We start from the raw sequence: 451,820 nt of genomic DNA on the forward strand, positions 1-451,820 counted from the left end.
AGGTGGGTGGCTCGGATCAAGGCTACTCAGCTTCGGACGCACGCCGCGCCCCGCCCGCTCAGGCCGAGAGCGTTCGGCCGGCGGCGACGAAGCGGGTGAGCACCCGGGCTCCGATCCGGCGTCGTTCCATCCGACCACTGTATCCCGCGCCGCCGCACCGCCAGCGACCGGCAGGGACCATGATGGATGCCGTGAAGCTCGCCATCGCCGGAGCCGCACTGCTGCTCGTGGCGGCGGGCGCGGTCGTCAGCGGCATCCTCCCCCCGGGCGAGCTCGTCGGGATCGCCGAGCGCGTCGCACCGATCCTGGGCTTCGTCGTGGCCGTGACGATCGTCGCCGAGCTCGCGGCGAAAGCGGGGGTGTTCGACGTCGCGGCGGGCCGGCTCGCCCGTGCCTCGCGAGGCCGGACGATCGTGTTGTGGCTGCTGGTGGTCGCGCTCGCCGTCGTCGCGACAGCCTTCCTCTCTCTCGACACGACCGCGGTGCTGCTCACCCCGGTCGTCGTGGCCGTTGCGCGCGCGAACGGGCTGCCGCCGCTCCCCTTCGCCTTCACGACGGTGTGGCTCGCCAACACCGCATCGCTCGTGCTCCCGGTGTCGAATCTCACCAATCTCCTCGCACTCGACCGTCTGCCGGCCGGCGGCGCGCTCGCCTTCATCGCGCTCATGGGCCCGTCCGCCGCGATCGCGATCGTCGTCACGGTCGCCCTGCTCTTCGTCATCCACCGCCGCGACCTGCGCGGTCGCTTCGAGCCCGCTCCCCCGCCGCGCGTCGCCGACCGGCTGCAGCTGGTCGCGGCATCCGTCGTGGTGATCGTGCTCATGCCGGCTCTCGTCAGCGGACTGGAGCCCTGGATACCGGCAGCCATCGCCGCCGCCGTGCTCGTCGCCCTGTTCGCGTGGCGCTCGCCCCGCGGGCTCTCGGTGCGGCTCGTGCCCTGGTCGCTGCTGGTGTTCGCCGCGGGGCTGTTCACCGCCATGGCGGCGCTCGAGTCGCTCGGTTCGGCGGCGGTGGCGGCGACCGTCGCCGGTGAGCCGGGCGGGCCGGGAGAGCTCTGGCGCGTCGCGGGCACCGCGCTCGTCGCCGCCAACGCCGTCGACAATCTGCCGGCATACCTGCTGTTGGAGCCGGCCGCGGGCACACCCGAGCGACTCGGCGCGCTGCTGATCGGCGTCAACGCCGGCCCGCTCATCACACCGTGGGCGTCCCTTGCGACCCTGCTCTGGCACGAGCGCCTGCATGCCGTCGGCGTCGACGTCCCGTGGCGGCGCTTCGTGGTGTGGGGCCTCGTCGCCGCGCCCCTGGTCGTCGGGCTGTCGGTGCTGCCGCTCGCGCTTCGCTGAGGCGCGCGGGCGTCAGGCGAGGGTGAGGTCGACCTGGATCTCCGCGGCCAGGCGCTCCAGATCGGCGATGACCTCGTCGGCGTCGAAGCCGACAGGCAGCCGCACCACCATCGTCGCCTCGAACAGCGTGCCGCCCGACATCGGGGCTTCCAGCGTCCGACTGGTCAGAGCGTCGATGCTGAGGGCGTGCACGCCGACGGCGTCGCTCACCTCGCGCACGATTCCCGGTCGGTCATTGCCCAGAACCGTGAACCGCAGTGCCTGCCCGGTCGCCGCGACCGGCGCGAGAGGCTGATGCGTCGTGATGCGCAGCAGGCCGTCGAGGCGCTCGAGCGCCGCGACGAGCCCTGCCTCGCGGTCATCGGGAATCTCGACCAGGACGATGCCCGCGAACGCGCCCGCGAGCTCGGCCAGTTCACTGCGCTCCCAGTTGCCGCCGTGCGCGGCGACGGTGTCGGCGAGGGTCCGGACGAGTCCGACGCGATCGTCGCCGACGACGGTGAGCACGAGGCGGGTCATGGCGCCGAGCCTAGCGGGCGGCACCGGGCAGCGGCATCCGAGTGGAACGTTCACGATTCGCGTCGCGTGACGGCGTTGCGCCACACGACCGTGTTGAGCTCGCCGGCATCGCTCATCCAGAAGACGACGACCACGCGGTCGTTCCACCCCCGAGCGACGGCCGCGACGCGTTCGGCGGGCTTGTGCGGCCACGAGATCCAGGCCCAGACGGTCGGCCACTCGGTCGGCCACACCAGTTCGTCCGGCCCGTACGCCTGCATGGGGATGGTGCACGGGGGGATGCGCATGAGCGTCCGCTGCAGGTGCTCCGCCGATCGCCGGTCGATGGCGTCGGCGTACCGCTTATTCGTTCCCACGTGGCCGGCGTCCCTTCCCCCCGGCCGCGAGCATGCCACGATCGACCGACATCGCCGCGGAAGCCGCCAGAAACGACAAAACCCCCGGATGACCGGGGGTTTTACTCGGTGCGCGATACTGGGATCGAACCAGTGACCTCTTCCGTGTCAGGGAAGCGCGCTACCGCTGCGCCAATCGCGCCTATACAGGCTGTTCAGTTGTGAGGCGAGGTGGCGACGGGATTCGAACCCGTGTAAACGGCTTTGCAGGCCGGTGCCTAGCCGCTCGGCCACGCCACCGTGTGTGGTTCTGACCCACGTGCCGGACCTCCCTGACGGGAGATCCTCGCACTCGAGCGGATGACGAGATTCGAACTCGCGACCCTCACCTTGGCAAGGTGATGCGCTACCACTGCGCTACATCCGCATTTCGTTCCGGATCGCTCCGGCACTTGTTAAACATTAGCCGACGATCGCACGAGTGCAAAACCGGCGGCGCCCCGCGCGTGTCTCGCTCTCGCGTTCGGGAACCGCCGCGGCATCCGGTATGCTCGTGTCTCGGCCCTCCGGGGCCAGCACGGGCGATTGGCGCAGTTGGTTAGCGCGCTTCCTTCACACGGAAGAGGTCGTGGGTTCGAGTCCCGCATCGCCCACCATCAGCCCCGTTTCGCATCGTCGAGCGGGGCTTTTCGGTATCCGGGACAGGACGGCGGGTGCCGTCAGACGACACCCGTCGCGCCCAGCAGCGATCCGATGCCGAACGTGGCCGCGAGTGCGAGCGCCCCGCCGAGGACGACTCGGACCGTCGGTCGCAGCGCGGGGCTGCCGCCGAGCCGCGCGCCCGCGTACCCGGTCAGCGCGAGCGCTGCGAGCACGACGACGAACGTCACGGGAACCCGCGCTTCCGCCGGCGGCAGCAGGATCGCCAGCAGCGGAAGCAGCGCGCCGATAGTGAATGCCAGGGCGCTCGCGCCCGCCGCCGCCCAGGGGCTGACGACGGCGTCCTCGGTGAGGCCGAGCTCGGCTTCGAGGTGCGCCGCGAGCACGTCGTGCTCGGTCAGCTCCTCGGCGACGCGACGTGCCGTCTCGGCGGAGAGCCCCCGCTGCTCGTACAGCCCCGCGAGCTCGGCGAGCTCGGCGTCGGGATCGGCCGCGAGCTCACGCCGCTCCTTCGATATCAGCGCGCGCTGACTGTCGCGCTGGCTGCTGACCGAGACGTACTCGCCCAGCGCCATCGAGATGGCGCCGCCCACGACACCTGCCACTCCGGCCGTGAGGATGGGCGCTGTCGCCGTCGTTGCCCCCGCCACGCCGACCACGAGCGCCGCTGTCGACACGATGCCGTCGTTCGCGCCCAGCACCCCGGCTCGCAGCCAGTTCAGCCGTCCGGAGAGCGAGACGGCGTGCGGCTCACCCGGGTGGGTGCCCGGCGCGTCCGGCGAGGATGCGGTCATGAGCCCCATGAAACCACTCGAGCGCGTCAAGGCGCAGGGCCGCGCCAGAAGACGATGCGCTCAGCCCGCGTCGGTCCAGCCGTATCGCTGCGCCAGCGCTGCGGCGACACGGCGGAAGCCGTCGCGTCCGAGCCCGCCCGCCTCGCGCCGAATGCCGTGGGCGGGTACGAGATAGATCTGATCGACATCGAGCCAGGACGGCCGCCCCTGGCGGTCCCAGTCGCCCGTCCCGAGGGGCAGGTGATCGCGTTCACCGTCGTGGGGCTTGCTCGTCAGCTTCATCGCCCAGCTGCGCCCGCCATCCGCGCGCGCGAGGACGAGCAGCGGACGGTCCTTGCCGCGCGCGGGGTCCTCCTCGTACGGCACCCACGCCCAGACGATCTCGCCCGGATCCGGCAACGCGTCCGGCCGCGGCTCGTATGCCAGGCGCAGCCCGCGCTTCGGCGGCAGCGGCACTTCGACGACGGATGCCGCACCCGCCCGACTCGCCTCGGCGCTGCGGTCGCGCGTCGCGTGCGGCGATGGGGACGGGGTCCGCGTCGGCGGTGCGGGCGCCACGGGCGCTCTCCGCGGTCGAAGCAGGTCCCATACGCGTGCCAGAACACCCATCACGCCACGCTAACGCAGTCCCCCTTGGCCGGTGTCGCCCGTGCCGCCGGCGCCCCGACCTCACCTGGCAGCTCGCGCCCCCACCACTCCCCCGACGGGGCGGGAACTACCAGCTGGCCCCGAGGCTGCAGCCCCACGGCATCCCAGCCCGGCGCCCCGACCTCACCTGGCAGCTCAGGCCCCCACCACGCGCGCGCACGGGCCAGAACTGCCACCCGAACTCGGGCGGCGAAACTCACCTGGCAGCTCCCGCCACCACCAGCCCGCGGACGCGGCGGGGACTGCCAGTTGATCCCGAGGCTGCAGCCCCACGACATCCCAGCCCAGTGCCCCGACCTCACCTGGCAGCTCCGGCCCCCACCAGCCCGTGGGCGCGGCGGGAACTGCCAGCTGGCCCCGAGGCTGCAGCCCCACGGCATCCCAGCCCGGCGCCGAGCCCTCACCTGGCAGTCCCGGCCCCCACCAGCCCGTGGAGGCGGCCGGAACTGCCAGCTGACCCACGCAACGGGAGCACGACGAAGGGCGGGGCGCCGCGGGGAAATCCGCGACGCCCCGCCCTTGCGGCGGTCGGTGTCAGACCTTGGCGTCGGACAGCGTGTAGCCGACCTCACCGTGGACGACCGTGTCGATGCCGGCGATCTCGTCCTCGTTCTTGACGCGGAAGCCGATCGTCTTCTCGATCGCGAGACCGATGACGAAGGCGAGCACGAACGAGTAGGCGAGCACGGCGAGCGCCGCGATGGCCTGGACGATCAGCTGGCTGGCGTCGCCGCCCATGAACAGGCCGGTGCCGTTGGCGAAGAAGCCGAGGTACAGCGTTCCGATGAGACCGCCGACGAGGTGGATGCCGACCACGTCGAGGGAGTCGTCGAAGCCGAGCTTGTACTTCAGCTCGATGGCGAGGGCGCAGGCCGCACCGGCGATGAGGCCGAGGACGATCGCCCAGATCGGGTCGACCGAGGCGCAGGCCGGGGTGATCGCCACGAGACCGGCGACGGCACCCGAGGCGGCGCCGACCGACGTGGGCTTGCCGTCCTTGATCTTCTCGACCAGCAGCCAGGCGAGCAGCGCGGCGGCGGGGGCGGCGATCGTGTTGATGAACGCGAGCGCCGCGGTGCCGTCGGCGGCGAGCTCGGAGCCGGCGTTGAAGCCGAACCAGCCGAACCACAGCAGACCGGCGCCGAGCAGGACGAACGGCGGGTTGTGGGGGACGTGGACGCCCTTCTGGAAGCCGACGCGCTTGCCGAGTACCAGAGCCAGCGCGAGCGCGGCGGCACCGGCGTTGATGTGGACCGCGGTACCACCGGCGAAGTCGATCGCTCCAACGCCGAAGACGTCCTGCAGGCCCTTGGTGATCCAGCCGCCGTACTCGAACGAGCCGTCGTCGGCGAGGCCGAAGTTGAACACCCAGCTCGCGACCGGGAAGTAGACCACGGTGGCCCACACTCCGGCGAACAGCATCCAGGCGCCGAACTTGGCCCGGTCGGCGATGGCGCCCGAGACGAGCGCGACGGTGAGGATGGCGAAGGTCGCCTGGAAGCAGACGAAAGCCATCGGCGGGTAGGCGGCGTCCTCGGGGGTCTCGAGCAGGCTGCTCAGTCCGATCGCGCTCCAGTCGATCGCCCAGGGTGCGACGGTGCCCTCAGCGCCGGGGAAGGCGATGGCGTACCCGAAGAGCACCCACAGGACGCCGATGAGCCCGAGCGCTCCGAAGCTCATCATCATCATGCTGATGACGCTCTTGGCCTTGACGAGGCCGCCGTAGAAGAACGCGAGTCCGGGCGTCATCAGCAGGACGAACGCGGCTGCGATGAGTATGAATGCGGTGTTGCCTTGATCCATCTCGAGGGAAACCTCTCTGCAGGGACGCAGGTGTAGCGTCGGGTCCCCTCAGTGTCGAGGTGCCCAGTTTCCCCCGACCGCGCACTCGTGTTTCCGATCGGTTACGCGAGCGCTCCCCCGGTAAACATCACGTTTCCCCGCGCCGCGCGCACCCTGCGTGTCCCCTCAGGAGTGGGTGAGAGCGACCAGGCGCGAGATCGCTCGGAGGTACTTCTTGCGGTATCCGCCGGCGAGCATGTCATCACCGAAGACCTCGTCGAGCGGCCGCCCCGTCGCGCGGATGGGGATCTGTGCGTCGTAGGCGCGGTCGACGAAGGCGACGAAGCGCAGGGCAGCCGACTGGTCGGTCAGCTGCGCGACATCGCGCAGGCCGACGACCGAGACGCCGTCGATGAGGCGGATGTAGCGCGAGGGGTGGACGCTCGCGAGGTGCGCCACCAGGTCGGCGAAGGCGTCGTCCGACACGGCGGTGGTGGCCGCGGCATCCGACACGGTCCGCTCGTAGTCCTCGGGACTGAGCGCGACGGCGTGACCGTCGACGGCGCGCTGACGGTAGTCCGTGCCGTCGATGCGGATCGTCTCGAAGCTCGCCGACATGGCGTGGATCTCGCGCAGGAAATCCTGCGCCGCGAAGCGCCCCTCGCCGAGCGCGTTGGGCGGCGTGTTCGAGGTCGCGGCCAGGCGCGTCCCCGAGGCGACGAGCTCGCCCAGAAGTCGGGTCATCACCATGGTGTCGCCCGGGTCGTCGAGCTCGAACTCGTCGATGCACAGGAGATCGGACCTGCGCAGCAGCTGGACGGTGTTCTGGTAGCCGACGGCGCCCACAAGCGCGGTGTACTCGATGAACGAGCCGAAGTACTTCCGGCGGGCCGGCATCGCGTGGTAGATCGCCGCGAGCAGGTGGGTCTTGCCCACGCCGAATCCGCCGTCGAGGTACACGCCGGGCTTCATCGCCGGCGCCTTCTTCGCGCGTCGGAACAGGCCGCCGCGGGCGGCCCGAGCGCCACCGCCCGCGAAGGTCTCGAGCAGGTCCTTCGCCTCCTGCTGGGAGGGGTACTGCGGGTCGGCCCGGTACGAGTCGAAGGTCGCGCCGTCGAACTGCGGCGGCGGCACGAGCGCGGCGAGCACCTCGGCTCCGCCCACCTCCGGACGGCGGTCGCTCAGGCGCAGGATTCCGGCGGATGTGCTCGTCACGGATCAACCCTAACGGCGTGCGAGGATGACGCCGTGCGAGTGAGCGAGTTGCGTCCGGCCACCGGTGAGACTGCCGACATCGCGACGGAGGACGGTCGCGCGTGGCTGACCGAGCGCTACCGGCGCCCCGCCGGGGGCTACGTCCGGCTGAACATGGTGACGACGCTCACCGGCGCCGCGGTCGGCGGCGACGGGACGAGCGACAGCATCACGAGCCCGACCGATCGGACCATCCTCGGCATGATCCGCCGTGACGCCGAGGTCGTCGTCGTCGGAGCCGAGAGCGTCCGCGCCGAGGGCTACGTGGTGCCCCGGACCGCCGCCCTCGCGATCGTGTCGCGCACGGGCCGGCTCGACGGTCATCGACTCGAGCCGGCCGCGGCCGGTCGCGTCATGCTCGTCGTCCCGGCGAGCGCGACTCCCGGGGCCCCCGCCGGCATCGACGTCGTGCACGCCGGCGCCGGTCCCGACCTGTCCCCCGTCGAGATCGTCGAGGCGCTGCGCTCGCGCGGACTCTCGCGCATCGTGTGCGAGGGCGGGCCGACGCTCGCGTCCGCGTTCGCCACCGCCGACCTCATCGACGAGTACTGCATCACGGTGGCACCGCGCATCACGCCGGTCGAGCGTCCGCTGCTGTCGATCGCGGGCGACCGCGAACTCGCGGTGGCCGGCGCCCTCATGGACGAGGCGGGCTTCAGCTACCTGCGCCTGCGGCCCGCCGGTCGAGCCAGTCGCGGATGACGCGCGTCCACCGTTCCGGGTCGTAGTTCCACAGCTTCGTGTGGCGCGCGACCTGGAACACCTCGAGCTCGACGAGATCGGGACGCGCCTGCGCGAGCTGGTACGAGGCGTCGGCGGGGACGAAACCGTCGTCGTCGCTGTGCAGGATGAGGATCGGATGCCGCAGCTCGGCCGCTCGCGCCACGACGTCGAGGGTGTCGAACGGGATGGGCGCGTTGAGTCCGAGCAGACGCGAGCCCCAGTCGCTGTCGAGGGCGCGCACGGCCGTCGTCGCAACGGGCGCGGGGATGCGCAGCAGATCCGCCTGATAGTCGAGCACGACGCGCCAGTCGATCGCGGGCGACTCGAGGATGATGCCGGCGATGAGGTCGCGGTGGGCCGAGTTCAGGGCCACTTGCAGGGCGATGGCGCCGCCCATGGACCACCCCATGAGGAACACGCGCTTCGCGCCGCGGCGCCGGGCCGCTCCCACAGCGGCATCCACGTCGCGCCACTCCGTCGCGCCGAGCATGTAGGTGCCTGTGCGGCTGCGCGGCGCCTCACCGTCGTTGCGGTACGACACGAGCAGCGACGAGATGCCCGCGGCGTGGAAGACCGGGACGGCGCGCAGGGCTTCGGCGCGCGTCGTGCCGCGACCGTGGATCTGGATCACCCAGGTGTCGCTGGGCGCGCCGGTCGGACCGTCAGCGGGGAAGAACCACGCGGGGCACGGGCCGAGCGGCGACCCGACGAGCTCGGTCCGGAAGGGCAGGTGCAGCTCTTCGGGTGCGTCGTAATACCAGCCGCTGAAAGCGGCCGCCGCCGACAGCCGGTCGTCGGGCGTGATCTGGGTGAGCAGCTTGCGCTTGACCGACGTGCCATCGAGCGAGAGCACCGCGCCCACCTTGACGTACGAGGCGGTCCCGGTCGTGAAGAGGCCGTACCGCCCCGGCAGCTGCGTGTCGTCGGTGCGCGACAGCGTGACCGTCTGAGCCGGCACGTCGACGGCGAGGAGCTCGGTGTCGGGCACACGGCCCGCGGGGGTCACGACCTTGCGCGCAACCCGCATCGACACGGTTCCGAGGGCCGCCAGCGTCAGGCCGAGCGCCCCGGCGAGCGCGACGATCGAGGTCTTGACCGCTGCCGCTGCTGCTGGAGATGCGCCCGCAGCTCCGGCGCGCCTGGAACCCATCATCGAGGCCTCACTCTAGTCTGTCGACGTGGCCGATCCCCGTCCTCCAGCTGACGCGGCGCCGTTCGTCGCCGCGCGTGAGGCGGTTCTGGCGATGGCGTTCCGCGATGACCTCGTCGTGCGCGAGATCGCGGCGCCCTCGGGACTCGCTCCCGACAGCCTCGCTCTCGCCGGCGACGTGCGCCCCGAGGATCACGGCGTCGACTCCCCCTACGGCACCGGGCGCATCGTCGTGCTGCACGACCCCGACGAACCGGACGCGTGGGGCGGACCCTGGCGGATCGTCGCGTTCGCCCAGGCCCCGCTCGAGCCCGAGATCGGTGTCGATCCGCTGCTGGCGGAGGTCGCCTGGTCCTGGTTGATCGACGCGCTCGAGGCTCGCTCGGCGTCGTTCCACTCGGTGTCGGGTACCGCCACGAAGACACTGTCCCGCGGTTTCGGGACCCTGGCCGACGAGGGCGATGGCGCCCAGATCGAGCTGCGCGCATCCTGGTCGCCCGTGGGCGACATCACCGCCCACATCGACGCCTGGGCGGAACTGACCTGCATGCTGGCCGGCCTTCCTCCGGGGTCGGAGGGCGTCGCCGTCTTCGGAGCACGCCGGGGGAACCGTGGCTGAATACACCGTCATCGCCGATGACGCCGAACTCGAACGCGCCGCCGCACTGCTGGCATCCGGCTCGGGGCCCGTGGCCGTCGACGTCGAGCGCGCGTCCGGCTTCCGCTACTCGCAGCGCGCCTACCTGATCCAGGTGTTCCGGCGGGGTGCGGGCGTCTTCCTGTTCGATCCGCCGGCGCTGTCGACGTTCGCCCCCTTGCAGGCGGCGATCGGCGAGGCCGAGTGGGTCCTGCACGCCGCGAGCCAGGACCTTCCCTCGCTGCGCGAGGCCGGGCTCGACCCGGTGTCGATCTTCGATACCGAGCTCGCCGCTCGCCTGCTCGGGCACGCGCGGGTCGGGCTCGGCGCCGTCGTCGAAGACACCCTCGGCATCGTCCTCGCCAAAGCGCACTCCGCGGCCGACTGGTCGACGCGCCCGTTGCCGCAGTCGTGGCTCGAGTACGCCGCCCTCGACGTCGAGCATCTCATCGACGTCCGCGACGCCCTGGCACAGGAGCTCGAGGCGCAGGGCAAGGTCGAGTTCGCGGCTCAGGAGTTCCAGGCTGTCCTCGACCGTCCCGTGAAGCCCCCGCGCGAGGATCCGTGGCGCCGCCTGAGCGGCCTCCACGCGGTGCGCGGCCGGCGCGCCCTGGCCGTGGCGCGAGCCTTGTGGACGGCGCGCGAGGAGTACGCCCGCGAGCAGGATGTCGCTCCCGGGCGCCTCGTTCCCGACCGCGCCCTCGTCGCCGCGCTCATCGCCGACCCGCGCTCGAAGCAGGACCTCGCCCGCGTGAAGGACTTCACGGGGCGCGCCAGCCGGTCGCAGCTGGACCGGTGGTGGGCCGCGATCGAGGCAGGTCGGGCCGAGCAGACGCTGCCGCCCGACCGCCTGCCCGGCGACGGCCTGCCGCCGCCCCGCGCTTGGGCCGAGCGCAACCCTCCCGCCGACGCTCGACTCAAAGCCGCCAAGCCGCTCGTCGAGCAGCGCGCCGAGGAGCTCTCGATGCCGACGGAGAATCTGCTGACCCCCGACCTGCTGCGCCGCGTCGCGTGGGCACCGCCCGCCGAGATCACCGCCCAAACGGTCGGCGAGGCCCTCGCGGGCCTCGGCGCTCGCCCGTGGCAGATTGAGCAGACCGCACAGCTGATCGCGCAGGCCTTTGTGGATTCCGTGCACGAGCCTCCCGTGCAGCCGCCGACCGCTTCGTAGGTTCGACCCAAGCGATTTTCCCGGCCCCGCGGGGTCTCTAGGCTGGTGGGGATCCCATCTTCTGGAGGCAAAGTGGCCGAGATCTCGGACGTCTACTTCATCGACGGCATGCGCACGCCCTTCGGGCGCGCCGGCGAGAAGGGCATGTACTGGAACACGCGAGCCGATGACCTCGTCGTCAAGGCGATTCGCGGGGTCCTCGAGCGGAACCCGGATGTTCCGCTCGATCGGATCGACGACGTGGCAATCGCCGCGACGACGCAGCAGGGCGATCAGGGTCTGACGCTCGGCCGGACGGCGGCGATCCTCGCCGGCCTCCCGCAGAGCGTGCCCGGCTTCGCCATCGACCGCATGTGCGCCGGTGCGATGACGAGCGTGACGACCATGGCCGGCTCGATCGGAGTCGGGATGTACGACCTCGCGCTGGCCGGCGGGGTCGAGCACATGGGCCGTCACCCGCTCGGCGGCAGCGACGCCGACCCCAATCCCCGGTTCCTCACCGAAAAGCTCGTCAGCGCCGACGCCCTGAACATGGGCATCACCGCGGAGCGCCTGCACGACCGCTTCCCCGCGCTCACCAAGGAGCGCTCCGACCGCTTCGGCATGCGAAGCCAGCACAAGGCGCAGGCGGCGTACGACGCCGGGAAGATCCAGCCCGACCTCGTCCCCGTCGCCGTGAAGTCGGCCGACGGTGCATGGGGCCTGGCGACCGAGGACGAGGGCCGCCGCCCCGAGACCACGATGGAGGGCCTCGCGCAGCTGAAGACTCCCTTCCGTCCGCACGGACGCGTCACGGCGGGCACCTCGTCGCCGTTGACCGACGGCGCGACGATGAGCCTGCTCGCCGGCTCGCGTGCCGTGAAGGAGCTCGGACTCACCCCCAAGATGCGCCTGGTGTCGTTCGGCTTCGCCGGAGTCCAGCCCGAGGTCATGGGAATCGGACCGATCCCGTCGACCGAGAAGGCGCTGGCCAAGGCGGGCCTGACGATCGACGACATCGGGCTGTTCGAGCTCAACGAGGCGTTCGCGATCCAGGTGCTGTCGCTGCTCGACCACTTCGGCATCGACGACGACGATCCCCGTGTGAACCCGTGGGGCGGCGCGATCGCCGTGGGCCACCCGCTCGCGGCATCCGGTGTGCGGCTCATGCTCCAGCTCGCGGCGCAGTTCGCCGAGCGCCCCGATGTCCGCTACGGCCTCACCGCCATGTGCGTCGGGCTCGGCCAGGGCGGCTCGGTCATCTGGGAGAACCCGCACTACACCGGCAAGAAGAAGAAGTGAGGCGCGCCGACATGAGCTACGACGACATCGACTTCTCCCCGCTCGACGCGCTGACCGGCGACGAGGTCGTGACGCACGCGCTGGTGCGCGACGTCCGCCTGGCATCGGGACGCACGCTCGCCCTCATCACCCTCGACAACGGGCGGGATCACACCCGTCCGAACACGCTCGGACCCGCGACGCTCGCCGAGCTCGGCGGCGTCCTCGACACGCTCGCTGCGCGTGCCCGCTCAGGCGAAATCGACGCTGTCGGCATCACCGGCAAGCAGTACATCCTCGCCGCCGGCGCCGACCTCTCGGATGTGTCGCGACTGCCCTCCCCCGAGATCGCGAAGCTCGTCGCCCAGCGCGGACACCAGGTGCTCGGCCGGCTCTCGACGCTGGGCGTCCCCTCGTTCGCGTTCGTCAACGGCCTCGCGCTGGGCGGCGGCCTCGAGATCGCGCTCAACAGCACCTACCGCACGGTCGACTCCTCTGCCGCCGCGATCGCGCTGCCCGAGGTCTTCCTGGGCCTCATCCCCGGCTGGGGCGGCGCGTACCTGCTGCCGAATCTCATCGGCATCGAGAACGCTCTCGAGGTCGTGGTCAGCAACCCGCTGAAGCAGAATCGCGTCCTCAAGCCGCAGCAGGCGTTCGACCTGGGGATCATGGACGCGATCTTCCCGGCGGTGAGCTACCTCGAGGACTCGCTGCGCTGGGCGGACGGCGTGCTCGGCGGTTCCGTCAAGGTCGAGCGCAAGAACGAGCCCGGACGCATCGAGCGACTCACCAAATGGCCCATCGCGATCAAGGTCGCCCGCGGCATGCTCGAGTCGAAGATCGGCACGGTGCCCCGTGCGCCCTACATCGCGCTCGACCTGCTCGAGAAGGCCCGCAGCGGCAGCCGAGACGAGGGCTTCGCCCGCGAGGACGACGCCCTGGCCGAACTCATCTCGGGTGACCAGTTCGCCGCCTCGATGTACGCCTTCGACCTCGTGCAGAAGCGCGCGAAGCGCCCCGTCGGCGCGCCGGACAAGTCACTGGCGAAGAAGGTCACGAAGGTCGGGATCATCGGCGCGGGGCTCATGGCGAGCCAGTTCGCCCTGCTGTTCGTGCGCAAGCTGCAGGTGCCGGTGCTCATCACCGACCTCGATCAGGCACGCGTCGACAAGGGCATCGCCTACATCCACGAGGAGATCGGCAAGCTCGAGGCGAAGGGCCGGCTCGATTCCGACACGGCGGGCAAGCTCCGCTCGCTCGTGCACGGCACGGTCGACAAGGCCGAGTACGCCGACTGCGACTTCGTCATCGAAGCCGTCTTCGAAGAGGTGGGCGTGAAGCAGCAGGTCTTCGGCGAGATCGAGCGCATCGTCGCCGACGACGCTATCCTCGCCACGAACACCTCGTCGCTGTCGGTGGAAGAGATCGGTGCGAAGCTCGCCCACCCCGAGCGCCTGGTCGGGTTCCACTTCTTCAACCCGGTCGCGGTCATGCCGCTCATCGAGATCGTGCGGACGCCGCAGACGACGGATGCCGCCCTCTCGACCGCTTTCGTGGTCGCGAAGGGTCTCGGCAAGAACGCCGTGCTCACGGCCGACGCCCCGGGCTTCGTCGTCAACCGTCTGCTCGCGAAGGTCATGGGCGAGGCGGCGCGGGCCGTCTACGAGGGCACGCCGGTCGCCGATGTCGAGCGGGCGTTCGCTCCCCTGGGACTGCCCATGGGACCGTTCCAGCTCATCGATCTGGTCGGATGGAAGGTCGCGGCCCACGTCCAGGACACGATGACCTCGGCGTTCCCCGACCGCTTCTACGCGAACGAGAACTTCCACGAGCTCGCCGAGCTGCCCGAGGTCGTCGAGAAGGACAAGGGCGGCCGCGTCACCGGTTTCACCAAGGCGGCGGAGAAGGTCGCGAAGAAGGCGACCGGCAAGACACCCGCCTCGGCCGAAACGATCCTCCGTCGCGTCCAGGACGGCCTCGCGCAGGAGATCAAACTCATGCTCGACGAGGGCGTCGTGCCCGAGGTGCAGGACATCGACCTGTGCCTCATCCTCGGCGCCGGGTGGCCGTTCATCGACGGCGGTGCCTCGCCCTACCTCGACCGCGAGGGCGCGTCGGAGCGGGCGTTCGGCGACACCTTCCACCACCCGCCCATCCGCGGCATCGCTCACCGCTGATCACCGTATGGACGGAAGAGCCCCGCGGCCGGTACACCGCGGGGCTCTTCCGTGTCGCGACGACACGGCGGGTGCTACCTCTGCGCGCCCTGCACCCGCAGGTCGCGCGCGAGCTGGTCGCGCTGCTCGATCACGATGCGACGCAGAGCCGCGGGCGCGTCCGCGTGCGCCTCGAGCCACCGCGTCGACGCGGTGAGGTCGTCGCCCGCCGGGAACAGCCCGCGGACGAGTCTCCGGGCGATCTCGATGCTGCGGGATCGCCAGACGGCCTCGATGCGAGAGAAGTAGTCGTCGTCGAAGGCGGCGATGAGGTCGCGGCGGCCTCCAGCGCGCACACCGGCGATCGTCGCGTCGAGCTCGTCGTTCGACAGTGACTCGTCGGTCCATGCGGCCGTCCATGCGGCTCGCCGGATCGCGGCGTCCGGTCGGGCCGCGAGCGCCGCCCGATGGGCCGTCCGGCCTTTCGCCGTGTCGTCGCGCACGAGTTCGGCATCGATGTCGGCTGCGGTCGCCGTCCCCGTCGCCGAGAGCGCGAACAGCCAGCTCCACCGCAGGTCGGCGTCGAGCACGAGTCCCTCCGGAGCCTCGCGCTCGCCGTCGAGCAGCTCGCGCAACTCCCTCGCCCGACCGCCGTCGGCCGCCGCGGCGACCCCGACCGTCCGCGCCCACACGAGCTGGGCGTCCGAGCCCGGGGCGGCGGAGAACAGCGACTCCCACGCGGTCGCGAGCCAGGCTGCGGCATCCGACGCGCGCCGGGCCGGGTGCGCGTAGTGGGCGATCGCGTAATTGGCGTGAGCGAGCGCGTCCGCGAGCAGACCGACGTGCGACTCCTCCCGCGCGTGGCGGGCGACGATCCCGAGATAGCGCTCGGTGTCGAGCATCCCGTCCCGGACTGCGTTCCACAGTGCGGCCCAGGCGACCGAGCGGGCGAGCGGATCCGCGATCGTGGACAGCGACCGAGAGAGACCGTCGGTCGCGGCCTCGTCCAGACGCACCTTGGCGTACGTCCGGTCGTCGTCGTTCGGGATGACGAGGATGCCGTCGGTGCGCTGCGGAAGCGCGGTACGGGCATCCGCGAGATCGATCCCGACGCCATCCACGCGCTGGATGCCTCCGTCGGTCTCGCGGTAGCGGCCGATCGTCACACGGTGCGGTCGCGGGTCGGTCTGCACGACGACCGCCTCGCCGCCCGCGTCGTGTTCGACGGACAGCTCCGACATCCCTGTCGTCAGCAGCCACGCGCGGCTCCAGTCGCGCAGGTCGCGTCCCGACTCCTGTTCGAGCGCGCGCAGGAGGTCGTCGAGCGTGGTGTTCCCGTAGGCGTGATCGGCGAAGTAGCGGCGAGCTCCCGCGAAGAACGCCTCCTCACCGACGTAGGCCACGAGCTGCTTGAGCACCGAGGCCCCCTTGGCGTACGTGATGCCGTCGAAGTTCAGCTTCGCCGCCTGCAGGTCGGGGATGTCGGCGACGATGGGGTGGGTGGTCGGCAGCTGGTCCTGCTCGTAGGCCCAGCCCTTGCGGCGGCTCGCGAAGCTCACCCACGCGTCGGGGTAGAGCCCGGTCGCGACCGAGGCGTGCGATCCCATGAAGTCGGCGAAGGACTCCTTGAGCCACAGGTCGTCCCACCACCGCATCGTCACGAGGTCGCCGAACCACATGTGCGCCATCTCATGGAGAATCGTGTTCGCCCGTGCCTCGTGCTGCGCCCTCGTCGACGCCCCGCGGAAGACGTAGGCCTCGGTGAACGTGACGAGACCGGGGTTCTCCATCGCGCCCAGGTTGTACTCCGGAACGAAGATCTGGTCGTACTTGCCCCAGGGATACACGACCCCGAACGCCTCGGAGAAGTAGGTCAGTCCGCGACGGGTGACATCGACGATCTCGTCGGCATCGAGGTGCTCGGCCAGCGACGCGCGGCACAGGACGCCGAGGGCGACGTCTCCCTCCGGCCCCGTCCACCGCGAGTCAACGCGGTGGTACGGACCCGCCGCCACAGCCGTGATGTAGCTCGAGATCGGCAGCGTCTCGGCGAACTCGACCTCCACTCCCCCGTCGACCTCGTCGCGGCGCACCTCGGCACCGTTGGAGAGCACCTCCCAGCCGGCCGGCGCGCTCACCCGCATCCGCCACCGCGCCTTCAGGTCGGGCTGCTCGAAACAGGGGTAGACGCGTCGGGCGTCGGCGGGCTCGTACTGCGTGTACAGGTAGACGGCGTCGTCGACCGGGTCGACGAAGCGATGCAGCCCCTCTCCTGACCGGCTGTACACACCTTGAGCTTCGATGGTCACGATGTTGGTCTCGGCGAGACCATCGATGCGGATGCGTGCGCCGTCCCACGCGACCGGCCGCGCCTGGCCGTTGACGGTCACGGCGTCGACTGATGCGCCGAGGAAGTCGACCCATGTCTCCGCGCCGGGGGTCGCATCGAACGCAAGGGTCGAGCGCGTGGCGAAGAAGGTCTCGTCGAGCGTCGCGGCACCGCGCAGGTCGAGTGCCACATCAATGGTCCGCACGCGGAGGTCAGCGGCGCGGCGCTGTGCGTCGGAGCGCGTGAGGTTGTCGTCGGTCATCCCCTCATGCTTCCATGCGGCGCTCGCGGGCCTGGCTCTCGGCATCGGGGCGTCGTACTATCTGAACATGTTCAGTAATGCTCGGCTCGACGGTTCCAAGAGAGACCGCACGCGCGCCGTCATCGTCGAGACCGCCCTGCGCTCCTTCCGCGAACGAGGCTACGACGCCACGACGATCCGTCACATCGCGGCGGAGGCGGGGGTGTCCGTCGGGACGACGAACTACCACTTCGCCTCCAAGAACGAGCTCGTGCAGGAGTTCTACCTCGAGGTGCAGCACGCGCACCGGGATGCCGCCGCCCCGCGCCTCGCTCGAACGCGCGATCTCGGCGAGCGGCTGGCGGCGGTCTTCCACACGGGACTGGATCAGCTCACGCCCACCCACGAGCACGCCCCCGAGTTCCTGACCGCGGCGGTCTCACCCCGTTCGTCGATCAACCCGCTCTCGCCCGAGTCGAATGCGGCGCTCGCCATCGTCGAGGAGCTCTTCCGCGAGGCGGTCACAGGCGCCGACCACAAGCTGCCGGCCGACATCGCCGCCGCGCTGCCGAGCGCCCTCGTGTTGGCGCACCTGCTGCTCGCGATGTACTGGGTCTACGACGACTCCCCCGGTCAGGTGCGGACCCGACGGCTGCTCGACAAAGGGCTCGGTCTTCTCGCCCTGGCACTGCCGCTCGCGCGCCTGCCGCTGCTGCGCCGGCCGCTGCGCGAGCTGCTCGACCTGATCGCCGAGGCGCGCGCATGACCGCCCCGCAGCACGTCCCGGATTCGCCGCGGACCGAAGCCGAGCCGCTCGCCTTCACCCGGGCGGAGTTCCTGCGCGGCGCCGGTCGCGCCTGGCTGTGGACGACGCTCCTCCTCATCGCCGTATGGGGAGTGCTTTCGGGCGGGTTCACACTCACCGTCGGCTCGGTGTTCATCCTCATGGCCTCGGTCCCCGGGCTCGTCGTCGGGGCTCCCGGGGCCTACGCGATCGGGCGGCTCCTGCGGCGCTCGCCTCACGTGGCCTCGCACGCGATCGTCTTCGCGACGTACGGTGCGGCGATCGGCGCCACGACCACGCTCGTCGCGGTGCCGCTCATGACGGGCGGCTCGGACCTCGGTTCTGCCGGGGCAGCGTTCTCTCTCGTGAACGCGCCGGTCAGCGCGGTGGGCGTGGCCGTCGCGTGGTTCGCGACCGCGCGACAGGCGTTGCGATCGGATCGAACAGGCGGCGACCTCGCCACCGACCGTGATGCCGACGCCGCCGCCGAGGATGCCCTCGCCGACCGCTACCGCGTCATCGACCCGGACCCGCGTCGCCGCCGTCAGCGACCGCGGGCCTGAGGCTCGCCGTCGGTCGCCTCGGAGCGCGTCGGCGCGTCAGCGGCATCCGCCCAGTCCGGATCGGCGTCCGCGTGCGGCCGAGCGATCGGGATCCGTGTGCCCAGCACCTGCGAGACGACGTCGTGGGCGATCTTCGCCGCCGTGAGCCCCGCGTCCTCGAGGATCTCGTCACGTTCGGCGTGGTCGATGAACTCGTCCGGAAGGCCGAGCTCGTCGACGGCGGTGTCGACGCCCGCCTCGCGGAGCACCTGACGGATGCGGGTGCCGATGCCTCCGACCCGGATGCCGTCTTCGATCGTGATGACGAGGCGGTGGCTCGCGGCGAGCTCGACGACGGACGGCACGACGGGCACGACCCACCGGGGGTCGATGACGGTGGCGCCGATGCCCTGCGCGCGAAGGCGATCGGCGACGTCCACCGCAAGGCGCGCCATGGGGCCGATTCCGACGATCAGCACGTCGTCGGACTCGCCGCGCACGAGCACGTCGGTTCCGTCGGCACGCCGTTCCACGGCCGGCAGCTCGGTCCCGACGCTCCCCTTGGGGTATCGGACGACCGTCGGCGCATCGTCGACGTCGAGCGCCTCGCGGAAGACCTCGCGCAGCCGCTCGCCGTCGCGCGGCGCCGCGATGCGGATGTTCGGCACGAGCTGGAGCATCGCCAGGTCCCAGATGCCGTGGTGGCTGGGACCGTCCGGTCCGGTCACGCCGGCGCGGTCGAGCACGAAGGTCACGCCGGCGCGGTGCAGCGCGACATCCATCAGCACCTGGTCGAACGCGCGGTTCATGAAGGTCGCGTAGATCGCCACGACCGGGTGCAGCCCGCCGAAGGCCAAGCCCGCGGATGCCGCTGCCGCGTGCTGCTCGGCGATGCCGACATCGAGCACGCGCTCGGGGAAGCGCTGCGCGAACGGCAGCAGACCGGTCGGGCGCAGCATCGCGGCCGTGATCGCGACGACATCCGACCGCTGCTCGCCCGCGGCCAAGAGCTCCGAGGCGAAGACGTCGGTCCAGCTCGTCGATCCGCTCGATCCCACCGGGCGGCCCGTGGCGGGATCGATCTTGCCGACGGCGTGGAACTGGTCCGCCTCGTCGAGGCGGGCCGGCTCGTAGCCGCGACCCTTCTCGGTGATCGCGTGGACGATGACGGGGGCGCCGTACTCCTTCGCGAGGCGCAGCGTCTCGATCATGGCCTCGAGGTCGTACCCGTCGACGGGTCCGAGGTACTTGATGTCGAGGTTCGAGTACAGGGCCTCATTGTTGACGAACCGTGACAGGAAACCGTGCGTGCCGCCGCGCAGCCCCCGGTAGACCGCGCGGGCCGCCGGGCCGAGACGCCCGAACAGCGACGCGGAGCCCTCGTGCAGCGAGCGGTACGTGTCGCCGGTGCGCACCTTGTTGAGGAAGCGCGCCATCCCGCCGATCGTCGGTGCGTACGACCGGCCGTTGTCGTTCACGACGATCACGAGATTGCGGTCGTTGTCGTCGGAGATGTTGTTGAGGGCCTCCCACGTCATTCCGCCCGTGAGCGAGCCGTCGCCCACGACGGCCACGACGTGGCGGTCGGTGCGCCCCGTGTGGGCGAAGGCGCGCGAGATGCCGTCGGCCCAGCTCAGCGAGCTCGACGCGTGCGAGGACTCCACGACGTCGTGGGCGCTCTCGCTGCGCTGCGGGTAGCCGGCGAGGCCACCGCGCGAGCGCAGCCGCGAGAAGTCCTGACGGCCCGTGAGCAGCTTGTGCACGTACGACTGATGGCCGGTGTCGAAGACGACCGGGTCGTTCGGGGAGTCGAAGACGCGATGGATGGCGAGCGTCAGCTCGACCACTCCGAGGTTCGGTCCGAGGTGTCCGCCGCTGCGTGCGACGTTCTCGACGAGGAAGGCCCGGATCTCACGCGCGAGCGCCTCGAGCTCGGCGATCGAGAGGGCGTCGAGATCGCGCGGGTGCGAGATCGAGGAGAGCAACGACATCCTGCTCCTCCTTCCGTCGGTGGCGGTAAGTCTAATCAGCCGGATGCACGAGAGGCCGGAGCTGGACGCTCCGGCCTCTCGTTCGCTATCGCGGCTGCGATTCGCTCAGACGAGCGAGCGCAGCACGTACTGCAGGATGCCGCCGTTGCGGTAGTAGTCCGCTTCACCGGGGGTGTCGATGCGGACGACCGCGTCGAACTCGACCGTCTGCTTGCCCTCGGGCGAGAACTCGCTCGGCTCGGCGACGACCTTGACCGTCTTGGGAGTCACGCCCTCGTTGAGCTGCTCGAGACCCGTGATCGAGATGACCTCGGTGCCGTCCAGACCCAGCGACTTCCAGCTCTCGCCCGCGGGGAACTGCAGCGGGACGACGCCCATGCCGATGAGGTTCGAGCGGTGGATGCGCTCGAAGCTCTCGGTGATGACGGCCTTCACGCCGAGCAGGTTGGTGCCCTTGGCGGCCCAGTCGCGCGACGAGCCCGAGCCGTACTCCTTGCCGCCGAAGATGACGAGCGGAGTGCCCTGCGCCTGGTAGTTCTGGCTCGCGTCGTAGATGAACGACTGCGGGCCGCCCTCCTGGGTGAAGTCGCGGGTGTAGCCGCCCTCGACGACCTTGCCGTCGTTGACCGCTGCCGTGAGCTCGTTCTTCAGGCGGATGTTGGCGAAGGTGCCGCGGATCATGACCTCGTGGTTGCCGCGGCGCGAGCCGTAGGAGTTGAAGTCCTTCTGCGCGACGCCGTGCTCGGTCAGGTACTGCGCCGCGGGCGTGCCGGCCTTGATGTTGCCGGCGGGGCTGATGTGGTCGGTCGTCACCGAGTCGCCGAGGGTCGCCATGACGCGAGCGCCGGTGATGTCGGTGACCGGGGTCAGCTCCATCTGCATGCCGTCGAAGTACGGGGCCTTGCGGACGTAGGTGGAGTCCTCGTCCCATTCGAACACCGGGCCGGTCGGGGTGGGCAGGTTCTTCCAGCGCTCGTCGCCGTCGAAGACGGTGGCGTACTGCTTGATGAACTGCTCGCGCGAGATCGACGAGTCGATGATCTCCTGCACCTCGTCGGTGGCGGGCCAGATGTCCTTCAGGAAGACGTCGTTGCCCTCGGAGTCCTTCCCCAGCGCGTCGGTCTCGAAGTCGAAGTTCATCGAGCCGGCCAGCGCGTAGGCCACCACGAGCGGCGGCGAGGCGAGGTAGTTCATCTTCACGTCGGGGCTGATGCGGCCCTCGAAGTTGCGGTTGCCCGAGAGCACGGCCGTCACGGCGAGGTCGTTCTCGTTGATCGCTTCCGAGACCTCCTCGATGAGGGGGCCCGAGTTGCCGATGCAGATCGTGCAGCCGTAGCCGACGGTGTAGAACCCGAGGCTCTCGAGGTCCTTGTCGAGGCCCGACTTCTCGTAGTAGTCGGTGACGACCTTCGAGCCGGGGCCGAGCGTCGTCTTGACCCAGGGCTTGCGCGTCAGGCCGCGCTCGGCCGCCTTGCGGGCCAGCAGACCTGCGGCGATCATGACCGACGGGTTCGACGTGTTCGTGCACGAGGTGATGGCCGCGAGGGTCACCGCGCCGTTGTCGAGCAAGTAGCTCTCACCCGAGGGCTGGGTGACCTTGACGGGGTTGGATGCCGCGTGGCGCGCGCCGCTCGAGAGCAGTCCGGCGTGCGCGTGGTCGTGCTGGTGCGACACGGTGTCGTCGGAGTGCGTCTCGTGCTCGACACCGGGGGCGGTGCCGGGGTCGGAGGCCGGGAAGGTGCCCTCGACCTCGACGGGCTCGTCGGCGGCGTTGGCGTAGTTGAGGATGTCCTTCGCGAACTGCTGCTTGGACTCCGAGAGGAGGATGCGGTCCTGCGGACGCTTCGGGCCGGCGATCGACGGCACGACGGTCGACAGGTCGAGCTCCATGTACTCGCTGTAGCTGGGCTCGTTCGCCGGGTCGTGCCAGAGCGACTGCTCCTTGGCGTACGCCTCGACGAGGGCGACCGTCTGCTCGTCGCGACCGGTCAGACGCAGGTAGTCGAGCGTGACGTCGTCGATCGGGAACATCGCCGCGGTCGAGCCGAACTCGGGGCTCATGTTTCCGATGGTCGCGCGGTTCGCGAGCGGCACGGAGCCGACGCCGGCGCCGTAGAACTCGACGAACTTGCCGACCACACCGTGCTTGCGCAGCATGTCGGTGATCGTCAGGACGACGTCGGTCGCCGTCACACCGGCGGGGATCTCGCCCGTGAGCTTGAAGCCCACGACGCGCGGGATCAGCATCGAGACGGGCTGACCGAGCATCGCGGCCTCGGCCTCGATGCCGCCCACGCCCCACCCGAGCACGCCCAGACCGTTGACCATGGTGGTGTGCGAATCGGTGCCGACGCACGTGTCGGGGTACGCCCGCAGCACGCCGTCGACGTTGCGGTCGTAGATGACCTTCGCGAGGTGCTCGATGTTCACCTGGTGGACGATGCCGGTGCCGGGCGGAACGACCTTGAAGTCGTCGAAGGCGGTCTGGCCCCAGCGCAGGAACTGGTAGCGCTCGCCGTTGCGCTCGTACTCGATCTCGACGTTGCGCTCGAGAGCGTTCTCGCTGCCGAAGAGGTCGGCGATCACCGAGTGGTCGATGACCATCTCGGCGGGCGAGAGCGGGTTGATGCGGTTCGGGTCTCCCCCGAGTGCCGTCACGGCCTCGCGCATGGTGGCGAGGTCGACGATGCAGGGCACGCCGGTGAAGTCCTGCATCACGACGCGGGCGGGGCTGAACTGGATCTCGGTGTCGGGCTCGGCTGCGGCGTCCCACGAACCCAGCGCGCGGATCTGCTCCTGCGTGACGTTCGCGCCGTCCTCGGTGCGCAGGAGGTTCTCGAGCAGCACCTTGAGGCTGAAGGGAAGACGGTCGTAACCCTCGACCGTGTCGATCCGGAAGATCTCGTAGTCGGTGCTGCCGACCGTCAGGGTGCTCTTGGCTCCGAAGCTGTCAACAGTGGACACGTCTGCTCTCCTTCATCGGCGGGCCGCACGCTCGCGCGCACCGTCCCATCATCCCCTCGCCGCACGCGTCGATCTAGTGAGGCGACCCTTAGTGAGGCGGGGCAAATTTATCTTGACGTCGAGATAAATATATCACTCGGGGCGGCGCGGGTAGAGCGTGCGCACGGCGAGCCACGTGACCGCTGCGAGCGGCGCGAACAGCGGCAGCCCCATGACGAGCTTCAGCGTGCCGAGCGCGGCGACCTCGTTCGCGAAGTAGAGCGGAAGCTGGACGGCGAGCCGCGCGAAGAAGAGGCCGGCCCAGGCGATGGCGAGCCAGAAGTACACGCGGCGCTTGCGTCGATCGCGGCGCCAGGCGACGCCCTCGTTCATGAGGAATCCCGCCGCGAGGCCGATGAGCGACCAGCCGACGAGGGCCGAGATCAGGAAGGCGGTGCCGTACGCGGCGTTGGTGATCAGTCCCGGGATGAAGTTGTCCTGGCCGCGCCCCGTCCACAAGGCCAGCCCTGCGGCCACCGCGGTCGCGATGAGCCCGCCGAAAGCCGCGCCCGCCGGCCCCCGCTGCACCAGACGGATGAGGGTGAAGACCGCCGCGACGCCGACCGACAGGCCCAGCGAGAGCCACAGATCGGCCTCGCGGGTGTCGGGGTCGGTCGTGAGCGTGAAGACGACGATGAAGACGAGGCCCGGCAGCACGGCCTCGAGCACACCGCGGAAGCCGCCCATCGCGCGCCACACGACACCGCCCGTCGACGCCTCGGTCGACGGGTCGAAACCGGCCTTGCGTGCCGCCTCTCCGAGCGCGGCCCCGAGCACTCCCGATGCCGACGGCTCGGGAGGCGTGAGGTCGCTGGGGCGCCGATCGGATGCCGCGGGGCGTTCCTCGTCGCTCACGCCGAGCCGGGGGTCGCGGGCATCTTCAGCGGGATGAGGTCGCGAGGGGGCATGGGCGATCCGCCGCGCACGACGACGAGCGAGCGGAAGAGGTCCTCGACCTGCGCCGCGGCCTCGATGTCGCTCGTCGCGGCGCCGCCGATGACGCCGCGCAGGAACCACCGCGGACCGTCGACGCCGACGAAGCGGGCGAGGCGCTTGCCGCTGCCGTCCGCTCCCGCGATCACGGGCACCTCGGCGAGCAGCTCGGGACCGAGGGGACCCTCGCGCTCCTCGACCCGACCGCCCTGCTGGCGCACTTGCTGGCGGATCTGCTCCCGCGTCTCCTCCCAGAGCCCGGTCGAGCGCGGCGCCGCGAACGGCTGCACCTGCAGCGTCGAGCCGGCGTAGTCGAGGCCGACCGCGACGATGCGCTTGGTCTGCTCCTCGACCTCGAGACGCAGGTTCAGCCCTTCCCGGGGCAGGACCTTGATGCCGCCGAGATCGATGTAGGGGCGGACCGCATTGGCCTCGGACTCGTCGAAGGGTCCGTTGGCAGCGCGGTCGGCGGGGGCGGTCTTCGCGTCGTCGCTCATGTGGGGATTCCTGCCTTCTGGTAGCCGGTGGAGCCGAAGCCGCCCTCGCCGCGAACGCTCTCGGGCAGGGCGTCGACGGGGAGGAACCGCGCCCGGGTCACCGGCATCACGATCAGTTGCGCGATCCGGTCGCCGGGGGCGATCTCGTAGGCCTCGGAGGTGTCGGTGTTCAGGAGCGCGACCTTGATCTCGCCCCGGTAGCCCGCGTCGACGGTTCCGGGAGAGTTCACGACGGTGATGCCGTGCTTCGCGGCCAGGCCGCTGCGGGGCACCACGAAAGCCGCGTAGCCCTCGGGCAGCGCGACGCGCACGCCGGTGCCCACCAGTGCGCGCTGTCCGGGCTCGAGGCGCACCGACTCGGCAGACGTCAGATCCGCACCTGCGTCGCCCGGGTGGGCGTAGGCGGGAACGTCTGCGGCGATAATGGGGACGTCCACGGATTCGGTCACCCCACGAGGCTAATGCACAGTTCTGCCCCCGCCACCTTGCCCGACGCCGGCTACCGCGAGCGGCTGAGCCCGTCGCTGTGGGTGCTCGTCAGCGCCGCCGTCTGCGGGCCCATGGTGGCGCTCGTGCTCGCGCCGCTCGATTCCGTCGTCGGCCTCGTCGCGGGCATCGTCGTCGGGGCGGCCGTCGTCGCCGCGCTCATCCTGCTCTCCCCCGTCGTGACCGTCACGAACGGGTGGCTGCGCGTGGGCCGCGCCCGCATCGAGCTCGCGTACCTCGGCGACGTCGAGACGCTGATCGGCGACGACGCCCGGCACGCACGTGGCCCCGGGCTGTCGCCGTCATCGTGGCACCTGCTGCGCGGGGGCATCGACGGCGTCGTCCGCGTCGAGGTCCGCGACGCCGACGACCCGGTGAGTCACTGGGTGTTCTCATCGCGCACGCCGGAACGCGTGGCAGCGGTCATCCGGAGCGCGCGGGACTGACCCTCGATACGACTGCGGCCCCCGACGCCGAAGCGTCGAGGGCCGGGAGATCGGTGGTCGTCAGGCGGCGCACTCGGTGCAGATCGCGCCGACCGACGTCTCGTGGTCGATCTGCGTGCGGTGCTTCACGAGGAAGCACTCCATGCAGGTGAACTCGTCCTCCTGCGGGGGCAGCACGACGACGTCCAACTCGAGGTCCGACAGGTCGGCGCCGGGGAGCTCGAACCCCGAGGGGTTGTCGGCGTCCTCGTTGTCGATCGACCCCGAGGACTTGTCGGGGACGCGCTCCTTGAGGGCCTCGATCGACTCGCTGTCGTCCTCGGTCTTGCGGGGTGCGTCGTAATCCGTAGCCATGTCGAAAGGCCTCTACTTCCAGGTGTTGCCGGTTGCCGCGCCGAGTGGGGCGGCGATAGTTTGCATGACCGGCGCAGTTTTCGCAAAACGTCGCGGAAGACGATTCCGCGAACGGGCTCGACGGGCCGGCTCGCCCCCCGAAACGGACGGCGCGCCCGCGATATTCCCGCTGTCGTCGGAACGCTGTGACACCATGACGGCACACGTATCCGTTGGGAGGGTTCTGCGCATGGAACAGCTCAAGGTCATCGGGACCGAGGAGGGCATCCTCGTCCTCGCCACCGAGTCCGGGGAGCGCTTCGCGCTGCCGGTCGATGAGACCCTGCGCGCTCAGCTGCGCACGGCGCGTCCCTCCGACGAACCCCGCGCGGCGCGCCCGAGCCCCCGCGAGATCCAGGCCCACATCCGCGCCGGGATGAGCGCAGCCGACGTCGCGAACCTCCTCGGCATCCGGGTCGAGGACGTCACCCGCTACGAGCGCCCGATCATCGCCGAGCGCGAGCACATCGTCGGGCAGGCTCTCGCGGTACCGGTGCTGATCGCCGGTGAGCTCGAGCCCGACGCTCAACCGACATTCGGCACCGCGGTGCGCACCAAGCTGAGCGAGGCCGGCGCGACGGGTGAGCGCTGGACGAGCTGGCGCGAGGCCGACGGCTGGGTCGTCAAGCTCGAGTTCACCGTGAGCGAGGTCGAGCACGACGCGCGCTGGTCCTTCGACCCGCGGCGGTCGTCGCTGTCGCCGCTGAACTCCGACGCGACGCAGTTGTCCCGCCAGGGCTCGCTGCCCGAGGGCTTGATCCCCCGCCTGCGTGCGCTCGACACCCCCCAGCCCAAGGACGAGTCGCGCTTCGACAGCGGCGCGTTCGGCCCTCGGCATTCGGCTCCGGCCGACCCCGAGACGGCGTCGCCCACGAGCCTGCGTGGCGCCGGGTCGGCGGCGCAGGATGCCGCCATCAAGCGCGCACCCGAGCCCGTGGTCACCTCGTCCGAGACGGCCGACCTGCTCGAAGCGCTGCGTCGCCGGCGCGGCCAGCGTGAGCCGATGCCGACCGACGAGCGCAGCGACACCCGCGAGCGCACCCCGGTCGCCCTGTTCGACGCGCTCGAGCCGGGGTACCAGGAGCCCGAGCCGGCACCCGAGCCCGATCCGAAGCCCGAGGCGTCGGATGAGTCGGCTCAGCCCGAGACCCGTCGACGCGGCGGCCGCACCTCGATGCCGTCGTGGGACGAGATCGTCTTCGGCGCCCGCAGCGAAGACGCCTGACGCCACTCAGGCGAAGGCGCCCAGGCGCACGAGCGGGACGATGCGCTCCTGGTCGGTGAGCGAGCCGTGCTGGCCGACCATCCGCTGCGCCTTCTTGTCGACGAGTCGGTCGTCGTAGTACGCCACCGCCGCGCGCGCCGCGACGAGGACGTCGCCGATGCGCGGCGCGACCTCCGGGTCCACCGGCCCGAACAGGCCGGACGCGATGGCTTCATCTCGCGACAGCACCCACGACCGCTCGCTCTCGCTGTCACGCCAACGCGCCGCGACGGCGTCGGCGGCGCCCGCTTCGGCGTACAGGTGCAGCATGCGCGGTTCGCCCGCGATCATCTCGACGCCCTCGACGAGCGCGTCGTCCTCGCCCAGCAGGACGTGCCGGTGCGCCGGGACGTCGACCATGCCGTGGTCGGCGGTGAGGACGGCGCCGATGCCCGTGCCCAGCTGACGATCCCACCGGCGAAGCGTCGCGTCGAGGGTCTCGAGTTCGGCCGACCATCGGTCGCTCTCCGACCCCTCCGCGTGTCCGATGACGTCGAGCTCGGGGATGTAGACGTAGATCAGCGCGCCCGGATGCTGCGCCGCCAGCGCCTCCGCGAGGGCGAGGCGCTCGTCGATGCTCTTCGCACCGATGAATTCCGCGCCGCGCACGGTCGCCCGCGTGAAGCCGGTGTCGGCGTACTGCGGGCGGCTGACCACGAAGCACGGCCGTCCGGTGGCTGCCTCGCGCTCGAAGATCGGGGTGACGCGCTGCCACGTGCGCGGCTCGAGCCCGTCGCTCTCCCACCCGGTCAGCTGGTTGGGGGCGAGGTCCGTGCCCGGGATGCGGACGCGGTACCCGAGGATGCCGTGCTGCCCGGGCATCGTCCCGGTGAACAGGCTCGTCAGCGCGACCGCCGTCGTGGCGGGGAACACGGTGCGCACCGCATCCCGCTTGCTCATCCGTTCGGTGAGGAAGCGCGCGTAGGCGGCCCGCATCGCGAGGTTGCCGCGCCCCAGTCCGTCGGCGACGATGACGATCGCCGACGTCGCCGGCGCGAACCAGTCTGCGGCTCCGGTGAGCGACCCGATCAGCTGCGGCAGCACACCGGTGAGGCTCCGGGCCGACGGCGGGTCGATCGGTAGGCTGGAGGGCATCGCGGACAGTCTCGCACACGAGCGTCCGCACCCGAATCCCCGATCGAGGTCCGTACAGCTCCATGGCCGCATCCCGCACCGCATCCCCCGTCCCCGACCAGCCGGAGCGCATCGAGGACGTCGACCTCTCGGCCGAGATGCAGGGATCGTTCCTCGAGTACGCGTACTCGGTCATCTATTCGCGCGCACTCCCCGACGCCCGCGACGGCCTCAAGCCCGTGCAGCGGCGGATCCTGTTCCAGATGGCCGACATGGGTCTGCGACCCGACCGCGGGCACGTCAAGAGCGCCCGCGTCGTCGGCGAGGTCATGGGGAAGCTGCATCCCCACGGCGACTCCGCCATCTACGACGCCCTCGTGCGTCTGGCGCAGGACTTCGCGCTGCGGGTGCCGCTCGTGGACGGGCACGGCAACTTCGGCTCTCTCGACGACGGCCCGGCCGCCGCGCGGTACACCGAGGCGCGCCTCGCCCCCTCCGCCCTCGCCCTCACCGAGAACCTCGACGAGGATGTCGTCGACTTCATCCCGAACTACGACGGGCAGTTCCAGCAGCCCGCCGTCCTGCCGGCCGCCTACCCCAACCTGCTGGTCAACGGCACGACCGGCATCGCCGTCGGCATGGCGACGAACATGGCGCCGCACAACCTCATCGAGGTCGTCGCGGCCGCCGTCCACCTGCTCGAGAACCCCGATGCGACGCTCGATGAGCTCATGGAGTTCGTCCCTGGCCCCGACCTGCCCGGCGGCGGCGTCATCGTCGGTCTCGACGGCATCAAGGACGCCTATACGAACGGCCGCGGCACCTTCCGCACGCGCGCGAAGGTGTCGGTCGAGTCGCTGGGGCCGCGCCGCACGGGGCTCGTCGTCACCGAGCTCCCCTACATGGTCGGCCCCGAGCGGATCATCGAGAAGATCAAGGATGCCGTCAACGCCAAGAAGCTGACCGGCATCTCGGACGTCCAGGACTTCACCGACCGCAACCACGGTCTGCGCCTGGTGATCACCATCAAGACGGGCTTCGACCCGAACGCGGTGCTCGAGCAGCTGTACCGGCTCACCCCGCTCGAGGACTCGTTCGGCATCAACAACGTCGCGCTCGTCGACGGGCAGCCGCAGACCCTGGGCCTCAAGGATCTGCTGCGCGTGTACCTCGACCACCGCCTCGAGGTCGTCACGCGCCGCAGCCGGTACCGCCTGGCCCGCAAGCAGGAGCGCCTGCACCTGGTCGAGGGCCTGCTCATCGCGATCCTCGACATCGACGAGGTCATCCAGGTCATCCGCTCCTCCGACGACGGCGAGCAGGCGCGCGGACGGCTGATCGAGGTGTTCGACCTGTCGCAGCCGCAGGCGGAGTACATCCTCGAGCTCCGGTTGCGCCGCCTGACGAAGTTCTCCCGGATCGAGCTCGAGACCGAACGCGACCAGTTGAAGGCCGAGATCGCCCACCTCGAAGAGCTGCTCGCGAGCGACGTCCTGCTGCGCGCCCAGGTGGCGCGCGAACTCGAAGCGGCTGCCGACACCTACGGCACGCCGCGCCGCACGCTGCTGCTCAACGGCGGCCCCGTCACGGCGCGGGCCGGGAAGAAGGCCGGCGCCGACCTGCAGATCGCCGACGCGCCGTGTCGCGTGTTCCTGTCGGCCACCGGCCGCATGGTGCGCGCCGAACTCGGCGACGACCTCCTCAGCAGCGGCATCGTGCCCCCCGCACGGCGCAGCAAGCACGACGCCATCCGCTCGGCCGTCGACGCGACGGTCCGCGGTGACCTCGGCGCCGTCACCAGCACCGGACGACTCGTGCGCTTCTCCCCCGTCGACCTGCCCTCGGTTCCGGGCAACAGCGTCCAGCTCGCCGCCGGGACGAAGGCCGACCAGTACCTCGGGCTCGCCGCGCAGGAGCATGTCGTCGCGATCGTCCCGCTGACGGGCGAGCCGCCGATCGCGCTGGGCACGGCGCAGGGCGTCGTCAAGCGCGTGAGCGCCACCGAGCTCGCCCCCGGAAAGCCCGACGCCGAGATCATCGCGCTCAAGCCCGGCGACCGGGTCGTGGGCGCAGCGCCCGCGCCCGACGGCACGGAGCTCGTCTTCGTCACCTCCGACGCGCAGCTGCTGCGCTTCGACGCGACGGCGGTCCGGCCGCAGGGGCGCGCCGCCGGCGGCATGGCGGGCGTACGCGTCGCCGACGGAGAGCGCGTCATCGCGTTCACGGCCGTCGCGGCATCCGAGGACACGGTCGTGGTGACGATCGCCGGCTCGACGCAGTCGCTCTCGGGAGCCGACGCCGGCAGCGGCAAGGTGTCGGCGTTCGCTGAGTTCCCCGCGAAGGGTCGTGCCACCGGCGGCGTCCGCGCGCAGCGCTTCCTGCGCGGCGAGGACACGCTCACCCTCGCCTGGGTCGGCGACACCCCGCGCGCGGTCGGACCCGACGGCGCAACCCGGACGCTGCCCGAGGCCGGAGCGAAGCGCGACGCCTCGGGCCAGCCGCTCGAGGGCGTCATCGGCGCGATCGGCACCGTCGTCGCCTGACGCTCCGCCCCGCGCGGGGCGTCGGCCCTGCACGGGTCAGGCGTCGATCGCCTCGCGCGAGAGCCGGTCGCTGGAGGTGACGATGAAGTCCCGTCGTGGCGCGACCTCGTTGCCCATGAGCAGTTCGAACACGGCGTTGGCCGCGTCGGCGTCCTCGACGCGCACGCGGCGGAGGGTCCGGCCGGCGCGATCCATCGTCGTGGTCGCGAGCTGGTCGGCGTCCATCTCGCCGAGACCCTTGTACCGCTGAATCGGCTCCTGCCACTTCCGGCCCGACTTCCGGAGCTTCGCGAGCAGGCCGTGCAGCTCGGCCTCGGAATAGGTGTAGATCGTCTCGTTCGACTTCGAACCGGGGTTGACCACGACGACGCGGTGCAGCGGCGGCACGGCGGCGAAGACGCGACCCTCTTCGATCAGCGGCCGCATGTAGCGGAAGAACAGCGTGAGCAGCAGCGTCCGGATGTGCGCGCCGTCGACGTCGGCGTCGCTCATGAGGATCACCTTGCCGTAGCGCGCGGCGCTGAGGTCGAACGACCGACCCGAGCCTGCTCCGATCACCTGGATGATCGCGGCGCACTCCGCGTTCGAGAGCATGTCGCTGACGGAGGCCTTCTGAACGTTGAGGATCTTGCCGCGGATGGGCAGCAGCGCCTGGTACTCGCTGTTGCGCGCGTGCTTGGCCGTGCCGAGCGCCGAGTCTCCCTCGACGATGAACAGCTCGGACTCGGCGACGTCGTTGGTTCGGCAGTCCGCCAGCTTCGCCGGCAGCGACGACGACTCGAGAGCCGTCTTGCGGCGCTGGGTCTCCTTGTGCGTGCGCGCCGAGATGCGCGCCTTCATCTCCGAGACGACCTTCTCGAGCAGCTGACCCGTCTGCGCCTTGTCGTCGCGCTTGGGCGAGGCGAAGCGCGCGGCCATCTCGCGGTTGACCACGTTCGCGACGATCTGCCGCACGGCCGGCGTGCCCAGGATCTCCTTGGTCTGCCCCTCGAACTGCGGCTCGGGCAGGCGCACCGTGAGCACGGCGGTCAGACCGGCGAGGATGTCGTCCTTCTCGAGCTTGTCGTTCCCGACCTTCAGACGCCGCGCGTTCTGCTCGACCTGGCTGCGGATGATCTTCATCAGGCCCTGCTCGAAGCCCTGCTGGTGCGTGCCGCCCTTGGGCGTCGCGATGATGTTGACGAACGAGCGCGTCACGGTCTCGTAGCTGGTGCCCCACCGCAGCGCGATGTCGACCTCGCACGAGCGCTCCACCTCGGTGGGCACCATCGCGCCGTTGGCCTGCAGCACCGGCACCGTTTCCGAGAAGGTGCCGGAGCCGGTCAGGCGCCAAGTGTCGGTGATGGGCGCGTCCGGGGCCAGGAACTCCGCGAACTCCGAGATCCCGCCGTCGTACCGGTAGGTCGTCTCCACCCGTTCCTCGCCGCGCTCGTCGACGATGACGATCTCGAGACCCGGCACGAGGAAGGCGGTCTGCCGTGCCCGCTGCTCGAGCTCCTCGAGGTGGAAGGCGGCATCCTTCGTGAAGATCTGCCGATCGGCCCAGTAGCGAATGCGCGTGCCCGTCGTGCCGCGCGGCGCCTTGCCAACGACGCGCAGCTCGGACGAGCGCTCGAACGGGGTGAACTCGGAGTCGGGGGTGTCGCCGGCGAACAGGCCGGGCTCACCGCGATGGAACGACATCGCGTAGGTCTTCCCCGCCCGGTCGACCTCGACGTCGAGGCGCTCCGACAGCGCGTTGACCACCGACGCGCCCACACCGTGCAGACCGCCCGATGCCGCGTACGAGCCGCCGCCGAACTTGCCGCCGGCGTGCAGCTTGGTGAAGACCACTTCGACGCCCGTCAGCCCGGTTCGGGGCTCGACGTCGACGGGGATGCCGCGCGCGCGGTCGCGTACCTCGACGCTGCCATCGGCATGGAGGACGATGTCGATGCGCGACCCGTGTCCGCCCAGTGCCTCGTCGACGGAGTTGTCGATGATCTCCCAGAGGCAGTGCATGAGACCGCGGGAATCCGTGGAGCCGATGTACATGCCCGGGCGCTTGCGGACGGCCTCGAGGCCTTCGAGCACCTGGAGATGATGGGCGGAATACTCAGCAGTCACGATCTCCAAGCGTATCCGGGGGCGCCGACACCGGATGGAGGACACACGCTCGGCGGCCCCACTCGGCCGGCGGTGCGCGGTGAGCGTACGCGCAGAGCGAAATGCGCGTCAAATGGGGCATACCCCCCGCTGCGCGTGGTTGTATCGAAGGCACTCAGTTGCACGACCCGATCGACCGAGGAGGCACCCCCATGACCACGTCGACTACCACAGAGACCACCGCCGTCCTCGAGCACCGTCTGACCGCGGCCGATCGCTGCGATTCGTGCGGCGCCCAGGCTTACATCGCGGCCGAGGTCAACGGCAGCGAGCTGCTCTTCTGCGCCCACCACGGACGCAAGTACGAAGAGAAGCTCCGCGCCGTCGCCACGAGCTGGCACGACGAGACCGCGCGCCTCGTCGCCGCCGGCTGACCGCCGCGCGAGAACGACAGAAGCCCCGAGCTCGATGCTCGGGGCTTCTGTCGTTCGCGCCGCGCGCGGGAGTCAGAAACCGACGGCCGCCTGATACACCGGCAGCAGTCCGGTACGCACGCCGGACGCCGACGGCTTGGGCTGGAAGACGCTCGAGTTGTGGTTCCCCTCGATCACGACGGGGCCGTTCGGGGTGATCGCGAGATCCCAGCCGACGTAGGGCGCCTCCGGCGTGCGCTTGGCCAGCGCCTCGGTGAGGGCGAGGACCTGATCGAACAGTGGAACGGTGAACCCGACGATCGGCGTGCCCGTGACCGGGTGCTCGCGGTAGACGTTCGAGTTCTTGTCCACGCCGGGGTAGAGCGCGACCCCGTGCTCGTCGAGCATCGTGAACATGCCGCCCGAGGCGAAGTTGTCGATCACGTCGCCGTTGCCGATGCGCAGCACGCAGGCCAGCAGACGGACGTCGCCTTCCGGCGTGAGGAACGTGATCATCCGCACGGTGTTGACGCTGTCGGGGTAGAGCGAGGCCATCTCGGAGTGCTGGACGATGAACTCGTCGACGATCGACTGCCCGGCGGCCGTCGCCTCGGCGCGGAACGCGGCGGCATCCGTCACGTTCTCGTGCAAGGTGATGCCGCCACCGCCGTGCCCGTCCAGGGGCTTGGCGAGCACCTTCGGGTGGCGTGCCAGGAACGCGCCGAGCTCGGCGTCGTCGACGTCGCGCAGATCGAGGGTCTCGCGTCCGAGCAGGTCGGCGTACTCGCGAGCGAAGCGGCGCTTGTCCTCGAGCTTCGCGCGTCCCTCGGGGGTGTTGTGCATCCGCGTGATGCGGAACGACTTCGGGTGCGTCATCCAGGTCGCCCGCTCGCGGGCGTTGAGCAGCCGGATGTCCCACACCGCGTAGTCGCGGAAGCCCATGTCGTACTTGACCGAGCACCACAGCATGTCGGCGATGATGACCGGCAGCGGAGCCTTCGAGACCTTCTGCACCTGACGCCCGAACTCGACCAGGTTGCCGACGCGGACGTTGCGGGCGCGGTCGAGGAGGTAGCCCAGCCGGACGCGTGATCGACCCATAGCTCGTTGTCTCCCGTGTTGTCGATGTCTCGGTTGCGGGCGGGCGGCGTCAGAACCGCATGGCCGCGCGATAGCGCGGGAGCAGCCCGTGGCGGATGCCCGACACCGACGGCTTGGACTGGAACACGCCCGTGTTGTGGTTGCCCTCGATCACGACCGGACGCTCCGGCGTGATCGCGATGTCCCAGCCGATGTACGGCATCTCGGGGACGCGTCGCGCGAGGCGATCCACGAGCTCGAGGATCTCGCCGTACAGCGGAACCTGGTAGCCGCTGATCTCGACGCCCGTGATGGGGTGGGTCGCGAAGGGACGTCCCTCCTCGTCGCTGGCGGGATGCAGCGCGCGACCGGCCTCGTCGAGCATCGTGTACATGCCGCCGTTGGAGAAGTTGTCGATGACTCCCCCGTTGCCGATCTTCAGCACCGAGGCCAGGACGTGGACGACGTCGTCGGGGTCGCGGTAGGTCACGACGCGCAGCGAGTTGACGCTGCCGGGGTACAGCCGGGCCATCTCGGGGTGCTGCACCAGCACCTCTTCGACGAGGGTCTCGCCCGAGGCCAGCAGATCGGCGCGCAGTGCCGCGACGTCCTGGATGTCGCGGACGTCGCGCATCGTGATGCCGTTGCCCCCGACACCGCCGGGGTTCTTGGTGATGACCCGCTCGCGCCCGCCGAGGAACTCGGCCAGCGCCGCCTCGTCGGAGGCGGTCACATCGAGCCACGCACGCCCGAGGTCGTCGCCGAAGCGACGCGCGAACTGCAGCTTGTCGTCGAAGACGCCGCGCACCGAGTTGTCGTTGAGCCGACGCGAGAGGTGGAACGACTTCGGGTCGGTCATGTAGGTCCGGCGCTCGCGCGCCTTGAGGATCCGGAAGTCCCACTCCGAGTAGTTCTCGAACGTCGTCTCGTAGCGCACGGCGCACCAGGCCATGTCGAGCGCGACCCACCACACCGGCGCCTTCGAGAGGGCGGCGGACTGCCGGGCGAACTGCAGGACGCGCTCGCGGTCGAACGACACCACCCGGCGGACGAAGAAGCGGGCGCGACGGTACAGCCGGTTCACAGCGCCCATGTCAGGCCTCGCGGATGACGCCGAGCGGCGTGGACTGGTGGCCCTGACCGAGCGGGTTGTCGCGCAGGATGCGCACGAGACGCTGCTCACCGGCACGGTCGAGCGTGGACCCGAGGATGTTCCCACCGATGTCGTTGATGTCGACGACCGCGACCTCGGCGACGCCGCCCAGGCGCGCCTTCGTGCGCGCGGCGACACCGGCCGGATCGGTCGGCCCGAGCACGACGGCCTTGTTGTACGGCGGGATCGTGCCCGAGGTGGGACCGTCGATCGCGCGAGCCTTGTCGCCGGCGATGCGGTAGAAGTCGCCGCGACGTCCGAACAGCTTCGTCACGGCGCTGACGGCGGCCGCGAAGAGGATGCGCGGCGTGCCGCACTCGCGCAGCGCCATCTCCATCGTCTCGGGCATGCCGAGGCCGATGCCGTAGGGCGTGCGGGTGACGTACTTCGACAGGAATCGCGCGAGCGGTCGGACCCGGATCTCGTCCAGCGTGTACGAGCGTCCCTGCGTGATCGCGACGATCTTCTCGGTGACGAACAGGATGTCGCCCGCGGACACGACCGGCTTCGCGTACTCGTCGATGACGGCATCCAGGTCATCACCCGGCATCACGACGCGCGTTCGGATCGGGATCCGAGCGTACGAGGCACCGTCGACGACGACCTCGAGCGCCTTTCCCTCGTTGGCCGCCCCGGTCACTCGAGGTAGTCCCGCAGCGACTGCGACCGCGAGGGGTGACGCAGCTTCGCCATCGTCTTCGACTCGATCTGGCGGATGCGCTCACGCGTCACACCGAAGGTGTCGCCGATCTGGTCGAGCGTCTTCGGCTGGCCATCGCCGAGGCCGAAGCGCATGCGGATGACGCCCGCCTCGCGCTCGCTGAGCGAATCGAGGAGCGACTCCAGCTGGCGCTGCAGCATCGTGAAGCCGACGGCGTCCGCCGGGACGACGGCCTCGGTGTCCTCGATGAGGTCGCCGAACTCGCTGTCGCCGTCCTCACCGAGCGGCGTGTGCAGCGAGATGGGCTCGCGGCCGTACTTCTGGACCTCGATGACCTTCTCGGGGGTCATGTCGAGCTCGCGGCTGAGCTCCTCGGGCGTGGGTTCGCGACCGAGGTCCTGCAGCATCTGACGCTGCACGCGAGCGAGCTTGTTGATGACCTCGACCATGTGCACCGGGATGCGGATCGTACGGGCCTGGTCGGCCATGGCGCGCGTGATCGCCTGGCGGATCCACCACGTCGCGTAGGTCGAGAACTTGAAGCCCTTGGTGTAGTCGAACTTCTCGACGGCGCGGATGAGGCCGAGGTTGCCCTCCTGAATGAGGTCCAGGAACTGCATGCCACGACCGGTGTAGCGCTTCGCGAGCGAGACGACGAGGCGAAGGTTCGCGCCCAGGAGGTGGCTCTTGGCGCGCTGGCCGTCGCGGGCCACCCACTGCAGGTCGAGACCGAGCTGGCTCGACTTCTCGGCGGCGGACATGTGCGACAGCTTCTCTTCGGCGAACAGACCCGCCTCGATGCGCATCGCGAGCTCGACCTCTTCGGCCGCGTTCAGCAGCGGCACCTTGCCGATCTGCTTGAGGTAGTCCTTGACCGGGTCGGCGGTCGCGCCGGTGATCTGCGTCGAGTAGACGGGGACGTCTTCCTCGTCGCTCGTCGAGATGACGATCGCACCGGTGGGCAGGGCCTCGGTGAACTCCTGCTTCTTCGGCTCGGCGTCCTCCTCGTCGTCGTCCGACTTCGCGGCGTCTGCGACGGGGGCGGCGGTGTCGTCGTCAGCGACATCCTCGGCGTCGAGCTCGACGTCCTCGTCGACGCCCTCCTCGTCCATCTCGTCCTCGGCGGCCTTCGCCTTCGAGGCCTTCGCCGGGGCTGCCTTCTTGGCCGGGGCCTTCTTGGCGGCAGCCTTCGTCGCCGGGGCCTTCTTGGCCGGCGCCTTGGCTGCGGTGCTCTTCGCGCCCGTAGCGGGCGCCTCGTCGACGAGTTCGGTGTCCTCGCTCGCGCGGGTGCGTGTGGTCTTCGTGCCTGACGTCACGGTTAGCCTCTCACCGATGCGAATGCATCGGGTTCTCGGACACTAGTAAGACCCTTGTCAAGTCCCCGTACGACTCGAACGAACGAGGTGCACAGGATCGACAACGGGTCAGGTCCTTCATTGTCTCATATCTCGTGCGCTCTTCCTGCGCAAGCATTCATTGCTATGAGAACGCCGACGGGGACCACCGCATTCCCGGCAGCTGTCACCGCGCAGCGACGTCAGCCGAGACCGCGCTTGTCGTCGTCGCCGGGAGGGCGCGAGGCGAGGAACCGCTCGAGCTCGGCCGCGAGCTCGTCCGCGCTCGGAAGATCACCCGTATGGATGATGGGCTGGCCGAGCGCCGAGCCCGCCATGTACGAGTCGTAGCGCTCTTCCAGCGTGTGGATCATCGTCGTGAGCTCATCGCTGCCCGTGACCTGGTCGGCGACCTTGTCGAGGTACTCGCGGTTCTCGGTTCGCAGCGTGTCGCTGTCGAAGACGAGCCCGGTCGCGACGCTCAGGCTGTCGAGCCCCGCGATCGCCGCCGCCGGGTACTCGGTCTCGCCGAGGTAGTGGGGCACGAGCAGGGCGAAGCCCGCGACCTGCGCGTCCGCCTCGGCGAGCCGCATCTCGAGGAGGTGTCCGGCCGTCGCGGGGATCTGCGTCCGCGGCTGCCAGACCGAATGCGCCGCCGTGAGCTCGCTCCGAGTGCCGCTGACGGTGGTGCCGATCGGACGCGTGTGCGGAACCGGCATGGGGATCGCGTGCACCCAGGTCGCCGAAGACACCTGCATCCCTTCGGCCAGACCGACGACGGTCTCGGCGAAGGCCTCCCAGGCGAAGTCGGGCTCGTAGCCCGACAGCAGCACGAAGGGCTGGCCGAGCGAGTCGTGCGCGAGGGCCAGCTCGAGGCGCGGGGCGCGGTAGTCCGTCAGGTGGTCCTCGTCGAAGGTCACCACGGGGCGGCGCGCGCGGTAGTCGAACAGGACGTCGTTGTCGAAGGCGACGACGGTCGCCGGGTCGAGCTCGTTGCGGAAGTACTCGATGATGCGTGACACGGCGCCACCGGCATCCGTGAATCCGGTCAGCGCGATGACGAGCGGAAGCCCCGTCGGGACGGGCGGAGACCCGGCGGCACGAGCGTAGAGCGGTCCGGACAGCGGCATGCTCCAACTCTACGAGCCCGCTCCGCCGCCGGACGCGGACCACGACTCGCTGACAGCGAACGCCGCACGAGCGGCGAACCTAGGATGGAGGAATGCCGTTCCCCGAGATCGCGCACAGCAGCGCGCCCGTCACCGAGTCCGACGCCGACGCCCTGGTGCTGGCACTCCCGCCCCTCGGAGACGCCGTGGCCGCCCCCGCCGCCTGGCCGGGCATCGGCGAGATGCTGCAGGCCGTCGGCTTCACCGGCGCGCGCGGCTCGGTCCACCGGGTGTTCCTGCCCGCGGTCGCCGCTGTTCCCGTGATCGTCGTGGGCACCGGGTCCGAGCCCGACGCGAACGCCCTGCGAGACGCGGTCGGCGCGGCCGTGCGCGTGACGACGGGCTTCGCGTCGCTCGCGGTCGCGGCCCCGCTGGCGCCGGCCGACGAGTGGCGAGCGCTGGCCGAGGGCGCCGTCATCGGCGGCTACCGCTTCGCGGGCTACAAGAGCGAGGCCCCCAAGCCGCGCGCCGAACGCGTGACGATCCACTCGGATGCCGTTGCCACCACCGACGAGGTCGCCGCCGTCGCCGCGCTGGGCCGGGCGATCGCGCTCGTGAAGGACCTCGTCAGCATCCCCGCCGAGTGGCTCTCTCCAGCCGACCTCGCCGAACGCGCCGTCGATGCGGTGGCCGGACTGCCGGTCGAGGTCGAAATCCTCGACGAGGTCGCGCTCGAGTCGCAGGGCTTCGGCGGTGTGCTGGGGGTCGGACAGGGCTCCGACCGCCCGCCGCGTGTGGTGCGGGTCGACTACGCCCCCGCCGAAGCCGATCGCCACGTCGCCCTCGTGGGCAAGGGCATCACCTTCGACACCGGTGGCCTCTCGCTCAAGCCGCCGGCCAGCATGGTCGGGATGAAGTACGACATGGCCGGCGCGGCCACCGTGCTCGGTGTCGTGCAGGCCGCCGCCGCGCTGCGACTGCCCGTCCGCGTGTCGGCTTGGCTCTGCGTGGCCGACAACATGCCGTCGGGACGCGCCACCCGCCCGGGCGACGTCCTGCGCATGCTCGACGGCACCACGGTCGAGGTGCTCAACACCGATGCCGAGGGGCGCCTGGTGCTGGCCGACGGGCTGGTCGCCGCGAGTCGCACGCAGCCCGACACCATCGTCGACGTCGCGACCCTGACCGGCGCCATCATCGTCGCCCTCGGCAACCGCCACACCGGCGTCATGGGCGACGACGACGCCGTGACCGAGTACCTGGCCGCCGCCGAGCGCGTGGGCGAGGCCGCGTGGCACCTGCCGCTGCCCGCGCACATGGAGGAGGAGCTCGACTCCCCCATCGCCGACCTGCAGAACGCGAAGATCGGCGATCCAGCCGGCGGCTCGCTGTTCGCGGGTCTCTTCCTGCGGCGCTTCGTCGGGCGGACCGGTGAGGCCGCCGACGCTCCGCGCATCCCCTGGGTGCACCTCGACATCGCCGGATCGGGCACGACGAAGACCCCCTTCGGCGCGACCGACAAGGGGCCGACCGCTGCCACGGTGCGTTCCCTCATCGAATTCCTTCGCGGGAGTGCGCGATGACCGATCACTCGTTCGACCTCGTCATCCTCGGCGGAGGCAGCGGTGGATACGCCGCCGCACTGCGCGCCGCCGAACTCGGATCGTCCGTCGCCCTCATCGAGAAGGACAAGCTCGGCGGCACCTGCCTTCACCGCGGGTGCATCCCGACGAAGGCGCTGCTGCACTCGGCCGAGGTGGCCGACAGCATCCGTTCCTCGGAGCACGTCGGCGTCCGCGCTTCGTTCGACGGCATCGACGTCGCAGCCGTCCACGCCTACCGCGAGGGCATCGTCGCGAAGAAGCACAAGGGCCTCGAGGGCCTGATCGCCGCGCGCAAGATCACCGTGGTGCGGGGCGCGGGCCGCCTGCTCGACGACGGCGCGGTGGCCGTGGGCGACGACCGCTACCGCGGCACGAACGTCGTCCTGGCCACCGGGTCGACGAGTCGGATGATCCCGGGTCTCGAGGTCGATGACCGCATCCTGACGAGTGAACAGGCCCTGGCCCTGCCCGATGTCCCCCGCCGCGCGGTCATCCTCGGCGGCGGCGTCATCGGCGTCGAGTTCGCCAGCATCTGGCGCTCGTTCGGCGCAGAGGTCACGATCATCGAGGCGCTCGACCGGCTTCTGCCCGGCGAGGACCCGGCCCTCAGCAAGGCTCTCGAACGCGCCTTCCGCAAGCGCGGCATCGTCGCGCGCACCGGGGTCCGCTTCGCCGGCGCCGAGTCGACCGGATCGGGCGTGACCATCTCGCTCGAGGACGGATCGACGCTCGATGCCGACGTCCTCCTGGTCGCCGTCGGACGCGGGCCCGTCACGGCGGGTCTCGGTCTCGAGGAGGCCGGGATCGAGCTCGATCGCGGGTTCGTCCGCGTCGACGAGCGCCTGCGCACGACGCGCCCGGGTGTGTGGGCGGTGGGCGACATCGTGCCCGGCCTGCAGCTGGCCCACCGCAGCTTCCAGCAGGGCATCTTCGTCGCGGAGGAGATCGCCGGGCTGCGCCCGACGATCGTGCCCGACAGCCTCGTGCCCCGTGTCACCTACAGCAGCCCCGAGGTCGCCTCGGTCGGGCTGACAGAGGATCAGGCACGCGCGGCGCACGGCGAGGCGATCGTCGTGCGCGAATACAACTTGGCCGGCAACGGCAAGAGCGAGATCCTCGGAACCGCGGGTCTCGTGAAGGTCGTCCGCCGTCTGGACGGTCCGGTCGTCGGGGTGCACCTGATCGGCGACCGCGTCGGCGAATTGATCACCGAGGGCCAGCTCGTCGTGGGTTGGGAAGCCCACCCCGAGGACATCGCACCATTCATCCACGCCCATCCGACGCAGAGCGAGGCTCTCGGAGAAGCATTCCTGGCGCTGGCGGGCAAACCGCTGCACGCGCTCTGACCGGTCGGCCGATGCGGATCAGTAAGCTAGACGGACATCGGCATTTCTTGAAGGAGACAGATTCATGAGCACTTCCGTGGTCCTCCCCGCGCTCGGAGAGAGCGTCACCGAGGGAACGGTCACCCGCTGGCTCAAGAAGGTCGGTGACACCATCCAGGAGGACGAGGGCCTGCTGGAGATCTCCACCGACAAGGTGGACACCGAGATCCCGTCGCCTGTGAGCGGCGTCATCGAAGAGATCCTCGTGCAGGAGGACGAGACCGTCGAGGTCGGCGCCGTCCTCGCCAAGATCGGCGACGGATCCGGCACCCCCGCCAGCGACAGCCCCACCGAGCAGGCCCCGGCCGAGGAGCCCGCCGCCCCCGCGCAGGAAGCCCCCGCCGCCGAGGCCGCTCCGCAGGAGCAGGCACCGGCCGCTCCGCAGGAGCAGGCACCGGCCGCTCCCGCCGCTTCGGGCGACGCCAAGGACGTCGTGCTGCCCGAGCTGGGCGAGAGCGTGACCGAGGGCACCGTGACGCGCTGGCTCAAGCAGGTCGGCGACGACGTCGCTGTGGACGAGCCGCTGCTCGAGATCTCCACCGACAAGGTCGACACCGAGATCCCTGCGCCGTTCGCCGGCACGCTCGTCGAGATCCTCGTCCAGGAGGACGAGACCGTCGAGGTCGGATCGGCACTCGCGCGCATCGGTTCGGGCGCGCCCGCGCCGGCCGCCGCCCCCGCCGAGCCGGCACCCGCCGCCGAGGCTCCGACCCCGCAGCAGGAGGCGCCCGCCCCCGCGCAGCAGGAGGCGCCCGCCCCCGCGCAGCAGGCCGCGCCCACGCAGCAGGCCGCGCCCGCGCAGCAGCAGGCTCCGGCACCCGCCGCTTCCGCGCCGGCCGAGTCCGGAAACGACGGCGTGACCTACGTCACCCCGCTCGTCCGTCGCCTCGCTCAGCAGCAGGGCGTCGACCTCGCGTCGATCACGGGCACCGGCGTCGGCGGACGCATCCGCAAGGAGGACGTCCTCAAGGCCGCAGAAGCGGCATCGTCTGCACCCGCGGCCACGGCACCCGCCGAGTCGGCGCCCGCGCCGGCAGCCGTCGAGGTCTCGGAGCTCCGTGGCACCCGCGCGCCGATGTCCCGCCTGCGCAAGGTCCTCGCCAAGCGCGCGGTCGAGTCGATGCAGCAGACCGCTCAGCTGACCACCGTGGTCGAGGTCGACGTGACCAAGCTGTCGGCGTTCCGCGACAAGGTGAAGGTCGAGTTCAACGAGAAGAGCGGCGCGAAGCTGTCGTTCCTGCCCTTCTTCGCTCTCGCCGCCGCCGAGGCGCTGCAGACCTTCCCCATCGTCAACTCGACCGTCGACGGTGAGGAGATCGTCTACCCGGCGACCGAGAACATCTCGATCGCCGTCGACACCGAGCGCGGCCTGCTGACGCCCGTCCTGCGCGATGCCGGCACCAAAAACCTGGCGCAGATCGCCCAGGACATCGCCGACCTCGCCGCGCGCACGCGCGACAACAAGCTGAAGCCCGACGAGCTGGCCGGCGGCACGTTCACGATCACCAACACGGGTTCGCGCGGCGCGCTGTTCGACACCCCGGTCGTGTTCCTGCCCCAGTCCGCGATCCTCGGCACCGGCATCGTCTACAAGCGCCCCGGCGTCGTGACGGTGGACGGGAAGGACGCGATCTCCGTCCGCTCGTACGTGTACCTCGCGCTGTCGTACGACCACCGCACGATCGACGGAGCCGACGCGGCGCGCTTCCTCAGCGCCATGAAGGCCCGCCTCGAGGGTGCGCAGTTCGAGGGCAACCTCGGCATCTGATCGGCTGACGCCTCATCACGGCTGGTCCGCGACGTCATACACGTCGCGGACCAGCCGTTTGTCGTCGCGGACGACCAGGACCACGATCTGCGACCGTCGCTCCCCCGTCGGATCGTCGACTCGCACCACTTCCACGCCGCCGAGCTCGTCGAGCAGCACGACCTCGCGTCGGGCGTCCGCCGTTGCGATCCCCTCGGGCACCGCGGCATCCGGTCGCTCCAGCAGCTCCGCCCGGCACGCGGCGTCGCCGGCTCGCCAGCACGCCGCGACAGCATCGACAGTCGCGGCGGCCGCCGAGCCTCGATCGATCTGATCGGGGGGCGGGCTCGCGTCGTCCGTGGGCGGCGTTCCGACCGACGCGCCGCGTCCGTCCGACTGCTCACTGTCGGACGGCGACGGTGTCGCCGCACCATCGACCGCCTCGCGCGAGGTGGGAGCTGTCGACGCCTCGGTCGCATCCGACTGCGGCCAGAGCAGACCGAGCGCCAGAATCACCGTGGCGACGACACCGGCGACGAGGATCATCCGTCCTCGAGCAGCCGGTGGCGCATCCTCGGTCTTGGGCGGTACACGCGGTCGCGCAAGCGTCGCTCGCACGACGGCCCAGGCGCCCGAGATCCGCTCCGCCAGGTCAGCATCGACCAGACGCGCGACCACGGGGCGGATCGCCTCACCGCTCGGAGTCCGACGGGATGCCACTGACGCGGGCGACGGCATCCCGTCTCCAGCACCCGACTTCAGGAGCCTTTCGCCGAGCGGCTCGGGAATGGCCGTCGCGAAGAGTGCGTCCTCGACCGCGGAGAGCTCCGCCGGATCACCCTCGCGAAGCGCTCCGATCGCCCGCTCCACGATGGCGGTGTCGAGGGCGCTCGCGGGGATGGCATCGAGCAGGCGAATGCTCGCGTCGATCGCTGGAGTCGTCCCGACCGGGACGAGAACGGGCCGCCCGTCGTCGGCGAGCCACCATTCCCCCGCGTCCCACTCCGCCGTCCCGGCCGCTCGCGCACCGCGCAGGACGCTCACGGCCAACGTGACCGCCTGACCCGGTGTCGGCGCATCGGTGCTGTCGCCGACCCGCACGCGGCCGATGAGCCGCGGCAGCACCAGCATCGTCACGCCGTCCACCCGGTCGAGGTCCACCGCTGCGAGGAGGTGACCACCTGCCTCGGCCTCCCACAGTGCCGATGACGCGTCGTCGGCTGCGACGCGGTATCGGACCTCGCCGCCGCTTTCGAACAGCTCGCCCTCGACGGGCGCCTCGGGCGGACGGACACGGCGCAGGGCCGGCGGGGAACAGTCCGATGCTCGGGTCATCCTCCGAGTGTGCGGCTGCCGGCCCGACGCCGCGCCGTGCCGCGTGAGAGGTGTGGACAACCGCGGTCACGCGAGCCGTGTGCAGGCGTGAGCGGCCGGTCGGAAAGGTAGGCTGTGAGCATGTCGTCCCGCAGCACCGCACCCGAGAAGCGACCCGGATTCTTCTCCCAGCTCCGCTCCCTCTTCACCTTCACGAAGGAGTACTACAGCTGGCTGCCATGGGTTCTCGCGGCGATCGTGCTCGCCGGCGTCGGGCTCGGCGTGCTGGTCGGCTTCTTGATCCCGCCCGCCGCGATCTGGAGCATCATCCTGTGGGGTTTCACGGGCCTGCTGTTCGGCATCCTCGCCGCCATGATCACGATGACCCGCCTCGCGACGCGTGCGATGTACAAGCGCATCGACGGCATGCCGGGCGCGACGGGCCACATCATCTCGACGAACCTCGGGCGCAAGTGGCAGGCTTCGGAGATGCCCGTGGGCGTCAACCCGAAGACGCAGGAAGCGGTCTACCGAGCCGTCGGTCGCGGCGGCGTCGTCATCATCGGCGAGGGCGCGCGCGGCCGCCTCACCCGTCTGATCAACGACGAGCGCGCGAAGGTGAAGCGCGTCGCGTCGGGTGTGCCCGTCCACGTCCTCTACGTCGGTCACGGCGAGGGCGATGTGCCGATCGCCAAGCTCGCGCCCACCATCAAGGCCTTCCCGAAGGCGATCGACCGCACCACCATGTCGGCCGTCATCAAGCGCATCGACTCGGTCTCGCAGTCGGTCACCTCGCTGCCGATCCCGAAGGGCGTGGACCCGATGAAGGCTCGCGCTCAGCGCCCGCGTTGAGCCGGCGCTCCGCCGGCCTCGTCCGCCCCTAGGCGCGGACGAGGATCGTGCCGGCAGCCTTATCGTGCAGTCCGCGCTGGTCGGCATCGAAGACGACCGCCGGCAGCACGAGAACCAGCAGCAGCGTGCGGACGATCGGCCGCCACAGGCCCGTCCACCCGCCGTGCAGCAGTTCGAGGCGCAGGCCGACGATACGGTGACCCGGGCTGCCGCCGATGAGCGGGATGAAGACCACCTGGAGCACGGCGAACACGGTGATCGGCGCGAACTGCGTCACGCCCGCTTCGCCCGGCAATGCGAACTGATTGAAGCCCAGGAACGCCGTCGCCAGCAGAGTCGCGGCGGCGTAGTCGATGGCAAGCGCTCCAATCCGCCGCCCGAGCCGTCCTACGCTGCCCGGTCCCTGTTCGGGGCGTCCGAGTCGCTCGCCGGGATAGGTGTTCTCGCGCAGGTGGTCGGGCACCTGACCAGCCTAAACGGGGCCGCCGGCGTAACATCCCGGAAACACCGGAGATACTGCCGGGCAACTGGATGCCGATAGGTTCGAAGAGGCCTGGATCATCCCGGGCTGTTCCTCACCCGATCTTGGAGACTCCATGTTCAAAGATTCTTCCGAGGTGCTCAAGTTCATCCAGGACGAGGACGTCAAGTTCCTCGACATCCGTTTCACGGATCTTCCTGGCGTGCAGCAGCACTTCAACATCCCGGCCTCGACCGTCGACGAGGAGTTCTTCACGGTCGGACAGCTCTTCGACGGCTCGTCGATCCGCGGCTTCGCGAACATCCACGAGTCCGACATGCAGCTGATCCCGGACGTCTCGACGGCCTACGTCGACCCGTTCCGCGAGGCGAAGACGCTGATCATGATCTTCGACATCTACAACCCGCGCAACGGCGAGATCTACGCGAAGGACCCGCGCCAGGTCGCCAAGAAGGCCGAGAAGTACCTCGCCTCGACCGGCATCGCCGACACCGCGTTCTTCGCCCCCGAGGCGGAGTTCTACATCTTCGACGACGTCCGCTACGAGGTGAAGCAGAACTCGAGCTTCTACTCCGTCGACTCCGAAGAGGGCGCCTGGAACACGGGCCGCGTCGAAGAGGGCGGCAACCTCGCCAACAAGACTGCCTACAAGGGCGGTTACTTCCCCGTCTCGCCGGTCGACAAGACTGCCGACCTGCGCGACGACATCTCGCTGAAGCTCATCGAGTCGGGCCTCGTGCTCGAGCGCGCCCACCACGAGGTCGGCACGGGTGGTCAGCAGGAGATCAACTACCGCTTCGACACCATGGTGCACTCGGCGGACGACATCCTGAAGTTCAAGTACATCGTCAAGAACACCGCCGAGATGTGGGGCAAGGTCGCGACCTTCATGCCCAAGCCCCTCTTCGGCGACAACGGCTCGGGTATGCACACCCACCAGTCGCTGTGGCTGAACGGCGAGCCCCTCTTCTACGACGAGAAGGGCTACGGCGGACTCTCCGACATCGCGCGCTGGTACATCGGCGGCCTGCTCAAGCACGCTCCTGCGGTCCTCGCCTTCACCAACCCGACGCTCAACTCGTACAAGCGTCTGGTCAAGGGCTACGAGGCCCCGGTCAACCTGGTCTACTCGGCCGGAAACCGCTCCGCGGCCGTCCGCATCCCGATCACGGGCACCAACCCGAAGGCCAAGCGCATCGAGTTCCGCGCGCCGGACGCCTCGGGCAACCCGTACCTCGCCTTCGCCGCTCAGATGATGGCGGGCCTCGACGGCATCAAGAACCGCATCGAGCCCCACGAGCCCGTCGACAAGGACCTCTACGAGCTGCCGCCCGAGGAGGCCAAGAACATCCCGCAGGTGCCGAACTCGCTGCTCGACTCCCTCGAGGCGCTGCGCAACGACCACGAGTTCCTGCTGGCCGGCGGCGTCTTCACGCCCGAGCTGATCGAGACCTGGATCGAGTACAAGATCGAGAACGAGATCCAGCCGATCAACGCCCGTCCTCACCCCTACGAGTACGAGCTCTACTTCGGCGTCTGACTCGCAGCGGGTACGCGACCCCGCCGTCCGCTCCTCCGGGAGCCGGGCGGCGGGGTTCGTCATTCGTCGGCCGGACCTGAGGTCATGTCGCGAGGCGCTCGACCTCGGCCACGACCCGAGGATGGGCCAGCACGCGGAAGTGGCCTCCCGTCTCGAGTCGCACGTTACGCGCCCCCGCCAGTTCGCTGCCGCCCGGGATGTGCGGGTCGAACTCGCCGTAGACCGACACGATGCGCGCATTCGGCGCGAGTTCGCGCGTGAGCGCCCGGATGACGGCGGAGTTCGGCGAGAAAGCCCGCAGTGACGGGAGCAGCATGACCCGGCCGTAGATCGAGCCGGCGAACGGGCTCGCGATGGCGACCATCCCTCGGACGCGCTCCGCCGTGGCGGGGTCCGACATCACCTGTTTGCCGATGAGTCCGCCCTTGCTGTGCGCGACGAGCACGACGTCCTGCAGGTCGTGCTCGCGCAGGTAGGCGGCGACGTGGCGGGCGCCGCGGGGAACGGGCCACCGGTTGCGTCCCAGCGCCGCGATGACGTGCACCGGGTGACCGCGCTCGTGAAGCTCGGTGATGAGCGGTTGCAGGAACCGCCACGTCTCGTAGATGCCGGGCAGCACCACCACCGGCGTACGCTCCCCGCTGCCGAAATCGCCGGGATCGGTGCGCGAGAACATCGCCCGCGCCTGCCAGGTCACCGCGTAGGCGTAGTCCGCGACCCACCAGGCGGCGTCCCGGATCACGTGCCGTGTCATGCCGGCCGCACCGATCGCCGTGCCAGGAACGCCATGATGCCGCCCGCGACGGCACGAGCGGCGGTGCGCTCGACGTGATGGGCCGATCCGGGGATGACGACGACGTCGCCCTCGGCCGCATGACCGGCCAATCGATGTGCCCAGTCGTCTCCGGCGACCGGATCCCGCGATCCGCGCACCACCAGCACGGGCACCCTCAGCTCCTCGACCCGCCGCTCGGTCGGATACGCCAGCATGTGGCCCACCTGCTGGAAGAACCAGCGCAGCCCCGAGCGGAGGTAGTCCAGCAGCACGCGCCCATTGACGCGCGGCGGCTCGCGGAACCCGTCGAGCGCAAGCGCGCGTGCCTGCGCGAGCAAGGTGCGGTGCCGGTCGTCCACGACGGGGCCGATGAGCACGACGGCTCGCGCGGATGCGGGATGCCGCAGCGCCGCCGCCACGGCCCACTGCACACCCATGGAGTGCCCGACGAGGATCGCGGGGGCCGGGCACAGCTCTCGGATCAACTCGGCGAGGGCGTCGCCCATTCGTGACACCGTCACGTCGTCGCGGGGCACCGCGAGGCCCGCGAACCCCGGAAGGTCCAGGCTGTGCACGGTCGCGGTCGGGGCGAGTTCGCGGTGCAGGTGCACATACGAACGATGCGACATCCCCACGCCATGGATGAGGACGTACGTCGGCGCACCGGGGTCGGCGATGCTGCTCCAGCTTCGGAACCGCAGCCCGTCGATGGTCCATTCCCGGAGCGCGCCCGCAGCGGCGGCACGTCGGGGGGCAGCAGTTCGGGTCGGCACCGCGTCAGCCTAGATCGCCCGGGCTTTCCGGTGCACCGCGCTTGACTTCGCGGCCGAGGGCCGTGCGGGGCCGGCATCGGGTGTCAAGTGGTGTGACGAACCCGCCGGCCCGCGATGGACTGACACCATGACCGATGCATCGAACGACCAGCAGCCCATCGCCGATCCCGCCGCGCAGAAGACCGATCGGGAGGACACCTCGATCGTCCCCGACCTCACCGGCGACCCGGTCGAGGCCGAGCGCGCGCGCACCGAGGACATTCCCGAGCGCGACTGATCACCTGCGCCGAGCGTCAGTGCGCTCCGGCACCGCTGTGCGCGTCCGCGCCGCGGTGCCGGAGGCGGCGGACGAGCGTCAGCACACCCACGATGATCAGCCCCGCCAGCAACCCGGCGATGGCGGAGACGAGCGTCTCCCCCGTCCACACCACGGCCCCGCCGAGATCGTGCAGAGCGTGCTCGATGCCGTGGAGCAGGTCGGCCGCGGCGTGCACGCCGACCTCGCCGAGGTTCGCCAGCAAGAGGTGTCCGCCGACCCACAGCATGGCGACGGTGCCGACGACGCTGATGACGCGGAACACCGCCGGCATGGACCGGACGATCCGCATCCCCGTGTGTCGCACCTGGCGCGACGGGTTCTTCGCCATGCGCAGGCCGATGTCATCGATCTTCACCAGGAGCGCGACCGCCCCGTAGACGATGCCGGTCATCAGGAGCGCGATGACGGCGAGCACGGCGAGCGTCTGCCAGATGCTCATGTCGTCGTCGAGGTTCGACAGCGAGATGAGCATGATCTCGGCCGAGAGGATGAGATCGGTGCGCACGGCACCGAGAACGAGCTTCTTCTCGTCGCGCGGGCCGTCATCAGCGGCCCCGTGGTGCACACCGAACCACTCGAGCACCTTCTCCGCACCTTCGTAGCAGAGGAACGTCCCGCCGAGGATGAGCAGGAACGGCAGCACGGCCGGAGCGAAGGCGGTCAGCAGCAGCGCCACCGGGATGATGATGAGGAACTTGTTCGCGATCGACCCGAGCGCGATCTTCGCGACGACGGGCAGCTCGCGGGCCGGCGTGATGCCCTGCACGTACTGCGGCGTCACGGCGGCGTCGTCGATGACGACACCCGCCGACTTGGCCGAGGCCTTGAGCGCGGCGCTCAGGATGTCGTCGACGACGGCGAGCAGACCAACCGACATGATTCCCCTTTTAGGAGTAGAAGAGCTTCTCGAACACGCGGCGGGCCTGACGCGCGGCGCGCATCCAGTCCTCCTCGACCATCGTGGCCGATCTCGCAGGATATTCCAGCAATCGGCCGATCCCGTCCAGCCGCGCCCGATCGGTGGGCAGCACGTCGCTGGTCTGGCCCGAGAGCAGCGTGTTCGCCGACCGCAGGCGGCTGGCCAGCCGCCACGCCGCCGCGAGCTTGTCGGCCGCGTCCTGCGGGATCAGCTCGGCCGTCACCGCAGCCTCGAGTGCGGACATCGTCGAGGTCGTCCGCAGGCCCTCGATGCGATGGCCGTGCTCGAGCTGCAGCAGCTGCACGAGCCATTCGACGTCGCTCAGGCCCCCGGGACCGAGCTTGAGGTGGCGCGAACGGTCCTGCCCCTGCGGCAGACGCTCGCTCTCGACACGGGCCTTGATACGGCGGATCTCCCGCAGCCCCTGCGGGTCGGGCGCCTCGGGATAGCGCACGTCGTCGGCGAGCGCGAGGAAACGCTCGATGAGCGACACGCTGCCGGCGACGCCGCGAGCACGTAGCAGCGCCTGCGCCTCCCACGACAGCGACCACCGGCGGTAGTACTCGGCGTACGACTCCAGCGAACGCACGAGCGGTCCGTTGCGCCCCTCCGGCCGCAGGCCGGCGTCGAGATCGAGGGGGACGCGGTGATCCTCGGAGTAGCGCCGCACCCCGTGCACCAGCTGCAGCGCCAGCTCCTGTGCCCGCTGCGGTGCGACGCCGTTCGGATCGTAGACGTAGATGATGTCGGCATCCGACCCGAAACCGAGCTCGGCACCGCCGAAGCGCCCCATCGCGATGATCGAGAAGTCGAGGCCGTCGTCCTCCGGCGGGACGATCTCGCGGCGCACCGCCCGCAGGGTGGCCTGGATCGTCACCTCGGTGATCGTCGTCAGTCCTTCCGCGAGCTCCTCGATCGAGAGATCTCCCACCACCGCGGCCATGGCGAGACGCAGCAGCTCACGCCGACGCAGCGCACGCACCGCCGACATCGCGTCGTCGATCGACCGGTGTCGGGTCTGGATCGCGCGCGCCTCCTCCTGCAGCACGTAGCCGGGTCGCGGACGCAGCTGCTCGCGCGAGTCGAGCCACGCGATGGACTCGGGGATCCACTCCATGAGCTCACCGACGTAGCGTGAGCCCGACAGCAGCCGGGTCAGGCTCTCTGCGGCGCCGGACGAGTCGCGCAGCATCCGCAGGAACCACGGGGTGTCGCCGAGACGCTCGCTGATGCGGCGGAAGGCCAGCAGTCCGTAATCGGGGTCGACGCCGTCGGCGAACCACCGGATCATGACGGGCATGAGGTGACGCTGGATCACCGTCTTGCGGCTGAGCCCACTCGTCAGGGCGCCCATGTGTCGCAGCGCGCCAGCCGGATCGCGGAATCCGATCGCCGCGAGGCGGGCTTTCGCCTGCTCGGGCGAGAGGGTGTGCTCGTCCGCCGGCAATGCCGCGACGGCCGACAGCAGCGGTCGGTAGAACAGGCGGACGTGGATCTCGCGCACCTCGCGCTTGATCTCCTCCCAGGCCGCGACGACCCGGTCGGCGCTCTCGCCGATGCGCGCCGATCGGGCGAGGATGCGCAGCGATGCGCCGTCCTCGGGCATGAGGTGGGTGCGTCGCAGCTCGCGCAGCTGCAGCCGGTGCTCCATGACGCGCAGCCGCCGGTAGTCGAGAGCGAAGTGGGCGGCATCCTCGCGTCCGATGTACCCCTGCGACACGAGAGCGTCGAGTGCGTCGAGGGTCGAGCGCTCGCGGATCCGTTCGTCGGACGCCCCGTGCACGAGCTGCAGCAGCTGGACGGTGAATTCGATGTCGCGGATGCCGCCGGGCCCGAGCTTCAGCTGACGAGCGACCTCGTCGGCGGGGATGTGCTCGGTCACGCGCTCGCGCATGCGCTGCACGCTGTCGACGAAGTTCTCGCGGGCGGCGCTGGCCCAGACGCGCGGCTGGACGGCGGCGACGTAGCGCTCGCCGAGGTCCTCGTCTCCGGCGAGGGGGCGGGCCTTCAACAGCGCCTGGAACTCCCAGCTCTTGGCCCACCGGTCGTAGTAGGCGATGTGCGACTCGAGCGTGCGCACCAGGGCGCCCTGCTTCCCTTCGGGGCGCAGATTGGGATCGACCTCCCACAGCGGCGGCTCGATCTCGACCTCCGAGATCCCGCGCATCGTCTGCATGGCCAGGCGCGTGGCGATGTCGACCGCGCGCGCTTCGGCGACGACCGACTCATCGGTCGAGCCGCCCACGAAGATGACGTCCACGTCGCTGACGTAGTTCAGCTCGCGGGCGCCTGACTTGCCCATGCCGATGATCGCAAGCTGCGTCGCGGCGACCTCGTCTCGGGCGAACCGTCCGGCACCGGGCACACCGGCCACGAGCCGCGCGCGGGCCACGGCGAGCGAGGCCTCCAGCGCTGCTCCCGCCGCGTCGGCGAGTGCGGCCGCGACGGCGTGCAGGATGAGCGCGGGGTCGGACGCGCCGAGATCGAATCGGGCGATGCGTGCGAGCATCCGCCGGTAGCCGATGCGCAGAGCGACCCAGGCCTCGTCGCCCGCGGAGTCCGCGAACCCCTCGGTCGCGCCGACGCTCGCGAGGAGGGCGTCGCGCAGCTCGTCGCGCGTCGGCAGCCCCTCGCCCTCATCCGTGAGATCGACGAGCTCGTCCGGATGCCGGAGGTAGAACTCCGCGAAGCCCCGTGAGGCGCCGAGCACGGACCAGACGGCATCCGGGCGTCGGGCCAGCGCCTCGCGCACCGCATCGGGTGCGCGCCGCGCGATGCTCAGGAGCGCGTCCGTCGCACCGTCGGGGTCGGCCGCCAGCTCGGCACCCGAGACCAGTTCGTCGCGCGGCAGACCGGTGGCCGCCGACAGCTCGCCGAGATGCTCGTCCGCCCGCCCGAGATCGTCGAAGCCCGCTCGCGCGAGTCCGGTCAGACCGACCGCCCGAGGTCCCCGGATCATGGCCTCAGAGCATCTCCAGATTGCTCTTGAGCTCGAACGGCGTCACCTGGGCGCGGTAGTTCTGCCACTCGCGCCGCTTGTTCAGCAGAACGTAGTTGAAGACCTGCTCACCCAGCGTCTCGGCGACGAGCTCGGACTCCTCCATGTACTCGAGCGCGTGGTCGAGGCTCGCCGGCAGCGGCGCGTAGCCGAGGGCACGCCGTTCGGCATCCGTGAGCGACCAGACGTTGTCTTCGGCCTCGGAGGGCAGCTCGTAGCCTTCCTCGATGCCCTTGAGGCCCGCGGCCAGCAGCAGCGCGTACGCGAGGTACGGGTTGGCGGCCGAGTCGAGGGCGCGGTACTCGACGCGCGAGGACTGGCTCTTGTTCGGCTTGTACATCGGCACGCGGACGAGGGCCGAACGGTTGTTGTGCCCCCACGTGATGAAGCTCGGGGCCTCGTCGCCGCCCCAGAGCCGCTTGTACGAATTGACGAACTGGTTCGTGACGGCGGAGATCTCGTTCGCGTGGCGCAGCAGGCCGGCGATGAACTGGCGTCCCGTCTGCGAGAGCTGGTACTGCGCGCCCTCTTCGTAGAACGCGTTCACATCGCCCTCGAACAGGGACATGTGCGTGTGCATGCCGCTTCCGGGGTGGCCGCCGAGGGGCTTGGGCATGAACGTCGCGTACACGCCCTGCTCGATCGCCACCTCCTTGATGACGGTGCGGAACGTCATGATGTTGTCGGCCGTCGCGAGAGCATCGGCGTAGCGCAGGTCGATCTCGTTCTGGCCGGGGCCGCCCTCGTGGTGGCTGTACTCGACCGAGATGCCCAGGTCTTCCAGCATCCGCACCGACCGGCGTCGGAAGTCGTGGGCCGTGCCGCCGGGGACGTTGTCGAAGTAGCCGGCCGAGTCGACGGGCTCGGGACCGTCGGGGCCGTAGCTCGACGACTTCAGCAGGTAGAACTCGATCTCGGGATGCGTGTAGAAGGTGAAGCCGGCGTCGGCGGCCTTCGCGAGCGAGCGCTTGAGCACGTTGCGCGGGTCGGCGACCGCGGGCTGACCGTCCGGGGTCGTGATGTCGCAGAACATGCGGGCGGTGGGATCGACCTCACCACGCCACGGCAGCAGCTGGAAAGTGGTCGGATCGGGATGCGCGAGCAGATCCGACTCGTAGGTGCGGGTCAGGCCCTCGATCGCCGAGCCGTCGAAGCCCAGCCCCTCCGCGAAGGCGCCCTCGACCTCGGCGGGCGCGATCGCGACCGACTTGAGGGTGCCGATCACGTCGGTGAACCAGAGCCGGACGAACTTGACGCCTCGCTCCTCGATCGTGCGCAGTACGAAGTCCCGCTGCTTGTCCATCGCGTCCTCTCCGAGACAGGGTCGCAACCAGACTACTGGCGGCGAGCGCCCTCCGACGGCGGGGTGCCCCAGTCGTCGTCACGAGCCTCGTCCTCGCGCCAGGCCTGGGCCCGCTGAGCCATGATCTCCGGTGCCCGCGCCGCCTCGTCGGCGGTCGCGAAGGGGCCGGCGCGGTCGGCGCCCGGGGACTGCTTGCCCCGCTCCACCTGACGCGTCACGAGGTTGTACCAGAACTCGCCGTCGCTCGCGGGCATGATGGCTCCTCACTGCGCCTGGGCGGCGCTCAGCCCGAGCCTAATCCGGCGGGCGCCCGGTCGATAGGCTGGGCGCATGAGTGCGAACGCGACGCGAGCTGTCGGAGTGGACATCGGCGGAACCGGGATCAAGGGAGCCGTCGTCGACCTCTCGACGGGCACGCTGCTGACCGACCGGATCAAGGTGCCGACTCCGCGCGGCGCCGAACCCGAAGAAGTCCTGGCAGCGGTGAAGGTCGTGCTCGACCGACTCGAGGTGGCCGACGCCCCCGACGTGCCGCTGGGTGTCGCATTCCCCGCCATCGTGAAGCACGGACGAACGCTCTCCGCCGCGAACGTCGCCGACACCTGGATCGACTTCGAGGCCGAGCACTTCTTCGAGACCGGACTCGGGCGGCAGATCCACTTCGCCAACGACGCGGATGTCGCCGGCGTCGCCGAACTGCGCTACGGCGCCGCGCGCGGACAGGACGGCCTCGTCATCCTCACCACGCTCGGCACCGGAATCGGTTCGGCGATGATCTACAACGGCGTGCTGATCCCCAACTCCGAGCTCGGCCATGTACACCGCGCGAAGCACGGCAAGGATGCCGAGGCCTGGGCGGCGTACTCGGCCATGGAGCGCGACGAGCTCGACTGGCCCGAGTGGGCCGAGCGGCTGCAGTGGTACTACAGCCACATCGAGTTCCTCTTCTCGCCCGACCTGTTCGTCGTCGGCGGCGGCGTCTCGAAGCACGCCGACAAGTTCCTGCCGCTGCTCGACCTGAAGACGCCGATCGTCCCGGCCGTGCACCGGAACAATGCGGGCATCATCGGCGCCGCGGCCCTCGCCCTCGCCGGCGAGCAGCCGGGCGCGCTCGACAAGACGACCGAAGACCTCGCCGCCACGACCGCGGAGTGAGGTCCGTGGCGAGGTCACGGGCCTCGGGCGCACTTCGGCGCGTCAGGCGCGAATCGAACCGCGCCTGACGGTCGCAAGTGCGCCTCACTCGAGGCATGCCCGCGGCACGGTCAGGCGGATAAGGCGAATGGGCCGGCCTGTACGCCGGGTTCTGTCCGGGGGCGTGAGCCCCGTGGACGGCCATCTCTCTCGGCGACACGTTGCCGTGCCGCTCCAGCGGTCTACCCGGGGACTCGGCGGACCGCGTCTGCATCCCCTGTCTGACCTTGCTCCGGACGAGGTTTACCGTGCGGGTCGTGTCACCACGACCCCGGTGGTCTCTTACACCACCCTTTCACCCTTACCGACGTGAACGCCGGCGGTCTGCTCTCTGTGGCACTGTCTCGCGGATCACTCCGGGTGGGTGTTACCCACCGTCCTGTCCTGTGGAGCCCGGACGTTCCTCGGTGCGGTTGCCCGCCACGCGACCGTCCAGCCGACCCATTCGCCCGTCGAGTCTAGCCGCCGGGTCGCGCGGGCTCCGCCGTCAGCTCTTGTCGGCGGATGCCGCGATGCGCACGTCCAGTCGGAAGTCGAGCGGGAACGAGCCGAAGAGCAGACGGCCCGCGGCATCCGCGGCTTCGCGCACGGCCTCGGCTGCCGCCTCGGCGTGATCGACCGGGGCGTGGACGATGATCTCGTCGTGCAGGAAGAACGCCAGATGCGCGCGCCCCGTCACCGGATTCTCGCCGGCGGCGGGGAACTCCGCGAGGCGTCGTCGCAGGTCGGCGAGCCACGCGAGGGCCCATTCGGCCGCCGTCCCCTGCACAACGAAGTTGCGGGTGAAGCGGCCGCGTTCGCGCGCGCGTGACCGAGCGAAGGCTCGGACCGCATCGGATGCCTCCGGCTCGGCGGCATCCGCCTGGAGCTCGCGCCACGCGGCGGAGGGCTCCGGGCTCGTGCGTCCCAGCAGTGTGCGGACGGATCCGCCGTCCTCCCCCACGCGCGCGGCGTCGTCGACGAGGGCCATGGCGCGCGGGTAGGCCCGCCGCAGCGACGGAACGAGTCGCCCGCTGTCGCCGCTCGTCGCGCCGTACATCGCCCCCAGCAGGGCCATCTTGGCCTCCTGCCGGTTGGAGACGGTGCCCCGCGCGACGATTCCCTCATACAGATCACGGCCGCGCGCGGCCTCGGCGAGCGCGAGGTCGCCGGACATCGCCGCGAGGATGCGGGGCTCGAGCTGCGCGACGTCGGCGACGACGAGCGTCCACCCCTCGTCCGCGCGCACGGCGGGGCGCAGCATCCGCGGCAGCTGCAGGGCTCCCCCGCCCGACGAAGCCCACCGCCCGGTGACGACACCGCCCGGCACGTACACAGGTCGGAAGCGATCGACCGGGATCCATTCGTCCATCCACGCCCACCCGTTGGCGCTGAGCAATCGCATGGCGCGCTTGTACGCCAGCAGAGGCTCGATGACGGGATGGTCGTGGCGTCGGAGCTCCCACTTGCTCGTGGACTCCACGAGCACCCCCACCCGGTGCAGCGAACGCAGCAGTCGGGGGTGCGAATCGAGACTGGCGGCCGGGTCGGCGAGCTCGGCGCGCACCCGTTCGGCGAGCTCGCGCACCCGGCTCGGCAGCTCTCCGGGCCGCGGACGCGGACCCAGGGCGTCGGTGAGGATCGCGTCGTGCACGTCGCGGCTCCACGGGACGCCGGCGGCGTGCAGCTCCACCGCGACGAGCGCACCGGCCGACTCCGCGGCGGTCAGCAGGCGCAGCCTCGCCGGATCCGTCGCGCCCGCGACGGCGCGGGCTTGGCGCGCGAACTCGGCCAGTGTCGAGTCCAGGTCTCGCGGGATGGCGTCGGCGGCGGGCTCGAGCGCGAACAGGACGTCTCGCTCGGCCGTCGGGTCAGCGGAGGCGGCGTCCCACGCGGTCGCGGCCCGAAGGCCGGCGGCATCCGTCACGAGGGAGCTGTCGCGCAGGATCGCATGGCACAGCCGAACGTCGTGGCACCGGTCGACCCGCACGCCCGCGGCGAGGAGGTCGGGGTACCACGCCGTCGTGTCGGACCAGACCCAGCGGGCATCGGGCTCGGCCGCCACCTCCTGCGCGAGCTGCGCCGCGGCGACGACGCGTCGCTCGATCACCGACCCGGTCGCGTCCACGACCGCCACGTCGACGCCCCCGTCGCTGCCGCGTCCGACCGCGCGCCAGTGGGCGCGGGCCGCGGTCATCGTCGGATCACAGACCGGATTCGTCGGTGCGCACGAGGATGCACCCGCACTGCGGGCACGTCACGACCTCGTCGGCGGCGGCCTGCGCGATCGCCTTCAGGTCGGTGCCCGAGAGCTCCATGTTGCAGCCGCCGCACGTCCGGCGGCTCAGCAGCCCGGCGCCCGGCGTGCGCTCCGCGAGCGACTCGTACCGCGCGAGCAGGTCGCCCGGCACACGGGCCGCGATGGCGGCGCGGTCGCGCGTCGCGGCATCTCGCCGCGCCTGCGCCTCGGCCACCGCCGCCTTGCCGTCGGCGCTGAGCCGGCCGCCCTCGGCGTTGACCTCTGCGATGAGCGCCTGCTGGGCGGCGACGGCGGCCTCGGCGGCCTCGAGTCGCTCCATCGCGGCCAGCTGAGCGTCCTCGAGCTCGCTCTTGCGCCGCGCGAGCGAGGCGATCTCGTGCTCGAGCCCCTGCGCGTCCTTCGGGCTGGAGGTCGCCGCGAGCCGCTCGGCATCGCGCGCGGCACGCGCATCGACGACGGTGACGTCGGACGCGATGCGACCGAGCTCGGCCTGGATGTCGTCGCGCGTGCCGAGCAGGCCGGTGAGCTCGACCGACAGCTCCTGACGGCGCGCGAGAAGCTCCTGCACGCGCTTGGCCTGAGCCGGATTGCGCATCGCCGCCTCGGCACCGCGGGCCTGCGCGTCGAGCCGGACGAGATCCAGAAGCAGCAGCTGGTCTGCGGGGGTGGCGTTCATGTGGGCCCAGAGAGACTCGAACTCCCGACCCCCTCGGTGTAAACGAGGTGCTCTAACCAACTGAGCTATAGGCCCCTCCTGTCAGTCTACGAGAGCGCCGACACCTCGGAGCGTGGGTAGGCTGTCGTGCGGTGCTTGTGCGCGCCCGACAACGCCCGCGCACGGCCCGTGGTGATTACCTGGCACGATCTGCCATACGAGAAAGGTCGCCCGTGACTGTCAACGATCAAGACCCCTACTCCCAGGACGCACTGGACAGCGACCCCGAAGAGACCGGCGAATGGCAGGAGTCGCTGCGGCAGCTCGTCGATGCGAAGGGCTCGGGTCGCGGTCGCGAGATCATGCTGAGCCTGCTTCAGGCCTCGCACGAGCTGCAGCTGAACGTGCCCCAGGTGCCGGTGACGGACTACATCAACACCATCGCTCCCGAGAACGAGCCGGAGTTCCCCGGCGATGAGGAGCTTGAGCGCCGCTACCGCCGGTGGATCCGTTGGAACGCGGCGGTCACCGTGCACCGCGCCCAGCGCCCCGGCATCGGTGTCGGCGGTCACATCTCGACCTACGCGTCGTCGGCCTCGCTCTACGAAGTCGGCTTCAACCACTTCTTCCGCGGTCCCGAGCACCCCTCGGGCGGCGACCAGATCTTCATCCAGGGCCACGCCTCCCCCGGCATCTACGCCCGCTCGTACCTCGAGGGCCGCCTCACCGAGGACCAGCTCGACGGCTTCCGCCAGGAGGCCTCGAAGGCACCCAACGGCATCCCGTCGTACCCTCACCCCCGCCTGATGCCGGACTACTGGCAGTTCCCGACGGTGTCGATGGGTCTCGGCCCGATCAACGCCATCTACCAGGCGATGAACAACAAGTACCTGACGAACCGGGGCATCAAGGACGTCTCCGACTCGCACGTCTGGGCGTTCCTCGGCGACGGCGAGATGGACGAGGTCGAGAGCCGCGGTCAGCTCCAGGTCGCGGCGAACGAGGGTCTCGACAACCTGACCTTCGTCATCAACTGCAACCTGCAGCGTCTCGACGGCCCGGTGCGCGGCAACGGCAAGATCGTTCAGGAGCTCGAGGCCTACTTCCGCGGCGCCGGCTGGAACGTCATCAAGGTCGTCTGGGGTCGCGGCTGGGACGAGCTGCTCTCGCAGGACTCGGAAGGCGCGCTCGTGCGCCTCATGAACACCACGCCCGACGGCGACTTCCAGACCTACCGCGCCGAGGACGGCGGCTTCATCCGCGAGCACTTCTTCGGTCGTGACGAGCGCACCGCCGCCCTGGTGAAGGACTGGTCGGACGACGACATCTGGGGCAAGCTGCGCCGCGGTGGCCTCGACTACCAGAAGGTCTACGCCGCCTACAAGCAGGCGATGCAGCACAAGGGCCAGCCCACCGTCATCCTCGCCAAGACCATCAAGGGCTACGGTCTCGGTCACCACTTCGAGGGCCGCAACGCGACCCACCAGATGAAGAAGATGACGCTCGAGAACCTGAAGCACTTCCGCGACTCGATGCGCATCCCGATCACCGATGCACAGCTCGAGGAGAACCCGTACCTCCCGCCGTACTACCACCCCGGCGCCGAGGACGAGACGATCCGCTACATGCTGGAGCGTCGCCGCGAGCTCGGCGGCTTCCTGCCGCAGCGTCGTTCGACCCACGTCCCGCTCACCCTGCCGGGCGACGAGTCGTACGCGCTGCCGAAGAAGGGCTCGGGCACGCAGGAGATCGCCACCACCATGGCGTTCGTCCGCCTGCTGAAGGATCTGCTGCGCTCGAAGGACTTCGGTCACCGCATCGTGCCGATCATTCCCGACGAGGCCCGCACGTTCGGCATGGACGCGTACTTCCCGACCGCGAAGATCTACAACCCGCACGGTCAGAACTACACGTCGGTCGACCGCGAGCTGCTGCTGGCGTACAAGGAGAGCCCCCAGGGTCAGATCCTGCACGTCGGCATCAACGAGGCCGGCGCCGTGGCGGCGTTCACCGCGATCGGCACGTCGTACGCCACGCACGGCGAGCCGCTCATCCCGGTCTACGTCTTCTACTCGATGTTCGGGTTCCAGCGCACGGGCGACGCTCAGTGGGCGGCGGGCGACCAGATGGCGCGCGGCTTCATCATGGGCGCGACGGCCGGACGCACGACGCTGACCGGCGAGGGCCTGCAGCACGCCGACGGGCACTCGCACCTGCTCGCCTCGACCAACCCCGCCACCGTCTCCTACGACCCGGCGTACGGGTACGAGATCGCGCACATCGTCCGCTCGGGCCTCGAGCGCATGTACGGCGGCGACCACCCCGACCCCAACGTCATGTACTACATCACGCTCTACAACGAGCCGCTGGTGCAGCCGAAGGAGCCGGAGGATGTCGACGTCGACGGCATCGTGCGCGGTATCCACCGCGTGAGCATCGGCGAGGGCGACGGACCCCGCGCACAGCTGCTCGCCTCGGGCGTCGGCGTGCCGTGGGCCTTCGAGGCGCAGAAGCTGCTGAAGGACGACTGGGGCGTGATCGCCGACGTCTGGTCAGTCACGAGCTGGACGGAGCTGCGTCGCGACGGCCTCGCCGCCGACGAGCACAACTTCCTGCACCCCACCGATGAGCCGCGCACGGCGTTCGTGACGCAGAAGCTGAACGACTCCGAGGGGCCCGTCGTCGCCGTCAGCGACTTCATGCACGCGGTCCAGGACCAGATCCGGCCGTGGGTGCCGCGTCGCTTCGCGACGCTGGGCGCCGAAGGCTTCGGCTTCTCGGACACGCGTCCCGCCGCCCGTCGCTTCTTCAAGATCGACGGCCCCTCGATCGTCGTCCGCACCCTGCAGGCCCTGGCCGACGACGGCGTCGTCGACCGCGGTCTCTCGGCGCAGGCGATCGAGCGTTACCGGCTGCACGATGTCGCCGCCGGCACGAGCGGCAACGCGGGCGGAGAAAGCTGACCCCGTCGGTGGCCGACGCACGGTCGAAGGCGGAGACGCTCGCGTGGCTCCGCCGCATCTCGGGGGATCTGGCCACGGCCACGATCAATCGCCTCGAGGAGACCCTGCCCTGGTACGCCGAGATGCCGCCTGCGCGCCGGTCCTCCGTAGGACTGGTCGCGCAGGCGGGCATCACCTCGTTCATCCAGTGGTACGAGGACCCGTCCTCGACGCCGCGGATCGCCGCCGACATCTTCGCGGCCGCCCCGCGCGAGCTGCTGCGCAGCGTGAGCCTCACCCAGACGCTGCAGCTCGTGCGGGTCACCGTGGAAGTGACCGAGGAGCGCGTCGCCGGCCGCGGTGACGACGTGCGCGAGGCGATCCTGAAGTACTCCCGCGACGTCGCCTTCGCGGCCGCGGACGTCTACGCGCGTGCCGCCGAGGCGCGCGGTTTGTGGGACGCTCGGCTCGAAGCGCTCGTCGTGGATTCGATCCTGACCGGCGAGACCGACGAAGAGCTGCCCAGCCGCATCGCAGCGCTCGGTTGGCATGGCCACGGCGCCGTCTCGGTGCTCGTGGGCACCGCCCCGTCGCAGTTCGACGTCGATCAGCTGCGCCGCGCCGCACGCAAGATGGGCGTCGATGTCCTCGTCGGCGTGCAGGGCCTGCGGCTCGTCCTGGTCATCGGCCGAGCCGACCTGCCCGGACGCGTCGAACCCGCGCCCGACCTGACCTTCCTCGAGATCGCCGCGCGCCTCGAACCCGGTTTCGGCGCCGGACACCTCGTCCTCGGCCCGACCGTGTCGGCGCTCGTCGACGCCAGCCAGAGCGCGCGCGCCGCGCTCGCGGGCTTCGCCGTCGCGGGGGCCTGGCGGCACGCACCGCGCCCCGTCGAAGCGGACGACCTGCTGCCCGAGCGCGCGCTGGCCGGCGATCCCGTCGCGAAGGCGACGCTCGTCGAGCGCATCTACCGTCCCCTCCTCGCCCATTCGGCCGACCTCGTGGCGACCCTCTGGAGCTACCTCGATAACGGCCGATCGCTCGAAGCCACAGCCCGCGAACTCTTCGTGCACCCCAACACGGTGCGCTACCGCCTGAAGCGCGTGTCGGATGTCATCGGCTGGGACGCCACCGGACCGCGCGAGGCGCTGATCCTGCAGACGGCGCTGATCCTGGGCTCCATCGGCAACGACCTCACGCGCCGCCGCGCCCCCGTCGCGCGCCGAGGCTGACTCCGCGTCGACTGTACGGTCGACACAAAGGATCAGCGCATTGTTGTGATGCTGCCGCCAGCGGCGACGTCATCGAAGTTGGAAGGATGGAATCGTGATCATCGCCGTGTTCCCCGGTCAGGGCTCTCAGTCCCCCGGGTTCCTCGCCCCCTGGCTCGAGCTGGAGGGAGCGCGCGAGCGCCTGGAGCAGTACTCCGAGCTCGCCGAGGTCGACCTCGTCGCCGCCGGCACCGAGTGGGACGCCGACCGCATCCGCGATACCCGCGTGGCGCAGCCGCTCATCGTCGCGGCGAGCCTCCTGTCGTACGACGCCCTGACGCGTTCCGGCGCACGCCCCTCCGGCGTCGCGGGGCACTCCGTCGGCGAAGTGGCCGCCCTGGTCGCCGCCGGCGTCGTCGATGAGAGCGCCGGCCTGCGACTGGTCGGCCTGCGCGGGCGGGCGATGGCGGATGCCGCGACGCGCGAGCAGACGGGAATGAGCGCCGTCCTCGGCGGCGACCAGGATGCCGTCGTCGCCCGGCTCTCCGAGCTCGACCTCACGCCCGCCAACTACAACGGCGGCGGTCAGATCGTCGCGGCCGGCACCCTCGACGCGCTCGGGGCACTGGCCGCAGAGCCGGTGCCCGCCACCCGCGTGATCCCGCTGCAGGTGGCCGGTGCGTTCCACACGCGCTTCATGGCGCCCGCCGTCGACGCACTCGAGGCCGCCGCGGCAGGAACCGACACCCGCGACCCGGAGCTGACGCTGTGGTCCAACCGCGACGGCGCCGTCGTCACGGATGGCCGCGACGCGCTCGACCGGCTCGTGACGCAGGTGGCCTCCCCCGTGCGCTGGGACCTGTGCATGGCGTCATTCGCCGAGCACGGCGTCACCGGCATCATCGAGTTCGCACCCGCGGGTACCCTCGTCGGTCTCGCGAAGCGCGCACTGCGCGGCATCCCCTCGGTCGCCGTCAAGACCCCCGACGACCTCGTCGCCGCATCCGCTCTCATCTCCGGAGGTGCCGCATGACCGCTGCGATCCGCCAGGCCACCGGCCCCGCACACACCCGCATCTACGCGTACGGCGCGGCCCGCGGCGAGAACGCCGTTCCCAACGACGACCTCGTCGGGCCCATCGACTCGAGCGATGAGTGGATCCGCCAGCGCACCGGCATCGTGACGCGCGTCCGCGCCGACAAGGACACGAGCGTCATCGACCTCGCCGCCGACGCGGTCGCCGAGGCGATCCAGCGCAGCGGCGTCCCCGCCGATCAGGTCGACGCGGTGATCGTCTCGACCATCTCGAACCCCAAGCAGACCCCGTCCGTCTCGGCGATCGTCGCCGACCGCGTCGGCGCGAACCCGGCCGCGGCCTACGACGTCAACGCGGCGTGCGCTGGCTTCTCGTACGGCGTGACCCAGGCCGATGCCCTCGTCCGGGCCGGCGCGGCGCGCTACGTCGCCGTCGTGGGAGCCGAGAAGCTCAGCGACATCGTCGATCCGACCGACCGGACGATCTCGTTCCTGCTCGGCGACGGAGCAGGCGCCGTAATCATCGGCCCCAGCGACACCCCCGGCATCGGTCCGACGGTCTGGGGTTCCGACGGCTCGAAGGCCGACGCGGTCGGCATGAACCACACGCTGGTCGAGTTCCGCGACGGTACGGCGCCGTGGCCCACCCTTCGTCAGGAGGGACCCACGGTTTTCCGCTGGGCGGTGTGGGAGATGGTCAAGGTCGCGCGCCGCGCGATCGAGGAGGCCGGGATCCAGGCGACCGACCTCGCGGCGTTCATCCCTCATCAGGCCAATATGCGCATCATCGACGAGTTCGCCAAGCAGCTGGGCCTGCCCGAGACGGTCGCCATCGGACGGGACATCGAGACGACCGGCAACACGTCGGCGGCCTCGATCCCCCTGGCCACGCACCGCCTGCTCGAGGAGCACCCCGAGCTCAGCGGCGGCCTCGCGCTGCAGATCGGCTTCGGTGCCGGACTCGTCTTCGGCGCGCAGGTCGTCGTCCTTCCCTGACCCGCAGCACCCCCGCACCTAGACTGAACAGCGGCCCGCGTCCGGGTCGGTCCAGAGATAACAAGGAGAACACCCATGGCATTCAGCAACGACGAGGTCCTCGCCGGACTCGCCGAGCTCATCACCGACGAGACCGGTATCTCGGCCGACGAGGTCGCGCTCGAGAAGTCGTTCACCGACGACCTCGACATCGACTCCATCTCGATGATGACCATCGTGGTCAACGCCGAGGAGAAGTTCAGCGTCACCATCCCCGACGAAGAGGTCAAGAACCTCAAGACCGTCGGCGACGCCGTCACCTACATCACGTCCAACCAGGCGTAACCCGCACCGGCGGGGGCGCACGCCCCCGCCGGGGTTCCACCGAGGAGATCCATGAGCACCCCGCGTATCGTCGTCACCGGCATCGGAGCATCGTCGCCCCTGGGCGGCACGGCGCCCGAGAGCTGGGACGGACTGCTCGCCGGCCGTTCCGGCGCGCGCACCCTCGAGCACGAGTGGATCGAGAAGTACCAGATCCCCGTCCACTTCGCCGCTGAGGCGATCGTGCGTCCCGACACCGTGCTCGAACGACCCGTCGCCAAGCGCCTCGACCCGGCATCGCAGTTCGCGATGGTCGCGGCGATGGAGGCGTGGGCGGACGCCGGCAGCCCCGAGGTCGACCCCGAACGCCTGGGTGTCGACTTCGCGACCGGCATCGGCGGGGTGTGGACCCTCCTCGACGCGTGGGACACGCTGCGCGAGAAGGGCCCTCGGCGCGTGCTGCCGATGACGGTGCCCATGCTCATGCCCAACGCCGCCGCGGGCAACCTGTCGCTGCACTTCGAGGCGCGCGCGTTCGCCCGGACGGTGGCGAGTGCATGCGCGTCCAGCACGGAGTCGATCGTCAACGCCATCGAGCACCTGCAGGACGGCCTCGCCGACGTGGTGATCGCCGGCGGCACCGAGTCGGCGATCCACCCCATCACGATGGCGTCGTTCGCGTCGATGCAGGCGCTTTCGCGCCGCAACGACGACCCGGCGACGGCATCGCGTCCGACGAGCGTCGACCGCGACGGCTTCGTCATGGGCGAGGGCGCGGGCGTGCTCATCCTCGAGACCGAGGAGCACGCCAAGGCCCGCGGCGCGAAGATCTACGCCTACGCGGTGGGCGGCGGCGTCACTGCCGACTCGTACCACATCACGGCGAACGACCCCGAGGGAACGGGCGCCTCGCGTGCCGTCCGTCGCGCCCTGGAGCAGGCGGATGCCAGCCCCGACGAGGTCGCGCACATCAACGCCCACGCGACCTCGACACCGGTCGGCGACCCGAACGAGTACCAGGCGCTGCGCACCGTCTTCGGCGACCGCATCGACGAGATCCCCGTCTCGGCGACCAAGGCGTCGACAGGACACCTCCTCGGAGGCACTGGCGCGCTCGAGGCGATCTTCACGATCCTGGCGCTGCGCGAGCGGATCGCTCCCCCGACGATCAACATCAGCGAGCAGGACCCCGCTGTACCGTTCCGCGTGTCGGGCGACACGCAGGAGCTGGGCGGCGGCGATCTTCTCGCAATCAGCAACTCCTTCGGCTTCGGCGGGCACAACGCCGTCGTGGCCTTCCGCTCGGCCTGATCCGTCGGAACGACAGAACCCCCGGGGATCGCTCCCCGGGGGTTCTTCTTCGTCACACGGTCCGCACGCGTTCTCGTGCTCCGGGTGGCGGCACCGATGCCCGGTACCGGCGCACGTCCGTCTGAGGCTTCGCGCTCAGCCCACCTTGTGCAGCCACACGACGGCGACGTCGTCGCCGGCGTGACGGAACGGTTCGAGCTCCTCGTCCCAGGCCGATCCGAGAGCGACGTTCAGCTCGCGCTGCAGCTCGAAGGCATCGCCCGCCGCGATCTCCATCGCGTAGCGAAGTCGATCCTCGGCGATGACGACGTTGCCGGCGGCATCCGTCTGGGCGTAGTGGATACCGAGACTCGGCGTGTGCATCCAACGACCGCCGTCGCTGCGGGGCGTCGGGTCCTCCGATACCTCGAAGCGCAGGTGCTCCCAGCCACGGATCGCTGTCGCGAGCGCCGCGCCCGTTCCCGCCGGGCCCTCCCAGTAGAACTCCGCGCGACGGCTGCCGGCGAGTACCGGCTGGTCGTCCCAGTCGAAATTCACCGCACGCCCGAGAGCGCGTCCGGCCGCCCACTCGAGGTGGGGGCACAACGCGCGTGGCGCGGAGTGGATGAAGATCACTCCACGCGCCTGTGGTGTCGCCATGACTTCTCCGTTTCGTCAGGTACGTCTTCCCCTACGACCTGAGACCGGATGCGGCGGTGTGTTCGGTTGTCGCGTCGATTATCGCCCATGCCGCCTGGGAATCACAACAGTGTCGTGCGGGCTGCGTCAACCGACTGTCAAGCCGCTTTCGCGTAGCGGAGTCCGGCCACAGGCTGGACTCGACGAAAGGACGAGACATGAGCGACAACACTCCGCACCACCGCCACGCCGAGGACGCCCACGCCGACGGCGGCAGCCCGACCGATGCCGCGAGCGACGAGGTGAAGGCCGACGCCGCCCGCGCCGGAGCCGAGGCCGAGCTCGACGGACCGGACGACAACGAGGCCTTCCCGCAGGATCCTTCGATCACGCACCCCTGACCATCGCGACGCGGGGCTCACGCTGCCCGCGATGCACGAACGGCCGCCTTCGTGGCGGCCGTTTCGCGTGGGTAGGGCGGGTGGGACTTGAACCCACGATCGTCGGGTTATGAGCCCGCTGCCTTGACCAGCTTGGCCACCGCCCCCAGGGGTTCGAGCCTATCGCGTGCCGACTGAGTGCGCGGGGCCGTCAGTCTTCGCGGTGACGTCCTTTGCTGCCGCGCGGGATCGGGAGCTGCTGGCTGTCGAGCACGACCTGCGGGTGGTTGCGCGCCAGAGAGGTCACGCCGTACACCGCGACGGCGCCCGCGACGACGAAGCCGACGAACGCGGGCCAGGGCGCCGTCGCGGCCTCACGGAGGATCGCGATACCGATGATGACCGCGACGATCGGGTCGATCACGGTGAGCCCCGCGATGACGAGGTCGGGCGGTCCGACGGAGTATGCCGTCTGGACGAAGTACGCGCCGACGGCCGTGGCGGTGATCAGGCCGACCAGGCAGAGCAGCGTCAGCCACTCGAAGTCGCCGTTCTGGATCCGCGAGATGACCACCTTCGCGAGCGTCGCGACGAACCCGTAGATGATTCCGGATGCCGCGATGTAGAAGAGGGGCTTGGCCCCCTTGCGCACGAGCAGCCACACGGCGCCCGAGATGAGCAGGACGCCCGCGAGCAGCGCGAGGATCGTGATCAGCTGCGCCTGGTCGATCGGCTCCTCCGTCGCCACGAGGGCGGCCACGGTCACGAAGGCCAGGATGCCCCCGACGCACAGGATGATCGACCGCACCGAGCGCCGGGTCGGCTTCACGCCCGTGATGCGTGCGTTCAGGAGGGTCGTGATGACGAGCGAGATGGCGCCGAGCGGCTGGACGAGGATCAGCGGCGCGAACGTGAGCGCGGCGAGCTGGCACACGATCGCGAGGCCGAGCATGATCGTGCCGGCGACCCAGGACGGCCGCTTGAGCAGACTGAAGAGCTGCGCGCCGTTCAGCCCGGCACTGCCGGACGAGTTGGTGAGGCGCTCCACCTTCTGCACCCCGCGGTGCTGATACAGCGCTCCGAACGACATGAAGACGGCGCCGAGGAGGGCGAGGGGGATGCCGATGAGGATTCTGGGTTCGCGGAAGACGCCGATCAGCTGATCGGTGACGTCATCGAGGGACGCGACAAACGGAATCACCTCTTGACCCTAACGTCGAAGACCGCTCGATTAGGCTCGAAACGTGCCCGTTCTTCCGATTCGCATCATGGGCGATCCCGTCCTCCACGCACCCGCCGCTCCCGTCTCCGAGATCACCGACGAGATCCGTCAACTCGTCGCCGACATGTACGAGACGATGGATGCCGCTCCGGGGGTGGGTCTGGCCGCACCCCAGGTGGGCGTCGGACTTCGCATCTACGTGTACACCTACCAGGACGACGACGGGAATGCCTGGCGCGGCGAGATCATCAACCCCGAGCTGTGGATCCGTCCGCTCGAGCCCGGCGCGCCCGACCCGGACGAGGAGTCCGAGGGGTGCCTGTCGTTCCCGGGCGAGCGTTTCCCGCTGCGCCGATCCGACGAGGTGCTCGTCACGGGCATCGATCTGACCGGCTCGCCCGTCGAGATCCGCGTCGACGGATGGCGCGCCCGCATCATGCAGCACGAGTTCGACCACCTCGACGGCGTGCTCTACATCGACCGCCTCGATGACTCCGACTGGAAGACGACGCAGAAGATCGCCCGCAAGCGCGGATGGGGCCGCCCCGGCAACGCCTGGCTTCCCGGCGTGGACGACCTGGACGCCTGAGCGCATGAGCCCGACGCGCACCCTGCAGGACTACGACCTCGATGCGCTGCGCGAGCGGGTGCTTCCCGAGCGCGCGGGGACCCGAGCCGACAGCATCCCCCAGCTGGCCGAGGCCGATCCCGACCTCTTCGGCATCGCGCTCGCCCTGCCGGACGGCTCGGTGCGGTCGAGTGGCGACGGCAGAGCGCCGTTCAGCATCCAGTCCGCCGTCAAGCCTTTCCTGTTCGCGCTCGCCCTCGCCGACATCGACGGCGCGGCACTCGATCGGGTCGGCATCGAACCGACGGGCGAGGCGTTCGACGCGATCAAGCTCGAGAGCGACACGGGGCGGCCGCCGAACCCCATGGTCAACGCCGGGGCGATCCTGACGTGCGCGTTGGTGCACGGGAACGACCCGGAGGCTCGGGCGGAGCGCATCCGCGACGGTCTCTCTCGCTTCGCCGGACGCGCGTTGAGCGTGGACGAGGATGTCGCGCACAGCGAGCATCTCTTGGGCGACCGCAACCATGCACTGGCGCACCTCATGCGCGCCGAGGGCACGCTGGACGACTCGGCCGATGACGCCGTCGCCGTCTACGCACGCGCGTGCGCGGTCGTCGTCGACGTCGAAACCCTCGCCGTCATGGGCGCGACCTTGGCATTCGGCGGAGTGAATCCCCTGACCGGCGAACGCGTGGTGGCATCCGAGATCGCCCGCGACGTGGTCGCAGTCATGGCGACCTGCGGCGTCTACGACGGCTCCGGTCGATGGATGCGGGCCGTCGGTGTGCCGGCGAAGTCGAGCGTTTCCGGGGCCATCGTGCTGTCGGCTCCCGGCACGGCGGGCGCCGCGATCGTCAGTCCGCCGCTGGACGAGCAGGGCACGAGCGTACGCGGGCGGATCGCGGCGGAGGCCCTGAGCGCCGACCTCGGGCTGCACGTCTTCGGCTGAGTCCGGGGCCACGGTCGCCCGCGAGGCGGGCGGGGTGGGGCGGATGTCGGAGGTTCGTGCCATCATTCGAACATGCATTCGACGGTGGGGATCGGGAGCGATGCGGATGTCGCCGCCCTCGCGGAACTCGTCGCCGACGCCGAGCGAGTGACGGATGCCGCGCGCGCGGCGCAGATCCATGAGGTGCACGTGCTCGCTGCGGCGGGGCGTCTGGCGGAGCAGCAGTCAGCGGGTGCATCCGAGCGGGTCAAGGCCCGCGAGATGGCGCTGCGGAGCATCGCGGCGGAGCTCGCGGGAGTGTTCGTCACGACCGACCGAACCCTGCAACGGCGCATCGACGAAGCGCGCGATCTGGTCGAGAACTACCCGGCGACGATGACTGCCTGGGAAGCCGGACGCATCACCCGAGGGCACGTGCGGGTGATTCAAGACACCGGGTGCGTTGTGCCGGCCGAGGTGCGGGGCGAGTTCGAGCGGGCGGCGATCGAAAGGTGCGAGGGCGAGACGCCGAACCGGGTGCGGGACGCACTCGTGCACCTCGCGGAGAGGTTGCACCCGCGCTCGTTCAGCGAGCGGCACGAAGAGGCCGCCGCAGGGCGATGCGTGCGTGTGCACCCGGGGCCGGACGGGATGTCGGACCTGATCGCGACCCTCCCCACGGTGATTGCCGAGGGAGTGATCGACCGGCTGACGCGTCAGGCGCGGGAGATCATCGACGCCCGCCCGCAGGTCGATGCCGCCCCCGCAATTGAGGCAGACGCGTCATCGGATCCGGCCGTGGATCCGACGCTGGCGGCCAACACGGATGCCGCTGGCACCGTTCACGGCAACGACGCATCCGACGGTTCCACCGACTCCCACGGGTCGTCGTTCGCGGGCGACACCCGCACGATCGATCAGGTCCGGGCGGACGTCTTCGCCGACCTCCTCCTCGCCGGGACGCCGTCACTGGACCCGACCGCCGACGCCGACGGAAACGGTGCGCTCGGCGCGATCCGCGCAAAGGTGCAGGTCGTCGTCCCAGCGCTCACCCTGACCGGCGAAGACGACGGGCCGGCCGACCTCGTCGGGCACTCCCCCATCGACGCCGCCACCGCGCGCGAGCTCGCCGGCGAGAACACCGCCTGGGACCGGCTCGTCACCCACCCCGTCACCGGAACCGTCCTCGAGTGCGACGCGTACCAGCCCACCGCGGCGATGAGACGGCTGCTGCGGGCAAGGGACCGGCACTGTCGATTCCCGGGATGCCGACAGCCAGCCGTCCGGTGCGAGATCGACCACACCCACGCCGCATCCGACGGCGGTGCCACCCACGTCGGCAACCTCGCCCACCTCTGCAAGAGGCATCACGACGTCAAACACCACACCCGATGGCACGTCAGACAGCTGGCGGGAGGCCGACTCGTATGGACCTCCCCCACCGGGAGGGTCTACCGGGAAGACGCGCCACCGCCGCTGGTTGCATTCGCGCCCCCGGCAGACGGTGCACCTCCCGGTCCGCCGCCATCGCCTCCGTTTTGAGCGCAGCTTCACGAGCGCCAATCACGAGCGCACCGTCATGAGCACCGCGCCACGAGCGTGCCCTCACGAGTGCGCCGTCACGAGCGCACCGTCTGAGCGCACCGTCTGAGCGCGCCGTCACGAGCGCGCCGTCAAGAGCACGGCGTCCGCGCCAACGGCGCTCCTCCGCGTCGCATCACACCGACCGACACCGGCAGCGGCGGCAGCATCCGGGCAAAGGTAAAGGCCCGGGGTGGAAGCCCGGGCCTTCGGTGAGAGCCGCGGTAGATAACGCGGGTCTCTCGCTCCCCGGCTTGGACTCGAACCAAGAACCTATCGGTTAACAGCCGATTGCTCTGCCAATTGAGCTACCGAGGATCAGTCACCCGCTCGCGCTGGGCAACCCCTCTATATTAGCAAAGCCCAGGGGGTGCTGACGACATCGGGCGACCGCCGGGCGGGTCGGCGTGTCACGAGGCTCGGGAACGTCCATCCGGCGTCCAGGCGACCTCCGACGCGCTCGAGCCGTACCCCACCGGCCTGCCCGCGTGCAGCACGAGCGCCGCGGCATCCAATTCGTCCGCCGTCTCGGGGTCATTGGTGGCGATGACGATCGCCATGCCGGTGTCGTCACGCCTCGTCAGCAGCGCCTCGCGCGCCGCGATGCGCACCTCGATGTCGAGGTTGGCGTACGGATCGTCGCCGATGAACACTTTCGGGTCGAGCACGAGTGCCCGGGCGAGGGCGACGCGCTGCCGCATCCCCGCGCTCAGCTCATACGGGTACTGCGAGGCCGCGCCCAGCGGCAGGTGCAGCTCATCCAGCAGCGATGCCACACGCAGCGCCAGCGCGCGCGGGCTGACCCGTCGGTCGCGGGCCGTGATGGGCTCCGCGATCACTTCGGACACCGTCAGCCGTGCGGGCAGCGAAGCGCCCGCGGCCTGCGGCATGTGACCGGCGTAGTACGTCAGCATCCGGCGTGAGCGTCCGCCCTTGCGCGCCGAGATCCCGGCGACCTCGGCCAGACCGCCCACGACGCCGACGTCCGCCGGTGCCGTGCCCGCCAAGACCGACAGCAGCGTCGACTTGCCCGAGCCGGTGGCCCCCATCACCGCCAGCGCCTCGCCGGCACGCACCGTGAAGCTGACGCCCTCGACGACGCGGTCAGCGTCTCCGGTGCGCGCGATCGACAGATCGTCGCAGCGAACCGCGATCTCCGCGTCGGGTCGTCGGGACATGCGCTTCATCCTGCCTGTTTCGGCGACCCCGCGCCACTCGTACCGCCGTCGCTATTCGGTCTCCATCAGGCGGCGCACGCGAACGTCCAGGTCGCGGATGGCCATGCCGATCGAGCGGAACTCCGCCGAGCCGGGCTCGAGGCGCTGCTGGGCACTCCGCAGCTCGGCCTTCTCACGCTCGAGCGCGCGCAAGCGCAGCTTCCGCAGCGACTCCATCGCCGTCGTCTGAGCGATGCGCTCGGTTCCCGCGGGGAAATCCGCCGTCAGCAGCTCGATGGTGAGCGTGCGGTACGGCTCCCGCGTTGCGTCGACGGCAGCCGAGGTCCACCCGGGCTTCGTCAGGTCGGGCTGCAGCGAGATCGCCTGGCGGACGGCTTCGAGCGCCGGATGCGGCATCGGCAGCCCCAACGCGATGTCGACGGCCTGCTTCTCGAGCAGATGCCCGTACTGCAGCACGCCCATGAGCGCGCGCTTCTCGAGCTCGAACGCCGGCGGGAGCGACGCGAGGGTCACGCGGACCGACGCCGACGGCTCACCCGCGGGCTGACCCGGGGCGGGAGCGGCGGCATCCGGCCGTTGCGGTGCCGACCCCGCCGACGCGGCTGGAGCCCGCCGGGCGGCCCGTTCCACCTCGGGTTGCACCTCCGACAGGTCGAGCCCGAGCTTCCGAGCCAGAACGCGGGTGTACCCCGGCCGCAGCGCGGCATCCCGGATGTCGGCCACGATCGGCGCCGCCGCTCGCAGCGCCCCGATCTGGCCCTCCACGGTCGACAGATCATAGGTGGACAGCCGCTGGTCCATGACGAACTCGAACATCGGCGCCTTCGCGTCGATGAGCGCGCGGACGGCGGCGTCACCGCGATTGAGTCGCAGGTCGCACGGGTCGAGCCCCTCGGGCGCCACGGCCACATAGGTCTGCGCCGCGAATCGCTTCTCATCGCCGAAGGCGCGCAGCGCAGCCTTCTGGCCGGCGGCATCCGGGTCGAACGTGAAGACCACTTCGCCCGAGCTGCCCTCGCTGTCTCCCATGACGCGGCGCAGCACGGTGATGTGCTCAGATCCGAATGCCGTGCCGCACGACGCGATCGCTCCGGTGACCCCCGCCAGATGGCAGGCCATCACGTCGGTGTATCCCTCGACGACGACGACGCGGTGTTCGCGCGAGATCGACTTCTTCGCGAGGTCGAGGCCGTAGAGCACCGACGCCTTCTTGTAGATGGGTGTCTCGGGCGTGTTGAGGTACTTCGGCCCCTGATCGTCGTCGTAAAGGCGGCGCGCGCCGAACCCGATGGTCTGCCCCGCGACATCCCGGATCGGCCACACCAGACGCCCGCGGAACCGGTCGTACACGCCGCGCTGTCCCTTGGACACGAGGCCTCCGGCGAGCAGCTCGTCGTCGGTGAACCCCTGCGAGCGCAGCGCGTCGCGCAGCGCGGACCACCCCTGCGGCGCGTAGCCGACACCGAAGTGCGCCGCGGCGCCGGCGTCGAAGCCCCGCTCGCCGAGGAACTGTCGAGCCGCCTGCGCATCGGGCGACGACAGCTGCGACCGGTAGATCTCCGCCGCGGCCGTGTGCGCTGCGTACAGCCGCGAGCGACCGCTCGTCTCGGGAGCCGCCGCGCCGTCCTCGTAGTGCAGCGAGTATCCGATGCGCGCCGCGAGCCGCTCGACCGCCTCGGTGAACGACAGGTGGTCCATCGCGCGCAGGAACGAGTACACGTCGCCGGATTCGCCGCACCCGAAGCAGTGGTAGTAGCCCACCTGCGGGCGGACGTGGAAGCTGGGGCTGCGCTCGTCGTGGAAGGGACACAGCCCCTTGAGCGAGCCGACGCCCGCCGACTTCAGCGCGACACGCTCGCCGACGATGTCACCGATGTTCGTACGAGCCTTGACCTCTTCGATGTCGGTCTGCCGGATGCGTGCCATCAGAGCCCTTCGAGCGGCTCGGGCAGGGCGAAGTGACTCGGCGCCGTCGCGCGGGGGTCGGACGACCACAGCCCGAGCTCGCGCAGGTCGACGGGGCCGACCAGCCGGCCGTGCCATTCGATCGCGAACCGGTCGGTGAGCATGGCGACCTGATCGACCACGACGCGCCGACGTTCGGCATCCGTCGTGGCAGCCGCGAAGTCCTCGGCGTGCAGCACGTCGAGGTGCTCGGGACGTTCCCACAGCGCGTCGGCCAGACGCCGCAGCACGCGCCGCTGCTCGTGATACAGGCCCTTGCGACCCTCGATCGAGACGACGAAGGCGCCGATGACGCCCTTGAGCACGGCCATCTCGACCTCGATGATCCGCGGCACGATGACGCGTCCCCGGAACCGGGTGAGGACGGGGATGTCGTAGTGCTCGCGGGTCGCCGAGGTCGCCGCCCGCGCGAACCGGCCGATCAGGTCGGAGGTCAGGTTCTTGAGGCGGGCCATGTCGGCTCGCGAACCGCCGTACGACGTGAGCCACTCGGGCAGCCGCGTGAGACGGTACAGGGCGTCGCCCAGCTCATCCCGCGTGAACCCGTAGCCGACCCAGCTCTGGATCGCCGTCAGCAGCGCTTCCCGCTCGCGCGGGTCGGCGAGCCGACGCGGATCGAGGTAGCCGTTGAGCACGGCGTCCTCGAAGTCGTGCACCGAGTACGCGATGTCGTCCGAGAGGTCCATGACCTCGGCCTCGATGCAGCGCAGCCGCCCGGGGGCGTCTTCGCGCATCCAGCGGAACACCGCCTCGTCCTCGGGGTAGACGCCGAACTTCTGGCGTCCGCCCGGATCGGGGATGGCGTGCTCGACGGTCCACGGGTACTTGCATGTGGCGTCGAGGCTCGCGCGCGTGAGGTTCAGTCCCGCGCTCTGCCCGAAGGCGTCGACGACCTTGGGCTCGAGGCGCGACAGGATGCGCAGCGACTGCGCATTGCCCTCGAACCCGCCGATGTCCTCGGCCCAGTCGTTGAGCGCCCGCTCGCCGTTGTGGCCGAACGGCGGATGCCCGAGGTCGTGGCACAGGCACGCGGTGTCGACGACGTCGGGCGACAGCTCGAGGGCGATCGCCAGCTCGCGTCCGACCTGAGCGACCTCGAGCGAGTGCGTCAGGCGGTTGCGCGCGAAATCGGCGGGACTCGCCGGGCTCAGCACCTGTGTCTTCGCAGCGAGCCGGCGCAGCGCACCCGAGTGCAGCACCCGCGCACGGTCGCGCGCGAAGCTGTCGCGCCGCGAGCGGTGCTCTTCGCGGTGGTAGCGGGCGGCGTCGTGGTCGTCGTAGCCGGTGGGGCGTCCCGCCGAGACCCCCACTCCGCTCGTCGCGTCAGCCGCCACTGTTCTCGATCTCCGCTGCAGCGATGGCCGAGGACTCCGCCGCGTCGACGTCGCGCGACTCGAGCCAGCGGTCGGGCAGTGCCGGCCGCTTGGGGGTGCCGGCCCGCCCACGCTGGCCCTCGGCCGCAGCGCCGGGGTACGGCGCCGACCAGTCGAGCGTTGCCAGCATCCCGTCGATCTCGGCGAGGCTGGACGCCGTCGCGAGCTTGGCGCGCGTGTCGCCGCCGACCGGGTAGCCCTTGAAGTACCAGGCGACGTGCTTGCGGATGTCGCGGCATCCCCGTCCCTCGTCCTCGAAGAACTCGACGAGCAGCTCGGCGTGACGGCGGAACGCCCGGGCGACGAAGCCGAGGGTCGCGTCGACCTCGGGACCCGCGGACCCCGGGCCGCCCAGGGCGCGGGCGAGGTCGCCGAACAGCCACGGCCGGCCGAGGCATCCGCGTCCCACGACGACGCCGTCACACCCGGTTTCGGCCATCATCCGAACGGCGTCGTCGGCGGACCAGATGTCGCCGTTGCCGAGCACCGGAACGCTCGTCACGGCCTGCTTGAGCGCGGCGATCGCGTCCCAGTCGGCGTGCCCGGAGTAGAACTCCGCCGCCGTGCGAGCGTGGAGGGCGACGGCGGCGACACCGGCGTCCTCGGCGATGCGGCCGGCGTCGAGGAAGGTGAGGTGGTCGGCATCGATGCCCTTGCGCATCTTCACCGTCAGCGGAACGTCGCCCGCTGCTCGGGCGGCGCGCGTGACGATGTCGCGGAACAGGTCGAGCTTCCACGGCAGCGCCGCTCCCCCGCCCTTGCGGGTGACCTTGGGCACCGGGCATCCGAAGTTCAGGTCGATGTGATCGGCGCGATCCTCCTCGACCAGGAGGCGGACTGCGGCCTCGGTCGTCGCCGGATCGACGCCGTAGAGCTGGATCGAACGCGGGGTCTCGGACTCGTGGTGGGTGATGAGCCGCATCGTGGTCGCGTTGCGCTCGACGAGCGCTCGCGTCGTGATCATCTCGCTGACGTAGAGGCCGGCGCCGTACTCACGGCACAGCCGCCGGAACGCGGTGTTGGTGATGCCCGCCATGGGGGCGAGGACGACCGGCGCGTCCAGAGCGATGGGGCCGATCCGCAGGGGCGGCGGGGCGGACAGGACGGTACTCACCGAATCATTCTCCCAGAAGGACGGGCGGGCGAAGGCGGCCGGGCGTAGCCTGGGGAGGTGACCGAGGCGACCACTGACATCCGCTCGATTCCCTTCTCAGCGGCGGACGGCGCCGCCACGACGCTGGGTGATCTGGGCGACGGCGTCTTGCTCGTCGTGAACGTCGCCTCGAAGTGCGGCCTCACGCCGCAGTACGAGCAGCTCGAGCAGCTGCAGCGCACGTACGGCGAGCGCGGGCTGCAGGTCGTGGGCTTCCCGTGCAACCAGTTCATGGGGCAGGAACCCGGCTCGATGGACGAGATCCTCGACTACTGCGCGACGACGTGGGGCGTGAGCTTCCCGATCATGGACAAGGTCCGCGTCAACGGGTCGCACGCGGCTCCCCTGTACAAGGCTCTGAAGAAGATCCGCAACGCCGAGGGCGCGAAGGGCCCGGTCATGTGGAACTTCGAGAAGTTCGTCGTGACCCCGACCGGCGAGGTGCACCGGTTCCGCCCGCAGACGAAGCCCGATGCACCCGAGATCGTCGCGGTCATCGAGGCGAACCTGCCCCGCTGACGAGCCCTACTCGGCGACGGCGACAGCGCCGCGCTCGGCCCACACCTGGCGCGCGATCTGCGCGAAGGCGTCCGCCGGCTGAGCACCCGAGACCCCGTACTTGCCGTCGATGACGAAGAACGGCACCCCGTTGATCCCGTAGGAGCGGGCCTGGTCCTGGTCGGCTCGGACCGCGGTCAGGTACTCCCCCGACTCGAGTGCGGCTCGGGCGGCATCGGCGTCGAGTCCGACCTCGGCCGCCAGCTCGACGAGCTCGTCGACGCGCCCCACGTGGCGCCCCTCGGTGAAGTAGGCGGCCATGAGGCGCTCGGTCATCTCGTGCTGACGGCCCTGCGCCTTGGCGAAGTGCAACAGCTCGTGCGCCTTGACCGTGTTGGTGTGCTTGAGGATGTCGAAGTGGTAGTCCAGGCCGGCATCCTTCGCCACGCCCGTGACGTTCGCGAGCATCTGCTGCACCTGCTCGCGCGGCATGCCCTTATGGCTCGAGAGGAAGTCGAGCTCGTCGCCGTCGAAGTCGACAGGGGTGTCGGGCGAGAGCTCGAACGAGTGGAAGGTCACCTCGACGCGCGGCGCGTCGTCGTCCTCCGCCGTCGCGGCCAGTCCGGCCTCGAGATTGCGCTTGCCGATGTAGCACCACGGGCAGGCGATGTCGCTCCACACGTCGATCTTGATTGCGTCCGTCACATCGGGTGCAACGTCGCGCCGGCCGAGCGCTATTCCCCGTCGTTCGCGGGAGTCACGCCCGCGGGGCGTCGACGGCGCCGCCGAAGCGCCGATCGCGCGAGAGGTACAGCTCGATCGCACCCCAGAGATCCGTGCGCGAGAAGTCGGGCCACAGGGTGTCGAGGAACACCATCTCGGCGTAGGCCGCCTGCCACAGCAGGAAGTTCGAGGTGCGCTGCTCGCCGCTGGAGCGGATGAAGAGGTCGACGTCGGGCATGTCGGGCACGTAGAGGTGGCGTCGCAGCGCCTTCTCGGTGATCGCCGACGGCTTCATGCGGCCCGCGGCGATCTGCTCGCCCATGGCGCGCATCGCGTCGATGATCTCGTGACGGCCGCCGTAGTTCACGCACATCGTGAGCGTGAGCGTGTCGTTGTCGCGGGTCAGCTCCTCGGCGTACTGCAGCTCGGAGATCACCGATCCCCACAGCCGGGGACGGCGGCCCGCCCAGCGAACGCGCACACCCCACTCGTTCAGCTGATCGCGGCGACGGTGCAGCACGTCGCGGTTGTAGCCCATGAGGAAGCGGACCTCGTCGGGCGAGCGCGACCAGTTCTCCGTCGAGAACGCGTAGACGCTCAGGTGCTTCACCCCGGCCTGGATCGCACCCGCGACGACGTCGAGCAGCACCTCCTCGCCCGCGCGGTGGCCCTCGATGCGGGTCAACCCGCGGCGGTTCGCCCAGCGGCCGTTGCCGTCCATCACGATGGCCACGTGCCCGGGCACGCCGCCCCGCGGGAAGGCGGGCGGGTGGACGCCCGTCCAATCGAGCGGACGATAGGGGACGGCGTCGCGGTGCGTGTAGGGCTTGGGACTCATCGGTTCGAGCCTAGGGCCACAGGCTGTCGGCTCGATGTGGGCGCGTCCTCGCCCTCACCGGCCCGCCCCGATATGCCCGAGCGAGCGGATGCCGCGCTCGAGATGCCACTGCGCGTACGCGGCGATGAGTCCCGAGGCGGATGCCGCCGCGTGCGGGCTGCCGGCGTCGACGACATCCCATTCGCCGGCGATGAGCGCGCGCAGCCGGTCGCCCGTCTCGGGGGCGATGCGCGCCGATCCGGCGGGGGCGCACGCGTCGCACACCGAGCCGCCGAGGGGGGCGACGAAGCCCGCGTGAGGGCCGGTGCGACCGCAGCGCGCGCACGCGTCGAGCGAGGGCGCCCAGCCCGACAGAGCCATCGCGCGCAGCAGATAGGAGTCCAGCACCGCGCGGCTGTCATGCTCGCCCCGCGACAGCGCTCGCAGGCCACCCACCAGCAGCAGGTACTGCTGCGGCGTCGTCTCGGCCTCGTTCAGGCGATCGGCCGCTTCGACCATCGCCGATGCGGAGGTGTAGCGGTCGTAGTCGGTCGCGATCTCGGCGCCGTACGACCCGAGCGACTCGGCCTGCTGGATGATGTCGAGGCTGCGGCCCTTGTAGAGCTGGACGTCGGCCACCATGAACGGCTCGAGACGAGCACCGAAGCGGGACGAGGTGCGCCGCACGCCCTTCGCGACGCCGCGGAGCTTGCCATGGCGGCGGCTCAGCATCGTGACGATACGGTCAGCCTCACCCAGCTTGTGGGTGCGCAGGATCACGACCTCGTCGCGGTAGGTGGGCACTCATCGATTATCCCGCCGACCCACGACAATGGATCCGTGACGCAGACTCAGTTCGTGATCCCGTTGTGGGCCGATCTCACCGCGGTCGGACTCGGCGGCGTGCAGGGCGCGCTGTTCGCGTCGGGCTTCGTCGGCAAACGGCGCCTCGATCCCCTCGGCGTCGTCATCATCGGCATCCTGATCGGCATGGGGGGCGGCTTGATCCGCGATCTGCTCCTGAATGTCCCGCCGGTCACGCTGCAGAGCAACTGGTACCTCATCACGGCCACGACGGCCGCCCTCGTCGGGATGCTTCTGTCGAACGTGTTCCAGCGTCTGAACGCCGTGATCATCGGCCTCGATGCCGTCGTCATCGGGTTGTTCGGAGCCTTCGGCACGAGCAAGGCGCTGCTGCTGGGGCTGCCGATCGTGCCCGCGATCTTCATCGGCTCGTGCGCCGCCGTCGGCGGCAGCATCCTGCGCGACGTGATCCTCGGGCTGCCCGTCGCGATCATGCACGTGGGATCGCTGTACGCCGTCGCCGCGGCCGCCGGGTGCGCCGTGCTGGCGGGAACCGTCGCGTTCGGCGCTCCCCTCGTGGTCGCGGCCGTCATCGGGATCGTCGTGACCACCGTGATCCGCTTGCTCGCCGTCGTGTTCGACATCTCGCTGCCCGAGCAGCGCGCGTTGCACCGCCGCAAAGTGGCCGTCGAAACGTCCGCCATCCCGATCGTCAAGGAGTGAGCGCGCCCGACGCCCGGAAACGACAACGGCCCCGCCGAAGCGGGGCCGTTGCCGTGTGGCTTACTTGGAGCCGAAGTTCTTGAAGCGCTGGTTGAACTTCTCGACGCGACCGGCCGAGTCCATGATGCGCTGCTTGCCCGTGTAGAACGGGTGCGAGGCGGACGAGATCTCGACGTCGATGACCGGGTAGGTCTCGCCGTCCAGCTCGATCGTCTTGTCGCTCGAGACCGTCGAACGGGTCAGGAAGGTCTCGCCGGAGCCGAGGTCGCGGAAAACGACGGCGCGGTACTCGGGGTGGATGTCAGTCTTCATGGGATTCCTTACGTGGTGCCCTGGATTTTGCCAGGGCGAGGGAAGTCTGCGGTGCGTCTGCACCAAAGAGCGATCTTACCAGGTTCAGGATGCCGCGCGAGCCGCGTAGCGGCCGCCGTCGGAGGTGACGGTGATGGGCAGCCCGAACGTCGTCGAGAGGTTCTCGGCCGTGAGCGTCTCGGCGAGCGGGCCGGCGGCGACGGCGCGGCCCTCGCGCAGCAGCAGCACGTGGGTGAATCCGACCGGGATCTCCTCGACGTGGTGCGTGACCATGATCATCGCCGGCGTGGTGGGCGCCTGCGCGTACCCGCCGAGGAGGGCCAGCAGCTCCTCGCGAGCGCCGAGATCGAGGCTGGCCGTGGGCTCGTCGAGCAGCAGCAGCTCGGGGTCGGTCATGACGGCCCGCGCGATCTGCACCCGCTTCTGCTCGCCGTCCGACAGGGTGCCGAACGTCCGCTCGGCGAGGCCGTCGAGCTTCCATTCCGCGAGCACGCGCATGGCACGTCGCTCGTCGATGTCTTCGTAGTCCTCACGCCACCGCCCGAGAACCGCGTACGCCGCCGTGAGCACGACGTCGAGCACGGTCTCCTCCGGCGGCACACGGCGCGCCATCGCCGACGAGGCGAAGCCGATGCGCGGGCGGAGCTCGAACACGTCGGTGCGACCGAGGCGCTCATCGAGGATCTCCACGACGCCGGACGTCGGATGCAGCAGGCTCGCGGCGAGCTGGAGCACCGTCGTCTTGCCGGCACCGTTCGGCCCGAGGACGACCCAGCGCTGGTCGCCCGTGACCGTCCAGTCGACACCGTCGACGATGTTCCGGGCGTTTCGGCGGACGACGACGTCGGAGAAGTCCAGAACCTGCGGCATGGGATCAGCCTAGCGTCCGGCCCCCGCCACTCTCGCGTACAACGCCGCCGTCTCGTCGGCGATGGCCGTCCAGCTGAACGCCGAGGCCGCCCGCTCCCGACCTGCGGCACCGAACCGGGCGGCTCCCTCGGGGTCGCTCACGACCTCGGTGAGGGTGGCCGCGAGGTCCGCGACGAACTTCTCGGGATCCAGCGGCGTGCCCGTGCCGTCGTCGACCTGCTCGATCGGCACCAGCCGGCCGGTCACCCCGTCGACGACGACCTCGGGGATGCCGCCCGTCGCCGTGCCGACGACGGCGGCGCCGCACGCCATCGCCTCGAGGTTCACGATGCCCAGCGGCTCGTAGACCGAGGGGCAGACGAAGGTCGTCGCGGCCGTGAGGATCGCGCACAACTCGTCGCGCTGCAGGAACTCCTCGATCCAGACGACGCCGGAGCGCTCGGACTGCAGCTCGCGCACGAGACCCTGCACCTCGGTCATGATCTCGGGGGTGTCGGGCGCGCCGGCGCAGAGCACGACCTGCACGTCATCCGGCAGCATCCGAGCCGCTCGCAGGAAGTACGGCAGCCCCTTCTGCCGCGTGATCCGACCGACGAAGACGACCGAGGGTCGGGAGGGGTCGATATCAAAGCGCTCGAGCACCGCGGGGTCGTCCACCGGGCGCCAGGACTCCACATCGATGCCGTTGTAGATCACCGACACCTTCTCGGGGTCGAGCGACGGATAGCTGCGCAGGATGTCGCGGCGCATGCCGTCGCTCACCGCGACGATCGCGGCGGCGTTCTCGTACGCCGTCTTCTCGATGTAGCTCGACACCGCGTAGCCGCCGCCGAGCTGCTCGGCCTTCCAGGGACGCAGCGGCTCGAGGGAATGAGCCGTGATCACGTGCGGGATGCCGTGCAGCAGCGACGCCACATGCCCGGCGAAATTGGCGTACCAGGTGTGGCTGTGCACGACGTCGGCGCCCGCGACATCCCCCACGATCTCGAGGTCGGTGCCGAGCGTCTGCAACGCGGGGTTGGCCTCGGCGAGCCCGACGGGCGTCGCGTAGGAGGTCGTGTCGGCCTCGTCGCGGTCGGCTCCGAACGCGCGGACCTGCACCTCGATCGTCTCGCGCAGAGCGCGCACCAATTCGGTCACATGCACCCCGGCACCGCCGTAGATTGCGGGAGGGTACTCCTTCGAGACGATGTCTACACGCATGGCTCGAACGCTAGTACACAGCGTTCGGCGGGCCTAGTGTGGTCCCATGCCAGCAGCGCCCAAGGTCTTCGGAATCGTTCTCGCCGGCGGCGAGGGAAAGCGCCTGATGCCGCTGACGGCTGATCGCGCCAAGCCCGCCGTGCCCTTCGGAGGGCAGTACCGACTGATCGACTTCGCGATCTCGAACCTCATCAACTCGGGACTGCGGCAGGTCGTCGTCCTCACCCAGTACAAGTCGCACAGCCTCGACCGCCACGTGTCGCAGACCTGGCGGATGTCGGCGCTGCTCGACTCGTACGTCGCATCGGTGCCCGCGCAGCAGCGCCTGGGCAAGCGGTGGTTCTCGGGATCGGCCGATGCCATCCTGCAGTCCCTCAACCTCATCAACGACGAGAAGCCCGACATCGTCGTCGTGATCGGCGCCGACCACGTGTACCGCATGGACTTCCGCCAGATGCTCGACGCGCACATCGCGTCGGGCGCGCGCGCGACGGTGGCCGGCATCCGTCAGCCGCTCGGCCTGGCCAACCAGTTCGGCGTCATCGACGTCGAACCGACCGACGAGACGCGCATTCGGGCATTCCTCGAGAAGCCGCAGAGCCCCGTCGGTCTGCCGGACTCGCCCCATGAGGTCCTGGCCTCGATGGGCAACTACATCTTCAACACCGACGCGCTCATCGAGGCGGTCGAAGCCGACGGCGAGGTCCCCACCTCCAACCACGACATGGGCGGCGACATCGTGCCGTACTTCGTCGACCGGGGCGAGGCGGCCGTGTACGACTTCAAGCGCAACGATGTGCCCGGGTCGACGCCGCGCGATCGCAATTACTGGCGCGACGTGGGAACCATCGAGTCGTTCTTCGACGCCCACATGGACCTCATCTCGACCCTGCCGATCTTCAACCTGTACAACACCGACTGGCAGATCCACTCGCAGTCGGTGAACTCGCCGCCCGCGAAGTTCGTACGCGACAGCGTCGGCCGCATGGGCAACGCGATCGACTCGATCGTCTCGCTCGGCTCGGTCCTGTCAGGTACCCACCTCGAGCGCAGTGTCGTCGGGCCGTGGACGCTTTCGGGCGGCGGGGCGACGATCACCGACTCGGTCCTGTTCGACTACGTCAGCGTCGGCGCTGGCGCCCGTGTGCACCGGGCGATCCTCGACAAGAACGTCGTGCTCGAGGACGGCGCCACGGTCGGCGTCGACCGCGAACGCGATCTCGCGCGGGGGTTCACCGTCACCGACACCGGCATCACGATCGTCGGCAAGAACGCGCGCGTCGAGCGCTGACGTCCGCTCCCGCTAGCGTGGGTCCATGCCCCACGCGCGTTTCCTCGTCGTCTTCGATGCCGACTCGACCCTGCTGCGCAACGAGGTCATCGAGCTGATCGCCGACGAAGCAGGTCGCGGCGCCGAGGTCGCGGCCGCGACCGAGGCGGCGATGCGCGGCGAGGTCGACTTCGCCGCGAGCCTGCGCTCGCGCGTCGCCCAGCTCGCCGGCGTCCCCCTCACCGCGTTCGCGCGCGTGCTCGCGCGGGTCGAACCGACACCGGGCGCCGCCGAGCTGATCGAGGCCATCCATGCGCGCGGCGGAGCGGCCGCCGTGGTCTCGGGCGGTTTCCACGAGGTCCTCGACGAGGTGGCCCCGCAGCTCGGGGTCGACGTGTGGCGGGCCAATCGCCTCGGGACGACCGACGGCGCCCTGGACGGCAGCGTCGCGGGAGAGATCGTCGACGCTCAAGCGAAGGAGGACTCCCTGCGCCGCTGGGCGGATGAGCGGGGGCTGCCGCTGCGCCGGACGATCGCCGTCGGCGACGGTGCGAACGACCTGCGGATGCTCGCGGCCGCGGGGCTCGGCGTGGCGTTCAACGCCAAGCCGGCCGTCCGGTCACAGGCCGACCTCGTGGTCGACCCCGTCGATCTGCGAGAGCTGATCCCGCTGCTGCCGTGACGCCGTCGCGCCGCAGGCCCTGTTGCTGCGATCGGCCGGCGGGCTAGCTTCGGAGCATGCAGGTCATCCTCATCCCGGGCTTATGGCTCGATGCTTCTTCGTGGGACGAGGTGGTGCCCGCGCTCCGGAGCGCCGGCCACACCGTCCACCCCCTGACGCTGCCGGGCGTCGGGTCGTCCGACGAGAGCGATCTCGGGCTGACCGACTGGATCGCCGCAGTGGTCGAGCGCATCGACGACTGCGACGGCCCCGTCGCTCTCGTAGGCCACAGCGGCGGCGGGAACGTCGCGTGGGGCGCCGCTGACGCCCGCCCGGACCGCATCGCGCACGCGGTCTTCGTCGACACCGTGCCGCCTCCTCCGGGGGCCGAGATCTCCGAGTTCCCGATCGTCGACGGCGTCGTGCCCTTCCCGGGGTGGGACTCGTTCGACGAACCCGACGTCGCCGACCTCGATGCTCCCGTCCGAAAGCGGTGGGCCGAGCGGACCGGCCCGGTCCCGCGCCGGGTTCCGACCGACCCCGTCCGGCTCGCGGACGCGCGACGCCATCGGATCCCGGTCACCGTCTTGTCCGGGTCGGCCGACGAGGCCACGCTGCGGGCCATGCTCGCGAACTGGCCACCGTTCGCGGACGAGTTCGCCGCCATCGAGAACGTGCGGGTCGTCGAACTGGGCTCGGGCCACTGGCCGCAGTTCTCGCAGCCGGCACGGCTCGCGGCCGAGATCGTGGCCGCGCTGGAGTGAGCGTGCGGGGTCAGTGCCCCATGCCGAGACCGCCGTCGACGGGGATCACAGCACCGGAGATGTACGCGGCGTCGTCGGAGGCGAGCCACGCGACGGCTCCCGCCACCTCGGCGGACGAGCCGTAGCGCCCGGCGGGGATGCTGCGCTTGTACTCGGCCTGGGTGTCCTCGGGCAGGGAGGCCGTCATGTCGGTCTCGATGAAGCCGGGGGCGACGACGTTGGCGGTGATGCCGCGGGCGCCGAGTTCGCGCGTGAGCGAGCGGGCGAAGCCGACGAGCGCCGCCTTCGACGACGAGTAGTTGATCTGCCCGGCCGAGCCGAAGAGCCCGACCACACTGGAGATGAGGATGACGCGGCCCCACTTGGCCCGCAGCATTCCCTTCGACGCACGCTTCACGACGCGGAACGCGCCGCCCAGGTTCGTCGACACCACGGAGTCGAAGTCGTCCTCGGTCATGCGCAGCAGCAGGGTGTCCTTCGTGATGCCGGCGTTCGCGACCACGACCTCGACCGGGCCGAGCTCGGCCTCGACCTGCGTGAACGCGGCGTCGAGCGACGAGGCGTCGGTGACGTCGGCGCGGACCGTCAGCGTGCCTTCCGGGCCCTCGCCCGAACGCGCGGTGACCGCCACCCGATGTCCGTCGGCGACGAATCGCTCGGCGATCGCGCGGCCGATGCCGCGGTTGCCTCCGGTGATGAGGACGACTCGGGACGTGGACATGCGACTCTCCTGTGACGGTGGCGGGGACCCGGCAAGCCTATCGGCCACTTGCGCGCAGCCCGCGGACGATAGGCTGGCGGCTCGACGTCGACGAGGAGCAGATGTGAGCGACCCGAACCAGCCGCAGCAGCCGAATTCGCAGCCGGACAGCGCGTCCTCCGGCGCACCGGTCCCCCCGCCCGCTCCGCCGTATGCGACGCCGCCTCAGGGTGGCTACCAGCCGGCCGCTCCCGGCTACCAGCCGGCGTCCTACCCGCCGCCGGCGTACGGATACGGCGGCGGATACGTCCAGCAGAAGACGAACACCCTCGCGATCGTGTCGATGATCGCCTCGATCGTCGGATTCGTCTGGATCCTTCCGATCATCGGATCGATCGCCGGCGTCGTGATGGGGCACATCTCGCTGTCGCAGATCAAGCGGACGAACGAGAAGGGCCGCGGCATGGCGATCGCGGGCCTCATCGTCGGATACGCCGGCCTCGCCCTCGCCGTGATCGGCGTCATCATCTTCGCGTCCTTCATCGGCTGGGCGATCGAGCAGGACAGCTCCAACAGCTACTCCTCGACGTTCTGAGCCGGGCCGTGCGGCATCCAGCGGGCGTATCCTGGGTGCACCGTGAAGCACCATCCCGCCACCCCGTCGGCGACCTCGCTGCCGCGAGCGCCGCACGACGACTCCTCCCGCCGCATGACGAAGTACTTCATCATGATGGCGGTACGTGTGGTGTGCTTCATCCTCATGGTGGTCGTGGCACCGTACGGCTGGCATACCGCGGCGTTCGCGATCGGAGCGGTGTTCCTGCCGTACTTCGCCGTCGTGGTCGCGAACGTGGGCGACGACGTCCGCGAGCCCCCCGCCGTCTCGCCGCTCTCCGCTCTCCCCGCGACGCCCGAGCAGCCGGCCGAGGCGGCTCGGCCGGAGAAGCCCACCGTCATCGAGATCCGGGAGTCTCGGCCCGAGTGAACGACATCGAATGCTCGCGGGCGGGATGCCGGGCGGGCGCGCGTTGGCGCGTCGTCTGGCGCAACCCGCGGATCCACACGGCGGACCGCCGCAAGGTGTGGACAGCGTGCGACGAGCACGTGTCGTACCTTCGCGGATTCCTCGCCGCGCGAGACTTTCCGGTCGAGGTCGAGCCGATGACCGAGGCGACGGCGTGACCGGCAGAACGGCCCTGCGGTGGGCCGGCTACGTCGCCGTCGCGATCGCGTTCGCGGTCGCCTGCGCGTTCCTGTCCAACTGGCAGTTCACGCGGAACGAGGACCGCAGCGCTCAGCTCGCGCTCGTCGAGGCGAACTACGACGCCGAGCCCGCTGAGCTCGACGAGCTCTTGCCTCGCGGCGGCGCGCTCGACCCGGCCGACGAGTGGCACCCGGTGACGATGACCGGCGAGTACCTCGCCGGTGACCAGGTGCTCGTCCGCAACCGCCCCCACGGCGGCACCTCGGCCTTCGAGGTGCTGGTGCCCTTCCGGACGACGGACGGTCGGGTGTTCGTGGTCAACCGAGGCTGGGTACCGCCGGGGCGCGACAGCCCGGAGCCCGACGCCGTCGCGGCGCCTCCGGCCGGTACGGTCACCGTGGTGGCCCGGCTCAAACCGGCCGAGGCGGCCCCCACCTCGGGACGCTCGGCGCCCGAGGGGCAGGTTCCCACGATCAGCCTGGACCTCGTCGCCGCCGAGGCGGGACTGACCGGCGATGTCGTGACCTCCGCGTACGGCCTGCTCGTCTCGGAGGACCCGGCCCCGGCCGAGGCGCTGGGCGCGCTCCCCACGCCGTCGGAAGACCCCGGTCCCCACCTCTCGTACGCGATCCAGTGGATCCTGTTCGCGATCATGGGTTTCGTCTTCATCTGGTACATGATCCGTACCGAGCGCCGGCATCGCCGCGAGGACGAGGAGGATGCCGCCGCCGCGGCACTCACCGACGGCGAAGCCTCGCCCGCCGTCGACACGGTCGTCCCGGCGACGCTGCGCCGCCGGCGCGACGGCAAGCGCGATCGCGACATGGAGGACGAGGACGCGATCCTCGACTCGTCCCGGCGCTGACCCGTTCGCTCAGGCGAGCGTGATGAGCTCGAGGTAGTCGCGGCCCCAGATGTCCTCGACCCCGTCGGGCAGGATCAGGACGCGCTCGGGATTGAGAGCCTCGACAGCCCCCTCGTCGTGCGAGACCAGCACCACGGCACCCTCGTAGTGCGCGAGCGCTCCGAGGATCTCGTCACGGGACGCGGGGTCGAGGTTGTTCGTCGGCTCGTCGAGCAGCAGCATGTTCGCCGACGAGACGACGAGGGTCGCCAGTGACAGACGGGTCTTCTCGCCGCCGGAGAGGACGCCGGCGGGCTTGAGCACGTCGTCGCCGGTGAACAGGAACGAACCGAGCACCTTGCGCGCCTCGGTCTCGGTGATGTCCGGTGCCGCGGACATCATGTTCTGCAGCACGGACCGCGAGACGTCGAGGTTCTCGTGCTCCTGCGCGTAGTACCCGATCCGCAGACCGTGCCCGGGCTCGAGGATGCCGGTGTCGGGCTGGTCGACGCCCGCCAGGATGCGCAGCAACGTGGTCTTACCGGCGCCGTTGAGCCCGAGGACGACCACCTTGGATCCGCGGTCGATGGCGAGGTCGACATCCGTGAAGATCTCCAGAGAACCGTAGGACTTCGACAGACCGGAGGCCATGAGGGGCGTCTTGCCGCAGGGCGCCGGCTTCGGGAAGCGCAGCTTCGCCACGCGGTCCTCCTGGCGCACCTCGTCGAGCCCCGACAGCAGCTTCTCGGCCCGCGCGACCATCTGGTGTGCCGCGGCGGCCTTGCTCGCCTTCGCGCCGAAGCGCGCAGCCTGCTGCTGCAGCGCCGTCGCCTTCTTCTCGGCGTTGGCACGCTCCTTCTTGCGGCGCTCCTCGTCGGCGACGCGCTGACGGAGGTAGTTCTTCCAGTTCATGTTGTACACGTCGATCACCTGACGCATGGCGTCGAGGTAGAACACCCGATTGACGGTCTCCCCCACCAGCTCGACGTCGTGGCTGATGACGATCAGGCCGCCCTTGTACCCCTTGAGGAACTCGCGCAGCCACACGACGCTGTCGGCATCGAGGTGGTTCGTCGGCTCATCGAGGATCATCGTCTGCGCGTCCGAGAACAGGATGCGCGCGAGCTCGATGCGGCGACGCTGACCGCCCGACAGGGTCTTCAGCGGTTGGTCGAGGATACGGTCGGGCAACGAGAGGTTGTGGGCGATCGAGGCCGCCTCCGCCTCCGCCGCGTAGCCGCCGAGGGCCTCGAACCGTTCCATGAGGTTCCCGTAGCGTCGCATCGCCTTGGCCGCGGTCGTCGCGTCGTCGGATCCCATCTCGAGCGACGCCGCCTGCATCTCGACGGCGATGGTCCCCAGCCCGCGGGCGTCGAGGATGCGGGTGCGGGCGAGCATCTCGGGATCGCCCGAGCGCGGGTCCTGCGGCAGATAGCCGAGCTCGCCGGAGCGCTCGACCTTGCCGTCGCTGGGCAGGAGGTCGCCGGCGAGCACCTTGGTCAGCGTCGTCTTGCCGGCGCCGTTGCGGCCGACGAGACCGATCTTGTCGCCGCCCGAGACACGGAACGACACGTCCGACATCAGCGTGCGCGCACCCACGCGGATTTCGAGGTCGTGCACGGCGAGCACAGCGATCTCCAATCGTCGAGAACAGGGGAAGCAGCCGAACGGCCAGCCTCCCATCCTAGCCCCGGGCGTTCTGCGCGGATGCGACTGTCGTCACGCCGACGAATGGATGTGACACAACGGATCGGCCGTTCCTTTATCTCGAAGGACCAATCGGCAGCCCACCGGGTCACCCTAGGCTGATCCCGCGGCCCCGCGCAGACCGGGCCGCCCGACTCGAAGGAGCCCCATGTCCCTCGCTGCCTCACGCCGCCCGGTTCTCGCCGACGTCGTCGGACGCCCCGCCACCCGCCTGCGCGCGCTCGCTGTCGACGCGGCGCTCGTCGCCACCGGCGTGGCCTTCGTCGCCCTGCTGGCCAAGGCGTCGTTCTTCATCGGCCCCATCCCCATCACCGGTCAGACCCTCGGCGTCATCGTGGTCGGAGCGGCCCTGGGCGCCCGCCGCGGCGCGACCGCTCTGACGGCCTACCTGCTCGCGGGACTGGCCGGGATCCCCGTGTTCGCCGGGCCCATCGCCGGTCCGGCCTATGTGCTCGCACCCTCCTTCGGCTTCGTCCTCGGGTTCATCCCCGCCGCTGCCATCGCCGGCTGGTTCGCAGAGCGCGCATGGGACCGCCGGCCGGCGCTCGCGTTCGTGGGCTTCGTCGCCGCCTCGATCGTCCCCTTCCTCGTCGGCGTGCCCTACATGGCGGCTGTACTCGCCCTCGTCCTGGGCCAGGAAGTGACGCTCCCCGGTGTCCTCGGCGCCGGCGTGTGGCCCTTCGTCCTTCCCGGCCTGATGAAGGCGGCGGCCGCGGCGCTGCTCATCCCCGCGACGTGGGCGCTGGTTCGGGCCGTCGACCGACGGTCGCGCCGCTGAGCCTCGGCGGTGGCCCCGGAGCGCGGCTCGCACCGGGGCCACTGCCGTTCTTCACGGCGGACATTCATCCCACCGGTAACGGATTAGCGCGGAGAGTCCCGGAGACGTAAAGTAAGCCTGTCCTTACTTTCTTCTCCTCTGGAGGAACCTGTGCCCCGTACCCGCACAGCCGCCGCCACGCTGGTCGCGGCCGCCCTGCTCCTGACAGGCTGCGGCTCGACCGCCGCCTCCGGCGACGCCCCCGCCGCATCCAGCGGCGCATCGTCCGACGCCTTCCCCGTCACGATCGAGCACGCTTTCGGCGAGACCACGATCGAGTCCAAGCCCGAACGCGTCGCCACGGTGTCGTGGGCGAACCAGGAAGCCGCGCTCGCCCTGGGCGTCGTCCCCGTCGGCATGCCCGCCGTCACGTGGGGCGACGACGACGGCAACGGCATCCTCCCCTGGGTGGAGGACAAGCTCGAGGAGCTCGGCGCTAAGACGCCCGTCCTCTTCGACGAGTCCGAGGGCATCGACTTCGAGGCCGTCGCCGACACCCAGCCCGACGTCATCCTCGCCGCCTACTCCGGACTGACGCAGGACGACTACGACACCCTCAGCAAGATCGCACCGGTCGTGGCCTACCCCGAGGTCGCGTGGGGAACCACCTGGCAGGACCTCACGATGATCAACGGCACGGCGCTCGGCCTCGAGGACGAGGCGCAGACCCTCGTCGACGACCTGACGGCGCACCTGGGCGAGCTCACCGCCGCCTATCCCGAGATCGCCGGCAAGACCTCGCTCTTCAGCTCGTTCGACGCGACCGATCTCAGCCAGCTGGGCTTCTACTCGCTCGAGGACCCGCGCGCCCTCTTCCTCGAAGACCTCGGCCTGACCTCCGCGGCGACGGTCGTGGAACAGTCGAAGAACACTGATCAGTTCTGGATCACCAACAGCACCGAGGAGATCGAGCGCTTCGAAGACCTGCAGGTCCTCGTGACCTACGGCGATGACGCGACGCTCGCCGCCATGCAGGCCGATCCGCTGCTCTCGCGCATCCCCGCCGTGGCGTCGGGCGCCGTGGTCGTGCTCCCCATCGCGAACGCGCCGCTCTCGGCCGCCGCCAACCCGAGCCCGCTGTCGATCACCGACGACCTCACGGCGGAGTACATCGACCTCATCGGCGCGGCCGCGCAGAAGGCCGCCTCGTGATCCGCACCGCCCTCCGGATGCCGTGAGCGCGTCCGTAGCGACGGTCCCCGCCGCCGCGACCGCGTCTGCACGACGCGGCTCGCGGCGGCGGGTCGTCTGGCTCCTCGTCCTCGTCGCGGTGGTCCTCGCCGCAGGCGTGATCTCGGTGACCTTCGGCGCCCGCGTCGTCGGAGTCGGCGACATCGTCGCAGGTCTCACCGGCGACATCGACACCGCTTCGGCGGCCGCCGTCGCCAAGCGGGTGCCCCGCACGCTGCTCGCGCTTCTCGTGGGAGCCGCCCTCGCCATCTCCGGCGCGGTGATGCAGGGCGTCACCCGCAACCCGCTCGCCGATCCCCAGATCCTGGGCATCAACGGCGGCGCATCGCTGGCCGTCGTGATCGGGCTCGCGTTCTTCGGCGTCTCGTCCGCCTTCGGCTACATCTGGCTCGCGATGCTCGGGGCAGCCGTCGCCGCGGTCTTCGTGTACACGATCGGCTCCCTCGGACGCGGCGGCGCGAGCCCCCTCAAGCTGGCCCTGGCCGGCGCCGCCACCGCCGTCGCCTTCAGCTCGCTGATCAGCGCCATCCTGCTTCCGCGCATCGATGTCATGAGTGTCTTCCGGTTCTGGCAGATCGGCGGCGTCGGCGGCGCGACTGTCGAGAAGATCCTGCTCGTGCTCCCCTTCCTCGCGCTGGGCGCGGTGATCTGCCTTGCCGCCAGCGCGGCCCTGAACTCCCTCGCGCTGGGCGACGAGCTGGCCGCAGGCCTCGGCGAGCGCGTCCGCACCGCCCGTCTCGTCGCCGCGCTGGGCGCGGTCATCCTGTGCGGTGCCGCGACCGCCGTCGCCGGCCCGATCGGCTTCGTCGGCCTCATCGTGCCTCACGTCTGCCGTCTGCTCGTGGGCCCCGATCATCGGTGGCTGCTCCCTGTGTCGGCGCTCGTCGGCGCAGGGCTTCTCGTCGTCGCCGATGTCGTCGGACGGGTCATCGCCCGCCCGCAGGAGGTCGAGGTCGGCATCGTCACGGCGCTGATCGGCGCCCCCTTCTTCATCGCCATCGTCCGCCGCCAGAAGGTGCGGGCACTATGAGCACCCTGACGGCGTCACGGTCGACGCTCGAGATCGTCGCGCGCGGCCGCGCGCGACGCGCGTGGCGCCGCCGCCTCGTCGTCGGCGCGCTCCTGATCGCGGTCGTGGTCATGTACGCCGTGTCGCTGATGGTCGGTCAGACGTTCTACTCCCCCGCGGAGGTCTGGGGCGTGATCACGGGACAGACGGTGCCGGGTGCATCCTTCACGGTCGGCGAGCTGCGCCTGCCGCGCGCGACGCTCGCCCTACTGACCGGCCTCTGCTTCGGCATGGGGGGTGCCGTGTTCCAGACGATGCTGCGCAACCCGCTCGCGAGCCCCGACATCATCGGCATCAACGCGGGAGCGAGCGCCGCGGCCGTCGTCGGGATCGTGTTCCTGTCGCTCACCGAGACCGGCGTGTCCCTGCTCGCCACCGTCGCCGCTCTCGGCACCGCCCTCACGATCTACCTGCTGGCCTACAAGGACGGTGGCGCCGGCGCGCGGTTCATCCTCATCGGCATCGGTATCGCGGCGATCTTCAACAGCGTCGTGTCGTACGTGCTCTCGCGCGCCGCGGAGTGGGACCTGCAGGCGGCGATGCGGTGGATCACCGGGAACCTCAACGGCGGCTCCTGGAGCCAGGTCGTGCCGCTCGCGATCGCGATGGTCGTGGTTGTCCCCGTGCTGCTGTGGCTCACGCGCGACCTCGAGCTCATGCGCCTGGGCGACGAGGCGGCATCCGCCTTGGGCGTGCCCGTCGAGCGGCGGCGCATCCTGCTCATCGTCGCCGCCGTCGCCCTGCTCGCCTTCGCGACGGCCGCCGCCGGACCGATCGCCTTCGTGGCCTTCCTCTCCGGCCCCATCGCGGCGCGGATGCTCGGCCCCGTGGGCTCCCCCGTCCTCGCAGCGGGTCTGTTCGGCTCGCTCCTCGTCCTCGTGGCCGACCTCACCGCTCAGTACCTGCTCGGGCTGCGTCTGCCCGTCGGCGTCGTGACCGGCGTGCTCGGGGCTCCGTACCTCATCATCCTGCTCATCCGAAGCAGCCGCTCGGGAGGCTCCCTATGACCGCGAACCGCACCCTCGAGGCCCGCGGCATCCGACTCGGCTACGGTGACCGCATCATCGTCGACGAACTCGACCTGACGGTCCCGAGCGGGCGCGTGACCGCTATCGTCGGCGCCAACGCCTGCGGCAAGTCCACCCTGCTGAAGTCCATGGCCCGGTTGCTGGCGCCCCGCACCGGTCACGTGCTGCTGGACGGCCGCGACATCCACCGGATGCCGACCCGCCAGCTCGCTCGGGAGCTCGGTCTGCTGCCGCAGTCGCCGATCGCCCCCGAGGGCATCGCGGTGTCCGACCTGGTCAGCCGGGGCCGGACGCCGCATCACGGCCCGCTGGCGCGCTGGACCCGCGCCGACGACGAGGCGGTGGCGCACGCCCTCGAGGCGACCGACACGGCCGCGATCGCCGACCGCTCGGTCGACGAGCTGTCGGGAGGCCAGCGTCAGCGCGTCTGGATCGCGATGGCGCTCGCGCAGCAGACCGACGTGCTGCTGCTGGACGAGCCGACGACCTTCCTCGACGTCAGCCATCAGATCGACGTCCTCGACCTGCTCACGGATCTCAACCGCAGCCGCGGCACGACCATCGTCATGGTGCTGCACGACCTGAATCTCGCCGCGCGGTACGCCGACCACCTCGTCGCGATGGCCGGCGGACGGCTCTACGCCGCGGGCGACCCGTCGTCCGTGCTCACCGCCGACACCGTGAGAGCCGTCTTCGGCCTGGACAGTCGTGTCATCCCCGATCCCCTGACGGGGCGACCCCTCGTGCTGCCCATCGGCCGGCACCACGTGCCGTCGCAGCATGCCCCGTCCGATCCCGACGGCGTCACCGCCGCCTGAACTGGAGCGATCCGTGTCCCTCGCCGCCCTCGGCTTCTTCCGTGCGCCCGTCGCCGCGATCACCGACCTCACGCCGAGCTTCCGCCGCTTCACCTTCCGTGATGCATGCCTCGCCGATTACGGCGACCCGGGCTTCGACCAGCGTGTGAAAGTCATCTTCCCCACCGCCACGGCTTCGCTCGACGACATGCCCACCGGCCCCGACTGGTACGAGCAGTGGCGCGCGCTGCCCGAGGCCGCCCGCCCCGTCATGCGCACCTACACGACGCGGGCCGTCCGCGCGTCGGCGCACGAGGTCGATATCGACATGGTCGCCCACGACGTCATCGGACCCGCGTCGGCCTTCATCGCCGACGCCCAGGTCGGCGATGAAGTGCTCATCCTCGCCCCCACCACGGCCCACACGGGAGTCAGCTACGGCATCGACTTCGTCCCCCCGGCCGAGACCGACGCGATCCTCCTGGCCGGCGACGAGACGGCGGCACCGGCGATCGCGGTGATCCTCGAGCAACTCCCGCCCGAGGCCCGGGGCACCGTCGTGCTCGAGGTTCCCACGGAAGCGGACCTGGCCTACCTGCCCCGGCACCCGGGATTCGATCTCGTCCTGGCCGCTCGCGACGGCGAGGCACAGCGCCACGCCCACCTCGTCACGGCCGTCGAAGCGGTCGCCGAGAGCCTCGCGCCCGCCGGCATCGGCGCCGAGGTCGAGGAGGTCGACGTTGACACCGACATCCTCTGGGAGGTGCCGCGCACCGCGAAAGGCGGCGCGGCGCTCAAGCGCGCACCGCTGTACGCGTGGCTCGCGGGCGAAGCCTCCGCGATCAAGACGCTGCGCCGGCACCTCGTCGGCACCGTCGGAGTCGATCGCCGCGCCGTCGCCTTCATGGGCTACTGGCGCGTCGGTCGCTCCGAGACCTGAGCCAGCGGCGCCGTCGCGCGCGCGAACGCTCCGATCCGCTCGACGGCGTCGCGGAGGACGTCCGGGCCGCACCCGAAGTTCAGCCGGACATGACCGATGCCCTGCGTTCCGAAGAAGGGGCCGTGGTGCAACGCGACCCCCGCGCCCTCTCGGATGCGGTCGGCCGGGTCGTCGCCCCAGCCGTAGTCCGACACATCGATCCAGGCGAGGAACCCGGCCTGCGGCATCCGGTAACGCGCACGCGGCAGGTGGTCGGCGAGCAGCTCCGCCAGCAGCCGCCGATTGACCTCGAGCCGCGCGAGCAGGGCGTCGAGCCAGGCATCCGACTCCGTGGAGAACGCCGCGACGGATGACAGGGCTCCGAAGAGCCCGGTGCGCCACTCGACCTCCCAGGGCAGCGACCGGACGGTGGCGGTCGTCGCGTCCGAGGCCGTCACCATCACCGCGCACTTCAGACCCGCGAGGTTGTAGGCCTTCGAGGCGCTGGTGACGGCGTACCCGACGGCCTCGGCTTCGGCCGAGACGCTGAGGAAGGGGGTGAACGGCGCGTCCGCGCTGGCGAGAGGCCCGTGGATCTCATCGCTGATCACGACGGCTCCGTGGCGCGCCGCGATGCGAGCCAGCTCGCGCAAGGTCTTGCGCGAGTGCACGGTTCCCGTCGGGTTGTGCGGGTTGCACAGCAGCACCGCGCGGGCGCCGGTCGCCAGCGCCGCCTCGATCCCGGCGAGGTCGAGCTCCCAGCCAGCCCCGGTGTCGCGGAGCGGAACCTCTTCCACGACGGCGCCGGCCTCGGCGACGGTGTCGAAGAACGGCGGATACACGGGAGGGTTCACCACGACACGGTCGCCCGGCTCAACCGTCGCACGCAGCAGCTCGACCACGCCCATCATCACGTCACCGGTCCAGCGGACGCGCTCGGGCTCGACGACCCACCCCCACCGACGGCGCGCGAAGCCGGCGAACGCACCGGCTACGCCCGGCTGGGGCGGGGTGTAGCCGGTGTCGCCGATCTCCACCGCGTCGTGCAGCGCCGTGGTGATGGGAGCGGCGAGGGCGAAGTCCGTCTCGGCCACGAACATCGGGATGACGTCGTGCGGATACGATCGCCACTTCGTGCTCGACCGGCGCCGCAGCGTCTCGAGCGGGAGGGCGTCGAGGGGCGGGGTGCTCATGCCGCGAGCCTAGCCAGCGGCCCGGACGATGACGGCGACATGTCGCCGCGTGACGCGTCAGATCGCGAAGCCGAGCGCGCGCATCATGTCGCGGCCGTCGTCGGTGATCCGTTCCGGACCCCACGGCGGCATCCACACCCAGTTGATGCGGAACCGTTCGACGACGTCATCCAGCGCCTGCGCCGTCTGCTCCTCGAGCACATCGGTCAGCGGGCAGCCGGCCGAGGTCAGCGTCATGTGAATGACGAGCGCGTCGTTCTCGTCGTCCCACGCGAGGTCGTAGATCAGGCCCAGGTCGACGACGTTGATCCCCAGCTCGGGATCCATCACGTCCTTGAGAGCCTCGGTGACCTCGTCGTACTTCTCGGGAGCGAGCGTTGCGGTCATGTAACGATCCTACGCGTCGACCGGCGTACCGGCGTCGAGGAAGCGGTCGTAGCCCTCTTCCTCGAGGCGGTCGGCGAGCTCCGGCCCGCCCTCCTCGACGATCCGACCCTTGACCATGACGTGAACGAACTGCGGCTGAATGTAGCGCAGGATGCGCGTGTAGTGCGTGATGAGCAGCACGCCGAGGTCGGTGTCGGCCTTGGCGCGGTTGACGCCCTCCGACACGATCTTGAGCGCGTCGACGTCGAGGCCCGAGTCGGTCTCGTCCAGGACGGCGATCTTCGGCTTGAGCAGCTCGAGCTGCAGGATCTCGTGGCGCTTCTTCTCGCCACCCGAGAAGCCCTCGTTGACGTTGCGCTGCGCGAACTTGGGGTCCATGCGCAGGTTCGCCATCGCCTGCTTGACGTCCTTCGTCCACGAGCGGATCGCGGGCGCCTCGCCGTCGACGGCGGTCTTGGCCGTGCGCAGGAAGTTCGTCACCGTGATGCCCGGGACCTCGACGGGGTACTGCATCGCGAGGAACAGGCCCGCGCGCGCACGCTCGTCGACCGACATCTCGAGGACGTCCTCGCCGTCGAGCGAGATCGAGCCGCCGGTGACGGTGTACTTGGGGTGTCCGGCGATCGCGTACGCGAGGGTCGACTTGCCGGAGCCGTTCGGGCCCATGATCGCGTGGGTCTCGCCCGTGCGCACGGTGAGGGTGACGCCGTTGAGGATCGGGGTGGCCCCCGCCTCGGTCTCGACCGTCACGTGCAGGTCGCGGATCTCGAGAACAGACATGTCGGGTTCCTTACTTCACTTCACTTCGCGGGTCACGGTGGGGTCGATGAGGATGTCGTCCCCGTCGATCGTGACCTCGTAAACGGGCACCGGCTCGTAGGCCGGGAGATTCAGGGGCTGGCCGGTGCGCAGCGAGAAGGCCGAGCCGTGCGCCCAGCACTCCAGCGTGTCCTCCTCGACGAACCCCTCGGCCAGCGAGATGTCGCCGTGCGTGCACGTGTCGCCGATCGCGTGGACCTCGCCGTTGCCGTCGAGGACGACGGCCATGGGGACCTTGTCGATGACGACGCGGACAGCGGTGTCCTGCTCCAGCTCGCTGAGCTTGAGGACCTTCTGAGCGCTCATGCCTGCGCTCCCGCCGCGAGCTCGGCCTCGATGGCGGCGAGCAGTTCGTCGGTGAGCTCGTCGACGCCCATCTTCTGGACGATCTCGGCGAGGAAGCCGAGGACGACGAGGCGGCGCGCCTCGGCCTCGGGGATGCCGCGGGCCTGCAGGTAGAACAGCTGCTGGTCATCGAAGCGGCCGGTCGCGCTCGCGTGCCCGGCGCCCTGGATGTCCCCGGTCTCGATCTCGAGGTTCGGGATCGAGTCGGCACGGGCTCCGTCGGTGAGGACCAGGTTGCGGTTCGCCTCGTAGGAGTCGGTGCCGACGGCATCCGGTCCGATCAGCACGTCGCCGATCCACACGCTGTGCGCGCTCTCGCCCTGCAGCGCGCCCTTGTAGAGGACATCGCCGACCGTGTGCGGCCCCTTGTGGTGCAGGTAGACCTGGCTCTCGAGGTGCTGCCCCGAGTCGGCGAACGACAGGCCGTACATCCGCCCCTCGGCGCCCGAGCCGGCGAGCTCGAGCGACGGGTTGACCCGGACGACCCCGCCGCCGAGGCTCACCACGACGTGCGTGAGCGAGGCGTCGCGGTCGACGCGCGCCTGGTGCGCGGCGGCGTGCACGGCGTCGTCGTCCCAGCGCTGGAGCGAGACGACCGTGAGGGCCGACCCGTCACGGGCGATGATCTCGACGTTCTGCGCGTGCGATGCGGTGCCCTCGTGGCGGAGGATGATCGTTCCGCGGGCGTTGGGCATGGCCTCGATCACGACGTGCGCATGGGCGACGCCCCCCGTGCCGCGCAGGGTCACCACGACGGGAGCGTCGAGCTCGACGCCCGCGGGGATGCGCAGCAGCGGCGCCTCGGGCTCCTGCGACCACGCGATCGCGCTCGGCAGGTCCTCCGGGCGGAAGACCTCGCCGCGCGGGGCGTCGCCGACGCGCAGGCGCGCCTGCTCGAGGCCAGCGGGCGCCGACACCTCGACGTCGACGACACCGGTGGCACCGGGCTCGTCGACGAACAGGGGCCGCAGCCGGTCGAGCGGCGTGTGCTTCCAGTTCACCTCGCGCCCGGTCGGCGTGCCGAAGTCAGCGGGGTCGAACGACGCGGGCCGCTCGGAACGGGTCTGCACCGGCACGAACGCGGCCGCAGGGTCGATGTGGCCCTTCTCGCCGGTGGCGGGGGCCTGAGTCACGCTCGTCATCAGCCGACGCTGCCTTCCATGCCCATTTCGATGAGCTTGTTGAGTTCGAGGGCGTATTCCATCGGCAGCTCGCGCGCGATGGGCTCGATGAACCCGCGCACGATCATCGCCATCGCCTCGTCCTCGGGCATGCCGCGGCTCATGAGGTAGAACAGCTGCTCTTCGCTGACCTTCGACACCGTCGCCTCGTGACCGAGCTGGACATCGTCCACCCGGATGTCGATGGCGGGATACGTGTCGGAGCGCGAGATCGTGTCGACGAGCAGGGCGTCGCATCGCACGGTGTTGGCGGAGTGGTGCGCGTTCGCGTCGACCCGGACCTCGCCGCGGTATCCGGCGCGTCCGCCGCCGCGGGCGATCGACTTGGAGACGATCGAGGACTGCGTGTAGGGCGCCATGTGGATCATCTTGGCGCCGGCGTCCTGGTGCTGGCCCGGACCGGCGAAGGCCACCGACAGCGTCTCCCCCTTGGCGTGCTCGCCCATGAGGAAGATGGACGGGTACTTCATCGTGACCTTCGAGCCGATGTTGCCGTCGACCCACTCCATCGTCGCGCCCTCGTGTGCGACGGCGCGCTTCGTGACGAGGTTGTAGACGTTGTTCGACCAGTTCTGGATGGTCGTGTACCGGACGCGCGCGTTCTTCTTGACGATGATCTCGACGACCGCCGAGTGCAGCGAATCGCTCTTGTAGATCGGCGCGGTGCAGCCTTCGATGTAGTGGACGTAGCTGTCCTCGTCGGCGATGATCAGGGTCCGCTCGAACTGGCCCATGTTCTCGGTGTTGATCCGGAAGTAGGCCTGCAGCGGGATCTCGACGTGCACGCCCTTCGGGACGTAGACGAACGAGCCGCCCGACCAGACCGCCGTGTTCAGCGCGGCGAACTTGTTGTCGCCGGCCGGGATCACGGTGCCGAAGTACTCCTCGAAGAACTCGGGGTGCTCGCGCAGCGCCGTGTCGGTGTCCATGAAGATCACGCCCTGGGCCTCGAGGTCCTCGCGGATCTGGTGGTAGACCACCTCGGACTCGTACTGCGCCGCCACGCCGGCGACGAGGCGCTGACGCTCCGCCTCGGGGATGCCGAGCTTCTCGTAGGTCTCGCGGATCTCCTCGGGGAGGTCCTCCCACGACTGCGCCTGCTTCTCGGTGGAGCGGACGAAGTACTTGATGTTGTCGAAGTCGATGTCGCTGAGGTCGGCACCCCACGTCGGCATCGGCTTGCGTCCGAAGAGCTGGTAGCCCTTCAGACGGGTCTTCAGCATCCACTCCGGCTCGTTCTTGAGGGCCGAGATGCCGCGCACCACGTCCTCGTTGATGCCGCGCTGCGCGACAGCGCCAGCGGCATCCGTGTCGTGCCAGCCGAACTCGTACACCCCCAGGCCTTCGAGTTCCGGTCGGTCGATGAGCACATCCGACATGACTTCCTCCTCTTCGCACCGCAACGGTGTCATCCGTCCCGGCATTCCCGACTCCGGCGGGAGTCACGTGGGCGGGATGCCGATTCGCGGGCCTGATGGACGCGGGTACCGCGCCTAGACTGTGGGGGGAGGACGTGCACACGCGCCGCCATCCCGAACACAGCCGATTCTACAGGCAACGCCCCCACCCGAGGCGTGCCGAGAGCGTACGCGGCGCAGATCGAGCGCCGCCGGAGGAGTCCGATGTCGCAGGTCCGCATCCGCCCAGGACTGATCGAGACGGTCATGCCGCGCACCATCACGCGATGGACCCGCGTCATGGGATGGCTCCTGGTCATCACGAACATCGGCATCGTCGGAACGGGCGGTCTGGTGCGGCTCACCGGGTCGGGCATGGGCTGCGAGACGTGGCCCTATTGCACGGCGGAATCCCTCGTGCCGACGCCCGAGATGGGAGTGCACGGGCTCATCGAGTTCGGCAACCGCACGCTGACCGGCGTTCTCGTGATCGTCGCCCTGCTGGCGTTCCTCTCGGTCATCCGGCTGCGCGCAACCCGCCGCGAGCTGCCCGTGCTCAGCTTCCTCGTCGGGTTCGGCATCATCGTGCAGGCCGTCGTCGGCGGCATCACCGTCTGGCTGCACCTGCACCCGAGCATCGTCGGCCTGCACTACCTCATCTCGGCCGCGCTCGTCGCGATCGCGACCGCGTTCCTCGTGCGCGTCTACGCCGCCCCGGGACCGCGCGAGCGCGTCGTGCCCCGCTGGTACGCGATCACGGCCCACCTGACGACCGTCGCGGTCACCGTCACGGTGGTCGTGGGCATCCTGCTCACAGGGGCGGGTCCGCACGCCGGCGACGACGCCGCCGCTCGCAACGGCCTCGACCCCATCTTCTGGCAGCACGTGCACAGCTGGCCCGCGTACGCGACCCTCGCCCTGACGCTGGTGCTCGTGGCCGGCGCGCTGCGTCTTCCCCGCACCAGCGGGCTGCGCCGCTGGACGGGCCTGCTGCTGGGCGTCGAGCTCGTCCAGATCGCCGTGGGCCTGTGGCAGGCACGAACGGGCCTGCCCATCGTCCTGGTCAACATCCACATGGTGCTCGCGGTGGCTCTCGTTGCCGCCATGGTGACGGTCGTCATGAACCTCAAAGCCAGCGCCTCCCCCGATGCACGACGACCCGAGCTCCGGGAACCGGCGTACACAGACGCCTCATAGGTTGCGCATCGCGGACGCCGAGGTCGAGCCCGCAGAGTGTTCGAGGCCGTCGACGGCGGCCGCAACACGAAGGAGCAACATGACCGTTCACCCCCGCCTCGTCCGCAGCGTGCCGTTCTGGCTTCTGATCGTCGGATCGGTGGCGACGATCGGCGGTGGCGTCTACGTCCTCGTCGACAAGCTCACCAACATGGAGGCGACCATCCTGGACGGCACCGCCACGGGCGTCGACGTCTACGTCGGCCAGGTGTGGGGCGTCTTCGGCGGGATCCTCGTCGGAGCCGGCGCCCTCGGCCTGGCGCTCGCGCTCGCCGTCGCGGCGGTCCGCGCCGGCCTGACCCGCCGCGAGGCCGACCACGACCACGACGAGCACGACTCCCGCGGCGAGGCGCACACCGCGTCGGAGGCGTCCATCTCCGCCCCCGCCACCACGGCGGTTCCCGCGCACGCGCCTGCGGCTGAGACCGCGGCAGCACCGGTGGTGCCCACGTCCGCCGACGTCACCGCTTCGCCGGAGCCCACCGTCTCGTCGACCACCCCCGACGCCTCGGACAGCTCGGACGCCTCGCACCGCTGAGCACCGCCCGCCGAAGCCCCGCTCCGGCGGCGCCGCCCCAACGGCCGTCCTCCGCATCACCGCCCATCGGGCGAGCGGAGGACGGCCGTTTCGCGTTGCCCGTCTCGCGCGGCATCCGCCGCCGACCCGCGGCCGAACGTCAGAAGGGCAGCAGCGGGTCGATCGCGATCGCCACGAAGACGAGCGTCAGATAGGTGATCGAGGCGTGGAACACGCGCATCGGCCGGGCCTGCTCACCGCGCACCGCGCGGTTGTACAGGCGGTGCGACTCGTACAGGAACCAGCCGCCGAACACCACGGCGGACACGCTGTAGACGAGGCCCATCGGCGCGACGGGGATGAGGAGCAGCGAGCAGGCGACGGTGGCCCAGGCGTACAGGATGACCTGCAGCCCGACCTGCGAGCCGTTGCGGGTCGCGCCGAGCATCGGCACGTCGACCTCGTCGTAGTCGTTCTTGTACTTCATCGACAGCGGCCAGTAGTGCGGCGGCGTCCAGAGAAAGACGAGGACGAAGAGGATCAGCGCGGCCCACGACAGCGATCCGGTGACGGCCGACCAGCCGATCACGACGGGGAAGCAGCCGGCGATCCCGCCCCAGACGATGTTCTGCTCGGTGCGACGCTTGAGGATCATCGTGTAGATCACGACGTAGAAGAAGATCGCGAAGACGCTCAGCGACGCGGCGACCCAGTTCGTGGTGGCGGCGAGCCACGCGGTCGATGCGACGGCGAGCGTCCAGGCGAAGATGAGGGCGCCACGCGGAGAGACCTCGCCGGTGACGATCGGCCGGTTCTCGGTGCGCTTCATGTGCGCGTCGATGTCGCGATCGAGGTACATGTTGAACGCGGCGGCGGATCCGGCGCTCATCGCCCCACCCACGACCGTCGCGAGCACGAGCCACAGGTTCGGCAGCCCGCCGGCGGCCAGCAGCATCACGGGCACCGTCGTGACCAGCAGCAGCTCCAGCACGCGCGGTTTGGTCAACGCGACGTACGCGCGCACCTTCGCACCGAGAGACGTGCCGCGAGAGGTGTCGACGGAGACCGAACCGGCAGTCGTCGTGATGTCCATCGCTCCCCGCATCTCACCGCTGTGAACCTGTCCAGTCTACGTCATGCCGCCGAGCCGGCTCCCGGGAGGCCGCTCCCCTACCACGTCTGTCACACGGCGACGCGGCGGCCCCGGCGTCGCGGCGTGCTCGCTATGCTGAAGGCACACGCGCGCCAGCGCCGAAACCCTCCCTTCCTGACTGCGGAGCGGCATGCGCCGGCGCTGCCTCTCGAGAAAGGCGACCGAGTGTCGGAACTTCGTTGGGATGAGGTCGATCGGCGCGCGGTGGACACCGCCCGCGTCCTGGCCGCGGATGCGGTGGAGAAGGTGGGCAACGGCCACCCGGGGACGGCGATGAGCCTCGCCCCCGCCGCCTACCTCCTGTACCAGCGGGTGCTGCGGCACGACCCGACCGACACCGACTGGCTCGGACGCGACCGGTTCATCCTCTCCGCCGGCCACTCCTCGCTCACGCAGTACGTCCAGCTGTACCTCGGCGGCTTCGGGCTCGAGCTCGACGACCTCAAGGCGCTGCGCACGTGGGGCTCCCTCACCCCGGGTCACCCCGAGTACGGCCACACCAAGGGCGTCGAGATCACGACCGGCCCGCTCGGCCAGGGCCTCGCGACCTCCGTGGGCTTCGCCTACGCCGCACGCTATGAGCGCGGACTCTTCGACCCGGATGCCGCGCCCGGCACGTCCCCGTTCGACCACTACGTCTACGTGATCGCCAGCGACGGCGACATCCAGGAGGGCATCACGGCCGAGGCCGGGTCGCTCGCAGGCCACCAGCAGCTCGGCAACCTCATCGCGATCTACGACGCGAACCAGATCTCGATCGAGGACGACACCAACGTCGCCTTCACCGAAGACGTCGCCGCCCGCTACGAGGCCTACGGCTGGCACGTGCAGACGGTCGACTGGAAGAGCACCGGCGAGTACGTCGAGGACGTCGCCGCCCTCTACGCCGCCATCGAGGCCGCGAAGGGCGAGACCGACAAGCCCTCCCTCATCGTCCTGAAGACGATCATCGGCTGGCCCGCTCCCGGCAAGCAGAACACCGGCAAGATCCACGGTTCGGCTCTCGGTGCCGACGAGCTCGCCGCCACCAAGAAGGTGCTCGGCTTCGACCCCGAGAAGACGTTCGAGGTCGCCGACGACGTCATCGCCCACACCCGGTCGCTCGCCGAGCGCGCGGCGGCCGACCGCGCCGAGTGGCAGAAGGCCTTCGACGCCTGGGCCGAGGCCAAGCCCGAGCGCAAGGCGCTGCTCGATCGCCTGGAGTCGGGCGAGCTGCCCGCCGACGTCAGCGTCCCCGCATTCGAGGCGGGCAAGGCGGTCTCGACGCGTGCGGCGAGCGGGCAGGTCATCAACGCCCTCGCCGACCAGCTCCCCGAGCTGTGGGGAGGCTCGGCCGACCTCGCCGAGTCGAACCTGACGACGATCAAGTCGGGCAAGAGCTTCATCCCCACCGAGTGGTCCACGCACGAGTGGTCGGGCGACCCCTACGGCCGCGTCCTTCACTTCGGCATCCGCGAGCACGCGATGGGCGCCATCGTCAACGGCATCGTCCTGCACGGCAAGACGCGCGCCTTCGGCGGCACCTTCCTCATCTTCAGCGACTACATGCGCCCCGCGGTGCGTCTGGCCGCCCTGATGAACATCCCGTCGATCTACGTGTGGACGCACGACTCCATCGCCCTCGGCGAGGACGGCCCGACGCACCAGCCGATCGAGCAGATCTCGTCGCTGCGCCTCATCCCGAACTTCGCGGTGATCCGCCCCGCCGACGCGAACGAGACCGCCGCGGCGTGGCACGAGCTGCTCCGCCGTCAGGCCGGACCCGCGGGCATCGCCCTGACGCGTCAGAACATCCCGGTGTTCCCCCGCGGTGAGGACGGCTTCGCCACCACCGAAGGCGTCGCGAAGGGCGCATACGTGCTCGTCGACGCCGAGGGCGGCCAGCCGGACGTCATCATCATCGCCACCGGTTCCGAGGTGCAGCTGGCCGTCGAGGCCCGCGAGCAGCTCGCCGCCGACGGCATCCAGGCGCGCGTCGTGTCGGCTCCCTCGCTGGAGTGGTTCGCCGAGCAGGACGAGGCCTACCGCGAGTCGGTGCTGCCCGCCGCGGTGCGGGCCCGCGTCTCGGTCGAGGCCGGCGCGACCCCGCTGTGGCGCTCGCTCGTGGGCGACCGTGGTCGCTCCGTCGGCATCGACCACTTCGGCGCATCGGCCGACTACCAGACCCTGTTCGAGAAGTTCGGCATCACCACCGAGGCCGTCGTCGCGGCCGCCCGCGCAACCGTTGAGGAGAACAACGCATGAGCACCCCCACCCAGGACCTCTCCGACGCCGGCGTCAGCATCTGGCTCGACGATCTGTCGCGTCAGCGGATCACGACCGGCAATCTCCAGGAGCTCATCGACACGCGCAACGTCGTCGGCGTGACGACCAACCCGTCGATCTTCCAGGCGGCGATCAGCGCGGGTGTCGGCTACGAGGAGGCGATCGAGGCGCAGGCCAAGGCCGGCGCGTCCACCGACGACACGATCTTCGAGCTGACCACGACGGACGTCCGGAACGCGTCCGACATCTTCCGCCCGATCTTCGACAAGACCGGCGGCGTCGACGGCCGCGTGTCGATCGAGGTCTCCCCCGACCTCGCCCACGACACCGACGCGACGATCGCCGAGGCGAAGAAGCTCGCCGCGGCCGTCGACCGTCCGAACGTGCTCATCAAGATCCCCGCGACCAAGGCCGGCCTGCCGGCGATCACCGAGGTCATCGCCGCGGGCATCAGCGTCAACGTCACGCTGATCTTCTCGCTCGAGCGCTACAGCGAGGTCATCGAGGCGTACCTGACGGGTCTCGAGCGCGCTCGCGAGGCCGGCATCGACCTCGGCGGCATCCACTCGGTCGCGTCGTTCTTCGTCTCGCGTGTGGACACCGAGGTCGACAAGCGTCTGGTCGCCATCGGCACGGATGCCGCGAACGAGCTGAAGTCGCTCGCCGGCGTCGCGAACGCACGTCTGGCCTACGAGCTGTTCGAGCAGAAGTTCGCCGAGCAGCGCGCGCAGGACCTCGTCGCCGCCGGCGCGAACCTGCAGCGTCCGCTGTGGGCGTCGACGGGCGTCAAGGACCCCGCACTGCCCGACACCCTCTACGTCACCGAGCTCGTGGCTCCCGGCACGGTCAACACCATGCCCGAGAAGACGCTCCAGGCGACCTTCGACCACGGCGTGATCTCCGGCGACACGGTCACCGGGGGCTACGAGGCGGCGCACAAGGTGTTCGCCGACCTCGCCGCCGTCGGAGTCGACCTCGACGAGGTCACCCAGCTGCTCGAGGACGAGGGCGTCGACAAGTTCATCGCGTCCTGGCACGACCTGCAGGGCACGGTGACGGCAGCCCTGGAGAGCGCCCGGTGAGCTTCGAGATCCACGTCTCGGGTCACGTCTCCGAGGTCGTCGAGCAGACGGTCCCGGGCCTCGTCGCCGATCTCGTCGCAAGCGGGATCACCGCCGGCGACGCCGACCTGTGGGGACCGGATGCCGCCGACGAGGCGTCTCGGCGCCTCGGGTGGGTCCAGGCCGTCACGGTCTCGCGCCCGCTGGTCGCCGAGATCGAGGCGCTCCGCGCGGACCTCGTCGCGCGCGGCGTGACCCGTGTCGTGCTCGCGGGGATGGGTGGTTCCTCGCTCGCACCCGAGGTGATCGCCCGCACGCACGGCGTGCCCCTGACGATCCTCGACTCCACCGCCCCCGGCCAGGTGCTGGCGGCGATCGACGGCGACCCCGAGACGGGCGGTCTCGAGCAGACCGTGCTCGTCGTGTCGTCGAAGTCCGGATCGACGGTCGAGACGGATGCCGCAAGGCGCGCGTTCGCCGCTGCGTGGAGCGATCTCGGCATCGACCCGGCCGACCGCATCGTCGTCGTCACCGACCCGGGCTCGCCGCTCGAGGCCGAGGCGCGCGCAGCCGGTCACCGGGTGTTCGCGGCCGACCCCAACGTGGGCGGGCGCTACTCGGCACTCACGGCGTTCGGCCTCGTGCCCGCGGGCCTTGCCGGTGCGGACATCGGGCAGCTGCTCGACGAAGCGGACGCGACCCTGCTCGAGGTCGCCGTCGATGACCCGCGCAACCCGGCGCTCGTGCTGGCCGCGGCGATCGCGGGTGGACAGCCGCGGCGCGACAAGCTGGCGCTCATCAGCGACGGCACCCACATCGTCGGTCTGCCCGACTGGATCGAGCAGCTCATCGCGGAGTCGACGGGCAAGTCCGGGACCGGCATCCTGCCCGTCGTCATGACACCGCTCTCGCCCGAGCTCGACCTCCCTCTGGATGACCTGCAGGTGGTCCGCCTGGTCGGCGACGCGGTGCACTTCCAGATCCTCGAGCAGCACCCGGGCGAGATCCTCGTCAGCGGTTCCCTCGGCGCGCAGTTCCTCGTCTGGGAGTACGCGACGGCGATCGCGGGACGACTGCTCGGCATCGACCCGTTCGATCAGCCCGACGTCGAGGCGGCCAAGGCCGCCGCCCGCGGTCTGCTCGACGCGCAGCCCGTCCCGACAGCGCCGGCGTTCGTCGAGAACGGCGTCGAGGTGCGCGTCTCCGAACCGTCGCTCGCGGCGGACGGCACCCTGGCGGGCGTCCTGTCGGCTCTGTGGCAGCGCGTGCCCGCGGACGGCTACGTCGCGGTGCAGGCGTACGTCGACCGAGGCTCCGTGCCGCAGCTGGCCGGCGTGCGCGAACTCATCGCCGCCGACGCGGGCCGTCCGACGACGTTCGGCTGGGGACCGCGGTTCCTGCACTCCACCGGTCAGTACCACAAGGGCGGACCGGCGAACGGGGTGTTCCTCCAGATCACCGAACGCACCGACGTCGACCTCGAGATCCCCGGGCGCCCCTTCACCTTCGGTCGACTGATCGAGGCACAGGCATCCGGCGACGCCGCGGTGCTGGCCGAACGCGGCCGCCCCGTCGTGACGCTGACCCTCACGGATCCCGCCACCGAGGTCCTCACCCTTTTCGAAGCAGCCCAGTAGGAAGACCCTCCCATGACCGTGGAGATCTCGCGCGCCCACAACCCTCTGCGCGATCCCGACGACCGCCGCCTGAACCGCATCGCGGGGCCCAGCGCCCTCGTGATCTTCGGCGTCACCGGCGACCTGTCGCGGAAGAAGCTCATGCCCGCCGTCTACGACCTCGCCAACCGCGGGCTGCTGCCACCGGGCTTCGCGCTCGTGGGCTTCGCCCGCCGCGACTGGGAGGACCAGGACTTCGCCGAGGTCGTGCACGCCGCCGTCAAGCAGTACGCGCGCACGCCGTTCCGCGAGGAGACCTGGAAGCAGCTGCTGCAGGGCATCCGCTTCGTGTCCGGCGAGTTCGGTGACGCCGACGCGTTCAGCCGTCTGCGCGAGACCGTCGAGAAGCTCGACGTCGATCGAGGCACGATGGGCAACCACGCGTTCTACCTGTCGATCCCGCCGAAGGACTTCCCCATCGTGGCGAAGCAGCTCAAGGACTCGGGCCTGGTCGACGAGAACGCCGACAGCGACACGTGGCGCCGCGTCGTCATCGAGAAGCCGTTCGGCAGCGACCTGAAGACGGCCCGCGAGCTCAACGCGGCGCTCGAAGTGGCCTTCCCGGCCGACTCCATTTTCCGCATCGACCACTACCTCGGTAAGGAGACGGTGCAGAACATCCTCGCGCTGCGTTTCGCGAACGAGCTGTTCGAGCCGATCTGGAACGCCAACTACGTCGACCACGTCCAGATCACGATGGCCGAGGACATCGGCGTCGGCGGCCGTGCCGGCTACTACGACGGCATCGGCGCGGCCCGCGACGTCATCCAGAATCACCTGCTGCAGCTGCTCGCGCTCACCGCGATGGAAGAGCCCATCTCGATGGAGGCGAACCACCTGCGCGCCGAGAAGGAGAAGGTGCTCGCCGCGGTTCAGCTGCCCGAGGATCTGTCGACCGCCACGGCGCGCGGACAGTACGCCGGCGGCTGGCAGGGCGGTGAGGAGGTCACCGGGTTCCTCGCCGAGGAGGGGATGGATCCGCAGTCGACCACCGAGACGTATGCGGCCATCAAGGTCGACATCGCCACGCGTCGCTGGGCCGGGGTTCCGTTCTACCTCCGCACCGGCAAGCGGCTCGGCCGTCGCGTCACCGAGATCGCAGTGGTGTTCAAGCGCGCCCCGCAGCACCTCTTCCTGCGCAACCAGACCACGGAGCTCGGGCAGAACGCGCTCGTCATCCGGGTCCAGCCCGACGAGGGCGTCACGATCCGTTTCGGCTCGAAGGTGCCCGGCGCCGCCACCGAGGTGCGCGACGTGACGATGGACTTCGGTTACGGCCACGCGTTCACCGAGTCCAGCCCCGAGGCCTACGAGCGCCTCATCCTCGATGTGCTGCTCGGCGACCCGCCGCTGTTCCCCCGTCACGAAGAGGTCGAGCTGTCGTGGCGCATCCTCGACCCGGTCGAGAAGTTCTGGGCCGAGCAGGGCGGACCGCTCGAGCAGTATGCCCCCGGCTCGTGGGGCCCCACTTCCGCAGATGAACTGCTGGCCCGCGACGGCCGCGTCTGGAGGCGTCCATGATCGTCGACCTGCCCGACACCACGGTGTCGAAGATCGCCCGTGAGCTGGTCAACGTGCGCGAGGAGGGCGGCGCCGTCGCCCTCGGCCGCGTGCTGACGCTCGTGATCGCGACATCCCACGGGCTCGAGGAGGACGCCATCGAGGCGGCCAACGACGCCTCGCGCGAGCACCCCATGCGGGTCATCGTGCTCATCACGCAGCCCGACGGCGAGTCGAAGCTCGACGCCCAGATCCGCGTGGGCGGCGACGCCGGCGCGAGCGAGGTCGTGGTGCTTCGCGCCAGCGGCGGCGCCGCGAGCAACGACGAGGCACTCATCACCGGCCTGCTGCTGCCCGACGCTCCCGTCGTGGCCTGGTGGCCCGATCACCCGCCGGCACGGCCGTCGCAGTCGCCCATCGGCCGCATCGCGCAGCGCCGCATCACCGACGCCTCGACTCTGCCCTACGACAGCGGACGCCTCGCGGCTCTGGGTGACGGCTACGCGCCCGGCGACACCGACCTGGCCTGGACGCGCCTGACGCACTGGCGGGAACAGCTCGCGGCGGTGCTCGACCAGCCGCCCTACGAGCCGGTCACCGCGGTCGAGGTCATCGGCAGCGGCAGCTCGCCCTCGACCGGGCTGCTCGCGGCCTGGCTGCGCCTCATGCTCGACGTCCCCGTCGAATGGCGTTACGCGCCCAGCGACGAGTGGGAGCACGGCATCCGCAGCGTCCGCCTCAAGCGGCCGAGCGGCGACGTGCTGCTCGAGCGGTCGACGCCGGTGGATGCGACGCTGACCCAGTCCGGGCAGCCGTCGCACGACCTGGTCCTTCCCCGCCGGACGCTGCGCGAATGCCTCGCCGAGGAGCTGCGCCGCCTCGGACCCGACGTCCTGTACGGCCGCGTGATCACCGAGGGATGGCAGCGGCTGCACGGCGCGCCGGAGCAGGGCGCCTGAGGTGGCGACGGCAGAGAAACGCGTCGTCATCAGTGCCGACCCCGACAGCCTGACGCAGGCCGTCGCCGATCGCTTCCTCGACCGCGTGGGCACGTGGGGTGCGGATGGCCGCACCGTTCACGTCGGCCTGGCCGGCGGCGGGATCATCGGTGACGTGCTGACCCGCCTGGGCGCGCACCCCCGGGTCGACGCCGTTGACTGGTCGCACGTCCATTTCTGGTGGGTCGACGAGCGGTTCGTGCCCAAGGGCAGCGAGGAACGCAACGATGCCCTGGCTCGGCGCGCCTTCCTCGACCGCATCAGCGTCCCGTCCGCCAACGTCCACGCCATCGCGGCGGCCGACGAGACGGATGACGCCGAGTCGGCCGCGGCAGCCTACGCCGACGAGCTCGCGGCCTTCGGATCCGACGGGTCGGCCTGGCCCGTGTTCGACATCTGCTTCCTCGGGGTCGGCTCTGACGGACACATCGCGTCGCTGTTCCCCGACCGCCCCGAGATCACGCTCACTGACCGCGCCGCCTCCGCCGTCCACGACTCCCCCAAGCCGCCCGCAGATCGCGTCACGCTGACCCGTCCGGTCATCAACGCCTCGAAGCGGGTGTGGATGGTCCTCGTCGGCCCGGACAAGTCCGCGGCCCTCGGGCTGGCGCTGGCCGGCGCGAGCTATCACAGCGTCCCGGCCGCGGGCGCGAAGGGCACCCGGCGAACGATCCTCTTCACGGACGAGGCGACCGCCGCTCAGGTGCCGCCGGAGCTCATCGACGACCAGTACTGACTGGTCGGTCCCCGCGACTCGCACGGGAAACGCAGAAGAGCGGATGCCTCGGCATCCGCTCTTCTGCGTTTCGGTGTCGACGTCGGTCAGTTGAGGTCAGTTGAGACCGCGGCGCTCGCGCAGCTGCTGCAGCGCGTCGTCGAGGAGCTGCGCCGCTTCGTCGTCGGTACGGCGCTCCTTCACGTACGCGAGATGGGTCTTGTACGGCTCGGTCTTGGCGACGGCCGGCGGATTGGCCTTGTCACGACCCGCGGGCAGGCCGGAGTGCGGCGAGTCGATGACCTCGGGGATCTCCTCGTCCGCGATGCCGGCCGCGAAGTAGCGGACGGTCTCGTTTCCGAGAGCGTCCCAGTACGAGATCGCGACGCGGTCGGCGTGGTGGCCGTGGTCCTGTTCGCCCATCGGGCCCGCACCGACACGGGTGCCGCGGATGGCGTTGCCTCCGGTGGCCATCAGAGCACCGAGAACTTCGTGATGAGGCCGAGGGCCACGATGGCGATGAACCAGCTCAGAGCCAGCACGATCGTGAATCGATTGAGGTTGCGCTCAGCGAGGCCCGACGAGCCCATCGCGGAGCTCATGCCGCCACCGAACATGTCGGAGAGGCCTCCCCCACGCCCCTTGTGGAGCAGGATCAGGAGGGTGAGGAGCAGGCTGGTGATGCCCAAAAGCACCTGCAGCGCGAACTCGAGGATCTCCACGGTGGTCGTCACCTTTCCGGCGATCGTTCCGATCGCACGAGGGTCAAGTATAACGAGCCGCCCAGCGGGGACGCGAACGGCCCGGCGCTCGCGTGAGCGCCGGGCCGTTCGACGTCACACGCCGACGTGCTTCTGGTAGCGGATGATCGCCGCGAACTCGTCGGCGACCAGGCTCGCGCCGCCGACGAGGGCGCCGTCGACATCCGGCTCCCGCATGAATCCGGCGATGTTCGCCGACTTCACCGAACCGCCGTAGAGGACGCGCGTGCGCGCCGCGGCGTCGGCGCCGAGGGCGGAGCCCACGACCTCGCGCAGCTTCGCGCAGACATCCTGCGCCTGCTGCGGCGTCGCCGCCTGGCCCGACCCGATGGCCCAGACCGGCTCGTAGGCCACGACGATGTCGGCATCCGCCGCGACTCCGGCCAGGGCGGCCTGGAGCTGCGCGACGGGCACCGCGGAGGCGCCGTGCTTCTCGAGGTCCTCAGCGGTCTCGCCGACGCAGATGACCGGCGCCAGCCCGTGGCGCAGTGCCGCCTGGACCTTGGCCGCGACGACCTCATCGGTCTCCGCGTGGTATTCGCGTCGCTCGGAGTGTCCGATGATCACGTACCGGCAGTCGAGCTGCGAGAGGAAAGCGCCCGAGATCTCGCCCGTGTAGGCGCCCGAGTCCTTCGTCGACAGGTCCTGCGCGCCGAGCGCGAACGGGATCTTGTCGGCGTCCAGGAGCGTCTGCACGGTGCGGAGGTCGGTGAAGGGCGGGAACACCGCGACCTCGACCGAGTCCTCTTCGTGCTTCGCGTCCTTGAGGGTCCAGTGCAGCTTCTGGACGAACGCGACCGCCTGCAGGTGGTCGAGGTTCATCTTCCAGTTGCCCGCGATGAGCGGCAGACGGTTCACGCCCATCCGAGTACCTCCAGACCGGGGAGCTTCTTGCCCTCCAGGAATTCGAGCGACGCGCCGCCGCCGGTTGAGATGTGACCGAACGCCGCGTCGTCGAAGCCGAGCTGACGGACGGCTGCGGCGGAGTCGCCGCCACCGACGACGGACAGTCCGTCCACCTCGGTCAGCGCCTGCGCGACAGCACGGGTGCCCGCTGCGAACGCCGGCATCTCGAACACGCCCATGGGGCCGTTCCAGAACACCGTGCGCGACGAGCGGATGGCGTCGGCGAACAGCTCGGCCGATTTCGGCCCGATGTCCAGGCCCATGCCGTCCGCACCGAACGCGGTGTCTTCGAGAGCGTCCGCTGCCGCGACGACATGGTCGGCGTCGGCCGCGAAGCCCGACGCCATGACGGCGTCGACCGGGAGCACGAGTTCGACGCCGCGCTCCTGAGCCGTCGCGATGTAGCCCTTGACCGTCTCGAGCTGGTCGGTCTCGAGCAGACTCTTGCCCACCTTGTGACCGAGCGCCGCGAGGAAGGTGAAGAGCATGCCGCCACCGACGAGGATCTTGTCGGCACGGGGAAGGAGGTGCTCGATGACGCCGAGCTTGTCACTGACCTTCGAGCCGCCGAGCACGACCGCGTACGGACGCTCGGGGTTCTCGGTCAGACGGTCGAGGACCTCGACCTCCTTCTCGATGAGGTAGCCGGCAGCCGAAGGCAGCAGCTCGGCGAGGTCGTAGACCGACGCCTGCTTGCGGTGCACGACACCGAAACCGTCCGAGACGAGAACGTCGCCCAGAGCTGCGAGCTGTTCGGCGAACGCACGCCGCTCGGCGGCATCCTTCGCCGTCTCGCCCGGGTTGAAGCGGAGGTTCTCGATGACCGCGACGTCACCGTCGCCGAGGGCCGCGACGACCTGCTCCGCCGACTCGCCCACCGTGTCGCCGGCGAAGGCGACGGGCTTGCCGAGCAGTTCCGACAGGCGCTGGGCCACGGGCTCGAGAGAGTAGGGAGGGTCGGGGGCCCCGTCGGGGCGCCCGAGGTGGGAGCACGCGATGACACGCGCTCCCTGGCCGATCAGGTGGTCGATCGTCGGCAGCGCCGCGCGCACGCGGCCATCGTCCGTGATGACGCCGTCCTTCAGGGGGACGTTGAAGTCAACACGGACGATGACGCGCTTGCCTGCGAGCGAACCCAGCGAATCGAGGGTGCGCAGAGCCATGATCGTCAGAGCTTGCTGGCGACGAGCTCGGTGAGGTCGACGAGGCGGTTCGAGTAGCCCCACTCGTTGTCGTACCAGCCGACGACCTTGACCTGGTTGCCGATGACGCGGGTCAGGCCGGCGTCGAAGATGCAGGAGTGGTCGTCCGTGACGATGTCGCTCGAGACGATCTCGTCCTCGGTGTACTTGAGGATGCCCTTGAGGGGACCCTCGGCGGCAGCCTTGTAAGCGGCCTTGATCTCGTCGACGGTGACCTCGCGCTCGAGCTCGACGGTCAGGTCGGTGGCGGAGCCGGTGGGAACCGGGACGCGGAGCGCGAAGCCGTCCAGCTTGCCCTTGAGCTCGGGCAGCACGAGGCCGATGGCCTTCGCGGCACCCGTCGAGGTCGGGACGATGTTGAGCGCGGCGGCGCGGGCACGGCGGAGGTCGCTGTGCGGGCCGTCCTGCAGGTTCTGGTCGGCCGTGTAGGCGTGGACCGTGGTCATGAGGCCCTTGACGATGCCGAACTCGTCGTTGAGGACCTTGGCCAGCGGGGCCAGGCAGTTGGTCGTGCACGACGCGTTCGAGATGACGTTGTGGTTCTCGGGGTCGTAGAGGTCCTCGTTCGCGCCGATGACGAACGTGCCGTCCTCGCCCTTCGCGGGAGCCGAGATCAGGACCTTCTTCGCGCCGCCGGCGATGTGCTTCTTGGCGTCCTCGGCGTTGGTGAAGCGGCCGGTCGACTCGATGACGATGTCGACGCCGAGCTCGCCCCAGGGAAGGTTCGCGGGGTCGCGCTCTTCGAAGACCTTGATGGTCTTGCCGCCGACCGTGATCGAGTCCTCGGAGTACGTGACCTCGGCGTCGAGGCGCCCGAGGATGGAGTCGTACTTGAGCAGGTGCGCGAGGGTCTTGTTGTCGGTGAGGTCGTTCACCGCCACGATTTCGAGGTCCGCGCCCTGAGCGAGGGCGGCGCGGAGGTAGTTGCGTCCGATGCGGCCGAAGCCGTTGATGCCGATCTTGACAGACACGATGTCTCCCGTTTCTCGTCGCGCCGGCGAAGCCCGTGCTGGGTGACCGAAACGCGATCAGTTGAAAAAGAAGAGGATGCCGGATCGACTCCCGTTGCCGGGAGGGACCCGGCATCCTCACCTGTTTATGACCCTACTACGCGAGCAGGCCGGCCGTCTTCTCGCGAGCCGTCACAAAGCGCTCCGAGACGTTCTGCCAATTGGCGATGTTCCACGCTGCCTTGACGTAGTCGGCCTTGACGTTGAGGTAGTCGAGGTAGAAGGCGTGCTCCCACATGTCGAGCTGGAAGATCGGGATGGTGCCCTGCGCCGTGTTCGACTGCTGGTCGAACAGCTGCTGGATGATCAGCTGCGCACCGATCGGGTCCCAGCTGAGCACGGCCCAGCCGGAGCCCTGGATGCCGGTGGCGGCGGCGGTGAAGTGCGCCTGGAACTTGTCGAAACCACCGAAGAACTCGTCGATGGCGGCGCGCAGCTCACCCTCGGGCTCTCCGCCGCCCTCGGGCGAGAGGTTGGTCCAGAAGATCGAGTGGTTGACGTGGCCGCCGAGGTTGAACGCGAGGTCCTTCTCGAGCTTGTTGACGTTCGCCAGGTTGCCGGTCTCGCGCGCCTCGGCGAGCTGCTCGAGAGCGGTGTTCGCTCCGTTGACGTAGGTCTGGTGATGCTTGGAGTGATGCAGCTCCATGATCTTGCCGCTGATGTGCGGTTCGAGAGCCGCGTAGTCGTAGGGAAGCTCGGGAAGGGTGTACTTCGGCATTCTGTATCTCCTGTCAGCACCGCGCGGTGCGCGGCTATTGCTGTCGAAGGCGCGCGAGCGCGCACCTCGTGGACGTTTTCATCCTATTGAGGGGCAACGCGAGATACACCCCGTTGCTTCCCGCGCGGAATGCGGTGTAACGGTCGGGGCGGTCAGTCGGCGAGTCCGGCGGGCACCGCGGACTCCGTGTCGGGCAGTCCCTCTGCGGCGGCCTTCTTGTCGGCCATCGCGAGGAGCCGACGGATGCGGCCGGCCACGGCGTCCTTCGTCAGCGGCGGGTCCGCGTGGTGCCCGAGCTCGTCCAGGCTCGCGTCCCGGTGCGCGAGGCGGAGGTCTCCCGCCTGCTTGAGGTGATCGGGGACCTCATCGCCCAGGATCTCCAGGGCGCGCTCGACGCGTGCGCAGGCGGCGACCGCGGCCTGCGCGGAGCGGCGGAGGTTAGCGTCGTCGAAGTTCACCAGTCGGTTCACGCCGGCGCGCACCTCGCGGCGCTGACGCATCTGATCCCAGGTGTCGGCGGTACGGGTCGCGCCCATCTCGGCGAGTGTCTGCCGGATCGCCTCGCCGTCGCGGACGACGACGCGCGGGATGCCTCGCACCTCGCGGGCCTTCGCGGCGATGCCCAGCCGGTGCGCGGCCCCGACGAGCGCCATCGCGGCCTCGGGCGAGGGGCACGAGATCTCCAGCGCCGCCGATCGACCGGGGTCGGACAGCGACCCCGCGGCGAGGAATGCCCCGCGCCAGAGCGCGGCGAGGTCGGGACGCGAGCCCGTCGTCAGGCGGTTCGGCAGTCCGCGCACGGGACGCCGCCGCTGGTCGAGCAGGCCCGTCTGACGCGCGAGCGTCTCGCCGCCCTCGCGCACGCGGACCGCGAAGGTGGCCCCGTCGCGCCCGCCCGACGCCTGGATCCGAGCCAGCTCGGGGCGCACGCCGTAGATCTCGACGAGCTCGCGCGCCACTCGGCGGGCGAGGATGTCGGAGTCGACCTCCGCCTCGACGGCGACGCGGCCGGCGATCGAGTGCAGACCACCGGCGAAGCGCAGGATCGCGGTCACCTCCGCCACACGGGCGGCGGGTCGAGGGTCGCGCATCGCAGCCAACTCGGTCTTGACGTCAGCGGTCAGCGGCACGGCGCTCCTTCGGCAGGGGGTTCGGGGGACGAAGGAATAGCCTACTCGCGACCGAGGTCGCGGTGCTTGAGTCGCACGGCGACGCCCGGCAGGCCGCGCAGCCGCTCGACGAGCTCGCGGGCCGTCACGACCGAACGGTGCTTGCCACCGGTGCAGCCGACGGCGACGACGGAGTGACGCTTGTTCTCTTCCTGGTAGCCGCGCAGAACCGGCTTCAGTGCGGCGGCGTAGGCGTCGATGAACTCCCCCGCCCCCGCGTGCGAGAGGACGTCGGCGCGAACAGCCGGGTCTTCGCCCGTCAGCGCCTTGAGGTCGGGATTCCAGAACGGGTTCGGCAGGAACCGCATGTCGGCGACCAGGTCGGCGTCGGGCGGCAGCCCGTATTTGAACCCGAAGCTCATGACCGTCACGGTGTGACGGGCGCTGTCGTCGGCGCTGAACAGATCGGCGATGTACGTGGCGAGCTGGTGGATGTTCTGCAGCGAGGTGTCGACGATCACGTCGGCGCTCTCGCGGATCGGCGCCAGCCGCTCCCGCTCGCGACGGATGCCGTCGACCAGGGTGCCGTCGCCCTGAAGCGGGTGGGGGCGACGGACAGCTTCGAAGCGTCGCACGAGGACCTCGTCGGCCGCATCGAGGAACAGCACGCGCAGCGAGCGGCCGTGGCGCAGCGCCCGGGTGATCTCGGGCAGCGCCGTGAACAGGTCGCCGCCGCGCACATCGACGACGGCCGCGACGCGCGGCAGCGCGTTGCCCGCGAGTTCGCTCAGCTCGAGCAGGGGCCGGAGCATCTGCGGCGGGAGGTTGTCGACGACGTACCACCCGAGGTCCTCGAGAGCGTTCGCCGCGGTCGTGCGCCCGGCACCCGACATGCCCGTCACGATCAGAATCTCGCCCGCCGGGACCTCGTCCGCCACCGTCATCACCCCTGTCGTCCGCTGATCACCAGCCTATCCGGCCGCGAGGTGGCGATGGATAGCCTCGGCCAACCGTGGCCCGATGCCGGGCAGCTCCTGGATTTGCTCGGGTGTGGCCTGCTTGAGCGCCGCAACCGAGCCGAAGTGCCGCAGCAGCGCCTTGATGCGCGCCGCGCCGAGACCCGGTACCTCGCTCAGCACCGATGAGATGTCGCGCTTGCGCCGCTTGCGCTGATGCACGATCGCGAAGCGGTGGGCCTCGTCGCGCAGACGCTGCAGCAGGTACAGCGACTCGGAGGTGCGCGGCAGGATGACGGGATACTCCTCCCCCGGCAGCCAGATCTCCTCGAGGCGCTTCGCGATGCCGCACAGCGCGATCTCGCTGTGGCCGGCGTCCGCGAGCGCGCGCGCCGCCGCCTCGACTTGCGGCTTTCCGCCGTCGACGACGAGCAGCTGAGGCCGATACGCGAACCGCGGGCGCTTGCGGACGGTGACGACCTCTCCGTCCGCCGTCGCATCGGGCACCGGCTCCTCGTCCTCCTCCGGATGATCCAGATGAGCCAGGCGCCGGGTCAGCACCTGATACATCGAGTCGGTGTCATCCGTCGTCTCATTCACACCGAAGATGCGGTACTGGTCCTTGCGGGGTAGCCCGTCCTCGAACACGACGAGGGATGCCACCACATTGGTGCCCGACAGGTGCGAGACGTCGTAGCACTCGATGCGCAGCGGGGCCTCGGTCAGGCCGAGCGCCTCCTGCAGGTCGGTCAGCGCCTGACTCCGCGCGACGTAGTCGCTCGTGCGGCGGGTCTTGTGCAGCATGAGCGCCTGCTGCGCGTTGATGCTCGCCGTCTTCATCAGGTCGGCCTTGCGGCCGCGCTGCGGCACCTGGATCGTCACCCGCCGCCCCCGGCGGTTCTGCAGCCACTGCTCGAGCTCGCCGGAGTCGTCGGGCAGCGCCGGGACGAAGACATGGCGCGGGATGTCGCCGGCGGCGGCATCCCCATAGGCGCGCTGGAGGACCTGATCGACGAGATCGGCTCCCGCGATGTCGATCTCCTTCTCGATGGTCGAAGCCCGCACGCCGCGGATGCGGCCGCCGCGGACGACGAAGTGCTGCACGGCGGCCGCGAGCTCGTCCTCGGCGATCCCGAACAGATCGGCGTCCATGTCGTCCTCGAGCACCAGGGCGCTCTTGTTCAGCACGGCGTCGATCGCCTGCAGGCGGTCGCGGTACACGGCGGCCGACTCGTAGTCCATGGCCGCCGCGGCCTCGCGCATGCGTGTCGTCAGCTCGCGGGCGAAACGCTGGTCGCCGCCCGACATGAAGGCGACGAAGTCGTCGACGATCGCGCGATGCTCCTCGATCGTCACCTTCATCGAGCAGGGGCCGCCGCAGCGCCCGATCTGCCCGGGGAAGCAGGGGCGCCCCGAAGCCATGGCCTTCTTGTACGACGAGTCGCTGCACGTGCGGATCGGGAAGACCTTGATCATCAGGTCGATCGTCTCGTGCACGGCCCAGACCTTCGGGTAGGGCCCGAAGTATTTCGCTCCGGGGATGCGGCGGTTGCGCGTCACGATGACGCGCGGCGCTTCATCGCCGAGGGTGATGGCCATGAACGGGTACGACTTGTCGTCGCGGTACCGGACGTTGAAGGGCGGATCGAACTCCTTGATCCACATGTACTCGAGCTGGAGCGAGTCGACGTCGGTCGCGACGACGGTCCACTCGACGGATGCCGCGGTCGTCACCATCCGTCGCGTGCGCTCGTGGAGCGTGTGCAGCGGCGCGAAGTAGTTGGACAGCCGTGCCCGCAGGTTCTTCGCCTTGCCGACGTACAGCACGCGCCCATCCGCGTCGCGGAACCGGTAGACGCCCGGGTCGGTCGGGATCTCCCCCGCCTTCGGGCGATACGGCAGGACGTTCGCCATCTCAGCCCGCCTTGCGTGCCGCCGGGGCCCCCAGGATCTCGGCGAGGAACTGACCGGTGTGGCTCTCCGCGACGCCGGCGACCTGCTCCGGCGTCCCGGTCGCCACGATCGTGCCGCCACCGGCACCACCCTCGGGCCCCAGGTCGATGATCCAGTCGGACGCCTTGATCACGTCGAGGTTGTGCTCGATCGTGATGACGGTGTTGCCCTTGTCGACCAACCCGTTGAGCACCTCCAGCAGCTTGCGGACGTCTTCGAAGTGCAGACCCGTGGTCGGCTCGTCGAGGACGTAGATGCTGCGGCCGTTCGACCGGCGCTGCAGCTCGGTCGCGAGCTTGACGCGCTGCGCCTCGCCGCCCGAGAGCGTCGTGGCGGACTGCCCGAGACGGACGTAGCCGAGGCCGACGTCGACGAGGGTCTTGAGGTAGCGGTGGATGGCCTGAATCGGCTCGAAGAACTCCGCGGCCTCCGAGATGGGCATCTCGAGCACCTCGGCGATGTTCTTGCCCTTGTAGTGCACCGCGAGGGTGTCGCGGTTGTATCGCTTGCCGTGGCACACCTCGCAGTCGACGTACACGTCGGGCAGGAAGTTCATCTCGATCTTGAGCGTGCCGTCGCCGGAGCACGCCTCGCAGCGACCGCCCTTGACGTTGAACGAGAACCGGCCGGGGAGGTAGCCGCGCACCTTCGCCTCAGGGGTCTCACTGAACAGCGTGCGGATGCGATCGAACACACCGGTGTACGTGGCCGGGTTCGAACGCGGCGTGCGGCCGATCGGAGCCTGGTCGACGTGCACGACCTTGTCGAGGTTGTCGAGTCCGGTCACCCGGGTGTGCTTGCCCGCCACGCGCCGAGCGCCGTTGAGCCGTGTGGCGAGGACTTCGTACAGGATGCCGTTGACCAGCGTCGACTTGCCCGAGCCGCTGACCCCGGTGACGGACGTGAGCACGCCGAGCGGAAACTCCGCCGTCACGTTCTTGAGGTTGTTCGCGCGAGCGCCCACGACCGTCAGCATCCGCTTCTTGTCGATCTTGCGGCGCTTGCTCGGTGTCTCGAGAGCACGACGCCCGGAGAGGTAGTCGCCCGTCATCGAGTCCGTGTCTGCGAGCAGCGCGTCGTACGGGCCGGAGTGGACGACGTTGCCGCCCTCGACGCCGGCGCGCGGACCGATGTCGACGACCCAGTCCGCGGCGGCGATCGTCTCTTCGTCGTGCTCGACGACGATGAGCGTGTTGCCGAGGTTCTTCAGCTTGACGAGGGTGTCGATCAGCCGGCGGTTGTCGCGCTGGTGCAGACCGATCGAGGGCTCGTCGAGGACGTACAGCACGCCCGTGAGACCCGATCCGATCTGCGTGGCCAACCGGATGCGCTGGGCCTCGCCACCCGACAGCGAGCCGGCGGCCCGCCCGAGGCTCAGGTAGTTCAGACCGACCTCGATGAGGAAGTCGAGACGCGCGCGGATCTCGCGCAGCACCGCGGCCGCGATCTTCGCCTCGCGCTCGGTGAGCTCGAGCTGGTTGAAGTACGCCTGAGCATCGGCCAGGCTCAGCCGTGCCACGTCGGCGATGGAGCTGTCGTGCACGCGCACGGCGAGCACCTCGGGCTTGAGGCGGTCACCGTCGCACGCCGGGCACGGCACCTCGCGCAGATACTCCGCCCAGCGCTGCCGCTGCGTGTCGGTCTCGGCCTGCAGATACTGCCGCTCGATGTACGGGATGACGCCTTCGAAGCCCGAGGCGTATCGCATCTCGCGGCCGTAGCGGTTCTTCCACTTGACCGTCACCTTGTAGTTCTCGCCGCGGAGGACCGCATCCTGCACCTCGGCCGGCAGCTTGCGCCACGGCGTCTTGAGCGAGAACTTCAGATCCGAGGCGAGCCCCTCGAGCAGGCGCTCGTAGTACTGGAACAGGCCCTTGCCCTGCGTCGTCCACGGCAGCAGGACGCCCCCGGCGATCGACAGGTCCTCGTCACCGAGCATCAGCTCCGCGTCGACCGACATGCGGGTGCCCAGCCCCGAGCACGTCGGGCACGCGCCGAAGGGCGCGTTGAACGAGAACGTGCGCGGCTCGATCTCGGTCAGCTGCAGCGCGTGGCCGTTCGGGCACGCGAGCTTCTCGCTGAAGCTCTGCCACGCGGCATCGCCCTCTTCGTCGACGAAGTTGATCTTGATGACGCCGCCGGCGAGGGCCAGCGCGGTCTCGACCGAGTCGGTGACGCGGGTGAGCAGATCGGGTCCGGCGACGAGGCGGTCGACGACGACCGCGATGTCGTGCTTGTAGCTCTTCTTGAGCGTGGGCGGCTCGGCCAGCGAGATGACGTCGCCGTCCACGACCGCTCGCGCGTAGCCCTTCGCGCTGAGCTCCTTGAAGAGGTCGACGAACTCGCCCTTCTTCTGCGTGACGACCGGCGCGACGACCTGGTAGCGCGTGCGTTCGGGCAGCTCCATCAGCTGGTCCGCGATCTGCTGGACCGTCTGCCGCTGGATCCGCTCCCCGCACTCGGGACAGTGCGGCACGCCGATGCGCGCCCACAGCAGTCGCATGTAGTCGTGGATCTCGGTGATCGTCCCGACCGTCGAACGCGGATTGCGGTTCGTCGACTTCTGGTCGATCGACACGGCGGGGCTGAGTCCCTCGATGAAGTCGACGTCGGGGCGGTCCACCTGACCGAGGAACTGACGCGCGTACGCGCTGAGCGACTCGACGTAGCGACGCTGCCCCTCGGCGAAGATCGTGTCGAAGGCGAGGCTCGATTTGCCCGAGCCGGACAGGCCCGTGAAGACGACGAGGCTGTCGCGCGGGATGTCGAGATCCACATCCTTCAGGTTGTGGACGCGGGCACCGCGGACGCTGAGTTTCGAGGAGGAAGCGACGGGGACGATGGGCACCGCACAAGTCTAGGTCGGGCCTCCGACACGGGCTCCGCGGTTCGCCCTGGGCAGACCCGTCGGGAGCGCGGGCCATCAGCGCGAGCGACGTCCGGCGAAGGGCGCGAGCGCGTCACGCAGGGCGGCGATCTGCTCCGTGGTCATCCCGACGGCCGCCATCACGCGTCCCGGAACCTCGAGCGCCTCCGCGCGGAGCCGGCGGCCGGCGTCGGTCAGACCGATCTCGAGCACGCGCTCGTCGGCCGCGCGGCGCCCACGCGTGACGAGACCCTGCGCCTCGAGTCGTTTCACCAACGGCGACAGCGTCGCCGGCTCCATCGCGAGGTCGGCCGCGAGCTCGCGGAGCGCTTGCGGCGAACGCTCCCACAGCGCCAGCATGACGAGGTACTGCGGATGCGTCAGCCCGAGCGGTTCGAGCACGGGCCGGTAGATCCCGACCACATTGCGCGCGGCAGTGACCAGCGCGAAACACAACTGGTTCTCGAGCGCGAGCAGATCCTCGGGTGAGTCCACGGAGCGATCCTATACGGCCTAATCGTTAGTACACTGATGATCATGACCGAGTCCGAGCGCCGTCCTCCGTTCCGCACCCGCGTGCGTGAGGCCGGGGGTTGGTATGCCTACCTCAATGCGCGACTCATCCGTGCGGCGGGACCGGCCTCGGTCGGTCCGTACGACACCGAGCCGGAGCCGGTCCGCACCGGGCGCGCCTGTCCGCTGTGCGGCCACCCCATGTCGGAGCACGACGTCGACCGCACCGGCCCGAAGCCGCTGCTGCACTGCCCCCGCTGACCGCGCTGACCCTCCGCGTGGAACGGGCTGTGCAGGTCGTCAGGCGTGGCCGGCGCGCTCCATCGCCCGCAGCTCCTTCTTGAGGTCCTGGACCTCGTCACGCAGGCGGCCGGCGAGCTCGAACTTCAGCTCGGCGGCGGCAGCGAGCATCTGCTGCGACAGATCCTCGATGGTCGCCTCGAGCTGCTGCGCACCCTCGGCAGCCAGCCCCTCGCGGCGCAGCTGCGGCGTCGGGCTCTTCCCCTTGCCCGACTTGTTGCGCGCGCTGGCCTTGCCGTTGAGCATGTCGCGGGTGTCGGATGCCTCGCGCGCGAGTGCGTCGGTGATGTCGGCGATCTTCTTGCGCAGGGGCTGCGGATCGATGCCATGCTCCGTGTTGTAGGCGATCTGCTTCTCTCGCCGGCGCTCGGTCTCCTCGATCGCGGCACTCATCGAATCGGTGATCTTGTCGGCGTACATGTGCACCTGACCCGACACGTTGCGCGCGGCACGACCGATGGTCTGGATGAGCGACGTCCCGGATCGGAGGAAGCCCTCCTTGTCGGCGTCGAGGATCGCCACGAGCGAGACCTCCGGCAGGTCGAGGCCTTCGCGCAGCAGGTTGATGCCGACCAGGACGTCGTACACGCCCTGGCGCAGCTCGGTCAGCAGCTCGACGCGCCGCAGCGTGTCGACATCGGAGTGGAGGTAGCGGACGCGCACGCCGTGCTCGCCCAGGAAGTCGGTCAGCTCTTCCGCCATCTTCTTCGTCAGCGTCGTCACGAGCACCCGCTCGTCCCGCTCGACCCGCACTCGGATCTCTTCGAGCAGGTCGTCGATCTGCCCCTTGGACGGCTTGATGATGATCTCGGGATCGACCAGACCGGTCGGGCGGATGATCTGTTCGACCACGCCGTCGGCGATGCCCATCTCGTACCGGCCCGGCGTGGCCGAGAGGTAGACCGCCTGCCCCACGCGCTCCTTGAACTCGTCGAAGCGAAGCGGCCGGTTGTCCATCGCGCTCGGGAGACGGAAGCCGTGGTCGACGAGCGTCCGCTTGCGCGAAGCGTCGCCCTCGTACATCGCTCCGATCTGCGGGACGGTGACGTGCGACTCGTCGATGACGAGGAGGAAGTCGTCGGGGAAGAAGTCGAGCAGGGTGTGCGGCGGGTCGCCGGGCATGCGGCCGTCGAGATGCCGCGAGTAGTTCTCGATGCCCGAGCAGAACCCCAGCTGCTGCAGCATCTCGAGGTCGAACGTGGTGCGCATGCGCAGACGCTGCGCTTCGAGCAGCTTGCCCTGGCTCTCGAACTCCTTCAGCCGCTGCTCGAGCTCGTGCTCGATGGTGCCGATGGCGCGCTGCACCGTCTCGGTTCCCGCCACGTAGTGGGATGCCGGGAACACGGGCACGCTGTCCATCTTCTGCACGACGTCGCCGGTGAGCGGGTGCAGCATGTACAGCGCCTCGATCTCGTCGCCGAACAGCTCGATGCGGATCGCGTACTCCTCGTACACCGGGATGATCTCGATCGTGTCGCCGCGAACGCGGAAGTTCCCGCGCGAGAAGTCGACGTCGTTGCGGTTGTACTGCATCGCGATGAACTTGCGGATGAGGGCGTCGCGGTCGTACCGCTCCCCCACCTGCAGCGCCACCATGGCCCGCAGATACTCCTCGGGCGCGCCGAGGCCGTAGATGCACGACACCGTGCTGACCACGACGACGTCGCGGCGGCTCAGCAGCGAGTTGGTCGTCGAGTGGCGCAGACGCTCGACCTCCGCGTTGATCGACGAGTCCTTCTCGATGAAGGTGTCCGTCTGCGGGACGTATGCCTCTGGCTGGTAGTAGTCGTAATAGCTGACGAAGTACTCGACCGCGTTGTTCGGCATCAGATCGCGGAACTCGTTGGCCAGCTGCGCAGCGAGGGTCTTGTTGTGCGCCATCACGAGCGTGGGCCGCTGGACCTGCTCGATGAGCCAGGCCGTCGTCGCGGACTTGCCGGTACCGGTGGCGCCGAGCAGGACGACATCCGTTTCACCGGCGTTGATGCGCGCTGCCAGCTCGGCGATGGCCTGGGGCTGGTCACCACTGGGAACGTATTCGCTGACGACCTCGAAGGGCCGCACGGAGCGCGTCGTCTGCATGTCTCCAGCGTAGGCGGGGCCACCGACACGGCGGCCCGGCTTCGCTCAGAGCGTGCATCGCTCGGACGTCACCCGACGAGCCGCCGCCACAGGGCGTCCGTCTGCGCCGTCGTGTCGTCGAGGGAGCCGGAGGTGTCGATGACGACGTCCGCGATCGCCAGGCGCTGCTCATCCGGGACCTGGGCGGCGATGCGGTCCGCCGCTTGCGCCGCGGTCATCCCGCGCAGCCGCTGCAGCCGGTCCGCGCGCACCGCTGCGGGAGCGTGCGCCACGACGATGAGATCCCAGGGATCGTCGACGCGTGCTTCCACCAGCAGCGGCACGTCGTAGACGACCACAGCATCCTCCTGTGCCGCGAGCGCCGCATCGAAGCGTCTTTGCGACTCGGACCGCACGGCCGGATGGACGATCGCGTTGAGCCGCTCGCGCGCGGCGGCATCCGAGAACACGACCGCGGCGAGCGCCGCACGGTCGAGCTCCCCCGACGGCGCCAGCACCTGCGCGCCGAACTCCGCGGCGATGCGCTCGAGCACCTCGGAACCGGGCCGCTGCACGTCGCGCACGATCGCGTCCGCGTCGATGACGACCGCGCCGTGCTCCTCGAGACGACGGGCGATGGTGGACTTCCCCGACGCGATCCCGCCGGTCAGTGCGATCAAGGGCATACCCCGAGGATGCCACGCGCGTCAGCCCCGCCGCGATCCCGCGCTCCGGATACGATGAGACGAAAGAGAGACCTGCGGAAGGTGGGATCACCGTGGAGCGCACCGCCGTCGTCGTCGAAGACCAGGCCGACATCCGGAGTCTGCTGACGGCGATCCTGGAGTCCAGCGGCTACGCCGTGCACGGCGCCGAGAACGGCCTCGACGCGGTGGAGCTCATCCGTTCCGTATCGCCGGATGTCACGACGCTCGACGTCAACATTCCCGGCATCGACGGGTTCGAGGTGGCCCGACGGGTTCGCGAGTTCAGCGACACCTACATCATCTTCATCTCCGCCTTCGTCGAAGCGGGCGACGCGGAGCGCGGTCGCGCCGCCGGCGGTGACGAGTACCTCGGCAAGCCGTTCCGACCCCGCGATCTCAAAGCCCGGCTCGCCGCCATCCCGTCGCATCGCCGACGCGAGAGCTCTCCCGTCATCACCGATCCGATCAGCGCGGCGGCGCCGACCGAGCCGGCGCGCGTGAGCTTCGCCGATCTGGCCGTCGAACAGGGCGTGCTGCGTGTCGCCGACCTCGAGATCGGTGTCGCTCCGGTCGAGGCATCGGTGCTGCGTCAGCTCGTGGCGGCCAACGGACGCGCCCGCACGAAGGAGGAGATCGCGGTGGCTTTGCGCGCGCGCTCCCGGGCGGAAGCGGCCGATGCGGACGAGGTCCGAGCGGTCGAACGCGCTGTCGAGGGACTCCGTCGTGCCGTGAGCGCTGCGGGCTCGACGACGCAGATCGCCTCGGATCAGGGCACCGGGTACCGCCTCGTCGCGGGCTGAGTCCCGCTCCTCCACCCGTTCGCAGGAAGCTCAGACGGGCTCGGCCAGGAGCACCGCCGACGCGACGCCCGACGACGCACGGACCGCGGCTGATGAGGCGAGCTCGACGAGCCGGTCGGGATCGTAACCCCCCGCGTCGCTCAACGCGACACCGATCCCGATGGCGGGAAGCACGCCGCCCTCGACAGACGCGAGCGACTGGAACAGCGAGCGGTACAGCGTCATCGCCTGCCGTCTGGCGTCGAGCGCCGACGCCACGACCGTGATGACGCCGATCCGCTCCGTACCGGTCTCGCCGATCACGGCGAGCGTCGGCGCATTCTCGGTCATCGTCGCACGCCAAGTCCGCACGACCTCGTCGCGCACGTCCAGTCCGAACGCCGTCGAGATGTACTCCAGGCCCTCGAGCTCGATCACCGAGACCGCGAGCAGCTCCCGGCGCGCTTCGGCACGTCGCGCGTTGTTCGTCAGCGCCGAGGCGAACGCGGTCTCGGACAGGATGCCGCCGGCCGCATTCTCGCCGCCCTCGGAGCGATCGCTCCCCCGCAGACCGACACGGCCGGCCCGCAGGATCGACACGGTCACCACAGCGGTGATCGACAGGACCACGGTCAGGATGCTGGTGGCGACCGTGCCCACCCAGGTGTGGAACGTCTCGCCGTACCCCTGGGTCGCGACGATCACGACACGCGCACCGTAGAACAGTGACTCGATGCCGAACACGATCCCGAGCGGGAGAGCGGTTCTCGAGGCGCCGAGGGCCCGACGGAAGCACTCCACGGCCGCCGCCGCAGCGAAGACGCTCAGCCCGATGAACATCACGAACGCTCCGGACCAGTCGTCGCCACCCGTCCCGAACTCCGCGAGGGCGGCAACGGCGGTCGCGGCACCACCGACGGCGACCGCGATGCCGGGCAGGACCACCGGGCGGTGGTTGTAGCCGCGGCATCCGAGCCACATCAGGCCGGTGCCCACGACGGAGGAGGTGTTGCCGCCGACGACCGCCCACGAGGTGTCCGGCTGCGCGGCCCACACGACGTAGAACAAGGTCGTCAGCACCGCACCCAGAAAACCGGCCGCCCAGAACCGTCCGCTCTGGTCGGGGCGGCGAAGCAGGGTGTCGAACACGAACAGCACCGCGCACACCAGCACGACGACGGCCGTCACGAGCGAGACGGAGAACTGGTCGATCATGCGCCTGCTCCCGGTCGCCGCGTCGGCAGTGTCACGGTGAAGGTGGAGCCCACACCCAGCACACTGCTGACGGTGATGTCGCCACCGTGGCGACGCACGATGTCGCGGCTGATGGCGAGGCCGAGACCGTTGCCGGCCACCGCGGAATCGCGGACGGCGACGCCGCGGTAGTAACGCTGGAACACCGAACCGAGGTCCTCCTCGTTGAGCCCGACGCCGGAATCCTGCACGGCGATGATGGACCACTGGTCACCGACGGACGTGGCGACCGACACCCGCCCGCCGGGTCGGTTGTACTTCACCGCGTTCGAGAGCAGGTTGTCGAGGACCTGTCGGATTCGCACGGGGTCGGGGCGTAGGCGCGCGCGGGTTCGACACGGGATACGTCGATGGCGATCCCGCGCTCGCTGGCGCTCACCAGGATCGACTCGACCGCGGCGTTGACGTGTTCGGCCAGATCGACGTCCTCGGGCGCCACCGTGACCTGGGCGGCGGACCGGCTCTGGCTCGAGGCCGCCAGGACGTCTCCGACGAGGCTCAGCAGCTGATCGGCGTTGCGGTCCGCCACGCGCAGGTTCTCGAGCGCCGCCTCGGGGACCCCCGGTGTGTCCATCGCGAGCTCGAGATACCCGAGGATGGAGGTGAGCGGCGTGCGCAATTCGTGCGACACGGACGACACGAGAGCGTCGCGCTCGCGCGAAGCATCGGTCTCGGCGGTGACGTCGCGTGTGACGACGACGGCTCCGGAGTCGCGACCGTCGGGCTCGATGACGCGCCGGGACGAGACGCTCAGGACGCGACGACCTTCACCGCTGCCGACCTGGATGCGCGCATCCGTGAACGCCTCACCGCGACGCACCCGGGCCATCGGATGATCGTCCGGGGCCACCGGAGCCGACCCGTCGGCCGTGAACACCTCCGCCGCCGCGTTGGAACGCGAGCCGCGCAGCAGGCGCGCGTGGGCGTCGTTGATGATCGAGGCGGACCCGTCGGTCTCGATGCGCGCGACGCCGAAGTCCACGCGGTCGAGGGCCTCCGTCAGAACCTGCTCGTGGCGTCGAGCGCGCTCGAGCGACTGCGTCAGCACGGCGGCCTGCCGATCGAGCAGCAGCCGCTGGGCACTCGCTCGGCGGCTGCTCAGATACGTCGACGTGCCCACGGCGATCAGCAGCAGCGGCAGCAGAACGAATCCGAACGAGGAGGGCGTCACGCGGGTGATGAGGTCGACGACGGCGTATGCCGCCAGCGAGAGGACGATGCCGCTGATCCAGCCCGCGGTGCCGAACCCGCTCGCCAGCCAGATCACCGGGAACACCCAGAGGAGACCGAACCCGCCCGTGGGCTCCGCGATGCGCATGAGGGCGATCACCAGGATGTCGCCGATGGGGATGGCCGCGAGCCAGAGGGGCGGGATGCTCGCCCACGGCACGATGATGGCAACCGCCGTCAGCACGAAGACGCCGGTGACGGCGAGGAAGAACAGACCGGAGTCGCCCCGGAAGCCGACCGCGAGGCCGACGAGAGCGACGATGAGCACGACACTCGTGATGACGATCTGGTTCAGCATCGCCGATCGTGCCCGGTCGCCGTCGCTCAGGACAGCGTCGATCCAGCGCGCCGAGTGCGGCAGGACATAGGTCGCTCGCGTGCGCTCGGGCGCTTCGATGTCCATGGTCCGAAACTATCGCGTCTCCGGCCTCGACGCGCGCGTCCGTGGAGGGCGAGCCGCTCGCAGTACCGCCAAACGCCGGAAGGGCCGGAGCACGAGGCTCCGACCCTTCCGTCGATCAGATTCGACTCAGCGACCCGACAGCTTCTCACGCAGAGCGGCGAGAGCCTCGTCGTCGGCCAGCGTGCCGCCGCCGGTGCTCGCGGACTGGACGTCCGACGAGAACGACGAGCCGTTGTCCGCCGGAGCAGCGGCCTCGGCCTCGAGGGCCTTGGCCACGGCGGCCTTGTGGGCCTCCCAGCGACCCTGGGCCGCGGCGTACTCGGCCTCCCAGGCCAGACGCTGCTCATCGAAGCCTTCCTTCCACTGGTTGGTCTCCGGGTCGAAGCCCTCGGGGTACTTGTACTCCCCGTTCTCGTCGTACTCGGTGACCATGCCGTAGAGGGCGGGGTCGAACTCGGTGCCGTAGGGGTCGACCGACTCGTTCGCCTGCTTGAGCGAGAGCGAGATGCGACGACGCTCGAGGTCGATGTCGATGATCTTGACGAAGACCTCTTCGCCGACCGACACGACCTGCTCGGCGAGCTCGACGTGCTTACCCGAGAGCTCGGAGATGTGCACGAGGCCCTCGATGCCGTCCGCGACGCGGACGAACGCGCCGAACGGGACGAGCTTGGTGACCTTGCCCGGAGCGACCTGGCCGATCGCGTGCGTGCGGGCGAAGACCTGCCACGGGTCCTCCTGCGTCGCCTTCAGCGACAGCGAGACGCGCTCGCGGTCCAGGTCGACCTCGAGGATCTCGACGGTGACCTCCTGGCCGACCTCGACGACCTCGGACGCGTGCTCGATGTGCTTCCACGACAGCTCCGAGACGTGAACGAGACCGTCCACGCCACCGAGGTCGACGAACGCACCGAAGTTGACGATCGACGAGACGACACCCTTGCGAACCTGACCCTTGTGCAGGTTGTTGAGGAACGTGGTGCGCGACTCGGACTGCGTCTGCTCGAGCAGAGCGCGGCGCGAGAGCACGACGTTGTTGCGGTTCTTGTCGAGCTCGAGGATCTTCGCCTCGATCTCCTGGCCGAGGTACGGCGTGAGGTCGCGGACACGGCGCAGCTCGATGAGCGACGCGGGAAGGAAGCCGCGGAGGCCGATGTCGACGATGAGGCCACCCTTGACGACCTCGATCACGGAGCCGGTGACGACACCGTCGTTCTCCTTGATCTTCTCGACGTCGCCCCAGGCGCGCTCGTACTGCGCGCGCTTCTTGGAGAGGATGAGGCGGCCTTCCTTGTCCTCCTTCTGGAGAACGAGGGCTTCGACCTCGTCGCCGACCTTGACGACCTCGTTGGGGTCGACGTCGTGCTTGATGGAAAGCTCGCGCGAGGGAATGACACCCTCGGTCTTGTAACCGACGTCGAGGAGGACCTCGTCGCGGTCGATCTTCACCACGGTGCCTTCGATGAGGTCGCCGTCGTTGAAGAACTTCAGAGTCTTCTCGACCGCGGCCAGGAAGTCCTCAGCAGATCCGATGTCGTTGATAGCGACCTGCTTGGTGGCCGGGGCGGTCGTTGCGTTAGTCATGTAGTGGGTTGTCCTTGTTGGGTCAGGGTGTCGGGCCAGGACCGAATCGCCGCCATCGAATGGCGGCCCGGCCGAGGCGAGTGGTTGTGGATGGTACGTCGTGACGCATGGCGATGAAGCCACACGAGTGACGATCCAGGGTATCAGAGCGTGTCCGCGAGATTCCAGTCATCCAGCGGGCGAATGACGCCGCATTTCCTCCCCAACGTCCACCCTCCGCCGGTTCTTCCCCAGGTGAGCGGAACCGGCTCGTCTCAGTGCGTCGCACGGGCACCATCGGAGCGTGAATGCGACCGCTCCCTCCCCGCCCCCGTCCCGACCACCCGAGGGGTGGCGTATCGCCGCTGTCGCGGCATCCGTCTTCGGGCTCGGCTGCGTACTCCTCCTGATACCGAGCGTGGTCGCCGTCTTCCACGCACCGCAGGGACTCGGGGCCGGCGGCATGTTCGCTCTTCCCGTGATCCCGCTCGCACCGCTCGCCGCTGCCGTCGCGCTCGCGGCGGGCGCGGTCGGTGTGACGCGTCGAGATGCCGTCGCCATCGCGTTCGCCGGGGCCGGGCTGGTGTCTTCGGCGCTGGCGATGGCGGTCGTGGCCGTCCTGGGCGGGTACGGCATCCTCGCCTACCTGTGGGACGCGATCGTCACGCCGGGGTCTCGTCCGTGATTCCGTCCACGTACACCCAGCGGCCGCGTCGCCGTTCGAATCGGCTCACCTCGTGGAGCTCTCCACCGGCGCTGCCCGCCCGCCACCGCGCCCGAAACTCCACCACCCCCGTGTCGTCGTCGGCCCCGCCACGTGCTCGCTCGATCGTCAATCCGATCCATCGCATCGCGGGGTCGAGATCCAAGGCGCGAGGTCGCGTCGCCGGGTGCCACGTGCGCGCCAGGTACGGTTCGTCCCGCAATGCGAACGCGGTGTACCGCGAACGCATGAGCTGTTCCGCAGTGTCCGCGGCGGCGCCATCGAGCAGTGGGCCGCAGCAGGCCGAGAATCGAGCGCCGCTCCCGCAGGGACAGGATGCCGCGCCGCTCGGCCGCCCCCTGGTCGTCGCCTCACCGAACGACATGACTCTCCCCCGTGTTCGAACGCCGCATCCACCCAGCCTAGAAGTGCGCCTGTGGACAACTCGGACGCGTCATCCCGGCGCTGGTTACCGTCGTGCCATGCCCGTCCGCCATCGACTCGCCCTGCTGCTCCTCGCTTCGCTGGTCCTGACGACCGGATGCAGCGGCTCGGCTCCGTCCGCATCCCCCGCCCCGGCCACGCGAACTCCCGCGCCGATCGAGACGGCCAGCGACGAGGCCGCGTTCCGCGAAGCGGAGGCCACCTACCGCGCGTACGTCGACGCGCTCAACGCCGTCGACTTGTCCGACCCGGCCACCTTCGAGCCCGTGTTCGCCTTGACGACCGGGCGGGTGAACGAAGAAGACAGACGAGTTCTGTCGAATTATCACGCAGCTGGCGTGACCATGGACGGCTCGACGGAAATCACCCGCGTCATCCGGAAGCGTATCGATGGCGGTACCGCTCAGCTTTACGTTTGCATTGACGTCTCGTCTATAGAGGTACACGACAGGTCCGGACAGAGCCTCGTAGAAGCGGATCGCTCTCCCGTGCAACGCATGCTCGTCTCGGCAGTGAAGCAAGCAGGCCACCCCGGGCCAATGGTTCTCACCGACGTAGTGGGCACTAGCGAAGGACCAGCATGTTGATTCTGGCTCGGCTGATCACAGCCTTTCTCGTGTTGGCCGTAGCGTCGGTGGTCTCCAATCCCGACGATCGGCCGCGGGGCACTCTCGGCAGTTGGACCTCGACTGTCGATGAGGGTGCCGTGAATGTCGCCGCCGAGATGCACCTTGGCGCTCAACAGAGCAGACAGCAATCGTTCGCCTCGCCCTCAGACCGCACAGACCCGATCAAGCGCACTCCCGCACCCCGCGACTGCGGACCGCTCAACCGGTGCGATGACTTCACCGTCTCCCTGCTGCCGCAGGCGACGATCGCCGACGTCGCCTCCTTCGCGCCCGCTCCCGCCGAGCTCGTCAGCGAGCCCGCCGGGCTCGGCGTCGTGGGCCTGCCCACGAACTTCATCGTCACCGCGACCGAACACACCGCCACCGGAACGCTGTTCGACCTCCCGGTCACCGTGCGCTTCTCCTCGGAAGGGGTCACCATCGCACCGGGTGACGGATCGCGCATCTCCAGCGGTGGTGGCGGGCGCAGCTGGGGCGAACTCGGCGCGTCTCAATTCGCCCCCACCGACACGAGTCACACGTACACCGAGCGCGGCACGTACAGCGCCTCGGCCGTGGTGCACTACCGAGCCGAGGTCGATTTCGGACGCGGGTGGCGCCCCGTGCCCGGCACGCTCGACGTCGCGACCGGGCCGCACATGGTCCGGGTCCTGGAAGCCCGCGGCACCCTCGTGGAACGCACCTGCGACGAGGCGCCGCGAGGACCGGGATGCTGACGCTACGACATCCGCTCGTGCCAGGATGATGCGATGAGCGACCGCCTCATGCTGCTCGACAGCGCATCCCTGTACTTCCGTGCGTTCTTCGGCGTCCCCGACACCGTCCAGGCTCCCGACGGGCGGCCGGTGAACGCCGTGCGCGGTTTCCTCGACATGATCGCGAAGCTCGTCAGCACGTACGAGCCGACTGAGCTCGTCGCATGCTGGGATGACGACTGGCGGCCGCAGTGGCGCGTCGACCTGGTCCCCACCTACAAGACGCATCGGGTCGCCCAGCCGGTCGCAGCCGGTCCCGACGTGGAGGTCGTTCCCGACCCGCTCGAGGCCCAGGTGCCGATCATCCGCGAGGCGCTCGAAGCGCTCGGCATCCCGATCGTCGGAGCGGCGGAGCACGAAGCCGACGACGTGATCGGCAGCCTCGCGACGCAGTCTCGGCTGCCCGTCGACGTCGTCACCGGCGACCGCGATCTGTTCCAGCTGGTCGACGACGCCCGCGGCATCCGCGTCATCTACACGGGCCGCGGCATGAGCAACCTCGATGTCCTCACCGATGACGCGATCATCGCCAAGTACAACGTGCGGCCGGACCAGTACGCCGACTTCGCCACGATGCGCGGCGACGCATCCGACGGGCTGCCGGGCGTGGCCGGAGTCGGCGACAAGACCGCCGCCGCCCTCCTCGCCGCCCACGGCGACCTCGACGGCATCCTGGCCGCAGCCGAGCGAGGAGAGGGCATGACGGCTGGCGTGCGCGCGAAGATCGCAGCTGCTTCGGACTACCTCGCCGTCGCCCCGCAGGTGGTGCGGGTCGTGCGCGACCTCGAGCTGGGACCCGTCGATGCGCGCATCCGCGCGACCGGGCAGGATGTCGTCGACGACCTCGCCGCTCGCTGGGCACTCGGCACCGCGGCGACGCGGGCGGCGAAGGCCCTGCGCGCCCGCGCTTGAGGTCAATCCGGCGCTGATCAGCCCCGGTCGCGCCCCGTCCACTCGCGCAGTCGTTCGAGGGGCCAGGTCGTCACGATCCGATCAGCGGGAACACCGAGCTGCTCTGCCCGAGCCGCTCCGTAATCGATGAGCGACAGTTGCCCGGGAGCATGGGCATCCGAGTCGATGCTGAACAGACACCCGGCCTCCAGCGCCTGCGCGATCAGCTCGTCGGGCGGATCCTGACGCTCCGGGCGCGAGTTGATCTCCACCGCCACCCCCGCCTTCGCGCACGCCGCGAAGACCGGCGCGGGATCGAAGTCCGACGGCGGACGCGTGCCCCGGCTGCCCTCGACCAACCGCCCCGTCACGTGTCCGAGAACGTCCACGCGCGGATCGGATGCCGCCGCCACGAGGCGTCGCGTCATGGCCGACCGCGGCATCCGCAGCTTCGAATGCGCCGACGCGACGACCACGTCGAGCTGGCGAAGCAGCTCGTCCTCCTGATCGAGCGACCCGTCGTCGAGGATGTCGACCTCGATGCCGCTGAGCAGCGTGAACCCATCGCCGCTCATGCCGGCCACGACCTCCAGCTGCTCGCGGAGCCGCTCGGGCGAGAGGCCGCGCGCCACACGCAGCCTCGGCGAATGATCCGTCAGCGCGAGGTATTCGTGACCGAGCGCCCGGGCTGCCGCGACCATCTCGTCGATGGGTGTCAGTCCGTCAGACCACTCGGAGTGACTGTGCAGATCGCCGCGCAGCCGCCGCCGCAGCTCGCCGGCCGGCACCACGCCGCGACGCTCGCGCAGATCGGCCAGGTAACCGGGCACCCGGCCGGCGCGGGCTTCGACGATGACCTCGAGCGTCCGCTCCCCGATGCCCGGTCGTCGCCGCAGCGACGCGGTGTCGTCGAGTTGCGCGTCGGTCAGCGCGCGAATGGTCTCGGCTGCCGCCCGGAAGGCCTTCGACTTGTAGCGCGATGACCGCTCGCGCTCGAGGAGCTCCGCGATCTCGGTCAGAGCGTCGATGGGGTTCATGCGCACACACGCCGGAAGCCCGTGCCGGAGCACGGGCCCCGTCCTCTCCGATCTAGCCGGAGGTGACCGCCGTACGGCGGACGACCACCGGAGCCGAGGCCAGGCGATGGGTCGCGAAGCCGAAGATGATCGACAGGATACCCACCCCCATCGCGAAGGCGGCGACACCGAACGACACCACCGAGGTGAACAGCGACGCCCGCAGGAACGACGCGTTCATCATCGTCGCGCGCATCGGGTCGTCCTGGCCCAGCTCGGCGTAGGTCTTGCCACCCGACGCCTCGAGCGCGTGATGCTGGATGATGTCGGCCTGCACGTATGCGGTGAACGGCCCGGCGACAGTCTGTCCCTGGAACGCCGCGGCGTCATCGGGGACGGTGATGTTCTCGGCGCGCAGCTGCGACGAGACGAGCGACCAGACGACGATGCCGCCGATGATCAGCACCACGCCCCCGAGCATGCCCAGGATGCCCAGGATCTTGACCAGGCCGGTACGGCGGACGGGCGCTTCCACCGTGTCGGCGGAGGGGCTTGCGGTAGTGGACATCGGTTCCTCCTCGGGTGCGTTGAGCCTCACGCTATGCCCACCGAGGAAGCGCCCGTTCGCCGGACGCCGTGAATAATCGATGTGGTCTGACCTCAGGCCTTCGTGGCGGCGATCCAGCGCTCCAGGGTGCCCGCAGCCGCACCGGAATCGATGGCCTCGGCGGCCGTCTGCATGCCCTCCGCGAGACGCTCGAGGATGGGACGCTGCACCTGCGCGGCATCCCGCCACAGCCGGTACGACACGATCCCGGCTGCGGCGTTGAGCAGCACGATGTCGCGCACCGGGCCGCTCTCGCCCTCGAGCACGCGGCGCACCACCTGCGCGTTGTGATCGGGATCACCGCCGAGCAGATCCTCGATGCGCGCGAGGGGCACGCCGAGGTCCCGCGGGTCGAGGTCGTGCTCGTGGATGTCGCCTCGGCTGACTTCCCAGATCCGGCTGTGGCCGGTGGTCGTGAGTTCGTCGAGCCCGTCGTCGCCTCGGAACACCAGGGCGGTCGCGCCGCGGGTCCGGAAGACGCCGGTGATCAGCGGCACGCGGTCGAGGTGCGCGACACCGACGGCGTTCGCTTCGGCCCGAGCCGGATTGCACAGGGGTCCGAGGAAGTTGAACACGGTCGGGATGCCGAGCTCGGAGCGACTCGCGCCCGCATGGCGGAACCCGGGGTGGAAAGCCGACGCGAAGGCGAACGTGATGCCCGCCTCGCCGAGAACCCGCGCCACGTCGGCCGGTTCGAGCGAGAGGTCGATGCCGAGGGCGCCGAGCACGTCCGAGGAGCCTGATTTCGAGCTCGCCGCCTTGTTCCCGTGCTTGACCACGGGGATGCCGCTGGCAGCAGCGACGATCGACGCCATCGTCGACACGTTGACCGTTCCGAACCGATCGCCACCCGTCCCCACGATGTCGAGCGCGTCGGTGGGAACCGGCAGCGGCAGCGCCGCTTCGAGGATCGCGTCGCGGAACCCGACGATCTCGTCGACGGTCTCCCCCTTGGCGCGCAGCGCGACGAGGAAGCCGGCCAGCTGGGCGTCGGTGGCACGGCCCGCCATGACCTCGCGCATAGCCCACGTGGCGTCCGACACGCTGAGGTCGCGCCCTTCGAGAAGGTCCGTCAGGATGTCGCGCCATGCGTGCTGAGCCATGGCACACGATCCTATCGGCCGGTTCTGGGGCGGTTTTCGGCGGACTCTTAGGTTGCCCTAACCGCCATTGAGTCCGGATCGACCTTCAGCGATGCAGAAACCACCCTCTGAATCGGCCATAATGGATGCCGTGACGACCACTCCAGCGACGTATTCCCAGGCCCTGCGCTCGGTCAAGCGGCCGGACCCGGTCGCCGTGGGCACCATCGTGTGGCTCGGCAGCGAGGTGATGTTCTTCGCGGGCCTCTTCGCGATCTACTTCACCCTGCGCAACACCTCTCCCGAGCTGTGGGCCGACCGCACCGAACTGCTGAACATCCCGTTCGCCGCGGTCAACACCCTCATCCTGGTGCTGTCGTCGGTCACGGCGCAGATCGGTGTCCACAACGCCGAGCACTTCCGCCCGTACCGCTCGGGCACGATCTGGAACCTGCGCAAGTGGGGCATGGTCGAGTGGTTCTTCCTCACCTTCGTGATGGGCGCCATCTTCGTGTCCGGTCAGGTCTGGGAGTACGCGACGCTCATCGCCGAGGGCATGCCGATCCAGGCTGACTCGTACGCCTCCGCGTTCTACATCACCACGGGCTTCCACGCGCTGCACGTCACCGGTGGCCTCGTGGCCTTCCTCCTCGTCATCGGGCGCGCCTTCGCCGTCAAGAACTTCGGCCGGAAAGAGATGACCTCCGCGATCGTCGTGTCGTACTACTGGCACTTCGTCGACGTGGTGTGGCTCGTCCTGTTCGCCGTCATCTACTTCCTGAAGTAACCGGAGCTGAATCACTCATGGCATCCAAGAACCCGCGCCGTAACGGAGGCCGCCGCAGCAAGTGGGCGGCCGCCGCGCTGATCGGCATCGGCCTGCTCGTCACCGGCGGCGGATACGCCGGCGCGTCCGCTGCGATGGCCGCGGGCGACAACACGACGCAGACCTCCTCCACGCTCACCGTCGAGGACGGCAAGAAGCTGTTCCAGGCCAACTGCGCCACCTGCCACGGGCTCAACCTCGAGGGCACGAACGACGGCCCGTCGCTGTACGGCGTCGGCGAGCTGTCGGTCGAGTTCCAGGTGGCCACGGGTCGTATGCCGCTGCAGATGCAGGGCCCTCAGGCTCCGCAGAAGCCGGTCCAGTTCACGCAGGAGCAGATCGAGGCCATCGCTGCCTGGGTGCAGTCCGAGGCCCCCGGCCCGACGTACCCCGAGTCCGAGGTGCTCGACGGCGAAGGTGACGTGTCGCACGGCGCCGAGCTCTTCCGCATCAACTGCGCGATGTGCCACAACGTCGCGGGTGCCGGTGGCGCACTCACGGAGGGCAAGTACGCTCCCCCGCTGACGACCACCTCGCCGCTGCACATGTACGCAGCCATGGTCACCGGGCCGCAGAACATGCCTGTCTTCAACGACATGACCCTCACCACCGAGGAGAAGCGCGACATCATCAGCTACCTGATGATCCGCCCGACCGAGAACTCGCCCGGCGGCTTCTCGCTCGGCTCCCTCGGCCCCGTCTCGGAGGGTCTGTTCATCTGGATCTTCGGCATCGGCGCCCTCGTCGCGATCTCGGTGTGGATCACCGCGAAATCGAACTGAGAACCGTGACGATCGAAGCAACGCACAAGGAGCAAAATGGCTGACGAGAAGGCGCCCGAGCAGGTTCCTGCTTCCCTGGTGCCCTCATCGGGGCTCGCCGTCGCGGTGTCTGACCCGGTGCACAACCCCGGGCTCGCACCCCACCGCAAGCGCATGACCGACAAGGACCCGGCCGCCATGGCGCGCGCCGTGCGCACCGTGTACACGCTGTTCTACCTGTCGGCGGCAGCGAGCATCTGGGCGGTGGCCGCGTACCTCATCTTCCCCATCGAGAGCGGCCTCATCGCCGACATCCGACGGAACAACCTCTTCATCGGTCTCGGAATCGCCACCGCGCTCCTGGCCATCGGCATCGGCGCGATCCACTGGTCGAAGGCCGTCATGCGCGACACCGAGTTCATCGAGGAGCGCCACTCCACGCGCGGTAGCGAGAGCACCCGCGCCGCGGCCGTGCAGGTCTTCGCGGACGCGAACGAGGAGTCGGGCTTCGGTCGTCGCACGATGGTTCGCAACTCGCTGTTCGTGGCCCTCGCGGCGTCGATCCTGCCGGGTGTGACCCTGTTCCGCGGCCTGGCCCCGCACAGCTCCCCCGAGCACCCGCACGCCGGTGACCCCGTGTACCTGCTCAAGCACACGATGTGGGAAGAGGGCATGCGCTTGGCGCACGACCCGACCGGGAAGCCGATCCGCGCCGCCGACCTCACCCTCGGCTCCGCCGTGCACGTCATCCCCGAGTCCCTCGCGACGCTCTCGCACCACGACGGCTACCTCGAGGAGAAGGCCAAGGCGATCGTCCTGCTCATGCGCCTGCTCCCCGAGCAGCTGAACGAGGCCGACGACCGCAAGGACTGGTCGTACGACGGCATCGTCGCGTACTCGAAGGTCTGCACGCACGTCGGTTGCCCCGTGGCTCTGTACGAGCAGCAGACCCACCACCTGCTCTGCCCCTGCCACCAGTCGCAGTTCGACGTGACCAACCACGCCGCCGTCATCTTCGGCCCGGCTGCACGTCCGCTGCCCCAGCTCCCGATCACCGTCGACGACGAGGGCTACCTGATCGCACGCAGCGACTTCACCGAACCCGTCGGCCCGAGCTTCTGGGAGCGTCATTGAGCACCTCCACCCACCCCACGGAGAACGTCACCACCGCTCCTGCGGTTCACGCTGACGGACCGACCCGCCCCGCGGACAAGCCGCTCGGCGGCAAGTTCGTCGGCGGCGTCGCGAACTACCTCGACGAGCGCACGAGCATCTCGGGCCTGGTCAAGGAACTCGGCCGCAAGATCTTCCCCGACCACTGGTCGTTCATGCTCGGCGAGATCGCACTGTGGTCCTTCGTCGTCGTCCTGCTCTCGGGAACGTTCCTGACGTTCTTCTTCGAGGCGTCGATGGCTGAGACCCACTACTACGGCGCCTACGCCCCGATGCGAGGTCTCGAGATGTCGGCCGCGATGGCCTCCACCCTCGAGATCTCGTTCGACGTCCGCGGCGGTCTGCTGGTCCGCCAGCTGCACCACTGGGCCGCCCTCGTCTTCGTCGCCGGAATCGGCGTGCACATGCTGCGCGTCTTCTTCACCGGCGCGTTCCGCAAGCCCCGCGAGCTGAACTGGGTGATCGGCTTCATCCTCTTCATCCTCGCGATGGCCGAGGGCTTCACCGGCTACTCGCTGCCTGACGATGTCCTCTCGGGCAATGGTCTGCGCATCATCGACGGCATGATCAAGGGCATCCCGCTGATCGGCACCTGGACCTCGTTCCTCCTCTTCGGTGGCGAGTTCCCGGGCACCGAGATCGTCGGCCGCCTCTACGCGCTGCACATCCTGCTGCTGCCCGCGATCCTCGTCGCGCTGCTCGCGCTGCACCTGATGCTGATGATCGTCAACAAGCACACGCAGTTCGCCGGCCCTGCTCGGACCAACAACAACGTCGTCGGTTACCCGATGATGCCGGTCTACATGTCGAAGATGGGTGGCTTCTTCTTCATCGTCTTCGGTGTGCTGGTCCTCGTCGCGGCCCTGTTCACGATCAACCCGATCTGGAACTACGGCCCGTACGACCCCTCCCCCGTGTCGGCTGGTACGCAGCCCGACTGGTACATCGGCTTCGCGGACGGCGCCCTGCGTCTCATCCCGCCGCACTGGGAGTTCGTGCTGTTCGACCGCACGTGGTCGCTGAACATCCTCGTTCCGCTCGTCGGCCTCGGTGTGTTCATCGTCCTGGTCATGGTCTACCCCTTCATCGAGGCGTGGATCACGGGCGACAAGCGCGAGCACCACATCGCGGAGCGTCCGCGCAACGCGGCCACGCGTACTGCCATCGGTGCCGCCGGTGTGACGTTCTACGCGGTCCTGTGGGCAGCGGCATCCTCCGACATCGTGGCGACGCACTTCCACCTCACGATGGAAGGCGTGATCCACGCGCTGCAGGCCCTGCTGTTCGTCGGCCCGGTCGTCGCCTACTTCGTCACGAAGCGCATCTGCATCGCGCTGCAGAAGAAGGACCGCGAGATCGCGCTGCACGGCTTCGAGTCCGGCCGCATCGTCCGCCTGCCCGGTGGCGAGTACATCGAGGTCCACCAGCCCGTCGACGAGTACGAGCTCGTGAAGCTCGTGGACTACACGACGAACGCTCCCCTGGTGGTGCGGCCGAACGACAAGGGCCGCATTCCGTGGCACGAGAACCTGCGTGCGGGCCTCTCGCGCTGGTTCTTCGAGGACCGCCTCACGCCGCTCACGCAGGCGGAGCTGGATGCCGCTCGCGCCCACGCTCATCACGACCTCGAGCACATCGCCGAGGAGGAGCAGGCAGAGCTCCGGGGCGCCCATGAGCGCGCCGGCGTGCCGGAGGCTCCTCTGCACCCCATCGAGGATGGCAAGGGCGTGGAGACGGCGAACCGCCCCTCCAACGTGATCGTCCCCGATGAGGACGACGAGGATGCCGACGGCAAGGGATCGCGGAAGAGCTGATCCCGGACTGTCCGGATTACGGCGGGGTGTGACCGATCGGTCGCACCCCGCCGTTCGTTCACCTGCGTAGCGTGTGACTCATGACCGATGCACTCACCTACTTCACGGCAAAGCTCGAGCACGAGACCGACCCCTCGGACGTGTTCGAGGCACAACGCGCCGGCGAGGAGTTCGTTCTCGTCGACGTCCGCAGTTCGGATGCCTGGGCTCAAGGCCACGCCGTGGGGGCCATCCACCTGCCCCGCCCCGAGATTGCCAGCCGCGCGACGGCCGAGATCGACCGCGACGTTGAGGTCATCGTGTACTGCTGGAGCCCGGGCTGCAACGGCGGCACCCGCGCTGCCATCGAGTTCGCCAAGCTCGGATACCGCGTCCGCGAAATGATCGGCGGATTCGAGTACTGGGCGCGTGAGGGCTACCCCGTCGCGAACGCCAACGGCCCCCTCCCCCGCACCTACGACCCCCTGGTCGCCCTCGTACGCTCCTGAAACGACGGGAAGCTACGGCGAGGCGACGACCGGAGGGCCGTGGAGGACATCGCGTGCGGGAACAAGTCCGAGAACGGCAGGTCGCTCGAACCAGGCGGGGCGATGAGGATCCCGGTGATCTTGCCGGAGCCGTTGTAGGCGATGCGACCGATTCATTCACCAGTCGGTTGGCGAGCCTGCCCAACGGCGTGCTGCCGTCCGCCGTCTGCACCGTCGCATCGACGTCAGCTGGGCGAACACCTCGCTCGTTCGGTGCAAGAGGTCCGTAACTGGCGCTGCCGTCGTGTCTCTCTCATCCTTGCCGGAGCAACTCGTCGGCCTGGCGCATCATCCGGACCTCGTCGTCCGAGCGAGACTGCGATTGTTCCCCGCCGGCCTCGCCGAGAGAGGCGAGCTCGACAAGCGAGGGGCCGCTCTTCGATGATCCGCTCATGAGATGAGACTCAGGGCGCGACTCGTGAGCGTCGACAAAAGGATGACGGTCACATGGCCATGAGGGCCCCCGTTGAGGCCGGATGCCGGAGGGCACCCACAGGAGGGCGGCATCCCGACGCAAACGACAGACGGCCACCGCACCGGAGTGCGATGGCCGTCGTGGCGCGCGGGTGATCAGCGCGCGAAGTAACCGCGGTAGTACTCGTAGACCCAGCCGACGATCGCGACCACGAAGATCGCGAAACCGATCGGGAGCAGGAACTGACCGACCGCGAGACCGATGATGAACACGGCAGCCGCGAAGGCCAGGACGAGCGGCCACCAGGACCACGGGCTGAACTCGCCGATCTCGGGGTCACCGTCGTCGATGTCAGCGGTGAGCGAGTCCTCGGGCAGTTCCCCGCCCTGAGCCTTGTGCACGCGCGACACGTAGAACGCGATCATCGCGCCCATGAAGCCGGTGAACAGCAGCGCGGTCGATCCGACCCACTCGATGCGGTGCCACCAGACGCCCTGGTCAGTGTGGGCGACGAGGCTCCACACGGTGTAGGTGATGAACACCGCGAAGAAGAAGCCGGTGAGCACCCACCAGAGGTTGATGTTGGTCTTCACGTCTTACTTCACCTCTCCATCGGCGACATCCACAACCGGCGCATCGGGGGCGTCCTTCGCGGGGCCCACGCCGACCGGGATGGCGGCCTCGGGGTGGTTCAGGTCGAAGGCCGGACGCTCGCTGCGGATGCGCGGGATCGACGTGAAGTTGTGGCGCGGCGGCGGGCAGCTGGTTGCCCACTCGAGAGATGCGCCGTAGCCCCAGGGATCGTTCACGGTCACCTTCGGCGCGCTGCGCGAGGTGATCCAGACGTTCAGGAAGAACGGGATCATCGAGGCACCGAGGACGATCGCGCCGATCGTGGAGACCTGGTTCTGCCACGTCCAACCGTCGGCGGCCGAGTAGTCGGCGTAGCGGCGGACCATGCCGTCGACGCCCAGCCAGTGCTGGATGAGGAACGTCATGTGGAAGCCGATGAACAGCATCCAGAAGTGCACCATTCCGAGGCGCTCGTTGAGCATCCGGCCGGTCCACTTCGGCCACCAGAAGTAGAAGCCCGCGAACATCGCGAACACGACGGTGCCGAAGACGACGTAGTGGAAGTGCGCCACGACGAAGTACGAGTCCGACAGGTGGAAGTCGAGCGGCGGCGAGGCGAGGATGACGCCGGTGAGGCCACCGAAGACGAACGACACGAGGAAGCCCAGGGTGAACACCATCGGGGTCTCGAACGTGACCGATCCGCGCCACATCGTGCCGATCCAGTTGAAGATCTTCACGCCCGTCGGAACGGCGATGAGCATCGTCATGAGGGCGAAGAACGGCAGCAGGACGGCGCCCGTGACGTACATGTGGTGCGCCCACACCGCGACCGAGAGGGCCGCGATCGCGATCGTGGCGTAGATCAGCGTCTTGTATCCGAAGATCGGCTTGCGGCTGAACACCGGCAGGATCTCGGACACGATGCCGAAGAACGGCAGCGCGATGATGTACACCTCGGGGTGCCCGAAGAACCAGAACAGGTGCTGCCAGAGCAGGACGCCGCCGTTGGCCGGGTCGTAGATGTGGGAGCCGAGAACACGGTCGGATGCGGCCGCGAAGATCGCCGCGGCGAGCACCGGGAACGCCATCAGGACCAGGATGCTGGTGACCAGCGTGTTCCACGAGAAGATCGACATTCGCCACATGGTGAGGCCGGGCGCACGCATCGTGATGATCGTGGTGATGAAGTTCACCGCACCGAGGATCGTGCCGAAGCCGCTCAGACCGAGGCCGAGCATCCACAGGTTGCCACCGGCACCGGGTGAGAACGTGGCGTTAGCGAGGGGCTGATACGCGAACCATCCGAACGAGGCCGCACCCTGCGGGGTGAGGAAGCCCGAGATCGCGATGATCGAGCCGAAGAGGAACAGCCAGAAGGCGAACGCGTTCAGTCGCGGGAACGCGACGTCGGGAGCGCCGAGCTGCAGCGGCAGGATCGCGTTGGCGAAGCCGGCGAAGAGCGGGGTCGCGAACATGAGCAGCATGATCGTGCCGTGCATCGTGAACAGCTGGTTGTACTGCTCCTTGGTCGGCACGACCTGCATCCCGGGCTCGAACAGCTCCGCACGGATGATGAGGGCCATCACGCCGCCCAGGAGGAAGAACAGCACCGAGGCGATCAGGTACATGTACCCGATCGTCTTGTGGTCGGTGGAGGTGATCCACTTGACGATGATGTTGCCCTTCTGCTCGACGCGCGACGCGCTGAGCAGCGCCGCCTGTCGAGGAGGCAGGGTGGTCGGGCGGCCCGCAGGCTGTTCGCCCTGGAGCGGAAGTGTCGTCGCCATCAGTGGCTTCCCTCGGCTGTTTCGGTGACCGCTCCCGTGCCCGGGAAGTTCTGCAGGCGGTCGTAGACGTCGTTGATGTCGCCGGTCTGGTCGGCGTCGCGCAGCGTCTGGAGGTAGTCCTCGTACTCCTGCTCGGAGACGACCTCGACGTTGAAGAGCATCATCGAGTGGTATTCACCGCAGAGCTCGGCGCACTTGCCGGCGAACGTACCCTCGCGGGTGGGGACGAACGACCACGAGTTGGTGTCGCGTCCGGGGTACATGTCCTTCTTGTAGAGGAAGTCGATGACCCAGAAGGAGTGCTGGACGTCGCGCGACTGCAGGTTGATCTTCACCGTCTTGTTGACGGGCAGGACCAGCGTGGGCAGTGCGGATTCGTCACGGTCGCCGTTGGCGGCCGGCTGCGCCTGGACACCCATCGTCCAGACCGCGTCGGAGTTGTCTTCCTCTTCGCCGTTGTACTGGAAGTCCCACGCCCACTGCTTGCCGATCGCGGTGATCGACACGTCGGGGTCCTCGTACTGGGTCTCGATGATCGACTGGTCGCGCGCGGTGAACGCGAAGAACCCGATCACGAGGATCAGCGGCACGATCGTGTAGAAGATCTCGATCGGCATGTTGTACCGGAGCTGGACCGGAAGACCGGTCTGGCCGCGCCGACGACGGTAGGCGATGGCGGCGAAGGCCATGAGCCCCCACGTGATGACACCCACCGCGAGGAGGACGATCCACGAGTTCACCCAGAGGCCGGAGACCATCTCGGTGCGGTTGGTGGCGGGCGTGCCGTCTTCGGTGAAGCCCGGGAGGTAGCCGTTCAGCTCCGTCGGTGTACAAGCTGCGAGGGAGACTGCCGTGACGATCCCGAGCGGGATCACGGCCCAGCGGAGGCGGCGTTTGAAGCGCACAGTGCACCTTTCCGGGACGAATGGTTCGACCTTCAGTCTAGGGCAAGCTTTCACCCGATTCAGGCCATCCATTCAGGATGTCGGCGACGCGGACCGTCGCACGGGAGCGGTTCAGTGGAAGCTGTCACCGCACGCGCAGGACCCCGCGGCGTTGGGGTTGTCGATCGTGAAGCCCTGCTCCGAGATCGTGTCCTTGAAGTCGATGGTCGCCCCGTCGAGGTACGGGACGGACATGTCGTCGACGATGACCTCGACGCCGTCGAAGTCGACCGTCTGGTCGCCGTCGAGGAAGCGCTCGTCGAAGTAGAGCTGGTAGATGAGTCCGCTGCATCCACCCGGCTGGACGGCGACGCGCAGACGCAGGTCGTCACGGTTCTCCTGCGAGAGCAGGCTCTTCACCTTGAGCGCCGCCTCATCGGTCAGCGAGACGCCGTGCGCACGGACGGTTTCGGACGTGGCGATGTCGGTCATGATTCTCCCGAGGTGTCGGGCCGCAGACAGGCGGCCGGTGCCACGATTCTACGCGCGGCACCGGCCGACGGGGCGCTCTCCCCCGCGATCGCGGAACAGATCAGAGCGGCGTCGCGTCCAGCCGCTCGAGCAGGAGCGCTTCCGACACCAACGCGTGGCGGAACGTGTCGAGATGCAGCGACTCGTTCGGGCTGTGCGCCCGGGCGTGTGGGTCCTCGACGCCCGTGACGAGGATCTGCGCGTCGGGGAACTCCCGCACCAGATCGGCGATGAAGGGGATCGATCCTCCGACGCCGATGTCGACCGGCTCCACTCCGTAGCCCGTGGCCAGCGCGGCGCGAGCGTGCGAGACCGCGCTGCCGCTGGTGTCGACGAGGAAGGGGTTGCCGGTTTCGACGTCTCTGAAGGTCAGCTCCGCACCGAAGGGAGCGTGGGCGCGCAGGTGCGCCTCGATCGCCTGGTACGCCTCGTCGGCCGACTGGCCCGGGGCGACGCGCGCAGAGATGACGACGGACACCTCTGGGCTGAGGGTGTTCGAGGCGTTGCGGACACTGGGGGCGTCGATGCCGGTGACGGTGATGGAGGGCTTGTTCCAGATGCGCGACAGGATCGGACCGGTGCCGATGGGCGAGACGCCGGCGGGCAGACCCGCTTCCGAGCGCAGGGTCTCTTCGGAGTACTCCGGAGTCTCGGCCTCGCGCTCGCGCAGTCCGTCGACGGCGACGGCGCCCTCGTCGTCCCACAGCGTCCCCAGCAGCTTCACCGTTGCCAGCATCGCGTCGGGCACGGCGCCGCCGAACATGCCCGAGTGCGACGCGTGCTCGAGCGTGCGCACCGTCATCGTGAAGCGCGCGTTGCCGCGCAGCGACACGGTGAGCGCGGGCGTGGTCGCGTCCCAGTTGCCCGAGTCGGCCACGACGATGACGTCGGCGCGCAGCGCGTCGGCGTTGTCCGAGAGGAAGGACCCGAACGACGCCGACCCGGCCTCCTCCTCCCCTTCGATGAAGAGATTGACACCGAGATCGAATTCGGGGCCGAGCGCCTCGACGAGTGCACGCAAGGCTCCGACGTGGGCCATGACGCCGGCCTTGTCGTCCGCGGCACCGCGTCCGTACAGGCGCCCGTCGCGAACGGTCGGCTCGAACGGAGCGGACTCCCACAGGCCCTCGTCACCCACGGGCTGCACGTCGTGGTGGGCATACAGCAGGATCGTGGGCCGCCCGTTGCGCGCGGCGCGGGTCGCCAGCACCGCCGGCATCCCCTGCTCGCCCGTCGACGGGATCGTCGCGGTCGCGACCTCGACCCGCTCGAAGATGCCGAGGCCCTCGGCCAGACTCGCGACGGCCGCGGCGCTGCGTTCGACCTCGGCCCGGTCGAATCCCGGGAAGGCGACGGACGGGATACGCACGAGCGCCCCGAGGTCGGCCAGGGCGGCGGGAACAACGGAGAGGGCGGCGTCGCGCACGGCGGCGGACCGAGGAGATTCGGAGGTCATGCGGGTAATCTTATGAGGCACGTTCGTCGCAGAACCCGAGGATCCCCGTGGCCAAAACTCCCTCCGCCCCCGCTCCGGACGACGCCGCTCCGGCGTCGACGGGCTCCGGCAAGAACCGTCCCACCCCGAGCCGCGCCGCCCAGGAGGCGGCCCGCAAGCGTCCGCTGGTGCCCGACACCAAGGAGGCGAAGGCGCGCGCCCGCGCCGAGCTCGCCGAGCGACGCGACAAGGCCCGTATCGGTATGGCCAACGGAGACGAGCGGTACCTTCCGGTCCGCGACAAGGGGCCGCAGCGCCGCTTCGTCCGCGACTACGTCGATGCCGGATGGCACTTGGGCGAGCTCGTCATGGGCGCGATGGTGCTCGTCATCATCGTGACCTTCCTCGGCTCGAACGCCGTCACCTTCTACGCGTTCATCGCCCTCTGGGCCTTCATCCTGCTCGTCATCGGAGACATGGTGATCACGAGCATCCGCGTGAAGAAGGCCGCCCGAGCCAAGTTCGGTGCCGAGCGCATGGAGAAGGGCCTCGGCTGGTACGGCGCGATGCGCTCGATCCAGATGCGCTTCATGCGCCTGCCCAAGCCGCAGGTCAAGCGCGGCCAGCGCCCCGCCTGAGCTGCACGAGCCCGCGATTGATCTGCCGCGCCCACAGCGGGCCGCGGTAGATGAACGCCGTGTACCCCTGAACCAGATCGGCGCCGGCGTCCAGGCGCTCCTGGACGTCGGCGGCCGTCTCCACTCCCCCGGCCGCGATCACGCAGAACCCCTGCGGAACGGCGGCTCGCACGAGGCGCAGCACCTCGAGTGAGCGACGGCGCAGCGGAGCACCCGAAAGACCGCCGGCGCCGATCTGCGCAAGGCGATCGTCATCGGTGATCAGTCCGTCGCGGGCGATCGTCGTATTCGTGGCGATGAGTCCCGCCAGGCCGGTCTCGACGGCGAGGGACGCGATGGCCGTGACCTCGTCGTCGGCGAGGTCGGGGGCGATCTTCACGAGCAGTGGCGTCGCGCCGGCGGCATCCCGTACCGCCTCGAGCAGCGGGCGCAGCGTGTCGACGGCCTGCAGGCCCCGCAGACCCGGGGTGTTCGGGGATGACACGTTCACGACGAGGTAGTCCGACTCGGGCGCGATCAGCTTCGTGCTCGTGACGTAGTCCGCCGTGGCGTGCTCGACGTCGACGATCCGGCTCTTGCCGATGTTCGCGCCGATGACGGGACGACGGCCGGCGCGCCGCAGCCGGCGGAGCCGGGATGCCGCAGCGGCGGCGCCCCGATTGTTGAAGCCCATCCGGTTGATCAGCGCCCGGTCGGAGACGAGGCGGAACAGCCGAGGGCGCGGGTTGCCCTGCTGCGGCACCGCCGTGACGGTGCCGATCTCGACATGCCCGAACCCGAGAGCACCCAAGCCGCTCACCATGACCGCGTTCTTGTCGAAGCCTGCGGCCACTCCGAAGGGCGAGTCGAACACGCGCCCGAGCGCCTCGACGCGGAGCGACGGGTCGGGCGCCGTGAGCCGGCGGACAACCGCTGAGAAGGGCGGGACGCCCAGGACGCGGATGACGGGCACCACGAGGTGGTGAGCCGTCTCGGGGTCCATGCGGGAGAAGACGGTGCGGAAGATGAACGGGTACATCGCCGTCCAGCCTAGAGCGAGCTCGCGTCCTCCACTGTCCGAGCGGACCGGTGATCAGCGCGGAGCTGCTCGATAGCCGCCTCGAAGTCCTCGAGCGTGTCGAACGCCTGGTAGACGCTCGCGAATCGGAGGTACGCGATCTCGTCGAGGTTCCGCAGCGGGCCGAGGATGGCCAGCCCGATCTCGTTGGTGTCGATCTGCGACGACCCCGTCTGGCGGACCGTCTCTTCGACCTCCTGCGCGAGGAGCGCGAGATTCGCCTCGGTGACAGGACGCCCCTGGCAGGCCTTGCGGACTCCCGACATCACCTTCTCGCGGCTGAACGGCTCGATGACGCCGGAGCGCTTGATGACGTTGAGGCTGGCCGTCTCGATGGTCGAGAAGCGCCCGCCGCACTTCGGGCACTGGCGGCGCCGACGGATGCTGAGGCCGTCATCGCTCGTGCGCGAGTCGATGACGCGGGAATCGGGGTTGCGGCAGAAAGGGCAATGCATGGCGAGCCCAGATTACGCGTCGAATCGGGCCGATACGGCCTCACCGTGGGCCGGCAGCTGCTCGGATGCCGACAGCGCGACGATCCCGTCGTGCACCTCGCGCAGCGCATCGCGGTCGTACGACACCACCTGCTGCGATCGCAGGAAGGTCGCCGCCCCCAGACCCGCGGCGTAGCGCGCCTGACCGCCCGTCGGCAGGACGTGATTGCTCCCGGCGAGGTAGTCGCCCAGGCTCACCGGCGTGTGCGCGCCGACGAAGACTGCACCGGCGTTCACGAAATCCTCCGGGCGCGGGTCGGCGAGGTGCAGCTCGAGGTGCTCGGGGGCGTAGGCGTTCGAGAAGGCGGTCGCGGCGGCGAGGTCGTCGACGAGGACGATCGCCGACTGCGGGCCCGCGAGCGCGACCGCGACGCGTTCGGCGTGGCGGGTCCGTGACGCCCGTGCAGCGGCACGTTCGGCGACGGATGCCGCGAGCTCGGGCGACGCAGTGACGAGCACAGCGGCGGCCTGCTCGTCGTGCTCCGCCTGGCTGACCAGATCGGCCGCGACCAGCTCGGGGTCGGCGGAGTCGTCCGCGACGATGAGGATCTCGGTCGCGCCGGCCTCCGAGTCGGTGCCGACGACGCCGGCGACGACGCGCTTCGCCAGCGCCACGAAGTTGTTGCCCGGGCCGGAGATGACGTCGACGGGGTCGAGGCCGAGGTCCGGCACGCCGTACGCGAAGGCGCCGATCGCGCCTGCTCCGCCCATCGCGTAGACCTCCGAGACGCCGAGCAGGCGGGCGGCGGCGAGAATCACCGGGTGCACGCGGCCGTCGTGGTCGCGCTGCGGCGGTGAGGCGAGCGCGACGGTCGTCACGCCGGCGACCTGCGCCGGGACGACGTTCATGACGACGCTCGAGGGATAAACCGCCTTGCCGCCCGGCACGTAGACGCCGACGCGGCGCACGGGACGCCAGCGCTGCTCGACGCGGGCGCCGGGTCCGAGCTCGGTGACGCGGTCCGGCGGCACCTGGGCCGCCGACGCGAGGCGTACGCGACGGATCGACTCCTCGATGGCGGAACGCACCGTCGCGTCGAGTCCATCCAGCGCCTCGTCGAGGTGCTCGACGGGGACGCGCACGGCATGGCCCTCGACGCCGTCGAACCGTGCCGCCTGCTCACGCAGCGAGGTCTCGCCGCGCGACGCGACGTCGTGGACGATCTCGGCGGCCGTGGCGAGGGCCAGACCGCGTGCCGCCTCGGCGCGAGGGACGGCGGCGAGCAGCTCGGCGGCCGTGAGTTCACGGCCGCGCAGGTCGATGGTGCGCATCGTTCCAGGCTAGCGCGCGACGCGGGCGGCTCAGCCGCGGGTGACGTCGCGGGTGTCGTGGAGGTACCCCACCCGACCGTCCTCGTGGCGCACGACGAACACCTCGCCGCGATCCTCGATCACCAGAGCCCAGGCCGTCGGGCCGATGCGGAACAGCGGTGCGCCACTCTCGTCGAGGACGTCGCGCTCCTCGGGGACGAGGGCCCAGAATGCCTGCTGCGCCGGCTGCTGGTCGATCACGGTCGTCGCGTTCGCATCGAACGGCTCCGCCGCGTCAGCCGGGGCCGCCTCCCACGAGCCGGTTCCCGAGGATGCGCCTTCGACGTGGCCCGGTGCGCCGTACGCCTGCGTCGGCGCGGCGTATCCGGCCGTGCCCTGGTGGTCCGGTGCGGAAGCGCCCGCGGCCGGCCGAACGACCAGCGGCCGCGGCTCGACGGGACGCGCGGCCCGCGCGAGGCGGTGCGCGGGTGACTCGGGACGGTGACGGAAGTCCTCACCGAGGACGGGCAGGTGCGGCGCGACGACAGTGAGCACGACGCCGGCGAGCATGAGGATCAGCTCGACCCAGACGACCCAGCTCGCGACGAACACGCGCGTCTGGGCCAGCGCGGCGATCGCGCTCCACACGATGCCGAGCCAGACGGTGGCCGACACCGAGAAGGCGACCGAGGCGAACTGGTCGATGCCGAGCGAACCCACGCGGCGAATCCCCTGGGGCGAGAAGCGCCGCAGCACGATGAGGAAGACGGCGACCGTCGGAAGCCCGATCGTGAGCACCCAGTCGATCCCGGCCGCCCACACCGAGGAGCCGGAGCCGAAACGCCCGTAGACCGGGAAGAACGAGAAGATGAACGCGAGGGCCCAGACGCCGACGAGGGCGGTCTCTCGGATCGAGAGCGGGCCGACACCGTACTGGGGCGGGACGCCGGTTTCCGTGGACGTCGCGGCGTCCGGCTCGCGCTGGGCGTGCGCGTCCGTCATGGGCGACGCTTCGTCGGCGCGCGACGCGTCGTCGGATGCGGCATCCGGGCCGGCCGCGGCATCCGGCGACACGGCGCTCTCGGCCGGCGCCGGCGTCGTGGGCTCAGCGGATACGCCCTCGCCGACCGGCGCTGCGTTGTCGGGGCGGTCGTCGTCGAAGTCGTTGTGCTTCTCGTCGGTCACGATGTTCCCTTCGTCGCAGCGGTTGCGCTGCGGTGTGATCCTACCGGGCTCAGCCCAGACACTGCGGGCCGAGCAGACCCTTGAGCTCGCCGTAGAGATCGGGCGTCACCCGCACCGGCATCGGCACCTCGAACACCTTCGCCGCGCCCCCGCGGTGCAGCTTCAGCGACACCTCGGTGTCGCCGCTGTGGCGGCGCAGCACGGCCGCCAGCTCACCGATCGTGGACTCCGTGGCGCGTTGTTCGGGCAGCAGCAGGACCAGGGGTCCCGATGCGTCGAACGATCCGAGGTCGGGTGAGAACGCCGACTGCCCGTGCAGGTTCAAGCCGTCGTCTCGCCGCGACACCCGGCCACGGACGACCAGGATCGAGTCGGCCACGAGCATGCTCTGGAACTCCGTGTAGGTCTTGCCCATGAACATCACGGTCACCTCGCCGTCGAAGTCCTCGACGGTGATCATGCCGTAGGGGTTGCCGCTCTGCTTCGCCACGCGGTGCTGCACGCTGGTGACGAGCCCGGCGACGGTGACCTGATCCCCGTCCTGGACGTCCTCGGACGCCAGCAGATCGTGGATCGACGTGGACGCGTGCTTGGCCAGCGGTATCTCGAGGCCGGCCAGCGGATGATCGGAGACGTACAGCCCGAGCATCTCGCGCTCGAACGCGAGCTTGTCCTTCTTCGTCCACTCCGGCCGCTCGGGCACCTTGGCCGGCATGATCTCCTCGGCCTCGTCATAGAGGCTGTCGAAGTCGAACCCGATGGCGCCCGTGGCCGCCTTGCGCTTGGCGTCGACGGCGGCCTCGACGGCATCCTCGTGGATCTCCATGAGGGCGCGGCGGGTCGATCCGAGCGAGTCGAACGCCCCCGCCTTGATCAGCGACTCGACGGTGCGCTTGTTGGCCACGTGCAGCGGCACCTTGGTGAGGAAGTCGTGGAAGCTGACGTAGTTGTCGTCGGCGCGCGCGCTGATGATGCCGTCCACGACGTTGGCTCCGACGTTGCGCACCGCACCGAGACCGAAGCGGATGTCCTCGCCGACGGCCGCGAAGTAGCGGATCGACTCGCCGACGTCCGGCGGCAGAACGCGGATGCCCATGCGGCGGCACTCGTTGAGGTAGACCGCCATCTTGTCCTTCGAGTCGCCGACGCTCGTGAGGAGCGCCGCCATGTACTCGGCCGGGTAGTGCGCCTTCAGGTACGCGGTCCAGTACGAGACGAGCCCGTAGGCGGCGGAGTGCGCCTTGTTGAAGGCGTAGTCCGAGAAGGGCAGCAGGATGTCCCACAGCGCCTGGATCGCGCCCTCGCCGAACCCGCGCTCCTTCATTCCGCCCGAGAAGCCCTCGTACTGCTTGTCGAGCTCGGACTTCTTCTTCTTGCCCATCGCTCGGCGCAGGATGTCGGCCTGTCCGAGCGAGAAGCCGGCCACCTTCTGCGCGATCGCCATGACCTGCTCCTGATAGATGATCAGGCCGTACGTCGTGTCGAGGATGTCGCGGAGGGGCTCTTCGAGCTCGGGGTGGATGGGGGTGATCGGCTGCAGGCCGTTCTTGCGCAGGGCGTAGTTGGTGTGCGAGTTCGCGCCCATCGGGCCCGGACGGTACAGCGCGATGACAGCCGAGATGTCTTCGAAGTTGTCGGGCTTCATCAGTCGGAGCAGCGACCGCATGGGCCCGCCGTCGAGCTGGAACACGCCGAGAGTGTCACCGCGCGTGAGGAGGTCGTACGCCGGCCGATCATCGAGCGCGAGGTGCTCGAGGTCGAGCTCCTCGCCCCGGTTCATGCGGATGTTGTCGAGGGCGTCCGAGATGATCGTCAGGTTGCGCAGCCCGAGGAAGTCCATCTTGATGAGACCGAGCGTCTCGCACGACGGATAGTCGAACTGGGTGACGATCTGACCGTCCTGCTCGCGGCGCATGATCGGGATGATGTCGAGCAGCGGCTCGGACGACATGATGACGCCCGCGGCGTGCACGCCCCACTGCCGCTTCAGGCCCTCGAGCCCGAGTGCCCGGTCGAAGACGGTCTTGGCCTCGGGGTCGGTGTCGATGAGCGCGCGGAACTCGCTCGCCTCTTTGTAGCGCGGGTGCTCGGTGTTGAACATGCCGTCGAGCGGCATGTCCTTGCCCATGACGGCGGGAGGCATCGCCTTGGTGAGCTTCTCGCCCATGCTGAACGGGAAGCCCAGCACGCGACCGGCATCCTTCAGGGCCTGCTTCGACTTGATCGTGCCGTAGGTCACGATCTGCGCGACGCGCTCGGAACCGTACTTCTCGGTGACGTACTCGATCACCTCGCCGCGACGGCGGTCGTCGAAGTCGACGTCGAAGTCGGGCATGCTGACGCGGTCGGGGTTGAGGAACCGCTCGAAGATGAGCCCGTGCTCGAGCGGGTCGAGGTCGGTGATGCGCATCGCGTAGGCCACCATCGATCCGGCGCCCGAGCCGCGGCCGGGGCCGACCCGGATGCCGTTGTCCTTGGCCCAGTTGATGAAGTCGGCGACGACCAGGAAGTAGCCGGGGAATCCCATCTGCAGGATGATGCCGGTCTCGTACTCGGCCTGCTTGCGCACCTTGTCGGGGATGCCGCCCGGGTATCGGTAGTGCAGACCCGCCTCGACCTCTTTGACCAGCCAGCTGTCTTCGGTCTCGCCGTCGGGAACGGGGAAGCGCGGCATGTAGTTGGCCGAGGTGTTGAACTCGACCTCGCATCGCTCGGCGATGAGGAGGGTGTTGTCGCACGCCTCGGGGTGGTCGCGGAAGAGCTGACGCATCTCCTGCGCGGTCTTGATGTAGTACCCGTCGCCGTCGAATTTGAAGCGGTTGGGGTCGTCGAGGGTGGAGCCGGACTGCACGCAGAGCAGGGCGGCGTGGGCGTCCGCCTCGTGCTGGTGGGTGTAATGCGAGTCGTTGGTCGCGACCAGCGGGATGTCGAGGTCCTTGGCCAGACGCAGCAGGTCGGTCATCACGCGCCGCTCGATCGACAGCCCGTGGTCCATGATCTCGGCGAAGTAGTTCTCTTTGCCGAAGATGTCCTGGAACTCGGCCGCCGCGGCTCGGGCGGCGTCGTACTGTCCGAGGCGCAGCCGGGTCTGGACCTCACCCGACGGGCACCCCGTCGTGGCGATCAGTCCCTTGCCGTAGGTCTGCAGCAGTTCGCGGTCCATGCGGGGCTTGAAGTAGTAGCCCTCCATGCTCGACAACGAGCTCAGCCGGAACAGGTTGTGCATGCCCTCGGTGCTCTCGCTCCACATCGTCATGTGGGTGTAGGCGCCCGAGCCCGAGACGTCGTCGCTCTTCTGCTCGGGTGAGCCCCACGCGACGCGGGACTTGTCGCTGCGGTGCGTCCCGGGGGTCACGTACGCCTCGAGGCCGATGATGGGCTTGATGCCCGAGGCCTGGGCCGCGCGATAGAACTCGAACGCCGCGAAGGTGTTGCCGTGGTCGGTGACGGCGATCGCCGGCATCCCGTATTCGGACGCCGCCTGTGTCATCGCCGCGATCTTGGCCGCACCGTCGAGCATGGAGTACTCGCTGTGCACGTGCAGGTGTACGAAGGAGTCGGATGCCACCCCCCGAGTCTACGTTCGGCCTCGGACACGAGACCTAGGCTGGGCGCATGGCTACTCCCGAGTTCGTCCTCGACCTGCGCGAGAAGATCGGCACCGCTCCCCTGCCCCTCGTGGGCGTGACGGCGGTGGTCTTCCGCGACGAGAAGGTGCTGCTGGGCAAGCGCGCCGATAACGGCAGCTGGCAGCCGGTGTCGGGCATCGTCGACCCGGGCGAGGAACCCGCCGACGCCGCGGTGCGCGAATGCCTCGAAGAGGCGGGCGTCACGGTCCGCGTGGACCGGCTCGCACTCGTCCACCAGATCCCGCGCATCACGTACGACAACGGAGACCAGGTGGACTACCTCGACCTCGTCTTCCGCTGCACCTGGGTCGCGGGCGACCCCCACCCCGCCGACGGCGAGCTGACGGAGGTCGGCTTCTACGACCTGGGTGCGATGACGGACGTCGCGCCCGAGCACGTCCGCAAGGTCGCGCTCGCGATCCCCGAGGACGACCCCGCGACCTTCCGCGGCGGCCGGTGATGTCCGGCCCCAGCCTCGACGCGCTGCTCGATGGTCTCGCGGCCGATCGCGGGAATCCGGGCGGCGGCACGGCGGGCGGCGTCATCACCGCCATCGGTGCGGCCCTCGGCCAGATGGTGTGCCGCTACAGCTCGGATGCCGCCGAGGCGGCGGGCCTCGACGCTCACCTCGGAACGCTTCGAGCCCGAGCGGTCGCGGCGGCCGAGCGTGACGGCGAAGCTTCAGGCGCGTTGGGCGCGGCGCTGCGCCCGGCCGAGGACGGATCCGAAGACGAACGCGACCGGCGGATCGTCTCGGCGGCTGCAGAGGCCGTGCAGACCTCGGCGGAGCTCGGTCGGGTCGCTCTCGACGTGCTCGACGACCTGACGACCCTGTCGGCCGTCGGCAATCGCCATCTCTCGGCGGATGTCGCCGTTGCCCTCGACGCGGTCGCGGCGGGACTCGGTGCGGCGGCGACCAATCTGCGCGGGGGCCTGACTCTCGCCGCGGCGCACGGCGACGCGACCGCGCTGCGAGCTGCGCACGACGACCTCGGTCGCCGTCTGCTGCGGGCCCGGCTCGAGGCCCGCTCCCTCGCCGAACGGCTCGGCGAGCCCTGACGCGGGGTCAGTCGCCGCGCAGCAGCTCGAGCGCGCGCGCGAGATCGGGCGCGTAGGGAGCTGCGAAGGTCGCCCACTCCCCCGTCACCGGATGCGCGAAGGCCAACCGGTGCGCGTGCAGCCACTGCCGCGTCAAGCCCAGGCGCGCCGACAGCGTGGGATCTGCACCGTAGAGCGGATCGCCGGCGCACGGGTGGCGGTGCGCGGCCATGTGCACGCGGATCTGATGCGTGCGGCCCGTCTCGAGGTGGATCTCGAGCAGCGACGCCCCGGGGAAGGCCTCGAGCGTCTCGTAGTGGGTGACGGAGTCCTTGCCGGTCGGCGTCACCGCGAACTTCCACGAGTGCGAGGGATGCCGCCCGATCGGGGCATCGATCGTGCCGGAGAGCGGGTCGGGGTGCCCCTGCACGACGGCGTGGTAGATCTTCTCGACCTCCCGCTCCTTGAAGGCGCGCTTGAGGGCGGTGTACGCCCGCTCGCTCTTGGCGACGACCATCAGCCCGCTCGTGCCGACGTCGAGGCGATGCACGACGCCCTGCCGCTCGGGGGCACCGGTCGTGGCGATGCGGTATCCCGCCGCCGCGAGCGCGCCGAGCACCGTCGGCCCCTCCCAGCCGAGCGAGGGATGCGCCGCAACGCCGGCGGGCTTGTCGACCACCACGATGTCGTCGTCGTCGTGGACGATGCCCAGGTCGGGCACGGCGACGGGGACGATCTGCGCTTCGGCGCGCTCCTCCCAGAAGACGTCGAGCCAGCCCCCGGCCGTCAGCTTGTCGGACTTGCCGAGGGTGCGCCCGTCGAGGGTGACGCCGCCGGCGGCGGCCACCTCGGCGGCGAACGTCCGGGAGAATCCGAGAAGCTTCGCCAGCGCGGCGTCGACGCGGATGCCGTCGAGACCGTCGGGGACGGGAAGCGCGCGTTGGGGCATGTCAGGCGTCCGCGTCGGCGGTCTCGACGGCGTCGTCCTTCGCCGCCGGTCGGTCGCGTGTCCCGTCGAAGCGAATGCCCACGACGACCAGGAGCGCGACCGAGATCATCATCGTCACGATGAAGATGTCGGCGACGTTGTAGATCGCGGGACGGAACCACAGCCACATCCAGGGCGTGTGGATGAAGTCGATGACGTGCCCCTCGGGGAACCCGGGCTCGCGGAAGAGACGATCGGTCAGGTTGCCGAGCACCCCGCCGAGAAGCAGTCCGAGCACGATGGCCCACGACCGGGTCCGCACGCTGCGGATCGCCAGCACGATCACCGTGACAGCGACCGCGGCCAGCGCGAGCGTGAACACCCAGGTCACCCCGGTGCCCAACGAGAACGCCGCGCCGGGGTTCTTGGTCAGGTACAGCTGGAAGAAATCACCGAGGACGGGTACCTCACGCTGGTAGGGCAGCCCCTCCAGCGCCAGATGCTTCGTGAACTGGTCGGCGGCCAGCACCACTGCCGCGAGAATCGCGACGAGGGTACCGGCCGCCGGACCGTTCAGTCGTGTGTGCGACGCCAAGGATTACGCGCCGGCCGAAACGCCGGTCGTGTCGAGGTCGCGGAGCTTGCTCTCGATGAAGCCGCGGAGCTGACCGCGGTAGTCCTTCTCGAACTGCTGCAGGTCGGAGATGCGTCCCTCGAGCGACACGCGCTCGGCCTCGAGGCGGGCGACCTCGTCGCGACCGCGGGCCTCGGCCTCGGAGATGATGGACGCGGCCTGAGCCTGTGCGTCGGAGATCAGCTTGTCGCGCTGGGCCTTGCCCTCGGCGACGTGCTCGTCGTGCAGACGCTGTGCGAGCTCGATGATCCCCGCCGAGGCGGCAGCCGGGGCCGGGTCGGAGACGGGAGCCGGAGCCGGCTCGACGGCGGCGACGGGGGCCGGGACCTCTTCGACGACGGTCTCGTCGTTGGAGGCTGCGGCGGGCGTCTCACCCGACTCGTAAGCGGCGAGCTTCGCCTTGAGCTCTTCGTTCTCGGCGATCGTCTTGCGCCACTCGACGACGATCTCGTCGAGGAAGTCGTCGACCTCATCGGGGTCGAAGCCTTCCTTGAATCGCACGTGCTGGAACTGCTTGGTGACGACGTCTTCAGGGGTCAAAGCCATGGTGTTGTCCTCTTTCAGGGCTCACGACGCGGGCCGGTCAGCCGGCACCCGCCGCAGCGGGCCGTACCCGACCAGCATAGTCCGACGCCTCCGCAGCCGCGACGACGCCGGCCGGAGCGGCTCAGGCAGCCGCAACCGCCCGCGTGATCGACAGCAGGATGAAGCAGCCCAGCATGGTCAGCGGGAATGCCAGGTCGATTGCGATGACGCCGAGTCGGATCGGAGGAATGACGCGGCGCAGCGTCTTGATCGGCGGGTCGGTCACGGTGTACACGACCTCGGCGAGCACGAGAACGACGCCGCGCGGGCGCCACTCCCGATTGAACAGCGGGATGTACTCCAGGATCAGCCGGACGAACAGGATCAGGATGTAGACGAGGAGTGCGAAGTAGACGATCGAGGCGATCAGGCCGACGACATCCACGTCAGATCACTGGGCGAAGGGCGCCGCCTCGGGCTCAGCCTGAGCCACGGCGCCGTCGCCGGAGACGGCGATGTTCTCGGGCGAGAGCAGGAAGACCTTGCTCGTCACACGCTCGATGCGGCCGTAGAGACCGAGGGACAGACCGCTGGCGAAGTCGATCAGACGACGCGCGTCGGCGTCGCTCATCTGCGACAGGTTGATGATCACGGGAACGCCCTCGCGGAAGTTCTCGGCGATCACCTGCGCGTCGCGGTACTGCTTCGGGTGGACGGTCAGGATCTCGCTGACGGTACCGGTCGTCGGCTGACGCACGACGGCGGGGCGGTGCAGGGGCGTGACGGGCGCAGCCGGCTTCTCGACCGGCTTGTTGTCACGGCGAGCCTGCTGCTCGGCCTGCGGCTCTTCGTACATTTCTTCCTCATCTGCGAGGCCCAGGTACACCATGGTCTTCTTCAGCGGGTTCGACATCGCATCCTCCGTTTGCTCGTCTGTTCCGAGGCTATCCGCGGTCCGGGCGCGGTCCCGTGATTGCCGACCCGATCCGCAGGTGTGTCGCACCCGCCGCGATCGCATCGACGAAATCGCCGGTCATTCCGGCGGAGATCCAGGTCGCATCGGGTACAACCGAACGCAGTGTCGCCGACGCGGCGGCCAGACGCGCGAACGCGGCGGCCGGCTCCTCCTCGAGGGGGGCGACGGCCATCACGCCGCGTGGACGCAGCGAGGGGCAGGACGCGAGCAGATGCTCGCCGAGCGCCTCGACGTCGTCGGGTCGCGCACCGCCACGGCCCGGGTCGTCGGTCAGGTTGACCTGCAGCAGCACGTCGAGCGGCTCCCCCTCGGGGTCCGCCGCGTGCAGGGCATCCGCGATCCGCGCGCGATCGACCGAGTGGACGGCATCCGCCGCGGCGCGCACGGCGCGTGCCTTGTTCGTCTGCGCCTGCCCGATGAAGTGCCAGCGCAGGGGGGCCGTCCCCTCGAGGACCGCACGCTTGGCCGTCAGCTCCTGCTGACGGTTCTCGCCGACATCGCGCACACCGAGCGCGTGCAACCGGGTGACGAGCTCGGGCGGGTGGAACTTCGTCACGACGATGCGGGTGACCTCGTCCGGCGCACGACCCGACGCCCGCACCGCGGCAGCGATGCGGGCGTCGACGTCGGCGAGCCGTTCGGCAAGATCCGGCATGGACGAGACGGTTACTTCAGGAAGTCGGGGATGTCGAGATCGTCGTCACCGAACACCGAGTCGTACGAGTCGTTCTTGGCGGCCACCGGCACGGCGTCCTTCGTCTCGCGGCGCTCGACCGGCTCCGGCTTCACGGCGTCCTCGGCGGGGACCTCGGGCAGCACCGGCGGGGCCGACGGGCGGGCCGCCGCGATCGGCTCGATGCGGGCCTGAGGCTCGCCGCCGTCGAAGCCAGCGGCGATGACGGTGACGCGGACCTCATCGCCGAGAGTGTCGTCGATCACGGTGCCGAAGATGATGTTGGCCTCGGGGTGCGCGGCCTCCTTCACCAGCTGAGCGGCGTCGTTGATCTCGAAGATGCCGAGGTTCGACCCGCCCTGGATGGACAGCAGCACGCCATGCGCGCCCTCGATCGACGCCTCGAGCAGCGGCGACTCGACGGCAAGCTCGGCGGCCTTGATCGCACGGTCGGCACCGCGGGCGGAACCGATGCCCATGAGCGCGGAGCCGGCTCCCTGCATGACCGACTTGACGTCGGCGAAGTCGAGGTTGATCAGACCGGGCGTCGTGATGAGGTCGGTGATGCCCTGAACACCGGCGAGCAGCACCTGGTCGGCGGTCGCGAAGGCCTCGACCATGGAGATGCCGCGGTCGCTGATCTCGAGCAGGCGGTCGTTCGGGACGACGATGAGGGTGTCGACCTCTTCCTTGAGCTTCGACACGCCGGCCTCGGCCTGGCTCTGCCGACGACGTCCTTCGAACGAGAACGGCTTGGTCACGACACCGATGGTGAGGGCACCGATCGACTTGGCGATGCGGGCGACCACGGGTGCGCCACCGGTTCCGGTGCCACCACCCTCGCCCGCGGTGACGAACACCATGTCGGCACCCGCCAGCGCCTCCTCGATCTCCTCGGCGTGGTCCTCGGCGGCACGGCGGCCCACCTCGGGATCGGCGCCGGCCCCAAGGCCGCGCGTCAGCTCGCGACCGACGTCGAGCTTGACGTCCGCGTCGCTCATGAGCAGCGCCTGGGCGTCGGTGTTCACCGCGATGAACTCCACACCCCGCAGCCCCAGCTCGATCATCCGGTTGACGGCGTTGACGCCGCCACCGCCCACACCGACGACCTTGATCACCGCGAGGTAGTTCTGGTTCTGGCTCATGCCGGCCTCCATCTCGTCCCGAACCCGTGCTCTTAAACCTTCAACCTCATGTAGAGGTTTAAAGAATTGCCGAGTATGCAATTCCTGAGTTGAAGTTACGCACTGCGGGACGCGCCGCCGGGATGCGGGCGGCGTGTCGCGACATCCCGATTCCGGCGGTGTTCCCGCGCTCGATCGGACGGTCGCGACGCACCCGGAACCGGAGCGCGTCAGCGGACGACGGCGGCCTGCGGCGACGACACGTCGTACCCCGACGCATCGGGACGGACGGCCATCAGCTGGGCGAGCGTGACCGCCTTCTTCCCCGACTCCGACGGGCCGCCCCACACGACCGAGCGGCCGTCGGCGAGGGTCAGCGTCACGTCGTTCGGCGTCGTCGCCGAGACCGTCGTCACCTGGGCGCGCAGGTCTTCGGGAAGAGCACGGAACACCTGACCCGCTGCGGCGAAGGTCGGGGAGGTCAGTCCACCCTCGACCTCCAGGAGAGGATGACCCGCGGGAGGCTCGGGCGTCGTCGACAGCGCGACGCCCGCGGCATCCACCAGCGTGTATCCGGCGTCGCCCTGCACCGCGCCGACGGGGGTGCGCTCGACGATCCGGACGATCAGCTCGTGCGGCGGGCGCGCCTCGAGGCTGTAGGACTCCACGAGGGGAAACGACACGAGGGCGGCTTTGATCGCGCTCTCGTCGATGAGCGGCATCGGGGTGCCGAGCTGGTCGGCGAGGGCGCTCTGCACCGCGCCGGCATCGAGCTGCGTCGTCCCGACGACGGTGACGCGCTCGACCGAGAACAGCGGGCTGTACGCGGCCCCGACGGAGCCGAGGACGAGCGCGGCCACGATCGACAGCGACACGATCCACACGCGGCGCCGGCGGCGCTGCCGGGCCGTGAACCGACGGACCTCTCGGCGCAGCGCACGGCGACGCTCGCGCGCCGCGCTCCAGACGTCCCGCGGCGTCAGCTTGGCGGTGTCGCCGGTATCGCCGGTATCGCCGGTATCGCAGGTATCGCCGGTATCGCCGGAGGCATGCTCGTCAGATAACGATGCATCAGCCGGCCGCGTCGGCGAATCGAACGGGATGATCGGGGCGATTCCGTAATCGCGACCGCGCTGGTCCCAGAGCGGCTCGAGGGGCTGGGTCTGCGACTGGTCGCCCGCCGCGGCCGGTGAGGCGTCGCGTCGTGGCGGGTCGACGCGACGCGGCGTCAGCGCGGATCGCTCGGTGTCGCCCCGCTCCTGCGTGCGCGTGCCGTTCGGCCGCGACGGCGGCGGAAGCGGGCTCGGCCGGCGCACGGACTACTCCCCCGTCCGCGCCAGCGACTGCAGGACCTGCGGGATGATGAGGTTGACGTTGCCGCATCCGAGGGTCACGACGAAGTCGCCGTCGCGCGCGACGCTCGCGGTGTAGTCGGCGGCGGCCTGCCAGTCGGCGACGAAGTGGACGTTCTCGGGGTCGGTGAAGGCCCCGCTCACCAGCTCGCCCGTGACACCGGGCACCGGGTCTTCACGCGCGCCGTACACGTCGAGCACCACCGTGTGGTCGGCGTGCGACTCGAGCACGTCGGCGAACTCGCGGAACATCTCCTGCGTGCGCGAATACGTGTGCGGCTGGTGCAGCGCGATGATGCGTCCCGAGCCGACGACGGTCCGCGCTGCCGCGAGAGCGGCGGCGACCTCGGTGGGGTGATGCGCGTAGTCGTCGTACACACTGACGCCGCGCGTCACCCCGTGCAGTTCGAAGCGGCGCGCGGTGCCACCGAAGCCCTCGACCGCTCGGACGGCGCGCTCGAGGTCGTGACCGAGGGCGATGAGGACGGCGACCGCTCCGGCGGCGTTGACGGCGTTGTGCGCGCCCGGCACGGCGAGGCGCGCCTCGACCGTGCGCCCCGCGTGGGTGAGCGCGAACGCGACGGGGCCTTCGGTGACGATCGACGTCAGGCGCACGTCGGCCGATTCCGCCTCACCGAAGGTGAGGACGTTCCGATGCGTGAGGCCGGCCGCGACGCGGCGCGCGCCGGCGTCGTCCGCCGAGATCACGACCGCCTCGCGAGCGCGATCGGCGAAGGTGACGAAGCCCTCGTAGAAGGCATCCCGCGTCGCCCAGTGGTCCAAGTGGTCGGGGTCGACGTTGGTGATGAGGGCAACAGAGGTGTCGTACAGCAGGAACGTGCCGTCGGACTCGTCGGCTTCGATGACGAAGAGGTCGTCGTCGCCGGTACCGCTCGAGACGCCGAGGTCGGCGATCACGCCGCCGTTGACGAAAGTCGGTCGCGTGCCCAGGCCGCGCAGCGCGGTCACGATCATCCCGGTCGAGGTCGTCTTGCCGTGCGCCCCGGCCACCGAGACGAGCCGACGCCCGCCAATGAGCCAGTGCAGCGCCTGCGAGCGGTGGATGACGTGCAGGCCGCGCTCCTTGGCGAGCAGGAACTCGGGGTTCTCGGGCCAGATGGCGCCCGTGTGGACGACGGTGTCGGCGTCGTCGGGAAGGTGCGCCGCGTCATGGCCGACGTGCACCGTCGCGCCGCGTGCGGCCAGCGCGCGCATGGTCGGGCTGTCGGCACGGTCGGATCCCGACACGCGGATGCCGCGGTCGAGGAACATGCCGGCCAGACCGGACATCCCCGATCCACCGATGCCGATGAAGTGCGCCGCACCGATGTCAGCGGGGATGGGAAGGCTCAAGTCGGGTCTGATCATGACCCGATAAGTCTAGGTCGCCGCGGCTGGACGCCCGCCCGCCACGCCCGGTGCGGTGGCGTCAGCGAGCCAACGCCTCATCGAGCATCGCGACGACGTTCGCTGCGCCCGCGCGCGTCCCGACGCCGGCGGCCGCACGGCGCATCTCATCGAGAGCGGATGCGTCGCCCAGCAGTGGCACGATCTCCGAGCGCACCCGCTCGGCGGTGAACTCCGCGTCGGGCACGATGCGCGCCGCGCCCGCGCGCACCGCATCGGCGGCGTTGAGCGCCTGCTCGCCGTTGCCCACCGCGTAGGGCACGTAGACGGCCGGGATGCCGAGGGCGCTGACTTCGCTCACGGTCGCGGCGCCCGAGCGCGAGACGACGAGGTCGGCGACCGCGAACGCGAGGTCCATGCGGTCGAGGTACGGCACGACGCGATAGTCGGATGCCGCCGGCGCCGCGGTCTCGTTGCGCTCACCGGTCGCGTGGAGCACCTGCCACCCGGCGGCCACGAGATCCTGCCACGATCCGGCGAGGGCCTCGTTCAAGCGGCGCGCACCCAGGGATCCGCCGAAGACGAGTACGACGGGGCGGGCCGGGTCGAGCCCGAACGCGGCGGCGGCCTCGGCGCGGCGAGCCTGCCGGTCGAGGCCGACGATCTCGCGGCGCAGCGGCATCCCCACCACCCGCGCCCCCCGCAGGGGCGTGCCGGGGAAGACGATGCCCGTCGCCGCGGCTCCGCGCGCGCCGAGGACGTTCGCGAGCCCGGGACGGGCGTTGGCCTCGTGCACGATGTAGGGCACGCGTTCCCGCTTGGCCGCGACGTAGGCGGGCGCGGCGGCGTATCCACCGAAGCCCGCGACCACGTCGACGCCGTGTCGGCGGATATGCGCCCGCACCTGTCCGACGGCGCGCAGCCAGCGCACCGGGAACCGAGCGGCCGCCGCATTCGGACGGCGCGGGAACGGCACCTTGTCGACCACGAGCAGCTCGTAGCCGCGCTCGGGCACGAGACGGGACTCGAGGCCCTCGCGCGTTCCCAGGACGAGCACGGAGTCGTCGGGGCGCCGCTCACGCAGAGCGTCGGCGACAGCGAGGAGCGGATTGACGTGCCCAGCGGTCCCGCCGCCGGCCAGGAGGTACGTGGTCACCGATCGAGCCTACCGGCGCACGGCACCGGCCCGAGCGGGCTCGACGCGCGGCGCGACACGGCCCCCGACCGGCGCGACGGCCAGCGGCGAGCGGACCGGAAGCGTCCGCGCGAACGAGAGCAGTACACCGCACGCCAGCAGCACCGACATCAGCGACGTGCCGCCCTGCGACATGAAGGGCAGCGGAACACCGAGCACGGGGAACACCCGCAGCACGACGCCGATGTTCACGAGCGCCTGCCCGACGATCCAGATGGTGATGCCGCCCGAGACGATGCGGACGAACGGGTCGTCGGTCTTTCGGATGACGTGGAACGCGCCGACGGCGAAGAGGGCGAAGAGCGCGAGGACGACGGCGCAGCCGATGAGCCCGAGCTCCTCGCCGACGATCGCGAAGATGTAGTCGTTCGCGGCCGCGGGGAGCCACTGGTACTTCTCGCGCGAGTTGCCGAGCCCGAGGCCGAAGATGCCACCGCTCGCGAGCGCCCAGATGCCGTGCAGCGGCTGATAGCACGAGCCCGCGTCGGCGAAGTAGCAGTCCGTCGAGTCGACGTTGAGGAAGCTCATGATGCGCGCCATGCGGTTCGGGCTGGTGACCGCGAACACGGCGGCGGCCGCCACGACACCGATGAGGGGCAGCAGGAAGAGGCGCAGCTTGACCCCGGAGAAGAACAGGCAGCCGAGGAGGATCGACATCACGATCATCGCGGTGCCGAGGTCGTGCCCGGCCATGATGGTGCCGATCACCAGCGCACCGACCGGGACGACCGGGATGAAGACGTGCTGCCACTTCGTCAGCAGCGTGCGCTTGCGATAGAGCACGAAGCCCAGCCACAGCGCGAGCGAGAGTTTCAGGAACTCCGACGGCTGCGCCTGGAACCCGGCGATCGAGATCCAGTTCGTGTTGCCGTCGTTGTGGACGCCCAGCCCCGGGACGAACACCAGCAGCTGCAGCAGAAGGCCGGCGATGAGCGCCGGCCAGGCGATGCGCTTCCAGAAGCGCACCGGCATCCGGCTCGCGACGAACATCAGCGGGATCGCGACGGCGGCGAAGACGGCCTGCTTGAGGAAGGTGTCGAACGGGCTCGCGTTGGCGGTGGCCATCGTCGCCGACAGCACCATCACCAACCCGAAGCCGGTCAGGATCAGCGCCGTGGAGGCCAGCAGCAGGAACTCGCTCGGCACGGGCGCGAAGACCCGTCCGAGTGAGACCCGCGCAGCGAAACCGCCGCGCGGCGCCGAGCCGGTGTCAGTGTCCGCCGTCGGACCCAGTGGGCTGCTCGGTGTCGTGGTCACCGTCTCCCCTTCCGATCCGTTCGCGCACGGCCTGCGCGAAACGGCGGCCGCGGTCGGCATAGGAGGCGAACTGGTCGAAGGATGCCGCCGCGGGAGCGAGGAGCACGACGTCCCCCTCGCCCGCGACCCCGACCGCCAGTTCGACGACCCGAGCCATGACATCCTCAGTCTGAGTCGCGTCCACCTCGAACACGGGAACTGCGGGCGCGTGTCGCTCGAACGCGGCGACGACCTCGGTCCGGTCCTCACCGATGACGATGGCCGCCTTGGACGCTCCACCTCGCGCCGCGACGAGCGCCGAGATGTCGACGCCCTTCAGCAGTCCGCCCACGACCCACACCGCGCCCGGGAAGGCGGCCAGCGACGAGGACGCGGCGTGCGGGTTCGTCGCCTTCGAGTCGTCGACCCAGGTGATGCCCGCCGCGCGTGCGACGACCTCGATGCGGTGAGGGTCGAGCCGGAACGCGAGGAGCGCGTCGCGGATCGCGGCGGGTTCGACGTCGAGAGACCGCGCGAGCGCGGCGGCGGCGAGGATGTTGGCGACGACGTGGGGGGCGGCGAGGTCGCGGGCGGCGAGCTCGTCGACCGTGGTCAGCTCGAGCGCCGACGTGTGCCGCTCGGCGTGGAAGGCACGATCGACCAGGATGCCGTCGACGAGGCCGACATCGCTCGGACCGGGGACGCCGAGGTCGAACCCGATGGCGCGGCATCCTTCGACGACCTCCGCCTCTTCGACCATCTCGCGGGTCGCGACATCGGACTTGTTGTACACGCACGCGATGCGGGTGTTGCGGTACACGAGCGCCTTCGCGTCGCGGTAGGCCTGGAACGACCCGTGCCACTCCAGGTGATCGTCCGCGAGGTTGAGACAGACGCTCGCGTGCGGCGACGGCTGACCCGCCTCGGCGGCGAGCCCGAGGTACCAGAGCTGGTGGCTCGAGAGCTCGACGACGAGCACGTCGAATCCGGACGGGTCGCGCACCGCATCGAGCGCCGGCACACCGATGTTGCCGCAGGGTGCCGCACGCAGCCCGCCCGCGACGAGCATGGACGCCGTCAGCTGGGTCGTCGTCGTCTTGCCGTTGGTGCCGGTGATGAACACCCAGTCGGCGGGGCGCCCGTCGGGACGGACGACCTTGTCGCGCACGCGCCAGGCGAGCTCGATGTCGCCCCACACGGCGACGCCGCTCTCGCGCGCCCACCGGATGACGGGATGATGCGGAGGAAAGCCCGGCGATGCGATGACGACCTCGGGGGCGTGCGCGACGAGCGCGTCGGGAACCGTCTGCAGGGTGCCGTCGTAGAGCGTCGCCCCGATGACCGGCAGGAGGCGGGCGTACTCGGCGTCGGCGCCCTCCGTCGCGACCAGGACCTGTGCACCCAACTCGGTCAGCGTGTCGGCGACCGAGAAACCCGTGACCGACAGGCCGAGCACGGCGACGCGCAGACCCGTCCAGTCGGCGTTCCAGCTCGTCAGAGAGTCCAGCCGGGCGCTCATACCGCCGCCAGCCATGCGACGTAGAAGAGGCCGACGCCGCCCACCGCGAGCATGCCCGCGATGATCCACATGCGCACCACGATCGTGACCTCGGGCCAGCCGCGCATCTCGAGGTGGTGGTGGAACGGGCTCATCAGGAACAGGCGCTTGCCGCCGGTCGCCTTGAAATAATAGCGCTGCAGGATCACCGAGCCGGGGGCGATGATGAAGACCCCAGCGATGATCACGGCGAGCAGCTCGGTGTGCGAGAGCACCGCCATCGCGACGATGACGCCGCCGATGGCCATCGAGCCGACATCGCCCATGAAGACCTTCGCCTTCGGGGCGTTCCACCACAGGAAGCCGACGAGGGCGCCGACGAACGACGCCGAGATGATGGTGAGGTCCATCGGGTCGCGCGTCGTGTAGCACGCGGCCTCGTACGCCGGAACGAGGGCGCCGCTCGCGCAGCGCTGCTGGAACTGCCAGAACGTGACGAGGCTGTACGCGGAGATCGTGAAGATGCCCGCCCCCGTCGCGAGACCGTCGAGCCCGTCGGTCAGGTTGGTCGCGTTCGACCACGCCACCGCCTGGAACGAGATCCACGCGAGGTACAGCACCCACCCGATGACCGCGCCGAGCGTCATGAAGGACAGCCAGTCGATATCGCGGAAGAACGAGATGTACGCGCTGCCGGGCGTCTCACCGCTGGCGTTGGGGAACATCAGGGCGGCGATGCCGAACGGCACCGCGACGATGATCTGACCCGCGACCTTGCGCCATCCCGAGAGCCCGAGACTGCGCTGCTGGCGCACCTTCATGTAGTCGTCGATGAAGCCGACGATGCCGAGCCCCACCATCATCCAGATGACGAGCAGGCCCGAGATGGTGGGCGGCGCTCCCCCGGTGAAGGTGCCGACGAGATAGCCGACGACGGCGCCGACGATGAAGATGATCCCGCCCATCGTGGGCGTGCCCCGCTTGGCGTGGTGGCTCGGATTCGTCGCGTCGTCGGGGGTGCGGATGACCTGACCCCAGCCGAGCTTCTCGAAGAGCCGGATGAACAGCGGGGTCAGGAAGAGGGGGAACGCGAGCGAGATCGTCGCGGCCGTCAGCAGGGATCTCACGAGAAGAATTCTCCCAGACGATCGCCGAGGTGCCGCAGGCCCGCCGAGTTCGACGACTTCACCAGCACCCGATCGCCCGGTCGCAGCTCACCGATGAGGTAGTCGTAGGCGGCATCCGCGTCGGTGAAGAACACCGCTTCGCCGTCCCACGATCCCTCGCCGACGGCGGCGAGGTACAGGCGGCGGGCCTCCGCGCCGACGACGACGATCCGCTCGATGCGCAGGCGGACCGCCTGCAGGCCGACGCGGTCGTGCTCCTCGCCGGCGTACTCGCCGAGCTCGCTCATGGCACCGAGGACGGCGACCTTCCGCTGGTCGGGACCGGTGATCTGGGCCAGTGTGCGCAGCGCCGCCGCCATCGAGTCGGGGCTGGCGTTGTAGGCGTCGTTGATGATGCGCACGGAATCCGATCCGAGCGGCTGCATGCGCCAGCGTTCGGCGAGCTCCACCGTCTCGAGGCGGGCGACCGCATCGGCGATCGAGACGCCCAGCTCGGTCGCGGCCGTGATGGCGGCGAGGGCGTTCATGACGTGGTGTTCGCCGAGCACGCGCAGGCGCATCGGAACCCGCTCATCTCCCGCGACGACGACGCAGGACGTGCCGGAGGCGTCGACCTCGACGTCCTCTGCCCGCACCTCGGCCGCGGGCCCGCGGCCGAACCAGCGGACCCGCACGCCGCGCGCCTGCGCCACCGGCGCCATGGTGGCCACGCGGGCGTCGTCGGCGTTCAAGACCGCCACCCCGCCCGGACGCACCGCTTCGACGAGCTCGGTCTTCGCGCGCAGCGTCGCCTCGACGCCGCCGAAACCGCCCGCGTGGGCCATGCCCACCATGAGGACGACACCGACGTCCGGCGTGACGAGCCCAGCCAGACGCGCGATCTGACCCGAACCGTCGGCGCCGAACTCGCTCACGAGGAAGCGGGTTTCGTCGGCGACGCGGAGCATCGTCAGCGGAGCGCCGACGGAGTTGTTGAACGACGCGCGCGGCGCGACCGTGGGCCCCTCGTCCTCGAGGATGCGCGCGAGCAGGTTCTTCGTCGTCGTCTTGCCGTTCGAGCCCGTGATCCCGACGACACGCAGGTCGCCGCCACGGCGGACGCGGGCCACGACCTCGCGGGCCAGGTCGGCCAGCGCCGTCACCGCGTCGGCCACCACGATCTGCGTGATCGGGGCGTCGACGGTGCGCTCGACGATCGCGAGAGCCGCGCCCGCCTCGGCGGCCGCGGGCACGAAGAGGTGCCCGTCGGTGGCGTCACCGGGCTTGGCGACGAAGACGTCGCCGGGGCCGATGTTGCGCGAGTCCGTGTCGACGGTGCCCGCGACGCGCGTCTGCGGGCTGTCGTCGCCGGAGAGATGGAGCGTCCCCGAGAGCACGGAGGCGATGTCGGACAGGGGCAACGAGATCATGATTCAGTCCTCGGATGCGCGGTAGCGCATCACTGGGTAACGGGGAGCAACGGCGTCTGCGAGTCCGAGGGCATGATCCGGTAGTGCTTGAGCACCTGGGTCATCGCCTTCTGGAAGGCGGGACGGTTCGCGGCGGACAGTCGCAGCGTCTTGGGCTCATCGAATGCGGTCAGGACAACATACTTCGGATCGTCCGCCGGCGCGTAGCCGACGAGCGAGGTGTAGTAGAGGTTGTCCTTGTAGGCGCCGGTCTCCGGGTCGACCTTCTGGGCCGTTCCGGTCTTGCCCGCCATGCGGTACCCGGGCACCGCGATGTCTTCGGCGAGCGTGCCCTGCGTGAAGACGTTCTCGAGCATGACGCTCACCTGCTCGGCCGTGCTCTCCTGGATGACGCGCTGCGGCTCGGGCAGGTCGGGCTCGGTCACCGTTCCGTCGGCGGCCGTGCACGACTCCACGAGGCTCAGCGGCTGACGCACGCCGCCGTTCGCGATCGTCTGGTAGACGCTGGCGACCTGCGGTGCGGTGGTGGTGAAAGCCTGGCCGAACGTCGTCGTGTAGTACGTCTGGTTGTCCCATTGCTCGGTGGGGATGTAGGTGCCCTTGGGCTCTCCCGACCAGTTCAGCGCGGTCCCCTCGCCGACCCCGAACTTCTTGAGGTACTCCAGCCGCGTGGCCGGGTCGACCTGAGCACCGAACTGCGACAGGGCGACGTTCGACGACGTCACGAGACCACCCGTGAGCGTCAGGTTCTGGGCCGGATGCGGCTCGGAGTCGTTGACGACCGCGCCGTTGGGGAACTCCATGCGGTCGGGGCTCCACGCCGTCGACAGGGGGGTGAGGCCCGCGGCCTCGATCGCGGTGGCGGCGGTGACGGGCTTGAACGTCGAGCCGGGCTCGTACGAGTCGCGGAAGAGCCGGCTGCCGCGGTCGGCGGGGTCGGAGCTCGCGATGTCGTTGAGATCGACGCTCGGGTACTCCGCTGCCGCGCGGATCTTGCCCGTGGCGACCTCGACGACCAGGATCGAGCCGCTCTCGGCACCCAGGTTCTGGGTCTGCTCGGCGATCAGCTGCTGCATGTACCACTGCAGGTCGCGGTCGATCGTCAGGCGCAGCGTGCCGCCGTTGACAGGCGCAGGATCCTGCACCTCGGTGCCCGGGATGACGACGCCGTCGAGCCCGCGCATGTAGCGGATCGTGCCGTCGCTGCTCTGGAGGCACGAGTCCTGCAGCGCCTCGACGCCTTCGAGGGGGGTCTCGTCCGATCCGACGAAACCGATGACGTTGCCGGCCACCGCGCCGTCGGGGTACGTCCGGTGGGGATGGGCGTCGAACCCGATGAACGGCAGATTGAGGTCGGCCAGCGCGCGGTACTGCTCGGTGGACAGGCCGCGGTCGAGGTAGGCGAACCGCGACTCGGGGTCGGCGGCGACGGCGGTCGTGACGATCCCCTCGACCTCGGCGGCATCCTGTCCGGTCACCGCGGCGATCTCGGCGGCGAGTTCCGACCAGGTGACCGCGACGGTCTCGCCCGCATCGTTCTTGCGCTTGATGCCCTCGACGGCGAGCTTCGGGTCGATCTTGGCGTCGTACACCGAGCTGGTGGTGGCGAGGGTCGCGCCGTTCGTGTCGGTGATGTCGCCGCGGGTGCCGTAGAGCTTGGCGCCGACCTCCATCGCGAGATTGCGGGCGTCGCTCTCATGGTCGTCGGCGTTCACGACCTGGATGTCGACCAGGCGCACGATGAACGCGACGAGAACGATGAGGACGATCAGGAGCGCGACCATCGTGCGACGTCGCGGGCTGCGGGTGGCTCGAGTCGTCATGGGTCTCAGTGTGTGCTCGGGGCGGGCAGGCCGTCGGCGATGGGCGGGGGTGTCGCACGATCGGCGCCGACCATCTCGTCGACGCTGGTGCCGGTCTCAAGGCTCGCGGCCGGATCCGTGATGAGCGGCACGCCCGCCACGAGGGAGTTGCCGACCGCGGCGCGGCCGAGAGCGTCGACGTTCGAGGCGCCCCCGGCGGCGGCCGAGGTGCCGAGGACGGCTCCGTCGCTGAGTCGCAGGTAGTTGGGCGCTTCGGCGATGACCATCCCGAGCGCGGTGGCGTTCGCGGCGAGGAACTGCGGCGATCCCAGCCCCGCGATGTCGTCTTCGAGAATCTGCTTCTGCCAGCTCAGCTGCCGCTGCTGCTGCGTCAGTGAGGAGATCTCGTACGACGTCTGGGTGGTGAGGATCGACAGGCCCATCTGCACCGCGCCGATGAGGACGGCGCCCGAGACCGCGACGATGCCGTAGAGCATGCGCGGACGGCGACGTGGAGCGGCTGCAGAGACGAGCCGCAGCTCGCCGTCGCGACCCCGCTCCCGCGGCAGGCGGCCCGGAACGGCCGAGAAGAAGTCGTCACCGAGCTGCGACTCGATGCGGGCGGTGTTGTCGCCGTTCACATTGCCTCCCTCACCCGTTCGGCCGCGCGCAGCCGCACCGGCTTCGCACGCGGATTGCGTTCACGTTCCTCGTCGCTGGCGAGCTCGGCACCGCGCACCAGCAGCCGGAACCTCGGCGCATGCTCGGGCAGCTCGACGGGCAGTCCACTGGGCGCCGTCGATGCCGAGGCGTCGGCGAACACGCGCTTGACCAGGCGGTCCTCGAGCGACTGGTACGACATCACGACGATGCGCCCGCCCACGTTCAGCGCGTCGAGTGCCGCCGGCAGCGCGCGTTCGAGCACCGCGAGTTCGGCGTTGACCTCGATGCGCAGCGCCTGGAACACGCGCTTGGCGGGGTGCCCCGACCGCTCGCGCTGCACGGCGGCGGGGGTCGCGGCGACGAGGACGTCGACGAGTTCGCCCGACCGCGTGAGCGGAGCCCGGCCACGGGCCTCGATGATGGCGCGCGCGTAACGGCCCGCGAGCTTCTCCTCGCCGTATCGCTCGAAGATGCGGCGGAGGTTGCCCTCGCTGTAGGTCGCGACGATATCGGCGGCGGTCGTGCCCGCGGTCTGGTCCATGCGCATGTCCAGCGGCGCGTCCTGCGCGTAGGCGAAGCCGCGGTCGGCCTCGTCGAGCTGAAGCGACGAGACACCGAGGTCGAACAGGATGCCGTCGACGCGGTCGACTCCGGCCGAGGCGAGCGCCCCGGTGATGCCGTCGTAGACGGTGTGCACGAGGTGCACGCGGTCGCCGAAGCGTGCCAGCCGGTCGCCGGCGATGCGCAGGGCGTCCGTGTCGCGGTCGAGTCCGATCAGACGCACGGACGGGAAGCGCTCGAGAAGAGCCTCGGAATGGCCGCCCATCCCTTCGGTCGCGTCGACGACGACCGCGCCGTCACGGTGCAGGGCGGGCGCGAGCAGCTCGACGCAGCGGTCGAGAAGGACGGGAGTGTGGATCTCGGGGTTCGTCATGATGCGGCGGGTCCGATCCGGAGCCGTGATCCCCCTCCGCTGCGACCTGACACCGGGGAAGTGCGTCAGGGCCAGCGGCTGAGGATCACGGCCACGGGTCAGAAGAGTCCCGGGATCACCTCCTCCTCCATGTCGGAGTAGGCGTCCTCGTTGCCGGCGGCGTACGCGTTCCACGCCTCGGCGTCCCAGATCTCGGCGTGGGCGCCGACACCGGTCATGACGAGCTCGCGCCCGAGCCCCGCGTAGGTGCGCAGGTGCGGCGGGACGGTGATGCGGTTCTGGCTGTCGGGCTTCTCGGCGCTGGCGCCCGAGAGGAACATGCGCTGGAAGTCGCGCGCCTGCTTGTTCGTCAGCGGAGCCTCGCGGATGCGCTCGTAGACGCGCTCGAACTCGACCGTGCTGAAGACGTAGAGGCAGCGTTCCTGACCGCGGGTCACGACGACACCGGGACCGAGGTCGTCGCGGAACTTGGCGGGGAGGATGACGCGGCCCTTCTCGTCGAGCTTGGGGGTGTGCGTGCCGAGAAGCATGGTGCTCCACCACCCCCTCCCGGCCCGTCGGTTGGCCCCACTTTACTCCACTTTCCTCCACTTCACTATGGCTCGAGCACCACTCCCTCCCCCAGGGCACAAAAAAGAGCACCGACCCGGAGGTCGGTGCTCTTCAGTCGAGGTGCGGCGTCAGCGTTCGCCGTTGCGGCGATCCCAGCGCTCGTTCATGCGATCCATGAAGTTGGCGGACGAGTTCGAGGGCTTCCGTGTACCCGCAGTGCCGGCCGAGCGGCCCACGGTGCCGTTGCGGGCCGGGGTCAGGGCGAGGACGACGCCACCGACCATCACGACGAAGGCGACGACGCCGATCGCGATGATGCCGGTCGACACGCCGACGATGAGACCGCCGAGACTCAGGAGGACGAGGAGAGCGCCGTAGACGATGTTCCGGTAGCTGAGGGACTGCCCTTCACGCGGCGCACTGACCACGTCGGCCTCGTTGCGCATGAGATGGCGCTCCATCTCATCGAGCAGCCGCTGCTCCTGCTCTGACAGTGGCATGCATCCCCCTCTGTTCGGGTGTTCGTGCGCCGATTCTACGCGCGCTGACGAGAACTAGGCTAGGCCCGTGACGACCTCGCCCGACCCGATTTCCGCTGTTTCCCAGCGACTGGAAAGCTTCGCCGCGGATCGACGGGCCGAGGTCGCCGACCTCGGCGGCGAAGCCGTCGATTTCGTCGAGGCGGCGCTCGCCTGTCTCCATGGCGGCAAGCGCCTGCGCGCCCGCTTCCTGGCGGCCGGTTTCGCCGCTGTGGGCGGTGACACCGACGGCGGGCAGGATGTCGCGGGCGTGGCCGCATCGCTCGAGGTCTTCCAGGCCGCAGCGCTCGTCCACGATGACCTCGTCGACAACTCCGACACCCGCCGCGGCCGGCCCGCCGCGCACCGCGCGCTCGAGAACCACCACCGCCGCTCGGCCTGGGCCGGCGACGCCGAGCCGTTCGGGCGCGCAGCGGCCGTCCTGCTCGGCGATCTGCTCGTCGCCTGGTCGGACGATCTGCTCGAGCAGTCGATCGCGACGGACCGACACGCCGCAGACGTACGACGGCAGTACGCCACGATGCGTCGCGACGTCACAGTGGGGCAGTACCTCGACGTCGCCGAGGAGGCGGCCTTCGCCTCCGCGCCCGAGGGCTCGCACGCGCAGCGGGCACTGCGCATCGCCTCCTACAAGTCGGCGCGGTACAGCGTGCAGCAGCCGATCCTCATCGGCGCCGCCCTCGGCGGTGCAGACGCTCCGCAGCGCGATGCGTTGAGCAGCTTCGGGCATGCCGTGGGCCTCGCCTTCCAGCTGCGCGACGACATCCTCGGCGTGTTCGGCGACGCCGCCGTGACGGGGAAGCCCTCGGGCGACGACCTGCGCGAGGGCAAGCGGACCGTCCTCATCGCCTACGCGTGCGAGACCCTCGACACCGCCGCGCGGGACGAGCTCGAAACCGCGCTCGGCGACCGGGGCCTGGACGAGAACGCGATCGCACGACTGCAAGACCTCATCCGCTCCAGCGGCGCGATCGAGCGTCTCGAGACCGACATCTCGCGCTTCGCCGCCGAAGCGGAGGCGGCGCTCGCCGACGCTCCGCTCACGGTCGCGGGCATCACCGCGCTGCGTGAGCTCGCGCGCGCCGCGATCGAGCGCTCCGCCTGACCGGCGGAGCGGGTCAGGCGAGCGTCTGCGCGACGCGGCGCACTTCGGTCTTGCGTCCGGCGCGCAGCGCTTCGATCGGGGCGATGCCGATGGACTCCTCCGGAGCGAGCAGCCAGTCGATCGCCTCATCGTCCGAGAAGCCGGCGTCGTGCAGGACCGTGATCGTCCCCCGCAGCGATGACAGCGGAGCGCCGTCGAGGAAGAACAGACCGGGAACGCGGAACACCCCGTCCCGGCGGCTGCCGATGAGGTGATTCTCATCCAGCAGGCGACGGACGCGGCTCAGCGACTCGCCCGTCAGCTCGACGACCTCGGGAAGGGTCAGCCAGGACACGGGAATGACGGGGTTTTCGGCATCGCTCACCTCTTCACTATCCCACCTCCGCCGCGAGCCGGCGCGAGGACGCAGCGGTGCTTTCACATCAGTAACAGGCGTCACTTCGGTTGACACCTCTCACAGGCCCGTGTCAGCGTTTCGGAGACCTCCGAGAAGGGACCCCCGTGCATCGCGAGCCGATCCCCCACCCCCGCCGCGTTCGCCACCGACTGAGCAGCGTCGTCGCGCCCGCCGTCGTGGGCTCGATCGCACTGAGCCTGAGCGCTCAACCTGCGGCTGCCGCCGAACCGCAGCAGCGGGACTCCGCGTTCGGACACGACGCGCGGGCCCTGCGTTCGACCGCGTCGACGGCGGTTCAGCCGGCGAGCCGGCCGGACCAGCACGTGGTGGGTCTGGGCGACACCGTCAGCCGCATCGCCGCCCAGCACGGACTGCGCACCGCGGACCTGCTGGCATGGAACGGTCTGGACTGGTCCTCCGTCATCCGTCCCGGTGACGTCATCCGCCTCTCCGGCAACTCAGCACCGAGCACGCCCGCCGCGGCGCCGGTCGGCACCGCCCGCTCGCACACCGTCGCGGCCGGTGAGACGCCGTGGTCCATCGCGCGCGCCGCCGGGATCGGGGTCGCCGAGCTGCTGGGAGCCAACGGGCTCGCCGGCGACGCCGTGATCTTCCCCGGTCAGACCCTCACGGTGCCCGGTAGCGGACCGGCGGCTCCCGCGGCCGCCGTCGCGGCCGCGCCCGCTGAGGCACCCATCGCCGCCGGGTCGCACACGGTGAGCGCGGGCGAAACATTGTCGGCGATCGCCGCGAAGCACGGCCTCGCCCTCGACGCCGTCCTCGCCGCCAACGGCATGGACCGCTCGTCGATCATCTACCCGGGCCAGTCCCTGGTGATCCCAGGCGCGGCCGCAGCGCCCGCCGCCGTGGTGACCCCGGCGCCCGACCTCGGCCTGGACGCCGAGCAGATCGCCAATGCCCGCCTCATCATCCAGGTCGGACGCGAGCGCGGGGTGCCCGATCGCGGGATCGCGATCGCCCTGGCGACGGCAATGGTGGAGTCCTGGATCCGGAACCTGGACTGGGGCGACCGCGATTCGCTCGGCCTGTTCCAGCAGCGACCGAGCACCGGATGGGGGACGCCCGACCAGGTGCGCGACCCTGCCCGATCGGCCGCGACGTTCTACGGCGGCGCCGGAGACCCGAACGGCACCGACACGCGGGGGCTGCTCGACATCCCCGGATGGGAGTCGCTGCCCTTCACCGACGCGGCGCAGGCCGTGCAGGTGTCCGCACACCCCGAGCGCTACGGCCAATGGGAGCAGCAGGCGTACCTCTGGCTGGCCGCGCTCGGCTGATACCCGGGGAACGCGGGTGCCCCGAGGGTGAGCCGCTGCCCGGGCTGGCGGCATCCGCTCCGTAGAATCGCTCCGTGAGCATGAGCCAGCAGACCGACCCGCTGATCGGCCGACTGGTCGACCAGCGATACCGCGTCCGTGCTCGCATCGCCCGCGGTGGCATGGCGACGGTCTACGTCGCGACCGACCTGCGGCTTGAGCGCCGCGTCGCCCTGAAGGTGATGCACGGCCACCTGTCCGACGACTCGGTCTTCCAGAGCCGGTTCATCCAGGAGGCGCGCTCGGCCGCACGCCTGGCCGACCCGCACGTGGTCAACGTCTTCGACCAGGGCCAGGACGGCGAGATGGCCTACCTGGTGATGGAGTACCTGCCGGGGATCACGCTGCGCGAGCTGCTGCGCGAGCAGAAACGCCTCACCATCCCCCAGACGATCACGATCATGGACGCGATCCTGTCGGGGCTCGCTGCCGCCCATCGCGCCGGCATCGTGCACCGCGACGTCAAGCCCGAGAACGTGCTGCTCGCCGAGGACGGGCGGATCAAGATCGGCGACTTCGGTCTCGCGCGCGCCACGACCGCGAACACCGCGACCGGCCAGATGCTGCTGGGCACGATCGCCTACCTGGCACCCGAGCTCGTCACCCGCGGCACCGCCGACGCCCGCAGCGACATCTACGCGCTCGGCATCCTGCTGTACGAGATGCTCGCCGGCGAGCAGCCCTACAAGGGCGAGCAGCCGATGCAGATCGCCTATCAGCACGCGACCGACTCGGTTCCCCGTCCCAGCGCGAAGAACCCCGGCGTGCCCGAACAGCTCGACGAGCTCGTTCTGTGGGCCACCGAACGCGAACCCGACGAACGCCCCCTCGACGCCAAGGTCATGCTCGACCGGCTGCGCGAGATCGAGCGTGAGCTGGGCGTCTTCCCGCAGGTCGTGCGCACCGCGCCGGCCGGCGCGGCCGAGGTCGTCACCGATGACGACGGATCGGGCTCGGGCGAGGTCACCAAGCTGATGCCCGGCACCTTCACGGCGCCCCCGGTCACCACCGATGTCGACAACGCGACGCGACTGCGCCGTCAGTCCCGTCGCAATCGCACGCGCGGCGCGTGGCTGGTCATGCTGGTCATCGCCCTGGCCGCCCTCGCCGGCGGCACCGGCTGGTGGTTCGGCTCGGGACCGGGCTCGCTCGTCGCGGTGCCCGACGTCCGCGGGCTGACCTTCGACGAGGCGCAGGGCGCCCTCGCCGCGCAGGGTCTGCAGGCCACTGAGTCCGGCGAGAACAGCCTCGACGTCCAAGAGGGTTTGACGATCCGCACCGATCCCGACCCGGGGGCACGGCTCGACCGCGACGCGGTCGTGACGATCTACGTCTCGCGGGGGCCCGCCGAGGTGTCTATCCCCGCGCTCGCGGGGCAGACCGAGGAGGCGGCGCGCGAACTGCTGCGGCAGAACGTCGTCGCGGTCGCCGATCAGGCCGAGGCGGAGTTCGATCCGGATGTCGCCGCGGGCACCGTCATCCGCGCGTCCGTGACGCCCGCGGCCGGCGGTGACCCGGTCGACTGCACCGAGGGATGCCTCGTCCGCCAGGGCGACGCCGCTACGCTGCTCGTCTCACGCGGAGCCGTGCCGGAGGTGTCGGGCATGAGCGTCGAGCGCGCGACGCGCACGCTCACCGACGCGGGACTCGAGGTCGCGGAGGACAACCGCACGGAGGCGAGCACCAGCATCGCGCGGGGCGACGTCATCGGGATCCTCGGTCGCGACGACGACGGCAACTGGCGCCCCGGCGACGTCGTCACCCTCATCGTCTCGACCGGTCCCCCGCTCTTCGAGGTGCCCGATGTCGTCGGCCAGACGCGTGATGCGGCGGCCGAGACGCTCCGCGGCGCGGGGTTCGAGGTGTCGTACTCGGCGCTGTGGAACATCTGGCCCGACGGTCTGACGAAGGTCACGGCGCAGGATCCGGCCGGCGGCAGCATGCACGTGCGCGGCACGACGATCACGTTGCAGATCACCGCGACCGGCTGACACGACGACAGACGACACTGCCCTGCTCCGCGGTCATCCGCAGGCAGGGCAGTGTCGTGGCGGGCGAAAGCCCGGGTCAGCGCTTCTCGAGCTCCTCGGCGACGAGGAACGCCAGCTCGAGGCTCTGCATGTGGTTCAGGCGCGGGTCGCACAGGCTCTCGTAGCGCGTGGCGAGCGTCGCCTCGTCGATCATCTCCGAGCCGCCGAGGCACTCGGTGACGTCGTCGCCCGTGAGCTCGACGTGGATGCCGCCGGGGAACGTCCCCACCGCGCGGTGCGCCTCGAAGAAGCCGCGCACCTCGTCGACGACGTCGTCGAAGCGACGCGTCTTGTAGCCCGTGGGCGTCGTGATGCCGTTGCCGTGCATCGGGTCGGTGACCCACAGCGGCGTCGCGCCCGAGTCCTTGACGGCCTCCAGCAGCGGGGGCAGCGCGTCGCGGATCTTCCCGGCGCCCATACGCGTGATGAACGTCAGGCGGCCCGGCTCGCGCTCGGGGTCGAGCTTGTCGATCAGCGCGAGCGCCGTGTCGGTGCTCGTCGTGGGGCCGAGCTTGACGCCGATCGGGTTGCGGATCTTCGAGAAGTAGTCGACGTGGGCGCCGTCGAGCTCGCGCGTGCGCTCACCGATCCAGAGGAAGTGCGAGGACGTGTTGTACGGGGTGTTCGTGCGCGAGTCGATGCGCGTCATCGGGCGCTCGTAGTCCATGAGCAGGCCCTCGTGGCCCGTGTAGAACTCGACACCGCGCAGTTCGTCGAAGTTGGCTCCCGCCGCCTCCATGAATTTGATGGCGCGGTCGATCTCTCCCGCGAGACCCTCGTAGCGGGCATTGGCCGGGTTCGTGGCGAAGCCCTTGTTCCACGAGTGCACCTCGCGCAGGTCGGCGAAACCGCCCTGCGTGAACGCGCGGATGAGGTTCAGCGTCGAGGCCGCCGTGTGGTAGCCCTTGAGCAGCCGCGCGGGATCGGGCTGGCGCGAGGCCGCCGTGAAGTCGTAGCCGTTGACGATGTCGCCGCGGTAGGCCGGCAGCGTCACGTCGCCGCGAGTCTCGGTGTCGCTCGAGCGCGGCTTGGCGAACTGCCCCGCCATGCGGCCCATCTTCACGACGGGCATCGAGGCGCCGTAGGTGAGCACGACGGCCATCTGCAGCACGGTCTTGATCCGGTTGCGGATCTTCTCGGCGGTCGCTCCGGCGAAGGTCTCGGCGCAGTCGCCGCCCTGCAGGAGGAAGGCTTCACCGGATGCCGCGCGCGCGAGGCGTTCGCGGAGGATGTCGACCTCTCCGGCGAAGACGAGGGGCGGGAGCGTCGCGATCTCAGCCGACACCGCAGCGACGGCGTCGGGGTCGTTCCACGCCGGCTGCTGCTTGATGGGAAGATCGCGCCACGTGTCGAGTGAATCCAGCGTAGGCACGGGGCAAGTCTAGTCGGCGACGGCCGGCCCCTCGGCCGTGTGACGGCTCAGTCGCGCGCGGCGGCGGCGGCGCGCTCCTTGACCGACGACGCGTAGACGTCCGCGTACTCCTGCTCGCCGAGGCGCTGAAGGGCGACCATGATCTCGTCGGTCACCGAGCGCAGCACGAACCGGTCGCTCTCCATGCCCTGGAAGCGCGAGAAGTCGAGCGGTTCGCCGATGACCATGCCGACTCGGCCGACGCGCGGGATGCTGCGCCCGATGGGCATCACGGCGTCGGTGTCGACCATGACGACGGGGATCACGGGCACCCGCGCCTCGAGCGCCATGCGGGCCAGTCCGGTGCGTCCACGGTAGAGCTTGCCGTCGGGGCTGCGGGTGCCTTCGGGGTAGATCCCGAGCAGGTCACCGCGACCGAGCACCTGCAGCCCGGTGTTGAGGGATGCCTCCGAGGCCTTGCCGCCCGTCCGATCGATCGCGATCTGCCCCGTCGCCTTCATGAACACGCGCGTGGCCCAGCCCTTGAGGCCCGTCCCGGTGAAGTAGTCGCTCTTGGCGAGGAACGACATCGGGCGGTCGATCATGAGCGGCAGGAAGATCGAGTCGCTCACCGACAGGTGATTGCTGGCGAAGATGGCCGCACCGGAGGCCGGCACGTTACGCCGGCCCACGATCCAGGGTCGGAAGATCGCCTTCACGATCGGTCCGATGAAGATGTACTTCATCAGCCAGTAGAACACCGGTCACCGCCCCCCGGCGAGGTCCGCGACGCCGATGAGACCGGCGTCGTTGCCCAGCGTCGCGATGGCGAAGTCGGCCGGCGCGGCGTTCTCGCCACCGGGCAGCGCGGCCCGGTAGGCGGCGCGGACCGGCGCGAGCAGCGTCTCGCCGAGCTGCGCGACACCGCCGCCGATGACGAAGATCTCGGGGTCGAGCGTCGCCTGGAAACCGCCCGCGGATTCGCCGAGCGCGGTCGCGACGCGGCGCAGCGCCTCGACGGCGCCCGGGTCGTCGGCCAGGATGAGCCGCGAGATCGCGTCGCCCGGGATGGAGCCGCGCTCGTCGCGCACCTGCGCCAGCCCGGAGCCGAGCTCGGGGTCGTCGGCGATGGCGACCGCTTCGCGCTGCAGCGCGCGGCCCGAGGCGTACTGCTCGAGGCAGCCGTGCAGTCCGCAGCCGCAGAGCCGTCCGCCGCGCTCGAAGCGCACGTGACCGAGTTCGCCCGCCGCGCCGCGTCCGCCGATCAGCAGCTGACCGTCGATCACGACGGCTCCCCCGACACCGGTGCCGAGGGTCAGCATGACCATGTTGGCGCTGCCGCGGCCCGCGCCGAACCGGTACTCCGCCCAGCCGGCGGCGTTCGCGTCGTTCTCGAGGACGACGGCCACACCGACGCGCGACTCCAGCTCGGCCCGCAGCGGGTGGTCGACCCAGTCGATGTTGGGCGCGTGACGCATGATCGAGCGCGTGCGGTCGAGGAAACCGGCGGCGGCCACGCCGACCGCGGTCACGTCGTGCGAGTCGCGGAAGTGGCGGACCATGTCGGCCACGGCATCCGCCAGGGCGTCGGTGTCGGTCGGGGTGTCGACGCGGATCCGATCGACGATCGTCCCGTCCGCGGAGACCACGCCGCCGGCGATCTTGGTTCCGCCGATGTCGATGCCGATGTTGAGCACTCGTCGTCCCTTTCCGGCGACCGTTCGGCGGCGCCCCGCAAAGTCTAGTGGCGCGTCCCCGCAACCGCGGGGGTCGAGGGCCGGGGTCGCCGCTAGAGTGTCTGTACCCTGCCAGACGCTTCCGGTACCGAAGGAGTTGCCGCCCATGAGCGCCGTCCAGTTCGAAGTCCCTGCCGTCGTACCCGCCGACCCCGACGCGAACATCACCGACCTGCTGGTCGACCGTGTGAAGGCCAGCCCGTCCCGCGCCCTCTTCGCTGTGCCCGAGAACGGCGGCTGGCGCGACATCTCCGCCGCCGAGTTCCAGCGCGAGGTCGTCGCTCTCGCGAAGGGATTCGTCGCCGCGGGTGTCGAGCCCGGCGACAAGGTCGGGTTCATCGCCCGCACCACCTATGACTGGACCCTGGTCGACTTCGCCCTCTTCTTCGCCGGAGCGGTGATGGTCCCGATCTACGAGACGAGCTCGGCGTCGCAGATCGCGTGGATCCTCACCGACTCGGGGGCGACGACGGTCATCGCCGAGTCGGCCGAGCATGCCGAGCGCATCGCCGAGATCCGCGCGACGGTGCCGCTCGTGCGCGAGGTATGGACCATGGGCTCGGGCGATCTCGACACCCTGCGCGCGGGCGGACGGGATGTCGCCGACGACGAGATCGAGCGCCGGCGCAACCTCGCCGTGGGCTCGGACATCGCCACCCTGATCTATACGTCCGGCTCGACCGGACGTCCCAAGGGGTGCGTCCTCACGCATAGCAACTTCGTCGAGTTGGCGCGCAACTCGGGCAAGGCGCTGACGGAGGTCGTCAACCACCCTGGGGGCGCCTCGACGCTGTTGTTCATCACGACCGCGCACGTCTTCGCGCGCTTCATCTCGATCCTCAACGTCCACGCGGGGGTCAAGACCGGGCACCAGCCCGACACGAAGCAGCTCCTGCCGGCGCTGGGGTCCTTCCAGCCGACCTTCCTGCTCGCCGTGCCTCGTGTGTTCGAGAAGGTGTACAACTCGGCCGAGCAGAAGGCTGAGGCGGGCGGCAAGGGCAAGATCTTCCGCGCGGCCGCGCAGGTCGCGATCGACCACTCGCGGCTGCAGCAGGAGGGGAAGAAGGTCCCCCTGCTGACGAAGGTGAAGTTCCGCCTGTTCGACCGCCTGGTCTACAGCAAGCTCCGCGCCGCGATGGGCGGACGCGTGCAGTACGCCGTCTCGGGCTCTGCGCCGCTCGGACCGCGCCTCGGACATTTCTTCCACAGCCTCGGCGTGACGATCCTCGAGGGGTACGGCCTGACCGAGACGACCGCCCCGGCGACGGTCAACCTCGCCACCAAGTCGAAGATCGGCACGGTCGGCCCGGTGCTGCCCGGTGTCGGCGTTCGGCTGGGCGAGGACGGCGAGGTGGAGGTCCGCGGCATCAACGTGTTCGCGGAGTACTGGCAGAACCCCGAGGCGACGGCCGAGGCGTTCCACGACGGCTGGTTCAAGACCGGCGACATCGGCTCGTTCGACGCCGACGGGTTCCTCACGATCACCGGTCGCAAGAAGGAGATCATCGTCACGGCCGGCGGCAAGAACGTCGCCCCCGCCGTGCTCGAAGACCCGATCCGCGCCAACCCGATCGTGGGTCAGGTCGTCGTGGTCGGCGACCAGAAGCCGTTCATCTCCGCCCTCGTGACCCTCGATCCCGAGATGCTTCCGACGTGGCTGTCCAACAACGATCTGCCCGGCGACATGACGCTGACGGATGCCGCGAAGCACGACGTCGTCCGCGCCGAAGTTCAGCGCGCCATCGACGAGGCCAACCGCGGTGTGTCGCGCGCGGAGTCGATCCGCAAGTTCACCATCCTCGACACGGAGTGGACCGAGGCGAGCGGGCACCTCACCCCGAAGATGAGCATCAAGCGCAACGTCATCCTCACCGACTTCGCCGGCACGATCGCCGACATCTACGACGAGCCGGTCAAGACGAGCAACGTGCCTCTGGGCTGATCGGATCGACGAGAACGGCCCGGTGGATGATCGCTCATCCGCCGGGCCGTTCTGGTTCGCGCGACACTGTGCGCGGCACCGCCGGGCTCAGAACCAGGACGACTCGCGCACCTCGCGCATCGCCACACGACGCTCGGCCGGTGAGAGCCGGTCGAGATACAGGATGCCGTCGAGGTGGTCGCACTCGTGCTGCAGCGCCTGCGCCATGAGCCCCTCCCCCTCGAGCGTGATCTCGTTCCCGTCGAGGTCGATGCCCACGGCGCGGGCGTACGGGTGCCGCAGCGTGTCGTGCCAGAGGTTCGGTACCGACAGGCATCCCTCGCCGATCAATGCGGGATCGCCCGAGACCTCCACCAGCTCCGGGTTGAGGATGTAGCCGATGACTCCGTCGACGTTGTAGCTGAAGGCCCGCAGGCCCACGCCGATCTGCGGGGCGGCGACGCCGGCGCGGCCGGGCAGCTCGACGGTGTCGAGCAGATCGCGCACGAGCGAGCGCACACCGTCGTCGATCGTTTCGATACGGGCGGCGGGCGACTTCAGGACCGGGTCGCCGAAGAAGCGGATCGCGCGGACCGCCATGTCACGCCACCGACGCGTTCAGTCGAAGTCCCTCGACGACGCTCGCGGCGAGCTTCCGGGCGGCTTCGCGGGTGGCCGGGTCGAGGTCGCGGAACGTCACGGCGCTGCCCGCGGCGAGGTGCGGGTCGTACGGCAGGCGCACGACCGACCGCACGCGCGAGCTGAAGTGCGTCTCGAGCTCGTCCGCGCGGACCATCGGCGTCCCCGGACGCGACGTGTTGAGCACGACGACGGCGCCCTTGACCGCCTCGCCGAATCCGTTCGATTCGAGCCAGGTCAGCGTCTCGGACGCCAGGCGCGCTTCGTCGACCGACATGCCGGCCACCACGACGATCTGATCGGACAGGCCGAGCGTCGCCCCCATGACCGAGTGCACGATGCCGGTTCCGGTGTCGGTGAGCACGATGGAGTAGTAGTGGGCGGCGATCGCGGCGACGTTCTCGTAGTCGTGGTCGCTGAAGGCCTCGGACACGTGCGGATCGGTGTCGGAGGCCAGCACGTCCAGACGGGTCTCGTCGCGGGCGACGATCGACGACAGGTCGTTGAAGCCGACGACGTCGCCGCTCGTGCGCACGAGGTCGCGGACGGTCTTACCGCTGGTGCGGCCGATCCGGTCGGCGAGCGTCCCGCGGTCGGGGTTCGCATCGATCGCGATCACACGGTCGTCGCGGGCGTCCGCGAGCGCCATTCCCAGCAACGTGGTGACCGTCGTCTTGCCGACGCCGCCCTTGCGCGAGAGCACCGGCACGAACTTCGCACCGCCGGCCAGCGGAGCCGAGATGCGGCGGTCGAGCTCCTTGCGCGCGCGAGCGCGTTTGCTGTCGCCGAGGTTGATGCGGTGGCCGGATGCCGCGTACACCAGGCGCTGCCAGCGTCCTTCCGGCTCGCCGCGGACGACCTGCGCCGGGTCGAGCAGACGCTCGGGGGTGAGGAGGTCGGACGACTCGCGTCCCGGTTCGAGGTCGCCGATGCGCCGCGACTGCAGCACGGGCTCGGTCGGGCGGACGACCTGGACGCGCTCGGTCGCATGGCGGACCTGCTCTGCGGCCTGGTGGGCCTCGCGGCGCGTGGTCGGCACCGTACCGGTGATGACCGTCGCCGTCGGCACGACCGTCGCGACGACGGTCTCGGCCGCGGCCGCGGCCGTCGGCGCCGCGGTGGGACCGGTGGCGGCCCGAGCGGCGGACTCATCGCCGCGCGGGGCGGCGGCAGCCGACGAGGCGGTCGCGACCCCGCCGGCCGCGGCCGCGTCTTCGGCAGCCTCGTCGTCGGCGGCGGCCCCGGCGTTCTCCTCGCGAGACTCGGCGGCATCCTCGGGGAAGTCGTCGTCGACGGTCGCGGTGATGACGTCGTCGTCCGTCCCGCGGTCGTCGTGCGTCTCCCCCGCGCCGCCGACGTCCTCGTCCGAGTCGGTCGACGGGACGTCGTCGGACGCGTCACCGTCCTGGTGCGGATGTTCCTCGGACGCGTCACCGGCTTCGGGCAGGTCCGAGCCGTCGGGGTCGTCGGACGCATCGATGTCGGCAGCCGCCTCATGCGCGGCATCCTGTTCGGCTCCGGCGCCGCTCAGAGCGCCCAGCGGGATGTCGCCGGTGCTGAGCTGGTCGTCGAACACTTCGCCGTCGACCACGTCGGCATCGTCGTCGTCGTCGTCATCGGTGGGCGGAAGGGTCACGTCGACCTGGGCCGTGCCGCCGATGATTCCGATGGCGGTCGTATGAATGCTCTCGCTGTCGATGAGGACTGCGGGGTCGTTCTCATCGGGCTGATTCTCGTTGCGCTCAGGCATATTCTGCTGCGTCCACTCCAGGTCTCGAGCTCGCGCCCGACCCCTTAGGCTACTCGCCGGGCCGGATGACGACCAAAAGGTCTCCGGCTTCGACCTGTGCGGTGCCGCTCACGACGAGCCTCTCGACCCGCCCGGCGACCGGCGCGGTGATCGCGGCCTCCATCTTCATCGCCTCGATCGACGCGACCGGCTGGCCGGCCGTGACGGCCTCGCCGACGTCGGTCTTGAGCGTGACGACGCCCGAGAAGGGCGCCGCCACCTGACCCGGCACCGAGGTGTCGGCCCTCTCTGCCGCGCGGGCCTCGACGCTGATGGCGCGGTCGCGCACGAAGACCGGTCGCAGCTGACCGTTCAGTGTCGCCATGACGGTGCGCATCCCCTTGTCGTCGGCCTCGCCGATCGCCTCGAGCCCGACGTACAGCTGCACACCCCGCTCGATCTCGACGACATGCTCGGCGCCGGGCACGAGCCCGTAGAGGTAGTCGGCCGTGTCGAGCACGCTGAGGTCGCCATAGGTCTCGCGGACGCGGTCGAACTCGCGGGTCGGCGCCGGGAACAGCAGCGCGTTGAGCGTCCGCCGCCGGGTCGCCGCGTCCGCCCCGAGCGCCGCGGTGTCGGCGTCCGAGAGCTCCGTGACGCTCGGGCGGACGGCCCGGCCGGCGAGCACCTTCGAGCGGAACGGCTCGGGCCATCCGCCGGGCAGGTCGCCGAGCTCACCCGCCATGAAGCCGACGACCGAGTCCGGGATGTCGTACGCGCCGGGGTCAGCGGCGAAAGCAGCGGGATCGGCCTTGACCGCGGCCAGGTGCAGAGCAAGGTCTCCCACCACCTTCGACGACGGCGTCACCTTGGGAACACGTCCGAGGATGTCGTTCGCCGCGGCGTACATGTCCTCGATCAGCTCGAAGTCGTCGGCGAGACCGAGCGCGATGGCCTGCTGCCGCAGGTTCGACAGCTGCCCGCCGGGGATCTCGTGCCGGTACACGCGGCCCGTGGGCCCGGGCAGACCCGACTCGAACGGACGGTACAGGTGGCGCACGGCCTCCCAGTACGGCTCGAGGTCCGACACCGCCCCCAGATCGAGCCCCGTGTCGCGCTCGGTGTGGGCGAGCGCCGCGACGAGTGCGGAGAGCGATGGCTGGCTCGTCGTGCCGGCCATGGGCGCGGCCGCGGCGTCGACGGCATCCGCTCCCGCGGCGCTCGCGGCCAGCAGCGTCGCGAGCTGTCCCCCCGCGGTGTCGTGGGTGTGCACGTGGACGGGAACGTCGAACCGCTCGCGCAGCGCGCCGACCAGACGGGACGCCGCGGCCGGTCGCAGCAGCCCGGCCATGTCCTTGATCGCCAGCACGTGGGCGCCGGCGTCGACGATCTGGTCGGCCAGGCGCAGGTAGTAGTCGAGGGTGTACAGGTCCTCGGCCGGGTCGAGCAGGTCGCCTGTGTAGCAGAGCGCGACTTCGGCGACCGTGGTGCCGGTCGCCAGCACCGCGTCGATCGCCGGCCGCATCTGCGAGACGTCGTTCAGCGCGTCGAAGATGCGGAAGATGTCGACGCCCGAGTCGGCTGCCTCGCGCACGAAGGCCTCGGTCACCGCGGCCGGGTACGGCGTGTAGCCCACCGTGTTGCGGCCACGCAGCAGCATCTGGATCGCGATGTTCGGCAGGGCCGCCCGCAGCTTGTCGAGACGCTCCCACGGGTCCTCGCCGAGGAAGCGCAGCGCCACGTCGTAGGTCGCCCCACCCCACGCCTCGACCGAGAGCAGCTGCGGCGTGAGGCGCGATACCGCGGGCGCCACCGCCACGAGGTCCTTCGTCCTCACCCGCGTCGCGAGCAGCGACTGGTGGGCGTCGCGGAACGTGGTCTCGGTCACCGCGAGCGCGGTCTGCTCGCGCAGGGCGCGGGCGAAGCCGGCGGGACCGAGCTCGAGCAGGCGCTGCCGGGACCCCGCGGGCGGCGCGGCCGAGACGTCGATCCGCGGCAGCTTGGCACGAGGCTCGACGGTCGTCGGCGCGGTGCCGTGCGGCCGGTTGACGGTCGTGTCGGCGAGCCAGCCCAGGATCTTCGACCCGCGGTCCTTCGACGGGCGGCCCTCGAGGAGTTCCGGGCGCTCATCGATGAACGCGGTGCTGAGGTCGCCGCGCTCGAACGCGGGGTCGTCGAGCACCCGCTGCAGGAAGGGGATGTTCGTCGAGACACCGCGGATGCGGAACTCCGCGAGAGCGCGCCGCGAGCGCACGACGGCAGCGGCGAAATCGCGGCCGCGACACGTCAGCTTCGCGAGCATCGAGTCGAAGTGGGGGCTCACCTGCGAACCGGCGGCGGTCGTGCCGCCGTCCAGACGGATGCCGGCTCCGCCGGGCGACCGGTACGTCGTGATCTTTCCGGTGTCGGGGCGGAAGCCCTGCGCCGGGTCCTCCGTCGTGATGCGGCACTGCAGCGCGGCCCCGCGCAGGCGGATGTCGTCCTGCGCGAGTCCGAGCCCGGCGAGCGTCTCGCCGGCCGCGATCCGCATCTGCGACTGCACCAGGTCGACGTCCGTCACCTCCTCGGTGACGGTGTGCTCGACCTGGATGCGCGGGTTCATCTCGATGAACACCGCCTCGCCGGCGCGCGGGCCCGCCGTCTCGAGCAGGAACTCGACCGTCCCGGCGTTGACGTAGCCGATCGATCGCGCGAAGGCGATCGCGTGCCGGTGCAGAGCCGAGCGCGTGGCGTCGTCGAGATTCGGCGCGGGTGCGATCTCGATCACCTTCTGATGGCGACGCTGCACGGAGCAGTCGCGCTCGAAGAGGTGGACGGTCTCGCCGGTCGCGTCGGCGAGGATCTGCACCTCGACGTGACGCGGCCGCTGCACGGCCTGCTCGAGGAACACCCGCGGGTCGCCGAAAGCGCTGCCCGCCTCGCGCATCGCCTCGGACAGCGCGGGGGCGAGCTCCTGCTCGGAGCCGACGCGTCGCATGCCGCGGCCCCCACCGCCGGCCACCGCTTTGACGAAGACCGGGAACCCGATGTCGCCGGCCTGGGCGACCAGCTCGTCGATGTCGTCGGACGCCTCGGTCGAGCGCAGCACCGGCACTCCCGCCTCGGCGGCGTGACGTTTGGCCGTCACCTTGTTGCCGGCCATCTCGAGCACCTGAGCAGACGGCCCGATGAACGCGATGCCCGCGGCTGCAGCGCGGGCGGCGAGCTCGGGATTCTCCGACAGGAACCCGTACCCGGGATAGATCGCGTCGGCCTCGCTCTCGACGGCGACGCGGATGATCTCGTCGACGTCGAGGTAGGCCCGCACCGGGTGCCCCTTCGTCCCGATCTCGTAGGCTTCGTCAGCCTTCAACCGGTGGAGCGAGTATCGGTCTTCGTGCGGATAGACCGCCACCGTTCGCGCTCCCAGCTCGAATGCCGCTCGAAAGGCTCGGATGGCGATCTCGCCGCGATTGGCGACAAGGATCTTTCGGAACATGCTCACCTCGCAGGAGTGAGACGCGTGGCGACGGTGCCGCGCGAGGGCTCGAATACCTTCTCAGCCTAGGGGACGGTAACGTAGGGTCTCGTGCACGTACTCTCCGTCAGCTCGCTCAAAGGCGGGGTCGGCAAGACGACGGTCACTTTGGGGCTCGCATCCGCCGCGTTCGCCCGCGGTGTCCGGACGTTGGTCGTCGACCTCGATCCGCAGTCCGACGTGTCGACGGGGATGGACATCCAGGTCGCCGGTCGCCTCAACGTCGCCGACGTCCTCGCCAATCCCAAGGAGAAGGTGGTCCGTCAGGCCATCACCTCCAGCGGGTGGGCCAAGGTGCATCCCGGCACGATCGACGTCCTCATCGGCAGCCCGTCGGCCATCAACTTCGACGGCCCCCATCCCAGCGTCCGCGACGTATGGAAGCTCGAGGAGGCCCTCGCGACGATCGAGGCCGACTACGACCTGGTGCTGATCGACTGCGCCCCCTCGCTCAACGCGCTCACCCGCACCGCGTGGGCCGCGAGCGACCGCGTCGTCGTCGTCACCGAGCCCGGCCTGTTCTCCGTCGCCGCAGCAGACCGCGCCCTCCGCGCGATCGAGGAGATCCGCCGCGGCCTCTCCCCCCGACTCCAGCCCCTCGGCATCGTCGTCAACCGCGTGCGTCCGCAGTCGATCGAGCACCAGTTCCGCATCAAGGAGCTGCGCGACATGTTCGGTCCGCTCGTCCTGTCACCCCAGCTGCCCGAGCGCACGTCGCTGCAGCAGGCCCAGGGCGCGGCGAAGCCGCTGCACATCTGGCCCGGCGACTCCGCGCAGGAGCTCGCCTCCGACTTCGATGCCCTGCTCGATCGCGTGCTGCGCACCGGGCGCATCGCCGTCGCCGGGGAAACTCCCGCCGCCACGTAGGAATCCACCCGCAGATGTGACGGAACCCCGGAAGCGACAGCTCCGGGGTTCTCTGCGTGAGGGGTCCTCCGCGCGCGGCCCTGCCGAGACGGGTGCTCGACTCAGGCGCTGCGCACCGAGCGTCGCGCCGCGAGTTCGTCGACCGGGTCGGGTGCCTGCGGGTCGAATTCCACGAGGGTCGACTCGACCTCGCGCAGCACCTTGCCGACCGCGATGCCGAAAACGCCCTGGCCGCGGCTGACGAGGTCGATGACCTCGTCGTTCGACGTGCAGAGATAGACCGACGCACCGTCGCTCATGAGAGTCGTGCCCGCCAGATCACGGATCCCGGCGGCACGCAGCTGATCGACGGCGACGCGGATCTGCTGCAGCGAGATGCCCGTGTCGAGCAGTCGCTTGACGAGCTTGAGGACGAGGATGTCGCGGAAGCCGTAGAGACGCTGCGAGCCGGAGCCGCTCGCGCCGCGCACCGTGGGCTCGACGAGCTCCGTGCGGGCCCAGTAGTCGAGCTGACGGTAGGTGATGCCGGCCGCGCGCGCGGCCTGCGCGCCGCGGTAGCCGACCTCGTCGTCCATCTGCGGCAAACCGTCGGTGAACAGCAGGTCGGTCGTGAACCGCATCTCGCCGAGCGAATCATGCGCGGTCATCTGGTCCTCCTGCCGGACGGTCGGGTTGCTTCCACGCTAGATGAGGGATGCCGGTGCGGCAACGACATCCGGTCCGGCGGTGCGGCGTGTCGCGCTGAGCTCATCGCGCGAGTCGGTCGATCGCCGTCTGGACGAACGCCGATCGCACCTCGTCGAGGCGTCGCACGAGCTCGGGCGCGAGGTCGTGAGCACGACCGCGGGATGTCGAGTCGGTGCGCCGCAGGAGCGGCGCGAGCGCCGTCTCGACCAGGGCGACATCGCGCTCGGCCGCCTGACGGACGGTACGCAGGTGGCGGGGACCGATGCCGTGACGGTCGAGGGCGACGAGGGTCCGCAGCAGCGCCAGAGCCCGTTCGTCGTAGGTGTCGGCCGCGGGCAGAAGACCCGCCGAGACGGCGTCGCCGAGCAGAGGCGCGGTGGCCTCGGCCTGCTCGAGCAGCTCGTCGCGACGGTAGCGGCGCTGGGTCACGATCGACGAGGGCAACGCCGGTGGCATCGGCTCGGCGCCGGGATTGTCGAGGTACTCGCGAATGCGGGCGAGCGGCATGTAGTGATCGCGCTGCAGCGTGAGGGCGGTGCGCAGCCGCTCGACGTCGGATGCCGAGAACTTGCGGTACCCCGACCCGGTGCGCGTCGGGGTGACGATGCCCTGATCTTCGAGGTAGCGGAGCTTGCTCGAGCTGAGCGCGGGGAACTCGGGATTCAGTCGCGCGAGCACCTGACCGATGCTCAGATGACCCGCCGCCGCGGAACGGCTGCGGGCTGCGGAAGCGGGGCTCACGCTCCGGACGCCGAGGCGCGGTCGAGCGGCGAGACGAAGAAGTTGAGGCGGAACTTGCCGACGCGCAGCTCCGCACCGTCCGACAGCACGGCGCGATCGACACGCTCGCCATTGACGTAGGTTCCGTTCAGCGAGCGCTGGTCGACGATCTCGAACACCGAGCCGGTGCGGGTGATCTCGGCGTGACGGCGCGACACGGTGACGTCGTCGAAGAAGATGTCGGCCTCGGGGTGCCGGCCCACCGTCGTCACGTCGGTGTCGAGCAGGTAGCGTGCGCCCGCGGTCGGGCCGGAACGCACCAGCAGCAGAGCCGCGCGCTCGGGCAGCGACTGGATGGCGTCACGCTCGACGGCCGTCAGATCCGCCCCGAACGGCACGAACGACAGGTCGAGGTCATGCCCGAACGTCTGCGTCGTGTCCGAGGACCCGCTGTGCGGCGTGCGGTCGGGTCCGCGTCGGATGTCGTCGACGTCTCGATCCTTTTCGTCCACAGTGTCCTCCTCTTCCGGCCCAGCCTAACGGATCGAGGGCGCCACGCGAACGCCGGTCCCCCGCTTTCCCACCCACGTCATATGCGGCGTCGATAGGGTCGGACCGATGTCCACGCGCACCCGTTCCCGCCGCCCCCGCCTGCTCGTGATCCTGGGACTCGTCCTGGGCCTCGCGGGCACGGCCGTCGCCGTTCCCGCCGTCGCCCACGACGAGCTCCTCGCCTCCGATCCCGCCGCCGACAGTGAGGTCGCCCAGCTGCCCGACGCAGTCACGCTGACCTACAGCGGCGTGCTCATCGACGAGCCCGGCGTCAACGCCATCTCCGTGACCGACGCGGCGGGCACCGAGCTGGCCGACGGCTCGCCGGTGCTCGACGGCACGACGGTGACGCAGGCTCTCACCGGTGACAGCCAGGGCCCGATCACCGTGCGCTGGCGCGTGGTCTCGAGCGATGGACACCCCGTGTCCGGGGAGTTCTCGTTCACCGCGGGCGACCCTGCCGCCGCTCCCACCGCGCCGTCGGAGACGACGAGTGCCGAGACCGCCGACGAGGGGCTCCCGCCGGTCTTCTGGATCGTCGTCGCGGTCGTCGTCGTCGCCGGCGTGGCGGCGCTGATCGTCGCCCTCGTCGCGGCTTCCCGCCGCCGCACCGAGGACTAGGCTGGAGGCATGCCTCACTACAACGTCGTCATCCTCGGCGCGGGCCCCGGCGGGTATGTCGCAGCTGTCCGCGCTGCGCAGCTCGGACAGTCCGTCGCGATCATCGAAGAGAAGTACTGGGGAGGCGTCTGCCTGAACGTCGGCTGCATCCCCTCGAAGGCCCTGCTGAAGAACGCCGACCTGGCGCACACCTTCAAGCACAAGGCCGACATGTTCGGCATCAGCGGCGACGTGCACTTCGACTTCGGCACCGCCTTCGACCGCAGCCGGAAGGTGGCCGAGACGCACGTCAAGGGCATCCACTTCCTGATGAAGAAGAACAAGGTCACCGAGTACGAGGGTCGCGGCTCGTTCATCGACGCCAAGTCGATCCAGGTGACCAAGGCCGACGGCTCGCAGGAGACGGTGACGTTCGACAACGTCATCATCGCGACCGGCTCGTTCGTCCGCCTCCTCCCCGGCGTGCAGCTGAGCGACAACGTCGTGACCTACGAGGAGCAGATCCTCACGCGCGACCTGCCGAACTCGATCGTCATCGTCGGCGCCGGCGCCATCGGCATGGAGTTCGCCTTCGTCATGTCGAACTACGGCGTCAAGGTCACGATCATCGAGTTCCTCGACCGCGCCCTCCCCAACGAGGACGTCGAGGTCTCGAAGGAGATCCAGCGCCAGTACAAGAAGTACGGCATCGACATCCTCACCTCGACCAAGGTCGAGCAGATCGAGGACTCGGGCGACAAGGTGACCGTCTCGTACTCGGCGAACGCCGACGGCGCGAAGGGCCAGATCGAGGCCGACAAGGTGCTCATGTCGATCGGCTTCGCACCCCGCGTCGAGGGCTTCGGCCTCGAGAACACCGGTGTGAAGCTGACCGAGCGCGGCGCCATCGACATCGACGACCACATGCGGACGAACGTCGAGGGCATCTACGCCATCGGTGACGTCACGGCCAAGCTGCAGCTCGCGCACGTCGCCGAGGCGCAGGGCGTCGTCGCCGCTGAGACCATCGGCGGCGCCGAGACCCAGACGCTCGGCGACTACCGCAACATGCCGCGCGCGACGTTCTGCTCGCCGCAGGTGGCGTCGTTCGGCCTCACCGAGCAGCAGGCGCGCGACGCCGGCTACGACGTCAAGGTCGCGAAGTTCCCGTTCTCGGCCAACGGCAAGGCGAACGGCCTGGGCGAGCCCGTCGGCTTCGTCAAGCTCATCGCCGACGCCGAGCACCTCGAGCTGCTTGGCGGTCACCTCATCGGCCCCGATGTGTCGGAGCTGCTGCCCGAGCTGACCCTGGCGCAGAAGTGGGACCTCACCGCCCTCGAGGCCGCCCGCAACGTGCACACCCACCCGACGCTGTCGGAGGGTCTGCAGGAGGCGTTCCACGGCCTCGCAGGTCACATGATCAACCTCTGACGCTCACGTCACGAAGACGAACGCACCGCTCGGCTCAGCCGGCGGTGCGTTCGTCTTCGTGGGCTCGGGGATGTTCCCGAAGGGCGTCCCGGTCAGAGACCGAGGGCGCGTGCGAGCTTGGACTCGGATGCCGCCGGGCGGCCTCCCGCCGACTGGACGAGCTCGTCGGCGGTCGCGAAGAGCTCGGCGATGTCGGTCGCGCGCGGAGGGGCGGCCGGACCGAGTTCGATCTCCCATTCGCGCCACGAGCTCGAGCGGCCCGTGCGCTCGTCCACGGCCGTCACCCGGTCGTCGACGAATTCGGCGATGAGCCCGCCGTCGGCGTCGCGCAGGGCGTATGCCGTCCGCGAGTTGCGGATGCGCGCGACGACCTCGAACGGCGGATCCGAGATCTCGGCGAGGGCCTCGAGCACCGGACCCGGCACCTCGAGGGCGTCGTCGGACCCGCCGTCGTCGAGGGGCCACTGCGTCTCGAGCTTGCCCTCGGGCGTCGAGCGCTTGATGTGCCACCCCTCGTCGGGACCGCCCGTGCGCCGCCGCAGCGCGGTCAGCGCCTCGGCGAGGCGGCCGTCGGGAGTGTCGAGGTAACGCGCGTCGAGTTCGCGCGGCTCGGGCTCACCGACCGTGGCCACGCCGGGAAGCGCGGCCCAGTCGGGAACCGGAGTGTCGGCGTCGACGTCGTACTTGCGCTCGACCTCGAGCGAGCTGCGGGGCTCAGTCGTCACTGGTCACGCGGTCGTCTCGTTCGTCGGTCGAGGGGTCGATGTCGCCCTCGGCCTCGACGAAGTGGAACTCCGACGACGTGGGGCCGTCGCCCTCGCCGGTGTTCTCGGCGGCTCCCGCGCGCTCGTAGACGACCTGCGTCTCGCTGTAGGGCAGGATGAGCCGGTCCGACGTCTCGTCGTCCAGCGGAAGGGTCTGCCCGTCGAGCGGGCCACCGTGCAGTCGTGCAATAGCCATGTTCTGACCTCCTGTTCCCGACCCTACCCGCGCCGCGCGAGCGGCCCGATACGCTTGCGCCATGGGTCCGAGAGCACTACGGAGCGGAGGATCGGCGTGAAGCCATTCGTCCTCTTGGCGACCCGCGCCGAGGATGTCCCGGCCGATGAGGAGTACGAGCTGTTCGTGCGTCACGCGGGGCTCGAACCCGCCTCGCTGCGACGCGTCCGCCTCGAAGCCGGCCCCATGCCGGCGATCGATCTCGACGAGATCTCCGGCATCTTCGTCGGGGGCGGACCGTTCAACGCCTCGGACCCGTGGGAACGCAAGACGGCGGTGCAGCGACGCGTCGAGGCGGAGTTCGCGGCGCTGCTCCAGCGCGTCGTCGCCGCTGACACCCCGTTCCTCGGAGCCTGCTACGGAATCGGCACCGTCGGAGCCTTCCTCGGCGCGAGCATCGACCGACGCTTCGGCGAACCGATCAGCGTGGTCGATGTCGAGCTGACGGCCGCGGGGCGCGCCGATCCCCTCCTGGAGGGGCTGCCGACGACCTTCCCCGCATTCGTCGGCCACAAGGAAGCGATCTCGGCCCTGCCGTCGCGGGCGACGCTCCTGGCCTCCTCCGCGGGGTGCCCCGTGCAGATGTTCCGCGTGGGCGCCAACGTCTATGCGACGCAGTTCCACCCCGAGCTCGACCTCGAGGGCATCACGACGCGCATCCACGCCTACGCCGACCACGGCTACTTCGCCCCCGACGAGCTCGACCTCACGCTGAGCGCCGTGCGGCGCGCAACCGTCACCCATACGGGATCGATCCTGCGCACGTTCGTCGAGCGCTACGCACGCTGACGCGTAGGCGCGGGTCAGCGTGCGGCGGGCGGGCGGCGCGTCAGGCCTTCGAGCCGGCGCGCTCCTCGGCCTCGAGTTCGCGAGCCTTCTCGAGCTCGCGGGCGGCCGCCGAGACGGCATCCTCTGCGCGCTGGACGCGGCGCTGCAGGAAGGTGCGGGCACCGAACCGAGCCCGCACGCGGTCTTCCTGTTCGCGCGCACCCGTGACGATGTAGGCCGTCGCGATGAGGATGACCTGCGACGACAGGTTCAGCCACAGCAGCAGCGCGATGAGCGAGGCGAACGACGCCAGCAGCGGATTGGATGTCGCTCCGCCGACGAACAGGCCCGACAGCTGCTGCAGCACCGTCAGCCCCGCGCCGCCGAGAAGAGCGCCGCTCCACAGCGCGCGCTTGCGGGCCTTCACGCCCGAGAGCACGCGGAACAGCACCGCCACGGCGACCGTGTCGAGCGCGAACACCACGACGAGCGACACCGCCCAGCCGGCGAACTGCACCAACGGGTTCGAGTCGGCGAAGCCGAGCAGGTCGGCGAGCAGGCCGACGCCGGCGGTCCCGAGGAACGTCACGCCCGCCGCGGCGACCAGCGCCCCGCCGATGCCGATCGCGAGAGCGAGGTTTCGCAGCAGCACCCAGACGAACAGCAGGTCGTCGGTCAGCTCGTCGGCGATCGCGCGCATCGCCGTGCGCAGCGATCCGATCGCGCCGATCGCCGCGCCGAGCAGACCGACGGTGGCGATGACGCCCGCGATCGTGAGCCCCGCGGGGGCGGTGATGTCGTCGAGCTTGATCAGCCCGTCCTCGCCGACGAGGCCGGGGATCACGCGGTTGACGGCGTCGATGAGCGCCTGCCAGGCGACCGGGTCGCCCGCGAGCCACAGCGCGGCGACGGAGAAACCCAGCAGCACACCGGCGAAGACGCTGAAGAGCGTGCGGTACGTGACACTGTCGGCGAGGACCGGGCCCCGGTGCTCGCTGTAGAGCAGGAAGGCCCGGACGGGCTTGCGCTCCAGGGCCCAGGCGATCGAGCGCGAGACGAACGTGGAGTCGGCCATGCCGCCACGATAGCGGCGGCCTTCCGCCTGCCGCGGGCACTTGACACCGCCTCACCCGCCCAGCAGGGCCGATCCGACGGCGACCACGGCGCCGCCCACCAGGAATGGACCGAACGGGATGCGGGTGCGCCGGTCCGCCCGCCGCAGCGCGATGAGCGTGAGCGCGAACAGGCCGCCGCTGAGCACGGCGACGACGGTCGCGATGACCGGCACCTCCCAGCCGTGCGCGCCCGTGACCAGCCCGAGGGCGCCGGCGAGCTTCACGTCTCCCCCGCCGAGGCCGCCGCCGCCCCGGTACAGCAGGTACGACGCCCCGAACACGACCGCCCCCGAAGCGGCGGCGCCGAGAAGCGGTGACACCGAGCCGTGCGCCATCGCGACGGCAGCGGCATAGGCGATACCGAGCGGATACAGCGGAAGGACGAGACGGTTCGGCAACCGATGATCCCGCAGGTCGATGACGACGAGCGCGACGCCGATCACGGCCATCGGCGCGAGCAGGAGCAGCGCCGCGGCGAGCCCCGGGCCGGTCACGCGTCGAGCACCTCGAGCCGCACGGCCACGATGCCGTCCGCGCCGATCCCCTCCGCCCGCCGCACCGCTTGCTTGAGCGGCAGCACGTAGACGCCGCGGCCGGCGTCCGGGAAGATCGAGGTGGTCCAGGTGGTCGCACCGATCGTCGCTGTGACGCGCACGGCCCCGAAGCCGCGCGGCATCCGGGGGATCTCGCGGATGTCGGCGCTGACCTCGTCGGGGACGGCGGCGAAGTACCAGTCCTGGGTCCGGGCCTCCCAGCGGAACACCTCGGCGTCGAATGCGAGCATCACCCGCTCAGCGTAGAGCGCGCCAGGCCGCCACGGCGCGGGGTCTCCACAGCGCAGCGACCCTAGGGCAGGATCATCACCGGCGTGCCCTCGGGCAGCTGGGCGAGGCGGTCGGTCGCCGGCCCGTCGAGGTAGATGCAGCCGAACGAGGTCGCACCCTCGCGCATCCGGTAGTAGTGGAACGCGGTGACGGCGACGTCTCCCCCGTCGAAGCCCGCCATGACCGGCGACTGGACGCCGAGGTAGACCATCGGGTGGCCGTCGGTGTAGCGGAACTCGGGCACGATGGTCGTCCACATGACGAAGGTGCGCCCGGTCGGCGTCGGCGTCGACTCCTTGCCCCAGGCGAACTGCTCCGACACGCGCTCGCGCCCGGCCGCGCTGACGATGTCGATGGTGTTGGCCGCGAGGTGGACCTCGACGAACTCCGCGGTGATCGAGAGCTCGACGTCGGCCGCGCGCAGCCAGCCGACGGTCTGCCCGCCGTTGCCCTCGGGCGGCACGCCCTGTCGGCCCGGAAGAAGCACCTTCACCCAGTCGGTCTCGGCCACCACGACCGGAACGGTCGTGCCGCCGTAGTGATGCTCGCGCGGCAGATAACCGACCGGCTCCCCCGCCGGGTCGGCGAACACCGGGGCACCCGCTCCGAGCGGTCGCGCCTGCGACGATGTCAGGGTCCCGGTGGGGTCGTCGTCCACCGGGATCGCCGGATTGACCGACCGCACGTCGATGAGCGGCAACGTCGAGATGTCGTACACGGTGTCGTTGCGCGGATGCGGCGCGGGAGCGGCATCCGTCGACGGGTCGGCCGTCGAGGCGGCAGCGGGTTCGACGTCCGCGACGGAGGCGACCGGCGCGGCCTCGCGCACCGACGCGAGGTCACGCAGCGGAGCGAGCGCCCAGAACCCGGCGGCCGCCATCGCCCCCACCGCGAGAACGGCGACGACCGCGGCGGGGTGCAGACGACGGCTCATACGCCCATGGTGGGTCGGTCGGCGCGGTGACGCAAGGGACGGCGGCGCGTCACCAGTGCGGGTGGATGTCGGCGCGCAGCAGCTCGTCGTAGACGGCGACGACGGCGTCGGCGAACGGCGTCAGGTCGGTGCCGTCCTCGAGCAGCGCGGCCGCCGCGGCGTTCGCGCGGGCCTGGTCGGGCGTGCGGGCGCCGGGGATGACGCTCGTGACACCGGGGCGCGACGCGATCCACGCGAGGGTCGCCGCCGGCAGCGAGACGCCGTCGGGCAGCGTGTCGGCCAGGCGCCGCGCGGCTGCGACACCGGTCTCGAAGTCGACGCCCGAGAAGGTCTCGCCGCGGTCGAACGCCTCGCCGTGGCGGTTGTACGAGCGGTGGTCGTCGGCGGCGAAGGTCGTCTGCGCGGTGTAGCGACCGCTCAAGAGCCCGGACGCCAGCGGCACGCGCGCGAAGATCGCGACCTCAGCGTTCGCGGCGGCGGGCAGCACCTCGTCGAGCGGCTTGAGCCGGAACGGGTTGACGATGATCTGCACGTTGGTCACGTGCGGGCGCGCGATCGCGGCGAGCGCCTGCGCCGTCGTCTCGACCGAGACGCCGTAGGCGGCGATGGCGCCGGCGGCGACCAGCTCGTCGAGGGCGTCATAGGTGGCGTCGGCCTCGATGACCGCCGTCGGCGGGCAGTGCAGCTGCACGAGGTCGAGGGTGTCGACGCCGAGGTTGCGCCGTGACCGCTCGGTCCACTGACGGAAGTTCTCGGGGGTGTAGTTCTCGGGCTCTTGGGCGAGGCGCCGGCCCATCTTCGTCGCCACAGTGATGCCGTGCCCGGGTCGCTCGGCGAGGAAGCGGCCGATGATGCTCTCGCTGCGGCCGTCGCCGTAGACGTCGGCGGTGTCGAAGAGGGTGACTCCGGCGTCGGCGGAGGCCGCGAGGACCGCGCGGGCCTGGGCCTCGTCGACATCCCCCCAGTCCGCACCGAGCTGCCAGGTGCCCAGGCCGATGGCCGAGACGGAACGGGACGTGGACGCGAGGCGGCGCTGCTGCATGGCTCCAGCGTAGGCGGAGGGCCGGACCCGCGGGCCCGGCCCTCCGGAATTCACGGGGTCATGCCCCGCGGGTGGCCTTCGCCTTGCCCGTCGTCTTCGTGACGGGCGCGGGGCCGGCGACCGCGTCGGCCGCCGCCACGGCTCCCGCGCGCGTCGCCCGCACCTCGGCGAAGGAGGTGCCGTAGTACGCCGCCTCCATGAGGGTCTTCATGTCCTCGATCATCGGCATGCGCGGGTTGGCCGGCGCGCACTGGTCTTCGTACGCGGCCATGGCCAGGTTGTGCAGGTTGTCGAGGAAGCGGGCCTCGTCCACGCCCTGAGCCTGGAACGAGCGCTCGATGCCGACGCGGTCGCGCAGCTCCTCCACCGCCCGGGCATAGCTCTCGACGCCCTCCTCCGGGGTGGATGCCGGCAGGCCCAGGTGCTGCGCGATCTGCTGGAAGCGCTCGGGGGCGATGTAGCGCTCGTACTTCGGCCAGCTGGTCAGCTTGGTCGGCACCGTGCCGTTGTACCGGATGACGTGGGGCAGGTAGACCGCGTTGGTCCGTCCGTGCACCAGCTTGTAGGTCGCGCCCGTCACGTGCGCCATCGCGTGGACGATGCCGAGGAACGCATTGCCGAAGGCCATGCCGGCGATGGATGCGGCGTTGTGCATCTTCTCGCGGGCCCGCCGGTCAGCGGCATCCGTCGATCCCGGCTGCGCCTTCGTGCTGCGCTCGATGTTCTCGAAGATGAGCTTGATCGCGTGCAGGCACAGGCCGTCGGTGTAGTCGTTGGCGTAGACCGACACGTAGGCCTCGGTGGCGTGCGTCAGGGCGTCGAAGCCGGCGTCGGCGACGAGGAACCCGGGCAGCACGCGCGTGAGCTCGGGATCGATGATCGCGACCGACGGCGTCAGCGCGTAGTCGGCGAGCGGGTACTTCATGCCGGTGGCGTCGTCGGTGATGACCGCGAAGGGCGTCATCTCGGAGCCCGTGCCCGAGGTCGTCGGCACGCACACGAGCTTGGCCTTCTTACCCATCTCGGGGAAGGTGAACGCGCGCTTGCGGACGTCGAAGAACTTCTCGCGCATGTCCGAGAACTCGATCTCGGGGTTCTCGTACAGCAGCCACATGACCTTGGCGGCATCCATCGGCGATCCCCCGCCGAGCGCGATGATCGTGTCGGGCTGGAACTGCCGCAGCTGCTCGGCACCGGCCATCACCTCGGACACCTTCGGCTCGGGCCGCACGCTGTTGATCAGCTGCACCTGCACGCGGTTCTCACGCCGGTTCAGCACATCGGTGATGCGATCGACATACCCGAGCGAGGTCATCGTCTCGTCGGTGATGATCGTCACCCGCTCGACACCGCGCATGTCGGCGAGGTAGCGGATGGCGTGCGGCTCGAAGTAGGTCTTGGCCGGGATCTTGAACCACTGCAGGTTGTTGTTGCGCCGTCCGACGCGCTTGACGTTCACGAGGTTCACCGCCGAGACGTTGTTCGAGACCGAGTTGTGTCCATAGGAGCCGCAGCCGAGCGTCAGCGACGGCAGGAACGCGTTGTAGATGTCGCCGATGCCGCCGAGGGCGCTGGGCGAGTTCTCGATGATGCGCACCGCCTTGACCACCTCGGCAAAGCGCGCGATGACGTCCGCGTCGTTCGAGTGGATGGCGCCGGAGTGTCCGAGTCCGTCGAAGGCGACCATCTGACGCGAGAGCTCGATGCCCTCCTCGGGGCTGGCTGCACGCAGGACGGCCAGGACGGGAGCGAGCTTCTCGCGAGTGAGCGGCTCGTGCGGGCCCACGCCGCTGACCTCGGCCAGCAGGATCGACGTGTCGGCGGGAACGGTGAAGCCCGCCTGCTCCGCGATCCACACCGGCGACTGCCCGACGACGCGGGCGTTCAGCTTCGCATCGGCGCAGTTCGCACTGTCGGCCCTCACCCCGAAGATGAAGTCCTCGAGCATGGCCTTCTCGGCGGCCGAGACCCGGTAGGCGTGCAGCCGGTCGAACTCGGCCAGCGCCTCGTCCGCGATCGGGGCGTCGAGGATGACCGCCTGCTCGCTCGCGCAGACCATGCCCATGTCGAAGGACTTCGACAGCACGATGTCGTTGACGGCGCGGCCCACGTCGGCGGTGCGCTCGACGAAGGCGGGGACGTTGCCGGCGCCGACACCGAGAGCGGGCTTGCCGCACGAGTACGCGGCGCGGACCATGGCGTTGCCCCCGGTGGCGAGGATCAGCGCCACACCCGGGTGGTGCATGAGCTCACCCGAGGCCTCCATCGACGGCTCCTCGATCCACTGGATGCAGTGCTCGGGCGCCCCCGCGGCCACCGCCGCGTCGCGGACGATGCGAGCCGCCTCGGACGAACAGCGCTGCGCCGACGGGTGGAACCCGAACACGATCGGGTTGCGGGTCTTCAGCGCGATGAGCGACTTGAAGATGGCGGTCGAGGTCGGGTTGGTGACCGGCGTGAGCGCGCACACGACGCCGACGGGGTCGGCGATCTCGGTGATGCCCGTGAGCTCGTCGTGGGAGATGACCCCCACGGTCTTCTGGTCGATGATCGAGTGCGTCACGTGTTCGCACGCGAACATGTTCTTCACTGCCTTGTCTTCGAAGAGGCCGCGCCCGGTCTCCTCGACGGCCATCACGGCGAGTTCGCCGTGATGGTGCAGCGCGGCCACCGACGCCTTGCGGACGATGTGGTCGATCTGTTCCTGGGTGAAGTGCGCGTACTCGTCGAGGGCGCGCTGGGCCCGAGCGACGAGGGCGTCGATGGCGATGGACATCGTGAGCCTTCCCGGCGCGGAGATGGTCCGCGTCTGTGTCCGAAACCGGGATAGAGGGACCTCGACCCCGTGCCTTCAGTCTGCACCCTGTGGTCTGACCACACCAGAGGGCGGGCCGGAACTATTCGCGCCTTTTCTCCACCGGACGACGGTGGCCGACGCGGGGCCACCGCGCGAGACTGAGGACGTGGTGCAGCTGCCCGTCTACTACTACTCGTCGGTCTCGAACCTGATCCGCCGCTTCGCCACCCACCTCACGGCGGCGGATGGCCGCCCCGTGCTCGACCTCTCGCAGCGCGAGGTCCGGGCGAGTGAGCCCGACGGGCCCTGGGTGCTGCTGACGCCGTCGTACAAAGCGGGCAACGACGCGCACGCCACATTGCCCGCGCCCGTGCGGGGCTTCCTGCGCTCCCCCACGACCAGGCGGCGGCTAGTCGGCATCATCGGATCCGGCAACCGGAACTTCGGCGAGCACTACCAGGCGGCGGCGCGGGAACTGTCGCGCGTGTCGGGCCGCCCGGTGATCTTCGAGTTCGAGCTCGCCGGCACCCCCGAGGACGTCACCGAATGCGCCCGGCGACTCGCCGCCTTCGACGCCAGGTTCGCCGAGAAGCGACCGGACGACCCGTCCGATTGAGAAGATTCGCGTCGATTCCGGTCCGACTGTGACACTTTCGGCCCACGGAACCGCCGCTTTCGCGTAGCATTCGAGAGTCGGTGTGTCTCGGCGCACCCCTCCGTCGGCTTCACGTCGATGTGCTTGTCCTCAGTTCCGCCGTCGATCTCACGCATTCGGGCCCTGCTCTCGGCCCCTGAACCGACCATCTAGCGTCGGTCACCTCTCTGCGAACACGGTTCGCACCCATAGACTCCGCGGCGGTTCGACCGCTGCGGTACCCCGGATCATCACAGCGGTGGTCCCAGAACACAGAAGGAAAATGACGACATGGCCACTGGCACCGTCAAATGGTTCAACTCGGAGAAGGGGTTCGGCTTCATCGCTCCGGACGACGGCACCGCGGACGTGTTCGCGCACTTCAGCGCCATTGCCGGCACTGGACACCGCAACCTGTTCGAGAACCAGAAGGTCGAGTTCGACGTGGAGCAGGGCCAGAAGGGCCTGCAGGCGACGAACATCCGCGCTCTCTGAGCGTTCGACGCACAGGAGGGGTCGGCCCATCGGGCCGGCCCCTTCGTCGTATCCGGTTCCGGTCGATTCACCGGGGCGCTCCAGCCAGATCCGGCGGGGTCTGACGAATGAACGGATGCCGCAGCCGCAACCTTCGCTAGCGTGTGCCGCAGCGCTCGTGGGAGCGCTCTCGAAGCGAAGGAGCTTGCATGCACGCAACGACGCGTCATCGGAGACGCATCATCACCACCGCGGCGGTCGGAGTCTTGGCCTGCGCCATCATCGCGTCCGCCCCGATCGGGGCGGACGCGGCTGCCCCGGCCGAGATCGGCGATGATCAGCTGCTACCCAACCCGGCCTTCGACGTCGACGCGAGCCCGTGGTGGACGAGCGGCCCCGTGGCGCTGTCGAACCCGGACGGGCGCATGTGCGCGACGGTCACGGAGCAGACGGCCAATCCGTGGGACGTGCTTCTCGGACACAACGACATCACGCTCCCCGGCGAGACCGGCTTCGAGCTGCGCTTCACGGCGACGGCATCCGCTCCCCTGACCGCGGGCACGAAGGCCGGCACCTATGCCGGCGCCTCGACGGAAGACTGGATGGAGCAGAGCTTCGCCCTCGACGCGCGGCCCCGGGAGTTCGCGTACCGCTTCGAGACGTCTCCGACCGAGAGCTACCATCTCGCGCAGCTGCAGTTCCGGCTGGGCGGGGCGAGTGCCGGAACCGTCGTCTGCTTCGACGACGTGTCGCTCACCGGTACCGCCTACACCTACACTCCCGATGCGGGCCCCGCGATCAAGGTCAATCAGGTGGGCTACCTGACGCAGGGACCGAAGCGAGCGACCATCGTCTCCGGCGCAGATCAAGCGCTGGCGTGGACGCTCGAGGCCGCGGACGGCGCGGCCCTCGCCACCGGAACGACGGAGCCGGCCGGTTTCGATCCGAGCGCCGGCGTCGAAGTGCATCGCATCGACTTCTCGTCCGTGACCACACCCGGCGACGATCTTCGGCTACGGGTCGGCGATGAGCGCAGCCATCCCTTCAGGATCTCAGACGACGTCTTCCAGTCGCTGCGCACGGATTCGATGCGGTTCTTCTACACCAACCGCTCGGGCATCGAGATCGACGGTGCCATCGCTGGGGCGGCGTACGCGCGTCCGGCCGGTCACGTCGGCGCCGGGGCGAACCAAGGCGACGACGACGTCGCCTGCCTGGAACCGCAGCCCTGGGCCGATGACTGGACGTGCACGGGCCGCCACGATGTGAGTGGCGGGTGGTATGACGCCGGGGATCACGGCAAGTACGTCGTCAACGGCGGAATCGCGGTCGCGCAGCTGCTCTCGACATACGAGCGCGCCCTGGCGGCGGGAACGAGCGATGCCCTCGGCGACTCGACCCTGGCCCTGCCCGAGCGCGGCAATGGTGTGCCCGACATCCTCGATGAGGCGCGCTGGCAGATGGACTTCCTGCTGCGGATGCAGGTGCCCGCCGGCGACCCGCTCGCCGGTATGGCCTGGCACAAGGTCCACGATCGAGCGTGGACCGGGCTGCCGCTGCTTCCGCACGAGGACCCACAGGAACGCCTGCTGCACCGCCCGTCGACCGCAGCGACCCTCAACCTGGCCGCCACCGCGGCACAGGCCTCGCGCCTGTTCGAGCCGTACGACGCCGCGTTCTCCGAACGCTTGCTCGCGGCTGCAGAACGGGCGTACGACGCGGCGCTCGCCCACCCCGACCTGCTCGCCCCCGAGGAGGACGGCGAGGGCGGCGGCACCTACGCCGACGAGACCGTGACCGACGAGTTCTACTGGGCGGCGGCGGAGCTCTATCTCACGACCGGCAGCGACCGCTACCGCGCAGAAGTGGAGGACAACCCGCTGCACCAGCAGGAGGTCTTCGACGCCGACGGCTTCTACTGGGGTGAGGTCGGACCGATCGCACGGATGCAGTTGGCGCGGTTCGCCACCGATCTGCCCGACATCGACCGCATCCGTTCTTCCGTCGTGGATGCCGCCGACCGGCTGATCGCCGATCAGCGCGCGCAGCCGTTCGGACAGCCGTATGCGCCGCCGCAGGGACTCTACGACTGGGGCTCGAACTCGTCGGTGCTGAACAATCAGGTCGTGCTGGCCACGGCATTCGACCTCACACAACGGCCTCGCTACGCCGACGCCGTCGTCGAGGGGTACGACTATCTGCTGGGACGCAACGTGATCGGTCAGTCGTACGTGACCGGATACGGCGAGAACGACGCACGCAACCAGCACAGTCGGTGGTACGCCAACGCCCTCGACCCGCAGCTGCCGCATCCACCGGTCGGCACCGTGTCGGGCGGACCGAACTCGTCGCTGCAGGATCCGGTCGCCTCGGACTGGCTGCAGGGGCGCGCACCGCAGGCCTGCTACGTCGACAACATCGGGGCATGGTCGGTGAACGAGATCACCATCAACTGGAACTCCGCGCTCGCCTGGGTCGCGTCGTTCGTGGCGGATCTGGGCGACGGCTTCGTCGCCGTGACTCCGACGGCGGTGGATGACGTGGCGTCGGGCCCCGCGGGGTCGCGTATCGCGGTCGCTCCGCTCGAGAACGACACCGCCGGCGACCCGGACTTCCCGTTGGATGCCGCGTCGCTGACGCTGCTCGACGCGGACGGAAAGGCCGCCACGGTAATCGAGGTCGAGGGCGGACGCTACGAGCTCGACGGCGAGCGCATCGCGTTCGTGCCGGACGCGGGCTTCACGGGGACTGCACCGCCGGTCGCCTACCGCGTGAACGACACGCGCGGGACGACGGCCACGGCGACGTTCACGCCGACGGTGACGGCTGCGGTGATCGTTCCCCCGTCCGCCGACGAGACACCCTCGCCCGCCCCAGCCGCCGTGTCGACGCGACCCGATCGCGGCGCGCTGGCGAGCACCGGCATGGCCGGGGCACCGCTGTGGCTGGTCGTCGGCGCGGCGCTCGCCCTCATCGTGAGCGGCACCGCGTTGGCTCGACGCCGCCAGCGCGACCGCTGAGCGAGTCGAGGAGCGTCGGCTTCCGGTGCAGGCGGACAGCGCGGCACCGGGAGCCGGCCGGCCTTCGCGCGCGGTCGTCGCGTCAGTCCTGCGGGGTGACGACCTTGTTCTGATACGCCCAGACGACCGCTTGCAGGCGGGACCGCACCCCGAGCTTCGGCAGGATGCGCACGATGTGCGACTTCACCGTGCTGACCTCGACGGTGAGCGCGGCGGCGATGTCGTCGTTCGACATGCCCTGCGCCAGCAGCTCGAGGATCTCCCGCTCGCGCGGGGTCAGGTGCCCCGCCGCCTCGGCTGACGTCGACACCCGCTGCAGCGCACGACGACGCGAGAACTCGCGCAGCACGCGGCGAGTGACGGTCTGATCGAGCGTGCCGTTGCCCGCGGCCACGTTGCGGACCGCGCGCACGATGTCTTCGGGTTCGGCGTCCTTGAGCAGGAAGCCCGAGGCCCCCGCCTCGAGCGCCTCGAACACGTACTCGTCGAGGTCGAAGGTGGTCAGGATCAGCACCGGAATGCTCGGGCCGCCGTCTTCCCGGTCACCGAGGGCGCGGGTCACCTCGATGCCGGTGAGGCCCGGCATCCGGATGTCGAGACAGGCCACATCCGGCCGCAGGGATGCCGCGAGCTCGAGGGCCTGCACGCCGTCGGGCGCCGTCGCCACCACCTCGACGTCGGGTTCGGCGGCAAGCAGGGCGGCGAGGCCCGCGCGCGCGAGCGGCTGATCGTCGGCGACGAGCACACGGATCATGTCGGCCCTCCCGGGGCGTTCGTCGGCTCGGCCGGCACGGTGAGGCGGACAGTCCAGCCGCCGGGGGCATCCGGTCCCGCCTCCAGCGTGCCACCCACGAGACCGGCGCGCTCGCGCATCCCGAGCAGACCGAAGCCCTCACGCGCCGGTTCGGCGTCGGAGGACGGGATGCCCGATGCCGCGGGCACGTTGCTCACGGTCGCGATGAAGACGTCGGGTCGGGTGCCATCGAGGTGCACCTCGCACGACGCTCCGGGGGCGTGCCGGGCGGCGTTGGCCAGCGCCTCTTGCACCATGCGATAGATCACGAGCTGTCCGAGCGGTCCGACCTGCCCACCGCCGGATGCCGTCGTCAGCTCGACGACGCGGCCCGTGGCGCGCGCCGACTCGACGAGAGAGGTGACGGTCTCGAGCGTCTCGACGGCATCGCGATCATCTCCGTCGCGGCGCAGCAGTCCGACGAGCTGGCGGAGGTCGTCGAGCAGCACCCGGCTCTGCTCGCGCACCTGGCGGACGGCGACCCGAGCGGCCTCGGGGTCGGTCGCGATCTGGCGCTCGATGACGCCGGCCATGAGCGCGATGCTCGACACGTGGTGGGCGGCGATGTCGTGCAGTTCACGGGCCATCGCGGCGCGCTCGCGCGCGACGGCGGCCTCGACGACGGCGGCGCGCTCTCGGCGCATCGCCTCGGTCTCGCCGGTCCGGGCCCGATGCGCGTCGCGCCGCGCGGTGACGGCCAATACCCCCGCCGCCGGCAGGGCGACGATCGCCACCGCCTGCAGCAGGGCGGCACCGAGTGCGCCCGGCACCGAAACGGCGCTCGAGCCGAGGATGTCGGCCGTCTGGCCGCCGGCGACGAGCACCCCGGCGACCGGCAGCAGTACCCGCAGCCGGCGCGGCGGAACGAGCAGCGTGGTGCGGAGCACGGCGACCAGCACCGCGGCATCCGCAAGACTCCCGAGCCCCGTCGGCGCGAGGATGCCGACCAGCAGGGCCCCGGTGGCGGTGCCGAGCAGGACCGAGACCGGCGCGACGCGCGCGAAGCACAGGGCGATCGCTTGGGCTGCCAGGACGGCGCCCGATATCCACCAGGCTGCGGTGTCGATCCGCACGGTCGCTTCGCCGGCGAACAGGTGCGGGGCCGCCAGCAGCGCCAGAAGGGTCGCCGCGCCGGTGCCGAGCGCCACGACGACATCCGTGACGCCCGGCATCCGCCGTGAGGACCTCATGCCGCTATCTTCGCGGCTTCCGGAGCGGGGCGTCCCACCAGGGGGGTCGTACGGGGCAGGCCGAGGCGTCCGCGGGTGAGTGCGATGGTGATCGCCGCCGCCACCGTCGCGCCGATCAGCAGCACGTGCTGCAGTTGGTCCGCGCCGACGGTGGGGAACATCTCGGCCCAGAAGACGGTGACGGTGTTGTTCAGGCTCACGTGGAACAGCATCACGATCGGCAGGCTCTGGCCCGACCGGTTGAACAGCCACATGATGACGACGTTGAACAGCGCGCTGAAGGCGACGAACTCGACGACGTTCAGCCACGTGAGGTCGGGCCACGATCCCCACTCGGTGAGGAAGAGAGGCAGGTGCCAGATTCCCCACAGCGGTCCGAGGATCGCGGCGGCGCCGAGCGGTCCGAAGCGTTCCTGCAGCGGCGGCAGCGCGAAGTCGCGCCAGCCGGGCTCTTCGGCGAGCCCCGTCGTCAGCATCTGCAGCAGCAGCGCGGGGACATACAGCGCGAGGGCGACGAGGCTCGGCGCCTGCACCTGTCCCCCGGAGGCGATCGTGCCGAGCACCAGCACCGCGATCGGCACCGCGAGCAGCGCCACCGCGTACCACCGGGGCGCGACCCGCCAGCGCAGCAGCCGGCTCACCCAGACGCGCAGGCCCGCGCGGCCGCCCGTCAACGCCGTGACGATGAACGCCGCCCCGAGCGGCCCGACGTAAGCGCCGAAGAGCATGCCGGTGAACTGCGAGGTGCCGAAGATCCGCGGGAACGCGTAGTCCCAGACGCCCAGTCCGTCGCGGGAGAGGATCCAGGGCGTCCACGCCACCCAGCTGAGGCCGAGCGCCAGCACGAAGAACGACACGAGCGGTCTGCGGCGTATCACTCCGGCGATCCCGGCGGTCGAGCTGTTGCCTTCACGAATGGCAGACATGCGTGGTTCCTTCCGTTGCCGTCACGCCCCGAGGAACGGGGTCGTCGTCGACTGTAGGAATCCGGCAGCATCCGGCTCGACGTCCGAACGAGGGCACTTCGCGATGTCCACCCAAAGGTGCAAGTGGTCAGGCGGCAGCGTGGTCAGGCGGCAGCGGCATCCTCGTCGTCGACGGGTTTCGCGGCGGCGATGTGCGTGATCGGACGCCACACGAGCAGCAGCGTGATCGCCGCCCCGACGAAGGCGAACCACCAGGGGCCGGTCGGTCCCCACACCTGCGCGATCACGCCGCCGAGCGCCTGGCCGATGACCAGACCGCCGAAGACACCCACCATGTTCACCGAGGCGATCCGGCCCTGCAGCTCGTGCGGCACGAGGCGCTGGCGCACGGTCGTCGAGATGGTCGCCCACACGAAGGCGTAGGCGCCGAACGCGATCATGATGATGAACGCGACCGTGCCCGATGTCGTCAGGGCGAACGCGAGATGCATGAGCACTTCGGCCGACAGGCACACGCGCATGAGCGTTGCGAACGAGAAGCGCCGCTCGAGCCGTCCGAACAGCAGGGTCGCCGCCAGCCCCCCGATCGCGGACGCCGTGGTGAGGGCGCCGTACCCGACCGGCCCCATCTGCAGGTAGTCGGTCGCGTACAGCACGAGCACGCCCCACGGCGCCGCCCACGTCACGTTGAACGTCAGGATGATGATCACCAGCGTCCGCACCGGCGGGTTGCGCCACAGCCACCGGATGCCGCTGAGGATGTCGGTGTGCACCGGCGTCCGCTCGCGCGGGGCACCCGCCGGCTCGACGCGACGCGTGGCCGTGATGCGCGAGATCAGGACGATCGCCAGCGCGACGCACGACCCTTGCACCGCGAACGGCCAGAACGAGCCGAGTGCGAACAGGAAGGCGCCCAGCGGCGGCCCGCCCAGCTGATTCGCGACCAGGAACCCGGCCTGCAGGCGGGCGTTGCCGATGCCGAGGTCGGACTTGCGCACCATCATCGGCAGCAGCGTGCTGCTGGTGGTGTCGACGAACACCTCGGCGGTGCCGTAGAGGAACGCCACGATCAGCACCATCCAGATGCTCGCGATGCCCGTGACGAGGAAGACGCAGAGCGCGACCAGCACGAGAGCGCGGATGCCGTTGGCCACCATGATGAGCAGGCGGCGGTCGACCCGGTCGGCGATGGCACCGGCGTGCAGTCCGAACAGCAGCCACGGCAGGTACTGCATGACGGCGCCGGAGGCGACGAGGATCGGCGAGTCCGTCATCGATGCGATCAGCAGCGGGGCCGCGGCGAGCGCGATGCCATCGCCGATGTTGCTCGTCACCGACGATGCGAACAGCCACCGGAAGTCGCGCCCCAACCGGCGCGGCGCAACCCATTCTGCGATACCCACCGCACGAGCCTAGGGGGCGGCTCCGACACGTAGGCTTGCCCGATGTCCGGAACCCGCCGCACGACCCCCGATGCCTTCGTCCGTGTGCGCGGCGCGAACGAGAACAACCTCCGGAACGTCGATGTCGACGTTCCGCGCGACGTGATCGTCGCCTTCACGGGGGTGTCGGGGTCGGGCAAGTCGTCACTCGCCTTCGGCACGATCTTCACCGAGGCGCAGCGACGGTATCTCGAGTCGGTCGCGCCCTACGCGCGGCGCCTCATCCAGCAGGGCCACAACCCGCACGTCGAGTCGATCACGGGACTGCCGCCCGCCGTCGCGCTGCAGCAGCGCCGCGGTGCGCCCAGCTCGCGCTCGAGCGTCGGCACCGTCACGACGCTGTCGAACTCGCTGCGGATGCTGTTCTCGCGCGCGGGCACCTTTCCCGACGGATTCACCACCCGGCTCGACTCCGACGCTTTCTCTCCCAACACCGCCGCCGGAGCATGCCCCGAGTGTCACGGCATCGGCGTCGCCCACACCGTCACGGAAGAGACACTCGTCCCCGACCCGTCGCTCAGCATTCGCGACGGCGCGATCGCGGCGTGGCCGGGTGCCTGGCAGGCGAAGAACCTGCGCGACATCACCATCGCCCTGGGATACGACGTCGACCGCCCCTGGCGCGACCTCGACCCCGCCGACCGCGAGTGGATCCTCTTCACCGACGAGCAGCCCGTCGTGGAGATCACGCCGCAGCGCGACCGCGTCGCCAAGCCCTACAAGGGCATGTTCTGGAGCGCGAAGAAGTACGTCTTCCACACCCTCGCCGACTCGAACAGCGCGAAGATGCGCGAGCGCGTGCTGCAGTTCGTCCGCACCGGTGTCTGCCCGCTGTGCGGCGGGTCGGGGCTGCGCCGCGAGGCGCTCGCCGTCACCTTCGCCGGCCGCACCATCGCCGAGCTGAACGCCCTGCCGATGAGCGAGCTCGCCGACATCCTGCGTCCCACCACGAAGCTGACGGATGCCGCGCCCGCGCTGCCCACGTCGTCGTCGGGCGAGCGCACGGATGTCGCCGTCGCGATCACCACCGACCTCGTCGCCCGCATCGAGGTGCTCATCGACCTGGGGCTCGGCTACCTCGGCCTCGGTCGTGTGACCACGACCCTCTCCCCCGGCGAGATGCAGCGCCTGCGCCTGGCGACGCAGCTGCGCTCGGGCCTGTTCGGCGTGGTGTACGTGCTCGACGAGCCGTCGGCGGGGCTGCATCCCGCCGACGCCGAGCCGCTGCTCGATGTGCTCGAGCAGCTGACCGCGGCGGGCAACTCGGTGTTCGTCGTCGAGCACAACATGGACGTCGTGCGCGGCGCGGACTGGATCGTCGACGTCGGTCCGGGAGCGGGCGAGGGCGGCGGTGCGGTGCTGTACAGCGGAACCGTCGACGGGCTCGCCGACGTCGCCGAGTCGGTGACGCGACCCTTCCTGTTCCCCGATGCCGACGCCGGGGCCGCAGAGCCTCGCGCCGTGCGCACCCCCGCCGGTTGGCTGATGCTGGAGGGCGCCTCACTGCACAACCTCGCCCATGTCGACGCGGCGTTCCCGCTCGGAACGTTCGTCGCGGTGACGGGAGTGTCGGGGTCGGGCAAGTCGTCGCTCGTCGGCGGTGTGCTGCGCGACGTCGTGCGCGGCTACCTGCGCGGAGACGACACGGCGGACGAGTCGGCCGACGAGACGACGGATGCCGCGGGGCTGGCCGAAGCGACGATCCCCGACGCGCGAGCCGATGCCCTCACGGTGCGAACCGTCGCGGGCCTCGAGCACATCGACCGGCTCGTGCGCGTCGACCAGAAGCCGATCGGACGCACGCCCCGCTCGAACCTCGCGACCTACACCGGCCTGTTCGACGCCGTGCGTGCGGTGTTCGCCGGCACCGACCTCGCCCGCGAGCGCGGCTACACCGCCGGCCGCTTCTCGTTCAACGTCGCGGGAGGCCGCTGCGAGACGTGCCTCGGCGAGGGCTACGTCTCGGTCGAGCTGCTCTTCCTGCCCGGAAGCTACGGCAAGTGCCCGACGTGCCACGGCGCGCGGTACAACGACGAGACGCTCGAGGTGACCTACCGCGGCAAGAACATCGCCGACGTGCTCGCCCTCACCGTTGCAGAGGCCGCCGACTTCCTCGAGCCGGTGCCCGCGGCATCCCGCAGCCTGCGCACCCTGCGCGAGGTCGGCCTTGGGTATCTGCGACTCGGTCAGCCGGCGACGGAGCTCTCGGGAGGCGAGGCGCAGCGCATCAAGCTCGCGACCGAGCTGCAGCGAGCCCGACGCGGCCACACGCTGTACCTGCTCGACGAGCCCACCACCGGGCTGCATCCGGCCGACGTGCGCCTGCTGCTCACGCAGCTGCATGCGCTCGTCGACGCCGGCAACACGGTGGTCGTCGTCGAACATGACATGGATGTCGTCGCCTCGGCCGACTGGGTCATCGACCTCGGCCCGTCCGGCGGGAACGCGGGCGGGCGCGTGGTGGCGGCAGGGACGCCGGGGGATGTGGCGCGGGAGACGGAGAGCCGGACGGCGCCGTACCTCGCGCGGCGGCTGGCCACCTCGGCGACGTGAAGAACCCGGTGAGCGACGTCGATGTCTCCACATATCGATCGGTGCCGGTGAACGCGAGTGCTGGGCAGGCCGTCGCGGAGCGTTCGGGAGAACCGGCCGTGTATGCTTTGCGACCGACCGTACCCGCAACCTGAACGGGGATACCCAGTGGCCCGTCAAGAGCGAGCGATCCAGACGCGAGAGCGACTGCTCAGTGCTGCCGCCGAGGAGTTTGATGCAAACGGGTTCCTCGCTACACGGCTGATCGACATCGCCGAACGCGCGCACGTCACACGCGGCTCTCTCTACTTCCACTTCGAGTCGAAGGCGGATCTCGCGTCAGCGCTCGCGGCGCAACAGTACGAGTCATGGGCTCAGTACGTTCCCGCCCGTCGAAAGCAGGGTTATCACGGCATCGAGCTGCTGATGCTGTTCGCCCACGACCTCGCCATCGGATTTCGGGACGACGTCGCCAGCCGTGCGGCGATGCGTCTGATCAAGGAAGCGGCACACGTCGAGGCCACGTTGCCGACCCCGTTCGAAGGGTGGATCACCGACGTCAAGGCGCTCCTTGGGGAGGCCCGCGACCTCGGCGAGATCGGTGACACGATCGATCTCGGTCAGGTGTCGTGGGTGATCGTGGCCAGTATCTTCGGCGTGCAGGAGATGGGTGATCAACTTGAACAACGACAGGGCATCTGCGAACGCCTCGACGCCATGTGGCTTTATCTCCTGCCGGGCCTGGGAATCACCCACGCGGAGGCTTACGTGGATCGGATGATCGCTGCCGCGTGAGCAGCCGCCGAATGGAGCGCGTTGACGAGCGCGCCATTCGCGGAAATGGTCTCGAGCCCGTAACGGGTTGCCAGTAGCTGATGTGCCCCGAGACTGTGCATCCCTCCGCCGGGGATGACAAGCACATCGTGTTTGTCAGGCTGCTGTAAAGCCACCTGGGCGATGAGGGAGTCGGCGTTCACTGCATGCCTGGCGCCGGCGTCGAACAGATCAGGCCGCTCGTATGTCGTCCACCCGGCGGGCAGCTCGTACCGAAAGGTCGTATCAACACCCGGGCGCAGGGAGAGGTATTTTTTGAGCGCGTCGATGGTCTCGTCTGAGAACCATGGAGGGATGACCACGAGCTTGCGTTGCGAGGAGCGCTCCGCCACCGCTTCCCGCAGCGCCCGCCCCGACGTCACGACGGGGATGCCTCCGGCAATCTCTGTCGCAACGTCCTGGAATTCTGCGTCGAACTGTGCGCCGCCGAACAGACTGCTGCTGGCGAAGCAGTACCCGATCGAGTGGACGCCCAGATCTGCGAGATGTCTGATGGAGCGCCGCAGCCCCGACGCATTCAGGAGGTAGTCGAGGGACTTTCCTCGGAACTCCTCTCCGGGGGCTCGAGGGGTGTCGAAGCGGGCGGTGTGCACGGTCGTCCAGACCGGGCGCGACAACCAGGCTTCCGCTTCGGGAACCGGATCATTGTGGATGACCAGTAGACCGAGTCGGTAGTCGCCCGGTGACATCAGTGCGTCACTTCCGTCTTCACGTCTCGGCGGGCGACGATGGCAACCCCCATACCTGCGAGCGCGAACGCGGTGGTCACAGCGAAAGCGCTCAGGAATCTCAACTCTGCAGGTGCTGCGGCGAGAACGATGGTCAGGATGGCGACCGACACCGCTGAGGACAGGTACTGAGAAGTGGTGAGCACAGCACCGGCCCCACCTTCGAGCCCTGACGGTATCCGAGACGTTCCGAGACTGAACATCGACGTGTAGACGACGCCGTGGCCGAATCCGCTCAGGAGTAGTCCGGGCAGCACTCCGGCCGCGTAGGAGCTGACCGTTCCGGTCAGCGCGAGTAGCGCGAGACCTGCCGCGCTGATTGCGAACCCGGCGAACAGTACGCGCGGTGACGTGAACCGTGGAATGAGGCGGCCGGCGACCATGTTCCCGATCGTGACGAGTGCCGCCAGGGGAAGGAAGCCGAGTCCCGCCATGAGCGGGGCATAGCCGTGTACTTGCTGCAACAGGAGAGTCACGAGGTAGAACTCTGCACCGACGCTGGCCATGTAGAACGCGGTCGCGACGGAGCCCAGGCGGATTGTCCGGACCTTGCGGATAGCGCGGTCGATCAAAGGGCGTGCGCCGGTGCGCTCATGGATGAGGAAGGCCGTTCCGCTCACGAGCGCGACGACAAGGGCGGTGGTGAGTAGGGCGGGATCGGGACGCGCCTCGGCCACGATCGTGAGGAGAAACACCGACGACAGCAACGCGACCGTGCCGGCTGCGGCTCCCAACAACGGGATCGGGGCACGACCTTGCACTTTCCCGGTCTTCGCGAATCCCAGGATCGCGCCGACGATCGCGACAGCCGCGATCGGCACGTTGATCAGCAGCGTCCAACGCCAGTCGACCGCGGTCAGGACACCGCCGAGCACGACCCCGACCGCCAGCCCGGAGGCGCCGACCGCACCCCAGACTGCGACTGCCCGCGCGCGCGCGATGCCGTCGAAGGTCGCGCTGAGAAGCCCCAGCACCGCCGGCTGCAAGAGTGCGGCGGAGATCCCCTGTCCGCCTCGGGCGATCAGAAGCAGAGCATCGTTCTGAGCGAAGCCACCGAGCAGGCTGAACACGCCGAAAAGCACGCTGGCTAAGACGAAGGCTCTCCTCGTGCCGAAGCGGTCAGCCAGTCGGCCGCCCACGAGCAGGAATCCTGCGAAGAAGATTGCATAGGCGCTAGCGATCCACTGCGCGCTCGCCTCGGTCATGCTCAGCTCGGTCGCAATCGTTGGCAAGGCGACGTAGATGATCGAGTAATCCAAGGCGATCATGAACTGCGCGGCGCACAATGCGGGCAGCGCGATCACGCTGACCCCGCTGGCCCTTACTTGGTTCCTTGTCGTCATGCGGACGTTCCCGTCTTCAGCAGCATGCGGTCGAGTTCCGCCGTCAGGGAGTTGAGGTCCGCTGCGACGAGGTTGGCGCCAGCGTCCGTGAGGGCGGCGGCTTCGCTGACGCCCCACGCGACGCCGACGGTGGGCATTCCAGCGACGATGCCCATTCGGATGTCATCGGTGGAGTCGCCGATGACGACGCAGAACGCCGGAGCGACATCGAGCCTGGCCGCAGCCAGAAGAGCCAGATCCGGATGTGGCTTGCCGTACTGCACTTGGTCATGGCCGACTATGGTGTCGAAGGCTTCCCGGATTCCCGCTGCCAGGAGCAGTTCGATTGCGCTCGGAGTGATCTTGCTGGTGACGATCGCGATGGCGACACCGTTGCCCCGGAGGTGCTCGAGCAGTTCTGACACTCCCGGATGGATTAGGTGTCGGGCGTCGGGCAGCGTCTGCGCGCTGAACGAAACGCGGAATCGCTGCTTCGCTTCGTCGCGGTCCACGACCGTCGCCTCGGGCAGCAGGGTGTCCACGATGCTGTCCAGTGGGCGTCCGATCTGCGCGCGGAGCACCGGCTCCGGGTGAGCGACCCCGTAGGGGGTGATCATCTCGGTGAGGCTCGCGACGATTGCCGCTGGGGTGTCCATGACCGTGCCGTCCAGGTCGAAGAGTGCTGCGCTGTTCATGCGTTGAGCCGCGACCGGTCGAAAACGTCGGCCTCAGTGACGGCGTAGTCCGCTGCCAGTGCCACGGTGGAAAGGAGTACAGCGCGGTTCACTTCGGTCGAGCGTCCTTCCGTGGCTTCGGCGACAGCTCCAAGTACGAACGGGGTCAGGTCTGCACCGGTGGCGCCCTGCGCCTGTGCTGTGTCGAGCGCTTCGCGGATGAGGTCGTCCAGAAGTGCCGAGTCCAGTGCTGCTTCGGTCGGTATCGGTGTGGTGATGAGCACGGAGGTTCGCGCAACGTCCGCCCAATGGCGGTGAACGATCTCGGCGATCTCGCGCAGGTCGTCGCTCCGATGGGGCACGGGTTCTCCGCTCGATACCGTGAGGTAGCCGGGGAAGTCGTCGCTCTTGTAGCCGATCACCGGAACTCCCCGAGTCTCGAGGTATTCCAGCGTCAGCCGCGGGTCGAGCAGGGACTTCGCGCCCGCGCAGACGACGGCGATCGGTGTCTCGGCGAACTGCGTGAGATCGGTGGAGATGTCAAACGACGTCTCCGCGCCTCGATGCACACCTCCGATGCCAGCAACGGCAAAGACGCGGAGTCCGGCCGCCGCGGCCCCGATGAGGCTGGCTGACACCGTGGTGCCGGCCGCCTGCATGCGCTGAAGCGCAACGGCCAATCCTCTGTTGCTGACCTTCGCGCCGCTCGGATCTCGTGCGAGCCGGTCCAGCAGTGCCTTGTCGAGGCCGACGTGGACCTGCCCATCCAGGGCGGCAACCCGCGCGGGGATGGCGCCGTGGTCGCGGATCGTCGCGTCGAGTTCCTCGGCCAGCAACACATTCGCGGGATACGAGCCGCCCACGATGTTCGACGACTCGAGACCGACAACGGGCCTGCCCCCTCCAATGGCTTCACCGACCTCCGGGCTGATGACGAGATTCACGCGTTGACTCCTGCTTCTTCGAGAAGGGATCCGGCGGTGGTGCGGCGACCCGCTTCCACCAGGCGCGGATGGTTCTCCGCGATCCCTACGGTGACGGTCTGCCAGGGGAAGTCGTCGTACTCCCCACGCCACTGGATGAACTCCATGTGCCGGCGACCCCGCAGGTCGTACGGGTGGTAATAGCTGTCGTTGATGCCGTCGAACTCCAGCGGCTGGATGCCATAAAGCTTGCACAGCAGCTTGTTGAAGACAGGAGTTACCCGAATCCACCGTCCATCCAAGTTCACGGCGACCAGTGCGTGGTAAGTGAACACATCGCCGCCCATGATGTCGAGCAGCCGAGCTGATGCGAGGTGGTTGCGGACATCGCCATAAACCAGACGGGTCGGGATACCCACTGCGCGGCAGGCGGCGGCATAGACGATCGACTTGTGCACGCAGAAGCCTTGCCCCCGATTGAGGATCGCGGATGCCCTCGTGCCCTCCTTGCTGAGGTCTGCGTCGTACACCTCGTACCGGATCCGGTCACGGACCGCGTCGTGCAGCTGGATCGCCAGATCCCGAGGGGACGCACCCCGGTCGGTGACGTTCTCGTCCACGAAGTGCTGGACTCGGTCGCTGTCGGCATCGAGGTGGTAAGTCGCTGCCGTTGTGCTGCTGAACTTTGTCATCTGGGCCTCTCCTAGGTGGTCTGGTCAGAGCCCGAGGCTTCGGGCAATCTTCTGCCGTTGGATGGCGTTGCTGCCCGAGTAGATCGGACCGCCGATTGCGTCGCGCAACCCGGACTCGATGCCGGTACTCGTCAGCACGCCAGCTCCGCCGTGCAGTTCAATCGCCTGCTGCGCAGTGGAGAGATTCGCGCGGCTGGCGATGATCTTGGCGGTTGCGACTGCCGCGGTCGCACGTCGACCCTTTTCAATCTCAGCGGCCGCTGCCTGCAGCGCAAAGCGGGCTGTCTCGATGCTCAGGTGCATCTCGACGATCGCGTCCTGGACTCCCTGGAAGCTGCTAAGCGGCTGGCCGAATTGCTGCCGTTGGCGGACATGGTCAACCGTGCTCCGCAACCGGCGCTGCATCTCGCCTACGTTCATGGTGAAGGCCAACAGGATCTCCCGGCTCATGACGTAATCGAGGATGAGGAAGCCCATACCTCGGCCTCCAAGCAGATGAGTCCTCGGCACGCGGCAGTCGTGCAATGTGAGCGTTCCGATTGGTGATGTGCGCAGCGTGTTCTTCTCCAGCGGCGCGCTGAACGATGCACCCGGAGTTTCTCGTGGCACGAGCACGGCCGAGAGGCTCAGAGGCCCCGCCTCCGCCTCTGTGCGCACGTAGACGACCGTGAGGTCCGCGACAGGACCGTTGGTGATGAACGTCTTTTGGCCGGTCAGCACGATCTCATCGCCCTCGAATCTCCCGGTACTGGTCATCGAGAGTGCGTCTGAGCCAGCACCCACTTCGGTGACCGCATGGCTGCCGATCAGAACCCCGTCAGCTGCCGAGGGGAGATACCTCTCCTGCACCTCGGGGTGACCAAACCGCACGAGGGGAACGGTTGTGCTGGCCAGATGGGTCGCAGCACTGAAGTTCAGCCCCGCATCATGGCTGATTCGTCCCAGATGCTCCGCGATGTCCAACGTGTCCACGAGTGAGAATCCGAAACCGCCGTACTCCGTCGGCACTGGCATGGCGAAGAAACCAGTTCCGGCCAACGCACCCCATGCTTCCCGGGAAAAGACCCCCGATTGATCGCGCTCGAGATATCCATCGTTGAGTGCCGCCGTCGCGCAGATCCGTTCGCGCAGACCCGACGGCGATGCGGCTGATCCTGCGGTTGTTTGGCTCATCAGTAGCTCGAAAACCCCGCGGCGTCGAGCACGTGGCGCTCGTGCCCGCTCAGCGGAGGGTTGAAGATGCTCACGAGTTCCAGGTCCGCCTCGTCGCTGGCGATCAGGAAATGCCGGTCGTGCTCATCAAGCGCGTAGAGCGTCCCGGGGATGATCTCGAATCGTCGTGTCCCGTCCTCCGACTCGACCACCCCACGACCTGCGATGCAGTAGCAAGCTTCAAGGTGGTTCCGGTACTGCAAGGCGGACCGCGTGCCTGCTCGAACGATGGTGTGCGCGACGGTGAAGCCCAGCGAGTCCGACAGCGTCAGCAAGCGTTCGCTGGTTCCATTGCCCCAGTTGACGGCCTCGACGTCGGAACGGGATCGAGTGAACATTTGTGCTCCTTTCAGCTCGGGTTTGCCGGTGCCCCGGCACGTGCGATGAAGTCCGCGATGGCGCCGATCGTTCGGAAGTCCGCCTGCGAGATCTCGCTGTCGAGGATTGATATCGCCCATCTCTGCTGCACCCACTCAACGACCTCGAGCATCGCGAGGCTGTCGATCACCCCGTTGGTGATCAGGTCATAGTCGGTGGGGATGCCCTCGCCGGCCAGATCCGGGGCGTGGAACCCGACGATGTACCTGGTGATTTCCTGGATAGTCGAGGTCGTCAACGTGCTTCCTTTTCGGTCAGCGACTGGTGCGTAGCGCGCCGGTCGGTCTTGCCTGTGGGGGTCTGCTGGAAAGGGGAAGCTGTCAGCCAGATGCGGGAGGGGATCGCCGCAGTGGGGAGTCGCTCTCCAAGCCACGAGCGGAGCGCGAGGGAGGTGGTCGTGTGGCCAGGCAGCGTTCGAACGATCGCCTCTACCCGCGTCTCGACGTCTCCAGCGTCGATCGCGAGCGCGTCTGTCACATCGGGATGGGATCGGAGCGATGCTTCGATGTCATCGAGACTGACTCGGTGTCCCCGGACCTTCCGCACCCTGTCGATGCGCCCGCGCAGCCGCACACCACCGTCGTCCGTCAGTTCCGCGCCGTCACCGGTGCGAAACCATCGCCGGCCTGACCGCTTGACCCATACCGCGGCAGTCATGTTGACGTACCCGAGAGCTTGATACGGCGAGTGGACGACGAGCTCACCGCCCTCCAACGAATACTCGACGCCGGGAAGCGCACTGCCTAGTTCGCCGTTAGCCGCGCGTGAGAGATCGCAGACGAATGTGTCGTTGGTTTCGGTCGAGCCGTAGACGCTGAGGCGCTCGGCATCGGGAAAGGCCGTCTCGAGTTGTCGCAGGTTCGGCACCGGGAAGAAGTCGCCTGTGGACACGACAACGTTCACGCCGTGGTGAACCGCCCCGGTTCCGGCGATGAGGGTCAGCAGCGCAGGCACGGACTGCACCATCGTCACTCCTTCACGATCGATGATGCGCCCGAGCGCTTGCCCATCCGTCAGGTGCCTAGAGCTGGCGAAATGCACGCGACCGCCCGCAGAAAGCACGGCCCAGACATCCAGCAATGCGACATCGAAGTTCACCGGGCTCAGGCTCAGCGTGACTGTCTCGCTGCCGATCCCAAGACGCTCCCGCGCCCACTCGATGAACCGATCGATGCCCGCGGGGTCGTGAACGACGACCTTTGGCGCACCCGTCGAGCCGGAAGTAGTCGTGAGAATGCCGCCCCGCAGCGACGCAAGAAGCGGGTCGTCCCCGCCCGCAGCGCGGATCGCGTCTAGAGCGCCCCGCCGGTACTCCTCAGCGGCGGCTTCCGGGAGGATCAGCGCAGCCCGGAAGCGCTGCTGCGCTGCCAGGACATCGATCACTGCCTGACCGAGTCGGTCTGCCGTTACCACCGACAACCCGTGCAGCCAGAGACCGTCCTGCTGCGAGGTAGCGCGTGCACTCAACTCGCCATAACTGATTTGCCAGCCCTCACCGCTGAGAGCGACTCGAGTCGGTTCGTCGTTCCCATGGCGCCGAATATCGGCCCACGTGCGTTGCGTGACCACTCGTCCCTCCAGAATCGAGTTTTTTAACATGCATGCACGTAGGTTTTACCACGAGGCCCCACCATGCGCCATCGCTCAGAGCGAAAACCGTAATCGACAGTCATGGAGGCAGCGCGCATACCCGGCCGCAGGCCGCTTGGCACCGCCGAATAGTGCGCATATCGCGCACAAACATGTTCAGGGCACGAGATCGCCTGCTGCTCACGCAGCTGCATGCGCTCGTCGACGCCGGCAACACGGTGGTCGTCGTCGAACATGACATGGATGCCGTCGCCTCGGCCGACTGGGTCATCGCCCTCGGCCCGTCCGGCGGGAACGCGGGCGGGCGCGTTGTGGCGGCAGGGACTCCGGAGGACGTGGCGCGGCAGGCGGAGAGCCGGACGGCGCCCTACCTCGCGCGGCGGCTGGGTGAACGAGCGGAGCCGAACGCTACGCGGTAACCGAGGCAGGGTCGGCGAGCAGGGAACGACTGATCGCCCGTACCGAGGGGAAGGTGTCGAGCGCCATGACGTCCGCGAGCGAGAACCACCCGGCACCGTGGACCTCGTCGGCCGCGAAGTTCACGGTCTCGTCCCCCGTCACGTCGAGCACGAACGCCATGTCGAGGTGGATGTGCGCCGGCTCGCCCGGGCGTTCGGGGATGAGCTGGTAGCTCATGCTCGTGGGGAGGTCGAGCTGTGCCTCTTTCGTGTCGTCGACCTCGAGGTCGATGCCCGGGTGCGGCCGGACCGCCGCATGGATGCCCGTCTCTTCGAACACCTCGCGGACGACGGCAGCTTGCGGCGTCTCGTCCGGGTCGACATGACCACCCGGAGGCAGCCATTTGGCAAGCTTCCGGTGATGCACGAGCAGCACCCGGTCCCCCGCCACGCTGAGGACGTAGCCACTCACGGTGAACTGTTTCTCGAAGTGCGACGTGTGCTCAATGAGCGCCATACGGGGTCCCTCGGTTTCTTACGGCCGGGGCCGGGCTAGCGCACGTGCCTCCGCCATGCGCTCGGCCATAGTCCGGTCGAGAGCTATCACCAGTCTCCATCGGAGCTGCGCGGCGCGAGTCAGCGCGGAAAGCGCGAATCGGGTCTGCACGACCGATGTCTCGTCAGCGAAGCGTAGCGTGACGAGCGCCTCGACGGCGTCAGAGGACCAGTGATGCGGTGGACAGCACCGCATCACTGGTCCTCTGATATCGCTCCATTACGATCGCATAGAAAGAGCACATACCGGAGGGATCGCTCCAGCGCGTTCGTATCCGCGAGGTACCGGCAGCGGGGCCGGCGTCGCGTCTGTCGTGCATGCTCGACGCATCAGCGCGGTGAACTGGCGTTATGCACTCCTCTTCCCGGACTGGCTTCGTGCCAATGATGACGAGCGAGACGAGTATGCCCGGCTGAAGGTACGCCTCGCAGCCCGTCACAGCAGTGATGGCGATTTCGACGACTACGAAGCTCCTGTCGGTGGCGCGGCGGCCCGGGCCCGACTACGGCCGGGCAGCAGCTATGGTCGTCACGCGGCCAGCGCCTCGATGAGTGCCTGAGCGAGGGCATCGCTGGATTGCGGGTTCTGGCCGCTGATGAGGTTCCCGTCGCGGACGACGTGCTCCGACCACGGGTCGGCGTCCTCAACGATCACGCCGCCGTCGCGGAGGGTGCTGGCGACCAGCCAGGGCGCGTTCTTCCCCAGCCCTCCGGTCAGCTCTTCCTCGTCACTGAAGACGGTGAGCCGGCGGCCCGAGAACACGAGACCTCCGTTCTCGTTGACGGCGCTGAGCAGACCAGCGGGACCGTGGCAGAAAGGCGCGATCAGCAGACCTGCGCTGTTCGCCTGGGTGAGGATCGCGCCTAGGTTCGCGTCGAACGCGAGGTCTGCCATCGGGCCGTGGCCGCCGGGCATCACAATCGCGTCATAGTCCGTGGTCGTGACGGTGTCCAGCGCAAGCGGACGCTCGAGTTCGACGGCGATCGAGCTGATGTAGGCACGGAAGCTGTCGACCTTGCCCTGATCTCCGACGATCTCGAGCGACAGCGAACCGGGGTCGACTGTGGGCACGCGGCCTCCGGGCGTGGCGATGGTGACGGTGTGACCGGCCCGCACGAGGTCGCGGTGAGCGATGACGAGCTCCTCCGCCCAATACCCGGTCGAGTGGGCAGAGCCGTCAGCGAGGGTCAGGGTGGTGGCCGCGGTCACGACCATCAAAATGTTCGACATTGTGGGATCCTTTCGACCAACCGATCCTCGCTGGTGACGCGTCGGCGCCCCCATCGGTTCGTCGAATTCGCGTATCGGCGAACCGATGGCGATCGATCAGTGGATCAGTCGGCGAAGGTGAGAAGCTATGGCGCCGAGTGCAGCGTTGCTTTCCATTTCACGACCGCGGGTAGCGAGGAACACGGTGTTCAGTGGAAGCACGGTCGGAGCGTCGAGAGTGATCAAGGAGCCGGCGTCGAGATCGTCGGCGACCAGGTAAGCGGGCAGTACCGACATCCCAGCACCGGTGAGGACCAGTGTGCGGATGCCGCGCAAATCGGGGATGACCGCGACGAGCCGTAATCCCTCGGGGGGACGGTTGAAAACGGAGCGCCAGTACCGTCGCACGATCGGAAGGTTGTCTGCGTAGGCGATCACCGGCACCGTTTCGGGATCCGCGCCCAGCCAGCTCGGCGCCGCGACCAGCAGGAACTCCTCGTCGTAGATGGGCACGGCTGAGATCCCGCGACGGCGGGGGGCCACCGCGCTCACCACGATGTCTAGGGACCGGTCTGCGAGGCGATCGAGCAAGTCCTCGGCGAGTCCGAACTCCAGCAGCATCGGCGCCGCGACCGCATCGATGAGCTCGGATAGGTGTGGGATCACCATGACGGAGAGCATCTCCGCCGCACCACCGACGCGGATCGCCCGCGTAGAACTGTCCGCGGGCCCGGATAACAGTGCGGCGTCCTCGATGGCGTCGACGTGGCCGGCGACCTCGCGAGCGAGCTCGATGCCCCGCCCCGTAGGCCTTACTCCATCACGATCGCGATGAAAGAGCGCGTAGCCGAGGGACCGCTCAAGCGCCTGAACGTGCGTCGAGGCAGTCGCCTGGGAGATCCCCAACAGTCGCGCTGCGTGGGTGACCGAACCAGCCCGATACACCGTGACGAATGTACGCAGATGATCCAAGCTTGGGCGACTCACCGCTCTCCCCGGCGTCTTGCGCGGACATGTATCACACCCCATTGTCGTCCAGCCCGAGCCCATCGTGCGTACCGGAGAAAGCGATCTGGCGACGACCGCTGGCTCTATGCGGGCTGCTCACGGGACGCTGCACAGGATTCGGTCGACCCGAACACCTATTTGTGTTTCACTATTAGTGTGTCACGCATACAGGCTCGGCAGGATGCACAACTCACACGAGCTGCGCTTCCGCTGCTCTCATTGCAGCTGATCCACCAGCGAGAGTCGTACGGTTACGAGCTTGTCGAGCGCCTGTCGGAGCTCGGTCTCGAGGTCAGCACGGGACTGGTCTATCCCGTGCTGAATCGCCTGGAACGGGATGCTCTCGTGGCCACGACCCCCCGGCCATCTCCGAGCGGCCCACCTCGCAAGTACTTCTCGCTGACCGACGCAGGGGTGACGGCACTCGCGGCCGCCCGGTCGCAATGGGAGGAGACGGCCACGGCCGTCGCTACAGCCCTCAATTCCGGAGAGGAATGACCATGTCAGCTTCAACGCCCACGACCCGTTCGACCGGATTGCGCACCTCGATGTACCTGCTTCACCTCGACTGGCACCTCGAGGGAGCCGTGCCCGCGGCCGAACGCAGGCACATCCTTCGAGCCCTGCGGCAAGAGATCGATGCGGACCCCAGGCCCTTGGGAGTTGCGCTCGCGGACCTCGGCTCGCCCCGGGCACTTGCCCTACGCTACGGCGAGGGCGGGCAGCCGCGGCCGCTCTGGTCGATCGGCGTGGTGGTTGCGGGAGCGATCCTCGTCGCCTACTGGCTCTTGTTCGGCACCTTCGCGGGAGGGATGCTGGCCGTGGTCGACAACGCGGCGCCGATGAGCGCTGAGGCGACATTCCTTTTTGTGACCGTCGTCGCGTTCTCCGACGACCAGGGCGTCGGAATCGGCTGGGCCAGCGGCCCGGAGTGGTTCGTCGTTCCGGGCGTGATGGTGGCCCTCGCGCTGTTGCTGGGCGCTCGGGCCTGGCGACTCGTCCCTCGTCGCGCCAGGGCTTAGCATCGCCGACGCCGCCGTCCGGTCAGCGCCGACCTACGCCGAGAACGCGCGAGGTCCGAGGTGGCAACGTGCGCGAGCGCGAGCTGGACGTGGCGGGTATGGAGGGTCGACGCCGGCGTCATCCTCACGATGTCGCAGTCAGTCCGGCTGCAACGACGACGAAGCCCTGACAAGCTCTCGCTCATCAGGGCTTCAGACCGTCGGGATGACAGGATTTGAACCTGCGACCCCTTGATGACCTCGCCCGCTTCGACGCTGACAGACAGAGGGGGACACTCGCCCGCATATCTACCCGCTGATCAGCGCTATTGTGCCGCTGATGGACAGACATCGACGGACACTGAAATACGCCGACGTACTCCGACATGTGAGACGTATGTGAGACGTGCGGCTTTCGGTCAAGCTGCGCGAAGGCGGCGCTCACGCGCGCGGCGTTCGATCCGGTCCAGCACGCGGTGCGTCGTCACTGGGTCATGCTCGAGCGCCTCGCGCGTCTCGACCGCACGGTGCAACAGCACGTAGTACCGGGCCGGCCGCAGCCCGAGCTCGGACACGCAGAGCTCGTCCTTCTCGCCGGTCCACGTCGGATGAGCAGCCTCGAAGTCGAGCAATTCAGCAGTGGTAGGCATGGGCCGATTCTCCGCCTGGCCACCGACACCCGGTCAGCCGCCCCAGATACCTGGGAGGTCGTCGCCGGCTGCAGGCCGCTCGATCCACGGAATGTCGATCTCCCACCCGCAGCCGCCGCAGCGGTAGCCGCCGTCGACGGTGCGCATGACGGTGCCGCATACCTCGCAGCGCGGCTCCGAGCCGATGTCGAAGTCGTCGTCCTCGTCCATGCGGCACAGCCTATGTCGGCGTACGATGGCATCCTCTCGGCCGGAGGAAAGGACTCCTCGGCCATGCGATCACCACTCGACCCGGACGCACTGCTCGACGTGACCCTGTCCGCGATCTGCGCCCGCAACCAGTACACCCGCGACGCCGCGCCCGTCATCACGGAGCTCATCGCTGCAGCGGGCGGGCGAGACGACATCCTCGCGCGGGCGGCCGGGATCTGGGCGGGCTACTTCGACGCCGCCGAGACCCGGGCGCTCGCGACCGCGCTGCGCGCGCTCCCCGGCGCCGAGCGATGGGTCACGGAAGGACGACGCCGGCGCGGCATCCCCCGACACGGAGCGCCCATACCTCGACCGTGACCCCGGGATAGGAACGACGAAAGCCCCCGGCCGCCTCGAGGAGAGGCAGCCGGGGGCTGAACTATCTGTGCGCGATAGGACGAGCATCCCGTCAGGGCGCTGCGCAGTCCTGTGCGGCGGGGTCCCAGATGAGTTCGATCTGCTCGCAGACCACGCGGAGGATCGCGTGCTGGCCCTCGATCACGCCCAGGCGATACGTGACAGTGGCGATGGCTCCCGCGATCATGCACACCATCACCGCGCTCTCGAGCCAGCGCCTCAGCTCGTTCTTGTTGTGGTCGGCGCGGGAATGGGTGCGCATGTGGAAAGCTCCTCGCGGTGTGGGTGGGAGTGGGTAGCATTTGCCGCATGGACTCTGACGAGAGCTGGGCATCGCGTGCACGCGGCGTGTCGCCCGTCTGGTTCCCGATTGGGATCATGGTCGGCCTGGGCGGGATCATCTGGTCCCTGCTCGACTTCTCACTGTTTTCGGTCCTGACGATCGGGGCCGGCGCCATGTGGATGACGTGGGCGGCTATCGGATCCCGGCTCCGCGGCGACACGTGAGCGCCGCGGCGCTTGCCGGATAGTGCGGTCGGAGCAGGCCGGACGGTGTGCGTTACCCTGATCGCGTGAGCACGCGGACGCTATCCATCAACCCGTGGGCTCCGCCCCTCGCCCTCGTCGCGATCGCGATCGTGGTGGTCCTCACCGCCGGCATCCCCGACGCATTCGCTCTGCTGCTCGCATCCGTGTCCGCGATCATCGCGCTCATCGGCGCGATCAGCTCCGCGTCGCACGGACTCCGGCCTGCCTCGGTAGCGTTCTACGTCTTCTGGTTCTCATGGCTCGGCGTCGGACCAATCGTGCAGCTCACCCTGCAGCGAGTCTCATGGGGCGACACCGTAGCGCTCACCGACCGCCCCGCCGTGCATGGTGCGCTTCTGCTCACCGTCCTCGGCGTGGCCGCGTTCTGGGTGGGAAGCAAGTTCGCCGACCAGCGACACGCACCTTCCGTCTTCGCGACGGAGGCATCGAGTGACGTGCGCCCGAAGGCTGCCGTGCGCGGCCGAGTGGTGGTACTTCTGGCGGTAGCCCTGCTCGCGCTGTCCCCGTTCGCTATCCGGGTGTTCGGGTTCGCAACGTACTTCAGCTCCCGCAACGAGCGCGCCCTCGCGCTCCGTGAGTCGGGCAACACGCTCGACGCACTCGGTGGCGCGCAGTTCGCGATGTTCACCGCCCTGCCGATCGCCCTCGCCGTGTCGACCATGCTGCTCAGCCTCTACCAGATCCAGTCGTCGTGGAACGGGATCAGCCAGGCGCGCATGCAACACCTCATCACCTTCACGATCGGTCTCGCGGGGTGCATCGTCTTCGCCAACCCGCTCTCCCAGACACGATTCATCGCCCTCACCGCGTTCGGCACTCTCGCCGTGGCCCTGTTCCGGCCGCGCTCGCGAGGCGCCGCCGTGATCTTCGTCGCCGCGGCGTTCTTCGCAGCACTCATCGTCTACCCGCTGGCGACGTTCTTCCGCGGCGGGACGGCGCAGTCCGCCGCCGACCTCACCGCGGCGACGTTCACCGGCAACGACTTCGACGGCTTCCAGCAGGTCATCAACACCATCCACTATGTCGACGCAAACGGCTTCACGTTCGGCATCCAGCTGCTCTCCGCGGCACTGTTCTTCATCCCCCGATCGATGTGGGCGGCGAAGGCCGATCCCGCGTCGATCGACGTCGCCACCCACGCGGGTTACGCGTTCACGAACCTGTCGATGCCGATCCACGCAGAGCTCTACATGCAGTTCGGCGTTGTGGGCGTGGCCGCCGGGATGCTCGCGCTCGGGTACTTCACCTCACGCGTTGACGCCGCCTGGATGAGCGGCTCGGGGGCGAAGCTCGGCTACTTCGCCCCCTACCTCGCGATGGTGATGTTCGGTCTCCTGCGTGGCCCGCTCGGGTCCCTCGTGCCCATCTACATGCCGACGTTCATCGTCCTCGCGATCGGCATTGCTGCGCGACCGCGAGGACGATCCGTCGACTCAGGCATTCGGCCAGGTGCCGCCCGTCACGAGGTTCTTCCACGCCGCTGAGCCGTCGTACACGCACAGCCCCTTGCCGCCTGACAACGCCGGGTTGGCGTTGTAGAGCATGTCACCCGCGCGGGGAGACAGCGTCGCGAGCCCGAACTGCCAGCACACATCCGGGCCTGACGCCCGGATAGACCCGATGCCCGCCTCCGGGAACACGAACAGGCGGTCGACCGGGAGCACGTTGCCGCCGCTTGAGATGACCGTCAGTTTCGCGCCCGCCCTTCCGCGCACGGGCGCGTTCGGGATGTTGGGGAGGTTCATGTCGCGCGTGTGCACGACGCAAGGATCGGTCGTGGCGATGCGTACGATCTCCCCCGCCGTCTTGGATGCCACTCCGTCGACGAACACCTCGTCCACGTGCGTCCCGGCGTAGATGTCGGCCACCCGGTACGTGTTGAAGTCCGTGATATCGCGCAGGGACAGGCGGTTCACCGTGGCGCCAGTTGCGACCTCCACGAACGCGCCGCTGTTCGCCAACCCAACGACCGACGGCCGCGACACCTCAAGCACACGGACGCGGGACGTAGCGTCGAACACCTTGACGAGCTGCGACGTGGCGTCGGGGCTGTCCACCCGAGCCTGATCGATGGGCAGCATCCGAATATCGTTCCGGCCGCGGACGCTGACCACCCCGAACGGCGCGGCAATCGGGCCCGCGTCGAGCTGCTCGAGGATCGCCTGCTGAATCACCTGCGTAGTGTCCGAATTGCCCGTGCCGAACTGGACGAGACCTCGCAGCTTGTTGGCCGTCTTCGACCGCCCCTTGATCTTCGACAGCCGCACCATGCCGAGCTCGCGCCCGCTGAGCACCACCGGCGGATGCTGACCCTCTCCATTGAACGGGAACGGCGCCGTCGGCGCATCGGTCATCACGACATCGACGTTCTGGATGTCGATGATGCCGATATCCGTACCGTTCGGCCACGACCCGACCGCCAGGTTGTCCCACACGTAGATGCCGCCGCGGAACTGCCCCGAGTATTCACCCTTGACGCCGTCGACCTTGAACTTGCCGATGGTGTAGTCGGCCGCGCCGAGGACGCGGATGAAGCTGTGGCCGTTGACCGACCACAGATCGTTGAACTCGACGGACTCGATCGAGCCACGCGATACGGCGTACGTCGGCCATTCCGCCAGGGAAAGCCCGTACACGTCGTCGCCGGAGCGGTGACCGCGGACGTGCGACGACGTCCACGTCTTCCCCGGGCCGAGCACGTGAATGCCATCACTGTCGGTGTCGAAGACGAGGTTGTCGGTGCGGATGTTGCCGAAGTCAGCGATCGCGATCGCCCATTTCGTGGCGTTCATCACCTTGATGCCGTCGATAACGAGGTCGTCGACATGCTGGAAGTCGATCCCGTGGCCGGCGTACTTTCCCGACTCGGGCCAGTTGAAATCGCAGGGACGGTTCGGCCCGTTCACGTCGAGCACGCCGCCGAACATCTCGATTCCGGCGGTGCGAGTAAAGCTGCTGTTGACCGCCGGGAAGAGTTCTGCGGAGGGCTCGGCGCCCGTGTCGGTGTACGACGTCTCGGTGGTTGTCGCGATGAGCTGCAGGCGCCCCGTATGGCCGCGCCAGACGCGGTACCCAGTGACTGCGCCGGCTCCGTCCGGGACGATAGGCGCCGCCCAAGACACTCCCACTGAGCTCGCTGAACCGGTGAGCGTGACGTTCTTAACCGGCGCACCGATCGTTTCGCCGGTCTCGGTGACAGCGGTCACGGAGTAGAAGTAGGTGCCCGCCGCGAGCGCGCCCCCGGTTGCGGACGCGTTGAGCGACATCGACCGAGGCGACATGACAGCGAGCCGCTGGCATTCCGCCTGAAACGGGTATCCGCTCCACCCGGCCGCTGCTTTGAAGGTGGCGCGAGAGAGATCCCACCGCCCCTTCGGCCAGAAGACCGTGCCCGCCAGGGTGAAGTCCCCGAGTAGCGTGCCGCCGCGGCCCTCGTTGAGCTTCAGGAACGCGTTCAAGAGCGGGGCGTGGTTGATCGAAGGGCCAGGTGCTCGTAGCTGCGCTAGTGCGGCCTCAGCTCCTCGCCGAGATTCGCTGTCCGTCGCCAGCAGGGCCGCGATAGCAGCATCCTCGGTGTCCAGCGTCTCCGGAATGGAATCGACCGCCGCGATTGCTGCTGCCGCAGCGGCTTGCGCATCCTCGACAGATGTTCCGAGTTGCTGCGCAATCGTGGTCGATAGTTCATCCGAGTCGGCGATCGCGCGGAGGACGCGGGGGGCGAGCTTGTTGTCGTCGGTGATCCCGATCGGCTTCGTCATTCGGGGGCTCCCATCAGGAACGTGCCCGGCTCGGCCGGGTCTTCGCGGATAGCGGCGGTGTTGAGGATGGTGAAAGTGCCCGGCTCGGTCGGGTCCTCGATCAGGGGGGCGCCCTGGTGCTCGGCGAGCTCTCGGAGAACGTCAGCTGCGGCGATCGCTCGCTCGCTCGCTTCCGACGCGCGGATGCGGTCCTGCTGCGCGGCCGCCGCTGCCTCGGAGGCGTCGGCGGCCGCGTCCACAGACGCCTCCGCGTAAAGGCTGATATCGGTCACCGGGGTGACGGCGGCGCCCGCGCGGATTAGGACCTGTACCGTCCCGACCGGGGGCCGGAACTCGGGGAGCACTCCGTCGCTGTTCGACGTGAGCACTCCCCCGGTGAACGGGACACCCTGCATGTCGGTGATCGGCAGCGGGGACGAGAACTGCGTGTCCGTCATCGCGAACACCTGCGCCTCGGTGTTGATCAGCCGGCGGCCGCTGTCGGTGTCGACGAGCAGCAGCGGCGGGATGTATCCGACGATGTCGGCCATGAAAGGGTGTCCCTCCGGGTCAGTGGATGTTGTGGCCGCCGCGTGACTCGGGCGGGAGCGACGAGATGTCAGGGGTGCCGGAGTCGGTGCGCGCCGTGGTCGGTTCGGTGGCGTGCTCGAGCTGCTTCGCGCCGAGGTCGCGAGTGAGCAGCGCGTAGGACGCGTTCACGACGACGACCGCGAGGAGAGTGAACAGCCACCAGTCGGTGACCGGCTCACGGGTGATGGCGAAGTAGAACACCATCACCAGGCCCGCCAGGACGACCGCCACGGCGACGGAAACGACCTTGCGGTGCACGGGCTTGGTGACGAACGGCAGCAGGCCGTTGAGCGCGCCCACGGCGTACGGGGCGAAGAAGCCGAGCAGGGTGATGATGCCCAGCGGCGCGACGGGGATTGCGATGTCCATGCGGGTGACCTCCTCAGGTCTTGGTGATCTCGGTGGTTTCGTCGATGTCGGGCCAGGGGTCCGGTGTCCCGCCGGCGAGGATGAGCTTCCGCTCCAGCCGCGCAGCGAGCCCCTCAACCAGGCGACGGTTCTCCCGCTCCCGGTCGGTGCGTGCTTCGGCGGCCGCGGCGCGCTGGTTGGCGGCGTCGCGCTCGGCGATCGCGGCGTCGCGCTGCGCGATGATGTCGTTCTTCCGGCGGGACTCCCGTGCGGCTACTCCGTTGCGGAGCAGCTTCACGATGGCGACGATCTCTCGGAAGAACAGGGCGATCGCGCCGAGCCCGCCGAGAGCGGTGATGATTCCGATCCAGTTCTCCACTCGGCCCCCTACGTGTCGCGGCGCACGACGTCGCGTGTGCGACGACGGAGCATCGCGGCGACGCGGGCACGGATGTGCTGGTCGTCGGGTTCGGAGGCGAAGATATGCAGCTCGAGATACCGGCGCAGCATGTTCAGCATCGCCGCGAGGATGATCATCGCCGCGACCGTGGTGAACGGCGTCACGGTGGCCGTGGTGCCGAGCACGAGGAAGTACACCCCGATACCGATGCCAGCGAATGGCAGCGCCGGCACTTCGATGATCCAGAACCGACTGAGCCGGCCCGCGAAGCCGCCGGCGCCGCCGAGCACGAGCATCGCTCCCCAGACGGGGATGAGCCACTCCCACCCGGCGAGCTCGGTCTGCACCGACGGGGGCGGTGCGATGAACGCGAACACGCCGCCGACGGCGACCGCCGCGTAGATCACGAGATCGATGACGCGGATGAGGCCTTCGAGGACGCGGCGTTTCTCCGGGGCAACGGGCGAGCGGTCCATCACAGCACCCCTCCCCCGAAGACGGCGAACGCGGCGATGCCGGCGCGCACGAGGTCGGCGAGCCACGTCAGCCCGGCGACCAACACCGCGCCCGCCACCGCCGCGACCGAGATCGCGACGGCGGCGATGGTGCGATCGCTCATGCCCAGTACGTCCGTGCCGGGTTGCGGCGGGTGCCTACCCAGATCAGCGAGCCATCGTTCGCGCGGATGCGGACCGGGCCGGTGCCCGGGTCCTCGACGACCTCGCGGGTGCCGCCGTGCATGATCTGGTCCGGGGCGTAGTCCCCGGTGAAGGCGTTCTCGTACTTGCTGTACCAGTACTGACCCTCGGCGGGCACGTCGAACAGGTGCCGCTTCGCCACCGGTGCGGGCGCGGCACCGGAGCGGACGCGGGCCGGGTTCTTCCGGGTGCCGACCCACACGAGGTCGCCGTCGGCTGCTCGGACCCGGACGGGGCCGGTGCCGGGGTTCTCGACGACGGCGAGGGTCTGGCCGCCGCGAAGGTACTGGTTCGAGGCGTAGTTCCCGATGAGGGCGTTGCCGTAGTGCCAGTAGTAGAACTGGCTTTCGGCGGGAACGTCGAAGTAGCCGAGCGGGTTCCCTCCGGCTGCGGGTGCCGGTGCGGGCGCTTCCCCGCGGTTCGGGATCCACTGCTCGGGGTCCACGAAGGTGCCGTCGGGGAGGATGATCTCCTGGTGGTTGTGGACGCCCGTCGACATGCCGGTCGTGCCCTGCACGAGCAGAGCCTGCCCGTCCTCGACGACCTGGCCGGGGCTGACGAGGAAGCCGCCCGCGGCGCCGTGCGCGGTGCGGGAGAGCACACCGTCGTGGTGACGGACGAGGACCGTGTTCCCGTACGAGCCGTCGTAGTAGCAGCGCTCGACGACGCCGCGCTCCGGGACGTGGTTCCGCGGGTAGCCGGAGGTATCGGTGCCGGTGTGCCAGCCGCGCTTGTAGATCGAGCTGCGGTAGCCGAACTCGCGGGTCCGGCGGGGCTTGTTGGTCTTGGAGCCGTTGGGCCAGAACGCGCCCATCACTTCACCTGCTCTTCCGTCGGGTTGCCGAGGAGCTCGTACGGCGGGAGCGTGTGGATCTCGCCGTCGATGACCTCGACCGCGTCGAACGTCTCGGCGTCCTTCGCGGCGAACTCCTCGTCCGACATGCCGTCGGGCTTCGGGTAGTGAACCTCGAACCAGGCGCGCTCGCCTTTCGCCTCGAGGTCGGCAGCGAACTGGAGGATCTCCTCGTTCGCGTTGGCGGGCTCGACGACGTCGAGCCGCGCGGTGGGTACTGCGGACATCACGAAACTCCTCTGGGTATGACGAAGCCCCCGGCGGATGCCGAGGGCTGGTGGTGGTGGGGTGGTTCAGGCGGAGAACACCGAAGCGACGACGATGCTCTGCGACGGTTGAACCGCACCCCACGCGGGCCCGTAGATGCGGCGCGCGCGGAAGCCGAGCTTCTGCGCCCCCGTGAAGACCTGCTGTGAGGGCCAGGGGGACCACGACCGCCAGTTCGAGAACATGAACTCGTCGCCGGCGGGAAGCTTCGTGGCGATCGCTGTGCCTCCGACCATTGCGTCGAAGTCATACCGCGCCCCAGTCGGCTCGAGTTCACGTCCCCAGAACCCCTGTGCCATCATCTGCACCCGGTAGGGCACGCCGGGATCGGGGAGGTCGAATTCGGCGATGATCCGAGACTGCTCGTTCCAGACGACGATGCCCTGATCCCGCACGGACCCTGATGGGGGGAGGTCAGCCCATTTCAGCGGGTACACGCCGAGGAGGCGGCCCGAGTCAATCGCGGTCCATGTCTTCTGCCCGAGGGCATCGAGAGTCCGGGCCCAGGTACCGGCACCAATTCGGATGACCGTGCCGAGCCGGTCGAGGTATTGCCGGACGAGGAGGTCGTTCGCGAACGAGCCGCCGTCGCTGCCCCACACGCGGAGGTCGACGAGCTCCTGCACCTGCGACTTGCCGGCATCGACGCGAGCGAGCCACAGGGGCTGATCGTCGGCGGTTCCGGGTGTGGTGGCGCGGTCCGGGATCGCTTTGGTCGCGCCGGCGGGGATCGAATCGAACGAAGAGAGATTGTTCTGCCAGTCGCGGTGCACGGTGACCAGGTGCCACACCGAGCCTGTTGCGGCAGCGGGCAGGATGATGGATGCCTCGTCCTCCGTCCGGTCGACGACACCCCACCCGAATCCACCGCCAGGCGCAATCCGAACCTCGCGGTCCACACCGCCGACGCGGGCGCGCCAGGAGGTCTCCGAGAGCACCCCGTACTTACGTCCGCCAGCCTCGGCGATCAGCTTCGTCCACTGCTCCTCATTGACCGAGCCTTCGTATCCGACACTGTCGGCGATAGGAACGGGCATGGCTACCTTCTTCCTGTGTCGCGGATGCCGCGCGCGAGACGCGCGACGTCCGCAGCGAGCTTGTCGTTCGTGTCGCCCTCGACCTCGCCGATGCGGGGCCTGACGAGCACCCCGTCGGATGCAGACTCGGTGATGGCGACGCTGACGGGTTGGACGCGGTCGATCGGACCCACCTGAATGTGCACTCGGTCGCCGTAGTCGTAGGTGCTTCCGAAACGGAAGCGCGGGGTCTCGTTGAGGGTGGTGTTCACGCCGGCCGTGGGGCGCCCCTCCGCGAGCGCTTCGCGCCCGTCGAGAGTGATGTCTGCGCCTTCGTCCGTGTTGCGCGCGTCGCGGAAACCCTCGATGATGTCGCCCCACTGCGCTTCGAGGTCAGCGTCACGGACCTCGGCGAACTCCCGCTCGACGCCCTCACCGCGCCCACCGACGATCACGCGCGTGACGGTCGGGCCAGTGCGCGCGAAGGTGTACTCCTCGGGGATCCCGGACGCGACGGTGAGAACACCGGGGACGAGCAGGGACTCACGTACGTCCACGACCACCTGGGTGCCGATGTACGCGAGGGTCACGATGAGACCGTCGGCTGTGAGGGCCGGGATCAGCTTCTCGGCGAGCGGGTGGAATCGGAAGCTGACCTCGATCTGCGAACCGCGCCCCTGTGATGGCGCGACCGTCCATGGCACGCCGAGACGGTCGAAATTCTCCTGCAGCGCGGTCTTGAAGACCGTCTCAGACGGTCCCCGATATGTCGCGTACTCGCGGTCTTGCGCCGAGACTTCGGCGCCCGGCTTCGGTCTCCCTTGCCAGTGCCACAGCTTGCGCAGGTCACCGCGCACCTGAGCGGTGACCTGCCCGAAGGGCCCCTCGCCCGGAGTCTCCTGGATGATGCCGCGGAAGCGCTCCTCGCCCCGGAACCACACCGCGCAGCGAGCACCGTCCTCGGTCGCCGCCGGCACGGCTTCATGGTCGTCATCGAGGGCGAAGGACGCCGTCGGTACCACGTTGGGGGTGAGGTCCGCGGTCGCGTCGACACCCTCGAACTGCCTCTGAAACGCCCCAGTCTTGTCGTAGATGACGAACTTCAGGCCGTCGCCCATGCGCCCTCCTCAGATGGCTCGGAAGTACAGCGGCACGACGTCGAACATGATGCTCCCAGCGCCAGTGGCTTCGACGTGCAGCTCCACGCTCTTGCCCGGCGGAACGGGCGCGTAGTCCTGCAGCCCGAGCGCCTGAGTCGCATCGTGCCCGTTCAGCGTCGCGGACGGGTTGCGAGGGTCGGTGTCGATGACGAGCACGTCGCCGACCTGCAGCTCGAACGGCACGGTGATGAGCGCTCCCCCGACGCCGAGAACGACGTCGGTGAGGGGACCTGCCGCGGACCAGACGCCCCACGCTTCGACATCCCCGGTGTTGGGGACACTCGCGCTGGCGAAGTTCGACGCCGAAGAGATGTGCATCGGCGGGCCTGGTGGCAGGAACGGCACCGGGGCCGGCGCTGACCACGGCCCTCGCCGCACCCGAGCGCCCTGCCAGTACGGCTGAGCGGCTTCGAGCTCGACGGCGTACTCGCCCCACCCCTCGGCCATCGGATCGAAGGCGTCGGCGTGCGGGCTGCCGAACACAGGTGAGACGGTCAGCTCGCGAGTTTCTCCTCCGGCGGTCACCCGCCAGATGCCTTCCTGATCGGGGTGCAAGGTGGCGAAGAACGCCCGATACCGAGCGCGCCACTCCGCCGACGAGTCTGCGAAGACGAACACGGGCCAGAACACCTCGCGCGTCTTGGTCTTCCAACCGCGCTTGCGGTGCCCGGGCGTCCCGCGGGACTCGGAACGGTAGACCGTGACCTCGGGGTTATGCAGACCCTCGACCCCGCGCGTGTCCAGGAACACGCCACTGGTCCAGTCGTTCAGGTCCCACACGGAACCGTCAGCGGCCACCCATTCCAGGGAGACACCCTCCCAGGCCGCCACCGGGATCGGTGGGGCACTGGGAGGGTTACCCAGGGCGATCGGGTAGCTCATGTGATCTCCCTCTCCGTCGCCGACCGTGCGAGCCGGCGCCGACGTTCCTTCTCCGCTGCACGGAAGAACTCCGGCACGTCCTGGGTGACAACGTCACCGTGGATGACGACCGCCGGGCCCTGACCGCCGCTCGCACGGAGGGTGTCCCACTGCTCGCCGGTGAAGACCGGCTCCGGCCGCCCCGAGAGGTTGAGCGCCATCCCGCCGTGGGGAAGCCACCCGCCCTCGTCGTACAGCTTCGGGATCACGCCGCCGTTGGCCATCGCCCAGTGGACGTGGTTGTAGTGCATCGAGCGTTCCGGCTCGCCCCACAGGTGGTTCTTGCCCTCGAGCAGCTGGCGGCCGTTCGCGGGCGAGTAGATCAGCGCCTGCGAGTTGGGGAAGTTCTCCCGGAGCCAGTTGAACACCTGCATGCTCGGCGTCAGGTCGATCGCCCGCCCGAGGGAGTGCATCCGCGAGTAGGGGTCGTTCGGCCGGTAGTTGGAGTACATCTGGGTGCCCGGCAGGGCGCCCTGGACGATCTTCCACATCGCCTCCCAGCCCATCCCGCGCCCGGCCGGCGACCCCGGCTGGGGCGCCGCGGCGCTGAACAGGCTGGCCATGCTCTTGACGGTGTTGATGGCGAGGCCCCCGACGGTCTGCCCGAAGATGTTCTGCCCCTCGAGCATCGGCCGGAGAATCCCGTCGATGACGTGCTTCTGGATCGCAGCGCCCGGGTTGGAGAGGAACTCCCACCCGAGGGTCGCCGCACCGCGGACGTGCTCCCACACGTCGCTGAGCAGGCCGCCGCTTTCGCCGCCGACGATGCCCCCGTTCGCGAACTGCGTGAGCCCGAAACCGAACCGCTGTGCCACGTCCGCGAGGATCGCGGTCGAGCGGGCTCGCTTCGCCGGCGCGAGCGGGATGTACGCCTCTCCCCCGGTCTCAGGTTCAGCCCAGAGCCGCATGGCGCCACCGCGCGCGATCTGCGCGACGTGGTTCTCGACGCCACCGTCCGCGAACTTCACGAGGTCGGCCTTCGGCAGCTTCATGTCGTTCAGGCCGAGCGTGCCCACGAGGTCGTTCCAGAAGGAGCGGAGCCCGTTGTTCCACACCGTGTCCAGCACGAAGTTGATCGGCGACGCGGCGGCGGCCTTGATGCCGTCCCACGCCGTGCCGATCGCGCCGGCGACGCCCTCGAACGCCTTGCCGAGCAGGTCGATGCCGACCTTGAACGGCGAGAACACGTGCTGATCGATCCACGACCAGGCCGCGCCGATGACGGACGAGATCCCGTCGAACACCGGCTTGACGATGTTGTTGTAGAGCCACTCGAAGATCAGGCCCCAGCCCTTGATGGCCCCGACGATGAACCCGACGATCGGCTCGATGACGTTCGACCAGATCCAGGAGAACACCTGACCGATGCCCGCGAACACGGGCGACAGGACGTTCTCCCACAGCCAGACGGCGATCGCACCCCAGAACCGGAAGTAGTTCACGATCAGCGTCCCGATGGGGCTGATGACGTTCTCCCAGATCCACGAGAACACCGCACCGATGCCGGCGAACACCGGCTGCAGGACGGTCTCCCACAGCCACGTGGCCGCGGCGCCGATCGCGGCCATGACCGTCGACCAGATCTGCTGCCCGAGCTCGGTCTGCGTGAAGAACCACACCAGGCCCGCGACGAGCGCCGCGATTCCAGCCACGACGAGTCCGATCGGGTTCGCCGACAGGGCCGCGTTGAACAGCCACTGCGCTGCCGCTGCGACGCGCGAAGCAGCCGCGGACGCGAGCGTCGCGGTGCGCTGAGCGATCGTGGCGATCACGCCGCGGCCGCGCGCGGCGGTCTGCGTGTTCTCGGCCGTGGTGGACGCGACGGTGCTCGTGAGCGCTGCCCGGTTGGATGCAGCAAGGGCACGGTTCGCGCCGGCGAGCATGAAGGTCGAGGTAACCTGCAGGCCCATGCCGATCGCCGAGTCGCGGCCGATGACGTTGTTGAGCGCCTGCGCGCTCTTCCACGCCAGGATCAGACCGATGATGACCGGCATCGCCGAGGCGAGCAGGCCGGCGTTGTCGGCCAGGAACCCGAAGGCGCCCTCGGCGACGTGGACGACGTCGGTCAGGCCCGGCAGCTGGCTGGTCGCGTCGGTGACGACGGGCAGGATGGTCGCCAGCGAGTCACCGATCGACGCGAACGCGCCGCCGAGGTCACCAGAGGTCAGGTCGGTCCACAGCGCGCCGACGCTGTCTCGGAGGTCGAGGATGAACCCGACCATCGGGGAGTCTTCCTCCCACCCGAACGCGGTGCGCAGCTTGCCGGTGAAGTCGCCGCCGACGATGAGGTCCCACAGGCCCTGGATGCCGTCGCGGACGTCGAGGATGAAGTCGACGGGGGCGGAGTCCTCGCTCCACCCGAAGGCTTCGCGCAGCTTGCCGGAGAAGTCGCCGTGGACGACGAGGGCGTACAGGCCCTGCGCGCCGGTCCACACGGTCGAGAAGAACGACCCGATGCGGGGTGCGGCGTCGACGAGCCACTGCACGCCGCCCTGGACGTAGGGCAGCGCCTGGCCGACGAAGGTGATCGCGCCGGCGAGGCCCTCCTTCAGCAGCGGGATGGCGGGCTGGATCGCCTCGGCCATCCCGACCGAGAAGGTGTCCTTGAGCGTGGACCACAGGCCCGACAGCGACGCGGACTGCTTCTCCATCATGCCGTTGAACCGCTCGAGGCCCTTGCCGGTCTCGAGCGCGCTCATGAGCTGCTCGAGCTCTTCGCGGCCGAGCTTGCCCTTGCTCGCCATGTCGGCGATCTCGGCGGTGGCCTTTCCGGTCGCGGCGGTGAGCAGGTCGAAGACGGGGATGCCGGCGTCGCGCAGCTGGTTGAGGTCCTCGGCGCTGATGCGGCCGGCGGCGTTCATCTGCTGGATGGCGACGGTGGCGCGCTGGATGCCCTCGGCGCCGGTGCCCATGCCGGAGGTGACGTTGCCGAGGGTGGTCATGATCGGGATGACCTTGTCGGCGTCGATCCCGATCGAGATCAGCGACTGCGCGGACCGCTGTAGACCCGGCAGGTCGAACGGCGTCTTGGCCGCGAACGACGACAGCTCGCCGAGGAAGCTCTTCGCCTTGTCGCCGGACTGCAGCATGGTGGTGAAGGCGATCTCCGCAGTCTCCATGCCCGCCGCGGTCTGCACGCCGACGCCGCCGGCGGCGATGCCCACGGCGGTGAGGGTAGCGAGACCGGTCTTCGCGATGCGGCCGAAGAACGACCCGAGCCGGCTCGAGGACCGCTCGACACCGTCGGCGTACTTCTCCCCCGCCTCTACGCCGGCGGCGGCCACCTGCGGGTTTGCCTTTCGCAGTTCGGTGGCGACGTCCTTCTGGACGCCGGGCATCTTCACCCCGAGGGCGACATAGGCGTTGGCGATTTCGACCGCAGTTGCCACAGGTCACCCCCGGTCTATTTCTGCGAGGCGCGCCTCGCATCGCGCGCGGCGTGCCGCTGCGCCTTCGTGGCCGTCTTCGCCTCGGCCGCACGCACCTCGTGCGCTGGCTTGGGTAGCTCGATGCGCTTGGGCGCGGCACCCTTCGATCCGGCGTTGTGCCAGTCGATGAGCTCGAGGCGGAAGATCGCCTCGCGGAGCAGGTGGGCTTCGTCGGTCAGCGCGATCGGCCCGCCCGCCTCGCGCCATAGCGCGCACCCGTGCGGCAGGCCAGCGACGAGGTCGCCGAGCTCGAACGGTGTGCGCTCGGGTTCGGTGCGACCGTTGCGCAGCAGCCGGATGCCGTATTCGGCTTGAAGCGATGCCCGCAGGGCGCCCTCGTGGTTGTCGAGGGCGCCCGCGAGCACGATCAGTTTGGGTTGAGCGCCTGGAACAGGTCGAGGACGAACTGCGCGCCGTCCGACGTCGACACGCGACCGTTGGGGCCGCGCAGCTGGTCGAGGACGGTCCGGTACTGCTCGCCGACGAGGCGGCGCAGCAGCGACGGCAGCCGTGAGGCGTCGTTCTGGTCCTGGACGGCGCGGATGTCATCGAGCACTTCGAAGTCGTCGAGGGCTTCGTCGGCGACGACGACGGTGATGCTCTTGTCGGGCGCGACCGGCATCGTCACCTGGCGGGCCGGGACGGTGCGCGCGTCGTCGCCCTCGCCGAGAACGGTTTCGACCTTCTCGACCTTGGGCTTGATGGTCTTGGGCTGGTGATCCTGGGGCGCCTTGGCGGCGGTGGGCCGAGTGGCCATGTTTTGTCTCCTCCGACTGGTGTCTCCGACTGGTGGATGGGGGCGGTGGGCGGAGCCGTCGGAGGAGCTCCGCCCACCGGTCTGTGGGCGCGGTCAGTTCGCCGGCGGCAGCGCGGGCTGTGCGGCCGGCTGCTGCTCGGCGGCGGCGGCCGCGTCGTCGATGCGGTGCTTGTTGCCGTACCGGTCCTGCCGGTAGATCTCGCCGGACTTCGGCTTGGCGCCCCGCTTCCGCGCGGCCATCAGGCGCCCGCCTCTTCGAGGTCGGTGCTGATGTGGTCGTAGTCGCCGATGATCTCCCCGAGGAACGGGTAGGCGGCGATGTCGGACCCGACGAAGGTGCGGTCGCCGTTGGGGGCGATCTCGAAGCGCGGGATGATGAAGCGCTCCTTGACGTCGTCGTCGTCGGCGTCGAACAGGTCGATGACGGCGGAGCGGACCTGGATGCGCTGTCCGGAGCCGCGCTTGACCTTACGGACGCCGGCGGTCGTGGTGTCGACCTGCTTCTCGTAGTAGCGCAGCGAGTTGGTCTGCGCCTTGGACTCGAGGCCGACGAACGCGATCTGCGTGCCGGACTCGCCCATGAAGGTGCGGACCACGCCGCGGCCCTGAAGCCCGCGGCGACGCTCGACGGAGCCCGTGAGCGTCTCAGTCAGGCCGTCCTCGGACAGCCAGCCGACGTCCTCGAAGGCGGGGTCGAGGGCGCCGTCGATGGTCGTCGGCAGCGTGGTGCCGTACGGCGCGAGGTGGATCGCGTCGGAGTCCGACCCGAAGATGCGGGCGAGCTCAGCATTCACGGTCATGGTGTCTCTCTTTCGTGTGAGCCGGGGCATGACCGGCGTTGTTGACTCCCCTGGACCGGGGAGGGTCAGCGGGCCGCGCGGACGCGCAGCTGGACGGTGAAGCGGTAGACGGGTGTCTCCGTGTCTTCGTCCGGGGTGAAGTAGGGGCCGGTGACGTCCTGGACGCGGCGGACCAACGGCATCGCCGTGTACTGCTGCAGGAGCGCGTCGCGGGCCTCGTTGGCGATGCGCGCGGCGGTCTCGTCGTCGCTGGCCCAGGCTTCGACGGTGATCTGTGGCTGGTCGACAACGCGGTTCGCTGCGGCGCCGCCGTTGCGCCAGGCACGGAGGAATGCTGAGGGCCGGGGCGACGGTACGCGCAAGGACACGGGCACGTCGACGCGCTCCTCGAGGAAGGCGATCACGGTCGACTCGATGTCAGTGAATCTCACTTCCGGACCGCCCCGATCGCGCGCTCGAGGACGGCGTCGCGGGCCTGCCGTCGTCGGGCGCGGGCAGTGGTCGTCTGCACATAGCCGCGTGCCATCCAGCGATGCGGGCGGGGGACGTACTTGAAGCCCTCGCCCGCGACGGCGGCCATCTTGCGACCGGCGGAATCGACGATCGCCTGGACCGGGGCAGAGCGCATGATCGTGTTGATCGCGGCTAGGTTCAGCTTGACGTCGTCTGCAGCCATCGGTGCCCCCTATCCGTCGGTGCGGCCGGCCTCGCTTGGGCGGTTCCAGCGCGTCGGTGCGCTCGCGTACGGCTGCGGGTCACCGATGATCGTGAGCGGTTCGCCTCCGCGGACACGCACGCGGCATCCGGCGAGGCTCTTGATGTAGGTCTTCGGCCAGAACAGGGACCACTCGACGCGGACGCCGGCGGGTCGCGTAGCGTCGGCGACGTCGGCGAGCGCCCCGGGGGCGACGAGCACGTCGTTGACGATCTCGTCGATCCACTCGAAGCGAGGCTCGTTGCGGGAGTTGCGACCGGTCTCGGTGGGCCGCTGGACGATGACTGTCTCGCCTCTCACGGGATTAGCTCCTGGTCGACGTCGTCGCCGTACCAGCGGGACGCGTTCTCGAAGCGGATGGCGTCGGGCGCGGGTGTGCGGACGGATCGGATGCCGCCGCCGAGGCCGCAGGCCTCGTCGAGTTGCTCGAGCTCCTCGGGGAGGAACCAGCGGGACAGCGCTGCGCGCGGGTTGTACCTGGTGGAGAAGGGGCCGGCACCCTCCTGGTCGATGAGGCCGGCGGGCTTTCCGAGGCGCCGCTCGAGCGCGTCTGCAGCTGCAGACACGAACAGGACACGGCGCTCCCCGGTGATGTGGGCGCCGTATCGGAGGTCGAGCAGCAGCGAGAGCACGGGGATCCATGCGTTGACGCGCTCCTCCTGCGCGGTGTCGAGAGGGGGGAGGAACGGCTTGAGCTCCTCCAGGTTCAGGTTGAGTGCCATTCCTCCCCCTTCCCGTCAGTCGCTCGAGCCGGTACCGGCGGCAGCTGCTGCTGCCGCAGTCGCGGCCTCGCGATGCTTGGTGATCGCCTCGAGGCGGTCGCCCTTGTTCTTCACGCCGGCGAAGTCGACGCCGTCGCGCTCGGCGAGCTTGTCGAGCTGCGCGTTGGTCCAGGAATCGGACGGGTCGCCGTCCGGGATCTCCACGACCGGTTCCGACTTGGCGGCGTCGGCCTCGGTCGACCAGCCCTTCGACGTGAAGTACTCGACCTTCTCGTCGGGGACCTCGATCGACTGGCCCTTGGGGTGCGTGAGCGTGGGTGCCATGTCAGCTCCTTCGATCAGACGGTCGGGATGACCGCGGCCGCGGGCTCGGACGCGCTGCCCTGCGCCGTGATGGTGTTACCCAGCACGTACGCGTAGCGCGCCTTGAAGCGGAATGCGACCATGTCGCGCTCCGCGAGGTTGATCCCGTCGACCGTGGCCTGGTCGAGGAACTTGACGGTGACGTCCTGGCGAACGCCGACGAGCACGCGGGAGCGGTCAGCGACGATGGCCGTCGCCTCCGTGTTGTCCCATGCGCCGTTGCGGACCAACGCGGCGTCAAGGCCGGCGATGGTGTCGGTCACGGTGCCGCCTTCGCCCAGCGTGCGCTGGTAGATCGACTGGCCGTCGGCGCTGCGGAGGTTCGCGAGACGGAACCGCAGGCCCGAGGCGGACGCGATCGTGGTGGGGTCGGCGCCCGAGTCGGCGACCGCGCCGGCGGCCTGGAAGATCGACCCGGCGAGGTCGTTCGGTCCGGGCGTGGCCGACACCTGGAACACGTTGCCGGCGGCGGTGGCCGCGGCGAGGAGGTCCAGGCTCGTCCAGGTGGCGGGCTTGTCGACGCCGAAGAAGATCGCCTCGTCGAGCTTCTTGCCGAGCGCGGTGCCACCGAGGCCGGTGATGCGCTCGATCATGCCGTCGTCGGCGTCCTCGAGGGTGTCCTCGTGGATCGGCACGATGACCGCCACCTCCTCGACGACGAAGCGCTTGTTGCCCCAGATCGCCTTCGACGTCGGCTTGCGGCCGGCCTCGAGGGTGGCGGACTCCGAGACCCACTTCGCCTCCGGGAGGGTGGTGAGGACGGGCGCGTTCGTGATCTTGGTGCCCAGCGGCACGGTCTCGAACGCACTGAGGGCGGCGGAACCGGCCTCAGCGGTCTGGAGGAGTCGGTCCGAGTACTCCTCCTGGATGAGCGTCGCGACGTCGTCGCGCGTGATGTCTGCCATTTCGTCTCCTTGACGTGTAAGCGCCTGGCCGGCGTGCTGAGAGAGGGGTTGGGGCTACCGGTTCTTCGCCAGCTGCCGCAGCGCCGCCGCGGCCTTGCCCCGCCCGCCCTTGTTGGCGGTGTCGTCGTCCTGCTGGTCACCCGCGCGCGGCGTCGGACGCGTGCGCGGCTTCCGCGACACTTCCTTCACCAGGTACGGCTTGTCGGTCGCGAGCTTCTCGACGCGCTTCTTGAGCTCGTCGACGTCGATCTCGTCGTCCTTCTTCGGCACCTCGTCGCCGAGGACCGCGAGCGCGTCCGCGGGGTCGAGGAATCCGACCGTCGCGGCGAGGCTCTTGATCTCGGTGGACGCGATGCGTCGCTCGTACTTCGCCGAGGTCTCGCCGGCGGCCTGCGTCCGCGCTTCCTCGATCGCCTTTTCACTCGGGGTCTTCTTCTCGTCCTCGAGCTGGTCCCACTTCTCGGCCTTGGCCTTGAAGTCGTCGTAGCCCTTGAACTTGTCGCGCTCGCGCGCGAGGCGTGCCTCCACGATGCGGTCGAGGTCGGCCTGCGTGGCGGGAGGCGTGTAGCTGCTGCCGCCGGCGTTATCGCCGCCGCCGTTCTCGCCACCGCTGTTTCCGCCGCCGCTGTTTCCGCCGCCGGGAGCGCCTGCACCGTCCCCGTCGAACGAAACGATCAGCGGGTGGCGCCGAGTGAAGAGGTTGGACATGGGTGATCCTCCGTAGATCCGTCGATATGACCGCCAGAGACAGCTGGCGTACCTGATCCCCGCCGGCGGCGGGTGAGTCTCACTGCCCGATGGCGGGCTGCGGCGCGGGCGGTGCTGCGATCGCGCGCTGCTCGCGCACGGCGGCCGCGGCTTCGAGGACGTCGGTCTTCGACCAGCCGGGGACCATCGCGAACAGCAGCTCGAGCGGGGCACCGACCGTGGAGAGCTTGAGCACCGCGTCCGAGATCTGGCCGAGCGAGCGCGACGACACGTCGGCCCAGTGAACCTGCGACGACGTCGCCTGCGCGGCCGTGTCGTCGCCGATGATTGCGGCCGCGGTGCGCATCCAGAGCTCGTAGCCTTCACCGAGCGCCATCTGCCGGTCGGCGACGTTGCGGAAGTAGCCGGACTCGGCTGCCGCGATGCCTTCCGCAGACATGTTGACGACCGCGCCCAGCAGGTAGTGCGGCGGGACCTGGCAGACGGCCGACAGGTGCTTGATATGTGCGTCGAGGGCGGCGACGACCTTGTCGAGGTCGGCGGGGTCGAAGGTGCCGAAGCGGGCGGTCTCGCCCGACTCCCCCGATGCGTGGATGAGGCCGTCGACCGAGGAGCGGACGAGCGGGTTGCCGTTGGCGTCGCGGGCGAGCTCGCCGCCGGCCATCCACTTCTGCGGGAAGGCGCCGTAGCGCTGCACCATCTGCAGCGTGAAAGTGGCGTCGACGATGCGCTGGTAGATCGGCACGGCGGCCGCGACGGACGACTCGGGGTCGCCGGACATCGCGAGGGTGTTCGACAGCTGCACGACCGGCGTGAAGTCGAGCTCGTGCGCGTCGACGCGGAGGTGCTGTGGTGTGCGGGCGTCGCCGTCGAACCAGTAGGCGGCCTCGCCGTCGACGAGCAGCCATTCGGACTGCCAGAACGACGCGCCCTGCTTCCCGATGCGGGTGAGCACCCACTCGGGGTATTCGTCCCAGGGGCGGGCGTAGCTCGCGTAGGTGCGCAGCGCCGACAGCGGCCGCATGACGACCCCGTCGCCCTCGGCCGGCAGCGACAGCCCGAAGGCCTTGCCGAGGCCGACGACCTCGCGGTTCACGGCGCCCTGACGGCCGTCCATGCCGTTCGCCTGCCACGCCTCGGCCCACACGCGCTCCGAGGAGTACCCGTCGACGAGGAGGCCCTGCGCGATGCAGTCGCGGACGAACGCGAGCCACGGCGACGACGCCTTGCGGAAGAGGTCCTTGTACTCGGCGTCGGCGTTGTCGGGCATCCAGGTGCGGACGAGCTTGCCCTCGATGCGCTTCTGCAGCGTGGTGAGCCGGGCGGACTCGGCCCGGATCTCCTTGGACTTCGAGCCGATGAGCTCACCGATGCCGGAAGCGTCGAGCGCCACGAGCCACCTCCATTACGCGTAGCCGCGCACCTCCGCGGGCTTCCGCGGGGGTGACGCTTCGGACTTGAGCACGCCCCACAGCGCCCACGTGACGGCCTGCGCCATCGTGATCGGCTTGGTGGGGTCGGACTGTTCCCAGGTCTCGCCGGCGCGGCCGATGGGGCGCGTGGTGGCGAACTCGAGGGACTTGGTCACCTCGGCCTGGTCGCGGTGCGGCACGAGGCCGGCGTTGACGTGCTCGATGAACATCGAGTGAGCTGCGGCGATCTCGTCCATGCTCATCGGCAAGTACTTGATCTTCGCCTTGTCGAGTGCGGAGAGCACGGCGGCCGCGTTCTTCGGGTCGAGGACGACGAGCGCGTTGCCGAGCTCGGCCTTGAGCTTTTTGAGGTCGTCGGCGACCCAGAGGGTGCCGCGGTCGGTCTTGTGGTGCTCGACGGCGATCCGGTCGGAATCGCGCCGGACGGCCTTGCCGATGGTGGCGAAGCCACCGCCGCGGCCGAGCGCAAGGGACAGGACGACGCCGTCGCCGGCGACCGCCGCTGCGGGGTTGGCGTGGCGCTTCCACACGTTGAGCTCGAGCTCGGACAGCTTCGGCGCTTCCTCGACGCGACGGTTCGGCCACACCGAGAAACGCAGCCGTCGGACGGCAGCGGGATCGAGGCGGGAGATCTCGTCCTCGATCGTCTCCCGGTTGAGGCCGGCGCGATGGCCGAGGCCAGGGTTCGCATACTCCCAGTTGTCCTCGTCGAGGACGTCGATCTTCGGCGCGAGGTCGGGATCCTCGGACCCAGGCGGGGTGTGCTCGGACCATCCCGTGCGCGGGTCGGATCCGGACCGGCCGCGATCGCGCACGCCCTCCCAGTACTCAGCGTCGTTGAGCTCGTCCGGCACCGTACCGGTGAACAAGACCTGCGTGTTGTCCATCGCCGACATCGTCGGCAGCAGTGCGTCCATCGCGGCCATCGGGGTCTGCTGCGCCTCGTCGACGACGAGCACGTCGACGGAGAAGCCGATCCCCGAGTTGCGCGATCGCGCGAGGAAGAGCAGGCGGTTGCCGTTGGCGAGCTCGATCCCGCGCTCGTTGTTGTTGTCCTTGATTCCCCGCTCGCCGCCGAGCAGCTCGCCCATCAGGATCGGCGACGCGGTGATGACGCGCTTGAGCTTGCGGAAGGCCTCGTTCGACGTCTTTACCTCGTGCGCGGTGTGCACGATCGTCTTCGGCTCGGCGTCCGGCTTCGGCCACAGGAACAGGTGCGCGAGCTCGAACGGGAGGATGATGTTGCCCTTGCCGTTCTGGCGGGCGACGAGCTTGCCGTACTCGGTGCACACCCACCGCCCGGACGCGTCGACGGAGAAGATCGCGTCGATCTCGTTCTCCTGCCACGGATCCGAGCGGATGCCGGCGAGATAGGCGAGATCGAGAGCCTCATCGCCCTTCGATGCGACGCGGGTCGGCGGGATGCGGAGGAGCCTAGGCTCCTGCCGCCCTCTGAGCGCGCGCTTCTCGAGCGGCGGCGAGCTGGTCAGCAAGCGTGACCCCCTTCACCTGGCCGTTGCCCTGAATCTCCGAGATCTCGCGCACGATCTCGCGCTGCTCGCGCAGCAGCAGGTACAAACGGGACGGTTCGCGACCCTGCAACGCCGCGATCGTGTCTCGGGAGGTCTGCAGCATCTCCTTGAGGACCTCGAGGCGGGACACGTGGCCCTCTTCGGTCGTCGGAAGCGCTGCAGGCGGCGCCGGCGGAGCCGCAGCGGTCGCCGCGGCAGTCTTCGCAGCCTCTTCCGCGGCTGCGCGCTCGAGGCGAGCGGCTGCCGAAGTCGACCGGGCCCGATTGTGCGCCCGTTTCGCCTCACGGCACGCGTCGTCGACCGGCGTCCCGTCGCGAAGGTGCCGGCGGTAGGCCGAAATGGTGCCGCACGCGGCGCGAGGACGAGGCAACCGGCACCCCCTCTGAAATGACACCCGTCGCGAATCGGTGCGGGGGGATTTTTGCCAGGCTCCGCTGGGTACTTGGCAGCAGGTCGGCGTGGGGGTCCTCCCCCACGCCTGTCAGGTGGCTGCCCAGATCTCGGTGGCGGCGTTGTCGTTCTTGCGGCTGTTGCAGTCGCGGTGCATGGGAACGAGTACTTGGCCGAGGAGCTTGCCGCCGTTGCCGAGGGCGACGTCGTGGTCGGCAGTGAACTCGCGCTTGTGGTTGTGCGGGAGGGTGGTGTCGATGTGTTCGCCGCAGCCCCAGCCGGACGGTGAGCCGTAGCCGCATGGGAGGTTCTCGCGTGCGGTGCGTCGCTTGAGCGCGGCTTGCTTGCGTCGGTAGGCGCGGTGGCCGACGCCGTCGCGGATCTTGTCGGTGCCCATGTGCGCTGGTTCTCCTGGTGGTGGGCAGGGCGCGCAGGGCGCGCGTGTTCGGTTGAGTGTTCCCTGCGCGCGTTTAACCAGGTCCCTTAGTTACTAATCAAAGAGCTGTGCCAACTGGTAAGTAGCGCGCCCTGCGCGCCCTGGGACCGTTTTGCGCTGTGGGCGCATGGGAAAGAGACAGGGCGGGACCGTTTATCAGGGCGCACTCTGAGCGCGCCCTGATGTCGTGAGCGCGCCCTGCTGCTCGTGTGGACCAGGGCGCGCTGGAGGATCGGTGCGTACTCTCGCGGAGAGCGCGTTAGGGCGGTATGGTGTCCGTATGTCAGAGACAAGTATCCACTGCCCGGCGTGTGGCCATCATCTCTTCGATGCGGATATCTCCGCTCTGCTCACGTCCTCCGAGACCGTCGACGCCCATGCGCTTACTCCGGGCGCCGCCGATGCGGCGGGTGTGCTCACCCGGTTCTTCTCCGAGCAGACCCGCGTTCTCCGCACTGAGCGAGGACGGATGCTCAAGGGCGACGTGATCCGAGAGGTGAACGGCTGGCTGGAAGCGAACGGCGAGGAACCGCTCTCGAATCACGCTTTCGGCCGGGGCATGGCGGCGATCGGAATCGAGTCTGCGAAGTCGAACGGGCAGCGGTTCTACCGCGGCGTCGCGTTCACGCACTCTCGTTGACGAGTTGTTGAGAGGCGCCGCGGCGCGTGGCGGGCGGCGCCTCTCGGGGTGCAGGTGCTCCTGGCCCGGAAGTTCTCGGGCGTCGTGGGAGTCCTTGGCGGGTGTGCATCCGATCCGCTTTGACACCGTGTGATCTCGGCCGGGAGGAGCGGGGGCCGCGGCGTTCCACGGCGGCGACCGTCCCTCGGGCTCGTACTCCCGGCCGAGAGTCGGGGGGTGGTGAGCACGAGAGCCCCGGGAGCTGTACTCATCCGGGGCTCTCGACGCCTGGTGCCGTGTGCGACACCGTTCCGATATTGAAGTTAGGGGGTGACAGTACTGCGGTGTCAAATGCGACGCGCGGGGTGTTTCAGGCGGCGAGGGTTTGCGCTGCGGCGAGGGTTTGCGCTGCGGCGAGGGCTTCGGTGCGGCGTTTCTCGACGGCGGCGATGACTTCGGCGACGCGGTCAGGCCAGAGGTGCGCGTAGGTGTTGAGGGTTTCGGTGGCGTCCTTGTGGCCGAGCATCTGCTGCACGAGCTTGACGTCGGCGCCGGCGGCGATCGCGTTGGTCGCGGCGACGTGTCGGAGGTCGTGCACGGACATGGCGGTGGCGAGGCCGGCGTCGGTGCGGACTTTGCGCCAGACGCGGTTGTACCAGTTGGTGCCGTCGACGGCGGCGCCGCGGACGGTGGTGAAGACGAAGTCGTCGGGGTCGCGGTTGGTGGTGAGCTGCTCGAGCTCGGCCATGAGGAATGCGGGGACGGGGAGCCAGCGCTTCTCCCACGTCTTGACGGGCCCGAGCTTGCGGTGCCCTTCGCGGTCGACGGTCCAGGTTCGGTGGATGCGCGCGCGGTTGCCGGCGACGTCGAGGTCTTTGATCTTGAGCGCGGTCGCTTCGCCGATGCGGGGTCCGCTGTATGCGAGGAGCCGCAGCAGCACGGGGTCGGTGGGGCGGCGGGTGAGCTCGTGCGCGGTGTCGGCGAGCGCTTCGATGTCGGGGTAGGACAGCTGCGGGAGGTCGTGCTCGAGGTCACCTTCGGTGCGTGGCAGTTCGACTTTTGCGAGCGGGTTGCGGCCGATGATGCTCTCGGCGACGGCGTACCGGAGCGCGCCGCCGAACGTGATCCGGACGACGTGCTGCAGGTAGGCGGGTGCCATCTTGACGGGTTTGCGTTCGACCTTCACGATGCGCTGGTTCTTGTCGAACTGGTGGGGTGCGGTCCCGTCGCGGAGCTGTCGCACCCACGCGTCGATCTGGGGGCGGGTGATGCTGCCGATGGCGACGTGCCCCCATTTCGGGAGGACGTAGTTGTCGAGCTCGCGTCGGTAGCGGCGCCAGGTGGAGTCCTTGATGCGGTTCTTCGACGCGAGCCACGCCTCGGCGACGTCGGCGAAGGTCTGTTCACGTGCCGAGGGGTCGATGTATCGATCGGATCGGATGTCTTCCTCGAGCATGGCGACGAACGACTCGGCGTCGCTCCGGCGCGCGTACAGGCGCTGGCGTTGCGTGCCGCCGGGTTCGTACCAGCCGACGGTCCACCGTGATCCCTTGCCGAACTTCGCCGTGCGGAAGTGCTCGGGCAGGGTCTTGATCGCGCGCAGCTGTGCGCTGGTGGGGTTGATCTTCGTGGTGGTGCCGTCGGGTAGCGGGACGGTGGCGTCCTTCACCCACCGGTCGGTGATCCAGGCGCGTGCCATCAGGCGATCTCTTCCCGGTGCGTGAACATGCCGGCGCCCATCTTGGGCCGCACGTAGACGGTGTCGCCGAGGCGCAGCAGGACGCACTGGAACGCCTCGAGGGTGGAGCGCATGACGCCGAGGTCGACGGCCATAGCGCCGAGGTGGCCGGCATGGATCTCTTCGACGTGCCGGTAGTCGGCGATCGAGATCAGGCGCAGCGCGCCCCATTCTTCGGCTGCGCGTTCCTGCTTCGCGTGGACGGGTCCGAACCGGGTCGGGGTGTGGCCGAGGGCGTGGTGTCCGAGCTCGTGTGCGAGGACGCAGCGGTGCAGGCGCGCGTTCATGCCGGGGCGGAGCCGGATGAGGTTCTGGTCGACGTGGGATTCACCGTCGCGGCCGTCGCGGATCCGGGAGTACTCGACGCGGATCCCGCCCTGGTGGGCGAGGTCGAGGAGGTGCTCGTCGATCGGGGTCGTCATTGCTCGTCGGTGGGTTCCGGGTCGGTGGGGCGGGCTACGGCGTCGAGCTCATCCTCGGCAGGGGGTCCGACACCGAACTTCACGCGCACGACGTTCTGCGGGTGGAGTCGCTGCCGGGCTGCTTTCCCCCAGTCGTCGAGCCAGTCGTCTGATCGCTCGTAGGGCGGGTCGATGCGTGCGCCTTCTTCTACGTAGACGATCGGCGATGCCTGTCCGAGGTCGCGGTTGGCGAGGAAGTCCTCGACTTCGCGGGTGAGCTCGCCGAGGTCGATGGCGAGGGCGTCGCAGATGACGACGAGCTGGTCGAGGCTCATCGGGCGGGTGCCGCGGATGATCTTCGAGAACTGGGACTGGCTGACGTCGCAGAGCACCGCCAGCTCGGTCTGATTGACGTCGAAGCGGGCGATCTGGCCGCGGAGACGGGAGATGATCTCGCGGGTCATGATGCTTGGGGCGTAGTTCGTCACCGATGCATCGTGTCAGATATGAACCGAAACGGCCAACTTGGGTCTAAATCAGTTCCCGTGAACTACGGTAGTCCGCATGAACTACTCGACGCCGAGCGGCAAGGCAGCCCGAGCCATCCGTTCCATTCTCGCTGATCGCCGAGAGTCGGTCGAGAAGCTGGCCGAAGAGACCGGCATTTCGCTGAGCACCCTCAAGCGGCGCCTGCTCCTCTCGACGCCCTTCACGATCGACGAGCTGGGACTGATCGCCAACTACTTCGGGGTCTCGATCCTCGAAGTCATCACCCCCGTCGACGAGCGCGCGGCGGTGGCATCGTGAGCCTCCTCGCGTTCCCGCAGCCCGACCAGCCGCAGGACGAGGCCCTGCCCGCCGGCTTCCCGGAGCTGCCCGCGGTGATGTCGCCGAAGACGCTCGCGGAGCTGCTCGAGGTGACGCCGAAGTCGCTCGAGCGGTGGCGCGACGCGAAGACGGGCCCGGCCTACCTCAAGCTGCCGGGGTCCAGCCTCATCCGGTACACCCGCGACGACGTCGTCGCGTGGCTCGCCGCCGCCCGCGTCGAGGTGACCGAATGAGCATCCGCCGGGCCGCGGCCGCGATCGCCGTCGTAGCCCTCGCCGCGCTGAGCGGGCCGGCGTCGCTCGCCCCTGGCATCAACAGTGCGGACCTCATCGTCATCGTCGCACCGGTCGCCCTGGTCGCCGTCCTCGCTCGGCCGGCGCACCCCAAGACCCCCGCCGGGGGTGCTGACACCCCCACCCGCGACGTCCCCCACGTCGACACGCCCCCGGCGGGCTAACCCTTCCCCGGCGCCCGAGCGCCACCCCTCTCACCGAAGCATCCGATCGCAGGAGTCCCCATGAACCGTCTGCAGCTGCGCGCATCCGCCGCCCTGCGTCGCCCCCCGTTCCGCGCCCGTCGCGCCGCGGCCGGGCACCACACCCCTCTCGAGTACTCGCCCGCCGCACCTGCCCCGCGGTGGCTGATCGTCGGCGGCGGCGTGCTCGGCGTCGCCGGTCTCGTCGAGCTCATCGTCGGCGTGGCGGTGATCGCATGAGCACCTCGCTCGAGCCTCTGACGCAGATCCGCCCCTGCGTTCGTCATCGTGCGCTGCTCGACGCGGTGCGGTACATGGTGCCCGCGGTCATCGAGGAGTGCGCGGATTGCGAGGTGACGTCGTGACGACGGCGCCGATCCGCTGGCAGATCGCCGCGGAGTTCACCGTGCACGGTGAGCCGATCCCGAAGTCGCGGCCGCGGGCGAAGGCCGGGCAGCGCCCGTTCACCCCGCAGCGGGTGAAGACCGGCGAGGCGAACGTCCGAGGCGCGTTCGAGGTCGCCTACCCGGACTGGGAGCCGATCCCCCGCGGCGTCGCGCTGCGCATCGACGTGACCTTCTACCGGTCGACCCGCCACGGCGTCGACACCGACAACCTCCTGAAGCTCGTCACCGACGCCCTCAACGGGGTCGCGTTCGCCGACGACGAGCAGATCAGCAACGTCCACGCCTACCGCCTCTACGGCGCTGGCGCGGACGCACGAACCGAGGTGCGGATCTCCCGCGCCGCCTGACCGCCACCCCACCACTGAAAGGACCGCTCATGGTCAAGCTCGCATCCGCTCTCCCGAAGGAGAACGAGCGCAACGGGATCGCGAACCGCACCCGCGACCTCATCCGGAACTACGACAGCGGCGCAATGATCCCCGTCCTGATGCTCGTGCGCACGCAGGAAGTCATCCGCAACAAGGACTACGAGACCGTCCCGAAGATCGAGGTCGTCCACATCGAGGCCGTGCCCGACGACCAGGCCGACGAGATCCGTGAGCGGATCGTGCAGCTGCACGACGCCCGCGTCGGCCACAAGAAGCAGCCCCTCAACTTCGGCGACGGCACCGACCCCGAAACACCCACCGACACCCCCGACGTCGAAGGCCCTCTCGCGATCGAAGCCGGCGACGACGTCGTCGACGCCGAGGTCATCGACGACGGCCCGCTCTCGATCGAGGGCCCCACCACCGACACCAACCCCGAGGAGAAGTGACCATGTCCGCTGAGCACGCCCCCATCGCCCCCGTCGCACCGATCAGCCCCCGCCAGGCCGGGAAGTCGAACGAGATCATCAAGCGCCTCATCGGCCGCCGCATCACGCTCAAGGCCGACGCTGAGTACATCGCCGGCGAGCTCGAGTCGATCGACGCGCAACTGATCGAGCTCCTCGGCACGGTCGGCTCGCATGACGTCGATGGCACGAAGGTCGAGGTCCGCGAGTACTCGCGCACCGACTACGGCGCTCTCGAGAAGGCATACCCCGTCGAGCAGTACCCCGCGCTGTACGTCACGAAGCAGTCGCTCGACCAGGCAGCGGTGAAGAAGCAGTTCGCGCCGGCCGCGCTCGAGGCGTTCAAGGTCGCTGGCAAGAAGTCGGTGGTGGTGAAGTGACCGGCTTCACGATCGAACGCCGCCAGCACCCGACGCAGGACATCGAGGTCGAGGCCGTCGTCATCGACTCGGTCGACACGCTCCGGGCCGTGCGCGATGAGCGGAACTGGATCGAGGGTCAGCTGTCGATCCTGACCTACCCCACTGCGCCGCCCGTCGCCCGCATCGCTTCGGACCCGCCGCGGTACTTCGGTACGCCGGTCAACGTCGGCGACACCGTCCTCAAGGGGCCGGGCGGGGACTTCGAAGTCCTCAACGCCGGCGCCTGAGCGCGTCACCGCCGCGACGGCATACACGCCGGGTTCGAGTCCCGGGGCGGCACGGAAAGGAGCTAGGGCTCATGAGCACAGTCGAAGACCTATACCTCGGTGTCATCAAGGCCGGGATCGCCCGGCATCCTCGGTCGCTGCAGAAGCGCATCGGGCCGTCGGAGATCGGCAACCCCTGCGACCGGCAGATCCTTCACAAGCTCAACGGCGACAACGAGCCGAACCGGGGGCCCGCATGGAAGCCGGCCGTCGGCACGGCGGTGCACGACCAGCTCGAGCGCTGGTTCGACGCTGCCAACCGCGGCGGCGGCGACGTTGACCGCATGGAGTGGGTCACCGAGTGGCAGGTGACCGTGGGGCAGATCCTCGGCGTCGACATCACCGGGCACTCGGACCTGTTCCACGTCCCGACCGGCACCGTCATCGACCACAAGATCGTCGGCCCGAGCCAGCTCACGAAGTACCGGCTGCACGGCCCGAGCCAGGTGTACCGGGTTCAGGCGCACCTCTACGCGACGGGCTTCACCCGGGACGGCGGGTGGGGGCCGGCGAAGCACGTCGCCATCGCGTTCCTCCCGCGCGACGGCGAGCTAGACAAGACCGTGTTCTGGACCGAGCCGTACGACCCGCACATTGCGGCCCAGGCGATGGTCCGCGCGAACCGGCTCGCGACCCTCCTCGCCGTCGTCGGGATTGACGCAGCCCTCGCCGCGTCGCCGCTATGCGACGACCAGTGGTGCATGTGGTGCCGGACCGAGAAGCGTCAGCAGCACCGCGCCGCGGGCGGGTCGCTGTTCCTCGACATCGGTGAGCTCGCAGTAGTCCCCGAGCCGACTGCCGCGCCGGCGCCGCTGCGCGCGCTCGAGCAGCCGGCCGTCGCGCCGATCCCGATTCGTCCGGACGTGGCCGTGACGTGCCAGGCGTGCGGGTTGCCGCTGCACCCTTCCGTCGCCGCGGGCGGGTTCACCACCCACCCGACGTGCCCGGACCCGAAGACCTCGGCCGCGAGGCCGATCCCCTCGACACCGCAGCCAGCGGCGCCGATCAACCTGTTCGACCGATAACCAGCAAGACCAACCAAGGAGAAGACCAATGTCCCTGTTCGAATCGTCCAACAAGGGCCTCAAGTTCGACGTCATCGGAACGACCCACACCGGCACCGTGAAGTCGGCGCCGCGCGAGCGCCAGCAGACGAAGTACGGCACGCAGGAGCCCGACTTCTGGCCCAACGGCGACCCGAAGATGCAGATCCTCGTCGACCTGCAGACCGACCAGCGGGCCGACGCGCACGACGACGGCGAGCGCACGCTGTACGTCGCGTCGAAGAACATGAAGAAGGCGATCGGTGAGGCGATCCGCGCCGCGCAGGCGACGGACATCATGCCCGGCGGCGTGCTGACGGTCACGTACGTCGGGAATGACCCGGCGTCGAAGAACCCGGCGAACCCGGCGAAGCTCTACCAGGCGCAGTACACGGCGCCGGCGTCGGGGTTCGTGCAGCAGCCGGCGGCGCCCGCGCAGGCCCCGCAGCAGCCCGCGTATCAGGCGCCGCAGCCGCAGCAGGCGCCGTCGTACCAGCAGCCGTACGCGGCACCGCAGCAGCCGCAGCAGCCCGCGTACCCGCAGCAGGTGCAGCAGCCCTACCAGGCACCACAGGCGGCGCCGCAGCCGGAGCAGCCGTTCGCGCCCGCACCTCAGCAGGCACCCGGCGGGCTGACCCAGGACCAGGTCAACAAGCTGCAGCAGCTGCGCGCTGCGGGGATCCCGGCCGACACGATCGCTACCGCGATCGGTGCGACGCAGGAGCAGATCACCGCGTTCGACAACACCCCGTTCTGACCCGCACCACCACCGCCCCGGCCGCGACCGCGCGCCGTCCCATCGAGAAGGACCCGGGGCACATGAGCACCCACGACACCGAGATCCTCGCGACCTGCGAGGAATGCGATCAGCCGATCCGCATGACCGATCCCGCGATCCGCCCGACCGCGTTCACCTGGTGGCGGCACGTGCGGTGCCCGCAGACGAAGTTCGACTTCGACCCCGCCGACGTCTGCCCCGAGTGCTTCACCGTCCGCACCACAACCGGAGCCTGCAACTGCGCATGAACACCCTCCTCACCGCCGCCCTCGAGCTGCACGCCGCCGGCCTCTCGGTCGTTCCGGTCGCAGCCGACGGCACGAAGCGCCCCCGCATCGCCTGGAAGGAGCACACCGGCACCGCTGCTGATGAGGCTCAGCTGCGCGGCTGGTTCGACAACGAGATCCCGCAGGGCATCGGCGTTGTCACCGGGTACGGCGACGTCGAGCTGCTCGAGGTCGAAGGCGTCGCGATGCCGCTCATGGGCGAAGTACTCGCGCTGCTCGACGGGACCGGGCTGCGGCCGCTCTACGACCGGCTCGTGACGGGCTGGTCCGAGCAGTCCCCGTCGGGCGGTCTTCACCTGTTGTACCGCGTCGAGGGGGGCGCGGTACCCGGAAACCAGAAGGTCGCGCAGCGGCCCAGCGAGGGTGCCACGGGCCGCGAGACGCTCGCGGAGACCCGCGGGACGGGCGGGTTCGTCGTGCTCGCCCCGTCCGCCGGCGACGTGCACCCGACCGGCAGCGCGTGGGTGCGTCTCGCCGGCGGTCCCGCGACGATGCCGACGATTACGGCCGAGGAACGCGAGCAGCTGCACGCGGTCGTGCACGCCGCGCTCGACGCCATGCCCGACCAGCTTCCGGCGACACCGTCCGGGCCCGTCGACGCGAAGTGGTCGACCGCGTTCCAGGCCGCGGCCGGAGACATCACGCCCGGCGACGACTTCGAAGCGAAGACGGACTGGTCGGAGATCCTGCTCGGCTGGACGCACGTCTTCACGCGCGGTGCGACCCGGTACTGGCGGCGCCCCGGGAAGAACGACGGCATCAGCGCGACGACCGGGCACGCCGGCGATCGTGATCGCCTGTTCGTGTTCACGTCGTCGACGGACTTCGAGCCCGAGGTGCCGTACACGAAGTTCGGTGCGTACGCGCTGCTGCAGCACCGCGGCGACCACGGCGCCGCCGCGAAGGCGCTCGCGGACGCCGGCCACGGGCACCGCGCGCCGCGCGAGCTCGCACCCGCGACCCGGACGACGTCGACGGGAACGCAGCTCGCCGTGCTCGGCTCGACGGCGCCGGCGGCCGCGCCCGCCGCGGTGATCGGGTCGGACAGCGCGGACCTCACCGACGACGGGAACGCGCGCTTGCTGGTGTCGGAGTACTCCGGCCAGATGCGCTACGTCCCCGACGCCGGGAAGTGGGTCACGTGGGAGGGCACCCGGTGGGCATGGCATCCCGACGACGGGCCCGCGATCGAGGCCGCGCGCGACGTCATCCGGCGGATCCCGACCGATAACGCGCAGCTCGCCGCGCACCGGCTTAAGTCGATGCGTGCCCGTGCGATCGGTGACGCGGTGCGCCTGGCCCGGTCCGCGCCGGCGATGCGGATCGCCGCGTCGGAGTTCGACCGGCACCCGTGGCAGCTGAACACCCCCGGGGGTGTCGTCGACCTCCGCACCGGTGCGATCGCCGCGCCGACGCCGGCGCTGTTTCACTCGAAGCAGACGACCGTGACCCCGCAGGCGATGCCGACGCCGCTGTGGGACCAGTTCCTCAAGACGACGTTCCAGTCGAATGCGCTGCTCGAGCGGTACCTGCAGCGGCTCGCGGGGCTCACGTTCATCGGGGAAGTACTCGAGCACGTGCTCCCGTTCCTGCACGGCCCCGGCGGCAACGGCAAGACCGTGTTCGCCGAGGTGCTGTCGACGATCGCCGGCGACTACGCGACCGAGGCCCCGCAGGGCTTCCTCATCGCGGGCCGCGACAAGCACGAGACCGAGCTCGCGAACCTGCAGGGCCGGCGCATGGTCGTCGGGTCCGAGGTGAACGAGAACACCCGCTTCGACGAGGCGAAGGTCAAGCTCCTCTCCGGCGGCGACAAGATCACGGCCCGGTTCATGCGGCAGGACTTCTTCACGTTCGTGCCGTCGCACACGTTCTGGCTGCTCGGCAACAGCCAGCCGAAGGTCGAGACGGGCGGGGACTCGTTCTTCCGCCGCATCCGGCTGATCCCGTTCACCCACACCGTGCCCGAAAAGGACCGCATCGAGGGGCTGCAGCAGCGCCTCGTCGACGAGGAAGGCCCCGGGATCCTGCACTGGATCATCCAGGGCGCCGTGCAGTACGCCGAAGCCGGGCTCCCGACACCCCCCGAAGTCCTCGCCGCGACCGAGACCTACCGCGCAGAGGAGGACCACCTCGGCCGGTTCATCGAGGACCGCTGCCACGTCGGCGGCGGCGACATGGTTCGCGTCGAGATGTCCGAGCTTCGCAAGGCGTACGACGCCTGGTGCCGCGAGCAGCACGAGGACGCGCTCACGTCGCAGACGTTCGGGCGTCAGCTGAAGCAGAGGTTCGGCGTCGGGTCGGCGAAGTCCAACGGCCGACGGTTCTACACCAACGTCACCGTGTACGCCCCCGAGTCGCCGACCGAGGACGAGTCGGCCGGCCAGCAGAGCTGGTGGGACAAGTGACCGCCACAGCGCCCCTGTTCGCCCCGTGCGGCTGGTGCGGTGCGGACGTGCTGCAGGTGCGGTGGGACTACCGAGCCGACCTCCTCATCGGAGATCCGCGGCTGGACCCCGTCGCGCTCGACCCGCAGCAGGTGACCGCGTGCATCATCGCCGGGATCCCGCTGTGGCAGCTGGAGCAGCGCCTCACCGGCCATTGGATCACCTCGGCCCGGTCGTTCTACTGGCCCCGCCGCCCCGTGCCCGGGCACATCGCCCCCGAACACCACTGCTCCCGCGTGTGGGACGCCGAGCGGCTGCAGCTCGCGCCCGACGCCGGCACCACCTACCCCGACACTCCCCCGTTCTGAGGAAGGACACCGCCATGACCGAGATCACCCGCACCGTTCAGCAGATGGTCGCCGACGTCGACGTCAACGACGACGGGTACGTGACCGTACACGTCGCCCAGCCGCTCACCGTCAACGAGGCCCACGACGTCGCCCGCGCGATCCTGGAGGCAGCCGCCGAGGGGGAACGCTACCTCGCCGAGCAGAACGCCGCAGCGGCCGTCGCGCCGACGCCGACCGTTGCAGTCGTGCACGGCGCACCGATGCCCGGGTACACGGCGACGACGTGCTGCGGCCGCGACCCGTTCAAGCTCCCGGCCCCGGACACCATCACCGGTGACGAGAGCGCCGTCACCTGCGGGAAGGCCAGCTGATGCACGTCGCCGACCTCATCGAAGACGCGTTCCCGCACGGCACCGTCGACGGGTACCGGGCCGGATGCCGCGGCGCGGTCTGCCCTGCACCCCTCGCCTGCCGGGACGTGCAGCGCCGCTACGCCGGCGACTACAGCTTCAAGCGCCTCGTCGACGCCGGCGTGCCGCTCGAGGAGATCCTGCGCCGCGACGCCGCGGCCGCGGAGGGCATCGAGAAACGCGACCGCCAGGCCGCGCGTGCCGCAGCGAAGCCCGCCACGCCGGCCAAGCCGAAGGCCGAGCGAGCGCCCCGCGCACCGCGAGCTACCCGTCCGCCGCGGGCACCCCGCGAGCCTCGCCCGGTCAAGGCCGCCCCGGTGGTCGACGCGGCGTCGCCGGCCGAGGAGTACGCCGAGGCGATCGCCGCGTGGCGGGAAAAGCGCACGGGCCTGCAGCTCGCGCTCCGCAGCGCGCAGACCACCCTCGTCCGCGCCGCCCGCGACCGCGACGCCGCGCGCGCCGAGCTCGAGGCGTTCCTCGCTGCCGGCGAGCCGGTGGAACCGGAACCGCAGCGCACCAGCAAGCGCCGCACTGGGGAGGACGCCGCGGCCGACGTGAAGCGTCTGCACGGCGAGCAGCTCACCGACGCGGCGATCGCCGAACGGATGCAGGTCGGCGTGGTGTACGTCGGCCAGGTGCGCCGCGAGCTCGGGCTCGCACCGAACCGGAAGCCGCGGAAGCAGCGCGAACCGAAGCAGCCCCGTCAGGTCGCCGGTCACGGGACGAACGCGTCGTACGCGCGGGGATGCCGGTGCGACGCCTGCAAGGAAGCCGCGCGCACCTACCACCGCGAGTGGATGGCGAACCGACGTGAGAACGCCGAGAGCATCCCGGCCGAGCACCACGGCACCGCGTACGGGTACCAGCTCGGCTGCCGCTCGAGGAAGCTCTGCCCGTCGACGCCGTCGTGCGCGGACGCGTCGCTCGCCGAGGAACGCCGCCGTCGCCGCGATGCGGGCATCCCGGCGGCCGCGCCGCGCGTTCCCGCCGAGCCGGTACGTGTCCACGTCCGCGCGCTCATGGCCGCGGGGATGACGATGGACGCGATCGCCGCCGGCGCCGACGTGCACCGCAGCCGCATCGGCGACCTGATCTACGGGCGCAGCGAACCCGACCGGAAGGGCGAGCTCGCCGCCGAGATCGAAGCAGAGCGCGCGACCCGGCTCCTCGCCCTCGAGGTGCCCGCATGACCCCGTCGCTCATCCCACTCGACGCGATCGACCCGGAAGCGCGATCGCTGGAATGGCGGCGCGCGTTCGAATGGCACCTCGACCAGGTGCCACCGCTCATGGACACGCTCAGCACACTCAGCGTCACCCTGCTGCGCGCGTCCCGCGTCGACCAGATCAAGGTGACCGGCGGCGGCTACATCGACAACGTCCCCGTCTCCGACCGCAGCGCCGGCGTCGACGCGGACGAGCTCTGGACGTGGCTGGTGGCGTACACCCGCGCCGTCGTCGCGTGGATCGAGCCGCAGCTGCAGCCCGACGACCGGCCGTCGATCGCGAACGACCCGCGCACGTGGACCGCTGTCGCGCCTCGACCGGACGCGGACCCGTTGTCCGCGCGCACCGTCGCGCTCCTCACGATCGGCTGGCTGATCGACCACGCTGGCCTGATCGAACCGATCCGCGAGCTCGACGCGCACGCCGAGACCATGTTCAAGCTCATCCGGAAGCTGCGCGGCATCCACCGCGGCGGGAGCGTCGCACGCCGGCAGCGGCCGCGCGTGTGCGGCGTGTGCGGCGAGTGCGCGGTGCTCGTCGACTGGGTCGACGGCGCCAACGGTTCCCCGAAGCCCGTCCAGGTCGGCCGTTGCAAGGTCTGCGGCCAGACCTACGCCACCGCGGCCACGGCCGACACCAACCAACAGGACAGGAGCACGCGATGAGCGATGCGATCAAGGTCACCGTCAGCGACCCCGAGAGCGGCGAAGAACTCGAGAGCCGAGTCATCGACAACGACTTCATGGTCTTGTGCGCCGGGGACCGCTACATCGACGGCGTGCAGGCGTACGCCAACGGGACGCAGATCGTCACGGTGAAGCGTCGCACCAACCACACGAACGGGAGTACGAAGTGACGATCATCAGGTGCGGCGGTGGGTGCGGAAGCGAGCTTGAGACGACTGACCCCGTCAACCGCCGCGCCGCGTACCTGTGCCCGCGATGCCGTCACCACGAGGCGGGGACAGCGATCCGTTGCCCTGGATGCGACTGCGAGCCGGTCGGCTACGCGCCTCACAACGGGCAGGGAGACTGCCCGCCCAAATCGACCGATCCGTACCGTGGCGCCACGTGCCCACGCTGTGGGCGAGAAATGTCGCTGACCGACGAGGCATGCGGTGAGCACCCCGAGTCGACCGATCAGGGACCGTGGCGACCCTGACCTACCGCGAGGCAGCGCGACGCGTGCGGCGCAGCGTGCGCACCATCAAGCGGTGGCGACTCAGCGGCATGCCGATGGGGTGGGAGACCCAGCACGGGCAGAAGGTCCGCGTCGTCGACGAGGAAGTGCTCCTCCGCTGGTGGCGCGATCGCCTCGACAGCTGGCCGGCGCACCAGTACCGGCTACGCCGCCTGCAAGCCGCGGCCGCGGAGCTCGAGCAGCAGCCCGCCGCGGATGCCATGTGAGACGCATGTGAGACGCGACGCTCCCCGCAAACGAAGAAGGGCCGGAATCCCGCAGGATTCCGGCCCTTACTGTCGGGATGACAGGATTTGAACCTGCGACCCCTTGACCCCCAGTCAAGTGCGCTACCAAGCTGCGCCACATCCCGGTCCGCTGTCCGCACGCGGACAACTCCCCTATCCTAACGGGTCTGCGGCCCACTCGCGAACCGGTGCATCCGGGCGCGTTGCCCGTGTCGGTAGCGAGCGCTACGGTCGGCCCATGACCGAGACGACGATCGTGCCGGTGACGCCCGGCAGCTTCAGCGACGCGCAGCACGCCATGAGCGGCGGCGGTGACGGACGCGAGTGTCAGTGCCAGTGGTGGACGATGACGAACGCCGAGTTCCAGCGCACCGACATCGAGGGTCGGGCGGCGGCGTTCCGCAGCGAAGTGGATGCCGCACCCTCCCCCGGCCTCGTGGCCTACGTCGACGGTGACGCCGCCGGCTGGGTTCGCGTCGGGCCGCGGACACGCCAGGTGCGACTGAGCAAGACCCGCGCCTACGCCGGTGGGACCGCAGAACCCTGGGACGACGCGGACGTCTGGGCGGTCAGCTGCTTCGCTGTGCGCAAAGAACACCGCCGCACGGGCTTGAACGCCGCGCTGCTCGACGCCGCGATCGCCTTCGCCCGCGAGAACGGCGCGCGTGTCGTCGAGGCGTACCCCGTCGATCCCGACGCGGGTCGCAAGGTCACCTCGAACGAGCTGTACCACGGCGCCCTCTCGACGTTCCTGGCCGCGGGCTTCCGCGAGGTATCACGGCCGAAGCCGCACGTGGCCCTCGTCTCGCTCGACCTCGCCGGGTCGAAACAGACCTCCGCCGGAGACCCGAGCTGACGCGTCGGAGAGAATGGAACGCATGACCGCCTCCGTCGCCCCCGCCCGCGTGGACTCGTGGCTGTGGGCGGTGCGGATCTACAAGACTCGCTCGGCAGCGACCACGGCTTGCCGCGCCGGACACGTACGGGTCAACGGCGAGAAGGTCAAGGCGTCGCAGTCGGTGAAGCCTGGCGACGAGCTGCGCGTGCGGATCGCGGGCTTCGACCGCATCCTCGTGGTGCGACAGACACTCACGAAGCGCGTCGGTGCACCCGTCGCCGCGACAGCCCTCGAAGATCGCACTCCCCCGCGTGAACCCATGGCGATGCTCGCCGTCCGTGACCGCGGCGCCGGCAGGCCGACGAAGCGCGAACGCCGCGAGATCGACCGGCTCCGCGGCGTCGAGTAACAACCCAGGCCCGGCCGCAGCCCAGCCGCTGGGCTCAGCGGGTGGCTCGTCGCCGCGCGACCTGCACGATGACGCACAGCACCAGCGTCGCCACGCCCCAGAGCGCACACGCCGGCGGCAGCACGCGATACGCGAGGTGCTGCGCCGTCCACTCGGCGGTCAGCGGGCCGTACGCAACCAGACCGAACACCGTCGCGACGACGAGCGCGAACGGCAGCGACGCCCACCACACCACCCGCACGAGCCCGGGCAGCACCCGACGCACCGGGCCGCGGGCACGCCCGCGCAGCCACACCGCACCGGCGACCGCGAGCCCCAACAGGCCCAGCGTGCTCGACGCGTACTGGAACCAGCGGTAGCCGTGCAGCGGACCCCACCGCTCGGCCAGCGCGGGGATCAGCTCGACGCCCCAGCGGCCCTCGTGCGTGAAGGCATCCCACGCGATGTGACTCAGCACCCCGATCACGAGCGACACGACGACCAGCGCAACCGTCAACGCCACCGACCGACGCCGCCCCGAGATCCGCTGCACCGTCCGCAGCGCGTCACCGCCGGTGGCATCCCACGCCGACGGCAGCCTGCCGGCAACCCACCCCGGCGCGAGCTCGCGCACCGCGGGCCGCAGCAGCAGCCACCACGCCAGCAGCAGCACGCCGGCGATCGCCACGGTCAGCCACGGATACGCGTGCGTCTGCGCGTAGCTGATGCCGATCCCGCGAACGAACAGCGGCAGGTCTGGCGCCATCGCCCCGACGGCGACCGCCGCGGGCACGAGCGGCGTGCGCACGACCGCCAGCGCGACGACCGCGTGGCTCGGGGTGAACGGCATCCGATACCGGTCAGTCCTCGATGAGGACGCCGGCGAGCGTCTTCTTGCCGCGTCGCAGCACCGACACGCGCCCGGGCAGACCGCCGGTCACGACGGCCGACTCGTCGGCGACCTTCTCGCCGTCGAGCGACACCCCGCCCTGCGCGATGGCGCGCCGCGCCTCAGACAGACTGCCGACCAGGCCGGTGTCGACGAGCAGCTGCACGACCCCGGTGCCACTCGGCACCGTCGCGTGGGGCAGCTCGACGAGCGCCGAACGCAGCGTCTCCGCGTCGAGCGCCGTCAGGTCGCCCTGGCCGAACAGCGCCTCGGATGCCGCCACGACCTTGGCCGTCGCGTCGACACCGTGCACCGTCGCGGTGACTTCGAACGCCAGCCGCTTCTGCGCCGCGCGGCGGAAGGGCTCGTCGGCGACGAGACGCTCATACTCGGCGATCTCGGCACTGGTGAGGAACGTGAACACCTTCAGGCGCTCGGCGACATCGGCATCCGCGGTCGAGAGCCAGAACTGGTAGAACGCGTACGGGCTGGTGAGCTCCGCGTCGATCCAGATCGCGTTGCCCTCGCTTTTGCCGAACTTCGTGCCGTCGCTGTTGGTGATCAGCGGCGTGCCGAACGCGTGCACCGAGGTTCCCTCGACGCGGTGGATCAGATCCGTGCCGCTCGTGAGGTTGCCCCACTGGTCCGATCCGCCCGTCTGCAGCGTGCAGCCGTACTGGCGGTAGAGCTCGAGGAAGTCGAGCCCCTGCAGGATCTGGTAGCTGAACTCGGTGTAGCTGATGCCCGCATCCGAGTTCAGGCGCGCGGCGACGGCATCCTTCTTCAGCATCGTGCCGACGCGGTAGTGCTTGCCGATCTCGCGCAGGAAGTCGATCGCCGACAGCGGCGCGGTCCAGTCGAGGTTGTTGACCATGCGGGCGGCGTTCTCGCCCTCGAAGCTGAGGTACTTCTCGATTTGACCGCGCAGGCGGTCGACCCACTCCGCGACGGTCTCGCGCGAATTGAGCGTGCGCTCGGCGGTGGGCCGCGGGTCGCCGATGAGACCGGTCGAGCCGCCGACGAGACCGAGGGGCTTGTGACCGGCGAGCTGCAGCCGGCGGAGCGTAAGCAGCTGCACGAGGTGACCGAGGTGCAGGGATGCCGCCGTCGGGTCAAAGCCGCAGTAATACGTGATCGGGTCGCCGCCGAGCGCTTCACGCAGCGCTTCCTGGTCGGTGGACACGTGCACGAGACCGCGCCACACCAGCTCGTCCCACACGTTCTCGAACGCGGGATCGAGCGCCACGGGGGCGGTCGTCAGGGCTTGTTCAGACACGCGCTCCAGGCTATCAGCGGCCTGCCGGGCGCCTCGCGCGGATGACCCTCAGGCCGCGGTGCCGCGCTCGTCGAACAGGCCGATGACGTTGCCCTCGGAATCGCGCAGGTACACCCACCGCGATGTCTCTCCGAGCGGCTGGATGTCGCCGACCTGCTCACCGCCGGCGGCGACGGCCGCCGCGACGGTGTCTTCGATGCTCTCGACGGTGAAGACCACGGTCGGATGCGTCACCGGACCGCGCACGTGCAGGTCGCCGTCCACGCCGTCGCCGTCGGGCTGCCGCAGCATGCCCATCTCGTCGCCCCACGGCTCGTACTCGAATTCGAGGACCGATCGGTAGAAGTCTCGTGCCCGCTCGATGTCATCGGCCGGGATCTCGAAGTGCTCCATCTTCGCCATGCGCCGAGCATGACGCAGCGAGCCCGCCGGGACAAGGGTCAGGCGGCGCTCCCCCACCACACCAGGAACGCCGCGGCCAGCGCGACGACCCAACTGACGAGGCTGCCGACGAGGAAGTACTCGGCCCGGTCGCCGCCCTCGTCGTCACGCGAGATCTCGGGGAACCGCACGATACCCTTCGCCGCGAGCACCGCCGCCAGCAGCGTGAACGCGCCCGTGAGCGTGAGCGCGAAGACGAGGATGCGCTCGAGCGGCCCGATGAGCCGCCCGCCCCTGAGCGCGTTCGTCGCCGCGGCGGCAACGACACCGCCGCGCAACGACGCCCGGACGATGACGTTGCCCGACTCGACCAGGAACACGAGCGACCCCACGAGGGCGACGGCGAGGTCGAGACTGACGACCCCGAGCGGCGACTCGATCGGCCAGATGCGTTCGAGCGGACCCTGCCCCTCGCGCACGCCGATGAGCGCGACGGCCACGGCCGTCACGAGCCCCAGCACAGCGGCAGGCCACAGGCCCCACCGCGTCGGCTCGCGGGTCGAGGTCGTCGCCGCCCAGCCGGCTGCTGCGGCCACGGCGGCGAACCACCAGGCCGCGGCGCCGGCCCACGCCGCGAGCGGCAGCAGCGCTCCGCCGAGCAGCACCAGCACGATGCCGAGCCGGACGCCCGTCAGGCGGCTCCGCGCGAGGTCGAGTGCGCCGACGGCGAGGAGGATGAGGCCCGCGGCGATCACCGGGACGCCTCGGTGAGCGCGGTGTAGCCGGCAATGATCGACGGCGCGCCCGACGAGGCGAGCAGCTGCGACACGGCGGACTGCGTGATGCCCTCGTCGGCGGCGAGCGACGCCTGGGTGCGGCCGAGACAGCGCCCGTAGGTCAGCCGGCGTGCCCGTTCGGACATCGCGCCGACCAGCTCGTCACGGGTGAGCAGGTACGCGTTGGCGAAGCGGATGCGGTCGGCCATGGCGACATCCTCGTCGTCGCCACCGACAATGCGCGTGCGCGCTCGCGGCACCGCGCGATCCTGCAGCGCATGCACCTCGTCGATCGCCTCGCGCGCACGCCACCATCCCGGTCCGTCCGCGATCGACGCCGTCGCCGAGTCGACCTCGCCGACCTCGCCGACGCCGACGCCGAAGCGCAGGGCCACGCCGTCGGGCAGGCCGAGCTGCAGCAGCAGCAGCCAGGCGAGCGTGTCGTCGAGGCGCTCGAACACCGCTTGGAACTCGTCCGCGAAGGTCGCCCGCATCGACGAGACGGCCACCGGGAGCGCCTCGTCGACACGCTCGACGGTCGTCTCGATCTGCCGCTGGGTGCGGCTGCGATCGTCGAGCCGACGTGACCCGACGATGTCTGCGATGACGGCGACCGACATGACGATCAGCGTATCACTGATATTCGCTGGATATAAGTCCAGGGCTGATGAAACCGATTGATAAGCCCCGCGCTTATCTCAGCGCTGCCAGATGGCGACGGCCTGCTGCGCTCGCGCGATGAGCTCTACGCGCTGCTCGTCGACGCGGACGGGCGCGGTTCCGCCGATGCCGTCGCGGCTCGCGACCGACCCCTCGGGCGAGAGCACTTCGCGCACCGCCGGGTCGAGATGCGCCGACACGGCGGCGAGATCGTCATCGGATGCCTCGTGCAGCTCGATTCCGCGCTGCTCGCACAGTCGCACGAGCGAGCCCGAGATCTCGTGCGCCTCGCGGAAGGGCACGCCCCGCTTGACGAGCCACTCGGCGACATCCGTCGCGAGCGAGAAGCCCTGCGGCGCGAGCTCGGCCATGCGGTCGAGGTCGAAGCGCAGCGTCGCGATCATGCCGGCGAAGGCCGGAAGGACGACCTCGAGCGTCTCGATCGAGTCGAACACCGGCTCTTTGTCTTCCTGCAGGTCGCGGTTGTAGGCCAGCGGCAGCGCCTTGAGCGTCGCCAGGAGGCCCGACAGGTTGCCGATCACACGGCCGGCCTTGCCGCGCGCGAGCTCGGCGATGTCGGGGTTCTTCTTCTGCGGCATGATGCTCGAGCCGGTCGAGTAGCCGTCGTCGAGAGTGACGAACCCGAACTCGCGGGTGTTCCAGATGATGATGTCTTCGGCGAAGCGCGAGATGTCGACGGCGATCATGGCCGTGATGAACGCGAACTCCGCGACGACGTCGCGCGACGAGGTGCCGTCGATGGAGTTCTCGGCGGGGCGCTCGAGCCCGAGCTCGCTCGCGACCAGCTGCGGGTCGAGTCCGAGCGTGGCGCCGGCGAGCGCTCCCCCGCCGTACGGCGAGACGCGCGCACGCTTGGACCAGTCACTCAGCCGCTCGAGGTCGCGCAGCAGCGGCCACGCGTGCGCCTGCAGGTGGTGGGCCAGCAGCACGGGCTGCGCGTGCTGCAGGTGGGTGCGGCCGGGCATGATGGCACGCGAGTGCGCCTCGGCCTGGCCGACGATCGCGTCGATGACCCGCAGGATGTCGCGGGCGATGACGGCGGCGTGATCGAGCAGGTACAGGCGCACGAGCGTCGCGATCTGGTCGTTGCGGCTGCGTCCGGCGCGGAGCTTGCCACCGAGTTCGGCGCCGACCGTCGCGATGAGCGCGGCCTCGAGGGCGCCGTGCACATCCTCGTCGGTCTCGGCGGGCTGCAGCGATCCGTCCTGCACCGCCGCGAGCACGGCGTCGAGGCCCGCGTGCATGCGGGCCTCTTCGTCGGCGGTGAGGTACCCGGCGGCGGCGAGAGCCTTGGCGTGCGCGTGCGAACCGGCGACGTCATAGCCGGCGAGCGCCCAGTCGAAGTGCGTCGAACGGCTCAGGCGCGCCAGCTCGGGCGCGGGGCCCGACGCGAAGCGGGCTCCCCAGAGAGCCCCGGAGTTCGTGCCGCCTGACGTGTCTGCGTTCATCGCTCCAGCCTATCGGGGCGCTCTCCCGCGTCCGGAGTGGCCGACGCGGCATCCGGGGCCGTCGGTGGACCGCCGTCCGCCGCGGGCTTGCCGCGCACGGCGAGGCGGGCGAGCGCGTCGACACCCGCCTCGAGCGGGCCGCGCCCCACCAGCAGAGCCCACACGGTGCACGCCGCGATGATGCCGAGGGTCATCGGCCAGAAGGGCTCGAGGTCGCGGTACACGTCGAGCTCGAACGTGCCGGGCTCGGCCGCGGGCCGCGTCAGCGCCCACACCACGATCTGCGCGGAGTACGCCGTCAGCGGCATCGATCCCATGGCCCGCACCGGCAGCACGAGCCAGGTCAGCGGCGTGCGGCACAGCAGCACGCACAGCCCGATGACCAGCAGGGCGAAGCCGCCCGACCCGATCACTTCGAACAGGCCAGACGAGTGCGCCTCGCCCGTCCAGGGCGTCTGCCCGAACTGCTCCGACTCGCCCCAGATCAGGTCGAGGGCGGTGCCGAAGGCCGCCAGCACGGCGCCGGCGAGCGCCAGCACCACGGGCGTCGCGCGGGCGCGCAGATCGAGGCGCGCGGCGCCCATCCCCGCGAGCACGAACGCGAACCAGGTGAGGAAGGGGTAGTGCCACCCGATCGCATTCGCGAGGTCGGCCCCCGCGGGCGTCGACCAGAACATCAGCGCGTCGATCGCCGCCTGCGGGAACGGGGCGATCAGCCCGACCGCCGCTGCGGCGATGAACAGCGTGCGGGCGCGCAGCGGGAGAACCGCGGCGGCGAGCACGAAGAGGATCGCGTAAGCCGGCAGGATGACGTACACCGGCACGGCGAGGAACAGCAGCAGCACCCCGATGACCCACACGGCGCCCGCGCGCACGAGCAGGCGCAGCCGTACCGTCTCGAGGCATGGGCCGCGGACCGGCGTGCGGCCCCCGCTGACAAGACCGATCGAGACGCCCGCGAGGGTGGCGAACAGGATCGACGACCGCCCGTGCACGAGACCGTCGTAGGTCGACGGATCGGTCCAGTCGAGGTCGGGGATGACGAGGAGGTGCGCCGCGAGCATCCCGATGACCGCGATGCCGCGGGCGAGGTCGACGCCGTCGATACGCGACGGAGCGAACAGCGACCGCCGCTGCAGGAAGGTGCGGACGCCAGCGGCCCGCGGCGCGCCCGTCTCCCTCGTCACGCTGCGCTCACCCCGCCATCACCCCGTCGTCACTGCTGCCGCAGCAGCCAGACCAGGAGCGCCTTCTGCGCGTGCAGACGGTTCTCGGCCTCATCCCACACGACGCTCTGTGGTCCGTCGATGACGTCGGCGTCGACCTCGTAGCCGCGGTCGGCGGGAAGGCAGTGGATGAAGATGGCGCCGTCGGCGGCGGCATCCATCGTCTGCTGCGTCACCTTGTACGCACCCAGATCGCGAATGCGTGCGATCTTCTCCTCCTCCTTGCCCATCGACACCCACGTGTCCGTCACGATGACGTCGGCGTCCGCCGCGGCCTCGAGCGGGTCGACGAGGATCGTGACCGATCCGCCGGTCTGCGCCGCGATGCGCTGCGCGTCGGCGACGACATCCTCCCGCGGGCCGTAACCCTCGGGAGCCGCGACCCGGACGTGCATGCCCGCGGTCACGCCCGCGAGGACGTACGAGTGGCCCATGTTCGACTGCCCGTCGCCGAAGAACGACAGCGTGAGCCCGGCGAGGTCGCCCTTGTGCTCGCGGATGGTCAGCAGGTCGGCGAGCAACTGGCAGGGGTGGAAGTCGTCGCTCAGCGCATTGACGACGGGAACACGGGTGCCGCGCGCCATCTCTTCGAGCCCGGCCTGAGCGTACGTGCGCCAGACGATCGCGGCGACCTGACGCTCGAGCACGCGCGCGGTGTCGGACGGCGTCTCTTTGCCGCCGAGCTGGCTGTTCGCGGTCGAGATGATCAGCGGCGAACCGCCCAGGTCGGCGATGCCCACGGCGAACGAGACGCGCGTGCGGGTCGAGGACTTGTCGAAGATGACGGCCACCGTCTGCGGGCCCTCGAGGGGCTTGAGCTTCCAGCGGTCCTTCTTCAGCGCGAGCGCCAGGTCGAGCACCTCGGCCTGTTCGGCCGGGCTCAGGTCGTCGTCGCGCAGCAGGTGGCGGGTCATGCGGATTCCTCCGTGGTCGTGTTCTCGAGCAGCAGGGCCGACTCGACGGTGTGCAGAGCGGCGGCGAACAGGTCGGCGAACTCGTCGATCTCGACGTCGCCGATCGTGAGCGGCGGCGCGATGCGCACCGTGCGGTCGTTGGCCGCGTTGACGATGAGCCCGTGCTCCTGCGCCGCGGCGACGACGGCGCCGGCGACCGGATGCCGCAGCGCGACGCCCAGCAGCAGGCCGCGGCCGCGCACACCCTCGATGAGCGTCGAGTCGAGGCCCTCGATGACTGCACGCAGGCGTTCGCCGTGGGTGGCCGCCGCCTCGACGAGGCCGCCGTTCTCGATCTCGCCGAGCACGGCTGCGGCCACGGCGGTGCCGAGCGGATTGCCGCCGAAGGTCGAGCCGTGGGTGCCCGGATAGAACAGATCGCTCGCCGTCCCGAACGTGATGAGCGCGCCGATCGGGAAGCCGCCGCCGATGCCCTTGGCCACCGTGATCGCGTCGGGCTCGATGCCCGCGTGCTGGAAGGCGAACCACGCACCGGTGCGCCCCGCACCCGTCTGGATCTCGTCGATGATGAGCAGCGCGCCGTGCCGTGCCGTGATCTCGCGCGCCGCCTCGAGGTACCCCTCGGGCAGCGGCACGACACCGGCCTCGCCCTTGATCGGCTCGACGAACAGCGCCGCGACGCGGTCGTCCATCGCGGCCTCGAGCGCCTCGACGGTCGAGTCGATGCTCTCGACCCCGGGGACCATCGGCTCGAACGGCTGCTGCATGTGCGGCTTGCCGGTCAGGGCGAGGGTTCCCATCGTGCGGCCGTGGAAGGCGTCCTTGAGGGCAAGGATGCGGGGGCGCTCCGCGCCGCCGTGCAGTCGCGCGAGCTTGAAGGCGGCTTCGTTGGCCTCGGCGCCCGAGTTGCCGAAGTACACCCGTCCGCCCTCGCCGGTGCCCGCGAGGCGTTTGAGCTGCGCGGCGAGCGCGAGCTGCGGCGGCGTGGCGAAGTAGTTCGACACGTGCGAGAGGGTCGCCGCCTGGCGGGCGATCGCCTCGACGAACACCGGGTGAGCGTGGCCGAGCGAGTTGACGGCGATGCCCGCGAGGAAGTCGAGGTAGCGCTTGCCGTCGGCATCCCAGACGTACGCCCCCTCGCCGCGCTCGAGCAGCGCCAGACGCGCGCCGGCGCTGCGCACCAGATCGCGATCGACGTCTTCCGCCCACGCGGGCGCTGTCTGCTGGATCGTCGGGTTCGTCATCCCGCCACCACCTCCGTGCCGATTCCCTGAGCCGTGAAGACCTCGACGAGCACCGAGTGCGGCTGTCGTCCGTCGATGATCGCGGCGGTGTCCACTCCCCCGTCGACGGCGTCGAGGCAGGCCTGCATCTTCGGGATCATGCCCGACTCGAGCTTCGGCAGCATCGCGCGCAGATCGGTCGCCGTCAGGTGCGAGACGAGCGAGTCGCGGTTCGGCCAGTCGGCGTAGAGCCCCGGCACGTCGGTGAGCACGACCAGCTTCGTCGCGCCCAGCGCCGTCGCGAGGGCCGCCGCGGCGGCGTCCGCGTTGACGTTGAGCGAGTGCCCGGGGTTGTCGAGATCCGGGGCGATCGACGAGATCACCGGGATGCGGCCGGCGTCGAGCTGATCGTGCACCGGCTGCGGGTCGACCTCGACGACATCGCCGACGTGGCCGAGGTCGTGCTCGGTGCCGTCGATGACCACGCCGCGGCGCCGACCGCCGAATAGGCCGGCATCCTCGCCCGACAGCCCGGTCGCGAACGGACCGTACGCGTTGATGCGGGCCACGAGCTGCGGGTTGATCTGCCCCGTGAGCACCATCCGGACGACGTCGATCGCCTCGGTGCTCGTGACGCGGTAGCCGCCCTTGAACTCGCTCTCGATCGACAGGCGGTTCAGCATCCTCGAGATCTGCGGGCCGCCGCCGTGGACGACGACGGGCTTGACGCCGACGAAGCGCAGGTAGGCGATGTCCTGCGCGAAGGACTCCTGCAACTCCTCAGAAACCATCGCGTTGCCGCCGTACTTGATGACGATGATCTGGTCGCGGAAGCGCTGCAGCCACGGCAGCGACTCGATGAGCACGCCCGCCTTGGCCGCCGCCTCTTCGGGGGTGGTGTGCTGGAGGTCGATGTCGTTCATGAGGAGTAAGCGCTGTTCTCGTGGACGTAGTCGTGCGTGAGGTCGTTCGTCAGGATCGTCGCCGTCGCGTCGCCCGACTTGAGGTCGATGAGGATGCGGGTGGCGCGGGGCGTCAGGTCGACCTCCTCGCGCGGGCGGTCGGGGCCCCCGGCGGTGCACACGCGCACGCCGTTGAACGACACGTCGACGTCGTAGGGGTCGAAGGCCGCGTCGGTCGTGCCGATCGCGGCGAGCACCCGGCCCCAGTTCGGGTCGTTGCCGAAGATCGCGGCCTTGAAGAGGTTGTTGCGCGCCACCGAGCGTCCGACGACGACGGCGTCCTCTTCGGATGCCGCACCGACCACCTCGATGGCGATGTCGTGGCTCGCCCCCTCGGCGTCGCCCTGCAGCTGTTCGGCGAGGTCGCGGCAGATCTCGGCGAGGGCGGCGACGAAGTCGTCGGCGTCGGGGGTCACGCCCGAGGCACCGCTGACCATGAGCGTCACCTGATCGTTCGTCGACATGCAGCCGTCGGAGTCGAGGCGGTCGAAGCTCACCCGCGTGGCCGCGCGCAGGGCGGCATCCGCTTCGGCGCTGTCGAGGACGGCGTCGGTGGTGATGACGACGAGCATCGTCGCCAGGCCGGGGGCGAGCATGCCTGCTCCCTTGGCCATGCCGCCGATCGTCCAGCCCTCACGCGAGACGACGGCGCGCTTGGGGCGCGAGTCGGTGGTCATGATCGCGAGCGAGGCGTCCTCACCGCCGTCGGAGCTGAGCGAGCCGATCGCGGCGGCGGTGCCGTCGAGCACCTTCGCGCGGAACACCTCGTCGCCGGTGCCGATGAGCCCCGTCGAGCACACGAGCACGTCGCCGGAGCTGACATCGAGCAGCTCGCCGGCCTTCTCGGCGGTCTGGTGCGTCGTCTGGAAGCCGAAGCTGCCGGTGAAGCAGTTCGCGCCCCCGGAGTTGAGGACGATCGCCTCGACGACGCCGTCGGCGATCGCCTGCTGCGACCACATGATCGGGTTCGCCTTGGCGCGGTTCGAGGTGAACACCGCGGCGCCCACCTTGAGCGGACCGCGGTTGACCACGACGGCGACATCGGGCTTGCCGGTCGACTTCAATCCTGCGGCGACGCCGGCGGCTTCGAAACCCTGGGGGGCGGTGACGCTCACGGGGCGACTCCGTTCACGCTCAGGCCCGTGGTCTCGGCGAAACCGAGGGCGATGTTCATCGACTGGATGGCGGCACCCGCGATGCCCTTGGCGAGATTGTCGACCGCGGTGACGACGACGACCCGGCCGGCGGCCCGGTCGATCGCGAGCCCCATGAGCGCGGTGTTCGCCCCGACGACGTCGGCGGTGCGGGGGAAGGACCCCTCGGGCAGCAGCTGCACGAAGGTCTCGTCGGCGTAGGCGTTCCGCCACGCGTCGCGGATCTGCGCGTCGGTGACACCGGGCGCGATCGGCGCCGTCGAGGTGGCGAGGATGCCGCGCGACATCGGCACCAGCACGGGCGTGAACGAGATGCGGATGTCGCCGGACGCACCGGCCCCGCGCAGCGCCTGGCGGATCTCGGGGATGTGGCGGTGCGTGCCGCCGATCGCGTACGGGTTCGCCGACCCGAGGATCTCGGCGGCGAGCAGGTTCGTCTTGAGGCTCTTGCCCGCGCCCGAGGGGCCGACCGCGAGCACCGTGACGATGTCGGCCGGATCGATGACGCCCGCGGCCACACCGGGAGCGAGGCTCAGCGCGACGGTCGAGGCGTTGCACCCGGGGGCCGCGATCCGCGACGCGCCGACGAGCTTCTCGCGCTGCTTCGCGCCGTCGGAGCCGATCAGCAGCTCGGGCACGCCGTACGCCCACGGCTCGTGGAAGGCGCCGCCGTAGAAGGCATCCCAGTCGTCGGACGAGGTCAACCGGTGGTCGGCGCCCGCGTCGATGACGAGGGCGGTGTCGGCGAGGGCCTCGGTGTACTGGCCCGACTGTCCGTGCGGCAGCGCGAGGAACACGATGTCGTGCCCGGCGAGCACCTCGGGCGTCGAGGGCTGCAGCGTCAGGTGACGCAGCGACCGCAGGTGCGGCTGGTGATCGATGAGCGGCTGACCGGCGTTGGAGTGCGCGGTGACCGTGCGGATCTCGACCTCGGGGTGGGCGGCGAGCAGGCGCAGGATCTCGCCTCCCGCGTAGCCGGAAGCGCCGGAGACGGCGACGGAGAGGGGCATGGGTTCCACCTTATTGTCTGGGATGGCGTCGCCTCTTCGGCGACGGGGACCGGCGGCGGCGACACCACGCGCTCGACCGCGGGAAGCGGGAGCGCACGGGGTCGCCTAACGTCGGCGGTCGCCCAGACGTCGGCGCGCGCCGAGCACCATGACGGTGCGCTGCGGGGCCGAGGACATGCGCCGACAGTAGCGGCCCCACGCGGCATCCGGCAAATCGCGCGTTCCGAGCTGGAGGTTCGAGGCGCAGTTCCGGGCTTCGGGCGCAGCTCGGACTGCGTCCCAGCAGCGGAAGTGCGCCCGGCACACAGGATGCCGCGACGAAGGCCGCCGCTGCCGCTGATCAGGTCGGGAACGCCTTGATCCGCACGAGCAGGTCGGGTCCGGTGCGCTGGAGCGTGCGGCCGCCGACGAGGACCCCGACCGCCGCCACGATCGCTCCGAACCCGATGCCCACGGCGAGCGCGGCCCAACCCCAGACGGCATCCCCCGTCACGGCGCTGACGATCGCGAGGACGATGGCCGGCGCGCTCAGCACGAGCACGACAGCCCAGACCGCGAACACCAGCAGACCGACGATCGAGTTCTGCCCCGGCGTGCTCTTGAACGGGCTGTCGCCGGGTGCCGGAACGGGGGTCACGATCAGCGCGGACGACACCGCGCACACGCCGTACCCGGCCAGCAGCACGCCGAGCGCGGCGCCGAGGACGGCGGGCAGGCGGGCGGCGTCACCGGCGAGCACGGAGGTGACGACCGTGATCACGACGATCAACGGGATGCCGACGCTCGCCGCACCGAGCAACCGGCCCAGGCGATCGGTGCGGCCGGAGATGCCCGTGGCGAGGGTCGTGCCGAAAGCGGAGCCGTCGAAGGAGATGTCGGCGTAACCGACCGCGGCCATCACGAGCGCCGCGAGCACGGGCGAGAGGATGAACATGAACCCGTCGAGGCCGCCGGTGAAGGCGAACAGCACCGGGAACAGCGGGATCACGAGCAGCTGGCGCAGGTAGCGCGGGTCGCGCAGCCACCCCGACAGCGACCGCGCCCAGGTGGCCCCGACCCCGCCGGTGGGCATGACGCCGAAGAGCCCGAGCTTGCCCGCCGCCACGGTGCGGCTCGCACGCTGGCGCGGCGAGGACGTCGCCGTCTCGATGACGCGGTCCCAGACGATCCAGAGCACGGCGATCGTCGCGAGGGCGATCGCGAGGCTGGCCAGCGCCGGCAGCCACTCCCCCGCCGCGACGCTGGGTGCGACCGCCCACGCGGCGCCGAGCGGCGTCCACGCGAGGATGCCGGCGGCCTGCTGCAGCCGCGTCCACAGGTCGCTGCCGGCCGAATCGAGCAGGGCGACGATCCCGGTCAGGATCGGGCCCGTCATGATGAGCGCGACGAGCACCACGGTGCCGACGATCTCGCGGCCGCGCCGACCGCCGAGGCCCGTCGACAGCTCGCCCATGAGGCGAGACGCCAGCACGCAGGTGACGACGCCCAGCAGCACCGTCGGCACGGCGATGACCGCGGCCACGGGCCACCGCACCCACACGATGACCGTTGCCAGCACGGCGAGGGTCGTGACGATCCCCGGGATGCCGGTGGCGCCGGTGCCTGCGAGGGCGAGCATGACCTGCCGCCGCGTGAACGGGAACGGTGCCAGGCGCTCGGCGTCGACCGTGCTCTCCAGCCCGGCGACGACGATCGGGCCGACGAGCCAGCCCAGGATCAGCAGCGATCCGCCGAGGATGACGACGACGCGGGCGGCGTCGAGGCCCTGGAACATCGCGAGCGCGACCATTCCCGCGACGAGACCGCCGAGGACGCCGAGACCCCAGAGCGAGCTGAGGATGAAGCCGACCAGCTGCCAGGGACGCCGGGCGAGGGTGTTGCCGAGAACGCGGTACCGGAGCTTCAGGACTGTCGCAACCACTGCGGCCCCTCCGACTGGTGGCGTCCGCCGACGAGCGAGACGAAGCGATCCTGCAGGCTCTCGCCCGCGCGGACCTCGTCGATCGTCCCGGCGGCGAGCACCTTCCCGGCGGCGATGACGGCGACGTGGTCGCACATCCGCTGCACAAGGTCCATCGAGTGGCTCGAGACGATGACCGAGCCCCCCGAGACGGTGTAGCTGCGCAGCACGTCCTCGATATTGGCGGCCGACACCGGGTCGACCGATTCGAACGGCTCGTCGAGCACCAGCAGGCGCGGGGCGTGGACGAGGGCGCACGCGAGGGCGACCTTCTTTGTCATGCCCGCGGAGTAGTCCGCGACGATCGTGCCGGCGGCGCCGCGCAGGTCCATGAGGTCGAGCAGGTCCGACACCCGCGGGGCGATCTCAGGACGCGGCAGGCCGAACATCATCGCGGTGTAGGTGATGAGCTGCTCGCCGGTGAGGCGGTCGAACAGGCGTACGCCGTCGGCGAGGTTGCCGATCGTCCGCTTGGCGGCGACCGGGTCCTGCCAGACGTCGATGCCGTGCACGCGGGCGCCGCCGGCATCGGGGCGCAGCAGCCCGGTCGCCATCGACAGCGTCGTGGTCTTGCCGGCGCCGTTGGGACCGACGAGGCCGTAGAACGACCCCGACGGCACGGTGAGGTCGATGCCGTCGACCGCGGTCTTCTGGCCGAATCGCTTCACCAGACCCGACAGCTCGAGGGCGGGCACGGCGGCGGTGGGTTCGCGCATCGGAGTCACGCTGGCAGGGATCTCGCTCACGGCCCCGACCCTATCGGGAACGGATGCCGCCGTGTCGGACGGACCTGCGACAGTAGGGAGCATGCTGCGCTCGCTGGCCGTCTCCGGGTACCGCTCGCTCCGCGACGTCGTCGTGCCCCTAGGCGAGTTGACCGTCATCACCGGCCCGAACGGCTCCGGCAAGTCGAACCTCTACCGGGCCCTGCGTCTGCTCGCGGCCACCTCACGCGGCGACGTCATCGGAACGCTGGCTCGCGAGGGCGGACTGCCGTCCGTGCTGTGGGCCGGCCCCGAGGACGGCGGCGGCACGCAGGGCACGGTGCGGCGCCGTCCCGTCGCCGTGCAGCTCGGCTACGCCTCGGACGAGCTCGGCTATCTCGTCGACCTGGGCATCCCGCAGACGAGCCAGCAGAGCATGTTCGCCCGCGACCCCGAGATCAAGCGCGAGCAGGTGTTCGCCGGCCCGGTGGCCAAGCCCGCGACGCTGCTCATCGACCGCACGCGGCAGAGCACGCGCGTGCGCGAGGACGCATGGACGGTGCTCGATCAGCGGCTCTCCCCCGACGAGAGCATCGTGACCGACCTCGTCGACGGCGACGCCGCGCCCGAGCTGCTGACGCTGCGCCGCACCATGGACGCGTGGCGCTTCTACGACCACTTCCGCGTCGATCTCGACGCCCCGGCGCGCATGCCGCAGGTCGGCACGCGCAGCCACACCCTCGCGCACGACGGCGCCGACCTCGCGGCGACGTGGGCGACGATCGTCGAGGCGGGTCAGGGCGATGCTCTCGACCGCGCCGTCGACGAGGCGTTCCCCGGCAGTCGCGTGCACGTCACGGCATCCGACGGCCTGTTCCGGCTGACGATCCAGCAGCCCGGGCTGCTGCGGCCGCTCGAGGCCGCCGAGCTGTCGGACGGCACGCTGCGCTATCTGCTGCTGTGCGCGGCGCTGCTGCCCGCACGCCCGGCGCCGCTGCTGGTGCTGAACGAGCCCGAGGCGAGCCTGCATCCGTCCCTCCTGGGACCGCTGGCACGGCTGGTGCGGGTCGCGTCGGAGCGCACGCAGGTGATCACGGTGTCACACGCCGACGACCTGGTATCGGCGCTGCCCGACTCGGCGCGGGTCGAGCTGCGCCGCTCCGACGCCGAGACCGTCGTGCACGGACAGGGGTTCCTCGACGCGCCGGCCTGGAACTGGGGTTCCCGCTGACGCCGCCCGCGCCCGGGAACGCGAAAGGCGCAGTTCCGAACGTGAAGCGCAGGTGATTCTGCGCTCGACGTCCGGAACTGCGCCCGGCAGCCGAAATCAGTCGCGGATGCTCGCGCCGAAGCGCTCGGTCGCGACAGCGACCCCGGCGAGCTTGGCCTCCGTGGCCTCGGCGGCCGTGAGCGTGCGGTCGTCCGCGCGGAAGCGCAGCGCGAACGTCAGGCTCTTCGCGCCCTCGGCAACACCCGCACCGCGGTAGTCGTCGACGAGGCGCAGCGACTCGAGCAGCTCTCCGGCGCCCTCCGACAGCGCCGCGGCGAGAGCTCCCGCGGTCACGTCGGCGGGAACGACGAGCGAGACGTCCTGCGTGGCGGCGGGGTACCCCGACAGCGACGCGACGACGACGCGATCGGCAGCTCCGGTCAGAAGTGCGTCGAGGTCGAGCTCCGCGACGAGCACACGCCCGGCGAGGTCGGCCGCGGCCGACACCTCGGGATGCAGTTCACCGGCGTATCCGACCTCGACACCGCCGACGGTGAGGGCGGCCGCACGACCCGGATGCAGCGCGGCGCGGCGCGTCTGGGCGACGTCGAGCTCGACGCCCGCGGCCGTCGCGACGACCTGCACTGCGCTGAGCACGTCGCTCAGGTCGGCCGCAACAGCGGGGCGACCGGGCGTCTTCGGGCTGATGTTGCCCGCGACGAGGACGGCGACGTGGCGCGGCTGCGGCGGAATCGACGCGTGCAGAGCCGCGAGGGTGGACTCGTCGGGCCGGACTGCCAGCGGCGGCACAGACTCGGTGCCGTAGACGACCCCCGCCTCGGGCAGGAACACCGCGCCGACCTCGAAAAGAGCGAGATCGGTGAGGCCGCGCGAGACGTTCCGGTGCGCGACCTGCAGCAGCCCCGGGACCAGCGACCGGCGCAGGTACGGCGCCTGGCCGTCGAGCGGGTTCGCGATCTTGACCGAGGGCAGCGGCTCACCCGAGGCGGAGCCGTGCAGGTCGTTGCGCTCACTCGTGGTGAACGGGAACGAGGGCGTCTCGACGAATCCGGCGGCGGCGAGCGCGTTCGCGACGCGACGGCGGCCCTTCTGCTCCTCGGTGAGTCCGCGACCCGACGGTGCGGTCGGCAGCACCGAAGGCACGCGGTCGAGTCCGTGGATGCGCGCGACCTCTTCGGCCAGCGTCCACTTGTCGGTCAGGTCGGGGCGCCACGACGGCGGGATGACCTCCCAGCCGGCATCCGTGTCGGTCACCTCGGCGCCGATCGTCTCGAGCGCGGACGACACCTCGTCGTCGGTGTAGTCGATGCCGATCAGGCCCGCGACGAAGTCACGCGGCAGGTCGATCGCCTCGAGGAACACCTCGCCGAACAGCGCGCCGCCGACCGGCTCGAGCGTGCCCCCGGCGAGCTCGACCATGAGGTCGGCGACGCGGCGAGCGGCCACGAACGGCAGCAGCGGGTCCACTCCGCGCTCGAAGCGACGCGATGCCTCGCTGGGCAGCTTGTGCCGGCGGGCGGTGCGGGCGATCGTGACGGTGTCGAAGATCGCCGCCTCGATGAGCACGTTGCGGGTCGCGTCGGTCATCTCGGTCGTGCCGCCGCCCATGACGCCGGCGAGGCCGATGGGGCCCGACTCGTCGGTGATGAGCAGGTCTTCGCCGTCGAGCGTGCGCTCCTTGCCGTCGAGCGTCGTCAGCTTCTCGCCCGGCGTCGCGCGGCGCACCGTGATGCCGCCGGTGAGCGTGTCGAGGTCGTAGCCGTGGATCGGGTTGCCGAGCTCGAGCATCACGTAGTTGGTGATGTCGATGAGGATGCCGAGCGAGCGGATGCCGGCGAGCGTGAGCCGCGCGACCATCCACGGCGGCGTCGGACGCGTCGGGTCGACGCCCGACACGACGCGCACCGCGAACTCCGTCGCGCCCACGCGGCCGCGGATCGGAGCCTGATCGTCGACGGCCACCTCGAACCCGGATGCCGGGTGCTCGAGCTCCTCGAACTCGCGCAGCGCCGGGTCGCGGAAGGCCGCGCCGGTCGCGTGCGAGTACTCGCGCGCGATGCCGCGCACCGACAGGGCGTAACCACGGTCGGGCGTGACATTGACGTCGATCGCGGCATCGTCCAGGCCCAGCAGGGCGATGGCGTCGGTGCCGACCTCGGGGTCGAGACCGAGCTCGGTCAGGCGCAGGATCCCGCTGTGCTCGTCGCCGAGGCCGAGCTCCTTCGCCGAGGCGATCATGCCGTCCGAGACGTGGCCGTACGTCTTGCGCGCCGCGATCGGGAACGGCCCCGGCAGCACGGCGCCGGGAAGCGTCACGACGACCTTGTCGCCCTCGAAGAAGTTGCCGGCACCGCAGACGATGCCGCGCACGCCGCCGTTGGCCTCGCCCACGTCGACCTGGCACCAGCGGATCGTCTTGCCGTTGGACTGCGGCTCGGGCTCGAACGAGACGACGCGGCCGACGACGATCGGACCGGTCAGGTCGAACCCGTGGACGTCCTCCTCTTCGAAGCCGACCGACACCAGCGCCGCGAGGATGTCCTCCGGTGCGGCATCCGCCGGCACATCGACGTACTCACGCAACCACGACAGCGGAACGCGCATCAGACCACCATCCCGAACTGCTCGCTGAAGCGCACATCGCCCTCGGCCATGTCGCGCATGTCCTTCACGTCGGAGCGGAACATCAGCGTCCGCTCGATGCCCATGCCGAAGGCGAACCCGGAGTACACCTCCGGGTCGATGCCCGCGGCGCGAAGCACGTTGGGGTTCACCATTCCGCAGCCGCCCCACTCGATCCAGCGCGCACCACCGGCGAAGGTCGGGTGCCACAGGTCGAGCTCGGCGCTCGGCTCGGTGAACGGGAAGTAGTTGGTGCGGAAGCGCGTCTTCGCCTCGGGGCCGAACAGCTCGCGCGCGGCGTGGTCGAGGGTTCCCTTGAGGTGGGCCATCGTGATGCCCTTGTCGACGACGAGCCCCTCGAACTGCGTGAACACCGGCAGATGCGTCGCGTCGTACTCGTCCGTGCGGAACACCCGTCCAGGCGAGAGGACGTAGATCGGGATGTCGCGCTCGAGCATCGAACGCATCTGCACGGGGCTCGTCTGCGTGCGCATCACCAGGTGACGGGCCACCGGGTCGACGAAGAACGTGTCCTGCATCTGACGCGCCGGGTGATCGACGTCGAAGTTGAGGGCGTCGAAGTTGAACCACTCGTGCTCGAGCTCGGGGCCTTCGGCGATCTCCCAGCCCATTCCGACGAAGAGGTCGGCGACCTCCTCCTGCAGCAGCGAGATGGGATGCCGCGCACCGACGCGCGCACGCGGAGCGATGGCGGTCACATCGAGCGCCTCGGCCTCGAGCTTCGCGGCGGTCTCGGCCGCGGCGAGCTCGTCCTCGCGGGCGGCGAGCGCCTGGTTCACCCGGCCTCGCGCCTGACCGACGAGCTTGCCGAACTCGGCCTTCTTCTCGTTGGGCACCGACCGCAGCTGCGCATTGAGGCGCGCGAGCGGCGAACCCTCGGCAGTGTGGGCGTTGCGGGCGGACTTCAGGTCTGCGGTTGAGGAGGCGTCGGCGATGGCGGCGAGGGCCGCATCCACCGCCGCGGCGACCGCGTCAGGGGTGATCTCGGGTGCGTCGGACACGGGAGTCGAGTCTAGTGAATGTCACCTACACAACAGACCGGGCCCCTCCGCTTCCGCGTGAGGGGCCCGTCGGTGTCGTGCCAGCGCGTCAGACGCCGCCCGCGCCGCTGGTGGAGTCGTGTTTGCCGACACCCTTCTGCAGAGCGATGAGCTCCGTGTCGGTGGTCGGCGCCACCGGGTGGTGCAGCGGGTCGACGGCTGCCGCGCCGGCGCCCGTGGTGCCGGTGCTGCGCGGCGAACGCGACAGACGCTTCTCGAGGAAGTTCGCGAACCACGACAGCAGCAGGCACATCACGATGTAGATCGCACCGATGACGATGCCCGCCTGCAGGATCGGGCGCCCGGGCTGCGACGTCAGCTGCTTGGCGAAGTACAGCAGCTCGGGGTACGTGATGATGAAGCCGAGCGCGGTGTCCTTGAGCGTGACGACGAGCTGCGCGACGATGACCGGCAGCATAGCCCGCACAGCCTGCGGCAGCAGGATGAGGCGCATGACCCCGCTCTTGCGCAGACCGATCGCGTAGCCGGCTTCCTTCTGGCCGCGCGGGAGCGACTCGATGCCGGCACGCAGCGCCTCGGCGAGCACCGACCCGTTGTAGGCCACGAGCGCGATCACAACGGCCCAGTACGGCTCCATCCGGATGCCGAGCGTCGGCAGGCCGTAGTACATGAGCATCATGAAGATGAGCACGGGGACGGCACGGAAGCCCTCGATGACGACACCGAACGGGACGCGGACCCAGGCGTGGTCCGACAGACGGCCGATGGCCAGGACGAACCCGAGCGCGAGCGACCCGACGGCGGCGAGCCCGAAGGCGGCGAGGGTGTTGCCGAGCGCGCGCAGGATGCCGAGCCAGACGTTGCCGAAGCTGAAGACGTACCACTTCTCGGCGGAGAACTGCCCGCTCACGGCGAAGCGGTAGACGACGAAGCCGATCGCGGCCGCGACGAGGAGGACGGTGACGATCCCGAGGATGCGGTTGCGCAGGATCGCCCGCGGGCCCGGGACGTCGTACAGGACGGAAGTCATCGTGCGATCCTCCACTTGTTCTCGAGGCGTCGCTGCAGCGCGCTGAGCAGCAGCACGAGGACGACGAAGACCAGGGCCACCCAGAGCAGCACGATCAGGGCGTTCTCGCCGCGCTCGCTGAGGTTGGAACGGATGACGCCGAGCTCGGCGACCGAGAAGCCGGCGGCGACCGTGGTGTTCTTCAGCAGAGCGATGAAGACGCTCATCATGGGCGGCACGACCGAGCGGAACGCCTGCGGCATGACCACCAGGGTCATGACCTGGCCGAACGTCAGGCCGATGGCGCGAGCGGCTTCGGCCTGTCCGACGGGGACGGTGTTGATCCCCGCGCGGATCACCTCCGCGACGTAGGTCGCGGTATAGATTCCCAGCGCCCAGATGCCGAGCACCGTGAAGCCGGGGTTCGGCAGGTCGAGCTGGGGGTAGCCGAACGCGAAGAAGAAGAAGACGAGCGTCAGCGGGGTGTTGCGGATCGTGTTGACGTAGACCGTGCCGAAGGCGCGGGCCGCGGGGATCGGCGAGACGCGCATGGCGCCCACGAGCGTGCCGAGGACGAGGGCGATCGCTCCTCCGGCGAAGAACAGCAACAGGGTGTTGCCGAGCGCCTCGCCCCATAGGTCGAGGTTGTCGGTGATGACGCCCACATGGTCTCCTTGGCTGGTTCGGGGCGGGGGCGCTCACGCCCCCGCCCCGCGGTCATGGTGTCGGTGCGACTCAGTAGGCGTCGACGGCCGGCTGCTCGACCGTGATGCCCGACTCGCCGAGGTTCTTGTCGAAAATCCCCTGCCACACGTCGCCGCCGTCGGTCAGCAGCTCGTTGATGTGCGTGCGGAACGCGTCGTCGCCCTTGGCCAGGCCGACGCCGTAGCGCTCCTCGCTGAAGGGCTCGCCGACGACCTTGATGTCGTCCGGGTACTGCGCCGCGTAACCGATCAGGATGGCCTGGTCGGTGGTGACGGCGTCGACGGTGCCGTTGATGAGCGCGTCGACACAGGCCGAGTACAGGTCGAACTCCTCGGTCGGAACCTCGGGGTAGTTCGCCTTGATGTTCTGGATCGGGGTCGAACCCGTCGCCGAGCACACGCGGGTGTCGGCGTTGAGGTCGTCCTCGCTCGCGATGTCGCTGTCGGCGGCGACGAGCAGGCCCTGGCCGGTGATGAAGTACGGGCCGGCGAAGTCGATCTGCTGCTTGCGCGCATCGGTGATCGAGTAGGTGCCGACGTAGTAGTCGACGTCGCCGTTCACGATCGCCTGCTCGCGGTTCGCCGAGGCGATCGCCTTGTACTCGATCTTGTCCTCGTCGTAGCCGAGCGATGCGGCGATCCAGCGCGCGATGTCGACGTCGAAACCGGTGCGCTCGTTCGTCGTGGCGTCGAGGAAGCCGAGACCGGGCTGGTCCTCCTTCACACCGACGATGACCTTGTCGCGCTCGGTGATCGCGTCGAACGTGGGGCTGCCCTCGAGCGAGACGTCGGAGGCGACCTCCCAGAGAGCTCCCGTGCTCTCCTCGTCGCCGCCGCCGGCGGCGCCGGGCGACGTGGGCGAACCGCTGTTGCAGCCGGTCAGGGCGATCGCAGCGATGGCGACACCGGCGAACGCGCCGGTGATGCGGGTCTTGCGCATGTGGTCCTCCTGGGTTGGGGGTCATCCGCGCCCGGTGCAGGGCGTGGAAGCAGTGATGTCAGTGGGTGATGAGCTTCGAGAGGAAGTCCTTCGCCCGGTCGCTGCGCGGCGCGGTGAAGAACTGCTCGGGGACGGCCTCTTCGACGATCTGACCGTCGGCCATGAACACGACACGGTCGGCCGCCTTGCGGGCGAAGCCCATCTCGTGCGTGACGACGATCATCGTCATGCCGTCCTGAGCGAGGCCGACCATGACGTCGAGGACCTCGTTGATCATCTCGGGGTCGAGCGCGCTGGTGGGCTCGTCGAAGAGCATGACCTTCGGCTTCATCGCAAGCGCACGCGCGATCGCGACGCGCTGCTGCTGACCGCCGGAGAGCTGAGCGGGCAGCTTGTCGGCCTGGTGGCCGACGCCCACGCGGTCCAGGAGCTCGCGCGCGAGCTTCTCGGCCTCGGCCTTCTTCGTGCCCTTGACCTTGATCGGGCCGAGCGTGACGTTCTCGAGGATCGTCAGGTGCGAGAAGAGGTTGAAGGACTGGAAGACCATGCCCACGTCGGCGCGCAGCGCAGCGAGCGCCTTGCCCTCGGACGGCAGCTTCTCGCCGTCGATCGAGATGGTGCCGTCACTGATCGTCTCGAGACGGTTGATCGTGCGGCACAGCGTCGACTTGCCCGAGCCCGAGGGGCCGATGACCACGACGACCTCGCCGCGGTTCACCGTCAGGTCGATGTCCTTCAGCGCCTGGAACGAGCCGTAGTGCTTCTGCACGCCCTCGATCACGACGAGCGGGTCGCCGCGACGCACGGTGATGTTCGACGTCGGCGGCGCCGGGTTTTCGGGAGTGGTCATAGGAAGTCACATTAGGAGCACTCCCCCGTCGACGCCCGCCAATCGGCCGCCGAGTCACCGATCTGTAACAGAATCGGAATACACGGCCGGTCCGCCGGCATCCTCGTCGACTCGCCCTGTATCGCGGGTACTCGGTGGCCCGCACCCGCCCTTCTCGCCGAGTCGACCGGAACGGATCAGCCGGCGCGCTGCGCGAACGCCGTCTCGTAAAGGCACACGCTCGCGGCTGTCGCGAGGTTCAGCGATTCCGCGGCACCGTAGATCGGCAGCCGCAACGCCAGATCGGCCCGCGACAGCGCCTCGTCGTCGAGGCCGTGCGCCTCGTTGCCGAAGAGCCAGGCGGTCGGCTCGGCCAGGGTGGCGCGGTGCTCGAGGAAGTCCGCGCCCTTCACGTCGGCCGCGACGACGCGCATGCCGGCGGCGTGCGCCCGTTCGATCGCGGTCGTCAGCTCCACGCCGACGGCCACGGGCAGGTGGAAGAGCGAGCCGGTGGTGGAGCGCACCACCTTCGGGTTGTACGGGTCGACGGTGCGTCCCGTCAGGACGATGGCATCGGCGCCGGCGGCATCCGCGGCTCGGATGATCGTGCCGAGGTTGCCGGGGTCGCGGATCTCTTCGCAGATCGCGATGAGGCGCGGCGTGCCCGCGAAGACATCGCGCACCGAGGTGGGCGACTGTCGCGCGACCGCGATGATCCCCTGCGGCGTGACGGTGTCGGCCATCGCCGCGAGCACCGCCTCGCTCGCGAACACGATGTCGAGACCGGCTTCTTCGGCGGACGCCCGCAGTTCCGGATGCCGCTCCACCGCGGCCGGGGTCGCGAAGACCTCGACGATGGTGTCGGGGCGGTAGGCCAGCGCCTCGCGCGCCGCCTGCGGACCCTCGAGGAGGAAGAGCCCCGACTCCTGGCGCGCGCTGCGCTTGGTCAGCTTGGCGACGGCGCGGACGCGCGGCGATCGGGGGTTCTCCAGCACCGTTTCAGCATACGGCGAAGGGGCGCCCTCCCTTCGGAGGACGCCCCTTCGTGCGGTGCGTGGAACGCTGCGGACCGATCAGGCCTTGGGAGCGTTGACGTCGGCCGGCAGAGCGCCCTTGGCCGTCGCTACGAGCGACGCGAAGACGGCGGGCTCGTTCACGGCGAGCTCGGCGAGCATACGACGGTCGACCTGCACACCCGCGAGGCCGAGGCCCTGGATGAAGCGGTTGTAGGTGATGCCGTTCTGGCGGGCAGCGGCGTTGATGCGCTGGATCCACAGACGGCGGAAGTCGCCCTTGCGCTTGCGGCGGTCGCGGTACGCGTAGACGAGCGAGTGGGTGACCTGCTCCTTCGCCTTCCGGTACAGGCGCGAACGCTGTCCGCGGTAACCGGAGGCGCGCTCGAGGATGACGCGACGCTTCTTGTGGGCGTTTACTGCCCGCTTGACTCTAGCCATTTCGTTTGTTTCCTATTCGTGCGCAGCAGCGCTCAGATGCCGAGGAGCTTCTTGGCGACCTTCGCGTCGCCGGGAGCCAGGATCTTGTCGGCCGACAGGCGGCGCGTGCGCTTGGTGGGCTTGCCTTCGAAGTTGTGGCGGAGGTTCGCCTGCTGCTTCTTGATCTTTCCGCTGCCGGTGACCTTGAAGCGCTTCTTGGCACCCGAGTGGGTCTTCTGCTTCGGCATGTCTCTTCCTTCGTTGTGTATCCCGCGAGGCGGGAGTCTGGGGGCTACTCCGCCGAGGCGGGAGCGGCGTCTTCGGTCTCGGGCGCGTCGCCGGAGCGGGCCTGACGTGCTGCCTCCTTGTTGGCGGCGCGCTGGGCGTTCTGCTCGGTCTTCACCTCGGACTTGTTCTTGTGCGGCGCGATGACCATCACCATGTTGCGGCCGTCGATCGTCGGATTCGACTCGACGGTGCCGAGCTCGGCGACGTCCTCGGCGAACTTGCGGAGCAGGCGCACGCCCTGCTCGGGACGCGACTGCTCACGGCCGCGGAACAGGATCATCGCCTTGACCTTGTCGCCCGCCTGGAGGAAGCCCTCGGCGCGCTTGAGCTTGGTGATGTAGTCGTGCGCCTCGATCTTCAGACGGAAACGGACCTCCTTGAGGACCGTGTTGGCCTGATTGCGACGCGCTTCCTTGGCCTTCTGAGCCGCTTCGTACTTGAACTTGCCGTAGTCCATGATCTTGACCACGGGCGGCTTCGAGTTCGGGGCGACCTCGACGAGGTCGAGCTCGGCCTCCTGCGCCAGACGCAGGGCGACCTCGATACGGACGACGCCGACCTGCTCTCCAGCGGGGCCGACGAGGCGAACCTCGGGGACGCGGATGCGGTCGTTGGTGCGGGGATCGCTGATGTGCGGAACTCCTGTTCGTGCGGTGGTGGCCACCGGGACGCGAGGACGCGACCCGGGCGGAAGAGCATCGCATCCACCCGCACGACGCACGTGCGTCGGCATTCGTGTTCCGCACCCTGGCTACCCCGGCCGCGGTGAGACGGACGGAGCGGAGTGCATGACCCGGTAGCCTGGAACGGCAAGCGCGGGTGGGATGTGATCCTCTTTCGATCCGGAGTAGAACACTCCGGTGCCCGCATAGTCTAGCAGAGAGCGACACGTGGACACGAACCCCGCCGACAACAGCACGTTCACCGACGACGCGGCTCGTCGCCAGCGGTGGGAGGAGCAGGAGCGCGCCGCCTCCGCCGCGACCCGCGACATCGCCGATGTGCCCGCGGTCGAGGTCATCACGACCGCCGCGGTGCACCTCATGAGCGCCGCCGCCGTCAAGGTCGGACTCGCCGACGACCCCGCCACGCAGCTCGACCTCGACGAGGCCCGCAAGCTCATCAACGCCCTCGCCGGACTCATCACCGCCGGCGCTCCGGAGATCAGCGACATGCACGCGCGCTCGCTGCGCGACGGCCTGCGCTCGCTTCAGCTCGCCTTCCGCGAGGCGTCGACGATTCCCGACCCGATCGGCAAGGGCCCCGGCGAGAAGTTCACCGGTCCCGTCACCTGACGCGGGCTCAGGAGCCGCGGACGAGCTTGACCGTCAGCGAGTCGACGAGCACGGCGATGCGGTCGTCCGCGGCCCAGCGGGAAGCCAACCTCGACAGCACGGCGTCGAGCTGTGCGGCATCCAGCCCGTCGACGAGGTGCAGACGCACGACCAGCTCGGGCCCGCGCATGCGGGCTTCGGGGTCGCCGGCAGCGACCGACAGGTCGAGCACCGCGAGCTCTCCCCCGATGCTGGCCTGCAGCGCCGTGAAGACCTCGGGCGAGGTCGGTGCGGGCTCCCACGCCTGGCCCTGACCGATCGCCCACACGGCGGGACGGCGGAGCACGAACTCCGTCTCCGACCCCGGGTCGATGACGATCAGGTCGGTGTCGTCGGATGCCGCGGCGAGGGCCGTTCGCACACCGTCGGCGGGCACCGGGCGGGCGACGGCATCCCAGCGCGCCAGCGTCTCGACAGACGTGAACACCGGCAGCACGCGGCGACCGTCGGGCGCGGCGACGGTGACGATCGACAGCTCCTGCGTCTTGTCGACGGGCAGCCCCGTGGGACCCACGCCCTCGTCGCCCTTCTCAGGCACGAGCGGGATCAGCAGGCGCGCGGATCGGTACGCCTCGACGACGGCGACCGCGTCACCCGAGCCCGTGCGGAACGCCCGGAGCGCGGCGAGCAGCGCGGGGTCGGCCGAGCCGTCGTCGCCCGCGTGGGGGTTGGACTCGAAGCTCCGCCCCTCCCACGGCACGCCGGCCGAGTCGGCCGCGTGGCCGCGAGGGTCGTCAGTCTCCGGCGACATCCAGCGCCTCGGCCAGCGTGAAGGCGCCGGCGTAGAGAGCCTTGCCCACGATGGCACCCTCGACCCCGAGCGGCACGAGCTCGCGCAGCGCGGCGATGTCGTCGAGGCTCGAGATGCCTCCCGACGCGACGACCGGCTTCGGGGTGCGCGAGGTGATCTCGCGCAACAGGTCGAGGTTGGGGCCCTGCAGGGTGCCGTCCTTCGTCACATCGGTCACGACGTAGCGGGTGCAGCCGGCGTCCTCGAGACGCTCGAGGACGTCCCACAGGTCGCCACCGTCGCGGGTCCAGCCCCGCGCGGCGAGCGTCGTGCCGCGAACGTCGAGGCCGACGGCGATCGCGTCGCCGTAGCGGCCGATGACATCGGCCGCCCATTCCGGGTTCTCGAGGGCGGCGGTGCCGAGGTTGATGCGCGAGGCGCCGCTCTCGAGTGCCGCCTCGAGCGTCGCGTCGTCGCGGATGCCGCCCGACAGCTCGATCTGGACGCCCTTGATCTGCTTGATGACCTTGCGCAGCACGGCCGTGTTGTTGCCGCGGCCGAAAGCGGCGTCGAGGTCGACCAGGTGGATCCACTGCGCCCCCTGCTTGGCCCACGCCAGCGCGGCCTCGACCGGGTCGCCGTAGGTGGTCTCGCTGCCGGCCTCGCCCTGGGTCAGGCGCACGGCCTTCCCGCCGGCGACGTCGACGGCGGGCAGGAGGATCAGTTCGGGGGTGGACGCGAAGTCGTTCATCACATTCCAGATGGTGAGGGAAGACGCACTCGTCCGCGCGAGAACGCCACGGAGGAGACTAGTGGCGCGGCAGGGCGCCGATCCAATTGGAGAGAAGTCGGATGCCGGCGGCCCCCGACTTCTCGGGGTGGAACTGGGTCGCCGACAGCGGCCCGTTCTCGACCGCCGCCAGGAACGGCACGCCGTAGTCGCACCAGGTCACGACGGGCGCGGCGAAGGGCTTCATGACCTCGAGGCTCCACTCCTGCGCTGCGTAGGAGTGGACGAAGTAGAAGCGCTCGTCTTCGAGGCCGGCGAAGAGGGTCGACCCCTCCCCCGCGCGCACGGTGTTCCACCCCATGTGGGGCAGCACCGGCGCGTCGAGCTCGGTCACCGCGCCGGGCCACTGGCCGAGCCCGGCGGCGTCGTGGCCGCGCTCGACACCGAGGTCGAACATCACCTGCATCCCGACGCAGATGCCCAGGACCGGGCGACCGCCGGCGAGGCGTCGTTCGATGATCTCGTCGCCGCGGCTCTCGCGCAGCGCCGACATCACCGCACTGAAGGCTCCGACTCCGGGAACGAGGAGCCCGTCGGCGTCCTGGATCAAGCCGCGGTCGGACGTCAGGCGGACGTCGGCTCCCGCTGCCGAGAGGGCCTTGACCGCGGAGTGGACGTTGCCCGAGCCGTAATCGAGGACGGCGACCAGCGGCGCGGTGCGATTGTCGTCCGACGCGTCGGTCACAGCGCTCCCTTCGTGCTGGGGATGCCGTGCACGAACGGGTCGAGGGCCTTGGCCTGCCGGAACGCGCGTGCGAACGCCTTGTACTCCGCCTCGGCGATGTGGTGCGGGTCGCGACCGCCGAGCACCCGGACGTGCATCGTCAGCCCGGCGTTGAAGGCGATCGCCTCGAAGGTGTGACGCACGAGCGAACCGGTGAAGTGACCGCCGATGAGGTGGTACTCGTACCCCTCGGGCTCACCCGTGTGCACGAGGTACGGCCGGCCCGAGATGTCGACGACGGCCTGGGCCAGCGCCTCGTCGAGCGGAACGAGAGCGTCGCCGTAACGCGAGATACCCGACTTGTCGCCCAGGGCCGAGCGCAGCGCCTGACCGAGCACGATCGCGACGTCCTCGACGGTGTGGTGCGCGTCGATGTGGGTGTCCCCGGTCGCACGCACCGTGAGATCGGTGAGCGAGTGCTTCGCGAACGCGGTGAGCAGGTGGTCGAAGAACGGAACGGTCGTCTCGATCGTGCTGACGCCGGTGCCGTCGAGGTCGAGCTCCAGCTCGACGGACGACTCGCTCGTCGCGCGACGGATACGGGCCGTTCGGGAGCTGGTCATGCCCCCGAGTCTATCGAGGCCAGGGCCTCGAGGAACGCGGTCGTCTCGTCCTCCGTGCCCGCCGTCACGCGCAGAGAGTGCGGGATTCCGACGTCGCGGATGAGGATGCCGCGATCGTAGAGCGCCTGCCACGTCGCCTTCGGGTCGTCGACGCCGTCGAAGAGCACGAAGTTCGTCCAGCTCTCGTACGCGCGGTAGCCGAGAGCGTCGAGCGTCGCCGACATCCGGTCACGCTGCGAGACGATCTCGTCGACCATGCGCAGCATCGTCGACGAGTGCGAGAGCGCGGCGGTCGCGGCCGCCTGCGTGAGAGCGCTCAGGTGGTACGGCAGGCGCACGAGACGCAGCGCGTCGATCAGGGTCGGGTCACCCGCGAGGTAGCCGACGCGGGCGCCGGCGAAAGCGAAGGCCTTGCTCATCGTGCGCGACACGACGAGCCGCGGGCGGCCGCCCAGGAGCGTGATCGCCGAGGGCGACTCGCGCGGCGCGAATTCCTGGTACGCCTCGTCGACGATGACGATGCCGTCGGTCGCCGCGTAGACCGCTTCGATCACGTCGAGGCCGAGGGGCGTGCCCGTCGGGTTGTTCGGCGCGCAGAGGAACACGACGTCCGGCCGAGCCTCCGCGACCTGGGCCGCGGCGGAAGCCGGATCGAGCGCGAAGTCGGGGCCGCGCGTGCCGGTGATGTAGCCGGCACCGGTCGCACGCGTGAGCAGGGGGTACATCGAGTACGTCGGACCGAACCCCATGGCGGTGCGCCCAGGCCCGGCGAAAGCCTGGAGCAGGTGCTGCAGCACCTCGTTCGAGCCGTTGGCGGCCCAGATGCGGTCGGCGGTGAGGCCGTGGCCGAGGTATTCCGCGAACGACTCGCGCAGGTGGGTGAACTCGCGGTCGGGATAGCGGTTGACCTCCCGCAGGGCGCGAGCGATCGCGTCGAGGATGTCGTCCGCGACCTCCTCGGGAACCGGGTGGGTGTTCTCGTTGACGTTGAGCGCGACCGGCAGCGGAGCCTGCGGCGCACCGTACGGGGTGAGACCCCGCAGATCGTCTCTGAGGGGCAGATCATCCAGACTCGGGCTCATCCCACCCATGCTAGGCGGCGACGCGTATCAGTGACGCCGCGTCGTCATCGGACGCATTCGGAATGGATCAGCGGTGAGGGGATCAGCTTTCGGTCCCGTACTCGGCCGGGATCGCGAGAGTCTGGCCGGCGTCGAGCTGGCCCGAGCCGAGGGCGTTGAGGCGGACGATCGCGTCGACGACGTCACGGGGGTCGGCGTGCGGCGCGACCTCTTCGGCGATGGTCCACAGCGAGTCGCCGGACATGACCGTGATCGTCGTGAACGAGCCTTCGGGCGCACCGGCCTCGGAAGACGCGAGCGCGCCGCCGCCGGAGATGACCGCGATGCTGACCGCGACGACGGCCGGCAGTGCGGCGACCGTGGCGAGCACGCGGCGGCCACGCTGCGTCAGACGCAGACGCGTACGGGGCGACGGCACGTGGCGGACATCGATGGTGGTCATGGCTTCTCCTCTGGAGCGGTAAGAAGGTTCGCGCCCGACCCTCGGCCGGGAAGGCCGGGTGCGAACTTCATTTCCGAACGTATCTTCGATATTGTGTGGTGTCAACCACTCGTCGAAATCGGAGACCGATCGAAGAGACACGCGGACGGTTCCGCGGCGTCTGCTGCCGATCGGGCTACGTTTTCGACAGCGAGAGCCCACCACGAACCTCCGACATCGGGTCGGGGACGGGGCGCGACGACAGGAGACCGGCGGTATGAGCGAGAAGCCGCAGACGCGACGACGCAAGAATCTGAGCGACAAGCAGCTCGCGATCCTCGAGGTGATCCAGCGCGCCATCGCCCGCAACGGCTACCCGCCCAGCATGCGAGAGATCGGCGACGCGGTCGGACTCAAGTCCCTCTCGAGCGTCACGCATCAGCTGAATCAGCTCGAGCTGAGCGGCTACCTCCGTCGCGACCCCGGCAAGACCCGCGCGATGGAGGTTCTGATCGACCTTCCGGGCACCGCCGCCGAGAATCCCGCCGATGCAGCCCCCGCGCTCGGCGACGCCGCCCTCGTGCCCTTGGTCGGCCGCATCGCCGCGGGCGTGCCGATCACCGCCGACCAGCAGGTCGAGGAGATCTTCCCCCTTCCCCGTCAGCTCGTCGGCAAGGGCGACCTGTTCATGCTCAAGGTCGTCGGCGACTCGATGATCGACGCCGCGATCTGCGACGGCGACTGGGTCGTCGTGCGGTCGCAGGCGACCGCCGACAACGGCGAGATCGTCGCCGCGATGCTCGACGGGGAGGCGACGGTCAAGACGCTCCGCCAGCGCGACGGACACACCTGGCTGCTCCCCCGCAACTCGGCGTTCGAGCCGATCCTCGGCGATGACGCCGTCGTCCTCGGCAAGGTCGTAGCCGTCCTCCGCACCGTCTGAGCACCACGGCCGGCCGCACGACGACGGGGTCGCTCGCGTACGGTGGCCTCATGTCCGCGCAGCTCCCCTACGGTTCCTGGCCCTCCCCGCTCACCGCCGCGTGGGCGAGCTCGTCCTCCCTGCGGCTCGACGGCGCGGCCTTCGTCGGCGACGAGATCTGGTGGGGCGAGTCGCTGCCCGATGAGGCTGGACGCGTCGCCGTGCGCCGACGGACCGCCGACGGCGGCGTCGAGACCGTCCTGCCCGGCCCCTGGAACGCGCGGTCGCGCGTCCACGAGTACGGCGGCGGTGCGTGGACGGTCACCGACGACGGCATCCTGTTCTTCGTCGACAAGGGCGACCAGCGTGTGCGCCGGCTGCGCCCCGGCGGCACTCCCGAGGCGCTGACGCCCGCCGATGAAGGCACGAGCTACGGCGGGCTGCGCTGGCAGCACGGAACGCTGTTGGCCGTCCGCGAGCGTGAACAGGCGGGCGGGACCCCGACGCGTCACATCGTGCGCATCGACCACGACTCCGACGGCGACGAGTCGGCGGAGTCGGTGACCGTGCTCGCCGGCGGCAGCGACTTCGTCGCGCAGCCGGCTTTGTCGGCCGACGGCGAGCAGCTTGCGTGGGTCGCCTGGGATCACCCCGACATGCCCTGGGACCGTACCCGGGTCCGCGTCGCCCGTGTCGCCGACCCCGCGCACGTCACCGACGTCACCGACGGCACGACCGCGGCCCTGCAGCCCGAGTGGCTGCCCACGGGCGAGCTCCTGCTGATCGACGAGCCGACGGGTCGCTGGAACCTCTACCGGACGGATCCGGGCACGCAGACGGCCGCCGAGCCGATCGCGCCGGCCGACGCCGACACGGGCGGCGGGCTCTGGGTGCTCGGGGCGCGCTGGTACGCACCTCTCGACGACGGACGCATCCTCGCGGTGCGGACGCACGGCGCGGATCAGCTCGTGCTCGTCGATCGCGAGGGCGGCGGCATCCCTCTTCCCTTCCCCGCGACCGCACGGCTGCAGATCGAGGACGTCCGCGGCGGGCGAGCACTCGTCAGCGGAGCGGCCCCGGGCGCCTCGGGCCTGTGGATCGTGGACGTCGGCGACGGGGAGGTCACCGCGGTGCGCGGCGGGATGCCGGATGTCGACGACGTGTGGATCCCGCACGCCCGTCAGCTCACCGTCGAGGGACCCCACGGCCCCGTCCATGCCTTCGCCTACGCTCCCACCCACCCGGAGGTCTCGGCGCCCGCGGGCGAGCTTCCGCCGTACCTCGTGTGGGTGCACGGCGGACCCACCGCGCACGTCGGAGGCACCGCCGACAGCAAGGTCGCCTACTTCACCAGCCGGGGCATCGGCGTCCTCGACGTCAACTACGGCGGGTCGACCGGGTACGGCCGCTCGTACCGGGAACGCCTGAAGGGGCAGTGGGGCATCGTGGACGTCGACGACGTCGCCGCCGCGGCTCGCGGACTGGCCGACGACGGACTCGCTGACGGCGCACGTCTGGCGATCGAGGGCGGCTCGGCCGGCGGATGGACCGTCCTGGCTGCTCTCGTCGGCACCGACGTCTTCGGCGCGGGCGTCTCCCGCTACGGCGTCGGCGATGCGCGCGCCCTCGCCGCCGACACGCACGACTTCGAAGCCCGCTACCTCGACGGTCTGATCGGACCGCTGCCCGAGGCGGAGCAGGTCTACATCGATCGTTCGCCCCTCAGCCGTCCCGAGCGCTTCCGCGTGCCCCTGCTGCTCCTGCAGGGCGACGAGGACGCCGTCGTGCCGCCTGCGCAGGCCGAGGCGATCCGCGACGCCCTGGTCGCCCAGAACGTCCCGCACGCGTACGTGCTGTACGCGGGCGAAGGGCACGGCTTCCGGCGCAGCGAGACGATCATCCACGCGCTCGAGACCGAGCTGGCGTTCCTCGGTCAGGTGTTCGGGTTCGACACCCCGGGCGTCGCGCCGGTCGAGCTGACCTGACGGCGCGCCTCTGACGCGGCCCCGGCCCGCGATACATCCGTCGGGCCCGCGGTGCGGGTGAGGCCGACCGCCGGCGCGGGAGTCTCACCCGCACCGGCGGTCCGGCGGCTGTATTGCGTCAGACCGTGAAGGGCGCGAGCTCGGCGGCGAGGCGCTCGGAGACGTGCGCGTGCACTGCGGTGCCGTCCTCCTCGTGAGAGGTCGCGATGATGTGTCCGCTCTCGTGCACCGCGGCGATGAGGTCGCCCCGGTCATAGGGTACGAGCGCTCGGACCTCGACGGCCGGCAGCGGCAGGGCGTCTTCGATGGCGGCACGCAGCTCGTCGATCCCCTCGCCGGTGCGCGACGACACGAAGTGCGCCGTCGGCTCCAGCCCGCGCAGCAGCAGCCGAGCATCGTCGTCGACGAGGTCGGCCTTGTTGAAGACGACGAGCTCGCGGGTCGCGCGTGCGCCGACGTCGCCCATGACATCGCGAACGGTCGCGAGCTGGGCTGCCGGGTCGGGGTGCGATCCGTCGACCACGTGCACGATGACGTCCGCGCCCGACACCTCCTCGAGCGTCGAGCGGAACGCCTCGACGAGCTGGTGCGGCAGGTTGCGCACGAACCCGACGGTGTCGGTCAGCGTGTACACGCGACCGTCGGCCGCCTCGGCACGGCGCACCGTGGCGTCGAGGGTCGCGAACAGGGCGTTCTCGACGAGCACCCCGGCGCTGGTCAGCCGGTTGAGCAGGCTCGACTTGCCGGCGTTGGTGTAGCCGGCGATCGCGACCGAGGGGATCGTGTTGCGCCGGCGCTCGGCGCGCTTGGCCTCTCGCGAGGGAGCGAATTCGCGGATCTGCTTGCGCAGCTGCGCCATGCGCGTGCGGATGCGGCGACGGTCGAGCTCGATCTTCGTCTCACCCGGTCCGCGCGAGCCCATGCCCGCGCCGCCCGCGCCGACCTGTCCACCGGCCTGACGGCTCATGGACTCACCCCAACCGCGCAGGCGGGGCAGGAGGTACTCGAGCTGTGCGAGCTCGACCTGCGCCTTGCCCTCGCGGCTCTTGGCGTGCTGGCTGAAGATGTCGAGGATCACCGTCGTGCGGTCGATGACCTTGACCTTGGCGACGTCCTCGAGGGCGCGCCGTTGGCTGGGGGCGAGTTCGGTGTCGGCGATCACCGTGTCGGCGCCGACGGCCGCGACGAGATCACGCAGCTCGGTGGCCTTGCCTCGGCCGATGTAGGTCGCGGGGTCGGGATGCGGACGGCGCTGGAGCACGCCGTCGAGCACGACCGCGCCGGCCGTCTCGGCGAGGGCGGCCAGCTCCCGCAGCGAGTTCTCCGCGTCCTCCTGCGAGCCCTGCGGATAGACGCCGACGAGCACGACGTTCTCGAGCCGCAGCTGGCGGTACTCGACCTCGGTGACATCCTCGAGCTCGGTGGACAGCCCCGGAACACGGCGCAGCGCGGCGCGCTCCTCACGGTCCCACTGGTCGCCGTCGGTGTCGCCGTAGGCCACCGTCGAGGCATCCTGCAGCGCCTGCGCCGAGCCGAAGACCCGGACGCCCGAGCGCGACTCCGCGCTCGCCAGAACACGATCGATCGGGTCCACCGCGATGTCGTCGTCGCCGTCGGGGGTGGTGGTGTGTGTCATACCTTCTCTTCCCGGGATGCCCGTGCCCGAGCATCCGTGAATTCTAGTCTCCCGCCGGCACGTCCGGCTCCGATACGCTCGGATGCATGGGGAGTGATCACTATTTCAGCGCGTCCCCGTCCAGCGAACAGAACCTCCGTCGCATCCGCGTGACCCTCGCGGGTCGCAACGTGGAGGTCACGACCGCGGGCGGGGTGTTCAGCCCTGACCACGTGGATTCGGGCACGGGTGTTCTGTTGGCCAATACCCCTCCGGCACCGCCCGGTGGGGACTTCCTCGACCTCGGCTGCGGCTGGGGGCCGATCTCGCTGTCGCTGGCGATGGAGTCGCCTCGCGCCACGGTCTGGGCCGTCGATGTGAACGAACGGGCTCTCGACCTGGTGCGACGCAACGCCGCTGAATTGGGACTCGACAACATCAACGCCGTGCTCCCCGACGATGTTCCCGACCACGTCGCATTCCGGACCATCCGCTCGAATCCGCCGATCCGGGTCGGCAAGAACGAGCTGCACGGGATGCTGCGCCGGTGGATCCCGCGGCTGTCCGAGCGCAGCGATGCGTGGCTCGTCGTGCAGCGCAACCTCGGATCGGACTCGCTGCAGCGGTGGCTCGCGGCGTCGTTCGAGGACGGTTACGCCGTCTCGCGTGCGGCGACGGGGCGGGGTTTCCGCGTCCTGCGGGTGCGCAAGCACGGCTCGACGCCGACCGGCGCGATCGAGCTGCCCTGAGCTGCACCGGTCAGTCGGCGAGGGTGACCTGCCCCGAGAAGACGAGGGTTGCCGGGCCGGACAGCAGGACGTGCTCGCCGTCGGCCTCCTGCACGACTCGCACCCCGAGCCGGCCGCCCGGAACATCGACGATCCAGCGATCGGGAGCGGCGGCGCCGGCCCAGTGGCGGACGGCGAGTGCGGACGCCGCGACGCCGGTTCCGCACGAGAGCGTCTCCCCCACGCCGCGCTCGAAGACGCGCATGCGGATCACACCGGTCCCCGCCTGCACAAGAGGCTCGGCCGGCACGACGAACTCGACGTTCGCGCCCGCCGCGGGCTGCGGCTCGAGCACCGGCTGCACCGACAGGTCGAGGCCGTCCAGCTCGTCCTCGCCGGCGAGGGCGACGACGACATGCGGGTTCCCGACGTCGATCGACTGACCCGGTCGGGCGACACCGAGTCCGCGGGCGCGGACGAGCACATCGCCGGCCTCGGCGCGCCAGAGGCCCCGGTCGACCTCGTAGCCGTTCTCGGCGCGCGTGATCGTCTTCACGCCTGCGCGGGTGCCGATCCGCAGGCCCGCGTCGATCGAGGCGAGCCCGGCGTCGGCGAGGTAGCGGGCGAACACGCGTGTGCCGTTGCCGCACATCTCGGCCTTCGAGCCGTCGGCGTTGCGGTAGTCCATGAACCACTCGGCGCCGGCGGCAGCGGCATCCGCCCCTTCAGGAATCGCGGCTGATCGGACGACCCGGAGCAGCCCATCGGCCCCGATGCCGACGTGGCGGTCGCAGAGCGCGGCGATCTGCGCGTCGCTGAGCTCGAGCGCGCCGTCCGGATCGGCGAGGATCACGAAGTCGTTGCCCGTGCCGTGGCCTTTGGTGAATGCGAGGGTCGCCATCTGCCCAGCTTAGGCGGGGCCGCCGGGGCCATCGACGACGATCCGCTTGCCCGTCGTCCAGGTGGAGAAGGGCTCGTAGCCGAGCTCGGTGTAGAAGCCGCGCACGACGTCGTTCTCGGGGCGCACCATCACCTGCACCTTGGGGCAGCCCATCGCCTCGAGCAGCCGTTCGGCCTCCGCGACGAGCTTGCGACCGACTCCCCGCTCGCGGTGCGTCGGGGCCGAAGCCAGGTAGTACAGCCAGCCGCGGTGCCCGTCATAGCCGGCCATGACGGTGCCGACGATGCGCGCCGCCGTGCCGTCGGCAGGCTCATCGACCGCGACGAGGAACAGCTCGGGCTGAACCGTGAGCTTGCGCCTGATGTCGGCACGCGGATCGTTCCACGGCCGGGTCAGGCCCGTCTCGTGCCAGAGCGCGACGACCTCATCCTCGTCGGCGGGTGCGAAGGCGCGCAGGGTGATGGTCATGAGTCGTCCTTCCCGGGGTCGGAGGCGCGGACGTCGGCAACCAGCGACGACGCCTCGGTCTCTCGCACGTCGATCCACCGCACCTGCTCGTAGCGTTTGAACCACGACACCTGTCGGCGCGCGTAACGCCGCGTGAGCGCTTGCGTCTCGGCGATCGCCTCGGCCTGCGTCAGCTCGCCGCGCAGCTGCGACAGGGCCTGGGCGTAGCCGATCGCCCGGCCCGCGGTGGGCCCGCGCTCGAGGCCCTCGCGGCGCAGCGCCTCGACCTCGTCGATCAGCCCGCTCTGCCACATCCGCTCCACGCGTGCGTCGAGCAACGGCACGAGCTCGTCCCGGGTGATCGCCGTGCCGATGATGCGGGTCGAGGGATGCCACAGCGCGGGCGCGTCGGGCAGCGCCCCGCCGTGCGTCGCTCCGCCCTGCGCGAGCACTTCCAGCGCGCGCACGATGCGCCGACCGTTGCGCGGGTCGATCCGCGCGGCCGCGGCGGGGTCGGCGTCACGGAGGCGCGCGAACAGCGCGGCGGCTCCCTGGCGGTCGAGCTCGTCCTCGAGCTGCGCGCGCAGCCCCTCGTCGCGCGGCGGGAACCGGAAATCGAACAGGACGCTCGAGGCGTAGAGCCCCGAACCGCCGACGAGGATCGCGTCGGCGCCGCGCGCGTGGATCTCACCGATCGTGCGCCGCGCGACATCCTGGTACCAGGCGACCGCGGCCTCGTCGGTCACGGAGAGCGCGTCGAACAGGTGATGCGGGATGCCGCGCCGCTGCGCCTCGGGCAGTTTGGCGGTTCCGATGTCCATGCCGCGATACAGCTGCATCGCATCGACGTTGACGATCTCCGCACGCCGGCCCCGCGCCGCGAGGACACCGGCCAGGTCGAGCGACAGCGCCGTCTTGCCGGTTCCCGTGGCTCCCACCACGGCCCAGAGCGTCGGCGACGGGTCACCGGCCGCGTCGAGGGTGGTCACACCCCGATACGCAGCGTCGGCAGGCCGAGCGACACGGCCCGGGGACCGCCGTCCGCGCTGGCCGGCGCGGGAACGCCACAGGATTCCGCCTGCGATCGATCCCAGGCGTCGCCGGCGCGGGTGCGTCGGATGCGCAGCGGCGCCCCGTCGAGGCTGTCGGCCAGGAGGTGGAACGGCGCGGCATGCGTCACTCGCACTGTGACGACGTCACCGGGTCGCGGCGTGGCAGAGCCCGCCGGAAGCTCGAAGTGGACGAGCCGGTTGTCTTCGGCTCGCCCGGTCAGCCGGTGCGTCTCCGCGCTCTTCTTGCCCTCCGCCGACGACACCAGCACCTCGACCTCTCGGCCGAGCTGCTTCTGGTTCTCTTCGAGCGAGATCCGGTCCTGCAGCGCGACGAGGCGCTCGTACCGTTCTTGCACGACGGCCTTCGGGATCTGGTCGGGCATCGTCGCCGCCGGGGTACCCTCGCGGATCGAGTACTGGAAGGTGAAGGCGCTGGCGAAGCGCGACTGCTCCACGACGCGCAGCGTGTCTTCGAAGTCCGCGTCGGTCTCGCCGGGGAATCCGACGATGATGTCGGTCGAGATCGCCGCGTGCGGGATGCGCTCGCGTACCCGGTCGAGGATGCCGAGGAACTTCGAGCTGCGGTACGACCGGCGCATCGCCTTCAGGATGCGGTCGGAGCCGGACTGCAGCGGCATGTGCAGCTGCGGCATCACGGCGGGCGTCTCGGCCATCGCGTCGATGACGTCGTCGGTGAAGGCGGCGGGGTGGGGGCTGGTGAAGCGGATGCGCTCGAGTCCGGGGATCTCCCCCGCTGCCCGCAGCAGCTTGCCGAACGCCTGTCGGTCGCCGAACTCCACGCCGTAGCTGTTGACGTTCTGCCCGAGGAGCGTGACCTCGACGGCGCCGTCGTCGACGAGCAGGCGGATCTCGTTGAGGATGTCGCCGGGTCGGCGGTCCTTCTCCTTGCCGCGCAGGTGCGGGACGATGCAGAAGGTGCAGGTGTTGTTGCAGCCGACCGAGATCGACACCCATCCGCTCGACACCGAGTCGCGCTTGGTCGGCAGCGTCGAGGGGAAGGTCTCGAGCGACTCGAGGATCTCGAGCTCGGCCTCCCCGTTGTGACGCGCTCGCTCGAGCAGCCCGGGCAGCGAGCCCATGTTGTGCGTGCCGAAGACGACGTCGACCCACGGCGCCTTCTGCTGGACGGCCGCCTGATCCATCTGCGCAAGGCATCCGCCGACAGCGATCTGCATACCGTCGTGCTTGTCTTTGCGCGATTTAAGGTGCCCCAGCGTGCCGTAGAGCTTGCCCGCGGCGTTGTCGCGCACCGCGCACGTGTTGATGACGATGACGTCTGCCTCGGCCCCGGGTTCGACGGGAAGGTAACCCGCGCTCTCGAGCGAGCCCGACAGGCGCTCGGAGTCGTGCACGTTCATCTGGCAGCCGAAGGTGCGCACCTCGTACGTGCGCGCGCGGCCGTCGGCCGACAGCGCGGCAGGGGACGGCGCGATCAGAGTGGGAGCGCTCGAGAGAGTCGACATGATGCCTTCATTCTACGATCGCGAGGTCGCTGCGACCGCTCGACAGACGGGGCTCACGCACCGGCGCGCACCGCTGCGCACAGGCTCGCTCACCTCAGTCCGAAGCTTCGTCGAGCGCGCGTCGCGCGGCGTCGAGCGCGACCGGGCCCGAGAAACCCCGGCGCGCGAGCTGACCGTGCAGACGACGCAGAGCGACGTCGCGGTCGAGACCGGACATGCCCCGTGCCCGCTGCCGCGCGAACTCGCCGGCCCGCTCCGCCTCGTCGTCGGGCAGAGAGGCCATCGCGATGTCGATGACGTCGCGATCGAGGCCGCGTCGCGCGAGAGTCTGCGCGATCGCGGTGGCGCCCTGGGCCTTGCGACCGAGCGCACCGTCGAGCAGCTGCTCGGCCAGACGCGCGTCGTCGAGGTAGCCGTTCTGCTCGAACGCCTCGATGATCTGCTCCGCGACGTCACCGTCCACGTCGGCGTCGCGCAGAGCGGCGCGGGCCTCGCGGATCGAGAGCGACCGCGTGCGCAGTTTGCGCAGCAGCATCCGCTCCGCGCGACCGCGCACGTCGTCGTCGCCGGCGGTGCTCGCGTCGCGGTCGCGTTCGCGCGTGGCCGCCGGATGCAGCGCCACCGGAGCGTCCGACGAACCACCCCCACCCGGACCGCGTGCGCTGTCGCGGGTCCAGGTCGTGTGCCACCGCTGGGAGGCGTCGCGCTCGGCGCGCCCGTCGCGACTCTCGTCGTTTTCTCGGATGGCGGAACGCGGTGTTTCGTCACGGGAGCGGACCGGCGCTTCGGCAGGCTGTCGAACGGGCCGCGCTCCCCCGCCGAAGAGAGGGATCACGGGGGCGAGGCGGTCGGACTCGCCCCCGTCGTCAGAACTCACGGTCACGCGGGCCGGCGGGCGGCGAGCTCGTCGCTGTCCGCCGCTGCGGCTGCGGCGGGCTGCCCGATGCCGAGCTTCTGCTTGATCTTGTTCTCGATCTCGGCGGCCATGTCGGCGTTCTTGATCAGGAAGTTGCGGGCGTTCTCTTTACCCTGGCCGAGCTGCTCGCCGTCATAGGTGTACCAGGCGCCCGACTTCTTGACGATGCCGTGCTCGACACCGAAGTCGATGAGGCTTCCCTCGCGAGAGATGCCCACGCCGTACAGGATGTCGAACTCCGCCTGCTTGAACGGCGGGGCCATCTTGTTCTTCACGACCTTGACGCGGGTGCGGTTACCCACCGCCTCGGTGCCGTCCTTCAGGGTCTCGATGCGGCGGATGTCGAGGCGCACCGAAGCGTAGAACTTCAGCGCCTTACCGCCTGCCGTCGTCTCGGGCGACCCGAAGAACACGCCGATCTTCTCGCGCAGCTGGTTGATGAAGATCGCGGTCGTCTTGGTCTGGTTGAGCCCACCGGTGAGCTTTCGCAGCGCCTGCGACATCAGGCGCGCCTGCAGACCGACGTGCGAATCGCCCATCTCGCCCTTGATCTCGGCCTCGGGCACCAGGGCTGCGACCGAGTCGATCACGACGAGGTCGATGGCGCCGGAGCGGATCAGCATGTCGGCGATCTCGAGCGCCTGCTCACCGGTGTCGGGCTGCGACACGAGGAGGGCGTCGATGTCGACGCCGAGCTTCTGGGCGTACGAGGGATCGAGCGCGTGCTCGGCGTCGATGAACGCGGCGATGCCGCCGGCGCGCTGCGCGTTGGCGATCGCGTGGAGCGTGAGCGTCGTCTTACCCGAGGACTCGGGGCCGTAGATCTCGATGATGCGGCCGCGCGGGAGGCCGCCGATGCCGAGGGCTACGTCGAGGGCGATGCTGCCCGTCGGGACGACCTCGACGGGCGCGCGCTCGTCGGAGCCGAGGCGCATGACCGAGCCCTTTCCGAACTGCCGGTCGATCTGGGCGAGGGCCGATTCGAGGGCCTTCTCGCGGTCAGCGGGTGATGGCATGGCGTGCTCCTTATGCTCGCGTTTCCGACGCCTGTAGGCTGTCGCGCTCCCGGCTCGGTGCCGGGATGCTGCGACAAGGCATGGGGTGTCTTCCGACTCCCCTCACGCTACGGAGGGCCTCCGACATCGGTCGGAGACGTTCCCGTTCTCGTGAGGCGGATGCGGAATCGACCACCTGTGCAGGAGCCTACGCGCCATTCGAACGGATATTCGACGACACGCCGCGCGGCGCGTCGTCGATCAGCGATCGCGCGGGTCGAGACGGCCTACGCCGTAGCGACGCGCCTCGGGCACATCGGCTTCGACGCACAGCGCCAGCCAGACCTCGCGCGGCGGCTCGCCGTCGCGCAGGGCCTGTCGTGCCGTGCGATTCCCGAGCCGCGGCAGCCCCAGATCATCGATCAGCGCTGATCCGAGCGCGCCGAACTCCGCGTCGACCGCACGGTCGAACTCACTTCGTCTCATGCAGAGCCGGCGCGGTCAGCGCAGCGAGAGCTCGGGCGTGACGAGGTCGTCGTCGAGGCCCGCGATGTCGTCGGGAACGACATCCGACAGCACCGGCAGCCCCTCGAGCACCGAGATACGGTCGCCGACCTCGCGCATGATCGTCGAGATCGGCACATCGAGTGCTTCCGCGACCGCGGCGAGGATCTCGCTCGACGCTTCCTTCTGACCGCGTTCGACCTCGCTCAGATAGCCCAGTGCGACGCTTGCACGACTCGCGACCTGACGAAGGGTGCGGCCCTTCTGCAGGCGGAGGTCACGCAGAACGTCGCCGATCTCCTGTCGAACCAAGATCATCTCGGACCCCCTCCTTCGTCGTGGTGCGGACCTGTCCCGGGTGGACAACGGTATCTCATCAGCACGTCACCCTAACCCGCTCCCGCTGTGGGTCGGATGAGAGTTGACATGCGAGGCGCACGATGACAACAACCCTGGCGCCCGCGCGGCTATTCCCTCAGAGAGCGTCGAGCGCGAGACGGATCGCGCGGGCCGTCGCCTCGGCGCGGATCTGCGCTCGGTCGCCGTCGAGCACGAGACTTTCGGTGCGGACGCCGAGCGCGGTGGACACGGCGATGTGCACCGTGCCGACCGGCTGCCCGTCCGGCGATTGCGGACCTGCGATCCCCGTCGTCGCGATGCCGACGTCCGCGACGGCGGAGCCCGGTCCGAGCGCCTCGCGCACCCCCTCCGCCATCTGCCGGGCGACGCGGGGATGCACGGCGCCGTGGGCTTCGAGGAGCGCGGCATCGACGTTCAGCAGTCGCTGCTTGATCTCGGTGGCGTACGCGACGATGCCGCCGCGGACCACGGCCGATGCGCCCGAGACCGCGACCAGCTCGGAGACGACGAGCCCGCCGGTCAGCGACTCGGCGACGCCGACGGTCCAGCCGAGCTCGCCGAGTCGTTCGACGAGGCGCTCGGCGTCCGTCCGGCGTCCCGTCGACACGAGCGTCGACTCGAGCTCGTCGGGCAGCTCGTGCACGTGCTCGCGCGCGGTCACGCTGCGCTCCGATCGCGCCGCGCGCCGCGAAGAGCCGTGACGACGTAGTCGATGCCGCTGGCCACGGTCAGCAGGACGGCGATCCACATCGCGATGGCGTTGACGACGTGGATGCCGTTGCCGAAGACCGTCCACAGCGGCAGCAGCGCGAGCGAGAGCGCCACCGCCTGCGCGACCGTCTTGAGCTTGCCCATCCACGCGGCGGCCACGACGTGGTCACCCGCCACCAGGAGCCGGTGCACGGTGATGCCGAGTTCGCGCATGAGCACGATGATCGTCACGAACCAGGGAAGCTCGCCGAGGATGGACAGACCGACGAAGGCCAGGCCGGTCAGGACCTTGTCGGCGATCGGGTCGAGCAGCTTCCCGAGATCGGTGACGATGCGGTAGCGACGTGCGAGGTAGCCGTCGATGCCGTCGGTCGCGATCGCGACGATGAACAGCACGGCCGCCCACCAGCGCAGGGCGCCGTCGGCACCGGCATCCGCCAGCAGCATCCACAGGAAGACCGGTGCGCACAGGATGCGCACGATCGTGATGGTGTTGGGCAGTTGCCTCGGGATCGCCACGGTGCGAGCCTAACCGTCAGTCGCGGCCCGTGAGACCCCAGGCGTCCTCGGAACCGTTGTCGCCGTCGACGACCTCGAGTCCCTCGAACTGGGCCTCGACCGGGTCGGCCGACGGCGCGGCGGGCGCCGACGCCGGCGGTTCCTCGCCGCGCAGACGCGCCAGGACGGCGGGCAGCTGCTCCGGCGTCACCAGCACGTCGCGGGCCTTCGAGCCCTCGGACGGCCCGACGATCCCGCGCGACTCCAGCAGGTCCATGAGTCGGCCCGCCTTTGCGAAGCCGACCCGCAGCTTGCGCTGGAGCATCGAGGTCGAGCCGAACTGGGTCGACACGATCTGCTCCGCGGCCGCGAGCAGCAGCTCGAGGTCGTCGCCGATGTCGGCGTCGATCTCCTTCTTCTCGGCCACCGCCGCGACATCCGAGCGGTACTCCGGCTGGGCCTGTCCCTTGACGTGGGCGACGACCTTCTCGATCTCGGACTCCGCGACCCAGGCGCCCTGCACGCGGATGGCTTTGGAGGTGCCCATCGGCAGGAACAGGGCGTCTCCCTGTCCGATGAGCCGGTCGGCGCCCGGCTGGTCGAGGATGACGCGCGAGTCGGTGACGCTCGTCACCGCGAAGGCGAGACGCGAGGGCACGTTGGCCTTGATCAGACCCGTGACGACATCGACCGAGGGTCGCTGGGTAGCCAGGACGAGGTGGATGCCGCTCGCGCGGGCGAGCTGCGTGATGCGGACGATCGAATCCTCGACGTCGCGCGGGGCGACCATCATCAGATCGGCGAGCTCGTCGACGACCACGAGCAGGTACGGGTAGGGCTTGAGCACCCGCTCACTGCCGGCCGGGAGCTGGATCTCGCCGGCGACGACCGCCTTGTTGAAGTCGTCGATGTGGCGGAATCCGAACGACGCGAGGTCGTCGTACCGCATGTCCATCTCTTTGACGACCCACTGCAGCGCCTCGGCGGCCTTCTTGGGGTTCGTGATGATGGGCGTGATCAGGTGCGGCACCCCGGCGTAGCTCGTGAGCTCGACGCGCTTGGGGTCGATCAGGACCATGCGCACATCTGTGGGCTTCGCCCGCATGAGCAGGCTCGTGATCATCGAGTTGACGAAGCTCGACTTGCCCGAACCGGTCGAGCCGGCCACCAGGAGGTGGGGCATCTTCGCGAGGTTCGCCACGACGAACCCGCCGCCGACGTCCTTGCCGACGCCGATCGTCATGGGGTGCGTCGACGACGTCGCGGCGTTGGAGCGCAGCACGTCGCCGAGCGTGACGATCTCGCGGTCGGTGTTCGGGATCTCGACGCCGATGGCGCTCTTGCCGGGGATGGGCGCGAGGATGCGGACCTCGTTCGAGGCCACGGCGTAGGCGATGTTGTTCGTCAGCGCCGTGATCTTCTCGACCTTGGTGCCGGGTCCGACCTCGATCTCGTACTGCGTCACGGTCGGGCCTCGCGAGAAGCCCGTCACCTTCGCGTCGATGGAGAACTGCTCGAAGACGCCGGTGATGGCGCGCACGATGGCGTCGTTCGCCTCCGACCGCGTCTTGGCCGGGGTGCCGGCGCCGAGCGCCGCGACAGCAGGCAGGCGATACGGAGTCGTCGGCGGCTGACCGTGCGAGTCGCCACCGAGCCCGGTGAGGCCGGGCAGCTCTTCGATCTCGCCCGTGTCGCCGTCGTCGCGCACGGCGGTGTCGGCGGGGCGCCCGGAGCGTGCGGCGCTCGCGGCACGCTCGATGACGGACGGGTCGATGACCTCGGTCTGCGCCTCGGGGAGCGGCGGCGGCGTCGCTACCGCCTGCTCGAAGCCGCCGTCGATCGAGGGGCCGAGGAGCTCCGTGAGGTCCTGCGACCCGATGCCGTCGTCGGGGTCCTCCTCGCGTCCGCTCTTGTTGCGACGCCACCAGGGAAGGACGTCGTCGTCCTCGTCGGTCTCGTCGTCGGCGGGAGCCGCCTTCTTGCCCTTCTTGGGCGCGAACGCGACGGTCGGGGCGTCGCCGTCCGGGTCGGCCACGGCACGCTCGGCCCCGAACATCCAGGCGTACAGGTCGCCGAGGCGCGCGCCGATCCGGTTGGGGGGCGTCTTGGTGAGGATCAGGACGCTGAGGGCTGCGACGAGTCCCAGCACGGCCGCCGCTCCGTACGCGGTGAGGATCGTCAGCGGCTCGCCGACCGCCCAGCCGAACAGTCCGCCCGCCGCGCTCAGTTCCACCGCGCCCGACTTGGGCTCCGGCCGCCCGCCGAAGACGTGGCAGAACCCGGCGATCGACAGCACGAAGAGACCGAAGCCGATGCCGATGCGTCCGTTGTCGTTCACCGAGGCGGGATGACGGAACAGCCAGCCCGCGAGGAAGAGCAGCAGCACCGGCATGATGAACGCCTCGCGGCCGATCAGGAACCCGACCGTATAGGCGCTGACGAGCGTGCCCGCCTCGGTGCCGATCAGGAACCACTCGACCGCCGCGCCGGCGATCGCGAGCAGCACCAGCAGGAAGGGCAGGCCGTCGCGGCGCTGGTCCTTCTCGAGGTTCTCGGGCCCGAACGCGCGGAACATCCCGCCCGTCGCGTGCGCGAGCCCCATCCAGGCACGCGCGATCACCGGCGGGTGCTCCGCCTCGTCGACGTACCGCTTCGGGGTGGGTTCGCTCTTGCGGGCGCGCGAGGTCGAGGTCTTCGCCGGTGCGCGGCGTCCGGAGGGCGCGTTCGTGCTCCTGGCCATACGCTCCACGGTACGCGGGGGTCACCCCATTCCCGCGGAACGACGCGGGTCAGGCCTCGATGACGACCGGCACGATCATCGGGCGGCGCCGCAGCGACTGGTTGACCCAGCGCCCGATGGTGCGACGGACGACCTGCGACAGCGCGTGGTTGTCGCGCGTGCCCGACTGCACGGCCTCAGCCAGCGCCGCCGCGATCTTCGGCTTGACGCCTTCGAACACCGAGTCGTCCTCGGCGACGCCGCGCGCGTGGATGTCGGGACCGCTGACGACCCGACCGGTCTTGCCGTCGACAACGACGATGACCGAGATGAAGCCCTCCTCGCCGAGGATGCGGCGATCCTTGAGGTCGGCGTCGGTGATCTCGCCCACGGTCGAGCCGTCGACGTAGACGAACCCGATGTCGAGCTGCCCGACGACCTCGGCGACCCCGTTCTTGAGGTCGACGACGGTGCCGTTCTCGGCGAGGATCGTCCGCTCCGCCGGGATGCCGGTGTCCTGTGCGAGCTTGGCGTTGGCCATCAGGTGGCGGTACTCGCCGTGCACGGGCAGGACGTTGCGCGGACGCAGGATGTTGTAGCAGTACAACAGCTCGCCGGCCGCGGCGTGCCCCGAGACGTGCACCTTCGCGTTGCCCTTGTGGACCACGTTCGCCCCGAGCTTCGTCAGCCCGTCGATCACGCGGTAGATGGCGTTCTCGTTGCCCGGAATCTGGCTGGAGGCGAGGATGACGGTGTCGCCCTCCCCCGGCTCGATGGCGTGCTCGAGGTTGGCCATGCGCGAGAGCACGGCCATGGGCTCGCCCTGCGACCCGGTCGACATGTAGACGATCCGGTCGTCGGGCAGGTCCTGCGCCTTCTTGTAGTCGATCAGGACGCCGTCGGGCACGTTCAGGTAGCCGAGGTTCTCGGCGATGGTCATGTTGCGCACCATGCTGCGACCGAGGAACGCGACGCGACGACCGTTGGCGGCAGCGGCATCCACCACCTGCTGCACACGGTGGACGTGGCTCGAGAAACTCGCGACGATGACGCGGCGCGGCGACTTGCTGATGACCTGGTCGAGCACGGGACCGATGCCGCGCTCGGTCGGCGTGAAGCCGGGCACGTCGGCGTTGGTGGAGTCGACGAGGAAGAGGTCGACGCCCTCCTCGCCCAGGCGCGAGAACGCACGGAGGTCGGTGATGCGCCCGTCGAGCGGCAGCTGGTCCATCTTGAAGTCGCCGGTCGCGAGCACGAGGCCTGCCGGAGTGCGCACCGCGACGGCGAGCGCGTCGGGGATCGAGTGGTTGACCGCGATGAACTCGAGGTCGAACGGACCGACCTGCTCGCGCTGCCCCTCGGTGACAGTGAGCGTGAACGGACGGATGCGGTGCTCTTTGAGCTTCGCCTCGATGAGGGCGAGCGTCAGCCCCGATCCGATGAGGGGGATGTCGCGCTTGAGCTTGAGCAGGTACGGGACCGCGCCGATGTGGTCCTCGTGACCGTGCGTGAGCACGACGCCGACGATGTCGTCGAGACGGTGACGGATCGGCTCGAAGTCGGGAAGGATGAGGTCGACACCGGGCTGGTGCTCCTCGGGGAACAGCACGCCGCAGTCGACGACGAGGAGCTTGCCCTCGTACTCGAAGACGGTCATGTTGCGGCCGACCTCGCCGAGGCCGCCGAGCGGGAACACGCGCAGCGTTCCGGGTTCGAGTGCGGGCGGGCTGAAGACGTTCGTGGGCATTGGCACGCTTCCTCGGGATGCCCGCGTGTGCGGCATCCCTATTCGTTTTCGTCTAGCGGGTCGTCCCGTGCACCTTGGGCAGCGCGCCGCCGGCGGCGGCGTTTCGGTCGGGACGGAAGTTGGAGAAGTCGGCGCCGGGCACGCCCGAGACGAGCGCGAGCTCGTCCTCGATGATCGCGGCCTCCCACTCCTCCGGCCCCACGAGCGGCAGACGCACGCGCGGGCTGGAGATGCGGCCGAGGCCGTGGAGGATGTACTTGGCGCTGACCGTGCCGGGAACGTGCGTCATGACGGCGCGCACGAGCGGCTCGAGGCTCTTGTGCGCGGCGGTCGCCGCGGCGAGGTCGCCGCGGTTCACGGCATCCACGATCGTGCGGTAGGGCGTCGCCGTGATGTTGGCGGTGACGCCGATGAGGCCGCTCGCCCCGATGGAGAGGTGAGGCAGGACGTTGGCGTCATCGCCCGAGAAGTACATCAGGTCGGTCTGGTTGAGCACGCGGCTGACCTCGCTGAAGTCGCCCTTCGCGTCCTTGATGGCGAGGATGTTGGGGTGCTTCGCCAGGCGCAGGATCGTCTCGTACTTGATCGGGACGCCGGTGCGGCCGGGAATGTCGTACAGGATGACGGGTAGATCGGTCGCGTCGGCGACGAGACGGAAGTGCGTCAGGATGCCGGCCTGCGTGGGCTTGTTGTAGTACGGCGTGACGATCATGATGCCGTCGGCCCCGGCCTTCTCACTGGCCTTGTAGAGCTCGATCGCGTGGGCGGTCTCGTTCGACCCGCCGCCGGTGATGATCTTGGCGCGGCCGGCCGACACCGACTTGCCGACCTCGACGAGCCGCAGCTTCTCGGGGTCGGTCAGGGTGCTGGTCTCCCCCGTGGTGCCCGTGACGACGACGCCGTCGGCTCCGGCCGTGATGACGTCGTCGATGTGCTTCTCGACGGCGGGCCAGTCGACTTCACCGTCGGCGGTCATCGGCGTGACCAGCGCGACGAGGACCTGTCCGAAGGGATTGCCCGTGTGCGTCATGGTCTCAGGGTATCGGTTCCGCCTCTGCGCCGTGGCGCCGCCGTCGTAGGGTGGCGGCATGGCGTGGACGACCCGGGGCACCCGCGCGGTGTACGACAACCGCTGGATCTCGGTACGCGAGGACGAGGTCACCGGGCCCGCGGGCGACGGCATCTACGGGGTCGTCGAGATGCGGCATCCCGCCGTATTTGTCGTCGCCCTCGATGAGGACGACCGCGTCTGCTTCGTCGAGGTCGACCGGTACACGACCGGCCGCTCGATCGAGGTGCCCGCCGGAGGCAGCGACGGCGAGGACGCGCTCGTGGCGGCGCAGCGTGAACTGCTCGAGGAGACGGGCCTCGTCGCGCGGACGTGGGAGCACATCGGGACGATGAACGCCCTCAACGGGATCGCCGTCGCCCCCGAACACGTCTTCCTCGCGCGGGATCTCAGCACCGCCGAGGACGCCACCGGCTCGCAGGACGAGGAGGGGATCGAGCGGGTGCTGTGGATGCCGTTCGCCGAGGCCCTGCGCCGCGTCGCCGCCGGCGAGATCACCGACGGCGAGACGGTGGCGGCGCTGGCCTACGCGGGCATCCGCCTCGGCCGGTTCGCCTGAGCCCAGCGTCCGCTGGGCGCGAAGGCGTCAGGGAGCGACGCGCCCGTTCGCGTTGAACGCCGCGTGCGTCAGCGGCATGAGCTCGCGCCAGGCCGTCTCCATCTTCTCAGCGCACATCTCGATCTCGCGCTGTGGGAACGACGGGAAGTGCGTGCCCTCGACCTTGGTGCGCAGCGACAGGAAGTTCATCAGCGCGCGGGCGTTCATCGTCACGTACATCGAGGAGTAGATGTTCAGCGGCAGGACGATCCGCGCGACCTCTCGGGCGACACCGGCGGCCAGCATTCGCTGGTACGCCTCGTAGGCCTGCGTGGATGCCGCGCGGGTGCTCTCGTCGACGAGCGCGAACTGCTCGTCGGTGCCAGGGAGGAACTCGTAGGCACCCGGCTTGCCCACCTGGTTGAGGTTGCGCTCCCGCGCCGGGACGTAGAACACCGGACGCAGCTCGCGGTAGCGGCCCGACTCCTCGTTGTACGAGGCCATCCGGTGACGCATGAACTCGCGGAAGACGAAGATCGGCGCCTGCACATAGAAGGTCATCGAGTTGTGCTCGAAGGGCGACCCGTGGCGGTCGCGCATCAGATAGTTGATGAGCCCGCGGTCACGGCCGGACGCCTCGGTTCCCGCGGCGGCCGCATCGAGCGTCTGCTCCCCCTGCGTCGACACGCGCGCCGCGAACAGCACATCGGCGTCGGCGGCGGAGGAGCGGATCAGTTCGACCGTCACATCACTGCGGAACTCGATCTCGGGCGTTGTCGGGGTCTGCTCGGCGTCGCTCACGGCTTCAGATTACCCCCGGCGGCTCGGAGCGCCGGGACGGCGGGATGGGACTAATCTGGACTGTTGTGGAACTCCTGGCGGTGGCCATCGTACTGGCCGTGCTGTTAGCGGTAACAGGCGCGATCGGCGTCGCCCTCCGATGGCGCGCCTCGCGCCCCTACCCCGCACCCCGCTTCGACGTCGTCGACCCCCGCCGGCTCGGCGCTCAGCCCGACGCCCTGGGCCGCACCGCGACGCTGCTGCAGTTCAGCACCGAGACCGGGCACCGCTGCCCCGCCGCCCACCGCACGCTGGCCGCGGTGGCGGGCGACTGCGAGGACGTCGTCCACCTCGACATCGACGTCACCGATCGCCCCGACATCGCGCGACGGTTCCAGATCGCCCAGACACCGACCACGTTCGTCCTCGACGGGCGCGGCGTCGTCCGCACCCGGTTCGGCGGCGCGCCGCGACGGGATGTCGTCCAGCTCGAGATCCTGCGATTGCGTTCCGAGACCGCCTCGGTCTGACCCGCGTCCGGACCCCGTGCGCTGACCCCGCGCTCGTCCCGCTGTCAAGACGTTCCCGACCGCGAGGACGCGATCTAGGCTCATCCCGAGCGCACACCGCGCCGTCCCGCGAGGAGGAGAAGTCATGAGCGTCACGAGCGAAGCGACCACCAGCTGGAAGGGCAGTCTGGCCGAAGGATCCGGGCAGATCGCCCTGGAGAGCTCGAACCAGGGCCCGTTCGAGGTCAACTGGAAGGCACGCAGCGAGGGCTCGACCTCTGTCACGACGCCCGAGGAGCTCATCGCCGCGGCGCACTCGTCGTGCTTCTCGATGGCGCTGTCGCACGCCCTCGCCGAGAACGGCACGCCGCCGGAGTCGGTCGAGACGACGGCATCCGTCACCTTCATCCCGGGCACCGGCATCACGGGATCCCACCTCAACGTCAACGCCGTCGTCCCGGGCCTGTCGGCCGAGGACTTCGACCGCCTCGCACAAGAGGCCAAGAGCGGCTGCCCCGTCTCGGCGGCGCTCGCTGGTATCGAGATCACGCTCGAGGCGACGCTTGGCTGACGCAGCCGCGCCCGGACGGGTCGTCGTCGCGGGCGCGTCCGGTCTCATCGGGCGCGCCCTCGTCGAGAGCCTGCGCAGCGACGGAATCGCCGTCACGCGGTTGGTCCGTCGCCCTGCGGCCGCACCCGACGAGGTGCAGTGGTCGCCCGGCGAACGCCCCCTCGACCCCGAGGTGCTCGCGGGCGCCCGAGCCGTCGTCGGCCTGAACGGCGCCAGCATCGGGCGCTTCCCGTGGACGCGCTCGTACAAGCACGAGCTGGTGTGGTCGCGGCTCCTTCCCACCGAGACGCTCGCCCGAGCCGTGCGAGCACTCGGTTCGGACGCCCCCGCGTTCCTGTCGTCGTCGGCGGTCGGGTACTACCCGTCGCGGCCCGGCGCCCGGATGAACGAGACGGCCCCCCGCGGCGACACCTTCCTGGCGGACCTGTGCGGCGAGTGGGAGACGGCTGCGCTCACGGCACGCGATCACGCGCGGGTCGTCCTGCTGCGCACCGCGCCGGTCGTGCATCCCGAAGCCGTGCTCAAGCCCCTCATCCTGCTGACGCGCGCGGGCCTGGCCGGTCCGATCGGGCGCGGCACGCAGGTGTGGCCCTGGATCTCGCTCGTGGACGAGGTCGCGGCCATCCGCCACCTCATCGATGCGGATGTCGCCGGGCCGGTCAATCTCACCGGGCCGACGCGCGCGACGGCCAACGACGTCGGCTTCAGCCTCGCCCTGCGGATGAACCGTCCCTACCTCGTGCGTGCGCCCGAGTGGGGGCTGCGTCTCGTGCTCGGCCGCGACGCGACCGACGCTCTGCTGACCAACGACACCGACGTCGTGCCGACCGTCCTCGAGAGGTCGGGGTTCTCGTTCACGCAACCTCGCGTCCAGGACGCGATCGCCGCGGTCGTCCCGCCGCGGTGAGGGCGGACGGCGATCAGGCGCGTCGCTCGGCCCGTTCGAGCCCGATGGCCGTGCGCACCGCGTGACGGGCCCGTCGCCGATCGCCGGCGCCGTCGTACGCCAGACCCAGCCGGAACCAGGCGCGCCAGTCCTCCGGTGCCCGTTCGACCGCCTCGCGGTAGCGCGGGAACAGCGCATCCGCCTCGGCACGGTCGGGACGTCCGCTCGGAGCGAGGACAATCTCCTCGCTCGGCAGGTCGGCCTCGGACTCGAGCCGCTTCGCCAGCCGTGAGGCCGAGGCGCCGAAGCTGAGCTCGCGCCAGAGGGCCCAGGTCGCGATGACGGGCAGGACCACGAGTGCGACCCCCATCGTGACGCCGACGGGGTCGCCGGAGGTCAGCAGGAGCACGGCGCGCTGCGCGACGAACACGATGTACAACGCCAACAGCGCCGACATCACGACGGCGAGGATGCGGGCGCTCATGCGCCGGTGACGCGCGCGACCTGGCCGGACAGGCCGCCGTCCTCCGCGCCGACCTCGGCGGGAACGGCGCGGCTGATGCCGATGTCGATGAAGCTGTCGAGTCCGACGGTGATGCCGCGCGCCTCGCGGGCGGCATCGAGGGCGATCCGGATGCCGGGCTCGTAGGCCCGGGCCGGCTCGATCGTGTCGTGGACGATCGAGAGGGACTCACCGGGACCCGACAGGATCGTCTCCTGCCGAGCGATGACCCCGGGACGCCGCAGCGAGTGGATCGGCACGCTCGCGACCTTCTGGCCGCGCGCCCGCTGATCGGCGTGAGGCGACTCGACCGGGCCCACATCCGCGCGCGCCGCAGCGATGAGCTCAGCCGTCCGAACGGCGGTGCCGCTGGGCGAGTCGACCTTGGTGTCGCGGTGAGCCTCGATGATCTCGATCGAGGGGAAGAACGACGCCGAGGCGGCGGCGATGGCGCTGCCGACGACGGAGCCGAGCGAGAAGTTCGGGATGAACACGACGCCGGTGCCTGCGGCATCCACCAGCGGGCGCACCTGCGCGATGCGTTCCTCGGACCAGCCCGAGGTGCCCACGAGCACGTTGATGCCGCGCTCGACGGCGGCGCGGACGACGTCGACCGAGACGGCGGGCGTCGAGGCGTCGACGACGAGGTCGGCACCGTCCAGCTCATCCAGCGCACTGCGACTGGTCAGCACGGCGACGACCTCGAACCCGTCGGAGCGGTCGATCACGTCGCGGATGATGCCGCCGAGCTTTCCGGTTCCGCCCACGAGGGCCACGCGCGTGGTCATGGCTTCCAGCCTACGCCGGAGAGAACTGGACGACCGTGTCCCAGGCGAGCTTGACGACGAGGATCGACAGCACGACGAGGAACACGATCCGCACGAAGCCGCTGCCGTTCTTGGTGGCCATGCGCGCCCCGATGAATCCGCCGGTCATGTTCGCCGTGGCCATGACGAGCGCGAGCAGCAGCAGGATCTCGCCGTGCACTCCGTAGACGAGCAGCGCGGCCAGGTTCGTCGTGAGGTTGGCGATCTTCGCATTGACGCTGGCCTGCAGGAAGCCGTATCCGAGCACCGCGACGAGCAGGATCACGAAGAACGAGCCCGTACCGGGGCCGAGGATGCCGTCGTAGAAGCCGACGCCCACACCGATCACACTCGAGCGCCAGATGATCGCCGCTCGACCGTCGTGGCGCGGCTCGTGGTGCAGACCCATCTTCGGCTTGAGCAGGGTGTAGATCGCCACCGCGACGACCGCCACGAGCACGATCGGGGTCAGCAGCTCGCGCGGGACGTAGCGCGACAGCGCCGCCCCGACGGCCGACCCCGCGAACGCACCGGCGACGAGGGGTACGAGCAGCACGAGTTGCACCTGGATGCGGCGCAGATACACCCAGCTCGCCGACAGCGTGCCGGCGAACGACGACAGCTTGTTCGTGCCGAGGATGAACGGCGTCGCGACATCCTTCGGCACGCCGATGACGAGCGCCGGCAGCTGGATCAACCCTCCTCCGCCGACCACCGCGTCGACCCACCCCGCCACACCCGCCGCGACGATCAGGAAGACGAGCGCGGATATCGAGACCGGCAGCCAGTCGGCGAGGAGGGGACCATCGAGCACCGGTCGATTCTCCGGCTCCGGCCCCGCCCCGTCCAATCGGGCGACGCGTCGTGCGCGCTTCGCGGCTCAGACGAGCAGGATGTCGGGCAGGCCCGTGCGCAGTTCGACGGGCAGGTGCGCCAGGTCGTTGTGCGACACCAGCGTCCACGGCCGGCCCGGACGCTGCGCGAGCACCGTCAGACCGCAGTGGGCCTGGTTGATCGTCAGCCAGCGCCAGTCGGGAGCTTGCAGCACCTCGCGCACGAACCAGGCGATGACGAAGTTGTGGGTGATGAGGAGTTCGTGCGTCTCGGGCTTGCGGGCGAGGAACTCGCCCACCGCGTCCGACATCTGCGCGGCGCCGGCCTCCGTCTCGGCCTCGGTGTAGGAGCCGAAGAACGGCTCGTAGGAGGGCGGAGTGTCGGGGGTCATCCCGGTCGGGACGCAGTCGAACAGCAGCGACGACGCCTGCGGAGACACGGCGGGCAGTCGCTTCGCGACGGCGCGCGCGGTCTCTTGCGCGCGCTCGAGGGGCGAATGCCAGACGGCGTCGAGTGGGACGCCGGAGATGCGATCGGCGAGCAGTTCGGCCTGGCGGCGGCCGCGCGGTGAGAGCGGGCCGTCTTCGAGTCCGTGCTCGGCGTCCTGATGCTCTCCGTGGCGCACGAGGTAGAGATACTGCGTCACAGAAGCTCGATTCGAAACGATGAACAGGGCGTGATCCAGCCTACGTCACGGTCCTGACAGGCGGCCCGATCCTCCCGGCGGTGCGGTCACGCGCCGTCACGTCGGGCGTGCGTCACTCCACGGCGCGAGCGATGTCGGCGAGGTGCGATCGTCCGAGCTTGACCCCCACGCCCTGAGCAAGCTGATCGACGTGGCCGGGCAGGCTGGCGTTGACGATCGGCGCCGTGACGATCCGCTGCGCGAGCAGCCAGGCGACCGCGACCGCCGCCGTGGGCACGGACAGCTCGTCGGTGATGCGGTCGAGCGCCTTGAGCACGCGGGTGCCGCGACGGTTCATGCGAGCGGCGAGCTGTGAACCGCGCACGGTCGCCGACAGCCCGGTGCGATCGCGGTGCGCGCCCGTGAGGAAACCGTGCTCGAGCGCCTGCGAGGGCGTGACGGCAAGGCCTTGGGCCCCGGCGATGAGGCGCAGATCGCCGTCGAAGTCCGAGCGGTGCAGCAGGTTGTAGGGCACGTCGAGCGCCGTGAGCCGGGGGTAGCCCGCCGACGAGAGGATCCGCGCCTCGACGAGCTGCATCGCGGTGTAGCCGCTCGCCGCGAGCGCGCGCACCTTTCCGCTGTCGACGAGCCACTCCGCCGTGGCCAGGGTGTCTTCGATCGCCGTGGTGCCGTCGGTCGCGGCATCCAGGTAGAGCACGTCGATCCGGTCGGTTCCGAGCCGGCGAAGCGAGGCCTCGACCGAGCGGACGAGGTTGACCGAACCGAGGCCCGGGTTGTCGGGATGACCCCCGATGCGAACGGTGAGGACGATGTCGTCACGGATGCCGCGGCTGGCGAGCCAGCGCCCGATGATGTGCTCGCTGCGGCCCGAGGAGTATCCGTCGGCGGTGTGGACGGCGTTGCCGCCGCGCTGGCGGTAGGCGTCGAGCACGGCATGGCTCGCCGCGAGGTCGATCGTCCAGCCGAACTCCGCTCCGCCGAGGATGAGAGGGAAGATCCGCATCCCGGTCTCTCCGAGGGCGACGCGCACCTGCGATCCGACGGGCGGCCCGTGCACCGGGATCGGACTCGACGGATGCACGGCGGGCGCAGTGCCGGGAGCGACCTGAGTCACCCGCTCCCCCGTCATCGCACACCTCCGCGTCGGCGCCCAGGTCGCGAGACACAGCACCTCGGCGCGCACTTCGAGATTAGGACACGGTGTGCCGGTCGGCGCGGATTACCGCGAACGCGCCGTAAATATCGCATAACTGTTTCATCACGACCCGCCGAGACCGGCGGCGATGGCGGAAACGACGGATGCCCGCCCCCGAGTCGGGGACGGGCATCCGGTCGATCAGGCGCCTCAGGCCTCGGCGGGAGCCTCCGCGGCCTCGCCTGCCGGGGCTGCAGTCTCGGCGTCAGCGGCCTCTTCGAGAACCGGCTCGAGCGAGAGCTTGCCGCGGTCGTCGATCTTCGTGATGCGCACGAGGATCTTCTGGCCGACGCCCAGGACATCCTCGACGTTCTCGACGCGCTTGCCGCCGGCGAGCTTGCGGACCTCGCTGACGTGCAGCAGGCCGTCCTTGCCGGGCAGCAGCGAGACGAACGCGCCGAAGGTCGCGATCTTGACGACCGTGCCCAGGAACTGCTCGCCCACCTCGGGGTTGGTCGGGTTGGCGATCGCGTTGACCTGCGCACGAGCCGCCTCGGCCGAGGGACCGTCGACCGCGCCGATGTACACGGTGCCGTCGTCCTCGATCGAGATCTGCGCGCCCGTCTCGTCCTGGATCGAGTTGATCGTCTTGCCCTTGGGGCCGATGAGCTCGCCGATCTTGTCGACCGGGATCTGGACGCTGATGACGCGCGGCGCGGTCGGCGCCATCTCGTCGGGGCTGTCGATCGCGGCGTTGAGGACACCGAGGATCGTCAGACGCGCCTCCTTGGCCTGGGTCAGCGCCGCCGTGAGCACCGACGACGGGATGCCGTCGAGCTTCGTGTCGAGCTGAATGGCCGTGACGAACTCACTGGTACCGGCGACCTTGAAGTCCATGTCGCCGAGAGCGTCCTCGGCACCGAGGATGTCGGTCAGAGCCGCGTAGCGCGTCTCGCCGTCGACCTCATCGGTGACCAGACCCATCGCGATACCGGCGACCGGGGCGCGCAGCGGCACACCGGCGTTCAGCAGCGACAGCGTCGAGGCGCAGACCGAGCCCATCGACGTCGAACCGTTCGAGCCGAGGGCCTCGGAGACCTGACGGATCGCGTACGGGAACTCCTCGCGGCTGGGCAGCACCGGCACGAGCGCGCGCTCGGCCAGGAAGCCGTGCCCGATCTCGCGACGCTTGGGGCTGCCGACACGGCCGGTCTCACCGGTCGAGTAAGGCGGGAAGTTGTAGTGGTGCATGTAGCGCTTGCTCGTCGTGGGCGACAGCGAGTCGATCTGCTGCTCCATCTTGAGCATGTTCAGCGTCGTGACGCCCATGATCTGGGTCTCACCGCGCTGGAAGATCGCCGAGCCGTGAACGCGCGGGATGACCTGCACTTCGGCGTCGAGCGGACGGATGTCGGCGAGGCCACGACCGTCGATGCGGACGCCTTCGCTGAGGATGCGACCGCGCACGATCTTCTTGGTGACCGACTTGTATGCGGCGGAGAACTCCGCGAGCGCCGAGGCGGGCAGCTGCTCGGCCTCGACCGCGGCGGCGACCTCGCCCTTGACGCGCTCCTTGATGGCGTCGTCGGCGTTCTGGCGCTCCTGCTTGTCGGCGATCTGGTAGACGCCCGTCAGCTCGCCGTAAGCGCGCTCGGCCACGAAGTCGTAGACCTCGGGGGCGTACGGGGGGAAGACGGGGTAGACGCCCGGCTCGCGCGAAGCGGAAGCCGCCATCGAGGCCTGCGCCTCGACGAGCTGCTTGATGAAGGGCTTCGACGCCTCGAGGCCCTGCGCGACGATCTCTTCGCTCGGCTTGACGGCGCCGCCCTTGATGAGGTCCCAGCTGCCTTCGGTCGCCTCAGCCTCGACCATCATGATGGCCACTTCACCGTCGGGCAGCACGCGGCCGGCGACGGTGAGGTCGAAGACGGACTCCTCGACGGTCTTCTGGTTCGGGAACACGACCCACTGGTCCTCGTGCTCGCCGTGGCCAGGGACGAGCGCGAGGCGCACGCCGGCGATGGGGCCGGAGAAGGGCAGGCCCGAGATCTGCGTCGATGCCGACGCGGCGTTGATCGCGAGGGCGTCGTAGTACTCGCCCGGCGCGATCGAGAGGACCGTGATGACGATCTGGACCTCGTTGCGCAGGCCGTCGACGAACGACGGGCGCAGCGGGCGGTCGATCAGGCGGCAGACGAGGATCGCCTCGGTCGAGGGGCGTCCCTCGCGGCGGAAGAACGAACCCGGGATCTTGCCGGCGGCGTACGAGCGCTCCTCGACGTCGACGGTCAGCGGGAAGAAGTCGAAGCCTTCGCGCGGGTGCTTGCCGGCGCTGGTGGCCGAGAGGAGCATCGTCTCCTCGTCGAGGTAGGCGGCAACGGCGCCCTGCGCCTGCTGTGCCAGACGTCCGGTCTCGAACCGGACGGTGCGGGTGCCGAAGCGGCCGTTGTCGAGGACGGCTTCGGCTGCGGTGATTTCTGGACCTTCCAAGAGGTCTCTCCTTCTTTGTTTAGACTCGCACGCGCGTTTCGCGCACGAGATCGTGCAAAGGAGCGGGGCAGATATGGGCGCGCGGTCAGAGCCGCGAGAACCGCCTGCGCTGGTCACCAGTCGAAGATCACCATCTCCTCGGTCGACATGCGACCGGGATGGGAACCCACCACAGGGGACCAGCTTCCTGCCGGATCCGCTCCATGAGCTCAGTGTGTAATTGAGCGGATGCCGAACGGCAACCTGCACCAGCCTATCAGTGCGGGCCTCGCGCGCGACCCCTGCGCCGGGGGTCGACACCGCCATTTCCCCGGTCTGGTCGGCCCGTCGCCGGTGCGGGACATGTCCGACCGGTTATGGAAAGCGCAGTAGCCTCATCTGGTGAACTCCGACGCAACCGAGCCGAAGAGCGACGAGCCCGGCGACAGCGAGCACGACACGGTCGAGACGGTTCCGGGCATCGGCCTGACATACGTCGTCGGACGGTGGGTGCTGGCTCCGCTGGCTCGCATGCTCTACCGCCCGCGCATCGAGGGACGCGAGAACTTCCCGCGCAAGGGCGCCGTCATCCTCGCCAGCAACCACCTGTCGTTCATCGACTCGTTCGTCATCCCGATGGCCGCCCCCCGCCCCGTCCGGTTCCTGGCGAAATCGAGCTACTTCGACGGCACGGGGTTCCGCGGCTGGCTCTCCCGTGAGTTCTTCTACGCCGCCGGAGCCTTCCCGGTGCGTCGCGGCGCCGGCCAGGCCGCGCTGGACGCCCTCGATCAGCAGAAGAAGATGCTGGATGCCGGCTGGTCGACGGCGCTGTACCCCGAGGGGACGCGTTCGCTCGACGGTCGCCTGTACAAGGGACGCACGGGAGTCGCTTTCCTGGCGCTGCAGACCGGCGCGCCGGTCATCCCGGTGGGACTGATCGGCACGAGCGAGATCATGCCCGTCGGCGCGAAGTTCCCCCGGCTGCGCCCGCGCGTGACCGTCCGGTTCGGCGCGCCGCTGGACCTCAGCCACCACGGCTCTGCGGACTCGGGTCGCGCTCGCCGAGGCGCGACCGACGAGATCATGGCCGCGATCCACGCTCTGTCGGGCCAGGAGCTCGCGGGAACCTACAACGAGGCCCCGCCGCAGAACGCCGTCGAGCGCATCAAGCAGGCACTCCCCCACGAGCGTCGCTGAGCCGCGCCGCCCGTCGTCGTCACTCCGAGCCGGCGACGACGATCGTCGGCTCGTGGCGGACCGGGAAATTGACCGAGTTCGCGATGAAGCACCATTCGTGCGCCTGCGCGTGCGCGCGCTCGGCGGCATCCACCATCGACGCGTCGGCGACGACGACGCGGGGATGCAGCACCACTTCCGCGAAAGCACCGCCACCGCGACCGTCCTCCCGCATGACACCCAACGCCTCGTCGCTGTAGTCGACGACCACGACGCCGGCCGACACGCACGCGTGGAGGTAGGACAGGAGGTGGCATTCGGCGAGCGCCGACACCAGCAGGTCCTCGGGGTTCCACCGCCCCGGGTCTCCGCGGAACGGCTTGTCGCTCGAGGCGGCGAGATCGGGCTTGCCGGCGATGCTGAGGGTGACGGATCGGTCGTAGTCGCGGTAGCCGGTCGTGCCGGCGCCGCGGTTGCCGGTCCATTCGGCACGGACGGCGTACCGGTGCTCACCCCACATGCGCACAGTCTGACACGCCGTCGTCGCCGTCCTCCGGCGGTAGGCTGGCGAGGTGCCGCAGACCCTCCCTGTTTCCGCCGCTGTCGAACTCGCGGTCGTGGAGCGCAGCGGCTTCATCGAGTCGCGTCACGCCGGCGCCGCCGTGGTGCTCGGCGCCGATGGTGCGCTGCTGCGCACGCTGGGCGATGTCGACGCGCCGATCCTGCCGCGTTCGACACTCAAGCCGCTGCAGGCACTCGCGAGCCTGACCGCCGGTGCCACGCTCGAGGGCGAGCGCCTCGGCCTGGCGACCGCCAGCCACTCCGGCACCGACCGTCACGTGGCCGTCGTCCGCGACATCCTGAACTCCGTCGGACTGGGCGAGGACGACCTCGGATGCCCGCCGGCCTGGCCCGGCGACACCGCGACCCGCGACGAGCTCGTCCGCGAGCTGGGTTCGCCGACGCGCATCCGCATGAACTGCTCCGGCAAGCACGCGGCCATGCTCGCCGCCTGCGTCGCGAGCGGCTGGGACACCGCCACCTACCTCTCGCCGGACCACCCGCTGCAGGTGCACACGCGCGACGTGATCGAGCGGCTCACCGGCGCGAAGGCCGCCGCCATGGCGATCGACGGCTGCGGTGCACCGGTCTACGCGATGAGCCTCGTGGCGCTCGGGCGGGCTATCCAGCGCATCGGCACGGCGAGCGAGCGCTCGCCCTTCGCGCTGCACCGCATGGCGGGGTCTCTCGTGCGCGCTGTGCGCGAGAACCCGTGGACGATCGACGGCCCGGGGCGCCCCGACACCGTCGCGATCGAGCGACTGGGCGTGTTCGCCAAGACGGGTGCCGAAGGCGTGATGGTGATGGTCGCACCCGACGGGACGACCGCTGCGCTCAAGGTCCTCGACGGCAACGGCCGCGCCGCGAGCGCGATCGCCCTGACCCTGCTCGTGCGGGCCGGCGCCCTCGAGGCGGCTCAGGTCGCGCCCGTCATCGCGAAGCTCCCGCTGACCGTGCTCGGCGGCGGACAGGATGTCGGCATCATCCGGCCGACGGTGTAGCCGCTCCTCACAAGGGAGCGCGGAAAGGACTGCCATGCGCATCAGCGTTCCCAGCGAGGTCAAGAACAACGAGTACCGGGTCGCCCTCACGCCCGCCGGCGTGCACGACCTGGTCGCCGCCGGACACGAGGTCTTCGTGCAGCGCGGAGCCGGCATCGGGTCGTCTCTGCCGGACGCGGAGTACGTCGAGGCCGGAGCGGTGCTCCTCGACGACGCGGACGAGGTCTGGGCTCGCGCCGAGCTGCTGCTCAAGGTGAAGGAGCCCATCGCCAGCGAGTATCACCGCTTCCGCGACGACCTCGTGATCTTCACCTACCTGCACCTCGCGGCCGACCGCGCCCTGACCGAGCGGCTCGTCGCCGACGGGGTGACCGCGATCGCCTACGAGACCGTGCAGGTCGCGGGTGGCGGGCTGCCGCTCCTCGCGCCCATGAGCGAGGTCGCCGGGCGCCTGGCCCCCATGGTCGGCGCCTCGACGCTGCTGCGCTCCGCGGGCGGGCGCGGGCTGCTCATGTCCGGCGTCCCGGGCACGCGTCCCGCGACGGTGACGGTGATCGGCGGCGGCGTCGCCGGCGCGAACGCCGCGTACGTTGCCGCGGGCATGGGCGCCGATGTCACGGTGTTCGACACGAACATTCAGCGGCTGCGCTTCCTCGACGACCACTTCCAGGGCCGAGTGAAGACCGCGGCGTCGAACCCGCTCGACCTCGACCGGGCGGTCATCGGGTCGGACCTGGTCATCGGGTCGGTCCTGATCCCGGGAGCGAAGGCCCCCAAGCTGGTCCGCAACGAGACCGTCGCACGCATGCGCCCGGGGTCGGTACTGGTCGACATCGCGGTCGATCAGGGCGGCTGCTTCGAAGACACCCGTGCGACGACGCACGCTGAACCGACGTTCACCGTCCATGAGAGCGTCTTCTACTGCGTCGCGAACATGCCCGGTGCCGTCCCGAACACCTCGACCGCGGCTCTGACCAACGCGACCCTGCCCTACATCCGCCAGATCGCCCGGCGGGGGTGGCGCGACGCGCTGCGCGCCGACCCCGCGCTGGCGGCCGGCCTGAACACCACGGCCGGCCACGTCGTGAACGACGGCGTCGCGACCGCTCACGGTATCGACCTGACCGATCCCGCTGACGTCCTCGCCTGACGCGGCCGTCACCGTCGCGTCTCCTGGGCACCGGGGAGGACGACGCGGCGCACCCGCTCGCTCTTGGTGTCGAAGAGCCAGGCCCGCGACCTTCCCGGTGCCGCGTAGGGCGGCAGCTCTCGATTGCCCGTGATCAGACGCACCTCGGGCCCGCACGCGGCGTCGACGACGAGCTGCCGGCGCGCCGCGTCGGCGCCGGCCCCTCGCCACCGACCGATCCATGTCTCCGGCGTGCCCCACACGACGCACCCGGTGCGAAGCGGCGTCGCCGCGCCGAGCTCGACGATCTCGATGCCGCGTCGCCGCCACGCGTCGAGGGTGGCGAAGGTGCGGTCGACGGCCGGCGCCACGAAGCCCGTGGCGTGCCGGGGCCAGAAGGTCACCGGCTGATCGGGCGTCGTCGGAACAGTCGCGCCCGCCGCGGTGTCGTGGGCGAACTGGACGAGAGTGCCGCCCCACCTCCCCCGCCCGGGCGGAAGACGTCCGTCGTGATGATGCGCCTCACCGCCGAGGGCCACGTACTCGGCCCGCGATGCCGCCGCGAGCACGACGCGGTCCGGAATGTGATCGACGATGCGTCCGACCGCCGCCGTCACGCGCTGAGCGGAGCAGACCAGACGGATGCCGCGCCCGCGCGCCTCGCGCGCGACGCGTTCGAGCCCGGCGCCGGCCTCGGCGGCGTAGTCACCGGGCAGGCGCGCGAGAAGCAGATCGAGGTCGTCGATGATGACGACGGTGCCCGCCTCCGCGCCGGGCAGCGTGCTCACGGCATCCCAGGCACCCTCAGGGTCCGCCGGCACCCGCCAGCATCGCTCGGGAGCGACCTGCGCCGCGACGGCTCGCAGGACGGACGACCGACCGGCCCCGGATCGTCCGACGACCACGAGGCCGGGCGCATCGTCGCCGAGTGCGACGACACGCTGGCGCTGCTCGGCCGGCTCGTCCGCCACTCCAAGGACGATCCGCCCCGCCTGCCGGAGGGAATCGAGCGGCAGCGATGTCGGCAGCGGCGGCAGCCAGGGGCGCCGCACCGGAGCGTGCCCGGCCGCCCGGGCCGCGGCCGCGATCTCGTCGATCGCCTCACGGGGGCACCGCGTCACCCGCAACAGCCGGGGCTCGCTGTCCGCGGCACCTCGCACGAGCGCCGTGCCGCGGTCGGACGAGCCGCCGGGGATCGCCGCTGCATCGATGCAACCGATCACCGCGCGCGACTCGCCCGGGTCGCTGACGCGGAGCGCGATTCGCAAGGGCGCGTTGGCGAGCACCGCTTCACGGAAGCCCGCGGCGCGCTGCGTCGCCAGCACGAGATGCATCCCGAGGGCGCGGCCCCGCGCGGCGATGTCGGCGAAGACCGCATGCAGGCCGGGATGTGCGGCGGGGAGGGCCGCGTACTCGTCGACCACGACCACCAGCCGTGGCAGGATGCCGTCGACCTCGGTCACGTCACGCGCGCCGTGTTCCGCCAGGACGCGCTCGCGATGCCGCACCTCGGCCGTCAGGCTGTCGATGGCCCGTAGCGCCGCGGTGTCATCCAGGTCGGTCACGACGCCCGTCACGTGCGGCAACGCCGTCAAGGGGTCGAACGACCTGCCGCCCTTGAAGTCCACGAGCAGGAAGACCACACGGTCGGGACCGAACCTGGCCGCGAGCGCCGCGACCCACGTCACCAGCAGCTCGCTCTTGCCCGAACCCGTGACGCCGACGACGACCGCGTGCGGGCCGTCGTCGACCAGATCGACCGCGACGAGTCCCGTCGCTCCCGACCCGAGAGCGACCCGCAATCCGCCCGACGGCGCCGAGGCCAGGTCTCCGAATGTCGCCGGTGTCGCAGGCGGTCCGGCCAACGCCGCCTGCTGCTCGCGCATCAGCTCGTACACCGCGTCCGCGGCATCCCGCCCGAGGACTTCCGGGCGCACCGGCACGGCGAGCCCGTCGTATTCGAGCACGGCGTCGTCGGGTCCGAGCAGCCGCACCACGGCGGCGCAGCGCGGCGGCGGCGCCCCCGCGTCCACGCACACGATGACGGCGTCGGCGTCAGCGGGAATGGCGGAGGCGGCACCGCCCCACAGGCGAAGACTCCCGGTTCCGCTCGCGTGCGGCATACGAGCGTCGCCGTCGGCCCGCAGGCCCTCGACGCGCAGCCGGTCGGGCGGGTGCGTGAGGCACAACTGCGCGATGAGCGCGCGTGCGACCGCAGCCGCCGCGACACGGGGACCGATCACGGCGATCCCTGCCGTCAGCGGCACGCCTACGGGGGCGCGGTCGAGCCTCCCAGCCTCACGGCGGAGGTCGCGCGCCGCCTCGGTGTCACCCTCGATGCGGACCGCGGAAGCGTCGGTTCCCGCCCCGACGACGACCACGCTGCCGCGCCCCGGCACGGGCCGCCAGATCTCAGCGGGGCGGGCGAGGTATCCGGCGACATCGGGGGTCACCCGCCATCGCGCCCTGCGCTCGACGTCGTGGCGGCGCGCCAGGTCCGCGCGAGCCGCCGCGAGCGCCGACGCGGTCTCTCGCCGTGCGCGGCGGCGGTGGCGACGCCTGACCCGGGCGGCGTCGAGCACGGCCGCCACGGCGGCAAGAGGTCCGATCGCCGCGAACCACAGCGCCGTCGCCGAGCCGGTGATCTGCCACAGGACGGCAGCACCGACCGCGGGCACGAGCGCAGCCCAGAGCGGGAACCCGGGACGTGCGGGCTCCGGTGGAGGCGGCGGCATCCGGATGGGGTCGTCGAGTTCGGCCGTCGTATGCACGGCATCAACTCAATCGCCCGCGTGGGTGCCGTGCGGCGGCCCGCGGCGAAGCGGTGGACGAGCTCGGTCAGTCCGCGACTGGGGAGGACTCGCCGGGCCCGGCGGCCTCGGGCGCATCGCTCGCGGAAGCGGCGAAGTGCGCGTCGAGCACGATGATCGTGACGTTGTCGCGGCCGCCGTTCTCGAGCGCCGCGTGCATCATCGCCGTCACGGCCGCGGCCGGATCAGCGTTCTCGAGCAGGAAGTGCAGGATGCCGTAGTCGGTGAGCTCCTTGGTGAGGCCGTCGCTGCAGATGACGAAGCGATCGCCGTCCACGACGTCGAGTCGCACGTAGTCGGGGGTGACGCCGTCGCTCGGGCCGACGGCGCGCGTGATGACGTTGCCGTAGGGGTGCTGCTCGGCCTCTTCGGGGCTGAGCCGCCCCGCGGCGACGAGCTCCTGCACGACGGAGTGATCCGTGGTGACCTGCGCGATCGCCTCGTCGCGCAACAGGTACACGCGCGAGTCGCCGATGTTCAGGGTGATCCACTGCGGCTCGCCGTCGACGATGTCGAGGTAGACACCCGTGACCGTGGTGCCGGTGCCATCGTCGGTCGTCTCGGGATGATCGGCGATGTCGCCCACCGCGCGCTCGAGCGCCTCTTCGATGTCCTCCGGCGTCACGACGCCGCGCTCGGCGACCGCCCGCAGTCGGTCGACGGCGCTCGCGCTGGCGATCTCGCCGCCGATGTGACCGCCCATGCCGTCGGCCACGATGAAGAGCGGATACTCCGCGAGGACGGCATCCTGGTTGCTGTCTCGACGACGTCCGGTGTCGGTCGCAGCCGCCCAACGGAGCTCGATCGCACCGGACGGGGCGTCCACGATCCGGGATTGGGTCGTGGGTTCGGGCACGCTGTCACTCTTCCTTCGTCGACGGGTCGGCGTGTCACACTCTAGTAGACCCGCCCGATCCGCGGGTTCGTCAGCCCGCAGCGGGGTCCGCGGGCAGCGGGAAGAATCCGTCGATCTCGTCCAGCTCGGCGGGGGTCGGCTGCCACGCGGATGCCGCCGCCGCGTTCGTCCGCACCTGTTCCGGCGACGTCGCGCCGGCGATGACGCTGCTGAGTGCGGGCTGGGCGAGCAGCCAGCCGATGGTGGCCTCGAGCATCGTGATCGAACGCTCGTCGCAGAATGCGCGGTAGGCGTCGAGGGCGTCCCACGGCGCCTTCTCCCAGAGGTGACGCCGCTCGCGCGCCACGCGAGAGTCGGCCGGAACGTGATCGCGCATGAACTTGCCGGTGAGTAGTCCGTTGTGCAGCGGGAAGTAGGGCAGCAGACCGCGATCGTATCGCCGCACCGCGGGGAGCACCTCGCGCTCGGCGGCGCGCGCCAGGAGGCTGTAGTGGTTCTGCGCCGACACGAAGGGCACGTCACCGCGCGCCCGGGCGACGGCTTCGGCCTCGGCGATCTGCCAGCCGGAGAAGTTCGAGTGCCCGATGTAGCGCACCTTGCCCTCGCGCACGAGCTCGGTCAGCGCGTCGAGCGTCTCTTCGATCGGCGTCTCCGGGTCGGGCGTGTGGAGCTGGTAGAGGTCGATCCAGTCCGTCTGCAGCCGCTCGAGGGACGCCTCCACGGCGCGGCGGATGTACGCACGCGAGCCTTTGGCCCCGGGCAGGCCGAGGTCGACGGCGCTGTGCCCGAACTTCGTCGCCAGCACGATCCGGTCGCGACGGCCGCGCAGCGCCTCGCCCATGAGCGTCTCGGAGAGGCCGGGCTCGCCCCCGTAGATGTCAGCGGTGTCGAAGAAGGTGACACCGGCGTCGAGCGCGGCGTCGATGACCGCGACCGTCCCGTCGATGGTCTCGGTGACGGTGCCCCGGCGGCCGAAGTTGTTGCACCCCAGCCCGACGGCCGAGACGAGGAGTCCGGAGGAACCGAGTCTGCGTGAGGGCACTGCTTCGACCATCCCCCCACGCTAACCCCGAAACGACGACGGAGCCCCCGCCACGAGGGCGAGGGCTCCGAATCGGTCAGGGACGCGGTGCGCCGGGCGCCGGCGGCTCGGTCGAAGGCGGGGTCTGCGTGGTCGGCGGCGGGTACGCGCCAGCCGGCGACGACGGGGTTCCTCCGGCCGGGGGTACGTAGCCGGCGCCGGGCGCGCCGTAGCCGGCAGCCGGTGCCGGGCCCCCGTCGGGCTGCACGGGGATGCCGCGCCAGACGGTGGTGTCGCGCAGGAACGAGGTACGCCACGGCGACGGCTGCACATTCGGGTTCCACGGCGCGTTCGAGAACGCCGCGATGCCGAGCCAGATCAGACCGCCGATGCCGGGGATGATGTAAAGCAGCACGAGCGGCCAGTCCTTGCCCAGCTTCAGTCCGACGCGCCAGCTCGCCATCGCGAGAGCGACGATCGCGACGTAGCCGAGGATCGGACCGATCACCGGGATGTTGCTGAGCACCGCGGTCACGAGGAACGCGCCCAGCATGACCCACGGCGAGAGGTCGCCGAGCTTGGCGAACACGAGTTCGCGGTAGATCGGCACCCAAGCACGCCACTTCCCCTGCACACCCGCCTTCTCGAAGATCTTCATGTAGAAGAACGAGCTGATCAGGTAGCCGGCGAGGGCGAGGATCAGGATGACGGGCAGGATCAGGAAGAAGAAGGCGAGGAACGCTCCTACGCCTGCACCACCACCGTCGTAGTAATCCGGCATGAACGACCTCCTCAGTCGTGACCCGCGTCGACGCGGTCGCGTCGGCGGTCGCCGCTCATGCTAGCGAAGACCGCCCTGCCGTGTGCGGCATACGGCGGCCACATTCGCCCCGCGGTCAGACGACGATCTGCAGCTCGCCCGCCTTGTCGCCGTCGCGAACCTCCCAGCCCGCCGACGTCGCCCAGGACAGGAAGTCCTCACGCGAGGTGATCTCGGCGACCGAACGCGCCATGGCGCGGACGAGCTCGCCCTTCGCGTGCTTGTTGAAATGGTTCAGGGCGCGCACGGTGCCGTCGGCGCCCGCCGTGACGACCCGCACGAACGCCGACGGGATGGACGCCGGCGCCGGCGCGAGCGCCACGTACGCCTCCGAGCGCAGGTCGAGCAGGAACGGGGCATCGGTCGCCGCGAGCGCCGCGGTCGACGCCGCCGCCCAGTGCCGCCGGAGCGGCGGGATGCCGGGCAGAGCGGCGCCGGCCGCCAGGCGGTAGGCCGGAATCGCGTCGAGCGCGCCGACCGGACCGAACGGAGCCGACTGGATCAGGACGTGCTCGCCGATCCAGCCGCGCGCGGCCGGCTCGAGCGTCGACGCGTCGAGCGCGTCGAAGAGCACACCGGTGTAGCGATCGATCGCGGGCATCGTCGGCGCCGTCGGCAGCGCCGCGTTCACGGCGACCTCGCCGAGCTGCCGGGCGCTCAGCTTGAGCACGCGAGCGGCGGTGCCGGGATCGGCCGACAGCGCGACGAGCGCCGCGACGGCCGCCCGCCGCTCGGGCGCGAGTTGCGGCAACGCGAGCGCGTCGAGGTCGAGCGCCGCACCGGTGCCGCCGATGCGCTTCGTCTCGGAGGGCGGCAGCAGCACCAGCATCCGGATGATCCCCTTCATACGAGAGACCACACCCCGTCCGGGCGACCGCGACTCGCGCGGCCCCAGACGGGGTGTGGTCTCTGGTTCGTTCTGTGTCAGGCCAGGGCGGCGTTGCCGGCGACGATGGTGAGCTCATCGCCCTCCATCGACAGGAAGCCGTCCTGCGCGTTGGCGACGATCTTCTCGCCGCCGGGCTGGGTGATGCGGACCTGCCCTTCGGCGAGGATCGCCAGGACCGGCTCGTGACCCGCCATGAAGCCGATCTCGCCCTCGACGGTCTTGGCCACGACGAGCGATGCCTCGCCCGACCAGACCTCCGCCTCGGCGGAGACGAGCGTGACCGTCAGAGCCATGTCAGCTGTTCTCCTTCTGGATCTTGGCCCACTTCTCTTCGACGTCGGAGATGCCGCCGACGTTGAAGAACGCCTGCTCGGCGACGTGGTCGAAATCACCCTTGACGATCGCGTCGAACGACTCGATGGTCTCCTTGATCGGGACCGTGGAGCCCTCGACGCCGGTGAACTTCTTGGCCATGTAGGTGTTCTGCGAGAGGAACTGCTGGATGCGGCGTGCGCGCGACACGACGATCTTGTCCTCTTCCGAGAGCTCGTCGACACCGAGGATCGCGATGATCTCCTGCAGTTCCTTGTTCTTCTGCAGGATCTGCTTCACGGCGGTGGCCACGCGGTAGTGGTCGTCACCGATGTAGCGGGGGTCGAGGATGCGGCTGGTCGAGCTCAGCGGGTCGACGGCGGGGTACAGACCCTTCGACGCGATCTCGCGCGAGAGCTCCGTGGTCGCGTCGAGGTGCGCGAAGGTCGTCGCCGGTGCCGGGTCGGTGTAGTCGTCGGCGGGGACGTAGATCGCCTGCAGCGAGGTGATCGAGTGACCGCGCGTCGAGGTGATGCGCTCCTGGAGGACACCCATCTCGTCGGCGAGGTTCGGCTGGTAGCCCACCGCGGAGGGCATGCGGCCGAGCAGCGTCGACACCTCGGAACCCGCCTGCGTGAAGCGGAAGATGTTGTCGATGAACAGCAGCACGTCCTGCTTCTGCACGTCGCGGAAGTACTCCGCCATCGTCAGGGCCGACAGGGCGACGCGCAGGCGCGTCCCCGGCGGCTCGTCCATCTGGCCGAAGACGAGGGCGGTCTTGTCGAAGACGCCCGCCTCCTCCATCTCGCCGATGAGGTCGTTGCCCTCACGCGTGCGCTCACCGACACCGGCGAACACCGACACACCACCGTGGTCCTGCGCGACGCGCTGGATCATCTCCTGGATGAGGACGGTCTTGCCGACGCCGGCACCGCCGAAGAGGCCGATCTTTCCACCCTGCACGTAGGGCGTCAGCAGGTCGATGACCTTGATGCCGGTCTCGAACATCTGCGTCTTCGACTCGAGCTGGTCGAAGTTCGGGGCCGCGCGGTGGATGCCCCAGCGCTCGGTGACCTCGATGGTCTCGCCCTCGGCGGCGTTCAGCACGTCACCGGTGACGTTGAAGACCTTGCCCTTGGTGACGTCGCCGACGGGAACTGTGATCGGGCCGCCGGTGTCGCGCACCTCCTGGCCGCGGACCATGCCGTCGGTCGGCTTCAGCGAGATGGCACGGACGAGGTCGTCGCCGAGGTGCTGAGCGACCTCGAGGGTGATCTCGGTGGACTCGCCGTTGACCGTGATCGTGGTCTTGAGCGCGTTGTAGATGTCGGGGATCGAGTCGTGCGGGAACTCGATGTCGACGACGGGGCCGGTGACGCGCGCAACGCGGCCGACGACCGACGTGGCTTCGGCAGTGACGGTAGTCATGTCTGTCTCTTTCGGTTGGTCTTACTTGCCCGACGCCAGAGCGTCGGCGCCGCCGACGATCTCGGCGATCTGCTGAGTGATCTCGGCCTGGCGAGCGTTGTTGCGCAGGCGGGTGTAGTCGGTGATGAGCTTGTCGGCGTTGTCGCTGGCCGACTTCATCGCCTTCTGGGTCGCGGCGTGCTTCGCGGCCGACGACTGGAGGAGTGCGTTGAAGACGCGGCTCTGCACGTACACCGGCAGCAGAGCGTCGAGCACCGTCTCGGGGTCGGGCTCGAACTCGTACAGCGGGTACACCGGCGCCTGCTCGGCACCGGCGGCGTCGGCCTCGACGACCTCGAGCGGCAGCAGTCGGACCGACTCGGGAGTCTGCGTCATCATGCTGACGAACCGGTTGAAGACGAGGTGGATCTCGTCCACGCCGCCGTCCTCGCCACCCTGCGCGTATGCGTCGAGAAGCGCGCCGGCGATCTGCTCGGCCGTGCTGAAGTGCGGCGTGTCGGTGTCACCCGTCCACTCCCCCGCCGACCGCATACGACGGAACTGGAAGTACCCGACGGCCTTGCGGCCGACGAGGTAGTAGTCCACTTCCTTGCCCTGCGACCGCAGCAGCTCGGCCAGCTCGAGACCCTCACGGAGGATCTGCGAGTTGAACGCGCCGGCGAGGCCGCGGTCGGAGGCGAAGATGACCACCGCGGAACGGCGGATCGTCTCGCGCTCGGTCGTGAGCGGGTGCTCGACGTCGGAGTGGGTCGCCACCGCGGAGACGGCGCGCGTCACGGCCCGCGCGAAGGGAGAGGACGCGCGGACGCGACCCATCGCCTTCTGAATGCGCGAAGCCGCGATGAGCTCCATCGCCTTCGTGATCTTCTTGGTCGTCTGAGCAGAGCTGATCTTCTGCTTGTAGACCCGGAGTTGTGCGCCCATAAGTGTGTCGTCCTCCGCGTCAGCCGCGGCGGCCCTTGACGATCTGCTCCTGGTTCACGTCGTCGGCTGCGGCTGCGGCGGTCTCCTCGGTGCCGGGCTTGTTGATGGCCTGGCCCTTCCCACCCCGGAACTCGAGCACGAACGCGTCGACGACCTTCTCGAGCTCGGCGACCGTGTCGTCACCCAGCACGTTGGTCTCGCGCAGCGTGTCGAGGATCGTGGTGTTGCGCTTCAGGTAGTCGAGCAGCTCGCGCTCGAACGTCAGCACATCCTCGACCTCGATCGTGTCGAGCTTGCCGTTGGTGCCGGCCCAGATCGACACGACCTGCTCCTCGACCGGGTACGGCGAGTACTGCGGCTGCTTGAGCAGCTCGGTCAGACGCGCACCACGGGCGAGCTGACGACGCGAGGCGGCGTCGAGGTCGGAGGCGAACATGGCGAAGGCCTCGAGCGAGCGGTACTGGGCCAGCTCGAGCTTGAGCGTGCCCGACACCTTCTTGATCGACTTGACCTGCGCGTCACCGCCGACGCGCGACACCGAGATGCCGACGTCGACCGCGGGACGCTGGTTCGCGTTGAACAGGTCCGACTGCAGGAAGATCTGGCCGTCGGTGATCGAGATGACGTTGGTCGGGATGTAGGCCGAGACGTCGTTCGCCTTCGTCTCGATGATGGGCAGGCCCGTCATCGATCCGGCGCCGAGCTCGTCCGACAGCTTCGCGCAACGCTCGAGCAGACGCGAGTGCAGGTAGAACACGTCGCCGGGGTATGCCTCGCGGCCCGGCGGACGGCGCAGCAGCAGCGACACGGCACGGTAGGCCTCGGCCTGCTTCGACAGGTCGTCGAAGATGATCAGGACGTGCTTGCCCTCGTACATCCAGTGCTGGCCGATGGCCGAACCGGTGTAGGGGGCGAGGTACTTGAAGCCGGCGGGGTCGGATGCCGGAGCCGCGACGATCGTCGTGTACTCCATGGCACCGGCGTCCTCGAGCGCGCCCTTCACCGAAGCGATGGTCGAGCCCTTCTGGCCGATGGCGACGTAGATGCAGCGGACCTGCTTGTTGACGTCGCCCGACTCCCAGTTGGCCTTCTGGTTGATGATCGTGTCGATCGCGATGGCCGTCTTGCCGGTCTGGCGGTCGCCGATGATCAGCTGACGCTGACCGCGGCCGACGGGGATCATCGCGTCGATGGCCTTGATGCCGGTCTGCATCGGCTCGTGGACGCTCTTGCGCTGCATGACGCCGGGCGCCTGCAGCTCGAGTGCGCGACGACCGCTGGTCGCGATCTCGCCGAGACCGTCGATCGGGTTGCCGAGCGGGTCGACGACGCGGCCGAGGTAGCCCTCGCCGACACCGACCGAGAGGACCTCGCCGGTGCGGGTGACCTTCTGGCCGGCCTGGATCCCGGCGAAGTCACCGAGGATCACGACACCGATCTCGTGCTCGTCGAGGTTCTGGGCGAGACCCTCGACGCCGTTCTCGAAGCGGACGAGCTCGTTCGCCATGACGCCGGGCAGTCCCTCGACGTGGGCGATGCCGTCGGCCGCGTCGACGACGGTGCCGACCTCGGTCGCGGCGGCCCCGGTGGGCTCGTACGCGGCGACGAAGTCTTTCAGCGCGTCACGGATGACATCCGGGCTGATGGACAGTTCTGCCATGGTGTTCCTTCGGTCCTGAGTCTGTGGGTCCGGATGCGTCCGGCCGGGTCCGCCCCTGCGGGCGAGGAGGAGGTGTGTCAGCCCGCCAGTCGCTGGCGGAGATCGGAGAGGCGAGAGGCGACCGTCGCGTCGATGACGTCGTCGCCGATCTCGATGCGCAGCCCGCCCACGACCGCCGGGTCGACGATCAGGTTGAGCGCGACCGCGGTGCCGTAACGGCGGGACAGGGTGTCGGTCAGGCGCGCGCGCTGGTGGTCGTTCAGGGGAGCCGCCGTGCGGACGGTGGCGACGATGCGACCGCGCTGGCTCGACACGATGCGGATCGCGCGCTCGAGCAGCTGCCGCACCCGACGTTCGCGCGGACGCTGCACGACGGCCGAAGCGACCAGTCGCGCTCCGGCGCCGGCGCGCCCGTCGAGCAGACGGTCAACGAGTGCGCCCTTCGCGGACGCGTCGCCGAGACGGCTGCCGAGTGCGAGTTCGAGCTCGGGGTTGCCCGCGATGGCGTGCAGCACACCGAACAACTCGTTCTCGAGGTCTCCGGTGTCGGCGACGGCCGCGACGCGGATCGCGAGTTCCTCGACGGCGTCGACGAAGTCGTCGACCGACGACCAGCGCTGCTCGGCCGCAACCTGCAGCAGCGCCACGGTCTGCGGCGCGAACACCGAACCGAACACCTGGGTGACGACCGCGTCGCGAGCCTGCAGCGACGCGGTGTCGTCCGTCAGCGCGCCGCTCAGCTGCGGCGAGTCCGCCAGAGCCCGCGCGGCGACGAACAGCTCACCGGCGACGTCGAGCGTGAGCCCGGACGCGGCGCCGATCGCCGACGTTGTCGCGACGAGCGCCTGAGTGGTCGCGCTGCCCATCAGTTCGACGCCTTCTCGGAAGCCTCGAGCTCGCTGAGGAAGCGATCGACGACGGCCTGCGCCTTCTGATCGTCGGACAGGGTCTCGCCGATGACGCCGCCGGCCAGGTCGAGCGCCAGCGTGCCGACCTCGCTGCGCAGCGAGACGGCGGCCGCCTGACGCTCGGCCTCGATCTGCGTGTGCGCAGCCGCGGTGAGACGCTCGGCCTCAGCCGAGGCGTTCTGCTTCGCCTCGCTGACGATCTTGCGACCGTCCTCGCGAGCAGCGTCGCGGATCTCGCCGGCTTCCTTGCGAGCCTCGGCCAGCTGGGCCGTGTACTCCTCGAGAGCCGCCTCCGCCTTGCGCTGAGCCTCGTCGGCCTTGGCGATGTTGCCCTCGATGGCTGCGCTGCGCGCGTCGAGCACCGTGTTCAGGCGCGGCATCGCGTAGCGCACCACCACGAAGATGATGACGAGGAAGCAGACAGCCGACCAGATGATGTCGTAGACCGCCGGGAGGATGGGGACCTGGTTCGACCCCTCCTCCGCCGCAAGCGTGACAAGAGCGTTCAGCATCCTGTCTCCTTATCTATGGGTCGCGTTCGGATCAGAGCGCGTTGAAGATGAACGGCGTGACGATGCCGATCAGCGCGAGGATCTCGATGAAGGCGACACCGATGAACATGGTGCTCTGCAGGCGGCCGGCGAGCTCGGGCTGACGGGCGGTCGACTCGATGGTCTTGCCGATCATGATGCCGAGGCCGATGGCGGGGCCGATGGCCGCGAGGCCGTAACCCACGGTCGCGATGTTGCCGGTGACCTGGGCGAGAACCGTCGTTGCGTCCACTGGTTGTTTTCCTTTCGTAGGGCGAGCAGCCGGTCAGCTGCTCGTCAGTGCTCTTCCGCGACCGCGAGCTGGATGTAGACCGCGGTGAGGATCGTGAAGACGTAGGCCTGGAGGATCGAGACGAAGATCTCGAAGAGGGTGAAGGCGAAGCCCATGGCGAGCGTGCCCGCCGCGAGCGGCGTGAACGCGTTGAGCCCGAGCAGGAAGAACTGCGTCGCCGCGAAGAACAGGACGAGCATGAGGTGCCCGACCATCATGTTCAGCAGGAGTCGCAGGAACAGCGACACCGGACGCGCGATGAAGGTCGAGATGAGCTCGACGAGCGCGATGATCGGCAGCAGGTACACCGGAACGCCGCTCGGCACGAGCGAGTTCTTCAGGAAGTGCCCGACGCCGTGGCGCTTGATGCCCGCGTAGATGAACATGACGTAGGCCACGAGCGCGAACACCAGCGGCGCACCGGCCACCGAGGTTCCCGCGATGTTCATGCCGGGGATGACGCCCGTCAGGTTCATGAACAGGATCGTGAAGAACATGGCCGTCAGCAGCGGGAGGAAGCGGCGGCCGTCCTTCTCGCCCAGCACCTGGTACACGACCTGGTTGCGGACGAATCCGAAGCCGAACTCGACGACGCTCTGGAATCGTCCGGGGACGACCGAGAGGCGGCGCGTGCCCAGCACGAGGAAGAGCACCAGCAGCACGGTGGCGATGACCTGAACCATGCTGATCCGCGTGAATTCGAAGGGAGTGCCTTCGAACAGCAGAGCCGGCGGGAAGAAGTCGGAGATGGACGGCGGGTGGAACTCGTTGTCCGATGCCGCCGCTGCGACAATCGTCGTCGCTTGAGTCAACGTATTGGCTCCAGCTTCTCGGGCCAGCCAGGACTAGCTCGGTGAGGGTCAGAAGGGGAACGACTCCAGCGGGGCCTCAGTGTCGCCACTGCACACCGGCCGCAGAGTGTAGTCCCACACTACCAAAGGTTCCGCCTCGACCTAATCGTCGATCGAGTCCGCGGTCGGCAGATCGACATCCGAGGCTCCCGGCAGCCGCATCCGGCTCAGCACGACGATGTCGACCACGAGGGACGCGACGGCGGCGACGATGACCGCGAGCGCGAAGATGCCGCGCTCGAGCCACTCCACCTGGAACAGCAGCAGCAGGGCGATGATGACGAGGACGAACTTCAGCAGCCAGGTTCCGAGCACGACGGCGAAGAAGATCTGCAGCCACTGCGGGTGCCCGTACCAGCGGTTGCCGAGCAGGATGCTGAGCGCGGTGAACGCCGGAAAGACGATGCCGACGAGGGCGCCGAGCACACCGCTCCACGCGCCGTCCGCGCCGGCGACCATGCCGCCGACGAGCGCGAAGACACCCGCCACGAGCAGGCCGACCAGGAGGCCCCAGATGAGGGCGGCGCGCAGCACGGGGGTGCTCGAGATGCGCCGGCGAGCGGTCGGGTCGGGGGTGTTCGCGGTCACAGGGAGAGCTCTTTCTCGGATGCGGCGGGGCGCGAGGGTCGGGCGGGGATGAAGGTGACGACGAGGCAGGCCGCGACGCCCAGGACGAGGAAGCCGACGCCGAGGAGGTAGTCGCCGGGCCAGGCGGCGGTCGTGCCGATGTACATCAGGAGTACCGACAGGCTCACGACCGTCGTCCACGAGTAGAACACCAGGACGGCGTCGCGGTCGCTGTGGCCCATGTCGAGCATGCGGTGATGCAGGTGCTTGCGGTCGGGCGAGAAGGGCGACTTGCCCCGCGACATCCGTCGGATGACCGCCATGCCGAAGTCCAGCAGCGGCAGCAGCACGACGACGACGGGCAGGAGGATCGGAATGAACGCACCCAGCAGCTGCGAGCGCCCGAACACGTCGTTGTCGCCGGTGGGCGGCACGAGACTGCCGGTCACGAGGATCGCCGAGCACGCCATGAGCAGCCCGATCATGAGCGCGCCCGAGTCGCCCATGAACAGCTTGGCGGGGTTCCAGTTCAAGGGCAGGAATCCCGCGCACACGCCCAGGAGCACGACAGCCAGGAACGACGCGAGGTTCGCGTAGCTGCTGGCGCCGAAGTCGCGGCCCAGCAGGTAGGTGTAGGTGAAGAACACGCCGTTGGCGATGAGGGCGACGCCGGCGACGAGCCCGTCGAGCCCGTCGATGAAATTGACCGCGTTCATGACCACGACGATCGAGAACACCGAGATCGTGAAGCTCGCGGCACTCGAGACGACGGTCTGCCCGCCGAGCGGAAGTGAATACAGCTGAACGCCGCCGAAGCCGACCACGATGCCGGCGGCGAGGAACTGCGCGCCGAGCTTGATGAGCCAGTCGAGGTCCCACAGGTCGTCGGCGACGCCGACGACCACGATCAGCGCCGTCGCTCCCAGGATCGCCCAGATGGGCTCGGGCTTGGCCCAGAAGATCGAGAAGAACGGGATCTGCGAGGAGGTGAGGATGACCGCCGCCGCGCCGAGGAACATGCCCACGCCGCCCAGTCGGGGCGTCGGGGTCTTATGGACGTCGCGCTCACGGATCGCGGGGTACAGCTTGTACCGGAGGCTCAGCTTCCAGACCAGCCAGGTCAGGCCGAAGGTCAGGAGCGCCGTGACCACGAACGTGGCCAGGTACAGCCTCACGCGCCGCTGCCGCCGGCGGGCGAGTCGGGATCGCCCCCGGAGCCCTGCTCCATCGGCGTGCGGTTCGCCGCTTCGGCGTGCTCGGGCTCGGTGTCGGGCTCAAGCAGGTCGCCGAGGATCTCGCGCAGCGCTTCGCGGCTGATCGCGCCGTCGCGCAGCACACGCACCGGCCCGGGCTCGGCGCCCACGAGTGCCGTCGCGTCGACGATCGTCGAGGCCACGCCGGTCGCCGCCGGTCCGCCGTCGAGGTACACCGCGACGCTGTCGCCCAGCATCCGCAGCGCGTCGTCCACCGAGACCGCCGCCGGCTGCTTGGTCAGATTGGCGCTCGAGACGGCGAGCGGCCCGCACTCCTCGAGGAGCTCGAGGGCGAAGCGGTCGGCGGGCATCCGCACCGCGACCGTCCCCCGCGTCTCGCCCAGATCCCACGACAGCGACGGCTGGGCGGGCAGCACGACGGTCAGGCCGCCGGGCCAGAACGCCTCGACCAGGCGCTCGACCGGCTCGGGCACCTCGGCGACGAGCGCGCGCATCGTCGCGACCCCGGCGACGAGCACGGGCGGCGGCGATTGCCGGTCGCGGCCCTTCGCAGCCAACAGCTTCGCCACCGCCGAGGCGCTGAACGCGTCGGCGGCGACGCCGTAGACGGTGTCGGTGGGCATGACGATGAGGTCGCCGCGGCCGATGGCCTGACGCGCCTGACGCATGCCGGGGAGCACCTGGGTCTCATCGCGGCAGTCGAATACGGGAGACATGACCGGTCCAGTCTACGGCGGGGAGGCTGGAGTCTCAGGAGCGGACCGCGGTGGTCGTTCGATCGCGCATCGTCAGATCGGGGTGCGTGGCCGTGGCCGACCAACCGTCCGCCGCGAGGATGTCGCGGATCGCGGCGCCCTGCAGCTCACCGTGCTCGATCACGATGCTGCCGCCCGGGTGCACCAGACGCAGCCCGACGCGCGACAGCGTGCGCACGACGTCGAGGCCGTCCGGTCCCCCGTACAGGGCGGCAGGAGGGTCCCAGTGCCGCACCTCGGGATCGCGCGGGATCGCGTCGTCGGGCACGTACGGCGGGTTGGACACGAGCACGGAGACCGTCCCGTCGAGCTCGGGGAACGCCCGCTCGAGGTCGATGAAGGCCAGCCGGGCGTTCGGCGCTCCGACGAGGGCGAAGTTCTCCTTCGTCCAGATGAAGGCGTCCACCGAGTTCTCGGCCGCGTGCACGCGGGCGTGGGGCACCTCGGTCGCGAGTGCCAGCGCGATCGCCCCGGAGCCCGTGCCGAGGTCGACCGCGACCGGCTCGGGGCCCGCGGCGGCACGGAGCAGGTCGATGGCGATCTGTGCGACGGTCTCGGTCTCCGGTCGCGGGACGAACACCCCGGGGCCGACCCGCAGCTCGAGGTGCCGGAAGGGTGCGGTGCCGGTCAGGTGCTGCAGCGGCTCACGGGCGGCGCGGCGGGCCACGAGCTCTGCGAAGCGGTCGGCCGCGTCGGCGGGAAAGTCGGCGCCGCGGAACAGAGCCGCCGACAGCTCGCCCCGGCCCATGCCCAGCACGTGCGCGGCCAGCAGCTCGGCGTCGACCTGCGGGGTCGGCACGGATGCCGCGGCGAGCTGCGTCGCGGCGGCGCGCAGGACCTCGTCCAGGCGCGGCTGCGGTGAGGATGCGGGTGAGGTGCTCATGGCCGCCGACCAGCCTAGCCAGGCGTTCCGATTCGTCACATTCCGAGCCGCGCTCGGGCCGCGACAATAGGCTGGGCGACGACTCCGCCGCGTCGCGGCATCCGCTCGAAACTCGAAAGGCAGACATGTCCGACCCGGTCACCCACGGCATCCATCCCGACATCACCACCGCGTACGGCAACACCCCTCTCGTGCGCCTGAATCGCGTCAGCGAAGGCCTGCCCGGCACCGTGCTGGCCAAGCTCGAGTTCTACAACCCCGCCTCGTCGGTCAAGGACCGCCTCGGCATCGCCATCGTCGACGCCGCCGAGAAGTCCGGGGCGCTGCAGCCCGGCGGCACGATCGTCGAGGGCACCAGCGGCAACACCGGCATCGCCCTCGCGATGGTCGGCGCCGCCCGCGGCTACCGCGTCATCCTCACGATGCCCTCGTCGATGTCGACCGAGCGCCGGCTGCTGCTCAAGGCGTACGGCGCCGAGCTCGTGCTGACGGACCCCTCTCTCGGCATGAAGGGCGCCGTGTCGGAGGCCGAGAAGATCGCCGCCGAGACGCCCGGCGCGGTGCTCGCGAAGCAGTTCGCGAACGAGGCCAACCCCGATGTGCACCGGCGCACGACCGCCGAGGAGATCCTGCGCGACACCGACGGCGAGATCGGCTACTTCGTCGCCGGCATCGGCACCGGCGGCACGATCACCGGCGTCGGCCAGGTGCTCAAGGAGCGCGTCGCCGACGTCCGCGTCGTGGCTGTCGAGCCGAAGGACTCCCCGCTGCTGACCGAGGGCAAGCCCGGCCCGCACAAGATCCAGGGCATCGGGCCGAACTTCATCCCGCCGATCCTCGACCAGAGCGTCATCGACGAGGTGCAGGACGTCACCTTCGACGACGCCGTGCGCGTCGCCCGTGAGGTCGCCTCGAAGGAGGGCATCCTCGTCGGCATCTCGTCCGGCGCGGCGGTCTGGGCGGCGCTGCAGGTCGCGGCCCGTCCCGAGGCCGAGGGCAAGAACATCGTCGTCATCATCCCGTCGTTCGGTGAGCGCTACCTCTCGACGCCGCTGTTCGCCGACCTGCGCGAGGACTGATGGCCCGGCTCCGAGCACGCATGCGCGAAGACCTGGCCGCCGCGAAGCTCCGTGATCCTGCGGCGCGCAGCGGCCTCGAGATCGCGCTGCTGTACCCGGGGCTGCACGCGGTGTGGTCGCACCGCGTCATGCATCGCCTGTGGCTCCGGCGCGCGCGCTTCCTCGCGCGCGCCGGGTCGCAGCTGACCCGTCTGCTGACGGGCATCGAGATCCACCCCGGCGCCCGCATCGGGCGGCGGTTCTTCATCGATCACGGCATGGGGGTCGTCATCGGCGAGACCGCCGTCGTCGGCGACGACGTCATGCTCTATCACGGGGTGACGCTCGGCGGTCGGACCCGTGACGCCGGCAAACGGCATCCCACGATCGAGGACGGCGTCGCCGTCGGTGCGGGCGCGAAGATCCTCGGCCCGATCACGATCGGCGCGCACAGCGTGGTGGGTGCCAATGCCGTCGTGACGAAGGATGCCCCGGCCGATTCGATCCTCGTCGGCGTGCCCGCACGTCCGCGCCCCCGTCGCGCCGGCGAAGACACCCGCGCCGTGCTGACCGCCCCCGAATACCACATCTGACCTCCCCCGCCCCGGTGTCGAGTCGCCGGGGAGCGCGGATGCCGGGCCGGTGGCACCCGCTGAACGAGGCGAGTGGATCGGTGGGCGTCAGTCCTGACCGAGAGCGGCGAGCTGGGCTTCTTCGTCCGCGGCGATGGCGGACGCGATGATGGGACCGAGCGCCCCATCCATGACCTGGTCGAGGTTGTACGCCTTGTAGCCGGTGCGGTGGTCGGCGATGCGGTTCTCGGGGAAGTTGTAGGTGCGAATCCGCTCGGAGCGGTCCATCCCCCGGATCTGCGAGCGACGGGCATCGGATGCCGCGGCATCCCGCTCCTCCTGCTGCTTGGCGAGCAGTCGCGCGCGCAGCACCCGCATGCCCGCCTCGCGGTTCTGCAGCTGGCTCTTCTCGTTCTGCATCGACACGACGATGCCGGTCGGGACGTGCGTGATGCGCACCGCCGAGTCGGTCGTGTTGACCGACTGGCCACCGGGGCCGGACGACCGGAAGACGTCGATCTTCAGGTCGTTGGGATCGATGTGGATCTCCTCGGGCTCATCGACCTCGGGGAAGACCAGCACGCCCGTCGTGGAGGTGTGGATGCGTCCCTGCGACTCGGTGGCCGGCACCCGCTGCACCCGGTGCACGCCGCCCTCGTACTTCAGATGCGCCCAGACGCCCTGCGAGGGGTCGGAGGACGACCCCTTGATCGCGACCTGGACGTCCTTGTAGCCGCCGAGGTCGGACTCGTTGCGTTCGAGGAGCTCGGTCTTCCAGCCCTGGGATGCGGCGTACTGGAGGTACATGCGCAGCAGGTCGGCGGCGAAGAGAGCGGACTCCGCTCCGCCCTCGCCCTGCTTGATCTCCATGATCACGTCGCGAGCGTCGTCCGGGTCGCGCGGGATGAGGAGCCGCCGCAACCGCTCCTGAGCGTCGTGCAGCTGCTCTTCGAGCGCGGGTACCTCCGCGGCGAAGGCCTCGTCGTCGCGGGCGAGCTCGCGCGCCGCCTCAAGGTCGTCGGACGCCGCGACCCACGCGTCGTGGGCCGCGACGATCCGCGACAGCTCGGCGTACCGGCGGTTGACCCGCTTGGCGCGCGCCGCGTCGGCGTGCACCGCGGGATCGGAGAGCTCCTCCTGCACCGCGCGGTGCTCGTCGAGCAGCCCCCGGACGGACTCGAACACGATCAGCGGATGCTGTTCTCGTGCCCGTTGCTGTGTCCGCCGGGCGCCGGGATCGACTTCTGCATCTGCACGAGGAACTCGACGTTGGACTGCGTCTCCTTGAGCTTGTCGAGAATGACGCCGAGCGCGTGCTGCTGGTCGAGGCCCGCCAGGGCGCGACGCAGCTTCCACGTGATCTTGACCTCGTCGGCCGAGAGCAGCATCTCTTCGCGACGCGTCGAGGACGCGTTGACGTCGACGGCCGGGAAGATGCGCTTGTCGGCCAGCTGGCGCGAGAGGCGCAGCTCGCTGTTGCCGGTGCCCTTGAACTCCTCGAAGATCACCTCGTCCATCTTCGACCCGGTCTCGACGAGCGCGGTCGCGAGGATCGTCAGCGAACCGCCGTTCTCGATGTTGCGCGCCGCGCCGAAGAAGCGCTTGGGCGGGTAGAGCGCCGAAGCGTCCACGCCGCCGGTCAGCACGCGGCCGGAGGTCGGCGCCGACAGGTTGTAGGCGCGGCCGAGGCGCGTGATCGAGTCGAGCAGCACGACGACGTCGCGACCGAGCTCGACCAGACGCTTGGCGCGCTCGATCGCGAGCTCGGCGACGGTGGTGTGATCCTCGGCAGGACGGTCGAACGTCGAGGCGATGACCTCGCCCTTGACGGTGCGCTGCATGTCGGTGACCTCTTCGGGGCGCTCGTCGACGAGCACGACCATGAGGTGGACCTCGGGGTTGTTCTGCGCGATGGCGTTCGCGATCTGCTGCAGCACGATCGTCTTGCCCGCCTTGGGCGGGGCGACGATGAGGCCGCGCTGACCCTTGCCGATGGGAGCGACGAGGTCGATGATGCGCTGCGTCAGCTTCTCGGGACCGGTCTCGAGGCGCAGGCGCTCCTGCGGGTAGAGCGGGGTGAGCTTGCCGAACTCGACGCGCGTCGCGGCGTCTTCGACCGACAGGCCGTTGATCGAGTCGACCTTGACGAGCGCGTTGTACTTCTGGCGGCTCGACTGCTCGCCCTCGCGGGGCTGCTTGATCGCGCCGACGACGGCGTCGCCCTTGCGGAGGTTGTACTTCTTGACCTGGCCCAGCGAGACGTACACGTCCTGCGTGCCGGGCAGGTAGCCCGTGGTGCGGACGAAGGCGTAGTTGTCGAGGACGTCGAGCACGCCGGCGATCGGGATGAGGATGTCGTCCTCGCCGATCTCCGTCTCGAACTCGTCGCCGCCCCCGGCCTGGCCGCGGCGCTTGTTGCGCTGGCGCCCCCGGCCGTTCTGACCCGCCGCACTATCGTCGTCCTCGGACGGACCCGCTGCGGCGGGAGCGTTGCGGTTCGCGTTGGCGTTCTGGTCGTTACCCTGACCGTTGCCGTTCGCGCCGTTCTCCTTGTTGCGGTTCCGGTTGCGGCTGCGGCTGCGGCTACGGCTGCGACCGGACGACTCGCCCTCGGCCTCGCCCGACTCGGACTTGGCGGCGTCGTCGGCGTCGGTGCCCTCGGCGCTGTCGTCGGATGCCGCCGGCTGCGTGTCCGCGGCGTCAGCGGCATCCTTCTCGGCGGCTGCCGGCGCGCCCTGCGGGGCGTCGGTCGACACCTCTTCGGTCGCGGCGGCGTCCTTCTTCGCGCCGCGGCCGCGGCCACGTCCGCGGGCGGGCTTCTTCGGCGCCTCGTCGACGGGGACCTCGGCGGCGTCGGCGGACGCGGCAGCGGCCGGAGCGTCCTCGCTCGCGGGCTGGTCTTCGGCCGCGGCGGCGGTCTCGACCGGCGCCTCGGCCGTCTCGGCGGGCGCTTCCGTGGTCGCGGTCTCGGCGACGGCCGGAGCGTCCTCGGCGGCCGGGGCGGGAACATCGGTGCTCTTGGCGCGGCGCGGAGCGCGCTTGCGCGGCGCCTTGACGGGCTTCTCGTCGGCGACGGGCGCGGATTCGGCCGGCGCAGCGTCGGCGGGCGCGGCATCCGCGGGCGTCTCGGCGGCGGGCGCAGCCTCGACCTCGGGCTCGGCGACCGGCGTCTCCTCGACGGTCGCGTCGTCGACGGCCGTCTGCGGGTCGGTGTTGATGTCGGTGACGCTCTCGACGCTCTCGTCGATGGTCAGGTTCTCGGAGTTGGACTCCACGAGTTCTCCTCTTACACGGTGGATATGACAGAACCGCATCCGACGCCGTCCACGGCGGGCGCCCTCCACCTGACACGCTCTTCCGGCCTGCGGCGCGGGGCGTGGATCAGGGGTGTTCGCGGTGATTCGCAGAATTGCGACGGAGGCTCAGATCACAGTGGCTGTGGAACCCTCCGTATGGTCCCTCACCATACCACCACGCACATCCACGGCCAGCATCCGCGCGTCCCACGGGGTGTCTGTGGTAGAGGCGGCGATTCTCGCCGCCTCGAGACGGCGACCCGGGCCGTCGGCGAGCACGAGGACGCTGGGTCCTGCACCCGAGATGACCGCGGCGAAGCCCTCGGCGCGCAGTGCCCGCACGAGCTTGTCGGTCTCGATCATCGCCGGCGCACGGTAGGACTGATGCAGCTTGTCCTCCGTCGCCGCGAGCAGCAGGTCGGGGCTCTGCGTCAGCGCCGCGACGAGCAGGGCCGACCGCGACAGGTTGAAGACGGCGTCCTCCCGCGGCACCTGCAACGGGTCGAGCCCGCGCGCCACCGAGGTCGACATCGTGAACTGCGGCACGAACACCAGCGGCGCGACGCCGCGGTGCACCAGCAGCTTCTTGTGCTGCGGGCCGCCGCGCTCGTCGACCCACGCGATCGTCAGGCCGCCGAAGAGCGCGGGCGCGACGTTGTCGGGATGCCCCTCGAGCTCGGTGGCCAGCCGCAGCAGCGCGTCCTCGCCGATCTCGACGTCGCCGGCCAGCAGGCCCTTCGCGGCGAGGAGTCCCGCCACGACCGCCGCACCCGACGAGCCCATCCCCCGGCCGTGCGGGATCGCGTTGACGGCCTCGAGGCGGACGCCCGGCATCGTGCGGCCGAACGCCTCGTACGCGTAGGCCATCGCGCGCACCACGAGGTGCGACGCGTCGGTGGGGACGTCCTCGGCCCCCTCGCCCGAGACCGAGATCTCGAGGCCGGGGCCGGGCAGCTCCGTCACGACGAGCTCGTCGTAGACGCTGAGCGCGAGGCCCAGCGTGTCGAACCCGGGTCCGAGGTTCGCGCTCGTGGCGGGAACCCGGACCGCGACCGATCGGGTCACGCCGACGCCTGCGGCGCCAGGTCGAGCACCGAGGCGACCTCGCTCGTCGTCGCGTCGACGACGATGGGCTCGGCGTCGGTGCCGTCGGGGTTGCGCAGCGCCCACTGCGGGTCCTTGAGGCCGTGACCGGTGACGGTGAGGACGACGCGCGCACCGGCGGGGATGACGCCCGCCTCGGCGCGATCGAGCAGTCCCGCGACCGAGATCGCCGACGCCGGCTCGACGAAAACACCGGCGGTGCTGGCCAGGAGCTTCTGCGCCGCCAGAATGCGGTCATCGTCGATGGCGCCGAACCAGCCCTCGGTGGCATCGCGAGCCTCGAGCGCGAGGTCCCACGACGCCGGGTTGCCGATGCGGATCGCGGTGGCGATGGTGTCGGGGTTCTTCACGACCTCGCCGCGGACGAGCGGCGCCGAGCCGGCGGCCTGGAAGCCGAACATGCGCGGCACCCGCGTCGCGACGCCGCGGGCGGCCTCCTCGCGGTAGCCGCGGGAGTACGCCGTGTAGTTGCCGGCGTTGCCGACGGGGATGAAGTGGAAGTCCGGGGCGTCACCCAGCTGCGAGACGACCTCGTAGGCCGCGGTCTTCTGGCCGTCGATGCGGTCGGGGTTGACCGAGTTCACGAGGTGCACCGGGTAGTGGTCCGCCAGCTCGCGGGCGATCTCGAGGCAGTCGTCGAAGTTGCCGCGGATCTGGATGAGCGTGCCGCCGTGCGCGACGGCCTGGCTCAGCTTGCCCATCGCGATCTTGCCCTCGGGCACCAGCACCGCGGCGGTGATGCCGGCGTGGGCGGCGTAGGCCGCGGCGGATGCCGAGGTGTTGCCGGTCGACGCGCAGATGACGGCCTTCGCGCCGTGCTCGACGGCGCGCGAGAGCGCAACCGTCATCCCGCGGTCCTTGAACGAACCGGTGGGGTTCATGCCCTCGAACTTCACCCACACGTCGGCGCCGGTCAGTCGCGACAGCTCCCGTGCGGGCACGAGCGGCGTGCCGCCCTCACCCAGGGTCACGACGGTCGATGCGTCCGTGACGTCGAGCCGGTCGGCGAACTCGCGCAGGACTCCCTGCCAAACATGTGCCATGTCAGTCTCCTTCTACCCGCAGCACCGAGACGACCCGGGTGACGACGCCGCTCGCGCTGAGCGCGCCGACGGTGTCGCTGAGGTCTTGCTCGCGTGCCGTGTGCGTTCCGATCACCAGGCGCGCGGTGTGCACGTCGTCCCCGGTGACGATGGTCTGTTCGAGGGTCGCGATCGAGACGCGGCCGTCGCTGAGGAGGCCGGCGACCGCGGCGAGAACGCCGGGGCGGTCTTCGACCTCGAGGGTGATCTGGTACCGCGTCGTGACGTGCCCGATCGGCACGACGGGGAGGTTCGCCCGAGTGGACTCCCCCACCCCGACGCCGCCGGCGATGTGGCGACGCGCCGCCGAGACGACGTCGCCGAGCACGGCGGATGCGGTCTGCACGCCGCCGGCGCCGGCGCCGTAGAACATCAGGTCGCCCGCGGCCTCGGCCTGGACGAAGACGGCGTTGTTGGCGCCGTGCACGCTGGCGAGCGGGTGCTCGCGCGGAACGAGCGCCGGGTAGACGCGCACCGAGATGGTCTCGCCCGACGGCGAGACCTCGGCGTCGGACAGGCGCTCGCACACCGCCAGCAGCTTGATGACGTACCCCGCCTTGCGGGCGGCATCCATCATGTCGGCGTCGATCTGGGTGATGCCCTCGCGGTGCACCGCGTTGAGCGGGACGGCGGTGTGGAACGCCAGCGAGGCGAGGATGGCCGCCTTCTGCGCCGCGTCGTACCCCTCGACATCCGCCGTCGGATCGGCCTCGGCGTAGCCGAGCGCCTGCGCATCGGCGAGCACCTCGGCGAAGTCGGAGCCGTCGCGGTCCATCCGGTCGAGGATGTAGTTCGTCGTTCCGTTGACGATGCCCATGATGCGCTGCACGCGGTCACCGGCGAGCGAGTCGCGCAGCGGGCGGATGATCGGGATGGCGCCGGCTGCGGCAGCCTCGTAGTAGATCGAGGCACCGACCTGGTCGGCCGCTTCGAAGAGCTCGGGGCCGTGCGTGGCCAGCAGCGCCTTGTTCGCGGTCACGATGTCGGCGCCCGCTCCGATGGCCTGCAGGATGCTGGTGCGCGCGGGCTCGATGCCGCCCATCAGCTCGATGACGATGTCGGATCCGACGAGCAGCGGCTCGGGATCGGTCGTCAACAGTTCCCGCGGCAGGTCGACGTCGCGGGGCGCGTCGAGGTCGCGCACCGAGATGCCGACGAGGTCGAGGGCGGCTCCGGCACGATCGGCCAGCTCGTCTCCGTGCTTGAGCAACAGCGCGGCGACCTGCGAGCCGACGGCGCCGGCTCCGAGCAGGGCCACGCGCAGGCGGCGGTAGTCCGTCATTCGGCTCCTTCGGTGGGGATGCCCGCGTCGCGGGTGAGCAGATCGTCGATCGTCTCGCCGCGCACGATGACGCGCGCTTCGCCGTTCGAGACGGCGACCACGGGCGGACGCGGAACGTAGTTGTAGTTGCTCGCGAGCGAGAAGCAGTAGGCGCCGGTCGCCGGCACGGCGAGGAGGTCTCCGGGGGTCACGTCGCCGGGGAGGTATTCGGCGTCGACGACGATGTCGCCGGACTCGCAGTGCCGGCCGACCACGCGGGCCAGCGTCGGCGCGGCTTCGCTCGTGCGGCTGGCGACTCGCGCCGAGTACGAGGCGCCGTAGAGGGCGGGACGGGCGTTGTCGCTCATCCCGCCGTCGACGCTGACGTAGAGGCGCTCGAGCTCGTCACTGACCCGGACCGGCTTGGTGGTGCCGACCTCGTAGATCGTGACGCCGGCGCGCCCGACGATGGAGCGCCCCGGCTCGAAGGCGAGGGCGGGCAGCGGGATGCCGCGTGCGCCGCACTCACGGGCGACGGCGTCGACGATGCCGTCGGCGAGCTCTTCGATGTCGGTCGGGTCGTCGACGCTGGTGTACGCGATGCCGAACCCGCCGCCGAGGTTCATCAGGGGCACCTCTCCCCCGGCGAGCAGGCGCGCGTGCACCTCGACCAGTCGCGAGGCCGACTCGGCGAACCCGGCGGTGCCGAAGATCTGCGATCCGATGTGGCAGTGCATCCCGAGGAAGCGCAGCGACGGCAGCTCGCGGATCCGTGCGACGACGCGCTCGGCGTCGGTGAGGGCGAAGCCGAACTTCTGGTCCTCGTGCGCCGTCGCGAGGAAGTCGTGCGTCTCGGCGTGCACGCCGCTGTTGACCCGCACCAGGACGGGCTGCACCGCGCCGCGGGCCGCGGCGATCTCGGCGAGCCGGTCGATCTCGACGAGGCTGTCGACGATGACCGAGCCGACACCCAGCTCGACCGCGCGAGCCAGCTCGAGACGCGACTTATTGTTGCCGTGCAGGCCGATGCGAGCAGGATCGGCGCCGCCGGCGAGGGCGACGGCGAGCTCGCCGCCGGTCGCGACGTCGACCGCCAGCCCCTCACCGGTCACCCAGCGGACCACCTCGGTGCTGAGGAACGCCTTGCCGGCGTAGTAAACGCGCGCGGTCGTGCCGTGCCGCGCCGTCGCAGCGTCGAAGGCCTCTCGCACACGGCGGGCCTGCGCCACGACGGCATCCTGGTCGAGCACGTACAGGGGCGTGCCGAACTGCTCGGCGAGGTCGGTGGCCAGCACGCCGCCGACGGTGAGCACGCCGTCTGCGGTGCGAGCCGCGGCGGGCGGCCAGATCGCGGCGACCAGCTCGTTCGCGTCAGCGGGAGCGTGGAGCCATTCCGGCACGGCGGGGCGGACGTCGGACGCGGACACGGGAACACCAATCGGGAGGAGCGTTGACCGCCCGGCAGACGGGGCCGCGACGGTGCCGCCAGTCTAGGACACTGCCCGCACGCGCTCCGCCCGCATGACGTCGGGCGTCGCGCCCGGATGAACCTGCCGCCGCGCGCCGGCCCCGCAGCGGCGATCAGACGCCGTAAACCGACCCGCCCAGTGCCGACGCGAGCTCGGCGACGACAGGGGCGATCGGTCCCGCGTCGACAGCGCCGCTTCCCGCCGCTCGCTCGGGTTCGGCCGGGCGCAGCGCCGCGAGCGCGCGGAGCATGCCCGGGTGATGCCCGACGTCGAGCGCGGCCCGCGCCACCAGCATCCACGCCGCCTCGTGCATGAGGTCACGCGGCGGGTCGGGCGTCTCGTCGAGCAGCGCCCGCGCCGCCGACGCCGACGAAGTCCGGGCTGCGAGCAGGGGTCGCGCCCAGGGCTCGTACGGTCCGACATCGCCGTCGGGCAGCGACCGCGAGCCGTCCCGCACGGCAGCCGCGAGGGCGGCCATCGCGAGCAGGCCCCGGGTGAACCCGGGCATCTCGTCGGTCGCCGGCGGCGGCGGCCCCTGCCGGAAGGTCCACCGGAACCACCCCGTGAAAACCCGGGCGAGGGGTCGACCCTCGCGGGCGGCGAGGGCGTCGATCCGCTGCGCGTCGATGTCCGCGGCCGCGAGATCGTCGAGGGCGCACAGCGCCTGCATCCGGATCATCCGTCCGGCGATCTCGAACGAGGGAAGGTCGGCGCGTTCGGCAGCCGCCGTCATCTCGGCGCCGATGTCGCGACGCTCGGCGGCCAGGCCGGCGCGGGCGAAGGACTGCATCCACCGCGCGTTCAACCCGAAGCAGAGCAGTTGCGCGTCGCCGAGGTCTCGGGCGATCGCCTCGGCCTCGCGGGCTTCGGCCATGCGCACCGCCGTGCCCCGCGACTCGATCGCGATCGTCGCGAGCAGGCGCGCACGGCTGCGGCGAGACACATCGGCCGCCGGATCCGCGAGCGATCGCTCTGCCGCGCGGACGACCTCAGCGGCCCGGCCCGCGTCGTCCGAGCGGGTCCAGCTGGCCGGCACCTCGAAGCCGCCGATGACGCGTGCCAGCAGCGGTGCGTCGCCGAGACGCGCCGTCGCCGCGATGGCCTCGGCGCGCCGTTGCCCGGCCGCCGCGACCGACCCCGACGTCGCCAGCGGGCCGAGCAGGGCGGCGACACCTTCCACCTGCGAGCGCGGCCCGGCGTCCGACTGTGCCGCGGCGGTGCGCAGCAGCAGCTCCCCACCGTCGTCGGGCATCCGCAGCGCGGGGTCGTGACGGAGGATCGCCTGCTCGAGCGCCGCCAACCGCGACACCGGATTGATGCCGAACCGCTCGCGCAGCATTCCGCGAGCACGGGCGAGCACGGCGAGCGCCTCGGGCTGACGAGCGTCGCGATAGAGGGCGAGCGCGTAGAGCCTCCAGCCGCTCTCCCGCCAGGGGTCCGCCTCGACCTGAGGAGCCAGCGCGACGGCCGCATCCGCCGCTCGCCCCGCCGCGAGGAGTTGCTCGGCGTGCGCCTCGACGAGGCGGGAACGCACCTCGGCCAGACGGGCGCGTTCGCGCTGGGCCCAGGGGCGCTCGGCGAACTCCGCGTACGGCTCACCGCGCCACTCGTCCCGAGCGCGCGCGATCGTCGCCGCCGCGGCGGGGTCTGCCGGCACGCTCCACCCCGCGGCCGGACCGGGGAGCGCGGCGAGCGCGTCCTCGGCACGCCAGGCGTCGACTCGTGACGGCGGCAGTCGCAACGCGTACCCGAGCTCCACGCTCACGAGCACCGTCGCCGGTGCCCGCGCCGGGCGCTGCGGCTCGAGCAGGCGGCGCAGTTCACCGACGAACGTGCGCACCGCCCCGACGGCCCCGACGGGCGGATCGTCCCACAGCTCCTCCACCAGCACCGTCGTGGGCACCGGCCGCCCGCGCGCGGTCAGGAGGATGCCGATGATCTCGCGATGGCGCGGCTTCGACAGGGTCACCGGCTGATCGCCGACGCGGAGGCGCATCGGCCCGAGCACGTCGAGGCTGACTCCGGTCACCCGGCGATTGTACGGAGCGACGCGCTGATCGGCCGCTGATCGGCGCCGCCCACGATGGTCCCCGACCACGGGCGCCGCGGCGGTGCCCGGTGAGAGGAAGACATGGACCTGGATCTCGGCGGACGTTCCGCCTTCGTCAGCGGCTCGACGGCCGGCATCGGCCTGGCGATCGCCCGCTCGCTCCTGCGAGAAGGTGCCGACGTCATCATCAACGGGCGGGACGAGCGCCGCGTCGCGGACGCGGTGGCCGGCCTGCGCGCGGAGTTCCCCCGCGCCGATGTCGACGGTGTCGCGGCGGACTTCGCCTCGGACGCCGAATCGACAGCCCTGTGCGACCGGCTGCCCGACGTCGACATCCTCGTGAACAACGTGGGACTGTTCGAGCAGCGCGCGTTCGCCGACATCGACGATGCGGCGTGGCGGCACTACATCGACGTCAACGTCCTCAGCGGCGTGCGATTGAGCCGCCGGATGCTGCCGGGCATGATCGATCGGGGATGGGGCCGCGTCGTCTTCGTCAGCAGCGAGTCGGGCGTCGACGTCCCCGGCGACATGATCCACTACGGCGCTTCGAAGGCGGCCGTCGCCGCGATCGCCAACGGCCTGGCCAAGCTCACCCGCGGCACAGCCGTCACCGTCAACACCGTCCTCGGCGGGCCGACCTTCTCGGACGGCGTCGCGGCCGCGGTCACGGCCGTCGCGGCGCAGAGCGGACTGCCGGTCGACGACATGAAGCGCGCGATCATCGGAACGCGCACGACGACGCTGCTCGAGCGGTTCATCGAGCCCGACGAGATCGCCGCGGCGGTCACCTACCTGGCCAGTCCCCGAGCCTCGGCCACGAACGGCGCCGCGATGCGCGTCGACGGCGGCGTCCTGCCCACCGTGTACTGACGGTCGAGGCCGGGGTCGGGCTCGACCGCGTGGTCAGCCCTCGTCGGTCGGCGCGGCCGCCAGCCGCTCCACCGCGCGGCGGACGCGCGCCGACCGGGTCGCGCCCGGTGCCGCCGAGAGGATCGGATGCAGCACGGAATACCTCTCGGCGGCCCGCAGCCCGGCGAACGCCGCCGCCGCTGCCGGCGATGCGGCGAGCGCGGCGGCGAGGTCGTCGGGTACGGCCGCGGCGGCTTGTCCGGCGTAGGCGCGCTCCCAGCGGCCGTCCGCCCGGGCCCGCTCGATCTCGGCGTGGCCGCGCGGCCGCATCCGCCCGTCGGCGATGAGGCGCGCGACGATCTCGACGTTGCGCTGCGACCAGATCGACCGCGCGCGCCGCGGCGTGTACAGCTGCAGGAACGTCGCGTCGTCGCGGGTGTTGCGCCGGCCGTCGATCCATCCGCTGCACAGCGCCTCGTCGAGCGCTTCCGCGTAGGTCAGCGACGTCGGCTCGGTGACGCCCTTCTTGGCGAGCACGAGCTGCACGCCGTCCGAGGTGTCTTCGTGAGCGTCGAGCCAGGCGCGCCACGCGGCGGCGTCGGCGACGATCAGCGGCTCGGCCGGCGTCGCGGCATCCTCGGTCATCTCATCCCCCGACTCGGCGCGGTCAGTCACAGGTCCCGTTGGCCTGCAGGGCGGGATCGCGGATGATCGCGCCGTCGACGTCGACCTCCGCCACCAGGGCGCCCGGCTCGACGCGCACCTCACGCACCGTCAGTCCCGCGGGCAAGCGGTCGCGCACGCAGATCGGATACGACTGCAGCACCGCGTCAGCAGCCGAGCCGAACCGCTCGCGCAGCGCATCGCCCGTCAGCTCGGCGCCGCCCAGGCGCACGGCCTCGGGCGAGAGCACAATGTCACCGTCGGTCACGCTCGGTCGCAGGTCGAGGCCGAGCGGCACCGTCAGCGCGAAGAGGGGCAGCTCGACCTCCACCTGCACGTCGGGCGGCGCCAGCACGATCCCGGTGTCGGGTACACCCTCGACCTGGGCGAGCAGCGTCTGCAGCTGATCCTCCGAGAACACCACCGTCGCCTCAGCCGCGCCGATGTCGCCCCCGTCCATACGGATGGGGACCTCGCGCGCCCGCACCGACACATCGGCGACGACATCGCCGAGCGGCACGTCGTCACTCGAGACGTCGAGCCGGTCGAGCGTCCCGCCGAGCACCTGCGGCAGCACCGGCTCGTCGACACCGACATCCACCTGCTGGTCCTCGGGCAGGGCGAGCTGCGTGATGACCTGCTGACGCACCGTGCTCGTGACGATCTCGCGCGTGATGTGCTCGGCGACGAACCACGCGGCGATCGCGAGTCCGACCACCACGACCGCGGCGATGATCCAGGGCAGGGCGCGACGACGGCGGCGGCGCGGCGCGGATGCCGCTGCCTCGGGCAACGGCAGCGTGGGCTGCGTCTCGCCGCTCACCGGGTCACATCCGCTCGGGAGCGCTGACGCCGAGCAGGTCGAGCCCGTTGCGCAGCACCTGCCCCGTGGCGTCGTTGAGCCACAGGCGGGTGCGGTGCAGGTCGGTGACCTCCTCGTCACCGAGGGGCGTCACCCGGCAGTTGTCGTACCACCGGTGGTAGAGGCTCGCGAGCTCCTCGAGGTAGCGCGCGACGCGGTGCGGCTCGCGCAGCTCGGCGGCGAAGGCGACCACGCGCGGGAACTCCTGCAGCGCACCGAGCAGCGCCGACTCGGTCTCGTGGTCGAGCAGCTCCGGCGCGAACGCGTCGCGGGTGACACCCGAGTCAGCGGCGTTGCGCGCGACGTTGTGCGTGCGGGCGTGGGCGTACTGCACGTAGAAGACGGGGTTGTCGTTCGTGCGCTTCTGCAGGATCTCGGGGTCGAGCGTCAGCGGCGAGTCGGCGGGGTAGCGCGCGAGCGAATAGCGCAGCGCATCGGTGCCCAGCCAGTCGCGCAGGTCGTCGAGCTCGATGATGTTGCCGGCCCGCTTCGACAGACGCGCACCGTTGACCGACACGAGCTGCCCGATGAGCACCTCGATGTCCTTCTCGGGGTCGTCACCGGCTGCGCCTGCGAGCGCCTTGAGGCGGTGGACGTAGCCGTGGTGGTCGGCGCCGAGCAGGTAGATCTTGTGCGCGAAACCGCGGTCGCCCTTGTTGAGGTAGTACGCGGCGTCGGCGGCGAAGTAGGTGTACTCGCCGTTGGAGCGGCGGATGACGCGGTCCTTGTCGTCGCCGAAGTCGGTCGTGCGCACCCACACGGCGTCGCCTTGATCGAAGACATGCCCCTGAGCGCGCAGCCGGTCGACGGCCTGGTCGACGAGGCTCGGCCCGCCGTCCGCGGGGGTCGCGTGCAGCAGGCGCTCGCTGAAGTACACGTCGAAGTGCACGTTGAACTTCTCGAGAGACTGCTTCAGATCGGCCATCTGCAGTTCGTAGCCGAGGTCGAGGGCGACCTGCTCCTGCTCGTCCTGCGACAGGGTGAGCAGGTCGGGGCGGGCCGCCAGCACCCGCTGGGCGAGGTCGTCGATGTACGCCCCCGGGTAGCCGTCCTCGGGCGTGGGCTCGCCCTTCGCGCTGGCGAGGACCGAGCGCCCGAACCGCTGCATCTGCGCGCCGGCGTCGTTGATGTAGAACTCGCGCACCAGCTCGGCGCCGCTGGCCAGCAGCAGTCGCGCGATGGCGTCGCCGAGCGCGGCCCACCGGGTGTGTCCGATGTGCATGGGGCCCGTGGGGTTGGCGCTGACGAACTCGAGGTTGATGCTGTTGCCGGCCTGGCTGTCGTTGCGACCGAACGCCTCGCCCGCCTCGACGATCTGGCGCGCGAGGGCGCCGGCGGCGGCGGCATCCAGTCGGATGTTGATGAATCCGGGACCGGCGACCTCGACCGAGGCCACACCGGGGGTCTCGGCGAGCGCCGCGGCGATCTCGGCGGCGAACTCGCGCGGGTTGGCTCCGACGCGCTTGGCCAGCTTCATCGCCGCGTTCGAGGCCCAGTCGCCGTGGTCGCGGTTCTTGGGCCGCTCGAACACGAAGTCGGCGGCGGTCAGTCCCTCGCTCGATCCGGGGCGTCGCGCCTCGGCGAGCGGGGCGACGACGGACAGGAGCGCTTCGGCGAGGGCATCGGGATTCATAGCCCTCCGATTCTAGGCGGGCCGCCGGTGATCGCCGTCCGTGCGGGTCAGGCGATCGAGATGAACGCGACGTGATCGTCGGCCACGGGATCCGCGACCGAGGCGTCACCGTCCGCGATCGCGGCATCGACCCGCAGATGGGTCAGCGCGATGTTGCCGCCGTAGTAGCTGAGGAAGGCGCAGTCGGCGGCGTCTCGGCCCGTCGCGATCCGCACGAGACCGCGCCGGTTCGACAGCCGCGTCGCGTCGATGACGTACCAGGAGCCGTCGAGATAGGCCTCGGCCACCGCGTGGAAGTCCATCGGTCGCAGGCCGGGCGCGTAGCAGGCGACATACCGCGCGGGAACGTCCATCGCTCGCAGCAGCGCGATCACGAGGTGCGCGTAGTCGCGACATACGCCCTGTCCGCTGGCGAGCGTCGTGACCGCCGAGTCGGTGCCCAGGCTCAGCCCGGGTGCGTAGGTGGTACTCGTCGCCACGAAGTCGCTGACCGCCGTGATCAGTTCCCGCCCGTGCAGCCCGCGGAACTGCCGCCGAGCCTGCGCGAACACCTCATCCGACTGCGCGTACCGGCTGGGCCGCAGGTAGGCGATTGTCTCGAGCTCGCTGGCCGGCGCCGGGTCGGCCGTCCCGTCGACCACGGCGCGGTAGCGCACCGACACCGTGCCCGCCTCACCCACGAGACGGTGGATGCGGCTGCCGCCGGCCGATCCGGCGGGATCGACGATCTCGGCGACGGCGAGCTCACGATCACCGAGCGTGACCGTCAGGCGTTCCTCGGCGAAGGGCACCGCGCGAGCGGCCGCGACCTGAAGGATGACGTCGACGGGACCGGTCATCTGGAGGTCGAGCTCCGCCGTCAGGATGCGCTGCACCGAGCAATCCTCGCACGCGGATGACACGGTTCGACCGCCCCCGAGCTGCACCGCTCGCGCATGACGTACCCTCAGCGTGTGCACACCCGAATCGCACTCCCCCACCGCCGTCTGACGTGGGCCGTCACGGCTGTCGCGGTCGCCGCCGTCGCGGTCGCTCTCGCCGCCGTGTGGCGCCCCGCGCCGGCTCCCGCCGCCCCCGCCGCTGCCGCCGGATCGGCGGTCGTCGCCACGGATGCCGCACCGCTGAGCCTGCCCGCGGGTGCGCGCGTCCTCGTCTTCGGCGACTCGTGGACCTACGGTTCCGCGGCGACCCATCCGACCGAGGGCTACGCGTACGTCCTGGCTGAACGCACCGGTTGGACCACCATCGTCAACGGCGTCCGCGGCAGCGGCTACCTCAAGCCCGGCATCGACGGCCCGTCGTTCGGCGACCGCATCGCCGCGCTCGACCCGGCGCTCGACCCCGACCTCGTGATCGTGCAGGGCTCCATCAACGACCGCAAGCAAGGCGCCGCCGGCTATCGGGATGCCGTGAACGCCGCGTGGGACGACCTCGCGGCGACCTACCCTGAGGCCCGCATCGTCATCCTTGGCCCGGCGCCGCAGGTGCTCCCGATCGAGTCCGAGACGGCCCGCATCGACCGCGACCTCGCCGACCTCGCCGCCGCGCGCGGCTGGTGGTACCTCTCCCCCATCGTGGAGCAATGGATCACCGACGCCAACTACCGCGACGTCATCGACACGAGCGCCACGGGCCGCGACCACCCCTCGACCGCAGGACACGCCTACCTCGCCGACCGCCTCGCGGCGGATCTCGCCGCGATCACCGAGGCACCGGCCGTCGCCGCCGAACCCGCCCCGCAGCCCCTCGTCCCCTGACCGGGATGGTCGAGTCCCCGCACCCCGCGGTGATAGTCTCGATCGGCACGCCTCCGTAGCTCAGGGGATAGAGCGTTGGTTTCCGGTACCAAAGGTCGCAGGTTCGATTCCTGTCGGGGGCACCAGTAGGTCGAAGGGCAGTCGGGTAACCGACTGCCCTTTCTGCGTACCCGGCCGCCTCAACGCGGTTCACCGTGTGTCGCGCCTGGGGAGCGGTCGTTACGCTCGGGGTGAAGGCGGAGGGGTACCGTGCGACTGAAACTGATTGTCCGTGACCAGCAGGGGGACCGTGACGTCGTCGTCACGTGCGATGCCACGGCGACGGTCGGAGATGTCGCCGCCGCCCTCGCGGGCCAGACGGACACCCAGCGACGAACCCAGCCGCTGACGCTCTGGGCGCACGCACCCGGCGCCCCGGATGCGCAGACGTTGAACCCGCTGTTGTCGCTGCACGACTCGGGGCTGCGTTCCGGAACGAGCGTCGCGCTCGTCGAGCCGCTCACCGCCCCGCCGTCCGAAGCCGACGCACGGGCCGTCCTCGCCGTGACCGAGGGGCCCGACGAAGGCCTGACGGTTCGTCTCGGCTCGGGCGTGAGCTTCGTCGGACGTGATCGAGCCGCTCACGTGCGACTGCACGATCCGCTCGTGTCGCGACGGCACGCGAGCGTGACCGTGTCGGGGAGGTCCGTGGTCGTTTCGGATCTGAACTCCGCCAACGGTGTGGAGGTCGACGGCGAACGCGTCGACCGCGCCGTCCTGCTGCACCGGTCTCAGGTGCGCATCGGGTCGACGAGGTTCCGCGTCGATCCGGTGGCCACGGCGAGCAGCGCCGAACGGACACGAGAGTTCTCCCGATCCCCCCGCGTCGTGGAGCCGTGGCGACCACCCGAGTTCGAAGCTCCCACGCTGCCCTCGGTCGGCGAGCGTCCCCCGTTGCCGTGGATCGGCATCGCCGCGCCGATCATCGCGGGCGCCGCCTTGTTCGCCATCACGCAGAATCCGCTGATGCTGCTGTTCATCGCTTTGTCACCGATCCTGATGCTCGGCATGTGGGTGGACCAGGTGTTCCGCCGCCGCAAGCAGAAGAAGGAACAGAGCGCCCGATTCCGCACCGGCCTGGAGTCTCTCGAAACCGACCTGAGCGAGCAGGCGGCAGCCGAGCACGCCGCACGATTGGCCGAGTCGCCGTCGGTGAGCGACATCGCCGAGGCGATCTCGACCCGGTCGCCGCTCATCTGGACGCGCGTTCCGGAGCACGGCGCCTTCCTCTCCGTACGATTCGGGCGCGGAACCCTGCCGTCACGGGCCTCAGTCACGATGCCGTCGCGCGATCTCGGGGCAACCGACGAGTGGAACGAGCTCAAGCGGGTAGTCGACCGCTTCGCGAATCTCGAGGACGTGCCGGTGGCCGAGCGATTCCGGGATGCGGGGGCCATCGGCGTCGCCGGACCCGACCAGTTCGCCGGTGATGCCGCACGCGCGTTGCTGCTGCAGATCGCCGGCCTGCACTCCCCCGCAGATGTCGCGGTGTGCGCGTTCGCGGCTGGAGAGGCCGCCGCGGAATGGTCGTGGGTGAAGTGGCTCCCCCATACCGATGGCCCGCACAATCCACTGCCCACCCCGCTCGCCGCCGACCTTCCCGCCAGCACGCGGTTGCTCTCAGACCTCGAGGAGCTGATCCAGCAGCGCACGCTGGCCCGGGGCGGAACCTCGCAGGTGCGCTCGCACATCTCGACGGAGACCCCCGGCGCACCGGGGTTGTGGGAGCCGGTGGAGCGCGAACCGCTGACACCCGCGGTGGTGGTCTTCATCGCCGGCGACCCGGCGGTCGACCGGGGTCGGCTCGTGCAGGTCGCGCACGACGGACCGGATGTCGGCGTGTACACGGTGTGGCTGGCCGGCGATGTGAGCCATCTGCCGGTGGTGTGCCGCACCTACATCGCCACGCGCTCTGCGCAGGCCACGGTGTCGTTCGTGCGTCACGGCGCCGAGGTCGCCCTCACGCATATCGAGCTGGTCGACCCGCCACAGGCGGAACGGGTCGCTCGGGCTCTGGCACCGCTCGAGGATGACGGCGCGCCGGTGCTGGACGAATCCGATCTCCCTTCCGCCGTGTCGCTCGTGGAGCTTTTCGACGACGACATCGCGGGCGATCCCCAGGCCGTCGCGGGTCGGTGGGACAAGAACGATTCGCTCATGGCTCGCTGGATTCCTGGCGTTCCCCGGGAAGCCGGTGGGTTGGGAGCTCTCGTCGGCCAGGGTGCAACCACGCCGCTCCGTATCGACCTGCGCCGCGATGGCCCCCATGCCCTCGTGGGTGGCACGACCGGCTCGGGAAAGTCCGAGTTTCTGCAGACGTGGATCCTGGGGATGGCCGTCGAGCACGCGCCGGACCGCCTGACCTTCCTCCTCGTCGATTACAAGGGAGGGTCGGCCTTCGGCGACTGCGTCACCCTTCCGCACACGGTCGGGCTGGTCACCGACTTGACGCCCCACCTGGTCAAACGCGCCTTGACCAGCCTGCGCTCCGAGCTGAAGCGCCGCGAGGAGATCCTCGCGGCCAAGGGCGCGAAAGACCTCGTCACGCTAGAGGAGCGCGGCGACCACGACGCACCTCCCTCCCTCGTGATCGTCATCGACGAATTCGCCGCACTGGTCACGGAGGTGCCGGAATTCGTCGACGGCGTGATCGACATCGCACAGCGAGGACGCTCGCTCGGTCTTCACCTCGTGATGGCGACCCAGCGTCCCGCCGGCGTCATCAAGGAGTCGCTCCGCGCCAACACGAATCTCCGTGTCGCCCTGCGCGTGGCGGACGAGGCCGACTCGCAGGACGTGCTCGGCATCGATCGCGCCGCGCACTTCGACCCCGCCACCCCCGGACGGGCCGCGGCCAAGCTCGGCGCCGGACGGGTCATCGATTTCCAGACCGCGTACGTCGGGGGACGCGCCGACCATCGGGATGCCGCGGAGGTCGAGATCCGTGATCTGCCCTTCGCCCCCGCCGCCGCGTGGCCACGACCGGCGACAGCCGCCGCACCGACATCGGGGGAACGCGACATCGAGCGGCTCGCAACATCGATCGGCGCCGCATCCACACAGCTGCGGATCGCGACTCCGCGCCGCCCCTGGCTGGACGCGCTTCCCGACGCCGTCGACCTCGCCGACCTCCGCGCTTCGGGCGACGGGCTCGCCATCGGGATGCAGGACGAGCCCGAGCATCAGACCCAGACGCCGTTCGTCGTCGATCTGGACGCCGTCGGCAACCTCGTGGTGTTCGGCACCGGCGGCGTCGGCAAGACGACGTTGCTGCGCACCCTCACCATCGCCGCGAGCGTGGGACGCACCCCGGCCTGGGTCTACGCGATCGAATCGGTCGGCGGCGCGCTGTCGAGCCTGTCAGTCCTGCCCAATGTGGGGGCGGTGATCGCACTCTCCGATGCCGAACGCGTCACCCGCCTGTTGGCCCAGCTCCAGGACTGGGTCAACGAGCGGTCCCGCCTGTTCGCCGCGGCGAATGCGGCCACCCTCTCGGCATACAACAGCACCGTGGCGAGACCGCTCCCCCGAATAATCGTGCTCGTCGACGGAATGGCCGCCTTCCGGTCGGAGTACGAGTTCCGCGATGCCGGACGGCTGTTCGACGGCTTCACCGGCCTCCTCACGAACGGACGGCAGGTCGGCATCCATTTCGTCCTCACCGCCGACCGTCAGGCGGCCATCCCGCAGTCGATCCTCACCTCGCTGCAGGAGCGCATCGTTCTCCGTCTGGCCTCCGATGTCGAGTACGACCTGATGGGGGTGCCGCGCGATGCGCTCGCGGACGCCCCCGCGGGCCGCGGATACGCGCGCGGGCGGGAGGTCCAGATCGCCACCCCCGGAGGAACGGCAGACCTCGCCGCGCACACGCAGGCGCTGACCGACCTGGCCGAAGAGATTACCGCGACAGCCACGCCCGTCCGTCGGCTCGATGAGACAATCCCGTGGTCGAGCCTTCCGGCAACGGTGGACGGGAGTCCCACTCTCGGAGTCGCGGATGACACCCTCGAGCCGGTCGGGATCACAGACGGCCTGTTCGTCGTCTCGGGTCCGTTCCAGTCGGGTCGCACTACAGCGATGCGGACCATCATCCATGCCGTCACCGCGGCGAGCCCGACACAGGCCACCTACCTCCTCAGCGCGCGCCCCGGCGAACTCGCACACGCGGCCGCGTGGACCGCATCGGGGATGGATATCGACGACGTCGACGACCTCGCGAGCCGGCTGGCAACGGATCTGCAATCCGGGGCCCTGCGCGACGCGCTGATCGTCATCGAAAGCAGCTCCGAGTTCGAGGCGACCGCCGCGGAAGGCACGATCGCTCGTCTGCTGAAAACGGCACGTCGCGCGCCCGGCATCCGCGTCGTCGTCGAAACAGATACCGTCACAGCTGGGTCGGCCTGGCAGATCTTCACCGAGCTGAAGACCGCCCGAGGCGGCATCGTGCTCCAGCCCGAGGAAACCGACGGCGCGGGCATCTTCCGAGTGCCATTCCCACGATCGACGCGCGCCGAGTTCCCCGTCGGCCGGGGGTTCCTCGTTACTTCCGGGAGAGTCCGCCGCGTTCACGTCGCACTTCCGCCTCGGTGACACCAGAAGGCACCGAAGCATCGACCGTTCTGTCCCCCGAAAAGGGGACGCGGAGTTTCGCGCGAGCAATGTAGCGTCGAAAAGCCTAGGTAGAAGGGGATCTCACTATGGCGAACATGAATGTCACATATGGCGAAATGACCTCGCGTGCCGACCAGCTCATCGCCGGTCGCGACGAGATCAACACCACCCTGCAGCGCCTGCAGTCGCAGATCAACGCGCTCGTCGCCCAGGGCTTCGTCACCGACCGGTCTTCCGGCGCATATCAAGAGGCGTACAACCGGTTCAACGCCGGAGCGACGAACACCATCGGCGGTCTGAACGACCTTGCCGCTTTCCTCCGCACCACCGCACAGACCCTGCAGGACGTCGACACCCAGATCGCCTCCCGCATCGGCCGCTGACCAGCCCGGCCTCGGTCGACATCGTGGCTGAACAACTCGTCGCCGATTACGGTGCCATCGAACACAGCGCCGTACAGCTCACCCTCGCCTCGAGCATGGTGACGCTCGGCGCCGCGTTCCTCAACGCGCCGGGCGCGCTCGGATCGGGGAGCGTTCAAAGCGCCCTCGAACAGACCACCGCCCTTCACCGCGCGCGGGTGAACGCGGTCGCCGAAGTACTCGCACTCCAATCCCAGGGAGTGAGGCAAGCAGTCACCGACCTCATCGCGGCAGACGCCGCCGCCGCGCAGGCTGCCTCATGAGCATTCAGTGGACGCTCGATGACCCCGGCGCCGGGGTTCCGGCAGAGATCCGCGCAGAAGCCGGCCGTCGAGACACCATGAGCAGACTCGCCCAGAGCGCCGCCGGCAACACGACGAGCGCCGCCCCGACCGGCGAGTGGCAGGGCGAGGCGGCATCCGCGCTGACCGGCAAGACCGCTCAGTTCTCTGCCGAACTCCACGTTCTGCGCGACCACGCCGCAATCCACGCCGGCATCCTGCGGCGATACGCCGCGGAAGTCGAAGCCATCAAGGCTGAATACGCCGTTGTTGCGTCGTCGTACCAACAAGCCGCCCACAACCTCGCCCGCACGCAACGTCAGCACGACGCGGTAGCGATGTTCGTCGACGGCACCATCGTCGACGAGAAGGCCCGACTCGCTTCCCGAATCAACAACCTCGAAGCCGACATGGCGGGCCTCAATGCCCGTCTACGGAACCTCGCTGACCGCCGCGCAGCTGCCGACAACACCGCAATCATGGCGCTCACCAGCCCCGAGGCTCGGGGCGGTCTCTCCGGCATCCTCGCCAACTCCGTCGGTCTCCCCGGATCCGCCGCGGCGAGCGGCCGCACCCCATCCCTGGAACAGCTCGCGGAACTCAGCGAGATCGAGCTCGCCATCCTCTTCGCACTCCAGCCAGGCTTGGCCCGCCAACTGCAGTCCGAATCGCAACCAGCCGACGTGGCCGCATGGTGGGGAACCCTCACCACCGACCAACAAACGGCGTTCGTGCTCGGAGCCCCCGCACTTATCGGATCCCTCGGCGGGATCACCCCCGGGAGCAGAGTCGCCGCGAACCTCGTGAACGCACACCACCGCCGCGAGGCGATCGGCGCTGAGCTAGCCCGCCTCGAAGCTATCGCAGCGGAGCCACGCGCCCCTTACGCAATACCGAAATACCTGCTCTCGGCCGAGGAATACACAGCGCTCCGCAAGGAGGCGACATACCTCGACCGCGTGCTGCAGGGCAAGGTGCAGCTATACCTTTACGACCCTGACAATTTCAGCATCATCGAGATGATCGGTACGCTCGGCCCGAACACGACGAGCGTCACTACCTACGTGCCCGGGACCTTCACCAGCAAGTTCAGCTTCTTCGACACCGAAACCGGGGTGACCCAGGTCGGTCGCTGGATGGAGCGCAAAGACTCCAACATGGTCACTTTCGTGTGGAAGGAGGGGATCTTTCCGGGTGAAGACCCCAATGCCGGCTCTGTGAATCTTTCCCGGATCGGCGAAGCGAACGACGAGGAGCGGGCACTCGAAACCGGCGAACTCCTCGCGCGATTCCAGGATGAGATCGCAGCATCGAGCTCGCACGTAGCTAACGCCGAGTCGATAGCACGTGGCCACTCATGGGGCCTCGCCGGGATCACCGCGTCGGAAGTCGCCGGCGCCCACTACGACCAAGTCCACTCGCTAGCAGGCGCTGGCATGCCCGCAGGCTGGGAAGAAGACCGAGAAACGGCATACTTTCACTGGTCATACGTCGACGCGCTGTCCATGGCACAGTCCACTTCCCTCGTGTGGGGCGGGAACATACCAAGCACCCACCCAGCTTTCCAGAGCACCATCTACGAACGAGACGGCGACTTCGACTTGTACCTACCCGGCCCCGACCAGGCTCTCTCGCCGAACCCACCTCCGTCCATCCCCGCAACCACAGATCCCCTCGGCAACCACGACCTGATAGCGCAGCAAGAGGGGAACCAAAAGGCGCTACGCGACATGTATCTCGCGACCGAGGCAGAAAGGAAGCGATGAGGCGCATCATCTTCTACTCATTGAGCGTGCTGACCCTTGGGGCGATGCTGGTGTCATGTGGACAAGGAGCAACAGTGGAGAACTCCACATCGGATCTCACCGTAGATGAGGCTAAGCAGACAGCGATGTCGATGGAGCGGGAGCTCGTCAGCCGCCTCGATCCCGACCGTGTTGTGTCCGTCGACCAGTTGCAGGTGGGCGGATTTTTTGGGTGCGGCGAAGAGCGTATCGTGCAATGGACGGGCCACACCGAAGTGGTCGTGACACCCGACTTCGATATCGAGGCCACGGTAGATCGAATCGTCGAAGAGTATTCCGGTCGCGAAGGGTTCGAGGTCAAGCGAGATGTCACTTCGCTTGGCGATCCGGGAGTACACATCACCGGTAGGTACGGCGCAGGCTACCTCCTCAGCCCTGGAGTCGACGACAATGTCGTCGAGATTCTCTCGTTCTCGCCCTGCTTCACATTGCCGGAAGGCATGTCCGGAGTCGACGAATACTGACGTCGTACGCGAAAGCTGGCGCCGTGACCACGTCGAGGGCCCGTTGGGTCGGGCTGACGGGCCTCGTTGTCATGGCCGTCGCGGTGAGTGGGTGTCAGTCCAGCAAGGAGCAGCCGGTGGATGAGTCGTTGACGGTGGAGGATGTGAAAGCGAGGGCGCAGGCGATGGAGCTGCGGATCGCCGACGGTGTCCCGAAGGAGCTGGTGGATCGGGTTGAGCAGAACGAGTTCGGTGTGCTGGCCGTCTGCGACACGAGTGAGCGCCTCTACGCCTGGACCGGGGTGACGCGTGTGCATCTCGTCGGCGAGTTCGACACCGCAGCCGGCGACGCACTCACCAAGCGGATTGTCGGGGACCTCGGCGGGATAGCTGAGGACGGTTACGTCGTCGGAACATCGGCAGCGACGGAATGGCTCGCAATCGAGATACTGAACCAGAACGGTGAGTTCTACAGCGCAAGCACGACCCCGACAGGTTTCGAGATCAGCGGGCAAGCCAACTTCCTCATCGCCTCCCGCTCGCAGTGCTTCCGCCTGCCTGCCGATGTCGACCCCGGAATGCACTTCTGACCTTGCCGTCACCAGCCGTTGCAGTGACCAGGTGGAGGGCCCGTTGGGTCGGGCTGACGGTCCTCGTTGCGGTGGCCGTCGTGGTGAGTGGGTGTCAGTCCAGCAAGGAGCAGCCGGTGGATGAGTCGTTGACGGTGGAGGATGTGAAAGCGAGGACGCAGGCGATGGAGCTGCGGATCGCCGACGGTGTCCCAAAGGAGCTGGTGGATCGGGTCGAGCAGAACGAGTTCGGTGTACTGGCCGTCTGCGACACGAGTTCAGTTCAGGACAAGCTCTTGCACCTCGGGGGTTCGTGGTGAAGCCTCGTGGGCGCGCGGCCGCGATGGCCGTGGTGTTGAGCATGATGCCGACATTGGGGGGATGCACCGTGGCCGCAGAGCCAACGCCGACCTACGACGAGGTTCGTTCACAGACTCGAGCGGCTGTGTCAACCGTCACCGCCTTGTTCCCGGATGGCGTGGATTACGTCTCCCGCGACGAGTTGGAACCTTTCGGATGCGGCGGTGATGAGGCACCGTTGGGGAACGGAGCCGAGGGGACGGCGTTCTTCACCGAGCGGGGCGAAGCCGTCGTACCAGCGAGCTTCGATGCTGAGGCATTCGTCCTCGGGCTACCCGACGCGCTAGGCGAGGACTGGACGGCGACCGAACCTCGAGACGGATTACCCTTCGTGTCTTTCACCATGACTTACCTGCCGGATCATGTGGACATCGCTGTCAACGCATCAACGCTCGAGGGAGAGACCCTCATCAACATCACGGCGCGGTCTCAATGCGGTCAGCTCTCGGCTACCCAGCGGTGAAGCTACGGCAGTCCTGCGAGCAGCGCCTACACGTAGCCCGATACCTCGGCGAGGACACGGGCTGGTTCGATGGCCGCAAGCACCGTCGACGAAGGGGAAGGCGACTTCGGCTCGTACTTACCCGGCCCCGGCATCGAGCTGATGGGGTAAGACAGTTCCTCAGCGTGATTCACGCCTGAGCCCGAGGCCGTGGTCAGTCGGCCAGGTGGATACCGAAGTCGGTCCGACCGGGATGGATGTCGCTGCGCAGCGCTCGGGTTCCGCGGTAGTCGCCGTCGCGTAGGGCTCGGTACCGGCGCGGCTGCTCGTCGCCCAGCCCCGCAATGCGGGTGCGCAACCGCTCCGCCTCGCGGTCGACGCCCGCGGCATCCAATCCATCGGCGTCGTAGACCACGTGCAGGTCGAACGTCTCGACGCCCACGTACCAGAGGGCGCCGTGGGTCAGGGGGAACAGGAGCGAGTCGAGGTCGCCGCTGATGCCGCGCTCCCCGATCGAGCGCTCGTCCTCCCCCACCGTCACGACGACGAGCGCGCGCCGGCCGGAGAGTCCGCCGTCGCCGTAGCGCCGCGGAACACCGAGCTCGGGATCCATGTCGCCGTACGCGAAACCGTTCGTGAGCACGCGGTCGGTCCAGCCCTTGAGGATCGCGGGCGGCCCGTACCACCACAGCGGAAACTGCAGCACGAGCAGTTCAGCGGCCGCGAACTTTCGCTGCTCCTCGAGCACATCGTCAGGGAACGCGACGCTCCCGTACGCCCCTCCGGCCGGGCCCGAGGCGGTCCCGAGCGTGACGTCGAGCTCAGCGTCCGGGAGCACGGGGTTGAACCCCTGAGCGTACAGATCGGATGTCGCGACGCGGTGCGTGCGCGACAGCTCGGTCACACCGTCGCCGAACAGCCGCGCATTGAACGAGGTCGAACGCGGGTGGGCGAACACCCAGTGGGCGGTGTTCGGCGTCGGCTCGTGCGAGATGGTCATGATGCCTCCGGCCGAGTGGGTGTCGGATCGGTCAGGGCCCGCAGCACGCGCGTGAGAGCGTCGTGAGCGGACGCGGCGCTGATTCGCCCGTCGAGGGCGGCTCGCGACAGGGAATCGCCGGCGCCGACGAGCGCCTGCGCCCCGGCGCCGTCGAGTCGCGCCCCGCACTTCGCGAGGGCCTCGTGGCAGAGGGCGAGGTAAGCGGCCTCGGCCTCACGACGCACCTCTCCCAGCGTCACCGAGCCGTCGAGCGCCGAGACGACATCGGCCAGCTCGCGCCCCTCGGCGAGCGAGCAGTCGATGTACGCGCCCGCGACAGCTCGGCTGACGCCTTCCAGGTCGGGATCCGTGTCAGCGAGCGCGGCGATGAGTGTCGATCGCTGCTGCTCCTCGAACGCGCGATAGAGCTCGGCGAGAGCGCCCGCCCGGTCACCGAAGTGGTCGTAGACGACGGGCTTGGTGACGCCGGCTCGCTCCGCGAGGCGTCCCAGGGTGAACTCGTCCGTTCCCGCATCGCGGATGAGCTCGCGCGCGACCGCGAGCAGCTGAGCGCGCCGCTCACTGCGCGGCATCCGTCGCCGTTGCATCGCCTCGTTCATGCCACCTCCGCACTAAGTTACTTATAGTAGCTTAGTGCGGAGCAGACGGCGTCGCATCCCGGCAACGCAAAGACGCCCGGGACGATCTCTCGTCTCGGGCGTCTGCGCAGTCATCCGGCTGCGAGCCGGTACGTCGGGCTCAGGAGGTCTTCTCGTCCTCTTCCGGCTCGAAGGTCGAGGCGGTGCCGGTGTGACCGGCGGCGACGCCGTCGGGGGCGGCAGGGATGGTCCCGTCCTTGCCGAGGCCGCCGGGCTCGCGCGTGCCCTCGCTGTCGTCCTCGCCGACGGGGACCTCGACGTCCGGCCCCTCGTAGGCGTTGTCGTCGGTGTCGCGGTGCGATTCGTTGGAGGTCATCTCGTTCCTCTCCTCGGTGAGTGACGGCGGGTGCCGTCCGGTCAGATGAAGGGTGCCAGAGCGCCGGCCGTGAGCGCGAGGGCTCCCGCCAGGGCGCCCGATGCGGTAGCCGCCGTCCGGATGTTCCGTCGCATGACGCTCTTGCGCGCGCGATTCCCGGGCGCATCGGTGGTCAGCAGCGAATGCTGAGCCTCTTTCAGCGTCGCGTAGCGGCCGATCGGCGTCGCGTGACCGTCGAGCGCGATGAAGTGGCCATCGGTCGACGTGTCGACGGAGCCGACGAACTCGCCGTCGGTGGAAGCGACGTAGAAGCCCGGGGCGACCGTGGACCAGGTGATCCGCCGGGCGGTGAGAACACGGGGCGCCGCGGGCGCCTCCAGCACGGCAGTCATGCTGCGGCCGCCAGCGTGCGCGTCGCACGCACGGGCGCGGTCACCGGAGCCGCCGCGGCGGGCGCCGTCTCGTCGAGGTCGACGACGAGGCCGGCGGACGAGCTGGCCGCCTTCGCCATCTCGGTCAGGAGCGCCGAGTCGAGCTTCTCGGACTCGGCGGAGTCGAAGACGAACCGCAGCGGGATCGATGGCTGCATCCAGATGGTGGAACGACCGGATGCCTCCCCCGCGGCGTGCTTCCACGTCAGGGTGAAGCTCTCCGAGCGGCGCAGCTTCGTCGCTGCGAGCACCTTCAGGTGCGCAAGAAGCCGGTCGGGGATCTCGATGGACTCGGACGCGTTGCCGTAGAACAGGTGGCCCATGGTGACTCCTCACAGGTGCTGGATGACTTGGGTGAAACGCGACTAGTTGGGAAAGTATCTCGTCAAGTTAGATATCTGGTAAGGTATGAACATCGCGGAAACAGCGGAGGTGCATTCATGACCGGGTTCTTCTATGACAACGACCGTCAGCGTGCGACCAGCGCGCTCGAGGCTCTGCGCCTCTACCAGGCCGCCGAGGCCGCGATGCGTCGGCGGACACGCGAGTCGATGTCGATGGGTGAGAACGAGCTGCTCGTCGTCCGGCAGCTGTTGCGCGCCCAGTCGCGAGGCCAGCAGGTGAAGCCGGGTGATGTGGCGAAGTACCTCGGGATCTCCACCGCCAGCACGACCAGCCTGCTCGATCGCCTCGAGAGCGCGGGCTACCTCCGACGCGTCCCGCACCCGAGCGACCGACGTAGCGTGTACCTCGAGCCGACCGAGCGCGCCGACGACGAGGTGCGGGCGACACTGTCGACGATGCACGACCGCATGCACCAGGTCGCGGCCGACACGTCGCCCGAAGCGACCGAAGCGGTCATCGACTTCCTCACCCGGATGCAGGAGGCCGTCGACTCGGTCGAGCCCGCGTCTGCGCTCCGTCGCTGAGGCGAGGCCGGGACGCGACGGGCCTCACTGGCTCGACGGTTGGCATCGCGGACACCACCAGGTCCGCCGCCGCTCCGGATCATCCACCACTTCGGCGCGAACCCGCACCGAAGTGCCGCACCGCAGACAGGGCTTCCCCGCCCGGCCGGCCACCCAGTGCGAGCGGCCTCGGCGCGCATCGCCCGTCGTCACCTGGTACATCCCCGGCACCGTGGCCGAGAGCCGAAGCACCCGCGCGGCACGAGCCACCAGCGCGGCTGCATCCACCGATCCGATCGGGTCGAACGGGTGCACGCCAGACAGGAACGACAGCTCGTTGACCCACAGGTTGCCGAGCCCGGCGAGATTGCGCTGATCCAGCAGGGCCGCGACGACGGTGCGTTCGGGACGCTGCTCGAGCCGCGCGACCGCCTCGGCGGCATCCCAATCCGGCCGCAGCGGATCCGGTCCGAGGAAGGCGAGCGCCCCGGCGACATCCGCTTCTCGCATCAGTTCGACGATCGGCATGTCGATCCCCCACAGCGTGCGCTCGTCGTCGAGCTGCGCGCGCACGCGCGCCCGAGCGGCGACGGATGCCGGCAGCCGCCGCCCCGGCGCGGTGATCGACCACGAGCCCTGCATCAGCAGGTGGGTGTGCAGCGCCCACCCCGGTGACAGCTGCGTCACCAAGTGCTTGCCGTGCGTCTCGAACTCCGCGATCGTCCAACCCGCGAGGGAGGTGCCGGCCGCTGGCCCAGACCTCAGCTCACCCTCGACGATCGACCGCCCCGCGACCTCCCGCCGCAGGCGCGCGGCGAGCCGGAAGACGCTGTCACCCTCGGGCATCCGCGCCCCGCGCCGCGCATCGGATCGTCATCCGTCCAGTCTGCCCGCGTCTTCTAAACCGCGGCCCGCCATCCGTCAACCGTTCGAGATCGCTCCGGTCGGTGGCGATCATGGCCGCATGAGTGAGATCACCGCACACAAGGGCCTCTTCAACGACATCGAGCTGCACGTGGACGACACCGGCGGTCCGGGTCGCCCCATCGTCCTGATCCACGGGTGGCCGCTGTCGGCCGAGTCGTGGTCGGAGCAGATCCCCGCGCTGACGGCGGCGGGCTATCGAGTCGTGGCGTACGACCGCCGCGGGTTCGGTCGCAGCGACAAGCCGCGCTCGGGTTACGACTACAACACGTTCGCGAAGGATCTCGCGGCGGTGCTCGACACCCTCGATCTGCGCGATGTGACCCTAGTCGGCTTCTCGATGGGTGGCGGCGAGGTCGCCCGCTACATCGCGAACCACGGGCAGGACCGTCTGCGCAGCGTCGTCTTCGCCGCAGCAGTGCCGCCGTACCTCGCTCAGACGCCCGACAACCCGGAGGGCCCGCTGACGCAGGATCTGGCCGACGACATGGAGCGGGGTCTGCGCGACGACGAGGCGACCTTCTACGACGGGTTCACGACCCAGTTCTTCTCGGCTCACGGCGAGCTGAAAGTGACGGAGGAGCAGCGCCAGCAGGCCATCGCCCTCACCCGGCAGGCCGATCACCACGCGGCGCTGAAGGCGATGGAGGCCTTCGGGACCACCGACTTCCGTCGTGACCTCACGGCGGTCACCGTCCCGGCGCTCATCATCCACGGCGACGGTGATGCGACCGTCCCGTTCGAAGGCTCCGGCAAGCGGACGCACGAGCAGCTGCCCGGCAGCGAACTCGTGCTGATCGAGGACGCACCGCACGGGCTCAACGTCAGCCATGCCGACGAGTTCAACGCGGCACTGCTGGCCTTCCTCGCGAAGTAAGGGGCCTCACGCACACAGGGCCGCCTCGTGGAAGCGAGGCGGCCCTGTGTGGCAAACGGCGAAGCGGTCAGAGGTCGAGCTTCTCGTTCTTCCCGTCGTACGTCTCGCCGGTGATCTTCGACTTGATGAGGCCGATGGCCGTCGCGATGCGGCCGCCCGCGCTGCTCCAGTACTCCCCCGAGATCGCATCGATGCGCAGCAGCGTCACGCGCGGGTCGTCGGGGCCGTCCGGGAACCACGCCTCGAGCGTGCTCGACCAGTACTCGTCGAGCCGGGCGCGGTCGTCGACGATCTGCGCCGTGCCGGCCAGTGACACCCAGGCGTCCGAGCTGCTCAGCGAGACCCCGACGCCCGGGCGCGATGCCACGTGCGTCGCGATAGAGCTGTCGCGACTGATGACGAACCACAGGTCGCCGTCGAACTCCGCCTCCTGCACCGTCAGCGGACGGGACGTCAGCTTGCCGTCGGGGTCGAGGGAGGTCACCATCGCGAACCGGAAGTCCGGCAGAAGCTCGGCGAGGGTCTTGCGGGGGTCTTCGTTGTCGTCGCTCATCGTCTCTCCTTGTCCTCGTTCACGTCCGTGCGACGCGTGGGTCCACGCTTGCATCGCGCAGGCTCGCGCCGCGCTCGCTTGACACCGCGGGGTTGGCGCGCTCACCCACCCGAGGGGTTGTCGAGCGGCAGACCCTCGTCGTCGGTCGTCGTCTCGGGGTCGCCGTCATCGGCGGGTGCGGCGCTGGGCGCGCCGGGGAACGCCGACGCACCGCCGGTCGCGGTGCCGGTCTCGACGTCGTCGCCCGGGATGTCGACGTCGCCGTTCGACGCGTGGATATCGGGATCGCTCATCGTGCAGTCCTCCTCGTTCGTGGGACGTGCGACGCTACGCCGGCCCGTCGGTGTCACGCAGGGTATTGACACACCCGAGCGCGGAATCATCCCCGAGGAGGATCGGTGTCCGCCGAGGGACCGACGCGGCGCGGTCGCCCCGCTTCGTAGCGTCGAGCTATGACCACCGCACCGCTTTCCGCACCGCACCGCCTCCGCTCCGTCGCGGGCCGCGCACCCGCCGTCGTCGGCGCGATCGCCGGCAACATCGTCATCCTCGGCATCGTCGCACTCGCCGCCCTCGTCGTCCCTGTCGCCGCCGCCCTCACCTTCGGCTCGGCGCTGCTGTCACGGCTGGGCTGAGGGCGCGGCGGAATCGTCGGGACGTTCCGCGGCGCGCGGCGGCGTGTGAGGAACGAGCTTCAGGCCGACGACGGCGACCACGATGCCGGCGATGAAGACGACCTTCCCGATCGAGAACGCCTCGGCGCCGCTGACGATCGCCCAGGTGACCGTGAGCGCGGCTCCGACACCGACCCACACCGCATATGCCGTGCCGATGGGGATCTGCTTCACCGCCCAGCCGAGCCCGAACATGCTGAGGGTCAGCCCCACGGCGAAGACCGCGGTCGGCACGGGTGCGGTCAACCCGGCGGACTGCCCGAGCGCGGTCGCCCACACCGCTTCGCACACCGCGCTGAGCAGCAGCACGACCCACGCCATTCAGCTCACCGCCTTCAGCCCGATGACCGACGCGACGAGAAGCAGGATGAGCAGGATCCGAGCGACCGACGCTCGCTCCTGGCGCGTGACCATCGCCCACACCACGGTCAGCGTCGCGCCGACGCCGACCCACACCGCGTACGCCGTGCCGGTCGGCAGCTCGGTCATCGCGACGGCGAGACCCGCCATGCTGCCGGCGAGCGCCACGACGAACAAGGCCGCGGGCCGCTTGCGCTTGAACCCATCGGATGCCGCGAGCGCGGCCGCCCACACCGCCTCGAGCATCCCCGAGACGATCAGAATCACCCATGCCATGACAGACCTGTCTGAGTCAGTCTTGTCGTGTGCGGGTACTGCTCCCTCGTCCGCGAGCCCGCCCTCGGGCCCCGCATCCACCCTAGCCCTGTCATCTGAGCACCGGCCGGGCACCGCGGCCGTACACTGCGCGACATGATCCATCTCGTGACCCGTCGCATCCGTCTCGAGGAGCGCGATCGCCTCATCGCATGGCTCGCGCAGGTCGACGGCCCACGCCGCGCCGAGGCGCTGGCATCTCTGGCCGCCGAGGGCGTCGAGCACGAGCGCGCTCTGCTGCTGGATACCAGCGACGGTCCCGTCATCGTCTACGCGATGCAGACCGACGATCTCGACGCGGCGCGGCGGGTGACGGACTCTTCTCCTCGCCCGATCGACGCGGAGCATCGCGACGTCATGCGCGCGGTGGATGCCGGCCCCGCCGACGCCGTGACCGTGCTCGACCTCCACCCCTGAGCGGCCGACCGGCCGGGCACCGCGGCCGTCAGGGCGACGGGACGAGGAACAGCGCGTCGATAAGGCCCGGGTTGTGGGCGTGCACGAGGACGCCGAACACCACGGCGTCGAACAGCAGGTGCACGGTCACGACATAGGCGAGCGAGCGGGTGCGCAGGAAGATGTAGCCCTGCAGCAGGGCGAAGGGGATGGTCAGCGCGGGGCCCCACGCGCGGTAGCCGAGCTCCCACAGGAACGACACGAACACGATCGTCTGCAGGACGTTCGCCGAGACGTCGGCGAAGTGGCGGCGCAGCAGCGCGAAGCACGTGCAGATGAAGAACAGCTCGTCCCAGATGCCGACCGCGCCGACCCCGACGAAGAGCCGCACGATGAGCTCGGGGGTGTCGACCACCGGCCAGTTCGTGTAGACGCCCGAGGTGATGAAGTAGAACGGCAGGATCAGCCAGCCGAGGACGAGCACGGCGGCGAGCCACACCCACTGGAACGTCGACCACCGCCCTCCCCCGCGCCACGGGAAACGGATCGCGTGGTCGCGGTAGACGTATCGCGACACGAGGTAGGGCAGCAGGACGGCACCGCCCAGCGCGAGCGTGAACCGCAGCATCGCCAGGTTGTCGAGCTCGGCCTTCAGGTCGATGAGGCTGACCACGACCATGCCGAGCGCGATGAGCGAGAGGTCACGGGTCAGCGACGGGCTCGCCTCGCGCACACGCCGGCGTTCCAGGCCGAGCGCGACCAGCAGGCCGGCGATGAGCAGGGCCCAGCCCAGCCAGGGCTGCAGCAGCACGAAGAACGCCGGAGCGGCGAGGCACACGAGCAGCGCCGGAAGCGTGCTGACCGAGAGATACGGACGGGTCCCGAGATCGGCGTGCGGCTTCATGGCGTCAGCGCGTGTCGTCGGTGCGTACGTAGACGAGGTCGCGGATGTCGCGCCCCTTGGCGATGCCCTTGCGTTCGAAGGCGGTCATCACGCGCCCCTCGAACCGCGGCGCCCACGCTCCGTCGAAGCCGGGCTCGAAGCCCGCGGCATCCGTCATCACCTCGCGCATCTGGAGGGCGTAGTCCTCCCAGTCGGTCGCGAGCCGGAGGACGCCCCCGGGCTTGAGCACGCGCGCCGCGAGCGGCGTGAAGTCCGGCGAGATGAGACGCCGCTTGGTGTGGCGGTTCTTGTGCCACGGGTCGGAGAAGAAGATCCACAGCTCGTCGACGGATGCCGCCGGCAGCAGGTGCTCGAGCACCTCCGGCGCGTTCGCCTCGACCAGGCGCAGATTGCGCGCCCCGGCCCGGTCGGCGTCGAGCATGGTGCGGGCCAAGCCCGCCCGGAAGACCTCGACGGCCAGGAAGTCGACGTCGGGAGCGTTCTGCGCCGCGGCGACGATGGCGTGCCCCTGGCCCGAACCGATCTCGACGATGACGGGCGCCGAGCGGCCGAACAGGGTCTCGGTGTCGACGGCCGATCCCGGGCGGACGCTGAGGACGGCCTGGTCGCGCTCGACCGGCACGAGGTAGAACGAGCCGAGTTCGTTCCAGGCGCGCTCCTGCCCGTCGCTCATGCGCCCGCTGCGACGAGCGAACGACACGGGCCGGTCGCGGTAGCGCGGCTCGCCGCCGGTGTCGGGCACGTCGTTCTGCATGCCTCCAGGGTATCGAGCCCGGCGCCGCGTCCCGCCCCGCGCCGGGCGGGTCAGGTCGTGACGAAGTCGATGAGCTCTTCGACGCGCCCCAGCAGCGCGGGGTCGAGGTCGCGATAGGTCCGCACGGATCCGAGGATGCGCTGCCACGCGTTCGCGACGTCGGCCTGGTCCTCAGCGGGCCAGCCGAGCGCCCGCAAGACGCCCGTCTTCCAGTCGATGCCGCGCGGCACCTGCGGCCATGCGGCGATCCCAACGGCCTCGGGCCTCACGCACTGCCACACGTCGATGTGCGGGTGCCCGACGATCTTCAGATGCTTGCCGTGCGGTCCGCGCAGGATCTGCTGCGCGATCCGTGTCTCCTTCGAGCCGGCGACGAGGTGGTCGACGAGCACTCCGTAACGGCGCTCCGCCGACGGGGGCTCGTCGCTCAGCAGCTCATCGAGCAGGTCGATGCCCTGCAGGTACTCCACCACGACGCCCTCGACCCGCAAGTCGGCGCCCCACACCTTCTCGACGAGTTCGGCGTCATGCCGCCCCTCGACGAGGATGCGCGACGCGCGAGCCACGCGCGCACGCTGCTGCGGCGCGACGAACGACCCGGATGCCGTCCGCAGCCGCCCCTGCGGAGCAGCGGCCTTCGGGGCGACGAGACGGACGGGCTCGCCGTCGACGAGGAACCCGCCGCCCAGCGGGAAGAGACGGACCTTGCCGAGGCGGTCCTCGAGTTCGACGTTCCCGCCGCGCACCGCCACGACCGCGCCGCAGTACCCGTCGGCGGCGACCTCGACGACCAGGTCGGGATCAGCGGGCACCTCGGGGACGACTTTGCGTCCGGCCTCGCGCCATCCCGCAGCGAGCACGTCGGTGCCGTACCTGTCGTCCATCGAACCTCCCGCGTCGCAGCCCCTCGGACCGCCGGTCAGCATAAGCGGCGCGCGGCGCGATGCACGGTATCCGCGCCGCGATTCCGCTGCCCGCTGATTCTCAGTCGCCGCATAGGCTCACTCCCGGGCCCCTCAATAGAGTGGGACCGAGGCCGGTCCTCCGTCCTCGGAAGGGGAACGGATGCGCGCGCTCCGAGCACTGACGCTCTCGATCGTGGCGAGCCTCGCCCTGATCCTGGGCGGCTCCGCCGCGGCTGTCGCCACGGAACCGGTCGACCTCGGTGCGAGCCGGGTCGTGGACGGCGTCGACGTCCTCTCAGCCGGCGAGGAACGCGCCCTCGACGAACGATTGACCGCGCTCAGCGGTGAGGCCGGTGTCGACCTCTGGGTGGTCTACGTCGATACCTTCACGAACCCGTCCGACGCCGCGGACTGGGCCAACGCCGTCGCCGCCCGCGGCGGACTCGGCGTCAACCAGTACGTCCTGGCCATCGCGACGGAGCAGCGCAACTTCTACCTCTCGGGCGACACGGCGGGTCCGATCGACGCCGACGCCCTCGGCCGCATCGAGACGCAGAACATCCTCCCCGAGCTGCAGGCCGGTGATTGGAGCGGCGCAGCCTTCGCGGCGGCAGGAGCCATGGCGGACGCGGTCGGCGGCGGCGGTTCTCCGAGCCAGCCCGGTGCCACGGGCGGCGGCTTCTCGGGCCTCACGATCATCCTCGGACTGCTCGCGGTGGGTGCTGTCATCGCCGTGATCGTGGTCGTGATGCGACGTCGGCGCTCCGGCGGCGCACGGGCGCACGGGGGCGCAGCACCGGCCGCGGAGCCGATCGAACAGCTCGCCCGCCGATCCGCCGCCGCTCTCGTCGCCGCCGATGACGCCATCCGCACGAGCGAGCAGGAGCTCGGATTCGCGACGGCGCAGTTCGGCGACGCGGCGGCGAGCGGCTTCGCCGACACCCTCGCCCAGGCGCGCCGCGACCTCGACGAGGCATTCGCGCTGCAGCAGCGCCTCGACGACGACGAGGCCGACACCGAGGAAGACGTCCGCGCGATCCACACGCGGATCCTCGAGCTCTGCGCTCACGCCGACGCCGAGCTCGATGCGCGCACCGAGGAGTTCGACGGGCTGCGCGCACTGGAGCAGAACGCACCCGAGGCGCTCGTGCGCATCCAGCAGGAGCGCGCGGCCGCCGCATCCGGTCTGGATGCCGCCTCCACATCACTGGAGCGTCTCACCGCCGCCTACGCCCCCGAAGAGCTCGCGACGGTCGACGACAACCCCGACCAGGCGCGCTCGCGCCTCGCCTATGCCGACGAGCAGCTGGCCGCCGCACAGCGGGCCATCGCCGCCGGCGACGGCCCGGAGGCGGCCGTGGCGCTGCGGGCCGCCGAGAGCGCGATCGCCCAGGCCGCCCAGCTCGAAGCCTCGGTCGACAAGGTCGCCGAAACCCTCGCCGCCGCCGAGCGCGACGCCGCTGCTCTGCTCGCCGACCTCGAGGGCGACCTGGCGAGCGCGATCGGAGTGCCCGATGCGGACGGTACGCTCGCCGGCGTCGTCACCGCCACCCGCCAGCAGATCGACGCCGCCCGGACCCAGCTGTCGGGGACGCAGCGCCGCCCGCAGGCCGCCCTGTCGGTGCTGCTGGGTGCGAACGCGGCGATCGACGCGGCCCTGTCCGGCGCGCGCGACGCGGCGCAGCGCGCGGAACGTGCGCGTCAGACGCTCGCCCAGCAGCTGCAGCAGGCGCGCGCGCAGGTCTCGGCCGCCGAGGACTACATCGCCACACGGCGCGGCGCGGTCGGAGCGACCGCGCGCACCCGGGTCGCCGAAGCCCGTGCCTCGCTTGACCGCGCGGAGGCCACGGCGCAGATCGACCCCGAACGTGCCCTCGCCGACGCGACCCGCGCGGCACAGCTCGGCGCACTCGCCGTCGAGGCCGCCCGCGGCGACGTCGGCGGTTTCGCGCAGGCCGCCCCCGGTTCGGGATCGAGCGGCATGATGGGTGCCATGATCGGCGGAATGGTGCTCAACTCGCTCCTCGGCGGCGGGTCGTCCGGTCGCCGCTCCTCCGGCTTCGGCGGAAGCGGGTTCGGCGGCTTCGCCGGCCCCTCGCGCGGCGGGTTCGGCGGCGGATTCGGCGGTGGCTCTCGCGGCCGAAGCGGCGGCGGAGGCTTCGGCGGCGGTCGTTCGCGCCGCGGCGGCGGCCGCTTCTGACTCAGAACTCCTACCCAGACCACCCATGAAAGGAACCCCGATGGCAAAGCAGTCCATCTTCGGTCGTATCTCCACCCTCATGAAGGCGAACATCAACGCCCTTCTGGACCAGGCCGAGGACCCGCAGAAGATGCTCGACCAGCTCGTGCGGGACTACACCAACTCGATCGCCGACGCCGAGTCGGCGATCGCCGAGACGATCGGCAACCTGCGCCTGCTCGAGCGCGACCACCAGGAGGACGTCCAGGCGGCGGCCGAGTGGGGCAACAAGGCGCTCGCTGCGAGCCGCAAGGCCGACGAGCTCCGCGCGGTCGGCAACACCGCCGACGCCGACAAGTTCGACAACCTGGCCAAGGTCGCGCTGCAGCGTCAGATCAGCGAGGAGAACGAGGCCCGGACGATCGCCCCGACGATCGCGACCCAGACCGAGGTCGTCGAGAAGCTCAAGGACGGGCTCAACGGCATGAAGGTCAAGCTCGACCAGCTGCGGGCCAAGCGCTCCGAGCTGCTCGCGCGGGCGAAGACCGCCGAGGCGCAGAACCGCGTCCACGACGCCGTGAAGTCGATCGACGTGCTCGACCCCACCAGCGAGCTCGGCCGCTTCGAAGACAAGGTCCGCCGCCAGGAGGCACTCGCCGCCGGCAAGCAGGAGCTCGCCGCATCGAGCCTCGACGCGCAGTTCGAGAGCCTCGAGGACGTCGGCCAGCTGACCGAGGTCGAGGCGCGGCTCGCCGCCCTGAAGTCCGGCGGCGCCGCGGGCGCGATCGAGCGCTGACACCGTCTGACCGAGAACACCGACGTCCGGGCCGGCGATGCCGCCCGGACGTCGGTGTTCGTCCCGCCTGAACGAAGGATGACGACATGACCCGATTCATCGTGGTGCCGCAGTGGCAGGGGTCTCCCTCGGCCCGCTCGATGACGCTGATCGACGGCGCCGAGGCGATCGCCGGCGACCTGCCGCGCAGCGCCACCGTGCGGGTCGATGTGCCCGTCGAGGCCGGCGAGGCGCTCGACACCGGCATCCGCCGCTTCAGTTCGCTGCAGCGCACCCGTGACCTCATCGCGGCCGCGTTGACGGGCTCGACCGATTCACCTTCGGCCGCCGCGGCACCGGCCTCCCCCGCTGTCGTCATCGGCGGAGACTGCGGCGTGGCCGTGCCGGCCGTCGCGCACGCCGCGTCCGCGCACCCGGATCTGGCCGTCGTGTGGTTCGACGCCCACGCCGACCTGCACACGCCGGCGTCGTCGCCCTCGGGCGCCTTCGCGGGCATGGCGCTGCAGGCGGTCTTCGGTCGCGGTCCCCTGACGACGGATGCCGCCGTCCCGGCCGACCGCGTCGTCCTGGCCGGCGCGCGCGAGTTCGACGCCGCCGAGACCGATCTCGTCGACGAGGTGAAGCTGCGCACGCTGCGGGTGGACGACCTCGCCGACCCCGCCGCGCTGGCGGACGCCGTCGCAGCGACCGGCGCGCGCTCGGTCTATGTGCACGTCGACCTCGACGTCCTCGACCCGTCGGCCATCACGGGGGTCGGCGCGCCCGTGCCGTTCGGGCTCGACGTCCCCACCCTCACCGCCGCGATCGGCGCGCTGCGCGAGCGGATGCCTCTCGTCGGGGCATCCATCTCGGGCTTCGCTCCGGCGCACCCCGATGCCGCCGTCGACGACATGGGATCGGTGCTGCGGATCATCGGAGCCGTCGCATGAGCCCCGCGATGCCGCCGACAGGCTGGCGCGAACGGGCCGACCGAGCCGTGCGACGCGGGGAAGCCCTCGACCGCTGGATCCCGGCGGCCCTGCTCGATTCGCCGATCAGCCGCATCGGCGCCGTCGCCGGGACGGCATTCGGTTTCGTCTGGGGCACGCTGTGGTCGACGGGTCGCGTCCGCCGCCGCTCGGGGCTGTGGGTGTTCACCGGCATGCCCGCATGGACCTTCGGGCGCGGCGGCGTCTGCGTCGGCTCGTGCTTCCTCACCGGCGAGCGCGATCCCGACGAACGCGTCCTGGCGCACGAGGCGGTGCACGCGCGGCAGTGGCGCCGGTACGGGCTGTTGATGCCCGTGCTCTATCTCATCGCGGGCCGCGACCCGCTGCGCAACCGTTTCGAGATCGACGCCGGACTGGCCGACGGCAACTACATCCCGCGGCGGGCCGGCCTGCGCTGACGAGACTCAGCGGGCGGTCGCGAGACCGAAACGCTCCGGGGTGTGGATCGCGTCGGCGGCCATCCCGAGTCGACCCGTCAGGTGATCGACGATGTCGGCCGTGCCCAGAAAGCCCCCGAGCAGGTGCACGCGCGTCGCGCGCGCGGCATCCGTGCAGAGCATCTCGTCGGCCCAGGCGGTGACCGCCCGGGTGAGCGCCTCGCCCGGCGCACAGGCCCGGCCCGAACCCGCCGCGCCGGTGCGGGCGGAGCGGTCGAGCCACGTGACGATCATGCGCGCGGGGACCGCAACGGAACCGATCCACGTGGCGTCGGGCACCTCGATGAAGACGCGGCCGGTCGAGCACAACGGCAGCGTCGCCACGAGGGCGGCGAGCTCGGCGAGCGAGTGCTCGTCGGCGGTGATCAGTTGCTGCACGCGGGCATGCTTCGACGCACGGCACGCGGAGTCACTGTGGACGGTCATGATGCGTCCACTATACCCCCGACGTAGGCATGCCTTACCTACGTCGAGAGCCGTCACCCGACCAGGATGCGACGCAGCTCCGCGATCTCGTCGTCTGCCAGCCCCTGCGCCCGCAGGTAGTCGACCGGCGATCCGTACCGCTCGCGCAGGTCGTCGAGCAGGGAACGCATGACCGGTGCCGGCGAGCGGGTGGCGAGGTCGACGAGGTCCGGCGCGTCCGGATGGTGGGCGCGCAGATAGGCGACGATCGGCGCGTTGCGTTCGGCCGGCAGCAGCGTCTCGGTGCGCGCGTAGTCGGCGACGACCGCATCGTCGTCGACGCCGGCTGCGGCGAGGATCAGCGCGACGGTGACGCCGGTACGGTCCTTGCCGATCGTGCAGTGCACGAGCACCGGCTGGTCGGCGAGGACGCCGCGGACGACCTCGAGGACGCGCGGGCCGGATTCATCCACGATCGCCCGGTACATCGACGCAAGCGACATGTCCGCCCGGAAGAGGGAGGCGACCGAGCCCAGCAGCAGCGGCACGCGTTGCGTCTGATGACCGAAGCCGTCGAGCACCGTCGGCTCGGAGAGCACCTCGTCGTCGTCGCGCAGGTCGATGATGCGGCGCAGTCCGACCCGTCGCAGGGCCTCGCGGCCCGCCTCGTCGACGCGGAACAGATTGCCCGAGCGGTAGAGGACGCCCGAGCGGGTGACGCGGTCACCGGCGGGCAGTCCGCCGGTGTCGCGGAAGTTGACCGCGCCCGAGACGACGATCGGGATCTCGTCGCTCACGCGTCGAGGTTCGGGAGGGGCGGAACGGGATAGCGGCCGGCGATCGTGACGCGGTTGAAGGCGTTGATCGACACGAACAGCCAGCTCAGCGCGACGTACTCGGCTTCGGAGAACACGCCGCCGACGTGGTCGTAGAGCTCGTCCGAGATCCCCTCGTCGGAGATGTGGACGTAGGTCTCCGCGAGCTCGAGGGCCGCCCGCTCACGATCGTCGAAGACGCCCGAGTCGCGCCAGGTCGCCAACTGGGCGATCTCGTCGGCGGTGACGCCCGCGCGGACGGCACGGTCGACGTGCACGCGCACGCAGTACGCGCAGCCGTTCAGCTGCGAGCTGTGGACGAGCGCGAGCTCCTTGAGACGCTCTCCGATGCCCGCGTCGGCGGCGATACGGCCGACCGTGCGCGCGAAAGCGTCGAGGGCGTCGTACGCCGGGCGAGCCGCTTTCGACAGGTGGATGCGGTGCTCCGGACTCATGGCTTCACACTACCCATGCCCTATCGCGGGCGGGTGAGAATGAGAGGCACCCCGACCGAAGGACCCCCGTGACCGACGCCCCGTTCGACGAGTTCTCGTTCCTGCCCGTCCAAGCCGCCGAGCTCGGAGTCCCCGTCCCTGCGGCCGAGCGCCTCGGCGCGCGTACCGCGGACGGCCGCGATCTCAGCGCACTGCGCTTCGGGGCCGATGCACCCGAGGTGACCCTGCTGCACGGTGCGGGGCTGAACGCCCACACCTGGGATCGCACCGTCCTGGCCCTGGGCCGCCCCGCCCTGTCGGTGGACCTCCCCGGTCACGGCGACTCCGGCTGGCGCGATGACGCCGACTACACAGCACGCACCCTCGCCGCCGATCTCATCCCGGCGCTCGAGCGATGGACCGAGCAGCCGCAGGTACTCGTCGGACAGTCGCTGGGCGGCCTCACCGCGGCGGCGATCGCGGCCCAGCGACCCGAGCTCGTGCGGGCGCTCGTCATCGTCGACATCGCGCCGGGGCTCGACCCCGCCGGCGGTGCCGCGCAGATCCGGCGCTTCTTCGCCGGGCCCACCGACTGGTCGTCGCGGGCGGAGCTCGTCGACCGCGCCCTCGCCTTCGGCCTGGGAGGCGACCGCACCGCGGCCGAGCGCGGCGTGCTGCTGAACTCGCGCGTCCGGCCCGACGGCCGCGTGGAATGGAAGCACCACTTCGCGCGCATCGCCAACGCGTTGGCCGCCGACCCCGAGGCCGCGGCCGTCGCGGACGAGCGCCAGGACGCGCTGGCCGCCGTGCTCGCGGCATCCGGGTGGGACGACCTCGAAGCCGTCACGGCTCCGATCACGCTCGTGCGCGGCGAACGGGGTTACCTCTCGACGGCGGATCTCGACGCCTACCGCGCGCGGCTGCCGCACGCGCGCATCATCGACGTCGACAGCGGCCACAACGTACAGGAGGAGCTGCCGGCGGAACTCGCCCGGCTCATCCGCGATGCCGGCCTCGCGGGACGCGAACAGGGCTGACCGAGAAGTCGCCGCGAGACGCGTCACGGCGCCGGATGCGCCCCGGGGTCACCGCGGACCCTAGGCTGTATGCCGCACTGAGTTCGCGGACCCGCATCGGACAGCAACGATGCCCCCGCCCTTGCGAAAGGAACCCTCCTCCACATGCTTCGCCGCACCGCATTCTCCGCTGCCGCGCTGGTGACCGCCGGCACGCTGCTCCTCGCCGGCTGCTCGGGCGCCTCCGACCCGTCGTCGTCCGCCAGTGCGGGTGAGCCGAACCCCGACGCGAGCGTCAACATCCGCCTGGTCCTCGAGCCGTCGAACCTCGACATCCGTCAGACGGCGGGCATCTCGCTCGACCAGACGCTCATCGACAACGTGTACCAGGGGCTCGTCGCCCGCACCGCCGCCGGCGAGATCGTCGATGCTCTCGCATCCGAGCACGAGGTCTCGGCCGACGGCCTGACGTACACGTTCACCCTGCGCGAGGGCGTGGTCTTCCACGACGGCCAGCCGCTGACGCCGCAGGATGTCGTCGCCTCGCTCACGACGCGGAAGGCGACCCCCGAGTGGGCCGACTCCGAGCGCCTCGCGAACGTCGCCTCGGTCACCGCGGAGGGGCAGACGATCACGCTGACCCTGTCGCAGCCGGACTCGACGCTGCTGTGGAACCTCACCGGCCGAGCCGGCATCATCCTCAAGGAGGGCGACGCGGTCGACTACAACACCGCGGCCAACGGCACCGGTCCCTTCCGCGTGGCGAACTGGCGGCAGGGCGCGAGCCTGACGCTCGAGCGCAACGACGAGTACTGGGGCGACACCGCTCAGGTGGCCGACGTCACCTTCGACTTCATCCCCGACAACCAGGCTGCGATCAATGCCGCACTCGCCGGCGAGGTCGACGTCCTGGTCGGGTTCGACGCGAACATGACCGACCAGGTCGAGGGCGGCGGCGAATTCACCGTCGAGACCGGCAGCGCGACCGACAAGAGCGTGCTGGCGATGAACTCCACCACCGGGCCCCTGGCGGACGTGCGGGTGCGTGAGGCGATCCGCACCGCGATCGACCACGACGCGATCGTCGAGGCTGTCGGTGCGGGACAGACGCTGTACGGCCCCATCCCCGAGGCGGATCCCGGCTACGAAGACCTCTCGGATGTCGTCACCTACGACCCCGAGGCCGCTCGGGCCCTGCTCGGCGAGGCGGGAGTCGAAGAGCTGTCGCTCACCCTGACGATCCCGTCGGCGTACAGCACGACCCTCTCGCAGATCCTCGTGTCGAACCTCAACGACGTCGGCATCGACCTCAAGGTCGACCGAGTCGATTTCGGCACGTGGCTGAGCGACGTCTACACCAATAAGGACTACGAGCTCAGCGTCGTCAACCACGCCGAGCCCCGCGACTTCGAGAACTGGGCCGACCCCGACTACTACTTCACGTACGACAACCCGGAGGTCCAGAGCCTGTTCGCGCAGTCGCTCACCGCGACCGACGACGAGGCGGCCGCCGAGCTCCTCCGGCAGGCCGCTCGCATCGTGTCGGAGGACCACCCGGCCGACTGGCTGTACAACTGGGCCTCGGTCGTCGCCGTCGCCACGAACGTCACCGGCATGCCCGTCGACAACGTGAACGCGCGTATCAACCTGGCCGAGATCGCCAAGAGCGACGGGTGATCCGCTACGCGCTGACACGACTGGCCCTGCTTCTGCTGGGGCTGGTCGTGGCCAGCGTGCTGATCTTCCTCACGCTGCGGGTGCTGCCGGGGGACGTCGCGCAGCAGATCGCCGGCACCAACTCGACCCCGCAGCAGGTGGCGGCCATTCGGGAGCAGCTGGGGCTCGACGTCCCGCTCCCCGTCCAGTACGCCGAGTGGATCGGCGGCCTGCTGCGCGGTGACCTGGGCACCTCGCTCGTCACCGGCACGCCCGTGGCCGCGGAACTCGCCGCGAAGGCGCAGATCACCGTTCCGCTCGGGCTGATGTCGATGGTCGTCGCCGTGGTGATCGCGCTGCCGTTCGGCATCATCGCGGCGTTGCGGCGCGGCCGCGCCGACGGCACCGTTCTCTCCTTCGGCGCGCAGGCGATCGCCGCTGTCCCGGTCGTGTGGGCCGGAATGATGCTCGTCGTGGTCTTCGCGGTCTGGCTCGACCTCCTGCCCGCGCAGGGGTTCCCGCGCGAGGGATGGCGCGATCCGGGGCGGGCGTTCTCCGCGCTCATCCTCCCCGCCGTGACGATCGGCGTGGTCGAGGGGGCGATGCTCATGAGGTTCGTGCGCAGCGCGACCCTCGCCGCGATGGGACAGGACTTCGTGCGCACTGCCGCGGCGAAGGGCCTGACGCGGCGCGCGGCGCTGCTGCGGCACGGCTTGCCCACCGTGGGGCTGTCGATCATCAGCGTCCTCGGCCTGCAGGTCGCCGGCATCGTCGTCGGCGCGGTGGTGATCGAGCAGCTGTTCACGCTGCCGGGTATCGGGCGGATGCTCGTCGCGGACGTCGGACTGCGCGACCTGCCCAAGGTGCAGGGCGAGCTCCTCGCGCTGACCGCCGTGGTCCTGGTCGTGGGCTTCGTGGTCGACCTCGTGCACCGCGGCCTGGATCCCCGTCAGCGGGAGGCATCGTGATCGCGCGTCTGTCATGGCTCCGCCGGCTCTGGGCGCTGCCCACCGGCCGGTTCGGCGTCATCGTCGTCATCGCGATCGGCGTGATCGCCGTCGTCTCACTGCTGTGGACGCCCTTCGATCCGCAGCGCGTCAACATCCCGGCGCGCTGGTCGCCGCCCGGATGGCCGCACGTGCTCGGCACCGACGCGTCAGGGCGCGACATCCTGTCGCTCCTCATGGCCGGCGCCCGCACGACCGTCCTCGTCGCTTTGGGAGCGGGCGCCGTGGCCACGCTCCTCGGGATCGCGCTGGCGTGCCTCGGCGCGCTCACCCGGCGGTGGACGCGCGAGATCGTGGCGGTGCTCGTCGACATCCTCATCGCCTTCCCCGTGCTCCTGATCGCCATGATGATCTCTGCGGTGTGGGGCGGCTCACTGTGGGTCGTCGTCATCTCGGTCGGCATCGGGTTCGGCGTCAACATCGCCCGGGTCACCCGCCCGGAGCTGCGCCGGATCCTCCACAGCGACTTCGTCCTCGCGGCGCGGGCGAGCGGCCTCACACCCGCGCAGACGGCGGTGCGGCACCTGCTGCCCAACGTGGCGCCGGTGTTCATCGTGCAGCTGTCGTGGGGCATGGCGGTCGCCGTGCTCGCGGAGGCGGGACTGAGCTACCTCGGTTTCGGCGCACCCACCACGCAGCCCTCGTGGGGACTGCTGCTGAGCGAGCTGCAGACGTACCTGACCGCCCATCCGCTGAGCGTCGTGTGGCCCGGCCTGGCCATCACGATCACCGTGCTCGGCCTCAACATGCTGGGCGACGGGCTGCGCGAGGCGACCGACCCGACCCTGTCGCGTCGTCGCTCGGCGGCGGCATCCCACACGCCGGCGGTGGTCGCATGAGTCTCGAGGTGAGCGACCTCACGATCGACCTCGACGGGCGCCGCGTCGTCGACGGTGTCTCGTTCGCAGTGCCCGACGGCGCGCGCATGGGACTGATCGGCGAGTCGGGGTCGGGTAAGTCGCTCACCGCCCTGGCGGTGCTCGGCCTGCTGCCCGAGGGCGCGGAGGTCTCGGGCAGCATCCGCTGGGACGGGACGGAGCTCGTCGGGCTGCGCGACCGCGACCTCGCGGCGCTGCGCGGTGATGCGATCGGCATCGTCTTCCAGGAGCCGCAGACGGCCCTCAACCCCCTGCGCACCGTGGGACGCCAGATCGCCGAGCCGCTGCGCATCCACCAGAAGGCCGGCCGGCGCGAAGCGCTCGCCCGCGCCCAGGCCGACGCCGATCGCGTGCGGCTGCCCGAGGGAGCCCTGCGCCGATACCCGCACCAGCTCTCGGGCGGGCAGCGGCAGCGCGTCGCGATCGCGATGGCGATCGCCGCCCGGCCGCGCCTGCTGATCGCCGACGAGCCGACGACCGCCCTCGACGTGACCATCCAGGCCGAGATCCTCGACCTGCTCGGCGAGCTCGTCGACGACGACGGGATGTCGCTGCTGTTCATCACCCACGACCTGGCGGTGCTGTCGCAGGTGGCGACGGACGCCGTCGTGCTCGAACGCGGCCGCGTGGTGGAGGCGGCGCCGGTGGCCCAGCTGCTCACCGCTCCCCGCTCCCCCGTCACGCGGGCCCTGCTGCGCGACGCGACGGCGACGGTGTGGCGCCCGGAGGGACGGTCATGACGCCGGAAACGCTCATCTCGGCCCGCGGACTGACCCGCCGCTACCGCACCCGCGGCTCGGGACCGTGGGCGCCGCGCCGCGAGACCGTCGCGCTCGACGACGTGGACGTCGACGTGCGCTCGGGTTCGGCCCTCGGGATCATCGGCGAGTCGGGGTCGGGCAAGTCCACGCTCGTGCGGCTGCTGCTCGGACTCGACACCCCCAGCGCCGGAAGCGTCACGGTCGACGGCCGTCCCATCGACGCGCGCGCCTCCGCTCGCAGCCTGCACTGGCTGCGCCGGCGGACCGGCATCGTCTTCCAGGACCCCTACGCGTCGCTGGATCCCCGCATGTCCGTCGGGCGCATCGTCGGCGAGCCGCTGTGGGCGCTCGGAGTGGACGGCGACCGACGGGCCCGCGTGCGCGAGGTGCTGAGCGACGTCGGGCTCGACGGCGACGTCGCCGACCGGTACCCGCACGAGTTCTCGGGCGGGCAGCGGCAGCGCATCGCCCTGGCGCGCGCGATCGTGCACCACCCCGACATCCTCGTCGGCGACGAGCCGCTCTCGGCGCTCGATGTGACGGTGCGCGCGCAGATCCTCGACGTGCTGCGCGCGCTGCGCGAGCGCGACCGGATGACGCTGCTGCTGGTCTCGCACGACATCGGGGTGGTGCAGAACCTGTGCGATGACGTCGTGGTGATGACCGAGGGACGGATCGTCGAGGAGGGCCCGACCGAGAAGGTGCTGCTGCAGCCGCAGGCGGCGTACACCCGCCGGCTGCTCGCCTCGGTGCCGGTCATCGATCCCCACCGCGCGGCGGACTGATCCGTCCGCGCGGATTCCTTGGCCGGTGTCGGCACCCGGCGTTACCGTGAGCCCATGCGCGCGATCATCCCCCCGTACATCCTCGCCCGCGTCGCCTCGGCCCGCGAGCCGCACCTGGCGCGCGCCGCGGTCGCCGCGCGAGCCACACTCGCCGCGCGCCCGACCGACCTCGCGGGCCGCTCGCAGCTGCGGCTGACGATCGAGGGGGGCGACACGCTCGTCGCCGAGCGGGTTCCCGCTCCCGACCGCGTGGTGTCCGACGCCGAGCAGCGCGAAGAGCTGCCCGGCACGCTCGTGCGTGCCGAGGACGACCCGCCGACCGGCGATCGCGCCGTCGATGAGGCGTTCGCGGGACTCGGTGCGACGTTCGCCTTCTTCTTCGAGGCCTTCGGCCGTGCGTCGATCGATGGCCGGGGCGGTGTGCTGGCCGCGACCGTCCACTACGGGGTCGACTACGACAACGCGTTCTGGAACGGCGAGCGCATGGTCTTCGGCGACGGCGACGGCGAGGTCTTCACCGGCTTCACGCGCTCGCTCACGGTCATCGCGCACGAACTGGCCCACGGGGTCACGGAGTTCTCGGGCGGGCTCGAGTACGTCGGCCAGTCGGGGGCCCTCAACGAATCGCTCTCCGACGTCTTCGGCGCCCTCACCGAGCAGCACCAGCGCCGTGAACGGGCCGACGAGGCGTCGTGGCTCATCGGCGCGGGGATCTTCGCCCCCGGCGTTCAGGGCCGCGCGCTGCGCTCCCTCGCCGCCCCCGGCACGGCCTACGACGACGACGTGCTCGGACGCGACCCGCAGCCCGGGCACATGCGCGACTACGTCGACACCACGAGCGACAACGGCGGCGTCCACATCAACTCCGGCATCCCGAACCGCGCCTTCCACCTCGCGGCGACACGGCTGGGCGGCTACGCATGGGAACGCGCCGGTCTCATCTGGTACCGCACGCTCACCGCGGGCACGCTCTCCCCCACCGCGGACTTCGCGGCGTTCGCCCGGGCAACGGCATCCGAGGCCGCCGAGGAGTACGGTGAGAGGTCGGAGGAAGCCGACGCGGTGCGTGCCGCCTGGCGCGACGTCGGCGTGCTGGAGGATGCCACGACCGGACGATGACGCCGCCACCTCGGCCGAGCTCCTCATCGTGGTCGAGCGCAGCGGCGGCTTCGCCGGGCTCACCCGGACCTGGCGCGTGGAGCCGCCCCCGGCCGACCGCACCGCCTGGCTCCACCTCGTCGAACGATGCCCCTGGGGCGCCGCGGCGCGTCCCCGCGCGGCGAGCGGCGCCGACCGGTTCCACTGGCGGGTCACCGTTCACGCCGCCGAGGCGAGCCGGCAGGCCGAGCTCGGCGACGACTTCGACGCTCCGTGGCGCGCATTGATCGACGCCGTGCGAGCCGGGAGGTTGCCGACCTCGCCGGACCGGCGCCCGGCGCCCTGACTCAGTCCGATCGCTGCGCGAACAGCTTCCGCAGCCCCTTCTTCTCCTGCTCGAGGGACTTCTGCAGATAGATGGTGCCCAGCCAGCGCCCGAACTTGTGGCCGACGCGGCCCATCCGGCCGACCTCGACGAACCCGAAGCGCTCGTGCAGCGCGATCGACGCCTCGGCGCCTTTATCGCTCACGACGGCGACGATCTCGCGCAGGCCGAGCTGCTGGCACGCGTCGATCAGCGCGGCCAGCAGTGCCCGCCCGAGGCCCTTGCCCGTGGCCGCCTGGCCGAGATAGATCGAGCTCTCGACGGTGTAGCGGAACCCGGTCTTGCCGTTCCACGGCGACGCGAGCGCGTAGCCGAGGATCTGCCCCGACGGCGAGACCGCCACGAGGAAGGGGAGCTTGAGCTTCGTGAGGTAGTCGTATTTCTCGCGCCACTGCGCCTGCGACCACTTCTTCTCGTCGAAGGTGACGACGGAGTTCGTGACGTAGTAGTTGTAGATCTCGCGGATGTCGGGAAGGTCGGTCGCTCGGACGGGCCGGATCTCGAATGTGAACGGACGCTCCGCCTCGGGCGCGCGTCGCAGGTGTCGTGGCAGACGTCGGCGATCGCGGTTGGAGTCCTCCTCGAGCATGCCGCAACTCTACGCGGCGGACGTTTCCGCCCCGTGACGCGCGGCCTCAGGCGACCGGCGGTAGCCGCCAGTCGATGGCCGTGCCGCCCGCCTGCTGCAGCAGGGCATTCGCCCGCGAGAACGGCCGCGACCCGAAGAAGCCACGGCTCGCAGACAGCGGCGACGGGTGCGCCGACGCGACGATCGGGGTCTCGCCCAGCAGCGGCTGCAGCGTCGCGGCATCCCGCCCCCACAGGATCGCCACGAGCGGGCGACGGCGCGCGACGACCGCGCGGATGGCGTGCTCGGTGACGCGCTCCCACCCCCACCCGCGATGGGATGCCGGTGCCCCGGGTGACACCGTCAGCACACGGTTCAGCAGCAGGACGCCCTGGTCGCTCCAGGCGGAGAGGTCGCCGTGCGCGACCGGCGCAATGCCCAGGTCCGCCTCGAGCTCGCGGTAGATGTTCGTCAGGCTGCGCGGCAGCGGCCGCACGTGGGCGTCGACGGCGAACGAGAGCCCGATCGGGTGCCCCGGGGTCGGATACGGGTCCTGGCCGACGATGAGCACGCGCACATCGGCGAGCGGTCGCTCGAACGCCCGCAGCACGCGATCGCCCGCCGGCAGGTAGCCGCGACCGGCCGCCGTCTCGGCTCGCAGGCGCTCGCCCATCGCGGCGATGTCGTCCGCGACGGGCGCGAGGGCGTCGGCCCAGTCCGGAGCCATCCGTCCGTCGGCGGCGAGTTCGGGAAGCGAGTGAGCAGTCACTCGTCCAGGGTAGGCCGGGTCTACCGCAGCATCGGTGGCATCAGCTCGCGCTGGGGCGCGGCCGCAGCGGACCGCGGGCGAGCAGGTGCTGCGCCGACTGCGCCACCGGCCGCATCGTCACGAGGTCGAGGTTGACGTGACCGGGAGCATCCATCGCGTACGCGATCACATCGGCGACGTCGGCCGCGGTCAGTGGATTCTCGACGTCGGCATACAGGGCGTCCGCGGCGCCGCGGTCGCCGCCGACGCGGTTCAGCGTGAACTCCTCGGTGTGCACCATGCCGGGTGCGATCTCGACCACGCGGATCGGCTCGCCGTTGAGCTCGAGGCGCAAGGCGTGGACGAGCATCGACTCCCCCGCCTTCGCGGCGTTGTAACCGGCGCCGCCGGGGTAGGCGGTCTGGGCCGCCGTGGAGGTCACGAAGACCGCGTCGGCATGGCCCGCGCCGGCCCGGATCCGCTCACGCAGCAGCGGCAGCACGGCGGCGGTGAGCAGCTGCGCCGAGAGGACATTGACCTCGAACATCCAGCGCCAGTCGTCGGGGCGGCCGTCCTCGACGCGGTCGGTCCCGCGCGCGCCGCCCGCGACGTGGACGAGGGCGTCCACTCCGCCGGAGGCCTCGAGGTGCGCTGCGAGAGCGTCGACGTCGGCCTCGCGGGTCAGATCCGCCGCGAAGGAGGTCGAGCCGGCCTCGACGTCGAGTGCCTCGAGCCGGTCGGCGCGGCGCGCCACCCCGACGACGTCCCAGCCGCGTCCGCGCAACGCGCGCACCGCGGCCTCGCCGATACCCGAACTCGCACCCGTCACCACAGCCCGTCGCGTCATGGTCCCACCGTAGCCGCCTGCGCGCTCGCGTCCGCGGTCCGCCGCGGCGAGGAGGTTACGCCCCGTGTCCCGCTCGTTGTCGCCGGCTCGCGCCCTCCGTACGCTCGATTCGGGGACGGCGCCTGCCGCCCGCCGTCCGACCCGATGGAGGCCCGCATGTCCGCATCCGAGAACTGGCGCTTCGAGACCAAGCAGATCCACACCGGTGCCGCACCGGACCCGGTCACCAAGGCTCGCGCGACGCCGATCTACCAGACGACCTCGTACGTGTTCGACAACTCCGACCACGCCGCCAACCTCTTCGCGCTGGCCGAGTTCGGCAACATCTACACGCGCATCCAGAACCCCACCCAGGATGTCGTCGAGCAGCGCCTCGCGGCCCTCGAGGGCGGCACGGGCGCGCTGCTGGTGGCCTCGGGGCAGGCGGCCGAGACGTTCGCGATCCTCAACATCGCCGAGGCGGGCGATCACTTCGTCGCCTCGAGCTCGATCTACGGCGGCACGTACAACCTCTTCAAGTACACCCTCGCCAAGCTCGGCATCGAGGTCACGTTCGTCGAGAACCAGGATGACCTCGAGGAGTGGCGCCGCGCGGTGCGTCCGAACACGAAGCTGTTCTTCGCCGAGACGATCGGCAACCCGCAGATCAACGTCCTCGACATCCGCGGCGTCGCTGACGTCGCGCACGAGGCCGGTGTGCCGCTCATCGTCGACAACACGATCGCCACGCCCTACCTCATCCGTCCATTCGAGCACGGCGCCGACATCGTCGTCCACTCCGCGACGAAGTTCCTCGGCGGTCACGGCACGGTCATCGGCGGCGTGATCGTCGACGGCGGCCGCTTCGCCTGGTCGGAGCACTCCGTGCGGTTCCCGGGCCTGACGACCCCCGACCCGTCGTACCACGGCGCGGTCTACACGCAGGCCGTCGGCGACGCGCTCGCGTACGTCATCAAAGCGCGCGTGCAGCTGCTGCGCGACCTCGGTGCCGCGATCTCGCCGCAGAGCGCCTGGCTGCTCATCCAGGGCATCGAGACGCTGTCGCTGCGCATCGAGCGCCACGTGCAGAACGCGCAGGAGATCGCGGAGTGGCTCGAGAACCACGACGACATCGCGTCCGTGAACTACTCCGGCCTGCCGACGTCGCCCTGGTACGCCGCGGCCAACCGCTACGCCCCGAAGGGCGTCGGCGCGGTGCTGTCGTTCGAGCTGAAGGGCGGCGTCGCCGCCGGGCGCGCGTTCGTCGACGCGCTCGAGCTGTTCAGCCACCTCGCGAACATCGGCGACGTGCGCTCGCTGGTGATCCACCCCGCTTCGACGACGCACTCGCAGCTGACGCCCGAGCAGCAGCTGACGACGGGCGTCACCCCGGGGCTCGTGCGTCTGTCGGTGGGACTCGAGAACATCGACGACCTCAAGGCCGACCTCGAGCAGGCTCTCGCCGCCGCGCGCTCCGTCGCGGAGGCCGCGCGCGCGTAACGGTCCCTCCTCAGGACGACGGATGCCCCGGCCCACCGATGCGGTGGGGCCGGGGCATCCGTCGTTGCGGCGCAGCCGAGGTGTCAGTCGGCGTCGGAGGCGGTCGTGATCTCCTCGCCCTGGACCTGGTCGCGGTCGTTCTTCTGCTTGTCGCCGCGCGTCTTGGCGAGGCTCGCGATGGTCGCCACGGCGACGGTGGCCGCGATGAACAGCAGCGAGAACCAGATCGGGATCTCGGGCACCCACAGCAGCGGCTCGCCGCCGTTGATGAAGGGCAGCTCGTTGACGTGCAGCGCGTGGAAGACCAGCTTCACACCGATGAACGCCAGGATCACCGCGAGGCCCTGTGCGAGGTACACGAGGCGCTCGAGCAGTCCGCCGATGAGGAAGAAGAGCTGGCGCAGACCCATCAGGGCGAACGCGTTGGCGGTGAAGACGATGTACGCCTCGTTGGTCAGACCGTAGATGGCGGGGATCGAGTCGACCGCGAAGACGAGGTCGATGAAGCCGATCGCGATGATGACCAGCAGCATCGGCGTGACGAAGCGCTTGCCGTTCTTTGACACCGTCAGCTTGTCGCCGTTGTACTCGTCGGAGACCGGCAGGTGACGGCGCACGAAGCGCATGAACTTGCCGTTGGCGGGGTCGGAGTCACCGTGCGCGAAGGCCTGGCGGTACGCGAGGAACAGCAGCAGAGCACCGAAGATGTAGAAGATCCACGAGAAGTTCTCGATGAGGGCGGCGCCGATCGCGATGAACGCGCCGCGCATGATCAGCGCGATCACGATGCCGATCATCAGCACCTTCTGCTGGTACTTCTTCGGCACGGCGAAGCCGGTCATGATGATCAGGAAGACGAACAGATTGTCGATCGACAGCGCCTTCTCGGTCAGGTAGCCCGCGAAGTACTCGCCCGCGAACACCCAGCCCCAGCCGGGCACGAAGCCGATCACGACGCCGAAGATCAGAGCGAGCCCGATGTAGAACGCCGACCACCGCGCCGACTCCGCGATCGTGGGCTCGTGAGGGGTGCGCACGTGCGCGAAGAACTCGTAGACGAAGAAGGCGATCGTCACGGCGATGGTGATGATCCAGACGAGCGGAGTGATATCCAAGAAGGTCTCCAAGGGGTCGACGGAAGCGAACGGCCAGGTCTCCTTCATCCCCGCAGGGACCGGCGTCCCGGAACTCAACGTCGGGTTCGTAATGACGAGATCGCCGCAGGCGGAAGTACTCCCCTTGCTTCGCGGTATCTTACGGGATTTCGACGGCCCCTCGGCGCGCCCGTTGCGGACGGCACGCGGTAGCGTCACAAGGTTGGGTCCGCGCGGATCGCGTAACACTCCCGCGAGGGCTCTCGACGAGCGGGAGAATGTTCGTCATGGACTGGCAGACCTCCGAAGACACGGTGCCGAGTGCGCCGATCACGGAGGCCGACGCGCGGCTCCTGCGGGCCCGGCCGCCCGCGACCGGCGCGTGGCGTGACGGCGATCCCGTCGGACACCGACACTTCGCGACGTTCGGCGCCCTGCCCACCGAGAGCGGGCGCGACCTGCCGGCGTTCCGCCTCGCCTACGAGACCTGGGGCGAGCTCTCCCCCGCCCGCGACAACGCGATCCTCGTGCTCCATGCCCTCACCGGCGACAGCCACGTGCGCGGCGACGCCGGCCCGGGGCACGCGACGGCGGGCTGGTGGGACGACATCGTCGGGCCCGGGGCGCCCATCGACACCGACCGCTGGTTCGTCGTCGCCCCGAACATGCTCGGGGGATGCCAGGGGTCGACCGGGCCGTCATCCATCGCCGCGGACGGCTCGGAATGGGGTCGACGCTTCCCCCACCTGACCATTCGCGACCAGGTGTCCGCGCAAGCGCAGCTCGCCGATGCGCTCGGGATCGACGTCTGGGCGGCCGTCGTCGGCGGATCGATGGGCGGCATGCATGCCCTGGAATGGGGCGTGACGCTGCCCGACCGGCTCGAACGTCTCGCCGTCCTGGCGGCGCCGCCCGTCAACACCGCGGATCAGATCGCCCTCAACTCGGTGCAGATCGAAGCGATCCGGATGGATCCCCGCTTCCAGGACGGGAACTACTACGACGCCGGCGACGGCGACGGGCCGCACCGCGGGCTCGCGCTCGCGCGTCGCATGGCGCTGCTGAACTACCGCAGCCCGACCGAGCTCAACCTGCGCTTCCAGCGCACCTGGCAGTCGGGCAAGAGCCCCATCGGCCACGGCGGCCGCTTCGCCGTCGAGAGCTACCTCGACTTCCACGGCAACAAGTTCACGAGACGCTTCGACGCCAACAGCTACATCACACTCGTCGAGGCGATGAACTCCCACGACGTCGGTCGCGACCGCGGCGGGGTCGAGGATGCGCTCGGCCGCGTGACCGCGCGCACGCTCGTGCTCGGCATCGACTCCGACCGCCTGTTCCCCGTCGAGGGGCAGCACCGCATCGCCCGCGGCATCCGGTCGACCATCGATGAGGAGGCCGTCGTGATCTCGAGCGATTTCGGGCACGACGCCTTCCTCATCGAGACCGCGGTCGTCGGCGCGCACCTGCGCCGACTGCTCTCCTCCTGACGGTCAGCGCGGCAACGCGACCGCCGCACCGCGGCGACCTGTCCGCGCCTCGACGGAGAAGCTCACGAGCGTGATGGCCAGACCAGCGAGCGCCAGGACCACCCCCACCCACACCGGCGCGACGAAACCGAGGCCGGCCGCGATCACGGCACCGCCGAGCGCAGCGCCCATCGCGTTGCCCATGTTCAGCGCCGAGTGGTTGAGCGCCGCCGCGATCGACTGGTTGTCGCCGGCGACATCCATCAGACGGGTCTGGATGGTGGGGCTCAGTGCCGCCGAGAAGAAGCCCACGAGGAAGACGAAGAATCCGACGGCGACGATCCACCCGGCGGTGAGCGCCAGCAGCGCCTGCACGAGCGCGAGCGCGATGAGCCCGCCCACCAGGCTGCGGCGCAGATCACGGTCGGCCAGCCGACCGCCCACGAGGTTGCCGGTCGTCATCCCGAGCCCGGCGATGACGAGCACGATGGGCACGACCCACTGCGGCGAGCCCGCGGCCTCGGTGACGAGGGTCGCGATGTAGCTGTAGACGGCGAAGAACCCGCCGAACCCGATGGCGCCGATCCCGAGCGCGAACCAGACCTGGCCGATGCGGAAGACGCGCAACTCGGCGCGGAGGGTGCGCGACGGCTCCCCGGCGTGGTGCGGCACCGTCACCGCGATCGCGATCGTCGCGGCGGCGAAGATGACGGCGACGACGAGGAAGGCGGCTCGCCAGCCGAACTGCTGGCCGAGGAACGTCCCCAGCGGCACGCCGACCACGTTCGCGATCGTCAGGCCCGTCAGCACGAACGCGACACCCTGCGCGCGCTTGCCCGGCCCGAGCACGTCTGCCGCCACGAGCGCGCCGATGCCGAAGTACGCCCCGTGCGGAAGGCCGGCGAGAAAGCGCGATGCGGCCACGAGCTCGAAGGTGGGCAGCACGAGCGTGAGGGCGGTGAACACCGTCAGGGCGAGGGCCAGGAACACCATCACGCGGTGCCGCGGGTACTTCGCGACGGTTCCCGCGATCGTCGGCGCTCCGACGACGACCCCCGCCGCGTAGAGGGTGATGAGCCATCCGGCCTGTGCGATGGCGGCCTCGGGGTCGTCCGCGTAGACGCCCGGGCTGAGCTCGCGCGCGATGTCGGGGAGCAGACCCATGACGACGAACTCGGTCATCCCGATGCCGAAGCTGCCGATGGCGAGAGCGAACAGAGCCCAACGGGCGGCGGATCGGGGCAGGTCGGGGGTCGTCACCGGGCGAGCCTAACGCGCCCGCCCGCGCCGGTCGAATCGATTCGAGCGGCGGACGTCCCTGCCGTCAGAGCCCGTCGTCGTCGATGGCCCGCTCGAGCCGATCAATCTTCGCGTCGAGCTCGCCGGTGTAGCCGGGACGGATGTCCGCCTTCAGCACGAGAGAGACGCGCGACCCGAACGGCAGCACCGCCTCGGTCGCTCGCTTGACGACATCCATCACCTCGTCCCACTCCCCCTCGATCTCGGTGAACATCGACGTCGTTCGGTTCGGCAGGCCGGAGGCTCGCACGACGGCGACGGCGGCGGCGACCGCGTCGTGGACCGAGCCATCGGCGCGGCCGGTGCCGCTGGGGGCGACGGAGAAAGCGACGAGCATGTGAGACTCCGATTCAGGCGGGAACGGATGCCGGCTGACGCAGGGGCACGCGCGCGAGGCGCACGACCATCCACACCCCCAGCGCGACGAGCAGAACGTTGCGGATCGTCAGCACCGCGACGCCGACCGGCTGGGCGGTCAGGACGTCGTTATACAGCACGGGGTAGATGAGCTGGGTCAGCGCGCTGAGCACGAGGACGGCGACGGCCGGACGAGCCCAGGCCCGGCGGTCGAGCAGCAGGCCGAGCACCACCGGCGGCACCAGCCAGCAGAGGTATTGCGGCGACCCGACCTTGTTCAGGGCGACGAACGTCACGACGAGCGCCATCGCCGCCGTCGGCAGCACGTGCCGCACCGCAGCGCCGCGCCACGTCTGCACGGCGGCGAGCGCGGCGACGCCGGCGACGCCCGCGATGAGCACGGGCGTCATGACCGCGATGACCGGGTCGATGTCGGTGCCCGTGACCTGGAAGGTCAGGATGTCGCTGGCGTAGTAGACGGAAAAGCCGGGGACACCGAGCATCGTGCCCCACACGTAGAACGTGCTCACCGGCGCCTCGACCTGAAGGCCGCGCGAGGTCTGATCGCCGACGAAGCCGAGGGCGTGGGCGGCACCGCCGGCCGCGACGACGACCGCGACGGTCACCGCCGAGACGACGAGCCCCGACACGATGAGGGCGCCCCGGCGACGCAGCACGATGACGGCGGCACCGATGAGCGCGGCAGGCCAGACCTTGATCCACGTCGCGACGGCGAGCACGATGCCGGCGAGCCCGGGCCGGCCGCGCAGCCACACGCAGCCCAGCACGGCGAGCGCGACGGTGATCGCGTCGAGGCGGTACAGCCCGACCGGGCCGAGCAGGAGGATGGCGGCGAGCCAGAACCATGCCGCAGTGACCCGCCCGCGCGAGCGGGCATCACCGATGAGCACGGCGAAGGCGACGGCGTCCACGACAGCAACGAGCACCGCCCATCCGACGATGTATCCCGCGATCCAGGCGAAGCCGTGAGCGAGCACCATCGGCACGAGGGCCAGCTGCGGATACACCCAGTCCTGGTCGATGCCGACGATGTCACCGCCCGTCAGCGCGGCCCGCGACCACGGTTCGTAGACGAGGTAGACGTCGCCCATCGGCTGATTCGGCAGGACGAACCCGAGCACCGACACGAGCAGATGCACGAGCGCGAACGCGATCCACAGCGTTCCCCGTCTCGACACCGTCACATCCTACGACCGGGCCTGCGCGGACTCAGAGTGCGGGAGCATCTCCGGTCAGCAGCGCCGCGACGACACCCGGTACGGCGTCGGCCACATCGAGCGCCGTGCGGGGGCCGGTGCCCGCGGCGCGGCCGGCGTGGCCGTGGACGAAGGCGGCGGCCGCGGCGAGCGGCGCGAGCGCGGCGGCATCCACGTCGTGGTCGGCTGCGCGCGCAGCGACGATCGCACCGAGGATGCCGCCGAGCACATCCCCCGTACCCGCCGTGGCCAGCCATCCGGTGCCGGCCCGCACCACCGTGGTCCAGCCGTCCGGCGCGGCCACGATCGTCTCGGCACCTTTGAGCAGCACGGCGGCCCCGCTCGAGCGTGCCGTGTCGCGCGCGGCATCCGCCCGCTCGTCGAGGGTCGTCGCGGCGCGCTCGGGCAGCCCCAGCAGTTCGCGCAGCCGGGCGTGCTCGCTCTGGTGCGGGGTCACGACGATCGGGGCCGTCGCGTGCGCGACGAGGTCGAGCGCGCCGGCGTCGACGACGACGGGGATGTCGCCGCGCATCAGCTCCTGCAGGCGCGCCGTCTCGGCGGGCGGCCGGGTGGCGGCATCCGTCCCGGATCCGATCAGCCAGGCCTGCACGCGGCCCGGCATCGTCACCGTCTCGGGCCGCCGTTGCAGCACGAGGTCGGCCGCGCGGTCGGGGCCGAGGTAGCGCACCATGCCGATTCCGGTGCGCCACGCCGCCTCGACGCCGAGGACGGCGGCTCCGGGATATTCCTGCGAGCCGGTGCGCACACCGAGCACTCCCCGGGAATACTTGTGGTCCTCGGCAGTTGGCTCCCGCAGGAGCGCGGCCGTGTCGCCCGCATCCCACTCGTGGATCTCGACCATGGCGCCACCCTATCGGCGCCGATAAGGAGCCCGGCGTGAGCCAGCTGTTCAGCCCCCTGACCATCCGCGCCGTCGAGGTGCCCAACCGCCTGTGGGTCGCCCCCATGTGCCAGTACTCGGCGGTGGACGGCATGCCCAACGACTGGCACCACGTGCACCTCGCCCAGTTCGCCTCCGGAGGCGCCGGTCTCGTCATGGCCGAGGCCACCGCGGTCGTGCCCGAGGGGCGGATCACCCCCGACGACACCGGCATCTGGAACGACGAGCAGCGCGACGCCTGGAAGCCGATCGTCGCCTCGATCCGCAACCGCGGCGCGGTGCCGGCGATCCAGCTGGCGCACGCGGGACGCAAGGCCTCGACCTGGTCGCCGTTGGCGCCCGAAAGCGGCACCGTTCCCGCCAGCGACGGCGGCTGGCAGGCCCTCGCCCCCTCCGCCGAGGCCTACGACGGGTACGCGCGCCCCGCGGCGCTCGACCTCGCCCAGATCGACGAGCTCGTGGCGGCCTTCGCCGCAGCGGCCGAGCGGTCGCTCGACGCGGGCTTCGAGGTGCTCGAGATCCACGCCGCGCATGGCTACCTGCTGCACGAGTTCCTCTCGCCGCTGTCGAACCTTCGCACCGACGAGTACGGTGGATCGCTCGAGAACCGTGCGCGCGTGCTGCTGCGCATCGTCGACGCGGTTCGCGCCGTCGCCCCCGAGGCGCCTCTGTTCGTGCGCTTCTCGGCCACCGACTGGGCCGAGGGCGGATGGGATGTCGCCGACACCGCGACCGTCACGGCGTGGGTCGCCGAGCGCGGCGTCGACCTCGTCGACATCTCCAGCGGCGGCAACGTCGCGCACCAGAGCATCACGACCGGTCCGGGCTACCAGGTGCCGTTCGCCCGAGAGGTGCGCGACACCACGGGCGTCCCCGTCAGCGCCGTAGGCGAGATCACGACCGGCACGCAGGCCGAGGAGATCCTCGCCGCCGCGCACGCCGACGCGATCATGGCCGGCCGGGAATGGCTGCGCGATCCGCACTTCGGACTCCGCGCCGCCGTCGAGCTCGGCGAGGACGCGTCGATCTGGCCGCCGCAGTACGTGCGCGCACGCCGACGCTGATCCCATCGCGAATGCCGGACGCCCTGTCCCCTCGGGGGCGGGGCGTCCGGCATTGCGGGTCTCAGCGCCCGGGGCGACCGTGCGGTCCGCGGCGCGTCGCGTCGTGCACCTCGCCGATGAGTTCCTCGATGATGTCCTCGAGGAACAGCACCGCCGTCGTGCGCCCCTCGGCGTCGCGCACCTGCGCGAGGTGGCGGCTCGAGCGGCGCATCAACGCGAGCGCGTCCTCGAGATCGGTCGTCTCGGCGACGGGGACCATGAGGTGGATGCGCTTGGCCTTGATCGGACGCGACGCCGCGTCGTCGTCACCCTCGGCTTCGCGCAGCACGTCCTTCAGGTGCACGTAGCCGACGGGCTGCTCGGTGTCGTCGACGATGACGTAGCGCGAGAACCCGTGGCGGGCCACGGCACGCTCGACATCCTCGGGGGTCGCCGTCTCGGGCAGCGTGACGAGGTCGCCCAGCGGCACCGCCACGTCCTTCGCCTTCTTGTCGGTGAACTCCACCACCGCCGCCACCGTGCCCGACGCGTCGTCGAGCACGCCTTCGATGCGCGAGGTCGCGACGATCGTGGCGACCTCGTCGAGCGTGTAGGTCGAGGTGGCCTCATCCTTCGGCTCGACGCGGAACAGCCGCACGACGTGATTGGCGATCCAGTTGAGCACGACGATCACGGGGTAGAACAGCCGAGACACCCACCTCAGCGGGGTCGCCAGCAGCAGCACGGCGCGATCGGGCAGCGAGAAGGCGAGGTTCTTCGGCACCATCTCGCCGAAGACCACGTGCAGGTACGACACGATCACGAGCGCGACGACGAAGGCGACGATGTCCACGACCGCCTCGCCCCAGCCCGTCAGCCCCAGCGGCACGGCGAGCAGGTGGTGGATCGCAGGCTCGGAGACGTTGAGGATGACCAGCGAGCAGATCGTGATGCCGAGCTGACACGTGGCGAGCATGAGCGTCGCGTGCTCCATGGCCCACAGCGCCGTCTTGGCTGGGCGCGAGCCCTTCTCGGCCAGGGGCTCGATCTGCGAGCGGCGCGCTGAGATCACCGCGAACTCGCTGCCGACGAAGAAGGCGTTGAACGCCAGCAGCACGACCAGCCACGCCAGTCCGGCCCAATCGTTCATCGACGCTCACCTCCGTCGCGACGGTCCGTCCCCGAAGAGACGCCCGCGTCCGCATCGGCCTCGGCGGACTCGGGCAGGGGCGTGGGCTCGAAGCGGACGCGGTCGACGCGACGCCCGTCCATGCGCTGCACCGTCAGCGTGCCGTCCTCGACCTCGACCGTGTCGCCGACGACCGGGATGCGTTCGAGGACGCTCATCATGAACCCTCCGACCGTGTCGTAGACGTCGCCCTCGGGAACCCGGATGCCGGTTCGGTCGAGCACTTCGTCGGGACGCAGCTCGGCCGGGAAGACGATGTCGCCGGCGACGCGCAGCACGCCCGCGCGACTGCGGTCGTGCTCGTCGAGCACTTCGCCGACGATCTCCTCGACCAGGTCCTCGAGCGTGACGACGCCGGCGGTGCCGCCGTACTCGTCGACGACGATCGCCATCTGGTAGCCGCGGGCCCGCAGCTCTCCGAGGACGGCGTCGAGGTGCACGGCCTCGGGCACGCGCAGCGGCTCTTCGGCGATGGCGGCGGCCGGCACGTCGGCGCGGCGTTCGCGCGGCACGCTCACGGCCTGCTTGACGTGCACGATGCCGGTGATGTCGTCCATCGACTCGTCGTAGACCGGGAACCGGCTGTGGCCCGTGCGACGGGCGAGCTGGACGACGTCCTCGACGCTGTCACCGGCCGCGACCGCGTGCAGGCTCGGACGCGGGGTCATCACGTCGGCGGTGGTCAGGCGCGCGAAGGTCAGCGACCGGTCGAGCAGCGACGCCGTGTCCTTCTCGAGCACGCCCGCGCTGGCCGAGCGACGCACGAGGCTCGACAGCTCCTCCGCCGATCGCGCACCCGACAGCTCCTCCTTGGGCTCGACGCCCATCGCCCGCAGCACGCCGTTGGCACTGCCGTTGAGGACGGTGACCGCCGGCCGGAACACCGCGGTGAAGAGTGCCTGGAAGGGGATGACGAGCTTCGCGGTCTGACGCGGAATCGCGAGGGCGAAGTTCTTCGGCACGAGCTCGCCGAGGATCATCGAGAACACTGTCGCGATCGAGACGCCGACGACGGCGGCGACGGGGCGCGACACCGTCTCGGCCCAGCCCCACCCGTCGAAGACGGGCGCCAGCAGGTTCGAGATCGCCGGCTCCATCGTGTAACCGGTCAGAAGTGTCGTGAGCGTGATGCCCAGCTGCGCGCTCGAGAGGTGGGTCGAGGTGATGCGCAGCGCGGCGATCGTCATCGACAGCCGTGATTCGCCCGCGGCCTGACGGGCCTCGAGGTCGGCGCGGTCGAGATTGACGAGCGCGAACTCGCTCGCGACGAACAGACCGGTGCCGACGGTCAGCAGGAGCCCCACGCCCAGCATGACGTAATCCATCAGGCGTCACCCCCGTTTCCACGGGGTCGGCGGGGCGAGGGTCGGCAACTGGGAGGGTCGTCCATCGTGCGGTCGATCTTACGCCCTCTCCACCGCTCCCCCGCGGGCCGACCGGCGCCGGTTCGCGCGCACTTCGGCGCATCGCGCGCAGTTCATACCGCGCGCAACGTCGAGAACTGCGCCCCGTGCGCGCCGGTTCGCGGAACGGGCGAGGGGTGCGACGGCTCCTCCCCCGAGGGCCACGGGATGCGGAAGTCCACGGAGACGGATGCCGGGGCCGGTGGCCCTCGAATCGCGGCCAGGCTGCCCGTATGACGTGGATGATCCGACCACCACTGGATGTCGTCGTGCGGAGTCGCGAGGCGGACGAGGTCGTCAGGGGGCACCTGAATCGGGCCCGCCGATCGGGTGCGGCGACGCCGATCGCGCGCGGGTCGTACGCCGCTTCCCAGGCCTGGGCCGCTCTGAACCCGCGGGATGCTCATGCCCAGCGCGTCTGGGAGGCGGCTGCTCGTCTGCGGCCCGGCGCGGTTTTCTCGCATCACGCGGCGGCCGCGGTGCTCGGGATCGACCAGATCGGCTCCTGGCCGCGAACGATCGACGTCACGACGGCCACGACTGGGGGCTCGTCCGGAGTCATCCGTCGACACCGGCGTCCCGTGGAAGCCGACGAAGTCGTCCCGTGGGGCGAGCACTTCGTCACATCCCCGGCCCGCACCGCCGTCGACCTCGCGTCGGTCCTGCCCTTCACGGCGGGCGTCGTCGCCGCCGACCAGGCGCTCTGGCGTCGACGCTCCGGCGGCGCGCTCTGCGCACGGGGCGACCTGGATGACGCGGCATCCCGTTACACCGGACGCTCGCACGCGCGCGTCGCCGCTGTGAGCTCATTCGCCACCGATCTCGCAGACAGCGTCCGGGAGTCCGAGAGTCGCGTGCTCATCGACCGGCTCGGCTTCCCCGCGCCGACGCTGCAGCAGCGCTTCGTGCTGTCGGACGGAGCCACCGCATTCGCGGACTTCTGGTGGCCCGAGCACGAGCACATCGGCGAGTTCGACGGAACCGGCAAGTACCTCGACCCCGCGCTGCGCAGCGGCCGGACGCCCGAAGAGGCGCTCATCGCCGAGAAGGACCGCGGCGACGCTCTGCGCCGGTCGGTGCGGGCGCTATCGCGCTGGCGTACGCCGCACCTGCGGCATCCGCGCCTGCTGTACGACATCCTGCGCGCCGACGGCCTCCCCGCCGTGCGACCCCGTCCCGGCCGTTGACGGTCGCGCGGCTATCGCGCGCAGTTCGCTCGATCGCGCGCAGTTCAAACAGCGCGCGATGCCCCGAAGTGCGCCCGACGCCGCGTCCCACACCCGACCGACCGCTACCAGCTGACGGGGAGGGCCTTGCCTTCCTCGTAGCCGGCGGCGGACTGCAGGCCCACCGTCGCGCGGTCGTGGAACTCGGCGACGCTCGCGGCACCCGCGTAGGTGAACGACGACCGCACTCCCGAGGTGATCATGTCGAGCAGGTCCTCGACCCCGGGACGCAGCGGGTCGAGGTAGATGCGCGACGACGAGATGCCCTCGGCGAACAGTTCCTTGCGAGCCCGCTCGTAGGCGTCGAGGCGCCCGAACCGGCCGACGACCGCCTTCGTCGACGCCATCCCCCACGATTCCTTGAACACGCGGCCCTCATCGTCGACCTGCACCTCGCCGGGAGACTCGATCGTCCCGGCGAACCACGAGCCGATCATGACGGATGCCGCACCGGCGGCCAACGCCAGGGCGACGTCACGCGGGTAGCGCACCCCGCCGTCGGCCCAGACGTGCGCTCCTCGCTCGGCGGCTGCCTGCGCCGTCTCGAGCACGGCGGAGAACTGCGGCCGCCCCACAGCGGTCATCATGCGGGTCGTGCACATCGCGCCGGGGCCCACGCCGACCTTCAGGATCGTGGCGCCCGCGTCGACGAGGTCGGCGACGCCGTCCGCGGTGACGATGTTGCCGGCGACGATGGGCAGCCCGAGGTCGAGCGCGGATACCTCGCGCAGAGCGCGCAGCATCCCCTCCTGGTGTCCGTGGGCGGTGTCGACCACGAGCACGTCGACGCCGGCCGCCGCGAGCGCCCGGGCCTTCGCGGCGGCGTCGCCGTTGATGCCGATGGCTGCCGCGACGATCAGCCGGCCGTCGGCGTCGACCGCGGGCCGGTAGATCGCGGTGCGCAGCGCGCTGCGTCGTGACAGCGTTCCGACGAGGGCGCCCTGGTGCAGAACGGCGACGACGGGCACGCCGGCGGCGTCGATGAGGTCGAACGCAGCCCGCGGGTCGGGCACGTCATCGGCGTCGATCGCGGTGGCGCGATCTCGTACGAGGTCGCCCAGCCGCGCGTCGGGCAGGGCGGTCGCGAGGCGTCCGGCCGGTACGATCCCGACGATGTCGTCGAAGCGCAGCGGCCCGGCGCCCGCCTCGGCGACGACGATGCCGTGCCCCTCGAGCGCGGGGAGGATGCGGGATGCCTCGGCGACCGTCGCGTCGGGAGAGAGGACGATCGGCGTGTCCCAGGCGACCGGCTGATCTTTGACCCAGCGGATCGCCGCGTCGAGATCCTGGAGCGGCATGTCCTGCGGCAGCACGCCCAGCCCGCCGCGCCGAGCGAGCGTCGCCGCCAGCCGCGGCCCGGTGACCGAGTTCATGTTGGCCGACACGATCGGGATGGTCGCGGTGGTGCCGTCGCCCGGCGACAGGTCGACGTCGAGCCGGCTCGTGATCGCCGATCGGCGGGGCACGAGGAAGACGTCGGAGTACGTCAGATCGACCGTGGGCTGGGCACCGGAGAAACGCATACCCTTCACGCTACGCCGCCCCCGCGGGCCCCGCTCGGAGCGGGGCCGGAGAACCTCGCGGTGGCGTCGCGCCCTCCCACATCGGCCGCGCAAGGCGGCATCCGGGCCGATGATCTGGGCTACCCTAGGAGACTGTGCGCGGCGACTGACCACCGCCGTGGAAACTGATCTTCACCGATGAAAGCAGGCGATCTGCCGTGTCCAGCCAGGCGACCGGAATCGGAACCTCGAACGACGGAGAGTTCGGAGCGAACGAATGGCTCGTCGCTGAACTGTACGAACAGTTCCGCGAAGACAAGAACTCGGTGGACAAGGAGTGGTGGCCCACCCTCGAGGCCTACGCCGCCCACATCGGCGAGAGCACGGATGCCGCCGCCGCGAAGCCCGCGCAGCCGGCCGCCGCACCCGCCGCCGACAAGCCCGCGCCGGCTCCGGCGCCCCAGCATCCCGTGACGGCCCCGATCCCCACGGTCGGCGCGCAGCCGGTGGCCCGCACGACCGCACGCCCCGCCGCGGCTCAGCCCGTTCCCGCTCAGGCGCCCACCGCCCCGGCGGCCGAGGTCGAGCAGCGCGAAGACGTCGTCACGCCGCTGCGCGGCATGCCCAAGACCCTCGCGGCGAACATGGACGACTCGCTGACGGTTCCCACCGCGACCAGCGTGCGCACGATCCCCGCGAAGCTGATGATCGACAACCGGATCGTCATCAACAACCACATGTCGCGCACCCGCGGCGGCAAGATCAGCTTCACCCACCTCATCGGCTGGGCGCTCATCCAGGCGCTCAAGGCCTTCCCGAGCCAGAACGTCTCGTACGCCGAGGTCGACGGCAAGCCGTCGGTCATCGCGCACGCCCACGTCGGCCTCGGCATCGCGATCGACCTCCCCAAGCCCGACGGCACCCGCGCGCTCATGGTCCCGAGCATCAAGCGCGCCGAGTCGCTCACCTTCGGCGAGTACCTCGCCGCCTACGAAGACCTCGTGTCGCGAGCGCGGAAGAACAAGCTCACCGCCGCCGACTTCCAGGGCACCACGATCTCGCTGACCAACCCCGGCGGCATCGGCACGGTCCACTCGGTCCCCCGTCTCATGAAGGGGCAGGGGTCGATCATCGGCGCCGGCGCGCTCGACTACCCGGCGGAGTTCCAGGGCTCGAGCGAGAAGACGCTCGTCAACCTCGGCATCGGCAAGACCATCACGCTGACGAGCACGTACGACCACCGCGTCATCCAGGGTGCGGGTTCGGGCGAGTTCCTCAAGACCGTCCACGAGCTGCTGATCGGCAAGAACGGCTTCTACGACGACATCTTCGCCGCGCTGCGCATCCCGTACGCGCCCATCCAGTGGTCGACCGACATCAACGTCGACCTCGCCGAGCGCGTCGACAAGACCGCCCGCGTGCAGGAGCTCATCAACTCGTACCGCGTGCGCGGCCACCTCATGGCCGACATCGACCCGCTCGAGTACCGCCAGCGCACGCACCCCGACCTCGAGATCGAGCAGCACGGCCTGACGTTCTGGGACCTCGACCGCGAGTTCGTCACGGGCGGCTTCGGCAGCAAGCGCGTCATGAAGCTGCGCGAGATCCTCGGCGTCCTGCGCGACTCGTACTGCCGCACGATCGGCATCGAGTACATGCACATCCAGGACCCCGAGCAGCGCAAGTGGTTCCAGGACAACGTCGAGGTCAAGTACCAGAAGCCCGGGCACGACGAGCAGCTGCGCATCCTCGGCAAGCTCAACCAGGCCGAGGCGTTCGAGACCTTCCTGCAGACCAAGTACGTCGGACAGAAGCGCTTCAGCCTCGAAGGCGGCGAGTCGCTCATCCCGCTGCTCGACGAGGTCCTCCAGGGCGCGGCGCGCACCGGTCTCGAGGGCGCTGCGATCGGCATGGCCCACCGCGGCCGCCTGAACGTGCTGACCAACATCGCCGGCAAGACCTACGGCCAGGTCTTCCGCGAGTTCGAGGGCTCGGTCGCGATCGGCTCGAAGAGCGGCTCGGGGGATGTGAAGTACCACCTCGGCACCGAGGGGACCTTCGTCGGCGACGAGGGCGACGAGCTGCCGGTCTACCTCGCGGCGAACCCGTCGCACCTCGAGACCGTCGACGGCGTGCTCGAGGGCATCGTTCGGGCCAAGCAGGACCGCGGGCCGATCGGGTCGTTCTCCTGGCTGCCGATCCTCGTCCATGGCGATGCCGCGTTCGCGGGGCAGGGCGTCGTCGTCGAGACGCTGCAGATGTCGCAGCTGCGCGGCTACCGCACCGGTGGCACCGTGCACGTCGTGGTCAACAACCAGGTCGGCTTCACGACGCTCCCGCTCGACGCCCGCTCCTCCGTCTACGCCACCGACGTCGCGAAGACCATCCAGGCGCCGATCTTCCACGTCAACGGCGACGACCCCGAGGCCGTCGTCCATGTCGCGCAGCTGGCGTTCCGCTACCGCCAGGAGTTCAAGCGCGACGTCGTCATCGACCTCGTCTGCTACCGCCGCCGCGGCCACAACGAGGGCGATGACCCCTCGATGACGCAGCCGCTCATGACCAACCTCATCGAGGCGAAGCGTTCGGTGCGCCGCCTGTACACCGAGTCGCTCGTCGGCCGCGGTGACATCACCGAGGAAGAGTACGAGCAGGCCAAGCGCGACTTCCAGGACCGCCTCGAGGTGGCGTTCGCCGAGACCCACGCCGCCGAGACCGGCGCGTCGGGCCCGGTCGGCCTCTCCGGCCCGATCGACCAGGCCGTCGGTGCGCCCGAGACGACCGGCGTGGGCGAAGACGTGATTCACCAGATCGGCGACGCCTTCGTCAACGCACCCGACCAGTTCACGGTGCACGGCAAGCTCAAGCAGCTGCTCGACAAGCGCCACGACATGAGCCGCAACGGCAACATCGACTGGGCGATGGGTGAGCTGTTCGCGTTCGGGTCGCTGCTGATGGAGGGCACCAACGTCCGCCTGGCGGGCCAGGATGCCCGACGCGGCACGTTCGTGCAGCGTCACGCCGTACTTCACGACCGCGCGAACGGCCAGGAGTGGCTGCCGCTCGCGAACCTGTCGGAGAACCAGGGCCGTTTCTACGTGTACGACTCGCTGCTCAGCGAGTACGCGGCGATGGCATTCGAGTACGGCTACTCCGTCGAACGCGCCGACTCCCTCGTACTGTGGGAGGCGCAGTTCGGCGACTTCGCCAACGGCGCGCAGTCCGTGATCGACGAGTTCATCTCGTCGGCCGAGCAGAAGTGGGCCCAGCAGTCGGGCGTCGTGCTCCTGCTCCCCCACGGCTACGAGGGTCAGGGCCCCGACCACTCCTCGGCTCGCATCGAGCGCTACCTGCAGATGTGCGCGCAGGACAACATGACCGTGGCGCGCCCCTCGACGCCCGCGTCGTACTTCCATCTGCTGCGGCGTCAGGCGTACGCGCGTCCGCGCCGTCCGCTCGTGGTGTTCACGCCCAAGGCGATGCTGCGTCTGCGCGGCGCGACCAGCCCGGTGGCGGACTTCCAGACCGGCCGTTTCGAGCCCGTCCTCGACGACCGCACGGTCGCCGACAAGGCAGCCGTCAAGCGCGTGCTGCTGCACTCGGGCAAGATCCACTGGGACCTCAAGGCCGAGCTCGACAAGAAGCCGAACCCCGAGATCGCCCTCGTGCGGCTCGAGCAGTTCTACCCGGCGCCGGTCGAGGAGCTCAACCGTGTGATCGAGAGCTACCCGAACGCCGAGCTCGTGTGGGTGCAGGACGAGCCCGAGAACCAGGGCGCGTGGCCGTTCATCGCCCTCGAGGTCGCCGCGCAGCTGCGGGGCCGCGGCGTTCGCGGCGTCACCCGGTCGGCTGCCGCGTCGACGGCCACCGGTTCACCGAAGGTCCACGCCGCAGAGCAGGCCAAGCTCATGGAGCAGGCGCTGACTCTCTGAGGGCGCAGACGAACGGAAGAGGGCCGGATGGGATTCCATCCGGCCCTCTTCCGTTCTCCGCGGGGCTGCTGACTCTTCGAGCCGTGCCCTCGGGGGCGGGGTGTCAGGCGTGCGCGGCGCTCTGCGCCTCACGCAGTCGCGCGAGCACCTGGTCGCGCAGCTCTTCGGGCGCCGTCTCACGGCACGCCCGGGCGACGACCTCGGTCAGCGTGCGCGATACGAGAGCCTCGTCACGACAGGCCGGGCACGATTCCAGGTGCTCACGGATGTCGGAGTGCTCGGTCTTGCAGACCTCGTTGCGCAGATACTCTTCCAGGTCGCGTCGTGCTTTGTCGCAGCCGCAGTCGCTCATTTCTTGCTCCTCGTGGCGGGCATCTCGATGCCGCGCTCCTTCGCATAGTCGGCCAGCAGGTCACGCAGCAGCCGCCTGCCGCGGTGCAGACGGCTCATGACCGTGCCGATCGGGGTCTTCATGATGTCGGCGATCTCCTGGTAGGCGAAGCCCTCGACGTCGGCGAGGTACACCGCCAGCCGGAAATCCTCGGGGATCGACTGCAGCGCATCCTTCACGGCGGATGCCGGCATGTGGTCGATCGCTTCGGCCTCGGCCGACCGGCTGCTCGAGGCGGTGGTCGACTCGGCCCCGCCCAGCTGCCAGTCCTCGAGGTCGTCGATGGTGCCCTGGTAGGGCTCGCGCTGCTTCTTCCGATACGTGTTGATGTACGTATTGGTGAGGATGCGGTACAGCCAGGCCTTGAGGTTCGTGCGCTGCGTGAAGGACGACCACGAGGCGAACGCCTTGACGAAGGTCTCTTGGACCAGGTCGGCGGCATCGGCCGGGTTGCGCGTCATCCGCATGGCGGCCGCGTACAGCTGGTCCATGAACGGGAGCGCCTGCTCCTCGAACTGGACACTCGGATCCGTGACCGCTTGCTCTTCCATCAGCGGCCAGTCTACGTCGGCGTCCCACAGGTCTATCACGGGCTCGATCGTGGCGATCATGGGCTCCTTTCCTCACAGACGGCGAACGCGTTCGATACTGTGGGAACTGATGAACCCCGCCGCGTATTCCCCCGGTTCCGTCGCCGACGGCGATACGTGGCGTGCGCCGGTGGCCGACGGTCCCGTGCGCGCCGAGGTCTCGGTGCCCGGATCCAAGTCTCTGACCAACCGTGAGCTCGTCCTGTCCGCGCTCGCGGAGTCCCCGTCGCGGCTCGTCGCTCCCCTGCACTCGGACGACTCGGCACGGATGATCGACGCGCTCCGCGCTCTGGGGGCGCAGATCGAGGCCGTCCCGGGCGACGGCCCGTTCGGCCCCGACCTCGTGGTCACCCCGCTCTCAGGCGACGCCGCCGACGCCGTCGTCGACTGCGGCCAGGCCGGCACCGTCATGCGTTTCGTCACTCCGCTCGCGGGCCTGGTCCGCGGTGAGGTCACCGTGACGGCCCACGAAAGCGCTCTGCACCGCCCGATGGGCGAGATGATCCGCAGCCTGCGCGAGCTCGGCGTCGACATCGACGACGGCGGACGATGGATGCTGCCCTTCCTCGTCCACGGCCACGGACATGTGCGCGGTGGCGAGGTCACGATCGACGCGAGCGCCTCGAGCCAGTTCGTCTCCGGGCTCCTCCTCGCCGCTCCGCGATTCGACGTGGGCCTGCGGCTGGTGCACGAGGGACGGCGCCTGCCGAGCGTGCCGCACATCGATATGACGGTCGAGGCCCTCGCGCACCGGGGCGTGCACGTCGAGCGCCCGAGCGAGCGCGAATGGCTCGTGCCGGCCGGTCCGCTGCGCGGCAAAGAGCTGACGATCGAGCCCGATCTGTCCAACGCCGCTCCGTTCCTCGCGGCCGCTGTGCTCACCGGCGGGCGCGTCTCGATCCCCCACTGGCCCATCCACTCCACGCAACCCGGTGCCCTGCTCGCCGACATCCTCACCGAGATCGGCGCCCGTGTGACGCGGCGCAGCGGCGTACTGTCCGTCACCGGCACCGGAGAGATCCGCGGTGTCGACCTCGACCTCACCGCCGCGAGCGAGCTGACCCCGTCGCTGTTCGCGCTGGCGGCCTTCGCCGACGCTCCGAGCACCCTGCACGGCATCGGCCACATCCGCGGCCACGAGACGGACCGCATCGCGGCGCTCGTCGGCAACCTCCGCGCGCTCGGCGGCCAGGCCGAAGAGCTCGAGGACGGCATCCGCATCACCCCGGTGCCCCTGCGCGGCGGCCTCTGGCGGGCGCACCACGACCACCGGATGGCCACCGCCGGCGCGATCATCGGTCTGCGCGTCCCGGGTGTCGAGGTCGACGACATCGGCACGACCGCGAAGACGATGCCCGAGTTCCCCCGCCTGTGGGACGAGATGCTCGGCGCCGACGCGCGGGACGCCGGGTGAGCTGGCTCGACGGAGCCGACGACGAGCTCGACGAGCAGTACGACGAGGCCGACTTCCGGACCCGTCCCAATCCCAAGGCCAACCGCCCCCGGACGAAGCGCCGCCCCGCGCACGCCGACGCGCACATCGCGCGCGTGCTCGGCGTCGACCGCGGGCGCTACACCGTCCTGATCGACGAGGACGGTCCCGACGAGCGCACCACGCTCGCCGTTCGCGCCCGCGAGCTGCGCCGGCAGCCCATCGTCACCGGCGACCGCGCACGCGTCGTGGGCGACGTATCGGGCGGCGAGGGGACCCTCGGCCGCATCGTCGGGATCGAGCCGCGCACGACGCTGCTGCGTCGCAGTGCCGACGACACCGACCAGGTCGAGCGCATCGTCGTCGCCAACGCCGACCAGATGGTCATCGTCGTGGCGGCGGCCGACCCCGAGCCCCGGCCCCGGCTGGTCGACCGCTATCTCATCGCCGCGCTCGACGCCGGCATCCATCCGCTGCTCGTGGTGACCAAGACCGATCTCGCCGACCCGGCGGAGTTCCTCGCCCACTTCGAGGGCGTGGACGACCTCGACGTGCTGATGAGCGGACGCGGCCGGATGCCCGTCGACGACCTCGGCGCGAAGCTGGTGGGGCACGCGAGCGTGTTCGTCGGCCACTCCGGCGTCGGCAAGTCCACGCTCGTGAACGCCCTCGTACCCACCGCGGCGCGGGCCACCGGTCACGTCAACGAGGTCACGGGGCGCGGTCGCCACACGTCGAGCTCGACGGTGTCGCTGCGCTACCTGGGCGCGGAGGGACGCGGGTGGGTCATCGACACCCCGGGTGTGCGCTCCTTCGGCCTCGGACACGTGAAGCCGGAGAACATCCTCGCGGCCTTCACCGACCTCGCTGCCGTCGCCGAGGAATGCCCGCGCGGGTGCACCCACCTGCCCGATGCGCCCGATTGCGCCATCGTCGAGGCGGTGGCCGACGGCCGCTTGGGCGACCGCGGGGCGGCGCGCCTCGATTCCCTCCAGCGCCTGCTCAGCACCTTCGCGTGACGCCGGATGCCGTCGGCCCGGGCCGTAGGCTGGTGACATGACCCGTCTCGAGCCCGGCGCCCTCGCTCCCGATTTCACCCTCGACGACCAGGACGGCGCCGCGGTGTCGCTCACACAGCTGCGTGGTCGGCGGGTCGTGTTGTTCTTCTACCCCGCTGCCATGACCCCCGGTTGCACCCGCGAGGCCTGCGACTTCCGCGACAGCGTCGAGAGCCTGCGCGCCGCCGGCATCGACGTGCTGGGGGTCTCACGGGACGACGCGGCGAAGCTGCAGCGCTTCCGCGAGCAGGAGGGGCTCACCTACCCGCTGCTCAGCGACCCCGATCACGCGGTCCACGACGCGTACGGCGCCTGGGGCGAGAAGATGAACTACGGCAAGACGGTCGAGGGCGTCATCCGCTCGACCTTCGTCATCGACGCGGACGGTCGCATCGAGCACGCCCTGTACAACGTCAAGGCCACGGGGCATGTCGCCCGCGTGCGCGCCCTTCTCGGCCTCGACTGAGCTTCCGGGCCGGCGTTTCAGCGGTCGTCGCGCTCGGCCGCGGCGCGACGCGTCGCGGCCAGCAGCAGGATGAAGCCCGCCAGTCCCGGCACCGCGATCAACACCGCGGTGCCCGGGTCGCCGTACTGGCCCGTCGCCGCCCCGAGCGCGACGGCGAGGATGAGCAGCTGAGCCACGATGCCGCCCGATCGCCCCCACGACACCCGGCGCCACACCGAGATTGCGAACGCCGCGAGCGCGGCCACGGCCACCGCGGTCAGCACGATGAGGGCCAGCGAGCTCGGCACATCGATCGTGTCGCCACTGAGCAGGGCGACGACCTGCCAGCCGAGCACGACGACGAGCGCGAGGGCTTCGGCGGCGAGCACGGCGCCGGCGAATCGTTCGACGGTGGAGGACGCCATGACGTGCGGCTTTCTGATCGGGGCGACGGGTCGCGGTTGATAATCACGGCCGACCCGCGAGCAAATCCACAGTTCACCCTTGATTCATCTGTCAGGGCTATGGGACGATAGATCAAGCCGTGTGCTCCCACAGCGAAGTGGGGCGAGCTTGCGCTCGCACACTTATCCAGGGTACCGGACGACCCGAGTCCGGCCCGACAGAATCATCACCCCTCAAGGAGCACCACATGGATTGGCGCGACAAGTCTGCCTGCCTGACCGTCGACCCCGAACTCTTCTTCCCCGTCGGGAACACCGGCCCCGCCGTCGACCAGATCGAGAAGGCGAAGGCCGTCTGCGCCCGCTGCACCGTCACCGAGATCTGCCTGCAGTACGCCCTCGAGACCGGCCAGGACTCGGGCGTCTGGGGCGGACTGTCCGAAGACGAGCGCCGCGCGCTGAAGCGCCGCGCCGCCCGCGCTCGCCGCGCCTCGTGACTCGCGGCTGAGCCGATCCCGGCTCAGCCCGCATCCCGCTCGATGTACCGCAGCGGGATCTCGATCGTCACTTCGGTGCCGCTGCCGACCAGCGTGTGCCAGTCGATCGTGCCGCTGAGTTCACCCTGAATGAGGGTGCGCACGATCTGGGTGCCGAGGCCACGGCCCACCTGACCTTCCGGCAGCCCGATCCCCGAATCGCGCACCTTCACCTCGAGGCGCTCGTCCGTGCGGTCGGCGACGATCTCGACATCACCCTCGGTGCCGGCGAGACCGTGCTCGACGGCGTTCGTGACGAGCTCGGTCAGCGCGAGAGCCAGCGGTGTGGCGTATTCGCTCGGCAGGGTGCCGAACTGACCCGACGACCGCGTGCGGGCCCGCGTGTTCGGAGCCGCCGCCACCTCGGCGACGAGCTTGAGCACCCGGGCGAAGACCTCGTCGAAGTCGACGTTCTGCGCGAGACCCTCCGACAGGGTGTCGTGCACGACGGCGATCGCCGACACTCGACGCATGGCCTGAGTGAGCGCATCGCGCGCCTCTTCCGAGTGCGTGCGACGCGCCTGGATGCGCAGCAGAGAGGCGACCGTCTGCAGATTGTTCTTCACACGATGGTGGATCTCGCGGATCGTCGCGTCCTTGGTGATGAGCTCCTGCTCCTGGTGCCGGATCTCGCTGACATCGCGGCACAGCACGATCGCACCGATGCGGGTGCCGTGGTCGCGCAGCGGGATCGTCCGCAGTGACACCGTCACCCCGCGCGCCTCGATGTCGGCCCGCCACGGCGCGCGCCCCGCCATGACGATCGGCAGCGACTCGTCGAACTCGCGCTTGCTCGGCAGGATCGCCGTGGCGACGTCAATCAGCGGTTCGCCCTCGAGCTCGTCCTCGAACCCCAGCCGGTTGAACGCCGAGAGCGCGTTGGGGCTCGCGAAGGTGGTCATGCCGTCGACATCCAGGCGGATGAGGCCGTCCGACGCGCGCGGAGCACCGCGACGCGGTGCGGTGGGAGCGTTGAGGTCGGGGAAGTCCGACGAGGCGACCATGCCGAACAGGTCGTCCGCGCAGTCGTTGAACGTGATCTGCTGACGCGAGGGGGTGCGCGCTTCACCGAGGTTCGTGTGACGGGTCAGCACGCCGACGACGCGCGCCGGACGGTCCTCCCCCGCCCGCTCGCGGACGATCGGCACGGCGCGCACGCGCGTGGGCGTCTCTTCGAACCAGTCCGGCGACGCCGAGTCGACGATGCGGGCCTGCGTGAACGCGTCGGTGACCTGCGTGCGCCACTGCGGCCGGACGCGGTCGCCGACGATGTCGCGGTAGAACAGCGTGGCCGCGCCGCCGGGGCGGGTGTGCGCGACGGCGATGAACGAGTCGTCGGAGGTCGGCACCCAGATCACGATGTCGGCGAAGGCGAGGTCGGCCAGCAACTGACCGTCGCCCGCGAGACGGTGCAGCCACTCCACGTCGGCGTCCGAGGACAGCCCCTGGGCATAGACGAGATCGCTGAGGGTCGACACCTTTCCAGACTAGGGGGCGGATGCCGTGGCCGCGGTGCGCATCGGCTCCCGCCGACGCCTCGCGGGCGTCGGCACCAGGGCCTCGTCGACGAAGCGGCGCATCGCCGTCGCGAGCGGCCCTCTCGCAGCGCGCCGCGAGATCGGGCGTGCCGCCAGCAGCGCGGCATCCGTCGCCCGGGGATCCCACGGCAGGAACCAGCACCGGTCGGCTCCGGTGTACCGCTCGAGGGTGCGCCGCACCTGCCCCCGGGCATCCATGCCGAGCGGCCCGCCGCGCAGCTTGGTCGCCAGGACTCGGATGGGCGCGGCGCCGGCGACCGCCCGCAGCTCGGGGTAGGCGCGCACGAATCGCGATACCCCTACCGGGTCGGCGGCCACGAGACCCACGACGACGTCGGCCGACCCCAGCGCGGCGAGCCCGGCGGCGTTGCGCCGCGGGCCGTCGAGATCGCTGACGATCTCTTCGTCGCGCTCGAGTGCGGCAGCGGTGTCGATGACGAGGTCATCGACCCAGTCGCGCGCCGCTTCGATGGCCCCCGTGACACGCTCGGCGGTCAGCTCCGGCCACCGACTCGGGCGGTTGATGCCGACGAGCACCTCGACGTCTTCGACCGGCACCGCGATACGAGTGAGCTCCGCGGGGGTCAGCGCGCTCCGCGCCGCCTGACGGCAGGCCGCCGCCAGTCCCGGGCCCTCGTCGGGGATGCCGAGCGCCAGCGCCACCGACGGCGCGTGGGTGTCGGCATCGGCGAGACCCACGCGGCGGCCACCACGGGCCAGCGCGAACGCGAGCTCGATCGACACGGTCGTCCGTCCAGGAGCGCCGTGCGACCCCCAAACGACGATCGACCGGCCGCGCGTGTGCGGGGCGGCCGCCGTCGGGAGGGCGTGGAGGGCATCGAGGGGATCGGCGTCTGCGTCGACCGTTGCGACGCCGAGCGACTCGGCGAACCGCCGATCGAGGTCGCGGCGGCACCGCGCGACGATCCGCGTTCCGGAGCGATCGCACATCATCACGAGGTCGGAAGTCAGGCTGTCGCGGTCGCCCGAGACGACGAGCACGTCGGCGCGCGCGATGTCGTGGCCCGTCGCGGCGGCGTCGGCTGCGAGCAGCGCCGCGGCGCGAGGGCCGGCGGCGAACACCACCTCGACGCCGGCGGAACGCAGCCGCTGCGCGACGCGCTGCGCATCCGGCAGAGCCAGGGCGACGCGCATCAGAGTGCACCCGTGGGAACGACCGAGATGGCGTCGCCGCGCGCGATCGCCCCGAGCACGGCGGCGACGTCGTCCCGATCGAGGACGAGCTCGACGGTGGCCGACCCCGTAGCCATGACACCTTCCGACTCGTGGACGGCACGCACCGTGGCCGCGCCGACGAGCACGCGCGGCTCGTCAAAGACCCCGCTCTCGGACTGCGGGGCGTGCCACACCTCGACGGCCGCTCCCTCGGCGAGCGCCGCGGGCAGCCCCTGGGTCACGGACACCACGACCGTGGTCACGGCGAGGTCGTCCGGATCCGCCACGGATGCGTGAGGCACCAGTTCGCCGTCCCCGATCGTCCGGGCCGCGACTGCGCCGGGTGCCAGCGTGCCCGGGGCGAGATACGCCCCGGCCTGCGACCCCAGAGCGACGTCGACCACCCGCAGGTCATCGGCCCGCAGCGTTTCGCCGGGCACGATCGTCCGCGCCGCCGCCAGCACCGGGACGGTCTGCCGAGCCGCGTCGACGACGAGCCAGACGCCGACGATCGAGGCGATGACGAGGACGACGCCGAGCAGGAAGCGGATGTCGGCCCAGAAGGCCCGCGGACGTGCGACGGCTGCTGAGGTCATGTCCCTCATGGTGCCCGGGTCCCCGTCATCGACGGAGGCGTTCTCCACAGGCTGTCAAGTGGCCTGTCGGTGGCGCTCCTACGCCTCGATAATGGGCGCATGCCCGCCTCCTCCGACCGCGCGCGCTTCCTCGCGCCCTCGCAGGTCGCCGAGATGCTTCAGATCGAGGTCGACGAAGTCGTCGCCCTCGTCGTCGAAGGTCGCCTCAGCGGCGCCCGCGTCGGATCGCCGCCGCGCTGGCGGGTCGAAGCGGCCAGCATCGAGGATTATCTCGCCGCGCAGGTCGAGGATGCCCGTCGATCGGCGCTGTGGCAGGAGTCGCAGCTCGCGAGCTTCCCGGAGCTGTGGGGGCAGCGTCCGCCCGAGCGCTGAGCGCCCTCGTGTCCTCCGAACGGGCGGATTGGCACGCCCACCGCGTCCCGCGAGACTGGCACGTGTCGCGGACATCCCGCGGCGCCGATCCCCCAGGAGGCACGATGAACCCACGAGAACACCCGACGTCGACGCTGCCGAGACGATGGCTGAGCGCGGCGGCCGCAGTCACCGCGTCCGCGCTGATTCTCGGCGGCGCTGTGTCGGCGCAGGCCCACGGCTGGGTCGGAGGGTCGGGGAGCGACCTGACCGCACGCGCCGCCCTGAGCTCCAACACCGGCCTCGGCGCGATCCGCTACGAACCGCAGAGCCTGGAAGCAGAAGGAGGGTTCCCGGCGACCGGCCCGGCCGACGGCCGCATCGCTTCGGCCGGCATCTCGCGCTTCGGCGAGCTGGACGAGCAGACCCGAACCCGCTGGACCAAGAACGTCGTCAGCCCCGGGCCCCACGCATTCGGGTGGACCTACACCGCGCCGCATCCGACACAGGAGTGGCGCTACTACATCACCAAGAGCGGATGGAACCCCGACGATCCGCTCGACCGCGACGACTTCGAACTGATGCAGGTGGTGCCCCACGACGGCAGCGCCGCGAGCACGCGCCCGGTTCACACGATCGACATCCCCGACGACAGGTCCGGTTACCACGTCATCCTCGCGGTCTGGGAGATCGCCGACACCGCCAATGCGTTCTACAACGTGATCGACGTCGACATCTCCGGCGCGACGGGCCCCGCCCCCACCCCAACGCCGACACCGACACCGACACCGACATTTGCGCCCGGACCCGACACCGCGGCGCCGACGGCACCGATCGGCGTCCACAGCATGGCGACCACCGCCTACAGCGTGGACCTCATGTGGGCGCCCTCGACCGACGACACCGCGGTGACGGGCTACCGGATCGAACGCGCGACCGGTGACGGACCTTTCTCGGAAATCGCCCGCGTAACCGGAACCACCTATCAGGACACAAGCCTGGCCGCGGCGACGGCCTATCACTATCGCGTGAGCGCGACGGATGCCGCGGGGAACACCTCCGCACCGAGCGCCGTCTTCTCCGTGACGACGCGGTCGCCGGCCCCGGCGGCAGCGGCGTGGAGCTCGACGGGCGCGTACGTCGTCGGCGATGTCGTGTGGCATAACGGCGTCCGGTACGTGTGCCAGCAGAGCCACCAGGGGGTGGGCGACCCGAACTGGATCACCGCGCTCTCCCTGTGGCGGCCGCAGGCATAGATCGTTGCCGCCCCGCCGTCCGACTCCGGCGGCGGGGCGGTCGCGCGCTCTCAGATGCCGATGCCGACGAGCTGCACCCAGGTCACGGTGCTGAACGGGATGACGCGGAGGCCGGCCACCGCCGTGTCTCGGCGCGGGACGTCGGCGTCGTGCAGCGCGAGGTCGAAGTGGTCCGCTCCCGCGCGATCGATCGTGCCGGTGTGAGCGCCGCCGGCGACCGTATGCACGCGGACGGCGCCGCGCCGCCGAGCGGCGTCGCGCAGCACGAATCCGAGGGTCATCCGGCAGGTGATGCCCGCGGCGCCCACCGGGCGGGTACTGCGGGTGAGGGCGGGTCGGGCTGCGCCGACGGCCGTGATCGCCCGCAGCGGGACGAGGGCGCCGTGAGCATCCGCGCCGAGCTCGAGCGAGCACCAGTCGGCTCCCACGCCGGTGAGTGGCCCGCGCAGCGTTGCAGCGGGTCCGGCCAGATCGATCGCGACCTCGTCGGACTCCTCCGCGAGGACGGCGAGGCGGTCGCGGAGCGTCAGCCGCGACATCCGCAATCGTTCGGCCTCGCTGTCGAGGACCGCGCGCTCGGCCTCCCACTCCGAGTCGAGCTGATGCTCCAGATCTTCGAAGAACCGCTCCCAGCGCACGCAGCGAGGCTATCGATCCGGCGCCGGTGCCGCCGGACCTGTCCACAGGTTGGAGGATTCTCATCCGGCCAGATTCGGCAGTGTGCTTCACTCATCGGCGTCGACAGACCTGACGAGAGGAGGAGCGCGCGATGACGTCGATCCCCGCCAGCGACAACCGCCGGTTCCGTCGCATCACCTCGTCGCTCGATATCGCCGAGTACTTCGCCCCGCAGCCGACGGCCACCGCCGATCTACCCGACCCGGAGCCGCTCGTGCGCAACCTGACACGCGGCGTGCTCGAGGTGCTGGCGGGCGTGCGCGAGGTCGAGCAGCTCGCCCGGTGGCTCAGCGAGGACGCCTACCGGGTGCTGGTCACCCGCGCGAACCTGTCGGCGCGCGCTCGGAGCGCCCGGCAGGTGGCGCCGGCTCGTCCGGTGTACTCGATCGTCTCGGTACGCACGTGCGAGCCCGCCGACGGTGTCGTCGAGTCGGCCGTCGTCGTCACGATGCCCACCCGCACCCGCGCCGTGGCCGTCCGGCTCGAGGGTCGCGACGGACGCTGGCGCGCGACGTCTCTCGCGCTGCTGTGAGCCGGGCCGGCGCGCCGCCTACTGCTTGTACGAGGCCAGGAAGTTGCCGAGACGCTCGATTGCCTCGCTCAGCACGCGCGCCTCGGGCAGGGTGACGATGCGCAGGTGGTCCGGGTCGGGCCAGTTGAACCCGGTCCCCTGCACCAGCAGCACGTGCTCCGCCACGAGGAAGTCGTAGACCAGCTTGCCGTCGTCGTGGATCTCGTAGACCTCGGGATCGAGCCGCGGGAAGGCGTAGAGCGCGCCCGCGGGCTTGTGGCACGTGACGCCCGGGATGCTCTCGAGGCCCTTCCATGCGGCATCCCGCTGCTCATGCAACCGGCCGGTCGGGGCGATGAGCCCCTCGATCGACTGCACACCCGACAGTGCGGCCTGCACGGCGTACTGGGCCGGGACGTTCGGGCACAGACGCGTGGACGCGAGCAGCTGGATGCCTTCGAGGAACCCCTTCGCGTGGGCCTTCGGCCCCGTGATGACGAGCCAGCCCGACCGGTACCCCGCGACGCGATAGGTCTTCGACAGGCCGTTGAAGGTCAGGCACAGCAGGTCGGGCGCGAGCGTCGCCAGCGGGATGTGGGTCGCCCCGTCGTAGAGGATCCGGTCGTAGATCTCGTCCGAGAGCAGCAGCAGCGAGTGCTCGCGGGCGATCTCGACGATGCCCTGCAGAACCTCGCGGCTGTACACCGCACCCGTGGGGTTGTTGGGGTTGATGACGACGATCGCCTTGGTCTGCGGGGTGATCTTCGCCCGGATGTCGTCGAGATCGGGCTCCCACCCCTGATCGCTGTCGCAGAGGTAGTGCACCGGCTTGCCGCCGCCGAGGCTCGTCATGGCCGTCCACAGCGGGTAGTCCGGCGCGGGGATGAGCACCTCGTCGCCCTCGTCGAGCAGCGCCTGCATCGTCATCGTGATGAGCTCGGAGACGCCGTTGCCGAGGTAGACGTCATCCGGGTCGACGTGCGGGAAGCCAGGAACCTCTTCGTAGCGCGACACGACCGCGCGCCGCGCCGACAGGATGCCGCGACTGTCGCTGTACCCGTGCGCGTGCGGCACCGACTCGATCATGTCGCGAACGATCTGGAACGGCGCCTCGAATCCGAAGATGGCGGGGTTGCCGGTGTTGAGCTTGAGAACGCGGTGACCGTCGGCCTCGAGTCGGTCGGCCTCGGCCAGGGCGCTGCCACGGATCTCGTAGAGGACGTCCTTGAGCTTGGATGACTGATCGAGGGTACGACGCTTCATCGGATCAGGATATCCGGGGGCCGAGCGGGCCGATCGACGATGCGTGGCCCGCTCGGGCGGTCACTTCTTCTTGCCCGCGGCCCGACGCTCGGCCCGGTTTCCTGCGGCGGTAGCCCCGTCGCCGGCTCCGACGGTCTGACCGAACGCTCCGCGCGCAGCCTCCGCCGGCGCCTCCTGCTCGGCCGACTGCTGCCGCGCCTTCGCGGTGGCCGCCTTCTGCACCTGGCCGCGGTCGTTGCGCACCTCGACCTCGCCCGACCCGGTGTCGCTGGGCGCGGAGTACTCGAGCTTCTGCGTCTCGACGGGCGCGGGGCCGAGCCCCTTGGCCTCGACGTCGCCGCTCTCGGCGGAGCGCACCTCGACCTCGAGGTTGTAGAGGAAGCCGACCGACTCCTCCTTGATCTGGGCCATCATCGACTGGAACATCTCGTAGCCCTCGCGCTGGTACTCGATGAGCGGGTCGCGCTGGGCCATCGCACGCAGGCCGATGCCGTCCTTGAGGTAGTCCATCTCGTAGAGGTGGTCGCGCCAGCGGCGGTCGAGCACCTGCAGCACGACGCGTCGCTCGAGCTCGCGCATCGCCGGCTCGCCGAGGGCTTCTTCGCGCTTCTGGTACGCGATCTTCGCGTCCGAGAGCAGCTCCCGCTTGAGGACCTCGGCGGTGATGCGGCCCTTGTTGCCGGCTTCAGCGACGACCTCGTCGATCGTGACACCGACGGGGTACAGCGTCTTCAGCTCGGTCCAGAGCGCGTCGAAGTCCCAGCTCTCGGTGTGGCCCGACGACGTGTGGTCGTCGATCACGGCGCTGACAGCATCCTCGATGAAGTGCTGCACGCGCTCCGACAGGTCGTCGCCGTGCAGCACCTGCCGGCGATCGGCGTAGATCGCCTCACGCTGGCGGTTGAGCACGTCGTCGTACTTGAGGACGTTCTTGCGGATCTCGGCGTTGCGCGCCTCGACCTGCGCCTGCGCGCTCTTGATCGCGCGCGACACCATCGACGACTCGATCGCGACGTCCTCGGGGAAGTTCGTCCGCGCGAGGATCGCCTCGGCCGCGCCCGACTGGAACAGGCGCATGAGGTCGTCGGTCAGCGACAGGTAGAACCGGCTCTCACCGGGGTCGCCCTGACGGCCCGAGCGTCCGCGCAGCTGGTTGTCGATACGGCGCGACTCGTGACGCTCCGTGCCCAGCACGTAGAGCCCGCCGGCCTCGACGACCTTTGCGGCCTCCTCGGCGACGGTCTCACGCACGGCGGCGAAGACCTCGTCCCACGCGGCCTCGTACTCCTCTGGCGTCTCGACCGGGTCGAGACCGCGCGACTTCATCTCCTGCACGGCCAGGAACTCGGCGTTGCCGCCGAGCATGACGTCGGTACCGCGACCGGCCATGTTCGTGGCGACCGTCACGGCCCCGAGGCGACCGGCGCGCGCCACGACCTCGGCCTCGCGCGCGTGGTTCTTGGCGTTGAGGACCTCGTGCTTGACGCCCTTCTTCGCGAGCAGACGCGAGAGGTACTCGCTCTTCTCGACGCTCGTCGTGCCCACGAGCACCGGCTGACCGCTGGCGTGGCGCTCGACGATGTCCTCGACGACCTGCGCGAACTTCGCCGTCTCGTTCTTGTAGACGAGGTCGGGCTGGTCCTTGCGGATCATGGGCTTGTTCGTCGGGATCGGGATGACGCCGAGCTTGTAGGTCGACATGAACTCGGCCGCCTCGGTCTCGGCGGTACCGGTCATGCCCGAGAGCTTGTCGTACAGGCGGAAGTAGTTCTGCAGCGTCACGGTCGCGAGGGTCTGGTTCTCGGCCTTGACCGGGACGCCCTCCTTGGCCTCGATGGCCTGGTGGATGCCTTCGTTGTAACGGCGTCCGACCAGGATGCGGCCGGTGTGCTCGTCGACGATCATGACCTCGTCGTTCATGACGACGTAGTCGGTGTCGCGCTTGAACAGGGCGCGTGCCTTGATCGAGTTGTTCAGGAACGAGATGAGCGGGGTGTTCGCCGACTCGTAGAGGTTGTCGATGCCGAGGTAGTCCTCGACCTTCTCGATACCGGGCTCGAGCACGCCGACCGTGCGCTTCTTCTCGTCGACCTCGTAGTCGACGCCGGGCTCGAGGGTCGTGGCGACGCGTGCGAACTCGACGAACCAGCGGTTCGCCTCGCCCGACGACGGGCCCGAGATGATCAGCGGCGTGCGCGCTTCGTCGATGAGGATCGAGTCGACCTCGTCGACGACGGCGAAGAAGTGTCCGCGCTGGACGAGGTCTTCGCGGCGCCACGCCATGTTGTCGCGCAGGTAGTCGAAGCCGAACTCGTTGTTCGTGCCGTAGGTGATGTCGGCGGCGTACTGCTCGCGCCGCACCTCGGGCGTCTGGCCGGCCACGATCGTCCCGGTGGTCATGCCGAGCGCGCGGTAGACGCGTCCCATGAGCTCCGCCTGGTACGAGGCGAGGAAGTCGTTGACGGTGATGACGTGGACGCCCTTGCCGGCGATCGCGTTCAGATAGGCGGCGAAGGTCGCCGTCAGGGTCTTGCCCTCACCGGTCTTCATCTCGGCGATGTTCCCGAGGTGCAGGGCCGCGCCACCCATGACCTGGACGTCGTAGGGGCGCTGTCCGAGCGTGCGCTTCGCGGCCTCGCGAACGGCGGCGAAGGCTTCGGGCATGAGCCGGTCGAGGGTCTCGCCCGCCTCGTGACGGGCGCGCAGCTCCGCCGTCTCGCCGCGCAGCTCGTCGTCGGAGAGGTGGGCGTAGTCCTCTTCCAGAGCGCCCACGGCCTTCACGACCTGCTGGAGGCGACGCAGCACGCGGCCCTCTCCGGCGCGGAGCAGTTTCTCGAGAGGATTGGCCACGAAGGATCTCCATCTGTCGGGTGCGCCGACGCCACCGCCGGCCGCGCCCGCGCGCGACGCACGGGCATACGGAGCCATGTTATCGGGCCGTGACCTTGGCGTCGCCTGCGAGTGGCCGTCATCGCCGCTCCCGGCCGGCTCTGCGAGACCTAGGATCGAGACATGGCGGGATTCTGGGGCAAGCGCAAGCGGGAACAGCAGGAGATCGCGGAAGCGGATGCGAATCTCGCGCGGGAGGCCGACATCGCCCTCGTCGGCGCCGACGAGCGGCTGCGAGTCACCAACGACGAGATGGCGTTCGCCGAGGCCGAGCTCGGCGAAGAGGCCACGGCGCCGTTGCGCGAAGCGGTCGACGCGGTGCGCCACCACCTCGGCGAGGCGTTCCACCTCAAGCAGCTGAACCACGACGAGATCCCCGACACCCCCGAAGAGGTGCGCACGCGCAACGCGCGCATCGTGCAGCTGTGCGAATGGGCCGAAGAGCTGCTCGACGACCGCACCTCTGCCCTCGCCGCGGCGATCGAGCGCGCGCGGCGTGCTCCCGAGATCCTCAACGGCATCCGCGCCGAGGTCGAGACGCTGCAGCAGCGCCTGCCGACCGCACGCGCCGTCATCGAGCGCGTCTCGAGTCGCTATCACCCCGACGCCGTGGGGCGCATCAGCGGCAATGCCGACGAGGCGGGCGGGCTGCTCGAGTTCGCCCAGCACGGATCGGATGTCGCCGAGCGCCGCCGCGCCGCCGGCGAGCGCGGTCCCGCGAACATCGCGCTCGAGACCGCGACCGAGGCCGTCCGCCGCGCGCGCACCCTGCTCGACGCCGTCGACGACTTCGAGGTCGAGGCCCTGCGCGCACAGTCCACGCTCGCCGACGTCGTCGCCGACTCGCGCGACGACCTGGTCACCGCGCGCACCGCACCGCAGACACCCGCCGTCACGACCGCGATGGCCGAGCTGCAGCAGGCGCTCGGCCGTGTCAGCCCGGCCGGATCGAAGAGCGACCCCTTCGCCGAGCTGTCGATGCTGCGCGAGAAGAACGCGGCACTGGATGTCGCCGTCGACAAGGCTCGCGAGCGGGCCGCGCGGCCCGTGCCGCCCGAGTCGCACGTGCGTCACGCCATCGACGACGCCGACCGCCAGCTCGCGGTCGCCCGCAGCGTCATCGCCGGGCACCGGGGCTGGATCGGTGCGGATGCCCGCACCCGCCTCGCCGAAGCCGAAAGCCTGCGCCTCGGGCTTGCCCCGAGCGGCCCGATCGACGAAGACGATCGGGAGAAGGCTCTTGCCGATGCGCGGCGCTGCGCCGCCCTCGCGGGCGAGGCGCTGCACCTCGCGCAGCGCGACATCGACGGCTCCCGCCCCAACGACGGCTGGGGCGGCCCCGGCGGATACGGCGGGGGCTGGGGCGGACGCAGCAGCGGCGGCAACATGGTCGGCGGCATCCTCGGCGGCCTCGTCATCGGCAGCCTGCTCGACGGCATGTTCGACTGACCACCCGGACATGACGAGGGGCGGATGCCGTTGCGGCATCCGCCCCTCGTCGTCAGATCACGACGCCAGCTCGGCCTCCGGCGGCGCGGCGGCCGCGAGGGAGATCACACCGTAGTCCCAACCCTTGCGGCGGTACACGACGCTCGGGTGATCGGTGCGGGCGTTGATGAAGAGGAAGAAGTCGTGTCCGACCAGTTCCATCCGGTCGACGGCCTCTTCGACGGTCATCCACTCCGCACCGAACTCCTTGGTGCGGATGACGACGGGGGTGTAGTCCTCTTCTTCGGCGGACTCGCCGACGACGGGCACCTCGCCCGTGGCGACCGCCCGGAGGACATCGACCGAGGCGGGCTCGACATCGATGCCGGCCAGCGAGCCGGTGCCCTTGTCGAGCTTCGCGCCGCGCGGGTGGTTCCGCGCGTCGACGCGCTTCTCCTTGGCACGGCGCAGCTGCTCGACGAGCTTGTCGACCGCCTGGTCGAGAGCGACGAACTTGTCGGCTTCCGTGGCCTCGGCGCGGACGAGCGGCCCCTTGCCGGTGAGCGTGAGCTCGACGGTCTCGTCGTCCATCCGGCCGTTGCGATACGCGCGGTGCGTGACCTTGATGTCCAGCCGCTGCGCGCGTGGCGCGAATGTCTCGATGCGAGTGGACTTCTCTTCAGCCACCGTGCGGAAGCGATCCGTGATCCCGACTCCCACGCCGACGATGCTGGTTTCCATCCTGACCTCCTTGCTCCGGTCCGCCCGGTTCAAGGGCGGACCTTCGTTCGCCTTGGTCTCCCCCACGCTAGCGCCGCCGGTCATGAATGTCACTCAGGAAGCGCCGGGGAATAGCGGCGCGGCGTGTCGGTCGCGCTGACGGCCCCGCACGCGACCACCCCCGCGGCCGCGAGAACACGGTGCGCTTCGCGCAGCGTGGCCCCCGTCGTCGCGACGTCGTCGACCAGCACGACGGCGGCCGACGCCCGGGCGTGTCGGGGCGGGCGCACGGCGAGGGTGCCCACGACGTTGCGTTCCCGTTCGCGTCGGCCGAGGTCGCGCTGATCGGCGGGTCGCCCGCTGACGCGCAGCAGCCGAAGGACGGACCGCCCCGTGTGATGTGCGAGCAGCTCGGGCACGGCGTAGCCGCGCCGGCGCAGCGCCGCCCGTGATGCCGGTACCGGCACGAGCGGCGCGTCGCGCCAACCGGCGGCATCCAGCGCGCCGGCGAGGAGGTGTCCGAGAGGACGCGCGACTCCGGTGCGCCCCTCCTCCTTCAGCGCACGGATCACCCGCGCGTTGGAGCCGGTGTGGCGCCCGAGGCTCCACAGCGGCAGTCCCGGCGCGAGGAGGCGCGGCTGCGGCCCGTCGAACCCCGAGATACACGCCGGACACAGCGCCCGACCCGGTCGGTCGCACCCGGCGCACCACACCGGCAGCAGCAGAGACAGAGCATCCGCGAACGCATCGCTCCACGGCGAGCGCGAGAACGGGGAATCCGGCATGCCGCCAGCGTCTCGCTTCGCCTCGAGCGCGCTTCCCCGACCGCCTTCCCCCGTGAACATGTCGCACCCGGGCCCGGGTGGGGAGGGGTCAGCGCGGCGATCCCTGCTGCGTCGCGAGCAGACGGATCTCACGCGCGACGGTCGGCCAGGTCTGGCCCTTCTGGGCGAAGAGCGTGCCGTCGTCATCGAGAAGACGCACCGCTTGCAGCTGGTTCGCCGTGGCGATCGCACGGGCGCCGGCCGGGGCCGTGATCGTCTCACCGAAGCCGCCGACGGATTGCGAGATCACCACCTCGCTGTCGCCGTCCTCGGCGAGGACGGCGATCGTCGATCCGTCGACCCAGCTCGCGTCGAGACCGGTCCCCGGCAGGGCGGCGACGACCTCGCGGTCGCCGAGGCCTACGGGCGCGCCCGCCTCGTCTCGCAGGATGCCCGCCACCCACAGCGCGGGACGCGAGCCGTCGCGCACGAGCGCGGCGAGTCGCGTCCCGTCCCGCGACACCTCGAGGGCGGAGATCTGCGAAGCCCCCGGCCACGCGTCGGTCAGCGCGATGGGGGCTCCATCGGGGCCGGTGGCCGTCAGCTGCGATGGCGCGCCGGCCGGGACGGTCCAGATGAAGCCGTTCGGATCGATCGTCGGGTCGACGAGACCGGCGCGCTGGTCGACGACTTCGAAGGTGCCGTCGGCGCGCACCCGCACCACGGCGCCGGCCGCAGTCCGCACAGCGGCAGCGGAGCGGTCGGCCGCCACCTGCACCGACACGGGGTCGAGGTCCGCGATCGGGGCGGACAGTCCCGGCAGCGGCTCGATCTCGGACCCCGAGAGGAACCCGAAGGCGTCGTCGGCGAGCACGACGGGACGGACGTCGACTCGGATGGCGCGGACGTCGACGGCCTGCGCCGCGACGGGTTCGCCGTCCACCGACATCTGCGCGCCGAGGATGCCGGCGGACTGCAGGCTGGCCTCGAGCTGCGCCTGCATCCGGTTCCGCGTGTCAGGGACGATGGCCAGCGCCGACTGCGACAGCGGCACCTGCGCGACGCCCGCCTCGAGGGGCACGGCGCGCGTGGCCAGCTCGAGGCTGTTCGGGAACGCGGTCACCACCGCTCCGGCGAGCCACGGACTGGGCTCGCCGTCGACGAGCGCCTCGGTGATGTGGGTGGCGGCGTTCGTCGCGGGGAACCAGCGCCGGTCGGGCACCAGGTACGACCAGGACGGATCGAAGTACATCACCGAGTACTCGCGGAAGACCGCCCGGAAGCGCGCACGATCGAGCACGACACCGTCGGGCGCCTCGGAGATACGCCACTCCCCGTCGATCTCGACGAGACGGAAGTCCAGCGGCATCGAGCCGGCGTCGGCCACCGACAGCGCACCGGTCGCGTCGACCGTCGCCTCGGGTGTCACCGCAACGGTCACCGACCCGTCGGCCGCCGACGAGAACACGCGTTCGCCGGGCAGGTCGACGATGGCCCGCGCCGTCGGCTGCCAGCGCGCGCGGAAGTCCGGGGCCAGGAACTGCCGCGCGGTGCCCCAGTCGTCGCGCGGACCCGAGCCGGCGGCGAGGAAGCCCGACACGATCTGCTCGGGCGTCGCACCGGGGGGCGGGTCGTCGGGAAGGAACGAGAAGTCGACCGAGCCGGCCTGCTCGTCGATGCGCTCGCCCGCGACCACGGGACCGGATGTCGGCAGCCCGGTGCAGCCGGCCAGCAGCACGGCGAGCACGAGCCCGAGCAGAGCGGCGACAGAGCGCAAGCGGGTCACGACGCGCCTTTCGACGGACGGGGCAGCGAGATCGGCTGGGTCAGGCCCAGGTCGTCGAAGGGTACGCCATCATCCCCGGGATCCACCGCGATCGGCGAATGGCCGGCCAGCGGCTCGCTCCGGCGCGGGATCGTCAGCACGAAGTTCGTGCCGCGGCCGAGCTCGGACCAGACGGCCAGGGTCCCCCCGTGCAACCGCGCGTCGCCGAGGGCGATCGAGAGCCCGAGGCCCGTGCCGCCGATGGTGCGTTTGCGCGACGGGTCAGCGCGCCAGAACCGATCGAAGACGCGCTCGGCATCTTCGGGCCGCATCCCCAGGCCATAGTCGCGCACGCCCAGCGCGACGGCATGGGCGTCACTGTCGACCGTGACGACGATGGGTCGCCCTTCGCCGTGCTCGATGGCGTTGCCGAGGAGATTTCGCACGATGCGCCGGACCCGGCGCGGATCCATCTCGACGGGCGAATACCCGCCGGGCGCGACGAGGCGCACGTCGCTGCCGTGCTGCTCCGCCAGCTGCGCCATGGAGGTGATGACGTCCTCGGCCAGCTGCGTCATGCTCGTGGGCTCGTTCTCGAGCTGCACCGACCCCGCGTCGTATCGGCTGATCTCGAGCAGGTCGGTCAGCAGCACTTCGAAGCGGTGGACCTGATCGTGCAGGAGCTCCGCGGCGCGGCCGGCGACGGGATCGAACTCGTCGCGCCGATCGTTGAGCATGTCGGACGCGAGCCGGATCGTCGTCAGCGGGGTGCGCAGCTCGTGCGAGACGTCGGAGACGAAACGCTGCTGCACCTGCGACAGCTCGGCGAGCTCCTTGATCTGCGCCTCGATGCTGTCGGCCATGGCGTTGAACGATCGGCCGAGGGTCGCGAACTCGTCTTCGCCCCGCACCTGCAGCCGCACGGCGAGGTCTCCGGCCGCCAGCCGCGAGCTGCTCTCGGCGGCCTGCGCGATCGGCTCGGTCACCGAGCGCAGCACGATCCATGAGATCGCGCCGATCAGGATGACGAGGCCCACCCCGACGATCCAGAGGGTGATCTGCACGAAGCGCAGCGTCTGCGCTTCGCTCGAGAGGTCGTAGCCGAGGTAGAGCTCGTAGGCTCCGACCTCGGGCAGGATGATCTGCTGGCCGACGACGATGCCCGGCTCCTCACCGCCGCCCGACACGGTGAACCCGACGGGCTGCCACCACTGCAGCTCCGCGTCGCTCTGCACCTGCTCGCGCAACTGCTCGCTGATGAGATCGGCCGGCAGCCCCGCCGAGTCGAAGTCCTGCGGTGCGATGGGCGATGGGTCTGAGGAGATCCGGAACGCGGCGATCCGCTCGGTGGAGGACTGCCGCTGGATCGAGGTACGGACGCTCTCCATGAGGTTGTCGATCGCCACCACGTCACCGCCCACCTCGGCGGCGTCGAGGGTCGACTGCGCCGACAGCGTCGCACGCTGAGCCTCGGCGAGGAGCTGCGAGGTGCGCGAGTCGAAGATGTCGTTCTGAATGGCCAGCGACATCCACACCAGTGCGACCGTGATCGTCAGAGCGGTCGCCCCGAGTGTCACCGCGACCGTCCGGAACCGCAGCGAGCGGCGCCAGGCTCGAGAGATGCGCCGCGGCCACGACCGCAGACCCCGCGTCGCGACCGTCGCCGTCGTGACGGTGCGGATCGGCATGGCGGGGTCAGATCACGGCGCCGGCGCGGTAGCCGACGCCGCGGACGGTCGTGACGATCCGGGGGTTGTCGGGATCGATCTCGACCTTCGCCCGCAGCCGCTGCACGTGCACGTTGACCAGACGGGTGTCGGCCTTGTAGTGGTAGCCCCACACCTGTTCGAGCAGCATCTCGCGCGAGAAGACCTGCTGCGGCTTCGACGCCAGCGCGACGAGCAGCTCGAACTCCAGCGGCGTCAACCCGATGATCTCGCTCCCCCGGCGCACCTCGTGCCCCTCGACATCGACGACGAGGTCTCCGATCCGCAGCGACTCGGACGCGGCGGCGACCGCGGGCCGGAGCCGGGTGCGGATGCGCGCGACGAGCTCCTTCGGGTTGAACGGCTTCACGATGTAGTCGTCCGCGCCGGACTCGAGTCCGCGCACGACGTCTGCCGTGTCGGTGCGGGCGGTCAGCATGATGATGGGGATGCCGGATTCCGCGCGGATCTGCGTGCAGATCTCGATGCCGTCGACGCCGGGCAGCATCAGGTCGAGCAGGATCAGGTCGGGCTTCTCGGTGCGCCAGGCCTCCACGGCCGCCGCGCCGTCGGCGCAGAAGACGGTGTCGAATCCCTCGGTGCGCAGCACGATGCCGATCATCTCCGCGAGCGCGGTGTCGTCATCGACCACCAGGATGCGAGAAGTCATGGGCGGCGTTCGTCTTTCGGCTCGGGCTCGCGCGCGACGTGCGCGTATTCACCGTACCGGACGCTCGGGCGGTCGACTCCGGACGCCGCCGTGCACCTGTGACACGATGGGGTGGACCGAGCCGACTGTTCCAGGAGTGCATCGTGACGGCCTACCCCTCGTGGACCCCCGCCCCGCGGCCCGGAATCATCCCGCTGCATCCACTGTCGTTCGGCGTCATCCTGGGCCGCTCGTTCTCGGCGCTGCGCCAGAACCCCCGGGTGCTGCTGGGATTCGCACTGGTCGTGCAGACGCTGGCCGTTCTGGTCACCACCGCCGGCGTGGTCGCGGTCGGGTTCGCGACGTTCGGCCGACTGGCGTCGTTGCGCCCCGGCACGGACGAGTTCGAGACGGTGCTCGCCGGCTCGATCGCCATCAGCGGCGTCACCGCGCTCGTGCTCTCGCTGGCCGCGGGCGCCCTGGGTGTGCTCGTGCAGGGCATCGTCGTGAGCGAGGTCGCTCAGGCGGTCGTGGCCGAGAAGCACACGCTGGGCACGCTGTGGGCACGCGTCAAGCCCGTCGCCTGGCGCCTGATCGGCTACACCGCGCTGGTCTCGCTCATCGTCGCGGTCGTCCTGGGCGTGCTCGCGACCGGCATCGTCCTGCTCGCGCTGAGCGTCGCGCCGCTGGCCATCGTGCTGACGATCCTGCTCGTGCTCTCGGCGATCCCGCTCAGCCTGTGGCTGAGCACCAAGCTCCTGCTCGTCACCTCGGCCATCGTGCTCGAGCGGGCCACGGTCTTCGGGGCGATCGCGCGCTCGTGGCGGCTGACGCGCGGCCGGTTCTGGTCGACGCTCGGCATCATCGTCATCATCTCGCTGAGCTTCAGCGTCCTGGCCCAGGTGGTGAGCATCCCGTTCTCGTTCGTGACGATGGGTCTCACCTCGGTGATCACGCCGACCGGCGACCCCGAACCGGGCGAGATCATCGCGCTGCTGGCGGGCACGCTGCTCGCGCAGGCGTTCGTGACCCTCATCCAGACCATCGCGGTGATCGTGCAATCGACGGCGGGCGCGCTCGTCTACGTCGACTGCCGCATGCGCCATGAAGGCCTCGACCTCGACCTGTCGGCGTACGTCGATCGGCGCGACGCCGGCGAACGCGACCTGCCCGACCCGTACCGCCAGCACATCGGACGTGACCTGGCGGCGCGGTGGCAGCAGCCGCCGGCAGGCGGGATGCCGGCAGGGTACCCCGTCCCGAGCGGGTACCCGGCTGCCGCTCCCGGTGGTTACGGTCCGCCCGCCCCCGGCGCTTACGCCCCGCCTGCCGCCGGTGGGTACGGCCCGCCCGCGCCGCATTCGGGCGACGCGGGACCGTCGGATCAGCCCGCCACTCCCCCGGCGGCACCGCCGTCCGCGACGGACTGGACCGCCCCGGGCTCGCAGCGTCCATGAGGATCCCGACCGCGCCGATCGCGCCCGACCCCGACGAGGCCCGCCGCTGGGCCGAGGAGGAGCTGTCGGGCGCCCTCTACCGCGAGGCGGAGCCGACGCCGATCGATCGCTTCGCGCGCGGCGTCGCCGAGTTCATCGGGTCGATCTTCAGCGGGCAGGTGCCCGAGACGCTCGGACCGTGGCTCGCGGCAGCGGCGATCGCCGTGGTCGTGGTGCTCATCCTGATCGCGATCCTCATCTGGGGCCGCCCGCGCCGCGCGGCGCGCTCGCGAACCCCCATCGCACTCTTCGGCGCGGACGAGACGCGCACGGCCGACGAGCTGCGAGCCGACGCCGAGGCCGCCGCGGCGCGATCGGAGTGGGATGCCGCCATCGTGCTGCGTGTGCGTGCGCTCGCGCGTGGGCTCTCCGAGCGGACCATCATCGACCCGCAGCCCGGAGCGACCGTGCACCGATTCGCCGCCGACGCGTCCCGCGCCTTCCCCCAGGCGCGCGACGACCTCACCGCGGTCGCGCGCAGCTTCGACGACGTCCGCTACCTGCGCCGGCCCGGGTCAGCAGAGGCCTACGGCGCCGTCCGGTCGCTCGATCAGCGGCTCGCCTCGGCCCGCGCGGAGGTGTTCGCCTCGTGACGACCGCGGCTCCCGCCTCCGGCCGCACCCGTTCGGTGCTCGCCTGGGCCGGCATCGCCGCCGGCGTCCTCGTCGCGGGGCTCGGCGTCGCAGCGATCGCGGGGATCGGCACGATGCCCGCGCAGGGTCTGCTCGACCCCGAGGCCGCGGGGCCGGAGGGGTCCCGCGCCCTCGTCGAGGTGCTGCGCGACCGCGGCGTCGAGGTCGATGTCGCACGCGACCGCACCAGCGCGCTCGCGGCGCTCGGCGAAGGCGGCGCGACTCTCGCGATCGCCGACACGGCACCGCTCGACGACGACGACCTCGAGGATCTCGCCTCGGCTGCCGCGGGAACGGTCCTGCTCGAGCCCCGGACGCGCGATCTGCGCCTGCTCCTCGGCGGGGCGCAGTCGGCCGGGTTCGTCGACGAGCTCACCGCACCGGCCTGCGACTTCCCGGATGCCGCCGTCAGCGGCTCCGTGCGACCGGGCGAGGTCTTCACCGCCGACGGGCTCCGCATCGCCTGCTACCCCGCCGGCGCCGGTTTCGGCCTGGTCGGAACGGGGTCCGGCCCCGACCGGGTCATCGCCCTCGATGCGACATCCCTGCTGGTCAACCGCCACCTCGCCGAGGACGGCCACGCCGCGCTCGGCCTCAACCTGCTGGGTGGCACGGGGCGCGTCGTCTGGTACCTGCCCGCCCTCGGCGACGGGTCGCTGACGGCCGCGCCGAGCCTCGGAGAGCTCACGCCTCCCTGGGTGACGCCCGCGATCCTGCTGCTGCTGGGCTCGGTCGTCGCGGCGGGCATCTGGCGCGGCCGGCGCTTCGGCCCGCTCGTCGCGGAGAACCTCCCGGTCACCGTCCGCGCGTCCGAGACGACGGAGGGGCGCGCGCGTCTGTACGCCGCGGCCGCCGAGCCCGTCCACGCCCTCGACCAGCTGCGGCGCGACAGCCTGCGCCGCCTCGCCCGGCTGCTGGGCCTCGGTGCAGCAGACGCCGGCGCGATCGCCGACGCCGCCGCCGCCCGACTCGATACCGACCGCGCCCGCGTGCGCGGCATCCTGCTCGACGACCTGCCGCGGAACGACCGCGAGCTGGTCGACGCCGCCGACCGCCTGCGCGAGCTCGAAGCCGCCGTGCACCGAACCGTCCGTCCCGAAAGGAACACCCCATGAGCGAGACCGCATCCGGCGACCTCCGCGAGGCGATGAACCGCGTCCGCGTCGAGGTCGGCAAGGCCGTCGTCGGACAGGACGGGGCCGTCACCGGCCTGCTCATCGCCCTGCTCGGGCGTGGCCACGTGCTGCTCGAAGGCGTGCCCGGCGTGGCCAAGACGCTGCTCGTGCGCGCGTTCAGCCGAGCGGTCGGGCTCGACACGACCCGCATCCAGTTCACGCCCGACCTCATGCCCGGCGACGTCACCGGGTCGCTCGTCTACGACGCCCGCTCGGGCGAGTTCGAGTTCCGTGCCGGACCGGTGTTCACGAACGTGCTGCTGGCCGACGAGATCAACCGCACGCCACCGAAGACGCAGGCGGCGCTGCTCGAGGCGATGGAGGAGCGCCAGGTCTCGGCCGACGGCGTCTCGCGCCCCCTTCCCGACCCGTTCCTCGTCGCCGCGACGCAGAACCCCGTCGAGCACGAGGGCACCTACACGCTGCCCGAGGCGCAGCTCGACCGCTTCCTGCTGAAGCTGCTGATCGACGTGCCTGCTCGGGACGACGAGGTGGCCGTGCTCCGCCGCCACGCCGACGGCTTCCGTCCCGGCTCGCTCGAGACCGCGGGCGTCACCGCCGTCGTCAGCGGCGCCGAGATCCGCGCGGCACAGCAGGCCGCGGCCGCCGTGGAGGTCTCGGACGACGTCCTCGGATACGTCGTCGACCTCGCCCGCGCGACCCGCGAGTCGCCGTCGGTTCAGCTGGGCGCCAGCCCGCGCGCGGCGACCGCTCTGCTCGCCGCGGCCAAGGCGTGGGCCTGGCTCGGCGGCTATCCCGCGATCACACCCGACCACGTGCAGACGATGCTCGTGCCGACCTGGCGCCACCGCCTCCAGCTGCGACCGGATGCCGAGATCGAGGGGGTCTCGGCCGACACCATCCTCACGTCCGTGCTGCAGCAGACCCGCGTCCCGATCTGAGCCCCCGTGTACCTGTCGGGTCTGTTCGCCCTGCTGCTCGCAGCCGGGGTCGTGCCGGTCGTCCTCGCACCCGCCGCCGGGTGGGATGCCGCGTGGACGGCACTCGCCTGGGCCGGGCTGTGCGTCGTGGTCGCCGTCGCCGACGCGCTGGCCGCGGGGCCGTTGCACCGCGTCACGGTGGAGCGCCGCATCCCGGCGCGGGCACGCCTGGGCGAGCCCGTCGCGACGACGGTCCTGGTCCACAACGGCGGGCCCCGCGGCATCCGGGGCCGGATGCGTGACGGCTGGCAGCCCACCGCGGGCGCCGGCGAGGCGCGAGCCGACCTGGATGTGCCGGCCGGCGAGCGCCGCGGCATCCCGATCCCACTGCTCCCCCGTCGCCGCGGCGAACTGCGGTCGGGCTTCGTCGCGATCCGCAGCCGCGGACCGCTGGGTTTCGCCGGGCGGCAGCGGGTGATCCCCGCGCCGGGCGCGGTGCGCGTGCTGCCCCCCTTCGCCTCGCGACGCCACCTGCCCTCGCGCCTTGCACGCTTGCGCGAGCTCGACGGCAACACGAGCGTGCAAGTGCGCGGACGCGGCACCGAGTTCGACAGCCTGCGCGAATACGTCCGCGGCGACGATGTGCGATCGATCGACTGGCGCGCCACCGCCCGAGCCGGCACGACCATGCTGCGCACGTGGCGCCCCGAGCGCGACCGCCATGTGGTCATCGTCATCGACTCGGGCCGGACCAGCGCCTCGCGGGTCGGGGACGGCGTGCGCCTGGATGCCGCGATGGAGTCGGCTCTGCTCCTCAGCGCGCTCGCGGCACGAGCGGGCGATCACGTGCACCTCGTCATGTTCGACCGGGCTCGCCGCGCGCGCGTCACCGGCGTGGCGGGCGCCCGGCTGCTACCGGCGCTGGTCGACGCGATGGCGCCCGTCGAGCCGACGCTCATCGACACCGACTGGAACGCCCTGGTGACCGAGGTGCGCGCGCTCACCTCGCGACCCTCGCTCGTCGTGCTGCTCACCGCTCAGGATTCCCCCGAGGCCGCGCGCGGCTTCCTCGGCGCGTTGCCCTCGTTGACGGAGCGCACCACCGTGCTGGTGGGGGCCGCCCGCGATGTGCCGACCCCCGGGCCGGCACGACGCCTCGCGGAGGACGTCTATCGCGAGGCGGCCATCGCCCACGCGGACCGCGACGCCGAGCGCGTCGCATCGGCGGTGCGGCGTGCCGGCGGTGAGGCCCTGACCGCGACGCCCGAGGCGCTTCCGCCCGCGATCGCCGACCACTACCTGGCTCTCAAGGCCGCCGGCCGGCTCTGACCCGCGGCCGCGCCTTCGTGCGCCGCAGCGCCGCGCCTTCGCCCGGCGCCGGATGTTCGCCTGGCGCCGGGCCTTGGCCTGGCGCCGCGCCTTCGCCTGGCGCCGGGCCTTCGCCTGGCGCCGGACCTTCGCCTGGCAGCATCCGCCCCCACGCACCGTCCGAAGGGGCGCCACCTGCCAACCGAGACTCGGCCAGCGCCTTCACCTGGCAACTCGCGCCCTCACCCCCCGCGCGAAGGGGCGCCACCTGCCAACTGAACCTCAGCTACGCCGCACCGGCCGCAGCCCCATCCCGCCCCCCGGCCCCACGCCCCGCGGGAACGGGGAAGGCCCGCCCCACGAGGGGGCGGGCCTTCACACGGATGCCGCGAGGCTCAGCGCAGGTCGAAGCGGTCGAGCTCGGTGACCTTGGTCCAGGCGGCGACGAAGTCGCGCACGAACTTCTCGCTCGCGTCGTCCGAGGCGTAGACCTCGGCGATGGCGCGCAGCTCGGAGTTCGAGCTGAACAGCAGGTCGACGCGCGTGCCGATGCCGATCTCGGACCCGTCGGCGTTGACACCGCGGAACGCGTGCGCACCGGGGTCGAGCGGCTTCCAGGTGGCGCCGAGGTCGAGCAGCCGCACGAACACGTCGTTCGTCAGCACACCCGGGCGGTCGGTGAACACGCCGAAGGCCGAGCCGTCGTAGTTCGCGCCGAGCGCCCGCAGACCGCCCACGAGCACCGTCATCTCGGGCGCGCTGAGGGTCAGCAGGTTGGCCTTGTCGATGAGGTGGTGCTCCGCGGGCAGCACGGCGTTGGGGCCGTAGTAGTTGCGGAAGCCGTCGGCCACCGGCTCGAGGTGGCTGAACGACCGCGCGTCGGTCTGCTCCGCCGTGGCGTCGGTGCGCCCGGGACGGAACGGAACCGTCACCTCGACGCCGCCGTCACGCGCGGCCTTCTCGACCGCGGCGTTGCCCGCGAGCACGAGCAGGTCGGCGAGCGAGACCTTCTTGCCGTCGGTGCGAGCATCGTTGAACGACGCCTGCACGTTCTCGAGCACGCCGAGCACGCGCTGCAGCTGGGCCGGGTTGTTGGCCTCCCAGTCCTTCTGCGGAGCCAAACGGATGCGGGCGCCGTTGACGCCACCGCGCTTGTCGCTGCCACGGAAGGTCGAAGCCGCGGCCCACGTCGTGGCGACGAGCTCGCTGACGGTGAGGTCGGTCGCGAGGATGCGGGCCTTCAGGTCAGCGGCATCCGCGTCGTCGATCAGCTCGTGGTCGACGGCGGGCACCGGGTCCTGCCAGATGAGCTCCTCCTGGGGCACCTCGGGGCCGAGGTAGCGGGCGATCGGACCCATGTCGCGGTGGGTGAGCTTGAACCAGGCGCGGGCGAACGCGTCGCCGAAGGCCACCGGGTCGTCCTTGAAGCGGCGCGAGACCTCGTCGTACGCGGGGTCCATGCGCAGCGCCAGGTCGCTCGTGAGCATGCGGGGCTCGCGACGGCCGTTCGAGTGCGCCATGGGCACCATGTCGGCGCCGCCGCCGTTGACGGGACGCCACTGGTGGCCGCCACCCGGGCTGCGCATGAGCTCCCAGTCGTAGGCGTAGAGGATGTGGAAGAACTCGTTGTCCCAGCGCGTGGGGTGGTACGTCCACGTGACCTCGAGACCCGAGGTGATGGTGTCGTCGCCGTGTCCGGTGCCGTGGTTGTTCTTCCAACCGAGGCCCTGCATCTCGATGCCCGCGGCCTCGGGGTTGTCCTCGAGGTTCGAGTCGGGTGCCGCGCCATGGGTCTTGCCGAAGGTGTGACCACCGGCGATCAGCGCGACGGTCTCCTCGTCGTTCATGCCCATGCGGCCGAACGTCTCGCGGATGTCGCGAGCGGACTTCAGCGGGTCGGGCTCGCCGTTCGGGCCCTCGGGGTTGACGTAGATGAGGCCCATCTGCACGGCGGCGAGCGGCTTCTCGAGGTCGCGGTCACCCGAGTAGCGCTCGTCGGCGAGCCACGTGGTCTCGGGGCCCCAGTACACGTCGTCGTCCGGCTCCCAGACGTCGGGACGGCCACCGGCGAAGCCGAAGGTCGAGAAGCCCATCGACTCCAGCGCGACGTTGCCGGCGAGGATCATGAGGTCGGCCCACGAGATCGACTGGCCGTACTTCTTCTTGACGGGCCACAGCAGGCGGCGAGCCTTGTCGAGGTTGACGTTGTCGGGCCAGCTGTTCAGGGGGGCGAAGCGCTGCTGCCCCGCGCCGCCGCCGCCGCGGCCGTCGGTGACGCGGTAGGTGCCGGCCGAGTGCCAGGCCATGCGGATCATGAGGGGTCCGTAGTGGCCGAAGTCGGCGGGCCACCAGGGCTGCGAAGTGGTGAGGACCTCTTCGATGTCCTTCTTGACCGCGGCCAGATCGAGCGACTCGAAGGCGGCGGCGTAGTCGAAGTCCTCGCCCACGGGGTTGCCGACGGCGGGGTTCTTCTTGAGGATGCGCAGGTTGAGCTGGTTGGGCCACCAGACGTGGTTGGCATTGCCGACCGTCGGGTGCGGCTGTCCGCCGTGCGAGCCGTGTCCGGAGCCCTGCTCGGCGCCGCCGTGGATGACGGGGCAGCCGCCGGCGTCGTTGGGGCGCGGACGGGTCTCGCCGTCGGCGCGCTCGTCTGCGGGCGTATCGATCGGCGTGACGGCCTGATCGGTCTCGGTCACGTCGGCACCGATCGGTGCGGACTGCGGGTCGCGATCGCTCATGGAGATCCTTCCGTAGGGGTTTTCGGGAGAGAGGGGTCGGGTGAGTTCGTGGCCGGTCGGTAGACCGGAAGCGTCAGGAGACGCGGGATGCCGCCGCGCAGTCGGCGCAGCGTCCCCAGTACGTCACCTCGGCCGAGACGAGCTCGAAGCCGTGGCCGTCGGAGGGGTGCAGGCACGGGGCGTGACCTACGGCGCAGTCGACGTCCTCGACGCGGCCGCATCCGGTGCAGACGAGGTGATGGTGGTTGTCGCCCACGCGCAGCTCGAACAGCATGGAGCGTCCGGCCGGCTCGATCCGCCGGGCCAGGCCCGCATCGGCGAAGTCGTTGAGCGCGTTGTAGACCGACTGGCGGCTGGCGTGCGGCAGGTCTCCGGCGACGTCGGCGAGGATCTCGTCGGCGCTCGCGTGCGGGCGGGAACGCAACGCGCCGTACACCGCGGTGCGCGAGTCGGTCACGCGCAGTCCGGAGGCGCGGATGGCCTCGGCAGCGCTCGTGATCGTCATGCCACCACCCTATCCGCTTCTTTTGATCGACTCAAATGAAGGAGCGAAGAGCGGCCGGATGCGGCATCCCGTCAGCCGACCACCAGACGCGGTGTGCCCGCCTCGTACTCGGTGAGGTCGCCCGTCTCGCCGCTGCGTGCGGCGACCCGCCCGAGCCCCAGCATGTAGGCGAGGAACACGCCGAGCGCGAGCGCGCCGATGCCGATCTTGACCGGCCAGGGCCACGGCTGGGCGGTCACGAACCCCTCGACCAGACCCGCGAGCGCGAGCGCGATGATGAGGCCGATCGCCACCGTCGCGAGCGAGCGGCCGGCGGCCGCGAGCGCCTCTCCGCGACTGCGCCGTCCGGGCGCGATCCACGCCCAGAAGATGTGGAATCCGGTTGCCCCGGCCACGAAGATGCACGTCAGCTCGAGCAGGCCGTGCGGCGCGATGTGGAGGAGGAAGACGTCGCCACGGTCGAACGAGATCAGGATCGCGGCGGCCTGGCCGATGCTCACGGCGTTCTGCATCAGCACCATCGCCGGCCACAGGCCGGTGATGCCGAACAGGACGCACTGTGCCGCGATCCAGGCGTTGTTGGTCCAGACGGTTCCGGCGAACACGGCGGCGGGGTTCTCGCTGTAATAGGCGGTGAAGTCATTCTCGGCGTACTGCTCGAGCTGCGCCTGCGAGCCGAGCGCGGCGACCGCGGCGGGGTCGCCCGAGACCCAGAAGGCCACGAGCGTCGCGATCGCGACGAACACGAGCGCGACGACGAGGGTCGTCCACCGCACGCGGTACAGCGCCGCCGGCAGCTGCTGCAGGAAGAAGCGGGGGATCTGGCGCAGAACGTTCTCGGGGGCGCCGGTCAGTCGCAGACGGGCCCGCGACAGGATCATCGACAGCCGATCGCCCTCGACGCTCCGGCCGGCCGAGGTCTTGATGTCGGCGAGATCAGCGGATGCCGCGCGGTAGCGGGCCACGAGCTCGTCGACGTCATCGCTCGTCAGACGGCGGGTGCGGCTCAGTGCATCGAGCCGCTCCCATTCGGCGCGACGGGCGGCGACCAGGGCGTCGAGGTCCATTTGCTTAACTGTACCCATGACGACCCACGCCGCCACGGTCGAGATCCGCCAGGACGAGATCCTCACGGGCGAGGCGGTCGCGCTCGATGTCCAGCCCCTGGGATTCTTCCTCCGCGCGCTCGGCGCTCTCATCGACGTGCTCTGCGGCGTCGCGCTGCTGGTGCTCTTCTTCCTCGTCGGCGACCGGCTCGTCGGCGGCCTGCAGCTCGACGCGCTCTCGCCGATCGTGACGATCACGATGCTCGTGCTCGTGCTCGTCGTGATCCCGACGGCGGTCGAGACCCTCTCGCGCGGACGCAGCCTCGGCAAGCTCGCTGTCGGCGGCCGCATCGTCCGCGACGACGGCGGGGCCACCGGTTTCCGCCAGGCGTTCATCCGGGCCCTGCTCGGCGTGCTCGAGATCTGGT

At 70.1% G+C, this 451,820-nt stretch carries 459 protein-coding genes, 9 tRNA genes, 1 other RNA gene, 1 pseudogene and 1 riboswitch (1 of these 471 only partly in view); of the genes and pseudogenes, 169 read left to right on the top strand and 301 right to left on the bottom strand.

Features of this window, described 5'->3' with window-relative positions:
- Positions 1–182 precede the first annotated feature (182 nt).
- Positions 183–1,343: an ArsB/NhaD family transporter gene (locus tag JOF37_RS03045; protein ID WP_245338341.1), complete on the top strand. Its 1,161-nt coding sequence runs from the start codon at positions 183–185 to the stop codon at positions 1,341–1,343.
- 12 nt (positions 1,344–1,355) lie between these two features.
- Here the strand turns inward: JOF37_RS03045 and JOF37_RS03050 are convergent, their stop codons facing one another.
- From JOF37_RS03050 to JOF37_RS03070, 5 genes are all read right to left on the bottom strand, one after another.
- Positions 1,356–1,862, bottom strand: coding sequence for a glycine cleavage system transcriptional repressor (locus tag JOF37_RS03050; RefSeq protein ID WP_210004970.1), 507 nt, complete (start codon positions 1,860–1,862; stop codon positions 1,356–1,358).
- A gap of 50 nt (positions 1,863–1,912) precedes the next feature.
- Positions 1,913–2,218: a hypothetical protein gene (locus tag JOF37_RS03055; protein WP_210004973.1), complete on the bottom strand. Its 306-nt coding sequence runs from the start codon at positions 2,216–2,218 to the stop codon at positions 1,913–1,915.
- Positions 2,219–2,327: 109 nt separating this feature from the next.
- Positions 2,328–2,399 (bottom strand) — tRNA-Val (locus JOF37_RS03060).
- 27 nt (positions 2,400–2,426) lie between these two features.
- Positions 2,427–2,497 (bottom strand) — tRNA-Cys (locus JOF37_RS03065).
- A gap of 55 nt (positions 2,498–2,552) precedes the next feature.
- Positions 2,553–2,624: transfer RNA gene (locus JOF37_RS03070), tRNA-Gly, on the bottom strand.
- Positions 2,625–2,776: 152 nt separating this feature from the next.
- On the opposite strand from JOF37_RS03070, the gene JOF37_RS03075 reads away from it, so the two are divergent.
- A tRNA-Val gene (locus JOF37_RS03075) sits at positions 2,777–2,853 on the top strand.
- A 63-nt stretch (positions 2,854–2,916) separates the two neighbouring features.
- Here JOF37_RS03075 and JOF37_RS03080 read toward each other — a convergent pair.
- The 4 genes from JOF37_RS03080 to zapE all read right to left on the bottom strand — a co-directional run bounded on the left by JOF37_RS03080 (position 2,917) and on the right by zapE (position 7,296).
- Positions 2,917–3,651 (bottom strand): VIT1/CCC1 transporter family protein, encoded by a 735-nt coding sequence (locus JOF37_RS03080; RefSeq protein WP_210004975.1) that lies wholly within the window; start codon positions 3,649–3,651, stop codon positions 2,917–2,919.
- A 60-nt stretch (positions 3,652–3,711) separates the two neighbouring features.
- Positions 3,712–4,209 (bottom strand): type II toxin-antitoxin system PemK/MazF family toxin, encoded by a 498-nt coding sequence (locus JOF37_RS03085; RefSeq protein ID WP_271174855.1) that lies wholly within the window; start codon positions 4,207–4,209, stop codon positions 3,712–3,714.
- Between the two features lie 624 nt (positions 4,210–4,833).
- Positions 4,834–6,102: an ammonium transporter gene (locus JOF37_RS03090; protein WP_210004978.1), complete on the bottom strand. Its 1,269-nt coding sequence runs from the start codon at positions 6,100–6,102 to the stop codon at positions 4,834–4,836.
- 165 nt (positions 6,103–6,267) lie between these two features.
- Complete coding sequence (zapE, locus tag JOF37_RS03095; RefSeq protein ID WP_210004980.1) at positions 6,268–7,296, bottom strand: cell division protein ZapE; 1,029 nt, start codon at positions 7,294–7,296, stop codon at positions 6,268–6,270.
- Between the two features lie 33 nt (positions 7,297–7,329).
- Here zapE and JOF37_RS03100 point away from each other — a divergent pair, with 33 nt between their 5' ends.
- The gene (locus JOF37_RS03100) at positions 7,330–8,037 is read left to right on the top strand and encodes a dihydrofolate reductase family protein (RefSeq protein WP_271174854.1); all 708 of its coding nucleotides are present in this window, start codon (positions 7,330–7,332) and stop codon (positions 8,035–8,037) included.
- Here the strand turns inward: JOF37_RS03100 and JOF37_RS03105 are convergent.
- Complete coding sequence (locus JOF37_RS03105; RefSeq protein ID WP_210004982.1) at positions 7,991–9,211, bottom strand: alpha/beta hydrolase family protein; 1,221 nt, start codon at positions 9,209–9,211, stop codon at positions 7,991–7,993. The two genes, JOF37_RS03100 and JOF37_RS03105, sit on opposite strands and share 47 nt — an antisense overlap.
- Before the next feature lie 25 nt (positions 9,212–9,236).
- On the opposite strand from JOF37_RS03105, the gene JOF37_RS03110 reads away from it, so the two are divergent.
- The 4 genes from JOF37_RS03110 (at position 9,237) to JOF37_RS03125 (ending at position 14,453) form a co-directional block, all read left to right on the top strand.
- Positions 9,237–9,827: a DUF3000 domain-containing protein gene (locus tag JOF37_RS03110; RefSeq protein ID WP_210004983.1), complete on the top strand. Its 591-nt coding sequence runs from the start codon at positions 9,237–9,239 to the stop codon at positions 9,825–9,827.
- On the top strand, positions 9,820–11,016 hold the full coding sequence (locus JOF37_RS03115; protein ID WP_210004984.1) for a ribonuclease D: 1,197 nt from the start codon (positions 9,820–9,822) through the stop codon (positions 11,014–11,016). Before JOF37_RS03110 ends, JOF37_RS03115 begins: the two co-directional genes overlap by 8 nt.
- Before the next feature lie 72 nt (positions 11,017–11,088).
- Complete coding sequence (locus tag JOF37_RS03120; protein ID WP_210004985.1) at positions 11,089–12,297, top strand: thiolase family protein; 1,209 nt, start codon at positions 11,089–11,091, stop codon at positions 12,295–12,297.
- 11 nt (positions 12,298–12,308) lie between these two features.
- Positions 12,309–14,453 carry a 3-hydroxyacyl-CoA dehydrogenase NAD-binding domain-containing protein gene (locus JOF37_RS03125; RefSeq protein WP_210004986.1) on the top strand — a complete coding sequence of 715 codons (2,145 nt, stop codon included), beginning with the start codon at positions 12,309–12,311 and terminating at the stop codon, positions 14,451–14,453.
- Positions 14,454–14,527: 74 nt separating this feature from the next.
- Here JOF37_RS03125 and pepN read toward each other — a convergent pair whose 3' ends face one another.
- On the bottom strand, positions 14,528–17,023 hold the full coding sequence (gene pepN / locus JOF37_RS03130; protein WP_210004987.1) for an aminopeptidase N: 2,496 nt from the start codon (positions 17,021–17,023) through the stop codon (positions 14,528–14,530).
- Positions 17,024–17,090: 67 nt separating this feature from the next.
- Here pepN and JOF37_RS03135 point away from each other — a divergent pair, with 67 nt between their 5' ends.
- A complete protein-coding gene (locus JOF37_RS03135) occupies positions 17,091–17,768 on the top strand; it encodes a TetR/AcrR family transcriptional regulator (RefSeq protein WP_210004988.1) in 678 nt (225 codons plus the stop codon).
- Positions 17,765–18,349, top strand: a complete 585-nt coding sequence (locus tag JOF37_RS03140) for a hypothetical protein (RefSeq protein WP_210004991.1) — start codon at positions 17,765–17,767, stop codon at positions 18,347–18,349. The genes JOF37_RS03135 and JOF37_RS03140 overlap by 4 nt, the downstream gene beginning before the upstream one ends.
- On the opposite strand, the gene dxs is transcribed toward JOF37_RS03140, so the two are convergent.
- The 5 genes from dxs to dut form a co-directional block, all read right to left on the bottom strand.
- Complete coding sequence (dxs, locus tag JOF37_RS03145) at positions 18,331–20,319, bottom strand: 1-deoxy-D-xylulose-5-phosphate synthase (RefSeq protein ID WP_210004992.1); 1,989 nt, start codon at positions 20,317–20,319, stop codon at positions 18,331–18,333. The two genes, JOF37_RS03140 and dxs, sit on opposite strands and share 19 nt — an antisense overlap.
- A 105-nt stretch (positions 20,320–20,424) precedes the next feature.
- Entirely contained in the window at positions 20,425–23,283 is a 2,859-nt protein-coding gene (locus JOF37_RS03150; protein WP_210004993.1) for an aconitate hydratase, read from the bottom strand.
- Positions 23,284–23,415: 132 nt separating this feature from the next.
- The gene (locus tag JOF37_RS03155) at positions 23,416–24,177 is read right to left on the bottom strand and encodes a DUF3159 domain-containing protein (protein ID WP_210004994.1); all 762 of its coding nucleotides are present in this window, start codon (positions 24,175–24,177) and stop codon (positions 23,416–23,418) included.
- Positions 24,174–24,752 carry a DUF3710 domain-containing protein gene (locus tag JOF37_RS03160; protein WP_210004995.1) on the bottom strand — a complete coding sequence of 193 codons (579 nt, stop codon included), beginning with the start codon at positions 24,750–24,752 and terminating at the stop codon, positions 24,174–24,176. Before JOF37_RS03160 ends, JOF37_RS03155 begins: the two co-directional genes overlap by 4 nt.
- Positions 24,749–25,201: a dUTP diphosphatase gene (gene dut, locus JOF37_RS03165; protein ID WP_210004996.1), complete on the bottom strand. Its 453-nt coding sequence runs from the start codon at positions 25,199–25,201 to the stop codon at positions 24,749–24,751. Before dut ends, JOF37_RS03160 begins: the two co-directional genes overlap by 4 nt.
- A 12-nt stretch (positions 25,202–25,213) precedes the next feature.
- Here dut and JOF37_RS03170 point away from each other — a divergent pair, with 12 nt between their 5' ends.
- Positions 25,214–25,684 (top strand): DUF3093 domain-containing protein, encoded by a 471-nt coding sequence (locus JOF37_RS03170; RefSeq protein ID WP_210004997.1) that lies wholly within the window; start codon positions 25,214–25,216, stop codon positions 25,682–25,684.
- A gap of 60 nt (positions 25,685–25,744) precedes the next feature.
- Here the strand turns inward: JOF37_RS03170 and JOF37_RS03175 are convergent, their stop codons facing one another.
- Positions 25,745–26,038, bottom strand: a complete 294-nt coding sequence (locus tag JOF37_RS03175; protein ID WP_091499152.1) for a DUF4193 domain-containing protein — start codon at positions 26,036–26,038, stop codon at positions 25,745–25,747.
- Positions 26,039–26,267: 229 nt separating this feature from the next.
- Here JOF37_RS03175 and sepH point away from each other — a divergent pair, with 229 nt between their 5' ends.
- Positions 26,268–27,302, top strand: a complete 1,035-nt coding sequence (sepH, locus tag JOF37_RS03180; RefSeq protein WP_210004998.1) for a septation protein SepH — start codon at positions 26,268–26,270, stop codon at positions 27,300–27,302.
- A 6-nt stretch (positions 27,303–27,308) separates the two neighbouring features.
- Here sepH and JOF37_RS03185 read toward each other — a convergent pair whose 3' ends face one another.
- Positions 27,309–28,436: an alkaline phosphatase family protein gene (locus JOF37_RS03185; protein ID WP_210004999.1), complete on the bottom strand. Its 1,128-nt coding sequence runs from the start codon at positions 28,434–28,436 to the stop codon at positions 27,309–27,311.
- A gap of 62 nt (positions 28,437–28,498) precedes the next feature.
- Here JOF37_RS03185 and JOF37_RS03190 point away from each other — a divergent pair, with 62 nt between their 5' ends.
- Positions 28,499–30,958, top strand: a complete 2,460-nt coding sequence (locus tag JOF37_RS03190) for a DNA gyrase/topoisomerase IV subunit A (RefSeq protein ID WP_210005001.1) — start codon at positions 28,499–28,501, stop codon at positions 30,956–30,958.
- Between the two features lie 36 nt (positions 30,959–30,994).
- Here JOF37_RS03190 and JOF37_RS03195 read toward each other — a convergent pair whose 3' ends face one another.
- The gene (locus JOF37_RS03195; protein WP_372445404.1) at positions 30,995–33,064 is read right to left on the bottom strand and encodes a DNA gyrase/topoisomerase IV subunit B; all 2,070 of its coding nucleotides are present in this window, start codon (positions 33,062–33,064) and stop codon (positions 30,995–30,997) included.
- A 191-nt stretch (positions 33,065–33,255) separates the two neighbouring features.
- Here JOF37_RS03195 and JOF37_RS03200 point away from each other — a divergent pair, with 191 nt between their 5' ends.
- Positions 33,256–33,477, top strand: coding sequence for a DUF7455 domain-containing protein (locus JOF37_RS03200; RefSeq protein ID WP_210005008.1), 222 nt, complete (start codon positions 33,256–33,258; stop codon positions 33,475–33,477).
- Positions 33,478–33,549: 72 nt separating this feature from the next.
- Here the strand turns inward: JOF37_RS03200 and JOF37_RS03205 are convergent, their stop codons facing one another.
- From JOF37_RS03205 to JOF37_RS03225, 5 genes are all read right to left on the bottom strand, one after another.
- On the bottom strand, positions 33,550–34,557 hold the full coding sequence (locus JOF37_RS03205) for a sugar-transfer associated ATP-grasp domain-containing protein (protein WP_210005009.1): 1,008 nt from the start codon (positions 34,555–34,557) through the stop codon (positions 33,550–33,552).
- Between the two features lie 49 nt (positions 34,558–34,606).
- Complete coding sequence (locus tag JOF37_RS03210) at positions 34,607–35,629, bottom strand: sugar-transfer associated ATP-grasp domain-containing protein (RefSeq protein WP_210005012.1); 1,023 nt, start codon at positions 35,627–35,629, stop codon at positions 34,607–34,609.
- A gap of 1 nt (position 35,630) precedes the next feature.
- Positions 35,631–36,329, bottom strand: a complete 699-nt coding sequence (locus JOF37_RS03215) for a coenzyme F420-0:L-glutamate ligase (protein WP_210005018.1) — start codon at positions 36,327–36,329, stop codon at positions 35,631–35,633.
- On the bottom strand, positions 36,326–37,666 hold the full coding sequence (locus tag JOF37_RS03220) for an RNA polymerase sigma factor (RefSeq protein WP_210005019.1): 1,341 nt from the start codon (positions 37,664–37,666) through the stop codon (positions 36,326–36,328). Before JOF37_RS03220 ends, JOF37_RS03215 begins: the two co-directional genes overlap by 4 nt.
- A 221-nt stretch (positions 37,667–37,887) precedes the next feature.
- On the bottom strand, positions 37,888–38,814 hold the full coding sequence (locus JOF37_RS03225; protein WP_210005020.1) for a proteasome assembly chaperone family protein: 927 nt from the start codon (positions 38,812–38,814) through the stop codon (positions 37,888–37,890).
- 92 nt (positions 38,815–38,906) lie between these two features.
- On the opposite strand from JOF37_RS03225, the gene JOF37_RS03230 reads away from it, so the two are divergent.
- The 3 genes from JOF37_RS03230 (at position 38,907) to sucB (ending at position 43,550) form a co-directional block, all read left to right on the top strand.
- The gene (locus tag JOF37_RS03230) at positions 38,907–40,376 is read left to right on the top strand and encodes a leucyl aminopeptidase (RefSeq protein WP_210005021.1); all 1,470 of its coding nucleotides are present in this window, start codon (positions 38,907–38,909) and stop codon (positions 40,374–40,376) included.
- The gene (lpdA, locus tag JOF37_RS03235) at positions 40,373–41,743 is read left to right on the top strand and encodes a dihydrolipoyl dehydrogenase (RefSeq protein ID WP_210005022.1); all 1,371 of its coding nucleotides are present in this window, start codon (positions 40,373–40,375) and stop codon (positions 41,741–41,743) included. The genes JOF37_RS03230 and lpdA (JOF37_RS03235) overlap by 4 nt, the downstream gene beginning before the upstream one ends.
- Positions 41,744–41,807: 64 nt before the next feature.
- Complete coding sequence (sucB, locus tag JOF37_RS03240; protein WP_210005024.1) at positions 41,808–43,550, top strand: 2-oxoglutarate dehydrogenase, E2 component, dihydrolipoamide succinyltransferase; 1,743 nt, start codon at positions 41,808–41,810, stop codon at positions 43,548–43,550.
- 15 nt (positions 43,551–43,565) lie between these two features.
- On the opposite strand, the gene JOF37_RS03245 is transcribed toward sucB, so the two are convergent.
- Positions 43,566–44,864 (bottom strand): hypothetical protein, encoded by a 1,299-nt coding sequence (locus tag JOF37_RS03245; protein WP_210005026.1) that lies wholly within the window; start codon positions 44,862–44,864, stop codon positions 43,566–43,568.
- 120 nt (positions 44,865–44,984) lie between these two features.
- Between JOF37_RS03245 and JOF37_RS03250 the strand changes: the two genes are divergently transcribed.
- Positions 44,985–45,695, top strand: a complete 711-nt coding sequence (locus tag JOF37_RS03250; RefSeq protein ID WP_210005028.1) for a DUF4191 domain-containing protein — start codon at positions 44,985–44,987, stop codon at positions 45,693–45,695.
- 28 nt (positions 45,696–45,723) lie between these two features.
- On the opposite strand, the gene JOF37_RS03255 is transcribed toward JOF37_RS03250, so the two are convergent.
- Positions 45,724–46,158 (bottom strand): RDD family protein, encoded by a 435-nt coding sequence (locus tag JOF37_RS03255; protein ID WP_271174852.1) that lies wholly within the window; start codon positions 46,156–46,158, stop codon positions 45,724–45,726.
- Between the two features lie 133 nt (positions 46,159–46,291).
- Between JOF37_RS03255 and glnA (JOF37_RS03260) the strand changes: the two genes are divergently transcribed.
- Complete coding sequence (glnA, locus tag JOF37_RS03260; RefSeq protein WP_023951345.1) at positions 46,292–47,716, top strand: type I glutamate--ammonia ligase; 1,425 nt, start codon at positions 46,292–46,294, stop codon at positions 47,714–47,716.
- Positions 47,717–47,798: 82 nt separating this feature from the next.
- Here glnA (JOF37_RS03260) and JOF37_RS03265 read toward each other — a convergent pair whose 3' ends face one another.
- Complete coding sequence (locus JOF37_RS03265; RefSeq protein ID WP_210005030.1) at positions 47,799–48,470, bottom strand: esterase/lipase family protein; 672 nt, start codon at positions 48,468–48,470, stop codon at positions 47,799–47,801.
- Positions 48,467–49,264: an alpha/beta fold hydrolase gene (locus JOF37_RS03270; protein WP_210005032.1), complete on the bottom strand. Its 798-nt coding sequence runs from the start codon at positions 49,262–49,264 to the stop codon at positions 48,467–48,469. Before JOF37_RS03270 ends, JOF37_RS03265 begins: the two co-directional genes overlap by 4 nt.
- A gap of 127 nt (positions 49,265–49,391) precedes the next feature.
- Between JOF37_RS03270 and JOF37_RS03275 the strand changes: the two genes are divergently transcribed.
- Positions 49,392–49,541, top strand: coding sequence for a hypothetical protein (locus JOF37_RS03275; protein ID WP_210005034.1), 150 nt, complete (start codon positions 49,392–49,394; stop codon positions 49,539–49,541).
- Between the two features lie 16 nt (positions 49,542–49,557).
- On the opposite strand, the gene JOF37_RS03280 is transcribed toward JOF37_RS03275, so the two are convergent.
- The 4 genes from JOF37_RS03280 to JOF37_RS03295 are packed head-to-tail and all read right to left on the bottom strand — an operon-like array spanning position 49,558 to position 55,057.
- Entirely contained in the window at positions 49,558–50,460 is a 903-nt protein-coding gene (locus JOF37_RS03280; RefSeq protein ID WP_210005036.1) for a DUF808 domain-containing protein, read from the bottom strand.
- 10 nt (positions 50,461–50,470) lie between these two features.
- The gene (locus tag JOF37_RS03285; protein ID WP_210005037.1) at positions 50,471–53,461 is read right to left on the bottom strand and encodes a bifunctional [glutamine synthetase] adenylyltransferase/[glutamine synthetase]-adenylyl-L-tyrosine phosphorylase; all 2,991 of its coding nucleotides are present in this window, start codon (positions 53,459–53,461) and stop codon (positions 50,471–50,473) included.
- Positions 53,462–53,465: 4 nt separating this feature from the next.
- On the bottom strand, positions 53,466–54,803 hold the full coding sequence (gene glnA / locus JOF37_RS03290; protein ID WP_210005038.1) for a type I glutamate--ammonia ligase: 1,338 nt from the start codon (positions 54,801–54,803) through the stop codon (positions 53,466–53,468).
- A gap of 32 nt (positions 54,804–54,835) precedes the next feature.
- On the bottom strand, positions 54,836–55,057 hold the full coding sequence (locus tag JOF37_RS03295) for an SPOR domain-containing protein (RefSeq protein ID WP_210005039.1): 222 nt from the start codon (positions 55,055–55,057) through the stop codon (positions 54,836–54,838).
- A 76-nt stretch (positions 55,058–55,133) separates the two neighbouring features.
- Here JOF37_RS03295 and ppgK point away from each other — a divergent pair, with 76 nt between their 5' ends.
- Positions 55,134–55,958: a polyphosphate--glucose phosphotransferase gene (gene ppgK, locus JOF37_RS03300; RefSeq protein WP_210005040.1), complete on the top strand. Its 825-nt coding sequence runs from the start codon at positions 55,134–55,136 to the stop codon at positions 55,956–55,958.
- A 124-nt stretch (positions 55,959–56,082) separates the two neighbouring features.
- Here the strand turns inward: ppgK and rnpB are convergent.
- The 4 genes from rnpB to JOF37_RS03320 all read right to left on the bottom strand — a co-directional run bounded on the left by rnpB (position 56,083) and on the right by JOF37_RS03320 (position 58,987).
- Positions 56,083–56,441, bottom strand: an RNA gene (gene rnpB, locus JOF37_RS03305) — RNase P RNA component class A.
- Positions 56,442–56,484: 43 nt separating this feature from the next.
- Positions 56,485–58,173 carry a bifunctional 3'-5' exonuclease/DNA polymerase gene (locus JOF37_RS03310; RefSeq protein ID WP_210005041.1) on the bottom strand — a complete coding sequence of 563 codons (1,689 nt, stop codon included), beginning with the start codon at positions 58,171–58,173 and terminating at the stop codon, positions 56,485–56,487.
- Positions 58,174–58,180: 7 nt separating this feature from the next.
- Positions 58,181–58,912, bottom strand: a complete 732-nt coding sequence (locus tag JOF37_RS03315; protein WP_210005042.1) for a zinc ribbon domain-containing protein — start codon at positions 58,910–58,912, stop codon at positions 58,181–58,183.
- A 1-nt stretch (position 58,913) separates the two neighbouring features.
- Positions 58,914–58,987: transfer RNA gene (locus JOF37_RS03320), tRNA-Val, on the bottom strand.
- Between the two features lie 137 nt (positions 58,988–59,124).
- Here JOF37_RS03320 and aceE point away from each other — a divergent pair.
- The 6 genes from aceE (at position 59,125) to JOF37_RS03350 (ending at position 66,689) form a co-directional block, all read left to right on the top strand.
- Positions 59,125–61,854: a pyruvate dehydrogenase (acetyl-transferring), homodimeric type gene (aceE, locus tag JOF37_RS03325; RefSeq protein ID WP_210005043.1), complete on the top strand. Its 2,730-nt coding sequence runs from the start codon at positions 59,125–59,127 to the stop codon at positions 61,852–61,854.
- Between the two features lie 8 nt (positions 61,855–61,862).
- A complete protein-coding gene (locus JOF37_RS03330) occupies positions 61,863–63,065 on the top strand; it encodes a PucR family transcriptional regulator (RefSeq protein WP_210005045.1) in 1,203 nt (400 codons plus the stop codon).
- A gap of 94 nt (positions 63,066–63,159) precedes the next feature.
- Complete coding sequence (locus JOF37_RS03335; protein ID WP_210005047.1) at positions 63,160–64,077, top strand: ACP S-malonyltransferase; 918 nt, start codon at positions 63,160–63,162, stop codon at positions 64,075–64,077.
- Positions 64,074–65,075 (top strand): beta-ketoacyl-ACP synthase III, encoded by a 1,002-nt coding sequence (locus tag JOF37_RS03340; RefSeq protein WP_210005049.1) that lies wholly within the window; start codon positions 64,074–64,076, stop codon positions 65,073–65,075. Before JOF37_RS03335 ends, JOF37_RS03340 begins: the two co-directional genes overlap by 4 nt.
- Positions 65,076–65,150: 75 nt before the next feature.
- Entirely contained in the window at positions 65,151–65,399 is a 249-nt protein-coding gene (locus tag JOF37_RS03345; protein WP_091499275.1) for an acyl carrier protein, read from the top strand.
- A gap of 51 nt (positions 65,400–65,450) precedes the next feature.
- Positions 65,451–66,689, top strand: a complete 1,239-nt coding sequence (locus tag JOF37_RS03350) for a beta-ketoacyl-[acyl-carrier-protein] synthase family protein (RefSeq protein ID WP_210005051.1) — start codon at positions 65,451–65,453, stop codon at positions 66,687–66,689.
- Positions 66,690–66,824: 135 nt separating this feature from the next.
- On the opposite strand, the gene JOF37_RS03355 is transcribed toward JOF37_RS03350, so the two are convergent.
- On the bottom strand, positions 66,825–67,328 hold the full coding sequence (locus JOF37_RS03355) for a DUF3145 domain-containing protein (RefSeq protein WP_210005053.1): 504 nt from the start codon (positions 67,326–67,328) through the stop codon (positions 66,825–66,827).
- A gap of 197 nt (positions 67,329–67,525) precedes the next feature.
- On the opposite strand from JOF37_RS03355, the gene JOF37_RS03360 reads away from it, so the two are divergent.
- A complete protein-coding gene (locus JOF37_RS03360; RefSeq protein WP_210007846.1) occupies positions 67,526–67,708 on the top strand; it encodes a hypothetical protein in 183 nt (60 codons plus the stop codon).
- Between the two features lie 72 nt (positions 67,709–67,780).
- Here JOF37_RS03360 and JOF37_RS03365 read toward each other — a convergent pair.
- A tRNA-Ile gene (locus JOF37_RS03365) sits at positions 67,781–67,854 on the bottom strand.
- Positions 67,855–67,898: 44 nt separating this feature from the next.
- Positions 67,899–68,885, bottom strand: a complete 987-nt coding sequence (locus tag JOF37_RS03370) for a DMT family transporter (RefSeq protein ID WP_372445483.1) — start codon at positions 68,883–68,885, stop codon at positions 67,899–67,901.
- 46 nt (positions 68,886–68,931) lie between these two features.
- On the opposite strand from JOF37_RS03370, the gene def (JOF37_RS03375) reads away from it, so the two are divergent.
- From def (JOF37_RS03375) to JOF37_RS03385, 3 genes are all read left to right on the top strand, one after another.
- Positions 68,932–69,498 carry a peptide deformylase gene (gene def / locus JOF37_RS03375; protein WP_210005066.1) on the top strand — a complete coding sequence of 189 codons (567 nt, stop codon included), beginning with the start codon at positions 68,932–68,934 and terminating at the stop codon, positions 69,496–69,498.
- Positions 69,499–69,502: 4 nt separating this feature from the next.
- On the top strand, positions 69,503–70,429 hold the full coding sequence (gene glsA / locus JOF37_RS03380) for a glutaminase A (RefSeq protein ID WP_210005068.1): 927 nt from the start codon (positions 69,503–69,505) through the stop codon (positions 70,427–70,429).
- 72 nt (positions 70,430–70,501) lie between these two features.
- Complete coding sequence (locus JOF37_RS03385; protein WP_210005069.1) at positions 70,502–71,950, top strand: HNH endonuclease signature motif containing protein; 1,449 nt, start codon at positions 70,502–70,504, stop codon at positions 71,948–71,950.
- Positions 71,951–72,234: 284 nt separating this feature from the next.
- Here JOF37_RS03385 and JOF37_RS03390 read toward each other — a convergent pair.
- The 5 genes from JOF37_RS03390 to dusB all read right to left on the bottom strand — a co-directional run bounded on the left by JOF37_RS03390 (position 72,235) and on the right by dusB (position 77,619).
- Positions 72,235–72,307, bottom strand: a tRNA-Asn gene (locus JOF37_RS03390).
- A 92-nt stretch (positions 72,308–72,399) separates the two neighbouring features.
- Positions 72,400–73,167 (bottom strand): ATP-binding cassette domain-containing protein, encoded by a 768-nt coding sequence (locus JOF37_RS03395; RefSeq protein WP_210005074.1) that lies wholly within the window; start codon positions 73,165–73,167, stop codon positions 72,400–72,402.
- 51 nt (positions 73,168–73,218) lie between these two features.
- The gene (gene dnaG / locus JOF37_RS03400) at positions 73,219–75,093 is read right to left on the bottom strand and encodes a DNA primase (protein ID WP_210005075.1); all 1,875 of its coding nucleotides are present in this window, start codon (positions 75,091–75,093) and stop codon (positions 73,219–73,221) included.
- Positions 75,093–76,466, bottom strand: coding sequence for a deoxyguanosinetriphosphate triphosphohydrolase (locus JOF37_RS03405; protein ID WP_210005077.1), 1,374 nt, complete (start codon positions 76,464–76,466; stop codon positions 75,093–75,095). Before JOF37_RS03405 ends, dnaG begins: the two co-directional genes overlap by 1 nt.
- On the bottom strand, positions 76,456–77,619 hold the full coding sequence (gene dusB, locus JOF37_RS03410) for a tRNA dihydrouridine synthase DusB (RefSeq protein ID WP_210005078.1): 1,164 nt from the start codon (positions 77,617–77,619) through the stop codon (positions 76,456–76,458). Before dusB ends, JOF37_RS03405 begins: the two co-directional genes overlap by 11 nt.
- 57 nt (positions 77,620–77,676) lie before the next feature.
- Between dusB and JOF37_RS03415 the strand changes: the two genes are divergently transcribed.
- Positions 77,677–78,177, top strand: coding sequence for a glutathione peroxidase (locus JOF37_RS03415; RefSeq protein ID WP_210005080.1), 501 nt, complete (start codon positions 77,677–77,679; stop codon positions 78,175–78,177).
- 6 nt (positions 78,178–78,183) lie between these two features.
- On the opposite strand, the gene JOF37_RS03420 is transcribed toward JOF37_RS03415, so the two are convergent.
- The 3 genes from JOF37_RS03420 to recO are packed head-to-tail and all read right to left on the bottom strand — an operon-like array spanning position 78,184 to position 80,500.
- Positions 78,184–78,861 (bottom strand): DsbA family oxidoreductase, encoded by a 678-nt coding sequence (locus JOF37_RS03420; RefSeq protein WP_210005081.1) that lies wholly within the window; start codon positions 78,859–78,861, stop codon positions 78,184–78,186.
- A 52-nt stretch (positions 78,862–78,913) separates the two neighbouring features.
- Positions 78,914–79,717 (bottom strand): isoprenyl transferase, encoded by an 804-nt coding sequence (locus JOF37_RS03425; RefSeq protein WP_210005082.1) that lies wholly within the window; start codon positions 79,715–79,717, stop codon positions 78,914–78,916.
- 54 nt (positions 79,718–79,771) lie between these two features.
- Positions 79,772–80,500, bottom strand: coding sequence for a DNA repair protein RecO (recO, locus tag JOF37_RS03430; RefSeq protein WP_210005085.1), 729 nt, complete (start codon positions 80,498–80,500; stop codon positions 79,772–79,774).
- 36 nt (positions 80,501–80,536) lie between these two features.
- Here recO and JOF37_RS03435 point away from each other — a divergent pair, with 36 nt between their 5' ends.
- Complete coding sequence (locus JOF37_RS03435; RefSeq protein WP_210005086.1) at positions 80,537–81,223, top strand: trimeric intracellular cation channel family protein; 687 nt, start codon at positions 80,537–80,539, stop codon at positions 81,221–81,223.
- A gap of 60 nt (positions 81,224–81,283) precedes the next feature.
- Here JOF37_RS03435 and JOF37_RS03440 read toward each other — a convergent pair whose 3' ends face one another.
- From JOF37_RS03440 to glgA, 3 genes are all read right to left on the bottom strand, one after another.
- Positions 81,284–81,535 carry a type B 50S ribosomal protein L31 gene (locus JOF37_RS03440; RefSeq protein WP_018186539.1) on the bottom strand — a complete coding sequence of 84 codons (252 nt, stop codon included), beginning with the start codon at positions 81,533–81,535 and terminating at the stop codon, positions 81,284–81,286.
- An 84-nt stretch (positions 81,536–81,619) separates the two neighbouring features.
- The gene (locus JOF37_RS03445) at positions 81,620–82,405 is read right to left on the bottom strand and encodes an ABC transporter ATP-binding protein (protein WP_210005087.1); all 786 of its coding nucleotides are present in this window, start codon (positions 82,403–82,405) and stop codon (positions 81,620–81,622) included.
- A gap of 9 nt (positions 82,406–82,414) precedes the next feature.
- Entirely contained in the window at positions 82,415–83,608 is a 1,194-nt protein-coding gene (glgA, locus tag JOF37_RS03450; protein ID WP_210005088.1) for a glycogen synthase, read from the bottom strand.
- Between the two features lie 46 nt (positions 83,609–83,654).
- On the opposite strand from glgA, the gene JOF37_RS03455 reads away from it, so the two are divergent.
- Genes JOF37_RS03455 through JOF37_RS03465 form a run of 3 tightly spaced genes read left to right on the top strand, consistent with a single transcriptional unit; the run spans position 83,655 to position 86,303 of the window.
- On the top strand, positions 83,655–84,899 hold the full coding sequence (locus JOF37_RS03455) for a glucose-1-phosphate adenylyltransferase (RefSeq protein ID WP_210005089.1): 1,245 nt from the start codon (positions 83,655–83,657) through the stop codon (positions 84,897–84,899).
- Positions 84,900–84,924: 25 nt separating this feature from the next.
- Complete coding sequence (gene serB / locus JOF37_RS03460) at positions 84,925–85,560, top strand: phosphoserine phosphatase SerB (RefSeq protein ID WP_210005090.1); 636 nt, start codon at positions 84,925–84,927, stop codon at positions 85,558–85,560.
- A 56-nt stretch (positions 85,561–85,616) separates the two neighbouring features.
- Complete coding sequence (locus JOF37_RS03465) at positions 85,617–86,303, top strand: alpha/beta fold hydrolase (protein ID WP_210005091.1); 687 nt, start codon at positions 85,617–85,619, stop codon at positions 86,301–86,303.
- Between the two features lie 10 nt (positions 86,304–86,313).
- Here JOF37_RS03465 and fabG read toward each other — a convergent pair whose 3' ends face one another.
- Positions 86,314–87,024 (bottom strand): 3-oxoacyl-ACP reductase FabG, encoded by a 711-nt coding sequence (gene fabG, locus JOF37_RS03470; RefSeq protein WP_210005100.1) that lies wholly within the window; start codon positions 87,022–87,024, stop codon positions 86,314–86,316.
- 103 nt (positions 87,025–87,127) lie between these two features.
- Between fabG and JOF37_RS15650 the strand changes: the two genes are divergently transcribed.
- The 4 genes from JOF37_RS15650 to JOF37_RS03490 are packed head-to-tail and all read left to right on the top strand — an operon-like array spanning position 87,128 to position 89,072.
- Positions 87,128–87,598: a DUF4190 domain-containing protein gene (locus JOF37_RS15650; protein WP_271174851.1), complete on the top strand. Its 471-nt coding sequence runs from the start codon at positions 87,128–87,130 to the stop codon at positions 87,596–87,598.
- Positions 87,599–87,640: 42 nt separating this feature from the next.
- Entirely contained in the window at positions 87,641–87,988 is a 348-nt protein-coding gene (locus JOF37_RS03480) for a DUF3099 domain-containing protein (RefSeq protein WP_271174850.1), read from the top strand.
- Complete coding sequence (locus JOF37_RS03485) at positions 87,985–88,185, top strand: hypothetical protein (protein WP_210005101.1); 201 nt, start codon at positions 87,985–87,987, stop codon at positions 88,183–88,185. Before JOF37_RS03480 ends, JOF37_RS03485 begins: the two co-directional genes overlap by 4 nt.
- Entirely contained in the window at positions 88,182–89,072 is an 891-nt protein-coding gene (locus JOF37_RS03490) for an SURF1 family cytochrome oxidase biogenesis protein (protein WP_210005102.1), read from the top strand. Before JOF37_RS03485 ends, JOF37_RS03490 begins: the two co-directional genes overlap by 4 nt.
- Before the next feature lie 9 nt (positions 89,073–89,081).
- Here the strand turns inward: JOF37_RS03490 and JOF37_RS03495 are convergent, their stop codons facing one another.
- Complete coding sequence (locus tag JOF37_RS03495; protein WP_210005103.1) at positions 89,082–90,680, bottom strand: ABC-F family ATP-binding cassette domain-containing protein; 1,599 nt, start codon at positions 90,678–90,680, stop codon at positions 89,082–89,084.
- 226 nt (positions 90,681–90,906) lie between these two features.
- Here JOF37_RS03495 and JOF37_RS03500 point away from each other — a divergent pair, with 226 nt between their 5' ends.
- The 6 genes from JOF37_RS03500 to JOF37_RS03525 all read left to right on the top strand — a co-directional run bounded on the left by JOF37_RS03500 (position 90,907) and on the right by JOF37_RS03525 (position 96,600).
- Complete coding sequence (locus JOF37_RS03500; protein ID WP_210005105.1) at positions 90,907–91,536, top strand: biotin transporter BioY; 630 nt, start codon at positions 90,907–90,909, stop codon at positions 91,534–91,536.
- A gap of 150 nt (positions 91,537–91,686) precedes the next feature.
- Complete coding sequence (locus JOF37_RS03505; RefSeq protein ID WP_210005107.1) at positions 91,687–92,727, top strand: iron-siderophore ABC transporter substrate-binding protein; 1,041 nt, start codon at positions 91,687–91,689, stop codon at positions 92,725–92,727.
- A 22-nt stretch (positions 92,728–92,749) separates the two neighbouring features.
- Positions 92,750–93,796: a FecCD family ABC transporter permease gene (locus JOF37_RS03510; RefSeq protein ID WP_210005108.1), complete on the top strand. Its 1,047-nt coding sequence runs from the start codon at positions 92,750–92,752 to the stop codon at positions 93,794–93,796.
- A complete protein-coding gene (locus JOF37_RS03515; protein ID WP_210005110.1) occupies positions 93,793–94,842 on the top strand; it encodes a FecCD family ABC transporter permease in 1,050 nt (349 codons plus the stop codon). The genes JOF37_RS03510 and JOF37_RS03515 overlap by 4 nt, the downstream gene beginning before the upstream one ends.
- Entirely contained in the window at positions 94,839–95,681 is an 843-nt protein-coding gene (locus JOF37_RS03520) for an ABC transporter ATP-binding protein (protein WP_210005112.1), read from the top strand. The genes JOF37_RS03515 and JOF37_RS03520 overlap by 4 nt, the downstream gene beginning before the upstream one ends.
- Before the next feature lie 13 nt (positions 95,682–95,694).
- Positions 95,695–96,600 carry a siderophore-interacting protein gene (locus JOF37_RS03525; protein ID WP_210005114.1) on the top strand — a complete coding sequence of 302 codons (906 nt, stop codon included), beginning with the start codon at positions 95,695–95,697 and terminating at the stop codon, positions 96,598–96,600.
- Here JOF37_RS03525 and JOF37_RS03530 read toward each other — a convergent pair.
- From JOF37_RS03530 to sufB, 6 genes are read right to left on the bottom strand one after another with little or no spacing between them, the layout of a single operon-like run.
- Positions 96,570–97,772 (bottom strand): MalY/PatB family protein, encoded by a 1,203-nt coding sequence (locus JOF37_RS03530; RefSeq protein WP_210005115.1) that lies wholly within the window; start codon positions 97,770–97,772, stop codon positions 96,570–96,572. The two genes, JOF37_RS03525 and JOF37_RS03530, sit on opposite strands and share 31 nt — an antisense overlap.
- Positions 97,773–97,829: 57 nt before the next feature.
- Positions 97,830–98,159 carry a metal-sulfur cluster assembly factor gene (locus JOF37_RS03535; RefSeq protein WP_120228536.1) on the bottom strand — a complete coding sequence of 110 codons (330 nt, stop codon included), beginning with the start codon at positions 98,157–98,159 and terminating at the stop codon, positions 97,830–97,832.
- A 9-nt stretch (positions 98,160–98,168) separates the two neighbouring features.
- Positions 98,169–98,939 (bottom strand): Fe-S cluster assembly ATPase SufC, encoded by a 771-nt coding sequence (gene sufC / locus JOF37_RS03540; RefSeq protein WP_210005116.1) that lies wholly within the window; start codon positions 98,937–98,939, stop codon positions 98,169–98,171.
- 15 nt (positions 98,940–98,954) lie between these two features.
- A complete protein-coding gene (locus JOF37_RS03545; RefSeq protein ID WP_210005117.1) occupies positions 98,955–99,284 on the bottom strand; it encodes a non-heme iron oxygenase ferredoxin subunit in 330 nt (109 codons plus the stop codon).
- Positions 99,281–100,465 (bottom strand): Fe-S cluster assembly protein SufD, encoded by a 1,185-nt coding sequence (sufD, locus tag JOF37_RS03550; RefSeq protein WP_210005120.1) that lies wholly within the window; start codon positions 100,463–100,465, stop codon positions 99,281–99,283. The genes JOF37_RS03545 and sufD overlap by 4 nt, the downstream gene beginning before the upstream one ends.
- On the bottom strand, positions 100,465–101,883 hold the full coding sequence (gene sufB, locus JOF37_RS03555) for a Fe-S cluster assembly protein SufB (RefSeq protein ID WP_210005122.1): 1,419 nt from the start codon (positions 101,881–101,883) through the stop codon (positions 100,465–100,467). The genes sufD and sufB overlap by 1 nt, the downstream gene beginning before the upstream one ends.
- 243 nt (positions 101,884–102,126) lie before the next feature.
- Between sufB and JOF37_RS03560 the strand changes: the two genes are divergently transcribed.
- Together JOF37_RS03560 and JOF37_RS03565 are read left to right on the top strand one after the other, a co-directional pair.
- Complete coding sequence (locus JOF37_RS03560) at positions 102,127–103,098, top strand: COX15/CtaA family protein (protein WP_210005124.1); 972 nt, start codon at positions 102,127–102,129, stop codon at positions 103,096–103,098.
- 79 nt (positions 103,099–103,177) lie between these two features.
- A complete protein-coding gene (locus JOF37_RS03565; RefSeq protein WP_210005127.1) occupies positions 103,178–103,675 on the top strand; it encodes a dinucleotide-utilizing enzyme in 498 nt (165 codons plus the stop codon).
- A gap of 139 nt (positions 103,676–103,814) precedes the next feature.
- Here the strand turns inward: JOF37_RS03565 and JOF37_RS03570 are convergent, their stop codons facing one another.
- Positions 103,815–104,747 (bottom strand): heme o synthase, encoded by a 933-nt coding sequence (locus tag JOF37_RS03570; RefSeq protein WP_210005132.1) that lies wholly within the window; start codon positions 104,745–104,747, stop codon positions 103,815–103,817.
- Positions 104,748–104,972: 225 nt separating this feature from the next.
- On the opposite strand from JOF37_RS03570, the gene tkt reads away from it, so the two are divergent.
- The 6 genes from tkt to pgl are packed head-to-tail and all read left to right on the top strand — an operon-like array spanning position 104,973 to position 113,043.
- Positions 104,973–107,051, top strand: a complete 2,079-nt coding sequence (gene tkt / locus JOF37_RS03575) for a transketolase (RefSeq protein ID WP_210005134.1) — start codon at positions 104,973–104,975, stop codon at positions 107,049–107,051.
- Positions 107,048–108,154: a transaldolase gene (gene tal / locus JOF37_RS03580; RefSeq protein ID WP_210005136.1), complete on the top strand. Its 1,107-nt coding sequence runs from the start codon at positions 107,048–107,050 to the stop codon at positions 108,152–108,154. The genes tkt and tal overlap by 4 nt, the downstream gene beginning before the upstream one ends.
- Entirely contained in the window at positions 108,151–109,770 is a 1,620-nt protein-coding gene (locus JOF37_RS03585) for a glucose-6-phosphate isomerase (RefSeq protein WP_210005138.1), read from the top strand. Before tal ends, JOF37_RS03585 begins: the two co-directional genes overlap by 4 nt.
- 12 nt (positions 109,771–109,782) lie before the next feature.
- The gene (gene zwf / locus JOF37_RS03590) at positions 109,783–111,330 is read left to right on the top strand and encodes a glucose-6-phosphate dehydrogenase (RefSeq protein ID WP_210005140.1); all 1,548 of its coding nucleotides are present in this window, start codon (positions 109,783–109,785) and stop codon (positions 111,328–111,330) included.
- Positions 111,327–112,268, top strand: coding sequence for a glucose-6-phosphate dehydrogenase assembly protein OpcA (locus tag JOF37_RS03595; RefSeq protein ID WP_210005144.1), 942 nt, complete (start codon positions 111,327–111,329; stop codon positions 112,266–112,268). The genes zwf and JOF37_RS03595 overlap by 4 nt, the downstream gene beginning before the upstream one ends.
- A gap of 1 nt (position 112,269) precedes the next feature.
- Positions 112,270–113,043: a 6-phosphogluconolactonase gene (gene pgl, locus JOF37_RS03600; protein ID WP_210005145.1), complete on the top strand. Its 774-nt coding sequence runs from the start codon at positions 112,270–112,272 to the stop codon at positions 113,041–113,043.
- A gap of 96 nt (positions 113,044–113,139) precedes the next feature.
- On the opposite strand, the gene JOF37_RS03605 is transcribed toward pgl, so the two are convergent.
- The 11 genes from JOF37_RS03605 to JOF37_RS03655 all read right to left on the bottom strand — a co-directional run bounded on the left by JOF37_RS03605 (position 113,140) and on the right by JOF37_RS03655 (position 124,998).
- Positions 113,140–113,496, bottom strand: coding sequence for an RNA polymerase-binding protein RbpA (locus tag JOF37_RS03605; protein WP_210005146.1), 357 nt, complete (start codon positions 113,494–113,496; stop codon positions 113,140–113,142).
- Complete coding sequence (gene secG / locus JOF37_RS03610) at positions 113,496–113,744, bottom strand: preprotein translocase subunit SecG (RefSeq protein WP_210007658.1); 249 nt, start codon at positions 113,742–113,744, stop codon at positions 113,496–113,498. Before secG ends, JOF37_RS03605 begins: the two co-directional genes overlap by 1 nt.
- Positions 113,745–113,858: 114 nt before the next feature.
- A complete protein-coding gene (tpiA, locus tag JOF37_RS03615) occupies positions 113,859–114,647 on the bottom strand; it encodes a triose-phosphate isomerase (protein ID WP_210005150.1) in 789 nt (262 codons plus the stop codon).
- Positions 114,638–115,852, bottom strand: a complete 1,215-nt coding sequence (locus JOF37_RS03620) for a phosphoglycerate kinase (RefSeq protein ID WP_210005152.1) — start codon at positions 115,850–115,852, stop codon at positions 114,638–114,640. Before JOF37_RS03620 ends, tpiA begins: the two co-directional genes overlap by 10 nt.
- A gap of 5 nt (positions 115,853–115,857) precedes the next feature.
- Positions 115,858–116,862 carry a type I glyceraldehyde-3-phosphate dehydrogenase gene (gene gap / locus JOF37_RS03625; protein ID WP_023951471.1) on the bottom strand — a complete coding sequence of 335 codons (1,005 nt, stop codon included), beginning with the start codon at positions 116,860–116,862 and terminating at the stop codon, positions 115,858–115,860.
- A gap of 136 nt (positions 116,863–116,998) precedes the next feature.
- A complete protein-coding gene (locus JOF37_RS03630; protein ID WP_210005154.1) occupies positions 116,999–117,619 on the bottom strand; it encodes a superoxide dismutase in 621 nt (206 codons plus the stop codon).
- Positions 117,620–117,771: 152 nt separating this feature from the next.
- A complete protein-coding gene (gene whiA / locus JOF37_RS03635) occupies positions 117,772–118,749 on the bottom strand; it encodes a DNA-binding protein WhiA (RefSeq protein ID WP_210005159.1) in 978 nt (325 codons plus the stop codon).
- A 41-nt stretch (positions 118,750–118,790) separates the two neighbouring features.
- Positions 118,791–119,672, bottom strand: coding sequence for an RNase adapter RapZ (rapZ, locus tag JOF37_RS03640; RefSeq protein WP_210005161.1), 882 nt, complete (start codon positions 119,670–119,672; stop codon positions 118,791–118,793).
- A gap of 27 nt (positions 119,673–119,699) precedes the next feature.
- Complete coding sequence (gene uvrC / locus JOF37_RS03645; protein WP_210005162.1) at positions 119,700–121,598, bottom strand: excinuclease ABC subunit UvrC; 1,899 nt, start codon at positions 121,596–121,598, stop codon at positions 119,700–119,702.
- A 1-nt stretch (position 121,599) separates the two neighbouring features.
- Positions 121,600–124,485, bottom strand: coding sequence for an excinuclease ABC subunit UvrA (gene uvrA, locus JOF37_RS03650; RefSeq protein WP_210005164.1), 2,886 nt, complete (start codon positions 124,483–124,485; stop codon positions 121,600–121,602).
- 75 nt (positions 124,486–124,560) lie between these two features.
- A complete protein-coding gene (locus JOF37_RS03655; protein ID WP_210005166.1) occupies positions 124,561–124,998 on the bottom strand; it encodes a MarR family winged helix-turn-helix transcriptional regulator in 438 nt (145 codons plus the stop codon).
- Between the two features lie 42 nt (positions 124,999–125,040).
- Here JOF37_RS03655 and JOF37_RS03660 point away from each other — a divergent pair, with 42 nt between their 5' ends.
- Positions 125,041–125,277, top strand: coding sequence for a hypothetical protein (locus JOF37_RS03660; RefSeq protein WP_372445406.1), 237 nt, complete (start codon positions 125,041–125,043; stop codon positions 125,275–125,277).
- 39 nt (positions 125,278–125,316) lie between these two features.
- On the opposite strand, the gene uvrB is transcribed toward JOF37_RS03660, so the two are convergent.
- Both uvrB and coaE read right to left on the bottom strand, forming a co-directional pair.
- A complete protein-coding gene (gene uvrB, locus JOF37_RS03665; protein ID WP_210005170.1) occupies positions 125,317–127,398 on the bottom strand; it encodes an excinuclease ABC subunit UvrB in 2,082 nt (693 codons plus the stop codon).
- A gap of 68 nt (positions 127,399–127,466) precedes the next feature.
- Positions 127,467–128,063, bottom strand: coding sequence for a dephospho-CoA kinase (coaE, locus tag JOF37_RS03670; RefSeq protein ID WP_210005171.1), 597 nt, complete (start codon positions 128,061–128,063; stop codon positions 127,467–127,469).
- A gap of 92 nt (positions 128,064–128,155) precedes the next feature.
- On the opposite strand from coaE, the gene JOF37_RS03675 reads away from it, so the two are divergent.
- Positions 128,156–128,884 (top strand): response regulator transcription factor, encoded by a 729-nt coding sequence (locus tag JOF37_RS03675; protein ID WP_210005173.1) that lies wholly within the window; start codon positions 128,156–128,158, stop codon positions 128,882–128,884.
- A gap of 30 nt (positions 128,885–128,914) precedes the next feature.
- Here the strand turns inward: JOF37_RS03675 and JOF37_RS03680 are convergent, their stop codons facing one another.
- From JOF37_RS03680 to rpsA, 4 genes are all read right to left on the bottom strand, one after another.
- Positions 128,915–130,078 carry a diguanylate cyclase domain-containing protein gene (locus JOF37_RS03680; RefSeq protein ID WP_210005177.1) on the bottom strand — a complete coding sequence of 388 codons (1,164 nt, stop codon included), beginning with the start codon at positions 130,076–130,078 and terminating at the stop codon, positions 128,915–128,917.
- A complete protein-coding gene (locus tag JOF37_RS03685) occupies positions 130,075–130,422 on the bottom strand; it encodes a sensor histidine kinase (RefSeq protein WP_210005179.1) in 348 nt (115 codons plus the stop codon). The genes JOF37_RS03680 and JOF37_RS03685 overlap by 4 nt, the downstream gene beginning before the upstream one ends.
- Positions 130,377–131,750, bottom strand: a complete 1,374-nt coding sequence (locus tag JOF37_RS03690; RefSeq protein ID WP_210005181.1) for a histidine kinase dimerization/phospho-acceptor domain-containing protein — start codon at positions 131,748–131,750, stop codon at positions 130,377–130,379. The genes JOF37_RS03685 and JOF37_RS03690 overlap by 46 nt, the downstream gene beginning before the upstream one ends.
- 126 nt (positions 131,751–131,876) lie before the next feature.
- Positions 131,877–133,334: a 30S ribosomal protein S1 gene (gene rpsA / locus JOF37_RS03695; RefSeq protein WP_210005182.1), complete on the bottom strand. Its 1,458-nt coding sequence runs from the start codon at positions 133,332–133,334 to the stop codon at positions 131,877–131,879.
- Positions 133,335–133,617: 283 nt separating this feature from the next.
- Here rpsA and JOF37_RS03700 point away from each other — a divergent pair, with 283 nt between their 5' ends.
- Entirely contained in the window at positions 133,618–133,998 is a 381-nt protein-coding gene (locus JOF37_RS03700) for a hypothetical protein (protein ID WP_210005187.1), read from the top strand.
- On the opposite strand, the gene JOF37_RS03705 is transcribed toward JOF37_RS03700, so the two are convergent.
- Positions 133,976–134,401 carry a YchJ family protein gene (locus tag JOF37_RS03705; protein ID WP_210005191.1) on the bottom strand — a complete coding sequence of 142 codons (426 nt, stop codon included), beginning with the start codon at positions 134,399–134,401 and terminating at the stop codon, positions 133,976–133,978. The genes JOF37_RS03700 and JOF37_RS03705 overlap by 23 nt on opposite strands.
- A 97-nt stretch (positions 134,402–134,498) precedes the next feature.
- Here JOF37_RS03705 and JOF37_RS03710 point away from each other — a divergent pair, with 97 nt between their 5' ends.
- The 3 genes from JOF37_RS03710 (at position 134,499) to JOF37_RS03720 (ending at position 136,756) form a co-directional block, all read left to right on the top strand.
- A complete protein-coding gene (locus tag JOF37_RS03710; RefSeq protein ID WP_210005194.1) occupies positions 134,499–135,047 on the top strand; it encodes a hypothetical protein in 549 nt (182 codons plus the stop codon).
- A 119-nt stretch (positions 135,048–135,166) separates the two neighbouring features.
- Positions 135,167–135,805: a hypothetical protein gene (locus tag JOF37_RS03715; protein ID WP_210005196.1), complete on the top strand. Its 639-nt coding sequence runs from the start codon at positions 135,167–135,169 to the stop codon at positions 135,803–135,805.
- Between the two features lie 33 nt (positions 135,806–135,838).
- The gene (locus tag JOF37_RS03720) at positions 135,839–136,756 is read left to right on the top strand and encodes a 5'-3' exonuclease (protein WP_210005199.1); all 918 of its coding nucleotides are present in this window, start codon (positions 135,839–135,841) and stop codon (positions 136,754–136,756) included.
- Positions 136,757–136,773: 17 nt separating this feature from the next.
- Here the strand turns inward: JOF37_RS03720 and JOF37_RS03725 are convergent, their stop codons facing one another.
- From JOF37_RS03725 to trpD, 3 genes are all read right to left on the bottom strand, one after another.
- Entirely contained in the window at positions 136,774–137,772 is a 999-nt protein-coding gene (locus tag JOF37_RS03725) for a PHP domain-containing protein (RefSeq protein ID WP_210005201.1), read from the bottom strand.
- 52 nt (positions 137,773–137,824) lie between these two features.
- Positions 137,825–138,319 (bottom strand): aromatic ring-opening dioxygenase LigA, encoded by a 495-nt coding sequence (locus JOF37_RS03730; RefSeq protein WP_210005203.1) that lies wholly within the window; start codon positions 138,317–138,319, stop codon positions 137,825–137,827.
- A 92-nt stretch (positions 138,320–138,411) separates the two neighbouring features.
- Positions 138,412–139,461, bottom strand: coding sequence for an anthranilate phosphoribosyltransferase (gene trpD / locus JOF37_RS03735; protein ID WP_210005205.1), 1,050 nt, complete (start codon positions 139,459–139,461; stop codon positions 138,412–138,414).
- 121 nt (positions 139,462–139,582) lie between these two features.
- On the opposite strand from trpD, the gene ctaE reads away from it, so the two are divergent.
- From ctaE to JOF37_RS03760, 5 genes are all read left to right on the top strand, one after another.
- On the top strand, positions 139,583–140,227 hold the full coding sequence (gene ctaE, locus JOF37_RS03740) for an aa3-type cytochrome oxidase subunit III (protein WP_210005207.1): 645 nt from the start codon (positions 139,583–139,585) through the stop codon (positions 140,225–140,227).
- A 17-nt stretch (positions 140,228–140,244) separates the two neighbouring features.
- Complete coding sequence (gene qcrC / locus JOF37_RS03745) at positions 140,245–141,048, top strand: cytochrome bc1 complex diheme cytochrome c subunit (RefSeq protein ID WP_210005209.1); 804 nt, start codon at positions 140,245–140,247, stop codon at positions 141,046–141,048.
- 36 nt (positions 141,049–141,084) lie between these two features.
- A complete protein-coding gene (gene qcrA / locus JOF37_RS03750; RefSeq protein WP_210005211.1) occupies positions 141,085–142,161 on the top strand; it encodes a cytochrome bc1 complex Rieske iron-sulfur subunit in 1,077 nt (358 codons plus the stop codon).
- On the top strand, positions 142,158–144,014 hold the full coding sequence (qcrB, locus tag JOF37_RS03755; RefSeq protein ID WP_210005212.1) for a cytochrome bc1 complex cytochrome b subunit: 1,857 nt from the start codon (positions 142,158–142,160) through the stop codon (positions 144,012–144,014). Before qcrA ends, qcrB begins: the two co-directional genes overlap by 4 nt.
- Before the next feature lie 80 nt (positions 144,015–144,094).
- Positions 144,095–144,502 carry a rhodanese-like domain-containing protein gene (locus JOF37_RS03760; protein ID WP_210005213.1) on the top strand — a complete coding sequence of 136 codons (408 nt, stop codon included), beginning with the start codon at positions 144,095–144,097 and terminating at the stop codon, positions 144,500–144,502.
- A 609-nt stretch (positions 144,503–145,111) separates the two neighbouring features.
- Here the strand turns inward: JOF37_RS03760 and JOF37_RS03765 are convergent.
- The 5 genes from JOF37_RS03765 to JOF37_RS03785 all read right to left on the bottom strand — a co-directional run bounded on the left by JOF37_RS03765 (position 145,112) and on the right by JOF37_RS03785 (position 150,190).
- Positions 145,112–145,549 carry a cytochrome c oxidase subunit 4 gene (locus JOF37_RS03765; protein WP_210005214.1) on the bottom strand — a complete coding sequence of 146 codons (438 nt, stop codon included), beginning with the start codon at positions 145,547–145,549 and terminating at the stop codon, positions 145,112–145,114.
- 3 nt (positions 145,550–145,552) lie between these two features.
- A complete protein-coding gene (gene ctaD / locus JOF37_RS03770; protein ID WP_210005215.1) occupies positions 145,553–147,319 on the bottom strand; it encodes an aa3-type cytochrome oxidase subunit I in 1,767 nt (588 codons plus the stop codon).
- A complete protein-coding gene (gene ctaC / locus JOF37_RS03775) occupies positions 147,319–148,224 on the bottom strand; it encodes an aa3-type cytochrome oxidase subunit II (RefSeq protein WP_210005216.1) in 906 nt (301 codons plus the stop codon). The genes ctaD and ctaC overlap by 1 nt, the downstream gene beginning before the upstream one ends.
- A gap of 111 nt (positions 148,225–148,335) precedes the next feature.
- Positions 148,336–148,695 (bottom strand): iron-sulfur cluster insertion protein ErpA, encoded by a 360-nt coding sequence (gene erpA / locus JOF37_RS03780; RefSeq protein ID WP_210005223.1) that lies wholly within the window; start codon positions 148,693–148,695, stop codon positions 148,336–148,338.
- Positions 148,696–148,795: 100 nt separating this feature from the next.
- Positions 148,796–150,190 carry a dipeptidase gene (locus tag JOF37_RS03785; protein ID WP_210005226.1) on the bottom strand — a complete coding sequence of 465 codons (1,395 nt, stop codon included), beginning with the start codon at positions 150,188–150,190 and terminating at the stop codon, positions 148,796–148,798.
- Positions 150,191–150,237: 47 nt separating this feature from the next.
- Between JOF37_RS03785 and JOF37_RS03790 the strand changes: the two genes are divergently transcribed.
- A complete protein-coding gene (locus JOF37_RS03790; protein ID WP_210005228.1) occupies positions 150,238–150,807 on the top strand; it encodes a DUF3043 domain-containing protein in 570 nt (189 codons plus the stop codon).
- Here the strand turns inward: JOF37_RS03790 and JOF37_RS03795 are convergent.
- Genes JOF37_RS03795 through dnaE form a run of 5 tightly spaced genes read right to left on the bottom strand, consistent with a single transcriptional unit; the run spans position 150,782 to position 158,362 of the window.
- Positions 150,782–151,825, bottom strand: coding sequence for a quinone-dependent dihydroorotate dehydrogenase (locus JOF37_RS03795; protein ID WP_210005230.1), 1,044 nt, complete (start codon positions 151,823–151,825; stop codon positions 150,782–150,784). The genes JOF37_RS03790 and JOF37_RS03795 overlap by 26 nt on opposite strands.
- Positions 151,826–151,836: 11 nt before the next feature.
- Positions 151,837–152,319 carry a transcriptional regulator NrdR gene (gene nrdR, locus JOF37_RS03800; protein WP_210005234.1) on the bottom strand — a complete coding sequence of 161 codons (483 nt, stop codon included), beginning with the start codon at positions 152,317–152,319 and terminating at the stop codon, positions 151,837–151,839.
- 12 nt (positions 152,320–152,331) lie between these two features.
- The gene (gene hisD, locus JOF37_RS03805; protein WP_210005236.1) at positions 152,332–153,630 is read right to left on the bottom strand and encodes a histidinol dehydrogenase; all 1,299 of its coding nucleotides are present in this window, start codon (positions 153,628–153,630) and stop codon (positions 152,332–152,334) included.
- Between the two features lie 30 nt (positions 153,631–153,660).
- A complete protein-coding gene (locus tag JOF37_RS03810; protein ID WP_210005238.1) occupies positions 153,661–154,794 on the bottom strand; it encodes a hypothetical protein in 1,134 nt (377 codons plus the stop codon).
- Between the two features lie 49 nt (positions 154,795–154,843).
- Entirely contained in the window at positions 154,844–158,362 is a 3,519-nt protein-coding gene (dnaE, locus tag JOF37_RS03815) for a DNA polymerase III subunit alpha (protein ID WP_210005239.1), read from the bottom strand.
- Between the two features lie 47 nt (positions 158,363–158,409).
- On the opposite strand from dnaE, the gene JOF37_RS03820 reads away from it, so the two are divergent.
- Both JOF37_RS03820 and JOF37_RS03825 read left to right on the top strand, forming a co-directional pair.
- The gene (locus JOF37_RS03820; RefSeq protein WP_210005241.1) at positions 158,410–158,883 is read left to right on the top strand and encodes an NUDIX hydrolase; all 474 of its coding nucleotides are present in this window, start codon (positions 158,410–158,412) and stop codon (positions 158,881–158,883) included.
- Complete coding sequence (locus JOF37_RS03825) at positions 158,883–159,482, top strand: cyclodeaminase/cyclohydrolase family protein (protein ID WP_210005243.1); 600 nt, start codon at positions 158,883–158,885, stop codon at positions 159,480–159,482. Before JOF37_RS03820 ends, JOF37_RS03825 begins: the two co-directional genes overlap by 1 nt.
- Positions 159,483–159,489: 7 nt before the next feature.
- On the opposite strand, the gene JOF37_RS03830 is transcribed toward JOF37_RS03825, so the two are convergent.
- The 19 genes from JOF37_RS03830 to JOF37_RS03920 all read right to left on the bottom strand — a co-directional run bounded on the left by JOF37_RS03830 (position 159,490) and on the right by JOF37_RS03920 (position 177,936).
- Entirely contained in the window at positions 159,490–160,410 is a 921-nt protein-coding gene (locus JOF37_RS03830) for an RluA family pseudouridine synthase (protein WP_210005251.1), read from the bottom strand.
- Position 160,411: 1 nt separating this feature from the next.
- Positions 160,412–160,984 (bottom strand): signal peptidase II, encoded by a 573-nt coding sequence (gene lspA / locus JOF37_RS03835; protein ID WP_210005253.1) that lies wholly within the window; start codon positions 160,982–160,984, stop codon positions 160,412–160,414.
- A 3-nt stretch (positions 160,985–160,987) separates the two neighbouring features.
- A complete protein-coding gene (locus JOF37_RS03840; protein WP_210005255.1) occupies positions 160,988–161,569 on the bottom strand; it encodes a DivIVA domain-containing protein in 582 nt (193 codons plus the stop codon).
- Positions 161,570–161,690: 121 nt separating this feature from the next.
- Positions 161,691–161,993 (bottom strand): YggT family protein, encoded by a 303-nt coding sequence (locus JOF37_RS03845; protein WP_210005257.1) that lies wholly within the window; start codon positions 161,991–161,993, stop codon positions 161,691–161,693.
- A gap of 6 nt (positions 161,994–161,999) precedes the next feature.
- Positions 162,000–162,461 carry a cell division protein SepF gene (locus JOF37_RS03850; protein WP_210005259.1) on the bottom strand — a complete coding sequence of 154 codons (462 nt, stop codon included), beginning with the start codon at positions 162,459–162,461 and terminating at the stop codon, positions 162,000–162,002.
- A 31-nt stretch (positions 162,462–162,492) separates the two neighbouring features.
- Complete coding sequence (locus JOF37_RS03855; RefSeq protein WP_210005261.1) at positions 162,493–163,179, bottom strand: YggS family pyridoxal phosphate-dependent enzyme; 687 nt, start codon at positions 163,177–163,179, stop codon at positions 162,493–162,495.
- Positions 163,180–163,190: 11 nt separating this feature from the next.
- Entirely contained in the window at positions 163,191–164,342 is a 1,152-nt protein-coding gene (gene ftsZ, locus JOF37_RS03860) for a cell division protein FtsZ (protein WP_210005263.1), read from the bottom strand.
- A gap of 209 nt (positions 164,343–164,551) precedes the next feature.
- Entirely contained in the window at positions 164,552–165,637 is a 1,086-nt protein-coding gene (locus JOF37_RS03865; RefSeq protein WP_210005265.1) for a cell division protein FtsQ/DivIB, read from the bottom strand.
- Positions 165,638–165,640: 3 nt separating this feature from the next.
- Positions 165,641–167,041: a UDP-N-acetylmuramate--L-alanine ligase gene (gene murC / locus JOF37_RS03870; protein WP_210005267.1), complete on the bottom strand. Its 1,401-nt coding sequence runs from the start codon at positions 167,039–167,041 to the stop codon at positions 165,641–165,643.
- A gap of 61 nt (positions 167,042–167,102) precedes the next feature.
- Positions 167,103–168,176 carry a UDP-N-acetylglucosamine--N-acetylmuramyl-(pentapeptide) pyrophosphoryl-undecaprenol N-acetylglucosamine transferase gene (locus JOF37_RS03875; RefSeq protein WP_210005269.1) on the bottom strand — a complete coding sequence of 358 codons (1,074 nt, stop codon included), beginning with the start codon at positions 168,174–168,176 and terminating at the stop codon, positions 167,103–167,105.
- A 9-nt stretch (positions 168,177–168,185) separates the two neighbouring features.
- On the bottom strand, positions 168,186–169,472 hold the full coding sequence (gene ftsW / locus JOF37_RS03880; protein ID WP_372445407.1) for a putative lipid II flippase FtsW: 1,287 nt from the start codon (positions 169,470–169,472) through the stop codon (positions 168,186–168,188).
- On the bottom strand, positions 169,426–170,970 hold the full coding sequence (gene murD, locus JOF37_RS03885) for a UDP-N-acetylmuramoyl-L-alanine--D-glutamate ligase (RefSeq protein WP_210005273.1): 1,545 nt from the start codon (positions 170,968–170,970) through the stop codon (positions 169,426–169,428). Before murD ends, ftsW begins: the two co-directional genes overlap by 47 nt.
- Complete coding sequence (gene mraY / locus JOF37_RS03890) at positions 170,967–172,076, bottom strand: phospho-N-acetylmuramoyl-pentapeptide-transferase (RefSeq protein ID WP_210005274.1); 1,110 nt, start codon at positions 172,074–172,076, stop codon at positions 170,967–170,969. The genes murD and mraY overlap by 4 nt, the downstream gene beginning before the upstream one ends.
- Positions 172,073–173,485 carry a UDP-N-acetylmuramoyl-tripeptide--D-alanyl-D-alanine ligase gene (locus JOF37_RS03895; RefSeq protein WP_210005276.1) on the bottom strand — a complete coding sequence of 471 codons (1,413 nt, stop codon included), beginning with the start codon at positions 173,483–173,485 and terminating at the stop codon, positions 172,073–172,075. Before JOF37_RS03895 ends, mraY begins: the two co-directional genes overlap by 4 nt.
- A gap of 29 nt (positions 173,486–173,514) precedes the next feature.
- Positions 173,515–175,308 carry a peptidoglycan D,D-transpeptidase FtsI family protein gene (locus JOF37_RS03900; RefSeq protein ID WP_210005282.1) on the bottom strand — a complete coding sequence of 598 codons (1,794 nt, stop codon included), beginning with the start codon at positions 175,306–175,308 and terminating at the stop codon, positions 173,515–173,517.
- A gap of 5 nt (positions 175,309–175,313) precedes the next feature.
- Positions 175,314–175,928, bottom strand: a complete 615-nt coding sequence (gene ftsL, locus JOF37_RS03905; RefSeq protein WP_210005283.1) for a cell division protein FtsL — start codon at positions 175,926–175,928, stop codon at positions 175,314–175,316.
- Complete coding sequence (gene rsmH / locus JOF37_RS03910; protein WP_210005285.1) at positions 175,925–176,884, bottom strand: 16S rRNA (cytosine(1402)-N(4))-methyltransferase RsmH; 960 nt, start codon at positions 176,882–176,884, stop codon at positions 175,925–175,927. Before rsmH ends, ftsL begins: the two co-directional genes overlap by 4 nt.
- A 98-nt stretch (positions 176,885–176,982) precedes the next feature.
- A complete protein-coding gene (gene mraZ / locus JOF37_RS03915; protein WP_210005287.1) occupies positions 176,983–177,414 on the bottom strand; it encodes a division/cell wall cluster transcriptional repressor MraZ in 432 nt (143 codons plus the stop codon).
- Between the two features lie 150 nt (positions 177,415–177,564).
- Positions 177,565–177,936: a DUF3040 domain-containing protein gene (locus JOF37_RS03920; RefSeq protein WP_210005291.1), complete on the bottom strand. Its 372-nt coding sequence runs from the start codon at positions 177,934–177,936 to the stop codon at positions 177,565–177,567.
- A gap of 67 nt (positions 177,937–178,003) precedes the next feature.
- Here JOF37_RS03920 and JOF37_RS03925 point away from each other — a divergent pair, with 67 nt between their 5' ends.
- Positions 178,004–179,080: a polyprenyl synthetase family protein gene (locus JOF37_RS03925; protein WP_210005293.1), complete on the top strand. Its 1,077-nt coding sequence runs from the start codon at positions 178,004–178,006 to the stop codon at positions 179,078–179,080.
- 13 nt (positions 179,081–179,093) lie between these two features.
- Here the strand turns inward: JOF37_RS03925 and JOF37_RS03930 are convergent, their stop codons facing one another.
- The gene (locus JOF37_RS03930) at positions 179,094–179,444 is read right to left on the bottom strand and encodes an Rv2175c family DNA-binding protein (protein WP_372445408.1); all 351 of its coding nucleotides are present in this window, start codon (positions 179,442–179,444) and stop codon (positions 179,094–179,096) included.
- A gap of 137 nt (positions 179,445–179,581) precedes the next feature.
- Between JOF37_RS03930 and JOF37_RS03935 the strand changes: the two genes are divergently transcribed.
- Together JOF37_RS03935 and pknB are read left to right on the top strand one after the other, a co-directional pair.
- Entirely contained in the window at positions 179,582–180,775 is a 1,194-nt protein-coding gene (locus tag JOF37_RS03935; protein WP_271174844.1) for a LysM peptidoglycan-binding domain-containing protein, read from the top strand.
- A gap of 74 nt (positions 180,776–180,849) precedes the next feature.
- Entirely contained in the window at positions 180,850–182,805 is a 1,956-nt protein-coding gene (pknB, locus tag JOF37_RS03940; protein WP_210005296.1) for a Stk1 family PASTA domain-containing Ser/Thr kinase, read from the top strand.
- A 76-nt stretch (positions 182,806–182,881) separates the two neighbouring features.
- Here pknB and JOF37_RS03945 read toward each other — a convergent pair whose 3' ends face one another.
- From JOF37_RS03945 to JOF37_RS03955, 3 genes are read right to left on the bottom strand one after another with little or no spacing between them, the layout of a single operon-like run.
- A complete protein-coding gene (locus tag JOF37_RS03945; protein WP_210005298.1) occupies positions 182,882–184,216 on the bottom strand; it encodes a class II 3-deoxy-7-phosphoheptulonate synthase in 1,335 nt (444 codons plus the stop codon).
- Positions 184,217–184,263: 47 nt separating this feature from the next.
- Entirely contained in the window at positions 184,264–184,956 is a 693-nt protein-coding gene (locus JOF37_RS03950) for a lysophospholipid acyltransferase family protein (RefSeq protein ID WP_210005300.1), read from the bottom strand.
- A gap of 3 nt (positions 184,957–184,959) precedes the next feature.
- Positions 184,960–185,892, bottom strand: a complete 933-nt coding sequence (locus JOF37_RS03955; RefSeq protein WP_210005301.1) for an ROK family protein — start codon at positions 185,890–185,892, stop codon at positions 184,960–184,962.
- A 145-nt stretch (positions 185,893–186,037) separates the two neighbouring features.
- Between JOF37_RS03955 and JOF37_RS03960 the strand changes: the two genes are divergently transcribed.
- Positions 186,038–187,873, top strand: a complete 1,836-nt coding sequence (locus JOF37_RS03960; protein WP_210005302.1) for an AMP-dependent synthetase/ligase — start codon at positions 186,038–186,040, stop codon at positions 187,871–187,873.
- A gap of 87 nt (positions 187,874–187,960) precedes the next feature.
- Here the strand turns inward: JOF37_RS03960 and def (JOF37_RS03965) are convergent, their stop codons facing one another.
- Genes def (JOF37_RS03965) through JOF37_RS03975 form a run of 3 tightly spaced genes read right to left on the bottom strand, consistent with a single transcriptional unit; the run spans position 187,961 to position 193,698 of the window.
- On the bottom strand, positions 187,961–188,452 hold the full coding sequence (def, locus tag JOF37_RS03965; RefSeq protein ID WP_210005303.1) for a peptide deformylase: 492 nt from the start codon (positions 188,450–188,452) through the stop codon (positions 187,961–187,963).
- A gap of 1 nt (position 188,453) precedes the next feature.
- A complete protein-coding gene (locus JOF37_RS03970; RefSeq protein ID WP_210005304.1) occupies positions 188,454–190,241 on the bottom strand; it encodes a MinD/ParA family ATP-binding protein in 1,788 nt (595 codons plus the stop codon).
- A 49-nt stretch (positions 190,242–190,290) separates the two neighbouring features.
- Positions 190,291–193,698: a pyruvate carboxylase gene (locus JOF37_RS03975; RefSeq protein ID WP_210005306.1), complete on the bottom strand. Its 3,408-nt coding sequence runs from the start codon at positions 193,696–193,698 to the stop codon at positions 190,291–190,293.
- A gap of 90 nt (positions 193,699–193,788) precedes the next feature.
- Here JOF37_RS03975 and JOF37_RS03980 point away from each other — a divergent pair, with 90 nt between their 5' ends.
- On the top strand, positions 193,789–194,604 hold the full coding sequence (locus JOF37_RS03980) for a ParA family protein (RefSeq protein WP_210005307.1): 816 nt from the start codon (positions 193,789–193,791) through the stop codon (positions 194,602–194,604).
- A 101-nt stretch (positions 194,605–194,705) separates the two neighbouring features.
- On the opposite strand, the gene JOF37_RS03985 is transcribed toward JOF37_RS03980, so the two are convergent.
- The 3 genes from JOF37_RS03985 to JOF37_RS03995 form a co-directional block, all read right to left on the bottom strand.
- Positions 194,706–195,251, bottom strand: a complete 546-nt coding sequence (locus JOF37_RS03985) for a MerR family transcriptional regulator (protein WP_210005309.1) — start codon at positions 195,249–195,251, stop codon at positions 194,706–194,708.
- 100 nt (positions 195,252–195,351) lie between these two features.
- Positions 195,352–196,032, bottom strand: a complete 681-nt coding sequence (gene ftsR / locus JOF37_RS03990) for a transcriptional regulator FtsR (protein WP_210005310.1) — start codon at positions 196,030–196,032, stop codon at positions 195,352–195,354.
- Positions 196,029–196,523: an FHA domain-containing protein gene (locus JOF37_RS03995; RefSeq protein WP_210005311.1), complete on the bottom strand. Its 495-nt coding sequence runs from the start codon at positions 196,521–196,523 to the stop codon at positions 196,029–196,031. The genes ftsR and JOF37_RS03995 overlap by 4 nt, the downstream gene beginning before the upstream one ends.
- A gap of 106 nt (positions 196,524–196,629) precedes the next feature.
- On the opposite strand from JOF37_RS03995, the gene JOF37_RS04000 reads away from it, so the two are divergent.
- Both JOF37_RS04000 and lpdA (JOF37_RS04005) read left to right on the top strand, forming a co-directional pair.
- The gene (locus tag JOF37_RS04000) at positions 196,630–197,184 is read left to right on the top strand and encodes a copper resistance CopC family protein (RefSeq protein ID WP_210005312.1); all 555 of its coding nucleotides are present in this window, start codon (positions 196,630–196,632) and stop codon (positions 197,182–197,184) included.
- Between the two features lie 9 nt (positions 197,185–197,193).
- Positions 197,194–198,594, top strand: coding sequence for a dihydrolipoyl dehydrogenase (lpdA, locus tag JOF37_RS04005; protein ID WP_210005313.1), 1,401 nt, complete (start codon positions 197,194–197,196; stop codon positions 198,592–198,594).
- 92 nt (positions 198,595–198,686) lie between these two features.
- Here the strand turns inward: lpdA (JOF37_RS04005) and JOF37_RS04010 are convergent, their stop codons facing one another.
- Positions 198,687–199,319, bottom strand: a complete 633-nt coding sequence (locus JOF37_RS04010; protein ID WP_210005314.1) for a CYTH domain-containing protein — start codon at positions 199,317–199,319, stop codon at positions 198,687–198,689.
- Complete coding sequence (locus JOF37_RS04015) at positions 199,309–199,554, bottom strand: response regulator (RefSeq protein WP_210005317.1); 246 nt, start codon at positions 199,552–199,554, stop codon at positions 199,309–199,311. The genes JOF37_RS04010 and JOF37_RS04015 overlap by 11 nt, the downstream gene beginning before the upstream one ends.
- 96 nt (positions 199,555–199,650) lie before the next feature.
- Between JOF37_RS04015 and JOF37_RS04020 the strand changes: the two genes are divergently transcribed.
- The gene (locus JOF37_RS04020; RefSeq protein ID WP_210005319.1) at positions 199,651–200,382 is read left to right on the top strand and encodes a glutamine amidotransferase; all 732 of its coding nucleotides are present in this window, start codon (positions 199,651–199,653) and stop codon (positions 200,380–200,382) included.
- Between the two features lie 40 nt (positions 200,383–200,422).
- Here the strand turns inward: JOF37_RS04020 and JOF37_RS04025 are convergent, their stop codons facing one another.
- From JOF37_RS04025 to adhE, 6 genes are all read right to left on the bottom strand, one after another.
- Entirely contained in the window at positions 200,423–201,436 is a 1,014-nt protein-coding gene (locus JOF37_RS04025) for a YihY/virulence factor BrkB family protein (protein WP_210005320.1), read from the bottom strand.
- A gap of 51 nt (positions 201,437–201,487) precedes the next feature.
- Positions 201,488–201,970 carry a prepilin peptidase gene (locus JOF37_RS04030; protein ID WP_210005322.1) on the bottom strand — a complete coding sequence of 161 codons (483 nt, stop codon included), beginning with the start codon at positions 201,968–201,970 and terminating at the stop codon, positions 201,488–201,490.
- Positions 201,967–202,260 (bottom strand): DUF1905 domain-containing protein, encoded by a 294-nt coding sequence (locus JOF37_RS04035; protein ID WP_210007661.1) that lies wholly within the window; start codon positions 202,258–202,260, stop codon positions 201,967–201,969. Before JOF37_RS04035 ends, JOF37_RS04030 begins: the two co-directional genes overlap by 4 nt.
- 62 nt (positions 202,261–202,322) lie before the next feature.
- Positions 202,323–203,234 (bottom strand): L,D-transpeptidase, encoded by a 912-nt coding sequence (locus tag JOF37_RS04040; protein ID WP_210005323.1) that lies wholly within the window; start codon positions 203,232–203,234, stop codon positions 202,323–202,325.
- Positions 203,235–203,283: 49 nt separating this feature from the next.
- The gene (locus tag JOF37_RS04045) at positions 203,284–204,276 is read right to left on the bottom strand and encodes an aldo/keto reductase (RefSeq protein ID WP_210005325.1); all 993 of its coding nucleotides are present in this window, start codon (positions 204,274–204,276) and stop codon (positions 203,284–203,286) included.
- Between the two features lie 58 nt (positions 204,277–204,334).
- Complete coding sequence (adhE, locus tag JOF37_RS04050) at positions 204,335–207,052, bottom strand: bifunctional acetaldehyde-CoA/alcohol dehydrogenase (RefSeq protein WP_210005330.1); 2,718 nt, start codon at positions 207,050–207,052, stop codon at positions 204,335–204,337.
- Positions 207,053–207,239: 187 nt separating this feature from the next.
- On the opposite strand from adhE, the gene nrdI reads away from it, so the two are divergent.
- The 3 genes from nrdI to JOF37_RS04065 all read left to right on the top strand — a co-directional run bounded on the left by nrdI (position 207,240) and on the right by JOF37_RS04065 (position 211,201).
- Entirely contained in the window at positions 207,240–207,689 is a 450-nt protein-coding gene (gene nrdI, locus JOF37_RS04055; RefSeq protein WP_210005332.1) for a class Ib ribonucleoside-diphosphate reductase assembly flavoprotein NrdI, read from the top strand.
- 309 nt (positions 207,690–207,998) lie between these two features.
- On the top strand, positions 207,999–208,202 hold the full coding sequence (locus tag JOF37_RS04060) for a cold-shock protein (RefSeq protein ID WP_023951622.1): 204 nt from the start codon (positions 207,999–208,001) through the stop codon (positions 208,200–208,202).
- A gap of 188 nt (positions 208,203–208,390) precedes the next feature.
- Complete coding sequence (locus tag JOF37_RS04065; RefSeq protein WP_210005333.1) at positions 208,391–211,201, top strand: glycoside hydrolase family 9 protein; 2,811 nt, start codon at positions 208,391–208,393, stop codon at positions 211,199–211,201.
- A gap of 82 nt (positions 211,202–211,283) precedes the next feature.
- On the opposite strand, the gene JOF37_RS04070 is transcribed toward JOF37_RS04065, so the two are convergent.
- From JOF37_RS04070 to JOF37_RS04085, 4 genes are all read right to left on the bottom strand, one after another.
- Positions 211,284–211,955: a response regulator gene (locus JOF37_RS04070; protein ID WP_210005334.1), complete on the bottom strand. Its 672-nt coding sequence runs from the start codon at positions 211,953–211,955 to the stop codon at positions 211,284–211,286.
- Positions 211,952–213,184: a sensor histidine kinase gene (locus tag JOF37_RS04075; RefSeq protein WP_210005335.1), complete on the bottom strand. Its 1,233-nt coding sequence runs from the start codon at positions 213,182–213,184 to the stop codon at positions 211,952–211,954. Before JOF37_RS04075 ends, JOF37_RS04070 begins: the two co-directional genes overlap by 4 nt.
- Entirely contained in the window at positions 213,181–214,110 is a 930-nt protein-coding gene (locus JOF37_RS04080) for a CPBP family intramembrane glutamic endopeptidase (protein WP_210005336.1), read from the bottom strand. The genes JOF37_RS04075 and JOF37_RS04080 overlap by 4 nt, the downstream gene beginning before the upstream one ends.
- Positions 214,111–214,253: 143 nt before the next feature.
- A complete protein-coding gene (locus JOF37_RS04085) occupies positions 214,254–215,513 on the bottom strand; it encodes an MFS transporter (protein ID WP_271174841.1) in 1,260 nt (419 codons plus the stop codon).
- A gap of 42 nt (positions 215,514–215,555) precedes the next feature.
- Here JOF37_RS04085 and JOF37_RS04090 point away from each other — a divergent pair, with 42 nt between their 5' ends.
- Together JOF37_RS04090 and JOF37_RS04095 are read left to right on the top strand one after the other, a co-directional pair.
- Positions 215,556–218,105, top strand: a complete 2,550-nt coding sequence (locus tag JOF37_RS04090; RefSeq protein ID WP_210005337.1) for an excinuclease ABC subunit UvrA — start codon at positions 215,556–215,558, stop codon at positions 218,103–218,105.
- Between the two features lie 147 nt (positions 218,106–218,252).
- Entirely contained in the window at positions 218,253–218,879 is a 627-nt protein-coding gene (locus tag JOF37_RS04095) for a ScbR family autoregulator-binding transcription factor (RefSeq protein ID WP_210005338.1), read from the top strand.
- Here JOF37_RS04095 and JOF37_RS04100 read toward each other — a convergent pair.
- From JOF37_RS04100 to JOF37_RS04140, 9 genes are read right to left on the bottom strand one after another with little or no spacing between them, the layout of a single operon-like run.
- On the bottom strand, positions 218,849–219,607 hold the full coding sequence (locus JOF37_RS04100) for an aspartate racemase/maleate isomerase family protein (protein ID WP_210005339.1): 759 nt from the start codon (positions 219,605–219,607) through the stop codon (positions 218,849–218,851). The genes JOF37_RS04095 and JOF37_RS04100 overlap by 31 nt on opposite strands.
- Positions 219,607–220,950 (bottom strand): MFS transporter, encoded by a 1,344-nt coding sequence (locus tag JOF37_RS04105; protein WP_210005341.1) that lies wholly within the window; start codon positions 220,948–220,950, stop codon positions 219,607–219,609. Before JOF37_RS04105 ends, JOF37_RS04100 begins: the two co-directional genes overlap by 1 nt.
- Before the next feature lie 35 nt (positions 220,951–220,985).
- On the bottom strand, positions 220,986–221,663 hold the full coding sequence (locus tag JOF37_RS04110) for an HAD family hydrolase (RefSeq protein ID WP_210005343.1): 678 nt from the start codon (positions 221,661–221,663) through the stop codon (positions 220,986–220,988).
- Complete coding sequence (locus JOF37_RS04115; protein ID WP_210005345.1) at positions 221,660–222,586, bottom strand: pseudouridine-5'-phosphate glycosidase; 927 nt, start codon at positions 222,584–222,586, stop codon at positions 221,660–221,662. Before JOF37_RS04115 ends, JOF37_RS04110 begins: the two co-directional genes overlap by 4 nt.
- Entirely contained in the window at positions 222,583–223,257 is a 675-nt protein-coding gene (locus JOF37_RS04120; protein WP_210005346.1) for a transglutaminase-like domain-containing protein, read from the bottom strand. Before JOF37_RS04120 ends, JOF37_RS04115 begins: the two co-directional genes overlap by 4 nt.
- A 24-nt stretch (positions 223,258–223,281) precedes the next feature.
- The gene (locus JOF37_RS04125) at positions 223,282–224,430 is read right to left on the bottom strand and encodes an acyl-CoA dehydrogenase family protein (protein ID WP_210005347.1); all 1,149 of its coding nucleotides are present in this window, start codon (positions 224,428–224,430) and stop codon (positions 223,282–223,284) included.
- On the bottom strand, positions 224,430–224,807 hold the full coding sequence (locus JOF37_RS04130; protein WP_210005349.1) for an ectoine synthase: 378 nt from the start codon (positions 224,805–224,807) through the stop codon (positions 224,430–224,432). Before JOF37_RS04130 ends, JOF37_RS04125 begins: the two co-directional genes overlap by 1 nt.
- Positions 224,808–224,818: 11 nt before the next feature.
- Positions 224,819–225,085: an acyl carrier protein gene (locus JOF37_RS04135; RefSeq protein ID WP_210005352.1), complete on the bottom strand. Its 267-nt coding sequence runs from the start codon at positions 225,083–225,085 to the stop codon at positions 224,819–224,821.
- On the bottom strand, positions 225,082–226,446 hold the full coding sequence (locus tag JOF37_RS04140; protein WP_210005353.1) for an AMP-binding protein: 1,365 nt from the start codon (positions 226,444–226,446) through the stop codon (positions 225,082–225,084). Before JOF37_RS04140 ends, JOF37_RS04135 begins: the two co-directional genes overlap by 4 nt.
- Before the next feature lie 161 nt (positions 226,447–226,607).
- Here JOF37_RS04140 and JOF37_RS04145 point away from each other — a divergent pair.
- Positions 226,608–226,856: pseudogene (locus tag JOF37_RS04145) on the top strand (hypothetical protein); the annotation flags it as partial.
- On the opposite strand, the gene JOF37_RS04150 reads toward JOF37_RS04145, so the two are convergent.
- Positions 226,846–227,352, bottom strand: a complete 507-nt coding sequence (locus tag JOF37_RS04150) for an NUDIX hydrolase (RefSeq protein WP_210005355.1) — start codon at positions 227,350–227,352, stop codon at positions 226,846–226,848. The pseudogene JOF37_RS04145 and the gene JOF37_RS04150 sit on opposite strands and share 11 nt — an antisense overlap.
- A 292-nt stretch (positions 227,353–227,644) precedes the next feature.
- On the opposite strand from JOF37_RS04150, the gene JOF37_RS15745 reads away from it, so the two are divergent.
- Complete coding sequence (locus JOF37_RS15745) at positions 227,645–227,950, top strand: GrpB family protein (protein ID WP_307803467.1); 306 nt, start codon at positions 227,645–227,647, stop codon at positions 227,948–227,950.
- On the opposite strand, the gene JOF37_RS04160 is transcribed toward JOF37_RS15745, so the two are convergent.
- Positions 227,920–228,621 (bottom strand): type 1 glutamine amidotransferase domain-containing protein, encoded by a 702-nt coding sequence (locus JOF37_RS04160; protein ID WP_210005357.1) that lies wholly within the window; start codon positions 228,619–228,621, stop codon positions 227,920–227,922. The genes JOF37_RS15745 and JOF37_RS04160 overlap by 31 nt on opposite strands.
- A gap of 96 nt (positions 228,622–228,717) precedes the next feature.
- Positions 228,718–229,572, bottom strand: a complete 855-nt coding sequence (locus JOF37_RS04165; protein ID WP_245338096.1) for a LysR family transcriptional regulator — start codon at positions 229,570–229,572, stop codon at positions 228,718–228,720.
- A gap of 192 nt (positions 229,573–229,764) precedes the next feature.
- Here JOF37_RS04165 and JOF37_RS04170 point away from each other — a divergent pair, with 192 nt between their 5' ends.
- The gene (locus JOF37_RS04170) at positions 229,765–230,106 is read left to right on the top strand and encodes a PadR family transcriptional regulator (RefSeq protein WP_210005359.1); all 342 of its coding nucleotides are present in this window, start codon (positions 229,765–229,767) and stop codon (positions 230,104–230,106) included.
- Positions 230,103–230,630 (top strand): hypothetical protein, encoded by a 528-nt coding sequence (locus tag JOF37_RS04175; protein ID WP_210005360.1) that lies wholly within the window; start codon positions 230,103–230,105, stop codon positions 230,628–230,630. Before JOF37_RS04170 ends, JOF37_RS04175 begins: the two co-directional genes overlap by 4 nt.
- Before the next feature lie 398 nt (positions 230,631–231,028).
- On the opposite strand, the gene JOF37_RS04180 is transcribed toward JOF37_RS04175, so the two are convergent.
- Positions 231,029–231,259: a DUF3263 domain-containing protein gene (locus tag JOF37_RS04180; protein WP_210005361.1), complete on the bottom strand. Its 231-nt coding sequence runs from the start codon at positions 231,257–231,259 to the stop codon at positions 231,029–231,031.
- A gap of 33 nt (positions 231,260–231,292) precedes the next feature.
- Positions 231,293–231,469 (bottom strand): hypothetical protein, encoded by a 177-nt coding sequence (locus JOF37_RS04185; RefSeq protein ID WP_210005362.1) that lies wholly within the window; start codon positions 231,467–231,469, stop codon positions 231,293–231,295.
- Positions 231,470–231,481: 12 nt separating this feature from the next.
- On the opposite strand from JOF37_RS04185, the gene JOF37_RS04190 reads away from it, so the two are divergent.
- Positions 231,482–231,829, top strand: a complete 348-nt coding sequence (locus JOF37_RS04190) for a hypothetical protein (RefSeq protein ID WP_210005364.1) — start codon at positions 231,482–231,484, stop codon at positions 231,827–231,829.
- A 91-nt stretch (positions 231,830–231,920) separates the two neighbouring features.
- On the opposite strand, the gene JOF37_RS04195 is transcribed toward JOF37_RS04190, so the two are convergent.
- Complete coding sequence (locus JOF37_RS04195) at positions 231,921–232,130, bottom strand: hypothetical protein (protein WP_210005366.1); 210 nt, start codon at positions 232,128–232,130, stop codon at positions 231,921–231,923.
- Positions 232,131–232,177: 47 nt separating this feature from the next.
- Between JOF37_RS04195 and JOF37_RS04200 the strand changes: the two genes are divergently transcribed.
- Positions 232,178–232,375: a hypothetical protein gene (locus JOF37_RS04200; RefSeq protein WP_210005369.1), complete on the top strand. Its 198-nt coding sequence runs from the start codon at positions 232,178–232,180 to the stop codon at positions 232,373–232,375.
- Between the two features lie 65 nt (positions 232,376–232,440).
- Positions 232,441–233,901, top strand: a complete 1,461-nt coding sequence (locus JOF37_RS15750) for an O-antigen polysaccharide polymerase Wzy (RefSeq protein ID WP_210005374.1) — start codon at positions 232,441–232,443, stop codon at positions 233,899–233,901.
- On the opposite strand, the gene JOF37_RS04210 is transcribed toward JOF37_RS15750, so the two are convergent.
- The 27 genes from JOF37_RS04210 to JOF37_RS04340 form a co-directional block, all read right to left on the bottom strand.
- Positions 233,851–236,175, bottom strand: a complete 2,325-nt coding sequence (locus JOF37_RS04210) for a hypothetical protein (protein WP_210005378.1) — start codon at positions 236,173–236,175, stop codon at positions 233,851–233,853. The two genes, JOF37_RS15750 and JOF37_RS04210, sit on opposite strands and share 51 nt — an antisense overlap.
- Positions 236,172–236,705, bottom strand: a complete 534-nt coding sequence (locus tag JOF37_RS04215) for a hypothetical protein (RefSeq protein ID WP_210005379.1) — start codon at positions 236,703–236,705, stop codon at positions 236,172–236,174. Before JOF37_RS04215 ends, JOF37_RS04210 begins: the two co-directional genes overlap by 4 nt.
- Before the next feature lie 19 nt (positions 236,706–236,724).
- Positions 236,725–237,114, bottom strand: a complete 390-nt coding sequence (locus tag JOF37_RS04220; protein WP_210005380.1) for a hypothetical protein — start codon at positions 237,112–237,114, stop codon at positions 236,725–236,727.
- A 13-nt stretch (positions 237,115–237,127) separates the two neighbouring features.
- A complete protein-coding gene (locus JOF37_RS04225; RefSeq protein WP_210005381.1) occupies positions 237,128–237,472 on the bottom strand; it encodes a hypothetical protein in 345 nt (114 codons plus the stop codon).
- Between the two features lie 8 nt (positions 237,473–237,480).
- Complete coding sequence (locus tag JOF37_RS04230; protein ID WP_210005383.1) at positions 237,481–237,969, bottom strand: hypothetical protein; 489 nt, start codon at positions 237,967–237,969, stop codon at positions 237,481–237,483.
- On the bottom strand, positions 237,969–238,112 hold the full coding sequence (locus tag JOF37_RS04235) for a hypothetical protein (RefSeq protein ID WP_210005384.1): 144 nt from the start codon (positions 238,110–238,112) through the stop codon (positions 237,969–237,971). The genes JOF37_RS04230 and JOF37_RS04235 overlap by 1 nt, the downstream gene beginning before the upstream one ends.
- Positions 238,109–239,005 (bottom strand): M23 family metallopeptidase, encoded by an 897-nt coding sequence (locus tag JOF37_RS04240; RefSeq protein ID WP_210005385.1) that lies wholly within the window; start codon positions 239,003–239,005, stop codon positions 238,109–238,111. Before JOF37_RS04240 ends, JOF37_RS04235 begins: the two co-directional genes overlap by 4 nt.
- On the bottom strand, positions 239,005–239,271 hold the full coding sequence (locus JOF37_RS04245; RefSeq protein WP_210005386.1) for a hypothetical protein: 267 nt from the start codon (positions 239,269–239,271) through the stop codon (positions 239,005–239,007). Before JOF37_RS04245 ends, JOF37_RS04240 begins: the two co-directional genes overlap by 1 nt.
- Positions 239,272–239,337: 66 nt before the next feature.
- A complete protein-coding gene (locus JOF37_RS04250; RefSeq protein WP_210005390.1) occupies positions 239,338–240,348 on the bottom strand; it encodes a hypothetical protein in 1,011 nt (336 codons plus the stop codon).
- 2 nt (positions 240,349–240,350) lie between these two features.
- On the bottom strand, positions 240,351–241,445 hold the full coding sequence (locus JOF37_RS04255; RefSeq protein WP_210005392.1) for a Gp37-like protein: 1,095 nt from the start codon (positions 241,443–241,445) through the stop codon (positions 240,351–240,353).
- Positions 241,446–241,454: 9 nt separating this feature from the next.
- A complete protein-coding gene (locus JOF37_RS04260) occupies positions 241,455–242,369 on the bottom strand; it encodes a phage tail family protein (protein ID WP_210005394.1) in 915 nt (304 codons plus the stop codon).
- Positions 242,366–245,797 (bottom strand): tape measure protein, encoded by a 3,432-nt coding sequence (locus JOF37_RS04265; protein WP_210005395.1) that lies wholly within the window; start codon positions 245,795–245,797, stop codon positions 242,366–242,368. The genes JOF37_RS04260 and JOF37_RS04265 overlap by 4 nt, the downstream gene beginning before the upstream one ends.
- Before the next feature lie 14 nt (positions 245,798–245,811).
- A complete protein-coding gene (locus tag JOF37_RS04270) occupies positions 245,812–246,201 on the bottom strand; it encodes a hypothetical protein (protein WP_210005397.1) in 390 nt (129 codons plus the stop codon).
- Positions 246,202–246,203: 2 nt separating this feature from the next.
- Positions 246,204–246,593, bottom strand: a complete 390-nt coding sequence (locus tag JOF37_RS04275; protein WP_210005399.1) for a hypothetical protein — start codon at positions 246,591–246,593, stop codon at positions 246,204–246,206.
- Between the two features lie 93 nt (positions 246,594–246,686).
- A complete protein-coding gene (locus tag JOF37_RS04280) occupies positions 246,687–246,833 on the bottom strand; it encodes a hypothetical protein (RefSeq protein ID WP_210005401.1) in 147 nt (48 codons plus the stop codon).
- Positions 246,833–247,393 (bottom strand): phage tail tube protein, encoded by a 561-nt coding sequence (locus JOF37_RS04285; RefSeq protein WP_210005404.1) that lies wholly within the window; start codon positions 247,391–247,393, stop codon positions 246,833–246,835. Before JOF37_RS04285 ends, JOF37_RS04280 begins: the two co-directional genes overlap by 1 nt.
- Positions 247,394–247,458: 65 nt before the next feature.
- A complete protein-coding gene (locus tag JOF37_RS04290) occupies positions 247,459–247,824 on the bottom strand; it encodes a hypothetical protein (protein WP_210005406.1) in 366 nt (121 codons plus the stop codon).
- Positions 247,821–248,069, bottom strand: a complete 249-nt coding sequence (locus JOF37_RS04295) for a hypothetical protein (RefSeq protein ID WP_210005408.1) — start codon at positions 248,067–248,069, stop codon at positions 247,821–247,823. Before JOF37_RS04295 ends, JOF37_RS04290 begins: the two co-directional genes overlap by 4 nt.
- 9 nt (positions 248,070–248,078) lie before the next feature.
- Positions 248,079–248,408, bottom strand: a complete 330-nt coding sequence (locus JOF37_RS04300) for a hypothetical protein (protein WP_210005410.1) — start codon at positions 248,406–248,408, stop codon at positions 248,079–248,081.
- The gene (locus JOF37_RS04305; RefSeq protein WP_210005412.1) at positions 248,405–248,830 is read right to left on the bottom strand and encodes a hypothetical protein; all 426 of its coding nucleotides are present in this window, start codon (positions 248,828–248,830) and stop codon (positions 248,405–248,407) included. Before JOF37_RS04305 ends, JOF37_RS04300 begins: the two co-directional genes overlap by 4 nt.
- A 15-nt stretch (positions 248,831–248,845) precedes the next feature.
- Complete coding sequence (locus JOF37_RS04310; RefSeq protein ID WP_210005414.1) at positions 248,846–249,154, bottom strand: hypothetical protein; 309 nt, start codon at positions 249,152–249,154, stop codon at positions 248,846–248,848.
- A 14-nt stretch (positions 249,155–249,168) separates the two neighbouring features.
- Positions 249,169–250,098: a phage major capsid protein gene (locus tag JOF37_RS04315; protein WP_210005416.1), complete on the bottom strand. Its 930-nt coding sequence runs from the start codon at positions 250,096–250,098 to the stop codon at positions 249,169–249,171.
- Positions 250,099–250,152: 54 nt separating this feature from the next.
- Positions 250,153–250,806, bottom strand: coding sequence for a hypothetical protein (locus JOF37_RS04320; RefSeq protein ID WP_210005418.1), 654 nt, complete (start codon positions 250,804–250,806; stop codon positions 250,153–250,155).
- A 79-nt stretch (positions 250,807–250,885) separates the two neighbouring features.
- The gene (locus tag JOF37_RS04325) at positions 250,886–252,199 is read right to left on the bottom strand and encodes a hypothetical protein (protein WP_210005420.1); all 1,314 of its coding nucleotides are present in this window, start codon (positions 252,197–252,199) and stop codon (positions 250,886–250,888) included.
- Between the two features lie 12 nt (positions 252,200–252,211).
- Positions 252,212–253,732 (bottom strand): terminase large subunit domain-containing protein, encoded by a 1,521-nt coding sequence (locus JOF37_RS04330; RefSeq protein WP_210005422.1) that lies wholly within the window; start codon positions 253,730–253,732, stop codon positions 252,212–252,214.
- Positions 253,674–253,901, bottom strand: coding sequence for a hypothetical protein (locus JOF37_RS04335; RefSeq protein WP_210005424.1), 228 nt, complete (start codon positions 253,899–253,901; stop codon positions 253,674–253,676). The genes JOF37_RS04330 and JOF37_RS04335 overlap by 59 nt, the downstream gene beginning before the upstream one ends.
- Positions 253,902–254,252: 351 nt before the next feature.
- The gene (locus JOF37_RS04340; RefSeq protein WP_210005426.1) at positions 254,253–254,558 is read right to left on the bottom strand and encodes a hypothetical protein; all 306 of its coding nucleotides are present in this window, start codon (positions 254,556–254,558) and stop codon (positions 254,253–254,255) included.
- Positions 254,559–254,832: 274 nt separating this feature from the next.
- On the opposite strand from JOF37_RS04340, the gene JOF37_RS04345 reads away from it, so the two are divergent.
- Positions 254,833–255,237, top strand: coding sequence for a hypothetical protein (locus JOF37_RS04345; protein ID WP_210005429.1), 405 nt, complete (start codon positions 254,833–254,835; stop codon positions 255,235–255,237).
- 349 nt (positions 255,238–255,586) lie between these two features.
- Here JOF37_RS04345 and JOF37_RS04350 read toward each other — a convergent pair whose 3' ends face one another.
- The 3 genes from JOF37_RS04350 to JOF37_RS04360 are packed head-to-tail and all read right to left on the bottom strand — an operon-like array spanning position 255,587 to position 257,819.
- Entirely contained in the window at positions 255,587–256,915 is a 1,329-nt protein-coding gene (locus JOF37_RS04350) for a tyrosine-type recombinase/integrase (protein ID WP_210005431.1), read from the bottom strand.
- The gene (locus tag JOF37_RS04355; RefSeq protein ID WP_210005433.1) at positions 256,915–257,376 is read right to left on the bottom strand and encodes an ImmA/IrrE family metallo-endopeptidase; all 462 of its coding nucleotides are present in this window, start codon (positions 257,374–257,376) and stop codon (positions 256,915–256,917) included. Before JOF37_RS04355 ends, JOF37_RS04350 begins: the two co-directional genes overlap by 1 nt.
- Positions 257,373–257,819 (bottom strand): helix-turn-helix domain-containing protein, encoded by a 447-nt coding sequence (locus JOF37_RS04360; RefSeq protein ID WP_210005435.1) that lies wholly within the window; start codon positions 257,817–257,819, stop codon positions 257,373–257,375. Before JOF37_RS04360 ends, JOF37_RS04355 begins: the two co-directional genes overlap by 4 nt.
- Before the next feature lie 100 nt (positions 257,820–257,919).
- Between JOF37_RS04360 and JOF37_RS04365 the strand changes: the two genes are divergently transcribed.
- The 19 genes from JOF37_RS04365 (at position 257,920) to JOF37_RS04450 (ending at position 268,475) form a co-directional block, all read left to right on the top strand.
- The gene (locus tag JOF37_RS04365; RefSeq protein ID WP_210005437.1) at positions 257,920–258,162 is read left to right on the top strand and encodes a helix-turn-helix domain-containing protein; all 243 of its coding nucleotides are present in this window, start codon (positions 257,920–257,922) and stop codon (positions 258,160–258,162) included.
- Positions 258,159–258,416, top strand: coding sequence for a helix-turn-helix transcriptional regulator (locus JOF37_RS04370; RefSeq protein WP_210005440.1), 258 nt, complete (start codon positions 258,159–258,161; stop codon positions 258,414–258,416). Before JOF37_RS04365 ends, JOF37_RS04370 begins: the two co-directional genes overlap by 4 nt.
- Positions 258,413–258,640 carry a hypothetical protein gene (locus JOF37_RS04375; RefSeq protein ID WP_210005442.1) on the top strand — a complete coding sequence of 76 codons (228 nt, stop codon included), beginning with the start codon at positions 258,413–258,415 and terminating at the stop codon, positions 258,638–258,640. Before JOF37_RS04370 ends, JOF37_RS04375 begins: the two co-directional genes overlap by 4 nt.
- 60 nt (positions 258,641–258,700) lie before the next feature.
- A complete protein-coding gene (locus tag JOF37_RS04380) occupies positions 258,701–258,898 on the top strand; it encodes a hypothetical protein (RefSeq protein ID WP_210005444.1) in 198 nt (65 codons plus the stop codon).
- A complete protein-coding gene (locus tag JOF37_RS15655) occupies positions 258,895–259,023 on the top strand; it encodes a hypothetical protein (protein ID WP_271174837.1) in 129 nt (42 codons plus the stop codon). The genes JOF37_RS04380 and JOF37_RS15655 overlap by 4 nt, the downstream gene beginning before the upstream one ends.
- On the top strand, positions 259,020–259,412 hold the full coding sequence (locus JOF37_RS04385) for a RusA family crossover junction endodeoxyribonuclease (RefSeq protein ID WP_210005446.1): 393 nt from the start codon (positions 259,020–259,022) through the stop codon (positions 259,410–259,412). Before JOF37_RS15655 ends, JOF37_RS04385 begins: the two co-directional genes overlap by 4 nt.
- A 29-nt stretch (positions 259,413–259,441) precedes the next feature.
- Positions 259,442–259,882, top strand: a complete 441-nt coding sequence (locus JOF37_RS04390) for a hypothetical protein (protein ID WP_210005449.1) — start codon at positions 259,442–259,444, stop codon at positions 259,880–259,882.
- Positions 259,883–259,884: 2 nt separating this feature from the next.
- Entirely contained in the window at positions 259,885–260,280 is a 396-nt protein-coding gene (locus tag JOF37_RS04395) for a hypothetical protein (RefSeq protein WP_210005451.1), read from the top strand.
- Complete coding sequence (locus JOF37_RS04400) at positions 260,277–260,549, top strand: hypothetical protein (RefSeq protein ID WP_210005453.1); 273 nt, start codon at positions 260,277–260,279, stop codon at positions 260,547–260,549. Before JOF37_RS04395 ends, JOF37_RS04400 begins: the two co-directional genes overlap by 4 nt.
- A gap of 71 nt (positions 260,550–260,620) precedes the next feature.
- The gene (locus JOF37_RS04405; protein WP_210005455.1) at positions 260,621–261,613 is read left to right on the top strand and encodes a hypothetical protein; all 993 of its coding nucleotides are present in this window, start codon (positions 260,621–260,623) and stop codon (positions 261,611–261,613) included.
- A gap of 28 nt (positions 261,614–261,641) precedes the next feature.
- On the top strand, positions 261,642–262,388 hold the full coding sequence (locus tag JOF37_RS04410; RefSeq protein ID WP_210005457.1) for a hypothetical protein: 747 nt from the start codon (positions 261,642–261,644) through the stop codon (positions 262,386–262,388).
- A gap of 62 nt (positions 262,389–262,450) precedes the next feature.
- Entirely contained in the window at positions 262,451–262,657 is a 207-nt protein-coding gene (locus JOF37_RS04415; protein ID WP_210005459.1) for a hypothetical protein, read from the top strand.
- Positions 262,654–265,104: a phage/plasmid primase, P4 family gene (locus JOF37_RS04420; RefSeq protein WP_210005462.1), complete on the top strand. Its 2,451-nt coding sequence runs from the start codon at positions 262,654–262,656 to the stop codon at positions 265,102–265,104. Before JOF37_RS04415 ends, JOF37_RS04420 begins: the two co-directional genes overlap by 4 nt.
- Positions 265,092–265,451 (top strand): hypothetical protein, encoded by a 360-nt coding sequence (locus JOF37_RS04425; protein ID WP_210005463.1) that lies wholly within the window; start codon positions 265,092–265,094, stop codon positions 265,449–265,451. The genes JOF37_RS04420 and JOF37_RS04425 overlap by 13 nt, the downstream gene beginning before the upstream one ends.
- Before the next feature lie 14 nt (positions 265,452–265,465).
- Positions 265,466–265,804, top strand: coding sequence for a hypothetical protein (locus JOF37_RS04430; protein WP_210005464.1), 339 nt, complete (start codon positions 265,466–265,468; stop codon positions 265,802–265,804).
- Positions 265,804–267,033, top strand: a complete 1,230-nt coding sequence (locus tag JOF37_RS04435) for a hypothetical protein (protein WP_210005467.1) — start codon at positions 265,804–265,806, stop codon at positions 267,031–267,033. The genes JOF37_RS04430 and JOF37_RS04435 overlap by 1 nt, the downstream gene beginning before the upstream one ends.
- The gene (locus JOF37_RS04440) at positions 267,030–267,734 is read left to right on the top strand and encodes a hypothetical protein (protein ID WP_210005469.1); all 705 of its coding nucleotides are present in this window, start codon (positions 267,030–267,032) and stop codon (positions 267,732–267,734) included. The genes JOF37_RS04435 and JOF37_RS04440 overlap by 4 nt, the downstream gene beginning before the upstream one ends.
- Positions 267,731–267,925: a hypothetical protein gene (locus JOF37_RS04445; RefSeq protein ID WP_210005470.1), complete on the top strand. Its 195-nt coding sequence runs from the start codon at positions 267,731–267,733 to the stop codon at positions 267,923–267,925. Before JOF37_RS04440 ends, JOF37_RS04445 begins: the two co-directional genes overlap by 4 nt.
- Before the next feature lie 292 nt (positions 267,926–268,217).
- Positions 268,218–268,475, top strand: a complete 258-nt coding sequence (locus JOF37_RS04450; RefSeq protein WP_210005471.1) for a hypothetical protein — start codon at positions 268,218–268,220, stop codon at positions 268,473–268,475.
- Between the two features lie 72 nt (positions 268,476–268,547).
- Here the strand turns inward: JOF37_RS04450 and JOF37_RS04455 are convergent.
- Positions 268,548–268,621: transfer RNA gene (locus tag JOF37_RS04455), tRNA-Pro, on the bottom strand.
- A 113-nt stretch (positions 268,622–268,734) separates the two neighbouring features.
- Here JOF37_RS04455 and JOF37_RS04460 point away from each other — a divergent pair.
- Positions 268,735–269,352, top strand: a complete 618-nt coding sequence (locus tag JOF37_RS04460) for a GNAT family N-acetyltransferase (RefSeq protein WP_210005472.1) — start codon at positions 268,735–268,737, stop codon at positions 269,350–269,352.
- A 13-nt stretch (positions 269,353–269,365) separates the two neighbouring features.
- Positions 269,366–269,743 (top strand): RNA-binding S4 domain-containing protein, encoded by a 378-nt coding sequence (locus tag JOF37_RS04465; RefSeq protein ID WP_372445409.1) that lies wholly within the window; start codon positions 269,366–269,368, stop codon positions 269,741–269,743.
- A 34-nt stretch (positions 269,744–269,777) separates the two neighbouring features.
- Here JOF37_RS04465 and JOF37_RS04470 read toward each other — a convergent pair whose 3' ends face one another.
- The 14 genes from JOF37_RS04470 to JOF37_RS04535 form a co-directional block, all read right to left on the bottom strand.
- Positions 269,778–270,572: a DUF4184 family protein gene (locus JOF37_RS04470; protein ID WP_210005474.1), complete on the bottom strand. Its 795-nt coding sequence runs from the start codon at positions 270,570–270,572 to the stop codon at positions 269,778–269,780.
- Between the two features lie 10 nt (positions 270,573–270,582).
- The gene (tyrS, locus tag JOF37_RS04475; protein WP_210005476.1) at positions 270,583–271,887 is read right to left on the bottom strand and encodes a tyrosine--tRNA ligase; all 1,305 of its coding nucleotides are present in this window, start codon (positions 271,885–271,887) and stop codon (positions 270,583–270,585) included.
- Positions 271,888–271,935: 48 nt separating this feature from the next.
- On the bottom strand, positions 271,936–272,289 hold the full coding sequence (locus JOF37_RS04480) for a VOC family protein (protein WP_245338098.1): 354 nt from the start codon (positions 272,287–272,289) through the stop codon (positions 271,936–271,938).
- Positions 272,290–272,327: 38 nt separating this feature from the next.
- Positions 272,328–273,023 carry a hypothetical protein gene (locus tag JOF37_RS04485; protein ID WP_210005478.1) on the bottom strand — a complete coding sequence of 232 codons (696 nt, stop codon included), beginning with the start codon at positions 273,021–273,023 and terminating at the stop codon, positions 272,328–272,330.
- The gene (locus JOF37_RS04490; RefSeq protein WP_210005480.1) at positions 273,020–273,664 is read right to left on the bottom strand and encodes a SatD family protein; all 645 of its coding nucleotides are present in this window, start codon (positions 273,662–273,664) and stop codon (positions 273,020–273,022) included. The genes JOF37_RS04485 and JOF37_RS04490 overlap by 4 nt, the downstream gene beginning before the upstream one ends.
- A 78-nt stretch (positions 273,665–273,742) precedes the next feature.
- Entirely contained in the window at positions 273,743–275,173 is a 1,431-nt protein-coding gene (gene argH / locus JOF37_RS04495) for an argininosuccinate lyase (protein WP_210005482.1), read from the bottom strand.
- On the bottom strand, positions 275,170–276,360 hold the full coding sequence (locus tag JOF37_RS04500) for a heparan-alpha-glucosaminide N-acetyltransferase domain-containing protein (RefSeq protein ID WP_271174836.1): 1,191 nt from the start codon (positions 276,358–276,360) through the stop codon (positions 275,170–275,172). Before JOF37_RS04500 ends, argH begins: the two co-directional genes overlap by 4 nt.
- 29 nt (positions 276,361–276,389) lie before the next feature.
- Positions 276,390–277,313, bottom strand: coding sequence for an ornithine carbamoyltransferase (argF, locus tag JOF37_RS04505; protein WP_210005484.1), 924 nt, complete (start codon positions 277,311–277,313; stop codon positions 276,390–276,392).
- Positions 277,310–278,557 carry an acetylornithine transaminase gene (locus JOF37_RS04510; protein WP_210005486.1) on the bottom strand — a complete coding sequence of 416 codons (1,248 nt, stop codon included), beginning with the start codon at positions 278,555–278,557 and terminating at the stop codon, positions 277,310–277,312. Before JOF37_RS04510 ends, argF begins: the two co-directional genes overlap by 4 nt.
- Complete coding sequence (gene argB / locus JOF37_RS04515) at positions 278,554–279,459, bottom strand: acetylglutamate kinase (RefSeq protein ID WP_210005492.1); 906 nt, start codon at positions 279,457–279,459, stop codon at positions 278,554–278,556. The genes JOF37_RS04510 and argB overlap by 4 nt, the downstream gene beginning before the upstream one ends.
- Entirely contained in the window at positions 279,456–280,613 is a 1,158-nt protein-coding gene (argJ, locus tag JOF37_RS04520) for a bifunctional glutamate N-acetyltransferase/amino-acid acetyltransferase ArgJ (RefSeq protein ID WP_210005493.1), read from the bottom strand. The genes argB and argJ overlap by 4 nt, the downstream gene beginning before the upstream one ends.
- The gene (argC, locus tag JOF37_RS04525; RefSeq protein ID WP_210005494.1) at positions 280,610–281,662 is read right to left on the bottom strand and encodes an N-acetyl-gamma-glutamyl-phosphate reductase; all 1,053 of its coding nucleotides are present in this window, start codon (positions 281,660–281,662) and stop codon (positions 280,610–280,612) included. The genes argJ and argC overlap by 4 nt, the downstream gene beginning before the upstream one ends.
- Before the next feature lie 340 nt (positions 281,663–282,002).
- Positions 282,003–283,583 carry a hypothetical protein gene (locus tag JOF37_RS04530; RefSeq protein ID WP_210005495.1) on the bottom strand — a complete coding sequence of 527 codons (1,581 nt, stop codon included), beginning with the start codon at positions 283,581–283,583 and terminating at the stop codon, positions 282,003–282,005.
- A complete protein-coding gene (locus JOF37_RS04535) occupies positions 283,565–284,338 on the bottom strand; it encodes an ABC transporter ATP-binding protein (RefSeq protein WP_210007666.1) in 774 nt (257 codons plus the stop codon). Before JOF37_RS04535 ends, JOF37_RS04530 begins: the two co-directional genes overlap by 19 nt.
- A 91-nt stretch (positions 284,339–284,429) precedes the next feature.
- Here JOF37_RS04535 and JOF37_RS04540 point away from each other — a divergent pair, with 91 nt between their 5' ends.
- Complete coding sequence (locus tag JOF37_RS04540) at positions 284,430–285,557, top strand: AAA family ATPase (RefSeq protein ID WP_210005496.1); 1,128 nt, start codon at positions 284,430–284,432, stop codon at positions 285,555–285,557.
- 96 nt (positions 285,558–285,653) lie between these two features.
- Here JOF37_RS04540 and pheT read toward each other — a convergent pair whose 3' ends face one another.
- The 10 genes from pheT to infC form a co-directional block, all read right to left on the bottom strand.
- Positions 285,654–288,161 carry a phenylalanine--tRNA ligase subunit beta gene (gene pheT, locus JOF37_RS04545; protein ID WP_210005498.1) on the bottom strand — a complete coding sequence of 836 codons (2,508 nt, stop codon included), beginning with the start codon at positions 288,159–288,161 and terminating at the stop codon, positions 285,654–285,656.
- Positions 288,161–289,201: a phenylalanine--tRNA ligase subunit alpha gene (gene pheS, locus JOF37_RS04550; RefSeq protein WP_210005499.1), complete on the bottom strand. Its 1,041-nt coding sequence runs from the start codon at positions 289,199–289,201 to the stop codon at positions 288,161–288,163. Before pheS ends, pheT begins: the two co-directional genes overlap by 1 nt.
- An 88-nt stretch (positions 289,202–289,289) precedes the next feature.
- The gene (locus tag JOF37_RS04555) at positions 289,290–290,231 is read right to left on the bottom strand and encodes an amino acid ABC transporter permease (protein WP_210005501.1); all 942 of its coding nucleotides are present in this window, start codon (positions 290,229–290,231) and stop codon (positions 289,290–289,292) included.
- The gene (locus tag JOF37_RS04560) at positions 290,228–290,875 is read right to left on the bottom strand and encodes an amino acid ABC transporter permease (RefSeq protein WP_210005502.1); all 648 of its coding nucleotides are present in this window, start codon (positions 290,873–290,875) and stop codon (positions 290,228–290,230) included. Before JOF37_RS04560 ends, JOF37_RS04555 begins: the two co-directional genes overlap by 4 nt.
- Positions 290,876–290,945: 70 nt before the next feature.
- Positions 290,946–291,854, bottom strand: coding sequence for a glutamate ABC transporter substrate-binding protein (locus JOF37_RS04565; RefSeq protein WP_210005505.1), 909 nt, complete (start codon positions 291,852–291,854; stop codon positions 290,946–290,948).
- 58 nt (positions 291,855–291,912) lie between these two features.
- On the bottom strand, positions 291,913–292,704 hold the full coding sequence (locus JOF37_RS04570) for an amino acid ABC transporter ATP-binding protein (protein ID WP_210005507.1): 792 nt from the start codon (positions 292,702–292,704) through the stop codon (positions 291,913–291,915).
- 176 nt (positions 292,705–292,880) lie between these two features.
- Positions 292,881–293,678 (bottom strand): TrmH family RNA methyltransferase, encoded by a 798-nt coding sequence (locus JOF37_RS04575; protein WP_210005509.1) that lies wholly within the window; start codon positions 293,676–293,678, stop codon positions 292,881–292,883.
- A 78-nt stretch (positions 293,679–293,756) separates the two neighbouring features.
- Positions 293,757–294,137 carry a 50S ribosomal protein L20 gene (gene rplT / locus JOF37_RS04580; protein WP_023951735.1) on the bottom strand — a complete coding sequence of 127 codons (381 nt, stop codon included), beginning with the start codon at positions 294,135–294,137 and terminating at the stop codon, positions 293,757–293,759.
- A gap of 32 nt (positions 294,138–294,169) precedes the next feature.
- Positions 294,170–294,364, bottom strand: coding sequence for a 50S ribosomal protein L35 (gene rpmI / locus JOF37_RS04585; protein WP_005048908.1), 195 nt, complete (start codon positions 294,362–294,364; stop codon positions 294,170–294,172).
- A gap of 44 nt (positions 294,365–294,408) precedes the next feature.
- A complete protein-coding gene (gene infC / locus JOF37_RS04590; RefSeq protein WP_071919400.1) occupies positions 294,409–295,035 on the bottom strand; it encodes a translation initiation factor IF-3 in 627 nt (208 codons plus the stop codon).
- A 259-nt stretch (positions 295,036–295,294) separates the two neighbouring features.
- Here infC and JOF37_RS04595 point away from each other — a divergent pair, with 259 nt between their 5' ends.
- Positions 295,295–295,699, top strand: a complete 405-nt coding sequence (locus tag JOF37_RS04595) for a DUF1844 domain-containing protein (protein WP_210005511.1) — start codon at positions 295,295–295,297, stop codon at positions 295,697–295,699.
- 7 nt (positions 295,700–295,706) lie between these two features.
- Here the strand turns inward: JOF37_RS04595 and JOF37_RS04600 are convergent, their stop codons facing one another.
- From JOF37_RS04600 to JOF37_RS04625, 6 genes are all read right to left on the bottom strand, one after another.
- Positions 295,707–296,489, bottom strand: a complete 783-nt coding sequence (locus JOF37_RS04600) for an SseB family protein (protein WP_210005521.1) — start codon at positions 296,487–296,489, stop codon at positions 295,707–295,709.
- Positions 296,473–297,219 carry a bifunctional 1-(5-phosphoribosyl)-5-((5-phosphoribosylamino)methylideneamino)imidazole-4-carboxamide isomerase/phosphoribosylanthranilate isomerase PriA gene (gene priA, locus JOF37_RS04605; protein ID WP_210007667.1) on the bottom strand — a complete coding sequence of 249 codons (747 nt, stop codon included), beginning with the start codon at positions 297,217–297,219 and terminating at the stop codon, positions 296,473–296,475. The genes JOF37_RS04600 and priA overlap by 17 nt, the downstream gene beginning before the upstream one ends.
- Positions 297,220–297,277: 58 nt before the next feature.
- Positions 297,278–297,943, bottom strand: a complete 666-nt coding sequence (gene hisH / locus JOF37_RS04610; protein ID WP_210005524.1) for an imidazole glycerol phosphate synthase subunit HisH — start codon at positions 297,941–297,943, stop codon at positions 297,278–297,280.
- Positions 297,940–298,545: an imidazoleglycerol-phosphate dehydratase HisB gene (gene hisB, locus JOF37_RS04615; protein ID WP_210005526.1), complete on the bottom strand. Its 606-nt coding sequence runs from the start codon at positions 298,543–298,545 to the stop codon at positions 297,940–297,942. Before hisB ends, hisH begins: the two co-directional genes overlap by 4 nt.
- The gene (locus JOF37_RS04620) at positions 298,542–299,627 is read right to left on the bottom strand and encodes a histidinol-phosphate transaminase (RefSeq protein WP_210005528.1); all 1,086 of its coding nucleotides are present in this window, start codon (positions 299,625–299,627) and stop codon (positions 298,542–298,544) included. Before JOF37_RS04620 ends, hisB begins: the two co-directional genes overlap by 4 nt.
- Positions 299,628–299,709: 82 nt before the next feature.
- Positions 299,710–300,069 carry a LysM peptidoglycan-binding domain-containing protein gene (locus tag JOF37_RS04625; protein ID WP_210005531.1) on the bottom strand — a complete coding sequence of 120 codons (360 nt, stop codon included), beginning with the start codon at positions 300,067–300,069 and terminating at the stop codon, positions 299,710–299,712.
- Positions 300,070–300,325: 256 nt separating this feature from the next.
- On the opposite strand from JOF37_RS04625, the gene lexA reads away from it, so the two are divergent.
- A complete protein-coding gene (gene lexA, locus JOF37_RS04630) occupies positions 300,326–300,991 on the top strand; it encodes a transcriptional repressor LexA (protein WP_210005533.1) in 666 nt (221 codons plus the stop codon).
- Positions 300,992–301,041: 50 nt separating this feature from the next.
- On the top strand, positions 301,042–302,955 hold the full coding sequence (locus JOF37_RS04635) for a prolyl oligopeptidase family serine peptidase (protein WP_210005535.1): 1,914 nt from the start codon (positions 301,042–301,044) through the stop codon (positions 302,953–302,955).
- Positions 302,956–303,073: 118 nt separating this feature from the next.
- Here the strand turns inward: JOF37_RS04635 and hflX are convergent, their stop codons facing one another.
- Positions 303,074–304,591: a GTPase HflX gene (gene hflX, locus JOF37_RS04640; RefSeq protein ID WP_210005537.1), complete on the bottom strand. Its 1,518-nt coding sequence runs from the start codon at positions 304,589–304,591 to the stop codon at positions 303,074–303,076.
- An 86-nt stretch (positions 304,592–304,677) separates the two neighbouring features.
- Here hflX and JOF37_RS04645 point away from each other — a divergent pair, with 86 nt between their 5' ends.
- Positions 304,678–305,319, top strand: coding sequence for a class I SAM-dependent methyltransferase (locus JOF37_RS04645; protein ID WP_210005539.1), 642 nt, complete (start codon positions 304,678–304,680; stop codon positions 305,317–305,319).
- Positions 305,320–305,329: 10 nt separating this feature from the next.
- Here the strand turns inward: JOF37_RS04645 and dapF are convergent, their stop codons facing one another.
- The 13 genes from dapF to dapA all read right to left on the bottom strand — a co-directional run bounded on the left by dapF (position 305,330) and on the right by dapA (position 318,662).
- Positions 305,330–306,199, bottom strand: coding sequence for a diaminopimelate epimerase (gene dapF, locus JOF37_RS04650; RefSeq protein WP_210005543.1), 870 nt, complete (start codon positions 306,197–306,199; stop codon positions 305,330–305,332).
- Between the two features lie 9 nt (positions 306,200–306,208).
- On the bottom strand, positions 306,209–306,667 hold the full coding sequence (locus tag JOF37_RS04655; RefSeq protein WP_210005544.1) for a GNAT family acetyltransferase: 459 nt from the start codon (positions 306,665–306,667) through the stop codon (positions 306,209–306,211).
- Positions 306,664–307,635 (bottom strand): tRNA (adenosine(37)-N6)-dimethylallyltransferase MiaA, encoded by a 972-nt coding sequence (miaA, locus tag JOF37_RS04660; RefSeq protein ID WP_210005546.1) that lies wholly within the window; start codon positions 307,633–307,635, stop codon positions 306,664–306,666. Before miaA ends, JOF37_RS04655 begins: the two co-directional genes overlap by 4 nt.
- Positions 307,632–309,182: a tRNA (N6-isopentenyl adenosine(37)-C2)-methylthiotransferase MiaB gene (miaB, locus tag JOF37_RS04665; RefSeq protein WP_210005552.1), complete on the bottom strand. Its 1,551-nt coding sequence runs from the start codon at positions 309,180–309,182 to the stop codon at positions 307,632–307,634. The genes miaA and miaB overlap by 4 nt, the downstream gene beginning before the upstream one ends.
- 94 nt (positions 309,183–309,276) lie before the next feature.
- Entirely contained in the window at positions 309,277–309,804 is a 528-nt protein-coding gene (locus tag JOF37_RS04670) for a regulatory protein RecX (protein ID WP_271174833.1), read from the bottom strand.
- Between the two features lie 257 nt (positions 309,805–310,061).
- The gene (gene recA / locus JOF37_RS04675) at positions 310,062–311,114 is read right to left on the bottom strand and encodes a recombinase RecA (RefSeq protein ID WP_210005553.1); all 1,053 of its coding nucleotides are present in this window, start codon (positions 311,112–311,114) and stop codon (positions 310,062–310,064) included.
- Between the two features lie 240 nt (positions 311,115–311,354).
- Positions 311,355–311,579, bottom strand: a complete 225-nt coding sequence (locus JOF37_RS04680) for a DUF3046 domain-containing protein (protein ID WP_210005555.1) — start codon at positions 311,577–311,579, stop codon at positions 311,355–311,357.
- 15 nt (positions 311,580–311,594) lie between these two features.
- Positions 311,595–311,915 (bottom strand): helix-turn-helix domain-containing protein, encoded by a 321-nt coding sequence (locus tag JOF37_RS04685; RefSeq protein WP_210005565.1) that lies wholly within the window; start codon positions 311,913–311,915, stop codon positions 311,595–311,597.
- Positions 311,916–312,072: 157 nt separating this feature from the next.
- Positions 312,073–312,618, bottom strand: a complete 546-nt coding sequence (locus JOF37_RS04690; RefSeq protein WP_372445412.1) for a CinA family protein — start codon at positions 312,616–312,618, stop codon at positions 312,073–312,075.
- Positions 312,615–313,187, bottom strand: coding sequence for a CDP-diacylglycerol--glycerol-3-phosphate 3-phosphatidyltransferase (pgsA, locus tag JOF37_RS04695; RefSeq protein WP_210005567.1), 573 nt, complete (start codon positions 313,185–313,187; stop codon positions 312,615–312,617). The genes JOF37_RS04690 and pgsA overlap by 4 nt, the downstream gene beginning before the upstream one ends.
- A 16-nt stretch (positions 313,188–313,203) precedes the next feature.
- A complete protein-coding gene (locus JOF37_RS04700; RefSeq protein WP_210005569.1) occupies positions 313,204–315,906 on the bottom strand; it encodes a DNA translocase FtsK in 2,703 nt (900 codons plus the stop codon).
- A 49-nt stretch (positions 315,907–315,955) separates the two neighbouring features.
- Entirely contained in the window at positions 315,956–317,632 is a 1,677-nt protein-coding gene (locus JOF37_RS04705) for a ribonuclease J (RefSeq protein WP_210005571.1), read from the bottom strand.
- Positions 317,633–317,684: 52 nt separating this feature from the next.
- Positions 317,685–318,662: a 4-hydroxy-tetrahydrodipicolinate synthase gene (gene dapA, locus JOF37_RS04710; protein WP_210005575.1), complete on the bottom strand. Its 978-nt coding sequence runs from the start codon at positions 318,660–318,662 to the stop codon at positions 317,685–317,687.
- A gap of 58 nt (positions 318,663–318,720) precedes the next feature.
- Between dapA and JOF37_RS04715 the strand changes: the two genes are divergently transcribed.
- Positions 318,721–319,260 carry an NUDIX domain-containing protein gene (locus JOF37_RS04715; RefSeq protein WP_210005576.1) on the top strand — a complete coding sequence of 180 codons (540 nt, stop codon included), beginning with the start codon at positions 318,721–318,723 and terminating at the stop codon, positions 319,258–319,260.
- Between the two features lie 27 nt (positions 319,261–319,287).
- Here the strand turns inward: JOF37_RS04715 and thyX are convergent, their stop codons facing one another.
- Positions 319,288–320,040, bottom strand: coding sequence for an FAD-dependent thymidylate synthase (gene thyX / locus JOF37_RS04720; protein ID WP_210005577.1), 753 nt, complete (start codon positions 320,038–320,040; stop codon positions 319,288–319,290).
- 65 nt (positions 320,041–320,105) lie between these two features.
- On the opposite strand from thyX, the gene JOF37_RS04725 reads away from it, so the two are divergent.
- From JOF37_RS04725 to JOF37_RS04735, 3 genes are all read left to right on the top strand, one after another.
- Positions 320,106–320,549 carry a TlpA family protein disulfide reductase gene (locus JOF37_RS04725; RefSeq protein ID WP_271174832.1) on the top strand — a complete coding sequence of 148 codons (444 nt, stop codon included), beginning with the start codon at positions 320,106–320,108 and terminating at the stop codon, positions 320,547–320,549.
- A gap of 124 nt (positions 320,550–320,673) precedes the next feature.
- Positions 320,674–321,099 carry an OsmC family peroxiredoxin gene (locus JOF37_RS04730; RefSeq protein ID WP_210005581.1) on the top strand — a complete coding sequence of 142 codons (426 nt, stop codon included), beginning with the start codon at positions 320,674–320,676 and terminating at the stop codon, positions 321,097–321,099.
- The gene (locus JOF37_RS04735; protein WP_210005583.1) at positions 321,092–322,006 is read left to right on the top strand and encodes a TIGR01777 family oxidoreductase; all 915 of its coding nucleotides are present in this window, start codon (positions 321,092–321,094) and stop codon (positions 322,004–322,006) included. The genes JOF37_RS04730 and JOF37_RS04735 overlap by 8 nt, the downstream gene beginning before the upstream one ends.
- A 13-nt stretch (positions 322,007–322,019) precedes the next feature.
- On the opposite strand, the gene JOF37_RS04740 is transcribed toward JOF37_RS04735, so the two are convergent.
- From JOF37_RS04740 to JOF37_RS04765, 6 genes are all read right to left on the bottom strand, one after another.
- Positions 322,020–322,469 (bottom strand): tetratricopeptide repeat protein, encoded by a 450-nt coding sequence (locus JOF37_RS04740; RefSeq protein WP_210005586.1) that lies wholly within the window; start codon positions 322,467–322,469, stop codon positions 322,020–322,022.
- Positions 322,466–323,275: a 4-hydroxy-tetrahydrodipicolinate reductase gene (gene dapB / locus JOF37_RS04745; RefSeq protein WP_210005590.1), complete on the bottom strand. Its 810-nt coding sequence runs from the start codon at positions 323,273–323,275 to the stop codon at positions 322,466–322,468. The genes JOF37_RS04740 and dapB overlap by 4 nt, the downstream gene beginning before the upstream one ends.
- Positions 323,276–323,285: 10 nt before the next feature.
- Complete coding sequence (locus tag JOF37_RS04750; RefSeq protein ID WP_210005597.1) at positions 323,286–324,107, bottom strand: TSUP family transporter; 822 nt, start codon at positions 324,105–324,107, stop codon at positions 323,286–323,288.
- A gap of 66 nt (positions 324,108–324,173) precedes the next feature.
- The gene (locus JOF37_RS04755; protein ID WP_210005598.1) at positions 324,174–324,773 is read right to left on the bottom strand and encodes a histidine phosphatase family protein; all 600 of its coding nucleotides are present in this window, start codon (positions 324,771–324,773) and stop codon (positions 324,174–324,176) included.
- A gap of 112 nt (positions 324,774–324,885) precedes the next feature.
- The gene (locus tag JOF37_RS04760; RefSeq protein ID WP_271174831.1) at positions 324,886–325,887 is read right to left on the bottom strand and encodes an aldo/keto reductase; all 1,002 of its coding nucleotides are present in this window, start codon (positions 325,885–325,887) and stop codon (positions 324,886–324,888) included.
- 231 nt (positions 325,888–326,118) lie between these two features.
- On the bottom strand, positions 326,119–328,398 hold the full coding sequence (locus tag JOF37_RS04765) for a polyribonucleotide nucleotidyltransferase (protein WP_210005609.1): 2,280 nt from the start codon (positions 328,396–328,398) through the stop codon (positions 326,119–326,121).
- Between the two features lie 381 nt (positions 328,399–328,779).
- Between JOF37_RS04765 and JOF37_RS04770 the strand changes: the two genes are divergently transcribed.
- Positions 328,780–329,574 (top strand): lysophospholipid acyltransferase family protein, encoded by a 795-nt coding sequence (locus JOF37_RS04770; RefSeq protein ID WP_372445413.1) that lies wholly within the window; start codon positions 328,780–328,782, stop codon positions 329,572–329,574.
- A 19-nt stretch (positions 329,575–329,593) separates the two neighbouring features.
- Here the strand turns inward: JOF37_RS04770 and JOF37_RS04775 are convergent, their stop codons facing one another.
- A complete protein-coding gene (locus tag JOF37_RS04775; RefSeq protein WP_210005610.1) occupies positions 329,594–330,073 on the bottom strand; it encodes an OsmC family protein in 480 nt (159 codons plus the stop codon).
- 52 nt (positions 330,074–330,125) lie between these two features.
- Between JOF37_RS04775 and JOF37_RS04780 the strand changes: the two genes are divergently transcribed.
- Together JOF37_RS04780 and ald are read left to right on the top strand one after the other, a co-directional pair.
- Entirely contained in the window at positions 330,126–331,115 is a 990-nt protein-coding gene (locus tag JOF37_RS04780) for an asparaginase (protein WP_210005611.1), read from the top strand.
- A 34-nt stretch (positions 331,116–331,149) separates the two neighbouring features.
- A complete protein-coding gene (gene ald, locus JOF37_RS04785) occupies positions 331,150–332,265 on the top strand; it encodes an alanine dehydrogenase (protein WP_210005616.1) in 1,116 nt (371 codons plus the stop codon).
- A gap of 8 nt (positions 332,266–332,273) precedes the next feature.
- Here ald and JOF37_RS04790 read toward each other — a convergent pair whose 3' ends face one another.
- The 17 genes from JOF37_RS04790 to prmC form a co-directional block, all read right to left on the bottom strand.
- Entirely contained in the window at positions 332,274–335,015 is a 2,742-nt protein-coding gene (locus JOF37_RS04790) for an FtsK/SpoIIIE domain-containing protein (RefSeq protein ID WP_210005617.1), read from the bottom strand.
- A 67-nt stretch (positions 335,016–335,082) separates the two neighbouring features.
- Positions 335,083–335,910: a PP2C family protein-serine/threonine phosphatase gene (locus tag JOF37_RS04795; protein WP_210005618.1), complete on the bottom strand. Its 828-nt coding sequence runs from the start codon at positions 335,908–335,910 to the stop codon at positions 335,083–335,085.
- Positions 335,911–335,980: 70 nt separating this feature from the next.
- Positions 335,981–336,964 carry an aldo/keto reductase gene (locus tag JOF37_RS04800; protein WP_210005619.1) on the bottom strand — a complete coding sequence of 328 codons (984 nt, stop codon included), beginning with the start codon at positions 336,962–336,964 and terminating at the stop codon, positions 335,981–335,983.
- A 64-nt stretch (positions 336,965–337,028) separates the two neighbouring features.
- On the bottom strand, positions 337,029–337,712 hold the full coding sequence (locus JOF37_RS04805) for a large exoprotein (RefSeq protein WP_210005620.1): 684 nt from the start codon (positions 337,710–337,712) through the stop codon (positions 337,029–337,031).
- A gap of 115 nt (positions 337,713–337,827) precedes the next feature.
- Positions 337,828–338,580, bottom strand: a complete 753-nt coding sequence (locus JOF37_RS04810; RefSeq protein WP_210007671.1) for a YaaA family protein — start codon at positions 338,578–338,580, stop codon at positions 337,828–337,830.
- A 95-nt stretch (positions 338,581–338,675) separates the two neighbouring features.
- Entirely contained in the window at positions 338,676–338,933 is a 258-nt protein-coding gene (locus JOF37_RS04815; RefSeq protein WP_023955192.1) for a F0F1 ATP synthase subunit epsilon, read from the bottom strand.
- Position 338,934: 1 nt separating this feature from the next.
- The gene (gene atpD / locus JOF37_RS04820) at positions 338,935–340,380 is read right to left on the bottom strand and encodes a F0F1 ATP synthase subunit beta (RefSeq protein WP_210005621.1); all 1,446 of its coding nucleotides are present in this window, start codon (positions 340,378–340,380) and stop codon (positions 338,935–338,937) included.
- 21 nt (positions 340,381–340,401) lie between these two features.
- Positions 340,402–341,304 (bottom strand): F0F1 ATP synthase subunit gamma, encoded by a 903-nt coding sequence (locus JOF37_RS04825; protein ID WP_210005623.1) that lies wholly within the window; start codon positions 341,302–341,304, stop codon positions 340,402–340,404.
- Between the two features lie 19 nt (positions 341,305–341,323).
- On the bottom strand, positions 341,324–342,964 hold the full coding sequence (gene atpA, locus JOF37_RS04830) for a F0F1 ATP synthase subunit alpha (protein WP_210005625.1): 1,641 nt from the start codon (positions 342,962–342,964) through the stop codon (positions 341,324–341,326).
- A gap of 77 nt (positions 342,965–343,041) precedes the next feature.
- On the bottom strand, positions 343,042–343,830 hold the full coding sequence (locus tag JOF37_RS04835) for a F0F1 ATP synthase subunit delta (protein WP_210005627.1): 789 nt from the start codon (positions 343,828–343,830) through the stop codon (positions 343,042–343,044).
- A complete protein-coding gene (locus tag JOF37_RS04840; RefSeq protein ID WP_120264817.1) occupies positions 343,830–344,384 on the bottom strand; it encodes a F0F1 ATP synthase subunit B in 555 nt (184 codons plus the stop codon). The genes JOF37_RS04835 and JOF37_RS04840 overlap by 1 nt, the downstream gene beginning before the upstream one ends.
- 31 nt (positions 344,385–344,415) lie before the next feature.
- On the bottom strand, positions 344,416–344,655 hold the full coding sequence (gene atpE, locus JOF37_RS04845) for an ATP synthase F0 subunit C (RefSeq protein WP_023955203.1): 240 nt from the start codon (positions 344,653–344,655) through the stop codon (positions 344,416–344,418).
- 44 nt (positions 344,656–344,699) lie between these two features.
- Complete coding sequence (atpB, locus tag JOF37_RS04850; protein WP_245338099.1) at positions 344,700–345,506, bottom strand: F0F1 ATP synthase subunit A; 807 nt, start codon at positions 345,504–345,506, stop codon at positions 344,700–344,702.
- Between the two features lie 141 nt (positions 345,507–345,647).
- Positions 345,648–346,133, bottom strand: coding sequence for a Cg1360 family ATP-synthase-associated protein (locus JOF37_RS04855; RefSeq protein ID WP_210005628.1), 486 nt, complete (start codon positions 346,131–346,133; stop codon positions 345,648–345,650).
- Complete coding sequence (locus JOF37_RS04860; RefSeq protein WP_210005629.1) at positions 346,130–347,287, bottom strand: MraY family glycosyltransferase; 1,158 nt, start codon at positions 347,285–347,287, stop codon at positions 346,130–346,132. The genes JOF37_RS04855 and JOF37_RS04860 overlap by 4 nt, the downstream gene beginning before the upstream one ends.
- Positions 347,284–348,042 (bottom strand): L-threonylcarbamoyladenylate synthase, encoded by a 759-nt coding sequence (locus JOF37_RS04865; RefSeq protein WP_210005632.1) that lies wholly within the window; start codon positions 348,040–348,042, stop codon positions 347,284–347,286. Before JOF37_RS04865 ends, JOF37_RS04860 begins: the two co-directional genes overlap by 4 nt.
- 34 nt (positions 348,043–348,076) lie before the next feature.
- A complete protein-coding gene (gene prmC / locus JOF37_RS04870; protein ID WP_210005633.1) occupies positions 348,077–348,964 on the bottom strand; it encodes a peptide chain release factor N(5)-glutamine methyltransferase in 888 nt (295 codons plus the stop codon).
- 125 nt (positions 348,965–349,089) lie between these two features.
- Here prmC and cysK point away from each other — a divergent pair, with 125 nt between their 5' ends.
- Both cysK and epsC read left to right on the top strand, forming a co-directional pair.
- The gene (gene cysK / locus JOF37_RS04875) at positions 349,090–350,043 is read left to right on the top strand and encodes a cysteine synthase A (protein WP_210005634.1); all 954 of its coding nucleotides are present in this window, start codon (positions 349,090–349,092) and stop codon (positions 350,041–350,043) included.
- Positions 350,044–350,063: 20 nt separating this feature from the next.
- Complete coding sequence (gene epsC / locus JOF37_RS04880; protein ID WP_372445414.1) at positions 350,064–350,615, top strand: serine O-acetyltransferase EpsC; 552 nt, start codon at positions 350,064–350,066, stop codon at positions 350,613–350,615.
- Positions 350,616–350,702: 87 nt separating this feature from the next.
- On the opposite strand, the gene prfA is transcribed toward epsC, so the two are convergent.
- The 7 genes from prfA to JOF37_RS04915 form a co-directional block, all read right to left on the bottom strand.
- Positions 350,703–351,779: a peptide chain release factor 1 gene (gene prfA / locus JOF37_RS04885; RefSeq protein ID WP_210005636.1), complete on the bottom strand. Its 1,077-nt coding sequence runs from the start codon at positions 351,777–351,779 to the stop codon at positions 350,703–350,705.
- 2 nt (positions 351,780–351,781) lie between these two features.
- Positions 351,782–353,908 carry a transcription termination factor Rho gene (gene rho, locus JOF37_RS04890; RefSeq protein ID WP_245338100.1) on the bottom strand — a complete coding sequence of 709 codons (2,127 nt, stop codon included), beginning with the start codon at positions 353,906–353,908 and terminating at the stop codon, positions 351,782–351,784.
- 108 nt (positions 353,909–354,016) lie between these two features.
- The gene (thrB, locus tag JOF37_RS04895; protein WP_210005637.1) at positions 354,017–354,955 is read right to left on the bottom strand and encodes a homoserine kinase; all 939 of its coding nucleotides are present in this window, start codon (positions 354,953–354,955) and stop codon (positions 354,017–354,019) included.
- Entirely contained in the window at positions 354,952–356,037 is a 1,086-nt protein-coding gene (gene thrC / locus JOF37_RS04900; protein WP_210005638.1) for a threonine synthase, read from the bottom strand. The genes thrB and thrC overlap by 4 nt, the downstream gene beginning before the upstream one ends.
- Before the next feature lies 1 nt (position 356,038).
- Positions 356,039–357,358 carry a homoserine dehydrogenase gene (locus JOF37_RS04905; protein ID WP_210005640.1) on the bottom strand — a complete coding sequence of 440 codons (1,320 nt, stop codon included), beginning with the start codon at positions 357,356–357,358 and terminating at the stop codon, positions 356,039–356,041.
- Complete coding sequence (gene lysA / locus JOF37_RS04910; protein ID WP_210005650.1) at positions 357,355–358,764, bottom strand: diaminopimelate decarboxylase; 1,410 nt, start codon at positions 358,762–358,764, stop codon at positions 357,355–357,357. Before lysA ends, JOF37_RS04905 begins: the two co-directional genes overlap by 4 nt.
- 154 nt (positions 358,765–358,918) lie before the next feature.
- Entirely contained in the window at positions 358,919–360,835 is a 1,917-nt protein-coding gene (locus tag JOF37_RS04915; protein ID WP_271174829.1) for an AfsR/SARP family transcriptional regulator, read from the bottom strand.
- Positions 360,836–360,937: 102 nt separating this feature from the next.
- On the opposite strand from JOF37_RS04915, the gene JOF37_RS04920 reads away from it, so the two are divergent.
- On the top strand, positions 360,938–361,729 hold the full coding sequence (locus JOF37_RS04920; RefSeq protein WP_210005653.1) for an SDR family NAD(P)-dependent oxidoreductase: 792 nt from the start codon (positions 360,938–360,940) through the stop codon (positions 361,727–361,729).
- 33 nt (positions 361,730–361,762) lie between these two features.
- Here JOF37_RS04920 and JOF37_RS04925 read toward each other — a convergent pair whose 3' ends face one another.
- The 4 genes from JOF37_RS04925 to JOF37_RS04940 are packed head-to-tail and all read right to left on the bottom strand — an operon-like array spanning position 361,763 to position 365,741.
- Entirely contained in the window at positions 361,763–362,353 is a 591-nt protein-coding gene (locus JOF37_RS04925; RefSeq protein WP_210007675.1) for a YdeI/OmpD-associated family protein, read from the bottom strand.
- 22 nt (positions 362,354–362,375) lie between these two features.
- A complete protein-coding gene (locus tag JOF37_RS04930; protein ID WP_210005654.1) occupies positions 362,376–363,194 on the bottom strand; it encodes an LmeA family phospholipid-binding protein in 819 nt (272 codons plus the stop codon).
- A 4-nt stretch (positions 363,195–363,198) separates the two neighbouring features.
- On the bottom strand, positions 363,199–364,866 hold the full coding sequence (locus JOF37_RS04935; protein WP_210005657.1) for an arginine--tRNA ligase: 1,668 nt from the start codon (positions 364,864–364,866) through the stop codon (positions 363,199–363,201).
- A gap of 47 nt (positions 364,867–364,913) precedes the next feature.
- On the bottom strand, positions 364,914–365,741 hold the full coding sequence (locus JOF37_RS04940) for a transglutaminase-like domain-containing protein (protein WP_271174827.1): 828 nt from the start codon (positions 365,739–365,741) through the stop codon (positions 364,914–364,916).
- Positions 365,742–365,819: 78 nt separating this feature from the next.
- Between JOF37_RS04940 and JOF37_RS04945 the strand changes: the two genes are divergently transcribed.
- From JOF37_RS04945 to JOF37_RS04990, 10 genes are all read left to right on the top strand, one after another.
- Positions 365,820–366,623: an SGNH/GDSL hydrolase family protein gene (locus JOF37_RS04945; RefSeq protein WP_307803441.1), complete on the top strand. Its 804-nt coding sequence runs from the start codon at positions 365,820–365,822 to the stop codon at positions 366,621–366,623.
- Between the two features lie 49 nt (positions 366,624–366,672).
- A tRNA-Arg gene (locus JOF37_RS04950) sits at positions 366,673–366,748 on the top strand.
- A 124-nt stretch (positions 366,749–366,872) separates the two neighbouring features.
- Entirely contained in the window at positions 366,873–371,252 is a 4,380-nt protein-coding gene (locus JOF37_RS04955) for a type VII secretion EssC family protein (RefSeq protein ID WP_210005664.1), read from the top strand.
- Between the two features lie 116 nt (positions 371,253–371,368).
- A complete protein-coding gene (locus tag JOF37_RS04960) occupies positions 371,369–371,656 on the top strand; it encodes a WXG100 family type VII secretion target (RefSeq protein ID WP_256977375.1) in 288 nt (95 codons plus the stop codon).
- A 23-nt stretch (positions 371,657–371,679) separates the two neighbouring features.
- Entirely contained in the window at positions 371,680–371,958 is a 279-nt protein-coding gene (locus tag JOF37_RS04965; RefSeq protein ID WP_210005666.1) for a hypothetical protein, read from the top strand.
- Positions 371,955–373,742 carry a hypothetical protein gene (locus tag JOF37_RS04970; protein ID WP_210005667.1) on the top strand — a complete coding sequence of 596 codons (1,788 nt, stop codon included), beginning with the start codon at positions 371,955–371,957 and terminating at the stop codon, positions 373,740–373,742. Before JOF37_RS04965 ends, JOF37_RS04970 begins: the two co-directional genes overlap by 4 nt.
- Positions 373,739–374,245, top strand: a complete 507-nt coding sequence (locus tag JOF37_RS04975; protein WP_210005669.1) for a hypothetical protein — start codon at positions 373,739–373,741, stop codon at positions 374,243–374,245. The genes JOF37_RS04970 and JOF37_RS04975 overlap by 4 nt, the downstream gene beginning before the upstream one ends.
- A gap of 116 nt (positions 374,246–374,361) precedes the next feature.
- The gene (locus JOF37_RS04980) at positions 374,362–374,814 is read left to right on the top strand and encodes a hypothetical protein (RefSeq protein ID WP_210005673.1); all 453 of its coding nucleotides are present in this window, start codon (positions 374,362–374,364) and stop codon (positions 374,812–374,814) included.
- Positions 374,815–374,930: 116 nt separating this feature from the next.
- On the top strand, positions 374,931–375,113 hold the full coding sequence (locus tag JOF37_RS04985; RefSeq protein ID WP_210005675.1) for a hypothetical protein: 183 nt from the start codon (positions 374,931–374,933) through the stop codon (positions 375,111–375,113).
- Between the two features lie 125 nt (positions 375,114–375,238).
- On the top strand, positions 375,239–375,616 hold the full coding sequence (locus tag JOF37_RS04990; RefSeq protein WP_210005677.1) for a hypothetical protein: 378 nt from the start codon (positions 375,239–375,241) through the stop codon (positions 375,614–375,616).
- Between the two features lie 193 nt (positions 375,617–375,809).
- Here JOF37_RS04990 and JOF37_RS04995 read toward each other — a convergent pair whose 3' ends face one another.
- From JOF37_RS04995 to JOF37_RS05015, 5 genes are all read right to left on the bottom strand, one after another.
- On the bottom strand, positions 375,810–376,595 hold the full coding sequence (locus JOF37_RS04995) for an NAD(P)H-dependent oxidoreductase (RefSeq protein ID WP_210005678.1): 786 nt from the start codon (positions 376,593–376,595) through the stop codon (positions 375,810–375,812).
- Positions 376,592–377,194 (bottom strand): TetR/AcrR family transcriptional regulator, encoded by a 603-nt coding sequence (locus JOF37_RS05000; protein WP_210005679.1) that lies wholly within the window; start codon positions 377,192–377,194, stop codon positions 376,592–376,594. Before JOF37_RS05000 ends, JOF37_RS04995 begins: the two co-directional genes overlap by 4 nt.
- A 139-nt stretch (positions 377,195–377,333) precedes the next feature.
- Entirely contained in the window at positions 377,334–377,549 is a 216-nt protein-coding gene (locus tag JOF37_RS05005) for a hypothetical protein (RefSeq protein ID WP_210007847.1), read from the bottom strand.
- A gap of 41 nt (positions 377,550–377,590) precedes the next feature.
- The gene (locus tag JOF37_RS05010; RefSeq protein ID WP_210005682.1) at positions 377,591–377,941 is read right to left on the bottom strand and encodes a peptide ABC transporter permease; all 351 of its coding nucleotides are present in this window, start codon (positions 377,939–377,941) and stop codon (positions 377,591–377,593) included.
- Complete coding sequence (locus JOF37_RS05015; protein WP_210005684.1) at positions 377,938–378,303, bottom strand: DUF7882 family protein; 366 nt, start codon at positions 378,301–378,303, stop codon at positions 377,938–377,940. The genes JOF37_RS05010 and JOF37_RS05015 overlap by 4 nt, the downstream gene beginning before the upstream one ends.
- A gap of 117 nt (positions 378,304–378,420) precedes the next feature.
- Here JOF37_RS05015 and JOF37_RS05020 point away from each other — a divergent pair, with 117 nt between their 5' ends.
- Positions 378,421–378,909 carry a MarR family winged helix-turn-helix transcriptional regulator gene (locus JOF37_RS05020; protein WP_210005686.1) on the top strand — a complete coding sequence of 163 codons (489 nt, stop codon included), beginning with the start codon at positions 378,421–378,423 and terminating at the stop codon, positions 378,907–378,909.
- A 24-nt stretch (positions 378,910–378,933) separates the two neighbouring features.
- On the opposite strand, the gene JOF37_RS05025 is transcribed toward JOF37_RS05020, so the two are convergent.
- A complete protein-coding gene (locus JOF37_RS05025; protein ID WP_210005688.1) occupies positions 378,934–379,734 on the bottom strand; it encodes a DNA-formamidopyrimidine glycosylase family protein in 801 nt (266 codons plus the stop codon).
- A 118-nt stretch (positions 379,735–379,852) separates the two neighbouring features.
- Between JOF37_RS05025 and JOF37_RS05030 the strand changes: the two genes are divergently transcribed.
- Entirely contained in the window at positions 379,853–380,689 is an 837-nt protein-coding gene (locus tag JOF37_RS05030) for an alpha/beta fold hydrolase (RefSeq protein ID WP_210005697.1), read from the top strand.
- 67 nt (positions 380,690–380,756) lie between these two features.
- Here the strand turns inward: JOF37_RS05030 and JOF37_RS05035 are convergent, their stop codons facing one another.
- Complete coding sequence (locus JOF37_RS05035; protein WP_210005699.1) at positions 380,757–381,242, bottom strand: pyridoxamine 5'-phosphate oxidase family protein; 486 nt, start codon at positions 381,240–381,242, stop codon at positions 380,757–380,759.
- A 101-nt stretch (positions 381,243–381,343) separates the two neighbouring features.
- Positions 381,344–381,535: a hypothetical protein gene (locus JOF37_RS05040; RefSeq protein WP_210005700.1), complete on the bottom strand. Its 192-nt coding sequence runs from the start codon at positions 381,533–381,535 to the stop codon at positions 381,344–381,346.
- Between the two features lie 159 nt (positions 381,536–381,694).
- On the opposite strand from JOF37_RS05040, the gene JOF37_RS05045 reads away from it, so the two are divergent.
- Positions 381,695–381,877 (top strand): hypothetical protein, encoded by a 183-nt coding sequence (locus JOF37_RS05045; protein ID WP_210005701.1) that lies wholly within the window; start codon positions 381,695–381,697, stop codon positions 381,875–381,877.
- Here JOF37_RS05045 and JOF37_RS05050 read toward each other — a convergent pair.
- Positions 381,863–382,237 (bottom strand): DMT family transporter, encoded by a 375-nt coding sequence (locus JOF37_RS05050; protein ID WP_210005702.1) that lies wholly within the window; start codon positions 382,235–382,237, stop codon positions 381,863–381,865. The two genes, JOF37_RS05045 and JOF37_RS05050, sit on opposite strands and share 15 nt — an antisense overlap.
- Entirely contained in the window at positions 382,238–382,552 is a 315-nt protein-coding gene (locus tag JOF37_RS05055) for a DMT family transporter (protein ID WP_210005703.1), read from the bottom strand.
- 10 nt (positions 382,553–382,562) lie between these two features.
- Positions 382,563–382,627, bottom strand: a riboswitch (guanidine-III (ykkC-III) riboswitch).
- A gap of 60 nt (positions 382,628–382,687) precedes the next feature.
- Here JOF37_RS05055 and JOF37_RS05060 point away from each other — a divergent pair.
- Entirely contained in the window at positions 382,688–383,008 is a 321-nt protein-coding gene (locus tag JOF37_RS05060) for a DUF6176 family protein (RefSeq protein ID WP_210005704.1), read from the top strand.
- Between the two features lie 28 nt (positions 383,009–383,036).
- Here the strand turns inward: JOF37_RS05060 and JOF37_RS05065 are convergent, their stop codons facing one another.
- Genes JOF37_RS05065 through JOF37_RS05075 form a run of 3 tightly spaced genes read right to left on the bottom strand, consistent with a single transcriptional unit; the run spans position 383,037 to position 385,529 of the window.
- The gene (locus tag JOF37_RS05065; protein WP_210005705.1) at positions 383,037–383,891 is read right to left on the bottom strand and encodes a CPBP family intramembrane glutamic endopeptidase; all 855 of its coding nucleotides are present in this window, start codon (positions 383,889–383,891) and stop codon (positions 383,037–383,039) included.
- A gap of 4 nt (positions 383,892–383,895) precedes the next feature.
- Positions 383,896–384,645 (bottom strand): tRNA (guanosine(46)-N7)-methyltransferase TrmB, encoded by a 750-nt coding sequence (gene trmB, locus JOF37_RS05070; protein WP_245338102.1) that lies wholly within the window; start codon positions 384,643–384,645, stop codon positions 383,896–383,898.
- Positions 384,646–384,695: 50 nt separating this feature from the next.
- Entirely contained in the window at positions 384,696–385,529 is an 834-nt protein-coding gene (locus JOF37_RS05075; RefSeq protein ID WP_210005706.1) for a DUF3097 domain-containing protein, read from the bottom strand.
- Positions 385,530–385,710: 181 nt separating this feature from the next.
- Here JOF37_RS05075 and JOF37_RS05080 point away from each other — a divergent pair, with 181 nt between their 5' ends.
- From JOF37_RS05080 to JOF37_RS05095, 4 genes are all read left to right on the top strand, one after another.
- Complete coding sequence (locus tag JOF37_RS05080) at positions 385,711–387,750, top strand: TPM domain-containing protein (RefSeq protein ID WP_210005707.1); 2,040 nt, start codon at positions 385,711–385,713, stop codon at positions 387,748–387,750.
- A 40-nt stretch (positions 387,751–387,790) separates the two neighbouring features.
- Positions 387,791–388,525, top strand: a complete 735-nt coding sequence (locus JOF37_RS05085) for a PspA/IM30 family protein (RefSeq protein WP_210005709.1) — start codon at positions 387,791–387,793, stop codon at positions 388,523–388,525.
- Positions 388,526–388,611: 86 nt separating this feature from the next.
- On the top strand, positions 388,612–389,454 hold the full coding sequence (locus tag JOF37_RS05090; RefSeq protein ID WP_210005711.1) for an arginase family protein: 843 nt from the start codon (positions 388,612–388,614) through the stop codon (positions 389,452–389,454).
- The gene (locus JOF37_RS05095; protein WP_210005714.1) at positions 389,451–389,912 is read left to right on the top strand and encodes a Fe-S oxidoreductase; all 462 of its coding nucleotides are present in this window, start codon (positions 389,451–389,453) and stop codon (positions 389,910–389,912) included. The genes JOF37_RS05090 and JOF37_RS05095 overlap by 4 nt, the downstream gene beginning before the upstream one ends.
- Before the next feature lie 6 nt (positions 389,913–389,918).
- Here JOF37_RS05095 and JOF37_RS05100 read toward each other — a convergent pair whose 3' ends face one another.
- From JOF37_RS05100 to JOF37_RS05110, 3 genes are read right to left on the bottom strand one after another with little or no spacing between them, the layout of a single operon-like run.
- Complete coding sequence (locus tag JOF37_RS05100; protein WP_210005716.1) at positions 389,919–390,377, bottom strand: ferredoxin reductase domain-containing protein; 459 nt, start codon at positions 390,375–390,377, stop codon at positions 389,919–389,921.
- A gap of 53 nt (positions 390,378–390,430) precedes the next feature.
- Positions 390,431–391,153, bottom strand: coding sequence for a tyrosine-protein phosphatase (locus JOF37_RS05105; protein WP_271174825.1), 723 nt, complete (start codon positions 391,151–391,153; stop codon positions 390,431–390,433).
- Positions 391,150–391,626: a carboxymuconolactone decarboxylase family protein gene (locus tag JOF37_RS05110; protein ID WP_210005718.1), complete on the bottom strand. Its 477-nt coding sequence runs from the start codon at positions 391,624–391,626 to the stop codon at positions 391,150–391,152. Before JOF37_RS05110 ends, JOF37_RS05105 begins: the two co-directional genes overlap by 4 nt.
- A 68-nt stretch (positions 391,627–391,694) precedes the next feature.
- Here JOF37_RS05110 and JOF37_RS05115 point away from each other — a divergent pair, with 68 nt between their 5' ends.
- From JOF37_RS05115 to JOF37_RS05150, 8 genes are all read left to right on the top strand, one after another.
- Positions 391,695–392,642 carry an alpha/beta fold hydrolase gene (locus JOF37_RS05115; RefSeq protein ID WP_210005720.1) on the top strand — a complete coding sequence of 316 codons (948 nt, stop codon included), beginning with the start codon at positions 391,695–391,697 and terminating at the stop codon, positions 392,640–392,642.
- Positions 392,643–392,786: 144 nt separating this feature from the next.
- Entirely contained in the window at positions 392,787–394,298 is a 1,512-nt protein-coding gene (locus tag JOF37_RS05120) for an ABC transporter substrate-binding protein (RefSeq protein WP_210005722.1), read from the top strand.
- A complete protein-coding gene (locus JOF37_RS05125) occupies positions 394,295–395,245 on the top strand; it encodes an ABC transporter permease (RefSeq protein WP_210005725.1) in 951 nt (316 codons plus the stop codon). Before JOF37_RS05120 ends, JOF37_RS05125 begins: the two co-directional genes overlap by 4 nt.
- A complete protein-coding gene (locus tag JOF37_RS05130; RefSeq protein WP_210007679.1) occupies positions 395,245–396,123 on the top strand; it encodes an ABC transporter permease in 879 nt (292 codons plus the stop codon). The genes JOF37_RS05125 and JOF37_RS05130 overlap by 1 nt, the downstream gene beginning before the upstream one ends.
- Positions 396,120–396,902 (top strand): ABC transporter ATP-binding protein, encoded by a 783-nt coding sequence (locus tag JOF37_RS05135; protein WP_210005726.1) that lies wholly within the window; start codon positions 396,120–396,122, stop codon positions 396,900–396,902. Before JOF37_RS05130 ends, JOF37_RS05135 begins: the two co-directional genes overlap by 4 nt.
- Positions 396,899–397,708 (top strand): ABC transporter ATP-binding protein, encoded by an 810-nt coding sequence (locus JOF37_RS05140; protein ID WP_210005728.1) that lies wholly within the window; start codon positions 396,899–396,901, stop codon positions 397,706–397,708. Before JOF37_RS05135 ends, JOF37_RS05140 begins: the two co-directional genes overlap by 4 nt.
- Before the next feature lie 54 nt (positions 397,709–397,762).
- Positions 397,763–398,827, top strand: a complete 1,065-nt coding sequence (locus JOF37_RS05145; protein ID WP_210005730.1) for a M4 family metallopeptidase — start codon at positions 397,763–397,765, stop codon at positions 398,825–398,827.
- Complete coding sequence (locus tag JOF37_RS05150) at positions 398,808–399,152, top strand: protealysin inhibitor emfourin (RefSeq protein WP_210005733.1); 345 nt, start codon at positions 398,808–398,810, stop codon at positions 399,150–399,152. Before JOF37_RS05145 ends, JOF37_RS05150 begins: the two co-directional genes overlap by 20 nt.
- Before the next feature lies 1 nt (position 399,153).
- Here JOF37_RS05150 and JOF37_RS05155 read toward each other — a convergent pair whose 3' ends face one another.
- The 3 genes from JOF37_RS05155 to JOF37_RS05165 form a co-directional block, all read right to left on the bottom strand.
- Entirely contained in the window at positions 399,154–399,780 is a 627-nt protein-coding gene (locus JOF37_RS05155) for a GNAT family N-acetyltransferase (protein WP_210005735.1), read from the bottom strand.
- A 46-nt stretch (positions 399,781–399,826) separates the two neighbouring features.
- On the bottom strand, positions 399,827–400,486 hold the full coding sequence (locus tag JOF37_RS05160) for a uracil-DNA glycosylase (RefSeq protein ID WP_210007680.1): 660 nt from the start codon (positions 400,484–400,486) through the stop codon (positions 399,827–399,829).
- An 82-nt stretch (positions 400,487–400,568) separates the two neighbouring features.
- A complete protein-coding gene (locus JOF37_RS05165; RefSeq protein ID WP_210005736.1) occupies positions 400,569–401,354 on the bottom strand; it encodes an SDR family oxidoreductase in 786 nt (261 codons plus the stop codon).
- 156 nt (positions 401,355–401,510) lie between these two features.
- Here JOF37_RS05165 and JOF37_RS05170 point away from each other — a divergent pair, with 156 nt between their 5' ends.
- Positions 401,511–402,833, top strand: coding sequence for a bifunctional o-acetylhomoserine/o-acetylserine sulfhydrylase (locus JOF37_RS05170; protein ID WP_210005744.1), 1,323 nt, complete (start codon positions 401,511–401,513; stop codon positions 402,831–402,833).
- 83 nt (positions 402,834–402,916) lie between these two features.
- Here the strand turns inward: JOF37_RS05170 and JOF37_RS05175 are convergent, their stop codons facing one another.
- Positions 402,917–403,948 (bottom strand): TerC family protein, encoded by a 1,032-nt coding sequence (locus tag JOF37_RS05175; RefSeq protein WP_210005746.1) that lies wholly within the window; start codon positions 403,946–403,948, stop codon positions 402,917–402,919.
- Between the two features lie 266 nt (positions 403,949–404,214).
- Between JOF37_RS05175 and metX the strand changes: the two genes are divergently transcribed.
- Entirely contained in the window at positions 404,215–405,417 is a 1,203-nt protein-coding gene (gene metX / locus JOF37_RS05180; RefSeq protein ID WP_210005747.1) for a homoserine O-acetyltransferase MetX, read from the top strand.
- Positions 405,418–405,420: 3 nt separating this feature from the next.
- On the opposite strand, the gene JOF37_RS05185 is transcribed toward metX, so the two are convergent.
- The 4 genes from JOF37_RS05185 to JOF37_RS05200 all read right to left on the bottom strand — a co-directional run bounded on the left by JOF37_RS05185 (position 405,421) and on the right by JOF37_RS05200 (position 409,131).
- Positions 405,421–406,656, bottom strand: coding sequence for an MFS transporter (locus JOF37_RS05185; RefSeq protein ID WP_271174824.1), 1,236 nt, complete (start codon positions 406,654–406,656; stop codon positions 405,421–405,423).
- Between the two features lie 64 nt (positions 406,657–406,720).
- Positions 406,721–407,032: a thiamine-binding protein gene (locus tag JOF37_RS05190; protein ID WP_210005750.1), complete on the bottom strand. Its 312-nt coding sequence runs from the start codon at positions 407,030–407,032 to the stop codon at positions 406,721–406,723.
- Between the two features lie 13 nt (positions 407,033–407,045).
- Positions 407,046–408,251 (bottom strand): glycosyltransferase 87 family protein, encoded by a 1,206-nt coding sequence (locus JOF37_RS05195; protein WP_210005752.1) that lies wholly within the window; start codon positions 408,249–408,251, stop codon positions 407,046–407,048.
- A gap of 31 nt (positions 408,252–408,282) precedes the next feature.
- Positions 408,283–409,131: an ADP-dependent NAD(P)H-hydrate dehydratase gene (locus JOF37_RS05200; RefSeq protein WP_210005754.1), complete on the bottom strand. Its 849-nt coding sequence runs from the start codon at positions 409,129–409,131 to the stop codon at positions 408,283–408,285.
- A 35-nt stretch (positions 409,132–409,166) separates the two neighbouring features.
- Between JOF37_RS05200 and JOF37_RS05205 the strand changes: the two genes are divergently transcribed.
- Complete coding sequence (locus JOF37_RS05205; protein WP_210005756.1) at positions 409,167–410,234, top strand: NADH:flavin oxidoreductase/NADH oxidase; 1,068 nt, start codon at positions 409,167–409,169, stop codon at positions 410,232–410,234.
- A gap of 61 nt (positions 410,235–410,295) precedes the next feature.
- On the opposite strand, the gene JOF37_RS05210 is transcribed toward JOF37_RS05205, so the two are convergent.
- Both JOF37_RS05210 and JOF37_RS05215 read right to left on the bottom strand, forming a co-directional pair.
- Positions 410,296–411,363: a hemolysin family protein gene (locus tag JOF37_RS05210; protein WP_210005757.1), complete on the bottom strand. Its 1,068-nt coding sequence runs from the start codon at positions 411,361–411,363 to the stop codon at positions 410,296–410,298.
- Complete coding sequence (locus JOF37_RS05215) at positions 411,360–412,727, bottom strand: hemolysin family protein (RefSeq protein ID WP_210005759.1); 1,368 nt, start codon at positions 412,725–412,727, stop codon at positions 411,360–411,362. The genes JOF37_RS05210 and JOF37_RS05215 overlap by 4 nt, the downstream gene beginning before the upstream one ends.
- A 311-nt stretch (positions 412,728–413,038) precedes the next feature.
- Between JOF37_RS05215 and JOF37_RS05220 the strand changes: the two genes are divergently transcribed.
- Complete coding sequence (locus JOF37_RS05220) at positions 413,039–413,992, top strand: hypothetical protein (protein WP_210005761.1); 954 nt, start codon at positions 413,039–413,041, stop codon at positions 413,990–413,992.
- Positions 413,993–414,096: 104 nt separating this feature from the next.
- On the opposite strand, the gene guaB1 is transcribed toward JOF37_RS05220, so the two are convergent.
- Entirely contained in the window at positions 414,097–415,554 is a 1,458-nt protein-coding gene (gene guaB1 / locus JOF37_RS05225; protein ID WP_210005763.1) for a GMP reductase, read from the bottom strand.
- A 197-nt stretch (positions 415,555–415,751) separates the two neighbouring features.
- On the opposite strand from guaB1, the gene JOF37_RS05230 reads away from it, so the two are divergent.
- Positions 415,752–419,465: a multifunctional oxoglutarate decarboxylase/oxoglutarate dehydrogenase thiamine pyrophosphate-binding subunit/dihydrolipoyllysine-residue succinyltransferase subunit gene (locus tag JOF37_RS05230; RefSeq protein ID WP_210005765.1), complete on the top strand. Its 3,714-nt coding sequence runs from the start codon at positions 415,752–415,754 to the stop codon at positions 419,463–419,465.
- A gap of 103 nt (positions 419,466–419,568) precedes the next feature.
- On the opposite strand, the gene JOF37_RS05235 is transcribed toward JOF37_RS05230, so the two are convergent.
- Together JOF37_RS05235 and JOF37_RS05240 are read right to left on the bottom strand one after the other, a co-directional pair.
- On the bottom strand, positions 419,569–419,817 hold the full coding sequence (locus JOF37_RS05235) for a zf-HC2 domain-containing protein (protein ID WP_210005767.1): 249 nt from the start codon (positions 419,815–419,817) through the stop codon (positions 419,569–419,571).
- Positions 419,814–420,467: a sigma-70 family RNA polymerase sigma factor gene (locus JOF37_RS05240; protein WP_271174822.1), complete on the bottom strand. Its 654-nt coding sequence runs from the start codon at positions 420,465–420,467 to the stop codon at positions 419,814–419,816. Before JOF37_RS05240 ends, JOF37_RS05235 begins: the two co-directional genes overlap by 4 nt.
- A gap of 49 nt (positions 420,468–420,516) precedes the next feature.
- On the opposite strand from JOF37_RS05240, the gene aroA reads away from it, so the two are divergent.
- The 3 genes from aroA to bcp are packed head-to-tail and all read left to right on the top strand — an operon-like array spanning position 420,517 to position 423,402.
- Positions 420,517–421,860, top strand: a complete 1,344-nt coding sequence (gene aroA, locus JOF37_RS05245; RefSeq protein ID WP_210005769.1) for a 3-phosphoshikimate 1-carboxyvinyltransferase — start codon at positions 420,517–420,519, stop codon at positions 421,858–421,860.
- On the top strand, positions 421,857–422,897 hold the full coding sequence (rsgA, locus tag JOF37_RS05250) for a ribosome small subunit-dependent GTPase A (protein ID WP_210005771.1): 1,041 nt from the start codon (positions 421,857–421,859) through the stop codon (positions 422,895–422,897). The genes aroA and rsgA overlap by 4 nt, the downstream gene beginning before the upstream one ends.
- A 37-nt stretch (positions 422,898–422,934) precedes the next feature.
- A complete protein-coding gene (bcp, locus tag JOF37_RS05255; RefSeq protein WP_210005779.1) occupies positions 422,935–423,402 on the top strand; it encodes a thioredoxin-dependent thiol peroxidase in 468 nt (155 codons plus the stop codon).
- A gap of 17 nt (positions 423,403–423,419) precedes the next feature.
- On the opposite strand, the gene JOF37_RS05260 is transcribed toward bcp, so the two are convergent.
- Positions 423,420–423,806, bottom strand: coding sequence for a histidine kinase (locus JOF37_RS05260; RefSeq protein ID WP_210005782.1), 387 nt, complete (start codon positions 423,804–423,806; stop codon positions 423,420–423,422).
- A gap of 227 nt (positions 423,807–424,033) precedes the next feature.
- On the opposite strand from JOF37_RS05260, the gene JOF37_RS05265 reads away from it, so the two are divergent.
- Positions 424,034–424,282 carry a WhiB family transcriptional regulator gene (locus JOF37_RS05265; protein ID WP_023955350.1) on the top strand — a complete coding sequence of 83 codons (249 nt, stop codon included), beginning with the start codon at positions 424,034–424,036 and terminating at the stop codon, positions 424,280–424,282.
- 23 nt (positions 424,283–424,305) lie between these two features.
- Here JOF37_RS05265 and JOF37_RS05270 read toward each other — a convergent pair whose 3' ends face one another.
- The 3 genes from JOF37_RS05270 to JOF37_RS05280 are packed head-to-tail and all read right to left on the bottom strand — an operon-like array spanning position 424,306 to position 427,631.
- Positions 424,306–425,799, bottom strand: a complete 1,494-nt coding sequence (locus tag JOF37_RS05270) for a sensor histidine kinase (RefSeq protein ID WP_210005784.1) — start codon at positions 425,797–425,799, stop codon at positions 424,306–424,308.
- A 9-nt stretch (positions 425,800–425,808) separates the two neighbouring features.
- On the bottom strand, positions 425,809–427,014 hold the full coding sequence (locus JOF37_RS05275; protein ID WP_210005786.1) for a CpaE/TadZ family protein: 1,206 nt from the start codon (positions 427,012–427,014) through the stop codon (positions 425,809–425,811).
- Positions 427,014–427,631, bottom strand: coding sequence for an SAF domain-containing protein (locus JOF37_RS05280; protein ID WP_210005787.1), 618 nt, complete (start codon positions 427,629–427,631; stop codon positions 427,014–427,016). Before JOF37_RS05280 ends, JOF37_RS05275 begins: the two co-directional genes overlap by 1 nt.
- 99 nt (positions 427,632–427,730) lie before the next feature.
- Here JOF37_RS05280 and JOF37_RS05285 point away from each other — a divergent pair, with 99 nt between their 5' ends.
- Together JOF37_RS05285 and JOF37_RS05290 are read left to right on the top strand one after the other, a co-directional pair.
- Complete coding sequence (locus JOF37_RS05285) at positions 427,731–428,003, top strand: helix-turn-helix domain-containing protein (RefSeq protein WP_210005788.1); 273 nt, start codon at positions 427,731–427,733, stop codon at positions 428,001–428,003.
- A gap of 104 nt (positions 428,004–428,107) precedes the next feature.
- Positions 428,108–429,238 carry a lytic polysaccharide monooxygenase gene (locus JOF37_RS05290; RefSeq protein WP_210005789.1) on the top strand — a complete coding sequence of 377 codons (1,131 nt, stop codon included), beginning with the start codon at positions 428,108–428,110 and terminating at the stop codon, positions 429,236–429,238.
- A gap of 50 nt (positions 429,239–429,288) precedes the next feature.
- Here JOF37_RS05290 and JOF37_RS05295 read toward each other — a convergent pair whose 3' ends face one another.
- Entirely contained in the window at positions 429,289–429,876 is a 588-nt protein-coding gene (locus JOF37_RS05295; protein ID WP_210005790.1) for a hypothetical protein, read from the bottom strand.
- A 131-nt stretch (positions 429,877–430,007) separates the two neighbouring features.
- On the opposite strand from JOF37_RS05295, the gene JOF37_RS05300 reads away from it, so the two are divergent.
- On the top strand, positions 430,008–430,448 hold the full coding sequence (locus JOF37_RS05300; RefSeq protein ID WP_210005792.1) for an Rv3235 family protein: 441 nt from the start codon (positions 430,008–430,010) through the stop codon (positions 430,446–430,448).
- A gap of 18 nt (positions 430,449–430,466) precedes the next feature.
- On the opposite strand, the gene JOF37_RS05305 is transcribed toward JOF37_RS05300, so the two are convergent.
- Positions 430,467–431,690 (bottom strand): pyridoxal phosphate-dependent aminotransferase, encoded by a 1,224-nt coding sequence (locus JOF37_RS05305; RefSeq protein ID WP_210005794.1) that lies wholly within the window; start codon positions 431,688–431,690, stop codon positions 430,467–430,469.
- Positions 431,691–431,750: 60 nt separating this feature from the next.
- Positions 431,751–434,540: a preprotein translocase subunit SecA gene (gene secA / locus JOF37_RS05310; protein WP_210005796.1), complete on the bottom strand. Its 2,790-nt coding sequence runs from the start codon at positions 434,538–434,540 to the stop codon at positions 431,751–431,753.
- 162 nt (positions 434,541–434,702) lie between these two features.
- On the opposite strand from secA, the gene JOF37_RS05315 reads away from it, so the two are divergent.
- Positions 434,703–436,028 carry a hypothetical protein gene (locus tag JOF37_RS05315; protein WP_210005797.1) on the top strand — a complete coding sequence of 442 codons (1,326 nt, stop codon included), beginning with the start codon at positions 434,703–434,705 and terminating at the stop codon, positions 436,026–436,028.
- 57 nt (positions 436,029–436,085) lie between these two features.
- On the opposite strand, the gene hpf is transcribed toward JOF37_RS05315, so the two are convergent.
- The 5 genes from hpf to mtrA form a co-directional block, all read right to left on the bottom strand.
- Positions 436,086–436,748 (bottom strand): ribosome hibernation-promoting factor, HPF/YfiA family, encoded by a 663-nt coding sequence (hpf, locus tag JOF37_RS05320; RefSeq protein WP_210005798.1) that lies wholly within the window; start codon positions 436,746–436,748, stop codon positions 436,086–436,088.
- An 89-nt stretch (positions 436,749–436,837) separates the two neighbouring features.
- Positions 436,838–437,512, bottom strand: coding sequence for a ComF family protein (locus JOF37_RS05325; RefSeq protein ID WP_210005799.1), 675 nt, complete (start codon positions 437,510–437,512; stop codon positions 436,838–436,840).
- A gap of 88 nt (positions 437,513–437,600) precedes the next feature.
- Complete coding sequence (locus JOF37_RS05330) at positions 437,601–439,277, bottom strand: LpqB family beta-propeller domain-containing protein (RefSeq protein WP_210005800.1); 1,677 nt, start codon at positions 439,275–439,277, stop codon at positions 437,601–437,603.
- Positions 439,274–440,944: an MtrAB system histidine kinase MtrB gene (gene mtrB, locus JOF37_RS05335; RefSeq protein ID WP_210005801.1), complete on the bottom strand. Its 1,671-nt coding sequence runs from the start codon at positions 440,942–440,944 to the stop codon at positions 439,274–439,276. The genes JOF37_RS05330 and mtrB overlap by 4 nt, the downstream gene beginning before the upstream one ends.
- 7 nt (positions 440,945–440,951) lie before the next feature.
- A complete protein-coding gene (gene mtrA / locus JOF37_RS05340) occupies positions 440,952–441,632 on the bottom strand; it encodes an MtrAB system response regulator MtrA (RefSeq protein WP_210005802.1) in 681 nt (226 codons plus the stop codon).
- 143 nt (positions 441,633–441,775) lie between these two features.
- On the opposite strand from mtrA, the gene JOF37_RS05345 reads away from it, so the two are divergent.
- Genes JOF37_RS05345 through JOF37_RS05365 form a run of 5 tightly spaced genes read left to right on the top strand, consistent with a single transcriptional unit; the run spans position 441,776 to position 447,124 of the window.
- Positions 441,776–443,068: a DUF7847 domain-containing protein gene (locus JOF37_RS05345; protein ID WP_210005803.1), complete on the top strand. Its 1,293-nt coding sequence runs from the start codon at positions 441,776–441,778 to the stop codon at positions 443,066–443,068.
- Positions 443,065–443,700 (top strand): DUF4129 domain-containing protein, encoded by a 636-nt coding sequence (locus tag JOF37_RS05350; protein ID WP_210005804.1) that lies wholly within the window; start codon positions 443,065–443,067, stop codon positions 443,698–443,700. The genes JOF37_RS05345 and JOF37_RS05350 overlap by 4 nt, the downstream gene beginning before the upstream one ends.
- Positions 443,697–444,854, top strand: a complete 1,158-nt coding sequence (locus JOF37_RS05355; protein ID WP_271174821.1) for a DUF4350 domain-containing protein — start codon at positions 443,697–443,699, stop codon at positions 444,852–444,854. Before JOF37_RS05350 ends, JOF37_RS05355 begins: the two co-directional genes overlap by 4 nt.
- The gene (locus JOF37_RS05360; RefSeq protein ID WP_210005806.1) at positions 444,851–445,816 is read left to right on the top strand and encodes an AAA family ATPase; all 966 of its coding nucleotides are present in this window, start codon (positions 444,851–444,853) and stop codon (positions 445,814–445,816) included. Before JOF37_RS05355 ends, JOF37_RS05360 begins: the two co-directional genes overlap by 4 nt.
- Before the next feature lie 6 nt (positions 445,817–445,822).
- Positions 445,823–447,124, top strand: a complete 1,302-nt coding sequence (locus tag JOF37_RS05365) for a DUF58 domain-containing protein (protein ID WP_210005808.1) — start codon at positions 445,823–445,825, stop codon at positions 447,122–447,124.
- A 374-nt stretch (positions 447,125–447,498) separates the two neighbouring features.
- Here JOF37_RS05365 and katG read toward each other — a convergent pair whose 3' ends face one another.
- From katG to JOF37_RS05380, 3 genes are all read right to left on the bottom strand, one after another.
- Positions 447,499–449,841, bottom strand: coding sequence for a catalase/peroxidase HPI (katG, locus tag JOF37_RS05370; protein WP_245338103.1), 2,343 nt, complete (start codon positions 449,839–449,841; stop codon positions 447,499–447,501).
- Positions 449,842–449,914: 73 nt separating this feature from the next.
- On the bottom strand, positions 449,915–450,346 hold the full coding sequence (locus tag JOF37_RS05375; protein ID WP_210005810.1) for a Fur family transcriptional regulator: 432 nt from the start codon (positions 450,344–450,346) through the stop codon (positions 449,915–449,917).
- A 71-nt stretch (positions 450,347–450,417) separates the two neighbouring features.
- Positions 450,418–451,413 carry a stage II sporulation protein M gene (locus tag JOF37_RS05380; RefSeq protein WP_210005812.1) on the bottom strand — a complete coding sequence of 332 codons (996 nt, stop codon included), beginning with the start codon at positions 451,411–451,413 and terminating at the stop codon, positions 450,418–450,420.
- A gap of 16 nt (positions 451,414–451,429) precedes the next feature.
- On the opposite strand from JOF37_RS05380, the gene JOF37_RS05385 reads away from it, so the two are divergent.
- Positions 451,430–451,820 carry the start of an RDD family protein gene (locus tag JOF37_RS05385; RefSeq protein WP_210005816.1) on the top strand. It continues 473 nt past the right edge of the window, so 391 of the gene's 864 nt are visible here — the first part of the coding sequence; it begins with the start codon at positions 451,430–451,432; the stop codon falls past the right edge of the window.

Source organism: Microbacterium imperiale (genome assembly GCF_017876655.1).
GTDB lineage: Bacteria > Actinomycetota > Actinomycetes > Actinomycetales > Microbacteriaceae > Microbacterium > Microbacterium imperiale.

Bases quoted from the DNA above. Each gene is read 5' to 3' on its own strand.
- JOF37_RS03535 (WP_120228536.1), bottom strand. From the start codon at position 98,159: ATGACCGCAACGCTCGCTCCCGAGAAGTACGACGAGGTCACCGAGGCT.
- JOF37_RS04000 (WP_210005312.1), top strand. From the start codon at position 196,630: ATGTCCACGCGCACCCGTTCCCGCCGCCCCCGCCTGCTCGTGATCCTG.
- JOF37_RS05300 (WP_210005792.1), top strand. From the start codon at position 430,008: ATGACGTCGATCCCCGCCAGCGACAACCGCCGGTTCCGTCGCATCACC.
- JOF37_RS03125 (WP_210004986.1), top strand. From the start codon at position 12,309: ATGAGCTACGACGACATCGACTTCTCCCCGCTCGACGCGCTGACCGGC.
- recA (WP_210005553.1), bottom strand. From the start codon at position 311,114: ATGCCATCACCCGCTGACCGCGAGAAGGCCCTCGAATCGGCCCTCGCC.
- JOF37_RS04445 (WP_210005470.1), top strand. From the start codon at position 267,731: ATGAGCGATGCGATCAAGGTCACCGTCAGCGACCCCGAGAGCGGCGAA.
- JOF37_RS03045 (WP_245338341.1), top strand. From the start codon at position 183: ATGGATGCCGTGAAGCTCGCCATCGCCGGAGCCGCACTGCTGCTCGTG.
- atpA (WP_210005625.1), bottom strand. From the start codon at position 342,964: ATGGCAGAACTGTCCATCAGCCCGGATGTCATCCGTGACGCGCTGAAA.
- JOF37_RS05030 (WP_210005697.1), top strand. From the start codon at position 379,853: ATGAGTGAGATCACCGCACACAAGGGCCTCTTCAACGACATCGAGCTG.
- JOF37_RS04625 (WP_210005531.1), bottom strand. From the start codon at position 300,069: ATGACCACCATCGATGTCCGCCACGTGCCGTCGCCCCGTACGCGTCTG.
- JOF37_RS04320 (WP_210005418.1), bottom strand. From the start codon at position 250,806: ATGTCCAACCTCTTCACTCGGCGCCACCCGCTGATCGTTTCGTTCGAC.
- JOF37_RS05240 (WP_271174822.1), bottom strand. From the start codon at position 420,467: ATGATCGCCACGATCGAGCCCGTGATAGACCTGTGGGACGCCGACGTA.
- JOF37_RS04060 (WP_023951622.1), top strand. From the start codon at position 207,999: ATGGCCACTGGCACCGTCAAATGGTTCAACTCGGAGAAGGGGTTCGGC.
- JOF37_RS03205 (WP_210005009.1), bottom strand. From the start codon at position 34,557: ATGGGTCGATCACGCGTCCGGCTGGGCTACCTCCTCGACCGCGCCCGC.
- glsA (WP_210005068.1), top strand. From the start codon at position 69,503: ATGAGCCCGACGCGCACCCTGCAGGACTACGACCTCGATGCGCTGCGC.
- JOF37_RS05120 (WP_210005722.1), top strand. From the start codon at position 392,787: ATGCTTCGCCGCACCGCATTCTCCGCTGCCGCGCTGGTGACCGCCGGC.
- JOF37_RS04235 (WP_210005384.1), bottom strand. From the start codon at position 238,112: ATGAGCGATCGCACCATCGCCGCCGTCGCGATCTCGGTCGCGGCGGTG.
- sufD (WP_210005120.1), bottom strand. From the start codon at position 100,465: ATGACGAGCGTGACTCAGGCCCCCGCCACCGGCGAGAAGGGCCACATC.
- JOF37_RS05110 (WP_210005718.1), bottom strand. From the start codon at position 391,626: ATGAGTCCGGAGCACCGCATCCACCTGTCGAAAGCGGCTCGCCCGGCG.
- JOF37_RS03280 (WP_210005036.1), bottom strand. From the start codon at position 50,460: ATGTCGGTTGGTCTGCTCGCCGTCGTCGACGACATCCTGAGCGCCGCG.
- JOF37_RS04275 (WP_210005399.1), bottom strand. From the start codon at position 246,593: ATGGCCACTCGGCCCACCGCCGCCAAGGCGCCCCAGGATCACCAGCCC.
- JOF37_RS03830 (WP_210005251.1), bottom strand. From the start codon at position 160,410: ATGCCCCAACGCGCGCTTCCCGTCCCCGACGGTCTCGACGGCATCCGC.
- JOF37_RS03705 (WP_210005191.1), bottom strand. From the start codon at position 134,401: ATGTCGTTCGGTGAGGCGACGACCAGGGGGCGGCCGAGCGGCGCGGCA.
- murC (WP_210005267.1), bottom strand. From the start codon at position 167,041: ATGATCAGACCCGACTTGAGCCTTCCCATCCCCGCTGACATCGGTGCG.
- JOF37_RS04280 (WP_210005401.1), bottom strand. From the start codon at position 246,833: ATGGCCGCGCGGAAGCGGGGCGCCAAGCCGAAGTCCGGCGAGATCTAC.
- JOF37_RS04805 (WP_210005620.1), bottom strand. From the start codon at position 337,712: ATGCCGGATTACTACGACGGTGGTGGTGCAGGCGTAGGAGCGTTCCTC.
- JOF37_RS04535 (WP_210007666.1), bottom strand. From the start codon at position 284,338: ATGCGCGAACCCACCGCCGCCGTGCCCGCCCTCGAGCTGTCGGGTCTG.
- hisD (WP_210005236.1), bottom strand. From the start codon at position 153,630: ATGCGCACCATCGACCTGCGCGGCCGTGAACTCACGGCCGCCGAGCTG.
- JOF37_RS05140 (WP_210005728.1), top strand. From the start codon at position 396,899: ATGACGCCGGAAACGCTCATCTCGGCCCGCGGACTGACCCGCCGCTAC.
- JOF37_RS04195 (WP_210005366.1), bottom strand. From the start codon at position 232,130: ATGCGCACCCATTCCCGCGCCGACCACAACAAGAACGAGCTGAGGCGC.
- JOF37_RS03230 (WP_210005021.1), top strand. From the start codon at position 38,907: ATGCCGTTCCCCGAGATCGCGCACAGCAGCGCGCCCGTCACCGAGTCC.
- JOF37_RS05055 (WP_210005703.1), bottom strand. From the start codon at position 382,552: ATGGCATGGGTGATTCTGATCGTCTCGGGGATGCTCGAGGCGGTGTGG.
- ald (WP_210005616.1), top strand. From the start codon at position 331,150: ATGCGCATCAGCGTTCCCAGCGAGGTCAAGAACAACGAGTACCGGGTC.
- JOF37_RS04490 (WP_210005480.1), bottom strand. From the start codon at position 273,664: ATGTCGGTCGCCGTCATCGCAGACATCGTCGGGTCACGTCGGCTCGAC.
- JOF37_RS04045 (WP_210005325.1), bottom strand. From the start codon at position 204,276: ATGCAGCAGCGCCGCCTCGCGTCCACGTCCCGTTCCGTCTCGGCCATC.
- JOF37_RS03295 (WP_210005039.1), bottom strand. From the start codon at position 55,057: ATGCCCGCGAGCGACGGCGAGTTCTGGTACAACCTCGTGACGCGTCAG.
- JOF37_RS05040 (WP_210005700.1), bottom strand. From the start codon at position 381,535: ATGAGCGATCCCGATATCCACGCGTCGAACGGCGACGTCGACATCCCG.
- lpdA (WP_210005022.1), top strand. From the start codon at position 40,373: ATGACCGATCACTCGTTCGACCTCGTCATCCTCGGCGGAGGCAGCGGT.
- JOF37_RS03310 (WP_210005041.1), bottom strand. From the start codon at position 58,173: ATGACCGCGGCCCGCGCCCACTGGCGCGCGGTCGGACGCGGCAGCGAC.
- JOF37_RS03825 (WP_210005243.1), top strand. From the start codon at position 158,883: ATGTCCGGCCCCAGCCTCGACGCGCTGCTCGATGGTCTCGCGGCCGAT.
- rplT (WP_023951735.1), bottom strand. From the start codon at position 294,137: ATGGCTAGAGTCAAGCGGGCAGTAAACGCCCACAAGAAGCGTCGCGTC.
- JOF37_RS04815 (WP_023955192.1), bottom strand. From the start codon at position 338,933: ATGGCTCTGACGGTCACGCTCGTCTCCGCCGAGGCGGAGGTCTGGTCG.
- epsC (WP_372445414.1), top strand. From the start codon at position 350,064: ATGCGCGAAGACCTGGCCGCCGCGAAGCTCCGTGATCCTGCGGCGCGC.
- ftsZ (WP_210005263.1), bottom strand. From the start codon at position 164,342: ATGAGCCAGAACCAGAACTACCTCGCGGTGATCAAGGTCGTCGGTGTG.
- JOF37_RS03900 (WP_210005282.1), bottom strand. From the start codon at position 175,308: ATGACGACTCGAGCCACCCGCAGCCCGCGACGTCGCACGATGGTCGCG.
- JOF37_RS03360 (WP_210007846.1), top strand. From the start codon at position 67,526: ATGAGCGACAACACTCCGCACCACCGCCACGCCGAGGACGCCCACGCC.
- glnA (WP_023951345.1), top strand. From the start codon at position 46,292: ATGTTCAAAGATTCTTCCGAGGTGCTCAAGTTCATCCAGGACGAGGAC.
- JOF37_RS04120 (WP_210005346.1), bottom strand. From the start codon at position 223,257: ATGACAAAGTTCAGCAGCACAACGGCAGCGACTTACCACCTCGATGCC.
- zwf (WP_210005140.1), top strand. From the start codon at position 109,783: ATGACCGTGGAGATCTCGCGCGCCCACAACCCTCTGCGCGATCCCGAC.
- JOF37_RS03250 (WP_210005028.1), top strand. From the start codon at position 44,985: ATGTCGTCCCGCAGCACCGCACCCGAGAAGCGACCCGGATTCTTCTCC.
- JOF37_RS04510 (WP_210005486.1), bottom strand. From the start codon at position 278,557: ATGACGAACCCGACGATCCAGCAGACAGCGCCCGCGTGGGCGGAAGAC.
- JOF37_RS03710 (WP_210005194.1), top strand. From the start codon at position 134,499: ATGCCCGTCCGCCATCGACTCGCCCTGCTGCTCCTCGCTTCGCTGGTC.
- JOF37_RS04080 (WP_210005336.1), bottom strand. From the start codon at position 214,110: ATGTCTGCCATTCGTGAAGGCAACAGCTCGACCGCCGGGATCGCCGGA.
- JOF37_RS05275 (WP_210005786.1), bottom strand. From the start codon at position 427,014: ATGCGCGTCGCCCTGGCTCTGCCGGATGCGCAGCGCGTCGCGCAGCGG.
- JOF37_RS04430 (WP_210005464.1), top strand. From the start codon at position 265,466: ATGACCGAGATCACCCGCACCGTTCAGCAGATGGTCGCCGACGTCGAC.
- priA (WP_210007667.1), bottom strand. From the start codon at position 297,219: ATGAACGACTTCGCGTCCACCCCCGAACTGATCCTCCTGCCCGCCGTC.
- trpD (WP_210005205.1), bottom strand. From the start codon at position 139,461: ATGGCTCAGCACGCATGGCGCGACATCCTGACGGACCTTCTCGAAGGG.
- JOF37_RS04920 (WP_210005653.1), top strand. From the start codon at position 360,938: ATGGACCTGGATCTCGGCGGACGTTCCGCCTTCGTCAGCGGCTCGACG.
- JOF37_RS05000 (WP_210005679.1), bottom strand. From the start codon at position 377,194: ATGAACGAGGCGATGCAACGGCGACGGATGCCGCGCAGTGAGCGGCGC.
- ppgK (WP_210005040.1), top strand. From the start codon at position 55,134: ATGAGTGCGAACGCGACGCGAGCTGTCGGAGTGGACATCGGCGGAACC.
- JOF37_RS04935 (WP_210005657.1), bottom strand. From the start codon at position 364,866: ATGAATCCCGATGCCCTCGCCGAAGCGCTCCTGTCCGTCGTCGCCCCG.
- JOF37_RS03350 (WP_210005051.1), top strand. From the start codon at position 65,451: ATGAGCACCCCGCGTATCGTCGTCACCGGCATCGGAGCATCGTCGCCC.
- JOF37_RS03175 (WP_091499152.1), bottom strand. From the start codon at position 26,038: ATGGCTACGGATTACGACGCACCCCGCAAGACCGAGGACGACAGCGAG.
- JOF37_RS04420 (WP_210005462.1), top strand. From the start codon at position 262,654: ATGAACACCCTCCTCACCGCCGCCCTCGAGCTGCACGCCGCCGGCCTC.
- JOF37_RS05215 (WP_210005759.1), bottom strand. From the start codon at position 412,727: ATGGATTACGTCATGCTGGGCGTGGGGCTCCTGCTGACCGTCGGCACC.
- JOF37_RS04365 (WP_210005437.1), top strand. From the start codon at position 257,920: ATGAACTACTCGACGCCGAGCGGCAAGGCAGCCCGAGCCATCCGTTCC.
- JOF37_RS04680 (WP_210005555.1), bottom strand. From the start codon at position 311,579: ATGAGACGAAGTGAGTTCGACCGTGCGGTCGACGCGGAGTTCGGCGCG.
- JOF37_RS04160 (WP_210005357.1), bottom strand. From the start codon at position 228,621: ATGTCGAACATTTTGATGGTCGTGACCGCGGCCACCACCCTGACCCTC.
- JOF37_RS03050 (WP_210004970.1), bottom strand. From the start codon at position 1,862: ATGACCCGCCTCGTGCTCACCGTCGTCGGCGACGATCGCGTCGGACTC.
- JOF37_RS04140 (WP_210005353.1), bottom strand. From the start codon at position 226,446: ATGTTAAAAAACTCGATTCTGGAGGGACGAGTGGTCACGCAACGCACG.
- rpsA (WP_210005182.1), bottom strand. From the start codon at position 133,334: ATGACTAACGCAACGACCGCCCCGGCCACCAAGCAGGTCGCTATCAAC.
- fabG (WP_210005100.1), bottom strand. From the start codon at position 87,024: ATGTCCACGTCCCGAGTCGTCCTCATCACCGGAGGCAACCGCGGCATC.
- JOF37_RS04040 (WP_210005323.1), bottom strand. From the start codon at position 203,234: ATGAGCCGTCGTCTGCACCCCGCCGCGGTCGTCGCCGTTCTCGCGGTG.
- JOF37_RS04025 (WP_210005320.1), bottom strand. From the start codon at position 201,436: ATGGCCGACTCCACGTTCGTCTCGCGCTCGATCGCCTGGGCCCTGGAG.
- JOF37_RS04220 (WP_210005380.1), bottom strand. From the start codon at position 237,114: ATGGACATCGCAATCCCCGTCGCGCCGCTGGGCATCATCACCCTGCTC.
- JOF37_RS04200 (WP_210005369.1), top strand. From the start codon at position 232,178: ATGGACTCTGACGAGAGCTGGGCATCGCGTGCACGCGGCGTGTCGCCC.
- JOF37_RS05015 (WP_210005684.1), bottom strand. From the start codon at position 378,303: ATGGGCCACCTGTTCTACGGCAACGCGTCCGAGTCCATCGAGATCCCC.
- JOF37_RS04570 (WP_210005507.1), bottom strand. From the start codon at position 292,704: ATGACCACTCCCGAAAACCCGGCGCCGCCGACGTCGAACATCACCGTG.
- JOF37_RS04465 (WP_372445409.1), top strand. From the start codon at position 269,366: ATGGAACGCATGACCGCCTCCGTCGCCCCCGCCCGCGTGGACTCGTGG.
- JOF37_RS05150 (WP_210005733.1), top strand. From the start codon at position 398,808: ATGCCACGACCGGACGATGACGCCGCCACCTCGGCCGAGCTCCTCATC.
- JOF37_RS04840 (WP_120264817.1), bottom strand. From the start codon at position 344,384: ATGCTGAACGCTCTTGTCACGCTTGCGGCGGAGGAGGGGTCGAACCAG.
- JOF37_RS03140 (WP_210004991.1), top strand. From the start codon at position 17,765: ATGACCGCCCCGCAGCACGTCCCGGATTCGCCGCGGACCGAAGCCGAG.
- JOF37_RS03795 (WP_210005230.1), bottom strand. From the start codon at position 151,825: ATGTACCCGTTCATCTTCCGCACCGTCTTCTCCCGCATGGACCCCGAG.
- JOF37_RS04565 (WP_210005505.1), bottom strand. From the start codon at position 291,854: ATGCGCAAGACCCGCATCACCGGCGCGTTCGCCGGTGTCGCCATCGCT.
- JOF37_RS05325 (WP_210005799.1), bottom strand. From the start codon at position 437,512: ATGCCGGATTCCCCGTTCTCGCGCTCGCCGTGGAGCGATGCGTTCGCG.
- trmB (WP_245338102.1), bottom strand. From the start codon at position 384,645: ATGCAGAACGACGTGCCCGACACCGGCGGCGAGCCGCGCTACCGCGAC.
- JOF37_RS04975 (WP_210005669.1), top strand. From the start codon at position 373,739: ATGAGGCGCATCATCTTCTACTCATTGAGCGTGCTGACCCTTGGGGCG.
- JOF37_RS04075 (WP_210005335.1), bottom strand. From the start codon at position 213,184: ATGAGGTCCTCACGGCGGATGCCGGGCGTCACGGATGTCGTCGTGGCG.
- erpA (WP_210005223.1), bottom strand. From the start codon at position 148,695: ATGACCGACATCGCCACGTCCGAAACCGTCCGTGCGCACGGCGTCTCG.
- JOF37_RS04925 (WP_210007675.1), bottom strand. From the start codon at position 362,353: ATGACCGAGGATGCCGCGACGCCGGCCGAGCCGCTGATCGTCGCCGAC.
- JOF37_RS04835 (WP_210005627.1), bottom strand. From the start codon at position 343,830: ATGGGCAGCGCGACCACTCAGGCGCTCGTCGCGACAACGTCGGCGATC.
- JOF37_RS04340 (WP_210005426.1), bottom strand. From the start codon at position 254,558: ATGGGCACCGACAAGATCCGCGACGGCGTCGGCCACCGCGCCTACCGA.
- JOF37_RS04355 (WP_210005433.1), bottom strand. From the start codon at position 257,376: ATGACGACCCCGATCGACGAGCACCTCCTCGACCTCGCCCACCAGGGC.
- uvrC (WP_210005162.1), bottom strand. From the start codon at position 121,598: ATGGCGAACGTCCTGCCGTATCGCCCGAAGGCGGGGGAGATCCCGACC.
- JOF37_RS04255 (WP_210005392.1), bottom strand. From the start codon at position 241,445: ATGGGCGACGGCCTGAAGTTCGTCATCTACGACAAGACTGGGGCGTTT.
- JOF37_RS03760 (WP_210005213.1), top strand. From the start codon at position 144,095: ATGACCGATGCACTCACCTACTTCACGGCAAAGCTCGAGCACGAGACC.
- JOF37_RS03440 (WP_018186539.1), bottom strand. From the start codon at position 81,535: ATGAAGACTGACATCCACCCCGAGTACCGCGCCGTCGTTTTCCGCGAC.
- murD (WP_210005273.1), bottom strand. From the start codon at position 170,970: ATGAGCGCCCGGCTGGACTCTCTGACGAGCTGGAACGCCGACTGGACG.
- JOF37_RS04150 (WP_210005355.1), bottom strand. From the start codon at position 227,352: ATGGCGCTCATTGAGCACACGTCGCACTTCGAGAAACAGTTCACCGTG.
- JOF37_RS04015 (WP_210005317.1), bottom strand. From the start codon at position 199,554: ATGGCTATTGCACGACTGCACGGTGGCCCGCTCGACGGGCAGACCCTT.
- JOF37_RS04390 (WP_210005449.1), top strand. From the start codon at position 259,442: ATGGTCAAGCTCGCATCCGCTCTCCCGAAGGAGAACGAGCGCAACGGG.
- JOF37_RS03515 (WP_210005110.1), top strand. From the start codon at position 93,793: ATGAGCACCCTGACGGCGTCACGGTCGACGCTCGAGATCGTCGCGCGC.
- JOF37_RS04600 (WP_210005521.1), bottom strand. From the start codon at position 296,489: ATGTCGCCGGAGACTGACGACCCTCGCGGCCACGCGGCCGACTCGGCC.
- JOF37_RS03985 (WP_210005309.1), bottom strand. From the start codon at position 195,251: ATGACCGCGCATGATTCGCTCGGCGAGATGCGGTTCACGACCGACCTG.
- JOF37_RS04125 (WP_210005347.1), bottom strand. From the start codon at position 224,430: ATGAGCCAAACAACCGCAGGATCAGCCGCATCGCCGTCGGGTCTGCGC.
- JOF37_RS03720 (WP_210005199.1), top strand. From the start codon at position 135,839: ATGAGCGACCGCCTCATGCTGCTCGACAGCGCATCCCTGTACTTCCGT.
- JOF37_RS05100 (WP_210005716.1), bottom strand. From the start codon at position 390,377: ATGACCGTCCACAGTGACTCCGCGTGCCGTGCGTCGAAGCATGCCCGC.
- JOF37_RS03680 (WP_210005177.1), bottom strand. From the start codon at position 130,078: ATGATCGACCAGTTCTCCGTCTCGCTCGTGACGGCCGTCGTCGTGCTG.
- JOF37_RS04250 (WP_210005390.1), bottom strand. From the start codon at position 240,348: ATGCCCGTTCCTATCGCCGACAGTGTCGGATACGAAGGCTCGGTCAAT.
- JOF37_RS03605 (WP_210005146.1), bottom strand. From the start codon at position 113,496: ATGGCCACCGGAGGCAACGCCATCCGCGGCACCCGTGTCGGTGCGGGC.
- JOF37_RS03785 (WP_210005226.1), bottom strand. From the start codon at position 150,190: ATGACCTCCGAATCTCCTCGGTCCGCCGCCGTGCGCGACGCCGCCCTC.
- JOF37_RS03975 (WP_210005306.1), bottom strand. From the start codon at position 193,698: ATGTTCCGAAAGATCCTTGTCGCCAATCGCGGCGAGATCGCCATCCGA.
- JOF37_RS04775 (WP_210005610.1), bottom strand. From the start codon at position 330,073: ATGTGGGGTGAGCACCGGTACGCCGTCCGTGCCGAATGGACCGGCAAC.
- JOF37_RS04245 (WP_210005386.1), bottom strand. From the start codon at position 239,271: ATGTCCGCAGTACCCACCGCGCGGCTCGACGTCGTCGAGCCCGCCAAC.
- rho (WP_245338100.1), bottom strand. From the start codon at position 353,908: ATGCGGTTCTGTCATATCCACCGTGTAAGAGGAGAACTCGTGGAGTCC.
- JOF37_RS05350 (WP_210005804.1), top strand. From the start codon at position 443,065: ATGAGGATCCCGACCGCGCCGATCGCGCCCGACCCCGACGAGGCCCGC.
- cysK (WP_210005634.1), top strand. From the start codon at position 349,090: ATGTCCGACCCGGTCACCCACGGCATCCATCCCGACATCACCACCGCG.
- JOF37_RS04435 (WP_210005467.1), top strand. From the start codon at position 265,804: ATGCACGTCGCCGACCTCATCGAAGACGCGTTCCCGCACGGCACCGTC.
- JOF37_RS03840 (WP_210005255.1), bottom strand. From the start codon at position 161,569: ATGGCTTTGACCCCTGAAGACGTCGTCACCAAGCAGTTCCAGCACGTG.
- argC (WP_210005494.1), bottom strand. From the start codon at position 281,662: ATGCCCCTCTCCGTCGCCGTCTCCGGCGCTTCCGGCTACGCGGGAGGC.
- JOF37_RS05290 (WP_210005789.1), top strand. From the start codon at position 428,108: ATGAACCCACGAGAACACCCGACGTCGACGCTGCCGAGACGATGGCTG.
- JOF37_RS05050 (WP_210005702.1), bottom strand. From the start codon at position 382,237: ATGGCGTGGGTCGTGCTGCTGCTCAGCGCGGTGTGCGAAGCGGTGTGG.
- rapZ (WP_210005161.1), bottom strand. From the start codon at position 119,672: ATGACGGTGGCGGACGAGGTCCCGGCGGGCGAGATTCTGATCGTGACG.
- dapF (WP_210005543.1), bottom strand. From the start codon at position 306,199: ATGGCGACCCTCGCATTCACCAAAGGCCACGGCACGGGCAACGACTTC.
- rsmH (WP_210005285.1), bottom strand. From the start codon at position 176,884: ATGACGAACCCCGAGATCCACACTCCCGTCCTTCTCGACCGCTGCGTC.
- uvrB (WP_210005170.1), bottom strand. From the start codon at position 127,398: ATGCAGACGACGCGCTCCGTGCGGCCCTTCGAGGTCGTCAGCGAATAC.
- mtrB (WP_210005801.1), bottom strand. From the start codon at position 440,944: ATGCCGATCCGCACCGTCACGACGGCGACGGTCGCGACGCGGGGTCTG.
- JOF37_RS04440 (WP_210005469.1), top strand. From the start codon at position 267,030: ATGACCCCGTCGCTCATCCCACTCGACGCGATCGACCCGGAAGCGCGA.
- JOF37_RS03730 (WP_210005203.1), bottom strand. From the start codon at position 138,319: ATGTCCACTACCGCAAGCCCCTCCGCCGACACGGTGGAAGCGCCCGTC.
- dapA (WP_210005575.1), bottom strand. From the start codon at position 318,662: ATGACGCACACGGGCAATCCCTTCGGACAGGTCCTCGTCGCGCTGGTC.
- JOF37_RS05145 (WP_210005730.1), top strand. From the start codon at position 397,763: ATGCGCGCGATCATCCCCCCGTACATCCTCGCCCGCGTCGCCTCGGCC.
- JOF37_RS03425 (WP_210005082.1), bottom strand. From the start codon at position 79,717: ATGAGTCCCAAGCCCTACACGCACCGCGACGCCGTCCCCTATCGTCCG.
- glgA (WP_210005088.1), bottom strand. From the start codon at position 83,608: ATGCGTGTAGACATCGTCTCGAAGGAGTACCCTCCCGCAATCTACGGC.
- JOF37_RS03355 (WP_210005053.1), bottom strand. From the start codon at position 67,328: ATGGCGACACCACAGGCGCGTGGAGTGATCTTCATCCACTCCGCGCCA.
- JOF37_RS04470 (WP_210005474.1), bottom strand. From the start codon at position 270,572: ATGCCGTTCACCCCGAGCCACGCGGTCGTCGCGCTGGCGGTCGTGCGC.
- JOF37_RS03190 (WP_210005001.1), top strand. From the start codon at position 28,499: ATGGCCGCATCCCGCACCGCATCCCCCGTCCCCGACCAGCCGGAGCGC.
- JOF37_RS05285 (WP_210005788.1), top strand. From the start codon at position 427,731: ATGCCCGCCTCCTCCGACCGCGCGCGCTTCCTCGCGCCCTCGCAGGTC.
- JOF37_RS04035 (WP_210007661.1), bottom strand. From the start codon at position 202,260: ATGCTCGCATTCGACGCCGAGGTGTTCCGCTGGGAGGCCCGGACCCAG.
- tal (WP_210005136.1), top strand. From the start codon at position 107,048: ATGAGCACCCCCACCCAGGACCTCTCCGACGCCGGCGTCAGCATCTGG.
- JOF37_RS03385 (WP_210005069.1), top strand. From the start codon at position 70,502: ATGCATTCGACGGTGGGGATCGGGAGCGATGCGGATGTCGCCGCCCTC.
- JOF37_RS03090 (WP_210004978.1), bottom strand. From the start codon at position 6,102: ATGGATCAAGGCAACACCGCATTCATACTCATCGCAGCCGCGTTCGTC.
- JOF37_RS04555 (WP_210005501.1), bottom strand. From the start codon at position 290,231: ATGACTTCCGTCCTGTACGACGTCCCGGGCCCGCGGGCGATCCTGCGC.
- JOF37_RS04240 (WP_210005385.1), bottom strand. From the start codon at position 239,005: ATGGGCGCGTTCTGGCCCAACGGCTCCAAGACCAACAAGCCCCGCCGG.
- JOF37_RS04740 (WP_210005586.1), bottom strand. From the start codon at position 322,469: ATGAGCGCCCGCATCCTCGCCGTCGTGATGTCGGCGCTGTTGGCGTTG.
- hflX (WP_210005537.1), bottom strand. From the start codon at position 304,591: ATGACACACACCACCACCCCCGACGGCGACGACGACATCGCGGTGGAC.
- JOF37_RS05380 (WP_210005812.1), bottom strand. From the start codon at position 451,413: ATGGACCTCGACGCCCTGGTCGCCGCCCGTCGCGCCGAATGGGAGCGG.
- JOF37_RS05190 (WP_210005750.1), bottom strand. From the start codon at position 407,032: ATGCTCGTCGCTTTCTCCGTCGCCCCCAGCGGCACCGGCCGCGCCGAT.
- JOF37_RS03275 (WP_210005034.1), top strand. From the start codon at position 49,392: ATGACCGATGCATCGAACGACCAGCAGCCCATCGCCGATCCCGCCGCG.
- mtrA (WP_210005802.1), bottom strand. From the start codon at position 441,632: ATGACTTCTCGCATCCTGGTGGTCGATGACGACACCGCGCTCGCGGAG.
- JOF37_RS04395 (WP_210005451.1), top strand. From the start codon at position 259,885: ATGTCCGCTGAGCACGCCCCCATCGCCCCCGTCGCACCGATCAGCCCC.
- JOF37_RS04310 (WP_210005414.1), bottom strand. From the start codon at position 249,154: ATGGCACCCACGCTCACGCACCCCAAGGGCCAGTCGATCGAGGTCCCC.
- sepH (WP_210004998.1), top strand. From the start codon at position 26,268: ATGGAACAGCTCAAGGTCATCGGGACCGAGGAGGGCATCCTCGTCCTC.
- JOF37_RS04070 (WP_210005334.1), bottom strand. From the start codon at position 211,955: ATGATCCGTGTGCTCGTCGCCGACGATCAGCCGCTCGCGCGCGCGGGC.
- JOF37_RS04655 (WP_210005544.1), bottom strand. From the start codon at position 306,667: ATGACCATCACCCTGCGCGCCTTCGCACCCGCCGACGAGGATGAGGTC.
- JOF37_RS04715 (WP_210005576.1), top strand. From the start codon at position 318,721: ATGGCGTGGACGACCCGGGGCACCCGCGCGGTGTACGACAACCGCTGG.
- JOF37_RS04305 (WP_210005412.1), bottom strand. From the start codon at position 248,830: ATGGCACTCAACCTGAACCTGGAGGAGCTCAAGCCGTTCCTCCCCCCT.
- JOF37_RS05025 (WP_210005688.1), bottom strand. From the start codon at position 379,734: ATGCCCGAGGGTGACAGCGTCTTCCGGCTCGCCGCGCGCCTGCGGCGG.
- katG (WP_245338103.1), bottom strand. From the start codon at position 449,841: ATGAGCGATCGCGACCCGCAGTCCGCACCGATCGGTGCCGACGTGACC.
- JOF37_RS05160 (WP_210007680.1), bottom strand. From the start codon at position 400,486: ATGGCTCCGGACTGGGCCGACGCCCTCGCGCCCGTCGCGGACGACATC.
- JOF37_RS04375 (WP_210005442.1), top strand. From the start codon at position 258,413: ATGAGCATCCGCCGGGCCGCGGCCGCGATCGCCGTCGTAGCCCTCGCC.
- JOF37_RS05085 (WP_210005709.1), top strand. From the start codon at position 387,791: ATGGCAAAGCAGTCCATCTTCGGTCGTATCTCCACCCTCATGAAGGCG.
- JOF37_RS03225 (WP_210005020.1), bottom strand. From the start codon at position 38,814: ATGCCGCTGTCCGGACCGCTCTACGCTCGTGCCGCCGGGTCTCCGCCC.
- JOF37_RS03135 (WP_210004988.1), top strand. From the start codon at position 17,091: ATGTTCAGTAATGCTCGGCTCGACGGTTCCAAGAGAGACCGCACGCGC.
- JOF37_RS05075 (WP_210005706.1), bottom strand. From the start codon at position 385,529: ATGGACGACAGGTACGGCACCGACGTGCTCGCTGCGGGATGGCGCGAG.
- JOF37_RS04825 (WP_210005623.1), bottom strand. From the start codon at position 341,304: ATGGGCGCACAACTCCGGGTCTACAAGCAGAAGATCAGCTCTGCTCAG.
- JOF37_RS03105 (WP_210004982.1), bottom strand. From the start codon at position 9,211: ATGATGGGTTCCAGGCGCGCCGGAGCTGCGGGCGCATCTCCAGCAGCA.
- qcrC (WP_210005209.1), top strand. From the start codon at position 140,245: ATGGCATCCAAGAACCCGCGCCGTAACGGAGGCCGCCGCAGCAAGTGG.
- JOF37_RS04180 (WP_210005361.1), bottom strand. From the start codon at position 231,259: ATGCCTACCACTGCTGAATTGCTCGACTTCGAGGCTGCTCATCCGACG.
- JOF37_RS04960 (WP_256977375.1), top strand. From the start codon at position 371,369: ATGAATGTCACATATGGCGAAATGACCTCGCGTGCCGACCAGCTCATC.
- sucB (WP_210005024.1), top strand. From the start codon at position 41,808: ATGAGCACTTCCGTGGTCCTCCCCGCGCTCGGAGAGAGCGTCACCGAG.
- JOF37_RS05155 (WP_210005735.1), bottom strand. From the start codon at position 399,780: ATGCTCGAGGAGGACTCCAACCGCGATCGCCGACGTCTGCCACGACAC.
- JOF37_RS03530 (WP_210005115.1), bottom strand. From the start codon at position 97,772: ATGAGCACCCCGCCCCTCGACGCCCTCCCGCTCGAGACGCTGCGGCGC.
- JOF37_RS05035 (WP_210005699.1), bottom strand. From the start codon at position 381,242: ATGAGCGACGACAACGAAGACCCCCGCAAGACCCTCGCCGAGCTTCTG.
- JOF37_RS04635 (WP_210005535.1), top strand. From the start codon at position 301,042: ATGTCCGCGCAGCTCCCCTACGGTTCCTGGCCCTCCCCGCTCACCGCC.
- dxs (WP_210004992.1), bottom strand. From the start codon at position 20,319: ATGTCGTTGCTCTCCTCGATCTCGCACCCGCGCGATCTCGACGCCCTC.
- lpdA (WP_210005313.1), top strand. From the start codon at position 197,194: ATGCCTCACTACAACGTCGTCATCCTCGGCGCGGGCCCCGGCGGGTAT.
- JOF37_RS04285 (WP_210005404.1), bottom strand. From the start codon at position 247,393: ATGACCGTGAATGCTGAGCTCGCCCGCATCTTCGGGTCGGACTCCGAC.
- JOF37_RS03855 (WP_210005261.1), bottom strand. From the start codon at position 163,179: ATGCCGGATCTTGCCGAACGGCTCGCCGACGTCGACGCCCGCATCGCT.
- miaB (WP_210005552.1), bottom strand. From the start codon at position 309,182: ATGTCGACTCTCTCGAGCGCTCCCACTCTGATCGCGCCGTCCCCTGCC.
- JOF37_RS04190 (WP_210005364.1), top strand. From the start codon at position 231,482: ATGTCGGCGTACGATGGCATCCTCTCGGCCGGAGGAAAGGACTCCTCG.
- JOF37_RS04685 (WP_210005565.1), bottom strand. From the start codon at position 311,915: ATGATCTTGGTTCGACAGGAGATCGGCGACGTTCTGCGTGACCTCCGC.
- JOF37_RS04295 (WP_210005408.1), bottom strand. From the start codon at position 248,069: ATGGCTGCAGACGACGTCAAGCTGAACCTAGCCGCGATCAACACGATC.
- JOF37_RS05080 (WP_210005707.1), top strand. From the start codon at position 385,711: ATGCGCGCGCTCCGAGCACTGACGCTCTCGATCGTGGCGAGCCTCGCC.
- JOF37_RS04360 (WP_210005435.1), bottom strand. From the start codon at position 257,819: ATGACCCGCGAGATCATCTCCCGTCTCCGCGGCCAGATCGCCCGCTTC.
- JOF37_RS03560 (WP_210005124.1), top strand. From the start codon at position 102,127: ATGTCGCAGGTCCGCATCCGCCCAGGACTGATCGAGACGGTCATGCCG.
- metX (WP_210005747.1), top strand. From the start codon at position 404,215: ATGGACTGGCAGACCTCCGAAGACACGGTGCCGAGTGCGCCGATCACG.
- JOF37_RS03630 (WP_210005154.1), bottom strand. From the start codon at position 117,619: ATGCCGAAGTACACCCTTCCCGAGCTTCCCTACGACTACGCGGCTCTC.
- JOF37_RS04995 (WP_210005678.1), bottom strand. From the start codon at position 376,595: ATGACCATCTCGCACGAGCCGACGCCGAACACCGCCCACTGGGTGTTC.
- coaE (WP_210005171.1), bottom strand. From the start codon at position 128,063: ATGCCCTTGATCGCACTGACCGGCGGGATCGCGTCGGGGAAGTCCACC.
- JOF37_RS03850 (WP_210005259.1), bottom strand. From the start codon at position 162,461: ATGTCGAACCCGCTGAAGAAGACCATGGTGTACCTGGGCCTCGCAGAT.
- JOF37_RS04705 (WP_210005571.1), bottom strand. From the start codon at position 317,632: ATGCCCACGAACGTCTTCAGCCCGCCCGCACTCGAACCCGGAACGCTG.
- JOF37_RS15655 (WP_271174837.1), top strand. From the start codon at position 258,895: ATGAGCACCTCGCTCGAGCCTCTGACGCAGATCCGCCCCTGCGTTCGT.
- argF (WP_210005484.1), bottom strand. From the start codon at position 277,313: ATGACCCGCCACCTGCTGCGCGACGACGACCTGAGCCCGGCCGAACAG.
- JOF37_RS05305 (WP_210005794.1), bottom strand. From the start codon at position 431,690: ATGAAGCGTCGTACCCTCGATCAGTCATCCAAGCTCAAGGACGTCCTC.
- JOF37_RS04730 (WP_210005581.1), top strand. From the start codon at position 320,674: ATGAGCGTCACGAGCGAAGCGACCACCAGCTGGAAGGGCAGTCTGGCC.
- JOF37_RS04175 (WP_210005360.1), top strand. From the start codon at position 230,103: ATGACCATGTCAGCTTCAACGCCCACGACCCGTTCGACCGGATTGCGC.
- pheT (WP_210005498.1), bottom strand. From the start codon at position 288,161: ATGCGCGTTCCGCTGTCGTGGTTGCGTGAGTACGTCGATGTGCCGGCG.
- JOF37_RS05375 (WP_210005810.1), bottom strand. From the start codon at position 450,346: ATGACGATCACGAGCGCTGCCGAGGCCATCCGCGCCTCCGGACTGCGC.
- JOF37_RS03345 (WP_091499275.1), top strand. From the start codon at position 65,151: ATGGCATTCAGCAACGACGAGGTCCTCGCCGGACTCGCCGAGCTCATC.
- JOF37_RS05200 (WP_210005754.1), bottom strand. From the start codon at position 409,131: ATGGTCGAGATCCACGAGTGGGATGCGGGCGACACGGCCGCGCTCCTG.
- atpD (WP_210005621.1), bottom strand. From the start codon at position 340,380: ATGACTACCGTCACTGCCGAAGCCACGTCGGTCGTCGGCCGCGTTGCG.
- JOF37_RS04315 (WP_210005416.1), bottom strand. From the start codon at position 250,098: ATGGCAGACATCACGCGCGACGACGTCGCGACGCTCATCCAGGAGGAG.
- sufC (WP_210005116.1), bottom strand. From the start codon at position 98,939: ATGTCTGTTCTCGAGATCCGCGACCTGCACGTGACGGTCGAGACCGAG.
- guaB1 (WP_210005763.1), bottom strand. From the start codon at position 415,554: ATGCGTTTCTCCGGTGCCCAGCCCACGGTCGATCTGACGTACTCCGAC.
- argH (WP_210005482.1), bottom strand. From the start codon at position 275,173: ATGAACGCAGACACGTCAGGCGGCACGAACTCCGGGGCTCTCTGGGGA.
- JOF37_RS04905 (WP_210005640.1), bottom strand. From the start codon at position 357,358: ATGACGGACTACCGCCGCCTGCGCGTGGCCCTGCTCGGAGCCGGCGCC.
- JOF37_RS05020 (WP_210005686.1), top strand. From the start codon at position 378,421: ATGACCGGGTTCTTCTATGACAACGACCGTCAGCGTGCGACCAGCGCG.
- JOF37_RS03895 (WP_210005276.1), bottom strand. From the start codon at position 173,485: ATGATCTCGTTGCCCCTGTCCGACATCGCCTCCGTGCTCTCGGGGACG.
- JOF37_RS03520 (WP_210005112.1), top strand. From the start codon at position 94,839: ATGACCGCGAACCGCACCCTCGAGGCCCGCGGCATCCGACTCGGCTAC.
- JOF37_RS03200 (WP_210005008.1), top strand. From the start codon at position 33,256: ATGACCACGTCGACTACCACAGAGACCACCGCCGTCCTCGAGCACCGT.
- JOF37_RS05165 (WP_210005736.1), bottom strand. From the start codon at position 401,354: ATGACGCGACGGGCTGTGGTGACGGGTGCGAGTTCGGGTATCGGCGAG.
- JOF37_RS03500 (WP_210005105.1), top strand. From the start codon at position 90,907: ATGTCCCTCGCTGCCTCACGCCGCCCGGTTCTCGCCGACGTCGTCGGA.
- aroA (WP_210005769.1), top strand. From the start codon at position 420,517: ATGAACCCCGCCGCGTATTCCCCCGGTTCCGTCGCCGACGGCGATACG.
- JOF37_RS04405 (WP_210005455.1), top strand. From the start codon at position 260,621: ATGAGCACAGTCGAAGACCTATACCTCGGTGTCATCAAGGCCGGGATC.
- JOF37_RS04800 (WP_210005619.1), bottom strand. From the start codon at position 336,964: ATGGTCGAAGCAGTGCCCTCACGCAGACTCGGTTCCTCCGGACTCCTC.
- JOF37_RS03545 (WP_210005117.1), bottom strand. From the start codon at position 99,284: ATGAGCGCTCAGAAGGTCCTCAAGCTCAGCGAGCTGGAGCAGGACACC.
- def (WP_210005303.1), bottom strand. From the start codon at position 188,452: ATGGCGGTCCGCGCGATCCGCTTCTTCGGCGACCCGGTCCTGAAGTCG.
- JOF37_RS04480 (WP_245338098.1), bottom strand. From the start codon at position 272,289: ATGGCGAAGATGGAGCACTTCGAGATCCCGGCCGATGACATCGAGCGG.
- JOF37_RS05360 (WP_210005806.1), top strand. From the start codon at position 444,851: ATGAGCGAGACCGCATCCGGCGACCTCCGCGAGGCGATGAACCGCGTC.
- JOF37_RS05095 (WP_210005714.1), top strand. From the start codon at position 389,451: ATGAGCCCCGCGATGCCGCCGACAGGCTGGCGCGAACGGGCCGACCGA.
- JOF37_RS04970 (WP_210005667.1), top strand. From the start codon at position 371,955: ATGAGCATTCAGTGGACGCTCGATGACCCCGGCGCCGGGGTTCCGGCA.
- JOF37_RS05210 (WP_210005757.1), bottom strand. From the start codon at position 411,363: ATGAACGATTGGGCCGGACTGGCGTGGCTGGTCGTGCTGCTGGCGTTC.
- pepN (WP_210004987.1), bottom strand. From the start codon at position 17,023: ATGACCGACGACAACCTCACGCGCTCCGACGCACAGCGCCGCGCCGCT.
- JOF37_RS04540 (WP_210005496.1), top strand. From the start codon at position 284,430: ATGCTGCGCTCGCTGGCCGTCTCCGGGTACCGCTCGCTCCGCGACGTC.
- ctaD (WP_210005215.1), bottom strand. From the start codon at position 147,319: ATGGCGACGACACTTCCGCTCCAGGGCGAACAGCCTGCGGGCCGCCCG.
- JOF37_RS04810 (WP_210007671.1), bottom strand. From the start codon at position 338,580: ATGCTGGTGCTGCTGCCGCCCTCCGAGACGAAGCGCATCGGCGGCACC.
- lexA (WP_210005533.1), top strand. From the start codon at position 300,326: ATGAGCGAGAAGCCGCAGACGCGACGACGCAAGAATCTGAGCGACAAG.
- JOF37_RS05045 (WP_210005701.1), top strand. From the start codon at position 381,695: ATGACCACCGCACCGCTTTCCGCACCGCACCGCCTCCGCTCCGTCGCG.
- rpmI (WP_005048908.1), bottom strand. From the start codon at position 294,364: ATGCCGAAGCAGAAGACCCACTCGGGTGCCAAGAAGCGCTTCAAGGTC.
- JOF37_RS04210 (WP_210005378.1), bottom strand. From the start codon at position 236,175: ATGACGAAGCCGATCGGGATCACCGACGACAACAAGCTCGCCCCCCGC.
- thrC (WP_210005638.1), bottom strand. From the start codon at position 356,037: ATGGCACATGTTTGGCAGGGAGTCCTGCGCGAGTTCGCCGACCGGCTC.
- JOF37_RS03170 (WP_210004997.1), top strand. From the start codon at position 25,214: ATGCACAGTTCTGCCCCCGCCACCTTGCCCGACGCCGGCTACCGCGAG.
- JOF37_RS03620 (WP_210005152.1), bottom strand. From the start codon at position 115,852: ATGGCTCTGCGCACCCTCGATTCGCTGGGTTCGCTCGCAGGCAAGCGC.
- JOF37_RS05135 (WP_210005726.1), top strand. From the start codon at position 396,120: ATGAGTCTCGAGGTGAGCGACCTCACGATCGACCTCGACGGGCGCCGC.
- adhE (WP_210005330.1), bottom strand. From the start codon at position 207,052: ATGTCCATCGCCATCGACGCCCTCGTCGCTCGGGCCCAGCGCGCCCTC.
- JOF37_RS03960 (WP_210005302.1), top strand. From the start codon at position 186,038: ATGAGCGCCGTCCAGTTCGAAGTCCCTGCCGTCGTACCCGCCGACCCC.
- JOF37_RS04230 (WP_210005383.1), bottom strand. From the start codon at position 237,969: ATGGACCGCTCGCCCGTTGCCCCGGAGAAACGCCGCGTCCTCGAAGGC.
- JOF37_RS04260 (WP_210005394.1), bottom strand. From the start codon at position 242,369: ATGAGCTACCCGATCGCCCTGGGTAACCCTCCCAGTGCCCCACCGATC.
- JOF37_RS05060 (WP_210005704.1), top strand. From the start codon at position 382,688: ATGATCCATCTCGTGACCCGTCGCATCCGTCTCGAGGAGCGCGATCGC.
- JOF37_RS03185 (WP_210004999.1), bottom strand. From the start codon at position 28,436: ATGCCCTCCAGCCTACCGATCGACCCGCCGTCGGCCCGGAGCCTCACC.
- JOF37_RS05170 (WP_210005744.1), top strand. From the start codon at position 401,511: ATGTCCGCATCCGAGAACTGGCGCTTCGAGACCAAGCAGATCCACACC.
- JOF37_RS03080 (WP_210004975.1), bottom strand. From the start codon at position 3,651: ATGACCGCATCCTCGCCGGACGCGCCGGGCACCCACCCGGGTGAGCCG.
- JOF37_RS03660 (WP_372445406.1), top strand. From the start codon at position 125,041: ATGACCGAGTCCGAGCGCCGTCCTCCGTTCCGCACCCGCGTGCGTGAG.
- JOF37_RS04090 (WP_210005337.1), top strand. From the start codon at position 215,556: ATGTCCGGAACCCGCCGCACGACCCCCGATGCCTTCGTCCGTGTGCGC.
- JOF37_RS04215 (WP_210005379.1), bottom strand. From the start codon at position 236,705: ATGGCCGACATCGTCGGATACATCCCGCCGCTGCTGCTCGTCGACACC.
- JOF37_RS03725 (WP_210005201.1), bottom strand. From the start codon at position 137,772: ATGAACCCCATCGACGCTCTGACCGAGATCGCGGAGCTCCTCGAGCGC.
- JOF37_RS04645 (WP_210005539.1), top strand. From the start codon at position 304,678: ATGGGGAGTGATCACTATTTCAGCGCGTCCCCGTCCAGCGAACAGAAC.
- JOF37_RS04350 (WP_210005431.1), bottom strand. From the start codon at position 256,915: ATGGCACGCGCCTGGATCACCGACCGGTGGGTGAAGGACGCCACCGTC.
- JOF37_RS03210 (WP_210005012.1), bottom strand. From the start codon at position 35,629: ATGGGCGCTGTGAACCGGCTGTACCGTCGCGCCCGCTTCTTCGTCCGC.
- JOF37_RS04380 (WP_210005444.1), top strand. From the start codon at position 258,701: ATGAACCGTCTGCAGCTGCGCGCATCCGCCGCCCTGCGTCGCCCCCCG.
- JOF37_RS04865 (WP_210005632.1), bottom strand. From the start codon at position 348,042: ATGTCTCCCGTATTCGACTGCCGCGATGAGACCCAGGTGCTCCCCGGC.
- JOF37_RS03820 (WP_210005241.1), top strand. From the start codon at position 158,410: ATGGCTACTCCCGAGTTCGTCCTCGACCTGCGCGAGAAGATCGGCACC.
- JOF37_RS03595 (WP_210005144.1), top strand. From the start codon at position 111,327: ATGATCGTCGACCTGCCCGACACCACGGTGTCGAAGATCGCCCGTGAG.
- JOF37_RS03245 (WP_210005026.1), bottom strand. From the start codon at position 44,864: ATGACCCGAGCATCGGACTGTTCCCCGCCGGCCCTGCGCCGTGTCCGT.
- JOF37_RS05315 (WP_210005797.1), top strand. From the start codon at position 434,703: ATGGCGGGATTCTGGGGCAAGCGCAAGCGGGAACAGCAGGAGATCGCG.
- serB (WP_210005090.1), top strand. From the start codon at position 84,925: ATGCCCCACGCGCGTTTCCTCGTCGTCTTCGATGCCGACTCGACCCTG.
- dapB (WP_210005590.1), bottom strand. From the start codon at position 323,275: ATGACCACGCGCGTGGCCCTCGTGGGCGGAACCGGAAAGCTCGGCGGC.
- JOF37_RS03565 (WP_210005127.1), top strand. From the start codon at position 103,178: ATGACCGTTCACCCCCGCCTCGTCCGCAGCGTGCCGTTCTGGCTTCTG.
- JOF37_RS05005 (WP_210007847.1), bottom strand. From the start codon at position 377,549: ATGACCTCCAACGAATCGCACCGCGACACCGACGACAACGCCTACGAG.
- JOF37_RS03690 (WP_210005181.1), bottom strand. From the start codon at position 131,750: ATGGACATCGAAGCGCCCGAGCGCACGCGAGCGACCTATGTCCTGCCG.
- JOF37_RS03445 (WP_210005087.1), bottom strand. From the start codon at position 82,405: ATGCCGCAGGTTCTGGACTTCTCCGACGTCGTCGTCCGCCGAAACGCC.
- JOF37_RS05220 (WP_210005761.1), top strand. From the start codon at position 413,039: ATGACGTGGATGATCCGACCACCACTGGATGTCGTCGTGCGGAGTCGC.
- prmC (WP_210005633.1), bottom strand. From the start codon at position 348,964: ATGAGCACCTCACCCGCATCCTCACCGCAGCCGCGCCTGGACGAGGTC.
- qcrA (WP_210005211.1), top strand. From the start codon at position 141,085: ATGGCTGACGAGAAGGCGCCCGAGCAGGTTCCTGCTTCCCTGGTGCCC.
- JOF37_RS03340 (WP_210005049.1), top strand. From the start codon at position 64,074: ATGACCGCTGCGATCCGCCAGGCCACCGGCCCCGCACACACCCGCATC.
- JOF37_RS05010 (WP_210005682.1), bottom strand. From the start codon at position 377,941: ATGACTGCCGTGCTGGAGGCGCCCGCGGCGCCCCGTGTTCTCACCGCC.
- JOF37_RS05065 (WP_210005705.1), bottom strand. From the start codon at position 383,891: ATGAAGCCGCACGCCGATCTCGGGACCCGTCCGTATCTCTCGGTCAGC.
- dnaG (WP_210005075.1), bottom strand. From the start codon at position 75,093: ATGGCACGCATCCGGCAGACCGACATCGAAGAGGTCAAGGCTCGTACG.
- JOF37_RS03920 (WP_210005291.1), bottom strand. From the start codon at position 177,936: ATGCCACTGTCAGAGCAGGAGCAGCGGCTGCTCGATGAGATGGAGCGC.
- JOF37_RS04410 (WP_210005457.1), top strand. From the start codon at position 261,642: ATGTCCCTGTTCGAATCGTCCAACAAGGGCCTCAAGTTCGACGTCATC.
- sufB (WP_210005122.1), bottom strand. From the start codon at position 101,883: ATGTCGGATGTGCTCATCGACCGACCGGAACTCGAAGGCCTGGGGGTG.
- JOF37_RS04065 (WP_210005333.1), top strand. From the start codon at position 208,391: ATGCACGCAACGACGCGTCATCGGAGACGCATCATCACCACCGCGGCG.
- JOF37_RS03570 (WP_210005132.1), bottom strand. From the start codon at position 104,747: ATGGACATCACGACGACTGCCGGTTCGGTCTCCGTCGACACCTCTCGC.
- JOF37_RS03265 (WP_210005030.1), bottom strand. From the start codon at position 48,470: ATGACACGGCACGTGATCCGGGACGCCGCCTGGTGGGTCGCGGACTAC.
- JOF37_RS03285 (WP_210005037.1), bottom strand. From the start codon at position 53,461: ATGATCCGGGGACCTCGGGCGGTCGGTCTGACCGGACTCGCGCGAGCG.
- argB (WP_210005492.1), bottom strand. From the start codon at position 279,459: ATGAACGACATCGACCTCCAGCACACCACCCCCGAAGAGGCGGCGGCC.
- tpiA (WP_210005150.1), bottom strand. From the start codon at position 114,647: ATGGGCGTGAACCGTCTGCCGCTCATCGCGGGCAACTGGAAGATGAAC.
- mraZ (WP_210005287.1), bottom strand. From the start codon at position 177,414: ATGCTTCTCGGCACGCACACCCCCAAGCTCGACGAGAAGGGCCGCGTC.
- JOF37_RS03970 (WP_210005304.1), bottom strand. From the start codon at position 190,241: ATGCCTGAGCGCAACGAGAATCAGCCCGATGAGAACGACCCCGCAGTC.
- bcp (WP_210005779.1), top strand. From the start codon at position 422,935: ATGACCCGTCTCGAGCCCGGCGCCCTCGCTCCCGATTTCACCCTCGAC.
- JOF37_RS04185 (WP_210005362.1), bottom strand. From the start codon at position 231,469: ATGGACGAGGACGACGACTTCGACATCGGCTCGGAGCCGCGCTGCGAG.
- JOF37_RS05265 (WP_023955350.1), top strand. From the start codon at position 424,034: ATGGATTGGCGCGACAAGTCTGCCTGCCTGACCGTCGACCCCGAACTC.
- JOF37_RS03315 (WP_210005042.1), bottom strand. From the start codon at position 58,912: ATGAACGCCACCCCCGCAGACCAGCTGCTGCTTCTGGATCTCGTCCGG.
- JOF37_RS03160 (WP_210004995.1), bottom strand. From the start codon at position 24,752: ATGAGCGACGACGCGAAGACCGCCCCCGCCGACCGCGCTGCCAACGGA.
- JOF37_RS03455 (WP_210005089.1), top strand. From the start codon at position 83,655: ATGCCAGCAGCGCCCAAGGTCTTCGGAATCGTTCTCGCCGGCGGCGAG.
- JOF37_RS05260 (WP_210005782.1), bottom strand. From the start codon at position 423,806: ATGGCGTCCTCCACCGTCGAACGATTCGCCGGCGCCGTGCTCGCCGCC.
- JOF37_RS04415 (WP_210005459.1), top strand. From the start codon at position 262,451: ATGAGCACCCACGACACCGAGATCCTCGCGACCTGCGAGGAATGCGAT.
- JOF37_RS05280 (WP_210005787.1), bottom strand. From the start codon at position 427,631: ATGACCTCAGCAGCCGTCGCACGTCCGCGGGCCTTCTGGGCCGACATC.
- nrdR (WP_210005234.1), bottom strand. From the start codon at position 152,319: ATGCATTGCCCTTTCTGCCGCAACCCCGATTCCCGCGTCATCGACTCG.
- JOF37_RS03395 (WP_210005074.1), bottom strand. From the start codon at position 73,167: ATGTCCCGACGACCCGACGCGGAGATCGCGGTTCGCTGCGACGATCTG.
- JOF37_RS04700 (WP_210005569.1), bottom strand. From the start codon at position 315,906: ATGGCCAGGAGCACGAACGCGCCCTCCGGACGCCGCGCACCGGCGAAG.
- JOF37_RS04100 (WP_210005339.1), bottom strand. From the start codon at position 219,607: ATGTCACCGGGCGACTACCGACTCGGTCTACTGGTCATCCACAATGAT.
- JOF37_RS05090 (WP_210005711.1), top strand. From the start codon at position 388,612: ATGACCCGATTCATCGTGGTGCCGCAGTGGCAGGGGTCTCCCTCGGCC.
- JOF37_RS04110 (WP_210005343.1), bottom strand. From the start codon at position 221,663: ATGAACAGCGCAGCACTCTTCGACCTGGACGGCACGGTCATGGACACC.
- JOF37_RS03465 (WP_210005091.1), top strand. From the start codon at position 85,617: ATGCAGGTCATCCTCATCCCGGGCTTATGGCTCGATGCTTCTTCGTGG.
- JOF37_RS04460 (WP_210005472.1), top strand. From the start codon at position 268,735: ATGACCGAGACGACGATCGTGCCGGTGACGCCCGGCAGCTTCAGCGAC.
- JOF37_RS05235 (WP_210005767.1), bottom strand. From the start codon at position 419,817: ATGAGCGACTGCGGCTGCGACAAAGCACGACGCGACCTGGAAGAGTAT.
- hpf (WP_210005798.1), bottom strand. From the start codon at position 436,748: ATGGAAACCAGCATCGTCGGCGTGGGAGTCGGGATCACGGATCGCTTC.
- ctaE (WP_210005207.1), top strand. From the start codon at position 139,583: ATGGATGCCGTGACGACCACTCCAGCGACGTATTCCCAGGCCCTGCGC.
- glnA (WP_210005038.1), bottom strand. From the start codon at position 54,803: ATGGACAAGCAGCGGGACTTCGTACTGCGCACGATCGAGGAGCGAGGC.
- JOF37_RS04130 (WP_210005349.1), bottom strand. From the start codon at position 224,807: ATGTTCACTCGATCCCGTTCCGACGTCGAGGCCGTCAACTGGGGCAAT.
- hisB (WP_210005526.1), bottom strand. From the start codon at position 298,545: ATGACCAGCTCCCGAACGGCCCGTATCCGTCGCGCGACGAGCGAGTCG.
- JOF37_RS04620 (WP_210005528.1), bottom strand. From the start codon at position 299,627: ATGAGCCCGAGTCTGGATGATCTGCCCCTCAGAGACGATCTGCGGGGT.